At 66.8% G+C, this 374,318-nt stretch carries 341 protein-coding genes, 4 tRNA genes, 2 pseudogenes and 1 riboswitch (1 of these 348 only partly in view); of the genes and pseudogenes, 159 read left to right on the top strand and 188 right to left on the bottom strand.

Going from position 1 to position 374,318, the window contains the following annotated elements:
- Positions 1–138: 138 nt before the first annotated feature.
- The 3 genes from AB4879_RS10060 to AB4879_RS10050 form a co-directional block, all read right to left on the bottom strand.
- Positions 139–229: transfer RNA gene (locus tag AB4879_RS10060), tRNA-Ser, on the bottom strand.
- Between the two features lie 28 nt (positions 230–257).
- Positions 258–719 (bottom strand): nucleoside deaminase, encoded by a 462-nt coding sequence (locus AB4879_RS10055; RefSeq protein WP_370507463.1) that lies wholly within the window; start codon positions 717–719, stop codon positions 258–260.
- Entirely contained in the window at positions 716–1,234 is a 519-nt protein-coding gene (locus AB4879_RS10050) for a tRNA adenosine deaminase-associated protein (protein ID WP_102810228.1), read from the bottom strand. The genes AB4879_RS10055 and AB4879_RS10050 overlap by 4 nt, the downstream gene beginning before the upstream one ends.
- 96 nt (positions 1,235–1,330) lie before the next feature.
- Between AB4879_RS10050 and AB4879_RS10045 the strand changes: the two genes are divergently transcribed.
- On the top strand, positions 1,331–2,275 hold the full coding sequence (locus AB4879_RS10045) for a prephenate dehydrogenase (protein ID WP_233209563.1): 945 nt from the start codon (positions 1,331–1,333) through the stop codon (positions 2,273–2,275).
- Here the strand turns inward: AB4879_RS10045 and AB4879_RS10040 are convergent.
- The 5 genes from AB4879_RS10040 to AB4879_RS10020 are packed head-to-tail and all read right to left on the bottom strand — an operon-like array spanning position 2,238 to position 6,317.
- Complete coding sequence (locus AB4879_RS10040) at positions 2,238–2,840, bottom strand: putative glycolipid-binding domain-containing protein (RefSeq protein WP_102810226.1); 603 nt, start codon at positions 2,838–2,840, stop codon at positions 2,238–2,240. The genes AB4879_RS10045 and AB4879_RS10040 overlap by 38 nt on opposite strands.
- Positions 2,837–3,625 (bottom strand): ABC transporter permease, encoded by a 789-nt coding sequence (locus AB4879_RS10035; RefSeq protein WP_102810232.1) that lies wholly within the window; start codon positions 3,623–3,625, stop codon positions 2,837–2,839. The genes AB4879_RS10040 and AB4879_RS10035 overlap by 4 nt, the downstream gene beginning before the upstream one ends.
- Complete coding sequence (locus tag AB4879_RS10030) at positions 3,622–4,266, bottom strand: ABC transporter permease (RefSeq protein WP_102810225.1); 645 nt, start codon at positions 4,264–4,266, stop codon at positions 3,622–3,624. Before AB4879_RS10030 ends, AB4879_RS10035 begins: the two co-directional genes overlap by 4 nt.
- Positions 4,263–5,363, bottom strand: a complete 1,101-nt coding sequence (locus AB4879_RS10025; protein ID WP_370507462.1) for an ABC transporter ATP-binding protein — start codon at positions 5,361–5,363, stop codon at positions 4,263–4,265. Before AB4879_RS10025 ends, AB4879_RS10030 begins: the two co-directional genes overlap by 4 nt.
- Positions 5,364–6,317, bottom strand: a complete 954-nt coding sequence (locus AB4879_RS10020; protein ID WP_370507461.1) for an ABC transporter substrate-binding protein — start codon at positions 6,315–6,317, stop codon at positions 5,364–5,366.
- A gap of 139 nt (positions 6,318–6,456) precedes the next feature.
- Here AB4879_RS10020 and AB4879_RS10015 point away from each other — a divergent pair, with 139 nt between their 5' ends.
- Positions 6,457–6,831 carry a lipopolysaccharide assembly LapA domain-containing protein gene (locus tag AB4879_RS10015; protein WP_370507460.1) on the top strand — a complete coding sequence of 125 codons (375 nt, stop codon included), beginning with the start codon at positions 6,457–6,459 and terminating at the stop codon, positions 6,829–6,831.
- On the opposite strand, the gene AB4879_RS10010 is transcribed toward AB4879_RS10015, so the two are convergent.
- The 4 genes from AB4879_RS10010 to AB4879_RS09995 all read right to left on the bottom strand — a co-directional run bounded on the left by AB4879_RS10010 (position 6,828) and on the right by AB4879_RS09995 (position 10,948).
- Positions 6,828–7,853, bottom strand: coding sequence for a phosphotransferase family protein (locus tag AB4879_RS10010; protein WP_370507459.1), 1,026 nt, complete (start codon positions 7,851–7,853; stop codon positions 6,828–6,830). The genes AB4879_RS10015 and AB4879_RS10010 overlap by 4 nt on opposite strands.
- 13 nt (positions 7,854–7,866) lie before the next feature.
- Entirely contained in the window at positions 7,867–8,475 is a 609-nt protein-coding gene (locus AB4879_RS10005) for a histidine phosphatase family protein (RefSeq protein ID WP_370507458.1), read from the bottom strand.
- 109 nt (positions 8,476–8,584) lie between these two features.
- Complete coding sequence (locus AB4879_RS10000) at positions 8,585–9,745, bottom strand: acyl-CoA dehydrogenase family protein (protein WP_370507457.1); 1,161 nt, start codon at positions 9,743–9,745, stop codon at positions 8,585–8,587.
- Between the two features lie 45 nt (positions 9,746–9,790).
- Positions 9,791–10,948, bottom strand: coding sequence for a CaiB/BaiF CoA transferase family protein (locus AB4879_RS09995; protein WP_370507456.1), 1,158 nt, complete (start codon positions 10,946–10,948; stop codon positions 9,791–9,793).
- An 87-nt stretch (positions 10,949–11,035) separates the two neighbouring features.
- Here AB4879_RS09995 and AB4879_RS09990 point away from each other — a divergent pair, with 87 nt between their 5' ends.
- From AB4879_RS09990 to AB4879_RS09970, 5 genes are read left to right on the top strand one after another with little or no spacing between them, the layout of a single operon-like run.
- The gene (locus AB4879_RS09990; RefSeq protein WP_370507455.1) at positions 11,036–12,079 is read left to right on the top strand and encodes a phosphotransferase family protein; all 1,044 of its coding nucleotides are present in this window, start codon (positions 11,036–11,038) and stop codon (positions 12,077–12,079) included.
- The gene (locus AB4879_RS09985) at positions 12,080–12,838 is read left to right on the top strand and encodes an SDR family NAD(P)-dependent oxidoreductase (protein WP_370507453.1); all 759 of its coding nucleotides are present in this window, start codon (positions 12,080–12,082) and stop codon (positions 12,836–12,838) included. It abuts the gene before it with no gap.
- Positions 12,839–12,850: 12 nt separating this feature from the next.
- Positions 12,851–14,170: an acyl-CoA dehydrogenase family protein gene (locus tag AB4879_RS09980; RefSeq protein ID WP_370507452.1), complete on the top strand. Its 1,320-nt coding sequence runs from the start codon at positions 12,851–12,853 to the stop codon at positions 14,168–14,170.
- Complete coding sequence (locus tag AB4879_RS09975) at positions 14,167–14,790, top strand: TetR/AcrR family transcriptional regulator (RefSeq protein ID WP_370507451.1); 624 nt, start codon at positions 14,167–14,169, stop codon at positions 14,788–14,790. The genes AB4879_RS09980 and AB4879_RS09975 overlap by 4 nt, the downstream gene beginning before the upstream one ends.
- Positions 14,790–15,764 carry an NADPH:quinone oxidoreductase family protein gene (locus tag AB4879_RS09970; RefSeq protein WP_102806095.1) on the top strand — a complete coding sequence of 325 codons (975 nt, stop codon included), beginning with the start codon at positions 14,790–14,792 and terminating at the stop codon, positions 15,762–15,764. The genes AB4879_RS09975 and AB4879_RS09970 overlap by 1 nt, the downstream gene beginning before the upstream one ends.
- A gap of 5 nt (positions 15,765–15,769) precedes the next feature.
- Here the strand turns inward: AB4879_RS09970 and AB4879_RS09965 are convergent, their stop codons facing one another.
- From AB4879_RS09965 to AB4879_RS09935, 7 genes are all read right to left on the bottom strand, one after another.
- The gene (locus tag AB4879_RS09965) at positions 15,770–17,647 is read right to left on the bottom strand and encodes an alkyl/aryl-sulfatase (RefSeq protein ID WP_370507450.1); all 1,878 of its coding nucleotides are present in this window, start codon (positions 17,645–17,647) and stop codon (positions 15,770–15,772) included.
- A 29-nt stretch (positions 17,648–17,676) separates the two neighbouring features.
- Entirely contained in the window at positions 17,677–19,413 is a 1,737-nt protein-coding gene (locus AB4879_RS09960) for an alkaline phosphatase family protein (RefSeq protein ID WP_370507449.1), read from the bottom strand.
- 325 nt (positions 19,414–19,738) lie between these two features.
- Positions 19,739–21,655: an ArnT family glycosyltransferase gene (locus AB4879_RS09955; protein WP_370507448.1), complete on the bottom strand. Its 1,917-nt coding sequence runs from the start codon at positions 21,653–21,655 to the stop codon at positions 19,739–19,741.
- Positions 21,655–22,896 (bottom strand): glycosyltransferase, encoded by a 1,242-nt coding sequence (locus tag AB4879_RS09950; protein WP_370507447.1) that lies wholly within the window; start codon positions 22,894–22,896, stop codon positions 21,655–21,657. The genes AB4879_RS09955 and AB4879_RS09950 overlap by 1 nt, the downstream gene beginning before the upstream one ends.
- 44 nt (positions 22,897–22,940) lie before the next feature.
- On the bottom strand, positions 22,941–24,737 hold the full coding sequence (locus AB4879_RS09945; RefSeq protein WP_370507446.1) for a glycosyltransferase family 39 protein: 1,797 nt from the start codon (positions 24,735–24,737) through the stop codon (positions 22,941–22,943).
- Positions 24,734–26,236, bottom strand: coding sequence for a sensor histidine kinase (locus tag AB4879_RS09940; RefSeq protein WP_370507445.1), 1,503 nt, complete (start codon positions 26,234–26,236; stop codon positions 24,734–24,736). The genes AB4879_RS09945 and AB4879_RS09940 overlap by 4 nt, the downstream gene beginning before the upstream one ends.
- Complete coding sequence (locus AB4879_RS09935; protein ID WP_036341957.1) at positions 26,214–26,918, bottom strand: response regulator transcription factor; 705 nt, start codon at positions 26,916–26,918, stop codon at positions 26,214–26,216. Before AB4879_RS09935 ends, AB4879_RS09940 begins: the two co-directional genes overlap by 23 nt.
- A 160-nt stretch (positions 26,919–27,078) precedes the next feature.
- Between AB4879_RS09935 and AB4879_RS09930 the strand changes: the two genes are divergently transcribed.
- From AB4879_RS09930 to AB4879_RS09895, 8 genes are all read left to right on the top strand, one after another.
- Entirely contained in the window at positions 27,079–27,552 is a 474-nt protein-coding gene (locus tag AB4879_RS09930) for a hypothetical protein (protein WP_370507444.1), read from the top strand.
- Between the two features lie 7 nt (positions 27,553–27,559).
- On the top strand, positions 27,560–27,937 hold the full coding sequence (locus AB4879_RS09925; protein ID WP_370507443.1) for a DUF1622 domain-containing protein: 378 nt from the start codon (positions 27,560–27,562) through the stop codon (positions 27,935–27,937).
- A gap of 26 nt (positions 27,938–27,963) precedes the next feature.
- A complete protein-coding gene (locus AB4879_RS09920) occupies positions 27,964–29,280 on the top strand; it encodes a threonine/serine exporter ThrE family protein (RefSeq protein WP_102806087.1) in 1,317 nt (438 codons plus the stop codon).
- 40 nt (positions 29,281–29,320) lie between these two features.
- Positions 29,321–30,319, top strand: a complete 999-nt coding sequence (locus AB4879_RS09915; protein WP_370507484.1) for a phosphotransferase family protein — start codon at positions 29,321–29,323, stop codon at positions 30,317–30,319.
- Complete coding sequence (locus AB4879_RS09910; protein WP_370507442.1) at positions 30,316–31,494, top strand: acyl-CoA dehydrogenase family protein; 1,179 nt, start codon at positions 30,316–30,318, stop codon at positions 31,492–31,494. The genes AB4879_RS09915 and AB4879_RS09910 overlap by 4 nt, the downstream gene beginning before the upstream one ends.
- A complete protein-coding gene (locus tag AB4879_RS09905; protein ID WP_370507441.1) occupies positions 31,491–32,252 on the top strand; it encodes an SDR family NAD(P)-dependent oxidoreductase in 762 nt (253 codons plus the stop codon). Before AB4879_RS09910 ends, AB4879_RS09905 begins: the two co-directional genes overlap by 4 nt.
- A gap of 90 nt (positions 32,253–32,342) precedes the next feature.
- Positions 32,343–32,612, top strand: a complete 270-nt coding sequence (locus AB4879_RS09900; protein WP_370507440.1) for a hypothetical protein — start codon at positions 32,343–32,345, stop codon at positions 32,610–32,612.
- Positions 32,613–32,709: 97 nt separating this feature from the next.
- The gene (locus AB4879_RS09895) at positions 32,710–33,006 is read left to right on the top strand and encodes a hypothetical protein (protein ID WP_370507439.1); all 297 of its coding nucleotides are present in this window, start codon (positions 32,710–32,712) and stop codon (positions 33,004–33,006) included.
- A 10-nt stretch (positions 33,007–33,016) separates the two neighbouring features.
- Here the strand turns inward: AB4879_RS09895 and AB4879_RS09890 are convergent, their stop codons facing one another.
- Both AB4879_RS09890 and AB4879_RS09885 read right to left on the bottom strand, forming a co-directional pair.
- Positions 33,017–33,262: a three-helix bundle dimerization domain-containing protein gene (locus AB4879_RS09890; protein ID WP_370507483.1), complete on the bottom strand. Its 246-nt coding sequence runs from the start codon at positions 33,260–33,262 to the stop codon at positions 33,017–33,019.
- A gap of 20 nt (positions 33,263–33,282) precedes the next feature.
- Entirely contained in the window at positions 33,283–33,840 is a 558-nt protein-coding gene (locus AB4879_RS09885) for a TetR family transcriptional regulator (protein ID WP_370507438.1), read from the bottom strand.
- Between the two features lie 83 nt (positions 33,841–33,923).
- Here AB4879_RS09885 and AB4879_RS09880 point away from each other — a divergent pair, with 83 nt between their 5' ends.
- Both AB4879_RS09880 and AB4879_RS09875 read left to right on the top strand, forming a co-directional pair.
- Positions 33,924–34,331 (top strand): hypothetical protein, encoded by a 408-nt coding sequence (locus AB4879_RS09880; protein WP_370507437.1) that lies wholly within the window; start codon positions 33,924–33,926, stop codon positions 34,329–34,331.
- Positions 34,328–35,779 (top strand): FAD-dependent oxidoreductase, encoded by a 1,452-nt coding sequence (locus AB4879_RS09875; protein ID WP_370507436.1) that lies wholly within the window; start codon positions 34,328–34,330, stop codon positions 35,777–35,779. Before AB4879_RS09880 ends, AB4879_RS09875 begins: the two co-directional genes overlap by 4 nt.
- A gap of 34 nt (positions 35,780–35,813) precedes the next feature.
- Here AB4879_RS09875 and AB4879_RS09870 read toward each other — a convergent pair whose 3' ends face one another.
- The 3 genes from AB4879_RS09870 to AB4879_RS09860 all read right to left on the bottom strand — a co-directional run bounded on the left by AB4879_RS09870 (position 35,814) and on the right by AB4879_RS09860 (position 37,316).
- On the bottom strand, positions 35,814–36,935 hold the full coding sequence (locus AB4879_RS09870) for a GGDEF domain-containing protein (protein ID WP_370507435.1): 1,122 nt from the start codon (positions 36,933–36,935) through the stop codon (positions 35,814–35,816).
- Between the two features lie 178 nt (positions 36,936–37,113).
- A tRNA-Arg gene (locus AB4879_RS09865) sits at positions 37,114–37,186 on the bottom strand.
- A 41-nt stretch (positions 37,187–37,227) separates the two neighbouring features.
- Positions 37,228–37,316, bottom strand: a tRNA-Ser gene (locus tag AB4879_RS09860).
- An 84-nt stretch (positions 37,317–37,400) separates the two neighbouring features.
- Here AB4879_RS09860 and hisC point away from each other — a divergent pair.
- On the top strand, positions 37,401–38,471 hold the full coding sequence (hisC, locus tag AB4879_RS09855; protein ID WP_370507434.1) for a histidinol-phosphate transaminase: 1,071 nt from the start codon (positions 37,401–37,403) through the stop codon (positions 38,469–38,471).
- Here the strand turns inward: hisC and AB4879_RS09850 are convergent.
- Positions 38,461–39,048 carry a TIGR03086 family metal-binding protein gene (locus tag AB4879_RS09850; protein ID WP_370507433.1) on the bottom strand — a complete coding sequence of 196 codons (588 nt, stop codon included), beginning with the start codon at positions 39,046–39,048 and terminating at the stop codon, positions 38,461–38,463. The two genes, hisC and AB4879_RS09850, sit on opposite strands and share 11 nt — an antisense overlap.
- 69 nt (positions 39,049–39,117) lie before the next feature.
- Here AB4879_RS09850 and cysK point away from each other — a divergent pair, with 69 nt between their 5' ends.
- From cysK to AB4879_RS09835, 3 genes are all read left to right on the top strand, one after another.
- The gene (gene cysK, locus AB4879_RS09845) at positions 39,118–40,053 is read left to right on the top strand and encodes a cysteine synthase A (RefSeq protein ID WP_102806075.1); all 936 of its coding nucleotides are present in this window, start codon (positions 39,118–39,120) and stop codon (positions 40,051–40,053) included.
- Between the two features lie 4 nt (positions 40,054–40,057).
- Positions 40,058–40,642 (top strand): serine O-acetyltransferase EpsC, encoded by a 585-nt coding sequence (gene epsC / locus AB4879_RS09840; RefSeq protein ID WP_102806074.1) that lies wholly within the window; start codon positions 40,058–40,060, stop codon positions 40,640–40,642.
- A gap of 315 nt (positions 40,643–40,957) precedes the next feature.
- On the top strand, positions 40,958–41,782 hold the full coding sequence (locus AB4879_RS09835; protein ID WP_102806073.1) for a crotonase/enoyl-CoA hydratase family protein: 825 nt from the start codon (positions 40,958–40,960) through the stop codon (positions 41,780–41,782).
- 3 nt (positions 41,783–41,785) lie between these two features.
- Here AB4879_RS09835 and AB4879_RS09830 read toward each other — a convergent pair whose 3' ends face one another.
- The 3 genes from AB4879_RS09830 to AB4879_RS09820 all read right to left on the bottom strand — a co-directional run bounded on the left by AB4879_RS09830 (position 41,786) and on the right by AB4879_RS09820 (position 42,916).
- The gene (locus AB4879_RS09830; RefSeq protein WP_083121823.1) at positions 41,786–42,028 is read right to left on the bottom strand and encodes a hypothetical protein; all 243 of its coding nucleotides are present in this window, start codon (positions 42,026–42,028) and stop codon (positions 41,786–41,788) included.
- A 271-nt stretch (positions 42,029–42,299) separates the two neighbouring features.
- A tRNA-Ser gene (locus AB4879_RS09825) sits at positions 42,300–42,386 on the bottom strand.
- A 17-nt stretch (positions 42,387–42,403) separates the two neighbouring features.
- Complete coding sequence (locus AB4879_RS09820) at positions 42,404–42,916, bottom strand: MarR family winged helix-turn-helix transcriptional regulator (protein WP_102806071.1); 513 nt, start codon at positions 42,914–42,916, stop codon at positions 42,404–42,406.
- A 64-nt stretch (positions 42,917–42,980) separates the two neighbouring features.
- Between AB4879_RS09820 and AB4879_RS09815 the strand changes: the two genes are divergently transcribed.
- Positions 42,981–43,964: an NAD(P)H-quinone oxidoreductase gene (locus tag AB4879_RS09815; RefSeq protein ID WP_370507432.1), complete on the top strand. Its 984-nt coding sequence runs from the start codon at positions 42,981–42,983 to the stop codon at positions 43,962–43,964.
- A 12-nt stretch (positions 43,965–43,976) separates the two neighbouring features.
- Here the strand turns inward: AB4879_RS09815 and AB4879_RS09810 are convergent, their stop codons facing one another.
- Positions 43,977–45,173 (bottom strand): cysteine desulfurase-like protein, encoded by a 1,197-nt coding sequence (locus AB4879_RS09810; RefSeq protein WP_370507431.1) that lies wholly within the window; start codon positions 45,171–45,173, stop codon positions 43,977–43,979.
- Positions 45,174–45,282: 109 nt separating this feature from the next.
- On the opposite strand from AB4879_RS09810, the gene AB4879_RS09805 reads away from it, so the two are divergent.
- From AB4879_RS09805 to AB4879_RS09780, 6 genes are read left to right on the top strand one after another with little or no spacing between them, the layout of a single operon-like run.
- Positions 45,283–47,265, top strand: a complete 1,983-nt coding sequence (locus AB4879_RS09805) for a DUF6541 family protein (RefSeq protein ID WP_370507430.1) — start codon at positions 45,283–45,285, stop codon at positions 47,263–47,265.
- Positions 47,266–47,293: 28 nt separating this feature from the next.
- A complete protein-coding gene (locus tag AB4879_RS09800) occupies positions 47,294–47,803 on the top strand; it encodes a bacterial proteasome activator family protein (RefSeq protein ID WP_102806067.1) in 510 nt (169 codons plus the stop codon).
- Positions 47,804–47,814: 11 nt separating this feature from the next.
- Positions 47,815–48,639: an ABC transporter ATP-binding protein gene (locus tag AB4879_RS09795; protein WP_083121829.1), complete on the top strand. Its 825-nt coding sequence runs from the start codon at positions 47,815–47,817 to the stop codon at positions 48,637–48,639.
- Positions 48,636–49,550, top strand: coding sequence for a glycosyltransferase (locus tag AB4879_RS09790; protein WP_370507429.1), 915 nt, complete (start codon positions 48,636–48,638; stop codon positions 49,548–49,550). Before AB4879_RS09795 ends, AB4879_RS09790 begins: the two co-directional genes overlap by 4 nt.
- Positions 49,547–50,377, top strand: coding sequence for an ABC transporter permease (locus AB4879_RS09785; protein WP_370507428.1), 831 nt, complete (start codon positions 49,547–49,549; stop codon positions 50,375–50,377). The genes AB4879_RS09790 and AB4879_RS09785 overlap by 4 nt, the downstream gene beginning before the upstream one ends.
- A 35-nt stretch (positions 50,378–50,412) precedes the next feature.
- A complete protein-coding gene (locus AB4879_RS09780) occupies positions 50,413–51,864 on the top strand; it encodes a DUF222 domain-containing protein (protein WP_370507427.1) in 1,452 nt (483 codons plus the stop codon).
- Here the strand turns inward: AB4879_RS09780 and AB4879_RS09775 are convergent.
- Both AB4879_RS09775 and AB4879_RS09770 read right to left on the bottom strand, forming a co-directional pair.
- Positions 51,861–52,295, bottom strand: coding sequence for a pyridoxamine 5'-phosphate oxidase family protein (locus AB4879_RS09775; RefSeq protein ID WP_102806062.1), 435 nt, complete (start codon positions 52,293–52,295; stop codon positions 51,861–51,863). The genes AB4879_RS09780 and AB4879_RS09775 overlap by 4 nt on opposite strands.
- Before the next feature lie 100 nt (positions 52,296–52,395).
- The gene (locus AB4879_RS09770) at positions 52,396–53,019 is read right to left on the bottom strand and encodes a metal-dependent phosphohydrolase (RefSeq protein WP_370507426.1); all 624 of its coding nucleotides are present in this window, start codon (positions 53,017–53,019) and stop codon (positions 52,396–52,398) included.
- Positions 53,020–53,126: 107 nt separating this feature from the next.
- Here AB4879_RS09770 and AB4879_RS09765 point away from each other — a divergent pair, with 107 nt between their 5' ends.
- From AB4879_RS09765 to AB4879_RS09715, 11 genes are all read left to right on the top strand, one after another.
- Positions 53,127–53,492: a GtrA family protein gene (locus AB4879_RS09765; RefSeq protein ID WP_102806146.1), complete on the top strand. Its 366-nt coding sequence runs from the start codon at positions 53,127–53,129 to the stop codon at positions 53,490–53,492.
- A gap of 27 nt (positions 53,493–53,519) precedes the next feature.
- Entirely contained in the window at positions 53,520–54,929 is a 1,410-nt protein-coding gene (locus tag AB4879_RS09760; protein WP_102806061.1) for an FAD-binding oxidoreductase, read from the top strand.
- Positions 54,930–54,948: 19 nt separating this feature from the next.
- Complete coding sequence (locus AB4879_RS09755) at positions 54,949–55,728, top strand: decaprenylphospho-beta-D-erythro-pentofuranosid-2-ulose 2-reductase (RefSeq protein ID WP_102806060.1); 780 nt, start codon at positions 54,949–54,951, stop codon at positions 55,726–55,728.
- A 44-nt stretch (positions 55,729–55,772) separates the two neighbouring features.
- Positions 55,773–57,584, top strand: coding sequence for a galactan 5-O-arabinofuranosyltransferase (locus AB4879_RS09750; RefSeq protein WP_370507482.1), 1,812 nt, complete (start codon positions 55,773–55,775; stop codon positions 57,582–57,584).
- 2 nt (positions 57,585–57,586) lie between these two features.
- Positions 57,587–60,826, top strand: a complete 3,240-nt coding sequence (locus tag AB4879_RS09745; RefSeq protein WP_370507425.1) for an arabinosyltransferase domain-containing protein — start codon at positions 57,587–57,589, stop codon at positions 60,824–60,826.
- 76 nt (positions 60,827–60,902) lie between these two features.
- Positions 60,903–64,172, top strand: a complete 3,270-nt coding sequence (locus AB4879_RS09740) for an arabinosyltransferase domain-containing protein (RefSeq protein WP_370507424.1) — start codon at positions 60,903–60,905, stop codon at positions 64,170–64,172.
- Positions 64,169–67,381, top strand: a complete 3,213-nt coding sequence (locus AB4879_RS09735; protein ID WP_370507423.1) for an arabinosyltransferase domain-containing protein — start codon at positions 64,169–64,171, stop codon at positions 67,379–67,381. Before AB4879_RS09740 ends, AB4879_RS09735 begins: the two co-directional genes overlap by 4 nt.
- Before the next feature lie 81 nt (positions 67,382–67,462).
- Positions 67,463–68,113, top strand: coding sequence for a hypothetical protein (locus tag AB4879_RS09730; protein WP_370507422.1), 651 nt, complete (start codon positions 67,463–67,465; stop codon positions 68,111–68,113).
- Between the two features lie 55 nt (positions 68,114–68,168).
- Positions 68,169–69,668, top strand: a complete 1,500-nt coding sequence (locus tag AB4879_RS09725; protein ID WP_370507421.1) for an APC family permease — start codon at positions 68,169–68,171, stop codon at positions 69,666–69,668.
- A 67-nt stretch (positions 69,669–69,735) separates the two neighbouring features.
- Positions 69,736–70,197 carry a MarR family winged helix-turn-helix transcriptional regulator gene (locus AB4879_RS09720; RefSeq protein WP_370507420.1) on the top strand — a complete coding sequence of 154 codons (462 nt, stop codon included), beginning with the start codon at positions 69,736–69,738 and terminating at the stop codon, positions 70,195–70,197.
- Complete coding sequence (locus AB4879_RS09715; RefSeq protein WP_370507419.1) at positions 70,194–71,006, top strand: NAD-dependent epimerase/dehydratase family protein; 813 nt, start codon at positions 70,194–70,196, stop codon at positions 71,004–71,006. Before AB4879_RS09720 ends, AB4879_RS09715 begins: the two co-directional genes overlap by 4 nt.
- Positions 71,007–71,024: 18 nt before the next feature.
- Here AB4879_RS09715 and AB4879_RS09710 read toward each other — a convergent pair whose 3' ends face one another.
- Positions 71,025–71,378: a hypothetical protein gene (locus AB4879_RS09710; protein WP_370507418.1), complete on the bottom strand. Its 354-nt coding sequence runs from the start codon at positions 71,376–71,378 to the stop codon at positions 71,025–71,027.
- Between the two features lie 272 nt (positions 71,379–71,650).
- Here AB4879_RS09710 and AB4879_RS09705 point away from each other — a divergent pair, with 272 nt between their 5' ends.
- Positions 71,651–72,004, top strand: a complete 354-nt coding sequence (locus AB4879_RS09705) for a hypothetical protein (RefSeq protein WP_370507417.1) — start codon at positions 71,651–71,653, stop codon at positions 72,002–72,004.
- A 30-nt stretch (positions 72,005–72,034) separates the two neighbouring features.
- On the opposite strand, the gene AB4879_RS09700 is transcribed toward AB4879_RS09705, so the two are convergent.
- Genes AB4879_RS09700 through AB4879_RS09680 form a run of 5 tightly spaced genes read right to left on the bottom strand, consistent with a single transcriptional unit; the run spans position 72,035 to position 76,814 of the window.
- Entirely contained in the window at positions 72,035–73,297 is a 1,263-nt protein-coding gene (locus tag AB4879_RS09700) for a serine/threonine-protein kinase (RefSeq protein WP_370507416.1), read from the bottom strand.
- Between the two features lie 29 nt (positions 73,298–73,326).
- Positions 73,327–73,764: an RDD family protein gene (locus AB4879_RS09695; protein WP_370507415.1), complete on the bottom strand. Its 438-nt coding sequence runs from the start codon at positions 73,762–73,764 to the stop codon at positions 73,327–73,329.
- Entirely contained in the window at positions 73,761–74,153 is a 393-nt protein-coding gene (locus AB4879_RS09690; protein WP_370507414.1) for a hypothetical protein, read from the bottom strand. The genes AB4879_RS09695 and AB4879_RS09690 overlap by 4 nt, the downstream gene beginning before the upstream one ends.
- A 16-nt stretch (positions 74,154–74,169) precedes the next feature.
- Complete coding sequence (locus AB4879_RS09685; protein WP_370507413.1) at positions 74,170–74,937, bottom strand: evbL; 768 nt, start codon at positions 74,935–74,937, stop codon at positions 74,170–74,172.
- Positions 74,934–76,814, bottom strand: coding sequence for an ArnT family glycosyltransferase (locus AB4879_RS09680; RefSeq protein ID WP_370507412.1), 1,881 nt, complete (start codon positions 76,812–76,814; stop codon positions 74,934–74,936). Before AB4879_RS09680 ends, AB4879_RS09685 begins: the two co-directional genes overlap by 4 nt.
- A 151-nt stretch (positions 76,815–76,965) precedes the next feature.
- Between AB4879_RS09680 and AB4879_RS09675 the strand changes: the two genes are divergently transcribed.
- Entirely contained in the window at positions 76,966–77,277 is a 312-nt protein-coding gene (locus AB4879_RS09675; RefSeq protein WP_370507411.1) for an SDR family NAD(P)-dependent oxidoreductase, read from the top strand.
- Entirely contained in the window at positions 77,244–78,530 is a 1,287-nt protein-coding gene (locus AB4879_RS09670; protein WP_370507410.1) for a glycoside hydrolase family 27 protein, read from the top strand. Before AB4879_RS09675 ends, AB4879_RS09670 begins: the two co-directional genes overlap by 34 nt.
- Here AB4879_RS09670 and AB4879_RS09665 read toward each other — a convergent pair.
- The 14 genes from AB4879_RS09665 to glf form a co-directional block, all read right to left on the bottom strand.
- A complete protein-coding gene (locus tag AB4879_RS09665) occupies positions 78,493–80,730 on the bottom strand; it encodes a molybdopterin-dependent oxidoreductase (protein WP_370507409.1) in 2,238 nt (745 codons plus the stop codon). The two genes, AB4879_RS09670 and AB4879_RS09665, sit on opposite strands and share 38 nt — an antisense overlap.
- A 124-nt stretch (positions 80,731–80,854) precedes the next feature.
- Entirely contained in the window at positions 80,855–82,429 is a 1,575-nt protein-coding gene (locus AB4879_RS09660) for an acyl-CoA carboxylase subunit beta (RefSeq protein ID WP_370507408.1), read from the bottom strand.
- Positions 82,429–87,729 carry a polyketide synthase Pks13 gene (gene pks13 / locus AB4879_RS09655; RefSeq protein WP_370507407.1) on the bottom strand — a complete coding sequence of 1,767 codons (5,301 nt, stop codon included), beginning with the start codon at positions 87,727–87,729 and terminating at the stop codon, positions 82,429–82,431. The genes AB4879_RS09660 and pks13 overlap by 1 nt, the downstream gene beginning before the upstream one ends.
- Positions 87,730–87,791: 62 nt before the next feature.
- Positions 87,792–89,684, bottom strand: a complete 1,893-nt coding sequence (fadD32, locus tag AB4879_RS09650; protein ID WP_370507406.1) for a long-chain-fatty-acid--AMP ligase FadD32 — start codon at positions 89,682–89,684, stop codon at positions 87,792–87,794.
- Positions 89,685–89,961: 277 nt separating this feature from the next.
- Positions 89,962–90,981 (bottom strand): cutinase family protein, encoded by a 1,020-nt coding sequence (locus tag AB4879_RS09645; RefSeq protein ID WP_102806041.1) that lies wholly within the window; start codon positions 90,979–90,981, stop codon positions 89,962–89,964.
- A 21-nt stretch (positions 90,982–91,002) separates the two neighbouring features.
- Positions 91,003–91,512, bottom strand: a complete 510-nt coding sequence (locus AB4879_RS09640; protein WP_370507405.1) for a DUF732 domain-containing protein — start codon at positions 91,510–91,512, stop codon at positions 91,003–91,005.
- 94 nt (positions 91,513–91,606) lie between these two features.
- Positions 91,607–92,497 (bottom strand): alpha/beta hydrolase-fold protein, encoded by an 891-nt coding sequence (locus AB4879_RS09635; protein WP_370507404.1) that lies wholly within the window; start codon positions 92,495–92,497, stop codon positions 91,607–91,609.
- 145 nt (positions 92,498–92,642) lie between these two features.
- Positions 92,643–93,650 carry an esterase family protein gene (locus AB4879_RS09630; protein ID WP_102806140.1) on the bottom strand — a complete coding sequence of 336 codons (1,008 nt, stop codon included), beginning with the start codon at positions 93,648–93,650 and terminating at the stop codon, positions 92,643–92,645.
- A gap of 117 nt (positions 93,651–93,767) precedes the next feature.
- The gene (locus AB4879_RS09625; protein WP_102806040.1) at positions 93,768–94,727 is read right to left on the bottom strand and encodes an esterase family protein; all 960 of its coding nucleotides are present in this window, start codon (positions 94,725–94,727) and stop codon (positions 93,768–93,770) included.
- 305 nt (positions 94,728–95,032) lie between these two features.
- Positions 95,033–96,988: a flagellar motor control protein ZomB gene (gene zomB, locus AB4879_RS09620; protein WP_370507481.1), complete on the bottom strand. Its 1,956-nt coding sequence runs from the start codon at positions 96,986–96,988 to the stop codon at positions 95,033–95,035.
- Positions 96,989–96,992: 4 nt separating this feature from the next.
- Positions 96,993–97,907 carry a decaprenyl-phosphate phosphoribosyltransferase gene (locus AB4879_RS09615; RefSeq protein ID WP_102806038.1) on the bottom strand — a complete coding sequence of 305 codons (915 nt, stop codon included), beginning with the start codon at positions 97,905–97,907 and terminating at the stop codon, positions 96,993–96,995.
- 6 nt (positions 97,908–97,913) lie between these two features.
- Positions 97,914–98,456: a phosphatase PAP2 family protein gene (locus AB4879_RS09610; RefSeq protein WP_102806037.1), complete on the bottom strand. Its 543-nt coding sequence runs from the start codon at positions 98,454–98,456 to the stop codon at positions 97,914–97,916.
- Entirely contained in the window at positions 98,449–100,389 is a 1,941-nt protein-coding gene (locus tag AB4879_RS09605; RefSeq protein WP_370507403.1) for a glycosyltransferase, read from the bottom strand. The genes AB4879_RS09610 and AB4879_RS09605 overlap by 8 nt, the downstream gene beginning before the upstream one ends.
- Complete coding sequence (gene glf / locus AB4879_RS09600; RefSeq protein ID WP_370507402.1) at positions 100,386–101,639, bottom strand: UDP-galactopyranose mutase; 1,254 nt, start codon at positions 101,637–101,639, stop codon at positions 100,386–100,388. Before glf ends, AB4879_RS09605 begins: the two co-directional genes overlap by 4 nt.
- Before the next feature lie 245 nt (positions 101,640–101,884).
- Between glf and AB4879_RS09595 the strand changes: the two genes are divergently transcribed.
- The gene (locus tag AB4879_RS09595) at positions 101,885–102,817 is read left to right on the top strand and encodes a hypothetical protein (RefSeq protein WP_370507401.1); all 933 of its coding nucleotides are present in this window, start codon (positions 101,885–101,887) and stop codon (positions 102,815–102,817) included.
- Positions 102,818–102,980: 163 nt separating this feature from the next.
- Positions 102,981–104,600, top strand: a complete 1,620-nt coding sequence (locus tag AB4879_RS09590; protein ID WP_102806033.1) for an N-acetylmuramoyl-L-alanine amidase — start codon at positions 102,981–102,983, stop codon at positions 104,598–104,600.
- A 2-nt stretch (positions 104,601–104,602) separates the two neighbouring features.
- Here the strand turns inward: AB4879_RS09590 and AB4879_RS09585 are convergent, their stop codons facing one another.
- Genes AB4879_RS09585 through AB4879_RS09575 form a run of 3 tightly spaced genes read right to left on the bottom strand, consistent with a single transcriptional unit; the run spans position 104,603 to position 106,933 of the window.
- Positions 104,603–105,415 carry an HAD family hydrolase gene (locus tag AB4879_RS09585; protein WP_370507400.1) on the bottom strand — a complete coding sequence of 271 codons (813 nt, stop codon included), beginning with the start codon at positions 105,413–105,415 and terminating at the stop codon, positions 104,603–104,605.
- Positions 105,415–106,161 carry a lysophospholipid acyltransferase family protein gene (locus tag AB4879_RS09580; RefSeq protein ID WP_370507399.1) on the bottom strand — a complete coding sequence of 249 codons (747 nt, stop codon included), beginning with the start codon at positions 106,159–106,161 and terminating at the stop codon, positions 105,415–105,417. Before AB4879_RS09580 ends, AB4879_RS09585 begins: the two co-directional genes overlap by 1 nt.
- Before the next feature lie 4 nt (positions 106,162–106,165).
- On the bottom strand, positions 106,166–106,933 hold the full coding sequence (locus AB4879_RS09575; RefSeq protein WP_370507398.1) for a lysophospholipid acyltransferase family protein: 768 nt from the start codon (positions 106,931–106,933) through the stop codon (positions 106,166–106,168).
- Positions 106,934–107,007: 74 nt separating this feature from the next.
- Between AB4879_RS09575 and AB4879_RS09570 the strand changes: the two genes are divergently transcribed.
- Entirely contained in the window at positions 107,008–108,558 is a 1,551-nt protein-coding gene (locus tag AB4879_RS09570; protein ID WP_370507397.1) for a Rieske 2Fe-2S domain-containing protein, read from the top strand.
- Entirely contained in the window at positions 108,555–108,890 is a 336-nt protein-coding gene (locus AB4879_RS09565) for a hypothetical protein (RefSeq protein ID WP_102806028.1), read from the top strand. Before AB4879_RS09570 ends, AB4879_RS09565 begins: the two co-directional genes overlap by 4 nt.
- 91 nt (positions 108,891–108,981) lie before the next feature.
- Here the strand turns inward: AB4879_RS09565 and AB4879_RS09560 are convergent, their stop codons facing one another.
- Together AB4879_RS09560 and serS are read right to left on the bottom strand one after the other, a co-directional pair.
- A complete protein-coding gene (locus AB4879_RS09560) occupies positions 108,982–109,806 on the bottom strand; it encodes a DUF5718 family protein (RefSeq protein WP_370507396.1) in 825 nt (274 codons plus the stop codon).
- Positions 109,803–111,056, bottom strand: coding sequence for a serine--tRNA ligase (gene serS / locus AB4879_RS09555; protein ID WP_370507395.1), 1,254 nt, complete (start codon positions 111,054–111,056; stop codon positions 109,803–109,805). Before serS ends, AB4879_RS09560 begins: the two co-directional genes overlap by 4 nt.
- 129 nt (positions 111,057–111,185) lie before the next feature.
- Here serS and AB4879_RS09550 point away from each other — a divergent pair, with 129 nt between their 5' ends.
- Together AB4879_RS09550 and AB4879_RS09545 are read left to right on the top strand one after the other, a co-directional pair.
- Positions 111,186–112,577, top strand: coding sequence for a septum formation family protein (locus tag AB4879_RS09550; protein ID WP_370507394.1), 1,392 nt, complete (start codon positions 111,186–111,188; stop codon positions 112,575–112,577).
- Positions 112,577–112,927, top strand: coding sequence for a metallopeptidase family protein (locus AB4879_RS09545; RefSeq protein ID WP_102806024.1), 351 nt, complete (start codon positions 112,577–112,579; stop codon positions 112,925–112,927). Before AB4879_RS09550 ends, AB4879_RS09545 begins: the two co-directional genes overlap by 1 nt.
- A 6-nt stretch (positions 112,928–112,933) precedes the next feature.
- On the opposite strand, the gene AB4879_RS09540 is transcribed toward AB4879_RS09545, so the two are convergent.
- The 6 genes from AB4879_RS09540 to pheA all read right to left on the bottom strand — a co-directional run bounded on the left by AB4879_RS09540 (position 112,934) and on the right by pheA (position 118,821).
- Positions 112,934–113,677, bottom strand: a complete 744-nt coding sequence (locus AB4879_RS09540; RefSeq protein WP_102806023.1) for a hypothetical protein — start codon at positions 113,675–113,677, stop codon at positions 112,934–112,936.
- Entirely contained in the window at positions 113,674–114,894 is a 1,221-nt protein-coding gene (locus AB4879_RS09535) for a zinc ribbon domain-containing protein (protein ID WP_102806022.1), read from the bottom strand. Before AB4879_RS09535 ends, AB4879_RS09540 begins: the two co-directional genes overlap by 4 nt.
- Positions 114,891–116,498 (bottom strand): peptidase S53, encoded by a 1,608-nt coding sequence (locus AB4879_RS09530; protein ID WP_370507393.1) that lies wholly within the window; start codon positions 116,496–116,498, stop codon positions 114,891–114,893. The genes AB4879_RS09535 and AB4879_RS09530 overlap by 4 nt, the downstream gene beginning before the upstream one ends.
- A 42-nt stretch (positions 116,499–116,540) precedes the next feature.
- Positions 116,541–116,741 (bottom strand): hypothetical protein, encoded by a 201-nt coding sequence (locus AB4879_RS09525; RefSeq protein ID WP_370507392.1) that lies wholly within the window; start codon positions 116,739–116,741, stop codon positions 116,541–116,543.
- A gap of 476 nt (positions 116,742–117,217) precedes the next feature.
- Positions 117,218–117,904: a histidine phosphatase family protein gene (locus AB4879_RS09520; protein WP_370507391.1), complete on the bottom strand. Its 687-nt coding sequence runs from the start codon at positions 117,902–117,904 to the stop codon at positions 117,218–117,220.
- The gene (gene pheA, locus AB4879_RS09515; protein ID WP_370507390.1) at positions 117,901–118,821 is read right to left on the bottom strand and encodes a prephenate dehydratase; all 921 of its coding nucleotides are present in this window, start codon (positions 118,819–118,821) and stop codon (positions 117,901–117,903) included. The genes AB4879_RS09520 and pheA overlap by 4 nt, the downstream gene beginning before the upstream one ends.
- 95 nt (positions 118,822–118,916) lie before the next feature.
- On the opposite strand from pheA, the gene AB4879_RS09510 reads away from it, so the two are divergent.
- From AB4879_RS09510 to AB4879_RS09500, 3 genes are read left to right on the top strand one after another with little or no spacing between them, the layout of a single operon-like run.
- Positions 118,917–119,687: a DUF2470 domain-containing protein gene (locus AB4879_RS09510; protein ID WP_370507389.1), complete on the top strand. Its 771-nt coding sequence runs from the start codon at positions 118,917–118,919 to the stop codon at positions 119,685–119,687.
- Between the two features lie 18 nt (positions 119,688–119,705).
- Positions 119,706–120,473, top strand: coding sequence for a CPBP family intramembrane glutamic endopeptidase (locus AB4879_RS09505; protein WP_370507388.1), 768 nt, complete (start codon positions 119,706–119,708; stop codon positions 120,471–120,473).
- A gap of 22 nt (positions 120,474–120,495) precedes the next feature.
- Positions 120,496–121,719 (top strand): LCP family protein, encoded by a 1,224-nt coding sequence (locus AB4879_RS09500; RefSeq protein WP_370507387.1) that lies wholly within the window; start codon positions 120,496–120,498, stop codon positions 121,717–121,719.
- On the opposite strand, the gene AB4879_RS09495 is transcribed toward AB4879_RS09500, so the two are convergent.
- Together AB4879_RS09495 and AB4879_RS09490 are read right to left on the bottom strand one after the other, a co-directional pair.
- Positions 121,716–122,537 (bottom strand): glycerophosphodiester phosphodiesterase, encoded by an 822-nt coding sequence (locus AB4879_RS09495; protein WP_370507386.1) that lies wholly within the window; start codon positions 122,535–122,537, stop codon positions 121,716–121,718. The two genes, AB4879_RS09500 and AB4879_RS09495, sit on opposite strands and share 4 nt — an antisense overlap.
- A gap of 4 nt (positions 122,538–122,541) precedes the next feature.
- Entirely contained in the window at positions 122,542–123,594 is a 1,053-nt protein-coding gene (locus tag AB4879_RS09490) for a DUF4328 domain-containing protein (protein WP_370507385.1), read from the bottom strand.
- 515 nt (positions 123,595–124,109) lie between these two features.
- Between AB4879_RS09490 and AB4879_RS09485 the strand changes: the two genes are divergently transcribed.
- From AB4879_RS09485 to AB4879_RS09470, 4 genes are all read left to right on the top strand, one after another.
- Positions 124,110–124,271, top strand: coding sequence for a hypothetical protein (locus tag AB4879_RS09485; protein ID WP_165760953.1), 162 nt, complete (start codon positions 124,110–124,112; stop codon positions 124,269–124,271).
- 147 nt (positions 124,272–124,418) lie between these two features.
- Entirely contained in the window at positions 124,419–124,952 is a 534-nt protein-coding gene (locus AB4879_RS09480) for a hypothetical protein (RefSeq protein ID WP_036342027.1), read from the top strand.
- A gap of 303 nt (positions 124,953–125,255) precedes the next feature.
- Positions 125,256–126,044, top strand: coding sequence for a TMEM165/GDT1 family protein (locus AB4879_RS09475; RefSeq protein ID WP_370507384.1), 789 nt, complete (start codon positions 125,256–125,258; stop codon positions 126,042–126,044).
- 325 nt (positions 126,045–126,369) lie between these two features.
- On the top strand, positions 126,370–126,768 hold the full coding sequence (locus AB4879_RS09470; protein ID WP_036346519.1) for a hypothetical protein: 399 nt from the start codon (positions 126,370–126,372) through the stop codon (positions 126,766–126,768).
- A gap of 44 nt (positions 126,769–126,812) precedes the next feature.
- Here the strand turns inward: AB4879_RS09470 and AB4879_RS09465 are convergent, their stop codons facing one another.
- Genes AB4879_RS09465 through AB4879_RS09455 form a run of 3 tightly spaced genes read right to left on the bottom strand, consistent with a single transcriptional unit; the run spans position 126,813 to position 129,502 of the window.
- Positions 126,813–127,958, bottom strand: coding sequence for a hypothetical protein (locus AB4879_RS09465; RefSeq protein ID WP_370507383.1), 1,146 nt, complete (start codon positions 127,956–127,958; stop codon positions 126,813–126,815).
- Positions 127,955–128,446: an ImmA/IrrE family metallo-endopeptidase gene (locus tag AB4879_RS09460; RefSeq protein WP_370507382.1), complete on the bottom strand. Its 492-nt coding sequence runs from the start codon at positions 128,444–128,446 to the stop codon at positions 127,955–127,957. Before AB4879_RS09460 ends, AB4879_RS09465 begins: the two co-directional genes overlap by 4 nt.
- 42 nt (positions 128,447–128,488) lie before the next feature.
- Complete coding sequence (locus AB4879_RS09455) at positions 128,489–129,502, bottom strand: hypothetical protein (RefSeq protein ID WP_370507381.1); 1,014 nt, start codon at positions 129,500–129,502, stop codon at positions 128,489–128,491.
- Between the two features lie 170 nt (positions 129,503–129,672).
- On the opposite strand from AB4879_RS09455, the gene AB4879_RS09450 reads away from it, so the two are divergent.
- Genes AB4879_RS09450 through rraA form a run of 5 tightly spaced genes read left to right on the top strand, consistent with a single transcriptional unit; the run spans position 129,673 to position 132,542 of the window.
- Complete coding sequence (locus tag AB4879_RS09450) at positions 129,673–130,329, top strand: DUF6474 family protein (protein WP_370507380.1); 657 nt, start codon at positions 129,673–129,675, stop codon at positions 130,327–130,329.
- Positions 130,329–131,021 carry a YcnI family protein gene (locus tag AB4879_RS09445; protein WP_102806009.1) on the top strand — a complete coding sequence of 231 codons (693 nt, stop codon included), beginning with the start codon at positions 130,329–130,331 and terminating at the stop codon, positions 131,019–131,021. The genes AB4879_RS09450 and AB4879_RS09445 overlap by 1 nt, the downstream gene beginning before the upstream one ends.
- Positions 131,018–131,527: a copper resistance protein CopC gene (locus AB4879_RS09440; RefSeq protein WP_370507379.1), complete on the top strand. Its 510-nt coding sequence runs from the start codon at positions 131,018–131,020 to the stop codon at positions 131,525–131,527. The genes AB4879_RS09445 and AB4879_RS09440 overlap by 4 nt, the downstream gene beginning before the upstream one ends.
- 56 nt (positions 131,528–131,583) lie before the next feature.
- On the top strand, positions 131,584–132,057 hold the full coding sequence (locus AB4879_RS09435; protein WP_370507378.1) for a hypothetical protein: 474 nt from the start codon (positions 131,584–131,586) through the stop codon (positions 132,055–132,057).
- Positions 132,058–132,059: 2 nt separating this feature from the next.
- On the top strand, positions 132,060–132,542 hold the full coding sequence (gene rraA, locus AB4879_RS09430) for a ribonuclease E activity regulator RraA (protein WP_370507377.1): 483 nt from the start codon (positions 132,060–132,062) through the stop codon (positions 132,540–132,542).
- On the opposite strand, the gene AB4879_RS09425 is transcribed toward rraA, so the two are convergent.
- A complete protein-coding gene (locus AB4879_RS09425; protein WP_370507376.1) occupies positions 132,539–134,008 on the bottom strand; it encodes a flavin-containing monooxygenase in 1,470 nt (489 codons plus the stop codon). The two genes, rraA and AB4879_RS09425, sit on opposite strands and share 4 nt — an antisense overlap.
- 77 nt (positions 134,009–134,085) lie before the next feature.
- On the opposite strand from AB4879_RS09425, the gene AB4879_RS09420 reads away from it, so the two are divergent.
- The 3 genes from AB4879_RS09420 to dinB are packed head-to-tail and all read left to right on the top strand — an operon-like array spanning position 134,086 to position 138,512.
- The gene (locus tag AB4879_RS09420; RefSeq protein ID WP_199189790.1) at positions 134,086–134,730 is read left to right on the top strand and encodes a TetR/AcrR family transcriptional regulator; all 645 of its coding nucleotides are present in this window, start codon (positions 134,086–134,088) and stop codon (positions 134,728–134,730) included.
- 56 nt (positions 134,731–134,786) lie between these two features.
- A complete protein-coding gene (ponA2, locus tag AB4879_RS09415) occupies positions 134,787–137,279 on the top strand; it encodes a transglycosylase/D,D-transpeptidase PonA2 (RefSeq protein ID WP_370507375.1) in 2,493 nt (830 codons plus the stop codon).
- A gap of 27 nt (positions 137,280–137,306) precedes the next feature.
- Positions 137,307–138,512 (top strand): DNA polymerase IV, encoded by a 1,206-nt coding sequence (gene dinB / locus AB4879_RS09410; protein ID WP_370507374.1) that lies wholly within the window; start codon positions 137,307–137,309, stop codon positions 138,510–138,512.
- Between the two features lie 62 nt (positions 138,513–138,574).
- Here the strand turns inward: dinB and AB4879_RS09405 are convergent, their stop codons facing one another.
- On the bottom strand, positions 138,575–139,579 hold the full coding sequence (locus tag AB4879_RS09405; protein ID WP_370507373.1) for a PHP domain-containing protein: 1,005 nt from the start codon (positions 139,577–139,579) through the stop codon (positions 138,575–138,577).
- Positions 139,580–139,684: 105 nt separating this feature from the next.
- On the opposite strand from AB4879_RS09405, the gene AB4879_RS09400 reads away from it, so the two are divergent.
- From AB4879_RS09400 to AB4879_RS09385, 4 genes are read left to right on the top strand one after another with little or no spacing between them, the layout of a single operon-like run.
- Positions 139,685–140,065 (top strand): ArsR/SmtB family transcription factor, encoded by a 381-nt coding sequence (locus tag AB4879_RS09400; protein ID WP_370507372.1) that lies wholly within the window; start codon positions 139,685–139,687, stop codon positions 140,063–140,065.
- A complete protein-coding gene (locus tag AB4879_RS09395) occupies positions 140,062–141,705 on the top strand; it encodes a SulP family inorganic anion transporter (protein ID WP_370507371.1) in 1,644 nt (547 codons plus the stop codon). Before AB4879_RS09400 ends, AB4879_RS09395 begins: the two co-directional genes overlap by 4 nt.
- A gap of 23 nt (positions 141,706–141,728) precedes the next feature.
- Positions 141,729–141,989 (top strand): hypothetical protein, encoded by a 261-nt coding sequence (locus AB4879_RS09390; RefSeq protein ID WP_370507370.1) that lies wholly within the window; start codon positions 141,729–141,731, stop codon positions 141,987–141,989.
- 37 nt (positions 141,990–142,026) lie between these two features.
- Entirely contained in the window at positions 142,027–142,869 is an 843-nt protein-coding gene (locus tag AB4879_RS09385) for an LLM class F420-dependent oxidoreductase (protein ID WP_370507369.1), read from the top strand.
- A 368-nt stretch (positions 142,870–143,237) separates the two neighbouring features.
- Here AB4879_RS09385 and AB4879_RS09380 read toward each other — a convergent pair whose 3' ends face one another.
- Positions 143,238–144,704: a glutamate synthase subunit beta gene (locus AB4879_RS09380; protein WP_102805997.1), complete on the bottom strand. Its 1,467-nt coding sequence runs from the start codon at positions 144,702–144,704 to the stop codon at positions 143,238–143,240.
- Positions 144,697–149,271 carry a glutamate synthase large subunit gene (gltB, locus tag AB4879_RS09375; RefSeq protein WP_370507368.1) on the bottom strand — a complete coding sequence of 1,525 codons (4,575 nt, stop codon included), beginning with the start codon at positions 149,269–149,271 and terminating at the stop codon, positions 144,697–144,699. Before gltB ends, AB4879_RS09380 begins: the two co-directional genes overlap by 8 nt.
- A gap of 534 nt (positions 149,272–149,805) precedes the next feature.
- Here gltB and AB4879_RS09370 point away from each other — a divergent pair.
- Positions 149,806–150,861, top strand: a complete 1,056-nt coding sequence (locus tag AB4879_RS09370) for a MinD/ParA family protein (RefSeq protein ID WP_370507367.1) — start codon at positions 149,806–149,808, stop codon at positions 150,859–150,861.
- Complete coding sequence (locus AB4879_RS09365; protein ID WP_370507365.1) at positions 150,848–151,600, top strand: serine/threonine-protein kinase; 753 nt, start codon at positions 150,848–150,850, stop codon at positions 151,598–151,600. The genes AB4879_RS09370 and AB4879_RS09365 overlap by 14 nt, the downstream gene beginning before the upstream one ends.
- On the opposite strand, the gene eccA is transcribed toward AB4879_RS09365, so the two are convergent.
- From eccA to AB4879_RS09285, 16 genes are all read right to left on the bottom strand, one after another.
- Positions 151,590–153,440 carry a type VII secretion AAA-ATPase EccA gene (eccA, locus tag AB4879_RS09360; protein ID WP_370507364.1) on the bottom strand — a complete coding sequence of 617 codons (1,851 nt, stop codon included), beginning with the start codon at positions 153,438–153,440 and terminating at the stop codon, positions 151,590–151,592. The two genes, AB4879_RS09365 and eccA, sit on opposite strands and share 11 nt — an antisense overlap.
- Before the next feature lie 2 nt (positions 153,441–153,442).
- Positions 153,443–154,978 (bottom strand): type VII secretion protein EccE, encoded by a 1,536-nt coding sequence (gene eccE, locus AB4879_RS09355; protein ID WP_102805993.1) that lies wholly within the window; start codon positions 154,976–154,978, stop codon positions 153,443–153,445.
- Positions 154,975–156,615, bottom strand: a complete 1,641-nt coding sequence (gene mycP / locus AB4879_RS09350; protein ID WP_370507363.1) for a type VII secretion-associated serine protease mycosin — start codon at positions 156,613–156,615, stop codon at positions 154,975–154,977. Before mycP ends, eccE begins: the two co-directional genes overlap by 4 nt.
- On the bottom strand, positions 156,612–158,093 hold the full coding sequence (gene eccD / locus AB4879_RS09345; protein ID WP_370507362.1) for a type VII secretion integral membrane protein EccD: 1,482 nt from the start codon (positions 158,091–158,093) through the stop codon (positions 156,612–156,614). Before eccD ends, mycP begins: the two co-directional genes overlap by 4 nt.
- On the bottom strand, positions 158,093–159,124 hold the full coding sequence (locus AB4879_RS09340) for a MinD/ParA family protein (RefSeq protein WP_370507361.1): 1,032 nt from the start codon (positions 159,122–159,124) through the stop codon (positions 158,093–158,095). The genes eccD and AB4879_RS09340 overlap by 1 nt, the downstream gene beginning before the upstream one ends.
- The gene (locus AB4879_RS09335) at positions 159,125–159,958 is read right to left on the bottom strand and encodes an ESX secretion-associated protein EspG (RefSeq protein ID WP_102805991.1); all 834 of its coding nucleotides are present in this window, start codon (positions 159,956–159,958) and stop codon (positions 159,125–159,127) included.
- Between the two features lie 67 nt (positions 159,959–160,025).
- Positions 160,026–160,310 carry a WXG100 family type VII secretion target gene (locus tag AB4879_RS09330; RefSeq protein ID WP_276048142.1) on the bottom strand — a complete coding sequence of 95 codons (285 nt, stop codon included), beginning with the start codon at positions 160,308–160,310 and terminating at the stop codon, positions 160,026–160,028.
- Positions 160,311–160,342: 32 nt separating this feature from the next.
- Positions 160,343–160,648: a WXG100 family type VII secretion target gene (locus AB4879_RS09325; protein WP_102805990.1), complete on the bottom strand. Its 306-nt coding sequence runs from the start codon at positions 160,646–160,648 to the stop codon at positions 160,343–160,345.
- A gap of 128 nt (positions 160,649–160,776) precedes the next feature.
- Positions 160,777–161,982 (bottom strand): PPE domain-containing protein, encoded by a 1,206-nt coding sequence (locus AB4879_RS09320; RefSeq protein ID WP_370507480.1) that lies wholly within the window; start codon positions 161,980–161,982, stop codon positions 160,777–160,779.
- 40 nt (positions 161,983–162,022) lie between these two features.
- Positions 162,023–162,322 carry a PE domain-containing protein gene (locus AB4879_RS09315; protein WP_102805988.1) on the bottom strand — a complete coding sequence of 100 codons (300 nt, stop codon included), beginning with the start codon at positions 162,320–162,322 and terminating at the stop codon, positions 162,023–162,025.
- Positions 162,323–162,437: 115 nt separating this feature from the next.
- Positions 162,438–166,508 (bottom strand): type VII secretion protein EccCa, encoded by a 4,071-nt coding sequence (eccCa, locus tag AB4879_RS09310; RefSeq protein WP_370507360.1) that lies wholly within the window; start codon positions 166,506–166,508, stop codon positions 162,438–162,440.
- A gap of 2 nt (positions 166,509–166,510) precedes the next feature.
- Complete coding sequence (gene eccB, locus AB4879_RS09305) at positions 166,511–168,007, bottom strand: type VII secretion protein EccB (RefSeq protein ID WP_370507359.1); 1,497 nt, start codon at positions 168,005–168,007, stop codon at positions 166,511–166,513.
- Positions 168,008–168,038: 31 nt separating this feature from the next.
- Complete coding sequence (locus tag AB4879_RS09300; RefSeq protein WP_370507358.1) at positions 168,039–168,356, bottom strand: DUF2710 family protein; 318 nt, start codon at positions 168,354–168,356, stop codon at positions 168,039–168,041.
- 104 nt (positions 168,357–168,460) lie between these two features.
- Positions 168,461–169,588: a DUF5631 domain-containing protein gene (locus AB4879_RS09295; protein ID WP_370507357.1), complete on the bottom strand. Its 1,128-nt coding sequence runs from the start codon at positions 169,586–169,588 to the stop codon at positions 168,461–168,463.
- Between the two features lie 63 nt (positions 169,589–169,651).
- Positions 169,652–170,779, bottom strand: a complete 1,128-nt coding sequence (locus AB4879_RS09290) for an FAD-dependent oxidoreductase (protein WP_370507356.1) — start codon at positions 170,777–170,779, stop codon at positions 169,652–169,654.
- Positions 170,776–171,681, bottom strand: coding sequence for a DUF1295 domain-containing protein (locus AB4879_RS09285; protein WP_370507355.1), 906 nt, complete (start codon positions 171,679–171,681; stop codon positions 170,776–170,778). Before AB4879_RS09285 ends, AB4879_RS09290 begins: the two co-directional genes overlap by 4 nt.
- 128 nt (positions 171,682–171,809) lie before the next feature.
- On the opposite strand from AB4879_RS09285, the gene AB4879_RS09280 reads away from it, so the two are divergent.
- Both AB4879_RS09280 and AB4879_RS09275 read left to right on the top strand, forming a co-directional pair.
- Positions 171,810–173,006 carry an acyl-CoA dehydrogenase family protein gene (locus AB4879_RS09280; RefSeq protein ID WP_102805982.1) on the top strand — a complete coding sequence of 399 codons (1,197 nt, stop codon included), beginning with the start codon at positions 171,810–171,812 and terminating at the stop codon, positions 173,004–173,006.
- Positions 172,999–174,147, top strand: coding sequence for an acyl-CoA dehydrogenase family protein (locus AB4879_RS09275; protein ID WP_370507354.1), 1,149 nt, complete (start codon positions 172,999–173,001; stop codon positions 174,145–174,147). Before AB4879_RS09280 ends, AB4879_RS09275 begins: the two co-directional genes overlap by 8 nt.
- Positions 174,148–174,227: 80 nt before the next feature.
- Here the strand turns inward: AB4879_RS09275 and AB4879_RS09270 are convergent, their stop codons facing one another.
- The gene (locus AB4879_RS09270) at positions 174,228–174,470 is read right to left on the bottom strand and encodes a hypothetical protein (protein ID WP_102806131.1); all 243 of its coding nucleotides are present in this window, start codon (positions 174,468–174,470) and stop codon (positions 174,228–174,230) included.
- 153 nt (positions 174,471–174,623) lie between these two features.
- Here AB4879_RS09270 and AB4879_RS09265 point away from each other — a divergent pair, with 153 nt between their 5' ends.
- Positions 174,624–175,670, top strand: a complete 1,047-nt coding sequence (locus AB4879_RS09265; RefSeq protein ID WP_370507353.1) for a TIGR03617 family F420-dependent LLM class oxidoreductase — start codon at positions 174,624–174,626, stop codon at positions 175,668–175,670.
- Here AB4879_RS09265 and AB4879_RS09260 read toward each other — a convergent pair.
- Genes AB4879_RS09260 through AB4879_RS09250 form a run of 3 tightly spaced genes read right to left on the bottom strand, consistent with a single transcriptional unit; the run spans position 175,637 to position 178,189 of the window.
- Positions 175,637–176,914, bottom strand: coding sequence for a wax ester/triacylglycerol synthase domain-containing protein (locus AB4879_RS09260; RefSeq protein ID WP_370507352.1), 1,278 nt, complete (start codon positions 176,912–176,914; stop codon positions 175,637–175,639). The two genes, AB4879_RS09265 and AB4879_RS09260, sit on opposite strands and share 34 nt — an antisense overlap.
- 10 nt (positions 176,915–176,924) lie before the next feature.
- On the bottom strand, positions 176,925–177,935 hold the full coding sequence (locus tag AB4879_RS09255) for a patatin-like phospholipase family protein (protein ID WP_370507351.1): 1,011 nt from the start codon (positions 177,933–177,935) through the stop codon (positions 176,925–176,927).
- Positions 177,936–177,958: 23 nt separating this feature from the next.
- Entirely contained in the window at positions 177,959–178,189 is a 231-nt protein-coding gene (locus AB4879_RS09250) for a hypothetical protein (protein WP_370507350.1), read from the bottom strand.
- A 277-nt stretch (positions 178,190–178,466) separates the two neighbouring features.
- On the opposite strand from AB4879_RS09250, the gene AB4879_RS09245 reads away from it, so the two are divergent.
- A complete protein-coding gene (locus AB4879_RS09245) occupies positions 178,467–178,634 on the top strand; it encodes a hypothetical protein (protein ID WP_199189788.1) in 168 nt (55 codons plus the stop codon).
- Between the two features lie 54 nt (positions 178,635–178,688).
- Here AB4879_RS09245 and hrpA read toward each other — a convergent pair whose 3' ends face one another.
- Positions 178,689–182,705: an ATP-dependent RNA helicase HrpA gene (gene hrpA, locus AB4879_RS09240; protein ID WP_370507349.1), complete on the bottom strand. Its 4,017-nt coding sequence runs from the start codon at positions 182,703–182,705 to the stop codon at positions 178,689–178,691.
- Here hrpA and AB4879_RS09235 point away from each other — a divergent pair.
- Together AB4879_RS09235 and AB4879_RS09230 are read left to right on the top strand one after the other, a co-directional pair.
- A complete protein-coding gene (locus AB4879_RS09235; protein WP_199189786.1) occupies positions 182,698–182,841 on the top strand; it encodes a hypothetical protein in 144 nt (47 codons plus the stop codon). The genes hrpA and AB4879_RS09235 overlap by 8 nt on opposite strands.
- Positions 182,838–183,728, top strand: a complete 891-nt coding sequence (locus tag AB4879_RS09230; RefSeq protein WP_370507348.1) for an aminoglycoside phosphotransferase family protein — start codon at positions 182,838–182,840, stop codon at positions 183,726–183,728. Before AB4879_RS09235 ends, AB4879_RS09230 begins: the two co-directional genes overlap by 4 nt.
- Positions 183,729–183,746: 18 nt before the next feature.
- On the opposite strand, the gene AB4879_RS09225 is transcribed toward AB4879_RS09230, so the two are convergent.
- Together AB4879_RS09225 and AB4879_RS09220 are read right to left on the bottom strand one after the other, a co-directional pair.
- A complete protein-coding gene (locus tag AB4879_RS09225; protein WP_370507347.1) occupies positions 183,747–184,493 on the bottom strand; it encodes a hypothetical protein in 747 nt (248 codons plus the stop codon).
- Positions 184,490–186,061, bottom strand: a complete 1,572-nt coding sequence (locus AB4879_RS09220) for a S8 family serine peptidase (protein WP_370507346.1) — start codon at positions 186,059–186,061, stop codon at positions 184,490–184,492. Before AB4879_RS09220 ends, AB4879_RS09225 begins: the two co-directional genes overlap by 4 nt.
- A gap of 214 nt (positions 186,062–186,275) precedes the next feature.
- Between AB4879_RS09220 and AB4879_RS09215 the strand changes: the two genes are divergently transcribed.
- Positions 186,276–186,536: a hypothetical protein gene (locus AB4879_RS09215; RefSeq protein WP_036342055.1), complete on the top strand. Its 261-nt coding sequence runs from the start codon at positions 186,276–186,278 to the stop codon at positions 186,534–186,536.
- Positions 186,537–186,540: 4 nt separating this feature from the next.
- Here AB4879_RS09215 and AB4879_RS09210 read toward each other — a convergent pair whose 3' ends face one another.
- The 3 genes from AB4879_RS09210 to AB4879_RS09200 all read right to left on the bottom strand — a co-directional run bounded on the left by AB4879_RS09210 (position 186,541) and on the right by AB4879_RS09200 (position 189,547).
- Positions 186,541–187,221 carry a GDSL lipase gene (locus tag AB4879_RS09210; RefSeq protein WP_370507479.1) on the bottom strand — a complete coding sequence of 227 codons (681 nt, stop codon included), beginning with the start codon at positions 187,219–187,221 and terminating at the stop codon, positions 186,541–186,543.
- 113 nt (positions 187,222–187,334) lie between these two features.
- Positions 187,335–188,582, bottom strand: a complete 1,248-nt coding sequence (locus AB4879_RS09205) for an acyltransferase family protein (RefSeq protein WP_370507345.1) — start codon at positions 188,580–188,582, stop codon at positions 187,335–187,337.
- Positions 188,583–188,785: 203 nt separating this feature from the next.
- Complete coding sequence (locus tag AB4879_RS09200; protein WP_370507344.1) at positions 188,786–189,547, bottom strand: SDR family NAD(P)-dependent oxidoreductase; 762 nt, start codon at positions 189,545–189,547, stop codon at positions 188,786–188,788.
- Between the two features lie 25 nt (positions 189,548–189,572).
- Between AB4879_RS09200 and AB4879_RS09195 the strand changes: the two genes are divergently transcribed.
- The gene (locus AB4879_RS09195) at positions 189,573–190,175 is read left to right on the top strand and encodes a TetR/AcrR family transcriptional regulator (RefSeq protein WP_102805972.1); all 603 of its coding nucleotides are present in this window, start codon (positions 189,573–189,575) and stop codon (positions 190,173–190,175) included.
- 11 nt (positions 190,176–190,186) lie between these two features.
- Here AB4879_RS09195 and AB4879_RS09190 read toward each other — a convergent pair whose 3' ends face one another.
- The 3 genes from AB4879_RS09190 to AB4879_RS09180 all read right to left on the bottom strand — a co-directional run bounded on the left by AB4879_RS09190 (position 190,187) and on the right by AB4879_RS09180 (position 192,796).
- Positions 190,187–190,471, bottom strand: a complete 285-nt coding sequence (locus AB4879_RS09190) for a hypothetical protein (protein WP_370507343.1) — start codon at positions 190,469–190,471, stop codon at positions 190,187–190,189.
- Positions 190,472–190,565: 94 nt separating this feature from the next.
- Positions 190,566–191,039 (bottom strand): hypothetical protein, encoded by a 474-nt coding sequence (locus AB4879_RS09185; protein WP_370507342.1) that lies wholly within the window; start codon positions 191,037–191,039, stop codon positions 190,566–190,568.
- 188 nt (positions 191,040–191,227) lie between these two features.
- Positions 191,228–192,796 (bottom strand): PTS transporter subunit EIIC, encoded by a 1,569-nt coding sequence (locus AB4879_RS09180; RefSeq protein ID WP_102805969.1) that lies wholly within the window; start codon positions 192,794–192,796, stop codon positions 191,228–191,230.
- A gap of 111 nt (positions 192,797–192,907) precedes the next feature.
- Here AB4879_RS09180 and AB4879_RS09175 point away from each other — a divergent pair, with 111 nt between their 5' ends.
- The 5 genes from AB4879_RS09175 (at position 192,908) to AB4879_RS09155 (ending at position 196,935) form a co-directional block, all read left to right on the top strand.
- A complete protein-coding gene (locus AB4879_RS09175; RefSeq protein WP_102805968.1) occupies positions 192,908–193,378 on the top strand; it encodes a glucose PTS transporter subunit IIA in 471 nt (156 codons plus the stop codon).
- Positions 193,379–193,384: 6 nt separating this feature from the next.
- Positions 193,385–194,170 (top strand): glucosamine-6-phosphate deaminase, encoded by a 786-nt coding sequence (nagB, locus tag AB4879_RS09170; RefSeq protein WP_370507341.1) that lies wholly within the window; start codon positions 193,385–193,387, stop codon positions 194,168–194,170.
- Positions 194,171–195,301, top strand: coding sequence for an N-acetylglucosamine-6-phosphate deacetylase (gene nagA / locus AB4879_RS09165; RefSeq protein ID WP_370507340.1), 1,131 nt, complete (start codon positions 194,171–194,173; stop codon positions 195,299–195,301).
- Positions 195,302–195,387: 86 nt separating this feature from the next.
- Entirely contained in the window at positions 195,388–195,855 is a 468-nt protein-coding gene (locus AB4879_RS09160; RefSeq protein ID WP_102805965.1) for a DUF4262 domain-containing protein, read from the top strand.
- A gap of 159 nt (positions 195,856–196,014) precedes the next feature.
- Complete coding sequence (locus AB4879_RS09155) at positions 196,015–196,935, top strand: esterase family protein (RefSeq protein ID WP_233209187.1); 921 nt, start codon at positions 196,015–196,017, stop codon at positions 196,933–196,935.
- A gap of 8 nt (positions 196,936–196,943) precedes the next feature.
- Here the strand turns inward: AB4879_RS09155 and AB4879_RS09150 are convergent, their stop codons facing one another.
- From AB4879_RS09150 to AB4879_RS09135, 4 genes are read right to left on the bottom strand one after another with little or no spacing between them, the layout of a single operon-like run.
- Positions 196,944–197,297, bottom strand: coding sequence for a VOC family protein (locus AB4879_RS09150; RefSeq protein WP_370507338.1), 354 nt, complete (start codon positions 197,295–197,297; stop codon positions 196,944–196,946).
- A 27-nt stretch (positions 197,298–197,324) separates the two neighbouring features.
- Entirely contained in the window at positions 197,325–198,017 is a 693-nt protein-coding gene (locus tag AB4879_RS09145; protein WP_370507337.1) for a DsbA family protein, read from the bottom strand.
- On the bottom strand, positions 198,014–198,796 hold the full coding sequence (locus tag AB4879_RS09140; protein WP_370507336.1) for a maleylpyruvate isomerase family mycothiol-dependent enzyme: 783 nt from the start codon (positions 198,794–198,796) through the stop codon (positions 198,014–198,016). Before AB4879_RS09140 ends, AB4879_RS09145 begins: the two co-directional genes overlap by 4 nt.
- A gap of 16 nt (positions 198,797–198,812) precedes the next feature.
- A complete protein-coding gene (locus AB4879_RS09135) occupies positions 198,813–199,397 on the bottom strand; it encodes a M15 family metallopeptidase (RefSeq protein ID WP_370507335.1) in 585 nt (194 codons plus the stop codon).
- A gap of 140 nt (positions 199,398–199,537) precedes the next feature.
- Between AB4879_RS09135 and AB4879_RS09130 the strand changes: the two genes are divergently transcribed.
- Entirely contained in the window at positions 199,538–200,395 is an 858-nt protein-coding gene (locus AB4879_RS09130) for a transglycosylase SLT domain-containing protein (protein ID WP_370507478.1), read from the top strand.
- A 1-nt stretch (position 200,396) separates the two neighbouring features.
- Here the strand turns inward: AB4879_RS09130 and AB4879_RS09125 are convergent, their stop codons facing one another.
- From AB4879_RS09125 to AB4879_RS09115, 3 genes are read right to left on the bottom strand one after another with little or no spacing between them, the layout of a single operon-like run.
- Positions 200,397–200,549: a hypothetical protein gene (locus AB4879_RS09125; RefSeq protein WP_158248987.1), complete on the bottom strand. Its 153-nt coding sequence runs from the start codon at positions 200,547–200,549 to the stop codon at positions 200,397–200,399.
- 2 nt (positions 200,550–200,551) lie between these two features.
- Complete coding sequence (locus AB4879_RS09120) at positions 200,552–200,725, bottom strand: CsbD family protein (protein WP_036342072.1); 174 nt, start codon at positions 200,723–200,725, stop codon at positions 200,552–200,554.
- A gap of 41 nt (positions 200,726–200,766) precedes the next feature.
- A complete protein-coding gene (locus AB4879_RS09115; protein ID WP_370507477.1) occupies positions 200,767–201,042 on the bottom strand; it encodes a S26 family signal peptidase in 276 nt (91 codons plus the stop codon).
- 85 nt (positions 201,043–201,127) lie between these two features.
- Here AB4879_RS09115 and sodN point away from each other — a divergent pair, with 85 nt between their 5' ends.
- Positions 201,128–201,550 (top strand): superoxide dismutase, Ni, encoded by a 423-nt coding sequence (sodN, locus tag AB4879_RS09110; protein ID WP_036342074.1) that lies wholly within the window; start codon positions 201,128–201,130, stop codon positions 201,548–201,550.
- Positions 201,551–201,653: 103 nt separating this feature from the next.
- Here sodN and AB4879_RS09105 read toward each other — a convergent pair whose 3' ends face one another.
- The 14 genes from AB4879_RS09105 to AB4879_RS09040 form a co-directional block, all read right to left on the bottom strand.
- The gene (locus AB4879_RS09105) at positions 201,654–202,370 is read right to left on the bottom strand and encodes a CoA pyrophosphatase (RefSeq protein ID WP_370507333.1); all 717 of its coding nucleotides are present in this window, start codon (positions 202,368–202,370) and stop codon (positions 201,654–201,656) included.
- Positions 202,371–202,471: 101 nt separating this feature from the next.
- Positions 202,472–202,759, bottom strand: coding sequence for a hypothetical protein (locus tag AB4879_RS09100; protein ID WP_370507331.1), 288 nt, complete (start codon positions 202,757–202,759; stop codon positions 202,472–202,474).
- A gap of 123 nt (positions 202,760–202,882) precedes the next feature.
- Positions 202,883–203,701, bottom strand: coding sequence for an SDR family NAD(P)-dependent oxidoreductase (locus AB4879_RS09095; protein WP_370507330.1), 819 nt, complete (start codon positions 203,699–203,701; stop codon positions 202,883–202,885).
- Entirely contained in the window at positions 203,701–204,102 is a 402-nt protein-coding gene (locus AB4879_RS09090; RefSeq protein WP_370507329.1) for a nuclear transport factor 2 family protein, read from the bottom strand. The genes AB4879_RS09095 and AB4879_RS09090 overlap by 1 nt, the downstream gene beginning before the upstream one ends.
- 12 nt (positions 204,103–204,114) lie before the next feature.
- Positions 204,115–204,471: a VOC family protein gene (locus tag AB4879_RS09085; RefSeq protein ID WP_102805956.1), complete on the bottom strand. Its 357-nt coding sequence runs from the start codon at positions 204,469–204,471 to the stop codon at positions 204,115–204,117.
- 26 nt (positions 204,472–204,497) lie between these two features.
- On the bottom strand, positions 204,498–205,388 hold the full coding sequence (locus AB4879_RS09080) for a hypothetical protein (RefSeq protein ID WP_370507328.1): 891 nt from the start codon (positions 205,386–205,388) through the stop codon (positions 204,498–204,500).
- Positions 205,389–205,394: 6 nt separating this feature from the next.
- Positions 205,395–205,823, bottom strand: coding sequence for a cupin domain-containing protein (locus tag AB4879_RS09075; protein WP_370507327.1), 429 nt, complete (start codon positions 205,821–205,823; stop codon positions 205,395–205,397).
- A 17-nt stretch (positions 205,824–205,840) separates the two neighbouring features.
- Positions 205,841–206,563 (bottom strand): SDR family NAD(P)-dependent oxidoreductase, encoded by a 723-nt coding sequence (locus tag AB4879_RS09070; RefSeq protein ID WP_370507476.1) that lies wholly within the window; start codon positions 206,561–206,563, stop codon positions 205,841–205,843.
- Between the two features lie 8 nt (positions 206,564–206,571).
- Complete coding sequence (locus tag AB4879_RS09065; RefSeq protein WP_370507326.1) at positions 206,572–207,162, bottom strand: sigma-70 family RNA polymerase sigma factor; 591 nt, start codon at positions 207,160–207,162, stop codon at positions 206,572–206,574.
- Between the two features lie 107 nt (positions 207,163–207,269).
- Positions 207,270–210,065 (bottom strand): AAA family ATPase, encoded by a 2,796-nt coding sequence (locus AB4879_RS09060; protein WP_370507475.1) that lies wholly within the window; start codon positions 210,063–210,065, stop codon positions 207,270–207,272.
- A gap of 87 nt (positions 210,066–210,152) precedes the next feature.
- Complete coding sequence (locus AB4879_RS09055) at positions 210,153–210,818, bottom strand: nitroreductase (protein WP_370507325.1); 666 nt, start codon at positions 210,816–210,818, stop codon at positions 210,153–210,155.
- A gap of 8 nt (positions 210,819–210,826) precedes the next feature.
- Entirely contained in the window at positions 210,827–211,582 is a 756-nt protein-coding gene (locus tag AB4879_RS09050; RefSeq protein ID WP_370507324.1) for an SDR family oxidoreductase, read from the bottom strand.
- A 91-nt stretch (positions 211,583–211,673) separates the two neighbouring features.
- Entirely contained in the window at positions 211,674–212,498 is an 825-nt protein-coding gene (locus AB4879_RS09045; RefSeq protein ID WP_370507323.1) for a cutinase family protein, read from the bottom strand.
- 55 nt (positions 212,499–212,553) lie between these two features.
- Positions 212,554–214,026 (bottom strand): FAD-dependent monooxygenase, encoded by a 1,473-nt coding sequence (locus AB4879_RS09040; protein WP_370507322.1) that lies wholly within the window; start codon positions 214,024–214,026, stop codon positions 212,554–212,556.
- A 197-nt stretch (positions 214,027–214,223) separates the two neighbouring features.
- On the opposite strand from AB4879_RS09040, the gene AB4879_RS09035 reads away from it, so the two are divergent.
- Positions 214,224–214,658, top strand: a complete 435-nt coding sequence (locus AB4879_RS09035; protein WP_370507321.1) for a MarR family winged helix-turn-helix transcriptional regulator — start codon at positions 214,224–214,226, stop codon at positions 214,656–214,658.
- 16 nt (positions 214,659–214,674) lie between these two features.
- Positions 214,675–215,532: an LLM class F420-dependent oxidoreductase gene (locus tag AB4879_RS09030; protein WP_102805947.1), complete on the top strand. Its 858-nt coding sequence runs from the start codon at positions 214,675–214,677 to the stop codon at positions 215,530–215,532.
- 11 nt (positions 215,533–215,543) lie between these two features.
- Here the strand turns inward: AB4879_RS09030 and AB4879_RS09025 are convergent, their stop codons facing one another.
- A complete protein-coding gene (locus AB4879_RS09025) occupies positions 215,544–216,386 on the bottom strand; it encodes an LLM class flavin-dependent oxidoreductase (RefSeq protein ID WP_370507320.1) in 843 nt (280 codons plus the stop codon).
- 144 nt (positions 216,387–216,530) lie between these two features.
- On the opposite strand from AB4879_RS09025, the gene AB4879_RS09020 reads away from it, so the two are divergent.
- Positions 216,531–217,526: an Lrp/AsnC family transcriptional regulator gene (locus AB4879_RS09020; protein ID WP_370507319.1), complete on the top strand. Its 996-nt coding sequence runs from the start codon at positions 216,531–216,533 to the stop codon at positions 217,524–217,526.
- A 48-nt stretch (positions 217,527–217,574) separates the two neighbouring features.
- Positions 217,575–218,453 (top strand): polysaccharide deacetylase, encoded by an 879-nt coding sequence (locus AB4879_RS09015; RefSeq protein WP_370507318.1) that lies wholly within the window; start codon positions 217,575–217,577, stop codon positions 218,451–218,453.
- A 19-nt stretch (positions 218,454–218,472) separates the two neighbouring features.
- Here AB4879_RS09015 and AB4879_RS09010 read toward each other — a convergent pair whose 3' ends face one another.
- Positions 218,473–219,093 carry a TenA family protein gene (locus tag AB4879_RS09010; RefSeq protein WP_370507317.1) on the bottom strand — a complete coding sequence of 207 codons (621 nt, stop codon included), beginning with the start codon at positions 219,091–219,093 and terminating at the stop codon, positions 218,473–218,475.
- 22 nt (positions 219,094–219,115) lie between these two features.
- Positions 219,116–219,748, bottom strand: coding sequence for a TetR family transcriptional regulator (locus AB4879_RS09005; protein ID WP_370507316.1), 633 nt, complete (start codon positions 219,746–219,748; stop codon positions 219,116–219,118).
- A gap of 163 nt (positions 219,749–219,911) precedes the next feature.
- Here AB4879_RS09005 and AB4879_RS09000 point away from each other — a divergent pair, with 163 nt between their 5' ends.
- Genes AB4879_RS09000 through AB4879_RS08985 form a run of 4 tightly spaced genes read left to right on the top strand, consistent with a single transcriptional unit; the run spans position 219,912 to position 224,507 of the window.
- A complete protein-coding gene (locus tag AB4879_RS09000) occupies positions 219,912–220,781 on the top strand; it encodes an amidohydrolase family protein (RefSeq protein ID WP_102805942.1) in 870 nt (289 codons plus the stop codon).
- A gap of 4 nt (positions 220,782–220,785) precedes the next feature.
- Positions 220,786–223,002, top strand: a complete 2,217-nt coding sequence (locus AB4879_RS08995; protein ID WP_370507315.1) for an acyl-CoA dehydrogenase — start codon at positions 220,786–220,788, stop codon at positions 223,000–223,002.
- Between the two features lie 17 nt (positions 223,003–223,019).
- Positions 223,020–224,213 (top strand): amidohydrolase family protein, encoded by a 1,194-nt coding sequence (locus AB4879_RS08990; protein WP_370507314.1) that lies wholly within the window; start codon positions 223,020–223,022, stop codon positions 224,211–224,213.
- 9 nt (positions 224,214–224,222) lie between these two features.
- Positions 224,223–224,507 carry a hypothetical protein gene (locus AB4879_RS08985; RefSeq protein WP_370507313.1) on the top strand — a complete coding sequence of 95 codons (285 nt, stop codon included), beginning with the start codon at positions 224,223–224,225 and terminating at the stop codon, positions 224,505–224,507.
- 12 nt (positions 224,508–224,519) lie between these two features.
- Here the strand turns inward: AB4879_RS08985 and AB4879_RS08980 are convergent, their stop codons facing one another.
- Positions 224,520–224,897: a hypothetical protein gene (locus AB4879_RS08980; RefSeq protein ID WP_370507312.1), complete on the bottom strand. Its 378-nt coding sequence runs from the start codon at positions 224,895–224,897 to the stop codon at positions 224,520–224,522.
- A 323-nt stretch (positions 224,898–225,220) separates the two neighbouring features.
- On the opposite strand from AB4879_RS08980, the gene AB4879_RS08975 reads away from it, so the two are divergent.
- The 4 genes from AB4879_RS08975 (at position 225,221) to AB4879_RS08960 (ending at position 227,318) form a co-directional block, all read left to right on the top strand.
- Positions 225,221–225,538, top strand: a complete 318-nt coding sequence (locus tag AB4879_RS08975) for an antibiotic biosynthesis monooxygenase (RefSeq protein WP_370507311.1) — start codon at positions 225,221–225,223, stop codon at positions 225,536–225,538.
- A gap of 28 nt (positions 225,539–225,566) precedes the next feature.
- Positions 225,567–226,352 (top strand): SDR family NAD(P)-dependent oxidoreductase, encoded by a 786-nt coding sequence (locus tag AB4879_RS08970; RefSeq protein WP_102805936.1) that lies wholly within the window; start codon positions 225,567–225,569, stop codon positions 226,350–226,352.
- Positions 226,353–226,391: 39 nt separating this feature from the next.
- Entirely contained in the window at positions 226,392–226,523 is a 132-nt protein-coding gene (locus tag AB4879_RS08965; protein WP_370507310.1) for a hypothetical protein, read from the top strand.
- A 141-nt stretch (positions 226,524–226,664) separates the two neighbouring features.
- A complete protein-coding gene (locus tag AB4879_RS08960) occupies positions 226,665–227,318 on the top strand; it encodes a nitroreductase (protein ID WP_370507309.1) in 654 nt (217 codons plus the stop codon).
- Here the strand turns inward: AB4879_RS08960 and AB4879_RS08955 are convergent, their stop codons facing one another.
- A complete protein-coding gene (locus AB4879_RS08955) occupies positions 227,319–228,074 on the bottom strand; it encodes a DUF1906 domain-containing protein (protein ID WP_370507308.1) in 756 nt (251 codons plus the stop codon).
- Positions 228,071–228,724 carry a L,D-transpeptidase gene (locus AB4879_RS08950; RefSeq protein ID WP_370507307.1) on the bottom strand — a complete coding sequence of 218 codons (654 nt, stop codon included), beginning with the start codon at positions 228,722–228,724 and terminating at the stop codon, positions 228,071–228,073. Before AB4879_RS08950 ends, AB4879_RS08955 begins: the two co-directional genes overlap by 4 nt.
- A 97-nt stretch (positions 228,725–228,821) precedes the next feature.
- Between AB4879_RS08950 and AB4879_RS08945 the strand changes: the two genes are divergently transcribed.
- The 8 genes from AB4879_RS08945 to AB4879_RS08910 all read left to right on the top strand — a co-directional run bounded on the left by AB4879_RS08945 (position 228,822) and on the right by AB4879_RS08910 (position 241,841).
- Positions 228,822–229,430 carry a TetR-like C-terminal domain-containing protein gene (locus AB4879_RS08945; protein ID WP_370507306.1) on the top strand — a complete coding sequence of 203 codons (609 nt, stop codon included), beginning with the start codon at positions 228,822–228,824 and terminating at the stop codon, positions 229,428–229,430.
- Positions 229,431–229,606: 176 nt separating this feature from the next.
- Positions 229,607–232,456, top strand: a complete 2,850-nt coding sequence (locus AB4879_RS08940; RefSeq protein ID WP_370507474.1) for an RND family transporter — start codon at positions 229,607–229,609, stop codon at positions 232,454–232,456.
- Positions 232,457–232,595: 139 nt separating this feature from the next.
- Positions 232,596–233,069 carry a hypothetical protein gene (locus AB4879_RS08935; protein ID WP_036342132.1) on the top strand — a complete coding sequence of 158 codons (474 nt, stop codon included), beginning with the start codon at positions 232,596–232,598 and terminating at the stop codon, positions 233,067–233,069.
- A 160-nt stretch (positions 233,070–233,229) separates the two neighbouring features.
- Positions 233,230–234,804, top strand: a complete 1,575-nt coding sequence (locus AB4879_RS08930; RefSeq protein WP_370507305.1) for a threonine/serine exporter ThrE family protein — start codon at positions 233,230–233,232, stop codon at positions 234,802–234,804.
- 187 nt (positions 234,805–234,991) lie between these two features.
- Entirely contained in the window at positions 234,992–236,368 is a 1,377-nt protein-coding gene (locus AB4879_RS08925; RefSeq protein ID WP_370507304.1) for an MFS transporter, read from the top strand.
- Positions 236,369–236,419: 51 nt separating this feature from the next.
- Positions 236,420–237,502 carry a molybdopterin-dependent oxidoreductase gene (locus AB4879_RS08920; protein ID WP_370507303.1) on the top strand — a complete coding sequence of 361 codons (1,083 nt, stop codon included), beginning with the start codon at positions 236,420–236,422 and terminating at the stop codon, positions 237,500–237,502.
- Between the two features lie 79 nt (positions 237,503–237,581).
- On the top strand, positions 237,582–240,122 hold the full coding sequence (locus tag AB4879_RS08915; RefSeq protein WP_370507302.1) for a DEAD/DEAH box helicase: 2,541 nt from the start codon (positions 237,582–237,584) through the stop codon (positions 240,120–240,122).
- A 75-nt stretch (positions 240,123–240,197) separates the two neighbouring features.
- On the top strand, positions 240,198–241,841 hold the full coding sequence (locus AB4879_RS08910; protein ID WP_370507301.1) for a peptide chain release factor 3: 1,644 nt from the start codon (positions 240,198–240,200) through the stop codon (positions 241,839–241,841).
- A 20-nt stretch (positions 241,842–241,861) separates the two neighbouring features.
- Here the strand turns inward: AB4879_RS08910 and AB4879_RS08905 are convergent, their stop codons facing one another.
- The gene (locus AB4879_RS08905) at positions 241,862–242,539 is read right to left on the bottom strand and encodes an SDR family oxidoreductase (RefSeq protein ID WP_370507300.1); all 678 of its coding nucleotides are present in this window, start codon (positions 242,537–242,539) and stop codon (positions 241,862–241,864) included.
- A gap of 165 nt (positions 242,540–242,704) precedes the next feature.
- On the opposite strand from AB4879_RS08905, the pseudogene AB4879_RS08900 reads away from it, so the two are divergent.
- Positions 242,705–243,724, top strand: a pseudogene (locus AB4879_RS08900) (YbfB/YjiJ family MFS transporter); the annotation flags it as partial.
- A gap of 42 nt (positions 243,725–243,766) precedes the next feature.
- Here AB4879_RS08900 and AB4879_RS08895 read toward each other — a convergent pair.
- Together AB4879_RS08895 and AB4879_RS08890 are read right to left on the bottom strand one after the other, a co-directional pair.
- Positions 243,767–244,699: a LysR family transcriptional regulator gene (locus AB4879_RS08895; protein WP_370507299.1), complete on the bottom strand. Its 933-nt coding sequence runs from the start codon at positions 244,697–244,699 to the stop codon at positions 243,767–243,769.
- A gap of 9 nt (positions 244,700–244,708) precedes the next feature.
- Positions 244,709–245,599, bottom strand: a complete 891-nt coding sequence (locus tag AB4879_RS08890; RefSeq protein ID WP_370507298.1) for a DUF732 domain-containing protein — start codon at positions 245,597–245,599, stop codon at positions 244,709–244,711.
- Positions 245,600–245,732: 133 nt separating this feature from the next.
- Here AB4879_RS08890 and AB4879_RS08885 point away from each other — a divergent pair, with 133 nt between their 5' ends.
- Complete coding sequence (locus tag AB4879_RS08885; RefSeq protein ID WP_370507297.1) at positions 245,733–246,764, top strand: fused (3R)-hydroxyacyl-ACP dehydratase subunits HadA/HadB; 1,032 nt, start codon at positions 245,733–245,735, stop codon at positions 246,762–246,764.
- Here the strand turns inward: AB4879_RS08885 and AB4879_RS08880 are convergent.
- The 6 genes from AB4879_RS08880 to AB4879_RS08855 all read right to left on the bottom strand — a co-directional run bounded on the left by AB4879_RS08880 (position 246,757) and on the right by AB4879_RS08855 (position 256,848).
- On the bottom strand, positions 246,757–247,392 hold the full coding sequence (locus AB4879_RS08880; protein ID WP_370507296.1) for a chemotaxis protein CheB: 636 nt from the start codon (positions 247,390–247,392) through the stop codon (positions 246,757–246,759). The two genes, AB4879_RS08885 and AB4879_RS08880, sit on opposite strands and share 8 nt — an antisense overlap.
- Complete coding sequence (locus tag AB4879_RS08875; RefSeq protein ID WP_370507295.1) at positions 247,379–248,245, bottom strand: protein-glutamate O-methyltransferase CheR; 867 nt, start codon at positions 248,243–248,245, stop codon at positions 247,379–247,381. The genes AB4879_RS08880 and AB4879_RS08875 overlap by 14 nt, the downstream gene beginning before the upstream one ends.
- Positions 248,238–251,780, bottom strand: coding sequence for a response regulator (locus tag AB4879_RS08870; RefSeq protein ID WP_370507294.1), 3,543 nt, complete (start codon positions 251,778–251,780; stop codon positions 248,238–248,240). The genes AB4879_RS08875 and AB4879_RS08870 overlap by 8 nt, the downstream gene beginning before the upstream one ends.
- Positions 251,777–254,377: an EAL domain-containing protein gene (locus AB4879_RS08865; RefSeq protein WP_370507293.1), complete on the bottom strand. Its 2,601-nt coding sequence runs from the start codon at positions 254,375–254,377 to the stop codon at positions 251,777–251,779. The genes AB4879_RS08870 and AB4879_RS08865 overlap by 4 nt, the downstream gene beginning before the upstream one ends.
- A 199-nt stretch (positions 254,378–254,576) precedes the next feature.
- A complete protein-coding gene (locus tag AB4879_RS08860; RefSeq protein WP_370507292.1) occupies positions 254,577–255,920 on the bottom strand; it encodes an APC family permease in 1,344 nt (447 codons plus the stop codon).
- Between the two features lie 64 nt (positions 255,921–255,984).
- The gene (locus AB4879_RS08855) at positions 255,985–256,848 is read right to left on the bottom strand and encodes a universal stress protein (RefSeq protein WP_370507291.1); all 864 of its coding nucleotides are present in this window, start codon (positions 256,846–256,848) and stop codon (positions 255,985–255,987) included.
- A gap of 428 nt (positions 256,849–257,276) precedes the next feature.
- Here AB4879_RS08855 and AB4879_RS08850 point away from each other — a divergent pair, with 428 nt between their 5' ends.
- Complete coding sequence (locus tag AB4879_RS08850) at positions 257,277–259,403, top strand: EAL domain-containing protein (protein ID WP_370507473.1); 2,127 nt, start codon at positions 257,277–257,279, stop codon at positions 259,401–259,403.
- 83 nt (positions 259,404–259,486) lie between these two features.
- Positions 259,487–259,966: a hypothetical protein gene (locus AB4879_RS08845; protein ID WP_370507290.1), complete on the top strand. Its 480-nt coding sequence runs from the start codon at positions 259,487–259,489 to the stop codon at positions 259,964–259,966.
- 96 nt (positions 259,967–260,062) lie between these two features.
- Here AB4879_RS08845 and AB4879_RS08840 read toward each other — a convergent pair whose 3' ends face one another.
- Both AB4879_RS08840 and AB4879_RS08835 read right to left on the bottom strand, forming a co-directional pair.
- On the bottom strand, positions 260,063–262,939 hold the full coding sequence (locus tag AB4879_RS08840; protein ID WP_102805914.1) for an RND family transporter: 2,877 nt from the start codon (positions 262,937–262,939) through the stop codon (positions 260,063–260,065).
- Positions 262,936–263,382 (bottom strand): MmpS family transport accessory protein, encoded by a 447-nt coding sequence (locus AB4879_RS08835; RefSeq protein WP_102805913.1) that lies wholly within the window; start codon positions 263,380–263,382, stop codon positions 262,936–262,938. Before AB4879_RS08835 ends, AB4879_RS08840 begins: the two co-directional genes overlap by 4 nt.
- A gap of 216 nt (positions 263,383–263,598) precedes the next feature.
- On the opposite strand from AB4879_RS08835, the gene AB4879_RS08830 reads away from it, so the two are divergent.
- The gene (locus AB4879_RS08830; protein WP_370507289.1) at positions 263,599–263,763 is read left to right on the top strand and encodes a hypothetical protein; all 165 of its coding nucleotides are present in this window, start codon (positions 263,599–263,601) and stop codon (positions 263,761–263,763) included.
- Between the two features lie 75 nt (positions 263,764–263,838).
- On the opposite strand, the gene AB4879_RS08825 is transcribed toward AB4879_RS08830, so the two are convergent.
- Positions 263,839–264,528 (bottom strand): TetR/AcrR family transcriptional regulator C-terminal domain-containing protein, encoded by a 690-nt coding sequence (locus AB4879_RS08825; protein WP_370507288.1) that lies wholly within the window; start codon positions 264,526–264,528, stop codon positions 263,839–263,841.
- An 81-nt stretch (positions 264,529–264,609) separates the two neighbouring features.
- Here AB4879_RS08825 and AB4879_RS08820 point away from each other — a divergent pair, with 81 nt between their 5' ends.
- The 4 genes from AB4879_RS08820 (at position 264,610) to AB4879_RS08805 (ending at position 268,445) form a co-directional block, all read left to right on the top strand.
- A complete protein-coding gene (locus AB4879_RS08820) occupies positions 264,610–266,832 on the top strand; it encodes a molybdopterin-dependent oxidoreductase (protein ID WP_370507287.1) in 2,223 nt (740 codons plus the stop codon).
- Positions 266,829–267,602 (top strand): emopamil-binding protein, encoded by a 774-nt coding sequence (locus AB4879_RS08815; RefSeq protein WP_370507286.1) that lies wholly within the window; start codon positions 266,829–266,831, stop codon positions 267,600–267,602. Before AB4879_RS08820 ends, AB4879_RS08815 begins: the two co-directional genes overlap by 4 nt.
- Before the next feature lie 73 nt (positions 267,603–267,675).
- Entirely contained in the window at positions 267,676–268,200 is a 525-nt protein-coding gene (locus AB4879_RS08810) for a hemerythrin domain-containing protein (protein ID WP_370507285.1), read from the top strand.
- Positions 268,197–268,445 (top strand): hypothetical protein, encoded by a 249-nt coding sequence (locus AB4879_RS08805; RefSeq protein ID WP_370507284.1) that lies wholly within the window; start codon positions 268,197–268,199, stop codon positions 268,443–268,445. The genes AB4879_RS08810 and AB4879_RS08805 overlap by 4 nt, the downstream gene beginning before the upstream one ends.
- Positions 268,446–268,538: 93 nt before the next feature.
- Here AB4879_RS08805 and AB4879_RS08800 read toward each other — a convergent pair whose 3' ends face one another.
- The 3 genes from AB4879_RS08800 to AB4879_RS08790 are packed head-to-tail and all read right to left on the bottom strand — an operon-like array spanning position 268,539 to position 270,173.
- On the bottom strand, positions 268,539–269,477 hold the full coding sequence (locus tag AB4879_RS08800) for a lysophospholipid acyltransferase family protein (RefSeq protein WP_102805906.1): 939 nt from the start codon (positions 269,475–269,477) through the stop codon (positions 268,539–268,541).
- A complete protein-coding gene (locus tag AB4879_RS08795; RefSeq protein ID WP_370507283.1) occupies positions 269,464–269,856 on the bottom strand; it encodes a multidrug efflux SMR transporter in 393 nt (130 codons plus the stop codon). Before AB4879_RS08795 ends, AB4879_RS08800 begins: the two co-directional genes overlap by 14 nt.
- A gap of 2 nt (positions 269,857–269,858) precedes the next feature.
- Positions 269,859–270,173 (bottom strand): multidrug efflux SMR transporter, encoded by a 315-nt coding sequence (locus AB4879_RS08790; protein ID WP_370507282.1) that lies wholly within the window; start codon positions 270,171–270,173, stop codon positions 269,859–269,861.
- A gap of 14 nt (positions 270,174–270,187) precedes the next feature.
- Positions 270,188–270,253: riboswitch (guanidine-III (ykkC-III) riboswitch) on the bottom strand.
- Positions 270,254–270,491: 238 nt separating this feature from the next.
- On the opposite strand from AB4879_RS08790, the gene AB4879_RS08785 reads away from it, so the two are divergent.
- Positions 270,492–272,021: a phospholipase D-like domain-containing protein gene (locus AB4879_RS08785; protein WP_370507281.1), complete on the top strand. Its 1,530-nt coding sequence runs from the start codon at positions 270,492–270,494 to the stop codon at positions 272,019–272,021.
- Positions 272,022–272,120: 99 nt separating this feature from the next.
- Here AB4879_RS08785 and AB4879_RS08780 read toward each other — a convergent pair.
- The 5 genes and pseudogenes from AB4879_RS08780 to AB4879_RS08760 all read right to left on the bottom strand — a co-directional run bounded on the left by AB4879_RS08780 (position 272,121) and on the right by AB4879_RS08760 (position 282,448).
- Positions 272,121–273,466, bottom strand: a pseudogene (locus tag AB4879_RS08780) (cation:proton antiporter).
- Positions 273,467–273,471: 5 nt separating this feature from the next.
- Complete coding sequence (locus tag AB4879_RS08775; RefSeq protein ID WP_102805901.1) at positions 273,472–274,332, bottom strand: ABC transporter permease; 861 nt, start codon at positions 274,330–274,332, stop codon at positions 273,472–273,474.
- Positions 274,332–275,180, bottom strand: coding sequence for an ABC transporter ATP-binding protein (locus tag AB4879_RS08770; RefSeq protein WP_370507280.1), 849 nt, complete (start codon positions 275,178–275,180; stop codon positions 274,332–274,334). The genes AB4879_RS08775 and AB4879_RS08770 overlap by 1 nt, the downstream gene beginning before the upstream one ends.
- Positions 275,177–280,669: a type I polyketide synthase gene (locus tag AB4879_RS08765; RefSeq protein ID WP_370507472.1), complete on the bottom strand. Its 5,493-nt coding sequence runs from the start codon at positions 280,667–280,669 to the stop codon at positions 275,177–275,179. The genes AB4879_RS08770 and AB4879_RS08765 overlap by 4 nt, the downstream gene beginning before the upstream one ends.
- A 9-nt stretch (positions 280,670–280,678) precedes the next feature.
- Positions 280,679–282,448: an NAD(P)/FAD-dependent oxidoreductase gene (locus AB4879_RS08760; protein WP_370507279.1), complete on the bottom strand. Its 1,770-nt coding sequence runs from the start codon at positions 282,446–282,448 to the stop codon at positions 280,679–280,681.
- 270 nt (positions 282,449–282,718) lie between these two features.
- Here AB4879_RS08760 and AB4879_RS08755 point away from each other — a divergent pair, with 270 nt between their 5' ends.
- Positions 282,719–283,990, top strand: a complete 1,272-nt coding sequence (locus AB4879_RS08755; RefSeq protein ID WP_370507278.1) for a flavin monoamine oxidase family protein — start codon at positions 282,719–282,721, stop codon at positions 283,988–283,990.
- A gap of 20 nt (positions 283,991–284,010) precedes the next feature.
- On the opposite strand, the gene AB4879_RS08750 is transcribed toward AB4879_RS08755, so the two are convergent.
- Both AB4879_RS08750 and AB4879_RS08745 read right to left on the bottom strand, forming a co-directional pair.
- On the bottom strand, positions 284,011–284,430 hold the full coding sequence (locus tag AB4879_RS08750; RefSeq protein WP_102805897.1) for a hypothetical protein: 420 nt from the start codon (positions 284,428–284,430) through the stop codon (positions 284,011–284,013).
- A 34-nt stretch (positions 284,431–284,464) separates the two neighbouring features.
- Entirely contained in the window at positions 284,465–284,902 is a 438-nt protein-coding gene (locus AB4879_RS08745; RefSeq protein WP_370507277.1) for a MarR family winged helix-turn-helix transcriptional regulator, read from the bottom strand.
- 190 nt (positions 284,903–285,092) lie between these two features.
- Between AB4879_RS08745 and AB4879_RS08740 the strand changes: the two genes are divergently transcribed.
- Genes AB4879_RS08740 through AB4879_RS08730 form a run of 3 tightly spaced genes read left to right on the top strand, consistent with a single transcriptional unit; the run spans position 285,093 to position 289,831 of the window.
- Entirely contained in the window at positions 285,093–287,126 is a 2,034-nt protein-coding gene (locus AB4879_RS08740; protein ID WP_370507276.1) for a toprim domain-containing protein, read from the top strand.
- A gap of 9 nt (positions 287,127–287,135) precedes the next feature.
- Complete coding sequence (locus tag AB4879_RS08735) at positions 287,136–289,280, top strand: DNA gyrase subunit A (RefSeq protein ID WP_370507275.1); 2,145 nt, start codon at positions 287,136–287,138, stop codon at positions 289,278–289,280.
- Between the two features lie 56 nt (positions 289,281–289,336).
- Entirely contained in the window at positions 289,337–289,831 is a 495-nt protein-coding gene (locus AB4879_RS08730; RefSeq protein ID WP_370507274.1) for a TspO/MBR family protein, read from the top strand.
- Here AB4879_RS08730 and AB4879_RS08725 read toward each other — a convergent pair.
- Genes AB4879_RS08725 through AB4879_RS08715 form a run of 3 tightly spaced genes read right to left on the bottom strand, consistent with a single transcriptional unit; the run spans position 289,804 to position 294,296 of the window.
- Positions 289,804–292,242 (bottom strand): PEP/pyruvate-binding domain-containing protein, encoded by a 2,439-nt coding sequence (locus AB4879_RS08725; protein WP_370507273.1) that lies wholly within the window; start codon positions 292,240–292,242, stop codon positions 289,804–289,806. The two genes, AB4879_RS08730 and AB4879_RS08725, sit on opposite strands and share 28 nt — an antisense overlap.
- A 3-nt stretch (positions 292,243–292,245) precedes the next feature.
- Complete coding sequence (locus AB4879_RS08720; protein WP_370507272.1) at positions 292,246–293,223, bottom strand: TIGR03617 family F420-dependent LLM class oxidoreductase; 978 nt, start codon at positions 293,221–293,223, stop codon at positions 292,246–292,248.
- The gene (locus AB4879_RS08715; protein WP_370507471.1) at positions 293,220–294,296 is read right to left on the bottom strand and encodes a hypothetical protein; all 1,077 of its coding nucleotides are present in this window, start codon (positions 294,294–294,296) and stop codon (positions 293,220–293,222) included. Before AB4879_RS08715 ends, AB4879_RS08720 begins: the two co-directional genes overlap by 4 nt.
- A 97-nt stretch (positions 294,297–294,393) precedes the next feature.
- On the opposite strand from AB4879_RS08715, the gene AB4879_RS08710 reads away from it, so the two are divergent.
- Positions 294,394–295,002, top strand: a complete 609-nt coding sequence (locus AB4879_RS08710) for a TetR-like C-terminal domain-containing protein (RefSeq protein WP_370507271.1) — start codon at positions 294,394–294,396, stop codon at positions 295,000–295,002.
- A gap of 60 nt (positions 295,003–295,062) precedes the next feature.
- On the opposite strand, the gene AB4879_RS08705 is transcribed toward AB4879_RS08710, so the two are convergent.
- Genes AB4879_RS08705 through AB4879_RS08680 form a run of 6 tightly spaced genes read right to left on the bottom strand, consistent with a single transcriptional unit; the run spans position 295,063 to position 301,236 of the window.
- Positions 295,063–296,010: an alpha/beta fold hydrolase gene (locus AB4879_RS08705; RefSeq protein WP_102805884.1), complete on the bottom strand. Its 948-nt coding sequence runs from the start codon at positions 296,008–296,010 to the stop codon at positions 295,063–295,065.
- 36 nt (positions 296,011–296,046) lie between these two features.
- Positions 296,047–297,435 (bottom strand): DUF2236 domain-containing protein, encoded by a 1,389-nt coding sequence (locus AB4879_RS08700; protein ID WP_370507270.1) that lies wholly within the window; start codon positions 297,433–297,435, stop codon positions 296,047–296,049.
- Between the two features lie 44 nt (positions 297,436–297,479).
- Complete coding sequence (locus tag AB4879_RS08695) at positions 297,480–298,682, bottom strand: lycopene cyclase family protein (protein ID WP_370507269.1); 1,203 nt, start codon at positions 298,680–298,682, stop codon at positions 297,480–297,482.
- Positions 298,683–298,715: 33 nt separating this feature from the next.
- Positions 298,716–299,435, bottom strand: coding sequence for a DUF3159 domain-containing protein (locus tag AB4879_RS08690; protein WP_370507268.1), 720 nt, complete (start codon positions 299,433–299,435; stop codon positions 298,716–298,718).
- Positions 299,432–300,367 carry an alpha/beta fold hydrolase gene (locus tag AB4879_RS08685; RefSeq protein ID WP_370507267.1) on the bottom strand — a complete coding sequence of 312 codons (936 nt, stop codon included), beginning with the start codon at positions 300,365–300,367 and terminating at the stop codon, positions 299,432–299,434. The genes AB4879_RS08690 and AB4879_RS08685 overlap by 4 nt, the downstream gene beginning before the upstream one ends.
- Before the next feature lie 20 nt (positions 300,368–300,387).
- The gene (locus AB4879_RS08680) at positions 300,388–301,236 is read right to left on the bottom strand and encodes an MBL fold metallo-hydrolase (protein WP_370507266.1); all 849 of its coding nucleotides are present in this window, start codon (positions 301,234–301,236) and stop codon (positions 300,388–300,390) included.
- A 268-nt stretch (positions 301,237–301,504) separates the two neighbouring features.
- On the opposite strand from AB4879_RS08680, the gene AB4879_RS08675 reads away from it, so the two are divergent.
- From AB4879_RS08675 to AB4879_RS08665, 3 genes are all read left to right on the top strand, one after another.
- Complete coding sequence (locus AB4879_RS08675) at positions 301,505–302,005, top strand: TetR/AcrR family transcriptional regulator (protein WP_370507265.1); 501 nt, start codon at positions 301,505–301,507, stop codon at positions 302,003–302,005.
- Between the two features lie 129 nt (positions 302,006–302,134).
- A complete protein-coding gene (locus AB4879_RS08670) occupies positions 302,135–302,551 on the top strand; it encodes a DUF4174 domain-containing protein (protein ID WP_370507264.1) in 417 nt (138 codons plus the stop codon).
- Positions 302,552–302,577: 26 nt separating this feature from the next.
- Entirely contained in the window at positions 302,578–303,207 is a 630-nt protein-coding gene (locus AB4879_RS08665; RefSeq protein WP_370507263.1) for a CIA30 family protein, read from the top strand.
- A gap of 15 nt (positions 303,208–303,222) precedes the next feature.
- On the opposite strand, the gene AB4879_RS08660 is transcribed toward AB4879_RS08665, so the two are convergent.
- The 3 genes from AB4879_RS08660 to AB4879_RS08650 all read right to left on the bottom strand — a co-directional run bounded on the left by AB4879_RS08660 (position 303,223) and on the right by AB4879_RS08650 (position 305,517).
- Positions 303,223–304,164 (bottom strand): coiled-coil domain-containing protein, encoded by a 942-nt coding sequence (locus AB4879_RS08660; protein WP_370507262.1) that lies wholly within the window; start codon positions 304,162–304,164, stop codon positions 303,223–303,225.
- A gap of 113 nt (positions 304,165–304,277) precedes the next feature.
- Positions 304,278–305,153 carry a universal stress protein gene (locus AB4879_RS08655; protein WP_370507261.1) on the bottom strand — a complete coding sequence of 292 codons (876 nt, stop codon included), beginning with the start codon at positions 305,151–305,153 and terminating at the stop codon, positions 304,278–304,280.
- Between the two features lie 52 nt (positions 305,154–305,205).
- Positions 305,206–305,517 (bottom strand): hypothetical protein, encoded by a 312-nt coding sequence (locus AB4879_RS08650; protein WP_102805875.1) that lies wholly within the window; start codon positions 305,515–305,517, stop codon positions 305,206–305,208.
- Between the two features lie 132 nt (positions 305,518–305,649).
- On the opposite strand from AB4879_RS08650, the gene AB4879_RS08645 reads away from it, so the two are divergent.
- Both AB4879_RS08645 and AB4879_RS08640 read left to right on the top strand, forming a co-directional pair.
- Positions 305,650–306,603: an amidohydrolase family protein gene (locus tag AB4879_RS08645; RefSeq protein WP_370507260.1), complete on the top strand. Its 954-nt coding sequence runs from the start codon at positions 305,650–305,652 to the stop codon at positions 306,601–306,603.
- Between the two features lie 119 nt (positions 306,604–306,722).
- Entirely contained in the window at positions 306,723–307,814 is a 1,092-nt protein-coding gene (locus tag AB4879_RS08640) for a methyltransferase (protein ID WP_370507259.1), read from the top strand.
- Between the two features lie 62 nt (positions 307,815–307,876).
- Here the strand turns inward: AB4879_RS08640 and AB4879_RS08635 are convergent, their stop codons facing one another.
- The 3 genes from AB4879_RS08635 to AB4879_RS08625 all read right to left on the bottom strand — a co-directional run bounded on the left by AB4879_RS08635 (position 307,877) and on the right by AB4879_RS08625 (position 311,224).
- The gene (locus AB4879_RS08635) at positions 307,877–308,986 is read right to left on the bottom strand and encodes a glycoside hydrolase (protein WP_370507258.1); all 1,110 of its coding nucleotides are present in this window, start codon (positions 308,984–308,986) and stop codon (positions 307,877–307,879) included.
- A 134-nt stretch (positions 308,987–309,120) separates the two neighbouring features.
- Complete coding sequence (locus AB4879_RS08630) at positions 309,121–309,561, bottom strand: pyridoxamine 5'-phosphate oxidase family protein (RefSeq protein WP_370507257.1); 441 nt, start codon at positions 309,559–309,561, stop codon at positions 309,121–309,123.
- A gap of 49 nt (positions 309,562–309,610) precedes the next feature.
- Positions 309,611–311,224 carry an arylsulfatase gene (locus AB4879_RS08625; RefSeq protein ID WP_370507256.1) on the bottom strand — a complete coding sequence of 538 codons (1,614 nt, stop codon included), beginning with the start codon at positions 311,222–311,224 and terminating at the stop codon, positions 309,611–309,613.
- Between the two features lie 137 nt (positions 311,225–311,361).
- Here AB4879_RS08625 and AB4879_RS08620 point away from each other — a divergent pair, with 137 nt between their 5' ends.
- The gene (locus AB4879_RS08620; RefSeq protein ID WP_102805870.1) at positions 311,362–311,721 is read left to right on the top strand and encodes a hypothetical protein; all 360 of its coding nucleotides are present in this window, start codon (positions 311,362–311,364) and stop codon (positions 311,719–311,721) included.
- Between the two features lie 96 nt (positions 311,722–311,817).
- On the opposite strand, the gene AB4879_RS08615 is transcribed toward AB4879_RS08620, so the two are convergent.
- Positions 311,818–312,651 (bottom strand): MerR family transcriptional regulator, encoded by an 834-nt coding sequence (locus AB4879_RS08615; RefSeq protein ID WP_370507255.1) that lies wholly within the window; start codon positions 312,649–312,651, stop codon positions 311,818–311,820.
- 151 nt (positions 312,652–312,802) lie between these two features.
- On the opposite strand from AB4879_RS08615, the gene AB4879_RS08610 reads away from it, so the two are divergent.
- The 5 genes from AB4879_RS08610 to AB4879_RS08590 all read left to right on the top strand — a co-directional run bounded on the left by AB4879_RS08610 (position 312,803) and on the right by AB4879_RS08590 (position 316,661).
- A complete protein-coding gene (locus AB4879_RS08610) occupies positions 312,803–313,141 on the top strand; it encodes a nuclear transport factor 2 family protein (protein WP_370507254.1) in 339 nt (112 codons plus the stop codon).
- Positions 313,138–313,977 (top strand): SDR family NAD(P)-dependent oxidoreductase, encoded by an 840-nt coding sequence (locus AB4879_RS08605; RefSeq protein ID WP_370507253.1) that lies wholly within the window; start codon positions 313,138–313,140, stop codon positions 313,975–313,977. Before AB4879_RS08610 ends, AB4879_RS08605 begins: the two co-directional genes overlap by 4 nt.
- Positions 313,978–314,059: 82 nt before the next feature.
- Positions 314,060–314,611, top strand: a complete 552-nt coding sequence (locus AB4879_RS08600) for a YaeQ family protein (RefSeq protein ID WP_370507252.1) — start codon at positions 314,060–314,062, stop codon at positions 314,609–314,611.
- A gap of 396 nt (positions 314,612–315,007) precedes the next feature.
- Positions 315,008–315,847: an alpha/beta fold hydrolase gene (locus AB4879_RS08595; RefSeq protein WP_370507251.1), complete on the top strand. Its 840-nt coding sequence runs from the start codon at positions 315,008–315,010 to the stop codon at positions 315,845–315,847.
- A 157-nt stretch (positions 315,848–316,004) separates the two neighbouring features.
- Positions 316,005–316,661 (top strand): isochorismatase family protein, encoded by a 657-nt coding sequence (locus tag AB4879_RS08590; RefSeq protein WP_102805864.1) that lies wholly within the window; start codon positions 316,005–316,007, stop codon positions 316,659–316,661.
- Between the two features lie 88 nt (positions 316,662–316,749).
- Here AB4879_RS08590 and AB4879_RS08585 read toward each other — a convergent pair whose 3' ends face one another.
- From AB4879_RS08585 to AB4879_RS08570, 4 genes are all read right to left on the bottom strand, one after another.
- Complete coding sequence (locus tag AB4879_RS08585; RefSeq protein WP_370507250.1) at positions 316,750–317,589, bottom strand: NADP-dependent oxidoreductase; 840 nt, start codon at positions 317,587–317,589, stop codon at positions 316,750–316,752.
- Positions 317,590–317,782: 193 nt separating this feature from the next.
- The gene (locus AB4879_RS08580) at positions 317,783–319,183 is read right to left on the bottom strand and encodes an FAD-dependent oxidoreductase (protein WP_370507249.1); all 1,401 of its coding nucleotides are present in this window, start codon (positions 319,181–319,183) and stop codon (positions 317,783–317,785) included.
- 42 nt (positions 319,184–319,225) lie between these two features.
- Entirely contained in the window at positions 319,226–319,945 is a 720-nt protein-coding gene (locus tag AB4879_RS08575; protein ID WP_102805862.1) for a hypothetical protein, read from the bottom strand.
- Positions 319,946–320,035: 90 nt separating this feature from the next.
- A complete protein-coding gene (locus AB4879_RS08570; protein WP_370507470.1) occupies positions 320,036–322,786 on the bottom strand; it encodes an AAA family ATPase in 2,751 nt (916 codons plus the stop codon).
- A 58-nt stretch (positions 322,787–322,844) separates the two neighbouring features.
- Between AB4879_RS08570 and AB4879_RS08565 the strand changes: the two genes are divergently transcribed.
- Positions 322,845–323,297: a winged helix-turn-helix transcriptional regulator gene (locus AB4879_RS08565; RefSeq protein ID WP_370507248.1), complete on the top strand. Its 453-nt coding sequence runs from the start codon at positions 322,845–322,847 to the stop codon at positions 323,295–323,297.
- Here AB4879_RS08565 and AB4879_RS08560 read toward each other — a convergent pair.
- Positions 323,284–324,105 (bottom strand): alpha/beta fold hydrolase, encoded by an 822-nt coding sequence (locus AB4879_RS08560; protein WP_370507247.1) that lies wholly within the window; start codon positions 324,103–324,105, stop codon positions 323,284–323,286. The genes AB4879_RS08565 and AB4879_RS08560 overlap by 14 nt on opposite strands.
- A 206-nt stretch (positions 324,106–324,311) precedes the next feature.
- Here AB4879_RS08560 and AB4879_RS08555 point away from each other — a divergent pair, with 206 nt between their 5' ends.
- Together AB4879_RS08555 and AB4879_RS08550 are read left to right on the top strand one after the other, a co-directional pair.
- Entirely contained in the window at positions 324,312–325,175 is an 864-nt protein-coding gene (locus tag AB4879_RS08555; RefSeq protein WP_370507246.1) for an alpha/beta fold hydrolase, read from the top strand.
- A gap of 10 nt (positions 325,176–325,185) precedes the next feature.
- A complete protein-coding gene (locus AB4879_RS08550; RefSeq protein WP_370507245.1) occupies positions 325,186–325,905 on the top strand; it encodes a hypothetical protein in 720 nt (239 codons plus the stop codon).
- Between the two features lie 326 nt (positions 325,906–326,231).
- Here AB4879_RS08550 and dnaB read toward each other — a convergent pair whose 3' ends face one another.
- From dnaB to AB4879_RS08505, 9 genes are all read right to left on the bottom strand, one after another.
- Positions 326,232–327,611: a replicative DNA helicase gene (gene dnaB, locus AB4879_RS08545; RefSeq protein ID WP_370507244.1), complete on the bottom strand. Its 1,380-nt coding sequence runs from the start codon at positions 327,609–327,611 to the stop codon at positions 326,232–326,234.
- Positions 327,612–328,093: 482 nt separating this feature from the next.
- A complete protein-coding gene (gene rplI / locus AB4879_RS08540; protein ID WP_036342194.1) occupies positions 328,094–328,552 on the bottom strand; it encodes a 50S ribosomal protein L9 in 459 nt (152 codons plus the stop codon).
- A 17-nt stretch (positions 328,553–328,569) separates the two neighbouring features.
- The gene (rpsR, locus tag AB4879_RS08535) at positions 328,570–328,824 is read right to left on the bottom strand and encodes a 30S ribosomal protein S18 (protein WP_005142196.1); all 255 of its coding nucleotides are present in this window, start codon (positions 328,822–328,824) and stop codon (positions 328,570–328,572) included.
- Between the two features lie 61 nt (positions 328,825–328,885).
- A complete protein-coding gene (locus tag AB4879_RS08530; protein ID WP_370507243.1) occupies positions 328,886–329,398 on the bottom strand; it encodes a single-stranded DNA-binding protein in 513 nt (170 codons plus the stop codon).
- 104 nt (positions 329,399–329,502) lie between these two features.
- A complete protein-coding gene (rpsF, locus tag AB4879_RS08525) occupies positions 329,503–329,793 on the bottom strand; it encodes a 30S ribosomal protein S6 (protein ID WP_036342207.1) in 291 nt (96 codons plus the stop codon).
- A gap of 111 nt (positions 329,794–329,904) precedes the next feature.
- The gene (locus AB4879_RS08520; RefSeq protein ID WP_370507242.1) at positions 329,905–330,543 is read right to left on the bottom strand and encodes a DJ-1/PfpI family protein; all 639 of its coding nucleotides are present in this window, start codon (positions 330,541–330,543) and stop codon (positions 329,905–329,907) included.
- The gene (locus AB4879_RS08515) at positions 330,512–332,086 is read right to left on the bottom strand and encodes a glycosyltransferase family 87 protein (RefSeq protein ID WP_370507469.1); all 1,575 of its coding nucleotides are present in this window, start codon (positions 332,084–332,086) and stop codon (positions 330,512–330,514) included. Before AB4879_RS08515 ends, AB4879_RS08520 begins: the two co-directional genes overlap by 32 nt.
- A gap of 68 nt (positions 332,087–332,154) precedes the next feature.
- Positions 332,155–334,494 carry a transglycosylase domain-containing protein gene (locus AB4879_RS08510; protein ID WP_370507241.1) on the bottom strand — a complete coding sequence of 780 codons (2,340 nt, stop codon included), beginning with the start codon at positions 334,492–334,494 and terminating at the stop codon, positions 332,155–332,157.
- Between the two features lie 145 nt (positions 334,495–334,639).
- Positions 334,640–335,074: a DUF5318 domain-containing protein gene (locus tag AB4879_RS08505; protein WP_036342215.1), complete on the bottom strand. Its 435-nt coding sequence runs from the start codon at positions 335,072–335,074 to the stop codon at positions 334,640–334,642.
- A 111-nt stretch (positions 335,075–335,185) separates the two neighbouring features.
- On the opposite strand from AB4879_RS08505, the gene AB4879_RS08500 reads away from it, so the two are divergent.
- The 6 genes from AB4879_RS08500 (at position 335,186) to AB4879_RS08475 (ending at position 340,661) form a co-directional block, all read left to right on the top strand.
- Positions 335,186–336,040, top strand: coding sequence for a DUF1707 domain-containing protein (locus tag AB4879_RS08500; RefSeq protein ID WP_199189777.1), 855 nt, complete (start codon positions 335,186–335,188; stop codon positions 336,038–336,040).
- Positions 336,041–336,209: 169 nt separating this feature from the next.
- On the top strand, positions 336,210–336,755 hold the full coding sequence (locus AB4879_RS08495; protein WP_036342219.1) for a PadR family transcriptional regulator: 546 nt from the start codon (positions 336,210–336,212) through the stop codon (positions 336,753–336,755).
- 59 nt (positions 336,756–336,814) lie between these two features.
- A complete protein-coding gene (locus AB4879_RS08490; RefSeq protein ID WP_370507240.1) occupies positions 336,815–337,915 on the top strand; it encodes an inositol-3-phosphate synthase in 1,101 nt (366 codons plus the stop codon).
- 82 nt (positions 337,916–337,997) lie between these two features.
- Entirely contained in the window at positions 337,998–338,915 is a 918-nt protein-coding gene (locus AB4879_RS08485) for an alpha/beta fold hydrolase (protein WP_102805851.1), read from the top strand.
- A gap of 48 nt (positions 338,916–338,963) precedes the next feature.
- Positions 338,964–339,839 carry a recombinase family protein gene (locus AB4879_RS08480; RefSeq protein ID WP_370507239.1) on the top strand — a complete coding sequence of 292 codons (876 nt, stop codon included), beginning with the start codon at positions 338,964–338,966 and terminating at the stop codon, positions 339,837–339,839.
- Positions 339,840–339,875: 36 nt separating this feature from the next.
- Positions 339,876–340,661: an LLM class F420-dependent oxidoreductase gene (locus AB4879_RS08475; RefSeq protein ID WP_370507238.1), complete on the top strand. Its 786-nt coding sequence runs from the start codon at positions 339,876–339,878 to the stop codon at positions 340,659–340,661.
- On the opposite strand, the gene AB4879_RS08470 is transcribed toward AB4879_RS08475, so the two are convergent.
- Entirely contained in the window at positions 340,658–341,830 is a 1,173-nt protein-coding gene (locus tag AB4879_RS08470) for a cytochrome P450 (protein ID WP_102805849.1), read from the bottom strand. The genes AB4879_RS08475 and AB4879_RS08470 overlap by 4 nt on opposite strands.
- A gap of 114 nt (positions 341,831–341,944) precedes the next feature.
- Here AB4879_RS08470 and AB4879_RS08465 point away from each other — a divergent pair, with 114 nt between their 5' ends.
- From AB4879_RS08465 to AB4879_RS08450, 4 genes are all read left to right on the top strand, one after another.
- Positions 341,945–342,610 (top strand): GntR family transcriptional regulator, encoded by a 666-nt coding sequence (locus tag AB4879_RS08465; protein WP_370507237.1) that lies wholly within the window; start codon positions 341,945–341,947, stop codon positions 342,608–342,610.
- 113 nt (positions 342,611–342,723) lie between these two features.
- Complete coding sequence (locus tag AB4879_RS08460; protein WP_370507468.1) at positions 342,724–344,448, top strand: ABC transporter substrate-binding protein/permease; 1,725 nt, start codon at positions 342,724–342,726, stop codon at positions 344,446–344,448.
- On the top strand, positions 344,448–345,188 hold the full coding sequence (locus tag AB4879_RS08455) for an amino acid ABC transporter ATP-binding protein (protein ID WP_370507236.1): 741 nt from the start codon (positions 344,448–344,450) through the stop codon (positions 345,186–345,188). The genes AB4879_RS08460 and AB4879_RS08455 overlap by 1 nt, the downstream gene beginning before the upstream one ends.
- Before the next feature lie 63 nt (positions 345,189–345,251).
- Complete coding sequence (locus tag AB4879_RS08450) at positions 345,252–345,710, top strand: MarR family winged helix-turn-helix transcriptional regulator (RefSeq protein ID WP_036342236.1); 459 nt, start codon at positions 345,252–345,254, stop codon at positions 345,708–345,710.
- A 36-nt stretch (positions 345,711–345,746) separates the two neighbouring features.
- On the opposite strand, the gene AB4879_RS08445 is transcribed toward AB4879_RS08450, so the two are convergent.
- Positions 345,747–347,087, bottom strand: a complete 1,341-nt coding sequence (locus AB4879_RS08445; RefSeq protein WP_036342238.1) for an amylo-alpha-1,6-glucosidase — start codon at positions 347,085–347,087, stop codon at positions 345,747–345,749.
- A gap of 53 nt (positions 347,088–347,140) precedes the next feature.
- Here AB4879_RS08445 and AB4879_RS08440 point away from each other — a divergent pair, with 53 nt between their 5' ends.
- Complete coding sequence (locus AB4879_RS08440; RefSeq protein WP_370507235.1) at positions 347,141–347,917, top strand: SDR family oxidoreductase; 777 nt, start codon at positions 347,141–347,143, stop codon at positions 347,915–347,917.
- A gap of 82 nt (positions 347,918–347,999) precedes the next feature.
- Here AB4879_RS08440 and leuS read toward each other — a convergent pair whose 3' ends face one another.
- Positions 348,000–350,867, bottom strand: coding sequence for a leucine--tRNA ligase (gene leuS, locus AB4879_RS08435; RefSeq protein ID WP_370507234.1), 2,868 nt, complete (start codon positions 350,865–350,867; stop codon positions 348,000–348,002).
- 222 nt (positions 350,868–351,089) lie between these two features.
- Here leuS and AB4879_RS08430 point away from each other — a divergent pair, with 222 nt between their 5' ends.
- From AB4879_RS08430 to AB4879_RS08420, 3 genes are read left to right on the top strand one after another with little or no spacing between them, the layout of a single operon-like run.
- Positions 351,090–352,043, top strand: a complete 954-nt coding sequence (locus AB4879_RS08430) for an LpqN/LpqT family lipoprotein (RefSeq protein WP_370507233.1) — start codon at positions 351,090–351,092, stop codon at positions 352,041–352,043.
- A gap of 23 nt (positions 352,044–352,066) precedes the next feature.
- A complete protein-coding gene (locus tag AB4879_RS08425) occupies positions 352,067–352,408 on the top strand; it encodes a hypothetical protein (RefSeq protein WP_370507232.1) in 342 nt (113 codons plus the stop codon).
- Positions 352,409–352,424: 16 nt separating this feature from the next.
- Entirely contained in the window at positions 352,425–353,411 is a 987-nt protein-coding gene (locus AB4879_RS08420) for a bile acid:sodium symporter family protein (protein ID WP_370507231.1), read from the top strand.
- Here the strand turns inward: AB4879_RS08420 and AB4879_RS08415 are convergent.
- Positions 353,398–354,003, bottom strand: coding sequence for a YqgE/AlgH family protein (locus AB4879_RS08415; protein ID WP_370507230.1), 606 nt, complete (start codon positions 354,001–354,003; stop codon positions 353,398–353,400). The genes AB4879_RS08420 and AB4879_RS08415 overlap by 14 nt on opposite strands.
- 71 nt (positions 354,004–354,074) lie before the next feature.
- Between AB4879_RS08415 and AB4879_RS08410 the strand changes: the two genes are divergently transcribed.
- From AB4879_RS08410 to AB4879_RS08395, 4 genes are read left to right on the top strand one after another with little or no spacing between them, the layout of a single operon-like run.
- Positions 354,075–355,346 carry an MFS transporter gene (locus tag AB4879_RS08410; protein WP_370507229.1) on the top strand — a complete coding sequence of 424 codons (1,272 nt, stop codon included), beginning with the start codon at positions 354,075–354,077 and terminating at the stop codon, positions 355,344–355,346.
- A gap of 27 nt (positions 355,347–355,373) precedes the next feature.
- Entirely contained in the window at positions 355,374–356,147 is a 774-nt protein-coding gene (locus AB4879_RS08405) for a TIGR03084 family metal-binding protein (RefSeq protein ID WP_370507228.1), read from the top strand.
- Positions 356,148–356,189: 42 nt separating this feature from the next.
- The gene (locus tag AB4879_RS08400) at positions 356,190–356,765 is read left to right on the top strand and encodes a molybdopterin-dependent oxidoreductase (protein WP_370507227.1); all 576 of its coding nucleotides are present in this window, start codon (positions 356,190–356,192) and stop codon (positions 356,763–356,765) included.
- Entirely contained in the window at positions 356,762–359,230 is a 2,469-nt protein-coding gene (locus tag AB4879_RS08395) for a putative bifunctional diguanylate cyclase/phosphodiesterase (RefSeq protein WP_370507226.1), read from the top strand. Before AB4879_RS08400 ends, AB4879_RS08395 begins: the two co-directional genes overlap by 4 nt.
- On the opposite strand, the gene AB4879_RS08390 is transcribed toward AB4879_RS08395, so the two are convergent.
- Together AB4879_RS08390 and AB4879_RS08385 are read right to left on the bottom strand one after the other, a co-directional pair.
- Positions 359,140–359,652: a pullulanase gene (locus tag AB4879_RS08390; RefSeq protein ID WP_370507225.1), complete on the bottom strand. Its 513-nt coding sequence runs from the start codon at positions 359,650–359,652 to the stop codon at positions 359,140–359,142. The genes AB4879_RS08395 and AB4879_RS08390 overlap by 91 nt on opposite strands.
- A gap of 7 nt (positions 359,653–359,659) precedes the next feature.
- Positions 359,660–361,120 carry a CCA tRNA nucleotidyltransferase gene (locus tag AB4879_RS08385; RefSeq protein WP_370507224.1) on the bottom strand — a complete coding sequence of 487 codons (1,461 nt, stop codon included), beginning with the start codon at positions 361,118–361,120 and terminating at the stop codon, positions 359,660–359,662.
- Between the two features lie 71 nt (positions 361,121–361,191).
- On the opposite strand from AB4879_RS08385, the gene AB4879_RS08380 reads away from it, so the two are divergent.
- From AB4879_RS08380 to AB4879_RS08345, 8 genes are all read left to right on the top strand, one after another.
- Positions 361,192–361,986: an NUDIX hydrolase gene (locus AB4879_RS08380; RefSeq protein ID WP_370507223.1), complete on the top strand. Its 795-nt coding sequence runs from the start codon at positions 361,192–361,194 to the stop codon at positions 361,984–361,986.
- A gap of 2 nt (positions 361,987–361,988) precedes the next feature.
- Positions 361,989–364,313: a DUF6049 family protein gene (locus AB4879_RS08375; protein ID WP_370507467.1), complete on the top strand. Its 2,325-nt coding sequence runs from the start codon at positions 361,989–361,991 to the stop codon at positions 364,311–364,313.
- Entirely contained in the window at positions 364,310–367,837 is a 3,528-nt protein-coding gene (gene murJ / locus AB4879_RS08370; RefSeq protein ID WP_370507222.1) for a murein biosynthesis integral membrane protein MurJ, read from the top strand. The genes AB4879_RS08375 and murJ overlap by 4 nt, the downstream gene beginning before the upstream one ends.
- 72 nt (positions 367,838–367,909) lie before the next feature.
- Positions 367,910–368,473, top strand: a complete 564-nt coding sequence (sigM, locus tag AB4879_RS08365) for an RNA polymerase sigma factor SigM (RefSeq protein WP_370507221.1) — start codon at positions 367,910–367,912, stop codon at positions 368,471–368,473.
- A 12-nt stretch (positions 368,474–368,485) separates the two neighbouring features.
- Positions 368,486–368,980, top strand: a complete 495-nt coding sequence (locus AB4879_RS08360) for a hypothetical protein (RefSeq protein ID WP_370507220.1) — start codon at positions 368,486–368,488, stop codon at positions 368,978–368,980.
- 79 nt (positions 368,981–369,059) lie between these two features.
- Complete coding sequence (gene trxB, locus AB4879_RS08355; RefSeq protein WP_102805830.1) at positions 369,060–370,031, top strand: thioredoxin-disulfide reductase; 972 nt, start codon at positions 369,060–369,062, stop codon at positions 370,029–370,031.
- Positions 370,028–370,360, top strand: a complete 333-nt coding sequence (trxA, locus tag AB4879_RS08350) for a thioredoxin (RefSeq protein WP_036342267.1) — start codon at positions 370,028–370,030, stop codon at positions 370,358–370,360. Before trxB ends, trxA begins: the two co-directional genes overlap by 4 nt.
- A gap of 202 nt (positions 370,361–370,562) precedes the next feature.
- On the top strand, positions 370,563–371,810 hold the full coding sequence (locus AB4879_RS08345) for an N-acetylmuramoyl-L-alanine amidase (RefSeq protein WP_370507219.1): 1,248 nt from the start codon (positions 370,563–370,565) through the stop codon (positions 371,808–371,810).
- Here the strand turns inward: AB4879_RS08345 and AB4879_RS08340 are convergent, their stop codons facing one another.
- The 3 genes from AB4879_RS08340 to AB4879_RS08330 all read right to left on the bottom strand — a co-directional run.
- Positions 371,811–372,539 (bottom strand): acetyltransferase, encoded by a 729-nt coding sequence (locus tag AB4879_RS08340; RefSeq protein WP_370507218.1) that lies wholly within the window; start codon positions 372,537–372,539, stop codon positions 371,811–371,813.
- Positions 372,540–372,767: 228 nt separating this feature from the next.
- Positions 372,768–373,739 carry a ParB/RepB/Spo0J family partition protein gene (locus tag AB4879_RS08335; RefSeq protein ID WP_370507217.1) on the bottom strand — a complete coding sequence of 324 codons (972 nt, stop codon included), beginning with the start codon at positions 373,737–373,739 and terminating at the stop codon, positions 372,768–372,770.
- A gap of 12 nt (positions 373,740–373,751) precedes the next feature.
- Positions 373,752–374,318, bottom strand: partial view of a ParA family protein gene (locus AB4879_RS08330; RefSeq protein WP_370507216.1) — the 3' portion only. The gene runs 375 nt beyond the window's last position; 567 of the gene's 942 nt are visible here — the last part of the coding sequence; its start codon lies off the right edge, out of view; its stop codon occupies positions 373,752–373,754.

Genomic DNA, 374,318 nt, shown 5'->3' with positions numbered 1-374,318 from the left:
CGGCGAACTCATCCGCGAGCTAACCATCGACCCCACCAGGGACTATCAACCCCGCGGCGTGCCCTGCGGCCGCCCAAAGAAAAAGCCCTAAACCCCCAACAAGGGTTCAGAGCTATTCCTATGTCCTGATACATCACATGGCGGTGGCGGAGGGATTTGAACCCTCGGACGGGGGTTACCCGTCACACGCTTTCGAGGCGTGCTCCTTAGGCCGCTCGGACACGCCACCGCCGAAGAGCTTACGTGTCGCGGGCGGGCTAACCCAAATCGCGCTGACGAGCGAAAAAGCCCTCCAACAGCGCGGCGCACTCGTCGGCAAGCACTCCCCCGCGCACCTCCGGCCGATGCGTCAGCCGCCGGTCGCGCACCACATCCCAAAGTGAGCCCGCCGCACCGGTTTTGGGTTCCCACGCGCCGAACACCACCCGCGCCACCCGGGCCATCACCAACGCGCCCGCGCACATCGTGCACGGCTCGACGGTCACCACCAGCGTCGTCCCCGCCAGCCGCCACCCGTCGCCGTACACCCGGGCCGCCGCCCGCAGCGCCAGGATCTCGGCGTGGGCGGTCGGGTCACCGAGCTTTTCCCGAGCGTTCGCTGCCCGGGCCAGCTCGGTGCCGTCCGGGCCGAAGACCACCGCACCGATCGGCACATCCTCGGACCCGGCCAGTCCGGCGGCGTCGAGGGCCGCGCGCACCAGAAGTTCGTCGGCGATCACCGATCGAGGCGGTCCAGCACTGCTGACAGCTCGTCGGCGAAACCCATCTCCCGCGCGATCCGGCCGAGTTGCTCGTCGGCGTACAGATCGGTCTCGTCGAGGATCACGCTGAGCACCGGCTCAGGCAGCCCGATATCGGCCAGAACGCCGAGGTCACCCTCTTCAAAGGGGTCTGCATCTTCGAGATCCTCTGGCGAGATGTCGGCGTCCAGAGTCTCCAGCGCTTCGGCAGCAATGTCGTAATCCAGCGCCGCCGTCGCGTCCGACAACAGCAGCCGGGTACCGGACGGTGCCGGCCGCACGATCAGGAAGAACTCGTCGTCGATGTCCAGTAGCCCGAACACCGCGCCGGCGCTGCGCAATTCTCGCAACTCCGTCTCGGCGGCAGCCAGGCTGGTCAAAACCTTTGCGCTCATGGCGGAGCAACGCCACTTGCCGTCTTCGCGAACCACGGCGACCCCAAAGCCATCCGGGGCCTCCGACCCGGGGCTGGTCTGGGCTCGCTGTGCTTCCATGGGCGCATACGCTAGTCGCTGATCAGGCCTTTTGACCAGGTACCCATCTGCGATGCGGTTTGGATGTGTCAACCTGGACATGTGACGAAGACACCCGTGTGCGTCCTCGGTCTCGGACTCATCGGCGGCTCGGTGTTGCGAGCGGCGGTCGGTGCCGGGCGTGAAGCACTCGGCTACAACCGATCCGTCGAGGGCGCCGAGGGAGCGCGGTTCGACGGTTTCTCCGCCACCACCGATCTCACCGAGGCATTGGCGTGGGCCGCTGAGCGCCAGGCGCTGATCGTCCTGGCCGTGCCCATGCCTGCGGTATCGCAATTGCTCAGCCACATCAAGGACGTCGCCGGCGACTGCCCGCTTACCGACGTCATCAGTGTCAAACGTGCGGTGCTCGACGCGGTGCGCAAGGCCGGCCTGCTCGACCGCTACGTCGGCGGCCATCCGATGGCCGGCACCGCGCACTCCGGTTGGAGTGCTGGCGACGCCAGGCTGTTCGCGGGGGCGCCGTGGGTCCTCACCGTCGATGAGCACGTCGATGCCCGGGTCTGGGAGCAGGTGATGCACCTGGCGCTCGACTGCCATGCCGTGGTGGTCCCCGCCACGTCCGATGAGCACGACGCCGCGGCTGCCGGCATTTCGCATTTACCGCACCTGCTGGCCGAGGCATTGGCGGAGACGGCAGGCGAGATACCGCTGGCATTTGCTCTGGCGGCCGGCTCATTTCGGGACGGCACGCGAGTCGCGGCAACGGCTCCCGATCTGGTGCGGGCCATGTGCGAGGCGAACGCCGAGCAGCTGCTACCCGCCCTCGACCGCGCGTTGGAGTTGCTGAACCAGGCCCGCGCATCGCTGGCCGACAGAGGCTCGGTGGCCGATCTGGTCGAAGCCGGCCATGCAGCCCGTGCTCGCTACGACAGCTTCTCGCGCCCGCAGATCGTGACCATCGCGATCGGGGAAGAGGATTGGCGCGCCGAACTCGCCGCCGCCGGTCGCGCCGGCGGCGTGATCAGATCCGCTCTGCCAGTCCTGGGTAGTCGACAATGAAGCCGTCGGTGTCGACCGTGATCGTGGTGTCGGCGACCGGCGAGTGCAGCTTGATGCCGTCCCCGGCGTCCGGACCCGAGCTGCCGTAACTGATGGTGGCCTGCTTGACGGTCAGGTCGGGCAAACTCACGTACACCACCGGCAGCGACACCGAATCGACGCGCTGGTACAGGCCGGTACGCCGGATCGGCAGCGCGTTGAAGAACGGGCTGAAGACGACGTCGACGTCCAACGCCCCCTCGTAGGCACCCCGCGACTGGCCCTGGTGATCGGTGATGAGCCACATGCCTTCCTCGTCGCGGGCGATCGACAGCTGCCGATCCCGCTCGGCGAGGGTGACGCTCATGGACAGCCGTTTGGTCGCGCCGGTCTCGTCGGTCACCAGGTCATAGGAAGCGCTGAAGGCCGGGTTGGTCTCGGCGGCTGCGGCGACGATGCGGCCGTAGGCCTTGATCCGCTTGCCCGATAGCTGGACCCGGGCGGACTCCATCCGCGAATCGTCGTGCGCGCGCCAGGTCAGGATCGCCGGCCAGGCGCTTTCTGTCGCGTCGTTGGCTGCACTCACCCGTCTACCGTATGCGACGGGCCGCCCCGTTCGTAACCAGGTCGGGAAGTGCGGCTCATCTGTGATGTGGGTACGCGTGCATCCAAACTGACCTCGTCGTCGAGCAACGGCTGCGGCATCCGTCGGAATCGGCCCGAGCCGGGCACCGAAGCCCACACGGCCAGCGCCAGCATCGCATCGAGCACCAGGGCCAGCACGGTCACCAGCAACGCACCCACCAAGGCGAGGTAGAACTGGCGGACCTTGATGCCGTCGATGAGGTAGCGCCCCAGCCCACCGAGGCTGGCATAGGCGGCCACCGTCGCCGTCGCCACCACCTGCAGGGTGGCCGTGCGCAGCCCGCCCAGAATCAGCGGCAGCGCATTGGGCACCTCGACCCGCAGCAAAACCCTGGTCTCGGTCATGCCCATCGACCGGGCGGCGTCCACCACCGCCGGGTCGACGTTCGCGATCCCGGCATAGGTGCCTGCCAGCAGCGGCGGTATGCCCAGCAGCATGAGCGCGACGGTCGGCGGAAGCAGCCCGAGCCCCCACAGCAAGACCCCGAGCAGCAGTACGCCCAGGGTCGGCAATGCCCGCAGCGCGTTGACCCCGGTGACCACCAGGAAGGTGCCTCGCCCGGTGTGCCCGATCAGCAGGCCGATGGGGATGGCGATGAGCGCGGAGATGACGACGGCGACGGCGGTGTACTGCAGGTGCTCGGCGATGCGGACCGCCAAACCGGCCCGGCCGCCCCAGTTGGAGCCGGTGAAGATGTAGGCAAGTGCCTGCTGCAGGAAGTTCATGAGCTCGCCTTGACCCGGGCCCATGGGGTGATCAGGCGACCGGCCAGCAGGATCAGCACGTCGATGACGATCGCGAGCAGGAAGATCGCGATGATGCCTGCGATGATCTGATCGCTCTTGTCGGCCTGGTAGCCCTCGGTGAACCAGGTTCCCAACCCGCCGATGCCGATGACCGAACCCACCGACACCATCGAGATGTTGGTCACCGCGACCACCCGAAGCCCGGCGATCAGGACCGGAATCGACAGCGGTAGTTCGACTTTGAGCATCCGCGATACGCGGGTGTAGCCGACTGCGGTGGCCGCGTCACGCACCTGAGCGGGTACCGCGTCCAGCGCTTCGGGCACCGCCCGCACCAGCAACGCCGTGGTGTAGAGGGTCAGCGCGACGATGACATTCGCCTCGTCCAGGATCCGGGTCGGGATGATCAGCGGCAGCACCACGAACAGTGCCAGCGACGGGATCGTGAAGATGATGCTGGCCGTCACCGTGGTCACCCGGCGCAGCGCGGTGGTCCGCCACACGTAGGCGCCTACCGGCACCGCGATCACCAGACCCAGCACCACCGGAACCAGGGACAGCCGCAGGTGGATCACGGTCAGCGCCCACGCCTTGTCGAGATGGGTCAACAGGTAATTCATTCGTGGGTCCGTTGGGCCTCTAACGCTTCCAGAACATCGTCGGCCTTGACCCCGCCGATCACCTGACCATCGTCGTCGACGGCCACTCCCAGGCCGGCCGGGGAGGACAGCGCCGCATCGAGTGCCAGCCGCAACGTGCCGCCGGGAGTGAACAGCGATCCGCCCGCAATTGTGCTATCGTACAGCGAACTTCCACCCCGATGCAGCTGCGCTCCGTCGGCGTCCAGCCAGGCGTAGGGCCGGCCGTCGTCGCGGGTGACCAGTCGCCAGTCCCCCGGCGCGAGCCTCAGCGCATCGATCTCGGATTCTGTGACCGTCTGAATGTCATGCAGCGGCAATCCGGAGGCCTGGCGGAACTGCAGGCCACGGTAGCCGCGATCGGTGCCGATGAACCCGGAGACGAATTCGTTTGCGGGATTGGACAACAACCTGGCCGGCGCATCGTATTGCTGCAAGGTGCCGCCGGGCCCAAACACCGCGACCCGGTCACCGAGTTTGATCGCCTCGTCGATGTCATGGGTGACGAAGACGATGGTCTTCTGCAATTCGCCTTGCAGCCGCAGAATTTCGACCTGCAACTCATCACGAACCACCGGGTCGACCGCTGAGAACGGCTCGTCCATCAGCAGCACCGGCGGATCGGCAGCCAGCGCGCGGGCCACGCCGACGCGCTGCTGTTGCCCGCCGGACAGCTGCGCGGGATAGCGATCGCCGAGCTTGGGATCGAGGCCTACCCGCTCCAGCACCGCATAGGCGGCCTTGCGGGCGGTCCGGCGGGACTCGCCCTTGAGCACCGGCACCGTTGCCACGTTGTCGATCACCCGCTGGTGCGGCATCAGGCCACCGCTCTGGATGACGTAGCCGATCCCGAGCCGCAGCTTGACCGGGTTCACATCCGCGATGTCGCGGCCGTCGACGGTGATCGTCCCGGAAGTCGGCTCGATCATCCGGTTGATCATCCGCATCGATGTCGTCTTGCCGCAGCCCGACGGTCCGACGAACACCGTCAGCGTGCCCGTCGGCACCTCCATGCTCAGGTCATCGACCGCGACGGTGCCGTCCGGGTAGGTCTTCGTGACGCCTGTGAAGGTGATCATCTATTTCCCGATCGGCTTGTCGAAACCGTTGTCACGTATCCACTTTCGCGCCGCCTCGTCAGGGTCGACGCCGGAGTTGCCGGATACGGCGGTGTTGAGTTCGATCAGACCCTCGGTGCTCAGCTTCGCCGACACCGCGTCCAGCACTGTCTTCAGTTCGTCGGATTTCTTCTGCGAACTCACCAGCGGCACGACATTGGCCGCCAGAAAGTTGTTCTTGGGGTCTTCCAGCACGACCAGCTTGTTCTGGGGAATCGCCGGCGAGGTGCTGAAGATGTCCGCAGCGGTGACGGTGCCGTCGACCAGCGCACGCACCGTCGCGGGGCCGCCACCGTCACTGATCGAGACGAAGTTGTCCGGCTTGATGTCCAGCCCGTACTTGGCCTTCAAACCCGGCAGTCCCTCCGTGCGACTCTGGAATTCTGACGGCCCACCGAACTTGACCTCAGCGGAATGTGCGGCCAGGTCGCCGATGGTCTTGAGATTCCATTTCTGCGCGGTGGCTTCTGACACCGCGACGGTATCGGTGTCGTTGGCCGGTGAGGGAGTCAGGATCGACAGATCGCCGGGAAGCACCCGGAACAACGCCAATTCGACTTGATCCGGTGTGGTCACGGTGGTCTTGGAATCGAAGTATTGCAACAGGTTTCCGGTGTACTCCGGCACCAGGTCGATGGAATGGTCACGCACCGCGGGAATGTATGTCTCGCGGCTGCCGATCCCGAACTGCCGGCCCACGGTGAAACCGTTGGCCTCCAAGGCTTGGGCATAGATTTCGGCGATGATCTTCGACTCCGGGAAGTCCGCCGAGCCGACTACCAGATTCTTCAGATCCCCTGATGCCGATCCGCCACCGAGTGGATTCGCGCTGCCACAGGCGGCCACCAGCGGCAGCACGAGAGTGGACAGTATCGCCGCAAACCACAGTCGCTTTCCGCCCCGCGACGCATTCATGAGCGTCCTTTCACCCCGACCCGTCTAGCCGACAGTAACGGCACTTACCGTCCTGCGCCGAGGTTTAGATCAGGGCAAACGTCACCGTTCTGTTATCACCCCATTGTTTCTGCACGGCCAGAGAGGGAACAATAACGATGTGTCTACCAGTGAACCGACCGGCCCGGACCACGAGCCGACACCGCCGATCCCGCCGGCGGCCTCGACTACGGAGTCTTCCTCGCCCGCCACGGCCAAAGCCGTGAACGAGGTCAAGTTCACCCGCGCCGCGGCCCTGTGGTCGTCGTTGATCTTCGGGTTGCTGATCCTGACGGTCCTGCTGATCTTCATCGCCCAGAACACCGAATCCACATCGTTCGCGTTCCTGGGCTGGCACTGGTCACTGCCGTTGGGCGTCGCGATCCTGATGGCGGCGGTGGCCGGCGCCCTGGTGACCGTGCTGGCCGGGGCGGCGCGCATCTTCCAACTCCGCCGGGCCGCCAAGAAGAACCTACGGGCAGCCCGCACCACTTAGCCGAAAAACTCCAGGCCGCGGCTGATCAGTACAGCGACAGCCTCGCCCGCCTGGTCGTCACCGTCGGTGGCGTCCGCGGACATTCGCCGCCGGAAATCGATACCGGCGACGATGATCGCCAATTTGAAGTACCCGAGTGCCATCTGGAAGTTCCAGTGCGCCAATGGGTTTCCTGAGGCTACCGAATAGCGCTGGGCAAGGTCGTCGGCCGACGGCATCTGGGGGGCCGTCCACGACTTGTGTTCCTGGCTGAGCAGGTCCAGCATCGGGTCCCGCTGCACACACATCACGGCGACGTCGGCGAGCGGGTCACCTAGGGTGGACATCTCCCAATCCAGCACCGCCCGAACGATTGTCGGGTCATCGGGGTCGATGATGGTGTTGTCGATGCGGTAATCCCCGTGCACGATCGAGCTACGACTTTCCGACGGCACCGCGTCGGCCAATGTGGAATGCAGCCGTTCGACGTCACCGTCGCGTGGATCGTCGGGCAGCCGAACGTGTTGCCACTGCGACCCCCACCGCCGCACCTGCCGTTCGAGATACCCCGCCGGCTTGCCGAAGTCACTCAGACCGACACTGTCGGGATCGACCGCATGAAGGTCGACCAGCACCCGGATGAGGCTGTCGACGCAATCGCTGACCACGCCGGGGTCGCCGAGGGCATCGAGTTCTGCGCGGGTGCGAACCACTTGGCCCGCCACGTATTCCACCATCTGGAACGGCGCACCACCGACCGAGTCGTCGTCGCGCATGGTGACCGCGGGCGCGACCGGCACCGGGCTGCCGGCGAGCGCGGCCACCACCCGATACTCGCGGGCCATATCGTGCGCCGACGGGGTCAGCCCGTGCAGCGGTGGGCGCCGCAGCACCCATTTCGAGGCGTCGTCGAAAATCAGGAAGGTCAGGTTGGACCGGCCACCGGAGATGAACTCCGCCTGCAGTTCCCCGCTGCGCGGGATGCCCGCCGATCGCAGATGCAGGTCCAGTGCCGCCAGATCGAGCCCGTCCAGAGAAGTCACTCGCTATGTATAGCTAATAGCGCTGGTTGCGCGGCAAGAGATCCCAAACATGTTCGGTGGTGTTGACCGCCGCCACTGTGCCGAACCCGCTGCGGGCGTAGAGCAGGCGGGTGATCGACACGTAGTCGATGGGGAACGACAGCAGCCGTTTGGTGCCGAGGAGTTCGTGCAGGATCACGTTGATGACGCCGCCGTGGCTGAATACGGCCACCGTCTCATCGTGGTCGGCCGCTGCGACGATATCGCTCATCGCCGCGCTCACCCGGCCGCGGAACTCGTCCTCGTCGACGGTGCTGGGCAGCCGGCCGTCGGCCATCCGCGCCCACTCCTCGGGCCGTTCTTTGCGTACCTGTTCGATCGGCACGTAATGCGACAGCCCGCGGTCGTACTCGGCCAGCCGGTTGTCGATGTCGACGGTCAGCCCGGTGGCCTTGGCGACCGGCTCGGCGGTCTGCAGCGCACGCCGCTGCGGGCTGCTGACCAGCCGGGCGAGCGGGAATCGGTCCAGCGCCTCGGGCAGCCGACGAGCCTGGTCCCAGCCCGCGTCGGACAGCTCGGGATCGCTGCCTTCACCGGCCTCGGTGCGGTGTGGCAGGGCATGCCTGACGAGCAGCAGCTGCATGGGTGCGGTGGTCCTTTCACGCGCCGAGCGTGTGACTTGTCGCGGATTCTTCGACGTTTTTCAACGATATCCCGCACGTTCGGCGAGCTCGGCTCCGACGCGTGCGGAACTATCGCTTGACCGGCGGCGCGTACGCCGGACGCCCCAACCCGAGGATCTGCTGGGCGATCATGTTGCGGAAGACTTCCAGCGTTCCGCCGTAAATCCCGGTGGGCGAGGCCAATCGGAAGATGTATTCCGCAGCGCCATCGGCGGCCGCGCCAGTGGTACCGACGGGCAGACTGGCGGTGGTGCCGAGGATGTCCATCAGGTCCGGGGCGATATCACGCATGGTCTGGGCGATCGAGACCCGGCCCGACATCGCAGGCGCGCTCAGGGCGACCTCCACCCGGGCCGCGGCGCGCCCGAGCCGGTAGGCCACCGAGTCGTCGTCCACCCGTGCCACGGCGGCGACCCGGTCGACGGCTTCTGCCGTGAGCAGGATGTGCTCCGTCATCGTCGCCAGCTTCTGCAGACCCTCGGTGCCGAGGTCGATGGTGCCGTGCTCGGCGTTGAGGGCATCCCGCAGCACCGTCCAGCCGCCGTTGACCGCACCGACGCGGTACCTGTCGTCGACGCGGACGCCGCCGTAGTAGGTGATGTTGGTTCTATCGCCGTCGACCGTGCGAATGCCCTGGATCTCCACGCCGGGCGAGTCGAGCGGGACCAGAAACATCGTCAGGCTCTGGTGTTTGGGCGCTTCGGGGTCGGTGTTGGTGATCAGGAAGACGTACTGCGCGTTGTGGGCATTAGAGGTGAACATCTTGGAGCCGTTGATAATCCATGCGTCGCCGTCGCGCACTGCCCGTGTCTTGCAGGTCGCGACATCGGAACCGCCCTCGGGCTCGGTATAGCCCAGGCACAGCCGCCGGTGACCCGAGAGCACGGCCGGCATGAGTTCGGCAACGAGGTCCGGATCGGCGAATTTGGAAACCGCCTTCGCCACCATCATGGTGGTCGGCCAGTGGAACCACGGGGCGTGGGCGCGGCCGATCTCCAGCTCCCAGATCCTGCGTTGCACCGCGGTGAATCCACCCTGCGCCTCGTCGTGGAAGTCCTTGGCCAGATATCCCCGCTCGCCGAGAGCGAGATGCAGGCCCTCGTGGAAGTTCTCCCCTGTCTCACGGTCATGCCGGAGAACGTCGTCGGTCACCAACTCGGCGAGATCCGCGCGCACTCGGCGCTGGAACGCCTGATCTTCACTGGACAGTTCGACCGGAGAAAAGTCCATCAACTGCTCCGTCCTATGTCGGGTGACCTTCGAGCCACCGTGACATCACCGGGCGTTGTTGTAAAGCTCGGCGAGGACCTCGTCGGTGTGCTCGCCGAGCTTCGGGGCGGCCGACCGCGGCGCCCACGGGGTGCCGTGGAAGTCGGCAGGGGTGGCGATCATCGGGCCGCCGTCCGGCACGTCGACCAGACCGCCCGCGGCGTGGAACTGCTCGTCGGCCAGAACATCCTCCATCGAGTTCACCGGCGACCAGAACAGGTCGGGCTCTGCCTCGAACGCCTCGGCCCATTCGGCGAGAGTCTTCGTCGCGAAGATCTCGTCGAGCGTCGCGATGAGTTCACGGGAGTGGATCGCGCGGTCGCGCGCGGTGGTAAACCGGTTGTCGGTCAACCACTCCGGGCGCCCGACCGCCCGGCACAGCGACGGCCAGTGCCGGTCGGCTTCCAGTCCGACGATCCAGAGTCGCCGCCCGTCGGCCGCCAGGTAGTTGTTCATGCACGGGTTGAACATCGTCTCGCGCTGACCGATCGCGATCGGATTGCCGGTCAACAGGAAGGTGTTGAGGTCGAAGCTGACGGTGTAGGCGCCCTGGCGGTAGAGCGACGTGGTCACCAGTTGCCCCTCACCCGTGCGGGCGCGGGCGACCAGTGCCGCGTTGATGGCCGCGGCCAGCGTCATACCGGTCAGGTGATCGCCCATGCCGCCGCGTTGGAAGGGCGGGCTGTCGCCCGGGCGGGTGAGCAGATCGGCCACCCCGGACCGGGCCCAGAACGCAGCGACGTCGTAGGCCGGGCGGTTGGCCTCGGGTCCGCACTCGCCGTACCCGGTGATCAGGCCGTAGACCAGTCCCGGGTTGAGGGCGGCTACCGACGGATAGTCCAGTTCGAGCCGTCCGAGCGCGTCCGGCCGGACGTTGGTGAGGAAAACGTCTGCTGCCGTGAGCAATTGACGCGCGGTCGCAATTCCACCGTCGGTGGTCAGGTCGAGCACGATGCTGCGCTTGGACCGGTTGTCCATCTCGAATGGCGGGTTGCTGCCGTCGTCGAGTCCGAGCATCCGGCCGAACATCCGGCCCGGGTCGCCGGTCGGCGGTTCGATCTTGACGACGTCGGCACCCCAGTCGGCCAGGATCCCTCCGGCGGCCGGCCCGGCGACCCATACCCCGAGCTCGACAACCTTGATGCCCTCCAGCGGTCCGGCCATGGCCGCCCCTTTCGCTATGCGTTGGCCAAAGGCTAGTGGCTGCACGTGCGGAGAATGCTATTCTCCAAATGGAGATTGAGGAGTTCCATGACGAGAACGCACAGCCCCGCGGACCTCGACACCGCGACGCTCGGCCGATGGCTCGACACCCAGGAGGCCCCCGGCCGCGGTGAGGAGCCCGTCGCCGAGGTCCTCAAGGGCGGGTCGCAGAACATGCTGTACCGGATCAATCGCGGTGGTGAGGGCATGGTGCTGCGGATGCCTGGACCGCGCGCAGACGAGCGCCGCCTCGGCGAGCTGCTTCGGGAAATCCGTCTGGAACGAGCCTTGAAGGGCACCGACGTACCGCACGCCGAGCTGGTCGCCGCCGACGAGAGTGGTCGGGTGCTCGGCAAGCCGTTCTATCTCATGAAGGAAGTCGACGGCTGGAGCCCGATGGAGGGCGGCTGGGAGTCGCCGTTCGACACCGACCTCGACGCCCGCCGCGACCTCGCCTTCCAGCTGATCGAGGGCGCGGCCAAGCTCGGACGGCTGGATTGGAAGGCGCGCGGCCTGGAGGGATTCGGCAAACCCGACGGTTTCCACGACCGACAGGTGGATCGCTGGCTGGCGTTCCTCGCCGCGTTCCAGGTGCGCGAACTGCCCGGGCTGGACGTCGCGTCGCAGTGGTTGCGCGACAACCGGCCGTCGCACTACACCCCCGGGATCATGCACGGCGACTACCAGTTCGCCAACGTCATGTACGCCCACGGCGCACCCGGGCGGCTGGCCGCGATCGTCGACTGGGAGATGACCACGATCGGCGACCCGCTGCTGGACGTGGCATGGGCGCTGCTCGGCTACGACGGTGAACATCCCAAAAACACCGGCTTCTACCTGCCGATGGACGGTATGCCCACCCGCAGTGAACTGCTGGCGCACTATGAGAAGGTCAGCGGGCTGGGATGCGAGAACATCCACTACTACCTGGTACTGGCCAATTGGAAGCTGGGCATCGTGCTGGAGAAGACCTACGCCGCCGCGGTCAACGGTGGTACGGCAGACCCGAAAGTGGTCGAGGCCTTCGGCGCGATGGTGCCCGACCTGATCGCCACCGCGGCGCGGTTGGCGCAATCCGGCGAGGAGGCCTGAATGGGTTACGCGGACACTCTTTTCGATCTGAGCGGCCGCGTGGTGCTGGTCACCGGCGGTAGCCGGGGCCTGGGCCGCGAGATGTCGATGGCCGCCGCGCGCTGCGGCGCGGATGTGGTGATAGCCAGCCGCAAGTTCGACACGTGCGTGGCGACGGCCAAGGAGATCGAAGCCGAAACCGGCTGCACAGCAATGCCTTTTCGCGTGCACGTCGGACGCTGGGATGAGCTCGACGGGTTGGTCGAGGCGGTCTACGACCGGTTCGGCAAGCTCGATGTGCTGGTGAACAACGCCGGTATGTCGCCGACCTACGACAAGCTCACCGACGTCAGCGAAAAGCTGTTCGACGCGGTGATGAACCTGAATCTGAAGGGGCCGTTCCGTCTTTCGGCTCTGGTGGGTGAACGCATGGTCGCCGACGGAGGCGGTGTGATCATCAACGTCAGCACCCACGGGTCGCTGCGGCCGCATCCGTCGTTCATCCCGTACGCGGCGTCCAAAGCCGGGCTGAACGCGATGACCGAAGGCCTCGCGGCGGCGTTCGGGCCGACGGTGCGGGTCAACACGCTGATGCCCGGGCCGTTCCTCACCGATATCAGCAAGGCCTGGGACTTCGGTGTGGAAAATCCGTTCGGCAGGCACGCCCTTCAACGCGCGGGCGAGCCAGCCGAAATCGTCGGCGCCGCACTGTTTCTGATGTCCGATGCGTCCAGCTTCACCACCGGCTCAGTCCTTCGGGCCGACGGCGGAATCCCGTAAAGGAGTACGACGATGGCATGGGACTTTTCCACCGAGCCGGAATTCGAGGAGAAGCTCGAGTGGATCCGGAACTTCGTGCGCGACGAGATCGAACCGCTCGAAGTAATCTTCCCGAGCTGCGAGTTCCTGCCGCTCAACGACGAGCGCCGCAGGATCGTCGACCCACTCAAGCAGAAGGTACGCGACCAGGGTCTGTGGGCGCCGCATCTCGGGCCCGAGCTGGGCGGCCAGGGTTTCGGGGCCGTCAAGCTCACGCTGATCAACGAAATCCTCGGCCGCGCAACGTGGTCGTCGATCATCTTCGGCACCCAGGCACCCGATACCGGTAACGCCGAGATCCTGGCCCGCTTCGGCACCGAGGAACAAAAGCAGCGGTACCTGACCGGGCTGCTGTCCGGGGAGATCTTCTCGACGTTCTCGATGACCGAACCGCAGGGTGGATCCGATCCGCGGGTGTTCACCACCCGCGCCGTGCGCGACGGCACCGGAAAAGACTCCGACTGGGTTATCAACGGCCGCAAGTACTGGTCGTCGAACGCCTCGGTGGCGTCGTTCTTCATCGTGGTCGCCATCACCGATCCGGACGTGCCGGTCCACACCGGCGCCTCGACGTTCCTGATCCCGGCCGACACCCCGGGCGTCCACATCGAGGCGACGCACCATCTGGTCGGCTCGCACTCCCACGACCCCGGGCACTCGCTGGTGCACTACGACAACGTCCGGGTCCCCGCGTCGGCGATGCTCGGCGAGGAAGGGCATGGCTTCGGTGTCGCCCAGTCCCGGCTGGCCGGCGGACGCCTGCATCACGCGATGCGCTCGATCGGGGTGGCCCAACGCGCGATCGACGCGATGGCACGCCGTGCGAAAAGCCGCTTCACACAGGGAAGTCTGCTGGCCGACAAGCAGTTGATCCAAGAGATGGTCGCGGACTCGTTCGTGGAGCTGACCCAGTTCCGGCTCATGGTGTTGCACGCCGCGTGGCTGGTCGACACCGCGGGTGAGCGGGCCGCACGGGAGGAGATCGCGGCCTGCAAGATCGCGACCGCCTCCGTGCTGAAGTCCATCGGCCTGCGGGCCATCCAGGTGCACGGCGGCCTCGGACTGACCGACCAGATGCCGTTGACCAGTGTGCTCATGGGCGGTATCACGCTGGGGATGGCCGACGGGCCGACCGAGGCGCACAAGGTCAACCTGGCCCGCCAAATTCTCAAAGGCTATGAGGCGGAGGACCCGGTCTGGCCCAGTGAATTCCTGCCCAACCGCATCGAGCGAGCCCGGGAGAAGTACGGCCACCTGGTCGATCGCATTCCCGCGCTGCCTGTTTCACCGTGACCAGCAGAGCCGCGGCCGCCGTGGTGCGGGCCCTCGACGACCGGCAACGCGAGGCCGCCGAGGACGTGGAGCGCATCCTGGCCGCCGCACTGCGGGTCTTGCAGCGGGTCTCCCCCGACGCGCCGCGGGTCAGCGACATCGTCGCCGAGGCCGGCGTCTCCAACAAGGCGTTCTACCGCTACTTCGCCGGCAAGGACGATCTGATGCTGGCGGTCATGGAACGTGGTGCGGCCATGGTGGTTTCGTACCTCGAGCACCAGATGGCCAAGGAAGCCACCCCGAAAGGCAAGATCACCCGGTGGATCACCGGGGCCCTGGCCCAGGTCGCCGATCCGGAGCTGATCGGCATGAGCCGGGCCCTGCTCGTGCAGATGTCCGACTCGGACAAACGCCGCCTCGGCGAGGAGGAAATCCTGGCCGCCATGCGTGAGCTGCTGGTCGAGCCAATTCGCCAGCTCGGTAGTAGCGATCCCCAGCGTGATGCCGACGCGGTGTTCGTGTGTACCGTCGGCACGATGCGCCGCTACGTGAACTCCACCGACCAACCGGGTCGCAAGGACATCAACCACCTCGTCGGGTTCTGTCTGCGAGGCCTCGGCCTGCCGGAAGCGACGAGCTGATGCGCGCCGTCGTCTGCCGCGAGTACGGCGCACCGGAGGATCTGGTACTGGACGAACTGCCGGACCCCACACCGGGTCCCGGTCAGGTCGTGGTCAAGGTGCATGCCGCCGCGGTCAACTATCCCGACGTGCTGCTGATCGCAGGCAAGTACCAGATCAAGGTGCCGCCGCCGTTCAGTCCGGGCAGTGAGCTGGCCGGTGAGGTGCTGGCCGTCGGCGACGGTGTCGACTACCGGCCGGGTGATCGGGTCTCGGCCACCGCGTTCGTCGGCGGGTTCGCCGAGCAGGCGCTGGTCGATGCGCGGGGTCTGACCCGCGTTCCGGACGGCGTCGACTATGCCGATGCGGCCGCATTCGGAGTCACCAACCGCACCGCCTATTACACCCTGCGCACCGTCGCTCCCGTCCAGCCCGGCGACTGGGTGGTCGTCCTGGGCGCCGGTGGTGGTGTCGGCCTGGCCGCCGTCGACATCGCGGTTCTGATGGGCGCCAAGGTGATTGCCGCCGCGTCGGGCGCCGAGAAGCTCGAGGTGTGCCGCCGGCGCGGCGCCACGGAGGTGATCGACTATGACCGAGAGGACCTCAAGAGCAGGCTCAAGGAGATCACCGGCGAGGCCGGCACGCGCGTGGTCCTCGACCCTGTCGGTGGTCACTACTCCGAGCCGGCCCTGCGCAGCCTCGGCCGTGGCGGAAAGTTCGTGACGCTGGGCTATGCCGCCGGTGAGATCCCCCGGATACCGTTGAACCTGGTGATGCTCAAGGGAATAACCGTGCAGGGCATGGAGATCCGTACGTTCGCCACCGACTACCCCGACGACATCGCGCGCGACGACGCCGAGCTTGCGCAGCTGTTCGCCGAAGGCAAGCTGCGCCCGTACCTCGGGGCGCGGTTCCCGCTGGAACAGGCAGCGGCCGCGCTGCGCTATGTCGCCGACCGTAAAGCGATCGGCAAGGTCGTCATCGACGTCGACTGACCACGCTAGGGCGTGATGATGTTGAAGCTCGGGTCCGGCTGATCCAGTGCACCGAGAAACTTCTGCAGGGCTTCCGCCTCACCGGCGGTCTCCAGACCCGGTGAGGTGAAATCGCCTGCCGCAGCTGCCAATAGCCGCAACTTGGTGGCCAGCCGGATGGTGGCGGTCGCCGTCGACTCGTCTGCCGGGCACTGCCGGTAGACCAGCACACCATTGCGCAGGGTGAGTCGGTAGTTGGTGTCGAGGTCGGCGAACGTGACGTCGAGCGAGATGTCCAGATCCCACGACCGCGGGCCGTTGACGCTGATCGCCAGCACGTCGAACATCTGCTCCGGGGTGAGCTGGGCAAGTAACGTCGTCGGCGATACCTGGGTGGGCGTACCGAAGTTCCCGTCGCGCAGCTCGGTGGCACCGGACAGGAAGAAGTTGCGCCATGTCGCACACTCGGCGCCGTACGCCAGCTGCTCGAGAGTGTCGGCGTACAGCTCCCTGGCGCCCGCATGATTCTCGTCGGTGAAGATGACGTGATCGAGTAGCGTTGCCGCCCAACGGTAGTCACCCGAGTCGACGGCCGCGCGGGCCAGCTCGACCACCCGGTCGGCGCCACCCATCGCCTCGACGTAGCGCGGCCCGATCGCCTCGGGCGGATGGGCCCACAACCGCGCCGGGTTGCCGTCGAACCAGCCCATGTACCGCTGGTAGACGGCTTTGACGTTGTGACTGACCGATCCGTAGTAGCCGTGCGCATGCCACGCGTTGTGCAGCGCGGGCGGCATCTGAAAGGTCTCGGCGATCTCGATGCCGGTGTACCCCTGGTTGAGCTGCCGCAGGGTCTGGTCATGCAGGTAGGCGTACAGATCACGTTGCAGGGAAAGGAATTCGACGATGTTGTCCTGGCCCCAGGTCGGCCAGTGATGGGAGGCGAACACCACGTCGGCACGGTCGGCGAACGTCTCGATGGCCTCGGTCAGGTACCCCGACCACCCGTGCGGGTCGCGCACCAGCGCTCCGCGCAACGTCAGCAGATTGTGCAGGTTGTGCGTGGCGTTCTCCGCCATGCACAGCGCGCGGAACTTCGGGAAGTAGAAGTGCATCTCGGCGGGCGCCTCGGTACCCGGGGCCATCTGGAATTCGATCTCGACGCCGTCGATGGTGTGCTTCTCACCGGTGGTGGTGATGTCGATGGTCGGCACGATGATCGCCACCTCGCCCGTCGACGGGGTCTGCCCCAGCCCGCAGCCCACCTGACCCTGTGGACCGCGGTCGAGGACGGCGCCGTACATGTAGCCGGCGCGGCGGGCCATCGCGGTGCCGGCGTAGACGTTCTCCTGGACGGCGTGCTCGGTGAACCCCTCCGGGGCCAGCACCGCGACCTTGCCCGCGTCGACGTCGGCCTGGGTGGTCACCCCGAGGACACCGCCGAAGTGGTCGACGTGGGAGTGGGTGTAAATGACCGCGACCACGGGCCGGTCACCTCGATGCGCGCGGTAGAGGGCCAGGGCGGCCGCCGCGGTTTCGGTGGAGACCAGCGGATCGATGACGATGATGCCGGTGTCGCCCTCGATGAAGCTGATGTTGGACAGGTCCAGTCCGCGGACCTGGTAGATGCCTTCGACCACCTCGTAGAGACCCTGCTTGGCAGCCAGGATGGACTGCCGCCACAGGCTCGGGTGGACCGATGTCGGCGCATCCCCGTCGAGGAATCCGTATGCGTCGTTGTCCCACACCACCCGTCCGTCGGCGGCCTTGACCACGCACGGGGTCAGGGCGGCGATGAAGCCGCGGTCGGCGGCGTCGAAATCCGCGGTGTCGCTGAACGGCAGCGACGTCAGCTGCTCGGCATGGGCGGCTTCGATGACGGCGGACGGCGGCTTGGGAGTCATGCCGCCAATCCTGCCCTAGGAGGAGGCGGTCACGTCCAGAATCCGTTGAGAGGTTCGGCGTACTTGTCGTTGTTGGTCATCGGCGGCAAACCTAGCGCGTCTTCGATGGTGCGCAGCGTGCTGTAGTGGTCGTAGTGGTCGGTGACGACGAAGGCGCCGCCCTTCATACCGCCCGCACTGACCGCCATCGGCGAGGGAATCACCACTGTGACGACATGGTTGCCTTCGTTGCCGAAGCCGAGCGTGATGTTGTTGTTGTCCTCGTCGAACGTGACGATCAGCACCGACTTGGTGGTATTCCAGACCTCCGAGTTCATGATGGTCGGCACGTTGTCCGCCAAGAACTGGTCGAGCGCGGGGACGTTGTACTGGTGGCGCGGATCAATCTGCGAGAACGCGAAGTGCGCCACACCGGCCAGCGAGCTGACCGGACCCTCACCGTTGGAGGCTTCGTCGGCGGCGAACCATACGAAATCTGGTGTGGTCGCATCTGATTGGAGGTCGGTCGCCATCTGGGTCAGCGGGAACATGTGCGCGGCGGCGTAGGCCTGGTTGTCGCCGATGCCGGCGAACGCCGGCCACGGGGTCTGGTCGGTCGAGTAGTTCCCGGTCGAGACCAACGGCTGTCCCGGTGTCATGCCTTGGGCGTAGGCCGCCCAGGTCTTGCCGTGGGTGTCCAGGTTGACGGCGAGGTTGTTCGGATCGGTGATGCACACCGATTCACAGTTGTAGGTCTTGCCGTAGACCTGGCCGCCGACGATCGCGTAATAGTTCGGCAGGCTGGGGTGGGTCACCGCGTAGTAGTTGTTGGCGAGCCCGTATCCGTTGATCAAGCTGTTCAGGAAGGGCGCGTTGGGGCTTCCGACGATGTCGTTGTAGCCCTTGTTCTCCATATAGACCAGGAACACGTGGTCGAGCGGCTGGACATCGGACACCGGCGGCGCAGGCGCGGGCGGTGCGGATTGCGCGGTACCGATGCTGAAGGACAGGTTGTCGGCGTAGGCGTTGTTGTACCGGGCCGTGAAACCGATCACCACGGGATTCAGGTCGTGCATGGTCAAGGTGACGACGGCGCTGCGGGTGCCCACCGGGACGGTTCCGATGGAGGTGCGTTGCCGGAATCCGGTCTGCCCCCAGCGATCCAGGTTGGAGACCGGCCCGATCGTCGAACTTCCCAGGTAGAGCTGGTTCTGGTCCAGGAAGGTGACTTTCACACTGGCGAAGGACGGATCCAGCAGGTAGCCGCCGAGATAACCGCTGAGGTTGAACGGGACTGTGCCACTGTCGATCTCAGCACTGGAGGCACTGAGGTCCACGGTTTGGGAGAGCCCGGAGGTGGCCACGTCGCCGCCACCGAAGAACTGGTTGCCGGCGTTGGGAGGCGCGGCGTTGACGCCCGGGAACGAGACGATGGCGGGCAGATTCGGCCACGCGAAGCTCAGGCCCACCGGCCACGCGTTGCGGAGCTCGCCGTACTGAACCACGGTCGGGGTGCCGGTTGCCGTCCAGCCCGGCACGCTGACGGTGCTGTTGCCGTAACCGGCCGGATCGCCGAGTTCGGCACCCGGGTTGGTCAGCAGGTTGGGTCCGGTGGCCGGTACCGCGGTGGTGGTGACCGCGCCTGCCTTGCCGATACCGGTGATGCGACGCAATTCGTTACCTGCGTAGGCCAGCATCGATGAGACTGCCGCCGGAGAAGGCGGCGTGCCATCGCCGACCAATGAATGCAATGCGGTGGCGATCGAGTGCGCTGTCGGTGCATGCACAGCCGGCACCGAAAGTTGCGCTGGCTTGGCCACTTTGGCAGACCCTGGGGCGGCGGCCAAACTGGGCGTGACGCGATGCGTTTTGCCCACTGCCGCGGGTTTGGCCTTGGCCGCCGTTGCCGAGCTACCCGAGGCAGTCGAGGAATTCGACGGCTGGGCATCGGCGACCCAGGGTGTGCTTGCCAACCAGGACCCGATTCCGAGGGCTACCGCGAGCGCCCCCACCCTGCCGATATGCACTGCGTTGCCCATGACCCGTACTCCCGCCAGCCGAATAGGTCAGATGGTACGAAGTGCGGGCCCTCCGCGGACGGTAATCGACGGGTTAGTTCGGCGCGGTCAGGTCGTAGACCTCGGTTCCACCCACATCTTGTGCGGTGAAGTGCTGCTGCACCCACTGGGTGATCTGCGTGCCCGGACCGGAGTCCCCACCGGGTCCGCCGTGATGACCGCCACCGGGACCGTTGCCTGCGATGAAGTAGTGGACCTGCCCGGTCGCGACGTAGGCCTGGAACTGTTCCAGTGTCGGTGAGTTGTCACCGCCGCTGAACCCGCCGATGGACATGATCGACGTGCCGGTGGCCAGCTCCAGGCTTCCAGCCGTGTGTGAGCCGACAGTGGCTGCAGCCCAACGGTTGTCGGCCTTGGTGAGCAGCACCTTGAGTTCGGAGTTCTCCGAGGCCTGGACGCCCTGTCCACCTGGACCGCCGGGGCCACCGAAGCCGAACCCCGTGTTCGATCGCGGCGGGCCCGACGTCGGGATGCCACCCCCATGACTACCGGCGACGGTCTCCACCGTGTAGGCGGCGGTGGCGCCCAACCCGAACAGCAGGCCGGCCGCTGCGATCGCGACCGTCCAGCGGCCCAGGCGGTGAGCCCCGGCCAGCAGGACCGCGGATACCAGAATCGAGCCGGCCAGAACGGTCCACCGCAGCCACGGCAGCCAGTCCGGGGTGCGGTCGAGCAGGATGAAATTCCACACCCCGGTCACCACGAGCATCGCCGAGAGCGCCACGCGCGATGCGACAAACTGCCTGCCACGCCACAGTTCTCGCACACCGATGCCGATCACTGCGCCGATCGCCGGCGCCAAGGCGATCGTGTAGTAGGGGTGCATGATCCCCTTCATGAAGCTGAAGACCACGACTGTGACCACCAGCCAGCCGCCCCACAGCAACAGCGACGCTCGGGTTCGGTCGGTGCGGGGCGCGCGCCTGGTGAACCACAGTCCGGCCACCAAGGCGATCAGCGCGGCAGGCAACAGCCAGGAGATCTCGGTGCCCATCGACTCCCCGAACATCCGGGTGATGCCGGTGGAGCCGCCGAACATCGCGCCGCCCATCGGTCCGGGGCCGCCCTCGCCGGCACCTCCAGCGGAGCTGCCGCCCGGATTCCCGTCGCCGCCGAACACCCGGCCCAGACCGTTGTAACCCAGCGCCAGCTGCAGCAGGCTGTTGTCGGTGGACCCGCCGATGTAGGGCCGAGAGTCGCTGGGCCACAAGCTGACCAGAGCCAGGTACCACCCGGCCGACACCACCATGGCGATCAAGCCGACGGCCAGATGACGCAGCCGCAGCCAGACACTGCCCGGGACCGCGACCAACACCACCAGGGCGAAAGCCGGGGTGACCAGCAGCGCCTGCAGCAGCTTGGCCAGGAAGGCGAATCCGATGGCCACACCGGCCAGCGCGATCCAACGGCTGGGGTTAGCGTCCAGCGCGCGGATCAGGCAGTAGGCGGCCACCACCATCAACAGGACGAGAAGTGCGTCGGGATTGTTGAAGCCGAACATCAACGCCGCCACCGGCGTCAGCGCCAGCACCGCACCCGCGAGAAGGCCGGCCCCATATCCGCTGACGCGGCGCACCGCGCTGTAGATCAGCGCCACGGACGCCACACCCATCAAGGCCTGCGGCACCAGCATCGACAGCGTGCCGAATCCGAAGATCCGCCCGGACAATGCCATCACCCACAGCGCGGCCGGTGGCTTGTCCACCGTGATCGCGTTGCCCGCGTCGAGAGACCCGAACAGCAAGGCCTTCCAGCTCTGGGTGCCGGCCTGCACAGCGGCCGCGTAGTACTCGTTGGCCCACCCGGCAGCATCGAGTCCCCAGAGGTAGAGCACGGCGGTCACCGCGAGGAGCGACCCCACCGCTGGGCGCACCCACCGCGGCCGCAGCGTGCGCGGCTGTTCCAGCTGAATGTCCGTCGGCCTCTCGGTGTATTCGGCGAGCGTGGTCATTACTTTCCTCCAACAGTCTGGCCGGTGCGGCGGGGGTGAAACACCCAGCCGCGCAACAGCACGAAGCGAACGACGGTGGCCATCAGGTTGGCCGCGATCAACACGATGAGTTCGACGGCGCGGTGCGGTTCGCCCATCATGTGCAGCAGCGCCAGTGCACCGCTGGTCAGGCCCAGCCCGATACCGAAGACCACGAAGCCCTCGAACTGATGGCGTGCCACGCCGCCTCGGCCGCGGACCCCGAAAGTGAACCGCCGGTTGGCCGCGGTGTTGGCGATCGCCGTCACCAGCAGCGCGACCAGGTTGGCGCCCTGGGCGCCGATCGGGCGCAGCAGCAGGAACAACAGCAGATAGGCCAATGTGGAGGCGATGCCGATCGCCGCAAACCGCACGCCTTGGTTCAACAGCGACTTCGGCGCTCCGGCCTGGTTACCGAACTGCGCCCCGATCGCCTTGACCGGGATCTGTCCGGTACCGAATCCCTTGAGCAAGCGCGCGATTCCTTTCAGGTCGGCGACCGCGGTGGCCACGATGTCGACCCGGCTGTCGGGGTCGTCGATCCAGTCGACGGGCACTTCGTGGATACGCAGGCCGCTGCGCTCGGCCAGCACCAGCAGCTCGGTGTCGAAGAACCAGCCGGTGTCCTCCACGTAGGGCAGCAGTTCGGCTGCGACGTCGGCGCGGATCGCCTTGAAACCGCACTGGGCGTCGCTGAACTTGGCGGCCAGCGTCGACCGCAGGATCAGGTTGTAGCAGCGTGAGATGACCTCCCGCTTGGCGCCGCGCACCACGCGGGAGCCGCGACCCAGCCGCGTGCCGATGGCCAGATCGGAATGCCCTGACACCAGCGGTGCCACCAGCGGAGCCAGCGCGGCCAGATCGGTCGACAGGTCGACGTCCATGTAGGCGAGCACCGGCGCATCCGAGGTCGACCACACCGCGTGCAACGCCCGCCCCCGGCCCTTCTGCTCCAGCCGCACCATGCGGACCTCGGGCAGTTCGGCGGCCAGACCGGCCGCCACCGCGGGGGTGTCGTCGATGCTGGCGTTGTCCGCGATCGTGATGCGGAACGAGAACGGGAAGTCCTCACGCAGGTGGCGGTGCAGCCGGTGGATCGAGTCGGCCAGCACGGCCTGCTCGTTGTACACCGGGACGACGACATCGAGCACGGGCACACCGCGGTCGGCGGCGGTCAGTGCGGCGTTGCGTCGGCGTGCCACGGGGAGGTCGGTGATGGTCATGCTTTTATCGTCGGCCGTGGCGGTGGGGGCCCAATTTGTGTTTGCTATGCGGCGGCTGTGAATCCCTGCGACAGGTCGTAGACGGTGACGCCGTCGACCTCGCGGGAGGTGAAATTCGCGCTCACCCAACGCTGAATGCGCTCGGCGGCGTCACTGCCGGACCGGTTGCCGAACATGAATCCGGGCATGTCAGCGCGGATGAACCAGTGGATGCGATGTTGACTCACATAGGCCTGGAACTGCTCGAGGGTCGGAGCAGGGTCGGTGCCGTTGAAGCCGCCGACGGCCATCACCGGCAAGCCCGTGGCAAGTTGATATCCCGCGGCGTTACTCGAACCGACCACCGCCGCGGCCCAGGTGAATTGGCCTGCGTCCTGGCGCAGTGAATCGGTGAGCGCCGCGCCCGGTCGAGGTGCGTCGAACATGCCGCCCGGCGGGCCACCCCGTCCGCTCGATGGGCCCACCGACGGGATCGCACCGCTGTGCGTCGCGGCGGCGGTGGCCAGCGAGAACGCGGCCGGCCCGGCCAGCGCGGCGACCACGGCCACCATCCCCACCGCCACGCCAACCCGGCGCGGCAGGTGCACCACCACCAGCAATAGCAGGGCACAGCCGATGGCGGCGACCACGACGACCACCCGAAGCCACGACAACCACTGCGAATCACGCTGCAGCAGAAGGTAAGCCAGCACACCGGTGATAACAACCATCCCGGACAGGGTGGTGGCGGCGCGAAGATCGGTGCGCTGCCGCCACAGCAGTGCCGTGCCGATCGCCAGACCGCCGGCGATCGCCGGGGCCAGCGCCACGGTGTAGTACGGGTGCAGGATGCCGTTGGCGAAGCTGAACACCACCGCGGTGACCACCAGCCAGCCACTCCATAACAGCAGCGCAGCCCGAGTGACGTCGGTGCGGGGTGCGCGACGGGTGATCACCAGCCCGGCGACGATCGCGATCACCGCGGCGGGCAGCAGCCAGGCGATGTGGGTGCCCATCTCGGCCCCGAACAGCCGCGCCCAGCCGACATCGGAGTTCATATTGCCGAGGCCGCCGGTTTCCTCACCGGTGATGCGCCCAAGACCGTTGTAGCCCAGCGCCAGCTCGAGGATCGAATTGTGCTGCGAACCACCGATATACGGCCGCGCGGTCGCAGGCCATACAGCGACCAGCAGTAGATACCAGCCGGCGGACACCAGCAGGGCGGCAACCGCAGCCGTCAGGCGCACGAGCCGCGTCCTCAGCGGCGCAGCGGCAGCGAACAGAAAGACCGCGCCGAGCGCTGGCAACACCAGGAAGGCCTGCATCATCTTGGCCAGGAACCCGACGCCGACCGCCACTCCGGCCAGCGGCATCCACCACCAGGCGGCGTCGTCGTCCAGTGCGCGCAACGTGGTGTAGGCGGCCACCACCAACGAAAGGACCAGCAGCGCATCGGGATTGTTGAACCGGAACATCAGCGCTGCCGCCGGGGTGAGCGCCAACACCGCGCCGGCGAAGAGTCCGGCCCACGGTCCGCTGATTCGGCGGACGGCGGCGTAGAGCACCGCGACGGCGCTCACGCCGAACACCGCCTGCGGCACCAGGATGCTCCAGGGGTTGACTCCGAACACGCGGGCCGACAGGCCGGTCACCCACAGTGCGGCGGGGGTCTTGTCGACGGTGATCGCGTTGGCCGCGTCGCTGGACCCGAACAACCAGGCCGTCCAGTTCTCCGCGCCGGCCTGCGCCGCCGCCGAGTAGAACGGATTCGCCCAGCCACTGGCGCCAAGGTTCCACATGTAGAGCACCGCCGTGACGGCCAGCAGCACCGCCAGAGCGCCATAGTGCTTGCTGCGGATCATGATTGGACCGATCGGGGCAAGCGCACCGTGAATTCGGTCAGGCCCGGGACGCTGGCCAGCTCGATGACGCCGCCGTGAGCCCGCACCACGGCCGACGCGATCGCCAGGCCGAGGCCGGTGGACCCACCCTTGCGGGATCGCGAGGTGTCCCCACGCGCGAACCGCTCGAACACCTCGGACTGCAGCTCCGCCGGGATGCCCGGCCCGTCGTCGACCACCCGCAGCACCGCGGCGTCGGGCTCCGCGTGCAGTGACAACGTGACTGTCGTCCCGGGTGGGGTGTGCGTGCGGGCATTGGCCAGCAGGTTGGCCACCACCTGGTGAAGCCGGGCGTCGTCGCCGATGACATACAGCGGATCCGACGGCACGTCGAGGTTCCAGTCGTGGTCGGGTCCGGCGATGTGCGCATCGCTGGCGACGTCGGCCGACAGCCGGGACAGGTCGACCGGCTCGCGTTCCAACGGGCGGCCGGAGTCCAGCCGCGCCAGCAGCAGAAGGTCCTCGACGAGGTGGGTCATGCGTTCGGCCTCGGACTCCACCCGGCCCATCGCGTGCGCGACGTCATCGGGCACCTGATCCCGTTTACGTTGTGCCAGTTCGGTATAGCCGCGGATGGCGGCGAGGGGGGTGCGTAGCTCGTGGCTGGCGTCGGCGACGAACTGGCGCACCCGGCTCTCGCTGGCCTGCCGCGTCGACAGCGCGGTCGAGATGTGGTCGAGCATCCGATTCAGCGCCAGCCCCAGCCGGCCCACCTCGGTGTAGGGATTCGCATCGGTGTCCGCGACCCGCACCGGCAGTTGCACCTCGCCACGGTCCAGCGGCAGGTTCGCCACCTCGCCCGCGGTGGCCACAACCCGGGTGAGCGGGGCCAGCGCACGACGGTTGATCACGATGCCGACGGTCGTGGCCACCGCGAGCGCCGCGGCCGTCACCACCGCGAAGGTCAGTGCCACCCGCAACAGCGTGGCGTTGAGATTGCCCAGGCTCAGCCCGATCACCAGCGTCTCACCGGTGAGCCTGCTGCGAACCGACATCACCCGGTAGTCGCCGAGGCCGTCGAGGTTGCGCGTGATCGGGCGGCGTTGTCCGGCGTTCTGGGTGAGTTCGGTTGTCGCGCCTACAGGTAGCTGCGTGCGCACACCGCCCGGCCCGAGCAGCCCGGCGTCGCTGGCGGTGCCGTCGGTGATCACGGCCGCGATCATGCCCACCGGCTGCCCGGGAGCGTCCAGGAACTGCGGCCCCGGCCCCGGCCGCGGCCAGGGTGGGCGGTTGTCGCGCAACGCCGGCGGCAGCGGTGGCGGCGGTGGTTCGCCGTAGATGATGGCCGAACGGTGGGCGGTCTCGCGGAGCTGATTGTCGACCTCACCGATCAGATACTGGTGCAGCGCAAGGATCGTCACCGCGCCGATACCGAGGCAGACGACCAGCAGCAGACACAGCTGACCGATCAGCAGCCGTGCACTCAGCGACCGGGTGTTAGCTCGCAGGTTTGAGAACATAGCCCGCGCCGCGCAACGTGTGGATCATCGGGTCGCGGCCGCTGTCGATCTTCTTGCGCAGGTATGAGATGTACAGCTCGACGATGTTGGACCGACCGCCGAAGTCATAACTCCAAACCCGGTCCAGGATCTGGGCTTTCGACAACACCCGCTTGGGGTTGCGCATCAGGAAACGAAGCAGTTCGAACTCGGTGGACGTCAGCGAGACCGGTTCGCCGGCTCGGGTCACCTCGTGGCTGTCCTCGTCGAGCACCAGATCACCGACGACGATCTGTGCGCCGCTGTCCTCGGTGGTCACACCGGTACGGCGCAGCAGTGCCCGCAGCCGCAGCACGACCTCTTCGATGGAGAACGGCTTGGTGACATAGTCGTCGCCGCCCGCGGTCAGCCCGGCGATGCGATCTTCCAACGCGTCTTTGGCGGTCAACAGCAGCACCGGCAGCTGGGGGTTCTGTTCGCGCAGCTTGCGCAGCACGTCCAGACCACTCATGTCGGGCAGCATGATGTCGAGCACCACCGCATCCGGCCGCGCGCTGCGGGCCGCGGTGATCGCCGACGCGCCGTCGGCGGCGGTGGCGATGGTCCAACCCTCGTAGCGCAGCGCCATCGACACCATCTCGGCCAGCACGGTCTCGTCGTCCACCACCAGCACCGTGATCGGGTTTCCGTCGGCTCGGCGCATCACGACACGTTCCGCCGCTGAAGAGGTCATGTTCTCCAGTATGAGAGCAGCGATGAGTGGTTCCTATGGTGTTCCTATGCCCCCGCTGTGAACTGTGATCCACAGAATGGGCTGATCGCGCGCACAGCAGACACACAGCTGCGCTGCCCACCGTGGGGTTATGAGCGTCGAACAGCAGCCTGTGTGGGGTGCGCCCGCAGAGCATCCCAAGACCTGGTCGAACCGCACGACAGCGGCTGCCGTCGTGATCGCCGCAGCACTTGCCGTGGTCGGCGGCGTGGTGGTGTACGCCGCCGCGGGCAGCACAGGCGGGCACGCAGGCGGCCCGCCCGGTTGGGGTGGCCCCGGCGGTCCCGGTGGCCCCGGCGGATCCCAGCGATCGCTGCACGGCGAGAACGTGGTCTCCGACGGCAAAGGCGGATTCAGCACCGAACTGACCCAGACCGGCGACGTCACTGCCGCGTCCGACAGCTCGGTGACGGTACGCAGCCAGGACGGCTTCAGCCAGACCTATGTGCTGAACACCGACACCCGCAAGCCACCGCAGCCGCTGCAGGCCGGCACGCAGGTGTCGGTTCGCGCGACTGAACAGGACGGCGCGGCAACAGCGACGATGGTGATGCCCGCCAGATAATTTGGCGGTGAACTTTTTCGAGGTCATCGAGACGGTGGGCAAGGCGATCGACGCGACAGGGGTCGCCGTGATCGCGATCGGCGCGCTGCTCTCGGCCACCGGGGTACTGCGCCGATTGCGGAGCGGGGATGCCTACCGGGCGTTCCGTCAGCAGCTAGGCCGATCGATCCTGCTGGGCCTGGAGCTTCTGGTCGCCGCCGACATCATCCGGACCGTCGCGGTCACGCCGGACGCCCGCAGCGTGGCGGTGCTGGCCGGCATCGTGCTGATCCGGACGTTCCTGAGTTTCTCGCTGGAGTTGGAGATCACCGGCTACTGGCCGTGGCAGAAGAACCGCCAGCCGCAGACCGCTCCGGACCCCGCCGGGCAGCCGGCCACGACGTGAGGCCAGCAGTTCGTAAGGATGCGGATATGAACGACAAGCGACGGGCTCGGCGCACACGGATCTTCGACGCGATCCGCAAGATTCCCCCTGAGCCGCTCGGTCCACCGGACTCGCACGACCAAGTCGAAGTGGCGGCGATGCTGCGGGAGATCGGCATCGCCCTGCTCGAAGTCGAGCAGCCGACTCAGCTGGTGTATGCCCGCCTGCTGGAAATCGCCGCGCAGTACACCACCGCTCCGGTGCGCATCGTCGTGCTCCCCACCGTGCTGATGATCCAAGTGGGCACCGTCGCCTACGAGGTGGACACCTCCACGACCTATTCGGTCCAGCTGAACATGGCCGGCCGCATCGACGACATCGCCAGTCTGGCGTCCGTCGGTGCGATCACACCCGCTGATGCCGTCGAGTCGACCAAGCAGGCGCGCGCACTGCGCCCGCGATTCGGCCCGGTCGCCACGACCCTCGGATATGCCGTCACCACAGTCGGTTTCGGCATGGTCATCAATCCGACCTGGGCCTCGCTGCCGGGCTACGTGTTCCTCGGCCTGGTGGTCGGCGCGATCGCCCTACTCGGGCGCCCGTTCCCGTCGCTGAGCCCGGTTCTGCCCACGCTGGCCGCGATGATCGTGACGATGCTGGCGACCTGGTTCGTGGCCGACACCGCGAATGACGGCCTGCTGCGGGTGATCGCACCAGCCCTGGTGGCGATGTTGCCGGGAATGTCGTTGACGATCGGCGCGATGGAGTTGGCCAGTAACCAGCTGATCGGCGGCACCAGTCGGCTGGTCTACGGGATCGCCCAGCTGGCGCTGCTGGTGTTCGGCGTCGCGTTGGGTGTGCATGTCGCCGGCGAGGTGCTTCCGCAGACCCCGTCCACGCAGATGGGTCCGTGGGCGCTCTATGTGGCGATCATCGTGGTGGGGTTCGGGCTATACGTGTATCTGTCCGCACCGAAGGGCTCGCTGGTGTGGTTGATGGCCGCGATCGCGGTCGCACTGGTCGGCCAGGCAATCGCCGGAAAGTTCGTGGCGGCAGCCTATTCCGGCTTCATCGGTGCATTCCTGACGGTGCCGTTCGCGATGCTGGCATCGCGGATCAAGACCTCACCCCCGGCGATCGTGATGATGCTCGCGGCGTTCTGGGCGCTGGTCCCGGGCGCACTGAGCTTCGAATCGGTGAGTCAGGCCGCCACCGGCGGCAACATCGGCGTGGCCAGCCTGGGCGTGACCGGGGCGGCGATCCTGTCCATTGCGCTGGGCACCGTTATCGGCTGGAGCGTGTTCCGCACCATCGACGCCAGGTTGCCCTGGCCGAAGGGATTGGCTCAACCAACCGTACGGTAGGTTCACCTGGGTGAATGAGCTGAGCGCGGTCAGCGCATGGATGTCGGAGCAGGGCCTGGGTGACGGCCCGCTCGAAAACGTCTCCGAAATCACCGGCGGCACCCAGAACGTCATGCTTCGTTTCACCCGCTCGGGTCGTGAGTACGTCTTCCGCCGGGGACCCCGTCACCTGCGCCCGGTGAGCAACAAGGTGATCCTGCGCGAGACCCGCGTGCTGCACGCGCTGGCCGGTACCGATGTCCCCCACCCGCGACTGATCGCGGTGTGCGATGACACCGCCGTACTCGGCGATGCCGTGTTCTATCTGATGGAGCCCGTCGACGGGTTCAATGCCGGCTCGATGTTGCCGCCTCTGCACGCCGGTGACGCCGGCATCCGGCACGGGATGGGACTGTCGATGGCGGAGGCGGCCGCCAAGCTCGGCGCCGTCGACCACGTCGCGGTCGGTCTTGCCGACTTCGGTAAACCGGACGGATTCCTGGAACGTCAAGTGCCGCGGTGGCTTTCCGAACTCGAGTCCTACAGCGGGTTCGACAACTATCCGGGACCCGACATCGGCGACGTCGACGCCGTCGCCACCTGGCTGCAGCAGAAACAGCCCAGCGACTGGCAGCCGGGCATCATGCACGGCGACTACCACGCGGCCAACGTGATGTTCTCGCCGACCGGGCCCGAGGTGGTGGCCATCGTCGACTGGGAGATGTGCACCATCGGCGACCCGCTGCTGGACCTGGCCTGGATGCTGGCCACCTGGTATGCGCCCGGCCGCGATTCGGTGCTGGGCAACGCCCTCATGGGCGCAGGCGGCCTGGCCACCCCCGACGAGCTCATCGAACGATACGCACAGAACACCACCCGCGACCTGTCCAACATCGACTGGTACACAGTGCTGGCCTGTTTCAAGCTCGGCATCATCCTCGAGGGATCGAATGCCCGTGCCGCTGCGGGGCTGGCCCCCAAGGACGTTGGCGACCATCTACACATCGCGACAGTGCGCTTGTTCGAGCGCGCCCTAGCACTCATGGAGGGACAACGATGATCGATTTCGAGATTCCCGACGACCTGGCCGCGCTGCGCGATGAGATCCGCGCGTTCGTCGTCGAGAAAATTGTTCCCTACGAACGAGATCCACGCGTCACCCGGCACGGCCCCAACGAGGACCTGCGCACCGAGCTGGTCGGGCTTGCCCGCGACGCCGGCCTGCTGACGTTCCAGGCTCCGCACCGCTTCGGCGGGCGTGAACCGTCGCATCGCGAGCAGGCGGTGCTCTTCGAGGCGGCCGGCTGGTCGACGCTGGGGCCGGTCGCGCTGAACTGCGCGGCACCCGACGAGGGCAACATGTACCTGCTGTCCAAGATCGCTACCGAGGAGCAGGCTGACGAGTTCCTGGTTCCGGTGATCGACGGCCGCCAGCGCTCGGTGTTCGCGATGACGGAGCCCGGCGGCGCCGGGTCCGACCCGAATCAGCTTGCCACCGAAGCGGTTTTCGACGGCACCGATTACGTGATCAACGGGCGCAAGTGGCTGATCACCGGAGCCAATAAAGCGCGGACGTGGATCATCATGGCGCGAGTGGCGCCGAATGCGCATGGTCCCGACGGCCCGACACTGTTCCTGTGCGACGGCCAGACTCCGGGTATCGAGCTCGAGCGCGTGATGGACACGATGGACCGCAATTACGTCGAAGGGCACGGCGTGGTGCGGTTCAACGACTTGCGGCTGCCGGCCGCCACCGTCCTGGGCGAGGTGGGCCAAGCGCTGCGCTACGCCCAATTGCGGCTGGCACCAGCGCGTTTGACGCACTGCATGCGTTGGCTTGGTGCCGCATCGCGGGCACAGTCGATCGCGATCGAACATGCCCGCACCCGAACGGGTTTCGGCAAGCCGCTCGGCGAACACCAGGGTGTCAGCTTCATGCTGGCCGACAACGAGATCGCCCTGCAGCAGTGCCGCCTGGCGATCTGGTGGGCCTGTTGGACGCTGGACGGCGGGGCCAAGGGACGCCACGAAAGCTCGATGGTCAAGGCCTACGTGTCCGAGGAGCTGTTCAAGGTGGCCGACCGCTGCGTACAGATCCTTGGCGGTATGGGCATCTCCGACGAAACCCCGGTCGGTGCAATCTTTTCCGACATGCGAGCCTTCCGGCTCTATGACGGCCCGACCGAAGTCCACAAGTACGCGATCGCCCGCCAGGTGCTGAGGAACCCGTCATGAGCATCCTTGATTCGTTCCGGCTCGACGACAAGGTCGTGATCGTCACAGGGGCGTCGTCAGGGTTGGGCGTGTCGTTCGCGCAGGCCTTCGCCGAGGCGGGCGCCCACCTGGTGCTCGGGGCTCGACGAGTCGAACAGATGGCGGGCACCGCGGCCCTCGTCGAAGGAGCCGGCCGCAAGGTGTACACCCGCAAAACCGATGTCGTCGACCCCGATCAGTGCGAGCAGCTCGTCGAGTCGGCGATGAAGGTGTTCGGCCGAGTGGACGTGTTGGTCAACAACGCCGGGGTGGGAACCGCGGTGCCTGCTACCCGCGAGACGCCCGATCAGTTCCGCAAGGTCGTCGACGTCAACCTCAACGGGTCGTACTGGATGGCGCAGGCGAGCGGCCGGGTCATGCAACCCGGAAGCTCAATCATCAATATTTCCAGCATTCTTGGCATCACCACCGGCGGTCTGCCGCAGGCCGCGTATAGCGCGTCGAAGGCTGCTGTGATCGGCCTGACCCGGGATCTGGCCCAACAATGGGGCCCGCGCAAGGGAATTCGCGTCAACGCGCTGGCTCCCGGCTTTTTCCAGAGCGAGATGACCGACGAATACCAGCCCGGCTACCTGGAGACACAGCTACCACGAGTGATGGTGGGCAGGATGGGCGATCCGGTCGAATTGGCCGCTACCGCAGTATGGCTCGCGTCGCCGGCCGGGGGTTATGTGACGGGGCAGACAATTATCGTCGATGGCGGCTTGACGATCACCTAGTGATCACGATCACGCAGCGATTCGGGGCCTCTCAGCACTCTCACACGATTGCGACATCCGCTTTTAAGAAGTATCTGGGACTCTCAGTCCATGTGGTTCGACCTGTACCTGTTGTCGGCGGTCATCGCGGCTGTCGGCGCGTGGCTGATCACTCCACACTTTCAGGCCTACGATCCCCCGACTGACATCGTCCGCGGACTCTGTTGCGCTGTCGCCGGAGCCCTGTGGCCCATCATCGCGGTCGGGGCCGTCCAGATAATGGCCGTGCGCTACGTCGCGCGCCGCATGGGTCCGCCACGCGTGGAAACAGTCGATCTCGTTCCGGTCGTCCCGCTGCCGGACGCCACCGTGCACTCCTGATCGCAGGTTCGACGGCCCGCACAATTGCGTCGTAAACGCGGCACCTCCTGAGGAAATCGGCGACTATTGACGCCTACCGAAGAGGAGGTCGTCCGTGATGGTGCGCGAAAGACTGGTATCGGCGAGCCTGGTGGCTGTCACGTTGACCGCGATCGCGCTCTCGGCGGCCGCGACGGCCTCGGCTGACGACTCGGGCAGCGGCCTACTGTGGCCGGATCCGACCGAACCGTACTACTGGGACGACAACGAGAACCCCGGCAGCACCGGGCCCGCGCCGCTACCGGCCGACGACCTGTATTGGAAGGAAGGCCAGGACGCCGGCGGCACGGGTAATGCCCCGCAGACAGGCGGTCCCGAGTACACCGATGAGGGCGAGAACGCCGGGGCCGTCTAGCCCACGCCGGTTAGGACGACCAGACCAGTAGCGAGTTTCTGCGGGAGAGTTCTTTCCGTGCGCGACGCTCGACGAGAAGTGGAACGAACTCCCGGATCGCGCTGTCCTGGAAGTGATCGTGGGCGCTGGCAACCGCTTGGGCTACATCGTCACGAGGGACGTCCGAATAGGTGGCCGCCAGGCGGTCGATGACCTGCTCGATCAGCGTAACTTCACTTACGTTTCCCACTCTATTAACTCTGAGCCATGGGGTCATCGCCGTCAATTTGACGTCCGTCACGGTGCCGGGTCGCCGAGGTAATGCGCCACCACCGGACGCAGCCACTCTGTGAGCGTCGCGTCATCCATTGCCACGAGCGGGGGCAGCGCCAGGATGTAGCGCGCGACCGCGAGGCCCAGCATCTGGGAGCCGACCAATGCTGCCCGCTCCGCCGGCCGATCCGGGACCACGGCTGCCAGCGCGGGACTCACCTGGTCCACAAACACTCCGAGCAGCGCATCGGCGGCCACCCGGTTGGTGGCCGCCGAGCGCAGCAGCGGCAGAAACGGGCCGTGCGGTCCCCACACGTCGACGAATAGCGGAAGCACCAGGTCGACGACATGCTCGGGCGCGACGCCGGCGAGGTCGGGGAAGGTGATTGCCAGTCGCGACGCGGCAGCGAAGAGGTGGGCCTTGGTCCCGAAGTAGTGCATGACCAGAGCCGGATCGACTCCCGCGGCCGAGGCGATGGACCGGATGGTGGTCCGCTCGAATCCCCGTTCGCCGAACTGGGCGCGGGCTTCGGTCAGAATCCGCGATCGGGTCACTTCGCCGTCACGCGACTTGGCCGTCATTTCACCAGTCTATTCAACAACTGTTGACATCTCCAAGCAGCAGTTCTAGCGTCGAGTTCAACAACTGTTGAGGAGGCGTCGACATGCCAGTCACTGCCATTCAGATCGGGCTCGATCCCGACGTGATCGACTACTCATCCCCGGACTTCATTCAGTTCCGCGGGCTCTCGAGGGACCGGCTTCGCGCCGCCAACGACGAGAACGTCGCCGCGATGCGGGCGGCCGGCTATCAGGTCGACAACTGCCTGATCGGCTTCGGCGCGGCCGGCATCGAGAAGGCCCGCCAGTGGCTCGACGCCAAGAGCTACGACGCGGTGCTGATCGGCGCCGGCGTCCGCCTGGTCGCCGGCAACACCCTGCTCTTTGAGTCCATCGTCAACGCCGCCCACGTCAGCCAGCCCGGCTGCCGGTTCGTCTTCAATCAGGCGGCGAAGGCCACCCCCGACGACATCCGCCGCTGGTACCCCGATCCGGAAGGAGCGCTGCGATGACCGACCATGACGTCGATGTACTCGTCGTAGGAGCGGGGCCCGCCGGCTTGACCGCGGCGGGGGATTTGGCCCGGGCCGGCCGCTCGGTGACCGTCTTGGAGCGCTGGTCCACGGTCAATCCGTCGAGCCGCGCGTTCGCGGTGATGGCCCGCACGCTCGAAGTGCTCGATGCACGCGGCCTGGCCGGGGACGTGCTGACTCAGGGACAGCACGCGCAGCGGATCAGGATCTTCGGTGACGCCCAACTCGATCTGACTCACCTCGACTCGCCCTACCGCTTTGTTCTGATCACTCCGCAAACCACTGTGGATGCCGCGCTCGCCGCCTACGCCGAAGCGCAGGGAGCCGACATCCGGCGCGGTATCGAGGTGCTCGATCTGGTGCAGGATGAGGCCGGAGTGACCGTCGCCGCGCGGGCGCACGACGGATCCGGACCGCTGATGCGGTTTCGCGCCAAGTACGCGATCGGGGCAGACGGCGCGCACAGCACGGTGCGCCGACTGATCGGGGCGGAGTTCCCCGGCAAGACGCTGTTGTCTTCGGTGGTGCTGGCCGATGTGAAACTGGCGCACGGGCCGGATGACGGGCTGAAGCTGGGCAACACCCGGCAGGTGTTCGGATTCCTGGCACCGTATGGCCGCGGTGACGCCGACGGCGCGTGGTATCGCGCGATGGTGTGGGACCGCAACCATCAGGTGCCCGACACCGAGCCGGTGGACAACGCTGAGGTGATCGAGGTCCTGAACCGGGCGTTCACGGCAGATGTGGGCGTGCTCGAGATCAGCTGGAAGTCCCGATTCCATTGCGACGAAAGGCAAGTCGCACAGTATCGGCACGGCCGGGTATTCCTGGCCGGCGACGCCGCGCACGTGCACTCCCCCGTGGGCGGCCAGGGAATGAACACCGGCATCCAGGATGCGGCCAACCTCGCGTGGAAGCTGGCCGCCGTGCTGGGTGGAGCCGACGACAAACTGTTGGACAGCTATCAGGACGAACGCCATCCGATCGGCCGCCGGGTGGTGTTGCAGTCCGGCGTGATGACGCGTGCGGTGACGCTGTATCCGCGGGTGGCGCGTGCGATGCGGAACCTGCTGGCGCCCAGGCTTCTTCGCGTACCGATGGTGCGCGATGCCGTGGCGGGCAGCTTCGCGGGTACCGGGCTGCGGTACGGCCGCCGGGGGCCGGTGGGCACCCGGGCAACACAGATACCGCTGGACAAGGGCCGGCTGACCGAGCTGCAGCGCACGCCGTGGTTCGCGTTGATCCGCGAACGCGGGGTGCCGCCCGTCGACGTGACCGGGGTGCTGCAGGCCGAGCGGACCGACGACGGTCCCGCGGTGTTGGTGCGACCGGACGGCTACATCGCGTGGACGGGATCTTCGGCCTCCGCGGGATGGCGGACGGTGTTGAAGGCTTGCGCACCCGCACAGGCCGCAGCGGCGCCCTAAACCCCTACGACGCCGTGGCTTTCGGTAGCGGTGATCAGCTGACCGGGGGTAGGTGGACGGTGGTGTTGCCCCCGTTGCGCTTGGCGTCGAACATTGCGAGGTCCGCCCGCTGCACGAGCGAATCGAGAACTGAAACCGGGTCATCTCCGGCAGAAGCGAAGACATCCGCTGCAACACTGGTGACGCCGACGCTCGCAGTGATCGAGTGCTCGGCCGGAGCAGCGATTGCGTGCCGGATGTGGTCGGCCCCCGCACTCGCCAACCCGGACTCGACCAGGTCGACGACGACGAACTCCTCGCCGCCGATCCGGGCCACCAGCGCGGTGCTGCCCACCGCTGACACGATCCGGCGAGCGCACAGGATCAGAACCTCGTCGCCGGCGATATGCCCGAAAGTGTCGTTGATCGATTTGAAGCGGTCCAGGTCCACGACGATCACCGCCACCTCGGTGTCCGCGGCGACGACGTCCCGGAACAGATCGGCGAGGTGAAGTTGCAGACCCCGCCGGTTGAGCAGACCGGTCAGCGGATCAGTGATCGATTCGTTCGCGTCGTTACGCATCGACCAGATCGCGAGCTGGATCCCCAACGGGGTCCATGCCACGGGCGCCACGGCGGCGAGGGTCTTGACGGTAAAGGCAGCGATATCCAGATGAGTGGTGTCACTTACATGCAGAGCGAAGGCCGTGGTCGCCAAAAGCAGCCATAGCACGTGCGCTGCAAGGTATTTCGGACCGTCGAAGAACATCAGATATACCGAGATCATCGCGAAGGCATTGAAGGCGAACAAGCCGAGCAACCAACTCGCATCCAGCACAGCCACAGCGGCTATGCCGATGTCCGCAGAAATGACGAAAGCGAGTGACACCCGCCGAGACGGCCAAGGCCGATAACACCAATTCCAGCCCCAAAAAAGCTGCAGCACAGCGAACATGGCCACGACAACCTGCGATGCGGGGGTGCGGGCCGCGGGAAGCAGGACGAACAGCGACAACAGTCCGTTGGTCCCCGTGCCGATACCGATGAGCACTTGGATCGGCCCGGATTTCGCGCGTTTGGTGAAGTACTGCACCTGCGCGGTGTAGTCGACCGGTTCGGTCCACCACTCACGAAGGTGGTTTCCGAACCCGGCGAAATCGTCAAAGGTTGCCTGCAAAGACCAGCCCCTGTCCAGCTGTCAAGTCAGACGGCGTGAGGTTATTTGAACCGACAATAACCGCCGCGAGTTAGCCAGGGGAACCAACTGTGACAAATTTGCCACAAAGGGCCGGACGCCAGGGCGGGTGTGCACAGTTGCTGGACGAAAGTTGGGTCGTCGACCCTCACACGAAAAGTGCGCCCGAAGGGATTCGAACCCCTAACCTTCTGATCCGTAGTCAGATGCTCTATCCGTTGAGCTACGGGCGCCGTTCTGTCTTCAGTTGTCGTGGCTGACGAATCAGCCGCGGCGGAGGCGAGAGGATTTGAACCTCCGGTCCCCTGTAAGGGGGACAACTCATTAGCAGTGAGTCCCATTCGGCCGCTCTGGCACGCCTCCTGAACTACCTGAGCGTACCGGAGCCTGACTGATGCCCCGAACCGCCGATGGATGAGAGTACACAGCCCACTTAGACTTGGACAAATGACTGCCCGCCTGCGCCCTGAACTGGCCGATCTGCCGGCCTATACCCCGGGTAAAACGGTTCCGGGTGCCATCAAGCTTGCCAGCAACGAGACCGTGCACGGGCCGCTGCCCAGCGTGCGCTCGGCGATCGCCGCCGCCGCCGAGACCGTCAACCGCTACCCCGACAACGGCTACGTCGAACTCAAGGAGCACTTGGCCAAGCACTTGAACAAGTACGGGCCTTTCGCCCCCGAGAACATCGCCGTCGGCTGCGGGTCGGTGAGCCTGTGCCAGCAGCTCATCCAGATCACCTCCTCCGTCGGTGACGAGGTGGTCTTCGGCTGGCGCAGCTTCGAGATCTACCCGCTGCAGGTCCGGGTGGCCGGCGCCACCGCGGTTCAGGTGCCGCTGCGCGACTACACGTTCGACCTCGACGCCATGCTCGCCGCGATCACCGACCGCACCCGCCTGATCTTCGTCTGCAACCCGAACAACCCGACCTCCACCGTCGTGGACCCCGACGCGCTGGCCCGCTTCGTCGCCGCCGTGCCGTCGGACATTCTCATCGTCATCGACGAGGCCTACGTCGAATACATCCGCGACGGGATGCTGCCCGACAGCCTCGGACTGGTCCGAAACCATCCCAATGTCGTTGTGCTGCGCACCTTTTCGAAAGCCTACGGGCTGGCCGGGCTGCGGATCGGTTACGCCGTCGGCGATCCCGACATCATCACCGCGTTGGGCAAGGTCTACGTGCCATTCACCGCGACCACCGTCTCGCAGGCCGCGGCCATCGCCTCGGTGAATGCCGCGGACGAACTGCTGGCCCGCACCGATGCCGTGGTCGCCGAACGCCGCCGGGTCTGTGCCGCGCTCACCGAGCTCGGCTACAGCTTCCCGCCGTCGCAGGCGAACTTCGTGTGGCTGCCGCTGACGCCGGAGGAGACGCCCGACTTCGTCGAGCAGGCCGCCGACAGTCGCGTCCTGGTGCGCCCCTACGGCACCGACGGCGTCCGGGTGACGATCGGCGCACCCGAAGAGAACGACGCGTTCCTGGCGTTCGCCCGGACGTGGATCGCTACCCGCTGACGGGCGTGCGGCCGGTGAAGGCAACCAGCCGGTCCAGCTTCGAGGCGTACTCCGCAACCTCGACAGGGTCGTCGAAACCCGCCCTGACCCGGCCCTCCGGGGTGATGATGCGGTGCGCCAGGCCCGACACGTACTCGGTCAACGAATCCGGGGCATCGATCGGTCGACCGATCGCCGATGCGTAATCCCACGCGTGGATCAGGAATTCAACGGAGAGGATGCCGGCCATGTACCGCGCGGGCGCCTCGTTCTCACCGAACGGGACCGTGCCGTCCAGCCCGCGGCGCCGCCAGGCGTCCACCGCGGGCCGGGCCGCGGCGATGACCTGGCGTTCGACGGAGTCATCGGGGTTGCGCTCCGGGAACTGCGCGCCGGCCGCGCCGCCCAACAGGGTGATCGAATGCAGCAGGTGATCGGTCAGCCCGGCCACGTCGAACTCGCGGCACGGCGTCTGCTTGTTCACATCATCGGAAGCAATACCGTGCATCACTTGTTGGAGAACCTGGAGCGACGCTTCAGCACTGGCCAGTTCGTCGGTCGGTGGAGCTTCCGGTCCGGAGGTCAGTTCGTCAGCCATGCCCCAACCGTACGACCAGCGGCCGACAGAATAGTGTTCGGTGGGGTGCCACGAGAAGGGACGCGCAGCATGGGCAAGATCTATGACAACGTCACCGAACTGGTCGGCCACACGCCGCTGGTCCGACTCAACCGACTGACCGAGGGCCTCGACGCCGAGGTCGCGGTCAAGCTCGAGTTCTACAACCCGGCCAACAGCGTCAAGGACCGCATCGGAGTGGCGATCATCGATGCGGCAGAGGCCTCCGGTGAGCTGAAGCCCGGCGGCACGATCGTCGAGGCCACCAGCGGTAACACCGGCATCGCGCTGGCGATGGTCGGCGCGGCCCGCGGTTACAAGGTCATCTTGACGATGCCGGAGACGATGTCGACCGAACGCCGGGTGATGCTGCGCGCCTACGGCGCCGAGATCGTGCTGACCCCCGGCTCCGAAGGCATGGCGGGCGCGGTGGAGAAGTCCCGCCAGATCATCGCCGAAACCGACAATGCCGTCTCGGCGAACCAGTTCGGGAACCCGGCCAACCCGGCCATCCACGAGAAGACCACCGCGGAAGAAGTCTGGAACGACACCGACGGCAAGGTCGACATCTTCGTCGCGGGCATCGGCACCGGCGGAACCGTCACCGGGGTGGGACACGTACTCAAAGAGCGCAAGCCCGGCGTCCAGATCGTCGGAGTCGAACCCAAGGACTCGCCGCTGCTGACCGAGGGCAAGGCCGGACCGCACAAGATCCAGGGCATGGGAGCCAACTTCGTTCCCGAGGTACTCGATCGCGGCTCCTACGACGAGATCGTCGACGTCGAGCTCGACGACGCCATCAGGGTGGCCAGGGACCTGGGAACCGCGGAAGGCATCCTGGGCGGCATCTCGTCCGGTGCGATCGTGTGGGCCGCCCTGGAAATCGCCAAGCGTCCGGAGAATGCCGGCAAGCTCATCGTCGCCATCGTGTGCGACTACGGCGAGCGCTATATCTCCACACCACTTTTCGAGCACATCAGGGACTGACTTCATGGGACTGCTGTCCACACTGCGTGAGGACCTGAGCAACGCGCGCGGCCACGATCCGGCCGCGCGCGGCGATGTCGAGAATGCGTTGGTCTACTCCGGCCTGCACGCCATCTGGTCCTATCGGCTGGCGCACCGGCTGTGGGCCAGGCCGGCACTGCGTGGTCCGGCCCGGGTGCTGTCGCAGCTGACCCGGTTCGCCACCGGTATCGAAATCCACCCCGGTGCCACCATCGGCCGCCGGTTCTTCATCGACCACGGAATGGGTGTCGTGATCGGCGAGACCGCCGAGATCGGCAACGACGTGATGCTCTATCACGGCGTGACGCTCGGCGGCCGCTCCCTGGAGCACGGCAAACGCCATCCCACCCTCGGGAACCGAGTGGTCGTGGGCGCCGGAGCAAAAATCCTGGGCCCCTTGGTTATTGGTGACGACAGCGCCATCGGCGCGAACGCCGTGGTCACCCACGACGTGCCTGCGGACTCGATTGCGACCGGCATTCCCGCCGTCGTGCGGCCGCGCAACGAACGGCAGCGCGAACAGCTGGTGGATCCGACGTTCTACGTCGACCCCGCGATGTACATCTGAGATACCGCCTGCGCTCACGCGTTGTTACGTGCCACCGACCCGATATTCATTGGTGCAAAGAAGCTTTCGTCTTCGTCGAGATCGTGACGGCGATCGGCCCCTCCACTATCGACCGGTCCGCCGCATCCTCGGATTCTGCTGATCGGCGAGGGCGGCGACCAGGCCGGCCCGTCGGCTTGCCCCAACGCAACTGAGCCGTACCTCGGTACGGTCGGGCTCGGCGGATGTCCCCGAACCGACCTCGGGAAGCCGCCCGGCGACCGCAGGTGACCCTGGAGTGACGCTGGCGGCGGCAGGCGTCGTAGCCTTCAGAGCATGAGCCAGCAGTATGAATCCCTCACCGTCGAGGTCAAGGACCACGTTGCCCAGGTCACGCTGATCGGCCCGGGCAAAGGAAACGCCATGGGCCCGGCGTTCTGGACAGAGATGCCGGTGGCCTTCGGTGAGCTCGACGCAGATCCCGACGTGCGGGCGATCGTGCTGACCGGCTCCGGCCGGAATTTCAGCTACGGCCTGGACCTGGTCGCGATGGGCGACACCATCGGCGGTGCGATGTCCGGAGAGGTGTCGGCCCGGCCTCGCGTCGAGTTCCACGGCAAGCTCAAGCGCATGCAGCAATCGATCACCGCCGTGGCCGACTGCCGCACCCCGACGATCGCCGCCATCCACGGCTGGTGCATCGGTGGCGGAGTCGACCTCATCAGTGCGGTGGACGTCCGCTACGCCAGCGCCGACGCCAAGTTCTCGGTGCGCGAGGTCAAGCTCTCCATCGTCGCCGACGTGGGCAGCCTCGCCCGGCTGCCGTACATCCTGTCCGACGGGCATCTTCGCGAATTGGCGTTGACAGGCAAGGACATTGACGCCGCGCGCGCCGAGAAGATCGGTCTGGTCAACGACGTCTACCCGGACCCCGAGGCCACGCTGGCCGCGGCGCACGAGACGGCCGCCGAGATCGCGGCGAATTCGCCACTGGTTGTGCACGGCATCAAAGACGTCCTCGATGAACAGCGCACCGCCGACGTGGCGGCCAGCCTGCGCTACGTCGCGGCCTGGAATTCGGCGTTCCTGCCGTCCAAGGACCTCAACGAGGGCATCGCGGCGATGTTCGCCAAGCGCAAGCCGGAGTTCACCGGCGAATAGCCGTTACTTGCCGGCCTTGATCGCCGGCACCGCTTTGGTGACCTCCAGGGCCGTCGGCTCGTCGGTGGGCTGCGTCGTCGTGGTCGCACCCATGTTCATGGCGGCAACGGCGGGCGAGGAGTAGGCGGGGAACTTTGTCTCGTCGCCGGAGTCGGCCGTGTGGGTCAGAGATGCTGGCGCGGGATGGGTGAGCCCGAACAGGCCGAGGACCGCGATGGCACCGCCGCCGACGACAGTACCCAGCAACCTCTTATCCAGAGCCAAGCTTTTCCGAAGCTTTCGAGGGGAGGACATATTGACCAGCACCTTTCACGACTTTTCGGACCGACACCGTCACTCCGGGCGGCTCCGCAAGAAGGGTCCGGCTACCTATTGGGCGCCTTACATCCTTTGTATGCCCGCCAGCCGGTGCAATGCACGCGTCTCAAGCTGATCCACAGAAGTCCTGAGCCAGCCCCACAGGTGACCAAGGGCGAAATGCCAGGATTCAGATGGGCACCAACCGGCGCCCACGCAGCGGTGGCGGAGGGATTTGAACCCCCGGACGGTGTTAGCCGTCTCTCGCTTTCAAGGCGAGTGCATTAGGCCGCTCTGCCACGCCACCGCCGACAAGACTAGCGGTTAGACGCGGCCGACCCTCGTCGAGTTGCCGCCGTCCTTCAAGGCGGCACTGATCCGGCGGCAGTTCTCCCCCATCGCCGCCATCTGCGGCCGAGACAACGGCGTCAGGAAGTTCTCCCGGACTCCCTTGGCGTACGTCAGCATCGCGTCTTCGACGACCTCACGGCCGAGGTCGGTGATGCTCGCCAACACTCCGCGACCGTCGTCGGGGCTCGCCTCACGGCGCACGAGTCCCGCGGTCTCCAGCCGGCGAATCTGACGGGTCACCCGACTCGGCAACGACATCAGCTGTTCGGCCAGATCACCCATCCGAGCCGCGCCGGTCTCCGAGTTGTCCAGAATTTCCAACAGCCGGACGTCGACCAAGCTCAATTTGTGCTTGTCGACGAGCCCCCGATTCAGTGTTCCGTACAGACGCAGTGCAGCGTCGAGGAAGTTCTGCCAAGACCTCTCCTCGGCTATATCCAACCCCGGCATCTCACTAGCGGTCCGCCCCGCAATCATCCCTCCCATTGCGCAATCGTAAGCGACACAGCGCCGTACGAGGCCGAAATGACTCGGGAGTAACCTGACGCCCATGTTGGCCATCGTCGCTGAATCGTCCGACCGTCTGACCTGGCGCGAAGTCCCTGATGTGTCGCCCGGACAGGGCGAAGTCCTGATCCGGGTGAACACCGCGGGGGTGAACCGGGCCGACCTCCTGCAAGCGGCAGGGAACTATCCGCCACCTCCGGGCGCCAGCAACATCCTCGGCCTCGAGGTGTCCGGCGTCGTCGCGAAGGTGGGCGAAGGTGTGACGGGATGGACTGTCGGACAAGATGTTTGCGCACTCTTGGCCGGAGGCGGTTACGCCGAGTACGTCGCGGTGCCGGCCGGCCAGGTGATGCCCGTTCCCGTCGGGATTTCGCTGCCCGACGCGGCCGCGCTTCCGGAGGTCGCCTGCACGGTGTGGTCCAACATCGCCATGACGGCGCGACTTACCGAGGGCGACCTATTGCTCATCCACGGCGGCGCAAGCGGGATCGGCACCCACGCCATCCAGGTCGCCACCGCCCTGGGCAATCGGGTGGCGGTGACGGCGGGTTCGCGCTCGAAGCTCGATCTGTGCCGCGAACTTGGGGCCGACGTCCTAATCCCTTACCGCGACGAGGATTTCGTCGCGTGCGTCAATAATGCCACTGATGGGCGCGGGGCGGACGTCATCCTCGACATCATGGGTGCGGCATACCTCGATCGCAACCTCGACGCGTTGGCACCCGACGGCCGGATGACCATCATCGGCATGCAGGGCGGCATCAAAGCGGAATTCAACATCGCCAAAGCGGTCGCCAAGCGGCTGCACGTGATCGGTACGTCGTTGCGCGGCCGGCCCGTCGACGGACCGCACGGAAAGAAGGCCATTGTCGAGGAGGTGGTGGCCTCGGTATGGCCGATGATCGCCGACGGCCGGGTCCGGCCCATCATCGGAGCGCGCTTCCCCATCGCCGAGGCCGCCGAAGCGCACCGGGTGCTGGCCAGTGGCGAGACGTTCGGGAAAGTGTTGCTCACCGTCACCGAGTGACGTGAGCCGAATTCAGCCCAGCGACGCGAGCGCCCGCACCAGCTGGTCGACTTCGCCCATCGTCGAGTAGTGCGCCAACCCGACAGTGACCGCACCGCCGATGTCGTTGACGCCGATCAGGTCGAGCACCCGGGAATTGGCGTTGCACACAGCCAGAATTCCGTTGTCCGCCAGCCGCTGGACCACCCGCTCGGCAGGCACCCCGGTGACCGCGAAGCTGACGACCGGGATGTGCGCCTCCGGGCGGCCGATCACCATCACCAGGGGCAGCGATCGCAGCGAGCCCATCAAGTAGTCGAAGAGTCCGCTGAGGTACGACCCAGCGGATTGCATTGAGAGAGCAAGCCTTTCGCGTCGGCTACCCCGCGCCGACTCATCGAGTCCGGCCAGGTATTCGATGCTCGCGACCACTCCGGCCAGCAAGCCGTACTGGTGGCCGCCGAGTTCGAGTCGTTCCGGTCCGCTGGCGTACGGGTTCATCGACACCGAGCCGAAACTGTCGATGAGCGACGGGTTGCGGAATACCAGCGCGCCGATCGGCGGTCCGCCCCACGCCGGTGCGTTGAGCGCGACGACGTCGGCTTCGGTCTCGTCGAGATCCATCAACTGATACGGCGCCGCGGCCGAATGGTCCACGACCACCAACCCGCTGACGTCATGCACGAGCTTGGTGACGGCACTCACGTCGGTGATCGTGCCCAGGGTCGAGGACGCCGACGTCATGGCCACCAATCTGGTGGGCGGGGTGATCAGGCTCTCCCACTGCCACGACGGCAGCTCACCGGTCTCGATGTCGACTTCGGCCCACTTGACCTTGGCTCCGTACCGGTTGGCCGCACGCAGCCACGGCGCGATGTTGGCCTCGTCGTCGAGCCGGCTGACCACCACCTCGTAGCCGATCCCGGCACGCGAGGACGACGCGTCGGCCAGCGACGTCAGCAGGATCGAGCGATCGGCGCCGAGCACCACCCCGCTCGGGTCACCGTTGACCAGGTCGGCCACCGCCTGGCGGGCGGCGTCCAGAACAGCGACGCTGCGCCGGGCCGCCGGATGCGGGCTGGCCGTGTTGGGCACCGAACCGCGAAACGCCGTCGACACCGTGGTCGCCACCGACTCGGGGATCAGCATCCCGGCCTGGGCGTCGAAGCGCATCCACCCGTCGCCCAATGCTGGGTGCAGACCACGCACCCGGGCGACGTCGTATGCCATGAGCCCACCTTAGAGCGTCGGTGATTGCGCTATTGAGACAGCGATGGCGCCTGCGGTCCTCGCCGGTGGGCGATAAGGGCAGGTTCACCTGGCCAGCCATACTAGTCCAGTGAGCTTCGGGTTCGGAGTCCTGATCGCGGTCTTGTTGCTGATCCTGCCGGGTGCAGTGGTGGCGCTGGCCGGGCGGCTGCGCTGGTACGTCGCACTCGGCGTGGGGCCGGTGCTGACGTACGGCGTTGTGGGCCTGGCCATCATCCCGTTCGGCGCGATCGGCATCGGCTGGAACGCCTGGACGGCGCTGCTGGCACTGGCCGTTGTGACGGCGGCCGTGTTCGGTTTGCGGATTCTGCTCGCCCGGTACCGCGCCGCAGCCCCCACCGCCGACGACGTGTCACTGTGGCCCGCGCTGACCGTGGCCGCCGGGGTGATCCTGGGCGCGCTGCTGATCGGCATCGCCGCCTGGCGGGGCATGCCCTACTGGCAGTCCATCCCGAGCAACTGGGACTCCGTCTGGCACGCCAACACCATCCGCTGGATCCTCGACACCGGTCAGGCGTCGTCGACCCACATGGGCGAACTGCGCAACGTCGAAACCCACGCGGCGCTCTACTACCCCTCGGTCTTCCATGCGCTGGGCGCCGTGCTGGCCCAGCTGACCGGCGCAGCCCCGACCACCGCGTACACGCTGAGCTCGCTGGCCGCGGCGGTCTGGTTGTTCCCGCTCAGCGCGGGACTGTTGACCTGGCAGCTGCTGCGGTCCCGCGGCACCTCGCAATGGCGCACCGCCGGTGCGGCAGCCACCGCGGCCGCGCTCGCCGCGTCGTTCACCTCGGTGCCCTACGTCGAGTTCGACACCGCCTCGATGCCGAACATGGCGGCCTACGGCGTCGCCATACCCGCGTTCGTGCTGATCGCGTCGTGTCTGCGCAACCGCGACCGCATCCCGATGGCGGTGATCGCGCTGGTCGGCGTCTTCTCGGTGCACATCACCGGCGGGGTCGTGGTGGTCACGTTCGTGGTGGCGTGGTGGCTGCTGGACGCGTTGTGGCGGCCGGCGCTGGGCCGGGCACGCGACTTCCTCACCCTGGTGGTCATCGCCGTGCCCACTCTGGCGGTGCTGCTACCGCAGTTCCTCGGCGTGCTGCAGCAGGCCGAGGTCATCGCCGGGCATGCATTCCTGACCCACCTGGGCCGCAAACGGACACTGTTCAACGCGATCGTCCAGCACACCCGGCACCTGAACGACTTCCCGATCCAGAACGCCATCGTCGCGCTGGCCGCAGCCGGCTTCGTGCTGCTGCTGACCAAGCGGATCTGGTGGCCGGCGGCGGTCTGGCTGGTGCTGATCGTGTCGATCGTGCATTCCGGCGCGCCGTTCGGCGGCCCGCTCGGCACGATCGTCGGCAAGTACAGCGACCTGTTCTACAGCGACCCCAGGCGGCTGTCCGCGGTGGTGACGCTGCTGTTGACACCGATGGCCGGGATCGCGCTCTATTCGCTGGCGTTGCTGCTGGTGGCCGGCGCCCGCCGGGTGACCCGACGCTGGGCCGCCGCCCGGGAGCCCGACCGCGGGTTCTGGATCGGCGCGACCGCGGTGCTGCTGGTGGCCGTCAGCGTCGGGCTGGCCTGGCACTACTTCCCGCGACACCGATACCTGATGGGCGAGAAGTACGACCGGGTGATCATCGACGACAAGGATCTGCAGGCTTTTGCCTATCTGGCGACCCTGCCCGGCGCCCGCGACACCCTGATCGGCGACGCGAACGTCGACGGCACGGCGTGGATGTACGCGGTGGCCGGCCTGCATCCGCTGTGGACCCACTACGACTACCCGGTGCAGCAGGGTCCGGGCTATCACCGCTTCATCTTCTGGGCCTACGCCGACGACGCCGACCACGATCCGCGGATCGCCGAGGCGGTCAAGGCACTGAACATCCGCTACGTGTTGACGAGCGCACCGGTGGTTCGCGGGTTCGTCATGCCCGACGGACTAGTGTCACTAGACAAGTCCAAGTCGTGGACGAAGATCTACGACAACGGCGAGGCCCGCATCTACGAATGGCGCGGATCTGCACCGCAGGACACCCGGTAACAATGGGCGACGAGGGAATGCTCACTCCATGACGACGAACACAGACGACGACAACATCGAGATCATCACCGGTGCCGACCAGGGCGACGGCGACGCCGACGGGCGCTCCGTGACCGACCTGGTGGAGCAGCCGGCCAAGGTGATGCGCATCGGCACGATGATCAAGCAGCTGCTCGAAGAGGTGCGCGCCGCACCGCTGGACGACGCCAGCCGCACCCGGCTACGTGAAATCCACGCGACCTCGATCCGCGAGCTCGAAGACGGCCTGGCCCCCGAGTTACGCGACGAGCTCGAGCGGCTGGCGTTGCCGTTCACCGAGGACAGCATCCCGTCCGACGCCGAACTGCGGATCGCGCAGGCGCAGCTGGTCGGCTGGCTCGAGGGCCTGTTCCACGGAATCCAGACCGCGCTGTTCGCCCAGCAGATGGCGGCGCGCGCGCAGCTGGAGCACATGCGCGGCCAGGGTGCGTTGCCGCCCGGCATCGGACAGCCCGGCCCGCCCGGAGCCCCCGGTCACGGCACCGGGCAGTACCTCTAGCCGAGACCCCGGTGCCTGCCGACGACCCCTACATCGAAACCCGTGACGCCTGGGTTGAGTTTCCGATCTTCGACGCCAAGACGCGGTCGCTGAAGAAGACCTTCCTCGGCGCCGCCGGCGGCGCGATCGGGCGCAACACCGAGAACGTCGTGGTGATCGAGGCCCTGCGAGACATCACGCTGTCGCTGAAGATGGGCGACCGCGTCGGCCTCGTCGGCCACAACGGCGCGGGCAAATCCACGCTGCTGCGGTTGCTGTCCGGGATCTACGAACCGACCCGTGGGTCGGCCACGGTCCGCGGCCGGGTCGCGCCGGTGTTCGACCTCGGCGTCGGGATGGATCCGGAGATCTCCGGCTTCGAGAACATCATCATCCGCGGCCTGTTCCTGGGGCAGACCCGCAAGCAGATGATGGCCAAGGTCGACGAGATCGCCGACTTCACCGAACTCGGTGAATACCTCTCGATGCCGCTGCGCACCTACTCCACCGGCATGCGGGTGCGACTGGCCATGGGCGTGGTCACCAGCATCGATCCCGAGATCCTGCTGCTCGACGAGGGCATCGGCGCGGTGGACGCGGACTTCCTGAAGAAGGCGCAGACACGGCTGCAGAAGCTGGTCGAGCGTTCCGGAATCCTGGTGTTCGCCAGCCATTCCAACGAGTTCCTGGCGCGGCTGTGCAAGACCGCGATGTGGATCGACCACGGCACCATCAAAATGTCCGGCGGCATCGAAGACGTCGTGCGGGCTTATGAGGGCGAGGACGCGGCCCGGCATGTGCGGGAAGTGTTGGACGAGCACAAGTCCGATTGGTCCGACGGGGTCGCCACCCCGTGACCGACCTGGTGTGCGCCGTCGTCGTCACTCATCGCCGCCTCGACGAACTCGCCAAATCGCTGGGTGTGTTGACCACCCAGACCCGGATGGTCGACCACCTGATCGTCGTCGACAACGACGACGACGAGCGGGTGCGCGACCTCGTCGCCGGGCAGCCCGTGCCGACCACCTATCTGGGGTCCCGCCGAAACCTCGGCGGCGCAGGAGGATTCGCGTTGGGCATGCTGCATGCGCTGTCGCTGGGTGCGGACTGGGTGTGGCTGGCCGACGACGACGGGCGGCCGATGGACGGCGAGGTGCTGGCCAGATTGCTGGCCTGTGCACAGCGCCACGGTTTGGCCGAGGTCTCGCCGATGGTCTGCGACATGGACCATCCCGACCGCTTCGCCTTCCCCGTGCGGCAGGGCCTGGTGTGGCGTCGCCACACCGCCGAACTGGGCAGCCACGATTTACTCCCGGGGTATGCATCACTGTTCAACGGAGCGTTGTTTCGCGCCGAAACCCTGATGGCCGTGGGCATGCCGGACATCCGCTTGTTCATCCGAGGCGACGAGGTCGACGTGCACCGTCGACTGGTGTTGTCGGGCTTGCCGTTCGGCACCTGCCTGGATGCGACCTACCTGCATCCGTACGGCAGTGACGAGTTCAAGCCGATCCTCGGGGGCAAGATGCACACCCAATATCCGGACGATCCGACCAAGCGGTACTTCACCTATCGCAACCGCGGCTACCTGCAGGCGCAGCGCGGTATGCGCAAGCTGGTACCGCAGGAGTGGGTGCGCTTCGGATGGTTCTTCTTGGTCCAGCGCCGCGACCCGAAAGGCTTCGCCGAATGGATTCGGTTGCGGCGCTTGGGTAGGCACGAAAGGTTCTTCCGGGGCGAGCGAAGCGACGGGAAAGGAACAAGATGACGATCGTCGACGCCGCCGCGCAGTCGAAGACCTTCGCCCGCGCGTGGGGCGATCTGCTCGACGGGTTCCGCAAGCGCGAACTGTGGCTGCACCTCGGCTGGCAGGACATCAAGCAGAAGTACCGCCGCTCGGTGCTCGGCCCGTTCTGGATCACGATCGCGACCGGCACCACCGCGGTCGCGATGGGTGGGTTGTACTCACAGCTGTTCCACCTCAAGCTGTCCGAGCACCTGCCGTATGTGACGCTCGGCCTGATCATCTGGAACATGATCAACGCCGCGATCCTCGAGGGCGCCGATGTGTTCATCGCCAACGAGGGGCTGATCAAGCAGCTGCCGACACCGCTGAGCGTGCACGTCTACCGGCTGGTGTGGCGGCAGATGATCCTGTTCGGGCACAACATCGTCATCTACGTGGTGATCGCGATCATCTTCCCGAAACCGTGGTCCTGGGCGGACTTGTCGGCGATCCCGGCGCTGCTGTTGATCATGCTGAACTGCGTGTGGGTGTCGTTCTGCTTCGGCATCCTGGCCACCCGCTACCGCGACATCGGCCCGCTGCTGTTCTCGATCGTGCAGCTGCTGTTCTTCATGACGCCGATCATCTGGAACGACAACACACTGCAGCAGCAGGGCGCCGGCCGCTGGGCCAAGATCATCGAACTCAATCCGCTGCTGCACTACCTCGACATCCTGCGCGCCCCCCTGTTGGGTGCCGACCAGCACCTTCGGCACTGGGCCGTCGTGATCGGATTGACGCTGCTCGGCTGGCTGCTCGCGGCGTTCGCCCTGCGGCAGTACCGGGCGCGGGTTCCGTACTGGGTGTAGCAAACCTGTCATAGCCATCTGGCACACTCGAACACATGTTCGATACCCGCCAGGCGCATGATGCGGCGGTGGTGGGGGCCATCGTCGAGTTCGCGCGCGCCGAGAATCAGGACGCGGCCCGGCGCCTGGCCTGGATCGGGGAGCTGGTGGCGCGGCGCTGCGCTGATGACGAGCGCGCGCATTGGGCCTGCGATGAGTGGGATGCCGCCGCGGCCGAAGTGTCGGCGGCGCTGGGGATCACGACGGGTCGGGCCTCGGGTGAAATGTTGATGGCGACCTCGCTACGGCATCGGCTGCCGCGAGTGACCGAACTGTTCCTGGCCGGAGTGTTGAGCTACCGCGTGTGTGAGGCGATCACCGACCGCACCGACCTGATCCGCGACCGCGCGGCCTTGACGTTGGTGGACAAGGCGATCGCCGAGGACGCGGCGACCTGGGGTGCGCTGTCGACGCTGAAGCTGCAACGCGCGATCGACTACTGGGTGGATCGCTACGACCCGGGTGCCGTGCGACGGGTGCGGTCGCGGGTACGCGATCGCGACATCGTGATCACCGTCGATACCGCAGCCGGGACCGCCGAGATCACCGGACAGCTCTCGGCCACCGATGGCGAGATCGTCCGACGCCGGTTGACCCGTATCGCCTACTCGGTGTGTGACGACGACCCCCGCACCATCGCCCAGCGCCGCGCCGATGCCCTGGGCGCGCTGGGCGCCGGAGCCGACCGGTTGGCCTGCCTGTGCGAGAACCCCGAGTGCCCCGCCGCCGACGACGACGCCCGCGCCACCAGCGTGGTGGTGCACGTCGTCACCGACGCCGATGGGGTCGACGCCCAACCCGATCCGGCCATCCACGGCGAAAAACCCGCTGAACCTCAGCCCGCGCCAGGCCTGCAGGCACCTCGTGGAGTGCTGAGCGGCAACCGGGGCATCGTCCCCGCGCCGCTGTTGGCCGAACTCATCAGGTCCGGGGCCAGGGTCCGCCATCTGCGCCGCCCGAAGGACGAGCCCGAGCCGCACTACCGGCCTTCCACCGCGCTCGACGAGTGGGTGCGGATGCGGGATATGACCTGCCGATTCCCGAATTGCGATGTGGCCGCCGAATACTGCGACATCGACCACACCACGGCATGGCCGTTCGGCCCCACCCACCCGTCGAACCTGGCTTGTCTGTGCCGAAAGCACCACTTGCTCAAGACGTTCTACGCCGGCTGGTCCGACCGTCAGCACCCGGACGGCACGATCACCTGGACCTCCCCCACCGGCCGCACCTACACCACGCGGCCCGGCAGCCGCCTGCTCATGCCCACATGGAACACCACCACCGCGAAGCTGCCGTCGCCGAAAAGCGAACCCCCACCCCCCATCGGCATCATGATGCCCACCCGACGACACACCCGGGCCGCCCAACGCGCTTACCGCATCACCGGTGAACGCGCACTGAACGACGCCCGTGTCGCCGAACGCAACCGGCCACCGCCGTTCTAACCGGGATACGACCCGCGGTCCGGCTCCGGCCCGAACACAAAGCGCCTGCCGGACACTTCACTTGGGGTGATCCGCACAAAGCGCAACTTTTCGGTCGCGATCCACGGCAACAGCTGTGCGCGCTCGGCCTCATGGATGTCATCGGCCGCGGTGAGCACCCGCGCGGTACCGCGGATGATGACGCTCCAGCCATCCGAGACAGTGTGGTCGTCGACTTCGAAGAGCACCTTCTCGTTCATCACCGTGCTGAAAAGCTTGGTGCCCTCGGCCGTCCGGAACAGCACCGTGTGGTTCTGCGTCACGAAGTTGACGGGGAAGATCTCCAGCTGATCGCCGATCTGCGTCACCAGGCGTCCCAGCGCAGCGCTCTTCAGACGATCCCAACTCTCATGGTCGCTGAGTACCACGATCGGATCCTGTTCGACTGTCATGGGCAGATCTTCCGCCGCGAACCGGCCACGCCCATAGGGTCGAACGGCCTTCGGTGAAGGTCAGGCGTCACTACCAGTGCTGATGAAGCCGCTCAACCCGTCAGCCCGTCAGCGCCGCCAGCTCGGCCCGCAGATTGCCCTGGGCCGACGACTCCCATTCGCGCCGGGCGTACTCGGTGCGGAAGACACCCGGCCCGCCCAGCAGCGCCACCAGAACCTGCACCCGACCCCGACGGAACACCTCGCTGGGCACGTGGCTGTACTCGGCCTGAATCGCCGCGGTGTTGCGCTCGTAGCGGTCCCTCGGCGCGGCCAGCGCCGCCAGGTCGGCATCGGAGAGCACCTCGCCGTTGTGATCGCCCGGAGCGGGATCGTGCGTGATGGTCAGCCGAATCAGGCGAGCCACCTCGTCGACCAGTTGCGGCTGCACGCCCAGGCGGGAGAGGTCCTGCTCGGCGAGCTGGGCGCTGCGTTCCTCGTCGTCGGGAAGGCCGGCGTAGACCGCGTCGTGGTACCACGCCGCGAGCCGCACAGCGTCCGGATCGTCGGCGAATTCGGCCAGCTCCTCGACGTGGCCGAGGATGTCCCGCAAGTGCTCGACGGAGTGGTAGCGGCGGTGGGCTTCGGACCAGGACGCCACCAAGTCACGGCCCACCTCGGCTACGGCCGGGTCATCGGTATACCGGGACAGCAGTGCCGCCCACGACTCAAGCAGATCCTGCACACCACCATGGTGCACCGCCCACCGACAGGGAAGCGACCCAGGTAAATCAGTAAGCTTCCGGCGTGGCCGAATCAGCCCCGACGGCGCCCCTGAGCCTCAAGACCCAGATGGTGCGCTTCATCGTCACCGGCGGGCTGTCGGCCATCGTCGACTTCGGGCTCTACGTGCTGTTCCTCACGCTCGGCCTGCAGGTCAATGTGGCCAAGACGCTGAGCTTCATCGCCGGCACGACCACGGCCTACCTGATCAACCGCCGGTGGACCTTCCAGGCGCCGCCGAGCACGGCCCGCTTCATCGCCGTGGTCGTCCTCTACGCCCTCACCTATGCAGTACAGGTGGGCATCAACTACCTGTTCTATCTGAAGTTCGCCGGCCATTCCTGGCAGGTCCCGGTGGCCTTCGTCATCGCGCAGGGCACCGCCACAGTCATCAACTTCGTGGTCCAGCGAGCGGTGATATTCCGGTTGAAGTAGGGGGGCCGGGTAACCTTTGGCACTGATATGGCTACCGCACTTCCCCTCACGCCGCGTTCCCTGACCGGATTCGGCCGAACTGCGCCGAGCGTGGCCCAGGTGCTCTCCACTCCCGACGTGGAGGTGATCGCCGACGCCGTCCGCCGGGTCGCCGACGCCGATTCCGCCAGCCCGTCGTACCTGCGCCGCGGGATCGTGGCACGCGGCCTCGGTCGCTCGTATGGAGACCAAGCGTGCAACGGCGGCGGAATCATCGTCGACATGACCCGGCTGAACCGGATCCATTCGCTGTCCGCCGACACCGCGGTGGCCGACGTGGACGCCGGGGTGAGCCTGGATCAGCTGATGAAGGCCGCGCTGCCGTTCGGACTGTGGGTGCCGGTGCTGCCAGGCACCCGCCAGGTCACCGTGGGCGGCGCAATCGGATCCGACATCCATGGCAAGAATCACCACAGCGCAGGCAGTTTCGGCAACCACGTGCTGTCGCTGGACCTGCTGATGGCCGACGGCGAGGTTCACACGCTGGCGCCAACGGGCGGCTCAGACGAAGACACCGCTCTGTTCTGGGCCACCGTTGGTGGAAATGGCTTGACAGGCATCGTGATTCGCGCGCGCATCGCGATGACCCGTACCGAGACGGCGTACTTCATCGCCGACGGAATCGCCACCGCCGATCTCGACGAGACGGTTGCGGTCCACCAGGACGGCAGCGAAGCCAATTACACCTACTCGAGCGCCTGGTTCGATCTGATCAATCCGCCGCCGAAGCTGGGACGCGCCGCGGTCAGCCGTGGCAGCCTGGCCCGGCTGGACCAACTGCCGGACAAACTGGCGAAGAACCCGCTGCAGTTCACCGCACCCAAACTTCCTGCGGTGCCGAACGTTTTCCCGGTCAGCGTGATGAACAAGCTCTCACTGAGCCTCGTCGGCGAAGCGTTCTACCGGGTCAGCGGCAACTACCAGAACAAGATCGTCAATCTGACGCAGTTCTACCACATGCTGGACATCACGACCGGGTGGCAATATGCCTACGGCCCAGCCGGTTTCGCGCAGCATCAGTTCCTGGTGCCGCCGGACGCGCTGGACGAATTCAAGGACATCATCCGGTGGATACAAACCCAGGGCCACTACTCGGCCCTGAATGTGTTCAAGCTCTTCGGTCCCGGCAACCCGGCGCCACTGAGCTTTCCGATGGCCGGCTGGAACGTGGCCATGGACTTCCCGAACAATCCCGGTGTCAACGGATTCCTCAACGAGCTCGACGATCGGGTGATGAAATTCGGCGGACGCGTTTACACCGCCAAGGACTCACGGGTGAGCGCCGAAAAGTTCCATCGCATGTATCCGCGGATCGACGAGTGGATTGCACTGCGCCGCAAGGCCGATCCGGACGGCGTGTTCGCCTCCGACATGGCCCGCCGACTCGAACTGCTGTAGAAAGGCATCCCCCACAGACATGATCGACGCCACTGGCAATCCGCAAACCATCCTGCTGCTGGGCGGAACCTCCGAGATCGGCCTCGCCATCTGCACGCGCTATCTGCGCAACGCCAAGGCCCGGATCATCCTGGCCGATCTGCCGAACGCCCCCAAGCGTGACGCCGCCATCGCCCAGCTGGAAGCCGCAGGCGCCAGCTCGGTCGAGTACCTCGACTTCGACGCACTGGACACCAAAAGTCATCCGGACGTCATCGAAAAGGCCTGGGCAAACGGCGATGTCGACGTGGCGATCGTCGCGTTCGGCATCCTCGGCGACGCCGAGGAACTCTGGCAGAACCAGTCGAAGGCGGTCTTGAGCGCCCAGATCAACTACACCGCGGCCGTCTCGGTGGGGGTGTTGATCGGTGACAAGATGCGCGCCCAGGGTTTCGGCCAGATCATCGCCATGTCCTCGGTGGCCGGGGAACGGGTGCGCCGCAACAACTTCGTCTACGGCTCCACCAAGGCCGGCCTGGACGGCTTCTACCTCGGTCTCGGAGAGGCCTTGCAAGAGTATGGGGTTCACGTCCTCGTCATCCGTCCCGGCCAGGTGCGCACCACCACCACGCTGGAGCACTGGAAGGCCACCGGCGCCAAGGAAGCACCGTTCACGGTGAACGCCGAGGATGTCGCCGAACTGGCCGTCACCTCCGCGGCCAAGGGCAAGACCCTGGTGTGGGCGCCCGGCCAGGTGCGGGTGCTGATGTCCGTGATCCGGCACATCCCGCGCCCCATTTTCCGCAAGCTGCCGATCTAGCAGGCCGCCCGGTGACCAAGGGCGCGCTGGCCACCGTCGGCCAGATGGCTGCGGCAGTCGTTGCAGCCGTGACCGTTTCGACCATCGCGCTGATCGCGATCTCTAGGGTGCAGTGGCCGGCCTTCCCGTCGTCCAACCAACTGCACGCGCTGACCACCGTCGGGCAGGTGGGGTGCCTGGTCCTGCTGCTGGGTACCGGATTCGTCTGGCGCAAGGGATATGAGTGGGCTGCCCGCATCGGCGCGGCGGTGTTCCTGTCGGCGTTCACGGTGGTCACCCTCGGCATGCCACTCGGCGCGACCCGCCTCTATCTGTTCGGCATCTCCGTCGACCAACAGTTCCGCACCGAGTATCTGACCCGGCTCACGCAGAGCCCCGCACTGCACGACATGACCTATATCGGTCTGCCGCCGTTCTATCCGCCAGGCTGGTTCTGGCTGGGCGGGCGCGTCGCCACCCTGACCGGGACTCCAGGCTGGGAGATCCTGAAGCCGTGGGCGATCGTCTCGATCGCGATCGCCGTCGTGCTCGCGATGACGTTGTGGTCGGCCATGATTCGGTTCGAGTACGCACTGATCGTCACCGTCGCCACCACCGCGGTGACCCTGGCCTACAGCTCCCCGGAGCCCTACGCCGCGATCATCACCGTCCTCATCCCGCCGGTCCTGGTGCTCGCGTGGTCGGGACTGCGCGGCAAGACCCGACAGGGCGGCTGGGCGGCCGTCGTCGGCGTCGGGGTGTTCCTCGGCGTCTCGGCCACCTTCTACACCCTGCTCGTCGGCTACACCGCGTTCACGGTCGTGGTGATGGGACTGATCGTGGCGATCGCGCGGCGCAACGCCGAACCGCTGCTGCGGCTGGCGGTCGCCGGCGTCATCGCGCTGGCCATCGCCGCGATCACCTGGCTGCCGTTCCTGCTGCAAGCCGTCCGGCATCCGCTCAGCGACACCGGCAGCGCCCAGCACTACCTGCCCGCCGACGGCGCGGTCCTCACCTTCCCGATGCTGCAGTTCTCGCTGCTGGGCGCGCTGTGCATGCTCGGAACGCTGTGGCTGGTATGGCGGGCGCGCTCGTCCACGAGAGCAGCCGCACTCGGGATCGGTGTGCTGACCGTCTACGTGTGGTCGATGCTGTCGATGCTGACCACACTGCTCGGCACCACCCTGCTGTCGTTCCGGCTGCAACCCACCCTGACCGTTCTGCTGTCGGCAGCCGGGGTGTTCGGCTTCATCGACGTGACGCTCGCGATCGCCGCACGGACCAACCGCACGGTCATCGGAGCCGCCGCGGCCATCGGGCTGATCGGGGCCGTCGGCTTCAGCCAGGACATCCCCGACGTGCTGCGCCCCGATCTGACCGTCGCCTACACCGACACCGACGGCTACGGCCAGCGCGGTGACCGGCGGCCACCCGGAGCCGAGAAGTACTACGCCGAAGTCGACGCCGCCATCACCAAGATCACCGGTCGGCCCCGCCAGGAGACCGTTGTGCTGACCGCCGACTACAGCTTCCTGTCCTACTACCCGTACTACGGGTTCCAGGGCCTGACATCGCATTACGCCAACCCGCTCGCCGAGTTCGACAAGCGGGCGGCGGCCATCGAATCCTGGGCCGAGTTGAAGACCGCCGACCAGCTGGCCCACGCGCTCGACACACTGCCGTGGCGGCCCCCGACGGTGTTCCTGATGCGCCGCGGCGCCAATGACACCTACACCCTGCGGCTGGCGCAGGATGTCTACCCCAACCAGCCCAATGTGCGGCGCTACACCGTCGACTTCGACGTCAGTCTCTTCAACGGACCGCACTTCACCGTCAAGACGATCGGACCCTTCGTCGTGGCCATCCGGAATCCGTAGCGATGGCCGTCCCGGACCGCCAATTAATATCTAGCTCCGTGAACGAGACGCGGGCGAAGTACCGGACCGCCCGTCTTGTCGCTGTCATCGCAGGTCTGTTGGGCGCCGGACTGGCGATCCTCACCCCGCTGCTGCCGGTCAAGCAAACCACCGCAGAGCTGAACTGGCCGCAGAATGGCGTGCTGAACAGCGTCACCGCGCCGCTGATCAGCTATGTGGCAACCGACTTGACCATCGACGTGCCGTGTCGCGCGGCCGCCGGGCTCAACAGTCCCGACAAGACGGTGTTGCTGTCCACGGTGCCCAAGCAGGCACCCAAGGCCGTCGACCGCGGGCTGCTGATCCAACGCGCCAACGACGACCTCGTGGTCGTGGTCCGCAACACCCCCGTCGTCGTCGCCCCGATGAGCCAGGTGCTCAGCCCGGCCTGTCAGAAGCTGACGTTCACGGCGCACGCCGACCGGGTGACCGCCGAGTTCGTCGGTCTCACCCAGGGGGCCGACAGCACCGCTCCCGGCAAGCCGCTCGCCGGCGAACGCAGCGGCTACGACTTCCGGCCCCAGATCGTCGGCGTCTTCACCGATCTGACCGGACCGGCACCGCCCGGGCTGAGTCTTCACGCCACCATCGACACCCGGTACAGCAGCGCACCGACCGCGCTGAAGATGGCCGCGATGGTGCTCGGCGTGGTGCTGACGATCGTCGCGCTCGGCGCGCTGCACGTCATGGATCGCGCCGACGGGGTCCGGCAGCGGCGGTTCCTGCCGTCGCGCTGGTGGTCGGTGAGTCCGCTGGACGGATTGGTGCTGGTGGTCCTGGTCTGGTGGCACTTCGTCGGCGCCAACACCTCTGACGACGGCTACATCCTGACCATGGCCCGGGTGTCCGAGCACGCCGGATACATGGCCAACTACTACCGCTGGTTCGGCACCCCGGAGGCGCCGTTCGGCTGGTACTACGACTTGCTGGCGCTGTGGGCGCACGTCTCGGCATCCAGCGTGTGGATGCGGCTGCCGACGCTCGGCATGGCGTTGGTGTGCTGGTGGCTGATCAGCCGCGAGGTGATCCCCCGGCTCGGCCACGCCGTCAAGTCCAGCCGCGCCGCCGTCTGGACCGCGGCCGGCATGTTCCTGGCGTTCTGGCTGCCGCTGAACAACGGCCTGCGGCCCGAGCCGATCATCGCGCTGGGCATCCTGCTGACGTGGTGTTCGGTCGAGCGTGGGGTGGCCACCAGCCGGCTGCTTCCGGTCGCGTTCGCCTGCATCATCGGGGCGCTGACGTTGTTCTCCGGCCCGACCGGAATCGCGTCGATCGGTGCGTTGCTCGTGGCGATCGGTCCGCTGCGCACGATCCTGCACCGACGCGCCCGCCAGTTCGGGCTGCTGCCCCTGCTCGCACCGATCCTGGCAGCCGGGACAGTCACGCTCATCCTGATCTTCCGCGATCAAACCCTGATCGGCGAGGTTCAGGCCAACATGCTCAAGTCGGCCGTCGGCCCCAGTTTGAGCTGGTTCGACGAACACATCCGGTACGAGCGGCTGTTCATGGCCAGCCCCGACGGTTCGGTGGCGCGGCGGTTCGCGGTGCTGGCGCTGCTCGTAGCACTGGCGGTGTCGGTGGCGATGATCCTGCGTCGCGGGCACATCCCCGGAACCGCGGCCGGCCCCAGCAGGCGCATCATCGGGATCACGATCATCTCGTTCCTGGCGATGATGTTCACCCCGACGAAGTGGACGCACCACTTCGGGGTGTTCGCCGGGCTGGCCGGTTCACTGGGTGCGCTGGCCGCGGTCGCGGTCACCGCGCATGTCTTGCGATCCCGAAGAAACCGGGCGATCTTCGCCGCCGCGGTCCTGTTCATCACCGCGCTGTCGTTCGCCAGTGTCAACGGCTGGTGGTATGTCTCGAACTTCGGTGTGCCGTGGTCGAACCAGTTCCCGGAATGGCACTTCGGTTTCACCACGATGCTGCTCGGCCTGACCGTACTCGCCCTGCTGGTGGCCGCCTGGTTCCACTTCTCCGGCCGCGACACCGGCGGCCCCGCGCGCACCCGGTGGTGGTCGCGCTTCGTCGGCTCGCCGCTGGCCACGATGGCCTGGCTGCTGGTGGTCTTCGAGGTGCTGTCGCTGACGCTGGGAATGACCGAGCAGTGGCCGGCGTGGTCGGTCGGCCGCTCGAATCTGCAGGCACTGACGGGCAAGAACTGCGGGCTGGCCGACGATGTCCTGGTCGAAGAGGACCCGAACGCCGGGACACTGGCCCCGATCGTCGGAGTATCGGTGGGCGACGCGCTCGCCGCGACGACGGCACAGGGCTTCACCCCCAACGGAATCCCCGCCGACGTGTCGGCGGACCCGGTGCTGGAGCCGCCCGGCGGCGGCAGCTTCGTCGACAGCGACGGGCTGGTCACCGGCAGCGAGGCCGGCACCGAAGGCGGCACCACGGTCGCGGCCGGCGTCAACGGATCCCGCGCCCGGCTGCCCTACGGCCTTGACCCCGCCCGCACACCCGTGATGGGCAGCTGGCGCGCCGGCGTGCAACAACCCGCCGTACTGCGCTCGGCCTGGTACCAGCTGCCCGCCGACTGGTCCGCTTCCCCATTGCTCGTCGTCGCGGCCGCGGGCCGATTCGACCAGGACGAGGTCCAGGTGCAGTGGGCGACCGACCAACAGGCCGCCGAAGGCAAGTCGGGCGGCTCTGTGCTGTTCGGCGACGTCGGCGCCGCACCGGCGTGGCGCAACCTGCGCGCCCCGTTGGCCGCGATCCCGCGCGACGCCACCCGCATCCGTCTCGTCGCCACCGACGACGACCTCGCGCCCCAGCACTGGATCGCGATCACCCCACCGCGCATCCCCAAGCTGCGCAGCCTGCAGGATGTGGTCGGGTCGCAGGACCCTGTGCTGCTGGATTGGCTTGTCGGACTGGCGTTCCCGTGCCAGCGGCCGTTCGCGCACCGGTACGGCGTCATCGAACCGCCGAAGTGGCGGATCCTGCCGGACCGGTTCGGCGCCGAGGCCAACTCGCCGGTGATGGACAACATCGGCGGCGGGCCGCTCGGCATCAGCGAACTGCTGTACCGCGCGGTCACGGTGCCGAGCTATCTGCGCGACGACTGGTTCCGCGACTGGGGCGCCCTACAGCGGCTCAACCCGTTCTATCCCGACGCCCAGCCGGCCCGCCTCGATCTCGGCACCGCCACCCGCGGCGGGCTGTGGAGCCCGGCGCCGCTGCGACCTACCTAACATTCGCCTCTCGATTCGCGGTGGCGCCCGCAGGCCTTCCGAACCGGCACACCTTCGTCGCCTACCATCGACCCTCGTGCCAAGCGACAGAGCCGACTCCACCCGGATCGCCCGGCTCGTCGCCGTCATAGCCGGCATCCTCGGTGTCCTGCTGTGCGGTGTCGTGCCGCTGCTGCCGGTCACACAGACCACCGCCAGCATCCAGTGGCCGCAGGCGCCCGGCCCGGACGGCCTGGTCAGCGATATCACCGCGCCGCTGGTATCGGGCGCGCCGCAGTCGCTCGAGGTGTCGATCCCCTGCCAGGCCATCGCCACGCTGCCCGCCGAGGGCGGCCTGGTCTTCTCGACGATCCCGCCGGCGGGCATCGACTCCAGCCGCAACGGGCTGTTCGTGCGTGCCAACGCCGCTACCGTCGTCGTCGCGTTCCGGGACACCGTCGCCGCCGTGGCGCCCCGCCCGGCCATCGCCGCGGGTAGCTGTCGCGAACTGCGGATCTGGGCGGGCCCCGGCGGCGTCGGCGCCGATTTCGTCGGCATCCCCGGCGCCACCGGCACCCTCGCCCCAGAGAAGAAGCCCCAGGTCGCCGGCATCTTCACGGACCTGAAGGTCGCGGCGCAGCCGGGGTTGAGCGCCCACATAGACATCGACACCCGGTTCATCACCACCCCCAGCACACTCAAGATCGCGGTGATGGTGCTCGGGATCGCCTGCGTGGTGGCGTCGTTGGTCGCACTCGGCGTGCTCGACCGGCGCGGGGGGCGCCGCGTCCGAGGAGCGTGGCGACAGCTGTTCAAGGCCCGCGCCGCCACCTGGGTGGCCGACGTCGGGGTGATCGGCGGGTTGCTGCTCTGGCATGTCATCGGCGCCATCTCCTCCGACGACGGCTACAACCTCACCATCGCGCGGGTCTCCGGCGAGGCCGGCTACACCGCCAACTACTTCCGCTACTTCGGCACCACCGAAGCGCCCTTCGACTGGTACCAGTCGGTGCTCGCCCACCTCGCCGCGATCAGCACCGCGGGCGTGTGGATGCGGCTGCCCGCCACGATCGCCGGCATCGGCACCTGGCTCATCCTGAGTCGCTGTGTGCTGCCCCGGCTGGGCAGGCGGTTGTCGCTCAACCGGGTGACGGTATGGACCGCGGGCGCGGTGTTCCTGGCCGCGTGGCTGCCGTTCAACAACGGGCTGCGACCCGAGCCGCTGATCGCATTCGGCGTACTGGCGGCGTGGATCCTGGTGGAGAACGCCATCGCCACCCGTCGGCTGATTCCGGCGGCGCTGGCGATCGTCGTCGCCGTCTTCAGCGTGACGCTCGCCCCGCAGGGCCTGATCGCGATCGCGCCGCTGCTCGTCGGCGCGCGCGCCGTCGCCCGGGTCATCAAAGCCCGGCGCGGCACCGACGGCCTGCTGGCGCCGCTGGCCGCGCTCGCCGCCGCACTGTCGGTCATCTTCGTCGTCGTGTTCCGCGACCAGACCTTGGCCGCTGTCGCCGAATCCGCCCGCATCAAGTACGTCGTCGGCCCGACGATCGCCTGGTATCAGGACTTCCTGCGGTACTACTTCCTGACCGTCGAGGACAATTCAGAGAGCTCACTGACCCGCCGCTTCGCGGTCCTGGTGATGTTGTTGTGCCTGTTCGGCATGCTGGCGGTGCTGCTGCGCCGCGGCCATGTCCCCGGGGTGGCCGGCGGCCCGGTGTGGCGGCTGCTCGGCAGCACCGCGATCGGCCTGCTGCTGCTGCACTTCACCCCGACCAAGTGGGCTGTGCAGTTCGGTGCGTTCGCCGGACTGGCCGGGGCGCTGGGCGCGGTCACCGCGTTCGCCTTTGCCCGCGTCGGCTTACACAACCGACGCAACCTCGCCCTGTACGTCACCGCCCTGCTGTTCGTGCTGGCGTGGGCGACCTCGGGTACCAACGGCTGGTTCTACGTCGGCAACTACGGCGTGCCCTGGTTCGACCGTCAGCCGGTGATCGCCCATCAGCCCGTGACGACGATGTTCCTCGGCCTCGCGATCCTGTCCGGCCTGACCGCCGGCTGGCTGCACTTCCGGATGGACTACGCCGGACACACCGAGGTCAAGAACACCGGCCGCAACCGGGCTCTTGCGTCCACTCCGCTGCTGGTCTTCGCAATCATCATGGTGCTGCTCGAGGTCGGCTCGATGACCAAGGCCTTCGTGCAGCGCTACCCGGCCTACACCACCGCCGCCGCCAACGTCTCCGCGCTGAAGTCGGGCCTGTCCGACGCCAGCTGCGCGATGGCCGACGACGTTCTGGTCGAGTCGGACCCGAATGCCGGTATGCTGCAACCGGTTCCGGGCCAGAAGTGGGGCAAGTACGGCCCGCTCGGCGGGGACAATCCGGTCGGCTTCACCCCGAACGGCATCAGTGACACCCTGGAGCCGGCCGAGCCGTTCGTCGCCAACCCCGGCACCGTCAACTCCGACGGGTCACCCAACAAACCCAACGCGGGCATCGCCTTCGCCGCGGGCACCGGCGGCGGCTACGGCCCGGTCGGAGTCAACGGTTCGCGGGTGTTCCTGCCGTTCGGGCTGGACCCGAAGACCACCCCCGTGATGGGCAGCTACAACGAGAACACCGTTGCCGCCAAGGCGACTTCGGCGTGGTATCAGCTGCCGCCCCGCACCCCGGACCGGCCGCTGGTGACCGTCGCCGCTGCGGGCGCGATCTGGTTCTACGACGAAGAGGGCCAGTTCAACTATGGACAGTCACTCAAGCTGCAGTGGGGTGTGCAGCGGCCGGACGGCAGTTTCCAGGCGCTGAACTCGGTGCAACCCATCGATGTGATCGCTCAAAAGGCTTGGCGGAACCTACGTTTCCCGCTGTCATGGGCACCGCCGGAGGCCAACGTCGCGCGCATCGTCGCCGACGATCCGAACCTGAGTACCGATCAGTGGTTCGGCTTCACCCCGCCGCGGGTGCCGGTCCTGGAGACCGCTCAGCAGTTCCTCGGTTCGCAGACGCCGGTGATGATGGACATCGCCACGGCCGCGAACTTCCCGTGCCAGCGCCCGTTCTCCGAGCACCTCGGCGTAGCCGAACTTCCGGAGTACCGGATCCTGCCCAACCTCAAGCAGGTGGTGGTGTCGAGCAATATGTGGCAATCCGCCCGTGCCGGTGGGCCGTTCCTGTTCATTCAGGGACTGCTGACCACCGCGACCGTCCCGACGTACCTGCGCGACGACTGGTATCGCGACTGGGGTGCGATCGAGCGCTACATCCGGCTGGTGCCGTCGTCGCAGGCCCCGAACGCTGTCATCGACCAGGGCACCAAGACGGCATTCGGTTGGAGCCGTAGCGGACCGATCAGGGCACTGCCATGACACAGACTCTCGCGGCCAACGCCCGCGACGCCGCCGGCGACGTTCGGGTCACCCGCTGGGTGGCCGCGGTCGCCGGTCTGGTGGGCTTCGTGCTGTCGGTGCTGACTCCTCTGCTGCCGGTGGAACAGACCACCGCGACGCTGAATTGGCCGCAGGCCGGTCAGCTGACCAACGTCACCGCCCCGCTGATCTCGCAGGCACCGGTGTCGGTGACGGCTACGGTCCCCTGCGATGTGATCCGGTCCATGCCGCCCGCCGGCGGCATGGTGCTGGGGCTCGCGCCGCAGAAAGGCAAAGAGGCGGCGCTCAATTCGCTGTTCGTCAACGTCACCGCCCAGCGCGTGGACATCACCGACCGCAACGTGGTGGTCGCGAGCGTGCCGCGCGCGCGGGCGGTATCCGCGCAGTGTCAGCGCATCGAGATCACCTCGACCACGGGCGGCACGTTCGCGACGTTTGTGGGGCTCTCCGATCCATCGACGGGCAAGGAGTTGCGCAGCGGCTTTGCCGACCCCAACCTGCGGCCCGCGATCGTCGGGGTCTTCACCGATCTGGTCGGTCCGGCGCCGCCGGGGCTGACCGTCTCGGCGACGATCGACACCCGGTTCTCCACCACCCCAACGGTGTTGAAGCTCGCCGCGATGCTGCTGGCGATGACCGCCACCGTGATCGCGCTGGTGGCCCTGTGGCGGCTGGACCGCCTCGACGGGCGCCGCATGCACTCCTGGATTCCGCAGCGCTGGCGCACCTTCACCGCGGTCGACGTCACCGTGGTGGCGGGATTCCTGATCTGGCACGTGATCGGAGCCAACTCCTCCGACGACGGCTACATCCTGCAGATGGCGCGCGTCGCCGATCACGCCGGTTACATGTCGAACTACTTCCGCTGGTTCGGCAGTCCCGAGGATCCGTTCGGCTGGTTCTACAACGTGTTGGCACTGATGACTCACGTCAGCGACGCCAGCATCTGGATGCGGTTGCCGGACTTGATCTGTGCGCTGGTCTGCTGGCTGCTGCTGTCCCGCGAAGTGCTGCCCCGGCTGGGGCCCGCCGTGATCGCGAGCCGACCCGCACTGTGGGCGGCGGGCCTGGTGTTGATGGCGGCGTGGATGCCGTTCAACAACGGCCTGCGCCCCGAGGGCCAGATCGCGACCGGCGCGCTGATCACCTATGTGCTCATCGAACGCGCGGTGATCTCCGGCCGACTGACCCCGGCGGCGCTGGCCATCGTCAGCGCGGCGTTCACCCTCGGCATTCAGCCCACCGGCCTGATCGCCGTCGCCGCGCTGATCGCCGGCGGCCGGCCGATTGTGCGAATCCTGGTGCGCAGGCGCGCGGTGGTGGGCACCTGGCCGCTGGTGCTGCCGTTGCTGGCCGCGGGCACGATCATCCTGACCGTCGTGTTCGCCGACCAGACATTCGCAACGGTGTTGGAAGCCACCAGGATTCGCACCGACATCGGACCCAGTCAGGCCTGGTACACCGAGAACCTGCGGTACTACTACCTGATCCTGCCGACCGTGGACGGCTCGCTGTCACGGCGGTTCGGCTTCCTGATGACCGCGCTGTCGCTGTTCGTGTCGATGTTCATCATGTTGCGCCGCAAGCGCGTTCCCGGCGTGGCCCGCGGCCCGGCGTGGCGGCTGATGGGCGTCATCTTCGCGACGATGTTCTTCCTGATGTTCACCCCCACCAAGTGGGTGCATCACTTCGGGCTGTTCGCCGCGGTCGGTGCGGCTATGGCGGCGCTGGCCACCGTGCTGGCTTCACCAGCGGTACTGCGATGGTCGCGCAACCGGATGACAGTAGTCACCGCGGTGTTCTTCCTGCTCGCGCTGTGCTTCGCCACCACCAATGGCTGGTGGTATGTGTCGAGCTACGGCGCGCCGTTCAACAACGCCATGCCGCGGATCGCCGGGATCACGGTCAGCACGATATTTTTCGCACTGTTCGTGGTGTCGGCGATCTACACGACGTGGCTGCACTTCAGCACCCGAGACCACGGCGAGGGCCGCATCGCCCGGGCCGTGACCACCGCTCCGATCCCGCTGGCGGCCGGATTCATGGTGCTGGTGTTCATCGCCTCGATGGCCGCAGGCGTGGTGCGCCAGTACCCCACCTATTCGAACGCCTGGGCCAACCTGCGATCGTTCTCCGGCGGTTGCGGGCTGGCCGACGACGTCTTGGTGGAGCCGGACGCCAACGCCGGGTTCCTGACCCCCCTGCCTGGTGATTACGGACCGCTCGGCCCATTGGGCGGCACCAACCCGGTCGGCTTCACACCCAGTGGCGTACCGGAACACATTGTGGCCGAGGCAATCCGGATGACCAATCCGCAGCCCGGCACGGATTACGACTGGGATCAGCCGATCAAGCTGGACACGCCGGGCGTGAACGGCTCGACCGTGCCGCTGCCGTACGGCCTCGACCCGGCGAGGGTTCCGCTGGCAGGCAGCTATCTCGTCGGCCCGCAGCAGGATGCCACGTTGACCTCCGCGTGGTACCAGTTGCCGCCCAACGACAATGGTCACCCCCTGGTCGTCGTCACCGCCGCAGGAACCATCGCGGGACTCAGCGTTCTCAATGGCTTCACCGACGGACAGACCGTCGAGCTGGAGTACGGCAGGCCCGGACCGGACGGCGCCCCGGTGCCCGCCGGCCGGGTCAGCCCGTACGATCTCGGCCCGGCGCCGTCGTGGCGCAACCTGCGCTACCCGCGTTCGGCGATCCCGGCCGACGCGACCACAGTGCGCATCGTCGCGCAGGACCGCTCGCTGTCCCAGGGCGACTGGCTGGCCGTCACACCACCGCGAGTGCCCGACCTGCGGTCGGTACAGGAGTACGTCGGTTCCACGCAGCCGGTGTTGATGGACTGGGCGGTGGGCCTGGCCTTCCCGTGCCAGCAGCCGATGCTGCACGCCAACGGTGTCACCGAGCTGCCGAAGTTCCGGATCACCCCGGACTACACCGCCAAGAAACAAGACACCGACACCTGGGAGGACGGCCGTAACGGCGGCCTGCTCGGCATCACCGACCTCCTGCTGCGCGCACACGTCATGTCGACCTACCTGTCGCATGACTGGGGCCGCGACTGGGGCTCGTTGCGCCGGTTCGAGACGATCGTTCCGGCTGAGCCCGCGCAGATCGAACTGGGCACGGCAACCCGCAGTGGCCTGTGGAAGTCGGGACCCATCAGGATCAAGCCGTAAATGCAGTAGCCCGGTACTTACGCCGCAGTGGTGCGGTGCGTACAGCGTGTAGTCATGGACCTCATCTGCAAGTCTCGACCTATGGTCGCCACGGTGGCGGCGATCGCTGTGAGCACGGTCGTGCTGGCCACCACCACGGTCGCGCCGCCGGAACCGAACATGGCGGCGGTTGCACCTCGAATGACCACCGAAGCGGTGCAGCTCCTGGTACTCCCCACGGCCCTCGATGCCGGAACACATGACCAGGCCCGCGCGGGTCAGGCGGCGAACAGCGTCCCCGATGTGCTCGGGGCTTTGACCGTCATCGGCCAGGGAATCCAGGCGGGAATCGGATCCGGGATCATCCTCGGCTTCATTCTCGGCGGGGCATTGGTGACCAACTTGATCGCGAACGCTCCGGTGCTTGCGCCGCTGCTCTCTCCGATCGCACCGGTCGCCGCCCTCGCCGGCGCAGTCATTGGCGTGCCGGTAGGTGCGGTCGTCGGCGCCTTCTCTGCCATTCGGAGTCTGGTGTCCGGGGCGGCCGCGGTACCGGCCGCGTCGGCCCGCACGGTGGCGAACACTAAGACGGTGACCACTGTGCACCGCTCGGCCAAATCGGGCATGCGATCCAACCGGCACGCCGCAAAGCCCTCGGCAAAAGCCTCGGCGCCGCAACAGAGCTCCGGCAAGCCTCGGGCCGGCAGCGGCCGCGATCACCCTTCAGCAGCGAATCGGGCCGCAAGGCACTGAATCGGCTTTAGCCGTAGCGCGGCCAAGCCGCGGTTGCGGTGACAGAATCCCGCACATGGCGCGAGACACAGCAACCGTCGACCCGTTGATGCACGGCCTGCGCTCCAAGGGGCTGAAGAAGGGATCGGTGTCCCTGGTCGGCGCGGTGGCGATCGGTCTGGCGGCCACCGCCCCGGCCTATTCCCTGACCGGTGCGCTCGGGCACGGCGCGGAGGAGTCGGGCTATCAGCTTCCGATCGTCTTCATCATCGCCGTCATCCCGATGTACTTCGTGGCGCTGGCCTACAAACACCTCACCGACGCGGCCCCGGATGCCGGCACGGTCTTCACCTGGGGATCCAAGGCCATCGCACCGCACATCGGCTGGATGGGCGGCTTCGCGCTGGTGTTGTCGTCCATCCTGGCCGGTGTCGGCGCCGCCGGCATCCTGACCAACGCCGCCGCGGTGCTGGTGGGCATGGACTCATCGCCGGTGTGGTTCGACATCATCGTCGCCGCGGCCTTCATCCTGCTCACAACGTGGTTGGTGGCCCGCGGTGCCGAAGAATCCTCCCGCACCACCCTCATTCTCACGATCGTCCAATACGGCGGGCTACTGCTGTTCGCGATCATCATGATCATCCCGGTATTCCGTGGTGGACAGAGCGTGACCGCCGAGTCGTTCTCGTGGGAGTGGTTCAACCCATTCGCAATTCACGACTTCAGCGGCCTGCTGGGCGGCTTCCTGGTGGCCATCTTCATCTTCTGGGGCTTCGACGCCTCACTGGCCATGTCCGAGGAAACGTCCGGAACGTCGGCCGAGGCAGGCCGCAGCGGCGTCACCGCGATCCTGATCACGGTTGCCACCTACGTGATCTTCTCCGTCGCGGCTCTGGCTTTCGCCGGTATCGACCCGAACAGTGACACGAGCCTGACGCACGAGGGCAACGTCGACGACGTCTTCACCACCCTGGCCACCCAGTCGATCGGCGAACGCGGCGCGATGCTGGCTGCCCTGGTGGTTGGGTTGTCCGCGTTCTCGGCGACCATGTCCACCGTCATGCCGACGGCTCGCGGACTGTTGTCGATGGCCACCTACAAGGCGTTACCGAACCGGTTCGCCTCGGTCAGCGAAGCGAGTTCGACGCCCAAGTACGCGACCTGGGTGATCGGCCTGACCAGCCTGGCGATCTACTGCGTGCTGGATGTGGTCAGCGACAGCGTGGTGTCCGATTCGGTCTACAGCGTGGGCATCGCGATCATGACGTACTACTCCGTGGTGGCGATCTCCTCAGTTGTGTACTTCTGGCGCACCGCATTCCGATCATGGCGCACGGCCATGGGTCAGGTGATCCTGCCCGGCATCGGTGCGTTGATCCTGATCCCGGTGGGCGTCGTCGAGGCATACCTGATGGCCGATCCGAGCACCGGCTCCGGCGGCTCGCTGTTCGGCGTCGGCACCGCCTTCGTCGTCGGCGTGCTCAGCCTGGCGCTGGGTGTCGTGCTGATGATCCTGTGGAACCTCAAGGCGCCGGCCTTCTTCCGCGGCGAGACGCTGCCGAGAGAACGCACCTAGCGTTCCGGATCAGATCGAGCCGATCGCTCCACTTGACATTTTGTTAGGTGCCTAACATGATCGTTAGGTGGCTAACAAACATCCTGGTTCGCGGGACACGTCGGTCGGGATGTGGGCGAAGCGGTGTTATCTGGCGGCGCGCGCGGCAATGGAAGATGCGCTGCGCCCATATGATCTTGGCGCCACACAGTGGTATGTGCTCTACCAGTTGGCCAACGAAGGGCCCACTCTGCAGCGAGAGCTGCAGCGGATCCTCCAGGTTGAGCGGGCAACGCTGAGCGTCGTCGTGACCACACTGGTCCGCAAGGGTCTCGTCGAACAGTTGCCGGATGACTTCGACCAGCGACAGAAACTCCTTCGATTGACGGCGGCCGGAGTCCGATTGTGGACGAAGCTGCCCGACCTGTCCCGAATCGAGGACCTGGCATTCAGCGGAATGAAGGCCGCCGATCTTGCCACCACAGCTCAGGTTCTCCGCATGGCCACCGAACGCCTCGAAAAGTCGACGCGAGAGGACGTCATCACATGACCGTATTACTCACTGGGGCAACAGGACTGGTAGGTACGCGCCTGCTTCCCCGACTTGTGGCGCACGGCGTGCGATGTCGCGCTCTCGTGCGCGGTGACAATCCCCTACCCGACGGAGTTGACCCGGTGCGCGGTGACCTACTGGAGGCCGGCGCACTGGCCGCCGCGGTGACCGGCGTCAGCGCCATCATTCATCTCGCGGCGACTTTTCGAACCACCGACACCGACCTCATCTGGAAAAACAACCTCGAAGGCTCACGCAACCTCATCGCCGCAACCCAAGCCAACGCCCCGCGGGCGCGGTTCATCATGGCGAGCACCGCCTGGATCTATGCCGATGATGCCGAACACCCCGGCCGCGAGGACGACCCGGCGGCTCCGACACTGGACTATCCGGCGAGCAAACTTGCCGCCGAGAACGAATTACGCAGCAGCGGGTTGAATTGGTCAATCCTGCGGTTTCCCTTCGTTTACGGTGACAAAGACGGTCACCTGGAATCGCTGACACAGCTCGCTCCCGGCAGGTTCCATCCCGCTCAACGCCTGAGCATGGTCCATCACCGCGACATCGCGGCTGCCGCGATCCTCGCACTCGACGGCACCTTCGACGGGCGGATCGTCAACATCGCCGACGAGGCACCGACATCGGTCTATGAACTCGTGGAACTTGTCGGTGGTTCCATGGAACCGTCGTCGAAGCCGCTGACGAATCCGTGGCACATCCAGATGGACTGCTCACTGGCCCGCCGGCTCGGCTTTCAACCGGAGGTGAGGACGGTCCATCAGGCTGCGCAACAGGATCTGCTCTAGGGCCAAGACTGCAGGGCATCAGTGATTGCCGAACCCGCCGAACTGATGCGGCGGCGCAACGGTGACAGTTTGCGTCGACGTCGCGACCGACGTGGCGACGGATGTCTCAGTCTGCGTGGCCGTTTCGGTATTGGTCACGGTCTGCGGATCCTGAGTCTGTGTCACCGTCTGAGGCGCCTGGGTCTCGACGACGGTCTGCTGCGGCTGCGCTCCGCCACCCGAGCCGGAGTTGTACTGGTGATGCGTCGCGGGGGCGGCGGTGGTCGTCGTCGTGGTCGGGGTCGACGTGACGGTGACGGTTGTCGGGCCCGTAGCCCCCTTGGATCCGCAGGCCACCGCGCCCAGCACCACCATCGCTGAAACGGATGCCACCAGACACACCGACCGTATACCTGTGTTCACAGGTGACATGTCTAGCTATTGACGCGCGCAAAAGCCATGCGCCACAACATCGGATGTTCGTAGAGTCGGCTGTCAACAAACTCGCGAACACCTGTAGATCAAGCAAAGTCGCTGATACCGAACCGTTTTCGATACGTTATGACTCCCTCAGCGCGCGCCAATTCATGTCACAGCTGGCACAAATCCGCGGTCCATAACGTCGTCACCGCAAGCGCAACTCGAGCAACGAAACGGATATGACGATGAATCTCAAACGATTGGTCTACACCTCGACCGCGGCGATGGGCATCGGTGCGGCCGGACTGTTCGGGCTCGGTATCGGAACTGCGAGCGCCGATCCCGGCCAGTGCGGCGGCCCGGGACCGCAGAATTGCCAGGGTCCCAACAACGGGTGGAACAACGGGCACGACAACAATTGGAACAACGGGCCCGACAACCAGAACAACGGCCCGGGCGACTGGCAGCACCGCAACGTCGATCAGGCTCGCCAGGACCACCAGCCGTTCAACTGGAACGGCCAGTGGGTCCAGCCGATGCCGGCCGGCAACGGGGCGGGCTGGGGCTTTTGGTTCCTGGGACAGTGGATTCCGCTGTAACCCAGCGGGCGATATGGCCGGCCGGCGGCGCTAGCCTGTGCCGCCGGTCGCCAGCTTCTCTGGTTGTAGCGACCACACGGTCGGGTCGGCACCCGCAGTCTCGTGCGCGCAGTAGGCCGGCGCGCCCTTCTCACTGACCGCGGCCGCGCCCAACACAGCGCAGTTCGCGCCGATCACCACGACGGGCAGATCCATCCGACTCGACACAGCAGGCGGTGGGGCCGGGGTGTTCGCAGTTGCAGTGCTGTCCACACCGCGGTGGCCGAACAGTAACGAAACCCCAGCGGCCGCACCGGCAATGATCACCACCGCACCCAGGATCGCCGGGATCAGCAGCCGGCGCCGCGATGAACCGGCCTCCGGCTTGGCGTGGCGACCCGCACCGGACTTCACCGATTCACCGAACGCCGGCGCGGAACTCGTCACGTCGGTCGCGCCGGTCTGCCGTTCCGCGGTACCGATACCCTGCTGCAGCGCCCGCGCGAAGTCGATGCAACGGGTGTAGCGCTTCCCGGCATCCTTGGCCAGCGCCTTGGCGAAAACCGGGCTCAGGCAAGCCAGTTCGGGCCGCTTGGCGCCGATGGCGGGCGGATCTGAGCTCAGATGCTGACTGATCACGATCGCCGGATTGGTGTGCTGGAACGGCGGCATGCCGGTCAACAGGTGGTAGGCCGTCGCCGCCAGCGCATATTGATCGGCGTGGCCGTCGATCAGTTCGCCCTTGAGCTGCTCAGGGGCGGCGTACGCGACGGTTCCGACGGTCATGTTGGTTCCGGTCAGATCACTCGACTGACCCATCCAGCGGGCAATTCCGAAGTCCGCGAGCATAACTCGCTCGTCACCGGTGCCGGGAAGGCCCAGCAGAATGTTGGCGGGTTTCACGTCGCGGTGCAGCAGTCCGCGGCTGTGCGCATAATCGAGTGCTTCAGCGACCCCGTTGATGATCCGCACAACCTCGGCGGGGGGCATCCCGTACGGATAGCGCTCGGCGAGCAGACGGGAGGCATCGGTGCCGTCGATGTACTCCATCGCGATCCACAGCTTGTCGTCGAACTCGCCGCGGTCATAGATCGTGACGATGTGCCGGTTCGACAGCGTGGCCACCATGTCGGCCTCGAGGTTGAACCGCCTGCGGTACTCCTCATCGGAGCTGACCGCGGAACCGAGCACCTTGAGCGCGTCGTGCCGGGGCAGCCGGGGGTGCTGGACGAGGTAAACCTCACCCATGCCCCCGGCCCCCAGTGTCCGCAGGATGGTGTAACCAGCAACAACCTGGCCGTCAGCTAACGGCATTGGGGCATCTTAAGCATCACCGGTGACGATTACCGAACGGGAGCGCCTGGGGCAGGCCGGTCGTACATGACCCGACTGCCCAGCACGACGTCCTGCGCCGACCGCCGCTGCCGGTCGACAGCAACCCACAGCAACCCGACCGGGAACAACACGCAGGCCACCGCTCGCACCACGGCGACAGCAATGCGCATGGGCTTTCCGCGCCGGTCCACCACCCGGACTCCCAGCACGACCATCCCCAGTGTGCGTCCCGACAGCGTCCAGCCCCCGGTCAGGTACGCCACGGACACCGCGAGAGTCACTGTGGTCGAGAAGATCACGTTGGGGGCGGGGAACCGGAACGCCGCCGGGTTGACGATCAACGTCGTCAACGCCAAACCGAGATAGAGGGCGCCCATCGTGACGAGGACGACCACCATGTCGACGAGAGCTGCCAGCCCTCGGGAAACGATGCCGGCGTTGGTCACTGACGTTCCTGGGTGCCCGGCTCCCGGCCCAGCATCCGGTCGACGAAACCGGAAATCATGTCGTCGGCACGTGCCGTCTGGCTGCGCACATCGGTCATCACCTCCGCGGTGACAGTCCCGGTCGACTCACGGATGATCGTGGGCAGGTCCACCCCGTCGATGATCTGGTCGGCCAACCCGATCAAATCGATGCGCGCGATGATCGCGTCGATGTCGACGTCGGTCACGATCGCGTCGATGTCGACATTGTCGCGGACCAGCGCGGTGAGATCGATCTGCTCCAGCACGAGTTCGACGATCCTCGTCACCCCCACGACACCGATCCGGGTCGCTTCCAGCCGGGTCGCCCGTAACGGGTCGCCGATCAGCGGAAGCCGCTCCCAGAACACGAGGGAATCGTAGTGCTCAGGCGCCGACCGGGGCGGGTGCGCTGGCCTTCAACGCCGCCAGGGCGGCCACGCTCAACCGGGCCAGTTCGTCGGCCTCGCCCGCCGTCAGCGCGGATTGGTAGATCTGGGCCATCCGCCGGTTGGTGAGATCTTCGACCTGGTCGTACGCATCTTTCTTGCCCGCCGCGTCGTCGAACGGGGGCTGCCACCCCATGAACGCCGCGTAGTCCGTGCCGTGGTTGAGGATGTGCGCCTCGACGGGGCTCAGCCCGGAGATCGTGAGGGCGTTGAAATGGACGGCGGCACGCAGTTCCCGCAGCACCATCATCACCTGCAGGGCCCGGGCGGGGGCGTCGTCGGCAAGGGGCATGGCCCGCCAGCCCGCATACAGCGGCAGGCCGGGTTCGGGGGCGCCCGCGATGACCTTCTCACCCAGTTCGGCGATGCGGTCCAGCCCCTCGGCCCCGCCCAGGTATGTCCTGCCGAACTCGGCGAGCTGATCCCAGTACAGCCGGCAACTCTCCGACGCTGGGTGCACCGCGACGCCGTTCTCCCAGCACGACCGCGCGAGGTTGGGTTCGAAGACGGCGAACACCGCGGTGACCGTGGTGCCGGTGGCGTCACCGAGGACGCCGCCGCGGCCGGCGAAGTACGCGGCGAACGGGTCCGGATAGCCCGCCGCGAGGCTCTTCTCGAAGGTGTCCGGGTTGAGCATGAACACGCTGATGGCCTCGCCGATGGCCGCCCCGGCGGTCCGGATCGATTCGACGTCGATATCGCTCATTCGCCGGAGTGTACGGAGGTGAGGTCGTACACGGTGTCGGATCCCACCGTCTTGGGCGCGAAGTTGGCCGCCACCCACGCGGTGATGTCGGCGTGCTGGTTACCGCGGCCGGGGCCACCGTGGTTGCCGGGGGCGATGTAGTACCCGATCTGGTGAGCGGCGACGTCGGCCTGGAACTGGGTCAGTGACGGAACCGGATCGCTGCCACCGAATCCACCGATCGCCATCACCGCGGTGTTGGTGGCCAGCTCATAACCGGCGGCCGCCGAGGAGCCGTTCACCGCCGCCGACCACTGTGTATCGGTGGCCTTCAGAAGGTCGTCGAGGGCGACGTTGTCGCCGTCGTCGCCGCCGGGTCGGCCATGACCCCGGTCGGCCCGCGCGGGGCCGACCTGCGCCCCGCCGCCCTCGTGCGACTGGCCGATGGTGGCGAACGTATAGGCGCCCGAACCGGCCGCACCGGCGAGAACGCCGACCGCCAGCGCGGCCGCGGCCACCCGCCGGCGGTCGGCGGCAAGACCGACCAGCAGCGCAGCAGTCGCGACGACGGTCACCGCGAGGATCGCCCAGCGTAGTGCCGGCATCCAGTCCGCGTTGCGACCGAGCAGCCACCAACTCCAGGTGCCGGTCACCAGAATCGTTGCCGCCAAGACCAATCGGCCGAACAGCCGGTCACGCAGCGACCACATCTCCCGACCGCCGATGGCGACCAGCGCGACCACCGCGGGTACCACCGACAAGCAGTAGTACGGGTGGACCATGCCCTTCATGTAGGACAGAACCAGCCCGTCGACCAGCAACCAGCCGCCGAACAACACGGCCCCACCCCGGACCAGATCGGTGCGCGGCGCACGAGCACGTACCGCGAGTACGAACACCAGCCCGAAAAGCGCTGCCGGAAGTAGCCAACCGATCTCGGCACCGAACTCACCGGTGAACAACCTTGTGAGCCCAGGGTTTTGCCGGCCGAAGCCGCCGAACCCGCCGTGCTGGCCGAAGTCGGCCGCTGGGACCGCGCGGTTGCGGCCGAGGATCCGCGCCAGACCGTTATAACCGATCACCAGGTTCATGAAGTTGTTGTCGGTGGATCCGGCCAGATACGGCCGCGCCGCCGCCGGCCACACCAGCGTCAGCGCGACGAACCAGCCGGCCGACACCATGCAGGCGGCGGCCGCCGCCGCCACGTGCAGCAGCCGACGCCGCACCGACGTCGGCGCGACGAGCACGTAGGCCAGCCCGATCGCCGGCGCGACCATCAACCCTTCGAGCATCTTGGCCAGGAACGCGAAACCCAAAGCGGCGCCGGCCAACATCATCCACTTGACGCCGGCACGCTCGAGCGCGCGGACGGTGCAGTAAACACCGAACATCATCAGCAGCACCATCACCGCGTCGGGATTGTTGTAGCGGAACATCAATGCCACCACCGGTGTCAACGCGAATGCCGCCCCGGCCAGCAGACCGGCGCCAGTGCCTGCGATCCGGCGCACCGCACCGTAGAGCAGCGCGACGGCGCCGACCGCCATCAGTGCCTCCGGGACCAGCATGCTCGCGCTGCTGAATCCGAAGATCTGGCCGGACAGACCCATCACCCATTGCGACACCGGCGGCTTGTCCACCGTGATGAAGTTGTGCGGATCTACCGAACCGAACAGCAGCGCTTCCCAGTTCTTCGAACCAGCCTGTGCTGCACCGGCATAGAACCCGTTGCCCATCCCGTTGATAGTGATGTTCCACAGGTAGGTGATGGCCGTGGTGACCAGGAGTGCACCTAGAGCGATTCGGCGCCAGGCGGCGGTCGACAGCGTGAAGCGTCCCGGTGCCGACGGATGTGACGCCGCGCCGGGTGCGCCGGTGATGGACAGGGTTGCGGTCATACTCCCCATCTCGCCAGCCGAACTCCGGTCCAGGCTTTGTGAAGTCTTTGAGCCGGCTATGAACCCGGACCAGTCGCGTGAACAACATTCGCACCGCGAACTCCCAGGCGCGACATAGCCGCCGCTCACGTCCGGACCGTTGAGTGGGGCCATGGCATTTCCAGCGAACCTCACCAAGGACAGTCCGTTCGTTCTGGTCCTCGACGCCGGAACAGACCGGGGATATCGGCTTGCCCGAACACTTCTGGCGGCCGGCAACTGCGTGGTGGCCGTCGACCGCAACGCGGCCGGCTTGGTGCGAATCGGCCACGGCCACAGCAGCGCTCAGCTGTTCCTGATTGCCGCCGACACCACCGATCCGGCGCAGGCCGAACAGGTGATGGCCCGGGCGCACGCGCACTTCGGTGAAGCGGCTCCTACTCTTGCGCTATGCGCCGACTATCGACGATCCTCGGCTGCCTAGTTCTATTGGCTGCCGGTGTCTCGGCCTGTGGTCAGCCGCCCGTCCGGCCGGCTCCGACGGCCCTTACCCCGCCGATGGGCTGGAACTCGTGGAACTCCGGTATCCCGCTGTCCGAGCGGAGCGTCGAGGAGACCGTTGACGCGATGGTGTCCTCCGGGATGCGCGACGCCGGGTACCGCTACGTGAATCTCGATGCGGGCTGGGCGGCCGGCACCCGTGACAGTGCCGGCGACCTGCGCGCCGACCCGGTCCGGTTTCCCGGCGGCATCCCCGCCGTGGCGCAGTACGTCCACGCCCATGGGATGCTGCTGGGCCTGTATGCCAGCCCGAGCTATGAGCTGTGTGGGCTCGGCGCGCCGAATGCCAGCAGGGGCCACGAAGCGGCCGACGCGGCCACATTCGCACGGTGGGGCGTCGACTACCTCAAATACGACTGGTGCAGTACCGACACCGACCGATCGGATCAGATCAAGGCATTCACCGCCATGCGGGATGCGTTGCATCGCAGCCGAAGACAGATCGTGTACAGCATCAACCCGAACACCTCGGTCGACCCGTCCGCCGGGTCGGACTACGACTGGTCGAACATCGCCGACATGTCGCGCACCACGATCGACCTGGTTCCGTTGTGGCACAGTCAGACCGGGACGGCAGGCCCCGTGTTGGGGGTGGTCGAGCAGGTGGACGCCGACATCCCGCTGGCCGCCCGCAGCCGGCCCGGTTATGTCAACGACCCGGACATGTTGGTGGCCGGTATCGGCTGGCCGGACTTTGTCGCAGACCACCAGGGGATGGTCGAGACCTTGGCCGGCGAGCACGGTCCGAGCATGACCCTCGACGAGCAGCGCACCCATATCTCACTGTGGGCGATCATGGCGGCGCCGTTGTTGGCCGGCAACGACATTCGCACCATGTCGTTGCAGACCCGCGACCTACTGACCAATCCCGACATCATCGCGGTCGACCAGGATCGGCTCGTCACGCAGGGCCGCCCCCTCGCCGGGGACCGGCGGATCATGGTCAAGCCGCTGGCCGGTGGCGCGGTGGCGGTCTCGATGACGAACCCGGATTCACAGCCCACATCGATCGTCACCACCGCGGCCGCGGTGGGGCTGCCCAAGACGCCGTGCTACCGGGTTCGCGACCTGTGGACCCACGCCGACAGCGTTACATCGAATCGGCTTGGCGGCGAGGCGATTCCACCGCATGCGACGGTCATGATGCGGGTGCAACCGTCACCGGGATGCCGTTGAGCGCACCATTGCCCGACGGTTCGTCGAGGAACGTCGGCGGCGACAGGATGTTGGTGTTGACCCCGGGTGACCCGTTGGCCACCGACATCCGGGTGCCGGGTTTGCCGTGGCCCCAGCCGTGCGGCATCGACACCACACCTGGCTTGATGGCGTCGGTCACCTCCACCGGCACCTCGATGCGTCCCGCCGAGGACTCAACCGACACCGTCTCGCCTGCGGCGACGCCGCGGCTGGCCGCGTCGTCGGGATGCATCAGCAGGGTGCAGCGATCGCGACCCTTCATCAGGGCCGAAACATTGTGCAGCCACGAGTTGTTCGACCGCAGGTGACGCCGGCTCACCAACACCAGCTCGTCGGGCTCACGCTCCAGACGCCGGCCCAGCCGCGGGATGTCGTCGAGCAGATACTGCGGGGCCAGACGGATCTTCTTGTCTGCGGTGTTGAGTATCTCGGGTACCTGGGACACCATCGGTCCGAAGTTGATCCCGTTGGGCTGCTCCTTGAGTTTCGCCAGGCTCAGCCCGTCCGGGTTCTCGCCGTAGCGGTCACCGAACGGCCCGGTGCGCAGGGTCAGATCCAGAATGCGTTCCGGTCCGCCCTGCGTGTAGTGGCTGCGCACCTCCGCGCCGTCGAGTCCCTGGGTGAAGCACAGGTAGTCGAAGAAGCCGTCGTCGATCGCGGCGACATCGACCTCCTCGGCAGGCACTCCCGCACACAAACCGGTGAGCCGCACCAGGATCTCCCACTCCTCCGGGCGGTCCGGATCCTCGGGGGCGAACACCGGTGCCGAATAGTTGGCGATGCTGTTGATCGCGAACGCCAGGATCAGGTCATCGTGATGCGGCTGCTCCAGCGGCGACAAGCCCGGCAGAATGACGTCGGCGTGGCGGGTGGTTTCGTTGAGCCACAAGTCAACCGCGATCATCGCGTCGAGGCCCGGCAGCAGCTCGTCGAGCCGATGCCCCTGCGGGGTGGACAGCACCGGATTGCCCGCCACCGTGATCAGCGCGCGGATCTGCCCCTCCCCCGGTGTTTCGATCTCCTCCGCCAGACACGACACCGGCACCTGACCGAGTACTTCCTTGGCGCCGCGCACGCGGGTCTGCCAGCGGCCGAACTCGGGTAGCCCACCCTCCAGGCCGGGCTGCGGCTGGGCGGTGACCGTCCACACCGCGGGCCGCGGGAACATGGCACCACCCGGGGTGTCGAAGTGGCCGGTGAGGATGTTGACGACGTCGACCAGCCAGCTGGCCAGACTGCCGAACTCCTGATTGCACAATCCGATTCGCCCGTACGCCACCGCACGTTCGGTGCCCGCCAGCTGGCGGGCGAGGTGTTTGATGCGCTCGGCGTCGATGCCCGTCACCGGGGCCACCCGCTCCGGTGACCAATCGGCCGCGGCCGCCCGCAACGTCTCGACACCGTCGACGTGGTCGGCCAGGCGGCCCATGCGGACCAGGTCCTCGTCGAACAAGGTGTGCACGACGGCCAGCAGCAGTGCGGCGTCGGTGCCCGGGGTGATCGGTAACCATTCGTCGGCCTTCGCCGCGGTCGCGGTGCGGACCGGATCGATGACGATGACGTTGTCGATGCGGCCGAGGATGCCCATCACATCGGGGGCGGCCAGCAGCGAGCCCTGCGAGGCCGCCGGATTCGCGCCCATCACGACCAGCAGGTCGGTGCGTTCGATGTCGGGAACCGGGAATCCCCACCAGTTGCCGTACATCAGATGCGACGACAGGTTCTTCGGCCACTGATCGACGGTGCCCGGTGAGTAGCTGACCGGGATTCCGGACATGCCAAGCAGGACGCCGGTGTAGCGGCCCAGCGAGAACGAGTGCGCCAGCGGATTGCCGGTATAGCAGGTGACCGCGCCGATGCCATGCTCGGCGATCACCGGGGCCAGCAGTTCGGTGCAGCGCCGGAACGCGGCCTCCCAGCTGACCTCCTGCCACTGTTCGTCGACCTTGACCATCGGCTTACGGATCCGGTCGGGATCGTCGTGGATGGCGCCCAGGGACGCACCCTTGGGGCACAGGTGCCCACGGCTCCAGACGTCGTCCTGGTTGCCGCGGATGCTGTCGACGCGCCCGTCGGAGACCTGAATCTCCAAGCCGCACATGGCCTCACACAACGGGCAGGTGTAGAGGTGGCGGCCGTCTTGGCCGATGGCGGCCAGCTCGATCTTCTCGGTGGTCACCGACCCACGGTAAGTCGGCCGAGCTCCCGATCACCGACGTTTCGTCAACTTTGCCATCAGCCGGTGCCGGCCGGGGCGAATTACACAGGTGTGAGTAAACCCTGGGGATAACCCCGGCGGCGGTTTAGATCGGGATCAGACCATGCTTGCGCTGCACGCGGAGGATCTGCTTGTCGCGCAGGATCCGCATGGCGCCGCGCAGCTGCAGACGAGTCTGGTGCGGCTCGATCACCGCGTCGACATAACCGCGCTCGGCAGCCACGTACGGCGTTGCCATGTCGCGGTTGTACCCCTCGATGAACTGACGCCGGATCTCCTGCACCTCAGGAGCCTTGGGGTCGGGGAACCGCTTCACGATCAGCTGGGCCGCACCTTCGGCGCCGATCACGGCGATACGCGCCGTCGGCCACAGAAAGTTGAAGTCAGCCGTCAGCTGCTTGGACCCCATCACCGCGTACGCGCCGCCGTAGGACTTCCGGACGGTGATGGTCACCTTCGGCACGTCGGCCTCCACGACGGAGTAGAGGAACCGGCCGCCGCGCTTGATGATGCCGTTCTTCTCCTGCTCGACGCCGGGCAGGAAGCCGGGGGTGTCGACGACGAAGACCAGCGGGGTGTTGAATGCGTCGCAGAACCGCACGAACCGCGCGGCCTTGTCGGACGCCTCGTTGTCGATAGCGCCGGACATGTGCATCGGCTGGTTGGCGATCACCCCGACCGGGCGGCCGTCGACACGGGCGAAGCCGGTGATGATGGCCTGGCCGGCCTGCGCGGCGACCTCGAGGAAATCCCCGTCGTCGAAGATCCGCAGCAGGATCTCGTGCATGTCGTATGCGGTGTTGTCCGCGTCCGGCACGAGGCTGTCGAGTTCCAGATCGTGCGGAGTGATCTCCGGCTCCAGGCCGGGATTGATCACCGGGGCATCGTCAAACGTGTTGGCGGGCAGGAACTGCAGGTAGTCGCGGACGTAGGTGAAGGCGGCCTTCTCCGAGTCGACGACCTGGTGGATGTTGCCGTACTTGGCCTGGGCGTCGGCACCACCGAGCTCGTCGAGGGTGACATCCTCGCCGGTGACGTCCTTGATGACGTCCGGGCCGGTGACGAACATGTAGCCCTGGTCGCGCACGGCCACGATCAGGTCGGTCTGAATCGGCGAATAGACCGCACCGCCCGCGCACTTACCCAGGATGATCGAGATCTGTGGAACCAGACCGGACAGCAGCTCGTGGCGACGGCCGAGCTCGGCGTACCAGGCCAGCGACGTGGCCAGGTCCTGGATGCGGGCGCCACCGGAGTCGTTGATACCGATGATCGGGCAGCCGACCATCGCCACCCACTCCATCAAGCGGGAAACCTTGCGGCCGAACATCTCTCCCACCGAGCCACCGAACACGGTGTAGTCGTGGCTGAACACACCGACCGGACGGCCGTTGATGGTGCCGTGCCCGGTGACCACCCCGTCGCCGTACAACGCGTTCGGATCGCCGGGCGTGCGGGCCAAGGCGCCGATCTCGAGGAAGCTGCCCGGATCCAACAGCTCATGGATACGCGCCCGCGGGCTGGGGATGCCGCGTTTGTCGCGCTTCGCCGCGACCGCCTCACCGCCCGGTTCCTTGGCGAGCTCCAGCTTTTCGCGGAGTTCGGCGAGCTTTTCGGCAGTTGTGACCGGGTGGTGGGTGGGAGAGCTCTCAGTGGTCACTAGTCCTGCTTCTCCTCGGCGTCGATACGGTTGATCGCTTCGCTCATATGAGCCCCGACCTTGGCGATGTACGGCTCGTCGATCGCCTGGATGTGCTCGCCCCCGATGGGCACGATCTCCAGGTCGTCGACGAATTCGCCCCAGCCGCCGTCAGGTTGGCGGACGGCGTAACGCGGTTCGAACATGATCGCGTCGTCGTGATAGCGGTCCGCCATGTACAGCGTGACGTGTCCGTCGTAGGGCTCGATGTTGGCGGTGTCCAGGGCCCGGTTATCCAGGTAGGACGTCCGCTGATGCTCGATGATCCCGCCGGGGATGTCGACCCCGGCCTCTTTGACCGCGTCCAGGACGAACCGCACCTGACCCTCGTCGTCGAGTTGTTCGAGCTGCTCGTAAGGGATTTCGGGGATCTCGACGTTGAAGGTCCGCGAGGCGAACACGGCGTAGCGGTCCCAGCGGGCCCGGATCTCCTCCTTGGTCTGCGGCACCTCCTCACCGGCGCGCACCGTGTCGATCAACCCGACGAAGCGGACGTCGCAGCCGTTGCGCTTGAGGCCGACCGCGCACGCGTAGGCCAGCGCCCCGCCCAGCGACCAACCGGTGAGGATGTAGGGCCCCTTGCCGGCGATCTCCATCAGCTTGGGCACGTACTCGGCCGCGCGCTCCTCGATCGAGCCCTCGACGCGTTCCAGACCGTAGACCGGGGTGTCCGCGGGCAACCGCTTGAGCAGCGGCTCGTAGACCACCGTCGACCCGCCTGCCGGGTGGAAGACGAACACCGGAGTATGAGTGCTGCCATCTTTCGGCGCGCGCAAGGTACGGACGAACCCGTCGACCACACCGTCTTCGAGCTGGGCCCGAACGATGGTGGCCAGTGCCTCGATCGTCTTGGTGGACTTCACCTCATCGACACTGATCGTGCCTTCGGCGCGCTCGGAGAGCCGGTCGGCCAGCTTGGTGGCGGTCTCATCGCTGACCGCGGGCAGTTCGTTGAAGATGCCGCCCGGTGACTTGCCGGTGACGATCGCCCACGTCGCGAACGTGACGCGCTCGGCGGCGTCCCGCGGCGGCACGTCGGCGCCGAGCGCTTCGGTGACGGCCTCCTGGGTCAAGACCTTTGCCGCCGCTGCGGCAGCGGTGGACTTCGGTCCCGCCGGATCGGTCGGCGGCGGTGGGACATTCGGCTCGGCCTCAGCCTCGGTCGCGATCGGGTGACCGGCCTCGGCGAGCTTGGCCTCGAGTTCGGCGACCGTGCTGGCGCCGCCCATCATCTCGGCCTGCTGGGCGGCGATCTCCTCGGCGGTCTTGCCCTTCTGCGCCTCGGCCAGATCCTCGACCTCGTCGCGGTGCTCGACAGCGTATTCGACGAGCTTCTCGACGGCGTAGAGGTTGGCATCACGTACCGCGGTCAACTGGATCGGCGGCAGGTCGAAGTCGTACTCGACGCGGTTCTTGATCCGAACCGCCATCAGCGAATCCAGACCCAGCTCGATCAGTGGGACCTCCCACGGCAGGTCCTCGGGTTCGTAGCCCATGGCTCCGCCGACGATCGCCGCAAGCCGGTCGTGCACCGTCTCACCCGAATCCGGCGACCACTTGGCGAAGCCGGCAGCCAGGCCGGCTCCCGCGGTCAGGTTGTCCTGCAGGATCTCGGCGTCGTCGTCATCCTCCGGCGCGGCAGCCGCCTCAGCCGGCGTGCTCACCGCGACACCGGTCGCGACCGCGGACGGCAACGCCGACACCGCTCCGCCGCGGGTGACCACGGCGTCGTAGACCAGGGTGAAGGATTCGTCGATGCGCGCATGCACCTGCACCGAAGCGCCACCCGGATGGCGGGTCAGCGTGGTGACCAGCCGGGCTCCGTCCCCAGGCACCGCACGCTGCTCGGAAGCGGTCAGCTTGGCGTCCGGAAGAACCTGTGCCGCAGCAGATTTCACCAGAGCAGCCAGGTCGGTCTGCCCCTTCGGCGAGTACTCCCAGACATGCCGGCCATCGGGGGTGGCCACGTGGTTGCCTGGCATCATCACCGAGCTGTCACCGGTGAACTGTGCGTCCAGCCAATGCGGCTTGCGCTTGAACCGGGTGGGCGGGATCTCGGCGTACTTGGCCGGCGTCGACCCCGAATCAAACAAGGTGCGGAAATCGAGATCGTGGCCGTAGACGTAGAGCTGCGCCATCGCGGCGAGCATCGACTCGACCTCGTCCTGCTTGCGGGCCAGCGTCGCGATCAACTGCCCGTCGTGCAGTCCGGCAGACGCGGTGGTGAGGCCAACCTGCATGAGCGCCACCGGGTTCGGCGCCAGTTCCAGGAACGTGGTGTGGCCGTTGTCGACGGCGTTGCGGATGCCGTGGGTGAAGTAGACGCTGTGCCGCAGTCCCTTCTTCCAGTACTCCACATCGTGGATCGGCTCGCCGCCCGGGCGGATGTAGCTGCCCTCGTGCACCGTCGAGAAGTAACCGGTGTGCAGCGGGCGCGCCTCGATGCCCTGAATCTCGGCGGACAACTCGCCGAGCAACGGGTCCATCTGCTGAGTGTGGCTGGCGCCCTTGGTCTGCAGTTTCCGGGCGAACTTGCCTTCGGATTCCGCGCGGGCGATGATCGCGTCGATCTGGTCCGGCGGGCCGCCGATGACCGTTTGGGTGGGGGCGGCGTAAACGCACACCTCCAGGCCCGGGTAATCGGAGAACACGGTCTTGATCTCGTCGGCCGAGTACTCGACCAGCGCCATCAGCCGGATGTATTCACCGAACAGCATCGCCTCGCCTTCACCCATAAGGTGGGCGCGCGAGCAGATGGTGCGGGTGGCATCGGCCAGCGACAGACCACCGGAGAAGTAGGCGGCGGCCGCCTCACCGAGCGACTGTCCCACCACCGCACCGGGTTTGGCGCCGTGGTGCTTGAGCAGTTCACCGAGTGCGATCTGGATGGCGAAGATCACCGTCTGGACCACTTCGATGGGGTATTCGCAGGTCTCGTTGGTGTAGTCGATCGTGTCGTCGAGGATCAGCTCCACGACCGAGTAGCCACGCTCGTCCTGGATGTGCGCGTCGACCTTGTTGATCCACTCGGCGAACACCGGCTCGCGCAGATACAGGCTCTTACCCATCTTGCGGTGCTGGGCACCGAATCCGGCCAGCACCCACACCGGGCCGTTGGTCACCGGGCCGTCGGCGCTGTACACCAGCGGACTCTGCTTGCCGTCGGCAATCGCGCGCAGACCCTTGATCGCCTCATCGTGGTCGTGGGCCATCACCACAGCCCGTGAACGGCCGTGGTTGCGACGCGACAGCGAACGGCCGATCGACTCCAGCGATGCCGCGCGGCCGGCCGGGCTGTCGATCCAGTCGGCCAGCTCGGCGGCCGCCGCGCGCTTGCGCGAGGTCAGGAAGCCTGAAATAGCCAGCGGCACAACAGGAACAGGCTTCTCCGAAGCTTCCCACTCGGCTCGGGCCGCCTCGATCAGCTCCAGCGCCTCATCGGTCAGACCGGGCAGCTCCGGCTCGTCGTCGTAGGCGACGGCCGATGCGTACTCGTCGGCGACTTCCTCCTCGTCGACGAACTCGCCGTACTCGTCCATCCGGACCCCGCCGACGTAGCCGGCGCCGGCATCGGACCCGGACGTCTCCTCAACCGGTGCGGATTCCGGTTGCGGCTCCGCCAAATCCGCCGGCAGCACCTCGCGCACCACCAGGTGGGCGTTGGCGCCGCCGAAGCCGAATCCGGAGACACCGGCGATCGCATGGCCGCTGTACCGCGGCCAGTCGGTGACCTTGTCGACGACGCGAAGTCGGACGGCGTCGAAATCGATGTACGGGTTGGGGCCCGCGTAGTTGATCGACGGTGGGATCGTGTTGCGGCTCAACGACAATGCCACCTTGGCCAGACTGGCTGCGCCGGCCGCCGACTCCAGGTGACCGAGGTTGGACTTCACCGCGCCCAGCAGGGCGGGCTGGTCGGCGGGTCGGCCCCGGCCGACGACGCGACCGAGCGCGTCGGCCTCCATCGGATCACCGAGGATCGTTCCGGTTCCGTGCGCCTCGATGTAGTCGACGCTGCGCGGGCTGATTCCGGCGTCCTTGTAGGCCTTGCGCAGCACATCGGCCTGCGCGTCCGGGTTCGGGGCGAGCATGCCGTTGGACCGGCCGTCGTGGTTGATCGCGCTGCCTGCGATGACGGCGAGGATCTCGTCCCCGTCGCGGCGGGCGTCGCTGAGGCGCTTGAGCAACAGCATGCCGCCGCCCTCGGAGCGCGAGTAGCCGTTGGCGTCCGACGAGAACGACTTGATTCGGCCGTCCGGCGCGAGCACGCCGCCAACCTCGTCGAATCCGATGGTGACCAGCGGGGTGATCATCGCGTTGACGCCGCCCACCACGGCCACGTCCGCCTCACCGCTGCGCAGCGCCTGCACACCCTGGTGCGCGGCGACCAGCGAACTGGAGCAGGCGGTGTCCAAAGCCATTGAGGGGCCACGGAAGTCGTAGAAGTAGGACACCCGGTTGGCGATGATCGAACTCGTGGTGCCGGTGATCGCGTACGGGTGCGCAGTCGTCGGGTCGGCCACCGCGAGGAACTGGTAGTCGTTGTTCGACGCACCGATGTAGACGGCGACGTTGGTGCCCCGCAGGCTGGATGCGGGGATGCGGGCGTTCTCCAACGCCTCCCAGGTGAGCTCGAGCGCCATCCGCTGCTGCGGGTCGATGTTGTCGGCTTCCATCTTCGACAGCGCAAAGAACTCGGCGTCGAATCCCTTGATGTCGCTGAGGTATCCGCCGCGAGTGGCGGCCTTGGCGACCCGCTCGGCGATGCGCGGTTCGGCCAGGAACTCCGACCAGCGCCCGTCGGGCAGGTCGGTGATCGCATCACGGCCCTCGAGCAGCGCCTGCCACATTTCGCCAGGGGTGTTCATATCGCCGGGGAACCGGGTGGCGACGCCCACGATCGCGATGTCCTCGACATCGGCTGCGCGCGACCAATCCTCGCTGTCGCCGTCGAACTCGACTTCGGGCTCACCCTCGATGATGACCGTGGCGAGCGATTCGATGGTCGGGTGACGGAAGGCCACCGTCGCGGTCAGCGTCACGCCGGTCAGATCCTCGATATCGCTGGCCATCGCGACCGCGTCCCGCGAGGACAGCCCCAACTCCACCATCGGGGTGGACTCGTCGACCGCGTCGGGTGCCTGCCCGGTCGCGTTGGCCACCCAGTTGCGCAGCCATTCGCGCATCTCCGGCACCGTCATGTCGGTGCGGGGCGGCGTGTCCGGGGTGTCGGGCGTTTCGGGCGTGTGTGATTCAGACATGGGGCCTCACCTCGTGCGAAGGGGCGGTCTCCCCTTCATCGGTTGAGTCTTTCCTTCGGTCGTCATTCCGATTCGTCCGGGAAGGCATTGGCCACCTTCCCGCTGCGCAGGGTGCCGTCGAGGTACGCCGACCGGCAGGCTCGCCGGCCGATCTTGCCGCTGGAGGTACGCGGGATCGCGCCCGCCGGAGTCAGCAGTACGTCGCGAACCGTCACGCCGTGGCGTACCGCGATGGCCGCGCGGATGTCGTCGGAGATCGGACCCATCTCCATCTTGTGTGAACCCGGCGCGCGCTCGGCGACGATCACGAGCTGCTCGGAGCTGTCGTCGGCATCGCGCTTGAGCCCGGCGTGGGCGTTGTCGAACACCTCGTCCGGCAACTGGTTCGCCGGCACCGAGAACGCGGCGACGAAACCGGTCCGCACCGCCTTGGTTGCCTCCTGAGCGGAGTACTCCAGGTCCTGCGGGTAGTGGTTGCGGCCGTCGATGATCACCAGGTCCTTGACGCGGCCGGTGATGTACAGGTCGCCGTCGTAGAACGCCCCGAGGTCACCGGTGCGTACCCAGGTCGCCTCGTCGGCGGCACCCTCGGCATGCGACGGGCTGGTCCGCGACTTGAGGATGTTCTGGAACGTCGCGATGGTTTCGTCCGGCTTGTTCCAGTAACCGGTGCCCATGTTCTGGCCGCTGATCCAGATCTCCCCGATCTGTCCGTCGGCCAGCTCGGTGGCGGCGTCGTTGTCGACGATGACCGCCCACTCGGCGACACCGATCTTGCCCGCCGAGGCCTGGGCCACCGCCTTGGGTGAATCGTCGGGCACCACCACGAAGCGGCCCGCGTTCAGTTCGTCGCGATCGACCGAGACGATCTTCGGTTCCTCAGCCGCCGGGGTGGTCGACACGAACAAGGTTGCCTCGGCCAGGCCGTAGGACGGCTTGATGGCCTTGGGCTGGAAGCCGAATGGACGAAACGCTTCGTTGAAGCGCTGCACGGTAGCCGCCGAGATCGGCTCGCTGCCGTTGAGGATCGCCTTGACGTGGGACAGGTCCAGCGGCTCTTCGTCGTCCTTCGGCACGCCACGTGCCGCGGCGTGGTCGAACGCGAAGTTCGGCGCTACCGAGATGGCGCCGCCGGTGTCGCCCTCGCGATAGGCGAGTTCGCGGATCCAGCGACCCGGGCGGCGCACGAAAGCCGCGGGCGTCATGAACGTGAAGTAGTGCCCGATCATCGCCGGCAGCAGCGCGGTGACCAGACCCATGTCGTGGAAGAACGGCAGCCAGGACACACCCCGGTCGCCTTCCTCACCCTCGAGGGCCTCGATCACCTGCACGACGTTGGTGGCCATGTTCAGGTGGGTGATCTGCACACCGCTGGGGATCCGGGTGGAACCCGAGGTGTACTGCAGATAAGCGATGGTGTTCTCGTCGACCGCGTCGAACGGCTCCCAGGTCGCGCCGACCTCGTCGGGCACCGCATCCACGGCGATGACGCGGGGGCGCTCCTTGGCCGGGCGGCTGCGGAAGAACTTGCGCACGCCCTCCGCGGAGTCGGTGGTGGTCAGGATCGCCGACGCGCCGCAGTCGTCCAGCACGGCGTGCAGCCGGCCGACGTGGCCGGGCTCGGCCGGGTCGAACAGCGGGACGGCGATGCGGCCGGAGTACATGGTGCCGAAGAACGCGACGAGGTAGTCGAGGTTCTGCGGGCACAGGATGGCGACGCGGTCACCCGGCTGGGTGACCTGCTGCAGGCGGGCGGCGACGGCGCGATTTCGGGCGCCGAAGTCGGCCCAGGTCAGCTCGCGGACGACACCGTCACGTTCGACGGAGAAATCCAGAAAACGGTAGGCGATCTTGTCACCACGGACCTTGGCCCAGCGCTCCACGTGCTTGATCACACTGGCGCCCTCGGGGAAGGTGATCAGTCCGTTCTTGATGAACGGGTTGTGGAACGGCATACCAGTCTCCTGTCAGAACACATCTGTGTCGGGCCCTGCGGCGGCCGCGCACGACGTCGCGCCACCGTTCTCCCTGCGTCTAGGCCCCAAACCTCACAGATCGTACCGATCTATCCCAGGTCCGTCGGGGACCTCGGTGGCGCTGTGGGCCGGCGCCCTGTCGGATCGGACGTTGGACGCCCGGACCGACAGCTCACCCATGCAGCTCTTATTTTCTTCTTAATGTTAGGCGCAGTCGCGGCGGCGGCCAAATCCATCGGCCGACGAAGCTCCCACGTCATCCATGTTTTGGATGGGGCGCGTTCTCGATCAGATTGCGCGCCCAATTCAGTGTCCACTGCGTGGACGTTTGCCCGTCGAGGTTCCAGAACTGCGGCGTGTTGTACAGCGCGTGCACGGGTTGTCCGGCGCCACCGGCCAATACATCGAGGGTGGTCGGCAGATTCGTGATGTTGAACGCTTGCTGGGGCGCAGCGCAGATCAGGTCACCGGCGGCGCAGATCTCGTTGGTGCGGTTGTTCAGCGCGCCGAAGCCACCCGGCCGAGCCCCCGTCATGGTCAAGCCCATCGCGGACAACACCGGCACTTCCTGCAGCGTGATCTCGGCGCCTTCGCCCGGCGGGTTGGGACCGATGTCCTGCCCGACGCCTTCCTGGCGACGGCCGTCGGCGATCAACGTCACACCCAACACCAGGTCCTCATCGACCGGGCCGCGCCCGTTGCCGATATCGCTGGCGATGTCACCGCCGATCACCGCGCCCTGCGAGAAGCCGGCGATGACGTAACTGGTCAGCGGGCAGCGATTGTTCATGTCGGTCATGGCCTTGACCGCGTTGCGGGTGCCCTCGGCGCGACTGTCGTTGTAGGACATCTGGTTGTCCTGCGACAGCGGATTGTGGAACTGCGCGGTGTAGGGAACGGTGAACACCTCGACGCGGTCGCGGCCGAACTGGCCGGTGATCGGCGCCGTCACGTTGAGCATCAGCGACCGCGGAAACTGGGTCGGGTTCAGCGGGTCGTCGGTCGGCGACGACTCCCAGGTGCCGGGGATCGCGATCATCTGAACGTCCGGGCAGCTGGCGTCCTGGAATTCCGGCCGCGGCTTGTGCTGGCCCGGGGAACTGGTGGGCGGCAGCGCGGTCGGCGGCACCGCGGTCGGCGGCGCTTCGGGCCGGCGGGCGACGATGACGATGATCGCGACGATCAGTGCCACCGCGGCGGCCATGGCGCCGGCCGCGATCAGTCCGAGAATGCGGTGACGGCGACGACGGGCGGGGGTCCGGGAGTTTCGAGCCATTGAAGGGAGGTGATCTTCCTGCTAGCAGAGCTGCTGGGTGGCGATCCGGATGTAGTCGGCCGTGGCCGCTGTCACCTGCGGATCGGGGGCAGTGTGCGGCGGCGATCCCGCGTCGACGACGTCACTGCGCACCATCGGAGCAATGTAGTCCCAGACCGCCTGGTCGCTTTGACCGGCCGCGTGGGCCTGGCAGACGTGGGAACCGATGCTCAGTGCTTCCAGCTCACTCGATGGATGCACGCCGGCGGCAGTGAGCGCATCAAGGAATCCGCGCTGGGCCGGCGTGACATTGAACTTGGCGGACTGGGGGTCGGCGTCTGCCGGCAGCGGCGCACCCTGACCGTGCACGGAGCCGTAGCTCTGCGTGGGCGGTGGCGCAGCGGTGGTCACCAGATCCTCGCCGGAGCTGCAGGCCACCATCAGCAGAGTTGCCGAGCCCAGCAGGCCGGCCATCAGCAGCGCGTGCCGGACGGTGCCGGCAGCGGTGGCGTTGACGCCGCTGCCGTTCACACGATGGACCGAGCGCTGCACGTCTCCACGGTACCGGCTGGGCATGGCTGCCCCAGAGCACCGCAAGATTGCGGAAAGTTAACAGTTCGCGCTGACCTGGAAGGTCAGGAGCGAGCTATTTGATCGCCGCGACAACATCTCCCGACATCGCGGCCAGCTGCCCGGCCCAGTTGCCCCAGTCGTGATTGCCGCCGGCCGGGAAGTCGAAGTGGCCGTTATGGCCCCCCACGGCCCGGTAATGCGCGTAAAAGGTCCGGTTGCTGCCCTGGGCCAGGTCGCAGTAGCCGATCATGGCCGGAACGTCACTGCAGGTCGTGGTCTGGGGGCTGAACACCCACAGTCGGGTGTTGTTGTCGACCAGCAGCTGGACGTGCACCTCGGGGTCATGCCACTTCCACCGGCCGAGCTGCGCAGCACCCCACATGGCCTGGGTGTTCACGCCGCCGAACTCGTTCATACCCGCGGTGATCGCGCCGTTCATGAAGGTGTTCGACGGGGTCAGGAAGCCCGACAGGGAACCGGCGTAACGGTAGCGATCAGGGTGGAACGTCGCCTCCATCATTGCGCCGAGACCGCCCTGCGCGGCGCCGACGATGGCGTGCCCGCCCGGGGCCAAGCCCTTGTTGGCGGCCAGCCAGTTGGGCAATTCGTCGGACAGGAAGGTCTCCCACTGCCGGGTGCCGTCGGCCTCCCAGTTGGTGTACAGGGTGAAGGCCCCACTGGCCGGAGCCACCACGGAGACGCCCTTACCGGCCAGCGTGTTCATCGCGTTGCCCGCGGTGACCCAGTTGCTGACCGGATCGCCGGCGTTGAACGCATCCAGCAGCACCACGGCGTGCGGGCCGCCGCCCATAAAGGCCACCGGGATGTCGCGGCCCATGGCCGGCGACGGCACCATCAGGTACTCGACATCGGCCGCGTGGCCGGTTGGTGCGGTGGCACTCATGAGGCCCAGCGCCAGAACCGCGGCGCATACTCCCCGAAACAGGCCCGACAGACTCTTCATGGTCACCTCAAAGTCGACTCGTCGCATTTCCCAGCCCCGCCCCACCTGCAGGTAGTGAATCACACTGCTTACGCGGTTGGTTCGGATACGCCAACGGCGACGACCCGGAGGTCGCCGCCGTTGGTGAGTTGTCGACTGCTGGATATCAGGCGGTCGGCGTGGCGCCGAGCACGCGCTGGATGTCCGGCTTCATCTGCTGCAGCTGCTGGCCCCAGTAGTTCCACTGGTGGGTGCCGTTGGCGGGGAAGTTGAACACCCCGTTGGTGCCACCCTTGGCCAGGTAGGTGTCGCGGAACGTCTTGTTCGTCCGCAGCGTGAAGCTTTCCAGGAACTTCGCGTTGAACAGGTTGCCGCTGCTGGTTCCGGCGTCCAGGTCGGACGGCTTGCCGTCACCGCAGTAGATCCAGATGCGGGTGTTGTTGTCGATCAGCTTCTGGATGTTGACCATCGGGTCGTTGCGCTTCCAGGCGCTGTTCGGGTCCTCGGTCGGTCCCCACATGTCGTTGGCCTTGAAGCCACCGGCGTCACCCATCGACAGGTTCACCAGCATCGGCCACCAGCCCTCGGAGAGGTTGAGGAAGCCCGACAGCGCGCCGGCGTACGGGAACTGCTCGGGGTGGTAGATCGCCAGGGTCAGCGCGGCGGAACCGGCCATCGACAGACCCACGGCTGCGCTACCGGTCGGCTTGACCTCCTTGTTGGCGGCCAGGTATGCGGGCAGCTCCTGGGTCAGGAACGTCTCCCACTTGTAGGTCTGGCAACCGGCCTTGCCGCATGCCGGCTTGTACCAATCCGAGTAGAAGCTGGACTGGCCGCCGACGGGCATGACGACCGACAGTCCGGAGTTGTAGTACCACTCGAACGCGGGGGTGTTGATGTCCCAGCCGTTGAAGTCGTCCTGCGCGCGCAGACCGTCGAGCAGGTAGACCGCGGGCGAGTTGGGCCCGCCGCTCTGGAACTGGATCTTGATGTCGCGTCCCATACCTGCGGACGGCACTTCGAGGTACTCGACCGGCAGGCCGGGCTTGGAGAATGCTCCCGCCGTTGCGGAGCCGCCGACGACGCCGATCAGGCCGGGCAGCACGGCGGCAGCCGCGGCAGCGACTGTCAGCCGGCGCAGCCAAACGCCGCGCAACTTCTCAACGAACTTCATGTATTTCCATCCTTTTTCGGGGGCCGCACCGCATGCGATCCACGCAGCCGTGCCCTGGTAGTCAACCACAGGTGTGGTGATCGTTCCTCTTCTACAGATGTTGTCGTGACCGCCCTCTCACCGGTTGATGGTGGCGATGAGGTCGGGTTTTAGTGCCGCGAGTTGAGCTCCCCAGTAGGGCCACGAATGGTTGCCCGACGGCGGGAATTCGAACGTCGCGTTGCTGCCGCCGGCCGCTGTGTAGGCGGCCTGAAAATCTTTGTTGCTCTTGATCGCCATCGACTCCAGGCTGGTGGCGCTCAGTGCCGCGCCTGGGTCGCCGCCGGCGTCGAGATCGGTCTGCCCACCAGGCGCGCAGTAGATCCACAGCCGGGTGCCGTTGTGCGCGATCGTGGCGGCCTGGACCACCGGGTCGTTGCGCTTCCACGCCGGATCCCACGGTGGACCCCACATGTTGTCGACGTTATAGCCGCCCGCGTCGAGCATGGCCACCCGGATGGCTTGCTGCATCAGCAGCGCCGAGGGATTGAGGAAGCCCGACAGCGAGGCCGCGTAGACGAACTGTTGCGGGTGGTAGGCCGACAGAATCAGCGCGGCGCCGCCCGACATCGACAGGCCGACGACGGCGTTGCCGGTCGACGAAACCTGCTTGTTGGCGGCCAGCCATTGCGGGAGCTCGCTGGTGAGGAACGTCTCCCACTTGTAGGTGTAGGGCTGCTTGTTGAAGCTCGACGGCGAGTACCAGTCGCTGTAGAAGCTGGACTGCCCACCGACGGGCATGACCACCGAGACTCCGGAGTCGTAGAACCACTCGAAGGCGGGGGTGTTGATGTCCCAGCCGCTGTAGTCGTCCTGGGCGCGCAGACCGTCGAGCAGGTAGACGGCCTTCGAGCCGGCGGGGCCGCCTTGGAACTCGACGCGGATGTTGCGGCCCATCGACGGCGAGTACACGTCCAGATACTCGACCGGAAGGCCTTCTCTGGAGAACGCTTTGGCGTGCGGGACCACGCCCGTCACCGTCGCCAGCGCGGTCATCAGTAGGACGGCGGCGAGGGAGGCTCTCACGGCACGAACCATCGGTTGCTCAACTCATTCGTTCACGGCACGGCAGAACCGCTGTCGACATTGACGTTGGTTTTGCCAAGCGCTTTCACACTTGACCTGTGTATCGCCGCAAACTGACCGCAGCGTTACCGGCTAGAGCCCGGCTGGCAAACTAAACTACCGCGCCGGCGAGGCAATCGTGAAACCCGCTGCACCGGAAGGGTGCTGTGCGGCCATGCTCACCACTTTGCAGCATGTGTCACACGTAACATCTTGCACTCGGCCCACTTTGGCCACATCGCGACGCCGGAAAACTGACGGGACGGTCAGCGGGGTGGTCAGGGACCGGTAGCAGGGAGGCCCGTATACGGGGTGCCCTTCAACGGTGGCTCCGCAAGACCGCAACGCGCCAGCTCGTACTGCGGAACGCGATCGATGCGGTATCGGGTGAAATCGATCGCGTGCAACACATTTGACAGGAAGCGGCGGATACCCAGCGGGTCCCGGATGGAATTGAGCATCGCCTCGGTCTCGGGACACCTCAGCGCCACCTCGGCCTCGGCGATCCACCCCTCATCGAGGTACGGCGGCACGTACGGGTGTTTCTTGAGCCAAGGCCCCTCGGCAACGGCCCAGTCCGGGAAGAGGTTCTTGTCGTGGCCGATCCGGGCATCCGCCAGGCGCGCGGTGTGCGCTGCGATCGGGTTCGCCAGACCGATCTGGTCGATCACTCTCACGTTCAGCCCGACATTCATCCCGAGCATGCCGAGGTTGGTGAAAAAGACTGTGTGCGGTGCTATTTGGCGACGCCAGGTATCCATCGAGACACCCGGTGGAGGTGGTGGCGGCGGATAGGCGGGCACCACATCCCACTGGTCATAGTTTCCCGACGGCAGCAGCAGCGCGCCATCGGGTGTGTTTGCAATCGCGGCCAGCACCGCCCGCATCCGCGGGTAGTCCAGGTAATCGGCGGCGGTCAGCGGGTGAGCGTGACCTGTGGCCTGCGAGTAGAACCGCCGCTCGTCGACGATGCCCGAATAGGTCACCCGGGTGGCGTCGGAGCCCAACCCCGGCGAGTTCGCCGCCCACAGCGACCAGCCGACCAGCCCCAACCACAGCGCGATCGTCGCGCCCGCGAGCACCGTGGCGCGCTCGCGGGAGAAGGTGAAGGGCTCGGGCAGCACCACGGGGATCACCGCGACGGGAGTCAGCAGGCAGAAAATAGGCGTCAACAACACCCGGCCGTGCATGAAGTCACCGCCCTGCCGGATCCAGTACAGACCCTGCAGCAGGCCACTGACGAGCATGAAAATCACAACGGCAGTGGGACTTTGGATTCTGCGTGCCAGCAGGCCGCGGTCGCCGGACGGATCCGGTTCGCCGGCCCGCGACGGGGTATCACGCGCGGCCACCACCACCGCGCCCAGTGCGATCACCAGCAGCGCCGCCAGCCACAGCGCATAGGGCTGGTTGAAGTTGGCCAAATAGATCAGGCCCTGCCCCCATTTGTCCCCCGAGGCATCCTTGGCCAGCGCGGTCTGCGGGAAAAGCAGTGCGTAGTAACCCATCCGGAAGATCTGATAGCCCACCGGGAACAAGCCGCCGGCAACCAGGATGATCACACGGGTGGTCCAGCCCTTGGCCGCGACGAGCATCATGACCAATGCGAGGCCGCCGATCAGGGCGAGTTCGGGCCGCACCAGCACGCTCAAGCCTGCGACGAAGGCCAGCGCGGCGGTGAAAACCGGGCCACCGCGCTGCAGCCGGGGTGCCTGCGCCCAGCAGACCATCATCCACCACAGCAAGCCGATCCAGGCCAGCACCAGGCCGTTCTCCAGACCCGAGGTGGCAAAGTCCCGTGCGGGCGGGATCGCGATGTAGACCACGGCCCCCGCGGGCAGTAACACGGCCCGGCGGCCTATCAGACCGGGCGCGAATAGTCTTGCGGTGCCGAGCATTATCATCACCACGCCGGCCACGGACAAGCTCAGCGCAAGCGCGAGCGCGACGTACTCCAGCTGCACCGGACCGGCGATCAGTGCGCCGAGATAGTTCAGGTAGGTCCAGAGCGTGGAGGTATTGGATTCCACGCGTTCGCCGGCGTTGAACACCGGCCCGTTGCCTGCCAGCAGGTTGCGCACCGTGCGCAGCACAATCAGACCGTCGTCGGCGATCCAGCGGCGCTGCCAGGCACCCCACGCCCACAGCGCCGCGGTCACCACGACGCCGATCCAGAGGCTCACCCGCACCAGGCGGCGCCCGGTCGGCGCGGCCGAAACCGGTTCAGGCGTCAGGTGCTCAACTGAAGGCGATCGCTGCACCGATGGTCCCGATCCACGCCAGCAACAGCAGCTGCAGTACCCGATCCTTCAACGCGATGTCTTCGGGTTCGCCGGCCAATCCGCCGTCGACGTCGACCGCGTATCGCAGGATCGCGATGGTGATCGGAATGATCGTGACCGCGTACCAGGACGCGTTGGCCCCGTCCCGCTCGAAAGCCCACAGGCTGTAACAGACCACCATCGCGGTGGCCGCCACCGTCCAGACGAACCGGAGGTAAGAGGCTGTGTAGCTCTCGAGCGACTTGCGAATCTTGGCGCCGGTACGCTCGGCGAGCTGCAGTTCGGCATAACGCTTTCCGGCCACCATGAACAACGATCCGAAGGTCATCACCAACAGGAACCATTGCGACAGCGGGATCCCGGCTGCTGCACCGCCGGCGATGGCACGGATCAGGTAGGCCGACGACACGATGCAGATGTCCAGCACCGCTTGGTGTTTGAGCCCGAAGCAGTAGGCGAGCTGCATGGCAATGTAGACGCCGATCACGATCAGCAGGTTCACCGAGGCCAGCAGCGACAGCCCGAGCGCGGCGACGCCCAGCACGACGGCCAACGTGTAGGCCAGCCCCGGCGGAACCACTCCCGCGGCGATCGGGCGGAACCGCTTGGTCGGGTGCTGACGGTCCGCTTCGACGTCCCGCGAGTCGTTGACCAGATAGATGCAGGAGGCGGCCAGCGAGAACGAGGCGAACGCGATCAAAATCTTGACCGCGACCTCTTTGTAGTCGTATTGCACGTTGCCGCCGAGCGCGGCGATCGGGGCGAGCAGCACCAGCAGGTTCTTGACCCACTGGCGAGGGCGGATGGCCTTGATGATCCCGGTGAACAGATTGCTCGGCGGTCCGGCGACCCGCGCCGCTCCCTCACTCATGGGCGCTCATTTCCGCTTCTCCTTCTGCGGTGCGGCGACACGGCCGGCCGTCGTCGCGACAACGGCGCCGACCGCCGCCCCCGCGAGCACGTCAGTCGGGTAGTGCACGCCGAGCACCAGCCGCGACAAGGCCATCGCGGGCACCACTGCCAGCGGCAGCCGTGAGCGGGTGGCCCGGCTCAGCAGCATAGCCGCGGCAGTCGTGGAGGTGGCGTGCGCCGAGGGAAAGCTCAGCGCGCTGGGCGTGCCGACGTTGACCGCGACCGCGGGGTGATTCGGGCGCGCGCGGCGCACCACCAGCTTGATCGCGATCGCGGCCGCGTGTGCGGCCACCGCGCCGACGCCCACCAGCACCCAGTCCCTTCGCCGCTTCGGCATGGCCAGCGCACCGAGCGCCGACACTGCCACCCAGCCCTGGGCATGTTCGCCGAAGTGCGACATCGCGCGGGCCACCTCGATCACCCGGGGCGTACCCAAGGTCGATTGGATGGTGACCAGGGCCGCGATCTCACCGCTCGCGGGCGGCGCGACCGGCTCGACCTCAGCCATGGCTGGACGAGCTCTCGAGCAACACCGTTTCCCACTTCTCCTTGCTCGACAGCGTCGGCAGTGCGTCTCGGTAGACCTTGCGCATCCGGTTGAACTTGCGGGCCAGCTGCACCTGGCGGCGCGTCGAAGCCCGCAGTAGCGCAAACATTTTCGCTCGATCGCGCTGCCGGTAGACCACGCCGCGGCCGTCGGCGGTGGTGACGGTGACGCCGTCGACCCGGGACAGCGAGAACCACCGGGCGTCCTGGGTCGCGACGTTGATCTGGGGACGCTCGTGGTGCACGGGATCGTGCGGCCTCAGCTGGTGGGCCACGCCGCGGGCGAGCCGCACAGCGATCGACAGCGGGTTGGTCGGGATGCTGACTTTGCGGCGCCACCGCTTGTCCGACGGCGTGGGCAATGTGGTGGCGCTGGGCAGCACGACGGCGTCGGGATACTGCGACCGCAGCCGGCGGACCTCGGGCAGTGCAGACTCGAGGATGGAGAAGATGTGTTCGGGCCCCTCGAGGAAATCGTCCATCGCCTTGTTCTGGATCGCGACAGTCGAATACTCAAGGCACAGAAGGTGTTTGAGGGTGGCCTTCATGTGGCTGGCGATGAGGCCGCGGACGTTTCCATCCCAGTGCAGAGCGGCCACCACCAGCCGGTTGCGCAGGTGGAAGTACGCCTGCCAGTCGATGGCGTCGTCCTTGTCGCTCCACGCCATGTGCCAGATCGCGGCGCCGGGCAGCGTGACGGTGGGGTAGCCGTGCTCGCCGGCCCGCAGACCGTAGTCTGCGTCGTCCCATTTGATGAACAGCGGCAGCGGCTGACCGAGCTCCTCGGCGACCTGCCGCGGGATCATGCACATCCACCAGCCGTTGTAGTCGACGTCGATCCGACGGTGCAGGAGCCGGCTGCGATATTCCTCTTCGTCGTTCAGCGGGTACTTGGCGAAGTTGTGGTCGTATTCGGTGTTGACCGCGCCGGTCCACATGAAGTTGGCCGAGTCGACCATCTCACCCATGACATGCAGGTGACTGGGCTCCTGCAGATTGAGCATCTGGCCGCCGACAAGGGTCGGAACCTTCGCAAATCGGTTGAGCGCCAAGGCCCGCAGGATGGAGTCGGGCTCGATGCGGATGTCGTCGTCCATGAACAGGATCTGTTCGCAGTCGGTGTTCTTCAGCGCCTCGTACATCACCCGGCTGTAACCGCCCGAACCGCCGAGGTTGGGCTGGTTGTGTATGGACAGACGCGAACCCAGCGCCGCGGCGGCGGCATCGAACCCGGGATGGTCTTTCGCCTTCTGGGTTCCTTGATCCGACACGATGACGCCGGTGATCACGTTGTCCACCAACGGATCCGACGTCAGTGCGGCCAGCGCGTTGACGCAGTCGGCGGGCCGGTTGAAGGTCGGGATGCCCACGACGACGCTGGCCCGGCCCGGAGCCGGCACCGGGGCGTACCAACCGGCGCCGTGCACCGTGGTGTTGGTGTCGGTGGTGATGTCGAACCAGACCCAGCCGCCGTCTTCGAACGGGTCCAGGCCGATCTCGAATTCCGCAGAGGTCGGCGTCGTCGCATCCGGGCTGCTGATCTCGGTGCCGCCGACGGTGATTCGGGCGCCGGTGGCCTTGGACCGGTAGACGTCGACGCGGGCCGATCCGGTGACCTCGACGCGCAGTACCACCGATTCCAGCGTCGACCAGCGTCGCCAATAGCTGGCCGGGAAGGCGTTGAAGTAGGTCGCGAACGAGACTTCGGACTCGGCGCCGATCTCCAAGGTGGTGCGGGTGGGCGCGTGCGCCCGGCGTGCGTTGGTGTCGGACTCTTCGATGTAGAGCTTGCGGACGTCGAGCGGCTCGCCGGGACGCGGGAGGATCACCCGCGCCAGCAGGCTGACGGCCTTGGTTTCTCCGGCCGCGATCGGGCCGGACGGAATCTCGCTCATTCTGTGCTGCTTTCGGTCAGCGGGGTCCCGTCGCGCAGGTGCGGCGCCAGGGTGTTGTCATACATGTTCAGCGCGCTGGCGATCGCCATGTGCATGTCCAGGTATTGGTATGTGCCCAGCCTGCCACCGAAGAGCACCTTGTTCGCGGACGTCTCCTCCCGCGCCCGGCTGCGGTAAGCGGCCAGCAGCGCGCGGTCGGACTCGGTGTTGATCGGGTAGTAGGGCTCGTCGTCGTCGTCGGCGAACCGGGAGTACTCGCGCATGATGACCGTCTTGTCGGTCGGGTACTCGCGCTCCGGGTGGAAGTGGCGGAACTCGTGGATGCGGGTGTAGGGGACGTCGAGGTCGTTGTAGTTCATCACCGGGGTGCCCTGGAAGTCCCCGCATGGGAGCACCTCCAGTTCGAAGTCCAGGGTGCGCCACCCCAACCGACCCTCGGCGTAGTCGAAATAGCGGTCCAGCGGCCCGGTGTAGATCACCGGGGCGTCAGGGCTGGCGGCCCGCAGTTCGTCGCGGACGTCGAACCAGTCGGTCTCCAGCCTGACTTCGATGCGGTCGTCGACGGCCATGTTCTGCAGCCACTTCGTGTAGCCGTCGACCGGCAGGCCCTCGTAGGTGTCGTTGAAGTAGCGGTTGTCGAACGTGTAGCGCACCGGCAGGCGGCTGATGACGGCTGCCGGGAGTTCGGCGGGGTCGGTCTGCCATTGCTTGGCGGTGTAGCCCTTGACGAAGGCCTCGTAGAGGGGCCGGCCGATCAGTGAGATCGCCTTCTCCTCGAGGTTGGCGGCCTCCTCGGTCTTGAACTCGGCGGCCTGCTCCTGGATCAGCTGACGGGCCCCGTCGGGGGTGAAGTACTTGCCGAAGAACTGCGCCACCAGTCCGAGCCCCATCGGAAACTGGTAGGCCTGGCCGCCGTGCATGGCGAACACCCTGTGCTGATATCCGGTGAAATCGGTGAACTGCCGGACGTAGTCCCACACCCTCTGGTTGGAGGTGTGGAACAGGTGGGCACCGTAGCGGTGGATCTCGATGCCGGTCTGCGGCTCCGGCTCGGAGTAGGCGTTGCCGCCGATGTGCGACCGGCGTTCGACGACCAGGACCCGCTTGCCCAGCTGGCTGGCCACCCGCTCGGCGATGGTCAGGCCGAAGAAGCCGGAGCCGACGACGAAGAGGTCGTAGGGGCCTGAGTCGATCCCGGAATTTTGACCGGCGGGCAGAAGCGAAGCGACCGGGGATTCTGAACTGCTCATCGGCGCCTAGGTTATCGGACCGGCGCGGTGTGACCCGCATCGCAAGCCCGGACGCCGGCGGGAAATCACATGCGCCGGTAACGCTCCAAGGTCGCAATTGGCTCACGATTCAGCATCGTCACTCTAGACACACTAGTCACAGCCGTACCATCAATCACGTTGGCTTCGGACTCGGCGCACGGCCGAAAATCGAGCCCTACGAAGTGATCAGACACGAACGCTGTCTAGATATTGAGGAGACTTCCGTGCCTAACAGCCGTCGACGCAAGCTCTCGACAGCCATGAGCGCAGTCGCCGCATTGGCCGTCGCAAGTCCAATTGCAGCTATTGGTGTGGTCGAACTGACCGCCGCCCCGCAGAAGGCGCCCGAGCATCGCGAATTCGTTCGCGCCGCCGTGGTGACCGACCTGCCCAACGAGTTGATGTCCGCACTGCAGCAAGGTCTGTCGCAGTTCGGGATCAACCTGCCGCCACTGCCTACGGGCCTGAGCCCCGCCGGCGCCCAGCCGGCGCAGGCAGGCCCGCTGCTGACCACGCCGGGCTTGACCGCGCCGGGCCTGACCACCCCGAGTCTGACCGCACCCGGGCTGACCGCACCCGGGCTCACCACCCCGAGTCTGACCACGCCCGGGCTCACCACCCCGGGGCTGACGACCCCGGGTCTGACCACGCCCGGTCTGACCACACCGGGTCTGACGACTCCAGGATTGACCACGCCCGGCCTCACCACGCCGAGCGTCACCACCCCGGGTCTCACGACACCCGGCCTCACCACTCCAGGGGCCACCCTGCCGTCGGCGTCGCTGACCGATCCCGGGTTGACCAACCCGGCACTGACGACTCCGCAGCTCGGCACCACTCCGTCGCTGGCAACACCGGGCTTGACCAGCCCCTCGGCGACGGGCCTCGGTCTGCCCAGCGAGCAGCCGATCAGTGCTCCGCTGGGTCCGGTGAACGGGACCTATCCGATCCTCGGTGATCCCTCGCTGGCCATGCCCAGCGCACCGGCCGCCTCCGGCGGGATCATCAGCGATCTCAGCAGCGCCGCCAACCAACTCGGCGTCGGCCAGGCGATCGACCTGCTCAAGGGTGTGGTGATGCCGTCGATCACCCAGGCCATGCAGGGCGCCTCGGCCGCCGCTGCCGCTCCCGCGGCAGCCCCAGCCCCCGCCGGTTAAGAAAAGACCTGCGTCGGAACGGCACCGCAGGGTGGGTCAGGCCGCTAGGGCAGTGAACCCGGAGAGGCCCCTGCGGTGCCGTTGCAGGCATCAAGTATCACTTTCTTCACACTGGCCCGTGTCGAAACACTGGTATCAGAAGGCACATACGTAACATCGCCTTGTGCTGCCCCGCCGACCTGCGCCGACACTCGTGTTCACCGCGATCGCGGCGACCGTCGTCATCCTGCCGTGGGCAATCACCGGCGCGCCCGGATCAGAACGCCCCGACGGGCCCAAGGCAGCCGACACCGTGCTCTCGCAGCAACCGCTGACCGGCGTCGGCGGCGGCGTGACCGTGCGCGAGATCAGCCAGCCGACACCGTTCTCGATGGTCGCCCTAACGGGGACCGACCTGACCGGAACATCGGCGCGGGTACGCGCCAAGCGCCCGGACGGCACCTGGGGCCCGTGGTACACCGCGGAGACTCTGGAATCGAACGCCGACGACAGCCAGCACGGCGGTCCCCGCGGCACCGACCCGGTGTTCGTGGGAACCACCACATCGGTGCAGATCGCAGTCACCCGGCCGCCGAACGCGCCCGTCACCACCGCCCCACCCGAGACCGGCAAGAACCTGGGCTACGTGCCCGCCACCGTCGAACAACCATTCGCGCAGAACATCTCGGCAGTCTTGATCACCCCGCCGCCCAGGGCACCGGTCGACTCGCAGTGGCAACCGCCGACGGCGGCTCTGGGACCCGGCCAACCACCGAACATCATCAGCCGTGCCCAGTGGGGTGCCGACGAGCACATCCGCTGCGGTAACCCTTCTTACGGCAACGGAATTCGCGCGGCGGTGGTACACCACACCGCAGGCAGCAACGACTACGCCCCCGAAGACTCCGCTGAGATCGTCCGCTCGATCTACGCCTACCACACCCGCACTCTGGGGTGGTGCGACATCGCCTACAACGCATTGGTTGACAAGTACGGCCAGGTGTTCGAAGGCCGTGCCGGTGGTATCACCAAAGACGTCCTCGGTTCGCACACAGGCGGTTTCAACACCGACGTGTGGGGTGTGTCGATGATCGGCGACTTCGAGGACGTGCCACCCACCGACATCCTGGTCCGAACGGTCGGCAGGCTGCTCGGCTGGCGGCTTGGCCTGGACCACGTCAACCCACTGGGCACCACGATGCTGCGGTCGGCCGGGGGCGACTACACGTTCTTCCCCGCCGGCACCACGCCGACGCTGCCGACGATCTTCGCGCACCGCGACGTCGGCAACACCGCATGCCCGGGCAACGCCGGCTATGCGGCGCTGAATCAGATCCGCGACATCGCGTCGAGGTTCAACAGACCACCGGACCTGATGGATTCGCTGCGCGGCGGCGCGATCCTGGCCAAGTGGGAAGCCATGGGCGGCAAAGACTCACCGCTGGGGATGCCGACGACGCCGGAGGCCGCCGCCGACGGCAACGCGCGGTATGTGACCTTCGAACACGGCGCCGTGTACTGGTCACCGACCACCGACGCGCAGCCGCTCACCGGTGCGATCTACGAGGCCTGGGCATCACTGGGCTATGAACGTGGAGCGCTGGGCCTGCCGACCAGCGGTGAGATCCAGGAACCCGAGTGGATCGTGCAGAACTTCCAGCACGGCACCCTCAACTTCGACCGCCAGACGCACAACGTGCTGCGGGTGGTCGACGGGCTGACCCTGGTGATGCCGCCGCCACCGGCCGACGGGCCGCCCGTGCAGCTGGAGCGGTTCAGCCGCATCACCAACCCGATCGCCTAGGTCTACAGCCACCAACGTTCGAGGACCCGGGCCAGGCCGTCGTCGGCGTTGGTCGCGGTCACCTCATTGGCGGCAGCGATCGCCTCCGGGTGGGCGTTGCCCATCGCGACGCCCAGCCCGGCCCAGCGCAGCATCGGAACGTCGTTGGGCATGTCACCGAAGGCGACCACATCGTCGGCGGCGATCCCCAGCGGCCGGGCGATGTGTTCGACGCCGGTCGCCTTACTGGTTCCGATCGGGTTGATCTCGATCAGACCGTTATTGGTCGAGTAGGTGATATCACCTTGCGGGCCAATGTGTTTCGCAAGCTCCACAGCCATGTCCGCACTGAGAGCGCCGGCCTTGCGGATCAGCAGCTTGACCGCCGGCGCACTGAGCAGGTCCTCGATCGCGACTTCGGTGTTGTCGGGGTTGAGCCAGGCGTGCTCGTAACCGGGTGAGCTGACGAACTGCGGCGTGGCCGAGTCGTGCGCGCTGCGTCCGACCCGCTCGACAGCCAGGCCCACTCCGGGGATCACCCGGGTGGCGATGTCGGCGAGTTCGGTGAGGACCTCGACCGACAAGGTGCGCGCGGAGATGATGCGGTCCTGATCGGGGTCGTAGATCACGGCACCGTTGGCGCACACCGCCATCGGCGCGAATCCCAATTCCTCGACCACCGGTGGCACCCACCGCGGCGGGCGGCCGGTCGCCAACACGAACGTGACGCCCGACGCCACCGCTGCCTGCACCGCGCTGCGGGTGCGCGCGGTGACGTGCTCGTCCTCGTCGAGGAGGGTGCCATCCACATCGGTGGCGATCATCGCGGGCAGCATCAGCTGTGCTCCCCCATGCGGCGCGCACGCTCGGCCAACTCGGCCTCGTCACGCCGTTTGGCCTCGTCCAGAGTCGGTGCGCCGCCCCCGAGCTCGGCCGGCACCCAGTATTCGCCTTCCGGGTGCGGATACGCCCGCTGGACCTCACGCAGTATCGTGCTCATCTGCTCTCTGAGCGCACCTTCCAGATCGCGGGCTGTGCCTACCGGCGGCAGCGCCCGCCCGTACCGCACGGTGAATGGAATCTTGTTGCGGCCCAACCGTTTCGGGTGATCTTTGGTCCACACCCGATGAGCGCCCCAGACGATGCACGGGACGATGGGAACCTGCGCCTCCAGGGCCATCCGCGCGGCCCCGCTCTTGAAGTCCTTCAAGACGAACGCCCGGCTGATGGTGGCCTCGGGATAGACCCCGACGAGCTCACCGGCCTTGAGCGCGCGCACCGCTTCGGCGTACGCACCGGCGCCGGCCTGCCGATTCACCGGGATGGTGCCCGTGTGCTTGATCAAAAAGTTCACCGTCCGCACGTTTTGCATCTCGGCCTTGATCATGAACCGGATGCGGCGTCTGCGTTGGCGGGTACCCAACGCGGCTGGCAGAAAATCCACGTAACCGGTGTGGTTGATCGCCACCACGGCACCACCGTGGGCGGGGATGTTGTCGAGACCCTCGAAGGTGATCGTTGACCCCACTGCCCGGACTGCCATCGAGGCGAGGATCTCCAGGGAGCGAAAGACGGGTTCCATGGTGCTACCCCGGCGGGTCTGGGCGTTGTGCCCTCTTGGCCGCTTTCTCGGCAGCCTCGGCCGCGTCCATCGCAGATGCTTCGGCCAACGTCGGAGCACCCCCGCCCAGCCGGTGCGGCACCCAGAATTCGCCGGCAGGATGCGGGCCGTAGCGGTCCTGCACCTGCTCGAGAAGATGCTGCATACGCGAGTGCAGCAGCGCGGTCAGTTCATTGGCCGGCAGCGTCGGCGCGATGGGCTCCCCGACCGCGATCGCGATCGGCACCTTGGGGCGCCACATCTTGCGCGGACGGCCCTTGGTCCAGATGCGCTGAGCGCCCCACACGATGTGCGGAATGATCGGAACGTCGGCGGCGATCGCCATGCGCGCCGCCCCGGACTTGAATTCTTTGAGCTCGAAGCTGCGGCTGATCGTCGCTTCGGGGTAGACGCCGACCAGTTCGCCGGCCTTCAACGCCAGGCAGGCCGCGTCGAAGGAGGCGGCGCCACTGGCCCGGTCCACCGGGATGTGGCGCAGGCTGCGCATGATCGGACCGGTGATCTTGGCGTCGAAGACCTCTTGCTTGGCCATGAACCGCACCTTGCGGCCGCGGCCCTGCAGGTAGGCGGGCAGCCCGGCGAAAGTGAAGTCGAAATAGCTGGTGTGGTTGATGGCCACGACAGCACCACCCGTCGCGGGTAGGTTTTCGACGCCGGTCACGGTGAACTTCAAGCCCTGCGCCCGCCACGTCAGGCGGGCGAGCTGAATGACCGTTCCATATACCGGTTCCACAGCGGTCAGCCTAGCTCGCGAACCGTTGGCGGCTAAGCTCGTGGCTGGTGCAGTTACCACGGAAAAGGGGATTTGTGCAGGTCACCAGCATCGGTCACGCCGGTTTTCGGATCGACACCCAGGCAGGAAGCATCCTGTGCGACCCCTGGCTGAACCCCGCCTATTTCGGATCGTGGTTCGTCTTCCCTGACAACAGCGCCCTGGACTGGGCCGCGCTGGGCGACTGCGACTACCTCTACGTCTCACACCTGCACAAAGACCACTTCGACCCCAAGCTGCTCACCGACTACGTCAACAAGGACGCGGTCGTCCTGCTGCCGGACTTCCCGGTGCCCGACCTGAAGCGCGAACTCGAGGCGCTGGGCTTCCACCGCTTCTACGAGACCACCGACTCCGTGAAGCATCGGGTCAGCGGGCCCAAGGGTGAGCTGGACGTGATGATCGTGGCGCTGCGGGCCCCGGCCGACGGCCCGATCGGCGACTCCGGGCTGGTCGTCTCCGACGGCACCACGACGGTGTTCAACATGAACGACTCGCGCCCGCTCGCGGTTGACCTACTGGCCGATGCATTCGGGCATATCGACGTGCACATGCTGCAGTACTCGGGCGCGATCTGGTACCCGATGGTCTACGACATGCCCGAGCGCGCCAAGCAGTCGTTCGGCACTCAGAAGCGTCAGCGCGGTATGGACCGCTGCAGGCAGTTCATCGCCGATGTCGGTGCCACCTGGGTGATCCCGTCGGCGGGGCCGCCATGCTTCCTGGATCCCGAACTGCGTGACCTCAATGACGACCACGGCGACCCGGCCAACATCTTCCCCGACCAGATGGTCTTCCTGGACCAGATGCGGCGCAACGGCAACGACGGCGGCCTGCTGATGATCCCTGGGTCGGTCGCCGATTTCACCGGGCCGGAACTGAATTCGCTCGAACACCCGATCCCGACCCCCGAGGTGGAGGCGATCTTCACCACCGGCAAGGCCGACTACATCGCCGCCTACGCCGAACGGATGGCGCCGGTGCTGGCCGCCGAGAAGGCGCGGTGGGCGCCGGCGACGGGCGAATCACTGCTGGAGCCGCTGCGCGCGAAATTCGAACCCATCATGCTGCAGAGCGACCAGATCTGCGACGGTATCGGCTACGCGGTGGAGTTGCGGGTCGGACCGGAGACCATCGTGGTGGACTTCCCGAAACGCGTTGTGCGGGAGCCGATTGCCGACGAGAAGTTCCGGTACGGCTTCGAGATCGCCCCGGAGCTGGTGCGGACCGTTCTGCGTGACGACGAACCGGACTGGGTGAACACGATCTTCCTGTCCACCCGCTTCCGCGCGTGGCGGGTCGGCGGTTACAACGAGTACCTGTACACCTTCTTCAAGTGCCTGACCGACGAGCGGATCGCCTACGCGGACGGCTGGTTCGCCGAGACCCACGACGACAGCAGCGACGTGGAGATCGGTGGGTACACGATGCAACGCCGCTGCCCGCACCTGAAAGCCGACCTGTCGAAATTCGGTGTGGTGGAAGGCTCGACGTTGACGTGCAACCTGCACGGCTGGCAGTGGAATCTGGAGACCGGACGATGCCTGACCACCAAAGGCCACGAGCTGCGGTGTTCTCGACAATGAGCGCCCCACCGCAGCAGCATTACGACGACGGCCTGGTCCAGCTGGACCGTTACGCACTGACGTTGCGGCGCTATCACTTTCCGTCGGGTACTGCGAAAGTGATTCCCCTGCACTCGATCCGGGGATACAAGGCCGAGCCGCTGGGATTCTGGATGCAGCGCTTCCGGTTCTGGGGCAGTTCGGATCTGCGCCGGTGGCTACCGCTGGACATCTACCGTCCGGTGAAATCCACACTGGTGACCCTCGACGTGCCCGGCACCTATCCGAGCCCGGCGTTCACCCCGGTGAAGCCGCAGGAGTTCTTGACAGTGCTGAACGAGCTGCTGGGTTAGTCACTGCACGCCTGCGCCGAGATCGACGAAATGGCGCGATCCACTCGACCTTTTGCGTCCAAACGTCGGTTTGGGCGCAGTGAGGAAAGGACTACGGCTGCCAGACCAACTGGCGCAGTTCGGATGCCGCGTCGCTCTCGGTGTCGTACACCCGCACGATGGCCTCATCGCCCGGCTGCAGGTACGTCGACTCCCCCAGCTTGGTGTAGCGCGTCGCACCGATGCCGATCAGTACCCGTTTCGGACGCCCGGACGCGACCATGAGCGCTCCGACATCCTCCAAAGGCGTATCGGGCGAACCCTTTTGGTTGGCCAACCGCTCGACGATCCAGTCCAGCAACACCTCGCCGTAGTACGAGTAGCCCAGCAGCGGGCTGTCCACCCCGTACTCGTGGTGCACGCCGTCGGCGGTGCGCAGATGGCACAGCAGCCGCAGCGTCGCGGTCGGGCCGTCCGGGGTGAGGTCGCTGATGTCGAAGAACTGGTGCGCAACGCCTTTCGATGACGGGCCCCAGTTCTTCTTGTGGCTGATCTTGGCCGCGTTGGGCCGGCGGATCGAGCAGTCGTTGAACGCGCCGAGCGCAAACGGTCGCAGCGTGACCACGGTGTCGCCCTCCCACACCACGTCACAGGCCAACCCGACCTCGGGCTCGATCTGCAGGTTCAGCGGGCCGTCGGCCTCCGTCGTCTTGGGCACCATCAGCGCGTCGTGGGACAGCGGAAACTCCCCCAGGAAACTGTCGTGCCCGGGCGCGTACCACGGGAAGATTCCCTTGGGGGCTGAACCTTCTTTGCCCTCCGTCTTGACGTTGACGAAATCGACTGCCTCGCCGGCCTGTTCGAGATGGCCGGCGAAGTTTCCGGCCACGCCGAAGCCGAACCAGCCGCGCACCTCATCGAGGTCGAGTTCGATCACGGTTGCAGGACCTCCGTCCCAACGTAAGGCACCAGGGCGGCGGGAACACGCACGCTGCCGTCAGGCTGCTGATGGTTCTCCAGGATCGCGACCAGCCACCGCGTTGTGGCCAGCGTCCCGTTCAGGGTCGCCGCGGTCTGCGGCTTGCCGTTCTCGTCGCGGTACCGGGTGGCCAGCCGACGAGCCTGGAACGTCGTGCAGTTCGACGTCGAGGTCAGCTCGCGGTAGGCCTGCTGGGTGGGAACCCAAGCCTCGCAGTCGAATTTGCGTGCCGCCGACGAACCGAGGTCACCGGCGGCCACGTCGATCACCCGGTAGGGCACGTCGATGAGCTCGAGCATCTGGCGCTGCCAGCCCAACAGCCGCTGGTGTTCGGCCTCGGCGTCCTCAGGGCGGCAGTAAACGAAGCCCTCCACCTTGTCGAACTGGTGCACCCGGATGATGCCGCGAGTGTCCTTGCCGTAACTGCCGGCCTCGCGCCGGAAGCAGGACGACCATCCGGCGTAGCGCAACGGACCGCCCGAGAGGTCGAGGATCTCGTCGGAGTGATAACCCGCCAACGGCACCTCTGAGGTACCGACGAGATAGAGGTCATCGTCCGCGAGGTGGTAGATCTCGTCGGCGTGGGCACCGAGGAATCCGGTTCCGGCCATCACCTCGGGGCGTACCAGCACCGGCGGGATCATCAGCGTGAAGCCGTTCTCGGTAGCCACCCGTACCGCCAGCTGGAGCAGCCCGAGTTGAAGCAGGGCGCCGCGGCCGGTCAAGAAGTAGAACCGCGATCCCGACACCTTGGCGCCGCGCTCCATGTCGATGAGCCCTAGCGACTCGCCGAGTTCGAGGTGGTCCTTCGGGTTCTCGATCTCGCGAGGCTCACCGACCACGTCGAGCACGACGAAATCGTCCTCGCCGCCGGCCGGAACACCATCGATGATGACGTTCTGAATGGCCATGTGGGCGGCCGTCATCGCCGCTTCGGCTTGAGCCTGCTCGGCTTCGGCCGACTTCACCTGCGCGGCAAGCTCTTTGGCCTGCTCGAGCAGCGCCGGCCGATCATCAGGGGATGCCGAACCGACCTTCTTGCTGGCGGCCTTCTGCTCGGCGCGCAGTGAATCGGCTCTCGATATCGCCGCCCGGCGCGCGGTGTCGGCGTCCAGCAGGGCGTCGACGAGGCCCGGATCCTCACCACGGCTGAGCTGGGACCGCCGTACCGCATCGGGGTCGTCGCGCAGCAGTTTCAGGTCGATCACGCCCGCAACCCTAGCTAGTTGGCCGCAGCGGTGCGTCGGCCCCTCCGGCCGACGACACAGCACAACCCCATAACATTACAACTGCATCACTTGTCACACGCCTCGCCGCGCCTGCCACAATAGAGGGCGATGCTGCAGTTATCCGAGCGCGACGACGTGACGCCTGACCAGCCCGAACCGGGCACATCGAGGCGAACGTTTCTCGGCACCTTCCAGGCCACGTCGACCCGACGGGCCCTGCTGCTGACCGCGCTCGGCGGCCTTCTGATCGCGGGTGTCGTCACCGCGTTGCCGATCGGCTACAACAACCGGCTGGCCGGCTACGCCGGGTCCAACCCGTTGTCGGGCGCCAAGGGGACGGCGGCCTTCGCCAACGCCAAGTCGGGCAGCTGTTTGACCTGGGACAAGAATCCCGACGCGGCCACCATCGTCGACTGCAAGGGCGACCACAAGTTCGAGGTGGCCGAGTCCGTCGACATGCGCACCTATCCGGGGACCGAATACGGGCCCAACGCCGCGCCGCCGAGCGCCGCCCGGATCCAGCAGATCAGCCTCGAGCAATGCCAGCCGGCTGTCGAGCGGTACCTGGGCGACAAATTCGATCCGAACAGCAAGTTCACCATCAGCATGCTGTGGTCGGGTGACAAGGCCTGGAAGCAGGACGGCGAGCGACGCATGCTGTGCGGCCTGCAGCTGCCGGGAGCCGACAACCAGCAGACCGCCTTCAAGGGCCGGGTGGCCGAGCTCGACCAGTCCAAGGTCTGGCCGGCCGGCACCTGCCTGGGCATCGATCCGCCCACCAACCAACCGACCGACATCCCCGTCGACTGCGGCGCCCCGCATGCCATGGAGGTCACGGGGACGGTGAACCTCGCGGAGAAGTTCTCCGGCGGATTGCCATCGGATGCCGACCAGGACGCCTTCATCAAAGACGCGTGCACCCGGATGACCGACGCCTACCTGGCGCCGGTGCAGCTGCGCTCGACCACCCTGACCCTGATCTACAGCACGATTTCGCTGCCCAGTTGGACCGCCGGCAGCCACCAGGTGGCGTGCAGCATCGGTGCCACCCTGGGCAACGGCGGCTGGGCGACGTTGATCAACCCCGCCAAGGGTGCGCTGCTGATCAACGGCATGCCGCCGATACCGCCCCCGGACATTCCGTCCGAGCGCCTGAACCTCCCGTCGATTCCGCTGTTGCCCGACGTTCCGACGACCACGTATTCGCCGTCGGCCACCGACAGCAGCAGCCAGTCCAGCCAGTCCACCCAAACCCAGCACCTGCCGCAGCAGTCGACGGCGACCGCGACCCAAACCCAGACGCCGAGTTCGACCGCAGCACCCACCACTCCCGCCGCAGTGCCGCCGCCGGCCGACGGCAACGTGGTCAATGGTGAACCGGTGCCCGCCGCGCCACCGCCACCCGCCGACGCGCCGCCCATGGACGGTCCTCCGGCTCCGGCGGCACCCGCGGGCCCGCCGCCCGGGCCCGCCGACATCCCCGTTCCACCGCCGGCCTAGTGCCCGTCCGGATGGACCCGGCGCGGTTCGAGGAATTGGTCGGTGACGCACTGGATCTGATTCCGCCCGGGCTGGCCAAGGCGATCGACAACGTCGTGATCATGGTCGAAGATCACCACCCCGACGACCCGGACCTGTTGGGCCTCTACGAAGGCGTCGCGCTGACCGAGCGGGATTCCAGTTACGCCGGATCACTTCCCGACACCGTCACGATCTATCGCGAACCGCTGCTGGACATGTGCGAGACGGAGGCCGACGTGGTCGAGGAGGTGGCGATCACGGTAATCCACGAGATCGCACACCATTTCGGCATCGACGACGATCGACTACACGAATTAGGTTGGGGCTGAGGCAGTTCAGCGCGGCGGGTCACCCTGCCAGGCGAAGCTGTTGACGTATTTGCCCATGTCCTGGGCGATCTGCAGGTTGGCGCCTGACGGGAGGCCGGGACCGAAATCCGGACCGAACGCGTGGTACGGGCCGACAGCGCCGGCCACCAGCGCCAGATCGTTCTTGATCGCCACCAGCAGCACGGTGCGCAGGCGGATGTAGCTGTTGGACGTCCCCTGCGGCCAGGTGTCGGCGACCTCGCCGTAGCCGGGTTGATAGCCGACCATCGCGTTGGGGATCTCGTAGGCGATCTTGGCGTCGGGGAACTTCTTCTTCAACAGATCACGGGCGATGGTCTGCGGGTCGCGGCCATTCGCTGGCTCGGAAAACAGTTGCAGCACACCGGTATCCCCGGCGGTGAACTTCGCGGTCACGCCGTTGCCTTCGGTGGAGATCTCGTAGGCCGAATTCGCTGTCGGATAGGACACGGAGAATGAGCCGTCCGCCGCGGTGAAGCGGGGAAGTCCCGTCACGGGCGTGCCCATCGGCGGGGCACCGCATTCGGGCGGACACATGTAGCGCGGGGCCTTCTTGGTGACCGACAGTGACACCCCGACCAGAATCAAGGCGACGACGACGATCCCCGCCATCCAAATTCCGACGGTGCGACTGAATTTGGGGCGCCGCACTTCCGGGGCGACATAGAGCCCGGCCGGCAGCGCATACCCGACGAACTTCTCCTCGCCGGCAGCGGCCGAGGGTGCGGTCACGACCCCTCCGCGGCGACCTGTCGAACCGGACGCAACTCACGGCGCTCATGTCGCGACGCGCGCGACGACGCCCGGGTGGCCACGCCGCACGCCGGGCAGAACGCCATATCGGGAACCACGTGCTGACAGTGGATGCACAGCAGCGGCTCGTCCAGCTCGATCGGATCGTGCGCTTCGTGAAGAAGCGCGAGCTGCAACGCGATTCGGAGCAGAACCAGTACCACCAACGTCATCACGACGTGGACGGCCAGCATCCGGAGCTGCTCCATCCCCATGATGTCGGTGATCGCGACACCGGTGTGAATCACCACCACCACGATCGCCAACGCGAACAGCACGGCGCGGGTTCGGCCGGGGTGCTCATGCGGGTTGGAGTTCTGGCCCTTGAACCACAACGCGATACCGATCATCCCGCCGGCCACGGCGGCGGTGAGCGGAATCGTCACGCCACACAACAGCGCCTCGACGAGCAGGCCCTTCATCGGACGGCTGTGCGCCAACAGTCCGGTGGCGAACTGCGGTGCAAGCCGGGTCAGGGTCGCGCCGGCGGCGAACATCAGCGCGGACAGTGCCCCAACGACGAACCCGTCCAGGGATTCTCGCGAATTCGGCCGCAGCACCCGAACCAGGACCGTGGGCACCAGCATCAAGATCATCCCGCCCGCGGGGATGATCATGCCTTCGCGCACAAGGTGATGAATCGCCATGCCCGCGGCCATCGGCACGCCATAGGCGCGGGCCACCATCTGACCCGTCAACAGCGTCCAGCCCACCCCGAGCGCCGCCCCCAGCGTGCCGGCCAGCAGCAGTGACCATGTGGACATGTCGCGGTACACCGCCGATTCGGCGAGGTACAGCACGAACAACAGCGGCAACCCGAGCGCGGCGACGGTGATCAGCGCCGCGGGCATCTTCACGACGGCGAACACGACCAGGCCGACGAGCACCAGTGCCAGCCCCACCCGGAATGGCGTCCGGGACCGCTGTGGCAGATGCGGGAACAGCGAGCTGGCTATCGCCGGCAGCAAGACGCTCTCGCCCGGCGACGCACCAAAGGTGTCGCCCCGCAGCCGGCCCAGCCATCGCGGTCCGCGGTGGGGTTCGTCGGCCGCGTGCGCGCCGCAGTAGCCGCAGAACGCCCCGGCGGGGACGTCGATCTGGCAGACCGAACATTGCATCGTCGGAACGTCGTCGATGCCGTTCTCCGGCGCACTCATCCGACCACCTTCTGGGTCACAAGGATATTCTGCGCCAGATTCTCGATATTGGGAGTGCCCAGCCCGGTCACCAGGTCATAGCCCGGTCCGGCATTGTCCACCGCGTTACCGCCGAGCACGACGTCACGGAAGGCGGGCAGCGGCGTGCCCTGGGCGATGGCGTAGAGCAGCGGGTTGATGTTGCCGATCAGCGAACCGCCCTTGTCGACCACGAACTGGTTCATCAACGCGGTCAATCCGGCCCAGATGGGTGCGGCCAGCGAAGTGCCCCCGCCGACGATCACCTGCTGGTTGAACACGATCTGCACGCCGGTGAAGGGGTCGGCCACGGCCGCGATATCGGGCGTCAGCCGCTTGCCGTCACCTTTGGGCGCGCTGAGGTGCTGCTGCCACTCGGGCCGATCGAAGAGCGCCGACACACCGCCGCCGGTGCCTTGCGACAGTGGCGGGTCGAACCAGGACTGCTCGGCGAGCCAGTCCCCTTTGTCGTCGGTGGACACCGTCGTGCCGCCGACGTCGGTCATCTCCGGCATCGACGCCACGGCGTCCAGTCCCACGTCGTTGTCGCTCGGTGGTGACGACCACTCGTCGCCGCCCTTGCAGTCGAGGCCGGCCAGGTCACCGCTGGCATCGAAAGCTGTTGTGCCCGAACGATGTGCGGACGACAGAGCCGCCCGTACCGGCACCAGGTCGGCGGCGGTGATGAGCTTGTCGCAACCCCAGCCGATGGAGAAGCTCCACACCGCGCCGGGGTAGGTGCGCTCAGTGTCCTCCATGAGTTTGGCGATCTTCTCGTAGGAGCCGTCGCCCTCGACGGTGGACCGCGCATTGACGAGCACCTTCTTGGCGTCGGGGGCGATCGCGTGGATGGACTCGAGGTCCATCGTCGCCTCGCCGCGCCGTGCCGGCGGCATGCCGCCCACCACATCCGGGGTGAACTTGGGCAGGGTGAACGACGACGCGAAGGTGTCGAGGTCGGCTTGGTCGAAGCCGTCGAACGCGAACACCACGACCGTGGTGCCCTTGCCGGTATAGCCCTTGTCGTGCAATGGCATCGCGTTGTAGGTGCGCAATAGGGCGCTGGGGGTCAGTCCCTGGTCGGGCACCTCAAGGGGCAGCATCCAGACCTTGGACTCGCGGTGCGGCGTATAGCCGAGGATGCGACCGAGGCCGGCCACCTCCACAGTGAGCGACTGCGGTACCGACGGCTGTTGGGGTGAAGCGTAGAAGACCTGGCCGCGTTTGCCGCGGTAGTCATGGACGTCGACATCGAACGCACCGGAAACCGCGTCGGGCGCACCTTCGAGAATCGCCCAGCTGTCGCCGGGCCGCCAGCGCACTGAAAGGTTTTGTTGGACAGCCCACCCCATCAAAAGATCGGGCCGAGAATCATCACGCAGCGCAGCAGTCAACTGAACGTGATCGGTGCGCGCCGGGCCGAGATCGACGGAACTGGCGAGCAGAGACGCGTACGGGCCGCTGATCGCACCGATACCGGCGGGTGCCGGTGGACGGTGCAGATCAGCGACCAGTACTACAGCAGCGGTCAGTACCCCGAGCAGACCAACCGCGGACAGTGCCCGGAGGCGATTGACCCCGATCACTGTCGGCGGAGGGTTGCTGCGGAGGGATACCGACCGAACGGCCTAGTTACCGCCGGTGATGACGTTGCCGGGCAGCGCGGTCGGAGCGGGCGGAGCCTTGACCGTCGGCGTGAAGGAGTTGGGGCCACCAGGCGCGACAGCCTTCTCCGTGGGCGACGGCGCAGGAGCGCTGGTGGTGGTGGTCGGCGTGGTGCTCTCCGGCGCCTTTTCCTTGTTGTTACCGCAAGCGGTCAGCGTGCCCATTCCGACAATCGCGAGGCCGCCAGCAAAAAGCGCAATCTGTCGAGTCAAACGACCTGACATCATGATCAGTCCTTACTTCGTATTGCCGGGTGAATCGTCGAGTTGCTGGCTGGCCCGGCAGTTAACCAGCCCACCCCCGAAGGGCCGAGGACACTCAAGATATCTCACCACACCAGCTATTGCATAGCTAATTTCGCGACGGGCGAAAATTAGCTTGCTGGCGTCAGCGTGGCAACCGTGCAGTGTCGGACCGCAGTGCTAGGAACGAACCATGGATTCGAGTTGCCGAGAATGCGCTGCTGGCCTGGCACATTGCCACGGTACCTTGATCGTCCACGACCTGCATCGCGGCGAGTGCACCGAGCCGGATTGCGACGATCCCGAGCTGGTACTTCACCTGTTGGTGATCGATTGCGAAGCGGTCGGGTGTTCCTGCTCTCAGCAAACGACTCACTCATTGGCTGTGTGAAGTCGCCTCAGCCCATCGGATCGATGGATTCGAGCGCGTCCTCGATCGGATGCGCGTCGGGCTCGGGGTAGAACGGCGGGCTGAGTGATCCCCACTGCACGCAGCTCCATCGCCCGTCGGTGATCGGCGCCAGGACCACCGACTCGGCGTTGGCCAGGTGGTGGTCCAGCACAAAGGTGCTCTCCACCCCCGCGAGGGTCGCCGCGATCAGCCGGATCGCCGCGCCGTGACTCACCACGACGATGTCGTCGGTCCAGGCGTGGTCGTCGAGGTAGCGCAGCCGCAGATCGGTGATCGACGGTAGATAGCGCTCCAGCACATCGTTGGCACTCTCCCCGCCGGGCATGGGAACCGTCAGTTCGCCTTGGTGCCAGCGCTGGTAGATCGCGTTGAACTCCGCGATCGCATCGTCGTCGTTGCGATTCTCCAGTTCGCCGGCCTGCACCTCGTGGATGCCCTCGAATTCCTCGGCGGACAGCCGGAATTGCGCACCGATCTCCTCGGCGGTCTGAGCGGCCCGCCGGGCGACGGAGTGCACCAGAAGTCCCGGACGCCGGCTGCGGGACAAGGCGAATTCGCGGGCCTGTTCGCGGCCGAGGTCGGTCAGGTCCGCACCGGGTGGACGGGTGTCGAGGCGGCGCTCGACGTTGCCGTGGGATTGCCCGTGCCGCAGCAGGATCAGCCGCCCACTCATGTCGGGTCCCCGTCACGGAGCCGGATCAGCCAGCGATCCGCTTCGTCTGGCTGCGGCGGTGTCGCGCCGGTGGCCGATTCCGTCGGCCACGATCCCAGGAATCGCACGTCGGCGCAGCGTCGATGCAGCGCCTTGAGCGCTTCGGCGACCGCGGAGTCGTCGATGTGGCCGACGCAATCCAGAAAGAACACGTAGGTGCCCAATTCGATTCTGGTGGGCCGGGATTCGATCCGGGTCAGATCGATGTCGCGGATGCCGAACTCGGTCATCGCCGACACCAGCGCCCCTGGGGTGTTGTCGATCCGCAACACCACAGACGTGCGGTCGGCGCCGGTGCGCGGCGGTGGCGGGCCGGGCCTGCCGACCAGGACGAACCGCGTCCGGGCGTTGGGCTCGTCGACCACCCCGTCGGCCAGCGTGCCCAGCCCGTAGCGCTGCGCGGCCAGCGCCGTGCTGACCCCCGCGTCGGCGCGGCCGGCGGCCACCTCCTGAGCGGCAGCCGCATTCGAGTGGGCCGGAACCAGTTCCGCATCCGGCAGATGGTCACTCAGCCAGCGACGCACCTGCGCGGCGGCGATCGGAAACGCCGCAACGGTCCGCACCGCGGCGCGGTCCTGGCCGTCACGCACCACGATGCTGAACGCAACGTCGAGAGTGAGTTCCGCATAGATCTGCAGCGGCACACCGGTCGCCAGGCTGTCCAGGGTCGGCAGCACACTTCCCTCGATCGAGTTCTCGATCGGCACGCACGCGAAATCCGCTGTGCCGGCCCGGACGGCCGCCAATGCCGCCGGGGTGCTGTCTGTCGGCTCGGGCTGCGCGGCGCCGTCACCCGGAACGACACCGGCCGCGCACATCTTGAGCAGTGCCGCTTCGGTGAACGTGCCCTCGGGACCGAGGTAGGCGATGCGGGCCACGGTTCAACCCTATCGGTTCCGTCTCGCGGGAAAGCCTTGCGCGACCACACGTCGGTAGTTAACTTAGGCTTACCTCACTAGCCGGAAGGTGCGCGATGACCTCAGCGACGCTCACAACACCAACCACCGCCGAACGCGTTCGCAGTGCCTGTGCGCGTGCGGCCGGAGCGATGCTGGTCGCCGACGACGTCGCCCCCGCCACCACACCCCTGCACCATCTTCTGCCCGGCGGATCCTTCGCGGTCAGCCTGGACTCCGAGTCGGCGCTGGCGGCTCGCGCCCGTTGCGCCGGTACCGACGGCATCGCGGCCGTGCTCGAGCTCACCGATTACGCCCCGCTGCCGTTGCGAGAGCCGGTGCGGTCCCTGGTGTGGATCCGCGGCCGAGTCCAAAGCGTGCCCGGGCACGCCGTACGCACGATGGTCGACATGATCGCGACCGACCACCCCAACCCGGCACTGCTGGACATCGGGTCCGGCCAGGCGCTGTTCCTGCTGGAAGTGGAGTCCGTCGTCGTCGCCGATGCCGGCGGTGCCGAAACCGTCTGTTTGCACGAACTGCTGACCGCACGGCCGGACCCGTTCTGCGAGTTCGAATCGGCCTGGCTGCGGCATCTGGACAATGACCATCCCGAAGTCCTCGCACGACTGGCCGGCAAGCTGCCCGCTCAACTGCGGCGCGGGCGGGTGCGCCCGCTCGGGCTGGACCGCTACGGCGTGCGGCTACGCGTCGAGGGCACCGACGGCGATCACGATGTCCGCCTGCCGTTCGCCGCACCGGTGCACGACGTCCCCGCGCTGGGTCGCGCGATCCGGCTGCTGATGGGCTGCCCGTTCGTCAACGGCCTGCGCGCCCGTCGCATGTAGGGCCGTTACCGTGTCGGGGTGACCGCGCCCCGCGACAACTTCCTCGCCACCGACCGGCGTGGGCTGCGCATCGAGATCGGCGTCATGCTCGCCGTCACCTTCGGTGTCAGCGCGGTCACCGCGATCCTGCAGTTGCTCGACGGTGTCCTGTCCGGACTGGCCGGACGACGAGTTCGGTTGAATCCCAATCTATCTCGCTACGACCTGATCAACCTCGGCCTGAACCTGGCCTCCGTCGCCCAGTTGGTGGCCTGGGGCGCTCTCGGCCTGTATCTGTTGTGGCGCAGCGGAACCAGCCCGGCACGACTCGGGCTCGGCCGGGTGCGCTGGCGTTCGGACATCCTGGGCGGTCTGGGCCTGGCCGCGCTGATCGGCATTCCCGGCCTACTGCTGTATCTGGCCGCGCGATGGCTGGGGATGAACGCCCAGGTCGAGGCGTCGGCGCTGCACGACACCTGGTGGCGCATCCCGGTCCTGATCTTCTCCGCGTTCGCCAACGGCTTCGCCGAGGAAGTGGTGGTGGTCGGGTACCTGATCACCCGGTTGAAGCAACTGGGCCTCAGCCAGAACCGCTCGATCCTGATCTCCAGCGTCCTGCGTGGGATGTACCACCTCTATCAGGGGTTCGGAGCGGGTCTCGGCAACCTGGTGATGGGCCTGATCTTCGGCTACGCCTGGTGCCGGACGGGGCGCTTGTGGCCGTTGGTGATCGCGCATGGCGTCATCGACACCGTCGCATTCGTGGGTTACGTCGCACTCGCCGGTCATGTTGGCTGGCTCAGGTGAGTCCGGCACGTAAATTGACCTGGTGAGCGACGACTGGCGGCGGCGCCCCGCGCCGGATCCGCCGACCGAGCGGATACCGCGTGCCACACCGCCGCGCCGCGAGCCCTCCGAGGTGATCCGCCGCGCACCCGGCTATCGGCCACCACCACCGCCCCCGCGCCCGGCACCCCCACCGCCTTCACCGGCGCCCCGTCAACCACCTCCGCGCCAGGCCACGCCCCCGCCGCCTCCCCCACCTCGGCGACCTCCGCCACCACCTCCCCCAGCAGCGCCACCGAAGCGTAAGAAGCATTGGGGCCGAAGGATTTTCGCCACACTGATCATCGTCGTCCTGCTCGTGGTCGGCGGACTCGTCGGCGGTGCCGTCTGGATCGACACGTCACTGCACCGGGTCACCGTGTTCGACTACGCCGACCGGCCGGCGGCGGGTGCGGGCACGACGTGGCTGCTGGTCGGGTCCGACAGCCGGGCCGGTCTGACCCCCGAGCAACAAGCCCAGCTGGCGACCGGCGGTGACCTCGGCAACGGCCGCACCGACACGATCCTGCTCGTTCACATCCCCGGGTTGGGCTCCGGCGCACCGACCACGATGGTGTCCCTGCCGCGCGACTCCTACGTGAACATTCCCGGCTACGGCAAGGACAAGATCAACGCCGCCTTCGCCGAGGGCGGCGCGCCGCTGCTGGCACAGACCGTCGAAGAAGCGACCGGGCTACACCTCGACCACTACGCCGAAGTGGGTTTCGATGGTTTCGCCGTGGTGGTCGACGCGCTCGGCGGTGTCGACGTGTGCCCTGCCGACCCGATCGACGATCCGCTGGCCGGGATCACCGTGCCCGCGGGCTGCCAGACCCTCGACGGGAGCAAGGCGCTGGGCTACGTGCGCAGCCGCGCGACGCCGCGGGCCGACCTGGATCGGATGGTGCATCAGCGCGAGTTCATGGCCGCCGTGATGCACCGGGCGAGCAGTCCTCTGGTGTGGCTCAATCCGTGGCGCTGGTACTCGGTGCCGAAGGCCGCCGTCGGATCGCTCACTGTCGACAGCGGCGACCACGTCTGGGATCTGGCCCAGCTGGGCTGGGCGCTGCACGGCTCGACCACCGCGATCACGGTGCCGATCGGTGAGTTCACCGGAAACAGCTCCGGGTCGGTGGTGGTGTGGGATACCGACGCCGCCGACCAGCTGTTCCAGGCGCTGCGCACCGATTCGGCCATCCCGCAATCGGTGCTCGACGCTCAGCCCTAGTCGCCGGGGACCGCCAGCGGGTTCTGCAACCAGGCTTTGGTCCGGCCCGGATGGTTGGTCGCGATCCAGCCGACGCCGAGGTCGCGGCAATATCCGACGTCCTCGTAGTGGTCGACCGTCCAGCAGTACATGGCCCGGCCCTGGGCGGCGGCCCTGTCGACGAGTTCGGGATGCTCCCGCAGCGTGGCGATGGACGGGCCGACGGCCGTGGCCCCGACGGTCGTGGCGGCGCTGCCGCCCAGATAGCGCGACGTCTCACCGAGCAGCACGGTCGGCAGCAGCGGCGCGGCACGGCGGATCCGCCAGACCGCCGCGGCCGAGAACGACATCACCACCGCGCGGGACAGATCGGCGGAGGCCGGCGCGGCGATGCCGTAGCGATGCAGCAGGGCCAGCACCTTGCTCTCCACCAGGCCGCCGTAGCGCACCGGATGTTTGGTCTCGATGAACATTTTCACCGGCCGGTTCCAGTCCAGAACCAGCCGGACCAGGTCATCGAGGGTGAGTAGCCCGGTTCCCTCCGGCGGCTTCTCGGCGTCGGCGCTGCTGTGCCAGGCACCCCAGTCCAGCCGTTTGAGTTCAGCGAGTGTCATCTCGCTGACCAGGCCGGTACCGGTCGAGGTGCGATCCACCCGGCGGTCGTGCACGCACACCAGATGGCCGTCGCGAGTCAGGCGGACATCGCACTCGACTCCGTCGGCACCTTCGGCCAGGGCCAGCTCGTAGGCGGCCAGGGTGTGCTCGGGACAATCGGCCGACGCGCCCCGGTGGGCCACCACGAAGGGGTGCCCGCCGTGCGGATCGCCGGCCGAGTGCATACGCCTATGCTGCCGGTTCCCGTTGGTCTGGCTCAACCGCTGGCGGCGTTTCCGATTCGCCGGGTCCCGGCTGATCGGTACCGGGCTGTTCTTGTCCGACCATCACCCACCGGTGCAGCGGCCGTTCGACCGGCTTGCGCACGAACGCGTCGAACACCTGCCACAACAACACCAGCACCGCCGCACCCAGCAGATAGGCGATGACGACCGTCACGGTGTTGTCGGCGATTCCCTGCGGCTTGGTGGTGAAGCTGGTGGCGATCCCGAAGATCGATACCGCGGTCGACAGCACCCACGCGATCCACCACGCGGCGATCGGTCCGCGCAGCCGAGCCTCCGACTGTTCGGCGTGCGCAAGTTCGATGACGTACACCGGCGCCCACACCAAGTTGGCGATCGGCACCAAGCTGCCGACCCACAGCGCCCAGGCCGGCCGCGGGTCGTCCTGTCCCAGATGCGCATAGACCGCCGCGCGGCGGGTGATCAACCACCACGCCATGACACCCGCGGTCAGGATCATCGACACGATGGCGGCCAGACTGAGCAACACGCCGAGCCACAGCGCCGCGCCGGCAACCAGCGGGGGCAGCAGCGTCGTCCGATTGATCAGCAGCAACACGTAGCGAACGATGTGGATCGCCGCGGCCAGGCCGAAGATGGCGATCCCCGACAGCAGCGCGGCGCGGACGGTGACGGGTGCCGGCCCTTCTTTCGCGGTGGACTCGCCCTGCACCGGGGCCTGCGGAAGATTGTCGGCGAGCCCCCAGCGCGGGATGTAGGCGTACCGGGGCGTCGGTCCGAGATGACGATGACGACGGCGCGGTGGCGGGGGCGGCCCAGGCCGGACCGCTATCCAGCGGAACCCTGACGGCAGACGGGGCGCGCCGGTCTGCGGCGCGGGACTGCGCGCCGGCGGATGTGTGGTGGCGCCCGGGCTCCAGCGGGGATCCGGCGGACCGGTCGGTGCCATCAGGGCGCCATTGCAGCGTGGGCACCAGGCGCGCTGGCGGTCGCGCACATTCCACCGCGTTCCGCATTGGGAGCACACCTGAATCACGCGGACCAGCCTAGCGAGCGCGAGCGCAAGTCGGAGCGACCCGGCGGGCCGTCATCGAGCCGGAATTGTGGCACGCAGTGCAAGTACACCCTTTCGGGACGTGCAGCAATGATCGGCTATCCACAGTTTCCACAGGTTTATCCACAGCGCTCTACCCCGGTTAATGGGCAGTGAGCGCACCTTCTCGCCATGGAGACGGGCAGTATCTGTGGATAACAGCGCGGCCGTAGAGCGCCCTGATCAACAACTTGGTTACGAGCGAGCGAAATCGGTTGGCCCACTAACCGTCCGATGAGGGGCCGCGACGCGCCGAACGACACGCCGACACCTTCGCGCCGACTGTGATCTTCAATACCCCGCACCGCGAAACACCAAACCAAAAATTTTCTGCGCGCTGGTCACGGCGGTGGGCCAATTTTCTTACCGCTACCGATGGGGTTATGATCGCGCTCACAGTTAACCTGTGACGATTTTCACTAGGGGCGGTAGTTGAACATGCTGGTCAGGACGGTGTGATGGCATATCAGCAGCCATACCGGGCTCAGTCCGGGTCGCAGCAGTCGCATTGGTATGCCCCGTCTGCGACCTGTAACCGCTCGTACATGCTGGCCGCGCTGCGGGCCGGAGTCATCGCTCTCGTGCTGCTGGGCATCCTCGCCCTGATCGTTCTGTTCTGAGCCCGCGCCCGGGGGTTTCCATCCGACGGCGATTTGCCTCTCGTTAGCACTCGTGTCCGCTTGCGTGCCAGGCGTTACGTACCGCATCCTGAATCGAACCGACCCACTGTCGAGTCGCACTGGCATAACGAGTGTCGCGGAGGCGAGATGGAAAATGGTTCCGGACGTTCGGTCGAAGTCGCCCCATTTCATTCTCGTGGTGCCCTCAAGGGCTTTGTGGTTTCCGGCCGCTGGCCCAACTCCACCAAGGAATGGGCCCAGCTTCTGATGGTCGCGGTTCGCGTCGCCTCGCTGCCCGGATTGCTCTCCACGACAACGATTTTCGGCGTCAGGGAGGAGCTCCCCGACAAGCCGCAGCCGGGCACCGTCGGTCTGGTGCTCGCCGAGGGCACGGTGGTCGGTGAATCCGCCGTTCCGCCAGGACATTTCGCTGAACGTCAGCCGCCAGCACTACTGATGCTGCATCCCCCCTCGGAGACCACGCCGTCGCTGCCGGAGTGCACGGGTGCGGCGTCGGGGTGCGTCCTGCTGCCCGGCATTCCGCATCTGGGGTTGGAACATCGCGCCGCCTGGGTCGAGGCGGAGTCCGACGGCACGATCACCGGCATGGTCAGCCGCGTCGGCGTGGACCCGATCAGCCATCCCGACACGGCGATCCTGGCGATGTTGCTGGCCGCTTAGTGTTGTGAGGGTACCCGAACTTTCTGACGCGGTGCCCCAAATTTATTGCTGCGGTTGGTCTTTCGCGAAGCACGGGTTGCGGGTAGTGCGTCGCTGCACGTAGTGTTGGCGTCAGCGAAGGGGAGTAGCCCCCAATCGGACAATCGACATACTGGCCCGGCGTACATCGCGGGCCCGGTTGTCCGGCCGGCGTGCGTTTGCGTTTCCGGTGGGCGAGACCTTCGGCCGTTAGACCGTTAGTGGTTGTCGGCCGGAGGCATCTGTATCGCCCCTGACGACAGCCACCCGATCGAGGAGTCTCGGGTGCTTGCCGCTCTGATCCTGAGTTTCGCCGTCATCTTCGTCGCCGAGTTGGGCGACAAGTCGCAGTTGATGGCCATGACGTTCGCACTGCGCCATCGCTGGTGGGTGGTGCTGTCCGGCATCACCGTGGCGACCACGGCGGTGCACCTGATCTCCGTCGCCGTCGGGCACTACCTGGGCGCGGCCCTGCCGACGCACCTGCTGGGCATCCTCGCCGGCGTCGCCTTCGTCGTGTTCGGTCTATGGACGCTGCGTGGCGACAAGCTCTCCGAGGACGAGGCCGGCAAGGCCCAACGCAACAGCGCACCGGCTTTCTTCGCCGTGACGTCCGCGTTCCTGCTGGCCGAGCTCGGCGACAAGACGATGCTCGCGACGATCACCCTGGCCGCCGACAACGACTGGGTCGGCGTCTGGATCGGATCCACTATCGGCATGGTGGCCGCAGACGCGCTGGCGATCCTCGTCGGCGCCTTGGCCGGCAAGCACCTTCCCGAGCGGTTGATCCAGCTGGGCGCGGCAGCGCTGTTCCTCGTGTTCGGCGTGTCGATGCTGATCGAGGGCGCGTTCCCGGCGGCATCCGGCATCGTCGTCGGCGCGATATCCGTCGCGGCGGTCGCGCTGGCCGCAGCCGCACTGCGGGCGCTACCGCCCCGCCTGCGCCCCGCCGCCCTGCGGCCGGCCCCCCGGGTGGCACCGTCTCCCGATGACGCCCCCGAGTCGGTGCCGTCGGCGGTCGGCGGTGACGGTGGCCGGGGAGCGGCGCCGAAGCCACCCGCCGAGCCTGCATAACCGCACTTACAGCAAAGCGGTTTTCGGCAACTGCCCGCTGGGGGCGCGGTTGCTCAGGGTACTCTCAGGTTCTTGACTGAGCGATGATCGATCGCGCGCTGTGCCAAGATGCGCCCGACCTTGCTTTTCTTTGCCTAACGCCCCGCTCCGAGCACGTGCTCACCACGCGAATCTCCCGCGTCGTTGTTTGCCACATCTCGGAAAAACCACGCGCGCGTCAATTATCTAGTAGTTTGCACTTGGTTGTCGGCGGATGTGTCGCTACGATGATCAGCAAATAAGCCAACGGAAACGACCGCTCCTGGCGCATGTGGAGGGCAAGAAGATGAGCACGACGTTCTCGGCGCGACTGAATCGCCTGTTCGACACGGTGTATCCGCCCGGCCGGGGTCCGCATACCTCCGCGGAAGTCATCGCCGCACTGAAGTCCGAAGGCATCACGATGTCGGCTCCGTACCTGTCTCAGCTGCGTTCAGGCAACCGGACGAATCCGTCATCCACCACCATGACGGCGCTTGCCAACTTCTTCCGTATCAAGCCGGCCTACTTCACCGACGACGAGTACTACGAGAAGCTCGACAAAGAACTGACCTGGCTGGCCAACATGCGTGACGAGGGTGTGCGTCGCATTGCCGCGCGTACCGTCGGGCTGTCTCCGGAGGCCCAGCAGGACATCGTGACCAAGGTCGACGAGCTGCGTCGTCGGGAACACCTCGACGATTAGCCCGCTGCTCCCGGAACGGGACAGTCGGCAACGTTAGATTCCTTTCACAGCGCAACGGTTGGCCTGCGCTGCTCCAGCGCGCGGTACTGCCGTGCGATTTCGAGGATCCATTCCCGGTCCGAATAGCTTTCGGGCTGCCCGAGCCAGCTCATCCCGGGGAATTTCCCTTGTCCTGCGGGCTGCGCCACGCGCGGTGTGCGCCGGCCGGCGTATATCCACTTCGCGATCGCCATCGCCTGCGCGTCAGGGCTGACGCCGGTGCGCTCGACATCGGCCAGCACGTCCACCGCCGCGCCATCCGGCCCACCGGCCCGCAGGTGCTCGGCCATGGTGGCCTCCATGTACAGCGCGTCGGAAATCAGGGACAACCGCTCGGCCACCCGGAAAATCAGTGGCCCGCGCGGCCGTTCACCGATACCGACTTCTGGCTGCCGCCGCTCCAGTTCGGTCAGCAGCGGATCGATGAGGCGCAGTTCGCGCCGCCCACCGAACCAGTCCTCGATCGCGGGCAACAACGACCCGGCCGCCACGATCGCCATTGCCGCGCCCAGCAGCGTCGCCGCGGTGCCAACGCCGACCAGCCGCGAGGTGCCCACCGCGCGGATGAGGAAGAACGCGGTAGCCGCCACCAGCAGTGCGATGCCGAGGGTGAACACGAACAGTGCTCGACCGCGACGGGTCCGATTCGAATGGCGCATGCCCGCCCACAGCACCAACGTGCAGGCCAGCATCACGTACAGCAGCGGCAACAGCCACGGCAGCGAGGTATTGGTCGACCCGAGATTGCGCCGCAGGTATTCCTCCGGCGACATCTCCGGCTGCTGACCGGACAGGAAGAACAGCACCAGGCTCGCGACACCGATCACCGCGGCCACGGCGTACTGGACGGCGGCGATGCGGCGGACCGCTGCCGGGCTCCGCGTCGACGCGACGCTGGTGATCATCACGCAGCTGCCCGCCGCGCAGCCGATCAGCGCCAGTTGGCTCAGCCCGATGGAGATGTTGGACCAATGCAGGGCGCTGTCGATCAACAGGGTCAGCGGCGGCCAGTTCAACGCGGCGACCGCGGCCAGGCTGCCCAGGGCGACGATCATCGCGGAGCTGACCACCGACTGCTTGTTGACCAGTGCCCACCCGATGCGCAGGCCGGTGGCCATCCCGAGCAGACCGGCGATCAACCAGACGATCAACCAAACGCCTCTCCGAGGCGAACTTGCACGATCGATGACCTGTCCGACGGCGACCGGCCCAGGCGGTACAGCAGCAGGGCGGCGAAATCCTCGGCCTCCTGCTCGATGTCCTCTCCCCCGGGTCCCATGCACCCGGTGCGCTGGTTCAGCATGTAGCCGATGAGGTCATCGCTGGCCAGCTCGGCGACATCGCGGGCGGCCTCGGTGACCGGAATGCCGTAGTGCCCGAGCACAAGATGACCGAGTTCGTGGGCCAGCGTGCGATCCCAGGTCGGCAGGCCGTTCTGGATCATGAACACGTCGTGATCGGCGTATTGGCGCCACTGGCCGCACACCCCGGGCGGTAGATCGGCCATCGTGACCTCGATGGGCCGGTCCCGGTCGGCGCTGACCGCTGCCACCAGCCGGGTTAGGGAGATCTCCCCCCGGCGCGGCGCGAGGTCGAGGACGTCGTTGACCGCAGTCGTGACGCGGCGACTGGCCGACATCTGGTCCCCCTTCCCCGACGGCAGGTTGCGATGCGAACTGCGCTATTGCATGAACCGCGTCGTCCCGGCGGCCCGGACGAGATGGCCGGCCTTCGCTTGGCGGTATCCGAGAAATCCGCCGAGTCCGGTGAGCGCGAGGAGCCCGGCGAAACCGGGTAAGGCTACCGCCGCGACCTCGCCGATCTTGGCATCTTGGAGGTATTTCGGATAGCCAACCCTAGACGACGGGGGCACTTCTGTACCGGCTCCCGCGGACGTGGCGGGCGGCCGTTCACGCGTCGACGGGGATTCCCTCCCAGGGCCGCTGCGCGGGGCCGGCTCGGAACCCGGACCGACCGGACGCAGCGGCACCTCGAGCACCGGAGGCAGTCCGATCATCGGGGGCATCGTGATGGGCGGCGGCGTCACGCCGCTCGACCCCACCGCGCCGCTCTCGGCACTGACCACGGGCGGCTCCCCCGGCTCGCCCGGCTCGCCGGGCGGCGGAATCGTTCGCGGCGCGGCGTCGATCAGGCCCCCGCTGCCGCCACCGCCGCCACCGGCCTCGGGCGGCGGAGCAATCCGCGCACTCGGCGGCGCCTCGACGCCGACCCCGTCTCCCAGTGCGGCCCGCGGCCAGTGCAGCGGGGGCAACGGTGGCAGCGGCGGCAGCGGCGGCAGCACGATCGGCGGGAAATGCGGTAGCGGCAGACACGGCCAGCTCGACGGCCCACCCGGATCGCCGGGATGCCAACCGCCGCCGGGGATTTGGCCGGCCTGGGTGAGGACCCGACGGGGGCCCCTCGCGACGCCGCCGGCCGGCCGGTCGATGCCCGGGGTGATGGCGCTGCCGCGCGGTTTGTGCGGCCCGTTGTGTCGACGGCCGCTGTCCGCCCTGCCGTTCGGCGAGATGTTGCTGTCCGGGCCGGGCTGAGCCCCGTGCTCGCCGTCGCTGTTACCTACCGTGCCCGGGCTGGCGGCGGCCGGCGTCGCCGCCAGCACGGCCCCACCACCGCAGAGCAAACCGCACGCGATCACCCAGCTAATCGCTGCGGCACCCTTCGGCGAGCGGTTCACGACGTTCCTCGAGTTAGCGGTGCAGGTGGGCGCCGCGTCGGACGGTTCGGGATCATTGTGGCATATCCGCAGGTCGTGATAGGCCCCGTTGAGCCGGGCGATAGGGTTAGCTGACCCGATCGCGAGCGCGTCTCGCCGATCGCCGACGACCTACTCGGGAGGCATCAGGTATGGGCCTGTTCACCAAGCGCAAAAGCCGTGCGACGCGCCGCGCGGAGGCTCGCGCGATCAAGGCCCGCGCCAAGCTCGAGGCCAAGCTGTCGGCCCGCAACGAGGTGCGCCGCATCAAGGCCGCCGAGCGCTCCGAGAACAAGGTGCTCAAGGCGCAGCTGAAAGCCGCCCGCGACTCCGACCGGGCAGCGGTGAAAGTGGCCGAGGCGCAACTAAAGGCGGCCCGCGAGGGCAAACTTCTGTCGCCCACCCGGGTGCGGCGGGCGCTGACGGTGTCCCGGCTGCTGGCCCCCGTCATCGTCCCGGTGGCCTACCGCGCCGCGATCGCGGCCCGCGGCGTCATCGATGAGCGGCGCGCTGACCGGCTCGGCGTCCCACTGAGTCAGCTCGGACAGTTCTCCGGTCAGGGCGGGCAGTTGTCGGCCCGCATCGCCGGCGCGGAGAACTCACTGCGGATGGTTGCCGAGAAGAAGCCCAAGGACGCCGAGACCAAGCAGTTCGTCGCGGCGATGACCGAACGGCTCAATGCCCTGTCGGCGGCCATCCCGGCCGCGGAGAACATGCCGGGACAACGCCGCCGCGATGCGCACGCCGCGATCGCCGAACAGCTCGACGGAATCGACGCCGATCTGATGGCGCGCCTCGGCGTGCTGTGATGGCGCGCCATCGGGTGGTGACCCGTGCGCTGGCCCCGGCCGCCCTGCTGACCCTGAGCTCGTGGACGGTCGCCGCGACGGCCGGCGCGCACGTGCATGTCAACGCCGATCACGCCGTGCGCGGCGACTACGCGTTGGTGACCTTCCAGGTCCCCAATGAATCCGAAAAAGGCGTTCCGACAACGAAAGTCACGATCACGCTGCCCGGCGTCGCATCGGCGAGCACCGATGTGATGGCGGGCTGGACCGCCACCCTGGACCGCGATCCGGCCAGCGGTGCGTATCGATCCGTGACGTTCACGGCGACGCCCGACGCGGGTATCGGCGCCAGTCAGTTCGAGTTGTTTCCGCTGTCGATCAAACTGCCCGACGCCGATTCGGTGTCGTTCCCGGTGGCTCAGACCTACGCCGACGGCACTGTCGTGAACTGGGACCAGCCGCCACTGCCCGGCGGCGGTGAGCCGGAATATCCGGCTCCGGTCTTGCCGCTGACCGCCGGCCCGCACGAGCCGGAGGAGCATCACGCGACCCCACCGGGGACCGCGAGTCCCTCGGTGAGCGCCGCTCCGACGGCCGACGCGCAGGCCCCGACGCATGGCGGTGCCGACAACACCGCTCGGGCATTGGCCGGCGGTGCGCTGCTGGTGGCCGCGATCGGCGTCGGCGTCGCACTGGCCCGCCGGCGAACATGACCGCCCCGCGGCGGTTGGTCGCCATGGCGGTGCTGATCACCGCGATGGCGATGGCCGGAACGGCGGTGGCCTGGGCGCACGCCGTGCGGGTGTCCGCCGACCCGGCACCGGACGCCACGCTGTCCACGGCACCGACGCGCATCAGCGCCACCTTCAACGAACAGCTGCAGAGCGATTTCGCCGCGATGACCGTCGTGGGCCCCGACGGCAACCTGTGGTCCGACGGGACCCCGCAGGTGCAGGGCGCCGCGGTCAGCGTCGGCGTGCGTCCACTCGGCCCGGCCGGGTCCTACACCGTGAACTACCGAGTGACCTCGGCGGACGGCCACGTGGTGTCCGGTTCCTGGGCATTCACCATGACCGTCGCGGGCAGCGGCTCGCCGGGCCCATCGGCGACGGCGTCGACACCATCCGCAGACCGCGCACTGCCGGTCTGGCCGTTCATCGCCGGTGCCGTGGCGGTCATCGCCCTCGGCGTGATCTGGTCGCGGCTTCGCCGAACCTGACCCTGGCATGATGGGTGCCACTGCCGGCGACGAATGATTGAAGAGGAGCGCACCTGATGGCAGACGCGCAGGACCTGCCCGACGAGGGTCGCGACGCCACGCCGCCGGGGCCGCCGCCTCCGGAATCGGCCCCCGCCAAGAAGCAGCCGGCCAAAAAAGCGCCGGCGAAGAAGGCTGTGAAGAAGGCCCCGGCGAAGAAGGCGCCCGCGAAGGCTGCCGACCCGGCCAAGAAGGCCCCGGCCAAGAAGCCCCCGGCGAAGAAGGTGGCCGCCCCGCCGCCACCGCCACCGGTTGCCGAACCCGCCACGACCGCCGCGGGCAACGGTTCCGCACCGCTCACCGAGGGCGCCCGGGCCGCCGCCTACAACGCCAAGTCGTCGGTCGAGCAGGCCACCGACCCGGTCTCCACCCCGGCGATCGTGCCGGCGCCGGAACCATCGCGCTCCCCGCTGCCGTTCGCGGTGGCCTTCGCGGTGACGGTGTTGATCGCCCTGCTGGTACGTCGGTTGCGCCAGCGGAACGCGGAGTGAGCGTGGCCGTTGACTTCCGTCCCACCGCCGATCTGGTCGACGACATCGGCCCGGACGTCCGCAGCTGCGATGTGCAGTTCCGGCAGTTCGGTGCTCGCACCGAATTCGCCGGACCCATCAGCACGGTGCGCTGCTTCGAGGACAACGCGCTGCTGAAGTCGGTGCTCTCCGAACCCGGCGACGGGCGCGTACTGGTGATCGACGGCAATGCCTCGGTGCACACCGCCCTCGTCGGGGACGTGATCGCCGAGCTGGGTCGCTCCAATAGCTGGGCCGGTCTCATCGTGCACGGCGCGGTCCGCGACGCATCGACGTTGCGGACCCTCGAGATCGGCATCAAGGCACTGGGCACCAATCCGCGCAAGAGCACCAAGACCGGCGACGGTGAGCGTGATGTTCCGGTCAGCTTCGGCGGCGTCACCTTCGCGCCCGGCGAGATCGCCTACAGCGACGACGACGGGATCGTCGTCACCTCTGCAGACTAAACACCCACTGCAACACGGTTTTTGGTGAAGCTCAGCGCCTCATCGGCGACTTTGCCGCGCCGGATCAGCCGCAGGTCCAGCAGGTAGTTCTGCTTGAGCCGCCACGGTGCGCGCGAGCCCGCCTTGGGCAGCCGATCCAGTGCGCGCAAGACGTAGCCCGGTGTGAAGTCCATCAGCGGCCGTTCCTCGATATCGGCCGACGGCTGACTCGGAGCGACCCGGTCGTATCCGTTGGCGTCCATGTAATTTAGGACACGGCAGACGAATTCGGACACCAGATCAGCCTTCAGCGTCCACGACGCGTTGGTGTAGCCGATGGTGAACGCCATGTTGGGCACGCCGGAGAGCATCATGCCCTTGTACGCCATCGTGGTGTTCAGATCCAGCGCCTCACCGTCCATGGCGATCTCGGCTCCGCCGAACAGCTGGAGGTTCAAACCCGTTGCGGTGACGATGATGTCGGCCGCCAGCTCTTGACCTGACGCGAGCTTGATTCCCGTCGGCGTGAATCGCTCGATGGTGTCGGTCACCACCTCGGCCCGGCCCTTGCGGATGGTGCGAAACAGATCGCCGTTGGGCGCCAAGCACAGTCGCTCGTCCCACACCCGGTAGCTCGGCCCGAAATGCTTGTTGACGTCGTAGCCCTCGGGCAACCGGCGCTGCGCCATCGTCATCAACTGCTTGCGCATGAAGTTGGGGAACCGCCGGGCCAGCCGGTATTGCATGGACTGGAAGACGATGCTCTTCCACCGGTTGGCCACATAAGCGGGTTTGGCGGGCAGCAGCTTGTTCATCCGTACCGCGAACGGGTCGACGTCAGGCAGCGACCCGATGTAGGTCGGTGAACGCTGCAGCATCGTGACATGTTCTGCTCCCGAATTGGCAAGGGCCGGAATAAGAGTCACGGCTGTGGCACCGCTGCCGATGACGACGATGCGCTTGCCGGTGTAATCCAGATCCTCCGGCCAGTGCTGCGGATGGACGATCGTGCCGGTGAACTCGTCGGAGCCGGGGAACTGCGGCGAGTAGCCCTCGTCGTAGTTGTAATAGCCGCTGCACGCGAACAGGAACGAGCAGGTGATGTCTTTCTGCTCGCCATCGGCTTCCACTCGGACCGTCCAGAGGTTGTCGGCGCTGGACCACTCGGCGCGCACCACCCGGTTACGAAAGCGGATGTGCTTGTCGATGCCGTACTCGCGCACTGTGTCCTGGAGATACGACATGATCGACGGCCCGTCGGCGATCGACTTCTCCGACGTCCACGGCTTGAACCGGAAGCCGAGGGTGAACATGTCGGAGTCCGACCGGATGCCGGGGTACTTGAACAGATCCCAGGTGCCGCCGAGATTCTCGCGGCGCTCCAGCATCACAAAGCTCTTGCCCGGGCAGCGGTCCTGCAGATGCCAGGCGGCGCTGATGCCCGAGATGCCGGCTCCCACGATCACCACATCGACGTGTTCAGTCATGGCGGCGACGTTATCAACACCGTGTTGAATAGGTCAACAGTCTGTCGAGAAAATCAACACGCTGTAAAGTACAGCTCGTGCCAGCTGTCAGCCCGGCCCGCGTTCGCGGGCGCCGCGCCACCCGCCCATCCGGCGACGATCGCGAAGCGGCCATCCTGCGCACGCTCGAAGAGATGCTCACCGAACGGCCGTTCGCCGAGATCTCCGTGGACGAACTCGCCAAGGGCGCGGGCCTGTCCCGGCCGACGTTCTACTTCTATTTCGCCTCCAAGGACGCGGTGCTCGTGCGGCTGTTCACCCGGGCGATCACCGCGTCCGGCCCCGACCAGCAGCAGAGCGCCGACGTCCCGCGGCAGCCGCAGCAGGCCTGGCGTGACGGCATCTACGCCTTCTTCGATTCCCTGCGCCCGAACCGGGCGGTGGTGCTTGCCGGGCTCGGCGTGATGGCCACCAACACCGAACTCCGTGAGGTGTGGGCGAGCTTCATGACCGGCTGGATCGACTACACGGCAGCACTGATCACCCGGGAACGGGAGCGCGGGGCCGCACCCGACACCATCCCGGCGCGGGATCTCGCCACGGCGCTGAACCTGATGAACGAGCGGGTCGTGGTCGCCGCCCAGGGCACCCAACAGCCGACGCTCGCCGAGGACGCCGCCCTGGAATCCGTCGTCCACATCTGGATCACCAGCATTTACGGCGGGGCCCCGGCCTCGGTTTGATTCCGGCTTCGCATATTCGAATTCGCGGCCCGAGCGGCTGGCCCTAGTCTGGCGGCATGTCGGAGCCACACCCGTCGAGGGGTGCCACCATTGGCAAGCTCGCGTTGTACTGCGTGCTGGCCGGTGTGTTGGTGGCGGCCATGCTGTTTCCCCTGGCCGGTGGTGCGGGCATCGTGGTGAACCACGCCTCCGACGTGGCGGCGCAGGATTCCGCGCAGTTGATGGAGGGCGAGGTGCCCACGGTCTCCACGATGGTGGACGCCGCCGGGAACCCGATCGCCTGGATCTATGCCCAACGCCGGTGGCCGGTGCCCAGCGACCGGATCGCCGACACGATGAAGCTGGCGATCGTATCGATCGAGGACAAGCGCTTCGCCGACCACAACGGCGTCGACGTCCAGGGCACCCTGACCGGTCTGGTCGGCTACCTGCGGGGCGACCTCGACACCCGAGGTGGCTCGACGATCGAGCAGCAGTACATCAAGAACTACAACCTCCTGGTCAACGCCCAGACCGACGCCGAGCGGCGGGCGGCGGTCGAGACCACGCCGGCGCGCAAATTGCGCGAGATCCGGATGGCGCTGGCCCTGGACCGGGCGATCTCCAAGCCCGAGATCCTCACGAGGTACCTGAACCTGGTCTACTTCGGCAATGGCGCCTACGGGGTGCAGGATGCGGCCAAGACATACTTCGGGATCAACTCGGCGGACCTGAACTGGCAGCAGGCCGCGCTGCTGGCCGGCATCGTGCAGTCGACAAACGCGCTGAATCCCTACACCAACCCCGAGGCTGCGCTGGCCCGGCGCAACGTGGTCCTCGACACGATGATCGAGAATCTGCCGGACCGGGCCGAGGAGTTGCGCGCCGCCCGTGAGGCGCCGCTGGGCATCCTGCCGCAGCCGAACTCACTGCCGCAGGGCTGCATCGCCGCCGGCGACCGCGGGTTCTTCTGCGACTACGTGCTGCAGTATCTGGCGCGAGCAGGTCTGTCCAAGGACGACGTCGCGCGCAACGGCTACCTGATCCGCACCACCTTGGACCCGAAGGTCCAGAACAGCGTGAAGAAGGCGATCGACACCGTTGCCAGCCCGCAGCTCGACGGGGTGGCCAGCGTGATGTCGGTGATCCAGCCCGGCAAAACCAGTCACAAGGTGCTCGCCATGGGCGACAACCGCAACTACGGCCTGCAGCTCGACGCCGGTCAGACGGTCCAGCCGCAGCCGTTCTCACTGGCCGGTGACGGCGCCGGATCGATCTTCAAGATCTTCACCACCGCCGCCGCCATGGAGATGGGCATGGGGACCAACGCCCAGCTGGAGGTGCCGGCGCAGTTTCAGGGGAAAGGCCTGGGCAGCAGTAACACCCCGGGTTGTCCCAAAGAGACGTGGTGTGTGAAGAACGCAGGCAACTACCGCAGCCCGATGAGTGTGACGGATGCGCTGGCGCAGTCGCCCAACACCGCGTTCGCGCGGTTGATCGGCCAGATCGGGGTGCAGCGCGCGGTGGACATGGCCGTCAAGCTGGGGCTGCGCTCCTACGCCGAGCCCGGCACGGCGCGCGCCTATCAGCCGGACAGCAACGAGAGTCTGGCCGACTTCATCAAGCGCCAGAACCTCGGCTCGTTCACGCTGGGGCCGTTCGAGCTCAATGCCCTCGAATTGTCCAATGTGGCAGCCACATTGGCGTCGGGGGGCATGTGGTGCCCGCCCAGCCCGGTCGACAAGATCTTCGATCGGCACGGCCGGGAGGTCGCCGTCGAGACGCAAGCCTGCGAGCAGGCAGTTCCCGAGGGGCTGGCCAACACGCTGGCAAATGCTCTGTCCAAGGACGCCACCAGCGGCACCGCGGCCGGCTCGGCAGGCTCGGTCGGCTGGAGCCTGCCGATGTCGGGAAAGACCGGCACCACCGAATCGCACCGCTCCTCAGGCTTTCTCGGCTTCACCAACCAGTACGCCGCCGCCAACTACATCTTCGACGACTCGACCAATCCCGGCGGACTGTGCTCGTTTCCGTTGCGCAAGTGCGGATACGGGAACCTTTACGGCGGCAACGAGCCCGCACGCACCTGGTTCCTGGCAATGAAGCCGGTCGCCGAGGACTTCGGCCCGATCGCGCTGCCGCCCACCGACAAGCGATACGTCGAAGGCGGCCCGGGCAGCACCGTGCCGAGCGTGAGCAGCCTGAGCTTTGAAGCGGCGCGGAAACGCCTGCGGGAAGCCGGTTTCCAGGTCGCCGATCTCCCCACCCCGGTCAACAGCTTCTCGTCGCGGGGCACAGTCGTGGGGACCACCCCATCGGGCAAGACCATCCCGGGCTCGATCATCACGATCAATACCAGCAACGGGATACCACCCGCGCCACCGCCGGATCTGGCGCCGCCGCCTCCTCCCCCACCGCCGGACGCCCCGCCGCCGGACGTCAACGTCATCAACATTCCGGGCCTGCCGCCGATCACGCTGCCGATGTGGCCGCCACCGGCACCGCCGCCACCGCCGCCCGCACCTGAGCCGCCGCCACCGCCGCCGGCTGACGGGCCCGCGCCGCCGTAGGCAATTGTCGGACCGGCATGCGAACATATGTTCGTGTCCGGCGCCCGGGCGACCATCCTGCACGCTGATCTCGACTCGTTCTACGCCTCCGTCGAGCAGCGCGATGACCCGACGCTGCGCGGTCGTCCGGTGATCGTCGGCGGCGGCGTCGTGCTGGCCGCCAGCTATGAGGCCAAGGCATATGGGGTGCGCACCGCGATGGGCGGCCACCAGGCCCGCCGGCTGTGCCCCGCAGCCGTGGTCGTCCCGCCGCGGATGTCTGCCTACAGCCAGGCCAGTGACGACGTCTTCGCGGTGTTCCGCGACACCACACCGCTGGTCGAACCGCTCTCGGTGGACGAGGCTTTCCTCGACGTCGCCGGGCTGCAGCGGCTGGCCGGCGACCCGGTGCAGATTGGGGCACGGCTGCGGGACGAGGTTCGCGACCGGGTCGGGCTACCGATCACGGTGGGTATCGCGCGCACCAAGTTCCTGGCCAAGGTCGCCAGCCAGGAAGCGAAACCGGACGGGCTGCTGCTGGTGCCACCCGAGCGGGAGCTGGAATTCCTGCACCCGCTGCCGGTGCGCAGGCTGTGGGGCGTGGGACCCAAGACGGCCGACAAGTTGCACGCGTACGGCATCGAGACCGTCGCCCAGGTCGCCGAGCTCGGGGAGTCGATGCTGGCGTCGATGGTCGGGCCGGCGATGGGCAGGCAGCTGTATTCGTTGTCGCGCAATATCGACCGGCGCCGGGTCGACACCGGCCGGCGTCGCCGCTCGGTGGGCGCCCAGCGCGCGCTGGGCCGGCGCCGGATCAGTCCTGGCGAGCTGGACGCCGTGGTGATCGGCCTGGTGGACCGGATCACCCGCCGGATGCGCTCGGCGCAGCGCACCGGCCGAACAGTGGTGCTGCGCTTGCGTTTTGATGACTTCACCCGAGTCACGCGGTCGCACACCATGGCCAGGGCCACCGGGTCCACCGCACCGATCCTGGCCGCTGCCCGTGACCTGGTCGCTGCCGCCGCGCCGCTGATCGCCGAGCGTGGCATCACGCTGATCGGCTTTGCCGTCAGCAATATCGACCCCGGTGGCGCTCAGCAGCTGGAGCTTCCGCTCGACGGCGGGCGCCCCGAGACGCTGGACCTCGACGCGGCCGTCGACCGTGTCCGGCGGCGGTATGGCAATGCGGTACTCACTCGCGGTGTCCTGGTCGGGCGGGATCCGGATCTGGAGATGCCGCACCTGCCGGATTAGCCCGCCGAGTGCCATCGCGCATCGCCGCACCCGGCGTCATTCTCGAACTCAACGACCGGCAATCAGCTTGCGGCCCAAGCCAACAGCTTCTCGACGGGCCAGGTGTTGACGATCCGTTCGACCGGAACCTCGCTGTCGACGGCGCGCTGCGCACCATAGCCGAGGAAATCCAGCTGGCCCGGGGCGTGGGCGTCGGTGTCGATCGAGAAATCGCAGCCGATGTCCAACGCCATTTTCAGCAGCCGGGTCGGCGGGTCGCGACGCTCGGGCCGCGAGTTGATCTCCACCGCGGCGTTGTTGTCCCGGCACGCGGCGAACACCTTCTCGGCGTCGAACTTCGACTCCGGCCGCAGGCCGCGGTTGCCGGTGACCAGCCGGCCCGTGCAGTGGCCGAGGACGTTGACCCGCGAGTTGGTCACGGCGCGAACCATCCGCCTCGTCATCGACGGTTCATCCATGGCCAGCTTCGAGTGCACGCTGGCGACGACGACGTCGAGGCGGTCCAGCAACTCGGGCTCCTGGTCCAGCGTCCCGTCATCGAGGATGTCGACCTCGATGCCGGTGAGGATCCGGAACGGCGCCATCTTCTCCCGCAGCTCGTCGATGACGTCGAGCTGATGGCGCAGCCGGTCCGGCGAGAGCCCGTTGGCGATGGTCAGCCGCGGCGAATGGTCGGTCAGCACGCAGTACTCGTGGCCGAGCGCGGCCGCCGCGGCCATCATCTCGGGGATCGGCGCCGACCCGTCCGACCAATTGGAATGCAGGTGCAGATCGCCCCGCAGCGCCGCACGGATGTCGCCACCGCCGAGGTCCTCAGCCGAGCCGCGCAACTCGACCAGTACATCGGGTTCCTGGCCGGCCCACGCCTGCGCGATCACCTTCGCCGTCTTCGGTCCGATGCCGGGCAGGCTCTGCCAGCTGTTGGCCCGGCCGTGCCGGTCGCGGGTCTGCTCATCCAGCGCCTCGACGATGTCGGCGGCCTTGCGATAGGCCATCACCCGCCGGGAGTCTTCCCGCGCGCGGTCCTTGTAGTACGCGATCTCGCGTAGCGCGGCCACCGGGTCCATGACTCCAGTGTGCCCCGCGCGGGTGGCGGCTTTTGGCGCCCGAGCGCATCCGCGCTACGCTAATTGAGATTTCTTTCAATCCATCAAGTCATCAAGTCGAGGCTCATGGTGCCCACCAACTCTCCCGGCGGCGACGAGCGCCCGCTCTACGAGATCAAGGCCAACCTCTTCAAGGCGCTGGCGCACCCCGCGCGTATTCGCGTGCTGGAGATCTTGTCGGCCAATGACCGGCCGACCCCGGTCAGCGAGATTCTCGCGGCCACCGAGATCGAACCGACGCTGCTGTCGCAGCACCTGGCTGTCCTCAAACGCCATCACGTGGTGTCGGCGGAGCGCACCCGCAACGCCGTGCACTACGAGCTCGCCCATCCGTCGATCCGCGATCTGCTGGTGTCTGCGCGCGGCTTCCTCGCCGACACCCTCAGAGCCCGCCACGAACAGCTCTCGGCCTTCGACTCGTTGCCTCCGGTGGGAAATCCGCAGTGATCACCAAGGCCGCCGGTCAGCTGTCGCGGCTGCTTCCCCATCTCAGTGACTACGCCGACCTACCCCGGTCCTGGCGTCGCGACATCCTCGCCGGGATCACGGTGGGTGTGGTGGCCTTGCCGCTGGCGTTGGCGTTCGGCATCAGCTCGGGTGTCGGAGCGGCAGCCGGATTGATCACGGCTGTGATCGCGGGAGTTGTCGCCGCGATATTCGGCGGATCCCATGTCCAGGTGTCGGGACCGACGGGAGCGATGGCGGTGGTACTCGCGCCGATCGTGGCGCAGCACGGCATCGGCAGCGTCGCGCTCGTCACGGTCCTGGCGGGGGTGATCGTGCTGGCCGCAGGCATCACCGGCCTGGGCCGCGCGGTCACGTTCATTCCCTGGCCGGTGATCGAAGGCTTCACGCTCGGCATCGCGGCGATCATCTTCCTGCAGCAGGTGCCCGCGGCGTTCGGTGTCGAGGCTCCCAGCGGTCAACGCACGCTGGTCGCCGCCTGGACAGTCGTCGCCGAGGCCGAGTGGTCATCGGCATGGCGCACTCTCGCCGTCGTGGCGTTCGTCGCCGCGGTCATGGTCGGCCTGCCGCGCGTGCACCGCGCGATTCCCGAATCGCTGACAGCTGTCGTCGTGGCCACCCTGCTCGTCGTCGCCTTCCACTTCCCGGTGCGCGCGATCGGCAACCTGCCCGCGCATCTGCCCGCGCCGCTGGTGCCGCACGCCGATCCCGCCGCGCTGCGCACCCTGCTCGGCGCAGCGGTGGCCATCGCCGCGCTCGCCGCCATCGAATCGCTGCTGTCGGCGCGGGTGGCGGCAACCATGTCGCCGACCGGCCCCTACGATCCGGACCGCGAACTCGTCGGTCAGGGCCTGGCCTCGATGGCGTCCGGCCTGTTCGGCGGCATGCCGGCCACCGGCGCGATCGCCCGCACCGCGGTGAACGTGCGGTCAGGCGCTCGCACCCGGCTGTCGGCGATCGTCCATTCGCTGCTGTTGCTCGGCGTCGTCTATCTCGCCACCGGCCCGGTTGCGGCGATTCCGTTGTCCGCGTTGGCCGGTGTGCTGATGGTGACGTCGTTTCGGATGATCTCGCTGAGCACCGTCGCCAAGATCGTCGGCTCCACCCGCTCGGACGCGCTGGCCTTCACCCTCACCGCCGTCGTCACGGTGTGTTTCGATCTGATCGAGGCGGTCGAAATCGGCATCCTGATCGCGGCGTTCTTCGCGCTGCGGACGGTCGCGCGGCGCAGCAGCGTGGTCCGTGAGGATCTGCCCGGCCCGCCTCAGCCCGGCGACGAGCGCATCGCGCTGCTGCGATTGGACGGCGCAATGTTCTTCGGCGCCGCCGAACGACTCTCCAACGCGATCACCAACCATCCCGACGTATCGGTGGTCATCATCCGCATGTCCCAGCTGGGCATGCTGGACGCCACCGGTGCGCACACCCTCGCCGAGATCGCCGAAGACCTCGAGGCCCGGGGCGTGACCGTCATCATCAAGGGAGTGCGGCCCGAGCACATGGCGTTGCTGGCCAACATCGGCATCGTCGACGCGCTGCGCCACGAAAATCACCTGATCGACTCCCTCGACGACGCGATCGCCCACGCCCGCTCCCACGTGGCCCGCCCGGTTTATCCCTGAACGGGTTCGGGTACAAAAAGCGCATGTCAGCTCTCCAGTGGGTGGTCGCGTATGTGTGCGCAGCCACTCTCGTCGCGGGTGGTGCCATGGCGTTTGCCGCCTGGTCGCGCCGGAGCCAACTGACCAGTCCTGCCGTGGCCATCGGTCCCGCCCTACTTGCCGGCGCTCTCTGGCCGCTGGTGGTCGCCGGACTCGGCCAGTGGCTGCTCGTTCACGCGCTCGGTAGGGCGTTGCGCCGTGAGCCCGCCGGTCGCAGTGAACTGCTCCGAATGGACGCCGCCTGACAGGTGCCGGTCAGCGAACCGGACTAGGCTCGGTACAGTGCAATTCGCCTTCAAGACCTCCCCCCAAAACACCACGTGGGCCGACATGCTGGCGGTCTGGCAGGTCGCCGATGACATCGACGTCTTCCACTCCGGCTGGACCTTCGACCACTTCTATCCGATCTTCTCGGACTCGAGCGGACCCTGCCTGGAGGGCTGGACGACGCTGACCGCGCTGGCCCAGGCCACCACCCGGCTACGGCTCGGCAACCTGGTCAGCGGCATCCACTACCGGCATCCCGCGGTCCTGGCCAACATGGTGTCCGCCGTCGACATCATCTCCGGCGGCCGCCTGGAACTGGGTATCGGCGCCGGCTGGAATGAAGAAGAGTCCGGCGCATACGGCATCGAACTCGGCAGCGTCAAAGAGCGCCTGGACCGCTTCGAAGAAGCCTGCCAGGTGCTGATCGGACTGCTCAGCCAGGACACCACCAACTTCGACGGAGCCTTTTACCAACTCAAGGACGCCCGCAACGAGCCCAAAGGTCCGCAGCGGCCCCACCCGCCGATCTGCATCGGCGGCAGCGGCGAGAAGCGGACACTGCGCATCGTCGCCAAATATGCCCAGCACTGGAACTTCGCCGGCGGTACCCCCGAGGAATTCGCCCACAAGCTCAACGTTCTGGCATCGCACTGCGCCGACATCGGTCGCGACCCGAGCGAGATCATGACCTCCGCTCACGTCCGGCTCAGCGAGGACCACGACTACGCCAAGGCGATCGACGAGGCCGCGGCCCTGGGGTCCGAGGGTCTGGATCTGGCGATCGTGTACCTGCCCCCGCCGCACGATCCGGCCGTGCTCGAGCCGCTGGCCGAAGCGATCCGGGATTCAGGGCTCTAGATAACAGCCTGGTAACGGCCGGCAAAGCTGCGCCTGCGTCAACTACCGCCGAAATCAGTTGCTAGAAACCGAAGCGGACGAGCTCGTCGGCCGTGACCAGGCGCTCGTGCTTGGCCGGCCACTCGCGGCTTCTCACTGGGTGACGGAAGAAGGACCAGGCAATACGCCCGACCCGGGAACGAGATATCGGGTTGAGGTACACAAGGATCACTCCTGTGGTCGGATCTCAGCTCAGGCGGAGCCCCACGTTACCGCAACGCTCACTCCAGCAATTAGACACAGATCACACCGCAAACGGCAAGAGGCGCGCCGCCGATTAATCCGATGATTCTGGTGGGACTGGAGTTATCAGTGTGGCCTTGAATTGATCAGCGCTGCGGGGCTGCGGTCGGCTTGATCGGCGCCGGCAACGCGGAGTGACCCATCAGGTAGCGGTCCACACCCTTGGCGGCGGCGCGGCCTTCCGCGATTGCCCAGACGATCAGCGACTGGCCGCGGCCCATATCGCCGGCGACGAAGACACCGGGCACGGAGGTGCCGAACTCGTTGTCGCGGGCGACGTTGCCCCGATCGGTGAGCTCCACGCCCAGGTCGGTGAGCAAGCCCGGCTTCTCCGGTCCGACAAAGCCCATCGCCAGCAGCACCAGGTCCGCCTCGAGCTCGAAGTCGGTGCCGTCGACCTTCTCGAACTTGCCGTTCTTCATCACCACTTCATGCGCGCGAAGACCGGTGACCTTGCCCTCGTGGCCGACGAACTTCTCGGTGTTGACCGAGAACACCCGCTCGCCGCCCTCCTCATGAGCCGAGGACACCCGGAACATCAGGGGGTACGTCGGCCAGGGGGTCGAGTCGGCCCGGGTCTCGGGCGGCCGCGGCATGATCTCGAACTGGTGGATGCTGGCCGCGCCCTGGCGATGGGCGGTGCCCAGGCAGTCGGCGCCCGTGTCGCCGCCGCCGATGATGACGACCTTCTTGCCCTTGGCGGTGATCGGCGGCTGACCGTTCTCGTCGAGTACCGGGTCGCCGTGGGTGGCCTTGTTGGCCCACGGCAGGTACTCCATGGCCTGATATACGCCTTCGAACTGGCGGCCCGGGATCGGCAGATCCCGCCAGTCGGTGGCGCCGCCGGCGAGGACGACCGCGTCGAAGTCGGCGCGCAGCTGGTCGGCGCTGATGTCGACCCCGACGTTGACGCCGGCGCGGAACTTGGTGCCCTCGGCTTCCATCTGAGCCAGGCGCCGATCGATGTGACGCTTCTCCATCTTGAATTCGGGGATCCCGTAGCGCAGCAGTCCACCGATGCGGTCGGCCCGCTCGAAGACGGTGACGTCGTGCCCGGCACGGGTCAGCTGCTGGGCAGCCGCCAACCCGGCGGGGCCGGAGCCGACGACGGCGACCTTCTTGCCGGTGATGACGTGCGGCGGCATCGGGACGACCCAGCCCTCGTCGAAGGCGTTGTCGATGATCTCGACCTCGACCTGCTTGATGGTCACCGGATCCTGATTGATGCCCAGCACGCAGGAGGCCTCACACGGCGCCGGGCACAGCCGGCCGGTGAACTCCGGGAAGTTGTTGGTGGCGTGCAGCCGCTCGATCGCGTCACGCCACCGATCCCGGTACACCAGGTCGTTCCACTCCGGGATCAGGTTGCCCAGCGGGCAGCCGTTGTGGCAGAACGGGATTCCGCAGTCCATGCAGCGCGAGGCCTGCTTCTCCAGGGTGTCCTGGGAGAAGTCCTCGTAGACCTCTTTCCAGTCTTTGAGTCGCAGGTCCACCGGCCGGCGCACCGGCGTCTCACGCGCGGTGATCTTCAGGAAGCCACTCGGGTCACCCATGAGCGGCCGCCATGATCGCCTTGTCGACATCCTCGCCGGCAGCTTCAGCCTCGGCGATCGCCTGCAGCACGGCCTTGTAGTCGCGCGGCATCACTTTCACGAAATTACCTACCTGTCCGGACCAGTCAGCCAAGATGCGCTGGCCCACAACCGAATCGGTGGCGTCCACATGCGCGACGATGATGTCGCGCAGCCACTCGACGTCGGCGTCGTCGAACTCGTCGATATCGACCATCTCGGTGTTGAGATTGGCCGGCAGCCTGCCGTCGGGGTCGTAGACGTAGGCGACGCCACCGGACATGCCCGCCGCGAAGTTGCGGCCGGTCTCGCCGAGAATCACCACCCGTCCGCCGGTCATGTACTCGCAGCCATGGTCACCGACGCCCTCGACCACGGCGTGCGCACCGGAGTTGCGCACCGCGAACCGCTCGCCCACCGTGCCGCGGATGAACGCGGTACCACTGGTGGCGCCGAACAGGATCACGTTGCCGCCGATGATGTTGGCTTCGGCCACATAGTCTTCCGGCGCCTTGTCCGACGGCCGTAGCACGAGCCGTCCGCCGGAGAGCCCCTTGCCGACGTAATCGTTCGCGTCGCCGTAGACCCGAAGCGTCACACCCTTGGGCACGAACGCACCGAAGCTGTTGCCCGCCGAACCGTCGAAGGTGATATCGATGGTTCCGTCCGGAAGTCCATTGGCGCCATAGGCTTTGGTCAGCTCGTGGCCGAGCATCGTGCCGACAGTCCGGTTGGTGTTGGCGATCGTCGTCGAGAAGCGAACCGGAGTGCCGGAATCCAGCGCCTCTCGGCTCATCACGATCAGCTGCTGATCCAGCGCCTTGTCCAGGCCGTGGTCTTGGCGTGAACTGCAGTACAGATCCTGATTCATGAACGCCGAATCCGGCTCGTGCAGAACCGGCGTCAGGTCCAGCTTGTGGGCCCGCCAATGCTCGGCAGCCTTCGCGGTATCCAGCGCGTTGACCTGGCCGACCATCTCGTTGATGGTGCGGAAGCCCAGCTGAGCCATCAACTCGCGAACCTCTTCAGCGATGAACATGAAGAAGTTCTCGACGAATTCCGGCTTGCCGTCGAAGCGTTCGCGCAATACCGGGTTCTGCGTGGCCACACCCACCGGGCAGGTGTCCAGGTGGCAGACCCGCATCATGATGCAGCCCGACACCACCAGCGGCGCGGTCGCGAAGCCGAACTCCTCGGCACCCAGCAGAGCAGCGACCACCACGTCACGGCCGGTCTTGAGCTGGCCGTCGACCTGCACCACGATCCGGTCACGCAATCCGTTGAGCAGCAGCGTCTGCTGGGTCTCGGCCAGGCCGAGCTCCCACGGTGCACCCGCGTGCTTCTGGGACGTCAGCGGCGTGGCGCCGGTGCCGCCGTCGTGGCCGGAGATCAGCACCACGTCGGCGTGCGCCTTGGACACGCCGGCCGCGACCGTGCCGACACCGTTCTCGCTCACCAGCTTCACGTGCACGCGGGCCTGCGGGTTGGCGTTCTTCAGGTCGTGGATCAGCTGTGCCAGATCCTCGATCGAATAGATGTCATGATGCGGCGGCGGCGAGATCAAGCCGACGCCTGGCGTGGAATGCCGCACCTCGGCCACCCACGGGTAGACCTTGTGGCCCGGAAGTTGGCCGCCCTCACCTGGTTTGGCGCCCTGGGCCATCTTGATCTGGATGTCGGTGCAGTTCGTCAGGTAGTGCGACGTCACACCGAAGCGACCGGAGGCGACCTGCTTGATGGCGCTGCGGCGCCAGTCGCCGTTGGGCTCACGCTCGAAACGGCTGACGGCCTCACCGCCCTCGCCTGAGTTCGACCGCCCGCCAAGGCGGTTCATCGCGATCGCCAGGGTCTCGTGCGCCTCGGCCGAGATCGAGCCGTAGCTCATCGCCCCGGTGGAGAACCGCTTGACGATCTCGCTGGCCGGCTCGACTTCTTCGATCGGAATCGACTGCCGCACACCATCTTTGAACTTCAGCAGGCCGCGCAGCGACGCCATCCGCTCACTCTGGTCGTCGACCAGCTGGGTGTACTCCTTGAAGACCTTGTACTGGCCGGTGCGGGTGGAGTGCTGCAGCTTGAACACCGTGTCCGGGTTGAACAGGTGGTATTCACCCTCGCGGCGCCACTGGTATTCGCCGCCGACCTCGAGCTCGCGATGTGCGCGCTCGTCGGGGCGGTCCAGATAGGCCAGCTGATGGCGGGTGGCGACGTCGGCGGCGATGTCATCCAGATCGATCCCGCCGACCGGGCAGTGCAGACCGGTGAAGTACTCGTCGAGCACCTGCTGGGAGATGCCGATGGCCTGGTAGAGCTGCGAGCCGGTGTAGGAGGCCAGGGTGGAGATGCCCATCTTGGACATCACCTTCAGCACACCCTTGCCTGCGGCCTTGATGTAGTTCTGCAGCGCCTTCTCACGGCTGATGCCCTCGATCACCCCACGGCCGATCATGTCGTCGATCGACTCGAACGCCATGTACGGGTTGATCGCGGCGGCCCCGAAGCTGACCAGGGCGGCCATGTGGTGCACCTCGCGGGCGTCGCCGGCCTCCACGACCAGGCCGACCTGGGTGCGGGTCCGGGTGCGAACGAGGTGGTGGTGAATGGCCGCCACCGAGAGCAGCGACGGGATGGGCGCCAGGTTCTCGTTGGACTCGCGGTCGGAGATGATCAGGATCCGGGCGCCGTCGGCGATGGCCTTCGACGCCGCGTCACGAATGTCATCGAGCGCACGGCGCAAACCCTCGCCGCCCTTGGCGACGGGATACAGACATCGGATGACGGCAGAGCGCATGCCGTGCTTGCGGCCGCGAACGGTGTCGTCCGGGTTGAGGTTGATCAGCTTGGCCAGTTCGTGGTTGCGCAGGATCGGCTGGCGAAGCCCGATCTGGTGGCACGACTCCGGCTGCGGGTTGAGCAGGTCGCCTTCCGGGCCGACGGTGCCCTGCAGGCTGGTCACCACTTCTTCGCGGATGGCGTCCAGCGGCGGGTTGGTCACCTGGGCGAACAGCTGCTGGAAGTAGTCGAACAGCATCCGTGGCCGCGACGAGAGCACCGCGATCGGGGTGTCGGTGCCCATCGAGCCCAGCGGCTCCGCTCCGGTCCGCGCCATCGGCGCGACCAGCAGGTTGAGCTCTTCGTAGGTGTAGCCGAAGGCCTGCTGGCGCAGCACCACGCGGTGGTGCGGCATCCGCACATACGGGCCCTGCGGCAGATTGTCGAGATGGAACTGCTGGTCGTCCAGCCATTCCTGGTAGGGCTCGCCGGAGGCCAGTTCGGCCTTGATCTCCTCGTCGGAGACGATGCGGCCCTGGGCGGTGTCGACCAGGAACATCCGGCCGGGCTGCAGGCGCATGCGTTTGACCACGGTGGCCGGGTCCAGATCGAGCACCCCGGCCTCGGAGGCCATCACCACGAGGCCGTCCTCGGTGACCCAGATGCGCGACGGACGCAGGCCGTTGCGGTCGAGCACCGCGCCGACGACCGTGCCGTCGGAGAAGCACACCGAGGCCGGTCCATCCCACGGCTCCATCAACGAGCTGTGGTACTGGTAGAACGCCCGCCGGGCAGGGTCCATCGACTCGTTGCGCTCCCAGGCCTCCGGGATCATCATCAGCACCGAGTGCGCGAGGCTGCGCCCACCGAGGTGCAGCAGTTCGAGTACCTCGTCGAAGCGGGCGGTATCCGAGGCGCCGGGGGTGCAGACCGGGAAGATCTTCTCGACGTCGGTGCCGAAGATGTCAGTCTTGATGAGCGCCTCACGGGCGCGCATCCAGTTCTCGTTGCCGGTGACGGTGTTGATCTCCCCGTTGTGGGCGACCCGCCGGAACGGGTGGGCCAGCGGCCACGACGGGAATGTGTTGGTGGAGAACCGCGAGTGCACGATGCCCAGCGCGCTTTCCAGCCGGTCGTCCTGCAGATCGAGGTAGAAGGCCTTGAGCTGCGGGGTGGTCAGCATGCCCTTGTAGACAAAGGTCTGGCCGGAAAGGCTTGGGAAATAAACGGTTTCACGACCCGGACCATCCTGGCCGGGGCCCTTGGAACCCAGCTCGTGCTCGGCACGCTTGCGGATCACGTAGGCCTTGCGCTCCAGCTCCATGCCGGACGCGCCACCGATGAACACCTGGCGGAAGGTCGGCATCGCGTCCCGGGACAACGCACCCAGCGACGAGTCGTCGGTGGGGACGTCGCGCCAGCCGATGACGTCGAGGCCCTCGGCCTCGACGATCTTCTCGACGCCCTCGCAGGCGGTGGCCGCGTCGCGGGACGACTGCGGCAGGAACGCGATGCCGGTGGCGTAGGAGCCCTCGGCAGGAAGCTCGAAGTCGACCACGGCACGCAGGAACGCGTCGGGAACCTGAAGCAGGATGCCCGCGCCGTCACCGCTGTGCGGCTCGGCGCCTGCCGCGCCGCGGTGCTCGAGGTTCAGCAGCGCGGTGATCGCCTTGTCCACGATGTCGCGGCTGCGACGGCCGTGCATGTCCACCACCATGGCGACGCCACATGAGTCGTGCTCATATGCGGGGTTGTACAGCCCGACACTCCTGGGCATTCGCACCTGACCCTTCACAAGCTTTTGTGCGCGGTGGTTCGTCGACGTCACCGCGCCCCGCCAGGGATTCCTCCGTGCGTCACTGAACGGGGCTCCACTGTGGTGTCAACAAGTCGTAAAACGATATGTCAAACCCCGCCTGACATGCCAACTTAGTCTAGGCTTACTTGGTTGCTCTGCTGCGGGAATCGAAGACGTGATCGCCGGGGCCATTCGGCTGCGGAATCCGTTGTCCTCGACCTCTTTTGATGGCCAGATGCCCGGTTCGCGCACCGGGGGACCGACGGGGAGCTCCGTTCGCCGTGGCGGTGGTTGTTTGCTGAGGGCGTAGGGTGCCCACCCGGCGGCTGCGGTGTACCTCACATCAGCCGTCGTCACCGGCACCACGCGCCACACAGCGGTCCGGCCCGAGACTTTGCGCAAACTCTGGTCGGATTCTTAGCTTTACCTCGTCCAAACCGACAAATCGCAGGAAAAGCCCGGGTGAGGACCGGCAAAACGTCGATCTCGGAGAGACCAGCGATACTGAATACGATGACCGACCGCGACGACCACCGATACCGGCAGGGCCCGCCTCCGCCGGAGTACGGCGGCCCGCCCACTGAGCGGCTGCCCCGTATCGAGGTCCCGCCCCCCATGCGACCGATGCCGCGGGCGCCGTATCCCGCGGTTCCGACGCCGTCGCCGGTCCGGCGGCCCAAGCCCAAGCCGACCCGGGGTTGGCGCCGCGGCGTCCATGCCGCGACGTTCGGGCTGGTGAACCCTGGTCCGTCGCGCGAGGACAAGCGTCAGGCCGCGATGGAGGCCATGGTGGCCGCCCCGTTGCGCGGCCACTACAAGATCGGCGTGCTGGGCAAGGGTGGTGTCGGCAAGACGACGGTGTCGGCCAGCGTCGGGTGTGTGCTGGCCGAGCTTCGCCGCGGGGACCGGGTGGTGGCGGTGGACGCCGACACCGCGTTCGGCCGGCTCGGCAGCCGGATCGACCCGCGCGCCGACGGCTCCTACTGGGAGCTGGCCAAGAACAAGAACCTGCGCTCGTTCGCCGAGGTGCTCACCCGGATGGGCAGCAACTCGTCGGGATTGTTCGTGCTGGCCGGGGAGAACGGCAGTCGCCGCGGGATTCTGGACCCGGCGATCTACCGCGAGGCCACCATGCGGCTCGACCGGCACTTCACGATCTCGATCGTCGACTGCGGTTCGACGATGGACGCCCCCGTCACCCAGGAGGCGATGCGCGACATGGACGCGCTGATCGTGGTGTCCTCGCCCTGGCCGGACGGGGCGTCAGCCGCCGCACAGACGATGGAATGGCTTGCCGCTCATGGTAAGACCGGCTTGATGCAGCGCTCGGTGATCGTGCTCAATGATTCCGACGGGCACTCCGACAAGAAGACGCGCGGGGTGCTGGCCGACCAGTTCCGCTCCAGGCGACAGGCGGTGGTGGAGGTGCCCTTCGATCCGGGCCTGCGCCCGGGAGGTGTCATCAACAGCACCGCTGAGATGTCGGTGCCGACCCGCCGGGCGTTCGTCGAAGTGGCAGCGGTCATTTCGCAATTCTTCGCGACCATACCGCCCCGTGGACCCCGTTAGTATCGGCGGCTACGTCGTCGAATCCGTGCTCGGCACAGGCGGTGCGGGCACTGTCTACCTGGCGCACGATTCAGGCAAGCGCGTCGCGCTCAAGATTTCCACATCCGGTGCACCCCCAGCTCTGGTCCATCCCAATATCGTGCCGGTGTACGACCACGGCACGGCCCCGGACGGAAAGCACTGGCTGGCAATGCAGTACGCGGCAGGCGGGGACGCGGACCGCGAATTACGTGCCGGACGAATGTCGCCGGCACGGGCAGTGCACATCATCGCCGGCATCGCTCGCGGGCTGGACTTCGCCCACGCGCAGAGAGTCGTGCATGGTGACGTGAAGCCGTCGAATTTCCTGCTGGACGGCGATGACCGCGCGCTGCTGGCAGATTTCGGGTCGCGGCCGTTCGCCGCAGATGGCATGGTGCTGACGTCCGCTGCCTACGCGGCGCCGGAGATGTTGCGGGGCAGCGAAGTCGACGGACGGGCCGACGTGTATTCGTTGGGCTGCTCACTGTTTCGGCTGCTGACCGGCAAGCCGCCGTTCTTCGACGCCGAATCGAAGGACCAGGTGGTGCACGCGCACCTGTACCGCGAGCCGCCCCGCGTCACCGAGTTGGCGCCGTGGTTGCCGGTGGCGATGGACGACGTCATTGCCACGGCGATGGCGAAGAACCCGGAGGCGCGCTACCCGAGCGCGGGCGCGCTTGCACGCGCCGCCGCGGCGGCGCTACAGGTCAAAGGCTGATGGGCACATGCTTTTCCGCGCATGCGTCGGCGACCGCGGCCATCAGGTCCTGGGTGCGTAGCGTCTCGAGATCCTCGACCGTCACCGAGCCGCGGCTGGTGCGGTTCTGGGCGGCCACCCGTGAATCACGCAGCCGCTCCGCGCGCTCCACGACGTTGCGGGCGAACCGGCCGTTCTGCATGACGTCGATACCGTGGGTGCCGTCGGGAGCGAGGTAGGCCCGCAACTTGCGGCACGCCGCGTTCAGCGCGTCCTGCGCGGCGGGTTCGATCACGGTGGCGCGCGGCCCGCCGTAACGGACGGCGATCTGCACCAACTCGTCGGGGCTGTAGGACTCGAACCGCAGCTTCCGATTGAAGCGTCCCGCCAAACCCGGGTTCACGGTGAGGAATTCGTCGACTTCCTTCTCGTAGCCGGCGCCGATGAAACAGAAGTCGAAGCGGTGCACCTCCAAGGCGACCAGCAACTGGTTCACCGCTTCCATTCCGATCATGTCCGGCCGCCCGTCGTGATGGCGCTCCACCAGGGAATAGAACTCGTCCATGAACAGGATGCGACCCAGCGAACGGCTGATCAGCTCATTGGTTTTCGGCCCCGACGACCCGATGTGCTCACCGCAGAAGTCGGCGCGCTTGACCTCGATGATCTCCGGATGCCGGACGATGCCCAGCCCGGCGTAGATCTTGCCGAGCGCTTCGGCCGTCGTCGTCTTACCGGTTCCGGGTGGACCCACCAACAACATGTGGTTGGTCTGGTTGGTCACCGGTAGGCCGTGGGCCAGCCGCAGCTCGCGGACCTCGATCTGATCTTCGAGCTCGGCGACCGCCCGCTTGACGTCGGCCAGGCCCACCTGGTTGTTCAGCAGCGCACGGCCTTCGGCCAGCAGCTCGGTCCGCCGCTCAGCGTTCTCCTCTTCGGCCCGCTCGTTCTCCGACTGCTCGGTGCTGGCGTCCCACTTGTTGGAGCGGCTGTTGATCGTGTCCTCGTCGGTGACGACCAACTGCAGCCGCTGATCGGCCAGCGCCTGTTTGGCCGGGTCGATCAGCACACCGTTGATCGTGGCCTTCGACAACCAGATCTGCGCCTTGTCCTCCTCGCCGAGCTGGCGGTGCGCCATCCCCCGGACATACGCGAGGTCTGCTGCGATGAGCGGGAATTCGAGCGGATCGATCGCGGTGACCGCCGTATCCAGCAGGCTGTGCCTGCGCGTCTCGGCGGCGCCCCGCTCGGTGCGCAACTCCACCCGGTCTGCCCAATCGAGTGCCACCCGGCCCTGCCCCAGATGCGCGGCGGCGTGCGCGGCCAGCGCGTTGGTGGCCGCCGTCACCGCCGACATGATGATCGCCTGAGGGGGCAGCACCCGAGCCGCCTCGGCGATGACGTCGGGCCAGCGCTGGGTGGCGAACATCAGATACGCCCGGACGTACTGCTGCCACTGATGGTTTTCCCAGGTGTCCAGCAGCGCCGAATCCTCCAACACCGCTTCGGCTTTCTCGAACTGCTCGTCGTCGACCAGCGCGCTGGCCAGCGCCAGACCGGCGTGCGAGGACTCGGTGACGGTGATCGACAGGTACGGCCCGGCCTTGATCGGCGCGCCCAGACGTACACCGAGCCGGTTGGACTCGCGGTGCAACCGCGATCCGTAGGCGAACAGCTGCTGCAGGGAATCCAGCGCGTCGTCGCCGGCGGAGATCCGGCCCAACCACGCATCTGCCATCGACGGGTCGATGCCGGTGGCGTCGCGGAAATGCCGCAGCGCGGTCGCGGGATCGGACTCCAGCACGGCCATCGCCTGGTCGAACTGGCGACGGGCGGCCGCGGTATCTGCACTACTGGTCATGACTAGTCTGCGAGCTCCAGTTCATCCGACCGCAGGCTGGTCGGTTCACTTGACACATAACGGTTTTCGGCGCGGAACAGCTCCACCTCCACCATATACACCTGGCCGGCGGCGTTGACCTCGACGGTGGCCGGACCGATCTGGGTGATCACCACGTCGGCGGTGCCTCGACGCGTCTCCCCTGGCCGGCCCACCGAGATCACCGTGTTCGGCCGGGGGGCGGGGGCGACGGTTCCGTCCACCACGCTGACGGTGGTCCCCGACGCGGGCCGCGGCTGGTCGGAGACCGCGATGTGCGGCATCCGCACACTCTCCCAGCGCTGCAGGTCGCTGGTGTGCACGGTGATCCGGTCCCCCGCGCCCGCGGTCCGGATGATGATGCGTTTGGCGATCGGGTCCTCGGCCGCGATGTGGATACGGCTGAACTCCCCGGGATCGCCCAGCGGCAGCAGCAGCCGGTCGCCGGCGTTGACCTTGCCCAACAGCACGCCGGACGGTCCGATCGGCAGAACCAAAGTGGCAGGGGCACGTCCCCTGCTGAGGCCGTGCAATTCCGGCCTGGGTCCGCACAGATTCGCGGCGACGGCGCTCGCCTGCTCACCAGGCAGGGTTTTGAGCATCACGCTCGGCGGAGCCGTCGGCGGTTGGGCGCTGCGGATGGTGATGGTCGCACTCGCCGTTCCGTCCGGGAACAGGGTGATGTTCTGGATGATGCCGTCAGCACGCAGCGCCCAGGCCTGCGAGAGCATCTCGGCATTGATGTCGCGTGGCTGGTAGGCGTAGGTAGTAAGCCAGCCGGCATCGCTGCGTGCGGTCTTCCAGCGCTGGTTGTGTGATTCCAGCGCGGTGCGGCCCAGTCGGCGCTCCAACTCGACCATGTCCGTCGCGGTGGCGACCTTTGCGCGAATTCCGTTACAGCGCAGGCTCGCCGCGATCCGTTGGGCCGCGGCCAGCGCTGCGGTTCCCACCGTGGCGCGGCGCCGTAACGCATCGGCGTTCTCCAGGGCCCGCAGCCGGATCACCAGCCAGGTCTCCCGCGCCCCGGCGTACGGCGGCGTGCCGATGAGAGTGTCGTAGACCCGCGGATAGTCGCCGGTGCTGCGGCGCCGCGAGCCCGCCGTCACCACCGACAGCGACTCGATGGTCAGCCCCAGACTCTGGTGCATGGCCGGCAGCAACTCGCTCACGTCGAGGTTGTTGCGGGTCTGCGCCGCGGTGGAGCCGGTGAAGATCGTCGCCGTGTGCGCCCGCCCGAGCAGTTGAACGGCGACGATGGCCACCCCGTCCTGGTAGCGCACACCGCCACCGGAGCGGTCGTTGGCCACCGTCACCGGCTCGCTCAGCAGGATCGGACGGTTGCGGCGCAGATACAGACCCGCCCACGACCACAGCGGTTGGCGCCGCCAGGGAATCGCGAACAGGATCAGACCGAGGACCAGCCCCACCCCGGCACCGATGAGCCCGTAGACGATCCAGCCGATCAGCCCCAGCGCCAGCACGGCGAGGATCACCGCGAGCTGGATGCTGTGACGTCTCATCGCGCCCGCCTGGCGCGGCCGATGATGCTCGCCAACAAGACGGCCCCGACAACGGCACCGGCGAAGATCAGCGCCACGTTGCGCGCGCGATGGTCGGGGGCGGCCGGCGGCGGCGGTGGCGCCAGCACCCGGGTCATCGAGCCGGGAGCCAGCCGGTCACCGGGCGGCACGTTGAACGTCAGTGCGGCAACGGGATCCACCACGCCGTAGCCGACCTGGTTGTCCACCCCGCGGGGCGGGTTGTGCGCGGTCTGCAGGATGCGGTGGATGATCTGGTTGGCGGTCAGGTCCGGATACTTGGCCCGGACCAGTGCCGCGACACCGGAGACGTACGCCGCCGAGAAGCTGGTGCCCCAGAACGGCATGTTCCGTTCCCCCGGGCGCACCGGCGGATAGGCATTGACCGGGCCACCGGTCTGCGGTGAGAGACCCATGACACCGACACCGGGCGCGGCCGCGGCGACCCACGGTCCGGCCAAGCTCTTGTTGATGGGCGCGCCGGTGTTGTCGACGGCCCCCACCGACAGGACGTAATCGGAGAACCACGACGGCGACGACACGGTCTTGACCTGATGCCAGTCCCGCGGATCCGACGTGTCCAGCGGGTCGAACGACGGGTTCTGGGCGCAGCCGTCCTCGCCCTCGTTTCCGGCGGCGGCGACGATCACCGCGTCCTTGATGGTCGCGGCGTACCAGACGGCCGCGCCGAGTGCGCGCTGATCCAGCGGGTCGGCCGCCGAAACACATGACGTCACACTGATGTTGATCACCTTGGCGCCCATATTGGCGGCGTGCACGATCGCGCTGGCGAGCGTCGCCACAGTGCCGGCCTTCTTGCGGGCCTCGTTGTCGCCGGGTCCCGGGTTCACCGGTTCGTATGCCCGTGACGACTGACGGATCGAGATCACCACCGCGTTCGGGGCCACGCCGGCCACACCGTCGGGCGCTCCCGGCGGGGGCGGCGGAACCTCGGGATCCTCGGGGCCGTTCGGGTCCAAGTCACCCGGGCCCGCTGACGGCTGATCGGGCGGGGGCGGTGGCGGGGGCGGGGGCGGCGCGGGCTTCGTCTCGGTGACCGTCACCGGCACGGGCGGCGGCGGGGGCGCCGGCGGCGCGGGTGGCGACCCCGGAGGCGGTGGCGCGGCGATGACGGCGGGCGGGCCTGCCGGCGGCGGGAAGGCGGGAGTGGGCGGCATCGGAGCCGGTGGCGGGCCGCCCTGCACGGTGGCCGCGATCAGCGAGGCAACGATGGTGCCGTGCGCATCGCAGTCCATCAGGCCGTCGCCGCCCATGATGTAGTCCCCGCCGGGCACCACGGGTAGCCGCGGGCTGGGGTTGACCCCGGTGTCGATCACCGCCACCGGCACGCCGTTGCCGGTCGAGTACTGCCACGCCTTGACGACGTTGAGCATCGCCAGGTTCGGCGCGGGCAGTGCCACGTTGGGGTCGGCCACGGTGATGGTGCGGGCGCAGATGTTGCTCTGCCGCATCGGCTGATCCGGGCGCGGTGGACCGTCCGGCGGAACCATCGACGGATCCACACTCGGCGGCGGAATCGCCTGCGCTGCAGGGATGTTGGCGATCAGTCCGGTGAGCAGGATGACCATCGCCGTCGCGGCAAACCGCTGCCCGATCATCGCATCCTGACCCAGGTGAACAACCCGCCGATCCAGGCAGCCAGCGGGAAAGCGGCCACGATCGCGGCAAGTTCCAGCCATTCGGCCACCATGCGCACCAACGGTGTGAACCGGGTGACCGGAACCAGCAGGGCTGCAGCCAATCCGGCGCCCGCGAAGGCGGCCAGGGCCAGCGCTCCCCACAACAGTGCCATCCCCGAGTCGGCAGGTGCGGACAGCACGTAACGGATGACGCCGACGCACAGCGCGGCGGCGGCGCCGCACACCAGCGCGACGGCCTGTCGCTTGTCGGCGTACGCCCGGCCTCGGCTGATGAAGATGAGCACGAAGAGCCCGGCCAGCACGGCCGCGGCGATGCTCTTGCCCTGGCCCGGCATCAAGGTCGCCCACACCGCCGCGGGCAGCGTGATCGCGGCCGCGATGCAGATGCCGGTCAGCACGCTGTTGGCTCGGCGGGCGGCTTCGGTGATGATCGCGCCCGTCGGCGTGGTGTCCGGGTTCGGCTCGTCTTCGGTCTCGTCGTCGACCGGGGTGACGGTGTCGACGGGTAGCCCGTCGCTTCGGCGGAACAGATCACGTCCGGTGATGGAACCGAAGTGCGGCGGCCGAATTCGTGCCGTCCATAAGGCGAAGGTCGGCGCCAGCGTCAACAGCATGAGCAAGCCGATCAGCGCGCACATGCCCAGCCACTGCGCCGGGATCGGGTTCCACATCCGGGCGACGCCCACCAGGGCGCCGATTCCGCACAGCGTCACCACCGTCGACGCGACGGTGACATGCCGCCCGGTCATCGTGACCACACCGACGGTGAGCATCGCGGCGGCCAGAGCCGCGATGAACACGTGTGCAGCCCCGACACCGCCGGGCGCTGCGGCGGCGAAGCCGACCGCCAACAGCGGAACGGCCAGCCAGCCGAAGCCGCTGAGCAGATCGGCCCGCTGCGGCCACCACCGCCAGACCGAACCCGCACCGACCGCGAGAAGCAGTCCGGTCAGGCCGGTGACGATGGCCGGGATGACCGAGTCCGTGTGCAGCCGGGTGTGTACGCCCAGCCCGAGGACGGAGAGCACCACCATCGCCAGCACCGCCAGCGCGGTGTGCGCTGCGGTCTCGGCGGTCACCGGGGCGAACAGCCGCTTGCCTACTCGGGCCAGACCGGTGGACAGCGATTCGTACTGCGGCTCGAAGGACTCACCTTCCTGCGCGGGCACCAGAACCAGAGTGGCCCCGTCTTCGACGCCGAGTTCGTCCAACGTCTTCGTCACGTCGAGCCGAGTCCCGTTCGCGCGGTTCAGCTCATACGCGATGCCGGGGTCGAGGCCGGGAACACCGCGCCGCTTGAGCTCTTCGTTGAGCAGCTCGACGACGTTGTCGATGAATACCTCAACCGGCACCGATGCCGGATAGACCTGTGAGACAAGGTGTTCGCCGCAGATCACCGCGACCGCGCAGCGAGCCGGAAACGAGACCTTCGCCATCAACGCGGCCTATCGGCGTCCGGGATGTACTTGTCGGCCAATGCGGCAGTGATCTCGAACAGCCGCAGCCGGGTCTTCTTTTGCAACTCGTGCTGGGCGTCGATGATGCCGCCCTTGGCCAGATGCGGGTCGTACGGCATGAATTCGACCGACGCACCGGACTGGCTGAACCGCTCGGTCAGATACTTGCGCGCGTCGGAGTCGTAGTTGTTGCGGCTGTCATTGAGGATCACCATGCTGCGGGACACCAACTCGTGATAGCCCAGTGAGCGAAGCAGATCGATGGACCTGGTCACCGGCAGCGAGGTGTCGGCGGTGAGCCCCGAGACGAACACCAGGGTGTCGCACGCGTCGAAGACCGCCTTCATGACGGGGTGCTCCAGATCGTCGGCGGTGTCGACCAGAATCACGTTGTGGGTGCGGCGCAGCCGCGACAGCACTCCGGTGAACATCGCAGGCACCAGTGGCCGGGGCTGATCGGATGCCCGGTTGCCCGCCAGCACGTCGAGCCCGATCTGGTTCTGCCCCAAGTGCTCTCGGATGTCGGCATAGCCCTGGACATCGGTGTCGTTGAGAACGGCGGAGTAGTCGCCGGGCGGCGCTTCGTCGATACGGCCCGCCAACGTGCCGAAGCCGGGCGCGGCGTCGATGGCCACCACGTTCTCCGGCCGGCATTCCCGGAAGACCGCACCGACGCTCGCGGTCATCGTCGTCTTGCCGACGCCGCCCTTACCGGAGACGAATCCGATCACGTACTGCTTGCGGATGTGCCTGCGAATCCGTTCGCGCAGTTCGCGATAGTGCCGCTCGGCGGGTGACTCACCGAGGTTGATGGTCTTGAATGACGCGTTGTAGATGAACTTGCGCCAGCCCGAGCCCGGCGGGATCTTGCGTGGCGCCACCATGTCCGAGATGCGCAACGTGCCGGACACGGAATCCTGGTGACCGCGGTGGTGTGCACCGAAGCTTTCGCGGCCGACGGGATCGCGGGGGTCGGCGGACCGCGGTGGTTCATTCCAGGGGTTCGTCACCTAGACAACCTTTCTGTGCGAGTACCACTCGTCTTCGGCGGGCAGTCGGCGAACCATCTTCAACACCGCGGACGCGATGTTGGCGGCTGACCCAGGCGAAATGATCATCCACGATTTTCCGGCGCGCGTGACGTGTTCGGACACCAGCCTGCCCTGCGGGGTGTCCAGGATGGTCACCGCCCCCTGCTCGATGTGCGAACGCGCGGGCCCGCTGGGCATACCGGACTGGATAGCCACCACCGAGGCCTGCGCCGACCGGTCGGTGTCGGCGGCCATGGTCAGCATGGTGACCTGATCGCTGTCGAACCTGCGGTCGAGAAGGAAGGACCGCAGACTCGCCTGATCATGAACGGCCGCAAGCAATTCGGGGACATCGATGGTCACCGGTCGCAGGGACGCCGGCTTCATCTCTCCACACAGACGCTCGATCTGCGAGTTGATCAGCATGCCGGCCGACTCTTCGGAGCTCGCGGTACCGACGCCGGACAGCCGCACCAGGATCCCGTTGCGCTCCAAGGCAACCCACCACTGCGCGAAGCGGGCCAGCAGGACTCGCTCCGATTCGATGTCCTGCGCCGGCGTCTGCGCGTAGATCACCAGGGCGACGTCGCGGCGGGACAACACGGTCAGCCATTCCAGGACCGCCTCGTCGACGCCGCCCGCATCGTTGATGACACCCGCGGCGCGAAGCTCCTCGGCGATGGGATGGGCCAGAGCCATCTGGGCCGTCTCGACACTGGGCAGATGCGGCCGCAAGCCAAGCTCTGGTGCCACTACTTCGATACCGGACAACACCTGTAGGACCCACAGGCCGTCCACTGTCGTCGTCAACATGGTTCTCCCCGAGACAGACAGCAGGGGCGCACCGACCGTGCGCCCCCACCGGCTGAGAACGTCGGCTTTAGAAGAGGTTGCCCATCTGGAGGTCGGTCTGATGTGCGCTGTCGTTCACGTTGCTGATCGTGGTGCCGTGCTGGTTCATCGTTTCGACGAGCCCCTGCAGACCCTGCAGCATCTGCATCTGCGCCTCGTGGAACGAGCCGGCCGCGGCGCCCTGGAAGAAATCGGCAATCGCGTTGGTGCGCTGCAGAATATCGTCGTGGATCTCCATCAGCTGAGCTGATCGCTGGCCGACGTCGGAGGCGAAATCGGCGACACCGCCGTGGTTGTACGTGATGTTGTCCATGATCAAGTCCTTTTCGGTAGGTGGTCTGAGGGTCAGGCGTTCGCGGCGAAGCTGGTGAGGCTGTGCGCGGCGTCGGCCTCGTGCTGCTCCATCATCGAAGCCGCCTGGCTCAGGCCGTGGGCCAACCGAGTGCCACCGGTGATCGTCTGCTGCAGGTCGTGGTTGATCTGGGCCGCGGTGTTCACCGACGCCAGCTGCGCCTGGCCACCCCAGACCGCCGAGCCGAGGCCCTCGTGGTGGCTGAGGTAGCCATTGGCGATCGCGGTCGCGTGCTCGAGCGCGGACTCGATGGCCTGCTGGGTGCTCCGCAGCACCTCCGGTGTGACGACGAGTGTCATGTGTTTCTCCCTTTTGCTGAGTGTGATCCCGGTAAGTGGATGTGTTGTCGAGTATCGGGTGGGGGCGGACCAGCTGTCACTTCACCCTCTGGCAAACGTTGACGGACGCACCCCCTAAGTACGAGCTATTAGCTGAGTCGCGGATCGCGTTGCGGATCATGCCCCACTACGACCTGCGCACGCGCAACATCGTCTTTGCTGTTCTCTCCCTTGCCTTGGCCGAGCATGCCGGCGTGGGCCGGCGACATCGGCATTCCGCCGCCGCCCATCGGCGACGAGGTGGGGCCGCGCACTTCGGCGGCACTGAGCAGACCCGTCTTCAGCGACGTGGGCCTGCCGGAGTTCTCCGGAGCAAAGCTGCTCGTGGGCCGGGTATAGCTGGTCAATCCCGCGCCCGGCACCCCGCCGCCACCGCCTCCGCCGATACCTCCACCGGCTCCGCCGCCCCCGATACCACCGGCGCCGCCGACCGGAGCGCCCGCCTTGACCAGGTCGGCGGCCGGAACTGCGGCGTCGGCGCCCTTCATCCCGTTCATCAGGCCGCCGAGCTGGCCCATCATCGACTGCGGGAGGCTGGACAGGCCCTGGAACGCCTGCATCGGCGCCTGGAACATGCCCATCAGCGGCTGCATGGCACCCATCGCGGCCTGCATGGGCTGCATCATCATGGAGCTCATCTCGCCGCCGGCCGACGCGGGTGCGGCGGCGGTCTGACCGGCCATCTGGGTGACCTGACCGGTGCCCTGGGTGGCGGCCTGCATGCCGGTGGTCCCGGCCGCCTGCGCGACAGCGGCCGCCGCGGAGGCTCCGGCGGCCGGCGAGGCGCCCAGCGGGGCCAATGGCGGCGGAATTGCCAGCGCCGCGACGAGCGCAGCCAGAGCGGCGCCGTAGGCGGCGCCCGCACCGGCATTGTGCGGCCAGTGCTCGCCGTAGTATTCGGTGTCCAACGCGACGATCGCCGGCGTCAAGGCGCCCAGTACGGCGGGGTTGATACCCACGTCAGCGGCTTGTTCGGTGCGGTTCGCGATCGAGACCTCCGCCGGAATCATCGACGACACCGCGGTCTCGTAGGCCGAGACGGCACTGGCGGCGATCGGCGGCTTCTCCTGGACCCAGCCGGCGAGCAACTGCAGAGCGGTATTGAGTCCGGTGACGGCGGTCATCGAGCTCAGGCCGCCGACGCCCTCGAAATTCAGCGAGGTGACCGCGGTGTTCAGCTGCGACATCGAGAAGGCCAGCTCATTGCTGCCCATCAACGCCTGCCAGGCCGCGCCGTTGGCCAACGTCGTCGCCGTCCCGCCTGCCCCCGGCCCCACGAGGCGGAGGTAATTCATTTCAGGCGTGAAGGTCGGCCATGACGGATCGGGCATCGGACTAGATGACCAGCGCCGCGTTGTTGAGGATGTCAGTGGCGGTGTAGGTCGCCGCCGCCAGTTCCTGCGAGCCCGCGAACATACCGCGATTCGCCAGGTGCTCTGAGGCAGTTGCGACGTATGAGGCGCCTGCGGCGTTGAGTGCCGCAGCGAACTGTGCAGAGTCCAGGTCCGCGCCCATCGGCAGCACACCCATCAGCGCCTCGGAAGCAGCCGACGTAGCCGCGCCCATTTCCGCACTCAGGCTGGTCTCGGTCGTTGCCGAGGTGGACACCGTCGCTGCGTTGACATTCAAAACCATGTTGCTCTCCTCCCAGTAATCACAGGCGTACCTGCAATCTTGCCTGATACTAGAGTGTGCTGGCGACCTAAGGCTACTTATGTGGTTGCGTTTGCAGCTAACTTGCAGATTGCCGTCACTCTGGTGTTCCCACTAATACGCCTTCCATAACCCCATCGGTAGTCACCATCAATCCGCGACCCGGTGGCAGTTGCTGAGCGCTGGTGCGGCCGTACACCTTCACGGTCTGCGGGTCGTTGTCCATGAACAGCGTGGGCGCCCGGGAACCGGTCAATTTCTGCAGGAACGGGCTCATCGCCGAGACGCCGGCCCAGTTGCCGGGCAGCCGGGCGGCGATCACGTGCAACCCGATCTCCCGACTTCGCTCGATCAACGGCCACAGTGGTGCGGTCGCGGCGGCCTTGCCGATGGCCCCGCTGGGCCGCAGTTCCTGCTCGTCGTCGATCAGCACATAGTGGTGCGGTCCCGTCCACGTCGTGCGGGTCAGCAGCTCCTCCTGGCTCAGCCCTGACGGTGGCAGCCGGTCCCGCATCATCTCGGCCAGTTCGGCCAGCACCTGGTCGATGTCGTCCGGGGTGTAGGCATAGGCCCGCACGTGCGGCCCCTGGATCTTGCCGATCAGGCTGGTCTTCGGATCGATGATGGTGATCTGCGCGTCGTCCGGCGACAGCCGTGCGGCAATCGACTGCCCGAAGGCGGCCAGGCTGCTGGTCTTGCCGCAACCCTGCCTTCCGACCACCAACAAGTTCGGCATCTGCCGGCTCGGCAGGGCCACCGCTTGCAGTGCGCTCTCCCCCATCGCGAAGGGGATGTCGAGGCTGTCGGCAGTGGCGGGGTAGGCGGTGATGATCTCGCGCAACCCGATACGTTCGGGCAGGCGGGCCAGCGTCTCGACCTTGCTCGCGCCGGTCTGGGCCGCGATCACCTGGCCCACCTGGCGGGTCGGGATCCGCTCGCCGTCGGGCCCGACGATCTCGGGTAGCCCGATCAACAGTTCCTGACCGAGCCTCGTGACACCGAACCCGGGACGGTCCAGGGTGTTTCGCGCCGCCCGGCGATGCTCCATGCCGGTGCCCATCTGCGTCTCGTCAGGGTTGCTCAGCCGCAACTGAATTCGTGCGTTGGACACGCTCAGCAGGGCCTGCTTCTGGCCGACCAGCCAGCCGCTGGCGCTGGTGGCGACGTGGATGCCGTACGACAGGCCTTGGCGCGCAATCGAGATCGCGCGGTCACCCATGCCGTTATCCTTGTCGTACAGATCGCCGAAGTTGTCGATGACCAGGAAGATGTCGCCGAACTTGTCGTCGGGATCGGTACCGCCGCCGCCTGCCGCGCCGAACCGGCGCTCACGGAACTCACCGATGTCCATCTGATATCGCTTGAACGACGCTTCCCGCGCCCGGATCAGTCCCTCGATGGTGGCCAGCGTGCGGGACACACCTTCGGTGTCGGTGAGGCTGACGACGCCCGCCACATGCGGGAGATCTTCGACCGGATACAGCGACGCGCCGAGACAGAAGAACGTCACCCGCTCGGGCCGGTACATCAGAGCTGCGGAGGTGACCAGCGTCATCAGCGTGGTGGACTTTCCGCGCTGGGCGGTGGCGACCACCATGATGTTGTCCATCTCGGCGTCGATGACGTGCACCCGCTGGGCGTGGTCTTCCGGGAAGTCCTCGATTCCGACCGGGATGAGTAGGCCCGGGTTCTGCCCGTAGTCCACCCACCACGGCTTGCCGCGCCAGCGCTCCACCAGAGCGTCGGCGGTCTCGCCGACTTCCAGCGGCGGCAGCCAGATCTGGTGCGGTGCTCGGGCCGGGTGCGAGATCAACGATTCCCGGATGACGTCGAGCAGCTTCTTCTTCTTGAAACCGTCTGCGTGATAGAGGAATTCGTCGGGTTCCTCGGGAGCATCGGCCTCGGCGAGCGCGGCGTTGTCCTCGGCCGACAGCGGTTGGTACTCCCAGGTCAGTGGTCGAGGCTGGGTGAAGCTGACGTCGACGGTGGCGTCTGTGGTGACCACCTTCTTGGGCACCACGAACGGCGCCGAAACATAGAAGCAGCGGAATTGTTCGAGCTCACGCGGCCCGACCTTGAGCAGACCGTAGCCGGCTTCTTTGGACGGCAGGTGCAGGGCGGCGTCGCTGCCGATCACGTCGCGCGAGTCCTCTGCGGTCTCCGCGCGCAGCGCAACCCGAAAAGCGATGTTGCTCTTGGCCTTACTCAGCGACGATAAGTCCAGCCGCTGACCGCCGAGGGTGAAGAAGACGTTACAGCCGCGGCCTTCCTGACCGATGTGGATCACCAGATCGATCCACTCGGGGTGATGGTGGAACAGTTCGAGATACTCGTCGATGATGACGAGCAGGATCGGGACGGGCTCGAGGTCGCGGCCCGCCAGCCGCATCTCCTCGTATTCGTTGGCATCGCGGGCGCCGGCATCCTTGAACAGCCGGTAGCGGCGGGCGATTTCACCGTCGATGGCTTTGCGCATCCGCTCGGCGAGGTGACGGTCGTCCTTGCCCAGGTTGGACAGCGAACCCGCCACGTGCGGCAATCCCGCGAGGTCCTGGGCGGCTGACTCGAACTTCATGTCGACGAAGATCACGATGAACGTCTCCGGCGAGTGGGTCAGCGCGATCCCGTTGCACAGCGACAGGAAGTACTCGGACTTGCCCGAACCCGAGGTTCCGATCACGACGGAGTGGAAGCCGAAGCCACCGAAGTCCTTGGCTCGCAACACGATGTACTGCAGTTCGCCACCGGGCTTGACGCCGACCGGGACCACCGCCCACTTCGGGTCCCCCCGACCTCGGCTCTCAGCCCACAGCCGATCGACGTCGAGGCGGCGCGGATCGGTGATCCCCAACGCGCGCAACAGCTCCCCACCCTGGCTGTCGGTCTCTGACAGTTCACCCGCGGTCATCGGCGACCAGCGCGCCAGCGCGCGGGCGTAGCGGTCCGCGGTGCTCTCGGCGAGCATGTCGGCGACGGCGTAGAAGGCGTTGCGATGCCGCAGCCGGCCCTCGCGCAGGCTGAAGCGTTCCTCGTCGCCCGAGAATCCCACTCCGACTCCGGGTCGGGACGCCAAGCGCAGCACCGTGATTCCGGCCATGCCCTTCTGCCCGGTGATGCCCTCCCATTGCTCGGGGGTGCCGATGTTGTCGTCGACGATCACCCAGTGCGGGCCCAGCGCGTTGCCGGACGCCGCCTCCATCGGGGAGAGCATGGTCGTCGGGCTGGAGCCGCTGGGCGGCGTCCAGGGCCCGCGACCCTTGCGATGCAGCTCGGCGTCGAGCGCATCCTCCAGTTCGGTGGGCGAGGTGAAGACCAGTCGCCGCAGCCCGCAGGCGTCGAACATCTCGTCGTGCTGGTTATGCGGCAACCACACCATCCAGGACCACAGTTCAGGATGCCGGGTGACGACCATCAGTTTGACGTCGTTGGGGCTGTGATAAACCGCCAACTCGCACAACACCGCTCGCATGAAGGAGTGCAGTTCCTCGGGATCATCACCGACGAAGCTGAATCCGGGGCGTGACCGCAGACTCAGCACCTTGCCGATACCGCGGATCTTGCTCTGCTCGAGGATGAAGTCACGCAGCGCCCGGCCGGTCACCGGCTCCAGCTCCTCGCCGACGGGCACCTCGGGCCACTGCAGAGACACCGCCGAGTCGGCGGTCGACTGCACCCCGATGCCCAGTCGCACGTCGAGGTAATCGGGATCGGACGGGCGGCGCTCCCACATCCGGGGCCCACCGATCACCGTGTCGAGCTCCTGCGGGTCGCCATGCACGAACAGCTGGCTGCGGCGCTGGTCCTGAGCGGCACGCTGCACTTCGTCGCGATCGTCGTCGAGTTGGCGCAGATACATCCGCCGCTGCTTTTCCTGTTCGCCCCAACTGATTCGGCGGCCGCGACCGAGCCGGCCGCTGAACATCAGCGCGCCGAACCCGACCAGACCCACCATCGGGAAGAAGCCGGACTGCAGTGAGCGCACGCCGGACGTGTACATCACGACCAGCGTGCCGATGATGCCGACCAGCAGCGCCGGCAGCGCGATCATCAGCAGGATGTTGCGCGGCTCCCGCTCGGGCAGTGCCAGCGGCGGCGCGACGGCCACCCGAACCGGCGGGACGGCCGGCGTCGACTTACGCGGACCTCGAACGAATCCCCTCTTCGACACCGCTATCCTCCCGCGTTCTGTTGGCCGGGTGCAGCCACCGGGGCCACTGCACCGCCGGGGTCGATGGTGTCGCGCGCCAACAGTGCCGTCGCGCGGTTGATGGCCGGGCCTGCGGCGAACGTCCGCAAGATCGGCCACGGCGCCTGTACCGCGAGGCGCGGGTCAACTCCCAGGGCTTGGAGCGTGCTCTGATCCCATTCGATCCCATACCGAACCCCTTGTGGGGAAACCCAATACAGGCTCTCTCGGGTGTCCGAGGAGGTCGCCGCGCTGGTGGATGCGACGAAATTCGCCGCGCCCGGCAGCATCAGGGTCTGGTTGGCCTCGACGGAATCGGGGTCACGACTGTCGCGGACCAGTCGCACGATGTGCGAATCCATACCCTCCGGGCTCGGCAACCCACGCCCGCTGAAGAACGTCACCGCGGCCTGCCGGTCGGTGGTTTGCTTCTGCCAGCCCACGCACGTGACCGGATTGGCATCGGTGTCGATGAAATCGAGCTTGCCGGTCGGATAGAAGTCGACGTTGAGCACCGTCACTTGCGGGATGTCGACGAGCTTGTCGGGCGAGATCAGTTGCGGGGTGGTCGAGCCCTGACTGTTGGCGGTGCGCAGCAGGTCGGCGACGAAGCCGGTGATCTTCTGGACGCCGTCGGGAAGCAGCGCGTAGAAACCGCTGACGTTGCCGTTCGAGTCCTTGGTCTCCAGGACGCTACCCACGAGCGAACCGGCCAGCAGGCGAGACGGTGTGCCGGCTTCCGGAATGACAGGGACGACAAGGGGTTCCGTCGCCGGCATGGCATCGAACAGCGCGTTCGAGATGTCGATCGGACGCGTCACGCCGGGGTCGAGTCCGAGGTTGAAGGTCACCGAGCGGTCGGCCGGGTCGATCTGGGTGCGCTGCCCGTTCCAGATCAGATATGTCGCGCTGCCATGGGTGGCCAGGACAGCCTGCGTCGAGCGCATGGGCTGTGCCCGGCCACCACCGTAGATCTCGCCGGCGATGGCGGTGACCACCGGAGTCTGGCCGCTGCCCCGTGCCGCGGCGGTGTCACACAACGACCATGCCGACACCGGGTTCGCCGAGACGGTCAAATCGTCGGGGATGCCGGGGATTCCGATCATCGGCCCGGTCGGGTATTTGGCGATCTCTTTGGCGTTGACCCAGGTCGGTGATGACGAACTGCCGGTCGCGAGGCGCGCCGACGTGAGGTTCAGCGCCGGATACAACCGGTTGTCGATCTTGGCGTAGAGCGCACCGGTGTCTCGGTTGCCGATGATGTTCGACTGGCCCACCAGACCGGCGGGCTTCATGAAATGCAGCAGGGCCATCCACCCGCAGCCGATCAGCACGAAGACGATCGACAGTGCCACGGCCGCCTGCTGCTTGCGGTCATCGTGCTTCATCCGCACCGAGAAGCGGGTGATCGCTGCCCGCAGCCTGCGGTTGTAGAACAGATGCCCGGAGTTCTGGTCCCGGTTGGACAGATTCAGCGGCACGGGTGGTGTCCCTCCGCCAGGTCTGCAGGAGTCACCGCAATCCACCTCCGTACCGTGCCTGGTTATCGGATTGGGCTTCTTCGCGCAGCGCGGCGAACGCCAGGTTCAGTCGGTCACTGAGCTCACCGTGGGTGTAATCGGTCACGACCGCCGGATGCAAAGTCAGTTCGACCAGTTTGCCGTCGGAGTTTGCCACCGCGTGTATATCCCCCAGATCGACGCTGTAGGTGATGGTCTCGGCCTGCGCGACGAGCGCCTCCCAGCGCTCGGCAGCCTCGCTCAGCTCCTTCAAGACCGCGTCGACGAGATCCCTGTCGCTAAGCTCGCGACCGCTGCCCGATCCCGCCACGTCACAAGTATGTCGACCGTCGCTACCTGCGTCAATTCACTTCTTCAGCATCGGCGCCCGCCACCGGCGCAAAACGCTCCAGCAACCTCGCACCATAGGTTCGGTTATGGCGCGGTGCCCCAGTTGGTTGGCTGCGGCGCAGTGAGCGCCTCGAACCAGGCCACGTGATAGTTGGCCGACACCTCGTCGCCCAGAGCGATCGCTTCGGTTGCAGCCAACAACAGGGCGTTGCTCAACAGTGCGGCGTCGACATCGGGATACTGGGCCATCAGCTGATAGCGAGCGGTGTCGGAATGCACGCGCAGCACGTCGACCTCGGCGTCGAGCACCCCGGTGCGGGCCGCGCCGGCCTTCGCCAGCGTGTGCACCATCCGAGGTAGTCCGTCCCGCCAGTGGGTGGCCTCCACCAACTTCCAGCCGAGGTCGTCGACGCGGGGCAGTTCGCGGGCCTCGAGCGAAGTCGCCGCATCCGTGCGCCCGGCACCGAATGGGTCACCGGGGTGATACACCGCGGATCGGACGACGTCACCGAGCAGGTCACCGACCCGCCCGCCGCGCCTGGCCGGCGGCAACAGACCGACACCGGCGGGCACTGCGATGCCGGGCGGGATCCAGCCGTGCGCGAGATCGGTGACCAGCACAGTGGTCCCATCCGCGCGCTCCCCGACCGCCCACCGCAATCCCGGCTCCTGGCGGGCGACGAACTCGAGCACGGACTCCAGTCGGCGATCGACGGGTTCAGGTGTGGGCGGCGGTTCGGGTTCGGGTTCGGGTTCAGAATTGATTTCGACGGGTTCGACCACGGGCGTCGCGATCGCGTCCGCCTCGCGCACCTGCTCCGGGGTGATCTTCTGCATCGCCGGGTCGGTATCGAAATCATCTTCCGCAGAACGCAATTGACGAATCGTCGACTCGACGCGCTGCACCGCATAGGCTCTGGCCGTCTCGATGATCCGGACTTCCTCAGCCCGCCGCGCGAAGTCGGGGACATCGGAGTGCCGCAGCGCGCGCAACCGCTCGTTGGCCGAGTCCGCGATGCGCTGCAGGTCGTTCTTCAGGTGCGAGGCGACAGCGGCGGTTCTCGGCGTGACCGTCGCCAGCTCCGCGGGCCACAACCCCCCGATCACCCACGGCGTGGCGTCCGGCGGCGTGTCAAAGGTCGGCGCGGAGAGCGCGTGCCGCGTCGCCCTCTTCAGGCGCTGGCGCGCCGTGTTCCGACCGAAGATCGCCACTTTGATGAGCCTACCGTCGATCCGTGCGCTGTCAGTTCGGCCGTGGACCGTTTACCAGGCCGTTCAGCTCAGCGGCTGATTCCGTCGGACCCCTTTGTAAATGCCGCGGCGCACGATCCACGGCATCAGCACCCGGTCGATCGACCAGGCCGGGAAGCGGTAGGCGGTGCCGTTGGGGGCGAACACTTCGAGCCCGTCGGCCTGGATCCCCACGATCGAACCCCACCGGCGCCGCGGTGCGCGGTACTTCTTCAACGGCCGGTCGGTCAGGGTCGCGCGGATGTTGTGCGCCAGCAGCGAGTCGGCCCGCGCGCGAGCCGAGGCGCGCAGCGGATCGGTGGCGGCCACGTCCCCGATCGCGAACATGTGGTGGTGACCGCACAGCTGCAACTCCGGGGTGACCTTGACGAAGCCCTGCTCGTCGAGCAGCTCCGGCGGCAGCCAGCCGGTGTTGGGCCTGACCCGTCCGATCGCCCACAGGACCGCGTCGGCCTTCGACTCCGGCTGCCCGGTGCTCCACTGCACCGCTGCGTCGGTGATCTCGTCACCGTCGAACCCGTCGGGAAGCACCGCGCGGTGTCCCGGATGCACGCCGACACCCAAACCGATCAACTTGGCGTGCAACCGTTCCCAGGCCCGGTGGTGATGCTCGGTGAGTGCGCGTTCACCCGGGAAGTACAGGTCCACCTTCTTACCCGGCCATGCGGTGGCGACGTTGGCGGCCGCACTGACCGCCGCGGCGCCGCCCCCGATGATCATCACCGACTCGGCGGCGGCCAGCCGCTCGTGTGTGGCGGTCAGATCCGCGGCGATCTGCTCGGGGGTCTGCAGCGTCGGTTGGCGCCAGAAGCCGTTGCGCACTCCGGTCGAAATCACGAGCACGTCATAGGTTTCGGTGACCGGTGAGCCGTCCGGCGCGGTCCCCAGCACGGTGCGGTTCTCCAGATCCAGACCGGTCAGCGTGGCCTGCACGGTGCGCACCCCGTCCAGGCCGCGGTACTTGTCGAACGGGATCCAGTTGTCCCGGGCCCAGTCCTTCGGCCGGGCCAGCCGCAGCCCGAGCTCCTGACCGCTGACCAGGGCCGGCTTGACCGAGATGCCGACGACGTCGGCGTGACGGGCCAGCTTGATCGCGGTGAGCAGCCCACTGTCACCCAAGCCGGCGATCACGACGCGGGGCTTGCGGCTCATACATCTCCTCCTACGCTGGCCTTTCGGGGCGGGCGGGGAATGAGCATGGGCACTCGGTCGATGACGCCCTGGTACTGCGGGCGGCGAGCCAGACTGCGCTTCTCCATCATCGGGATGCTGGCGCCGAGGAACATCGCGACCATGGCCACCACCCCCACGAACAGCCACCAGGCGTCGGCGGGCGCGGCGGCGACGCCGAACAACGCCATCGCGAACCAGAAGCCGATCTCGCCGAGATAGTTCGGGTGCCGCGACCAGGCCCACAACCCGCGGTCCATCACCGCGCCGGGCTTCTTGTCGCGGACGAAGCGGTGCATCTGGGTATCGGCCACCAGCTCGAGAGTCACCGCACCGATGCCCACCGCGAATGCGACCCAGGTCAGCCAGATGACGCCCTCACCGGGTCGGGTGACCGCGACGTAGACGGGCAGCATGCCCAGGAAAACCTGAACGGTCGGGATCAGGTGGATACCGAAGAGGTCGGCCAGGAATTCCCACCGGCCCGCGCCGGCGCGCAGCTGCGGGTACCGCCAGTCCTCGTGGTGCAGGCCGGGAAAGCTGTACACCCAGTTGCCGGTCAAGCGGATCGCCCAGTACATGACGACGATCGCGACCAGCCAGCACCGCACCGAATCCAGGCCGAGCGGCCCGGCGGCCCACCAGTAGATCAGCAGCAGCGGCGGGATCACGCTCCAGAACGCGTCGTAGAAACTGGAGTTGCGATACGCCCGGCTGAAGACGAACACCACCAGGGTGGCGATGACGTCGGCGATGAACGCATCTAGCCACAACCGCCCGGTCGCCGACGGGCCATACAACAGCCAGCCCGCGCCGGCCGCGACCGCGACGACGTAGGCCGCAGTGACCAACCACAGCGATTTTGCTTTGCTTCGGTCCACCATTTCCAGCCTCCTACCGCGGCCGAACTGTAACACGTTCTAGTTGCCTGGCGAGTCCGCGATCCCACGTCCGGACCCCAAACTTGACACCTGCCAACAACGGCCTGCACTGGGTTCCTTATCGTGTCGGAATGAGCACCGTCGCTGATGCCGAGCGGGTCGAAGACCTGGCCCGGCGGGTCGTAGCAGACCACGACCCGAAGAAAGTCCCGATTCCGGAATTCCTCGGCGCCTGTTACGACGCCGGCCTGTCCTGGGTGCACTTCCCTGAAGGTCTCGGCGGGCTCGGCCTGTCGCGCGGCCTGCAGGCAGTCGCCGACCGGGTCCTGCAGGGCGCCGGCGGCCCGGTGCCGCTGGGCCTCAACCCGATGGGCTACGGCATGGCCGCGCCGACCGTGCGCGAACACGCCCAGTCCGACGACCTCAAGAAAGCGCTGCTGCGGCCGCTGGCCACCACCGAAGACATCTGGTGCCAGCTGTTCTCGGAGCCGGGTGCCGGCTCCGACCTGGCCGGCCTGGCCACGACCGCGGTGCCCGACGGCGACGAGTGGGTGATCAACGGCCAGAAGGTGTGGACCAGTCTGGCGCACCGCGCGCGGTGGGGTCTGCTGCTGGCCCGGACCAATCCCGACATCGCCAAGCACAAGGGCCTGACCTATTTCGTGCTCGACATGCACGCCCCCGGCGTGGAGACCCGTCCGCTGCGCCAGATGACCGGGCAGGCGGAGTTCAACGAGGTCTATATGACCGACGCCCGCATCCCCGACAGCCACCGCCTCGGCGCGGTCGGCAACGGCTGGAACGTCGCGATGACCACCCTGATGAACGAGCGCAGCGCCCTGGGCGCCAGCGGCAGCCGCCGCGGCAGCGGCACCATCAAAGAGGCCACCGCACTATGGGCATCACGTCCCGACCTGCAGACCCCGGTGCTACGAGACCGGTTGTCGCAGTTGTGGTTACGGTCCGAAGCCCAGCGACTGACCTCCGAGCGCTCCCGCGCCTCGGCCACCGCGGGCGGCCCGGGCCCGGAGGCTTCGATCGGCAAGCTGGTGGGCGCCTTGCTCAATCAGCACATCTACGAATGGTGCATGGATCTCCTTGGCCCCGAAGGCATCCTCTACGACCGCTACGCATTGGCCGATGACGCCGGTGACGCGGGCGACTGGCGCGGGCCGATCCAGCAGCGCTTCCTGCGCAGCCGCGCCAACACCATCGAGGGCGGCACCACCGAGGTGATGCGCAACATCCTCGGCGAGCGGGTCCTGGGCCTGCCCGGTGATCTGCGTGCCGACGCCGGCATGCCCTGGAAGGAGATCCCCCGTGGCTGAATTTTCGTTCACCGAGGAACAGCAGCAGCTGCGCGCAGCGGTGCGCAAGTTCTGCGCCGACAACTTCGACGAATCGACCGTGCGCCGGTTGATGGAGTCCGAGGTGCCCTTCGACGCCAAGGTGTGGAACCGGCTGGGCGCCGAGCTCGGCGTGCTCGGGCTCTCGGTTCCCGAGGACGACGGCGGTGTCGGCGGTTCGCTGGTCGATCAGGCTGTCGCCGTCGAGGAATTCGGCGCGACGCTGGCCTGCGGGCCGCTGTTCGGCACCGTCTACCTCGCCGTCCCCGCGCTGGTCGCCAGTTCGAGCGGTCCGGCACGCGACGAGCTGCTGGCCCAGTTGGTGGAGGGCACCGCCACCGCGGCCTTCGCCGTCGCCGACAAGGCAGGTGCGTTCGATCCCGCCACGGTGACCGTGACAGCCGCCGGTGACACCGTCTCCGGCACCGTCAAGCGGGTCGTCGACGGTGCTGCTGCCGACGTAATCCTGGTCGCGGCAACGGGTTCCGACGGCGTCGGGCTGTACGCAGTGGACGCACAAGACGTTCAGCGCACCCCGTTGTCGACCCTGGATCTGACTCGGCCGCAGGCCAACATCACCTTCTCCGACTCGCCCGCCCGGCTGTTGGCCGGCCCAGAGGATGCCGTGCGGGTGATCACTCACGCACTGCAGGTCGGTTCGGCTCTGCTGGCAGTCGAGCAGGTCGGCGCCGCACAGCACCTGCTGGATCTGTCGGTCGAATACGCCAAGTCCCGTCTGCAGTTCGGCCGCCAGATCGGCTCATTCCAGGCGATCAAGCACAAGCTGGCCGACATGCTCGTCGACGTCGAGCATGCCCGCTCGGCCGCCTACCACGCGGTGTGGGCGTTGAGCGACGGCTCCGATGATCCGGCGCTGGCGAGCAGCATCGCTCAAGCCGCGGCGTCGGCCGCGCTCAGCCGTGTCGCCGCCGACACCATCCAGGTGCACGGCGGGATCGGCTTCACCTGGGAGCACCAGGCGCACTTGTACTTCAAGCGCGCAGCCACTGTTGCTGCGCTGCTCGGCAATGCCGAACAGCACCGGGCGAGGATCGCCGACATGGTGCTGGACCCGGCCAGTGCCGAGGACGCGACCAGGGTGGCCGACGGCCTGCCTGCCTGAGGCCCAGATACGAAAAGTTCGGGTGCGAGAAGTGCTGAGAACTTCTCGCACCCGAACTATTTCGTGGTGCGCCCGGCTCGTCAGCCGCGATGGCGATTCCACTGGTGATGGTGATGGATCGAGGTCCCCGGCTGGGGCTGATTGGTCTGGTGCGGGAACGCCGGGTGCGGCGTCGGGTGGCTCATGTTGGGGCCGCCTGCGTCCGCGAAGCTCGCAGGTGCCGCGCCCAGGGCGACCAGCGCGGAGCCGGTGGCCAGGATCGCGCCTGCGGCGACGCGCTTGAACCAGATCGTGGTCGAGGTGTTGGTGGTCGTGATGGTCATGATGTCGTGCTCGTTCTGTTCGTGCTTCACCCGGTTTGCCGGGTAAGACAAGAATCGCGCACGACAATCCAGATGTCTGTCGGCTGACCAGCCCAAAGCCCAGGTGAAACCGGGGTCCACCGATCGGGGGACACCGGTCAGTACGCTGACGCGGTGCACTTGGTCACCTCCGCCCCCGCGGCGATGGGCCCCGGGGAGATCGGCCCGTGGGCGGCCCGTGCGGAACGGCTCGGGTTCGACGTCGTGCACATCTCGGAAACCATCCACGACCCCTTCACCGTCGCCGCTCTGGCGCTGCAGCACACCGAGCGCGTGACGGTACGGACCAGCATGGCGCTCGCCTTTCCGCGCAGCCCGATGATCACCGCCTACGCGGCCTGGGATCTGTCGAAGTTCTCCGGCGGCCGGTTTCAGCTCGGCATCGCCTCGCAGGTGCGCGGCAACATCGTCGGCCGGTTCTCGGCGCAGTGGTCCGAGCCGGTTGCCCGCCTCGCCGACTACATCCGCTCGCTCCGAGCGATCTTCACCTCGTTCCAGACCGGCGCCAAGCTGGATTATGCGGGGCCGCACTACCGATTCGAACGTCTGCAGCCCTACTTCAACCCGGGGCCGCTCGAACACCCCGCGCCCGAGATCTGGACCGGCGCGGTGAACACCAAAATGTGCGCAATGGCAGGGGAATTGGCGGACGGCTTCGTGTGCCATCCGACGAACTCACACCCCGCGGTGCTGCGATCGCGCACCCTTCCCGCGCTTGCCGAGGGCGCGGCACGGGCCGGTCGAAACCTGGCCGACCTTGCCGTCGTCGCGAACCCACACGTCATGACTGCCGCCACCCGCGAGGCCGTCGACGCGCTGCGCGTCCAACGACGTTCGGAGCTGGCCTTCCTCTACAGCACGCGGGCCTACCGCAGGCAGCTGGAGGACTTCGGCCTGGCCGACGTCGGCGCCGCCCTCTCCGCGATGGCACAACATAACGAATGGGAGACTCTGCCAAGCATTCTCACCGATGAGGTGGTGGAGCGGCTGTTACCGCAGGGCACCTACGAGGAGATTCCCGACGTGCTCGCCCAGTGGTATTCGGGCCTGTGCGACGGTATCAACCTGCCGATACCGGCCAATGAAGCCGACGACGACCGCTTCAGCGCCCTGCTGGCCGCCTGCCGTCAGATCCCAGCCGCTTCACGCAATTGCTCGTAGGCAGCGTCGATGCGGCTCGCCAACCCGGCGATGTCGGGCAACGCGTTCGGATCGGTACACAGCCCGATCCCCATGTCGCCTGCACACGAGATCGCCGAAATCCGCAGCGCGTGATGAGCGGCCGGTTCCGAGGACGAGAGGAGGTGCGCAACGCGGCGCCCCGCAACGTGAACCGGGTCGCGGGGTCCGGGAACGTTGGAAATCGACAGGCAGAATTCGTCTGCCCTGCCGGCCAGTCGGCGGACCGCGGATTCCAGATGCGGGACGCAGCCCAGGACATGGAACAGGTCGTACATCTCGTCGGCGTCATCGAGGCGCTTGCGCTCACGCGTCTGCGTGCTGATCCGGTCCAGCCTGGCCAACGAATCTGCTTCCGCCAGCGGCAGATCGATGTTCAGGAACGAGTCGCGGTTGCCCAGACCGGTTTCGCCGCGATGGTGCAGACTCACCGGGATCTGGGCACGCAGGTCCCGCGCCCGGGATTCGCCCAACCAGCGCCGCAGACCACCGGCGATCACCGCCAGCAGGACGTCGTTGACGGTTGCCGGGTTGGGCCGCGATGCGCCGATGGCCTTGAATTCGGCCAGTGGAGCGACCGAGAAGGCCAACTCCCGCGCAACGGTGATGGATAGGTCGAACGGCGAACCGCCTGTGGGATGGCCCAGCTCGCGCACTAGCGCCGAGGGCATTCGCCAGGCTTCTTTCAATGGCGTCACGCTGGGTGAATCGTGTTGTCCGGGAGTCCTTCTCATCGCATCTCCGCCGCGGTGAGGATCGAACAACACCGATTCCAGAAACCGCACGCCGGCGATGCCGTCGGCCATCGCGTGGTGGATGCGTGCCGCGATCGCTTCTCGACCGTCAGCCAGCGGCCCAATGACGTCGAAGGTCCATAACGGCCTGCTGCGATCGAGGTGCTCTGCCATCAACGCGCTGACGATGCGCCACAGGTCCTCCCGACCGACACAGTTGCTGTCCGTGCGAAGCCGGACATGATCGGCGATCTCGAAGTCGGGGGCAGGCACCCATCGCGGATCGGGTCCCGAGGTGTCCACGCGGTGAGTGGCGCGCGGCTGACTCGGCAGGCGCTCGGCCACCGAGGCGCGCAACACGTCGATGTCGAGCGCTCCCGCACCGGGCTCCAGAACGATCAGTTTCAGCGTGTGGCCGGTGATCGCCGCGGATTCCATGCGCAGAATGCGCGCGTCATCAGCGGAGAGCGCTTCGGCGTCATCGGGCCCCACGCCTGCCAGCCTAGGACCGGAACCGTTCGAGGTACGCGCGCTCGTCCCACGTCGACAGGAACGACGTGGCCGCGTCGTAGCCCTCGGTGTAGAGGGCGTCGATCTGCGGCTGCTTGATCTCGAAATCGAGTACACCGACACCGGTCGCATCCACCCGGATGGTCCTGGCACTGACCCAGGGCAGGTTGAGGTAGGCCTGGTCGCGCCCGACGAGGATCGTGGTGATCACGTCCTCGAGCAGGCTCGGACCGCCGAACAGCCGCAGCGGGGCCAGCGCCGGGATCACCTTGCGGTTGTTCTCAGGCAGGTCCGGCAGCAGCGTCACCCCGAGCGTCGGCCACCGGGGTCTCTTCCCGTCGCAGCGGTCCAGCGAGTCGATCGGGTAGTTCGACAGCAGCCCGCCGTCGACAAGGGTTGATTCCCGGCCCGTCGCGCTGGTCAGTGTCACCGGCCGGAAGACGAACGGAATCGACATCGACGCCCGCACCGCATCGGCGACCGGTTGTTCGTCAGGGTCCAGGCCGTAGAGCCGCTGGTAGTCCCACGGCAGGCGAACCAACTGGCCCGTCGTCACGTCGGCCGCGGTCACCACCAGCCGATAGCGCTGTTCCGGAGGCAGTTCGTCGTCGTCGAGCCGAAGGTCACCGAAGGTGCTGACGCCGAGACCGCGGAGCTGGTGGGCGATGAAATCGTGCGCGTAGTCACCCCGGTAGATGCCGGTGCCCTGCAGGATGGCCCATCCTGCGCCGAGCAGCGGCACCCGCTCGACCGGGCCGGGGTCCAGGAACTTGCGGTAGTCGATGCTCAGCGCGAGATCCCGGACGTCGGCGGGGGTCAGCCGGTCGTTCTTCGCGGCCGCGGCCACGATAGAGCCGACGATCGTCCCGGCCGACGAGCCGGCGACGCGGTGGGCCCGATAACCGGCCTCCATCAGCCGGACGACGGCCCCGGCCAGGCCGATACCTTTCACGCCGCCGCCGGCCAGGACCAGGTCGACGGGCTTCGTCACGATCGGGGCCATCGCCCCATGCTAGGAGCGGCCTGTCAACCGGCGTGGTTCCACTGGTGATGGTGGTGCTCGGCGGAGCCGGGCACCGGCTGGTTGTGCTGGCCGGGGAAGGTCTGGTGGTGGCCGGGCTGGTTCATGTGCGGGCCGCCATTGAAGGAGCCGCTCTCGGCGAGGGCGTCGGTGGCAGAGCCGAAGGCGAACAGGGCGGAGCCCGCGGCCAGTGCGCTGCCGGCGGCGAATCGCTTCATCCAGGTCATGGTGGTCATCTCAGGGTTTTCCTCTTCGTCGTCATCAACTGTGTTGGTGTCGGCCTTCGCGTTTCGCCAGTGCCTAAACGGTCTCCCATCCGAGCGGCATTGTCTGTCGGGCAGCCGGCGGATGGCCGGGGGGAATAAGTTGTCCCCCGATCAGCGGACACCGCTCAATTTCTGCCAACCGGCGATCATCTGCTGCCAGCGGAATTACCGCGCCCTAACGCGGCGTTAACACAGTCAGCGCACCGGAAACCCCCACTGACGGGCGCAGAGGAAGAGGGAAAGAGAAATGAAGAAGTACGCCATCACCACAGCGATCGCAGGCGCGATGACCGCAGCCGTTCTCGGCCTCGCCGGACCCGCCCAGGCCGACCTCGGTCACAACGACTGGGTCAACAACATCGGCCCGACGGCGACCGCGCCCCATGTAGACACAACTGTGCATGGAAGTCGTTGATCGACAACGAACTCCATGGGAGGGGCACCCTGATCGGGTGCCCCTCTTTCGTTGTCATGCCAGGATCGCGTCGATCGCCCGGTAGATCCGTTGCTCACTGACCGGCCGGGGGGTGCCCAGCTGCTGAGCCCACAGGCTGACCCGCAACTCCTCGATCTGCCACCCGATGGCGCGAACGTCGGAGGCGGCTGCCCGGGTGGGCGAGAGCGCCTGCAGCAGTTCGGTGTAGGCGTCTTCGACGGCGTGCACCCGGTGCATTCGCTCGCGGTCGGCCTGCGGCGCCTGGGCCAGCCGATCCAGACGGCGAACGATCGCCGTCAGATAGCGGGTCAGATCGGCCAGGCGTGCGGCCCCGGTGCTGGTGACGAAGGGCGTGGCGACCAAACCGGCGAGCTGCGCGCGGATGTCGGCGACGGCATCGGCTTGCGCCGCAGGCGGATTGTCGGGAAGGGCGAGATGCACCTCCTGCAAAGCGGCAAGCACCCTTTGCACCCGGGTCACGACTTCCTTCGTGGTCGACGGCAGTGCTTCGGCCACCTTGTCCCGCAGCGCGGCGAAATCTGCTCTGGTCCATACCGGCTCGGCTGCCAGGACGTCGACGGCGGCGTCGGCACAGTCATCCAGGAGCGCGGTCAAGGACCCATCGGGGTTGGCGCCCAGCACAAGTCGGGTACGCGGGTCCAGTCCTTTCTCCACTGCCTTCACCGGAGACGGCACCGCCAAGCGCAGCAGCCGCCTGGTGCCGCCGCGCATCGCGGTCTCGCGTTCGGCCTCGGTGGCGAAGACCCGCACGTCGACGCCCTTGCCTGCGTCCACCAGCGCCGGATAGCCGCGGACGAGGTGTCCCCCGACAGTACGTTCGACGCTGCGCGGCAACTCCTCGATGTCGTCTGGCCACGCACGCAGGCCCGATCGTTCCCAGTCACCGGCCACCGCGTCGGCCACCGCCCTGCGGGCCGAGCCTGCGAGCCTGCGCTGCAGCACATCGAGGTCCTTACCGCGGGCCACCTCGGTTCCGTCCGGCCCCTCGACAGCGAAGGTCACCCGCAGGTGAGTCGGCAGCTTCTCCAGATCGAACGCTGTGATCGGCACGAGAATGCCGCTGCGCCGGTGCAATTCACGCTGCAGCGCTTCCAGCAGCGGTTCGCTTCCGACCTGAATACCGGCCAGCACCGCCCGCGCGGTGTCCGGGGCGGGAACAAAGTTGCGGCGCAGGTCTTTCGGCAATGACTTGATCAGCGCGGTCACTAGTTCCTCGCGCAGCGCCGGTACCTGCCAGCCGAATTCATCGCCACCGAGCCGGGCGAGTACCTCGACTGGAATGTGCACGGTGACCCCGTCGTCGGCGGCGCCCGGCTCGAATCGGTAGGTGAGTGGCAGCGACAAGTCGCCGGCCTGCCAGCTGTCCGGCCGTTCGGCGTCCTCGTCGTCGACACGCAACAGGTCGTCACGCGTGAACGTCAGCAGATCGGGGGTGCGATGCCGCTGCTTCTTCCACCAGCCGTCGAAATGCCGGCCGGAGACCACCTGCGGCGGAATCCTGCTGTCGAACCAGGCGTAGATCTCGTCGTCACCGACGAGCATGTCGCGGCGGCGTGCACGCTCCTCCAGTTCGGCCAATTCGGTTCGCAGCCGGGCATTGTCGGCGACGAAGTGGTGGCGGCTCTGCCACTCCCCCTGCACCAGTGCGTGCTGGATGAACAGCTCGCGGGATACGACCGGATCGACGGTGGCGTATCCCACCCGCCGGCGCGGAACTAGCGGAAGCCCGTAGAGCGTGACTCGCTCGAAGGCCATCACCGCACCGCGCTTGGCGTCCCAATGCGGTTCGCTGTAGCTGCGCTGCACCAGGTGTCCGGCCACCCGCTCGACCATCTCGGGTTCGACGCGGGCCGCGACGCGGCCGTACAGCCGGCTGGTCTCCACCAGATCGGCCACCACGAGCCAGCGCGGCGGACGCTTGGTCAACACCGATCCCGGAGCCAGCACGAAGCGGGTGTTGCGCGCACCGGTGTATTCGCGCGAATCCCCCTCCCGCAGGCCGATATGCGAGAGCAATCCTGCGACGAGGGCAGCGTGCACACGCGCCGGGTCGGCCGGCTCGGGATCGTCGGATTCCCTGATGCCGATGTCGCGGGCGATGCTGCGTAATTGCCCGGTCAGGTCCTGCCACTCCCGGATCCTCAGGTAGTGCAGGAACTCCTCGCGGCACATGCGCCGGAAAGCGCTGCCGGAACGGGCCTTCCGCTCGTCACGCAGATACTGCCAAAGATTCAGGAAGGACACGAAGTCCGAGTGCTCGTCGGCGAAGCGGGCATGTTTCTGCCGAGCGGCTTCTTCCCGCTCGGCCGGCCGCTCGCGCGGGTCGGGAATCGACAACGCGGCGGCCAGCACCAAGACCTCGCGCACGCATCCCTCGGTGTCGGCCTGCACGATCATCCGCGCGAGCCGCGGATCGACCGGCAACTGCGCCAGCCGCCGACCCACATCGGTGATGGCGCCGGCGGCGTCGAACGCGCCGAGCTCCTGCAGCAGCTGCACCCCGTCGCGGATGCTGCGTTGCTCAGGCGGATCCAGGAACGGGAAGCTCTCGATCTCACCGAGCTGCAGCGCCGCCATCTGCAAGATCACCGCGGCGAGGTTGGTACGCAGGATCTCCGGGTCGGTGTAGCGGGGCCGGCCCGCGAAATCCTCTTCGGAGTAGAGCCGGATACACACTCCGGGCGCGGTACGCCCCGACCGTCCGGCTCGTTGCGCGGCCGAGGCCTGGGAGATCGGTTCGATCGGCAATCGCTGCACCTTGGTGCGCCTGCTGTAGCGGGAGATCCGCGCGGTGCCGGGGTCGACGACATACCGGACGCCCGGCACGGTCAGCGACGTCTCGGCGACGTTGGTGGCCAACACGATTCGCCTGCCCGTCCGTGCCGGCTGAAACACCCGCTGCTGCTCGGCCGTGGGCAGCCGTGCATACAGGGGCAGCACCTCGGTGTGTGAACCGACAACGCCGCGCAGTGCATCACTGGTGTCGCGGATCTCCCGCTCCCCGGACAAGAACACCAGCACGTCGCCGGGCGGCTCGGCTTCCAACTCGCGCACAGCGTCGACGATGGCCTCGGTCTGGTCGCGGATCTCGGTACGGACGATCTCGTGATCGGGATCGTCGGGATCTTCGGAGCCGCCCCGGCGGCGACATCCGGCTTCCGAATCATTGTCCGCCACAGGCACTTCCAGCGGCCGGTAGCGGATCTCCACCGGATAGGTTCGGCCGGACACCTCGACGATGGGTGCACCAGAGAAATGCGCGGCGAACCGTTCCGGTTCGATCGTCGCCGACGTGACGATCACCTTGAGGTCGGGCCTGCGCGGCAGTAGTTCGCGCAGGTAGCCCAGCAGGAAGTCGATGTTGAGGCTGCGCTCGTGCGCCTCGTCGAGGATGAGGGTGTCGTAGCGCAGCAGGCGCCGGTCGCGCTGGATCTCGGCGAGCAGGATGCCGTCGGTCATCAGTTTGACCAGGGTGCGGTCGCTGGCCTGGTCGGTGAACCGGACGGTGTAGCCGATCGTCTCACCCAGCGGGGTGCCGACTTCATCGGCTATGCGCTGAGCCACCGTGCGCGCGGCGAGCCGACGTGGCTGGGTGTGGCCGATGGTTCCGCGGATCCCGCGGCCCAGCTCCAGGCAGATCTTGGGCAGCTGGGTGGTTTTGCCCGACCCGGTCTCGCCCGCCACCACGACCACCTGGTGGTCGGCGATCGCTCGGGCGATCTCGTCTCGGCGGTCGCTGACCGGCAGATCCGGGTAGGTGATCACCGGAACCGCGGCTTGACGGGTGGCGACCAACGCCTCGGCGACCGCGATCTGATCGGAGATCTTCTTCAGCGTCTCAGCCGACACGTCGCCGCGCAGGGATTTCAGCCGCCGCCCCAACCGGGCCGCATCCCGAAGCGTCACGCCGTCGAGGCGGGCGCGCAGCTGACGCACCTGCTCAACGGAGACCTCGGACACTGGCGCCACAATAGCGGCGAGCGCCGCCGGAGGCGTCGTCGTGTGCGTAGGCTCGACGGCGATGACCATTTGGATCGTCTTGGGTCTGCTGCTGGTGGGCCTGGGAATCGTGGCCAGCCAGTTGTTCCGGCTGAAGGACTGGCTGAACAGGCCGGCCCCGCCAAGCGAGCCGGCCGGCGAGCACCCGGATGACCCCGAGACGTGATCGATCTGCCCGCCGGGGTGCGGGCGATGGCCGGTCGCGGCCCACAGTGGGCGACGTGGGTCGACGCACTGCCCCGACACACCCGTGACGTCGTCGCGCAGTGGCAGCTTCGGCCCGACGGTCTCGCCACCCACGGGTACTGCTCACTGGTGCTGCCGGTCCGCACAGCCGACGGCACGGCCGCGATCCTGAAGCTCGGCTTCCCCGACGACGAGTCCGAACACGAGCACCTGGCGCTGCGCCGTTGGGGCGGCGAGGGTGCCGTCCGGTTGCTGAGCGCCGACCCGCACCGGCGGACGATTCTGCTGGAGCGGCTCGGCGAGGACCTGACCACAGTCGACGACGTGGAGGCCTGCCGGATCGTCGCGGGTCTGTATCGGCACCTGCACGTCCCCGCGTTGCCGCAACTGCGGCCATTGACGTTCTACCTCGACCGCTGGACCGCCGAACTGGCCCAGCTGCCGCGCGGCGCACCGATTCCGCACCGGCTGGTGGAGCAGGCACTGAGCCAGTGCGCGGACCTGACGGCTGACGCCGAGGCGACGGCGCGGGTCCTGCACTGCGATCTGCATTACGCGAACGTGCTCGCAGGCCGGCGTCAGCCCTGGCTGGCCATCGACCCCAAACCGGTCAACGGCGATCCGCACTACGAGATCGCCCCGATGCTGTGGAACCGCTTCGACGAGTTGGCCGGCGACGTCCGCTTTCGCGTGCGCCGGCGGTTCTACACCCTGGTCGACGCGGCGGAGTTCGACGAGGATCGGGCGCGGGCCTGGGTGGTGGTGCGGGCGGTGATGAACGCCATGTGGGCGGTGCAGGATTCCGCAGCGCAGCAGCCGGGCCGGCTGACTGCATGTATCGCCGTCGCCAAGGCCGTACAGGACTGAAACACCAAGCGCAGGAGGCTATCTCGGCGGGTCGCCGCGCCACATGAAGCTGTTGACGTACTTGCCCATGTCCTTGGCGATGTCGAGGTTCGCCGGTGACGGTGGCCCAGGCCCGTCGTCGGGGCCGAACTGGTGGAACGGTCCCGCCGCGCCGGCGACCAGTGCGAGGTCGTTCTTGACGGCGACGATGATGATGACGCGCTCGTGCCGGGAATCGCTCGCGGTGCCCTTAGGCCAGTCGTCGGCAACCTCGCCGTACCCCGGCTGGTACCCGAGGATCGCGTTGGGCAGCTCATAGGACGTCACCGCGTCGGGGAAGATCTGGTTGAGCAGGTCGGTGGCCACCCGGCGTGCGTCGCGGCCCTTCGCCGGTTCACTGAACAATCGCAGCGTGCCGCCGTCACCAACGTTCAGCTCCGCGCGCACCCCGTTGGGTTCGATCGTCACGTCGTAGGCGGTTCCCGGCGACGGATACGACACCGAGAACGATCCGTCGGGGGCGAAGTAGCGCGGATTGATGGCCACCGGCAGCCCCGTCGGCGGCCGCCCGCAGTCGGGCGGGCAACGGTAGGTGGTCGCGGTGGGCGTGATGCGAGTCGCCACGACGCTCAGCGCCATCATCGCCGTGACGAGAACGATCAGCCAGAGGCCGATGGTCACGAAGTAACCCGGGCCGCGCTGTCGGCGAGCCCGGTAGCTGCCCGCGGGTACCGCGTAGCCGGTGAACGAGTCGGCGGTGTCGGGGTCCGACGTCAGATCACTCATCGGCGCAACGACTTCAGGACGAGCAGGGCCTTGATCAGGTTGTCGACGTTCGGCGTCCCGAGCCCGGTGATCATGTCGTAGCCGACCATGACGGGCGTCACCGCATTGGCCCCGAGATAGATGTCGCGGAAGGCGGGAAACTCGGCGCCGCCGGCGATGTCGTAGAGCAGCGGGTTGAAGTCGCCGAGCTGTTCCAAACCGCGCGCGGTGAGGAACTGGTTCATCACCGCGGCGATGCCGGCCCAGATCGGTGCGGCCTGCGAGGTGCCCCCACCCACGAGGATCTGCCCGTTGAACACGAATTTCACCCCGGTGAACGGGTCGGCCACCGCGGCGATGTCGGGCACCAGCCGCTTGTCGTGCGGGCCGGCGCGGGTACCGGTGTCCTGCCACGACGGGCGGGCGAACAACACCGACGCGCCGCCGCCGCTGCCCTGGGTCAACGGGACGTCGTACCACCCTTGTTCGGCCAGCCACTGTCCCTGGGAATCGGTGGACAACGTCGTTCCCCCGACGCCGGTCACCTCCGGCAGCGAGGCCATCACGTCGACGCCGTAATCGTCCGGACTCGGCGGATCCGACCAGGTCTTGCCACCTTTGCATTCCAGGCCGGCCAGATCCCCACTGGCGACGAAGGCTGTCGTCCCGTTGCGCTGGGCGCGGGCCAGCGCCGAGCGCACCGGCGCCAGGTCCGCGCGGGAGAGCAGGCGATCGCAACCCCAGCCGATCGAGAAGCTCCACACCGCCCCCGGGTAGGTGCGGTCCACCTCCTCCATCAGCTTGCCCAGCTTGACGTAGGTACCGTCGCCTTCGGCGGTAGACCGGGCGTTGACCAGAACGATCCGCGCCGAGGGTGCGATCGCGTGGACGAACTGGACGTCCATGCTCGCCTCGCCGCGCCGCTCGGGCGGCATCCCGCCCATCACCTCGAGGGTGAATTTCGGCAGCGAGAACCATTCGGAGAACTGGTCCAGGTCGCGCTGGTCGACGCCGTCGAAGGTGAAGACGACGACCGTCTGGCCCTTTCCGGTGTACCCCGCCGAGCTCAGCGGGTTGATGTTGTAGGCGGTGAGCAATTCGGTCGGCGCGAGCCCCGCATTGGGGACATCCAGCGGTGGGGTCGGCGGAACGCCTTCGTGTGACGGCGTGTAACCGAGAATCCGGCCCAGCTCGGTGACTTCACCGCTCAGCTGCTGCGGGACGACGGGCTGCTGTGGCGAGGCGTAGAACACCACCCCGTTGGTGCGGCGATAGTCGTGGACAGCCACGTCGAGGGCACCGGCAACGGCTCGCGGGGTGCCCGCCACAACGGCCCACGCGTCACCGTCGCGCCAGCCCACCGACAATCCGTGGGCGGCGGCCCATGCGGTCAGCGCCGTCGGCCGGGCGGCCTCTCGGAGTTCGGCGGTCAGCTGGATTCGCTGGCTGCGCGCAGGACCGAGATCGGCGGCCTGGGCCAGCAGCCGGGCGAACGGCCCGGCGATCAGGTTGTAGGGCAGCGACGGCGTCGGGCGGTCGCCGGCGAAGACCACCATGACCACCGCGAGCGTCGCGAGCAGCGGTGTCATCCGGTATGCCCGGCAACGCCCTGGCCACATGCGTCTCATCAGCTAACCGGTCTACCACGACAACATCGCGAACGGGACGTCACAAGCCGAAACGATTGCACACTGATGCAGGCGCAGCGCGCTGGAACCGCGCTTGCGATAACGATCTGCGCGGCCACCGCGATGAACTGGGTATCCGAACTTCACTTGAGGTTTTTCGTCGAGGAGGTGGACGGTGAAGAAACTCGGTTCAGTGGTGGTCTGCACGATCACCGCCATCGGCATCGGCATCATCGGGGCGCCCACCGCCAGCGCGGGGTGCCAGGGACTGTGGACACCGTGGGGCGGCGGTCAGCGCTGCGACGGCCCGATCGATGCGAACGGCTTCTTTCAGCGCTGCGAGACCGGGGGTGCATTCGGGTTCAACACTCCGCAGCAGTGCTACCAGGTGGACGCGAACAATCTGGGCAACAGCCAGCCCTGGATCGCGCCCTGAACCCTCACAGCGGGATGGCCAACTGGCTCCGGATGAGCGGGGCGATCTTCTCGGCCATGTAGGCGTGTCCCGCGTCGGTGGGGTGCACTCCGTCGGGACCGATCAGTTCGGGGTGGCCGACGAACCAGCCTTCGGCGAGCGGATCGATGAAGACCGCGCCGACGGCTTTGGCCTGGGCCCGCAGGATGTCGCGCTGGGCCAGCACCACGCCCGGCGGGTCGGCCGTCGGCCATGGCGGGCCGATCACCAGGACCTTGGCTTTGGGCGCCACCCGGCGGGCGATCTGCAAGGTCTCCCCGACCAGCACCGGGTACTTCCCCATATCGGCGGGCTGGTCATTGCGGGATCCGAAGAACACCACGAGGGAGTCGTCGCGGTCGACGGCCCGCACGGTGAGATCCTCGAACAAGCTGCCATGGTTGCCGCGGATCCCGTAGCCGGCACCGCCCTCGGCGGCCACGTCGGCGTCGACCCTGGCGCCCTGACCGGCCAGCAGCAGCCAAGCGCGGGAGGTCCACGACTGCGGCCCCTGACCACCCTCGTCAGTGCCGGTCGTGTACGAATCGCCGATCACCGCGATCCGGCTGAAACCCGAACCGCGATTGGCCAATTCGTAGGTGACGGCCGGGCGTGAATACCCGACGACGGCGGCGAGCACCGCGACAACCGACAGGCCGGTCGTGATGACGCGCACAAGCCCTTCCTTGCGGATCAATGACACCCCACTGAATCTCGTGCCCGACGCAGGCAGCCTACTGCCTCCGAAGGTGTTGTCGCACACCGACGCTGGCTTCGTTACTACCCGGCCCGCGCCGAAGACTGCGGAGGACGGGTATCGCGGGCGTTGTCGATGGAGGCCAGCCGGCCGCCCTCGGCCCCCGGCGGGCCGGTGTGCTTGTCATGCTTGACGTCGCGGAAGTCGATCATCCTGCGCATCCAGCGCCGGGCCGGTTCCTCGACCCCGTGGTAGAGCCCGATCGCGGCGGCAAGCGCGGCCACGATCAGGCCGACGACGACGATCTTCTGCACCGATTTCGGCAGGTCGATCTGGTACTCCTGGACCGCCCAGTTCCACGAGGTGTGCACGATCTCGTGGACCATGTAGAGGCTGAACGAGATCTGGCCCCCGTACACCAGCAGCCGCGTGGACAGCAGCGCCGGCAGGCTGCCCACGCCGATCGCCAGCGTGACGACCAGCGGCATGAACAACACGTCGACCAGGCCGCCGGGGTCGATCATCCCGGCCACCGGGTTGGCGTCGTAGTAGTAGAGGATGCCCACCATCGCGGCGGTCAGCAGCACCGCGGCAATGCCCGAGATGTGCTGGCCACGTCTTCCGATCTGCAGCCGTCGAACCGCCGCGCAGGCCAGCGCGCCCGCCAGGAACTGGGCCACGATGCGCGGCAGCCAGCTCCACGGGGTGTAGAAGTGGCCGCTGGCCAGCAGCAGCAGGGTGGGTGGCAGCGCAGCGACGAAGGCCAGAAAGAGCAGCGTGCGGGCCCGGGTCACCCGCGCCATCCGGAAGATCACCAGGATGATCCCGCCGAACAGCAGGTAGGCCAGCCATTCCGCGCTGATCGACCATGCCGGCCCGTCCCAGCTGGTGCCGTCGAAGAACGGTTCGAACCAGAGCTGCACCATAAACAGCTGGCGCACGTAGCTGATTGCGGTGAGCTTCTCGACATCCGCCGACGGGGTGGCGCCGAAGTGCAGCGTGAAGATGATCCAGGCGGCGGCGAGGTGCATGGTCACCAGGTACACCGGCCACACCCGGGACAGCCGCAGCCAGAGGAAGTGCAGGGTGGCCCGCCCCGAGAAGTGCGATCCCATCCGGTCGAGATAGTTCCACGTCAACACGAATCCGCTGAGGATGAAGAACAGGTCAACGCCTTGAGCTCCGGCGTTGAGCAGCGGCGCGAGGTCTTCCTTGAGTCGCGGTGAAGCTTCCCAGATCAGCGGCCGGAAGTGGAACAGCACCACCCACATGGCGGCGACAATGCGAAGACCGGTCAGCGCCTTGATTTCTCCGGTTCGCACAACACCCATTCCGAACCCATTCCGACTCTTGCTTTACGTTTCGACGCCACCTCGTCAGACGGGTCGGACCCCGCCGCCCCCGCGATTGCACCTGGCAGCCTATCAGCGCGGCCGTTGCCGGTCCGGTCTCGCAACGCTGTGGGGTTGCTGGACGCCGCCTGCCCAGCCGTTTGCTGGGCTTGACAGCTCCGGTTCATTGCCCGTGCCTCGAATCAGGTTGCAGCCCAGCCGCCGTCGACGCTGAGAACTGCTCCGTGGATATTGGCGGCGTCGTCACCGGCCAGGAACGCCACCACGGCCGCGACCTCCTCCGGGCTGCTGACCCGCCGCGACGGCAGGCGGCTCAGCGTCGGCGCGATGTGCTCGGCGAACTCGGCCTGCCGCTCGGTGCCGATCGGGCCGGGGGCGACGGCGTTGACCCGAACACCGTGCGGGCCGTACTCGTCGGCCCAGGACTGGGTGAACGAATGGATCGCAGCTTTGTTTCCGCTGTAGACCGCCGAGCCGCTGGCTCCGCGCAGCCCGGCGATCGAGCCGATGTTGACGATCGCGCCGCCACCCTGGGCAACCATGCGCGGTGCCAGTATGCCGGTCAGCAGGAACGGGGCGAACACGTTGACGCCGAACACATCTCGCAGTTCCTGCTCGGTCATGTCAGCGGTCGGCGTGGGCATCAGCAAGGTGGCCGCGTTATTCACCAGGATGTCGATGCCGCCGGCCACCTCGATGGCAGCGTCGGCCAGCTGATGTGCGGCGGCACCGCCGGCTCCCAGATCGGCGGCGACGAAGGACCCGGTCCCACCTGCCGAACGGATATCGGCGACGACCGCGTCGCCGCGGGTTTTGTCCCGTCCGCTCACCACCACGAAGGCGCCGTCAGCGGCCAGCGCCTTCGCGATGGCGACCCCGAGGCCGCCTGTGGAACCGGTGACAAGTGCTCTGCGCCCGGCCAACCGGGTATCTTTTGGACTCATGAGTCCATATGCTTCGCTTCCAAAAATGGACCTGCAAGTCCAAAATTTGACGGCGAAGGGCCGCGCCACCCGGCAGCGGATCATCGAAGGAGCCGCCGCCGAGATCCGCGCCCGCGGCATTGCGCTGACCACCCTCGACGACGTCATGGCGCGTACTCGCACCTCCAAAAGTCAGCTCTTCCACTACTTCCCCGGCGGCAAGGAACAGCTCTTGCTGGCGGTCGCGGCACTCGAATCCCAGATGGTGCTCGACGACCAGCAGCCTCATCTCGGCGCGCTCACATCCTGGGCAGCGTGGCAGCGGTGGCGGGATTGCGTGGTCGACCGTTACCGCAGGCAGGGCCAGAACTGCCCGATCGCGGTGCTGATGTCGGAGATCGGGCGCACCACCCCGGGGGCCGAGGCTGTCACCGCCGAGCTCATCGTCCAGTGGAGCGGCGCGATCGCGACCGGAATCCGGTCGATGCAGGAGCAGGGCAAGGTGGCCGATTCGGTGAACGCCGAACGCGCCGCGGCGGCGTTGCTGGCCGGAATCCAGGGTGGGGTCGGCATCATGCTCGCGACCGGCGACCTGAGCTATCTGGAGGCCGCTCTGGACCAGGGCATCGATGCGCTGCGCGCGGCGTGACAGCCTGGCGCTCAGCCGCCGTTCTGCGCCATCGCCCAGCACGTGACCGAATGCCACAGGTTGCAGGGGATGCCGTTCATCGTGGGGATCTGGTTGGGCTGGATGTTGGTGGTCACGTTGTCCGGGCCGATCGCCTGCGGAACCTGACCGCCTGACGGGCCGGATGTGCACACCCCGGGGAATCGGCTCTGGACTGTCCCATTCGGGCAGTCGGCGGACGCCGGTGCGGCGAGCACCAGCGATCCCGACGTGAGCGCCACCGCACACGCGCCGATGAGAATTCGATTCACAGTCACCTGATTCCACCTCGAGCAGGCCTCGGGTCCAACCACTTAACCACGATATCGACGGCGCAGCCAGATTCGTTAGCGATTACCAGCGACGACGTCGCTACGGGCTGAGCACGCCGGCGGCCGGCAGCGGCAACGACGGCACCGACGGCACACCGTTGAGCGTGTTGAGTGCGCCCGACGCCTGGTTGGCGGTGCTGAGCATCTGCATCAGCGGCGCGAAGTTCCCATTAGCGAGTTCGGCCATCACCGCCGGGCACTGAGACCGGATGGCCTGCTCGGCCACGAACCCGGTCACCTGAGAAGCGAGGCCGCCGTGTCCGCTGGCCGTGGTGGCATTGGACACCAGATTGCTGCCCGGCTTGACCAGCATCGGGCAGATCTGTTGACCGATTTGCACGATCAGCTGGCTGACACCGGTCGAGTTCAGCAGGCTGCTCACACCCGCGGTATCCGCGTGGGCTGGTGTCGGCCACGCGGCGGTGGCAAGAAATGCGCCTGCCATCACCGCCAGCGATCGCAGTGCGAAGGAGGTGCCGCCGGTCGATTCACGATCGAAAGTACGCACGGTCATGTGGGTCCTACTCTGGCTCGATCGGCTCAAAGCACGAGCCACTGATGTCACTTCGGTAACAGTGGTCTACTCAGGTCACACTTTGGGCACGGAACCATAAAGGTTCGAAGCCTATGCGTTTCCTCTACGCGATCTATGTCCAGCGGGTGCGACACTTCCCGGTTTCAGCGATACTGCTCGCCCGGCCGTCATAGCGCGTCGTTGATCTCGTTCTTCAGCACCTCGGCCTGGGTCCCGAAAACGGCCTGCACGCTGTTGCCGACCTCGATCACGCCGGCGGCGCCAAGGCTTTTCAGCCGGTTCTGGTCGACTTTGCCGGCGTCCACAACCTCCATCCGCAGTCGGGTGATACAGGCGTCGACGCTGCGCAGATTCTCTCGCCCGCCGAATGCCGCGATCAGTTGTTCGGCCTTGCTGTCGGTGACCGCGGGGGCGGTCGTCACCGCGCCACCGGCCGCCACGGCGGTGGCCGACTCGGCGCCCTCCCCCAGGTTGGCCCGCTCCTCGGCGTCGAACTCGGCGTCGGGTTCACGCCCGGGCGTGCGCATGTTCCATCGGGTGATCGCGAAACGGAACAGCAGGTAGTACACCGCGAAGAAAACCAGGCCCATGACGATCAGCAGCGGAATGTTCTTGGCCGCGGGCGCGGTGCCGTAGAGAAGCAGGTCGATCAGTCCGGCCGAGAACGAGAAGCCCAGGTGGATGTCGAGCAGGTAGGCGATGGCCAGCGACAGACCGGTCAGCACCGCGTGCACGATGTAGAGCGGAAACGCCACGAACATGAAGGCGAACTCCAGCGGTTCGGTGACACCGGTGAGGAACGCGGTCAGCGCGGCGGCGGACAGGATGCCGAACGCGACCTTGCGTTGTTTCTTGTTCGCCACGTGGATCATCGCCAACGCCGCGCCGGGCAGGCCGAACATCAGGATCGGGTAGAAGCCCGACGTGAGCAGCCCAGCGCTGGGGTCACCCGCAGCGAACCTGCTGAGTTCACCGGTGACCACATGCCCGTCGCCGGTCGGATAGCTGCCGTAGATGAACCACACGTACGAGTTCAGGATGTGGTGCAGCCCCAGCGGGATCAGCATGCGGTTGGCGAAGCCGTAGACAAATGCGCCGAGCGCACCGGCACCGCCGATGAAGTGACCGAGCCCGGTGAGCCCCGCGTCGAAGATCGGATAGAAGTAGCTCATCGCGAAGGACACCACGAGGCTCACCAGCGATACGACGATCGGGACGAAGCGCCGGCCACCGAAGAAGCCGAGGTACGGCGGCAACGTGATGGTGTGGTACTTGTCGAACAACCACGCGGTGAGCAGGCCGATCACGATCCCGCCGAACACGCTGTAGTTGATCTGCGCCTGTTCACCGGCCTTGTCGAGTTGTCCGGCGAGCACAAACGGCGACATCGTCTTGAAGACCGCCTGCATCACCAGATAGCCGACGACCGCCGACAGCGCCGTCGAGCCGTCGGCCTTGCGCGCGAATCCGATCGCGACACCGACGGCGAACAGCAACGCGAGATTGTTGAACAGCGCTCCGCCGGCTGCGCTCATCGCTTGGAAGAACGGGCCGATCACCGGCGCCTTGATCCGCCCCAGCAGGTCGTCCTGGCCGAGCCGCAACAGGATGCCCGCGGCCGGGAGCACGGCGATCGGCAGCATCAAGCTCTTACCGAGCCGCTGCAGCTGCGCGAAGCCCGGTATGTGCAGCCCCGACTTTTGCTGTGCGCCTGAGTCTTTGGTGGTTTCACTCATGACCGGCCGGCCTCCCGTCGTCGCAGCACAGCCGAAGCTTAGACAAATCGCCGGAGGTGAGGCGTTGTTTCCGCCGCGGCTACGTCGGTCGACTCTCTATTGTCTTCCACAATGAGCACAACGTCCGTCCACGCGCCGGTCTCCGGGCGTGCCGTCGCGCTCGGCGACGTACCCGATCCCGTTTTCGCGCAAGGCATGGTGGGATACGGCGCCGCAGTCGACCCGCCACACGACGTGATCGATGCGGTGGCGCCGGTCAGCGGACGCGTCCTGAAGCTGATGCCGCACGCCTACATCATCATGACGGGCGAGAATGTCGGCGTCCTGGTTCATCTCGGGCTTGATACCGTCACGCTGCAGGGAGCGGGATTCAGCGCCCACGTCAGCGAGGGCGACACCGTGACCGCCGGCCAGCCGATCATCACCTATGACGTCCCGTCGGTGGTGGCAGCCGGGTTGAGCCCGATCGTTCCCGTCGTGGTGATGGACGAACGTGAACCCGGCAACATCGTGGTGAGCGGCGGTGTCACTCAGGGTGCCGAAATCGCTTCGGGATCCCTACTTTTCACTGCCAACAAGTAGGGTCTGATGGAAGTTGTCATTCTCCCCGACGCCGCGGCGATCGGCGCGCTGGCCGCCGATGCCGTCGAGGCGCTGCTCGCCCGCACGCCGACCGCGGTGCTGGGACTGGCCACCGGCTCGTCCCCGCTGGCGATCTACGACGAGCTGGCCGCCCGCTGCGACGCGGGGCGCATCTCGTTTCGGCAAGCCCGCGGCTTCACCCTCGACGAGTACGTCGGGTTGCCGGCCGATCATCCCGAGCGCTACCGCACCGTCATCGACACGGTGTTCGTCTCGCGCGTCGACTTCGAGCCGGGCGCGGTGGCCGGCCCCGACGGGTTGGCCGAGGACATTCCGGTGGCGTGCGCCGAGTACGAGGCCGCCATCACCGCAGCAGGCGGCATCGACCTGCAGATCCTGGGCATCGGCACCGACGGCCACATCGGATTCAACGAGCCCGGGTCGTCGCTCGCGTCGCGCACCCGGATCAAAACGCTGACGCGCCAGACTCGAATCGACAACGCCCGCTTCTTCGGCGACGACGTCGACCAGGTCCCGACCCATTGCCTCACGCAGGGGTTGGGCACGATCATGGCGGCCCGGCACGTCGTCCTGGTGGCCCTCGGCCGAAGCAAGGCCGAGGCGGTGCATCAGCTGGTGGAGGGGCCGGTGAGCGCGATGTGGCCGGCCACCATCCTGCAGCACCATCCGCACGTGACGGTCCTCCTCGACGGCGGTGCGGCGCGCCGTCTGCAGCTGGCCGACTACTACCGGGAGACCTACCTGTCCAAGCCGTCCTGGCAGGGCATCTGAGTGCTGATCGCCGCTGCAACCCTACTGACCGGCCGAGAGTTGTTGCGGCCAGGCTGGATTGAGGTGTCCGGTGGTTCAGTGCGGGCGCTGGGCGCGGGTTCGCCGCCGCGAGCGGCCGACCGTGAGCTGGATACCGTGGTGCCCGGTTTCGTCGACACCCACGTCCACGGCGGCGGCGGGTCCGATTTCTCCGGGGCGACCTCGGATGACACGGCGACCGCTGTGGAGCTTCACCGCAGGCACGGCACCACGACCCTGATCGCGTCGCTGGTGTCGGCCGGACCGACCGAACTGCTGCACCAGGTCGAGGTACTGGCCGGCCATGTGCGCGACGGCGTGCTCGCCGGGGTTCACCTGGAAGGCCCATGGCTGTCCGGTCAGCGCTGCGGGGCGCACGATCCCGTCCTGCTTCGTGATCCGGACACCGTCGAAGTCGACACGCTGTTGCAGGCCGGCGCCGGAGCCATCCGGATGGTCACGCTCGCACCGGAGCGGCCGGGTGCGCTGGCCGCGATCGAGCGGATCGTCACGGCGGGCGCGGTGGCCGCGGTCGGACACACAGAGGCGACCTACGAACAGACCCGCGGGGCGCTCACCGCGGGCGCCACGGTGGGCACACATCTGTTCAACGCGATGCGCCCGATCCACCACCGGGAGCCGGGCCCGGTCATCGCGCTGCTCGAAGACCCCCGGGTGACGGTGGAGTTGATCGCCGACGGAGTGCACGTCGACGCCGCGCTGTACCGGCACGTGGTCCGCGCGGCCGGTCCGGACCGGCTGTCGCTCGTCACCGACGCGATGGCCGCGGCCGGGGTCAGCGACGGCCGGTACCAGATCGGTCGAATGGACGTCGAGGTCGCCGACGGCGTGGCCCGGCTGGCCGGGACGGCGACGATCGCGGGCAGCACCGCGACGATGGACCGGGTGTTCGAATTCGCGGTCGCCCACAGCGGACTCCCCCGCGACGACGCGCTGCTACTCGCGGTGCGCCAGTCGTCGCTGAATCCAGCTCGCGCACTGGGACTTCCGTCCCCCGAACTGGTCGCGGGCGCACGCGCCGACCTGGTCGCGCTGGACGACGAACTCGCGGTCACCGACGTGCTGTGCGGCGGTGCGTGGGTTCCGCGCTGAGCACGACGAACGTCTGTTCGAGTTTTTGTCGTACCCCGGGTGCATCGTGTGTCCTACGCCGTCGAACTGACGAAAGGGGCCCAGCAATGTGCTGGTTGTGCGATCACCCGAACAACACCGTCGCCGACTATCTCGACGAGGTCCGCGCCAAGATCCTGCGGCGTGGGTGGGCAGTGCAGTACGTCGAATCGCCCCGCATGCCGTTCGCCTACACAATCGGCTTGAGCGACTACGACGTCCCCGAACTGCTGATGACGAATGTGTCACCGCAGCGGGCCGCACGCCTGCTGAGCAAGTCGGCCGAGCTCGTGGTCCGGGGAGCCGAGCTGACCGCCGGCCAGCAGTTCACCCTCTGCGGCGGTCCGATGCTCGAGGTCGTCGAGGTCGAACATCCCGATGCGCACATGGGTTTCGCGACCGCCCTCTACGGCAGGGAGATCCGTGCGTTGCAGCTGGTCTGGTCGGATGGTCGCGGCCGGTGGCCGTGGGCCGCGGACTTCTGTGACCGCGAAAGCCGGCAACCCGTGTTGGGGGTGCGCACCAGAGCCGCGTGAATTCTCGCCGATCACAAAGCAATTACGGCAGGCGTGCCAGACCGTCTCGAAACCGGCCGCATTGTTACCTTGCTGCTCGTGAGGAACCTCGTGCACCGCGCGACCCGCTGGGTGCAGCGCCTCGGCATCCTCACCGCGACGGTGCTACTGGTCCCCGGCATGGTCGGCCTGGCAGGCCCGACCGCACCCGCCGCGGCCTACTCCCGCTCCGGGTTGCCGGTGGAAGCCCTCGACGTGCCGTCGCCGGCGATGGGCCGCACCATCAGGGTCCAATTCCAGGGTGGCGGCGCACACGCGGTCTATCTGCTCGACGGCCTTCGCGCCCGGGATGACGAGAACGGCTGGGACATCAACACCGCCGCGTTCGAGTGGTACTACCAGTCCGGACTGTCTCTGGTGATGCCGGTCGGTGGCCAGTCGAGTTTCTACAGCGACTGGTATCAACCGGCGGCCGGGTCCAACGGGACGCTGACATACAAGTGGGAGACGTTCCTGACCCAGGAGCTGCCGGCGTGGCTGGCGCTCAACAAAGCGGTCACTCCGATCAACAATGCGGTGGTCGGACTTTCGATGTCGGGCAGTGCGGCCTTGACGCTGGCGATCTGGCATCCCCAACAGTTCATCTTCGCGGGATCGCTGTCCGGTTTCCTCAACCCGTCGCTGGGCCTGTGGCCCACCCTGATCGGGCTGGCGATGAAAGACGGCGGCGGGTACCGCTCCACCGACATGTGGGGACCCTCCAACGATCCGGCCTGGCAGCGCAACGACCCGATGGTCAACGTGGCACGGCTGGTCGCCAACGGCACCGCGGTGTGGATCTACTGCGGGACGGGCGCACCGTCCGAACTCGACAACACCGACGACCCGACGTTCGGTGGCCTGTTCACCGCCGGGTATCTGGAGAACATCACGTTGAACACCAACAAGGAGTTTCAGCGCAAGTATCAGGCCGCCGGCGGCCGCAACGCGGTCTTCAACTTCCCGCCCAGCGGCACGCACAGCTGGGGGTACTGGGGCGCGCAACTGCAAGCGATGAAGGGTGACCTGCAACGGGTGCTGGGCGCGACGCCCACCGGATAGTTTTCGCGCTAATCCCGATGCGCCACAACGTTGATCACGTTGCCGTCCGGATCGCGAACGAAAAACCGCCGCACCCCCCACGACTCGGTCGTCAGCGGATGCACGATCTGGTAGCCACGAGCGCGGGCCTGCTCATAGGCCGCGTCGACGTCATCGGTGGCCACCGAGATGACGGGCGACTCGGGTGCCGTGGCATCGGCGGTGACCAGTTGCAGGTTCGCACCGGTGTCGGGCGAGGTGTATCGGGCCACCCAGCCGAGGTTGAACTCCTCGGTGCTCAGCCCCAAGTAGTCGGTGTAAAAGCCTTTGGCCGCCTCGATATCGGAGACCGGCAGGTCGGCAATGATCCGGTTGACACGCATACCTCGATCTAACCGCGACGACGACCGCTAGTCTCCGAAGCCGACGACCTCACCACGGTTGATCGACACCCAGTCGCGGGCCTCGAGGTACGGGCGGAACGTCTGGGCGATCAGCTGCCCGTCGGCCGGGGTCTTGGGCCGCTGAAGCTCATAGAGGTGCGGGAATTCCGTCCACGCGACGACGGCGTCCCACAGTCGCACAGCTGCCTCCCCGGTCGGCGGGTCGATCAGGACCGGTCCGAACAGGCACTGACCGTCGGGGAAGAACAGCGTCGGCACACCGTAACCGTCGGCCGCCACGACGCGGTTGTGATCGGCCAGCACCTCATCGCCGGTGGTGGGATCGGCGATGGCCTGGTCGACCAGCGCCGGATCAAAACCGAGCTCGGCCAACAGGTGTCGGGCCACCGCCGGATCGTGCGGTTTGTGACCGTCGACATGCAGGGCCCGACCGGCACGCTGGTACCAGGCCTCGACGTCCGCCATCGACTGTCGGCGCAGGAGTGCCCCGATGCGCATCATCGACCAGCCGTAGGACCAGTCCCGTTCCCACGGGTGCTTCTTGCCCTCTTTGCGATTGATCTCCTCGAGGCTGAAGAATCGCCAGTTCACCACCAGTCCGGTCTGGTCCCGGACCTCGCGAATCCACCGCGACGTCTGGTAGGCGTACGGGCACATCACGTCGAAGTGGAAGTCGACGGACTCGGGCCGCCCGGTCACATCGTGAACCGCAGGTTGCGGGCGGCCCGCTCGCCCAGCTCGGCGTCGCCACTCCAGGTCACCGCGCCGGTGTCGATCTGGGCCTGGGGGTCGATCCGGCCGGAGGCGAGCATGATGAACGTTGTCGAGTCCGTGGTCAGCACCGCGTCCGGATTGTCCAGGTGCGCAACCTGTTTGGCCCGCCCGTCGACCGCCACGTTGATCTCGCGAGCCACCGGGCCGGTCAGCCGGAAGGAGATGGCGCTGCCGTCGGGCACTCCCACCTTCTTCCCCGCGATGTAGCCGATCGAGCTCTCTACCTCACCCAGAGCGATCTCCGCGGCGATACCGTCGTCGTCGGTGGCACGTCCGAGCGGAATCGTGATGTCGCGCACGTGAACCCAGAAGTCGAAGACCCGGATCTCCAGGAAGCGACCGTAGATTCCCCGCCCGGTGGGCATCCACGACGGCCGTTCGAGGTCGGCGGCGGTCAGCGCACTCAGGTCGCGCCTGCGCTCGGCGAAGACGGCGGTGACCTTCTCGGCCAGCGTCGCCGGATCGTCGGTCCCGGCCAGGAACTCCGCCGCCCGTTCGAACGGCGGCGGGGTGGCGTCGTCCTGCGGCAGCCAGCCGGCCATCACGGCTTCGATGCTGACCACATGCTGAATGACGTCGCGCACCACCCAGTCCGGACACAGCGACTGTGCCTTCCAGTCGGCGTCGCTCAGGTCGGCGCACAGGCCTTCGATCGCCGAATAACAGGCCTCGAGTGCGGTGCGGATTTCATCCAGACTTCTCATCTGGATCAAATTACGCTCAACCAGCCGCGTTGGGCAGAAGCGGCGGGCAGTTACCGACGGCATCGGTAGCCAGTTCGAAATGCCACACCTCGTTGGCGTAGATGCGGCACAGACCGAACCGCGCGCCGTGGGCCATCAACCACTGGTCGGCACCGACACCGCCCACGTCGACGGCCTCACCCACCACATGTTTGGACGCCTCGGGGGTCTGCACGTACTCGCGGGCAGCCGCCAGGCTGCCGTACTGGGCGACCGCGCTGTCCAACAGGCGCTGCTGGAACTCTGGTGAGCGCCACCCTGACGTGATCGTCATCGTGATGCCCTCGGCCGACGCCGCGGAGGCAGCCTGCTGAATGGCGTCGAGCAGCCGCGGGTCCAGGCGGCCGACGGCCGGGTTTTGCACGTCGAACGGGGTCAGTACCTGGCCGTCGGCCAGTGAACCGTCACCCGCGGCGACGGCCGGCGGATCGACACTGACGGTGTTGTCGGCCAATGCGATTCGCGGTGACGGGTCCGCTACGCCGACGGCACTGAACAGCAGCGCCGCCGTCATGGCCGCACCCAGCGCCACGGCTGAGACGGATGTGGAATCTATCCGCATGATCCCCCATCATCCCAGACCGAATCCTGGTGCTTCGCGTCGTCATAGGACAGACTTCAGCGGTGCGCATCCGAGTCTCCCTCCTGGCGGTGACGGTCCTGCTGACCGCTCCTGCCTGCGCACCGGGCACTGTGCACCCCGTGAGCACGCCGGCCAGCCGTCCGCACACCTCGTCGGTGCCCGCGGCCGCGCTGGATTCCACGGCGGCGCCCGACGCGGCACCCGCCGGCGCGCAGCCCAGTCTGGCCTCGGATCCTGCTGAACTGGCCGACGACCTGGTCGCCGACGAACTGGCCATTCGCGATCCGTCGACGCCCCCGCCTGCGCTCGTAGCTGCCGCACGTCGTCAGCAGGTCGCGTACCGCAGCATCGGCCGCCACCCCGAATGGGACTCGATCATCCGGCCGCGGATCCCGCCGGTTTTGATCGATGCCTACGACCGCAACGTCGACGCTCGGCGCCAACTCGCTGCGATGGCTCACCCGAGGGACACCCTGCCGGCGTGGCGGATTCAGCCGCCGGCGCCGGCCGATGAGCTGCTTGGTTACTACCGCGAGGCAGAGGCGGCGACGGGGGTGCGGTGGACCTACCTGGCGGCGATCAATCTGATCGAAACCCGATTCGGCAGCATCGTGGGGCTGAGCACCGCCGGCGCGGACGGACCCATGCAGTTTCTGCCTTCCACGTTCGCGGCCCACGGCGAGGGCGGCGACATCCGGTCACCGCACGACAGCATCATGGCAGCCGGCCGCTACCTGGCCGCCAACGGTTTCGGCGCGGACCCCGATCACGCCATTTACCGCTATAACCACGCCGATGAATATGTCTCGGCGGTCAAGGATTACGCCGCGATCCTGACTGATCCCGCGACGTTCGCCGGCTTCTACCAGTGGGATGTCTATTACGTCACCACCGAAGGCGACGTCGTTCTGCCGATCGGCTATTCAGCCGATGAGCCCATCCCGGTCGCGGAGTACCTGGCCACCCACCCGCAGTAGCTCAGGTCTCGTCGGCGACCTGGTGCCTATCGACCTTGCCGGGACCAGCTGGATCATCGTTTTGATGATCCAGCTGGTCCTGCAGGATGCGCTGCTCTTCACTGGCCTTCGTCGCGTCCACCGGTGTGGGCGGGGGCTGCTTACTGAGCTCCACGCTCAGCTCTTGAAAGCGTCTTTGACCTTCTCGCCGGCGTCCTTCAGGCTCGACTTGGCCTGATCGAGCTTGCCCTCGTTCTCGGTGCTCTTGTCGCCCGTGGCGGCACCGACGCCCTCTTTGGCCTTGCCCGCGACGTCGTCGACCTTATTGCTGATCTTGTCTGAAATACCCATGGGCGCCGTGTACCTCATTACGGCGGAAACAAAACTCGGACTCAACTGTGTGCAGCGCGGACCGTCCACACCACCCGGTAGGAACCGGCGGCCGAAACCCAGCCGAATCGCCGGGAGTCCACGACCCCCGGCGCGTGCGGATTGTCGGAGCACGCTTCGAAGGTCGCGGCCCGGCCGCGCCCCCGCACCGACCCGACCCGCTTGATCAGCCACCGGGTCGGCAGGGTCGGATCGGGGAACACCCGAAGTTGTCCGGTACGGGGCGCCCCGGCGCGGACCGCCAACAGCCCGTCACCAGGGCGAAGGGTCGGCAACATCGACTCCTCCACCACCCGAAACCGGCGCAGCGGCCACGAACCCAGCCCATGGTTCTCCCGCATGGTGAAAGGGTAAGTTAGGGCCATGCTGCAACGACTTTTCGCCAACGCCACCCCTGCCCATGCTCATTGCGACCTGTACTGCGGCGTCTACGACCCCGCCCAGGCCAAGATCGAGGCGCTGTCGTGCCTCAAGACCATCCAGAAGTACAACGACTCGGATGACGAGCACTTCCGGACCCGCGCGATCCTCATCAAGGAGCAGCGCGCTGAGGAGGTCAAGCATCACCTGATGGTGCTGTGGGCCGACTTCTTCACCAAGGAGCACTTCGAGCAGTTCCCGAACCTGCACCAGCTGTTCTGGGACGGCGTGCACGGTGCCGGTGACGTCAAGAAGTCGACCGACGCCGCCACGGCTGAGAAGCTGCTCGCGACCATCGATCAGATCTCGGACATCTTCTGGCAGACCGAGAAGGCCAAGGGCATGGGCGTCTACCCGCCTGCCTGACAATCGTCGTCGACGTACCGCGCGGTCATCACGGCCGCGCGGTACTTCCGTTTCAGGGCCTATTTTTCAGGGGCCTATTTCCAGGCGAACATTTTTCAGGGGCCTATTTCCAGGCGAACACGGGCTGCTCGAGGTCGTCGACGGGGTCGTGTCGGCCCTCCAGGCACAGCCATCGCAGTTGAAGCAGCACAGCGCCTGTGGGCGCATGGATGAGGTCGTTGCCCAACGGCATCTGCACGACGGGGCGCGGGCTTTCCGGGATGGTGATGAACCGCGGCGAGTCCGAACGTTGCAGTTGATGCAGCCCGACCCGGTACACCGCGACCACTTCGTCGGGTGCCGGCCGCGGATCCAGCCGCCCGCCGCCCCAGATGACCACCGGGGTGATGATGTAGCCCGACCGGGTCGGATAGTCGTCGAGCACTCCGAGGACCGATGCGTGGGGAAGCGTGACGCCGACTTCCTCGTCGAGTTCACGCAACGCCGCGTCTATCGCCGTCTCTCCCGGGTCCAGTCTCCCGCCGGGGAGGGCCCACTGCGCGGCGTGTGAATTCAAGCGGGACGCCCTGCGGCACAACAGAAATGCCGCACCACCCGAGACTCCGACCATCCGGCCGTCCAAACCGGGCTCCATCGGCCGGCCGGCGATCCAGTCGTCGACAGGAGCGGGGTCCACCCGATCTTCACCAGTGTCGGAGTCGACGAGCACCACTGCGACAGCGGCGTGGCGCTTGGTGGGGTCGGTCACCGATCGGCGGTCGTGTCCGCTCAGGCGATCGCGGATCTGCGCCCGCAGTGCGTCGTCGTAGGTGATCGTCACTGTTCGACCATAGAGCCGCGTCGTCAGCGCCTACACACGAGGACGCCGCGGGATGCCGTCGCCCAGGCGATCAGACGGCATCCCGCGGCGTGATGCGCGAATCAGTACGTGGGGATGAAGACCCCGTTGATCCACACGCCCCAGTGATTCCAGCCCTCGTCCCACACCTGCTTGTTGCCTGCGGCCCAGGTGGGGTCGACAGGCTTCGGCGGCGCCCAGGCCGGCGGGCTGCCCGCGTCGGGGCCGGCCGGCGGCAGCGCAGGCTGAACAGGGCCGGGCGGCGGGGTCCAGCCGGGGTCGGCGCCCGCGGTCGCGGTGCTCAATCCCAGTGCGCTTGCAGCCAATCCACCGGCCACAGCGGCTCCGGCGACAATCTCGATCAACTTCATGGCTTAGTGCTCCAATCGTGCGTCAATCGTGCGTGAGTAACGACCTGCCTGGTACCGGTATTAGCTATCCAGATCTGAGATCGATAAACATCTGACGCGTCAGACGGGGCAAAAAGTCGAGCGTCAGTCGGATCCCATCGCCGCGGCGATCGACTGTGCCATCAGCCGAGCCGCGTCGTTACGGTCCATCGACGCCAGCAACTGCCCGACACCGCGCATCTGGTCACCGACGAGCACGGTCGGCCCGTTGGTCAGGTTCGCGAACGCTTCGGCCACCACGTCGCCGACCGGTACCGCATCGGTCGGCGTCTGGTCTTCCGAGGCCAGGGTGCCGCGTTGATGCTCGAGTTTGCGCAGCGCGGGAGTGTCGGTCTTGCCGAGGATCAAACCGATCACGTCGACACCCTTGTCGTGCAGTTCACTCCACAGCGCTTCGGCGAACACCATGTCGAAGGCTTTGGTTGCGCCGTAGGCCACCATGTTTGGGCCGCCGACAAAGCCTGCACCTGAGCCGAACACCACGATTCCGCCTCGGCCCCGCTCGACCATCGGGGCGGCGTAGTGGTGACACAGCTGCATCGGCACCACGCAGTTGCGCTGCACCATGTTCTCGGCAGCCTCGATCGAATTGCTCAGGAAAGGCGTGAAATCGGGGTCAGCGCCCGCGCAGTACACCAAGAAGCCGATGTCGAGATCCGCCATCGCCTCGGTCACCGCGGCCGATGCACCCGCCGCTGCGAGATCGATTGCCAGCGTCCTGGTTTCGACACCGTGACGGTTGCGAATGTCTGCGGCGACCTCGTCGAGCACCTCCTGCCGCCGAGCCAGCAGCACCACGTTGAGCCCGCGCGCGGCCAGCTCCTCGGCGAAGGCCGCACCCACACCGTCGGAGGCTCCCGCGACCAGCGCCCAGGGTCCGTACTTCTCCGAGAAGTCACTCATCAGTACACCACCTGCACCGTGGTGAACGTGCGCCGCGCGATGCGCCAGCCGGCATCGGTACGCACGATCTCGTCGTCGTAGAAGCCGCGGGCGTTCACCCCGGAGTTGTTGTCGGCAGCCATGATCCAGGCATCGACATAACACCGGGTCACCGCGCTGTCACCCTGCACGTCGATCACGATGTTGCTGATGCGATGCATGAGATACCCCGCGGCGGCGTGCGCGACATCCATGAATTCGGTGACCTCATCGACGCCGTTCCACACCCCGATCTGGCCGTAGTCGAGGTGGCAGTCGGGGGTGAACACCGTTCGAAACAGGTCCCAGTCACGCCGATCGATGCCGCTGGCGTAGCGGATCAGCAGATCTGAAATGTCCTGCCGGTCCTGAAGTTCGGTCACGCGATGTCTCCGTTACTTGCGCGCGAGCGGGCTGTAGAAGACCAGGCCGTTCCCCTTGTTGTCATAGACGACGGCTCGACGTTCATGCGCGTCGTCGTACGGGCCCTTGACGATTCCCCCACCACTGGCTTCGACGGCCTTCGCCGCGGCGTCGACGTCGGCCGTCTTGATGCCGACCACGACCTGCCCGGGGATCGGGTGGTCGATCTCGGTCGCCAGCGCCAGGGTGACCGGCCCGCCGTCGAGTGCCGCGAAATGGGTGCCGTCGCGGAACTTCACTGCCATACCGAGGGTGTCGCTGTAGAACCTGATCGATTCATCCAAGTCGTCGGTCGACAGGATGATCATCTTGACTTCGTGTTCGCTCACGGGCGCCTCCTGTGTGTGAAGCGCATTCAGAGTACGACAGCACCGTGCGCTTCGGGGGAAACATCGGCACCGGTCGGGACAACCGGATGCAGCCAGGCCGCGACGTTGCGCACGTAGTCCTTGAACACCATCAGGCGAGCCGGATCGGCCAGAATCTGCCCACTGGGCGGCTCACTGACGAACGACGGCGCCCCGCGACCCAAATCCCAGTTGTAGTCGGCGAAGTGGTGGAACGTCGATTCGGCGAGCGCCCGCCCCATCGGCAACCCGTCCAACGTCTCACCGTCGATTGCGACGGCGAGGTTGAACCGGCGGCCACTGGCGCTGCTTCGCCCCTCCGCCACGACGGTTGCGCAGGGAACGCTCGCCGAGACCGCGCCCTCGTGCGGGTGCGCGGGGAACCATTCGATGCGGCCGCTGGTGGTCTGTGCAGTGCGCAGCAGCGGATGCACCGGGTCCGTGGCCAGCACCGGCTGGTAGTCGCCGTTGGCGCCGGAATGGAAGTTGGGCCAGGAGATGGTCGGGGTGTCCTGGTCGTCGCAGAGGTGGCGTTGGTCGATCGTCTTGTCCTGGAACTCGTTGACCAGTCCCAAGGACCCGAGCCGGGCCAGGCAGCACCCGAGGTCCTGATGGTCACGAGCGGTGAGCACCCCGCCGCCGCCGCGGCGGAATCTGGTGATGGCGTCGGCTTCGGCATCGGTCAGGCCGTCGCCGGTGTCGACGGCCATCAGCCACACCTGGTCGAACCCCAGGTCGTCGAGAACACTGAGCACCGGATCGTCGCCGTGGTGTGCGCGGTTGCGGGCGACCACGTCGTGTCCGGCGGTGCGCAATTCGTCGGCAAGCAGTGTGAACCGGTTGATGTCCCAGTCATCCGGCTGGGCCGTGATGGTGGTCTGAAGAAGAATGCGAGACAAGGTGATTCAGTCCTCTCCGGCAGACGGTTGGGCGGCTACCCGCAGGTGTCTGCGGGCGGTCAGTTCGCTGTCGTCGACGAGCTCGAGCATCGGCCGGCCCGGGACACACACCATTGTCACGACGAACCGGCTCTTGACGTCGCCCCGGTTGTTGGCGTCCGAGTAGTGGATGACGTCTCCGCCGGGCTCCCAGAAGGCTTCGCCCGCGCGGATGACACGTGGCGGCTGGCCTTCGAGTTCAAAAAGCATCTCGCCTTCCAGCATGTAGCCGAACGCCGGGCCGCTCGGATGGCGGTGCGGTGGGGCTCCGGCACTGCCCGGCGGGTATTCGATGACGACGGTCATCACATCGGCGCCCTCCGGAATGAAGGGCGGGTGCACGTCCTGAACGACGGTCAGTGCGTTCTCCCATTGCGGGTCATGGTTTTTCGTCATGTCCGTTCTCCTTGATGTCAGACGGCTGTTCCGCCGCCGTCGGCGTGCAGGGTCGATCCGGTGATGAAGCTCGCCCGCGGAGAGGCGAGGAAAAGCACCGCGTGGGCGATCTCCTCGGGGGCGGCGGTGCGTCCGAGGGGCAGCGCCCGGCCGAGTTCGTCGTTGGTGTCGCCCCATTGCGCCGCGACGCCTTCGGTTTTGGTGGGTCCCGGCGCAACGCTGTTGACCCGGACGCCATAGGGGCCGAACTCGGCCGCCCACGATCGCGTCAGCGCTTCGACCGCCGCCTTCGACGCGCCATACGTGGATGCGCCGCCGACACCTTTGGACGCGACCATCGACGTGACGTTCACGATGCTGCCCCGATGTCGCCGCAACATGCCCGGGACCAGGCCGGCGGTCAGGAAGTAGGTGCCGCGCACATTGGTGTCGAATGTCGTCTCGAAGGCCGTGAGGTCCTGATCGACGGTGAGCGCTCCGGGAAAGCTGGCCGCATTGTTGACCAGGATGTCCACCTCTCCCACCCGGGCGACCAATGCCTGTACCGCGTCGGCATCGGAGAGGTCTGCGGCCACGAAGCTCGCCTGGCCGGAGATATGGCCGACCGCGGCCGCGCCGCGCCGATGGTCTCGCCCCGTGATGATCACCGTGGCACCGGCGTCGGCCAACAGCCGGGCGCACGCCAGCCCGATCCCGGCGGTGCCACCGGTGACCAGCGCCGTCTGCCCGGTCAGTTCCATGTCGGTGGTCACGCGATCTGAGCCGTCGGCGCGTACGCGCTGTCGGCGAGCGCCACCCGAAGGCGCTGCCTGCCGCGGGAGGCCCGCGACATCACCGTGCCGCGCGGAATGTTGAGGATCACGGCGGTCTCGGCGTAGGTGTGGCCCTGAATCTCGGCGTAGAACAGCACCGTGCGGAAGTCCTCCGGCAAGGTGTCCATTGCAGAGCGGAGGTCGCCGTCGGGCAGCCGGGTGAGCGCCTCGGCCTCGGCCGAGCGGGAGGCGGTGGATGACCGGGCAGCGCTGTCAGCAAGGTCGCCCTCGGTGACGTCGTCCACCGGTACCTCCGATGGCCGGCGCTGCTTGGCGCGGAAGCCGCTCACCCAGCGGTTGTAGAGAATCCGGAACAGCCACGCCTTGAAGTCGGTGCCGTCGCGAAACGTGTGGTAGCCCATGAATGCGTGCAGGAGGGTGTCCTGCACCAGGTCCTCGGCGTCGGCCATGGTCTTGGTCAATCCCCTGGCCCGGCGCAGCAGAGCATCGAACAGGGGTTGCGCGTCGCGGGCGAACCGCTCGGCGGCCCCGGAGTCGGTTGGCCGGGGAACAGACGTGACGGTCATGAGCGGTCTCCTGGGTGCGAGTTGCGGATGACCTCAGCCTCGCCGCCGTGCCGTCCACGCGAACCCTTGAAACCCCGTAGTCCGTAGTCGTCGGTCCGTGGTCGGGTCTAACTCGCCCAGGACATCGCCCGCAGTTGCCTGCGTGAGGTGATGCCGAGCTTGGCGAAGACCTTTCGCAGATGCCATTCGACGGTGTGCGTGCTGATGAACAGCTGCGCACCGATCTCCTGGTTCGTCAGGCCTTCGCCGGCCAGTCGCGCGATCTGCGCCTCTTGCGCCGTGAGCTCCCCGCCCGCGCTCGGCTGGTGCGCACGCACCTTCTCGCCGGTGGCCGCCAGTTCCCGGCGAGCGCGCTCGGCAAAGGCGCCTGCACCCATCCGAACGAACATCTCGTGGGCCTCGGTCAAGTGTCGCCGGGCGTCGGCTCGGCGCAGCACCCGTCGCAGCCACTCCCCGTACGCGAGGTGCGCGCGGGCCCGGTGCACGGCGATCGTGGTGCGCCCCAGCCGCTCGATGGCTTCGGTGAAGAGCGCATCGGCGTCGGCGTCGTCGGCGAGCATCGCCTGAGCCGCGGCCAATGCGCCCAGGCCCCAGTCGGTTCCGCTGGCTCCGGCGCGATCGGCGAGATCGTGGATCGCCGCGGTCGCGGTGTCCCGCTCGCCGCTGCGTGCCGCCGCTTCGACCAGTTCGTACAGACACCAGCTGTAGAACCCGATGTCCTCGTATTCGCACACGGTCCGGGCGGCAGCCAGCGCCTCGTCGTAGCGGCCCAGCCCGTTGTAGAGCACCGCCGCGGCGTATCCGGTCAACCCGAGCACTCGGCCCTCGCCGCGGCTGGTTCCGTCCGCTTCGGTGGCCTTGATCAACCGTTCGGCTTCGGCCGCGTCGCCCCGCCAGGCGGTGAGCATCAAGGCGTGATATTTGACCGCCGCATAGTGGTCGGTGGCCGACGTGATCGCGTTGGCTTCTTCGACAAGGGTTGCTGCCGTGCGAAATTCGCCGGCGACCAGGTGGACGCCGGCCTGGTACACCAGCGCGCGCGGCAGGATGGCCAGGGCACCGGCGTTGCGCGCGGCACGCACAGCTGCGGCGGACAGCTGGTGCACGGTGGCCTGGTCCCACAATTCGTGGGCCGACGACTCCTGCAGGATCGGGAACGCCGGCACCATCCACCGCAGGACGTTGCGGTCATCCGCCGCGGCCTGAATACACATGTGATCCAAGCCGATTCGCATCGACTCGGTACCGGCGCCGACCCCCTGGGTGATGCGCCCGGCGACCCCCTTGAGCAAGAAGTCCACCGAGCGAGACAGTTCGGTCTCACGGTCCAGTGCCGCCAGGGCCGCCCGCGCAGCATTGGTCAGCGCCCCCGGCTCACCGAGGCGGCCGGCGTACATCAGCGCCGCGATCGCTTCGAGGTAGCTCTCTCGAGATGCGTGGTCATCGAGGTGTTCAAGTGCCTGAGCGGCGTCCAGAAGCGCCTGCGCGGTATCGCGCACGGACGGCGCTCCGGCTTCGCCGGCTCGGCTGCGGACAAAGTCCATCTGGGCGCGCAGGCGCGCCACCTGAGCCCGTTGCAGCTCTGACAAGGGTCCCCGCTCCGCGAGGTCGAGCAGGTCACGAGCGGCGGCCGGCGCCGCGGCGTCTCGCTTGGCCTGCGCGGCGGCCAACGCCCGCGCGCCGCGCAGCTGTGGATCGGCTGTCAAGATCGCGGAGCGCTCGAGAAACGCTGCCGCCGCGGCCATCCCACCGCGGCTCTGGGCCCTGGCCGCCGAGTTCTCCAGCTCCTCGGCCACCTCGTCGTCGGGGCCTGCCGCAGCGTTGGCGGCATGCCATGCGCGCCGATCGGGATCTGCGTCGGGGTCGGTGGCGTCGGCCAGAGCGCGGTGGATGGCTCTGCGGTCGGCCAGATCGGCGGCGCGGTACGCCGCGGACCGCAGCAGCGGGTGCCGGAACCGCATCCGCGGACCGAACTCGATGACGCCGGCGGCTTCGGCAGGCGCCAGCGCGTCGATGGGGATGCCCAGCGCGGCGGCAGCCCGCAGGAACAATGCGGCATCACCGACGGGCTCGGCCGCTGCCACGAGCAGCAGCCGCCGGGTCGGCGCGGGAAGCCCTTGAATGCGCTGCACATAACTGGTCTCGATAGCCCCCGGTGCCGTCGCCGAGGCCGACAGCCAAAAGCCGCCGGCGAGCTCGGTGGCCGAGGCGTTGCGTGGAACCTCAAGCAGCGCAAGAGGGTTACCTCTGGTCTCAGCGACGATGCGATCACGTACCGGCGGATCGATACCGCCGAGCATCACCGAATCCAGTAGCTCACGCGCATCGCCGTCGGTCAGGCCGCGGACGACCAATTCGGGCAGCCCCGTCAGCGGCTGAGCACCGTCGTCGCGCACGGCGAACACCAACGCGATCGGCTCGGCCAGCAGGCGGCGCGCCACGAAGCCCAACGTCTGTACCGTCACCTGGTCGAGCCATTGCGCGTCGTCGACGATGCACAGCAGGGGCTGACGCTGAGCGGCTGCCGCCATCAGGCTCAGGACCGCCAAACCCACCAGGAACCGGTCGGGCGGCTCACCCACTCCGCGACCGAAGGCGACGTCGAGCGCCGAACGTTGCGGATCCGGCAGCTCACCGAGATGCTCCATCAGCGGGGCGCACAGTTGCTGCAGTCCGGCGTAGGCGAGTTCCATGTCCGACTGAACGCCGGCGACGTTCAGCACCCGTGACGCCGATGCCTGCTCCGAGAGGTACCCGAGCAACGCTGTCTTGCCGACGCCGGCCTCGCCGCGCAGCACCAGCACCTGCGAATCGCCACCGGCGGTGGTCGAGATCACCGATCGCAGCACTTGGCACTCGGCGGCACGACCATGCAAGTGCGCTGGCCGCCCGTCACTCGAGATAGGCACCACCGTCTGCCCCTAGCGGACCTCACCGGAATTTCCGGTCCTGATCGTAACCGGGGGTGGTGGACACCGCGGTGGGCGGACCTATTCGGGCAGGAACGTGACGGTCTCGTCAAGAGGGGCCCGACCGGTACGTGAGTAGCTGACCGAGATGTCTTCGTAGCCAACGGACATGCCGCAGAACAGCATCAGCTCATCGGGCGGGGACACCACATCGGCAACGGTCCGGCGAACCTGCGACCACGCCATCTGCGGGCAACTGTGCAGTCCTTCGGCACGAAGCAGCAGCATGACGGTCTGCAGATACATGCCGAGGTCGGCCCACTGCGGCCGGCCGAGATGCCGATCGATGTAGCAGAACAGCGCGACCGGCGCGCCGAAGCAATCCCAGTTCGCGACGGCCGCCCGCTGTCGGGCTTCCCAGTCCTCGCGAGCGATGCCCAGGGCCGCGTACCGCTGCCGACCGAAGTCGGAGCGGCGCTCCCGGTAGGGCGACGCCATCTCAGCGGGATACATGTCGAACTCCCGGTCATCCCAGGCTTCACCTGCAACGACACGCTCGACGGCGATCTTCTTCAGCTCGGCCAGCGGCGCACCCGTCACGACATAGACGTGCCACGGCTGGATGTTCGACCCCGAGGGTGACCACGACGCCGCTGCCAGCACCCGCTGCAGGATCTCGGGTGTGACGTGCCGATCGGTGAACCCGCGGACGGCTCGTCTGCTCCGCACCGCTTCGTATACGTCCACGTCGCGGCCTAGGACTTCGCGGCCGATTCGAGAAGCCAGTCCTCGAATCGGGTGTCGAAGAGAGTGGCGCCCGGGCCGGGGACCAACGTGCGCTCGTCGATGTCGACGCCCCAGTACGACGCGGCCGGATCGGCGACGACCGTGCGGCTGTCACCACGGGAAGTCAGCGCGGTGCGGATGAGGTCGGGAAGCAAAACCATGTCGGGGCCGCCGATCTCGGCGATGCCGTTGACCGGTTCCCCGACGGCGGCGATTGCAACGCCCTCGGCGACATCGACGGCCGCCATCGGCTGGAAGTACTTCGGCGGCAGCACCACGGTGTCGCCGTCGGTCGCGGCGTCGGCGAGCGTAGTGATGAACTCGAAGAACTGCGTCGCGTGCACGATCGAAAACGGAATCGGGCCTTCACTGATCAGCTTCTCCTGGAGGAGCTTGCCCTGGAAGTAGCCGCTCTGCGCGGCCAGGTCCTCGGTGCCCACCACCGACAGCGCGACGTGGTGCCGGACACCGGCGTTCTGCCCGGCGGTCAGCAGGTTCGTGGTTGCGGTGCGGAAGAACTCGATTGCCGAGTCGTCCAGTGCCGGCGAATTGGACACGTCGATCACGACGGCGGCCCCCGCCATCACTTCGGCCAAACCCTCACCCGTGAAGGTGTTCACGCCGGTCGAGGGAGCCGCTGCGACAGCCTCGTGGCCGCGGGCGGTCAGATTCTGCACCACTTTCGAGCCCACCAGGCCGGTGCCACCGATTACGACGAGTTTCATGATGATCCCTTCTGGCTTTCGGGAGCAGGACAGCTCCCTGACGGCCAGAACGGATGACTTCTGGAAAAGTCATCCCGGCGACGGAACCGGGTCAGGAGGTGTGGGCGGACAGCTCCACCGGCGAGGCGGTCTCCGTCGCCGTCACCAGGGTGTAGAGCGGCGTGACCCACGCGTGGGGTCCGCTCGGCGCCGGCGAGTACGAGGTGTGAATGGCGATCGCCGCATCGGAGATCTTCCCGGTGTCGGGGTTGTAGTCGCAGACCGGATCACCGACATCGCAGACGCTGATGGTTCGGGTGCCGATCGCCGGTGGCAACTCAGAGGTGTTGGTCGACGCCAGGAACGAATGGTCCTGCGCGACGCCCTCGCCGTGGCCCATCGCGACGGCCGTCGACCCCAGTTTGATGGTGGTATCGACCGGCAGCCGGTCGCCGTCCGCGATCAACAGCGCCGCGGCCAGATGCGGATCGTCGGCAAGGTCATACAAGTTGCGGTGGACGATCATGGCGCCCTGTGAGTAGCCCGCCAGAACCACCTTGCTGTCCGGGCAACGCTCGGTGAACGCCTTGTACTGCTTTGCGGTCGCGTCGGTGCCGTCACCGACGCTGCCGAGGAAGCCAAGCCAGCCACTGATGCCGCCCTCCAGTGGTACCGCAGCCGCGGGGTATTGGACCGCCTCGGCGTCGATGGTCCGGCCGTCTGCGGCGAGCTGCGATTTGAGCTGCTGATAGGACTGGTACACCACGGAGCCCATCCCGCCGTTGGCGGTCAGGTTGGCACTGTCGCGCTGACCGGAACCGGCGGCGCCGATCCAGTGGTAGTCGGCGCACCCTGGTGCCGCCGACGCGGTTGCCGCCGTCAGCCCGGCCAGTGCGATACCCGCGGCCAGCACGGCCGATCCCAGGCGCCCAATCACAATGCTTTCCCTCCACGGTCTGTCGCATGTTGATCGCCGCATGGGCTGCCTGCCGTTACATCGACGGACCAAACCAGCTGGTCAACGCCTCAGTCAGGCCCTCCGACGAACTCTCACCGACCCATGCGATGTGCCCGTCCGGGCGGATCAGCACTCGTGTGGGCGCGGCCACTTCCCCGAGCGCCGGAAGCTTCCATGCGCCTCGGTACTGCGCTGTGACCAGGCTGACTCGATCCGCCCACCCCGCAAGATCGATCCCGCCCGGGTCATCGAAGTCCAGCAGTACCGGCCGGGCGGCGTGCAGCAGTTCGAAGACGCGCGTCGGCCCGGTGGCCGTCTGAACGTGCAGGTCGGGCATCCGCCGGCCCAGCAGAGGATGCCCCGCCCCGAGGTCGTAGCGGATGTCCAGACCCGACATGCGCGCGGCGAATGCCTTGCGCGCCTCGTCTATGCCGAGCATCTCGGAGACGTTGTCGTGCAAGGCTTTTGTGCGATCGTCGGTGCGTAGCAATGCCATTTGCGCCATCGTGGTCTGCAGGACGCGCGCACCCACCGGGTGCCGCTCGGCATGGTAGGTGTCGAGCAGCGTGTCCGGTGCGGTTCCGTTGACCACCTGGGCAAGCTTCCACCCCAGGTTGACCGCATCCTGCAGACCGGTGTTGAGACCCTGGCCGCCGATCGGGTGATGGACGTGGGCGGCGTCACCGGCGAGCAGGATCCGGCCGTCGCGGTAGGTGGCCGCCTGCCGTGCCGCGTCGGTGAATCGGGCGATCGAGGTGGGGCTGTGGATGCCGAAGTCGGTGCCGTAGACCGCGGTGAGTGCCGCGCTCAGATCGGCGAGCGTGGGTTCTGTTGCCGGCCCGACGGTTCGCTCGGTCACCATCACCCGAACCGGTTCGCCGTCGTTCTGCCGGTCGAGTCCGTGAATACCGAGGGCGTCGCGGTGGATGCCCCACATCGGTTCATCGCGGACCTCCACCTGAGCAATCAGATAGCTCGTCGTCGGATCCCAGCCTGGGAAGCCGATGCCGGCGGTCTTGCGAACCAGGCTGCGACCGCCGTCGCATCCGAGGAGGTATTCGGCGCGAAGGCCGCCGCCATCGGAGAGTTCGACCTCGACTCCGGCCTCTCCCTGGGTGAAGCCAGTCACCTCCGCCCCGCGACGGATCGGCACGCCCAGTTCGCCGACCCATTCGGCCAGGAGCCGTTCGATCTCGTTCTGCCACAACGCCAATCCGTAGGGATGGGGGGTAGGAAAGTCGCTGATGTCGAGCCGGATCTGCGCGAACCCGGCGACTTGAACAGCCTGCCCGGCCGCCAGGAACCGGTCTGCGATGCCGCGCTGATCCAGCAGTTCGATCGTGCGGCAGTGCAGCCCGCCGGCCCGCTGGCCGATGACCTGCTGGCTGGTGCGGCGTTCGACGATCGCGACGTCCACCCCGGCCAGCGCCAGCTCACCGGCAAGCATCAGCCCGGTCGGTCCTCCCCCGGCGATCACCACGGTGTGGTCGTAGTCAGATCCACGCATTCGCATGCCCCCTGTGCAGTCAGTTTCTTTCGAAGGCAGCGATTTTGCGGCACGCGGGGGGTCTTGCCGCAAGCCCCCCGGTGCGCTATATGTTGAAAGTGGCGGGGCACGTCTCCCCGCCAATCCATCAAATTCAGCGCGGCCACCACCTCGTCCGGAAATTAGACAGTTTTGACTGTACAGTTTAGGCTGTCTATATGGGAAAGGTCGATGAGTCCTCGATTCGGGCCGCACGAGAACTTCGCGTCGTGTTCAGCAGGCTGCGCAGGCGGTTACGAGCGGTTGCCGCCGACGATGACCTGACCCCCTCGCAGACGGCCGTCCTTCTGCGCTTGTTCAAGGACGGCCCTAGTTCGACCAGCCAACTCGCAGGTGCTGAGCGAGTTCGCCCTCAATCAATGGCTGCCACTGTGGCGGGCCTGGACCGGCACGGCCTGATCGACCGCACCCCGGATCCTGACGACGGTCGCCGGCAGTTGATCGGTCTGACCAACGTCGGCCGTCGCCGCGCCGAAAGCGACCGCAAGGTACGCGAGGAGTGGTTGGTGCGAGCCATGCAGGACCGTTACACCGAGAACGAGCGCCAGGTTATCAATGACGCGCTGACATTGCTCGGACGACTAGATGAATGAAAGGCGGCTCACCACTATGAAATTGGGCGTTCACTACATTGACTTCCTGCCCGGCGCCGCCGAGCGACTGGGTCCGACCATGGCGGGTACGGCCAAGGCTGCCGAGGACGCCGGCGTGGAGATGTTCACCCTCGCCGACCACTTCCTTCAGATGGAACCGCTGGCCCGGGCTGACAACCCATTCTTGGAGGGCTACACCTCGATGGGTTACCTGGCCGGTCTGACCGACCGAATCACGTTGACCATGTTGGTCACCGGCGTCACCTATCGCCATCCCGGTGTGCTGGCCAAGACGATGACGACGCTGGACGTGCTGGCCGGCGGCCGCACGATGCTCGGTCTGGGCGCCGCCTGGTACGAGCGGGAGCATCACGCCCTCGGTATCCCGTACCCCTCCGTCCGCGAGCGATTCGACATGCTCGAGGAAACCCTGCAGATCTGTCTACAGATGTGGAGCGATGATGACGGGCCGTATGACGGGCGGCATTACCATCTCGCCGAAACCCTTTGCGAGCCTCAGCCGATTCGTCGGCCCCCGATCCTTCTGGGCGGCTCCGGTGAAAAGAAGACACTGCGACTGGTGGCCCAGTACGCCGACGTATGGAATAGCACGTCATCCCTCGATGAGATGCCGCACAAGCTGGACGTCTTGCGCCGCCACTGCGACACCGTCGGTCGTGACTTCGACGAAATCCGGCTCACAGCAGCTTATTCGGACGACCCGTTCAATGACATCGACGAGTACCTGCGCACTCTGGACGCCTACGCGCAGCTCGGCTTCGACTTGATCAACACCGGACCGATGCCGGGCAACCCCGATCCGCAGGGTTGGGTGAAGCGGTTGGGCGATGAAGTGATACCGCGACTCGGCTGACCTCGTGCCATTTACAGCAGCGCGTCGGCAAGCAGGTCGACCTGGTCGATCGACGTGACGGTGGGGTGGAACAGCAAGCGGTCGAAACCGAGGTCGCGGTAAGCATGCACCGCGGCACGCGCATCGTCGGCGGAGTGAATCATGTCGTCCACGTTGAGTTTTGCGAACTCCGGCCTGAAGCCGTAGTAGCGGGCCAGGTGGTCTCGTCCTCGCCGCACTACGTCGCCCTCGCCGAGCGCGAAGTTCACCGAAGCATGAATCTCGGGAGCTCCCGCTCGGCCCGCCGCCTGCCACCCCGCACGAATCCGCTCGGCGAAGGCCGACTGCGCGTCGAAGTCGCGCAGCGCCCCGGCAACCCAGCCGTCGCCGACGGTGGTGGCCCTGCGGATCGTGGCCTCCGACCGTCCGCCGAAGAGCAGTGGAATCTGCACTGGCGCAGGGCATAACCCTGCATCGGCACTCCAACCGTGTCGCATCGTGACCAGCTGTTCGTCGAGGATGCGGCCCCGTCTGGCGAAGTCCACGCCCACCGCGTCGTAGTCGTCGGCCCGCGATCCGACGCCGATGCCGACCGTGAGACGGGAACCCGCACACGCCGCCAGGCTGCCGAGCTGTTTGGCGAGCACGGGTGCCGAATAGAGCGGCGCCAGAAGAACATTCGTTACCAGGCCGAGCGTGCTCGTCGCACCCGCCGCCACCGACAGCGCGATAACCGAGTCCAGGCTCGGGTACAACAGCCGGTCGATGGTCGTCAGGGACTCGAACCCGCGCTCCTCGGCGCGGCGGGCCCACGAACCGATCACCGCACCGCCGACACCTGCGACATGGTTTGGCAGACCGATACCGATTCTCATGACATCCTCCGATTCCGTCGGCCGAGGCCGCGTCGCTCGACTCCAGTCAGTCCAGTCTCGGATCGTGAGGTCAGATCAACCACATCAGCGCGCAGATGCGGCGGATATCGGCATCTGGATCGACCCTTACGTACCGTTATCGGCATGACATCCCCGCTAGACGGCAAGATTCTGCATGCGCTCCAACTGTCCCCGCGCGTGTCGTTTCGGCGGATCGGTGACGTGCTCGGCGTTCCCGAACAGACCGTCGCACGCCGCTACCGCGCCATGCTGCGCGACGGTGCGATCCGGGTGGTCGGCCTGGTGAACCCGCAGGTGTACGGCGAGTGTCAGTGGGTCGTCCGGCTGCGAACCAGGCCCGACACGCTGCTCAGCGTGGCCGAGGCGCTCACCCAGCGACCGGAAGTCACCCACGCCAACGTGTTGTCCGGATCCACCGAGCTGGTGTGCATCGTTCGCGCACCGCTGGCCGAGAACAGCGACGGGATCCTGCACCGCCTGCCGCGCACCTCGGCGGTGTTGAGCATGACGGTCGATCTGGTGCTGCACGTCTTCGGCGACTCCTCAGGTGCGGTGTGGACCGGCTACGGCCACACCCTGACCGCCGCGCAGGTGAAAGCGTTGGCCGACGTGCAAGCCGAGCGGTCCGGCGCCGCGGTCCCGCCGGTGAGCGACGATCGTCCCCTGCTGGAAGCGCTGGCACGTGATGGGCGGATCCCGCACGCGCAGTTGGCCGAGTTGACCGGCTGGTCGCCGGCCCGAGTCAAGCGACGCATCGCGGCGATGGAAACGGCGGGCACCCTGACCTATGACGTCGACGTGCTCACCGAGCGGCTGGGCTTTGGAGTCCATGCCCTGATCTGGATGGCGATAGCACCCCGCGATCTGACGGGTGCCGCCGAACAGCTTCTCGCACATGCCGAGATCGCCTCGGTGATCGCCGTGAGCGGACCCCATAACCTGCTGGCGGTCGTGATCACCCGCGATGTCGATCACCTACACCGGTACATCATCGAGCGGCTGGGGAGTGTGCGTCACGTACAGGGCTACGACGTCAGCGTACGAACGCAGCGGCTCAAGCAAGCCGGCTCGCTGATCTCGCATGGTCGGCTGCTGAGCATGCGGCCGGCTCGGAGATAGGCCATCATCTACGAACATGACTCGGCAGCATCGTCGGCGGACCCGTAGATGAGCGCGACACCGGCCGAACCTGTGGCCTGGCCCGCGGGTAAGCGGGCCGCGGCATGCTTCACCTTCGACGTCGATGCCGAATCAGCCGTACTGAACATCGATGCGGCGCATGCCGATCGGATGTCGGTGATGACGCACCAGGCATACGGGCCGCTGGTCGGTGTGCCCCGGCTCCTGGCGCTGCTGGCGCGACACGATGTTCGCTCGACGTTCTTCGTCCCCGGCTACACCGCGGTCCGCTATCCCGATGTGGTGCGTGCGATCGTCGACGGCGGCCACGAGGTCGCGCACCATGGCTATCTGCACGAGGTCCTCACCGGCATGACCCCGGAGCAGGAGGGGGTGATCCTGGACCGCGGCACCGAGGTGCTGGCCGCGCTCACCGGCGAAGCTCCGGTCGGCTTCCGGGCTCCGATGTGGGAATTGAACTGGCACTCACCGCAATTGCTGGCCGAGCGGGGCTTCCTCTACGACACCAGCCTGATGGACGCCGACCATCCGTACGAACTGCGGGTGGGCGCCACCGGCAGCGGCCTCGTCGAAATCCCGGTGCAGTGGGCGCTCGACGACTGGGAGCAGTACTGCTACCTGCCGGAGATCTCCGGTAGCGGACTGATCGAGAGCCCCCGCAAAGCCGCCGAGATCTGGCGGCTGGAGTTCGAAGGTCTACGCGCAGTCGGAGGCTGCTTCGTGCTGACGAACCATCCCTTCCTGTCGGGTCGGCCGTCGCGAGCGGCCGCGCTGGAGGAACTGGTCGAGCACGTGGTGTCGTGCTCGGATGTCTGGGTGGCACCCCTGCGGGACATCGCGCTGCACGTACGTGGTCTGGGCCTGTCACCCCGCTCGGTCGAACGGCCTGATCCCGCGGACTTCTGACCACAGTCGCGGCGACCGATCAGGTGTCGGTGTTGTTGGCCGCTTCGAAGAATGCCAGTTCCAGCTGCATCGCACGCCGGTACGCGTTGCGCACATCCGGAGTGTCCGGCGACTGCTCGTCGAGCAGGTTCTCCAGCTGGCGGGCGATCCCCTCGAATTCCGGTGCGGCATATGTCTGTACCCACTGCGCGTACGGGCCGGCCGAGTCGGCATCCAGCGACTGGCCGACCCACGCGTACAACCGCATGCACGGGGTCATCGCGGCATAGACGACCTCTGGCGGTCGCGTGGCCGCGGTCGCGAGGAGGAACTCGGTGTACGCGCTGGTTGCCGCCAGCGGTTCGACCCCGGCCATGTCGATGTCCCACGAGCCGGCATAGGACGCGTGCAGTCCCAGTTCCTCGCGAACCCCGGCGATCAAATCGGCCAGAACCAGCAGGGTAGAGGTGTCCGGACTGTGGACCAAGGCCAATGCATATGCGCGGGCGAAGGATTCGAGGAAGAACGCGTCCTGAGCGATGTATGCGGCGAAGCGCCTACGCGGCAGCGAGCCGTCTGCGATCCCGCGAACAAACGGATGCGCCAGGATATCGGCGGCCAGATCGGAATTGTGCGACCACAACTCAGCAGACAACGACATATCGCTCGAGCCTAGCCGCGAACTAGGCGTGCTGCGCCTCCGCGAGCAGCACCCGAGCCACCCACTCCACGTGATTGAGCGATTCGTCCAATGTCAGTCGCCCGGCCCGCAGGCCGGCGAGTGCGGCGCTCAGCGCGGCGTTGAGGCCGAAACTCACCTGCGGGATCAACTCCGGCGCGACGCCGGCCAGCAGGCGGTTGTACAACTCGACATTGGTGCGCTCCATCTGATCGATCGACGAACGCACTTCGGGATCGGTCGATGTCATCATCTGCAGCATCAGGGCGGTCATGGCCGGGTTGCGATTGAACGCCCGCTGGGCACGGCGCAGGTAGTCCAGAACAGCGGGTAGCGGGTCGCTGTCGGCGGGGCCGCCGCCCGACAGCATGCGGCGGGTCAACCGCTTCTGCCAATCCGCCAGCGCGGCGGCCAGCAGGTTCTCTTTGGAGCTGAAGTATCGGTACAGGGTGGCCAGGGCGACTCCCGCGCGCTGAGCCACATCCCGCATCTGGACCGCATCGGCGCCGACCTCACCGATCAGATCGATGACCTCTTCGATGATCTTCGCGCGGCGGGCGAGCTGACCGCTGGTCATATCCGACATCGGGATGATCCGGCCCGTCGGCGACATCAGATCGGGAGCGGGCGTATTCACGATGCCACCTCCGATCAGCGCAGAACAGTCTTCTGTGATGTTACGACAGGTTAGCCGGGAATAGGGACGTAACACCAGGTGGCGGCTTGACACCAAGTAGAACCGTGTTTCACTATGGTGGTCGCGGCGGCACCCCGCCGGTCTCTTGGGATGGGAGGACGCCATGGCCGGACCGGTCGGTCTGCCGGTGATCGACACGATGATCGGATTCCCGCACGAGGGGACCGCTCAATACGACTTCATTCGCAAGCAGACCAAGGATCGCGAATCCAAAGAGGACTTCGACTTCCCGGTCGAGTACATGTTCAAAGACGTGCCCAAGGGCCTGCCCACCGACGACCCGGTATCACTACTGCTTCAGCAGATGGACCGGTTCGGCATCGAGAAGTCGATGATCGGCGTAAGCGAGGGCTCCGCGGCCGAGCTCGCGCTGAAGATGTTCCCCGATCGATTCATTCCCTCCGGCGCGATCGCCGACCCCAACGACGTGATGGGTTCGGTGCAGGCGATCCGCCGCGACTACGAGACCTACGGCATCCGTGCGACGTCGGTTTTCCCGTCGGGCACCTTCCCGCAGGTTCCCATCGACGATCCGAAGATGTATCCGATCTACGCCACCTGCGTCGAACTCGGCATCCCCATCTTCGTCTGCGCCGGCGTTCCCGGCCCGCGAATTCCGATGGCACCGCAGGAGGTCTCGCGCATCGACATCGTGATGTTCGACTTCCCCGACCTGGTCTTCGTCACCCGCCACGGCTGCGAGCCGTGGCAGGACCTCGCCGTCAAGCTGATGCTCAAGTGGCCCAACCTGTATTACTCGACATCGGCGTTCGCACCGAAGTACTACCCCAAGGAGATCATCGACTACGCGAACACCCGCGGCGCCGACAAGGTCATCTACGCGGGCTATTTCCCGATGGGTCTGTCGCTGGAACGGATCTTCAGTGATCTGCCCAACGTGCCGTTCAAGGATGAGGTGTGGCCGAAGTTCCTGTACGGCAATGCCGCCCGGATTCTAGGACTGGAGAACTAACGCAGTGTTGGCGATCACGATCGAGCAGGAGCAGCTGGCCGAGGCCGTGACTCAGTTCGCGGCCCGGCACGCCCCGATCGACAAGACGCGGGCGGCCCTCGACTCGATCGCAGCCGGTGAACTGCCGACGTGGTGGGAGGAGTTCACCGCCAACGGCTTCCATGCGGTGCACATTCCCGAAGATGCCGGCGGCCAGGGCGGGACGCTCGCGGATATGGCCTGCGTCATCGAAGCGGCGTCCGCGGCGCTGCTGCCCGGCCCCCTGCTCAGTACGGTGTCCGCCAGCGCCGTGGCGAATCTGGCCGACGACTCCGCGGCGACGTTGGTGGCCGATCTCGCCGGCGGTGCGACGGCCGCGGTGGTGCTGCCCGAGGATTCCGGTGTCCGGGCCATGCCCGACGGCGACGGCTGGCGATTGACCGGATCGATCGGCAGCACGCTGGGACTGATTGCCGCGCAGCGCATCCTGCTGGCGGTGCACGCCGAGGACGGCACCGAGCTGTGGTTCGGCCTGCCGATGGGACCGGACATCGCTGTCGAGCAGCAGCGGGGCACCGACCTGAGCACCGACGTCGGTGTGCTCGTCCTCGACAGCTATCCGGTGACCGCGGAACAACGCATATCGGGTATCGAGACCGATCGGGCTCGTTGCGTCGTCGCCGCGCTGACGGCCTGCGCTTCGGCGGGCACGGTGCGCAAGGGCGTCGAGACCGCGGTGAACTACATCCGCACCCGCGAACAGTTCGGCAAGCCCGTCGGGTCGTTCCAGGCGCTGCAGCACAAGGCCGCGATCCTGCTGGTCAACGCGGAACTGGCGTCGGCAACGGCGTGGGATGCGGTGCGCGCGATCGACGAGAGCATCGAGCAGCACCGGCTGGCCGCCGCCTCGGCCGCATTGATGGCGGTCTGCGCAGGCCCCGACCTGATGCTGGACGCGCTGCTCATGTTCGGCGCGATCGGCTACACCTGGGAACACGACACCCACCTGTACTGGCGCCGGGCCACCAGCCTGGCCGCATCGCTGGGACCGTCACCACGTTGGGCCCGCGAAGCGGGTGAACTGTCTCGCACGCTGAAGCGCTCTACCGCAATCAATCTCGGCGACGACGTCGAGTCGGACTTCCGCGCCGCCCTGGCGAAGACGCTCGACCAGGCCATGGAACTGCGGAACGAAACGCCCACCGACGACCGTCGGGCGCCCGGGCTGGCCTACGGTTCGCAACGGGACCTACTCGCCGACGCCGGTTTGGTCGCCCCGCACCTGCCGGCCCCGTGGGGCGTCGGGGCCACCCCGGTACAGCAGGTGATCATCACCGAGGAGTTCGACAAGCGTCCTGATCTGGTTCGGCCCTCGCTCAACATCGCGGAGTGGATCCTGCCGACGATCCTCGACAGCGGAACCGACTCACAGCGCGAACGATTCGCGGGTCCGATGCTGCGCGGCACCGAGCGCTGGTGCCAGCTGTTCAGTGAACCGGGAGCCGGCTCAGACCTCGCCTCGCTGACCACCCGCGCTGCGAAGGTCGACGGCGGCTGGCTGGTGAACGGGCACAAGATCTGGACGTCGTCGGCGCACGTCGCCCAGTTCGGGGCGATGCTGGCACGCACCGACCCGGATGCGTCGAAACACGGTGGCATCAGCTACTTCCTCGTCGACATGTCCTCCCCCGGCATCGAGATCAGCCCGATCAAACAAGCCAGCGGCCACTTCGACTTCAACGAGGTCTTCCTCACCGACGTCTTCATTCCCGACGACATGCTGGTCGGCGAACCAGGCCAGGGCTGGGATCTGGCCGTGGCCACCATGGCCGTCGAACGCACGGCGATCGGCAACTACGTCAACCTCGATCGGTCCGAAGCCCTGCGGAGGGTGGCCGATGCAGACGGGCCCGATCACGACACCGTCCTGCAGGCGTTGGGCGGAATCGAAGCGCATACCACCGCCATCAAGGCGATGGTCCTGCGTGAGACGTTGCGTCTGGTACAAGGGCAGGGCCCCGGACCGACGTCGAGCATCGCCAAGTACGCGATGGTGCTGCTGCTGCGCCGCGCCTCCACCGCCACGTTGAGTCTCAGCGGACGCCTTGCCATGCTTGAGGATTCGGATCCCCCGGTGATCAGTCCCTACTTCGACATGCCATCCGAGCTCATCGGAGGCGGCACGGCAGAGATCCAGCTGACCATCATCGCCTCGATGATTCTGGGCCTGCCGCGGAAATAGTGTGAAAGGACCGAGCCATGACCACTGCGCTGCCGTTCACGTTCTTCGACTGTGACAACCACTATTACGAGGCCGAGGACGCGTTCACCCGCTACATCGACCCGAAGCTGAAAAAGCGCGCCATCCAGTGGGCACAGCTCGACGGTCGGCAGCGGCTGCTGGTCGGCGGGAGGGTCAATCGGTTCATCCCCAACCCGACGTTCGATCCGGTGGGCAAGCCCGGTGCACTCGACGAATACTTCCGCGGCCGCAATCCGCATGGTTCGGATCTGAACTCGCTGTTCGGCGAGCTCGAACCGATCCGGCCCGAGTACCGCAACCGCGACGCGCGGCTGGCGGCCATGGACGCCCAGGGCATGCAGGGCTGCATCATGCTGCCCACCCTCGGAGTCGGCATGGAGCAGGCGCTGCTCCCCGACTTCGACGCGACAGTAGCCACCTTCCAGGCTTTCAACCGGTGGCTGGACGATGATTGGGGATTCGCCTACCAGGAGCGGATTTTCACCGCGCCGTACATCACCATGTGCCGGCCGGCCGAGGCGGTGCGCGAGCTCGAGTGGGCACTGGACCACGATGCGCGTTTCATCGTCATGATCCCCGGACCGATCACCACCGAAGTCGGCATGCGTCCGCCCGGCGATCCGATGTTCGACCAATTCTGGCAGCTGGCCAATGATTCCGGGATCACGGTCTGCTACCACTCCGGCGAGACCTACTACTCGAAGTTCATGCCGGCATGGGGTGAGTCGGACTACATGATGTCGTTCAACGCGCTGCTGGGCTTCCGGAGCCTGTTCAGCGGTGACGCGATCCAGGACACGTTCGCCAACCACCTGCACAACGGGTTGTTCCTGCGGTTCCCGAACCTGCGGATGGCGTGTATCGAAAGCGGATCGACGTGGGTGTTCCATCTTTTCGAGAAGCTCACCAAGTCCTGGGGTCAGATTCCGTTCATCTACAAAGAGGATCCGCGCGAAACGTTCAGACGCCACGTCTGGGTGTCGCCGTTCTACGAGGACGAACTGGCCAGTCTGCTCAAGCTGATGGGTGACGACCACATCCTCATGGGCTCGGACTACCCCCACGTCGAAGGTCTTGCCGAGCCGGCGTCCTACATCAAAGACCTGCAGAACTTCGACTACACGCCCGAACAGTGCCGTAAAGTCATGCGGGACAACGGTATCGAGTTGTCGATCCGCCGACCGGTGTAGCTGCCGTTCGTGAAGGTCGCCAAAGCCGGCCTGGTCGCCATGTTGCTGGAGGCCGGCGAGGAGAATGCCGCCGTTCTGCTGGCTCGCTCGACGTTGCCCGATGAACTCGACACCGACACCGATCTCGACATCCTGCTCACCTTCGGGCTGGAGCGTGATCTCCTCGACGAGGTGGCGCGGTTGACGATCGGCGGGATCGAACCCGACGATGTGAACACCCGCCGCCGACGTGACCTGCTGGACAAGACCATCTCCCGACGGTGGGCTGCCCTCGTCGACCGCTGGATCACCTAGCCCGACGCTCGGCTAGACCTGGTAGGCGATCCAGTCGCCCAGCGGGATCATCGCTGCCGCCGCGATGACACCCATCGGAATGCCCAGCAGTGGCGTCCACCGGATCCGGGTGGCGAGATACGCACCGGCCAGAGCGGCCACTGCGCCGACACCGAGACATGCCCAAGGAATACCCACGAGCACGTGCTGGCCCCGGCCGGTCAGCGTACAGATGCGCTCGGTGCTGCCGTCATGGCAGCCGTCGGTGGCCATGGCGAGCGGGAACAACGAGAGGAACGCGACGACCAGTCCCGCGGTCAGCAGCAACGCGAGGATCGCGCCGAACCACACCCAATGCGTATCGAAGCGCCCGTGGCCGGGGCGCTCGCCGGGCGAGTCCGGTTCGCTCATGCCATCACCGTAACGCTGTCGCCGAGAGTGGGGGGTGTCGTCGAGATTTCGAACAATTTCGACGACAACCCGCACGCTCGGCGTTGTGAGCCAACAGAATTGACCACACGCATCGACCGCGAACACTTCAACCGGTAGTCTCGGAGAGTCGAAAAGGACCAGGAGCGGCACCGGTAAGCCCGCTCCCTTCCGCAAGGAAGCTCCGTACCGCCCGTCGGACCCGCGACAAGCAACTGGCGCTGCTGCGCCGGTGGCTTGGCGCCGGCAGCGACAGGGCCGTGGCCAGTCTCCGGTTCACAGCGCCTCCGACACAGGAGGTAGTCATGCCATTGATCCGAACCGACGCCGGAATCGTCACCCAGATCAACACGTTCACGGTGCCCGACGGCGGGCAGCAAGCGCTGATCGAATTGCTCGAAGAAGCAGCGCGATTCGCCAGTACCACCCCCGGCTGGCGCTCGGCCAGCCTGCATCGCAGCCACGACGGCACCCGAGTGGTGAACTACGCTCAAAGCGACAGTCTCGAGGCGGCGCTGCGGGTGATCGAACGGTTACGTGCAGCAGGATTTTTGGAGCGCAACGCCGAATTCGGCGAGGCCCACCCCGGCCTGTACGACGTGGTCTTCACATTAGAGCGCTGAATCCACACCGGTGAGGCACAGTATCCCCGTGGACACCAACCTCACCGACAAGATCGCCGTCGTCACCGGTGCCAGTAAGGGAATCGGTTTGGCCATCAGCCGGACCCTGACCGCTGCGGGCGCGCACGTCATTGCCGGGGCCCGGCACAACAGCGCCGAGCTGGAGGAGCTGGAAGCTACCGGCTCAGCCACGTTCGTCGCCGCGGACCTCGCCACTGCCGAGGGGGCGAGGGCCGTGATCGACGCGGCCGCGCAACGCGGTGGCCTCGACATCCTGGTGAACAACGCCGGCACTGTCACGCCGCGATTCGACGGCCTGCTGTCCGTCACCGACGACGACTGGCTGGCGGGTTTGGCGGTGAACTTCCTGTCCGCCGTGCGGGCCACCCGGGAAGCCATCCCGCACCTGCTGCGCCGCGGCGGGGGCTCGATCGTGATGATCGGCTCGGTCAACGCGACGCTGCCGGAGTGGAACATCGTCGACTACGGCGCAGCCAAGGCCGCCCTGGCCAACTTCGCGAAAGCGGTCTCGAAAGAGTTCGGGCGCAATGGTATTCGAGTGAACACGGTCAGCCCGGGTCCGGTAGCCACTCCCCTGTGGCTGGCCGAGAAGGGCATCGCCGCGCAGTTCGCCGCGGCCAGCGGGGCCACCCCGGATCAGGTCGTCGACTCCGTAGTCGCCGGCTCGGCGACCGGACGATTCACCACCGCGCAGGAGGTGGCCGACCTCGTCATGTTCCTCGCGGGTGAACACTCCGCGAACATCACCGGCTCCGACATCCGCATTGACGGCGGCTACGTCACCACCCTGTAGGCCCCGAAAGGACCCCCGGAAGGACCCCGGAAGGACTGTGTGAGCACCAAACTCAACTCCGTGATCTTCTTCCACGGCTGGTGGATCCACGCCAGCGCCTGGCAGCCGTCGCTGGACCTGTTCAGCGGCCGCGGCCATGCGGTGTCGGCGCCGGCCTGGCCTGGCGGTTGATGACCTCGGGAACCGAAGACCAGACGGTACCGCTCAAGGTCACCAAGGAGGTTGTACGAGCTGTGCGCCACAGGCGACGGGATGCAAATTTCGATCACCGGCGTTTTCCGCGACAGAACGGGCTGAGGAAAGCAGGAAGCGATGCATGACCTTGAGGACGCGATCCGCGAACGCCGGTCCATCCGGCTGTTCCTTCGCGACAAGCCCGTGCCCCAGGAGCTGGTCACCGAATCACTGCAACTCGCCATCCGCGCACCGTCCAACTCCAACATCCAGCCATGGCACGTGGTGTTCGCCTCCGGGCCGGCTCGAGACCGGCTGGCCGAGGCGCTCCTGGAGCAGGCCGATATCGAGGCCCCCAACGTTCCGCAACTTCCCGAGTCGTTCGCCCACCTCCGCCGCGAGCTGGGTGCTCTGGTCTACGGCACGATGGGCGTGGCCCGCGACGACGCCGAGGCCAGACGCATTGCGGTGCTCCGCAACTGGGAGTTCTTCCGCGCTCCGCTCACAGGCATCGTCTGTATGCACCGCGACCTGGACTACGTCGACGCGGTAGGGGTGGGCATGTTCCTGCAGACCTTCCTGCTGGCGCTCACCGCGCGTGGGCTCGGCAGCTGCGTACAGGTCTCGGTGGCCGGCTATCCCGAGGTACTGCGTGAGCATCTGGGCATCGGCGAGGAGATGCGCATTCTGTGCGGTGTTTCGATCGGCTACCCCGATCCGGAATTCGCGTGCAATCAACTGACGGTGCCGCGCAACCCGCTGGAGGCCAACGTCACCTTCGTCGAAAGCTGATCAGCGGGCCAGGTCCCACTGCCCGAAGTCGGGCGCCAGGACGTCGTCGACATCGACGTGGACGCCGTCGATGAGAGCACCCGGATCCGACGCCGTGACGACCTCGCGTTGGAAGAGCACGGCGGCAGGCTCGCGCACACCGCCCGACCACGCTTTGGTCTGCCAGGCCCAGCGATAGCCAGGCGTCGTGGAATGTCCGACGACGGCGTCGCCGATCGCCCATTCGAGTTGGCGCGCACCGCCGTAGATTCCGGTGCGCTCGACGCCGATCACCGAGTTGATACCGCGAAACCATTGGATCGCAGTGCTTTTCCAGGTGTCGGAGCTGATGTCCTCGTCGACGCTGAAGAAGATCGGCGCTGAAGTCGGGCCACCGGCCGCACCGTGGATCCGCAGTGCGGTCTGCGCGTCGGCCACGCCTCCGTCGAACCCGCGGGTGAAGTCCGACGGTGTGGGCCAGCCGGGCTTACCGAACTGGTAACAGCTCACCACGTGCAGTCCAGCCGCGATGAGTCCGTCGGTGTAGTCGCGGGTGACGGGCTTGAAATCGAAGGTGGCGCCCGGCCTCAGCTCGGAGACGTACACCAGTGCCCCGCCATAGCCGGCGGCTTTGATCTGCTCCGGGCTCACCAGGCGGTCGGCGAAATCGATGAGTTGCAACCCATCCGCGGCCGCCCGGGGCGCTGCCAGCACCGCGGCACCGGCCAGCGCCGTGAGCGCGTACCGAAAGACATCGCGGCGATTCGGCTCGGTCACGACCGCGCCGTGATCAGCGACGGGTCACCCACCCCGATGGTGATCTGCGGATTGGCGGCGGGGTCAAGCCAATTCAGTATTGATCGCATCTCGTCGCGGCCGATGGCGACGCATCCCCAGGTGGGATCACCGTCGGACACGTGCAGGAAGATTCCGGCCAGCTTGCCGGGGATGCGGTTCGGGTTGGACGTGATGTTGACCGCGTAGTCGTAGACCGGGCCGGAGTCGTAGAGGTTCTCCGCGATCGCCGAGGGCTGGCCGTCGCTGCGGACATGGGTGTTGTACCCCGGCGACTTGGGGTCCTCGTCCCACCAGTCCTGGTCGGTGGCCTGGAAGTACGGCATCTTGGTGCCGGGGTTGGGCTGGCGTCCGAAGGCCTGGTCGAAGCCGAAGGTGCCCTCCGGGGTGCGATAGACACCGTCGGCGGGCGCGCCGACGCCGAGTTCGCCGACCTTGGCCGGGGTGGGGCCCAGTACGACCTTCCAGTCCTGTCCCACTCGCTGGAAGGCGGTCAACGTTCCGGTGGTGGCGTTCGCGGCGGGCACGCCGACGACGATCCACTGTGAAGAGTCCGGCGCTGCGCTCGCCGCCGGTGCCAACAGCAAGCTCACCAGCATTGCCAGGCCGATCCGCACCACGACGCTCGCCACGGCGTTCATGGTAACCGCAGGGTGCGGGCGATCGGCGGCAGCGAAATGGCCTTTCGCCAGGGTTGGACAGTACTGGACCGTACTGCCTGGGCGCTCTATGGTTGGCGCTGTGACCGGGATTGCCGACTACGAGGCGCAATCGTCGCCGTGGTCGGCGCGCGAGGCGGAACTGCTCGCGGCCACTCTGCAGCTGTTGCAACAACACGGATACGAACGGTTGACCGTCGACGCGGTCGCCGCGACCGCCAAAGCGAGCAAGGCCACGGTCTATCGGCGCTGGCCCTCAAAGGGCGAACTCGTGCTGGCCGCCTTCATCGAAGGTGTCCGGTGCGCGGCGGTCCGCCCCGACACCGGCTCGCTGCGGGAAGACCTGCTGCGTCTCGGCGAAGCCATCACCGAGCACGCCGCGGAGCATTCCGCCACCATCCGTGCGGTGATGGTGGAGGTGTCCCGCGATCCGGCCTTGCGCGAGGCCATGCAGCATCAGTTCCTGGACCAGCGAAAGGCGTTGATCGAGTCGGTGCTTCAGCACGCTGTCGACCGCGGCGAGATCCGGGCGGAGGCGATCACCGAAGAACTGTGGGATCTGATGCCCGGGTACCTGATCTTCCGGTCGATCGTCCCCAACCGACCTCCTGATCGGCGGACGGTACGGGCGATCGTCGACAACGTCATGATCCCCAGCCTCACCCGTCCTATCAGCTGAAACGAAGTGTTGCCTGAGGTGATCCAGTACCGTACCGTACCGCCTAGGGTTATCCGCCCCTGCTGACCGGGAAGGATCTCTCCCCGCCAAGTGATCGTGTTCGCCGGTTATCGAAAGGCTAACGGGTGCAGAGGGTTTCGACGGAGGATCCAGACCAGCAGGCCGCGGACCGCTCGCTGACCCACCGGTTCGCGCGGCTGACCCGCACGCTGTGTATCCCCATTCTGCTGTTCTGGCTGGTAGTTGCTGCCCTCAGCAATGCGTTGGTACCCCAGTTGGAAGTCGTCGGCCAAGCTCAGAACGTGGCGTTGAGTTCCCCCGATTCGCCGTCGCTGCAGGCATTCAAACGGATCGGCAGCGTCTTCGGTGAATTCAGTTCCGACAGCGTTGCGATGATCGTGCTCGAGGGTGACCAGCCGCTGGGCGCCGACGCGCACCGCTACTACGACGAGTTGCTCAAGCGGGTGGCCGCGGACCGTAAACACGTCCAGCACATTCAGGATTTCTGGGGCGATCCGCTGACGGCTGCCGGCGCACAGAGTCCCGATGGCAAAGCCGCATATGTGCAGGTCTACCTCTCCGGAAACCAGGGCGAAGCACTCTCGCTCGAATCCGTTGACGCGGTTCGCGATATCGTCGATCACACTCCCGCGCCACCCGGCGTCAAGGCCTATGTGACCGGCGCGGCGCCGCAGGTTGCCGACCAGTTCGAGACCGGCGACAAAGGCACCGTAAAAGTCACTCTGCTGACCATCGGCGTGATCGCGGTCATGCTGCTGCTGGTGTACCGCTCGGTGGTCACCATGCTCTTGATGCTCATCACGGTGCTCATCGAAATGTCGGCCGCGCGCGGTGTGGTGTCATTCCTGGCCAACACCGGACTCATCGGGCTGTCCACCTACGCGACCAATCTTTTGACGCTGCTGGTCATTGCAGCCGGCACCGATTACGCAATCTTTCTCGTCGGCCGCTATCACGAAGAGCGGTCCGCCGGCGTGGGCCGGGAGACGGCGTTCTTCGACACCTATCGCGGTACCTCCCACGTCATTCTCGGCTCGGGTCTGACGATCGTCGGGGCCGTTTACTGCTTGGACTTCACCCGCAATCCCTACTTTCGAACCTTGGGTATCCCGTCGGCGATCGGCGTCTTCGTCACGCTCATCGCGGCGCTCACGCTGGCCCCCGCGATCCTGGTGATCGGCAGTCACTTCGGGCTGATGGATCCCAAGCGGCGCGCCAAGACCCGTGGTTGGCGGCGTATCGGTACCGCTATCGTGCGCTGGCCCGGGCCGATCCTCGTCGTCTCGCTGGGGATCGCTCTGATCGGCCTCCTGGCACTGCCCGGGTACAAGACCAGTTACGACGTCGGCGCCTACATGCCTGCCGACGCCCCCTCGAACGTCGGCTACACCGCGGCAGAACGGCACTTCTCCAAGGCGCGTCTCAATCCGGAACTTGTGATGATCGAAGCCGATCATGATCTGCGAAACCCCACCGACATGATCCTGCTGGAACGCGTCGCCAAGGCCGTCTTCCACACGCCCGGCATCGCGCTGGTCCAATCCATCACGCGACCGCTTGGCACACCGCTGGATCACAGTTCGGTGCCGTTTCAGATCAGTGCTCAGAGCAGCGCGCAGATCAACAACCTGCCCTTCCAACAGGCTCGGGCGGCGGACCTGCTCAAGCAGGTCGGTGAGATCGACAAGACGATCAACATTCTGCGCGAGCAGTACTCCCTGCAGCAGCAGAGCTCTGAAGCCACCCATGAACAGGTCGAAGCGTTCCACAAGACCGTGGAGGTGGCCCAGGACCTGCGCAATAAGATCGCCAACTTCGACGACTTCTTCCGGCCACTACGCAACTATTTCTACTGGGAACCGCACTGTTTCGACATTCCGATCTGCGCCGCGCTGCGCTCGGTGTTCGACGCCCTCGATGGCATCGATGCGCTGACCGATCAATTGGCCAATGTCACAGCCAGCTTGGACAAGTTGGATGCGCTCCAGCCGAAGCTGCTGGCCCTGATCCCGCAACAGATCGAGAGTCAGCAGGCTAACCGCGATCTTTCGATGACGAACTACGCCACCCAATCGGGCATCTACGACCAGACGGCGGCGGCGCTGCAGAACGCAACCGCCCTGGGGGCGGCGTTCGACGCCTCGAAGACCGACGACTCGTTCTATCTGCCCCCAGAAGTGTTCAGCAACAGCGAGTTCCAACGCGGCCTCAAGCAGTTCTTGTCGCCAGATGGCAAGGCTGCCAGGATGATCGTCACCCACGACGTGGATCCCGCTACGCCCGAAGGGCTTGCACATATCGACGCGATCAGGCACTCCGTTCAGGAGGCCGTCAAGGGAACGCCGCTGGCCGGGTCGAATATCTACATCGGCGGTACGGCGGCAACCTACAAAGACATCGCCGATATGGCCAAGTACGACTTGATGATCGCCGGCATCGCGGCGCTTAGCCTCATCCTGCTGATCATGATGTTCGTGACCAGGAGCATCGTGGCGGCGTTGGTGATCGTCGGCACGGTGGCCCTGTCACTGGGTGCCTCGTTCGGTCTGTCGGTGCTGGTATGGCAGGACCTACTGGGCAAGCCGCTGTATTGGGTGGTGCTCGCGTTGGCGGTGATCCTGCTGCTGGCGGTGGGCTCGGACTACAACCTGTTGTTGATCTCGCGGTTCAAAGAAGAGATCGGCGCCGGATTGAACACCGGCATCATCCGCGCCATGGCCAGCACCGGCGGCGTCGTCACCGCCGCCGGGCTGGTGTTCGCGTTCACCATGGGCTCGTTCGTCTTCAGCGATCTCCTCGTGCTCGGCCAGATCGGCACCACCATCGGGCTCGGGCTGCTGTTCGACACCCTGATCGTGCGGTCGTTCATGACGCCTTCGATCGCCGCGCTGCTCGGCAGATGGTTCTGGTGGCCGCTGCGCGTGCGCCCGCGGCCCGCCAGCACCATGTTGCGCCCCTACGGATCCCGGCCTGCGGTGCGACAACTGTTGCTGTGGGACGACTGACAGCACTGTCAGCTAAGACACATTGTTTCCACATTGAGATCCAGGTTTGTCTCATTTGCAACAGGGGTAACTTCAGTAACAGCGCCGTGGTATAGGCGCCGACCTGACCAGCTAAGAAAGAATCGAATGGATCATCGTGATGAACACAATCTTGTACTTCAGCTCCAACGGCCCCGTTTATGAGACACGCGCCTACTCCAAGGCCGATATCGACCGCTTGTTCAAGGGCCGCCAGCTTCACTGCCTGACCAGTCCAGACCGCCAATTCGACTTCTGGTTCAGCCCCTCATCGCCAGGCTGCCAGAGCCGGATCAATCAGCAAGCCACCGAAGTTCTTCTGGCGACGACCAATTTCACCGCCAAATCGGTGCCGCTTCTGCCCGGCTGTGTCGTCGTCGCCACCCACGATGCGGATGGTGACCTCGACGGGCTGAGTTGGCAGCAGCTCGATCTCCTTGTTCGCAAGAACCGTTCTCTGACCACTCGCGAACTGCGGTTGCTGGACAAGAGGATTCAGCGTCAGAACCGGCGCCAGGCCCGGCCCGCACGCCCCGCTGCGGTCACTCCGATGCCCGTTCCCGCCACGCCGCGGCGCACCCCGGTCACCCACTGAGCACCCACCCGGGGCTCCTTCCAGACCATCGGTCCGGGCCTAACGATCGGGCTCGGCGCAACAGTCCAGCATGAATCGAATGCCTTGCTGTACTTATCGTTTCGGGACCTCGACCGACTGATCCCGCAGCGTTGACCAGTACCTCGGTATCGTGGAGAAAATGGCGTCCGAACGGTCGGCCTCGGCACGTCGCCGTGGGCTGAATATCACCCTCCGGGGTCGACGGGACCCCGCCTCCGGAGCGGGCCAGCGCACTCGCGACTCGAACGGCCTGGGCGACCGGCACACCCGGCGGGTCCTCGACCTCACCATCCGGCTGGGCGAGGTGATGTTGTCGGCCGGGTCGGGCACGGCTGACGTCGTCGCCACCGCGCAGGACGTGGCGCAGGCCTATCAACTCAACGACTGCGTGGTCGACGTCTTCGTCACGACGATATTCGTCTCGGCGCTGCCCACCGCGGACAGTCCACCGGTCACGATCGTGCGATCGGTACAGACGCGATCAACGGATTACACGCGCTTGGCCGAGCTCGACGGGCTCGTGCGGCGGATCACCTCCGGCGGTGTCTCCGTCGACGAAGCCCACGAGGCCATGGACGAGCTGGCCGCACAGCCCCACCCCTACCCTCGCTGGGTCGCGACCGCAGGCTGGGCCGGCTTCGCCGTGGGCATCGCCATGCTGATGGGGGGCACTTGGCTGACGTGCCTTCTGGCTGCGGTGTCGTCGGCGTTGATCGACCGAATCGGCCGGTTGCTGAATCGCGCCGGTACGCCCTTCTTCTTCCAGCAAGCCGCAGGTGCCTCGATTGCCACCCTGATCGCGGTGCTGGCGTACCTCTTCGCCGGACAAGGACCCACCGCCTTGGTGGCCACCGGGATCGTCATGTTGCTGTCGGGAATGACGTTGGTGGGCTCGGTCCAGGATGCCTTGACCGGTTACATGCTGACGGCGGTCGCCCGGCTCGGTGACGTTCTCTTCCTCACCGCCGGCATCGTGGTGGGCATCCTGGGCGGGCTGCAGATTGCGGCACTCGCCGGCATCCAGATCCAGCTTCGCGTCGACTCCACCGAATCATTCGTCATACCGAACCGGCCGTTCCCGATACTGCTGGCGGTCTCCGGCGCTGCGTTGGCCGGCGCATGCCTGGCCCTGGCCAGCTACGCCCGCCCCCGGGCGATGCTGACCGCCGGCGCAGTGGCCGGTCTCGCCGAATCGGTGTTGATCGGTCTCGGCAACGCCGAATTCGGCCAAGTGGCCGCCACCGGCATCGCGGCGGTCGGCGTCGGGCTGTTGGCTACGTTCCTCTCGATTCGGCAGCAAGCCCCCTCGTTGGTGACCGCAACCGCAGGCATCACCCCGATGTTGCCGGGCTTGGCCGTCTTTCGGGCGGTGTTCTTCCTGGCTGTCGACGGGGATTACGTCGGCGGGGTCGCCCAGGCCCTGGCTGCGGCAGCCACTGCACTGGCCATCGGGGCCGGCGTCGTCATGGGCGAGTTGCTCGGGTCCCCCCTGCGCTACCGCGCAGGACGCGTGGGCGACTTTTTCCGGGTCGAGGGACCCCCGGGCCTGCGACGGGCCGTCGGACGAGTCGTTCGACTGCAGCCGGTCGCCGGGCGTCCAGTCAAGCGCGCTCCCCACCAGCGCTCCTGGAGCGTGCCCCTGGAACCCACTCCGGCCGACGACGCTGCACCCGCACAGTCCCGCCCATCCGACGATGAGCCGGTCGACCCGTAGAGCAGGGCGTTCGCGGCCACTGTTGCTCGCCCCGGCCCGTCAAGCAATAGTTGCCGCCAGGCAACTATAGATGCTCAGCAAACGTCAATCAGAGTTTCTTGTTTGCTGCGGGTTTCGGCTTCCGCGTAACTGGGAACGCGCTGTGAGCGGCGCGGTCCGCGCCAGCAACTACTGAGGAGGAGGCCCCGTGGACACCGGAGACCATCGACCACCGGTCGTCGACAAGGAGCCCCCGCCGGGCGTGCTGAAGAAAGCCATCGCCGCGTCCGCGATCGGTAACGCGACGGAATGGTTCGACTACGGGATCTACGCCTACGGCGTCAGCTACATCTCGGCTGCGATTTTCCCCGGCGACACCCAACAGGCGACGCTGCTCGCACTGATGACATTCGCGGTGTCATTTCTGGTCAGACCGCTCGGCGGCTTCGTGTGGGGACCGCTGGGCGATCGCCTGGGTCGAAAGAGTGTGCTGGCCATCACAATCGTCCTGATGGCCGGCGCGACTTTCCTGGTCGGCCTGGTCCCGACCTATGCCACTATCGGCATCTGGGCCCCGATCCTGCTGGTGGTGCTTCGGATGATCCAGGGATTCTCGACGGGCGGCGAATACGGCGGCGCGGCCACGTTCATGGCCGAGTACGCCCCGAGCCGCCGCCGCGGTGTGCTCGGCAGTTTCCTCGAATTCGGCACCTTGGTCGGGTTCTCCATCGGGGCGCTGCTGATGCTGGGCTGCTCGCTGGTGCTGGGCGACGACCAGATGCAGGCGTGGGGATGGCGTCTTCCCTTCCTCGTCGCCGCGCCGCTCGGACTGATCGGGGTCTACCTGCGGTCCCGTCTGGAGGACACACCGGTGTTCCGGGAGCTCGAAGCGAAGGGCGAGTCAGAGGACCAGACCCGCACTCAATTCCGCGATCTTCTGACCGGCTACTGGCGCCCGATCCTGCAGCTCGGCGGCATGGTCGTCGCGCTGAACGTCGTGAACTACACGCTGCTGACCTACATGCCGACCTATCTGGAGAGTGAGATCGGGCTTTCGACAGATCAGTCGCTGATGGTCCCCATCATCGGAATGTTGTCGATGATGCTTTTCGTTCCGTTCGCCGGGCTCCTGTCGGATCGGTTGGGCCGCAAACCCATGTGGTGGTTTTCCCTGATCGGGCTGTTCGTCGCCGGCGTGCCGATGTTTCTGTTGATCGGGACTGGTCTGGCCGGAGCGGTCGTCGGATTCGCGGTGCTGGGGCTGCTCTACGTGCCACAGCTGGCCACCATCTCGGCGACTTTCCCGGCAATGTTCCCCACCCAGGTGCGATACGCCGGTTTCGCGATCGCCTACAACGTGTCGACGTCCCTGTTCGGCGGCACAGCGCCGGCCATCAACGACTGGCTGACCACCAGGACGGGCGATTCCCTGGTGCCCGCGTACTACATGATGGGCGCCTGTCTGATCGGCGCGCTTGCACTGATCAGAGTTCCTGAGACCACCCGCTGTCCGCTCAACGGCACCGCTGTGCCGGGGACTGAAGACGCGCCTCCTCCGGTGGCCTATGAGAAGGTGAGCGCCTGACGCAGGTGTTTCACCGGCAACAGCCGGCCTCGCAGGCGGCATAATACGGCGATGCCGGACACTTCCCGACGCGGGCTCGTCAAGCCAACTCCTGCGGAATTGATGGAGGACACCGGCTCGGGGCTGGACTACGGAACTCGCCCCGATCGATTGATCGGCGACATCGTGAGCACCGATCGCTTCTTCGTACGGAGTCACGCCGAGACACCCGTCATCGACGCCGCGGGCTGGGCGTTGCAGATTCAGGGCGACGGTGTGCGGCAACCGGTTTCGCTCAGTTACGACGATCTGCGCACAGGTTTCGCCCTGACCTCCATCGTGCGCACCATCGAGTGTGCGGGCAACCGGCGGGTGCAGTTCGGACGCGAGGTCGGCCACACCTTCGACGGCACACAGTGGGGGCGCACCGCGATCGGCACGGCCGAATGGACCGGCGTTCGATTGCGAGATGTGCTGGAGGTGGCCGGTATCGCGACCGATGCTTGCGAAGTAGTACCCGAGTCACTCGACGCGATCCGAGCCAGGCGTCCGCTGCCGCTGGCCAAAGCGCTCGCCGACGACACCATCGTGGCGTGGGCGATGAACGGCGAGGAGTTGCCGCCTGACCACGGCTTCCCGGCACGCCTGGTCGTATCGGGGTGGCTCGGAGCCGCCAGCATCAAATGGCTCGGCCGGCTCGAAGTCGCCACACACCACGTCGAAGTTCCCTGGAACACAATCGATTACGTGATGATCGGGCCGGGCTACCCCGCCGAGGGCGACCAGGCTCGCGGGCCCGCCATCACCGAACCAGCGCTGTCCAGTCTGGTCGAACTGCCGTGGCCGGCACACCTGCGCCCCGGCCCGCAGATCATCCGGGGCCGGGCGTTCGCCGGCGAAGCCCGGGTCACAGCCGTCGACTACCAGATCGACGATCACCCCTGGCAGAGCGCCACCATCACCTCACGTGGCGAGCCTGGCGTCTGGACCCGCTGGCAGTTCCGCTGGGACGCCGGACCTGGCGAGCATGTCCTGCGAGTGCGCGCCTCCGACGACCGGGGCCGTGTCCAACCAGATTCCACCCCCTGGAACGAGCTGGGGTACATGCACGAATCAGTTCTCGCCCATCCGATTTCAGTTGCCGACACTCCCTGATCACATCCCACCGCGGAACGATCGTCGGCCTGCATCAGACCTGGTCGGCGCAACCTGACTAGGCTGTGCCAGTATCCCGATGACTGCTTTAGCCCCCCTCCTCGACGACCCCGGCGATCTGTCCACCGTTCGCGCGCTGGGCTCTGACCCCGACCGGTTGTTCACCACCTTCGCCGGCTGGGCGCAGGCCAACGGCACCCCGCTGTACCCGGCGCAGGAGGAGGCGCTGATCGAACTGGTCAGCGGCGCCAACGTCGTTCTGGCGACACCGACGGGATCCGGTAAGTCCCTGGTCGCGACCGGAGCGTTGTACGCGGCCCTGGCCGCTGAGCGGCGAAGCTATTACACGGCGCCGATCAAAGCGCTGGTCAGCGAGAAGTTCTTCGCGCTATGCGCGACGTTCGGTGCCGCGAACGTGGGCATGCTCACCGGCGACGCCGCAGTCAATGCGAGCGCGCCGATCATCGCCTGCACTGCGGAGATACTGGCCAACATCGCGCTTCGCGAAGGGGCGGACGCCGACATCGGCGTGGTGGTGATGGACGAGTTCCATTTCTACGGCGACCCCGACCGCGGCTGGGCCTGGCAGGTACCGCTGCTGGAGTTGCCGCACGCCCAGTTCCTGTTGATGTCGGCCACGCTCGGCGACGTCAGCTTCCTGCGCGAGGACCTCACCCGGCGCACCGGTAGGGCGACCGCTCTGGTGGCCGGTGCGCAGCGTCCCGTGCCGCTGTTCTATTCGTATGCGACCACGCCCATGCACGAAACGATCACCGAACTGCTGCAGACCAAACAGGCGCCGATCTACATCGTTCATTTCACCCAGGCGTCCGCGTTGGAACGCGCCCAGGCGCTGATGAGTGTCAATGTCAGCACCAAGGATGAGAAGGCGGCGATCGCCGAGCACATCGGCAGCTTCCGGTTCTCGACCGCGTTCGGTTCGACGCTGTCCCGTCTGGTCCGCCACGGTATCGGCGTACACCATGCCGGGATGCTGCCGAAGTACCGGCGGCTGGTGGAACAGCTTGCGCAAGCAGGCCTACTCAAAGTCATCTGTGGCACAGACACTTTGGGTGTCGGCATCAACGTGCCGATCCGGACGGTCGTCTTCTCGGCGCTGTCGAAGTACGACGGGACACGCACCAGGTTGCTCAATGCCCGCGAGTTCCATCAGATCGCCGGCCGCGCCGGGCGGGCCGGCTACGACACCGCCGGCACCGTTGTCGTGCAGGCTCCCGACCACGAAGTCGAGAACCTCAAACAGTTCGCCAAAGTCGCCGATGATCCGAAGAAGCGCCGAAAACTGGTGCGCCGCAAGGTACCCGAAGGGATGGTGCCGTGGAGCGAAGCCACGATGACGCGACTGGTCGATGCCACCCCGGAACCGCTGACCAGCAACATGCGGGTATCCACGGCGATGATCCTCGATGTGGTGGACCGCCCCGGTGATCCGTTCGTCGCGATGCGGCGACTCCTCACCGACAATCACGAGCCCCGCAAGCGCCAGCTGCAGCACATCCGGGAAGCCGTCGGTATCGCCCGCTCGCTGCTGCAGGCCGGGGTCCTCGAGCGGCTCGACGAACCCCAGGCTGACGGGCGCCGCTACCGGCTGACGGTCGACCTGCCGCCCGACTTCGCCCTCAACCAGCCGCTGTCGACGTTCGCGCTGGCCGCGGTCGGTGTCCTCGATCCCGACTCGGAAACCTTTGCGCTGGACGTCGTGTCGGTGGTGGAAGCGACGCTGGAAGATCCGCGTCAGATCTTGGCGGCGCAGTTGAACAAAGCCAGGGGTGAAGCCGTCGCCGCGATGAAAGCCGACGGCATCGAGTACGACGAGCGCATCGAGTTGCTCGACGACGTCAGCTATCCCAAGCCGCTCGAGGAACTCCTCGGACATACCTTCGAGGTGTACCTGCACACCAACCCGTGGGCAGCCGACTCCCGGCTGTCGCCGAAATCCGTTGTCCGGGAGATGTGGGAACGGGCATTCACCTTCCGTGAGTTCGTCAGCGTCTACGGCCTGACCCGGTCCGAGGGGGCGGTGCTGCGATATCTGTCCGACGCGTTCAAGGCGCTACGCTCCTCGGTGCCGACGGCGGCCCGGACCGAGGAATTCACCGACATCGTCGAGTGGCTCGGCGAACTGGTGCGCCAGGTCGACTCCAGCCTCTTGGACGAATGGGAGGAGCTCACCAGCCCCGACCAACCGCACGACGTCCCGGTGGCGGTACCGATGCGTCCGCGGCCGGTGACCGGCAATGTGCGGGCCTTCACCGCCATGGTCCGCAACGCGCTGTTCCGGCGGGTGATGCTGTTCGCCCGGCGACGTTGGCATGAGCTGGGTGAACTGGACGCGGGGTCGGGATGGTCCGCGCAGCGCTGGCTCGAGGTCGGGGACGACTACTTCGAGGAGCACAGCGAAGTGGGCACCGGCGCCGACGCCCGAGGGCCTGCCCTGCTGATCATCGACCGTGGGCCCGATGTGTGGCGGGTGCGGCAGATCCTCGACGACCCGGCCGGCGACCACGACTGGGGCATCGAGGTGGAGGTGGACGTGGAGGCCTCCGACGAAGCGGGTGCGCCGGTGTTGCGGGTGGTTGACGTCGGTCGTCTGGACTGAGCTCCCCGTCGGCACGCCTGTTCAGGCCCGACGATTAGAGGTTTTGCGTCGTCGGCAAATACCATCGAGGACGTAATGAGCGATCACGACCTCGATACCCGGACGCCTTCCACCACGGCCGCGGCCAACCGGCTGGCAACCGAAGCCGGCCGCCGTCGCACCTTCGCCGTCATCAGCCACCCTGACGCCGGTAAGTCGACGCTGACCGAGGCCCTGGTGCTGCACGCCAGGATCATCACGCAGGCCGGCGCCATCCACGGCAAGGCCGGTCGCCGTGCCACGGTGTCGGACTGGATGGAGATGGAGCAGGCCAGGGGTATCTCCATCACCTCGACGGCATTGCAGTTTCCGTACCACTCGCCCGAGGGGCAGGACTGCGTCATCAACCTGCTCGACACCCCCGGGCACGCCGACTTCTCCGAGGACACCTACCGGGTGCTCAGCGCGGTTGACTGCGCGGTCATGCTGATCGACGCTGCCAAGGGTCTGGAACCGCAGACGCTCAAGCTGTTTCAAGTGTGCAAGCACCGCGTACTGCCCATCCTCACCGTCATCAACAAGTGGGACCGGCCGGGACGGCACGCACTGGAGCTGCTCGACGAGATCCAGGAGCGCATCGGCCTCAAGCCGACCCCGTTGACGTGGCCGGTCGGTATTGCCGGCGACTTCAAGGGTGTGCTGGATCGCCGCACCGGCAACTTCATTCGCTTCACCCGCACCGCGGGTGGTGCCACCGCCGCACCCGAGGAGCACATCTCACCCGAGCGCGCTCGCGACGCCGCCGGCATCGACTGGGACAACGCGGTCGAGGAATGCGAACTACTCTCCGCCGATGACGGTGACCACGATCAGGAAGCCTTCCTGCAGGGCGTGACGACGCCGGTCCTGTTCACCTCCGCCGCACTGAATTTCGGCGTGAATCAGCTTCTGGACAATCTGACGAAGCTCGCGCCTCCGCCGAGCGGCCAGGTCGACGTCGACGGTAATGTGCGGCCGGTCGACGCCCCGTTCAGTGCGTTCGTCTTCAAGGTTCAGGCCGGCATGGATTCCGCGCACCGCGACCGCATCGCCTATGCCCGGGTGTGTTCGGGAACGTTCGAGCGCGGTGATGTCCTCACCCACGCCGCAACAGGTAAACCGTTCGTGACCAAGTACGCCCAATCAGTGTTCGGCCAGCAGCGCTCCACACTGGATGACGCCTGGCCCGGTGACGTGATCGGCCTGGCGAACGCCAACGCACTCCGTCCGGGTGACACCCTCTTCCGCGATGTGCCCGTTCAGTTTCCGCCGATCCCGAGCTTCGCTCCCGTGCATTTCTCGGTCGCCCGGGGCACCGATCCGAGTAAGCACAAGCAGTTTCGCAAGGGGATCGAGCAACTCGAGCAGGAAGGCGTGGTGCAGGTTCTGCGGTCAGACCGCCGGGGTGACCAGGCGCCGGTACTCGCCGCCGTCGGCCCGCTGCAGTTCGAGGTGACAAGTCACCGGATGGCCACGGAATTCAACGCACCGATCTCGCTGGACTCGCTGCCCTACACCGTCGCGCGCGCCGTCGATCCCGAGGACGCACCGTTCGTGGACAAGCAGGTGTCGACGGAAGTCCTCACCCGCACCGACGGCGTGATGCTCGCGTTGTTCACCACGAAGTGGCGACTGCAGGGATTCCAGGAGGACAACCCCACGGTGACCCTGCGCCCACTGGTCGCCGCCGGCGACGACTGATCACGCGTCGTCTCCCCGCGCTAGCCGTTCGCGGTGGCAAGTCCGGCTTTGACCTGCTTAGTCAAGTCGTCGGCCAGGATCTCGGCCTGGCCGCTGAGCAGTCCGTCGACCGCCAGCTTCGCCACCACTGCGGGATTGATTTTCTGGTCGGCGGGCACGAAGGAGGCCATCTCGGTGTCCATGTATCCGACGTGCAGGGAGGCGACGTGAATTCCTTTGGGCGCCAGTTGAGTTCGTAGCGCGTCTGTCATCGCCCATCCGGCGGCCTTGGCTGCCGAATAGGCGCCGAATGACGGCGCGTGGTACCAGGCCAGCACAGACAGAACATTCAGCACCGAACCGCCGCCGTTCTTCTCGATGATCGGCACGAACTCGCGGGTGACGTTCAGCGTGCCGAAGTAGTGCGTGTCCATCTCCAACCGGATGTCCTCCATCGGCCCGCTGAGCAGGTCGGCCTCGGTCGAGACGCCGGCGTTGTTGATCAGGACCGTGACGTCTCCGGCGATCGCCGCCGCCCGGCGTACCGACTCGGGGTCGGTGATGTCCAGTTGGATCGGCTCCACACCAGGCAGGTCGATCGTCTCGGGCCTGCGCGCGGCGGCGTACACCGTGGCGCCGCGGGAGAGCAGTTCGGTGGCGAACTGCCGCCCCAACCCGCGGTTCGCACCCGTTACCAGGGCGGTGATCTGCTGTGTCATCGAAGTTCTCCCTTTGCCGACGTCTTCTCTGGCGACAACACTAGAACGGGCTGGGTTAATTCCGCTAGACCCAGGTAGCGGTCGCGTGCCGTAGGACGCTTCGCCTCCCAGCTGAGAGCAGGGCGGACGTGGCAGCCACCATCGGATCAGTTCCACGATGGTGCGATGCAGCATCACAGGCACGTCGCGCGCAGCGCCGCGGCACTCGCGGCCGCAATGGGCATCGGCCGATTCGCCTACACCCCGATCCTGCCGTTGATGACGGCGCAGACCGGCATGGCACCGCATGCCGCGGCCACCCTGGCCACCGCGAACTACATCGGCTATCTCGTCGGTGCGGTGGCCGGTTTCCTCTGGCCGTCACTGGCCCGGTCCGTTGTGGTCTGCCGCGTGTCTCTGGTGCTGCTCGTCGGAAGTCTGGCCGCCATGCCGTTGACCAACACGGTGCGTGAATGGACGCTGCTGCGCGGCGTGGCCGGCGTGACCAGTGCGCTGGTGTTCGTGATCGCGGTGAACACTCTGCTGGAACACCTGCACGGACGGCCTGCCCATCTGGCCGGCTGGGGATTCGGTGGCATCGGCGCGGGCATCGCTTTGTCAGCCGTGCTGGTGCTGGCCAGCCAGCAATGGCGGCTCGCCTGGTGGGCGTCGGCGGCAGCCGCCGCGGTCTTGACTGCCGCGGCCTGGACGATGCGCCGCACACCCGGGACCCGGCCTTCATCGGTGGAGGTGCGAAATCGACTGCCGCACAAGTTGTTCGGTCTGCTCGCGTTAAGCTACTCCCTTGAGGGTGTCGGCTACATCATCGCGGGGACATTCTTGGTCGCCGCAGTCAGCCAGCGCGCGCCGCAGTGGCTTGGGGGCACGACGTGGCTCGTTGTGGGCCTGGCGACCATCCCCTCCGCAGCGCTGTGGGCAGCATTGAGCTCGCGCTGGTCTCACCCGGGACCGTTGGTGACGGCGTTATGCGCGCAAGCGGTGGGAGTCGCTGTGGCGGGCATCTTCGGCGGCGTCGGGCCGGCAATGATCGGGGCGGTGCTTTTCGGCGGCACGTTCATCGGGATCAGCACGCTCTCACTGTCGGCTGCGCGTCTGCTGCGCTATCCACGGGCTGTCGCGCTGCTCACCGCAGGCTATTCGGTGGGTCAGATAGTGGGTCCGGTCGTGGTCGCTCCCCTCCTGCAGGACGGCTTCCGGCCCGCCCTTGTGGTGGGTGCGGTGGTGGTCTTAGCGGCCGCCGTGGTCGCGGGGCTGATGCGGATCGTCGGCGGGAAGCCAGACCGAGAGGTCATCCAGACCGAAATCGTCAACACCAGAGAGGAATTCATCGACCAGCGCGGCAACAGCGGGATTGTCGTCGTCGCGCCGCCACACCAGTGACCACGTCCACACCGGCGAGGGATTGATGACCGGGCGCCGCACCAGGTCCCTGGGCAGCGGATGGTCCTGGCCCTTCGGGTTGTTGAGCACCGGACGCCCCAGTCCGCGGACATGTTCCAGGAACGTCGGGCCGGTGACACCGCCGTCGTCGGTCCGCATGATGCGAGCACCGGTGGCCGCCGAAAACTGTGTGGCGTAGCGATTCCACGACAACCAGCTGGCGGCATCCGCGTCGATCAACACAACGGTGTCAGCGGCCTCGACGGCCGAATCGTCCGGCCCTGAGCCCAATGCGTACAGCCGATCCACTCCCAGCAACCGAGCCTGTAGCGAGAGCGCTTCGAGGTCGGCGTTCTGCACCCAGCAGATCGCCAGGTCGAGGCTACCGTCGGCGACCCGCGCGGCCTGCGTGTGCGACGGCATGACCCAGGTGTCCACCCGCAGCTGTGCTATCCCCGCCGCCCGTGTGGTCAGATCCGTCGGGCACCAACTGACGTAGCCCAACCGCACCGGATCCGATTCCCCGAAGTTCGCCGCGCGCCTGCGTAATTCGTCTGCCTGTGCAATCAGCGCTCTGGCATCCGGCAGGAGAGCAGCTCCGGCAGGCGTCAGAGCCACCGAACGGCGGTCGCGATCGAACAACGTGATCTTGAGGTCGCGTTCGAGGGCCTTGATCTGCTGGGACAACGACGGTCCCGCGATGCGCAGGCGGGTAGCCGCGCGACCGAAGTTCAACTCCTCGGCCACGGTGACGAAGTAGCGCAGCTGCCGCAACTCCATCGCTGCAGCCTAGCGGCCGAGGTGGATCTGCAGCCCGTGGCTACGCAGCTGTTCGAAGCTGTAGCTGAAATCGCCGCGCCGGCCGATGGATACGACGTAGCTGTCCTGGCCCTCATCGATGGAGAAGGTGAACGAGAACGTGCATGTCGCGCTGTCGCCGGTGCCGGCGCCCAGCGATGTGGTGGTCAGAATGTCGCCCTTGCTGTTCTTGACCGTCACCGGGGTGGTGCGACCGACATCGGCGTAGCCGGCAGTACCGTGACAGGCGCCGCCGTCGACGACAATTGAACCGGTACCAAGACTGTCGGTCAGAACGAAAACCCCTGATATCTTCGCGGATTCGAGAATGCGGAAGCCCTTGTTGAACTTCGGGCAGAACACGTCGACGGCGATCTTGTCCGCGAGCAGACCCTGCTGCGGCCCGCCGTGTTCGAGTTGATTGCACACCTCGTGCCCATGGGCGACGGCATTGGCCTCGGAATTGAACTGATCGAACAGCCCCGCAGTCTGCAACGCCTGCACGTAGTCGACTTCGGGCGGCGGCGAGGTCCGGTGCCGGGCCCAGAGCAGGCCGGCGACCACGCCGGCGACCATCACGATGACCGCGGTCGTGACGCCAGTGGCCAGCCAGGTCAAGCGGATGCTCGATCGCGCCACCGGCACCTGCACGTACGACGGCAACATCTGCCCGCCGACCGGGTCGTTGGCTTCGGACCTGCCGTTGCGCACCCGGTTGGTGGCGTGCCCGGCCGTGTAATACCGGCCCTCGTAACGGGCGGTGGGATCCGGTCGCCAGCCCGTCGGCGGGGTGGGCGTCAGCACGCCGCCGCAACGCGCGCAGGTGCCAGCTGCGTCGAGGTCGGCCCCGCAATAGGGGCAGGCCGCGGGCGCTCCCTTCATTGCTCACCCCAACCGCCGTGCGCTCGGTTCTCCGTGACAGCCGAATCGTATCGGCGTGTCACGCTATGTTCTCTGCGCGTTAGGGTGCTGTGGTCGGCTTCAGTGAACAAGCCGATAGAAAAGTTGAGCATCTATGACCGCACCAGCAGAAACGTCGCCGCTTGAAGCACGGGTCGGCCACTACTACCGGATGGACGGCACCTACCTCGTCGGCCGGGAGAAGCTGCGCGAATACGCCCGCGCGGTGCAGGATTATCACCCTGCCCACTGGGACGTCGCCGCGGCAGCTGAGCTGGGCTATTCAGATGTCGTCGCCCCGCTGACCTTCACCTCGGCGCCAGGCATGCAGTGCAACCGGCGGATGTTCGAGTCGATCGTCGTCGGCTACGACACCTACCTACAGACCGAAGAGGTCTTCGAGCAGCACCGCCCGATCGTCGCAGGCGACGAGCTCGTGATCGACGTCGAGCTGACCTCGGTGCGCCGGACCGCAGGACGCGACTTCATCACCGTCACCAACACGTTCACCGACACTCACGGCGAACGGGTGCACACCTTGCACACCACGGTCGTCGGTGTGACCGCGGAGGACATCGACGCGGGCGTGAAGATCGCGGTCCAGAACGCGATGATGCACGACATGAACATCCTCGACATCGGCGGAGACGACGCCGATTACGAGAAGGAGCTACGCCCCGCCGGCGAGATCCGGATCTCCGACGGCGGTCTGACCCGTTCACCGGGGACGCGGTCATTCGACGACCTGGCGGTCGGCGAGGAGCTTCCCGCCCATCACACCCGGGTCTCCCGGGGCGATCTGGTGAACTACGCCGGCGTGGCCGGCGACGCCAACCCGATCCACTGGGATGAGGACATCGCCAAGCTGGCGGGTCTCCCAGACGTGATCGCTCACGGCATGTTGACCATGGGTCTGGGCGCGGGGTACCACTCGGTCTGGTCGGGCGACCCGGGAGCGGTCACCCGCTTCGCGGTGCGGCTGTCGCAACCCGCGGTCGTCTCGGCCAAGGAGGGTGCCGACATCGAGTTCAGCGGCAAGGTCAAGTCGCTGGATCCCGAAAGTCGCTCGGGCGTCGTCCTTGTGGGCGCGAAGTCGGCGGGCAAGAAGATCTTCGGTCTGGCGACGATGAACGTGCGGTTCAGCTGAGGCTGCGTCGGCCGCCTATTTCGGAGAGCCATCGCCCGATGCCGGCTGGATCCGCGACGTGATCCGGATCCACCCGGCGCAGGGTGGCGTTGACGGCGACGGCCGCCTCGCAGGTGTCCGGATCCTGGAGCACAACGCGGCCCCCGCCGGCCTTCACCTCTTCACAACCCCGGGCGCCGTCGTCGCTGGCACACGAAAGAAGCACGGCCGTCACCGAATTGACCAGTTGCGCCGCGCTGGCGAACAACACGTCAAGTGAGGGCCGCGAATGCAGGATCGGTGCGTCCAAGGTGAGGTGCGCGCGCACACCGGAGCCTGTCTCGTATTGCTCGACGGGGGTCGCCGGTTCCGTCGACGGGTTCCGGTCGTTGCCCACCAGCAGGTGATAACCGGCCGGGGCCAACGTCACTTCTCCCGGCGAACACGGCCAGGGACTGGCGGCCGGCTCCCGAATCGGGATTGCGGTGTAGCCCTGCAGGACCCGGTCGAGCCCCCCGTACTGAGGCGCGCGATGCAGAGCCACGAACACCACGATGCTGCGGGCGTCGCCGAGGGTCTCGAAGATGCCGCGCAACGCTTTGATGCCGCCGGCGCTGCCGCCAATGACGACGACGTCAGGGCCGGGCACGCTGGTTCTGGCTCTTGGCGTAAATCCCCAGCCTGCGGTCCTGCGCTTTGAACAACTTCGTGCCCTCGCCGGTGAGGCCTTCACGCGGACCGATGACGAGATTTCCGAACGGCGCCAGGCTGTCCCAGAAGATGCGCTCGGCCCTGCGCTGCAACGTCTCCTCGAAGTAGATGAAGACATTTCTGCACAGGATCAGATGGAACTCGCCGAAGGTGCTGTCGGTCGCCAGATTATGGGAGAAGAACTCGAGTCGGGACCGAAGGGTGGGGCTCAGAATAGCTCGGTCGTACTTGGCGATGTACCAGTCCGAGAACGGCCGTACGCCCCCGCTGGCCTGGTAGTTGCGGGTCGCTCCCACCATCGTGTCGGCGGGGTAGATCGCCGATGCGGCAACACGTAGCGATTCGCTGTCGATATCGGTGGCGTAGATGGTGGACCGATCCAGCAGACCGGCCTCATCCAGCAGGATGGCCACGGAGTACGCCTCCTCCCCCGTCGCACATCCCGCAACCCAGATCCGGATCCGGGGATAGGTGGCCAGCCTCGGCAGCACGTCCGCGCGGATCTTGGCGAACACCAAGGGATCCCGGAACATCTCGGTGACGTTGACCGTCATCGTCGACAGAAACGAGGCCAGCAGGCTCGGATCGCGAAGGACCCGGTCTTGCGCTGTGGAGATGCTGCCGAGCGAATGGCGATCGACGAACGCCATCAGCCGCCTGTTGCGCGACGCGTCCGTGTAATGGCGAAAGTCGTAGCCGAGGAACTCGAATACGGTGTAGAAGAACGCCTCCGCCTCGATCGCCGTCAGTTCTTTGGACCGAGCCGGGTCATTCTCCGCGGGATCAGTCATTGGTGGTTGCCGCCTCCTGCTGGCCACGCAACCGGCTGCCGAGCCAGACCCTGAGCACCGATGTGAGTTGATCCATGTCGACGGGCTTGGTGACGTAGTCAGAAGCCCCGGCGTCCAGACATTTCTGTCGGTCACCCTTCATGGCCTTTGCGGTCAGAGCCACGATAGGCAAACTGCGCCAACGTGATTCAGCTCGGATCCGGCGCATCGCCTCGTACCCGTCCATGACAGGCATCATGATGTCCATCAGCACCAGGCCTACCTCGGGGTGGGCGGCGAGGCTGTCGAGCCCTTCCTGGCCGTTGCGCGCGGGAATCACCGTGATGCCGTATCGCTTCAGCGCGCTGCCCAGGGAGAAGACGTTGCGGACGTCGTCGTCGACGAGCAACACGGTGTTGCCCTTGAGGCTTTCGTCGATCCGCTTCGGGTTCGACAGGATCTCACGCGCCGAGTCGGGCATATCGTTGGCCACGCGATGCAGGAACAGCGCTGTTTCATCCAGCAAACGCTCGGGCGACTTCGCGTTCTTCAACACGATCGCGGAGGCGAGCACTTCGAGGCGCTGCGTCTCGGCCATTGTCAGTTCCCGCCCGGTGTGCACGATTACCGGCAGATGCTTCTGCTTGAGCTGGTCCTTGACTCGCTCGATGAGGTCGATGCCATCCATGTCGGGCAACCCCAGATCGAGGACCAGGCAGTCGTAGGACGTCGGCCCGGCCAGTTCGGCCAGCACCTGCTGACCGGTGCCGACACAGGTGATCGCGATGTCGTCGCTCTCGATCATGTGCTTGACGACCTGACGCTGGCTGGCGTCGTCCTCGGCGACCAATACGTGTCGCGGTCCGGGCTTCAGGAATTCGGCGACCGCACCGAACATCGAACGGAGGTCGGCGACGTCGGCGGGCTTGTTCAACGTGTGAATGGCGCCCATCCGCCGACCGCGGCCGTCGTCGTTGGAGCCCGAGATGACGTTGACCGGGATGTGGCGCGTGGCGAGGTCGTGCTTGAGGACATCGAGAACCACCCAGCCGGCCATATCCGGCAGACCGATGTCCAACGTGATCGCGGCGGGTTGGCGTTCCTTGGCCAGCGCCAGAGCCGTCCGGCCGCTGGCCGTGACCACCGCGTCGAAGCCGGCCTCGGTGGCCAGTTCGACCAACAACCCCGCGAACGTGGGGTCGTCCTCGACCACCAACAGGACCGGCTTGGTTCCGCGCGGCCAGTGGATGTCCGAAATGTCCACCGCGCCGATGCTCGCGAACGCGCCGTCGAGTGGGGGAGGCGAGGTGCCGTCTAGGGCAGGGCCGGCGCCGTTCTCGGACAACGGCATTGGAACGGGTTCGGCAACCGGACTACTCGGCGCCAGCGCGGACGTCGGGGTCGCGGACGGCGCGGAGTCAGACCCGTGCGGACCTGCGACGGGCAGGTGGCAGGTGAATGTGGACCCCTCTCCCAGCGCGCTGCGGAGGGTGATCTCGCCGCCGAGGTTGCGGGCCAGTTCCCGGCTGATCGCCAGTCCCAGCCCGGTGCCGCCGTACTGCCGGGTGGTGCCCCGCGCTGCCTGTTGGAAGGACTCGAAGATCAGGTGGTGATCGTTCTCGTCGATACCGATCCCGGTGTCGGTGACGGCCATCGCGAGATAGCCGTTGCCCGGATTGCCCTCGTTGTCACCTGCCCCCGACAGCGTTACGGTCACCGATCCCTCGTCGGTGAACTTGATCGCGTTGGCGATCAGATTCTTCGCAATCTGTTTCACCCGCGTGTAGTCGCTGATGAGTTGTGCTGGGGCAGAGTCACTCACCATGACCCGGAAAGCGACGCCCTTGTTCTCCGCTATCGGCCGGAATGTGCGCTCGAGGAAGGCGACGAGGTCGCTCACCACGATCACTTCGCGCTCGAGGCGCAAGGATCCGGATTCGACCTTGGCGAGGTCGAGAACCTCGTCGATGAGGTTCAAGAGGTCCTTGCCGGACTGTTGAATCGTCTCGGCGAACTCCTGCTGTTTGTCGGTGAGTGAATCCTCGGAATCAGCCAGGAGACCGGCGAGGATCAAAATGCTGTTCAGCGGTGTGCGCAGTTCGTGCGACATATTCGCCAGGAACTCCGACTTGTACCGCGACGAGACAGCCAGTTCCTCAGCCTTCGCTTCCAGGGTCTGGCTGAGCCGGTGCAGCTCTTCGTTCTTGGCCTCCAGAGACTGGGCCTGGGTCTCCAGCCGTTCCGAGCTCGCCTTGAGCTCCTCCTGCTGAGACCGCAGTTCTTCGGTCGTCTCCTCCAGTTCGGCATTCTGCGCCGACAGCTGGTCCTCGCGTTGGGTCAGTTGCTCGTTCGCGGTCCGTAGCTCTTCTTCCTGTGCTTGCAGTTCCTCGGTCTGCGCCTGCGACAGTCGCAACAACTCGCTGGTCTGCTGCGCCGATTCGATGGCGCTCAGTGCCACTCCGGCGCCAAGCGCGATGCTCTCCGCGAGTTCGACATCATCGTCGGAGAACAGCCTCAGGCCGGCCAGCTCGAGAACGCCGTGCACCTCCGACTCGGACTTGATCGGGATCAAGATGAGCGACACGGGCTCCGTTTTACCCAGCCCCGAGACGATCTCGACGTAATCGCTCGGTGCCCCGGTGACTTCGATCCGATTGCCCTCCAGGGCGCACTGGCCGACCAGACCATCTCCGAGCCCGAAGGAGTACGGCAGATCCTTACGCCGGTGGAAGGCGTACGACGCGACCAGGGCGAACTCGTCGACAGTGTCGGTCTGGCGCAGGTAGAGGGCACCGTGCTTGGCGTCGAGTGCCTGAGCGGTGCGTGACACGATGATCGACGCCGCAGCCGGCAGGTCGGCTGCAGTCTGCACCTCGGTCATCAGACTTGCCTGGATCTCCTTGGCGCGCCTGGCCTTTTCGTTCTGTTCTGCAGCCCGCGTCACGGTGCGGTGGATGTTGCGGCTGGTGAAGTACAGCAGTATGCCCAATACCAGCACGATCGCGCTGGCGAAGATCCACAGCATGGTCTTGGCGAAAGCGACCGCCTTGGCCGCCTGAGCGTTGGAGTTGTCGACGGCCTTGACCGCCTCCTGCTCCATGTTGCTGAGCTGACTCTCCAGCAGGGCGACCTGTCCTTCGATGCCTTGGTCGGAAAGCGCTGGAGCCCCAGCATTTTGGGTGCTCTGGAGCTCGGGCCGGAATGCCGTCCAGGTTGCCAATGCTTGTTGGGACAGCATGCGGACGGTGCTGTTGTCATTGGTCTCGGCGGCCGCCCGAAGCTCGGTGTCGACCGATTGATCGAGGTTGTCGAGCTGGCCGTTGAGTTCTGCGCGGCGCCCCGGGTCAGTGGCGAGCAGCAACCTGTCGCGGGTGACGAGCAGCGCCTTCAGATCCCGTTGAATGTCGAGGGCGGCGACCTGGCCATCGCGGGCTTGGCTGCGCTCCTCGTAGAGATCGGTGATCCGCCGCAATTGAACGGTATAGAGCGTGTTCGCCATGATGACGGCCAGCAGCGCGCAACCGCACACGATTGCCAATCGGGTCGCAAGTTTCATATCACCTTTGCCTCACCGGAATCGCCGTTCATCCACGCCGTTGTCCAGTTCTCGACCTGAGCCTCAAGGTCGATCGCCTCGATCGGCTGGGCGTACAGGAATCCCTGTTGCAGCAGGCATCCCGCGTCCCTGAGCCAGTCCGCCTGCTTCTGGTTCTCCACGCCCTCCGCTATCAGATCCACATGCATGCAAGCGGCAAGGGCGATCTGGCTGCGCACCAGGCGTTGGACGCGCTGGTCGTCATGCACCTCGGCGACGAAGGTGCGGTCGATCTTCAGCCAGTCGACGGGAACATGCAGCAAATTCGTCATGCTGGCGTGATCGACACCGAAATCGTCTATCACAAGGTTGAATCCGATGCTGCGAGCATGCCGTAGCGCCATGCCGGCCGGAGCCGGATCACCGTAGAACGTCCGTTCGGTGAGTTCCAGGCAGATGTTCTCCGGCGGTATCCCGCAGTCACGCTGAGCACCGATCAGGTCGTCGAGGAAGCTGCCGTCCCCGACGTGGTCCGGTGAAAGGTTGACGTGCAGTTTGAGGTCGTCCCTTCCCAGGGCGGCGTAGTCCTCGAAACTCCGCAGCAGAATCCAGCGGCTCAGCGGGGTGATCTGCCCGGCGCTCTCGGCCAATGCGATGATGTCGGTGGCCGGCATCTCGTCGCCACCGATGCGCCACCGAACCAGCGCCTCGAGGCCGAAAAGCGCTCCGGTCGTCGAATTCACAATGGGCTGATAGGCCATCCGGAACTCCGATCGGGAGATGGCGCCCGCCACTTCCGATCGCAGGTCCACTTTCCCCCTGTGCCGTGAACCGATCCCGTCGGTGTAGAGCACGCATTCGTCCAACCGGTTCTTCTTGGACTCGAACATCGCGATATCGGCCTGGGACAGCAGCTCTTCCGGCGTACGAGCACTGTCGCCCAGGCACGAGATGCCCATGCTCAACGACGGCCGCAGCGTCACCGCCTTACACCGCACCGGCTCTCCCTGGACGCGCCGCAGAATGCGGTTGCCCTCTGCGACAGCATGATCCACCGACGGCACGTCTTCGAATACGACGATGAACTCGTCGCCGCCGATCCGGCACACCAGCGCATCGCTCCCGGCGGCCGACCGAAGTCGGTCGGCCACTTCGACCAGCAGTTCGTCGCCGGTGTCATGGCCGTAGGTGTCGTTGACCGACTTGAACCTGTTGACGTCCATGTACAGCAGCGCCACGAGTTTTCCGTCGCGGCAGCGGGACAGCTCCGCGAGCCGCTCGTTGAGTTGCCGGCGATTGGCCAGATCGGTCAGCGGGTCGTGGCTTGCCAGATGGCTGATCACCATCTGGGCTTGTTTGATCTCGGTCAGGTCATGAACCACGACCGCGACGTGCAGGTCGACGGATTCACCGATCGGCGACAGCGTGATCAAGACGTCGACGGGACGACGGGTGCCGGCGGCGAACGTCATCTCCATCGACACCTCTTGGTGTGTCGCGAGAGTGAGGTCCAACTGCTCACGTAACCGGGCCCGGTGAGCATCGGTGGCAAGGTCGACGATGGACCGGCCGATCAGGGTGTCGGCGTGCCCGCTGAACAGGGCCGTCGCGGCCTTGTTGCAGCTGCGAATGGCACCCGAGACGTCCACGGCGAGGATCGCGTCGGCGGTGGCCTGCATGACGGCGGCGTACTCGGCTTGGACGCGATAGAGGGTTGCGTTGGAAATCGCGAGCGCGGCCGCCGCCGAGACGCCGCGGAACAGCGCCGCTTCGACTTCGGAGAAGGCCGGGCCATCGGTTCGGCCGACGCAGACGAAGCCGACATGTTCACCGCGGGCCATCAACTCCTCGACCAGTACCGCCGCGTGCGGTGTGATGCCACCGACGGCGCCCGCCACTTGCTCGGCAAGCCACGACTGAACCGCTTCCGGCGTTCGGTCCGCCTCCGGATCGGAAAACGTGTCGTGCCAATCGTTGTCACGAACCGCCACCCGGAGCAGGCACTCGGCGGAGAAGATGCGGCTCAACTCGGTGACGATGGTCTTCTCGAGCGCGGCCAGATCAAGGCTGCCTTCGGTGAAGATCGTCGCCAACCTCGCCCGCCGTCGCGCGAGGGCCAACTCCTCGCGCTGCCGGCTCTCGGCGGCTCGTGCGATCTGGAGTTGTTGGTCATGCAGCTTCGCTGCCTCGATCCGCAATCTGGCGAAGGACCGATCCAGCTCCAGCAACGCCTTCACTTTGGCGTACAACACCGCCGCGGAAACCGGTTTGAGCAGAAAGTCGACCGCGCCGAGGTCGTAGCCGCGATCCAGATCCCCATCGTCGGCCTGGCCGGTGAGGAAGATGATCGGCGTCGAGGCCAACTCGTCGGCTTCCCGGATGAGTTGCGCTGTCTCGAATCCACCCATCCCGGGCATGTTGATGTCGAGGACGATCACGGACACCTTGCGCTGAAGCAGCGCCGTGAGCGCCTCTTCACCGGAGCCGGCCTGGACAAGCTCGCAGTCCAGCGGCGTCAGCACGGTGCACAGCAGGTCCCGCAGACGGGCGTCGTCGTCGACCACCAACACCGTCTGCTTGCTCTCGGCTGCCGTGGACCCCTCCACCACGCCATCCATCAGCACAGAATCAATGTTCCCTCCCCCACAAGGTCCGGCACAAGCACTCGAGCGTCCACCCCCGGACTCTTTGCGTGAACAACAATTCGTTCCACAAGTGTGCCGCCCCGCAGGCCCGGCGCAGTTGACAATCGACAGATTCAGCAAATTCCGGGCCCACGCCAGGGCCGGGTCGGCGCGGCACGTCGATGCCGGGTGTCTAGTGCTTGAAGTCCGGGACCGTGGCGCCTTCCTCGGTCAGGGTCTCGTCTTCGATCCGCATCGTCAGCTGGTCACGGAAACCCTTGGTCAGGTAGATCAGTACCGCGATCCCGATCGCCAGCCAGATGCCGCCGTAAAGCAGCGCATCGAAATGCAGGTTGACCCACAGCGCCCCGGTCAGCGCCATGCCGATCGCCGGAAGCACGATGTTGGTGGCGATCTCTTTCGGGGTGCGACGGCGCTTCAGGCGGAACGCGAACAGCACGATGATCGTCAGATTCACCACAGTGAATGCGATGAGGGCACCGAAGTTGATCATCGACGAGGCGAATTCCAGGGTGAAATTCACCGCGAGCAGTGACACCACACCGACGATGATGACGGCGTGCGCAGGGGTGAGGAACCGCGGGTGGATGTAGGACAGGAACCGCCCGAATCGTCCCCTTCCGTTGCGGCCCATCACGTAGATCATCCGCGCGACGCTGGCATGCGATGCGAGGCTCGACGCCACCACCGCGGCCAGAGCGGCTGACACGAAGAACACTTTGAACAACATGCCGCCGACCTTCAGCGCCATCTCGGGCAGCGTGTCATCGGTGACCTCGAACCCGTCGAGGGTCGGAAACACCGACTGGCTGAACCACGCCGCAACGAAGAAGATGCCCCCGCCGATGAGCAGTGCCAGCACGATTGCCCGTGGCACGACGTCCGGCGATTTCGCTTCCTCGGCGTACATCGTGATCGCATCGAAGCCGATGAACGAGAAGCAGACGACGGTCGCACCGGCGACCACGGCCTGCATCTGGACGCCTTCGTGGACCAGCGGATCCAGGGTGAAGATCGTTCCTGCGCCGACGCCCTTGCTCAGCGCGATGGTCGCCAACACCAGGAAGGCGCCGATGAGGACGACCTGGAACACCACGAGAATTCCGTTGACGCGCGAGGTTCCTTTCATACTCAGGTAATTCAGCGCGGTGATGGCGGCGACGTACACCAGCACGAAAACCCACGACGGCGCCGACGGGAAGAATGACTCGAAGTAGATACGGGCGATGACCGCATTCACCATCGGAAGCAGCAGATAGTCCAGCAGCGAGGACCATCCGACCACGAAGCCGAAGTTCGGGTGAATGGTCTCCGATGCGTAGGTGTAGGCCGAACCCGCCGACGGGTAGACCCGGGTCATCCGGCCGTAGCTGATCGCGGTGAACACCATCGCGATCAAAGCGACGATGTAGGCGAGCGGTACCACCCCGTTCGTTTCGCCGGAGACGATCCCGAACGTGTCGAAGACCGTCATGGGAGTCATGTAGCCCAACCCCAGACCGACGACAGCCCACAACCCGAGCGACCTCGAGAGGTGCGATCTCGGCGCAGATGCGTTTTGCGACAAGGTCTTTGCCTTCCTAGTGGTCGGTGTCGGCGTCGGGACCGGGGACGACGACGAGGGGCACGTGCAGCACCCGCATCATCTTCGCCGCCGTCGATCCGAGGAACAGTCGTCTCGGTTGAGCAAGCCGGCTGGAGCCGACGATGATGACATCGCCGTCGCGCCAGTCGAGCTTTTCCACCGCCGCCTCGACGGTGGCGCCGTCGGCGACCACCACGGTGACCGGAAACCCTTGGGGTAGCGACGACTCGGCGGACGCCAGAATCGCGGCGGCGTGGTCGAGGGCCTGTTGGCGGGTCCCCTCGGCGCTGACTTTGCTTCGTGAGCCGTAGTGGTCGAGTGCGACCAACGACACCAGCCGCAATGGAACTCCGGCAGCAGTGCTCACCCGCACCGCGAGGTCGAGCAGATGCTCGGCGCCCGGCCGGGTGCCCACCCCGCAGGTGATGCTGCGGACCCGTTCGACGTCGGAGTGCCGGGTGCCGCGCGGGGCGACGGCCACCGGGACCGGAGCAGAATGCAACAGTTCGTTGACGACGGAGCCCAAGGTGAATCCGGCGGCAAAGCCACCCGATCCGCCGACGACGATCGCGGCCACCTCCAGCCGCTCGGCCTCGCGGCTGATGCCCTCGGCGAAGGATTCGTGGAAGCTCACGTGGATATGCGCGGTGACGTCATCCGGCACAGACTTCTGGGCCTCACGCAGCCACTGTGTGGCCTGGGTGGCGAGTTCGCTCTGATACTCGGAGTCAAGGGGAATGGGAACCGGCAGCACCGAGCAGATCTCCAGCTCGGCGCCGAGTGTCCTGGCCAACCGCACGCCCAGGGCCAACGCGTCGGCGCCGCCAGGGGTGGCCAGATATCCGATAAGCAGTCTCACTGCGTTCCGTTCTGTCGGTGCGGTGCGGGTCGCGTTCACACGAGACCGCGCAAACGCAAAGTGCAGATTATCCATCGCACCGCTGTCGCGTCCGGTAAGCGTGCACATCGGATGGATTGAACGCCAGTTTGATCCGGAACCCCGCAGCAGCCGCATATTTCGCGCCATCACGAGCCACGACCGTCGCCGCCCGAACAGACGGCTCACCTGGCCGGCCGTGGATCCCGATCGCCGCCAGCAACACCGCCGAGCCGCGATGCGGATTGCGGGTCGGCCGGCGCACGCCGGGCGTGGGTCCCGTCGACTGGCTAAGCGCGCCTGCTCACGATCGCGGTGTCCACGTCTTTCAATATGACGCCTTGGCAAACTGTCTTACCGACAGTGGCATTCCAGTGCAGATTCACCGGTGGTGCGGTCTACTGGTGGCTATGGGGTTCGACGGGGTCGACGAGCCGCTCGCAGAACGCGGGGCGGAGCTTCCCGTCGAACTGGTCCGTACGTTGCTGGGTCTGCTGCGGAACCGGCTCGGCTTGGAAACGGCATGGCTGTCGTCCTTTCGGGACGGCGCACAGGTCTTCGAGGTACTGGACGGTGAAACCGACACGATCGGACTGTCCTCAGGCGACCGCGCGTCCCTGTTCGACTCGTACTGTGTGCGCGTGATCGACGGCCGACTGCCCGGAATCATCCCCGACACCAGCGCCAACCAGACCACCGACAACCTGCCGATCACCAGCGAATTCGGGCTGGGCGCCTACGTCGGTGTGCCGGTGCTCAACCGCAGCGGTGGGACCGTCGGCATGGTGTGTGCGGTGAGCCGCGAGGCCAAGCCCTATCTCGCCGACATCGACCTGCGCATCGTCAAGCAGATCGCCGAGCTCATCGGCACGCTGATCGAATCCCCCGACACCGGCCGGGACACCACCGCCGCGCAGCGCGCGTCGATACGACGCGTGGTGTATCAGCGCGACTTCGAAGTGGTGTTCCAATCGGTTCACGAGGTGGTGACCGGCAAGGTGGTGGGCGTGGAGGCGCTGGCCCGCTTCCCCTGTGAGCCGTTTCGTCCGGACGGATTCCTCGCCCAGGCCGCTCTCCTGGGCTTGGGAATCGAGTTGGAGACCGCGATCGTGGCGCGGGTCATCTCTATGATCCCGCAACTGCCCGAGGACGTGTACGTCGCGGTGAACATCTCGCCGTCCGCCGCGCTGGTCGCCCCATGGGCTCAGATGCTGGCGGATGTCGACCCGTCGCGAATTGTCCTGGAGCTCACCGAGCATGACGCTGTCCTGGACTACGGCGCGCTTGATGACGCACTCGAACCGTGCCGTGCGCGCGGCGTGCGGGTTGCGGTCGACGACGTCGGTGCCGGCTTCTCCTCCTTCTCCCACGTGCTGGAATTGAGTCCGGAGTTCGTCAAGATCGATCAATCGATCACCCGCCACATCGACGTCGACGACGCCCGGCGTCGACTGGCGCACGCGATCGCCGAACTCGCCGGCCAGATGGGCGCGACCGTGATCGCCGAAGGCGTTGAGACACAAGGCGAACTCGATGCTGTCAACTCGGTGGGCATCAGTTCCGCGCAAGGCTATTACCTCAGCCGGCCCCGTCCTCTCGTGCACGGATTTCCGCCTGGGGCCGCCGCGGCGTCAACCGACCTGTTACCGACCGCGGTGGACCTGTTGGGAGAGAGGCGATTTGAACTAGCGCTCGCCCATTCGCCGATCGGCATGGCTGTCGTCGGCTTGGACGGAACATTTCTGCGCACCAACCGCGCCCTGCGGAACATGCTCGGATACACCAAACGTGAACTGGCCGAGTTGACCTTCCAGGAGATCACCCACCCCGACGATCTCGACGCCGATATCGCACTTCTCACCGAATGTCTGGAAGGACGGCGCCGTTCCTACCGCATCGACAAGCGCTATATCGCCGCCGACGGACGCATCGTGTGGGGCGCGCTGACCGTCGTCGTCGTGAACGCACCGCGAGATCAACCGCGCTACTTCGTATCGCAGATCGTGGACGTGACAGCCGATCGCATCCGCGAGGCCGATTTGGCCCGCCAAGCCGCCACCGACCCACTGACCGGGGTCGCCAATCGGTCTGCAGGCTGGAACCGGCTCGAACAACTCGACGTCAGCGGGCGCGGGTACGGCATCCTGTTCTGCGATATCGAGCGCTTCAAGAACGTCAACGACCAGTACGGCCACCGCGCCGGGGACCTGCTCCTCGTCGAAGTCGCCGCCCGCCTGCGGGGGGCGGTGGACGGTGGTGACACGGTGGCTCGTTGGGGTGGCGACGAATTCCTGGTGATCACCGATTCCGTCAACGACTGGGAGCTCGCCCGCCTGGCCGATCGAATCACCGATCAGCTGGAGAGCACGCCGGTGACGATCGCCGAGGGTATACAGGTGCCGGCACGGTTGACGATCGGCTTCGCCGCCCACCGCACCGGTGACGGACGATCGATCGACGGGGTCCTCGAGCATGCCGATCAGGCCATGTACAACAAGCGTCGCCGCCGAAACCGGGCCCGCGCCGCAGGCGATTGAGCCACTGCGGCCCGGGCCACATTTTTTAGTTAGATCGGGTAGCGTTTCTCTGGTATTCGCGCGTGCAGAAGAGGAGCGATTACGTGAACCTTGGCCCCTGGGGTGACCTGACGATTCTTGCCGCTGTGCTGGAGATCGTGTTCGCCACTTGCGTATTCGTCTATATCGGCCGCCTGGAGCGCCGAACGTCCCATCCGATGGGTGACGAGGTGGGCGCCCACAAGAGGGTGCTGGCCAAAGTGCGCAAGCGGGAGCCGCTGACGCAGGACGAATTCGACTACGCCAGCGAGTTGGTCGCGGACGCTCGATCACCGCTGGCCTATGCCATTCCCGCGGCGCTGTTCACCATTGGCTTCTTCTACGTGGTCGGCTGCCTGTTCATGCTGCACCTCGACGGTGGCAACCCATCGTTCCGGACATTCATCGGCGGCATCCCGATGCTCACGTCGATGAACATGGCCGCTCAGTTGCGGCGGGTAGCCGGGATGAAAGGCACGCTGCGCGATATCCCGGTGTCGGAGACCGACGACACCGACCAGCTCACTTCCGTTGGCAGCGCCTGACTTCGAGCCTCACCGGCATCGAGTCTGCGTCCAGCGCGGGATGTGCACCCTCAGCGGCGCACTGAGCCCAGAGTGGATGCCCTGCTTGCAGACTCCTCAGTTCGGCGCCTTGGCGGCCGGGTCGTCGTCCTCCCACAGCAGCAACTGGCGGACCGACTGCCGGGTGCCATAGGGCTGCAGCATCTGGCTGGCCGGCCGGGGACGCACCTTCAGTGGCCACCAGAACCAACGGCCGAGCAGCGCCGCCACCGCGGGCGTCATGAAGGACCGCACAATCAGCGTGTCGAAGAGCAGCCCCAGCGCGATCGTCGTCCCGATCTGACCGAGGATCCGCAAGTCGGCGAAGATGAACGACGCCATCGTCGCGGCGAACACCAGGCCGGCTGCGGTCACCACCGCACCCGACCCGGCCATCGCCCGGATGATGCCGGTGTTCAGGCCGGCGTGGATCTCTTCCTTGAACCGGGAGATGAGCAGCAGGTTGTAGTCCGATCCCACCGCCAACAACAGAATGATGGCCAGCGCCAGCACGATCCAGAACAGATGGATGCCGAAGATGTCCTGCCAGATGAGCACGGACAGGCCGAATGAGGCACCCAGCGACAACGCCACCGTGCCGACGATCACGAACGCGGCGACGATGCTGCGGGTGATGAACATCATCACGAGCAGGATCAGGCTCAGCGCCGCGATCCCGGCGATCATGAGGTCGTACTTGGCGCCGTCCTGGATGTCTTTGTAGGTGGCGGCCGTGCCCGCGAGATAGATCTTCGAGCCGGCCAGCGGCGTGCCCTTGACGGCTTCCTGCGCTGCGTGCCTGATCCCGTCGATGTGCGAAATACCTTCTGGCGTAGCGGGATCGCCGTCGTGGGTGATGATCATCCGCGCGGCTTTTCCGTCCGGCGACATGAAAAGTTTCATGCCGCGCACGAACTCGGGGTTGGTGAACGCTTCCGGTGGCAGGTAGAACGAGTCGTCGGTCTTGGACGCGTCGTAGGCCTGGCCCAATGCGGTCGAATTCTGCAGTGCCGCTTGGGACTGGTCGTTGATTCCCGACGTGGTGGCGAAATTTGTGAGGGTGAGATCACGGTTGGTCTGCTGGCTTGCGATCTGCGGCGGAATAAGAGCCAGCAGCTTGGGTTGCAGCGCATCGAGTTTGGCGATGCTGCCCGCGACATTGCCCAGCTGATCGGTGAGCGCGTCGATGCCGTCCAACGCGTCGAACAGCGATCGCAGCGCGGCGCAGGCCGGGATGTCGTAACAGTGCGGCTCCCAATAGAAGTAGCTGCGCAGCGGGCGGAAGAAGTCGTCGAAATTGGCGATCTTGTTGCGCAGGTCCTGGGCGGTGGCGACGGTGTCCTGGAACGCCTTGGTCTGCTCGTCGGTGACCGCGCTGGACTGCTGTTGCAACGCGTACTGCTGGCGCAGGATGTCGATCGAATTGTTGATCACGTCCACCTGCTTGAGCAGGTCCTCGCCGCGAGCCTGCTGGAACGGCAGATTGTTGATCTGCGAGGCACTTCCGGCGCTGATCTGGAACGGGATCGACGTGTGGTCCAGGGGCGTACCGAGCGGGCGGGTGATCGACTGCACCTGGGCGATGCCCTCGGTGTGGAACACCGCCTTGGCGACACGCTCCAGCAGGATCATGTCGGTGGAGTTGCGCAGATCGTGGTCGGTCTCGATCATCAGCAACTCGGGATTGAGCCGGGCCTGCGTGAAATGGCGTTCGGCGGCGGTGTATCCCACGTTCGCCGGCGCGCTGGCCGGCATGTACCCGCGGGCGTCGTAGCTGGTCTTGTAGGCGGGCAGTGCGATCAGACCGATCAACGCGATCGCGACCGTTACCACCAGCACAGGCCCGGGCCAGCGCACTACCGCGGTGCCGATGCGCCGCCAGCCCTGGGTGCGCATCGGGCGGGCGGGCTCGAACAGGCCGAAGTGGCGGCCGATGACCAATAGCGCCGGGGCCAGGGTCAGCGCCGCGATCACGGCGACGAGCACGCCGATGCCGGCGGGAACGCCCAGACTGTTGAAGTACGGCAGCCGGGTGAAGGTCAGGCACAACACTGCACCGGCGATGGTCAGGCCTGATCCCAGGATGATGTGCGCGGTGCCGTGGTACATCGAGTTGTACGCCGAGACTCGGTCCTGCCCGGCATAGCGTGCTTCGTGGAAGCGGCCGAGGAGGAAGATCGCGTAGTCCGTTCCGGCGGCGATCACCAACAGCGTCAACAGGTTTGTCGAATACGTCGACAGTTGGATGATCCCGGCATTCGCGAGCACGGCCACCGATCCGCGTGACGCGGTCAACTCGATCATCACCGTGAAGATCACGAAGAACACCGTGGTGAGCCGCCGGTACAGGAAGAACAGCATCACCGCGATCACCCCGATGGTGATCAGCGTGGTCTTCAATGTGCCGTGCCTGCCCACCTCGAACTGGTCGGTCACCAGAGGCGCGGCACCGGTGACATAGACCTTGAGGCCCGGCGGCGGCGGGGTGTTGTTGACGATGTTGCGTACCGAGTCGACCGATTCGTTGGCCAGCGACTCGCCCTGGTTGCCCGCCAGATACAGCTGAACCAGGGCAGCCTTGCCGTCCGCGCTCTGCGACCCGGCAGCGGTCAGCGGATCACCCCAGAAGTCCTGGATGTGCTGCACGTGCTTGGTGTCCTGTTGCAGCTTCTTGATCAGGCCGTCGTAGTAGTGGTGGGCTTCGGCACCGAGTGGCTGGTCGCCCTCCAGGACGATCATCGCCGAACTGTCGGAGTCGAATTCGCCGAAGACCTTTCCGATCCGTTTGGCGGCCAGCAGCGATGGCGAGTCCTGCGGGCTCAGTGAGACGTTGTGCGACTCGGCGACGGTTTCGAGTTGCGGGACGAAGACGTTGGTCATCACCGCGAGGCCCAACCAGAACACCGCGATGAGGACCGAGTATCGGCGGATGAAGTCGGGAATCCGGTGGGTCATCCCGACTTGTCCAGGCAGTACGTGAACGCGTTCAGTGTGTTCACCGTTCGCTCGTCTTTGACGACGTCATCGATCTTGATGCGGCAGCCGATCCAGTCGCTGTCGCCCTGAGCGGACACGTTGACGAACACCGCGGGCTGGGTGGTGGTCGCGTCGTACGCCCACGGCAGCGTGACGGCGTCTGCGCGTTGCGGCTGTGCGTTCACGTCCAGGTAGGTGACGGTCGCGACGGTGCCTGGTGGGCCGAAGACCTCCAGCACCACGTGCTTGGGGTTGAACGGGACGATGTCGTTTCCCGCCCCGCTGGGTGTTGAGGTCACGTCGTGGGAGGCGAAGATTCCATGTAGCCGGTACACGGCAAAACCTGCCACCGCGACAACGACGACCGCCACCAGCAGCATCCAGCGTTGGCTGAGCCGCCGGCCGAGCGAAACCCGCTGCATCCGTGACCCTTTCATGAGCGGCGACAGGCGCGTACGGTACAACGTTCCCGAAGGGGGCTTATCAACTAGATTGACCGTACGGTACCGGACCGGACTCCACAACAGCGGATCCCGCCGACAGAAATTCCACCACGAGCGGACCAGATGCCGCGCACGTGTCAGCCGCTTAGACTGCCCGCCGGATGACCAGGTGGCCAGGAGGAGGCGGCCGGTGCCGTGATCGCCGCCGCAGCGCTGGTCCGCATCGCCGTGGTCGCCGCAGGCTTCGACCACACGTCGGTGTCGGCGCTGCTATGGCTGCCCGTCACCACCTGGCTGGTCGGGGGACTCCTGCTCGCGTCGGCAACCCGGCGATTGGCCGCCGGCCCCGAGCCGGGTTAGCGGGCGAAGTCGTCGGTCGGCGAAGCGCCGAATGCCGGCGTCCGCGCGCTCCCGCGGGGACGATCGCCCGCGCTGTCACCGCTGGGCCAGTTTGGCCGCCAATCCAGTGATCAGCACGTCCAGGTTGAAGTCCAGCTGCTGACCGTCGTCCGGTGCGGCATCGCGGCCGGCCACCACCTGGCGCAACAATGGAAAGTCTTCTGCAGCAGTGGTATTCAGTGCAGCCGAGACATCGGCGACGTACGGGTGCTCCCGGCTTCTGGACCGAAAGACCGCTTCCCGGCCCGCGGCATGGCCCAGCTCGCTGACCAAGCGAAGGACGTGGCCGGCCTCCGGCACCGAGAAGCCGGCGTCGACGAGACTCTGCAGAACACGTTCGACGGGTTCGAGTGCTCCGATACCGCTGGCGGGCAGACGAAAATAGGTCACGAGTTCGCCGAGTGTGACTGTGGCGTCACGGAGAGCCGTGGCATAGCGGCGCAGGACGTCCCGCCAGTCGCCGCAGGCGGACAGATCGATGCGGTTCAGCTCCACGGCAAACGCGTCGACGGCAACCAGCTCGCGTAGCGCTTCTCGATCGCCAACGTGGTAGTTGAGGGCTTTGGGGTCCACGCCCAGGACATCGGCGACCGCCTGCATGGTCAGTTCATCGAACGCCAACGAGCGGGCTGCGGCCACAATGCGTTCCCGGGTGATCTGTCGTGGCCGCCCGCGCTGGCGGCGCGCCGCTGACTCCTGCACACAGTGCCTTTCGGTTCCGAACACCATTGAAGCGTGATATTTTCCCGATCGGGATTAATTCCAGCACGTCGCCACTTGATCAGCAACGAGGACAGCGTAGAACCGATGTCGACCACTACCCGACCGGGCATCTGCCGCATCTGCTCGGCGCACTGCGGCGTGCTGGCCACCGTCGTGGACGGGAAGCTCACCAAGGTGACCGGCGATCCCGACAACCCGCTGTTCAAGGGCTACACCTGCGCCAAGGGCCGGGCGCTCCCAGAGATTCACAACAATCCCGACCGGCTACTGCACAGCCAGAAGCGGGCCGTCGACGGCGAGCATGCACCCATCGAGTCTGGGCAGGCGATGGATGAGATCGCGACGACCCTGCAGCGTCTGATCGCCGAGTTCGGACCCCGATCGGTGGCACTGTATTTGGGGACAAACGGGTTGCCATATCCTGCGTCCGCATTGATGGCCAACGCGTTCATTCGGGCCATCGGTTCGCCGATGTTCTTCACCGCCAACACCATCGACCAACCCGGCAAACAGATCGCGCTCGCGGCCCACGGCCACTGGCTGGGCGGTGATGTCGACTTCCACGAAGCCGACAGCTGGCTGTTGGTCGGCACCAATCCCCTGGTGTCCAAGGCGATCGGCATTCCAGGCCAGAATCCCGGCCGGGGCCTGAAAAACGCGATCAGCCGCGGCATGAAGCTGATCGTCATCGATCCGCGCCGGTCGCAGACCGCGGCGCGGGCGGCAATCCACCTTCAGCCGCGCCCCGGTGAAGACGCGGCGATCCTGGCCGGGATCATCAACATCGTTATTGCCGAAGAGTTGTACGACCGGGATTTCGTCAAGGAGAACGTCGACGGCTTCGCGGCGCTCGCTGAGGCGGTCGCAGGTTTCACCTCCGCGTACGTCGCCGAGCGCGCGGATATCGACGAGCAGCAATTGGTCGAAGCCGCAAGGCTGTTCGCCTCACACGGTCAGCGCGGCGGCATGGTCAATGCCGGCACCGGGGCGAACATGGCCATGCACGGCAACGTGGTCGAGTACCTGTGCCTGTGTCTGACATCGATCTGCGGTCGGTGGCAACGGGCCGGCGAGCGGGTCACCCGACCCAACACGCTGCTGCCCGCGTTCACCGCCAAAGCTCAGGCGCATCCGCCGTACGAGGGATGGGGGTACGGGGAGCAGCTGCGGGTGCGGGGTTTGACCGATGCGGTGTGCGGAATGCCGACAGCTGCCCTGGCCGACGAAATACTGCTCGACGGCGACGGGCAGGTGAAGGCACTCATCTGCATTGGTGGCAACCCGATGGCGGCGTGGCCGGACCAGCGAAAAACCCTGCGTGCGTTGGAGAATCTGGAGCTGCTGGTCACCCTCGATACCGAGATGTCGCTGACGTCACGGCTGGCGCACTACGTCATCGCACCCAAGATGCAGATGGAAACACCTGCCATGACGATGGGCAGCGAGCTGATCAAGTACTACGCCAGCGGTACCGGCATTCCGGCTCCCTATGCGCAGTACGCGCCGCGGCTTGCCGAACCGCCCGCCGGATCAGACCTGACCGAGGAGTGGCAGTTTTTCCTGGGCCTGGCGAAGCGGATGGAATTGGAGTTGTGGTTCATCAACTTCTTCGGCGGGGGCGGCGGCAGGTTCATGGAATCACCGCCAATCGTGTGCAACTTCAACGGCGACACGCAGATCACCACCGAGGAGCTCTTTGAGAAGATGTGCGAAACCTCGCGCATCCCCCTCGATGAGGTTCGCAGCCACCCGCACGGTCATGTTTTCGACGTGGCGGCCGTCGTCGAGGGCAAGGACACGGACTGCACCGCCAAGCTCGACGTCGGAAATGCTGTGATGCTTGGCGAACTGGGCGGGTATTTCGTGGAGGATTTCCGGGTCAGCCGGCACGACACGGACTTCCCGTTCCGGCTGATTCCGCGGCGGCACAACAACTTCATGAACTCCTCGGGCACTACCCTGGCTGCGTTGAACAGGGGCAAGCCGTACAACCCCACCTACATGCATCCGGACAGCATCGCGGCGCTGGGACTGAATCCGGGCGACGTCGTGACGGTGACGTCCCCGCACGACAGCATCCCGAGCGTCATCGAGGCCGACGAAAGCCTTCGTCCCGACGTCGTGGCCACCCATCATGCGTTCGGCGGTCTGCCGGCCGAGGACGACGAGGTGCGCGACCGGGGAAGCACCGTCGGCCGGTTGATCCCGACCGAGGTCGACTACGACCACATCACCGGGCTGCCGCGACAGGGGAACATTCCTGTCCGCGTCACTGCGCGATCCACCGTCGGAAAGGTATCGCTATGACCAAGGTTGTTGAGCGCGAGCCGAACCTCGTCAGTCCGTGGGCGCCGCACCGGGTCCGGATGTACGTGGCCACCGCGCTGTTCACCGGGCTCGTCTTCGTGGGGATGACGATTGGTGTCGGGGTCGGGATCATCGAACCGACCTTCACCTCCGACGTGGTCGCCAATCTCCTGTTCGGCATTCCGGCAATCCTGATACCCCTCGTGCTGCTGTGGGATGCGCCCGGCGAGGTTCGCCTGCGGGAGGAGAAGGCCGCCGAGCTCACGCTCTTCTACTTGCCCTACACCGCATTCAGCCAAATCTGCTACGAGTTGGTGTTCCTCATCGGCCATCCGCTCGGGTGGTGGACTCCCACGAACGATCCCGGCATCAAATGGCTGTGGTGGCAGTACGGACTCGCCGACACCCGCTACGCCAGCGGTAACCCGTGGACCTTCGCTCTCGAAGTGGTCGGGGTGATCACGGGCGTCGTCGTCATCACCATGTGGACCCGGCTGGTCCGGCAGTCGCTTCCGGTCGAGAAGCGGATCCGGTCCCTGTGGGTGGCCTTCGCCGGTATCGCGGTGCTGATGAGCAGCACCGCTGTCTACTTCATCTCCGAAGTGGGCGCCGGCTTTCGAGATATCGGGCAGGGCGCGTTCGGACTGTGGTTCAAGTTCATCGGCGAGAACATCCCGTTCATCGTGCTGCCCGCACTGGTGCTGTATGCCATTCACATTCAGATCGACTACCTGACCCGGAAAGTGGCTGCTACCGGCCCGGGCCGGTAGCGCACGGGCCCGCTCGGGGTCGCATTCCACACGCGGGCGTTTCGATCGGCGGCACGCGGGGCAACTGTTGCCCATGTCCGACATCATCGACCTCATCTACGCCGATCATGACTGGCTGCGGCGCCAGTTCTTCCGGCTCGACGATGCCACGTCTCGCGACGAACTGGCAGCGATCTGGACGACACTGAGCGCCCGGCTCGACGCGCATGCCGACGCCGAGGAGACCGTCTTCTATCCGGCCTTGCTCAAGCACGGCGGAGACGACGATCCGGGCAACCCGGAGGGTGACCCGCGGGACGAGACCGAAGACGCCATCACCGATCACAACGCGATCCGGGATGCGGTGCGCGAGTCACGCAGGCACGAGCCGGGTACGAACGAGTGGTTCAAGGCTGTCTTCACGGCGCGCAAGGAGAACGGTGAGCACCTCGACGAGGAGGAGCGCGAGGCCATGCCGGACTTCATCAAGAGTGCGAGCTTGGAGCTGCGCCACGAGCTGGGCATGAAGTGGCTGCAGTTCTACGCCGAACGGGAGTCGATCGACGGCATCGACAATCGCGACAAGGATGCCGACGACTACATCGAGCAGCACTCATGACCGACTCGTACGGGCGCATCGACGCAGTCGCGCCGGGCGACCTCGTCACCCTCGACCAAGGTTCTGGTGCACAGGAGTACAAGGTGGTCCATACGCAGACCACGGACGCCGGTTTTCTGATCACCTTCGAAGACGATGACGGCGAGACGTTCGAACGCGAGTTTGCAGCCGACGCGACGGTCAAGCGATCGTTGGAATCCAAGTGGGAGTCCTCGCAGAGTCCGACCCCGCATTCGGCTGAATGAATCGACGCGACGAGGTGGCCGATGATCCGGCGGCGCAGGCAGTTGTCGACACGGCCGCTCACCGCATCGCGGCCATCGCGTTCGGTTGAGCCGTCAGCCGAACAGCGGCAGGGCCCGTTTGCGGGCCAGCGCGTCCATGCCGCTCTGAATGCTGTCCTGCACCTCGCGGTACTTCTGCTCGACGTAATCGTCATCCTCGGCGCGGGACGGATCGTTGTCGACCTCCACTGCGGGCATCAGCCGGGTGCGAATCTTCGCGGGCAGCGGCAGCTGCGGCAAAGCCGCTGGCGCGATACCCCACGGAAGCGACACAGCGAGCGGAAAAACCTTGAGCCGCAGCATCTTGTCCAGTCGCAGTGCTCGTGAGAGCCCATCGCCGCGGATGAGCACCGGCATCGCATCCGCTCCCCCGACGGTCGCGATCGGCACGATCGGCACTCCCGCCTTGATCGCCATGCGCACGAAACCGGTGCGGCCGGCCAGGTTCGCAACGTCACGCTCGCTCCACGGTCGCAGCGAGTCCACCTCACCGCCCGGCCAGACCGCCACATCGTGCCCCTCGGCCAGCGCCGTGGCCATCGAATCGGGCGCGGCGGGCAGCACCCCCATCGCCCGGAAGTACCTGCCGATCACGGGCATCGCCATCAGCGCATCGTGGGCCGTGCCATGCAGGGTGCGCTCCTGACCGAACCGGCGCCACCACTGCACGCCGACCGTCCACGCATCCCAGACGAACGGGGCGCCGGAGTGGATTCCGACCAGCAGCACCGGCGGGTCGGGCAGGTTGTCCCAGCCGTCGAACTCCATCCGGAACCAGTGATCCACCAGGAAGTTCCACAGATACTTCTGGCGCTGCATCGTCGTTTCGTCCTGCCCTGCCAGATCCCACTGGCCGGTGCGCTGGTTGAGCCAACCGCTGACGCCGTCGTCCGGACCCTCCGCACGCCGCTGCGCCATCTTGCGTCGGGCCTGGTCTGCGTGTCGCTGTGCTTGCTGACGGACGGCGGCAGGGCGCGAATCAGTGTTGGTCATGTCGCCGGTGTACCCCGGCTGTGGGAAGCGTCACACCTACCAACCCGCGGCCGACACCAGAACGGCCGGGCAGCATCTTGAGCCCGACCACCGCCACGATGATGCCCGCAAGACACACCACCTTCGCGACGCTCACCGACTCGTCGCCGGTCACGGTCCCGAAGCCGACCGTCAGCGCGGCTCCCAGGCCGGTCCAGACCGCATAGGCGGTGCCGATCGCGATGCTCTTCGTCGCCCACGCCAGGCCGACCATGCTGAGCAGGAGCGTCACCACGAATAGCGCGGCGGCCTTCGCATTGGTGAAATTGTCGCTCTCGCCGAGCGCGGTGGCCCAGACCGCTTCGAGTACGGCGCTGACAAGCAGAACCGGCCACGCCATGGTTAGCTCACCACCTTGAGTCCGACAACCGAACCGACGAGCAGCGCGAGCAGCACCAGACGGCCCATGGTCGCAGCCTCTTGGCGTCGAATCATCGCCCAGAGCACCGTCAGGGACGCACCGATACCAACCCAGACCGCATAGGCGGTGCCGGTCGCCACCGTGCCCATCGCGAGTGCGAGGCCGATCATGCTGCCGATGAGCGCCAGGACGAACACCACCGTCGGCACCCGGCGGCGCAGACCGTCCGACTCCCCCAGCGCCACCGCCCAGACGGCTTCGAGAATTCCGGAGAGCACCAGAATGACCCATGCCATGACGAGACTCCTCCTGCGAGTCAGTCTTGTCCTGGGCGGGTACTGCTCCCTCGTCCGCCAACCCCGAAATCAGGGTCGCGACAGCCAGTTTAGCCGATCGGCTTCCGCTGGCCACTCAGGCGTGTGCCCCAAACCGGTTGCGCCGTGGCCGGATTCGCCGTGACGAGCGGTGACACGAGGCTGGGAGATGTTCGTCACCATCGACGATCGCCACCGTGACAAGTTTCTTACGGGCCGTCCCCATGCAGTGGGTATGAGGGAAGATTGCACAAGATGTGCGCTGGATAATGCCGCCCATCCCGGAACAGGAGGAAGTCCGTGGGCACCGACGAATCGGCTGGTGAGAAGTCGCTTCTGGTGCCCGGCGACACGTGTTGGCGGGCGGCGGAAGCCGATCGTTTTGCCGCCATCATCGATGGCGCGGATTACCTGCGGCATCTGAAGGCCGCGATGTTGCGTGCCCAACACCGGATCGTCATCGTCGGCTGGGACCTCGACTACCGAACCGCCTTCGAACGCGGCGAGAAGATTCTGGACGGGCCTAACCACCTCGGCCCATTCCTGCATTGGCTGCTCGAGCGGCGGCGGGGACTCAACGTGTACCTGCTCAAGTCCAACCTTCGTCTCCTGCCCGCGTTCGACGGGTTCTGGTTCGGCGTCACCCCGGTCAGTGTGCTCAACCAATTCACCTCGGCGCGTTTGCGTTTCGCCGTCGATGGCGCGCATCCCACCGGCGCGGTGCACCATCAGAAGATCGTGGTCATCGACGATGCCGTGGCATTCTGCGGCGGCCTGGATCTGACGCTCGGGCGGTGGGATACCTCCGAGCACCTCCCTGCCGACCGCCGCCGGACCGGCCTCGGCGGCGCCTACGGCCCCCGCCACGAGGTGATGGCCGCGGTGGACGGCGCTGCTGCGGGTGTACTTGCCGAACAGGCCCGGGACCGCTGGGAGGCAGCGACCGGGCAGGCATTGCCGCCGGTGACGTCATCGCCGCCGGCCTGGCCCGATGGGCTGATCCCCGGGCTGCGCAGAGTCGACGTCGGGGTGGCACGCACGCTTCCCAGGCTGCCGGGCCGCAGCGAAGTCCGGGAAGTCGAGGCGCTGGATCTCGCGGCCATCGCCGCCGCACGCGATGTCATCTACCTGGAGAACCAGTACTTCGCGTCGCGCAGTATCGCCGGCGCGATCGCTGCCCGACTGCGTGAGACCGACGGCCCCGAAGTCGTGATGATTCTCCCGCGCAGCTCAGAAAGCCGGCTGGAACAAGAATCAATGGACAGTGCCCGTGAACGACTCTTCCGCATGCTCAAAAACGCGGACGAGCACGGACGGCTAGGTGTGTACTGGCCGGTGGCAGGTCGGGGGGTGTCGGTCTACGTGCACTCCAAGGTCCTTGTGATCGATGGTCGGTTGCTTCGTATCGGCTCGTCGAACTTCAACAACAGATCCTTGGGGTTCGACAGCGAATGCGATGTCGCTATCGAATCGCTGCCCACGCGTGGGGACTCCGGGCCGGTAGAGGAAGAGATCCTCCGCGTCCGAAACACGCTCATAGCCGAGCACCTCGGTGTGTCGGTCGATACTTTCCGCGACGAGATATCCCGCCGCGGTTCCTTTTTGGCATCGGTCGAGGCGTTGCGAGGCACCGGGCGATCGCTTCGGGCGCTCACCGACACGATGGTGGCCGCAGACGCGAGTCCCTTTGCGGAGAACGACCTCATGGATCCCGTCACAGTGCCGCAGTCCCTTCCGGAGAGTGCCCTGAGACTCATCGAGTCGGTCGTGACGTGGCCGCTACGGCACTCGCTTCTGGGTACTTGGCTGCGGAAGCTTCGCGGCTTTTGATTCGGGTCAACACGAAATCGACCTCATGGTCGTCAACCGGGGGGCGTCGCGACCCTCAGGTCGATCTCTCGACCGGGAAGGCGCTCAGACCGGTCTCGGTCACGCGGCGGCCGGCTCCTTGCCGTAGGGTTCCTCCCCCTCCGGGCCGAATTTCCCGCCAGACCTGGCCAGGCGGCGTTCGAACAGCCGCTGCAACGGTGTGGCGACGAACGTGGTGATGATCGTCATGACCGCCAGAATCGTGTAGAGCTTGCCGGAGATCAGTTCCGCTTCCAGACCGATGTTCAGCAGGATCAGCTCCATCAGACCGCGGGCGTTTGCCAGTGCTCCCATCGAGCCCGCCTCGTACCAGCTCATGCCCTGCCAGCGTGCGGCCAAACCGACGGCCCCGAACTTCGCGGCGAAGGACACGACCAGGACGATGCCCGCCATGAGCAGAGTCGACGAGTCGAAGATCAACGTCAGTTGAGTGTTGAGCCCCGAATAGATGAAGAACGCCGGGAGCAGCAGATAGGCCACCAGTGGCTCGAACCGCTCACGGATCGCATCCAGGAATGCGCCGCGGGGCATCACCACACCCGCCACGAAAGCGCCGAATACGGAATAGATCCCGACCAGATCGGTGAACCAGCTCGCGGTGAGTACGACCAGAAGCACGATGCTCGTATGCGCGATCGGTAACCCGCCAGTGCGCTCGACGTCAGCGCGTGCAGGTGTCCAGCTCTCCAGCCGGCGCAGCAGTGGCCGGCCCACGTAGATCATCAGCAGCAGGTAGGCGATTCCACCCCCGATGGCCAGAATCGCGCCTGTCACATGACCTTTCGCGGTCGCGACAACCGTTGCCAGCAGGATCCAGGAGAGGCGTCGTCGATTGCGGCGCAGGACAACGCCATCGTTCCGAGCCGGGTGTTGAGGAGTCCGGAGTCGTAGACGATCCACGCCAGCATCGGGAAGGCGGTGATCGCCACCGCGGCCGCCACGAAGAGGCCGCCCTGCCAGTGCGCCACCTTGTCGGTGAAGTAGCCGCCGAGGCTCACCATCACCCAGCCCAGGACGCCACCGAGGATCAGTGGTACTCCGATTCCGGTGGCGGCGGTGGCACCCGCCTGTCGGGAGTGTGCTCCCAGGATGCTCAGCTGGAACGAGGAGCCCACGAGGAACATGTACAGGACGAGGCCGAGCTGGCCGACGACATAGATGACCGTGAGGTTCGGGTGCACGATCGTTTCGGCGCCGATCGTCAGCTTGGCTGGAAACAGCCACTGTTGTGCGGCAGGCCAGATCCACCCCAAAACCGAAGGCCCGAGCAGGAAGCCGGCAACCATGATCGCGACGACCTGCACCTGGGCCAGCCTGCGGAACAGCGGCCACAGCAGCCGGTAGGTCAGGAGGATGACCGCGATCTGCAGGAAAAAATGGTAGGCGATGTTCAGCAGTGGCGGCATGGGCGTCAGCCCTTGTCCGACCATCGGAAGATGTAGAGGCAGGCCATCAGACCGCCGATGCTCCACGCGGCCAGCACCAGGAAGATACGCCCGTGCTCCCAGCTGCCTGCCGGCTCGAAGGCAACCATCTGCGCGGGCAGCAGCACCGAGCGGAAACCCTGCGCCATCCACTTGACCGGGAAGATGGACCCGACGATCAACATCCAGGTCGGCAAGGCCATCAGCGGCACATAGGTGCCCGACACGAACTGCAGACCGACGGCAGGCCCATTCGTCATCACCGCCGCGGAGACGGCGTTGCCGGCGAAGTTGCTCACCAGAATGCCCAGCAACGAACAGCTGATGATGCCCAGGACGAACACCCAGGCCAGCGTGAACCACGCGTATACGTCGCTGGGCAGTTGAAGCTGAAAAGCCGCCACCCCCAACGCCAGGAGCACGACCGCCTCGGCGAGGCTGGCGATGGCAACCAAGATGATCTTGCCGATGAAATACGACGATGCGGTCGCCGGCGTCCCGCGCAGGCGGCGAAGAGCGCCGGTTTCACGGTCGGCAGCGATACCGATGCCGAGGTTGATGAACGACGTGGAGAGGATTCCGTAGGCCAGCATGCTGGCGGCTATCACGGCGCCGGTACTGGTCTGCGTGCCGGGGATCTTCGCGGAGAAGATCGACCCCAGAAGAATGCAGATGATCGCCGGCATCGAAAACGTCAGCACCACTTGCTCGGGACGCCGGTAGAACATCTTCAGCTCGGGGATGACTCGCGACAACCCGATCCGTACGGCCGAGGGCAGGGCTGTTGCCGCTGCGGCGCCGCGATGCTGCGGCTGGGCCCCGTTACGCGGGGTTGAGTCGACCGACATCACGCCATCCCGATCAGTTGCAGGTAGGCATCCTCGAGGGTGGGCCGGGTGACGGTGAGCTGGGCCAGTTCGGTGCCGTCGGCAGACTGTTGCCTGATGAACTCGGTCGGATGGTCGGTGTGCTCCACGCGCAGCTGGTCGCCGTCCATCCACTGCACCGTGGCCGCGCTGTTGACGTGCGCGGTCAGACGTGCGGGAGAATCGACGGCCGCCACTCGGCCACCGGCCACCACGGCGACCCGATCCGCCAGTGCGGCTGCCTCTTCCAGATAGTGCGTCGTCAGGAGGATGGTGGTGCCATCGCTGGCCAGGAGCCTGATGAGGTCCCAGAACTGGCGCCGTGCCTCCGGATCGAATCCGGTGGTCGGCTCGTCGAGAAAGAGCAGCTCCGGTTGGGCGATGATGCCCAGCGCGACGTCGAGGCGGCGACGCTGCCCTCCCGACAGTGTCCGGACCCGCGAGCCGGCGCTGGACGTCAAGCCGACAAGCTCCAGCAGTTCCTCGGGGACCCGGGCCCGCGCCTCGCCGTAGCACTTCGCAAACATCCGCACGGTTTCCAGCACCGTCAGAACGCCGAAGTCGCTGGTCTCCTGCAAGACGATACCGATCCTGGCGCGCCAACTGCGCCCTGCATCTGCAGGATCTTCGCCGAGCACCTGAACCCGCCCCGAGTCGCGTTTGCGGTGCCCTTCCAGAATCTCGATGGTCGTGGACTTGCCCGCCCCGTTGGGCCCGAGGATCGCGAAGATCTCACCGTAGCCGACCTCGAGATCGAGATCGCGAACGGCCTGCAGCCGGCCGTAGGACTTGGACAGTCCCTCGACCTGAACCGCCGATGCCGCAATCATGAGAATGCCTCGCCGGCATCCGATTCGGGCTCGTTCTCCAGCTGCGTGAGCAGTTCCTGCAGTTCGGCATCGGACAGTTCGGCCATCAACTGGTCCAGCTCGTCGTCGAGGTCCGGCTCCTCGGTTGGCCCTTCCGATTCGGTAGTTGCCGTGGCGACGTCACCATGGATGAAGTGCAACTCGGCGAGTACCCGGTCGGCCAGCGAGTTCACGCTCACGCCACGAAGGATCTCGAGTACCGGCAGGTCGATCGAGAAGGTCATGTTGATCCGCACTCGGAAGTCCATGGCCATCATCGAATCCAGGCCGATATCGTCGAGCATGTCGTCCGGCTCGAAATCTTCTACGGCGCAGTCGAAGACAGCTGCCACGATCTGCCGGAGCTGATCAGCGATGACCGCAGGCCGGTCGGCTTCGGGAGTCGTCGCGAGCATCATGAGTATCGAACCGTCGGATTCGCCTGCGCCGGGTAGGGTCTCGGAGGTTCCGAGTTCGGCGAACATCATCGGCAGACGGCTGCCGAGCCCGGCTTGGCGGGCCCGGCCCCAGTCGGCGCTGATGGCGACGACATCGGCCGGTTGTTGGTTGATGAGCCGATCGAGGATCAGAGCACCCACCGCGGGGGTGATGAGTTCGATACCTCGTGCAGCGTAAAGCTTTTCGAGGTTGAGCTCTTCGACCATCCCCACCGACCAGGGACCCCAACCGATCGTGAGTGCCGGCAAACCCTGTTCCCGGCGATAGTGCGCGAATGCGTCGAGGAAGGCGTTGGCCGCTGCATAGTTGCCCTGCCCCGGCGAGGCGATCGTCGACCCGGCGGAGCCGAACATCACGAAGAAGTCGAGCTCGTGGTCTTTCAAGGCGTCGTGCAGCACGCGCGCGCCGGTCACCTTGGGCGCCATCACCGCGGTGAAGTCGTCTTCGCTGATGTTCACCAGCAGTTGGTCGTTGACCGATCCGGCGGCGTGGATGATTCCGCGCACCGGTCGTCCGCCGCCGCCGGCGTGGTCGCGCAACCATGTCGAAACCTGCTCACGGTCGGCGACGTCGATGCTCGCCGTGGTGACGTGCACGCCGAGACGTTCGATGTCGACAATCGTCTTGACGGTCTCGAAATGGCGATGCTCCGCGGTGAGGCCGGGCCAGCTGTCTCTCGGGGGGACCGTACTGCGACCCCACAAGGCGATATGCCGCGCGCCCCGCTCCGCGAGATACGTGGCGACCACCCGACCGAGTGCGCCTGCCCCGCCGGTGACGACGTAGGTGGCGTCCGGGCTGAGTTTGGTGGGAAAGGGCCGCCTCAGCTGATCGCACGGCCGCAGACGCGGCACGTAGGTCACCTCGCCGCGGATGGCGATCTGATCTTCGGGCTCCCCGCTGAGGAGGTGTTCGCAGATGCGGGCCGCCGTCTGGGCGTGGTCGTCGGCGGCATCGATGTCGATGAGTCCGCCCCAGTGCTCCGGTAGCTCCTGGTGGCCGATGACGCGACCGAGACCCCACACCGCGGCCTGGTCGACACCGCGCAGTTCGGTGTCCGGTGCAGGTTGGGCGTTCGCGGTGACCAGATGCAGGCGAACCTGGTCGGGGGTGTCGTGTTGGGCAAGGGCTTTCGCGAGCCGCAACACGGTGAGTACGCCGAGCTGGTGTTGGTCCTCGACGGAACGCGATTCCGTGATGTCCAGCGGCCAGCAGTCGATGATCCCGTGGAGATCGTCGGCGAACAGCGCGCCGAAATCTATCGCAGCGAGTTCATCTCCGCCGTCGTGGCCGACTACGCGGACGCGGTGGCCTCGGCGACGCATCTCCTCGGCAATGGCCGCTCCCACACCCGTGTCGTCGCCGAGGAGCAGCCACGACGTCGGGCCGGCGGCACCGATCTCCTCGCCGGGTGGCTGGTCCGCCATGCGCTGCCACTGAATCTGTAGGACTCCCTTGTCGATACGGTCGGGCGACATGCGCGACGACTCGCTCAACGACTGCACGGCGAACCCGGTGATGACCGCGAGCGGCGTACCGTCCGGCTCGGTGATCGTGATGTCGCTTTCGACGTGCGCCTTGCTCACCGACACCACGCGGACGTGAACCGACATCTCCGGCGCGGGTGCGCCGTAGACGGCGCACTGCCGGATCCGAACCGGCAGGAACGGATCCTCGTTCTCTTCCTGACCGAGGAACGGTGCGCCGAACAACGCCTGGAACGCCCCGTCGATGAGAGCCGGGTGGAACCGGAATCGCGCCACCTCATCGACGATTGATTCGGGCACCGCGATGTCGGCAACGGCCCAGTCCTCGCCCGCGGTGACCTTACGGACGGTCCGGAAGGCGTCGCCGTAGTCGAAGCCGATGGACTCGGTGCGACGGTAGAAGTCGGCGCCGCTGATCGAGACGACCGACTCGGCGCAGTCTGCCGAGGCCATCGTCTTGGGCGCTGGTGGCCGGACGTTGAGTTCGGCGGTGGCGGTGATGGCCCACTTGGGTTCACCGTCCGCTGTCGCGGTGAACGACGCGAATTCCAGTGTGCCGTCCTGCTCGTTGAGGGTGGTCCGCAGGATCGGATCGCAGGTGTCGTCGAGGATCACCGCACGATGCAGCACCACATTGTCGACGCTGAAGTCCGAGCCGTAGACGGCGTTCGCCACCGCCATACCCATCTCGATGTAGACCGCCCCCGGCAGGACCACACTTCCCTGCACCCGATGGTCGGCGAGGAACGGATTGAACACGGTGCTCAGTTCCGCTTCCCAGGTGGGGTGCAGCGCACTGATCCGCTGTCCGAGAAGGGGATGCACCGGCTTGTAGAACAGAGCTTCGGTGGATTCCCGGGTTTCATTCCAGAAGCGTTTGGTCTGCCACGGGTAGCTCGGCAGCTTCGCCAGGCGAGCGCCAGCACGGTGCTGGAGTGCGTCCCATGCGATGTCGTGGCCATTGCAGTGCAGCGTGCCAACACAATTGAGAAGCGTGCGGACGTCGTCCTGGTCGCGTCGCTGGACGGCCGTCACAGAGATTTTCTGCTGGCCCGCGGTTTCCACGATCGACGCCGCCAGCGCGGGATGCGGGCCGAGCTCGACGAAGTGGGTGTAGCCGTCTTCCACCATTCGCCGGATCGCGGGCTCGAAGAGCACCGTCGCCCGCGTGTTCTGCCACCAGTACGCGGCGCCGGCCTGATACCGGTCCAGCCGCTCGCCGGTGACTGTCGAATACAGCGGCATGGTGGCATCCTTCGACGACATCCCGTCGAGCGCACCGAGCAGATCGTCTTTGATCGCATCCATGAAATGCGTGTGGTACGGCACCTTCCCGGTGAGATAGCGATTGAAGATCCCCAGCTCATCCAGGTGCGGAGCCAACACGGCGAGGACGTCCCCGTCCCCGGCAACGGTGACCGCGGACGGGCTGTTGATCGCCGCTATCGATAACCGCCTGCCGAATTCGGCCTGCATCTGCGGGTCCATCGCTCGCATCAGCGAATCGGCGTCGGTGCCGACGGCGAGCATCCGGCCTTGCCCACTGGTGCGCTGCTGAAGGCGGCTCCGGTGGTAGACGACCTCGACAGCTTGCTCGAAGGTCAGCAGGCCGGCGATATGGTGGGCGGCGACTTCGCCTGCACTGTGCCCGATTACCGCATCCGGGCGGATCCCGTACTGCGACAGCTGTTCGGCCAGAGCGATCTGGACGGCGAAGTTGGCCGGCTGCGCCACCTCGGTCTCGGTCATCCGCGAGGTGGCCTCGTCACGTCGCAGTTCGTCGACGAGAGACCACCCGGTGTACTGCGCAAGCTCGCGATCGCAGCGCAGGATGCTGTCGGTGAAGGCCGGAAGGACGTCGAGTAGCCCTCGGCACATCCGCCACCACTGTGGGCCCATCCCCGTGCAGACGAAGGCGAGCTTGGGCGCGGCACCCGCAGTGCGTCCCGAGATCGGCCCACCGTCGGCGAGAAGTTGAAGTTGTTGCCGTACATCATCTTTGCTGTCGGCGATGATGACGTGCCGGTAGTTCAGATGTGAGCGCCGCAATCCCAGCGTGTACTGCAGATCGGACAGCGTGAGGTCCGGGTCCGCGTCGAGATGACCGGCGAGCCGGCCGGCTGCCGCAACCAGGGCCTCCTCGCTGCGCGCCGAGATGGGAAGTACCGCAGGTAGTTGCGGCTCGAGCGGCTCGGGGCTGGGGCCCGCCGCGGCGGGTGGCCCCGCGAGAACCACGTGGGCATTGGTACCGCCGAAGCCGAACGAGTTGACGCCGACGAGCCGGCGCTTGTCGGCGGGGAACGGCCGGCCGGTGGCGGGTACGTCGATCTTGAGTTCCGTCAGGGAGACGTGCCGGGTGGGCTCGTCGAGATGTAGGTTGGCCGGAATGTAGCCGTGCTTGGCCACCAACGCGGCTTTGATCAGCCCGGCAACACCGGCCCCCGCTTCGAGGTGACCGATGTTGGTCTTGATCGACCCGATCAGAAGCGGATCGGCCGGTGATCGGTCGGCTGTCAGCGCGCCCGCCAGCGCGCGCATCTCGATCGGATCTCCGACGGGCGTTCCGGTGCCATGGGCTTCGACATATCCGATGTCGTTGGGCGCGACGCCTGCTCGCGCCAGCGCCGTCCTGATGGCGGCTTCCTGTGCCTCCTGACGCGGAACGGTGATGCCGTCGGTATGACCGTCCTGCGACACGGCGGTGCCGAGGATCTGCGCATAGATGTCGTCGCCGTCGTCGAGCGCTTGGCGCAGGGGTTTGATGATGACGACGGCGCCGCCTTCGCCGCGGGCGTAGCCGTCGGCCGAGTCACTGAACGCTTTGGAACGTCCTTCGGGACTGAGGAATCCGCTCTTGGACTCCGCGATCGCGGTGTTGGGCCCGCCCATGATGTTGACGCCGCCGGCCAACGCCACGGTGCACTCGCCGTTCCAGATGCTCTGTGCGGCAAGGTGTACGGCGACGAGCGAACCCGAGCAGGCCGTGTCGACCGTCACGCTGGGCCCGCGGAAGTCGAATGCGTGCGAGAGCCGGTTGGCCAGCATCGTCATCATCATCCCGGTGGCCGAATGCGCCTTGAACCGGTAGCGACTGGTACGGCCCAGGTTCTGTAGCAGTTGATAGTCGAGGGTGAAGCCGCCGATGAACACCCCGACATCGCTGCCGGCCAGGCTGTCGGCGGGAAGTCCGCCGTCCTCCAGCGCTTCCCACGCGGCGTGCAGCAGGAGGCGCTGCTGGGGGTCGAGAGAATGCGCCTCGCGCGGCGAGATTCCGAAGAATTGAGGATCGAATTGGTCTATCTCGCTGAGGAATCCGCCGCGGCGGGTCACGATCTTGCCGACTTTGGCCGGGTTGGGGTCGTGATAGCGGTCGGCGTTCCAGCGCGATTCGGGCACGACACAGGTCGCGTCGGTCTCGCTACAGAGCAGACCCCACAGACGGTCCGCCGAATCGGCCCCGCCGGGCAAGCGGCATCCGATACCGACGATGGCCAGCGGCTCGCGGCCGCTGTGATCGCTGAGCATGGTCACCGGTCAGCTCGTCTGAAGGGCGGGCGAGGTGCTGACAATCCAGTCGCTGCTGAGGGGATCGTTGTCCTGCCGGTGGCGGTAGACGGACCGCAACTCGTGCAGCAGGGGGTCCCGCTGCCACTCCTGCACCTGGCGCATGACGTCGTCGTCGCCGAACATCGCCGACTTCTCGGCGAGGACTGTCTCGACCAGCTGTCCGGCCAGTCGGCGCAGCATGTCGGCGTTGATGTCGAACTGCTCGTCGAAGTTCTCACTCGGGCCCATCATCGCTTTGTGCAGAGTCACCATGAAGTTCAACGGTGCGTACAGGTCGACGAAGGACACCGTGGGAGTTCCGGTTTCGACTGCGGCCCACTCGCGGAAGAACTTCTGCACGCGGTTGCTCAGAGCGATGAGACCGTCGAGGTGCGGTACGAAGCCGGGATCGTCGGCGAGGTTCACATACCGGCCGTTGACGTACAACAGACCGATGAATCCCCAGTAGAAGGCGACGTCCCAGATGATCTTCGCCGACATCACGCTCGGCACGCCCATCAGTGAGTACTGGTCCTGGTACACCGCAAGCCACATCTCGGTCAGCGAGCGAAAGAGTGTGTCGCTGATCTGCGCGCGCGCGACGACATCATCACCGTCGAGTTCACGGGTGATCATGTCGGTGATCAGTCCGTTACCGATCGCGACGAGATCGAGCCCCGACGAGTAGAGCGGGTCGAGGAAGATGCCCGCGTCGCCGGTCAGGCACCAGCGGGCGGTGCCGTCGTAAACCTGTGCCGCGCCGTGGCTGTACTTCTTCATGACGCGGAAATCTTTGATGTCATGCGCGTGCTCGTCCACCACGGCCGCGCACTGGGGCTCGTGGTCGCGCAGCCACGCGGTGGCCTTCTCGAGGGTGTTGAACGTGTCGAACGGATGGTAGGCCGGGTCGGCGACGATGCCGACGCTGGTGGCACCGGACGCGAGGCGGATCAACCAGACCCAGTAGCCCTCGCCCATCAGGTGATTGGTGGACAGTGCGCGGTCGCCTTCGACCAGGCGGCTCTGCCAGTCCGGGTCGTCGCTCCACCGGCCGACGTCGATTTCCGTTGCGACGCGGAACCATACGGCGTTGCAGTCGTGTGCGTTGGCCTGCCGGATATTCAAGTGACGGGGCAGGAATCGGTTACGCCCGGACGCGTCCACCACCCACCGTGCCGTGGTCCGGGTGATGGACTCACCGTCCTGGACCGAAATGGTGTGGGGCCCCTGCCCTTCGCTCAGTTCCACCGCACTGACCCGGCCGTGCGTGATCTCCACACCCTCCGCCAGGCAGCGTCTGCTGAGCTCGTTCTCCAATCGCCCGCGGTCGATCTGATAGGTCACCTGCGGTACGAACGACGAACTGCCCAGCTCCATCCGTTGCGCGATGTCGGTGTTGCGATCGACGGAAAAGAACATCCGCAACCCCATCTTGCGGATCTGAGAAGTGCTCAAGTGATCGCCGAGGCCGAGACGGTCACGCAGGTAGTGAGCCGACACCTCGACGGTCGACTCCCCCACCGTGTGGGTCATCTCCGGGACCGGGTGGACGTGGGGTTCGATCACCTGGACTCGCGTGCTCGGCCGCGCCCGGCGAATTTCCAGAGCCAGGGTGAGAGCCGCGGCGCCACCACCCACGACACTCACGTCGTGATCGGCGGGCGGCCCGCCGGCTTCGGACATCCGAGACCGGATACGCCTGGCAAGGGCCTCACGGCGTTCGCGACTCAGCTGCGAGACCTGCGCTTGGGCATCCACCCCGTGACCTCCCTCGAGTCGTGGCCGATGGGTACCCCGCACATTTCACGGGTACGCATGGCGGCGCTCTTGCGATAGGCAACGTCTCGGCACCGGATCGCTCATTGCATCGCGACGCCAGACCTTGACGAAGCGCTGCGTCGAGCGAATCACAGCGACGGCAGGGGTGCCATGTCGAGAGCCATTACCGATTGCTGACGTCCGCGTCGAGATTACCGTCACGCTGGGAAGCTGGTGATGTGTTGGACGACTGGACGGCCGGAGACGCCAATGAGTGAGCAACCCCGGGTCGACGACTGCGATGTACTGGTGATCGGTGCCGGTCTCGCAGGGTTGAGATGCGCCGTTGTACTTGCCGAGCGCGGGTACGAGGTGGCGGTCTGGGAGGCCGAGGACCGGGTGGGGGGCCGTATCCGCACCGACGTCGTCGACGGCTTTCGCTGCGACCGCGGCTTCCAGGTGCTCAATCCCGCCTATCCGGCGCTTCACGGAGCGGTGGCGGTCCACGACCTGAAATTGCAGCCGTTCGACGCCGGTGTGGTTGTCCGGCGCGACCACGACCGGGTGAAGTGGGTGCATCCGCTGCGTCAGCCCCGGGACGTTCCACAGATGCTGATGCGTGGCGGCCTGTCGCCGCGCCAGGTGGCGGCCCTGCTCCGCTGGGCTGCTCCCGCCCTGCGTCCGGGCGTTCTGGCGGCGGCGCACCACGACACGGATCTTCGCGACGCCCTTGATCACTGCCGGGTCGAGGGCATCAGCCGTCGCGTGCTCGACCGCTTCCTGGCAGGTGTGCTCCTCGCTGACACCGGCTCCACATCCAACGCGTTCGCCCTGCTGCTGACGCGGATGTTCGCGCTCGGCGTTCCGGGCCTGCCTGCCGACGGCATGCGCGCCCTACCCGAGTTGATCGCCGCACCCATCATGGATCGGATTCACCTGCAGCACAAGGTGACTCGGATCTCCCGCGCTGGAGCCGACTGGACCGTCACCGGCGGTGAGGTGACAGTGCGTGCCCGTGAGGTGGTCGTGGCCGCCGATGCGCCCGCGAGCAGTGTCCTGACCGGTGCGCCGCCGCCGGCGATGAAGGGCGTCGTGACCGACTGGTGGGCTGTGGACGACCTGCCGCCCAGGCCGGCCATGCTGAGTGTCGACGGCCGAGCCGAGCCACCCGGACCGGTTGTCAACACCGCGGTGATCAGCTCGGCAGCGCCGACCTACGCGCCACCGGGCCGGCACCTCATCGCCGCATCGGCGCTCATCGGGCCGCAGCGCCGACCACCATCGGAGGCAGTGCTGCGCCGGCACGCCGCCGACATACTCGGTCTGGACGCATCGACGTGGACATTGGTTGTCCGACACGAGATTCCGGATGCGTTGCCCGCCCAGCCCGCGCCCCTGGTGGTGCGGCGTCCCGTGCGCAGTCCGGACGGGCTGTGGTTGTGCGGTGACCATCGGGACACGGCGTCGATCCAGGGTGCACTGGTGAGTGGGCGCAGAGTCGCCGAGGCGATCATGGCGCGCCGCATCGGGGCCCCTGCCTGACGGCCCCGGCAGCCGCGGCGTCACCGCTTGGCGCGCGGGATTCCCGTCGCCCACAGCGCCCACGCGACGAGAACCGGTTGGAACAGCAGCCTCACGAAGCGACTGGTGTCACTGTTGAGACCGAAGCCGTCTGCGTGGTTGACGTACTGCGCGATGTTGCCCGGGAAGATCAGGATGAAGAACGCCGCCAGCAGCCTGCCCACCAGCACCCGGTCCCGGTTCAGTAGGGCCAGCCCCACGCCCAGCGTGATCTCGACGCCACCGGATGCCATGACGACGCCGTCGGCGTCCATCGGCACCCACCGGGGAACCTGAGCCTGGAATTCCTCACGGGCCCAGAACAAGTGGCTGAATCCGGCGAAGATCATCGCGCCCGCGAGAACGAAGCGGGCGATCGTCCGCGCACGGGTGGTCGGCGGGGGTGGAGGCAGTTCGGACATGGGTCAGCCTTTCGTCGGATTCGGTTCGGAGAGATCAGTTGCTGGCGCGGGCGTGCAGTTCCGCGGTGATCAGGTGCAGTGCTTCGCGCAGCGCCGCGAGATCCGCGGCGGCCGAATCGTCGGAGCCCAACAGCCGGTCCGGAATACACGCCGCCCGCTCTTCCAGGGCGCGCCCCTTGGCCGTGAGGGTGATCTCGACACGCCGCTCGTCGGTCGCGCTGCGCTGCCGGCGCACGAAGCCGGCCGCCTCGAGACGTTTGAGCAGGGGCGACAGGGTGCCCGAATCGAGATGGAGCCGGTCGCCGAGGTGGCTCACTGTGCACGGCTCCTCTTCCCAGAGCACCAGCAGCACCAGGTACTGCGGGTAGGTCAGGTCGAGTTCGTCCAGCATGGGACGGTAGGCGGCAGTGACCGCCCGCGACGCCGAGTAGAGCGCGAAGCACAGCTGTTCATCGAGACGCGGACCAGGCATGCGGTCACCATATCGCACGCGATCTAGTTGCACACAACTCACTTATTCGGGTGCCCGCGCCGCCCTGGATACATCCCGTGACCTGCGCTGATGTCGAGCTGTAAGCACGGCCACCCTTGCGGCTGCACGAGAAAGTCGGACCGGCCGCTTACGATTCCACCGGCGATGCATTCCAGGGAAAGGGCCAGACGTGAGCTACACCGCCGCTGACATCACCGAGCTCGACGATGTCCAGCACACACGCCTTCGGCCGGCGGTCAACCTCGGTCTGGACGTTCTGAACACCGCCCTGCGGGAGCTGATCGACAACGCGGTGGAAGAGGTGGCTGATCCCAGCCACGGCGGGTCCCGGGTCACCATCACGCTGCACGCCGACGGATCGGTCAGTGTTGCCGACGACGGGCGCGGGTTGCCCGTCGACACCGATCCGACCACCGGTAAGAACGGCATCGTCAAGACGCTGGGCACCGCGCGGGCCGGTGGCAAATTCTCCGCGCACACCGACGCCACCAGCACCGGGGCCGGCCTGAACGGAATCGGTGCGGCCGCTGCCGTCTTCATCTCCGCGCGCACCGACGTCTCGGTACGCCGGGCCGGAAAGACCTACCTGCAGAGCTTCGGCAGGGGCTATCCCGGAGTGTTCGAGGGCACCGAGTTCGACCCGGATGCGCCGTTCACCCGGTCCGACACCCAAAAGCTGCGCGGCACCAGCAACCGGAAGCCCGACGCTCAGGGCACCGAAGTGCGCATCCTGTTCGACTCGACCGTCGTGCCCGATTCCCGCGTCGACATCGGCGAGGTGCTGCTGCGTGCCCATGCGGCGGCGCGGATGTCGCCCGGTGTGCACTTGGTCGTCATCGATGAGGGCTGGCCCGGCGACGAGATCCCGCCTGCCCTGCTCGCGCCGTTCGACGGTCCCTGGGGTAGCGACACATTGCTCGACCTCATGTGCACCGCCGCCGAGACTCCGGCACCCGCCGTGCGGGCTGTTGTGGAGGGCCGGGGCGAATACACCACCAGCCGTGGCCCGACACCGTTTCGGTGGTCGCTGACGGCGGGCCCTGCCGAGCCGGCGACGGTGGCTGCGTTCTGCAACACCGTGCGCACCCCGGGCGGTGGGTCGCACCTGGCGGCGGCGATGAAGGGAGTGTCCGAGGCCCTCGCCGACCGCGCATCCCGCATTCGCGACCTGGGCCTGGCCAAGGGCGAAGAAGGCCCGGAGGCACAGGATTTCGCGGCAGTCACCGCTCTGGCCGTCGACACCCGCGCCCCCGACGTGTCCTGGGACTCCCAAGCCAAGACAGCGGTGTCGTCCCGCTCCCTGAATGTGGCGATGGCCCCGGACGTCGCACGCAGCGTCACCGTCTGGGCGGCCAACCCGGCCAACGGCGACGCAGTGTCGCTGTGGACGAAGCTGGCGCTCGAATTCGCCAGGGCGCGGCGCAGCGCCGAGGGCGCCAAAGCCCGGTCCCGTGCGGCATCGAAAGCCAAGGGACTGGGCACGAATCTGTCGCTACCCCCGAAACTGCTGCCCAGCAGGGAAACCGGGCGCGGCTCCGGCGCGGAGCTGTTCCTGTGCGAGGGCGACTCGGCACTGGGCACCATCAAAGCCGCACGGGACGCGACCTTCCAGGCCGCGTTCCCGCTGAAAGGCAAGCCGCCCAACGTCTATGGGTTCGCACTGAGCAAAGCCCGGGCCAAGGATGAGTTCGATTCCATCGAACGCATTCTGGGATGCGGGGTTCGGGACAACTGCGACCCCGAGCAATGCCGCTACGACCGGATCCTGTTCGCCTCCGACGCCGATCCCGACGGCGGCAACATCAACTCGAGCCTGATCTCGATGTTCCTCGACTTCTACCGCCCGCTCGTCGAGGCCGGAATGGTCTACGTGACGCTGCCGCCACTGTTCGTGGTCAAGAACGGCGACGAGCGCATCTACTGCCAGGACGAGTCCGAGCGCGACGCGGCTGTCGCGAGATTGAAGGACACCTCCAAGAAGCGGGTGGAGGTGCAGCGCAACAAGGGTCTCGGTGAGATGGACGCCGACGACTTCTGGAACACCGTGCTGGATCCACAGCGGCGCACGGTGATTCGGGTCCATCTCGATGACGACGACAAAAAGTTGCACCATACGTTGTTCGGCGGACCGCCCGAGGGCCGGCGCACGTGGATGGCCGATGTGGCCGCCCGTGTCGACACCTCTGCGCTGGACCTCGACTAGGAGTATCACGTGACCGCCACCCTGGACATTCCAGAGCAGAACTCCGACCTGGTGCTCGACCAGAGCGCCGACGAGTACTGGAACCACTACCAGCTCACGTTCGCGCTCTACAGCGTCAGCGACCGCGCGATCCCGTCGGCGTTCGACGGGCTGAAGCCGGGCCAACGCCGGCTGCTCTATCAGATGCACGACTCGAGGCTGCTGCCCGGCAACAAGCCACAGAAGTCCTCGAAGGTCTGCTCGGCGGTCACCGGAAACCTGCACCCCCACGGCGGTGCGTCGATGTACGGCGCCGCGGCGCTGATGGCTGCCGAGTTCCAGCGCGTGAAAGTCATTGACGGACAAGGAGCATTCCCCCGCATCCAGGGTGACATCCCCGCCGCCGACCGCTACACCGAGATGCGCTTGTCGGCTCCAGGCGCGGCGCTGACCGCGGAACTCGACGACCACGCGGTACCGATGGTGGCGACGTTCGACGGCGAGTGGACCGAGCCGACGATGCTGCCCGCCCAGTGGCCGGTGCTGCTGTGCAACGGAGCCGTCGGCATCGCCGAAGGGTGGGCCACCAAGGTGCCCGCGCACAATCCCCGCGAGATCATGGCCGCCTGCCGCGCGTTGTTGAAGACGCCGAACATGACCGACGACAGGTTGGTCAAACTCATCCCCGGGCCCGACTGGGGATGCGGGGCGACGGTCGTCGGCACCGCCGGGCTGCGGGAGTACATCACCACCGGCCGGGGCGCGTTCACGGTGCGCGGCACGGTGAGCGTCGACGGCAAGAACTGCGTCATCACCGAACTTCCCCCCGGTGTCGCGAGTAACACTGTGCAGGAACGGATCCGGGCGCTGGTCGAGTCGGGCGAGATGTCCGGCGTGGCCGACATGTCGGACCTGACCGACCGTCGCAACGGGTTGCGCATCGTCGTCACCGCCAAGCGCGGCCATAGCGCCGAGGACATCCGCGAACAGCTGCTGGCCCTGACCCCGCTGGAGTCGACATTCGCCGCCAGCCTGGTCGCCCTCGACGAGAACCGGGTGCCGCGCTGGTGGTCGGTGCGCGAGCTGATATCCGCGTTCCTTCATCTGCGTGACTCGGTGGTATTGCACCGCAGCGAGTATCGACTGGAGAAGGTGACCGCACGCCGGCACCTGGTGGCCGGCCTGATGACCATCCACCTGGACATCGACGCCGCGGTCGCGGTCATTCGCGGCTCCGACACCGTCGACGAGGCGCGCCAGGGACTGCAGGAGCGGTTCGGGATCGACGCCGTCCAGGCCGATTACGTTCTGGCACTGCAGCTTCGCCGCCTAACCAAGCTCGACGTCATCGAACTGCGCGCCGAAGCGGAGAAGCTCGACGCCGAGTTCGCGGCGCTGACCGAGCTGGTGTCCGATCCCGACGCGCGCCGGAAGGTCATCGACTCCGAACTCATCGAGACCGCGAAACTGTTCAAGGGACCGGAGTTCGACCGCCGGACCGTCCTCGACGCGGAGGCCACCCCGGTGACCTCGGCCGCCGACGACGACGGGCCCCGCGAGCGAAAGATGAACGCCGCCTGGCGTTTGGACGATCGAGGGGTGTTCTCCGACAGTCACGGGGAGCTGCTCACCTCCGGCCTCGGCTGGGCGGTGTGGACCGACGGGCGGGTGAAGTTCACCACCGGGAACGGTCTGCCGTACAAGACCCGCGACATTCCGGTGGCACCAGATATCACCGGCCTGCTGTGCTCGGGTGTGCTCCCGTCGGGCTACCACCTGGCGCTGGTGACCCGCCGAGGAAAGGTGCTGCGGATCGACCCGGCCGCGGTGAATCCGCAGGGCGCCGCGGGCAACGGTGTGGCCGGGGTGAAGCTTGCGTCCGGTGACCCGGAGGACACCGTGATCGCCGCATTGCCGGTGTCGTGCGGCAACGGCGAGGCCATCCTGTCGACGTCGGAGAAGAGTTGGAAGGTAACCGAAGTCGCCGACATCCCGGTGAAGGGTCGAGGCGGAGTCGGCGTCGGGTTCCACCCGTTCGTCAAGGGTGAGAATGCCCTGCTGTCGGCGTCGATCTCGGCGACCGGCTACGTGCGGGGCAAGCGAGCGGTGCGCGCGGAGAACCGCGCGAAGGCGTCGATCAAGGGGTCCGGGACGGACGTGACACCGGCGGACTGATCCGCCGACGGATACCTCATATGGAGCTAGAGCTCTTCCGACAGAAATGGACGCAGATGACCTCGGAGATCCCCGCCACGACGGGCTCGCGGCACATTCTCGCGCTTGTCGTATCGCTCGTCGCTGTCGCCGCGGTAGCCGCCGTGGGCGGGCTTGCCTCTGCTGGTGCCGCGAGCGAGTACGGACGGCTCGAGCAACCCGATTGGGCGCCGCCGCCCAACGTCTTCGGACCGGTGTGGACCATCTTGTACGCGCTGATGGCGATCGCCGCCTGGCTCGTGTGGCGGGCCGACCCCCGATTCGGTAACCCGGCGATCATCGCGTACGCCGCGCAACTGGTCCTGAATCTGGTCTGGTCACCGTTGTTCTTCGGCCTCGGCTGGCGTGGTGTGGCACTCGTGGACATCCTGCTGCTCGACGTGGTCCTGGCCGCGACCCTGGTGCTGTTCTGGAAGGCCAACCGCACGGCGGCCGCGCTGCTCATCCCGTACTTCGCGTGGAGCCTGTTCGCGACAGCCCTGAACTACTCGGTGTGGTCGCTGAACAGCTGACCAACCTCGGGATCGAGGCCGGCCGCCGCGTCGAGCCGGGTGATCAGCCCCTTGTCGCCGTCCACTCTGACTCGATCACCGGTCTTGAGTACCTGGGTACCGATCAGCGTGTTGACGACGCAGGGTAGCCCGTACTCCCGCGCCACGACCGCGCCATGGGACACCGAACTTCCGATGTCGGTGACCAGTGCCGCGATCACGGTGAAATATGGTGTCCAGCCGACGTCGGTGACCGGTGCGACGAGGATCTCGCCACGCTGGACATCACGCGCATCATGGATCGACTTGGCCACGCGGACCGTGCCTTCGGCGATGCCCCGGCTGGCCGGCCGCCCAGTGATTTGATCGTCGGTGAGAGCACCCGCAACCCGCGCGAGGATGGGGGTGGGCCGACCCACCGACACGTCGTCGAATTCCAGCGCCTGTTGGAACGGCAGCGCATCCCGGCGCTGCTGCGCGCGGTGCACGAGGTCGGCGATGTCCTCGTCGCCGACGACCAATGGCAACTCGGCGCGATCGAAGAAGAAGACCAGGTCCGCGTCGGGAAGACGCCCGGAATCGGCCAGCACCTCGCCCAGGTGGTGGTATCCGAGCTTGAGGCGGTGGGCCATCAGCGCCATCTTGGACTTGGTCTCCTCGCGCCCGCGGGCACCGCCCTGAGCCAACCGGGCCAGCAGCCGGATTGTCCGCGACCGGGGTGCATCGATCGGTGTGCGCGTTGACTGCTCGCCGGCGGAACTCCGCGCAGACTGCACCATGACCTGCATCATCGACCCGAGTCCGTCGGCGTCCTCGGCCCACGCGGGATCGCGCATGCACAGTTCGCGGTAACCGCGGTGGCCGTGCCGAATCAGGAACTGCCGCAACGCCGCACCGCCCCGGCTGGCGCCACCACACAGGCCGATCACCGCCTCATCCGGCGGCGCGGCCAGGAACTGCTCGGCGGTCGCCTCGTCGGCGACGATCTCACGCACCACCGCATGCAGTTCGTCGACCATCATGGCGCTCTCGACGTCGGTGGCACCGGCCATCAGACGTGCCGCCTCGGCTTGACCCTCGTGCTCATCGAGACCGTTCTTGACGGCGTTGCGCACCAGATAGCTCTCCAGAACATTCGCACCCACCGCAGCCCGCGATGACGACCGCACGTGAACCAGCGTGACGTAGCAGTACAGTTCGACGCCCGCTTCCAGTTGCCGCAGAACGTGTTTGGCGTCGCGACTGGTCGGAATCGGATACGCGACGATCTGGTCGCCGAGCCGGCGGATGGCCGGACCGGCGGACAACGCATGCGAGGTGAGCCGAATGGTGTTGATCAGTTTGGGGATGAAGGGCTTGGGCGGCTTGGGTTCGAGTTCGTCGACCACCCGCCCGCAGATCGACATGGAGAACTGTTCCAGCGAGTTTCCGAGGATGCCCGAACTCAGTGCCGTGCCTTCGGTCATGTTCAAGAACATGTGTCCGTAGAAGTAGCCGACTTGAAGCCACGGCGTGGCGTAGCTGTCCTGCGCCCGCGCCACCACCTGCGTGGTCTGCATGGCGTAGTCGATCGCGTAGCCCGAGACCGACGCGGTGAGCGGACAGAAGGCCCCTGGCATCATCTCGCCGATGTTGCATCGGGTGTAGACGTGGGACGGGCCGGCCACCGGGGTGTCCATCTCGTTGAGGTCCCCGGGCAGCGTGGTGATCGGCCGAGCCTGCAACCATCTCAGCTGCCCGGTGGCGTCGATCGCCCATTCCAGATCCATCGGCCGGCCCCAATGCCGGGATGCGTGCAGCGCACCCGCGCGAATCTGCGCGACTTCCTCGTCGGACAGCACGGGATTGTCTCCGACCTCGCGGACCGCCTGGTTGCCATCGGCGGTCAGTACCAGATGGTCGGAGATGGCAGATCCGTCGACCAGCGCTTCACCCAACCCGGCGACGGCATCGATCACCATCAGATCCCTGCGGCCGGTCGTCGGGTCCGCGGTGAACACCACTCCGGCCGACCGTGCATCGACCATCTGCTGGACCACAATGTGCATGGTCACCGCGCCGGTGGCGGCGTCGTGGCCGCTATAGGAGGACGCTCGTTCGGAGCCGACCGATGCGGCACATTTGCGGACGGCCGCGGCGAACGCGTCCAGCGAATCCACGCCGAGGACGGTGTCGTACTGTCCGGCGAACGACTGCTCGGCGCCGTCCTCTCCGGTGGCCGAGGATCTTACGGCGACCGGGCAGCCGCCCGTCGCCTGCATCTGAGCGAAGCGGTCCGTGACCGACTCCGGGAGGGGCAGCAGGGAGGCATGGGCGATGACGAAACCCGTTGGGACGGAAAGCCCGATCCGGGTCAGCTCGGCCAAACCCAAGGCTTTGCCGCCGAACCGGTCGTCAATGATGTCCGCGAACTCGCTTGTCGTGGTGTGCACGCTTCAGCCCAACGCGTCGATGATCTCGGCCAGTGCCTCGGCAGCGATAGGCCCGGGTTGATACAGGCAGATCCGGTCCGAGACACCGTCGACACGATCGCGGATGTGTGCGGCCACCTCAGCAGGCGTGCCACATGCGGCAATCGTGTGGAGCATCTCGTCGTCGATCAAGGTCGCCATCTCCTGCCATCGGCCTTGCTTGGACATGGCATTGAGTTCGGGCTGCAGATCGCCCCAGCCGTGCGCCTCCAGCACCGGGCGGTACGCCGGGGTGGAGCCGTAGAACGACAGGAGCATCCGCGTCGACGTGTGATCCTCGCCCACCGAAACGATGATCTCGGGTACCACCGCGAAGTCGGCGACGTCGCGGCCGGCAGCGGCCAACCCGGCGCGGACGGCCGGCATGGTCTTCTCGTGCAGGAACCGCTTGGACCCGAACGGCATCACCAGCAGACCGTCGGCCACTTCGGCCGTCGCGCGGGTCATCTGCGGGCCGAGCGCGCCGAGATAGATCGGCGGCGGCCCAAAGGGATTCGGGCCGGGATTGAACGTGGGTGTCATCAGGGTGTGGCGGTAGAACTCACCACGGAAGTCGAGGCGCTCACCGGTGTTCCACGCGGTGAAGATCGCCCGCAAGGCACCGACCATCTCCTTGATCCGCGCCACCGGTCGATCGAACTCGGCGCCGTAGCGTTTCTCGATCTGCGCGCGGATCTGAGTGCCGAGGCCGAGGATGAACCGGCCCTGCGAGATCTCCTGCAGGTCGTTCGCCTCATGGGCCAACTGGATCGGATTGCGGGGGAAGGCAATCGCCACGTTCGTCATCAGGTCCAAGCCCTTGACCGTCGATGCCAGGACCAGGGGCGTGAAGACCTCCCGCGGACCCTCGAAGGTGAACACCCCCGACGCTCCGGCTTCGCGTAACAGGGCCGCGCGCTCGACGGCATCAGTCGGGCCGAACAGGGCTGTCATCACCTTCACGGCGTCACCGCCTCCTGAACGTCAGTCCAATCGGAGAACCCCGACGGGTGGTGTGGGCCGATGATCGCGTGCTCGAACAGACCCGCGCCCTGCTGTGTGCTGCCGTCGGGCTCGGTGCAGACGGCCCGGCCCACATGGTCGATCAGGCTGAACGGGGCTCGGGCGAGCACCTCGGGGTCGGTCGTGTCGTAGGAGACGCGCTCGGCGGACGGGCCACCCTTCCACGTGCCGTGCGCCCAGGTGGAATCCCCACCGTAGCCGGACCCAAATGCGATGGGCGCGAACAGCTTCGACTCGACATCGAGCTGCAGCCGGCTTCCGGATCGGGTGAGCATCTCGATGTGGGCACCGTAAGGAATGCGGGTGCCGGGCGTGTAGTGGATCGTTGCGCGCACGCCGTCGAGCTGCTCTACCCTGCCGTCGGGCCAGCGCCGGCTGCAGTCGTAGAGGCTGCGATGCCCGTCCGGATCCTCCTGGATGATCAGGAAGATCTGATAGTCGGCGAAGGCCAATGGCAGGTACAGCCACCACATGCCGCCGAATGCGGTGTCCGGTCGGCCGGCGGGTTCGGGCTCGCCGATGGGCCGGATTCCCCAGGACCGGTCGCGGCTGCCTACCGAGGTCGTCGGATCGACACTCAGCCGTTCACCGTCGACGTCGATCCATCCCTCCCAGCTGCCCAGTTGGGCAAACCGGCACGCGTGCAACGTCACTCGTCGCTCCGAGTGCATCTGATGCGGGTGCTCCAGCGCCGCCGGGAACAACCCGCGCCATCTGAGGTCAGCCGAGACACCCTCGGTCTCGGCGACGGTGAGGTGCAGTTCCTGCAGGGGCTCGACGACGTCGAGCCGGTACCCGTTGACGTTCTGGTGGAGACGATCGTCGTCGATCGCGTCACTGAACCGGACGGCGGTCTGCGTGTCTCCCCGCCGGATCAGCAGATAGGCATCCTTGACGCCCAGTCGGGGGTAGTAACCGATCCCGGTCAGCGCCATGAAGCGGCCGTCGCGGTCGAGCACGTTGAAGTAGGAGCGGTCGTAGAAGTTGCGGTCCGAGGTCGCCGGAGCACTCATCGGCACCGGCGCCTGGTGGATCGGGTATTCGTCGAGTGGGCTCAGGATCAACGGGTTCTCCCCTAATAACGATACGATGCGAGCTATATTGGAAATGATGAGAACAGATCCGCCCGACGATGACAAGGGGCCCTCCCGGTCGCCGGGCCGGCCTCGCGACGAGAAGATCGACGCGGCGATCATCCGGGCGACCCGCGACCTACTCCTCGAGACGGGCTATCCGGCACTGTCGTTGTCGGCCATCGCCGCTCGCGCCGGGACCACCACCGCCGCCATCTACCGGCGCTGGTCCGGCAAGGCGCAGCTGGTTCACGAAGCGATATTGCCCGCCGAAATCATGGCGATGCCCAGCGCCTCCGGTGACGTCGCCGAGGACATCCGGGCGCTGGTGGAGGCGACGCGGGCGATGTTCGACCGCCCCGAGGTCCGGCTCGCCCTACCGGCGCTGATCGCCGATACCGTTGCCGATCCGGAAGTTCACAGCAAGATGATCTCGCGGTTCGCCAGCAGTCTCACCAGTTTCCGAACCCGAATCGACCAGCAGTACAGCCCGTCGCCCGATGATGGTGACTTACCGCTGCTCGCCGAGGTCGTGGTGGGCAGCGCGATCTTCCGCATCATCATCCGACACGACGCCCCGCTGGACGCGGCCTGGGTCAACGACGTGACCAACTTGATCAGCTCGGGCTGGCGCTCGGTGTCGTAAGGGTCCGCAGATTACGTTCTGGCCCTGCAACTTCGGGCCGGGGTCCCGCTCGGCGGCAAACTAATCGTCCGCCCTTTCGCCGATGAACTCCACCCCGGCATTGATCGCCGGGCGGTGGCGCAGGACCCGGTAATGAGCCAGTCGGCCCAGGCCCTTGGTGGTCAGTAGGCGCGCACCGTGCCAGGACGCGGCCAGTCGCTCGGTGGCGGCATACGGGCTGTCCGGGTCGTCGGGGTCGTGGATGAGAAGCAGCGGAGGGTAGTTGGCTCGTCGGCCGACTCGGGTCATGTTGGTCTCATGCAGCGGCATGGCGATTCGTTTTTCCAGACGACGGTGCAGTCCCGCGCGGATCCGGCGGCCGAAGCCATGGCGTGCGGCGAACAGGTCGAGATAGAGCGGGAAATCTGCCATGGGCGCGAAAAAGACCAGACGTCCCACCGGAGCGCCCTGCGCCGCCGCCAACGCCGTCGCGTTCGCGCCCAGTGAGTGCGCGACCACAGCGTGGGCAGGCCCATGAGTCTGGATCATGGCCGCGATCGCGTCGGCACACTCGGTTGCGGTGGTACGCCCGGGAGCGAGCTCACCGGGATCGGATTCGTTGTGACTGGGCAGGTCGAACGCAACGACCCGGTGCCCGGCTTCCACCAGCGGTTTGACGAACATCGCCAGGTGCGGGCGCTGTCCGCCCCAGCCGTGCACCAGATAAATCGGCGGCCCCTCGCCCCATTCCTCACCGGCGACCCGATGGCCATCCCAGAACGCTTCCACCGGCCTGCCGGGGGGGACACCGGGAGGCATGCGTAGAGCTGACTCGAGAACCGGTGGGGTGCACCACAACTCGACCGCCCACCGTGATCCCAACCACGGCGCGAACCGCTCGAGTAGGCCAAACCGTCGGCGCACCCGGTCATCGATCTCGGGAAGGATGCCTGAGCCGACGACATCGAGCGGGGGGATCTCGCCGACCGGCCCCGGCGCCGACGCTGGTTGGGGTGCTCCTTCAGTCATCAGCCTCGATCGTAGTACGGGCGTGACGCCGGTGAGCTAGCCGGTGAAACCCTCCCCAGCCGTCGAACGGTCGTGGTGGCTGAACGTCAGCGGAATGTGCTTACCGCGGGCGATCTTGTTCAGCATGGCAATCCGCTCACGTGCGGCGGCACCGCTCTTCTTCCTGCTCTCCCGGATGGGGTTGGAGAACGGCAGCAGGTCGGTGACCCTCGCGATGCCGACGTTGAGCCGCGTGAGGTCGGTGAAGATGCGCACTCGTCGTTCGAAGTTGTAGCCCAGCGGTTCGAAGAGCGTCCCGGCCACCATCGCCTCGATCTGCTTGTAGCCGAAGACGACTCCTGCCGGTGCCAGGGCGACGCTGGCGGTGATCTGATTGACGTGCCGCGCGACCACCTTCTTGACCACGCCGGGAAGCGCGTCTGTCAGGGTCGTCAGGTGCACAGGACCCGCGATCGCATCGACCAGTTGGGCACGCCACGGAGACGGGTTACCGCCCCGGGCCAGAACGTAATTCAACGATTTGATCAGCTCGATGCCGTTCGGGGAGTGCAGCGCTTCGGGGGCGCCCCACAACCGCCCGGAGAACGACGAGTACTCGGCGAGGTCCTCGAGTTGCTGCGGGGTCAGCTTGCGGCCGAACGCGTGATCGACGAGACGTCCGAGCAGCATGCCGCTGCCGAACCCGAGCAACGATGTGACGGGGATCGGTTCACCGAATTTGAGGTAGACGTCGTCGCCCCACTTCCGTCGCAAGCCGCGACTGGCCAGAGCGTGCATCAACCGCACCCGCACCACGTCCTGGAACGCATCCGAATGCCGATCGAAGATGTCGGGCAGCGTGAATTCGGCGAAAACCCTTGCAGTCTCGATGAATCGGCGGGGGCCGTCGTCGGCGAATCGCCCGGTGGCTCCGGTGGCGGCGGAGATGTCGCCGGTCATCGCGGTCTCGTAGAAGGCCCACCCGCGAATGATCGTTGTGGCAGCCCACGTGCTCGACATCGCCAGCATCCGGCCCCGCTCGGCCGCCACCAGATCGAACTGGGCAGGCAGCTGATCCAGGTGGTCGAAGAGATCGACGAATTCCTGCGGCGGGTCCTCGAGCGTGTCGATGCCCTGGGTCAGCGCTTGTTCGAAGAGTGCCCGGCCCTGCTCATGGCCGAGGCGCTCAAAGGCCTCGACCGCACCGATCATGAGCTCGTCGCGCTGCCAGAAATAGTCGTCCCGCAGGCGGGTGAGGTCGCTGGGTTGGACCTCCCTGTCGATGTCGATCCACCCGCCGAAGATGAATTCGCGCATGAATCGCCACTGGTCAGCGTAGTGATCGCGGCCGGGCGGGATGGGACGCAACGGCCGGTCCGGATGGTCACGCCGATTGAAGTCGACATCCTCGAGAAGGATCTCCGGACGTTCACCAGTCACCGTCATGAGGCGACGTTAGCGCGGGCGCGACGTTCTGGCAACGCCCGTTGTCAGTTGGCGCGGACAGCCGAGGATGGCAGCTCATCATTGGTTTCCAGCGCACGCATGAGTGCTGGCAGAACAAGATGGCGGCGCAGTCGCCAGTTCGATTGACGAAACAAGCTCGCCATTGCGGCAACGGTGCCGCCGACGTCGTCGCGGCCGGTGAGGTAAGCCCAGCGGTGCGCGTCCGGCAACGAGAAGAATTGTTCGAAAAAGCCGGGGACCTCGGCGGCGGGCATCCGTAACAACGCTTCCAGTCCGATGCGCCGAACGCGGTGGATCACCTTCGCGGCGGTGGGCCAGACCGTCGCCTCGGCCGCCGCGAGCGCTCGATCCGGATCCGCGGGGAGATGCTCTGCCAAGGCGTACGCCACCCGCGGCGCAAGGTGAAGCGCGGCTGCGACACTGAATCCGCTTGCCGGATGTATCAGCGGCGCGGCCGCGCCGAACCCGAGCACGCCAGGTCCCGAATGTCGTGCCTGGTCGACCGGGAATGAAACCTTCTCCGTACGTGCGTCTTTCGGCGCTGAGATGCCGTGGTGGGCGAGCCGGGCATCGAGCCGGCGACGCAAGGTCGCCAGCGGCAGTCCGGGCCGGCGTGCCAGTGAGGTCTCTTCCACCAGCACCCTCCCGCCGCCCAACGGAACCGCATAGAGGAACGTCGGCCACCCTGACTCGCCGTGCCCGGCCCGCCAGTCCATGAACAACGCTTCGCCGGGGTCGACCAGCGGTGCCACCGACGTTTCGTCGAGGATCACGCCATAGGCCGTTTGCTCGGCGGATACGCGGTGCGACCGGTTGGGATCCAACGGGCGCGAGCGGCCGGTGGCATCCACGACGACCGAAGCTCGCAGGCTCGAGCCGTCGGCCAACGCCACCACACCGCGCACCGGAGACCCGACAGCACGCCCGGTGTAGACGGTCACGTCCACACTGTGGTCGACGAGGTGAGAGCGCAGCGCGTCAACGTCGAGGACCACGTACTCCCAACCCAGACGGTGTTCGGTGAGCGCGATGGCCCGGCCCGCGGCCCGTGCGGCGACCGTGGCCGCAGGCAGGTCGGCGGGCAGTTCTGGGCTCCACATGCCGTAAGTGGCCACCCACCGCCGCTCCGGGTTCGGATCCAGCAGGCCGACCGTCAGTCCGCGTTGACTGCACGCCGCTGCCAGCGCCATACCGGCAGGCCCCGCCCCGACTACCAAGACGTCCACGCGCTCTATCGTGCCCTCCTCGGCCAGGAGCCCCTATCGCGGCACATCAAGCGTTGACCGAGCCGTCACCTGCTGCGAATACGTGGCCCGCAGAATCCGTAGCTGCAGGTACGTCGTCACCACCAGCAAGGGCACGCCCATCACCATGCTGGCGATGCCCAGCGCTACCACGTTGTCGTCGAGGTAGAAGGGGATCTTCACGGCGCTGCGCGCAACCACGGCGGCCGCCCAGATGACGGTGCACAGGTCATAGGCGCGACGTTGAACGCGATCGGAATACCACCGTGCGTCGGCGATCACCGGCCCGACGAGGACTCCGACAAGCGGGCGGCGGATCACCAACGAGGCGACCAGGATGACGCTCAACACCGACGTACGGGCGATGTCCAGGAGATAGAAGTCGGTCCCGTCACCGGTGCTGACGACCACCAGAGCGGACAGCCCGGTCAACGCCGCGCCGGCCACCGCAGTCCGCAGCGGCTGTCGACTGAGCAGGCGTATCACCGCCATGACCACGGCGAGCGCCAACGCCGCACACACGGCGGGACCGATCTGCCGTGTTGCCAAATAGATGACGAGGAAAAGGGTGTGCGGCACCAGCGCATCAACGAGGCCGTGCCAGCCGCCCGCGAGGTCGATCAGCTTCGATGTGGGTGACGTGATGACCGCGGCGAACTCCGCCCGTACGCGGTGGAGGCGGTCGTTAATCGATGTGCTCCGATGCTCTTTGGCCGTCGTCGATCGTCGTCTCACGATGGCAGGGTCCCCAGCCAGGTGGTCACGGTGTCGACGAACATCTGTGGGTCGTGGCCGTGCATCGAGTGCGGCATCTGGGGGAAACTCTGATAGGTGCAGGAGTTTCCGGCCTGCTCCACGAGGCGCTGCACATGGCGCACCTGTTGGTCGGAGATGGCGCCGATGAGATGCCCGGTCGCCGGATCCTGCATGCGGAAGTGATGAGTGAACAGCACCGGCACCTTCACGTGAGCGAGCATGGTTTCGTGGTCGCAGTTCTGGGCCACCGTCCCGGTCGAAAATGCGTGTCCCCACTCCGGGTCGTACTCGCGCAGGTTTTGGGGCACCCCGTCGTGTGCCGGCATCCATGCGGGCAGTTCCGCTTGCTGCGCTTTCCGCATGCCGTCGACGTCGGCAATGCTCCACTGCGCCCCCAGCCATTTGTAGAGCAGGTCGAACAGCGGTCCGACAGCTTGCCGAATGGACTGCCCCACTGCAGGGTTGACCTCAGAGGCGAACAGCGGGGCATCTTCGTAGACGGCTGCGCGAATCTGCCCGGGCGCTGCGTAGGCAGACAGCCATGCCGCGATGACGCCGCCCGACGACAGTCCGCTGACCACCACGGGGCGTCCGATCACTCGATCGATGAATCGAACGAGGTCAGACCCGAACAAGTCCAGACTGTACCGGCCGGGCGTCCAGGTCGACCGTCCTTGCCCGCGCAGATCGATCGCGTGGACGTGGAATCGCGGCGACAGCAGCTTCATGGCTTGTTCGTAACCCCACCATGACTCGGTCTGGCCGGGAATCAAGAGGATGGCCGGATTGCGCGCGTCACCCGCGGTCGCGTAGTTCATTCTGACCTCGCCGAGATCAGCGATCTGTTCTGGATAGTCGTGCGGCACAAATATTTCCGGGTGGTCCTGGGCTTCCAGATATGTCGACATCATTGGTGCGCCGTCCCTCGTGACTAGTAGATGTCCAGGTCGTCGGCGAACGTCACCGCACCGGTGAAGTGCGAGCCGATAGCGGTGCGTGCCCTGGCCATGTTCTCCGGTGTCAGCGGATTATGGGTGATGACAACCGATTTGACATCTGCGCGGCTCGCCAATAGACCCACCTCCTCGGCAGTGAGATGTTCGTGCTCGAAGCGTCGTTTGATCGCAGCCAGCACCTCCGACGGAAATGGCAGAGAGCGCGAAATCTGTCCGACGACCTGATCGGGGTCGGTGATCTCGCTTACCAGTACATCCGCCCCGAGAGCCAGACGCTCGACCTTGTCACTCGGGCCGGTATCACCGGTATAGACCAGACTGCGTGTCGGGGTATCGAAGCGCAGCGAAAGCGACTGGTAGCGCGATGCTTCCGGGCTGCCCTCCGGATAGCCGTAGTGCGTGTTGATCGTCGCCGTCACATCGATTCGTCCCACGGTGAACCTGGAGCCGTCGGTGATCTCGACGACGGTGATATCGGCGTCAGACTGCCGGATGAAACCCGGGACCTGCGACATCAGCCCGGACGCGAAATCGAACGACGACCGGATCGCATTGGCGATGCGGAGGGTGCCAGGCGGGCCGTAAATGGTCAGCGGTCCCGGGATCTGCGCCTGCAGCCGGCGCCCCAGGAGTCCGTACAGCCCTGCGGTGTGGTCGATGTGCAGGTGGCTCAGTATCACGGTGTGCACGGCCGGAAGTGAGATCCCGGCTTTGGACAGCTGATCGACCGCGCCGTCCCCGCAGTCAACGACAATCGCCTCCACCCCGTCGTAGAGCACGTTCGCCGGCTGGTGCCGTACGGCGCTCGGAAGTGGACCGCTCATTGTTCCCAACGTGATCCACGCGATCTCGTGATGGCGGCCCTGCGCTGTCGTTGTGGCGGCGCTCGCGCCAGCGACTTCATCGAGCATCAGCTGTCCTTCCGGTCGAGCGGTTGTTGAGATTCACTTTACGGTCGTTAAATGAAATGTCCAGCCGACGATGGACATGTGATCCGTCTAACAGCCGTAAAGTGAGCGCGTGGTCCCGCACGATCCTGAGCCTCAGACCCGCGCAGAGCGCGTCCGCCAGACGCGTGCTCGCATCGTCAGTGTGGCGCTGACGCTGTTCGCCGAAAAGGGCTATGAGGCAACGTCGTTGCAGGACATTGCCAACGAGATGGGACTGACCAAGCCAGCGGTGTTCTACCACTACCGCGGTAAGCAGGAGATCCTCAAGGACCTGGCTGAGCCGGCGCGGACTGCCCTCGCCGCACTCCTGGATCGTGCTCTCGCCCACCCCGTTGGGCCGGAACGCACGGAGATACTGGTGACCGGGCTGGCCGACCTGTTTCTCTCACGCCGTGAGTTCGCGCGAATAATGGCGCAGCAGGCCGCATTCCGTGAAGCCATGCGCACCGCGGTCGGTGGGCCCGGGATGCTCGATACGCTCATCGAGGTCACCTATGGGCCCGATCCAAGCCTGGACCAGCGATTCGCTGTGTATTCAGCGACGTCGGTGGGTCCGGCGCTCTCGGCGCTCGGAGATCACCCGGAGCACGAACTGAGAGCGGTTTTGCTGCGAGCATTTCGCCGGATAGCCAGCGTGCAATGACCTTGGCGGGAAGGTTTGGATCACCCGGCGATCGCTGCGGCGACCCGCCGTCGGCCGCTACAGTTGAGAAGCACCATGGCCCTGAAGCGCAGCATCTTCCGATGGACGGTTGTCCTCACTGTTCTGCTGATGAGCGCCGCCCTCGGATCAGCTACCGCCATGGCTGCTGAACTCGGCGACTATCGCTGGGAACGTCGTCCTCTGCTGGTGTTCGCGCCCGCGCACAGCGACCCGCGGCTCACCGAGACGTTGAGTCGGATCGAGGCCACCGGCTGTGACTTCGCCTCCCGCGACATGGTGCTCGGGCAGGTGCTGGCCACCGGCGACAGCACGCTCGACGGTCAACCCGTCGACGCCGAGCAGGCGCAGCGGCTGAGAACCCAGTTCGCGGTCGATACGCAGGCCTTCACGGTGGTGCTGATCGGCAAAGACGGCGGCGAGAAACTGCGTGTCACCGGGGTCCCCGACCTTCAGCGAATCTACGCCGTGATCGATGGCATGCCGATGCGCGGCAACGAGATTCGCGCCAATCCGGGGCGGTGTTGATGATTCGATATGGGCTGGCCTGCCCCATGGCAGCACTCTCGACCCTCCTGCTGGTGTCATGTGGAAGCGGCGAGCGACCCGCCGGAGCGGATGCGACGACGACTGCGTCAGCGCCTGGGCGCTCGTCCGCCCCGGCGGCCGAGAACCCCGGATCCGAGGTCCCGCTGGTGTCCCTCAACGCCGCCGACGTTGCCCGCTGGACGGCGGTCAACGACCCCGTCATGGGCGGTCGGTCCACGTCGAACGTCGCGTACGGCGATGGTGGCCTTGTGTTTTCGGGGACCATCTCCCTGGCGAACAATGGCGGTTTCGCCTCCGCCCGCAGTCCCGAAGATCCCGATATCGGGCGACGAGCCGCGGGTGCGACGTCGATCCGTGTGCGCGCGGTGGGTGACGGTAAGACCTACGTGTTGAGGGTGGGCGCCGAGGGACAGCCCTGGTCCTACATCCAGCGTTTCCGCACCGAGGCCGGCGTCCAACGGACGTACGAGCTTGCGGTGGGAGCTTTTCAGCCGGTGGGGATGCGGATGGATCCAGCGCCGCAGGCTCCTGCGACTCTGGACCCGTCGAGCATCAGCGGAGTGTCGGTCTACATTCTCGACAAGCAGCAGGGCCCGTTCGCCATCACCATCACCGGGATCGACGCGGCGCACTAAGGGTGTCGGTAGAACTCAGGACACCGTGACGTGGACGTGGTTGAAGTGGTTGGCCACCCGCCACATCGTGTAGGACACCCCGAACCGTTCAGCCTGGCTTTGCACGTCTGCGTTGATCGCATCGCCGAGCGCCATATCGGAGCCGATCATGATGTCGATGGCGTGGCCGCTCGGATGATCGGGAAGCGAGTCCGCACGCACGCCACCGATCGACTGCACACCCGGGAAGGTCGCGATGATGTACGCCGCAAGGGTTCGGGCATTGGGGGTCAGGCCGCTCATCCCGACGGTGGGGATCGCGCCGCCCGGGCCCAACAACGCTTGCTGAGCGGCCGGTAGCGCGTAGTAGGTCGCCCGCACCAATCTGACCTGACCCTCGACCTCCGACTGCTTGGTCTCCAGATCGGCTCGCAGCGTGGCCGCGGCGTCGGCGGCCGCTTTGGCGGTGGCGGCGGATTCGGCGGAGGCCGCTGCGGCGACCGCGGCCTGTCGCTGGGCGTCGCGGAACTTCTGCAGCTGCCCCGTCATCTGGTCGGTGATCGTCCGCTGGAAGGCCAGTTCGTCGATCAGGCGCTGCGGCGACGCGGCGACGAAGAACGCCGTCACGCTGTCGGTGCGTCCACCGGAGTAGATGGCAGCCGCGGCCCTGTCGACGGTCCCCTGATAGTCAGCCAGCTGCGCCTGGGTTGATTCGAGCACGGCTATGTCATCGACGTGCTTCTGCTCCGCGGCGCTCTGCAGCTGCACCTTCTTCTCGAGGTCCAGCTGAACGGATTGAGCGGTCTCGATCAACTGCTGCGCCTGTTTGGTCAGCTCGTTCAGCTTGGCCAGCTCGTCTGATTCCGGCTCGGCGAACGCCGAACCGGCCGACACCACGCAGAGGGCAGTGACGATCGCGATCGCTCCCGCTGCCCTGCTCGGACCCGTTTTCGGTGCGAACGGCCGGTGAAACTTCACGACTGCGCATCCTTTGACTGCCGGGCGACGTCGTCTCCGTCGAATTGCAGACCCCTGTGGCTAAGGTCTCGGAAAGGTTACGAAACGGTGCGGAGGTTGTCCAACCGTGTCAATTACCGGACCACCAGCACCGGGCATTCGGCGTGATGGATCAGATTCTGGCCGACCGAGCCGAGGATCGAGCCGGCCAGCCTTCCGCGGCCGTGACTGCCGACGACCACCAGCTGAGCCTCCCGTGACAGATCGGTGAGGCCCTTCGCCGGGCTGACATCCTGAAAAACCTTGACCACGTGGGCGTTGGGATACTTCTTGGCCAGCGGTTGCACCAGCTCGTCCATCCGCCGGCGCTGCTGGGTCTCCAGCACATCGAGCAACTGCCAATCCATGTTGCCGGCGCCGCCGAGGTCACCCATTCCGACCGCCGCGTCGATCTCCCACATGTGCACCACCGTCAGCTGTGCGTGCAACGCACGGGCGATGTCGAAGGCTTCCGCGAGCGCCCGTCCGGACGACTCCGAGTCGTCGATACCGACCACGACCGGCAATGGTTTGCCGGTCCGCTTGGCCACGGGTGCCCGCCAGACCACCACCGGACACTGAGCACGGTGGACGGTCCGCACAGCATGGCCGCCCAGCGCTCGATGGTCCGCCGCGCCAGTGCCCACCACGAGCAGCCGGGCCTCCAGCGAGGCGTCTGCCAGGGCCGTCGCGACAGCAGCCCTGACCGTCACGGTGCTGACCACGAGATCGGGGTGCGCCGACCGCAGGTCCGCTTCGGCCGCCGCGAGCACTTCGTCGCCGTTGCCCTCGGGTCCGGTGGGTGCGTCAGCACCGGCGAAATGCCACTCGAGCCGCGGGACCGCGTGCAGCAACGTCAACGGGCGGGCATGGGTGGCGGCGAACTCCGCGGCCCACCGGGCAGCACCGAGCGAGGCGTCCGATCCATCGATGCCGACTACGACGGACTGTTCTTGAGCAGCGGAGGTCACGCTCCGAGACTAGGGGACCCGCTCGGACGGAACGGGCGTTCCCGGGCGGGAGCTACCCGACCCAGCAGGGAGCGTCACCGGGGGTGTAATACGGCAGCCCGTTGGGGGAGATACAGGGCTGTTCGCCGGGGAAGGCGGGGACCAGCGAAAACGCGTAGGTTTCGGGCAAGCCGTAGCGAACCCAGTCACCCGCGACCGCCGCGTCCACGGCATCGCCCGCGATACCCGGTGTGCAGCCGCCGACGGTGACGTGCCGGCCACCGATGTCGCCACACACGTCGGCCTGGGCCATCGGGGAGATCGCCGCGGGGATGGCCGACAATGCGGCCGCGCTGAGCAGGACAACAGCAATTTTCTTTACCATGCCGTCATTATCGCTGCCTGATGTGCCGGGCGTTACCACTCTCGTAGAGGTCCGTTCCGGGTGTGACGCCGCGTAGATTTTGTTGTGCGGCGGACCGACCTGGCGTGCGAGCCCTGAGCCCGAGGAGAGCGAGTGGCCAGATCGAACGGCTCCGAATTGGTCGATGTGCACGCCCACTTCCTCACCGACGAATACGTCAGCGCCGCGGTTTCCGCGGGGATCGAGCAACCTGACGGCATGCCCATGTGGCCGTCCTGGAGTATCCAGGCACAGCTCGAGCTGATGCAGCACAACCGGATTCGTCACGCGGTCTTGTCGATGTCCTCGCCCGGAGTGTCGTTCGCGGATCCATCGACCGCGCCCGCCCTGGCCCGCCACGTCAACGACTTCGCCGTCACGACAGTCGCTGCCCATCCAGAGCGCTTCTCGTTCTTCGCTTCCCTTCCACTGCCCGACGTCGACGCGGCGGTCGTCGAAGCCCAGCGCGCGATCGACGGTCACTCCGCGGCCGGCGTGGTTCTCCTGAGCAACCACCGCGGACAGTACCTCGGCGACGCGGCGCTCGATCCGCTGTGGGAATGCCTGAACGCGCGGCGTTCCATCGTGTTCGTCCACCCGACGTCACCGTCACACGCCGAAGCCGTTGCACTCGGTCGGCCCCGGCCCATGCTCGAGTTCATGTTCGAAACCACCCGCACCGTAACCGATTTGATCTTCGCGAATGTTCTCGGCCGTTACCCCGACATCAAGTTCCTGATCCCGCATTGCGGGGCTGCCCTGCCGATTCTGGCGGCGCGTATCGAACAGTTCCGCAGCCTGTGGCCGATGCCCGATGGCAGTCCACCCGGACCCCTGACGACCGAAACCCAGTTGCGCCGCTTCTGGTTCGACCTCGCCGGGTATCCGGTGCCCACTCAGGCGGCAGTCTTGACGGATGTGGTCGGCACCGAACGCATCCTGTACGGAAGCGACTACTGCTGGACACCCGCGTTCGGTGTTGGCAAGCAGGTGGACGCCCTGGACGCCGATTCGAGCACTGATTGGCGGCGAGTGACGTCGGAGAACGCGCAGCGACTCCTCGCCTAGCATTCCCACTGCCGGGCAGGGCAATTCACGGTGTCGTTCCCGCTGCGTCCCGCTAATCAGTGACTACGTGTGTGACGAATCAGCCCGGCCTGCGGGTGCCACACAGGTAGCCTGCACGGATGCCATCGACACCGCTGCCCGTGGTGCTGGCCACCCTCGCATTGCGGCGCGCACTCAAGCGACTCGCCGACAAGATGGTGCCACCGCAGTTCGCGATGCTCGACGTCGGGGAGGGCGTCGCCGGCGTCCAGATCGCTGCGAGCATCGCCGAGCTGGGGATCGCCGACGTGCTTGCGGACGGGCCATTGACCGCCAAGCAGATCGCCGCGCGGATCGGCTGCGACGAGGAGACCACCCATCGCCTGCTGCGCGGCGCGACCGCGTGCGGCCTGTGCACCCTGGACCGGCGCACCGGGGCGGCGAGGATGACTCCGATGGGCGCCGTGCTCCGCAGCGACCACCCGTCGTCGCTGCGGGCATGGATGCGTTACAAGGGAATGCAATCGACCGTCGACGCGTGGGGTGGGCTCGCCGAGAGTGTGCGCAGCGGCCGCAGCGCGTTCGAGATCGTGCACGGCATGTCGGTATGGGACTGGTACGCCGCCCATCCCGATGAGCAACAGCTCTTCGCCGCAACGATGCGGCAGGCCACGAGCATCATCGCCCGCGGGATCGCGCGGGTGTATCCGTGGCCTGAGGGTGCGGTGGTGTGTGATGTGGCCGGGGGGATCGGCACGCTGTTGTCGGTAATCGTCACCGAATCGCAGGCCAATCTGCGCGGAGTGCTGGTCGACAGCGCCGGGATGATCGCCGAGGCCGAGCGCTTTCTCACCGACCGCGGAGTCGCCGACCGGATCGACTGTGTCGAGGGAGACATCTTCCGGTCCGTCGACGCCACCGCCGACGTCTACCTTCTCAAAGACGTGCTGCACGACTGGGACGACGAACGCTGCGCGACGATCCTCGCCGCGGTGGCAGCCGGCATGCCCGTCGGCGCGAAGCTGCTGGTGGTCGAGTATCTGCAGCCGCGCAATCGCCCGAATCCGTTCTCGCCGCTGTTGGACCTGCACACGCTGACGCAGCGCGACGGCGGCCGCTTGCGCTCCCGGGCCGAACTCGACGACCTGCTGATCGGCGCCGGTCTGCGGCCCACCGGTCGAGCGTTCTCCGTTGTGCCGCACGACATCATCGAGGCTGCGAAGATCGCGTGACCTAGCGCCCGTGCGTCCATGACGGCGGAAAGCTGGCCGGCGAATCCGGGTTGGTCGGCGAGTCAGCCGCGCGGAGTGGTGGTGATGTGTACGTGGTCGAAGTGTCCGTAACCCGTGGCTTGCGGCCCGGCCGGCGTGGAGTAGACGCCCCGCCAGATCACGTCCTGCAAACCGAATCGGGCGGCGTTGGCGAGCGCGAACGCGCGGATCTGGTCGCCTAAAGCAATGCCCTCGGGACTCCCCGGGTTGGGGATCATGATGTCGATCGCGAGACCGCGCGGATGCCACGGCTTCGAGTCCGGCCGTACCCCGTCGATCGTGGCAATTTGGGGGAACTGCGCGCTGATCGTTCGTGCGACCAGGACTGTGTTGGGTTGCAGGCCAGCCTCATTGGCGACGCCCATGGGCAAGGCTGCGGGATCGTCCGGGATTGCGGCCGGGGGTGGAGCCAGGTCGCCGGGAGGCAGGCCGGGCATCGCGACGATCGCCGGGTCCTGCGGGGGGCGCACATCCGGTGGCAATGGCGGCGGCGCGGCGTTGTCGACCACCGCTTGCTGCTGGGGCGTCAACGCTGCGTACTGAGTTTCCGCGGCGGCGATCTGACGCAACAGTTCCTGCCACGTCGCGTTCAGGTCCGCGCGGATTGCGGCAGCCCGCTCGGCTGCGGCGCGGGCGTCGGCTGCTGATTGCTCTGAGGCACGGGCGACGGCTGCGGCACGCTCTCGCGTGTCCCGATATGCCCTCATCTGATCGGCGGTCGTGGCGTTCACCAGATGCTGCAGCGACAACTTGTCGATGAGACGTTGCGGCGACGGCGCGCTGAGAACCGCTGCCATCTGGCTTTCGCCGCCACCCATGTAGGTCATCGCCGCAAGGCGGTCGACCGCGGCCTGATAGGGCGCCAGTTGATTGTTCGCGGCCTCCAACGCGGCCAGGTCGGCTCGTTCGCGGTCCTCCGCCGCGGCCTGCTGGGCTTGCGCGGCGTCGGCGTCGCGCTGAGCGGAAGTGACGGCTTCGCGGCTGCGCACCGCCTGTTGAGACAACTCGTTCAGCCTGCCCAACGCGTCGTCGGCCGGCTCCGCGTGCACCGCACCCAGCGGCGCGGCGACCACAAGCAACACAGACCCGGCAACGCACACCGTCCGGCGAAGGCAGTGGCGAATCCCGGTCATGCGGATTGTCACGATCCTTCGGTCATGGAGCGGTCCTGGCCCGGCTGTCGATGTCCCGGGCAAGGCTACGAACTGCGCTGAACGTTGTCTAGCCGAGCAGCGACAAGACGCTGCGCCATTGCGGTGTCGGCAGACTAAGCGTCGTTCGACGTCGAATTTCCGTAGTCCCAGGACACGGTTCGAACGGGGCTCACGCGGATATAGGCGGCGCCGGGTCTGGGTTCGGTCGGCCAGTCGGACTCTGCCACGCCCCGAGCCCGAGCGCCTTCCCTCGCGAGCTCGAGCGCCTCCCCTGGTTCGCGAACAATGCGGGCGCGGCCTTGCAGCATCACACCGCGGATATCTGCCATCGTGGAGCCGTCTTCGAGCAAGACGCTCACGTTCGGGTTGCTCTCGATATTCGCCACCTTGCGGGTGCCATCTCGCACACCGAGGATGATGTCGCGGCCGAGGCGGAAGTAGCCGAGGGGCACGGAGTGCGGGAAGCCATCCTTTTCGATGGTGGTCAGGATCGCCCAGCCCGGGCGGCTATCCAAGTACGCCTCAACTTCGTCGTCACTGAGTTTGCGTGGCATCAGCACAGGCTAGGCGCCAACAGATTCCTCAACTCGACTGCCCACGCGGTCAATACGCCTCCGCGTCGAGCTCGAACAGCGACACGGGTCCGATGATCACGCCGTTGTCTTCGACGTAGCGGTCCCACAGCTCGAGCAAGTCAGCCAGTTTGTCGGGCCGCGAGGCGGCCTGGTCATGCACCTCGCCGGGATCACTCGAGAGGTCATAGAGCTGCCAGGTGCCTGGACCGTAGGGCGCGGGCAGATGAAGCGCCTTCCAATCGCCCTGGCGAATTGCGCGGCGGCCGAACAACTCCCACCCCGTACCGGTGTCGGCATCGTGCACCACATCAGCCTGTCCCGACAGGTAGGGCACCATCGATCGGCCGCGCATCGGCTCCACCTCCCTGCCCTGGTACTCGGTGCCGGGATGCGCGGCGCCGGCGAGCTCCAGCACAGTCGGTGCAATGTCCATCACCGTGGTGAAGGCCGTGCCGATGTCACGCTGGCGAGCAAAGCCCGGCCAGGTGACGAAGCCCACCACCCGGATACCGCCCTCGGTGGTGAACGCCTTGTGCAGCCGCGACGGCGCGGTGGCGGCCTGCGCCCAGCGCGGGCCATACCAGGCCCAGGAGGTGGGGGCACCGAGGTTGTCCACGCTGTTGTCACAGTGCTTGGCGACGAACGCTTCGATCTCGGGGCCGCGCATCGGCATGGCCTCGACGATCGTCCCCTCGGCGCCGTTGTCGGACAGAAAGATCACGACCGTGTTGTCCAACTCGCCGGTGCCGTCGAGGTAGTCGATCACCCGGCCGATGTTCCAGTCCATCCGGTCCACCATGGCGGCGTACACCTCCATGTTGCGGGCGGAGACGGCACGCTCCTCGTCGGTCATGTCTGCCCACTCCGGGGCGCCGTCGGCGACCACCGGGTGCGGCTCGACGTCGGGTGGGCACAGGCCCAGCCGGGTGAGCGCGGCCAGCCGCTCCTCGCGCAGCGCGTCCGGTCCGGCGTCATAGCGGCCGTGGTAGGTGGCGATGGTTTCCTGTGGCGCGTGCAACGGCCAATGCGGCGCCTGGAAGGGCAGGTAGGCGAAGAAGGGCTGGTCTTCACCGTCTTGGGGACGTTCGTGGAGGTACCGCAGCAGCGTGTCGGTGTAGGCATCCGACGAGTAGAAGTCCTCGCCCACCGTGACGAACTGATCGTCCTCGGTGAACATCGTCGGCACCGGAGAAAGCCCGCCACCCCCGCGGGTGCCGTAGTGGCTGGCACCGGCCGGCAACAGGGCGAAAGAGCGGTCGAATCCCCTTGCCCACGGCGACCTGTCGATCGTGTCACCCAGATGCCACTTGCCCGACATGAGCGTCAGGTAACCGGCGTCGCGAAGTAGTTCGGGCAGCGCCACGACCCGGTCGTTCAGATACCCCTCGTAGCCGGGGGCGCCGCGGAATTCAGGGGCGGCCATCTCGAGCATCGTGCCGATTCCGGCGACGTGGTGATCGGTTCCGGTCAGCAGCATCGCCCGCGTCGGCGAACAGGCCGGAGCGGAATGGAAATCGGTGAGCCTGATCCCCCGGTGGGCCAGTCGATCCAGGTTCGGGGTGTTGATTTCGCCGCCGAAGGCGCCGATGTCGGAAAATCCGAGGTCGTCGGCCACGATGACCAGAAAGTTGGGGCGCGTCACGTTGAAGAATCCTGTCACGGGCCGCCACTGGACCCGCCGTTAACGTGTTATTTCACCCGCGCCGCCACCGAGGTCTCTCGCGAACGCCGTCGCTTAGTTGGCGAGCTGGGGATTCTGCGAGGTCTAGCGTTAACGGAATGGGTTTGTTCAGTCATGAGGAGTTCCCGGATCCGGCCGCCGGCGGTGGTCGTGGTGGAGCTGTTGAGCGAGCTCGGGGTGCCCAGGTCGACGAGTACGGGGTGGATGAACCTGTGGTCGTGGGTCCGGGGTTGCCGCCTGAGGATGGTTCGTGCGGTCAGTTCACTGTGCAGTTTCACGTGTCGACGTCAATGCTGGCCGGGCTGACACGAATTGCGGGCATGCGTGGGGTGAGCGTGCCTGAGGTATGCCGGCAGGTGATCGGCGTGTTCGTCGCCCAGCAGGAGGGTGAGCTGGGCGCATTGCTTGCTGCCGAGGCCGAGGCGGCTGATTACCGGCCGAGTTTGGGTGAGGCTTAGTCGGGCCGAATCGACCGGTGGCACAACGGATTTTCTCGGACGGATGTTACGAATCGGGGCCGCCAGCCATTCCGGATCGAGGCTGCTCCATGTAAGTCATCGCTCAGGCAGTGGCGGAGTGGTGCTGAAGATCGGCCAACAGATCTCCGTGGCGGTGAAGGTCGTTGGCTCCGAGGCCGTACTGCCGAGGTAGTGTTCGCGGATCGGCCCCTGATGGGTGATCAAATGCTCGTTTGCGTATATCCCGAGAGCCGCGTAGCTGCGGTCGATCCCCTCATGGCCGCCGGGGTGCGTGAGTACCGCGAATTCGCCCTGAGGCAAGACCTCGGCACGGACACCCTCCGGTGGCTCCGCGGATGGCGGTGCGGGTACGAATAGGCTTGCATCCCCGTGGGATTCGAGAAATATCGATCGCTCGTAAAGCCCACCCGACACGACCGTCGCCGGAGCGCTTCCGGCTGCGGCGAGCGCGTCCCGCAGTTGGCTCAGTGTGGCCGCGAACCAGCTGTCGATCTCGGCAACCTCGATGGTGGCGCCGATGGACCACACCGCAAGCGCGGGTTCGGTGCGCAACTCCACGTGCGGCGGGGTGCGTACGGGCGATAGCAGCTCACGCAGGGCACCGACGGTGTCACGCGTCTGCTGCAGCTGCACCTCCATCTGCTCGAGATGCGTCGTGATGATCTCGGTTCGGGCCGCAGCGTCGTCAGTGCTCAGCAGCGCCTTGATGTCGGGGATGGACATGCCGAGGGCGCGGAACCGGCGAATGATGTGCGCGTGATCGACCTGGCTGGTGTCGTAGAGGCGGTAGCCGGTGTGGGAATCGATGTGAGCGGGTTCGAGAATGCCGATGTCGTGGTAGTGCCGCAGCGCCTTCCTGCTCAGGCTGGTCATCACGGCGAAGTCACCGATCGAGACCTGTGCGCCCATGGCGTCCTCCTCTTGCGATCCGCCGCCCGCATTGTCGGGTCAGGCCATCGTGCGACTTCCCCCTAGGGGAAGGTCAACTCTGCGGCTGGTGGTACGAATTCGTCCGGTCCGGGCTTGACCTTCCCCTTAGGGAAAGCTCCATCGTGGGCTCATGACCACAGATTGGGATGCACCCCCGGACACCATCAAGACGTTCATGACCGCACTCGGCGCGCGCGAAGCCGACCGAGCCCTCACGACGCTCACCCCCGACGCTGTCGTCACCGACGAGGGCCACGACTACACCGGCCACGACGAGATCGGGGACTCGGTCGCGACAGCCGCCAGCGAGTACAGCTACACCACCGAGATCACCGGCACGACCACGACCGACACTGCCGTCGACGTCGCACAGCATCTGGAGGGCAACTTCCCCGGTGGAGTCGCCGACCTGCATTACCGGTTCACCTTCGACGGCGCGCTGATCAGCCGGTTGGTGATCGAGCCGTGACGCGGCGCTGGTTCATCACCGGTGGCACACCTGGCAACTTCGGGACGGCGTTCGCCGAGGCGGCGCTCGAGACGGGTGACCGGGTGGTGCTGACGTCCCGGCGTCCGCAGGAGCTGGCGACGTGGTCCCAGCAGTACGGGGACCGGGTTCTCGTTGTGGCGCTGGACGTCACCGACCCCGACCAGGTACAGCACGCAGTGCGTGCAGCCGAGGAGCGATTCGGCGGTATCGACGTGCTGGTCAACAACGCCGGCCGCGGCTGGTACGGATCGATCGAAGGAATGGACGAGTCCTCGCTTCGGGCGATGTTCGAGCTCAACTTCTTCGCGGTGCTGTCCGTGACCCGAGCGGTGTTGCCGGGGATGCGTGCTCGCGGGAACGGGTGGATCGTCAACGTGTCCTCGGTCGCGGGATTGGTGTCGGCGGTCGGGTTCGGCTACTACAGCGCGACGAAGTTCGCCATCGAAGCCGTCACCGATTCCTTGCGTGACGAGGTCGCCGGACAGGGCATCTCCGTGTTGACGGTCGAACCGGGAGCGTTTCGTACGAACGCCTACGCCGGATTCGCCAATGAGCCTGTCGCGGAGCTGGTTCCCGTCTATCGCGACATGCTGAAACAGGTGCGCGCTGCTTTCGTCGAGATGGACGGGGTGCAGCCCGGCGACCCGCGTCGCGGTGCCCGTGCGGTGATCGCGGCGATGGCCCAGGACCCGCCTCCCCGTCGGCTAGTCCTCGGCAGCAGCGGGTACGACGCCGTGATCGGAGCGCTGGAGCAGAACCTGGCCGACATTCGGGTCAACGAAACGCTCTCGCGCAGCGCGGATTTCCCCGCCTAGCTACCGAACTTCGCGCCATGCGTTTCGACTATTCGAAGCCGCCTGACTGTCCGGGGAACTCCACCAGGGTGGACACTATGGTGTGGCCCTTTCTGCAACAGTGTTCAAGGTCGAACTTGGCGTCTCCGATGTCGATCACGGTTACTACGCCGATCACACGCTGACCGTCGCCCGTCATCCCAGCGAGACCGATGAGCGCATGGTGGTGCGGTTGTTGGCTTTTGGGTTGCGCGCACACCGGCTCAGCGACGTCGACGGTGAGTTGACGTTCGGGGCGGGCCTGTCCACACCCGGCGTGCCCGATTTGCGGCTCGCGGACTACACCGGCCGGATCCTGGAGTGGATCAACGTTGGCCAGCCCGACGAACGTGCCTTGGGCAAGGCCGCCAGCCAGGCCGACCAGGTGGTGCTGTTTCCGTTCGCCTCCGGCGTGGCTACCTGGTGGTGCACTGTGGGACCCAAAGTGGCGGGGCTGCCGAACCTGTCGGTGCTGCAGATACCGAACGCACCGGTTCAGCAGCTGGCCCATACCGTGGATCGACGGGTCTCGGCGCAGGTGATGGTGATGGAAGGTCAGGTGACGATGACAGTGGGCGATGTCGACGTAACCTTCACACCCGAACCTTTGAAGTGAATGCCCGAGTGTGGCTTCTCAAACTTCATGCCCACTCGCACACCACTGAACTGCGTTGATGGCACCCTTCTCACGCCATGCCCATGCTCGAAATCCTCAAGGGCCACATCGTGGGTGTTCCACGCATCAAACCATCGCTGACTGAAGGCGACCGCATCAAGCTCAAGAATCTCACCGAAATGTCGAACTGGATATCCAGTGGACCTTGGGAGTGGACATCAAATTTGAGAAGCCACAATTGTGGCTTCTCGCGTTTCACGACCACTCCGGGGTTCCCGCCCCACGCAGAAACGCAGTCAACATACGTATGGACGCAGACCGCCTTCGACACAGACGATCGCACTGCACAGCGGCTCCGATTACGCCGCGTCTGAATAGAGCAGGAGTTCACCCGAGATGACTCAGGCACCCTCGGCAGGAGCCGAAACCCAGTACATTGACGGGGCCAGCGCGCGATTCGCCTACCGAAGGTTTGGCAGCGGATCGGGTGTACCGCTGGTGCTGGCGTTACGCTTTCGAGGAACCATGGACCATTGGGATCCGCGCTTCCTCGACAGGTTGGCCTCGACACACGATGTGATCATCTTCGACAACCTCGGTCACAGCAAGACCACGGGCGCTGCCCCGACCTCCATGGATGCATTGGCGGGCGGGCTAGCGGAGTTCGTCGACGCACTTGGGCTCGCCCAAGTCGATCTGTTGGGATGGTCGCTGGGCGGGATAGTGGTGCAAGCCGCAACGCTCAACCGGCCGGACCTCGTGCGGCGCTTGATCGTTGCCGGAAGCTCTCCCGGTGGCGGTGTGCCCGACATGCCGGCACCTGATCCTAGGATCTGGCAGGTGGCGACCAAGCCCGTCAACGACGACGACGACTTCCTGTACCTGTTCTTCCCGGAGTCCGACGGTGCGCACCGCTTGGGCGTCGAGTCATTGCGCCGGCTGGATGCACGCACCTTGTCGGCCGATCACATTCCGGTGTCTCTGGAGACGATGCAAGCGCAGTTGGCTGTGATCGCATCAACAGGCTCGAGTATCTGGGATCGCCTCGCAGAGATTGCGATTCCGGTGCTGGTAGCCAACGGCGCGCACGACCGGATGATCGACGCATACGCCAGTTATGCCATGGCGGGTCGGCTGCCGAACGCTAAAGTGGTGCTCTACAGCGATGCCGGGCACGGCTTTCTGTTCCAGCACATCGACGATTTCACCCGCGAAGTTCTGACCTTTCTCGCATGACCACGGACACACCAGGAAGTGGGATGCATGGCGATCCGTGGGTCATCGGGTTTGGCAAAGGTGGCGAGGCGGACGTAGGCGCGGTCACTGAGACCTATATGACCGTCAGCCTGCCGGCCGCGAACGTGACCGCATCGGACTCGCTGGGAGAACTCCGATGAGGTTTCATCCGTCCGACACCGCAGTGGTGTTCATCGACCCCCAGATCGACGTGCTCAGTCCGCAGGGTCGCAACTGGGGAGCTGTCGGCGCCAGCGTCACCGAAAACGACACTGTCAACCACATGATCGCGATCATGGATTCCGCAGTGCAGCAGTGCTATCCGATGTTCATTTCACCGCACTATTTCTATCCGACCGATTCGCGCTGGCTGTTCAACGGCCCCCTGGAGTCCGACGAGTTCGCGTCGGGCACGTTCGCCCGCTCGGGCGCGCTCGATCTAAGCGGGTTCGCAGATTCGGGCGCCGATTGGCTGCCGGAGTTCAGGCCGTACATCGGTCATCCCCGGACCACGGTTGTCAGCCCGCACAAGGTGTTCGGGCCGCAGACCAACGACCTCGTCCTTCAACTGCGCAAACAGCGGTGTAATCGCATCATTCTCGGCGGCATGCTGGCCAACATGTGTGTCGAATCGCACCTGCGCCACCTACTCGAAGACGGCTTCGAGGTGGCAGTGGCTGTCGACGCTGTCGCCGGGCCCCGCCACCCGCAGTGGGGCGACGGCTACCAGGCTGCACTGGTCAACTATCGCTTCTTGGCGCATGCGGTCCTCTCGACTGCCGACATCATCGACCAAATGAGCGCGTCCGCGTGAGGCGGCGTGGACATGCGCCTGAGTGAAATTGTCGGTGCTGCTTCCGCAGCCGAGGTTTCGCGTCATCGGCCGTGAATGAGCCCGCCCGTCAAATGTGGTCTGCCACTAGAAGTACCGTCTTGCCGGGACCGCATTTGGTCGCCTGCGCCCTGCCGGCGGCGCTTAGGGGGTAGGTCGCCGCCACGGTAGGAACAAGGTCCCCCTGCGAGACCAGTGCCGCCAGTGTCGTCATACCCAGCCGATCCGCCTCGACCATCAAACCGGCAAGCCTGATGCCTTTTTCCGCCGCTGATTTTGCGACGGGTCGCAGCGTTTGGGGCAGCGTGGACACCAGCATCCCGCCGGGGTTGAGGACCTGCAGGGCCTTGTCGAGATAGTCGTTTCCCACCAGGTCGAACACGACATCCAAGGGTCCGGTCACACTGGCAAAATCTGTTGTGGTGTAGTCGATTACCTCGTCCGCTCCCAAGCCGGTGACGTACGTGGAAGCCTCCGGGCCGACCAGGCCGTACACGTACGCGCCGTACGCTTTGGCGATCTGTACCGCTAGATGTCCGACGCCGCCGGCCGCCGCCGTGATGAGCACCCGGCTTTCTGCGGTGATCTCGGCGGTCTCTACCAACGCCTGCAATGCCGTCAAGCCCGCCAGCGGCAGCGCGGCTGCCTGCACGTGATCGATGTTCGCTGGTTTCGGCGCGAACACGCGAGTCGGACCCACCACGAATTCTGCATACGCGCCGTGACCGCCGGGGAACGGCAACATCCCGAACACCTCGTCGCCGGGCCGATATAGCGTCACACCGAATCCGACCGCCTCGACCGTTCCAGAAACGTCCCAGCCCAGAACGAAGGGCGGGTCGCCGACCAGAACCCCGGTCTCACGATTCATGACGTCGACGGGGTTCACGCCAGCGGCATGCACACGCACGAGTATCTCCCCGAGACCGGGAGCGGGCCGGTCGATCTCGACTGGGTGAAGCACCTCGGGGCCGCCGAATTGGTCCTGGCTGATCGTTAGCATCGAGTGAATCCTTTCGTGCAGTTGCTGTTTTCGTCAGACTGGATCGGCGCAGCCCGTTCGGGCATCGGTCACGTGACTGTGGGTCGGGGCCCGTGGCGACTTACCTGAGCATGCCCAGCAGTTGGTTGAAGCACTCCGCCATCGAGGGATGTGTGTAGATCTCGTCACGCAATGCGGTGGCCGTAATGCCGTGCCGCATGGCGAGTGCCACGATGTTGATGATCTCTTGAGCGTCGTGGCACAGGAGCGCTGCGCCCAGGATCTCGTCGGTGCGAGCGTCCACGACCACCTTCATCATCCCGTCGGTTCGACCGACGATCCGCGCGCGGGCGACTGTCGCAAGCTTGACTACCGGGCTCACTGCGGTGAGCACATCGCGTCCGCCCGCTCGAGCTTGACGTTCGGTGAGCCCGACGCGCGCAAGTGGGGGCGTCAGAAACAGGCAACTCGGCACTGCCACACGGTCTGTCGCGCGCCGTGGTGCGGACGCCCCCTGGAGTTGGTCGAGGACGATGCGGTAGTCGTCGAGGGAGATATACGTGAACTGCGGTCCGCCGTTGACGTCGCCGACGGCGTAGATGTGTGGACGGGTCGTGCGCAGGTACTCGTCCACCACGATGGCACCGCTGCTGTCGACTTCCACGCCGGCGCGCTGGAGTCCGAGGTCGGTCGTGTTCGGTGCGCGGCCTGCCGCTATCAGCACAGTGTCGGCATCGATGGCGTGCATCGCACCCTCGGCGATGTACTCGACACGGGCCAGCGGCGGCAGTCCAGTGCGTTGAATGGTCTGCACCCCCGTGACATTCGCTCCCGTGAGAACCGTGACGCCGCGTTCCTGGAGCAGCTCGCGCACCTCTGTTGCGATGTCGTCGTCCTCACTAGCCAGGACGGTGGGGCGGTGTTCCAGGACTGTGACCGAGGTGCCGTAGGAGGCGTATATCGAGGCGAACTCCAGACCGATATAGCCACCTCCGAGGATCAGCAGTCGGTCGGGGCGTGATGCCAGACGCAGGAGCTGTGCACTGGTCACAGCTACGGGGCACTGTCGCAGCCCTGGGACATTGGGTATCACCGGTACCGATCCCGTGCCGATCACCACCGTGCGGGCATCGACCGTAACAACGCCGTGCTCGGTGCTCACCGCCACCCGGTGCTCGTCGACGAAGCGCGCGGTGCCGATTAGCACCGTGGCAGTCGCGATCGGATCGAACGCGGCGATGTTCGCCGACCGCAGGCCGGCGGTGAGTCGTTCGGTAGTGGCGACCGCTTGAGCGTAGACGGCCGCGCCGGCGACACCGCTGGCGCTCCGTTCACCCTGGAAGACCATCGATTTGGTGGGAACGCACCCGGTGTTGATGCAGGTGCCCCCATACATCAGCGGAGATTCCTCTGCCAAGACGACCCGCTGCCCGCGGGAAGCCATCATGGCGGCAAGTGTCTTGCCGCCCTTGCCGAATCCGATCACCAGCAGTTCCACCTGCAGGGTGGCGTCCTCGTTCATGAATACACCTACCGTCGTCGAGGTCGGTTGCGTGCAGAAGGCCTACTCGAAGGCGTAGTCACTGAGATCCACCGACACGATCAACGGTTCGGCGGCAGGGGTGTTGTCGTCGTTGCGCGGGAAGATGCGCAGTTTGGACGGTAGGACGATCCCCTGTACGTCGACGGGTTCGAGGAGGTAGCGGGCGGCGGGATTGCTGCCTTGGATGTCCACTTCGTAGTCGTGGCGGCGCAGGAGGCCCGTGTCGTCGATGTAGAAGGTCTGCACGGTGCTGTGGGTGGCGATGTCCTGGGGGAAGGTGACGCGCAACCTCCGCCAGGTCTCCCCGTTCTCGGTCCACGGGTCGATCTCCTCGGCGAGAACCCCCGGTCGGGCGAGGATGAACGGGGACGTCAGATAGGTCCACATCGTGTAGCCCGCGAAGTAGGCGACTTGCGCGTTGCTCCACGGGGTCTCCATGACGTAACCGGCGAACGAGTCGCGGGGCTCGTCAAGTTCCTCGACGACTTCGCCTGCCGGCGTCTCGATGGTGACTCGCTTTGGGGTGAACTGAGACCGGTGGTCGGTGGGTGCGAAAGGCCAGTGCGACACCCACTCTCGGGTGAGGTCGACGCGGACGTTGGCTTCCTCCAGAACAGTCGGCTGGCCCTTGAGTCCCCACAGCACGCCGCCCTGGCGGAGCCGGGCGGTCAGGAACGCGAACTGGCGGAAGCGGTTGAGGCCGCCGTGTGCTTCGATCGTGAAGTCGACCAAGCCGGTCATCGTGTCTCCTTAGCGGGTGTGCGGTGAAGCCGATCCCTGATTGGCTCCGTGCACCCAACTGTGGACCAGCGGCTCGCCGACGGGCATCCGTCAGATGACTGGTTCAGCGTCCTCGAGACGACCCCCCAGGGCTGCGTGAAGCTGATTGCGTCGGGTGATGCCGAGCTTGGGGAACACCTTGTACAGGTGGGCGGCCACGGTGCGGTGGGACAGATAGATGCGGTCGGCGATCTCGCGGTTCGTCATTCCGGCAACCGCCATGTGAGCGATCTGCAGTTCTTGGGCGGTCAAGGTCGCCGCCGCGTTGCTCCTGCCCGCCGTAGGCGCGGCGGCGGCGCCCGCGGCGCGCAACTCGGCGGCGGCCCGGTCGGCGAAGGGCTTCGCCCCGGCGGTGTCGAAGGCGGTGAAGGCGGCGGACAGGTGTGAACGGGCATCGAGGACGCGGCGGCGGCGGCGGAGCCACTCCCCGTAGAGGAGCTGCGTCCGCGCGATCTCCACCTCGGCGCCGCTGCCCTCGGCCGCCGATAGCGCGGCCCCGAATCTCTCATCGGCCTCCACCGGGCACTCCGCCACTAGCGCGCGGGCGCGGTGTAGCAGAAAGCTGTTCACGCCAAGGGCTTCGGCCTGATCTTCGATCGCGGCGAGCAGCGGGCGAACGGTGTCCGCTTGACCGCATCCCGCGGCGGCCTCGGCCAGGTCGGCGACCGCCCAGCGCCGACTCGTTCGATGCTGCGTCATCTTCAGCAGATGAGCGAGTGCGTCTGTGTGGTTGCCGTCGCACAGCGACGCGAAGCCGGCGGCCCAATGCACGTCGTCGTTCCAGAGGATGCTGGGGTCCGTGGCCAGATGTTCGCGAGAACGGTCGAGCGCGTGGCGGGCGCTCTCCGGCTGCCCCTGCCATGTCAACGTGCGGGACAGGATCGCCGCTGCCGAACCGGCGGTAGTCGGTAGGTTCATGGCTTCGGCCATCCGCAGCGCATGCTGTGCACTCACAGCGGCGGCCTGGAGTCGGCCCTGGGTCAACAGAATCTGCGACGCGCCCCTCAGCCCTTCACACTCATTGGCAGGAGAACCGGTTTCCCGGCCGTGCTTCTGCACCAGTCTGTAGCAGCGAAAGGCGTTGTCCCGGTCCGAGACTCCCTCGGCGGCCATTCCCAAGGACAACATCGAGAGCGGGTCGTCGCTGACCTCGTCGATCAACTCCGGTAGCCGGGCCCGGAACCGTGGTCCCTGGCCCACGTCGTCGACCAGTGCGAGGGCGATGGCCAGTGGCGGGTCGGAGGGGTCGTCCGACGAGTCGAACTGGTCGACGCGACGGATCGCTGCGATGACATCGAGCCGAGGTTGTTCGGCCAGGCCGTGCATCCGGCACTCGATTGCCGCGGCCCACAGCAACTCTCGTTGTCTCGGGTCCCCCTCGGGCAGTTTCCCGGACAGGGCCAGCAGTTCGGCGGCCGACTGGCCCGGTATCGCGGCGGTCGCATTGAGCACGAACCGGGTGATCGCTAGCCGCGTATCTGCGACGCCGTGCCCGGCCAGTGGCTCCGCCTCCTGAAGGATTCTGATCGCCTCGTCGATCAATCCCGCACTGCGCGCGACGTCGGCAGCGGACGCCAGCCGATCGACGCGCCGGTCGATGTCCGGGGTCAGGATCGCTGCACGCCGTAGCGCCGCAGCGGCTTCCGCGCCGGCGCCACGGGCTCGTGCCCTGTCCGCGGCACGCTCGAGGTCGGCGGCGACGTCTTCATCCGGGCCGAACGCCGCTTCGGCCCGATGCCAGGCGGCGCTGTTCGGATCCGTCGTCGCGGTCGCCAACGCACGGTGCACGATCGAGCGTGACGACAGCGGCGCCGCGCCATACACGGCGGATCGAATCAGCGGATGTCGGACCTGGATCTCGCCGCGGCCGACGACGATGAGGCCCGATCGCTCCAGCGGGGCCAGGTGTTCGGCGAGATTCAATCCCAGAACTTCTGCGGCGCTGTGAATCTCGGTCAACACCCCGTTACCGGCCGCGACAACGAACAGAAGGAGCCGGCTTTGATCCGGTAGCGCTGCCAGCTGAGTCAGAAAGGCGCGCTCGACGCGCCGGCTGGTGGGCAACGGCTCCCCCGCGAAGAGGACGGCGTCTGTGGCCCGCTCGCCGAGCGCAACAGCCATTTCGGTGACCGCCAGCGGATTGCCGCGGGCTTGCTCCAGCACGCGCCGACGGGTGTAGGCGTCGACCTCGCGGGCGTTGGTGGAGGCCGTCAGGGTCGCGGCGAGAAGCTCGGCGGCCTCGTCGGAGCCGAGTGGACCCAGCGGCAACCGGGGTAACCCGTCGAGGTACTGGGCGGTGCCGTCGAGCGCCGAGCGCACGGCACACAGCATCATCAAGGGCGCGTTGGTCAGTCGACGCGCCACGAAGGTCAACACGTCGAGGGTGGATTGGTCCAACCACTGTGCGTCGTCGACGACCAGCAGCAGGCGCCTATTGTTGGCGGCTTCTTCCAGCAGCCCGAGAACCGCCAGGCTGACCAGGAGCCGATCGGGTACTGGGCCGTCTTCCAGTCCGAAAGCGGTCATCAGGGCCGAACGCTGACGTGGGGGCAGTGCAGGTGCGTGGACGAGGAGCGGATGTAGGAGTTCGTGCAGCCCGGCGAAGCCGATCTCGCTGTGGCTCTGCACGCCCGAACAATAGAGCCGGCCGTACCCGTTGGCGCTGGCCCACTCACTCGCGCGCGCGAGCAGAGTGGACTTCCCGATTCCCGGATCCCCCTCGACCACCAACGCCGATCCGCCGGTGGACACAGCCGCCAGTGCGGCGATGACTTCGGCCAGTTCCGCTGATCGCCCGACCATCACCCGCTCGAAGGTACCAGAGCTGGGTTTGGCATACCAACTCAGCTAGGATGGCGGGATGCGTCGTGAGTTGTGGTCCGAGGATGCGTGCCCCATTGCGCGCACCATGTCAATACTCGGCCAACCGTGGGCTGTGCTGATCCTTCGCGAGGCCTTCCTTGGCCGGTCGCGGTTCTCGGAGTTCCGCGAGCAGCTCGGTGCCGCATCCGACGTATTGAGTGCTCGTCTCGGCGAACTGGTGGATGCCGGCGTCCTCGAGATGGTCGACTATCAAAACCCCGGCGACCGTAGGCGTAGCCGCTACGTCCTGACCAAAGCCGGGCACGCGCTAATCCCTGCGCTCGCGGCTATCGGCCAGTGGGGCCACATCCACCTCGCCCGCGCTCACAGCAGCGACCTCCGCTTCATCGACTCCTCCACCGGTGAGCCCGTCGGCGTCGTATTCCGCGGCTCGGACGGCGAGCGCGTACCTTCGTCGCGGGTCGCCCTGGTGGAGATCAAGCCCGAATGAAATCGAGCAGGTCCCGGCCCAGTTGCTGCTGATACTCACCGTGAATCCCGTGCGAGGCACCCGGATACACGCGCAGTGATCCGTAGCGGACCAGTTCGATCGCCTTCGACGCGGCATCGTGCATCGGGACGATTTGATCGTCGTCACCGTGTGCGATCAGGATCGGGACGTCGAGGTCCTTGAGGTCACCGGTCAGATCGGTCTCGGAGAACGCCTTGACGCAGTCGTAGGCCGACGCTAGACCCGCCTGCATGCCCTGCTGCCAGAAGTGGTCGATCAACCCCTGCGACACCCGTGCTCCGTTGCGGTTGAAGCCGTAGAACGGCAGCGCCAACTCCTTCCAGTACTGCGACCGGTCGGCCAACACCCGCGCGCGGATGTCATCGAACGCCGCGACAGGAGTGCCCTCCGGATTGGCCGCCGATTGCACCATCACCGGAGGAATGGCGCCGATGGTGACCACTTTGCGCACCCTGCCCGCGCCATGCCGCACCGCATAGCGCAACGCTTCCCCGCCACCCGTCGAGTGCCCGACCAGGACGACGCTTGACAATCCCAAACCGTCGATGACCGCGGCAAGATCGGCCGCGTAGGTGTCCATGTCGTTTCCGGCCCAGCTGTGTTCAGACCGACCGTGCCCGCGGCGGTCGTGGGCGATGGCCCGGAAGCCGTTGTCGGCGAACAGCTTCAGCTCGACGTCCCAGGCGTCTGCGCTCAGCGGCCAACCGTGGCAGAACACCACTGCGGGCCCACTGCCCCATTCCTTAAAGAAGAGTCGAGTTCCATCCGACCCGCTGAGGTACGGCACGTGTGCTCCAATCCCACTGTCCTGAAAATGTTTCCGGCATGCCAGTGTGGGATGGGCGCCGCGGTAGATGCCATAGGTCGAATTGCTACCGGAACCCACCCGGCACGCACGAGGAAGCGGTAGTCAACTGACGGATACAGCACGGGGTGGCTTCCTGCGAATGTGATCGACAACGGTTGGACCAGCAGCGCTAGGGAGACAGCACGATGACGACCATCGCACAGGACGCGGGAGCCGCCCTCGCGCCCAACCTTCGACTCGATGTGGCCGGGGACACCCTCGCCTACCGGCGAATCGGGACACCCTCGGTGACGTTGCCGCCGCTCGTGCTTTTCCAGCACTTCCGCGGAAACCTCGACTACTGGGACCCCGCATTGCTGGACATCCTGAGCGCGGACCGTGAGGTGATCACGGTGGATCTGCCCGGCGTCGGCGGATCCACCGGAACAACACCGGACAACGTCACTGACATGGCCCGCGGCGCCTTGCGGTTCATCGATGCGCTCGACCTCACCACCGTCGATCTGCTGGGATTCTCCCTCGGCGGGCACATCGCCCAGGAGATCGCCCTGATACGCCCCCGACTACCGCGACGCCTCGTCCTGGCCGGCACCGCCCCCCAAGGCGCACCGGATCTGCACCGCTGGTCTGACGACGTCTACACCTACGCCTGCGGCGACGACATCACCGCCGAGAACTTCCTCGCCCTCTTCTTCTCCGGATCGGAAGCCAGCGTCCAGCGCGGCTGGGAGTACCTCGCCCGCACCCACACCCGCACCGAGGCCCGCGACGTTGAGACGACGCTGGCCTGCCGCGACGCCCAGTATCAGGCGTTGATGACGTGGGGCATCCCGGAAACCTCGAAGCTGGAACGGCTCTCGGCAATCACGCAGCCCACCCTGGTAGCCAACGGCGACAACGACACCATGATGTCAACCAAGAACAGCTACCTGCTCGCCGAACGAATCCGAGGCGCACAGCTACGCATCTACCCCGACGCGGGACATGGCTTCCTCGGCCAGTACCCGGTCGACTTCGGCCACCACATCCGTCAGTTCCTCGGACGCTGAAAGGCACCTCGTGACGGACCTACTCCAGAAGACGCTGCAGGCGTACGGCGGGGCCGACCGCTGGAACCAGCTGACATCGGTGAGCGCACACAAGCGCTTCGGCGGAGCCATCTGGGACATCAAACAGGTCCCCGGCATCGTCGACGACGGTGACATCACGGTGTGGATCAAGGACCAGCGGACCTCCCTGTGTCCGTTTACCGCATACGACCTGAGGACCGCCTACACACCGGACCGAGTGGGTATCGAGACACTCGACGGCGACGTCGTGGAGATGCTCGGCGACCCTCGCGCCTCCTTCGCCGGCCACACCCTCGAAACACGCTGGACGACACTGCAATTGGCATACTTCACCGGCTACGCCATGTGGACGTACACCGCCGAACCGTTCAACCTCATTTTGCCCGGTGTACGCACCGAGGAAGGTGAGCCGTGGACCGAACGCGGCCAGACCTGGCGGCGACTGCATGTCAGCTATCCCGACTCCATCGCCACCCACAGCCCGCACCAGGTGCTCTACATCGACGACGACGGCCTGATCCAACGCCGCGATTACCAAGTGGACATCGCGGGCGGCTCCCCGGCCGCCCACTACGTCTCAGACTTCGACGAGATCGACGGCGTCATCATCCCGCGCACCCGCATGATCTACGTTCGCGATCCCGATAACCACCCGATCCCCGAGCAACTAGTGGTATCCATCGCGCTGACCGACATCACCCTCGACTGACCAACTCACACGAAGCAAATGGCGACTGCGTCAGCTGACGTAGACCACCGTGCCGATGGCCGCCGCCACACTGCTCGACGGCCTGGCCGCCAAGCCGAGGTCATCATGTTCGACAACGGGGCACCGGCTGTCCGGCGGTGTTCGGTCGCCCACGATTGACGACGGGCGTCGACGGCACTATCGCACTCATCCGCGCCCCTCTACGAGATCAGCTCCCTGTTGTTGTCGTCTCACCCTTCGTGGCTAATCGGCCATTCGCGGGTCACTTCAGGTGAGATTTGGTCGTGCAGTTTGAAAGGTCACAAGCGCAGCGACACCAATGACCGTTACCGCGCCATGTTCGTGAACCGCGACAGATGCAGCTGGTGTGCGACCGTCACCGTACGCGTAGGTCCTGCACGGTGTTTCGCGACGATCAGGTCGGCTTCGCCGCCACGCGGGTCGTCGGTTTCGAAGGCATCGGGCCGGTGCAGCAGGATCACCATGTCGGCATCCTGCTCGATCGATCCCGACTCGCGAAGGTCGGCCAGCATCGGCTTCTTGTCGGTGCGCTGCTCGGGACCACGGTTCAGCTGGCTCATCGCGACCACCGGAACTTCGAGTTCCTTGGCCAAAAGCTTGATCTGCCTGGAGAATTCGGAGACTTCCTGCTGGCGCGACTCGACTTTCTTGCCCGACGTCATCAGCTGCAGGTAGTCGAGCACGATCAGCCGCAATCCGGCCTTCTGATGCAGCCGGCGCGCCTTTGCGCGGATCTCCATCATCGTCAGGTTCGGCGAATCATCGATATACAACGGGGCTTCGCTGATTTCGCTCATCCGGCGCGCCAAGCGCGTCCAGTCCTCGTCGGTCATCTTGCCCGAGCGCATATCGGCGAGCTTGATCTTCGCTTCGGCCGAGAGCAGTCGCATGACGATCTCGGACTTGCTCATTTCCAGCGAGAACACGATGCTCGGAAACCGGTGCTTGATCGAGCAGGACCGCAAAAAATCTAGTCCCAGGGTCGATTTGCCCATACCGGGCCTGGCCGCCACCACGATCATCTGACCCGGGTGCAGACCGTTGGTCAACGCGTCGAGCTCTTCGAAGCCCGTCGGCACGCCCTTGGAGAGGCCGCCGTTCGAGGCGATGGCGTCGATCTCGTCCATCGTCGGCTGCAGCAGATCTTCCAGCGGCAGGAAGTCCTCAGCGGTGCGCCGCTCGGTGACGTCGTAAATTTCGGCCTGTGCGCGGTCCACGATCTCGTTGACGTCGGCACCTTCTGCGCCGGCGTAGCCGTACTGCACCACCCGGGTGCCGGCCTCCACGAGACGCCGCAACAACGCCTTTTCCGCCACGATGCCCGCGTAGTACCCGGCGTTGGCCGCCGTCGGCACCGTCGAGATCAGCGTGTGGAGATAGGGCGCGCCACCGATGCGGCGCAGCAGCCCGCGACGGTCCAGCTCGGCGGCGACGGTGACAGCGTCCGCGGGCTCACCGCGGCCGTAGAGGTCCAGGATCGAGTCGTAGACGTTCTGGTGGGCCGGCCGGTAGAAGTCACCCGGGCGCAGCCGCTCCAACACGTCGGCGATGGCGTCCTTGGACAGCAGCATGCCGCCCAACACGGATTGTTCGGCTGCTAAGTCCTGGGGAGGCTGGCGACCGAAGTCCTCAGAAGGAGGAGGACTGTCCATCCCGGGCTGACCGAGATCGTCGACGACCGCCATTGGGCTGCCCCACCTCCTCTTGAATTCGTCGAACTTCTGTTCGATGCACTATCAGAGGTGTACCCCACGCCCCCGACAAGCATTCGGCGTCACGATGATGAACCGCACTGCCGACGGCTCACGCTAGACGTTGCTGGGGCCCTCGCAAACCGAGCCTGTTCATCAACCTGTTAGTGGTTTGTGGATAGCTGGCAAAAGAGGTGTTGAGTCGTTGGGGAGAACCTGTGGATGACCGGCCGATTTTGGATTATCCGCCCAGCTAAACGCAGGGTAGCGCCAGGTGAGTGTTGTGGATGGCAAGTCCGTCGGCGTGTCGGCCTCGGTTGCGATCTCGGGCGTGTTGTGTTGCCGGAGGTTATGCGCCAGGTTAACGGACGGTTAGATTAGCTGTGGCGACCCCGCCCGGAAGTGTTCGCCAGAGATACAGCAATTCCCCGGGGGCAGCCACGCAGGGCCGCCACCCGGGGAATTGACGCGGACGGCTAACTCTGGGCCACGACGTCGACGGTGATGTCGACGTTCACCTCGGGGTGCAGGTGCACTCCGACGGTGTGGGCGCCAGTCGCCTTGATGTGTGCCTTGGGCAGCTGCACGGTGCGCTTGTCCAGGCTGGGTCCGCCGGCCTTCTTGATGGCGCCGACGATGTCGTTGGCGGTCACCGAGCCGAACAGCTTGCCCGAGTCCGCGGCCGACTTCACCGGCAGCTGGATCGAACCCAGCGCGGTGATGGCGGCCTTGATCTCGTCGGCGTGCTCACGATCGCGCACGGTCTTGGTCTCGCGGGCACGACGGATTTCGTCGGCCTGCTTCTGTGCACCGCGGGAGGCCACAATGGCCAGGCCGCGCGGCAGCAGGTAGTTGCGTCCGTACCCGTCCTTCACCTCGACGGTGTCGCCGGCGGTTCCGAGGTGCTCGACCTCAGCGGTCAAAATCAGCTTCATCTCGATACTTCCGTTCTCTACCGCGCCGCCGACGTGAACGGCAGCAGAGCAACCTCACGCGCGTTCTTGACGGCGATCGCGATGTCGCGCTGGTGCTGCACGCAGTTACCGGTCACCCGGCGGGCGCGGATCTTGCCGCGCTCGCTGATGTAGGTGCGCAGCAATTGCGTGTCCTTGTAGTCAATGTCCTGCCCCTTCTTCGAGCAGAACACGCATTTGCGGGTCTTGACCGGCTTTTCCGGTGCGGGACGCCGCTTGTTGGTCTTGGCCATGGGTCAATCTCTTTCGTTCTTCACAGTCGCGCCGTTGGCGCACAAAGGATTTCGTTGGGTATCAGAAGGGCGGTTCGTCGTCACCGCCGGCGAACGAACCCGACGCCGGGGCACTACCCCACGGGTCGTCGCCCGACTCACTGGCCGCTGCTGCCGCCGGACGGGAGCCCCCGCCACCACCGCCGCCGAAGCCGCCACCACCGCCGCTGCGCGAGGCCTTGTTGACCTTGGCGGTGGCGTAACGCAGTGACGGGCCGATCTCGTCGACCTCGAGCTCCACAACGGTGCGCTTCTCGCCCTCACGGGTTTCGAAGGAACGCTGCTTCAGCCGGCCCTGAACGATCACCCGCGAACCGCGGGTGAGGCTCTCGGCCACGTTCTCGGCCGCCTCACGCCAGATGTTGCAGCGCAGGAACAGCGCCTCGCCGTCTTTCCACTCATTGGTCTGACGGTCGAACGTGCGGGGTGTGGACGCCACCGTGAAATTGGCGACGGCTGCACCCGACGGGGTGAACCGCAGTTCGGGATCGGCCGTCAGATTTCCGACGACGGTGATGGTCGTGTCACCGGCCACAAGGTCCTCCTGGCATAGGCGGATGGATTCACCGCGAAGCCTACGTAAGAGCTCCGACGCGCGGCGCGCTTATCCACTCAGCGGATAGTGAGTCCGAACTGGACTCAGTGCTTATCGGTCCGCATCACCTTGGTCCGCAGCACGGACTCATTCAGGTTCAGCTGCCGATCGAGCTCGGACACGGTGGCCGGCTCGGCCTTCACGTCGACGACGGCGTAGATGCCCTCGGCGTGCTTGGCGATCTCGTAGGCCAGACGGCGCCGGCCCCAGATGTCGACCTTGTCGACCGATCCGCCGTCACTCCGGATGACGTTCAGGAACGTCTCCAGGGACGGGGCAACGGTGCGCTCGTCGAGAGTGGGGTCAAGGATGACCATGATTTCGTATGGACGCATGGGAACCTCATCACCTCCTATGGTCGTAGCGGCCACGGCGTGTCCGTGGCAGAAGGGTCGCCTGCGTCGGCAACCTGCACAGGCTACCGGAGTGCAGGCTGATCAGCGAAATCAGTTCCGCTGGCCGTAGTACTCGAGCGCCAGCTGCAAGGTGGCATCCGAGACCTGGTCCACCGCGCCGGCCTGGAACGGCGGCTGCGGGTCGTACTCGATCATCAGCTGACTGGCCTCCGCGGCCCGCCGTCCGACCAGCAGCTCGACCAGCCGCAGCGCCATATCGATGCCACTGGATACCCCGGCTGCGGTGATGATGCGCTCCGGCAGATGCTCGACGACCCGTTGCGGGGTGTAGATCGCGCCGAAGGACTCCAACAGCTCGGTGGCCCGCCAATGCGTCCCGGCCGTCAAACCGGTCAGCAGGCCCGCGGCCGCCAGCACCAGGCTGCCGGTACACACCGAGGTGGTGAAGGTGGTGTGCCGGTGCACCTCGCGGACCCAGTCCAGGACTGTGGTGTCCTCGACGAGCGTGCGGGTGCCGATTCCGCCGGGGAACACCAGGATGTCGGGTTCGGTGACGTCGTCGAAGGTGGCGTCAACCGTCAGCCCGAGCATTCCGTTGTCGCTGCGGACCTCGCCGCGACGATGCCCGACGAACACCACGTCGATCGACGGGATGCGCTGCAGGACCTCGTAGGGGCCGATCGCGTCCAGTGCGGTGTTATGCGGGAACAGTGCTATCGCGACTTGCATCCGGTGCCTCTTGTTCCTCGGGCGCATCGGCAACCGCCGTCGCGCGTGGGCGCAACCACCGCGGGAACCGCGTCGGATACGCGTCGTGGGCGCCGTCGAACACGCCCCCGGCAGGATCGTCGACCCGGCCGCCCCAGCGCACCAAATCCAGTTCGGGACGGTAGATCTGACGCACGACCAACACCATCAGGCCCACCACCGCGATGTCACGCAGCAGCACAGTGGCGGTGAACCACTGCTCGGGCAGACCCTTGTTGCCCTCGCCATAGAGGTAGTACATCCGGGGCACCCACACGAGCATGTCGATGGTCATCCAGGCCAACAGAATTCGGCGCTGCGGCAGAGCCAGCACCGCCAGCGGCACCAGCCACAGCGAGAACTGCGGGCTCCACACCTTGTTCACCAACAGGAACGCGGCCACCGTGAGGAACGCCAGCTGCGCCACCCGGGGCCGCTGCGGCGCGGTCAGGGCGATGTACGCGATTGCCGCACAGCACAACACGAACAGCACGGCGACGACGACGTTGAGGATCACCGGCGGCTGCCAGAACCCGAGGTTGGTGTCGAAGCCGTCCCAGCCGGTGAACGACTTCACCACGTTGTACAGGGAGTCCATGTCATCCCCGCGCCGGGAGTTGAGCCGGAAGAACTCCGACCAGCCGCGCGGAAACAGCACCATCACCGGGAGGTTCACCACGAACCAGGCGCCCACCGCGGCCACCACGGTCTTGGCGGCCTCGGGCATCCGGTCGGTGCGGATCGCCAGCACCAACAACGGCAGCAGCAGCAGTGCCGGATACAACTTGGCCGCCACCCCGAGACCGATCAGGATGCCCGCCAACACCGGCTTCTTGCGCGCCCACGCCAGCAGGCCGCCGATCGCCAAAGCCGTTGCCAGCGCGTCGAAATTGGTGAAGATCTGGAAGATCAGAACCGGGGACGCGGCCACCAGCGCGGCATCCCACACCCGCCGGCCCGCCAGCCACGACGACGCCCACACCGTTGTCAGCCACGCCAACGCCAGCCCGATCGCGGCGAAATTGAAGAACATCACCACTTCGGCGACTGCAGGCAGCGACACCATCTTGGCGACCGCTGTGTAGGTCTTGGCCAGTGCCATCGACACGTACTGGTACACCCCGGTCAACACGGGATATTCCATGTAGCGCACCGCGGGCTTGCCGTCATACCGGATCTGCGGCCGGCCGCTCGAATCGGTCTCGATCCAGCTCGACTTGTACGGAAAGCGGCCCTGGCTCAACAACTCCGCGCCGTAGAGCGGCACGGTGTCGGAGTAGCACAGCTCGAAGTAGGCGCGCTGATTCTGCCAGTTGGCCACCCGCTGATCGGGTGAGCCGGTGCCCACCGTCTGCAGGCACGGCGCCTTCGTCGACCAGCCCAGCGCCAGCACCACCAACGCCATCAGGAACATGACCCGCAACGGGGTGAAGATCCGGGTCCGGCCGATCAACGCGTGCCGGCCCACCGGACCGCCCACGACTTCCGAGAGTGCCGCGCCCACAGTGTCATTGCGGCTCGGCATGTCACGGTCGTCAGCGCTGCGCAGATCCTCGGCCAGCGGTGCAGGTGAGACGGTGGCGCGGCCGTCGATCACGGCGGCGGAGGCGGTAGCTGTACGCCGGGGTCACCACCGACCGGTGCCGGCTGGTCCGGCCCACCCGGTGGCGGCGGCGGCGGACCACCGCCCGGCGGAATCGTGATGGTGGTCGGCGGTCCCAGCGGAATCGTGATGCCCGGTGCCACTTCGATACTGGGCTGGATGACGGTCTCCGACGGCGGCGCGGGTGGCGGGGGCGGCGGCGCCGGGACACCGGCGTATCCGCCGATCTCGGTCGGCTTGGGGAACGACTCGTTGTCTGTTCCCTTCAGCGCGCCGTCCATCGTGGCCTTCCAGATGTCCGACGGGAGGCCCGAGCCGTACACCGGTCCGCCCGACGACGTGACCAGCGGTTGCGTGCCGTCAGTGGTGCCGACCCAGACAGCCGTCGACAACGACGGGGTGTAGCCGACCATCCACGCGTCGCGGTTGGCGTCGGTGTCGCCGAGCTGATTGGTTCCGGTCTTGGCCGCCGACGGCCTCCCACCCGCCAGATTGTGTCCGCGTGAATAGCCGGCGATCGGCTGCATCGCCGCGGTCACATTGTCGGCGACCGCCTTGGGAATTCGCTGCTCGCCGCTGTTGTCGGCAGTACTGGCGTCGAAGAGCACCTCGCCGCGCGAGTTGACCACCTTCTGCACGAAGTGCGGCTTGTGATACACGCCGGAGTCGGCCAACGTGGCGTAGGCCGAGGCCATGTCGATCACCCGCGACTGGTACTGGCCCAGCACCACACCATTGTTCGGCGGGCCGCCCTTGCCGTCCTCGGACAACGTGTGGGGCACCCCGGGGAAGCTTTCCGCAACACCGGCCCGGTGCGCGGCGTCCGCCACATCACTCGGGCCGTTCTTGAGCTTGAGCATCAGCCGGTAGTACGAGGTGTTCAGCGAGCGCTTCAATGCCTCCGCGATGTTGCAGACACCGCAGCCCTCACCCTCGACGTTGGTGATCTTGATGCCGTTGACGGTGACCGGCGAGCTGTCGATCTGATAGCCGAGCCCCATGCCCTGCTCGAGCGCGGCCACCAACGCGAACACCTTGAACGACGAGCCGGTAGGCAGACCGGCCTGCGCGAAGTCGAAGCCCTGCGCATCCGAACCGCCGTAATAGGCCTTCACTCCACCGGTTTTCGGATCGATGGACACCACCGCCGAACGCATGTCCGGCATCTCGCCATCGAGATACTTCGACACCGCGTCCTCGGCGGCCTTCTGCGCCTGCGGGTCGATCGTCGTGGTGATCTGCAGGCCCTGAGTGTTCAGGGTCTGCTCATCGATGTTGAACAGATCCAGCAGTTCCTTGGTGACCTGACGTTCGATCAGGCCGTTCGGCCCGGTGGTGACGTTGTTCGAGCGGGCCTGCTCCGGCGACACCGTCGGCGGGAAAACCTGTTGGGAGCGTTCGTCCTTCGACAGCGCGCCCATCGACACCATGCCGTCGAGCACCCAGTTCCACCGCGTGGCCGCACCGTCGGGGTCGACCGCCGGATCCAGGGTCGACGGCCTTTGGATCAGCGCGGCCAGCAGCGCACCCTCGGCGACCGTCAACTGCTCGACCGGCTTGTCGAAGTACGCCTTCGAAGCCGCCGCGATGCCGTAGGCACCGCGGCCGAAATAGATGATGTTCAGATACGCCTGCAGGATTTGGTCTTTGGACCACTCGCCGGTCATCTTCGTGGAGATGACGAGCTCCTTGGCCTTACGCACCACACCGCCGACCCCGGATCGGGCGTCACCGACGAGCGCGTTCTTCACATACTGCTGGGTGATCGTCGACCCGCCCTGAAGGTCGCCGCCGAAAAGATTGTTCTTGAGTGCGCGGGCAAAGCCGGTGAAGGAAAAGCCCGGATTGCTGTAGAAGTCGCGGTCTTCGGCGGCCATCACCGCGTTGCGGACCTGCACCGGCACCTGGTCGATGTTGACGTCGATCCGGTTGCCTTCCGGCGGAACGATTTTCGCGAGCTCGGAGCCGTCGCTTGCCAGGATCGTCGACACCTGGTTGGTCCGCAGATCCCCAGGCTGAGGCACCTGGACGATCAGGTAGGCCATCCCGAAGGTGATCAGCGGCAGCACGATCAACACGACGGCGGCCAGGTACAACGACCGGCGCACCCACTTCCAGTTGACCTGCTGGGAGAACGTCGGCGGCTTCAACGGCGGCGGGCCACCCGGCCCCCCGGCGCCACCCGGGCGGCGCGGCGGGGGCGGCGGGGGAAGCTTCGGCGGCGGAGTGCCGTCCAACGCTGCCTTGACGACGTCGACCGGGTCACGCAGCTGCGGTGGGGTGTCGCGGACCGGTTCGATGATCGACGTCAACCGGTCATCCGGCGGCACCTGCCGGCGGGGTGCGGATCGGGACGGGCCAGACCCGTCGCCCGCCGCGGGGAATCGCGTGGTCGGTGGCTCGGAGTTGCCGGACGCACCCTGGGCCCCTGAACCTGTGCGGTTGTCAGTGGCAGGCCGGTCGGGACGCCCTTCGCTATTCACTGGCCGTACGCGCGCCGGAGCGCGCCGTCTGGGTGCCACGGCGTCCTCGCGTCCCGTTGGTGGGCCGCGGCGTTCCGAGCACGTAGGACTTGACCAGGTGATTCCACTCGCAGGTCCGGCATACCTCCACCACGTGTACCGAGAATTCGTCGAATCGAGTCGCCAGCAACACCAGCTCCTCGGCGGTGCGCGCGGATCCCGAAACCGCACCCAGGTGATCGCCGAACACCCAGGACACCAATGTCAGCGGCTCCTTGCGGCAGATCGGGCACATCACCGAACTGGGCTTGCCGTGAAACTTGGCGGCGCGCAACAGATAGGGATTGGCGTCGCAGACCTCTGAAACCCCAGTTCGACCGGAGTACACCTCGGCCAGCAGGGAGCGTCGCCGAAGGGCGTAGTCCACCACCTGTCGCTGCAATCGCACGAGGACCAGAGTACGTCGGGGATCTGGGCACCGGCACGCAACCGACTCGCGGCGCCGCCGAATATGCGGCTGGTCTGCGCTCTTGGTGTCCGAACTCTTACGATCATCGCCGTGGCGACATCGCAGACTTCCAGCACGCGCGCCAAGGACAGCGACCGCAACGACACGTGCCAGATTTTGGACACCGCGCTGTCCGAGGGGCAGCTGTCGATGACCGAGCATCAGCAGCGGGTGAAGGCGGCGACCACGGCGATGACGCTGGGCGACTTACGCGCGCTCGTCTCCGACCTCCAGACGGCGAACGCGCCGGTGCAGCTGCCCACGTTGAAGAAGCCGCGGCTGTCGACGCCGGGGACCAGCGGAAGCTGGGGCATCCGGCTCGCCATCATGGGGGTTCTGGTCGTGCTCGGCATCGGCATCGGCTGGGGGCTGTACGGCAACACCCCGTCGCCGCTGAACTTCACCTCCGATCCGGGTGCCAAGTCGGACGGCGTTGCCCCGGTGGTGCTGACGCCGCCGCGCCAGCTGCATTCGCTGGGTGGCCTCACCGGATTGCTCGAGCAGATGAAGAAGAAGTTCGGCAACACCGACGGCAACCGGCTGGTGATCTATCCCGAGTACGCGTCGTTGACCCGGCCGGATCCGGGCGACGAGCGACGCGAACTCAACTACACCTACCGCGGCGGCTGGGGCGACCCGAGCACGTCGGGGGCCAGTAGCGACGCCCAGCTGGTGGATCTGAGCAAGTTCGACGCCAAAGCGGTCGTCGGCGTGCTGCGCGGGGCGCCGGAAACGCTGAACATGAAGCCCGGCGACGTCAAGAGCACCTATCTGATCATCGAGCCCAGCCGCGACCAGACCGTCCCGGGGACGTTGACGATCTCGGTCTACGTCTCGAGCGACTTCGGCAGCGGCTACATCCAGCTGAATCCCGACGGCTCGGAAAAGCAGATCAACTACCCCTAACGGGCGAACGCGGCTCTGGCGTGAGACTCGGCGCCGAGCGCGACTCTGGCGTCACACTCGGCGGTATCCACGGGGAACGTGCGCACTCAAGTAGCGCCGAATATATCGCTCCGATACTATCGCCGGAGGTGTCGAAGTGTCGTAACGGCCGAGCAAAGGAGGTGACCCGATGTTGGAGCTTGCCATCTTGGGCCTTCTCCTCGAGTCGCCCATGCACGGCTACGAACTGCGCAAACGACTGACGGGCCTGCTCGGGGCATTCCGCGCATTCTCGTACGGCTCGCTGTACCCGGCACTGCGCCGGATGCAGACCGACGGGTTGATCGTCGAGGACACCGCCCCCGCGGGGACCACGGTGTTGCGCCGCGCCCGCCGGGTGTACCAGCTGACCGACACCGGTCGCCAGCGGTTCGCCGAACTGGTGGCCGACACCGGCCCACAGAACTACACCGACGACGGCTTCGGTGTGCACCTGGCGTTCTTCAATCGCACACCGGCCGAGGCGCGGATGCGGATCCTGGAAGGCCGCCGGCGCCAGGTGGAGGAACGTCGCGAAGGTCTGCGGGAGGCCATCGCCCGGGCGAGCAATTCATTCGACCGCTACACGAAACAACTCCATCAGCTGGGCCTGGAGTCCAGCGAGCGGGAAGTCAAGTGGCTCAACGAGCTGATCGCCGCTGAGCGGGTGGCGCAAAGCCACCCAGACCAGGCCTGACGCGGCCACCGCAGTACCTGAACAGCAGCCAGTAGAAGTACGAGTTAGGAGAACGTCCCATGACGGAGCACAACGGATCGTCGACAGATGTGCGGGTCGCCATTGTCGGCGTCGGCAACTGCGCGTCCTCACTGGTCCAGGGCGTGCAGTACTACCAGGACGCTGACGCGAACGCCACCGTTCCCGGCCTGATGCACGTGAAGCTCGGCCCGTATCACGTGCGCGACGTGAAGTTCGTCGCCGCGTTCGACGTCGACGCCAAGAAGGTCGGCTTCGACCTGTCCGAGGCGATCTTCGCCTCGGAGAACAACACCATCAAGATCGCCGACGTGCCGCCGACCGACGTCGTCGTGCAGCGCGGCCCGACACTGGACGGCATTGGCAAGTACTACGCCGAGACCATCGAGATCTCCGACGAGCAGCCGGTCGACGTCGTCAAGATCCTCAAGGACAACAAGGTCGACGTGCTGGTCTCCTACCTGCCGGTGGGCTCCGACGAAGCCGACAAGTTCTACGCGCAATGCGCCATCGACGCCAAGGTCGCATTCGTCAACGCCCTGCCGGTGTTCATCGCCTCGGACCCGGTCTGGGCCAAGAAGTTCGAAGACGCCGGTGTCCCGATCGTCGGCGACGACATCAAGAGCCAGGTCGGCGCGACCATCACCCACCGCGTGATGGCCAAGCTGTTCGAAGACCGCGGCGTCACGCTGGACCGTACGTATCAGCTGAACGTCGGCGGCAACATGGACTTCAAGAACATGCTCGAGCGTGAGCGCCTGGAGTCCAAAAAGGTTTCCAAGACCCAGGCCGTCACGTCCAACCTGACCGGTTCGCTGGCCGGCAAGGTCGAGGACAAGAACGTCCACATCGGCCCGTCGGACCACGTCGCGTGGCTCGACGACCGCAAGTGGGCCTACGTCCGCCTCGAAGGCCGCGCCTTCGGCGACGTGCCGCTGAACCTGGAGTACAAGCTCGAGGTGTGGGACTCGCCGAACTCGGCAGGCATCATCATCGACGCCGTGCGCGCCGCGAAGATCGCCAAGGACCGCGGCATCGGCGGCCCGATCATCCCCGCGTCGGCCTACCTGATGAAGAGCCCGCCCAAGCAGCTGGCCGACGACGTCGCGCGCGCGGAGCTCGAGAAGTTCATCGAAGGCTGATTCCCGTTCGTTGAGACCGCAGTGAGATCGCGCATCACCGCCAGGATGCGATCCCACTGCGGTCTCAACGTATAAAGAGCTAGTGATCTCCGATGACGAGCTGATCGGCCTCGACGAATTCGCCTTGCTGCCCGAGAACGCCGAGCAGGCCGGCGTCAGCGCGGAGTTGCCGCCGGTCACCAGGATTGAGTCCGGCCCGATCAGCGCGCTGAAGTGGGGTGCCGAACCGCCGCGGATCGTGTTCCTGCATGGCGGCGGTCAAAACGCCCACACCTGGGACACCGTCATCCTCGGCCTGGGCGTTCCGGCGCTGGCCATCGATCTACCTGGGCACGGCCGCTCGGCCTGGCGCGAGGACGGCGACTACGGCCCCCGGCTGAATGCCGAGACGTTGCGGCCCGTCCTGAACGAATGGGCGCCCAGCCCACGGCTGGTGGTCGGCATGTCGCTGGGCGGCCTGACAGCGCTGCGCATCGCCACCGTCGAGCCGGCGCTCGTCCCCGAACTGGTGCTGGTCGATGTCACACCGTCCGCGCCGGAGCGTCATGAGCAGATGAGCCAGGCCCAGCTGGGTGCGGTCGCACTGACGCAAGGGGAACGCACGTTTCCGAGCTTCGCCGCCATGCTGGACGTCACGGTCGCCGCCTCGCCCACCCGAAGCCGGGAATCACTGCGCCGCGGTGTCTTTCACAACTCCAAGCAGCTCGACGACGGCACCTGGACCTGGCGCTACGACTCCTTCCGCAAGGGCGCCGACTCCGGTGGCGGGCTGCCGGAGTCGTTCGCCGGGCTGTGGAACGACGTGCCGTCCATCACGATGCCCACCACGCTGGTGCGGGGCGCCAATTCGTTCTTCGTCAACGACGAGGACGCTGACGAATTCGCCCGTACCGCACCGGGTTTCCAACGCGTGATCATGGTTCCCGACTCCGGTCACTCCGTACAGGGTGACCAACCGCGCGCGCTGATCGACATTCTGCGCGACGTGCTCGCCGACTGAGTTTGCCAAAAGGATTCGGGCCGTTCGACGGTTGGCTACATTCCGGAGATGACGGTCATCGATCGTACGTACGTCGGATACGCCCGCTGCTCGATGGATGAGCAGGACATCGTCGAGCAGCGGCAGCAATTTCGCGAGCTCGGTGTCGGCGAAGACCGGATCTACATTGACCAGGCGCTGACCGGCACGGACACCGAGCGGCCGGCTCTGGATCAGGCGCTCGCCGCGGTGCACGCCGGTGACACGCTGGTCGTGTCGAAGCTGGACCGTCTCGCCCGATCGGTAGCCGATGCATGCGCCATCGGCGAGACCCTCGCCGGTCGCGGCGGCACATTGTTGCTTGGTGCGCAGCGGTATGACCCGGCCGAACCGCTGGGCAGCATGTTTTTTGGGATACTCGCCACCGTCGCAGAGTTCGAGGTGGACGTACTGCGAACACGGTCGCGCGAAGGCCTCACCGGACTGACGACGCGCGACGAGACGGTGGCGCGCCTTCGAGCCGCGCTCGAATTCCCCCGAGATCACGGACCGTACCTCGGCGTCTTGTACTGCGACATCGACAATTTCGATGCGATCAACAACGCCTGGGGCCGCTCCTTCGGCGACGTCGTGCTGGCCACCCTGGCGGTGCGGATCCGCCAATGCGTTCGCCAAGGCGACACCGTCGGGCGAATCGGTGATGACGAGGCCTTGCTGCTGTTGCCGGGCGTCCACAGCCTCGCCAATGTCGTCCAGGTCGCGGACAAGATCCGCTGCCGGGCTGCCGAACCGATCAATCACTCGGGGGTGACGGTCAACGTAACGATGAGTATTGGTGCCACGCTGGCCATTACCGGTGAAACGGCGTCGGCGTTGACGGCCCGCGTGATGTCGGCGATGCGCAGCGCCCAGCAAGCCGGCCGGAACACCGTCGCCTGCATCTGAACGGTCGACCTCCCCGGAAGCCCCTAGGCTGGCTTCATGGCCTACCCCATTCGCATCGGCGTGCAACTTCAGCCGCAACATGCCCCCGACTACAACCAGATCCGCGATGCCGTCCGCCGCTGTGAAGACCTCGGCGTCGACGTGGTCTTCAACTGGGACCACTTCTACCCGCTGTACGGCGACCCCGACGGTGCGCACTTCGAATGCTGGACCATGTTGGGTGCCTGGGCCGAACAGACCTCCCGGGTCGAGATCGGCGCGCTGGTCTCCTGCAACTCCTACCGCAATCCGGAGCTGCTGGCCGACATGGCCCGCACCGTCGACCACATCTCCGGCGGCCGGCTGATCCTCGGTATCGGGTCGGGCTGGAAGCAGAAGGACTACGACGAGTACGGCTACGAGTTCGGCACTGTCGGTAGCCGCCTCGACGACCTTGCCGGCGCGCTACCGCGGATCAAGTCCCGGCTGGCCAACCTGAATCCGGCACCGACCCGGGAAATCCCGATCCTCATCGGCGGTCAGGGTGAGAAGAAGACGCTGCGCCTGGTCGCCGAGCATGGCGACATCTGGCACGGATTCACCAACGCCGAGACCTACCCCGGCAAGGCCGAGGTGCTCGACCGGCACTGCTCCGACGTCGGCCGCGACCCGGCCAAGATCGAACGGTCATCGGGCGTCGAGGGCCGCGACCGCGACACCATCGTCGCCAACGCCGAGGCGCTCACCGGGCTGGGCGTGACGCTGCTGACCGTCGGCTGCGACGGACCGGACTACGACCTCAGCGCCGCCGAGGCTTTGGTGCGCTGGCGCGACAGCCGTTAGCAGGGATCGAACTCCAGCGGCAGCGATTCCAGGCCGAAGGTGCCGGCAGGCCACAACGTGGTGGCCTCGCCGGCCAACCGGTAATCCGGGATGCGCGCGTGGAATTCCTCGATGGTGAGCCGTAATTCGCGGCGCGCCAGGTGCGAACCCAGGCACCGGTGGATACCGCCGCCGAATCCGAGATGCACGGCCTTGGCGTTCAGGTCCATCTCGTCGGCGGTGTGGGCGTACGGCCCGTCCCGGTTGGCGGTGAACAGCATCAGCATGACTTGCGAATTCGCCGGGATCGTCACGCCTTCGACCTCGACGTCGGCGGTCGTCACGCGCGGCACCCCGGGCACCGGGCCGTCGAGACGCAGAACCTCCTCGATGAACGGCGGTATCAGCGACGGGTCTGCGATCAACCGGTGCCGCAGCACCGGGTCGTTGGCCAGGTTGAGCAACGCGAATCCGATGGCACCGGTGACGGTGTCGAGTCCGGCCAGGACGATCAGGAAGCACAGCCCCAAGATCTCGGCATCGGTCCACGCCTCGTCGCCGTCGAGGGCCAGGATATTGCTGAGCATGTCGTCACCCGGATGGCTGCGCTTGATTTCCAGTTGCTCGGCCAGGAAGGTGAAAAGCGCTATGCTGCAGTCGATTACCGACTGCGATTGCTCACTTCCCAGTGATGCGATGTCGGCACCCTTGATGATCCCGCTGACCCAGCCGAGGAACTTGGGCAGGTGCTCCAGCGGCAGCCCGAACAACGTCAGGATGGCCTGGGTGGGGAACTTGTAGGACAGGTCGGCGACGACGTCGCAGCGGCCGAGCGGAGCGAACTTGTCGATGTGCCCGCGCAGCTGTGCGCGCAGCTCGCCGTCCATCGCTTCCATGCGCTTGGGTCCGAACATCGGGTCCAGCACCCGCCGGTAGTCGGCATGCTTCGGCGGATCGATCGCGATCGGGATCATCGAGATGGCGTTGGCGACGCCGTCGAAGGCTTTCGCCGAGGAAAACAACTCGGGATGCTTCTGGGCGAAGCGAACCCCCTCGTAGCTGGTGATCAGCCACATCTTTCCGACCCGATACACCGGCCCCGGTTTGCGCAGGTGGTCCACGGCCGCGGTGCGCCCACTCGGGACCGGCGTCGCCGCGTAGTAACCGTCGGGCATTTCCGTCGTCGTCATGGTCGGAGAGTAACGAGACTCACAGTCTCGTTACCTGGGATTGCGCGAGCTACCCGCAAGTAACCAGGAGGATGACGACGAGTGCACGTCGTCTGGACGCCCCCGGAGAGGGATATGCCCAAACGCTATGGGGTCAGAGAGAAAGACCTGGTTGTCGCCCACGTCCTCGACATGCTGCTCACCGGTCGGCTGCGGTCGGGAGATCGCGTGGACCGCAACAAGATCACCGCTGCCCTCGGGCTGAGTCGGGTGCCCGTCCAGGAAGCCCTCAACCAACTCGAACACGACGGCATCCTCGAGTCGCGCTATCACCGCGGCGCGTTCGTCCACCGCTTCGATGCCGACGTCCTGCGCGAACACCATGAAGTGCACGGCCTGCTGACCGGTGCGGCGTCCGCGCGGGCCGCCGCCGATCCCCGGCCCGATGTCCTCGACCGGCTCGCCGAGCCGATGGCCGTCATGCGCGCCTCATCCGACTCGCGCGCCTTCCTCAACGCGGCCGACCTCTTCAGAGACATCGTCCTCGACGAGTACGCCGGCCCGCGACTGAGCGCGGGCATTCGGGCGTCGCGCGGATTCATGCCCCACGAATTCTGGGCCACCTACCCGGACACGGTGAACCAGCTCCTGCCGCTCGCCGAAGCCGAACACGCCGCAATCCACCGCGGTGATCCGGCGTCCGCCCGGCAGGCCTGCCTCGACCGCACCGACCTGATGGCCGACGTTCTGATCGGCGAACTGCACCGGCTCGGGGTGCTCACCGACTTGGGTTCCGTCTGATCGCAAAGCGCGACGGGACTGCCGCGGGCAGTACCTTGCTAATGATGGCTGTTCATTCCGACCGGACACCGCGGGCCGGCATACGCCTGACGACCCTGCTCTCGGTTCTGTTGATGATCGCCGGCCTGGTGGCCGCCGCGCCGGCGGGGGCAGACCAGTGCGCCCCGCCGGGCGTCGGATCGGCCAGCGCCCTGCCGACGAACCTCGCCGCCGCAGCCAAGGGACCGGACGAGGACAAATACACCACCGCCACCGTGCAACCGTTGACCTCGGTCAACCGTGACGCGCTCGGCCTGATCACCCCCGGCACGCTGACGGTCGGCACGCTGTCGGACGCACCGCCGAGCATCTGCATCGACTCCAACGGACAGTTCACCGGATTCGACAACGAACTGCTGCGAGCGATCGCCGACAAACTCGGCTTGAAGATTTCGTTCGTCGGCACCGAGTTCTCCGGTCTGCTCGCCCAAGTGGCCGCCCGCCGCTTCGACGTCGGGTCGTCGTCGATCACCACCACGGACGCGCGCCGGCGCACCGTCGGTTTCACCAACGGCTACGACTTCGGCTACTTCTCGCTCGTGGTGCCGTCCGGCTCGGCCATCACCGGATTCCAACAACTCGGCCCCGGGCAGCGAATCGGCGTGGTGCAGGGCACCGTTCAAGAGGCCTACCTCGTCGACACGCTGCACCTGCAACCGGTGAAGTTTCCGGACTACAACACCGTCTACGCCAGCCTCAAGACCCGCCAGATCGACGCCTGGGTGGCGCCCTCGCAGCAGGCGGTCGGCACGGTCAAGCCCGGCGATCCCGCTCAGATCGTCGAAAACACCTTCAGCTTGGACAATTTCGTCGCCTACGCGGTCGCGAACGAGAACAAACCGCTGATCGACGCACTCAACTCCGGCCTGGATGCGGTGATCGCCGACGGCACGTGGTCGAAGCTGTACTCGGAGTGGGTGCCGCGGGCTCTGCCGCCGGGCTGGAAGCCGGGCTCGAAAGCGGCGCCGGTTCCGCAGCTGCCCGACTTCGCCGCGATCGCCGCCGCGCACGAGAAACCGGCCTCGGTCGGGGCGGCACCGAAATCGGTGCTGACCCAACTGCGGGAGTCGTTCCTGGATTGGGACCTCTACAAGAAGGCCATCCCGGACCTGTTGACCACCGGGTTGCCCAACACGCTCATCCTGACGGTCTGCGCCAGCGTGATCGGACTGCTGCTCGGCATGGTGCTGGCCGTGGCCGGGATCTCCCGGTCGCGGTGGCTGCGCTGGCCGGCCCGGGTCTACACCGACATTTTCCGCGGGCTGCCCGAGGTGGTGATCATCCTGCTGATCGGGCTGGGCATCGGGCCGGTCGTGGGTGGCATCACCGGCAACAACCCCTTCCCTCTCGGTATCGCCGCGCTCGGGCTGATGGCTGCGGCCTACATCGGCGAGATCTTCCGCTCCGGCATCCAGAGTGTGGACGCCGGGCAGCTGGAAGCGTCCCGCGCGCTGGGGTTCAGTTACTCATCCTCGATGCGGTTGGTGGTGGTCCCCCAGGGCGTCCGCCGAGTGCTGCCCGCCCTGGTCAACCAGTTCATCTCGCTGCTCAAAGCATCGTCGCTGGTGTACTTCCTGGGTCTGGTGGCCAGCCAGCGCGAGCTGTTCCAGGTGGGTCGCGATCTCAACGCCCAGACCGGCAACCTGTCGCCGTTGGTGGCGGCGGGCCTGTTCTACCTGTTGCTGACGATCCCGTTGACGCACTTGGTCAACTACATCGACGCCCGGTTGCGCCGCGGCCGAACGCAACCCGACGAGGATCCGCTGGCGCCGAGCGCAACGAGCCAGGAGATGGTGTGATGGCCTCGCTTCCTGAACCGGTCTCGTTGGCCTGCAAGGATATTCACCTCGCTTTCGGCACCAACAAGGTGCTGCGCGGCGTGGATCTGGACGTGCCGGCCGGCAGCACGACGGCGGTCATCGGCCCGTCAGGCTCGGGCAAATCCACCCTGCTGCGCACGCTCAACCGGCTCTACGAACCCGACCGCGGCGACATCCTGCTCGACGGGAAGTCGGTGCTGAACGACGATCCCGACGCGCTGCGCCAGCGCATCGGCATGGTGTTCCAGCAGTTCAACCTGTTCCCGCATCGCAGCGTGGTGGACAACGTCGCGCTCGGGCCACGCAAACTCAAGCGGCTGTCGGCCGAGGAATCCCGCGAGCTGGCGCTCGCCCAGCTGGACCGGGTCGGTTTGAAGCACAAAGCCGAGGTGCGGCCGGCCACGCTGTCCGGTGGTCAGCAGCAACGGGTCGCGATCGCGCGGGCGCTGGCGATGGCGCCGCAGGTGATGTTCTTCGACGAGGCGACCTCGGCGCTGGACCCCGAACTGGTCAAAGGGATCCTGGCGCTGATCGCCGAGCTGGGTTCGGACGGGATGACGATGGTCGTGGTCACCCACGAGATGGGGTTCGCCCAGTCGACCGCGGACTCGGTGGTGTTCATGGACTACGGCCAGGTGATCGAATCCGGGCCGCCCGATCAGATCTTCAGCGCCGCCGAGACGGAGCGTCTGCAGCGTTTCCTGTCGCAAGTTCTCTAACTCGGGCGCGTAATACCGCGTATCGCGCGGTTGACAACCGCGGACAGGTTAGACTAGCGAACTATGATTGAGGCCGAGCCGCAGGTCACTGACCTGTCCGGGGACCTGCAGCGGGTCCTGTCGAAGCTCTTTTCGGTCTTGCGCCGCGCCGACACCAAGTCCACCACCGCCGGAGCCGACCTCACCCTCGCACAGCTGTCCATCCTGCTGACCCTGCTGGATCAGGGTCCGATCCGGATGACGGAGCTGGCCGCACGCGAACGGGTACGCACCCCGACCACCACGGTGGCGATCCGCCGGCTGGAAAAGCTCGGGCTGGTCAAGCGGTCGCGTGACCCCTCGGACCTGCGGGCCGTTCTCGTCGAGGTCACGCCGCAGGGGCTGGTGCAGCACCGCGAAGCACTGGCGGTTCGGAGGGCGAATCTGGCCGCGTTGCTCTCGAAGCTGAGCGACGAGGAGCGCGAGACCTTGGCCAAGGCGCTGCGTCCGCTGGAGCGGTTGGCCGAGCAGGCCGAAAGCTAGCTAGCCCCGGCGGGCAGGAGCGAAGCGACTCGGGGATTAACCGAGCCAGTCGAGGACCGCGGCCGCGGTCCAGGACTGTTGCATGCTGCCCAGCGGCTCGCCGGTGAATGGTTCGTAGTACTCGGCGAAGGTGCCGTCGCTGGCCTGCCGAAGGCCTTCCTGGCGCAGCAACAGCGAACGCTCCGACCATCCGCGGCGCGCGAACGCCCAGGAGAACAGCCACGTCAGCACCGGCCAGACCGGCCCGCGCCAATACTCGCGTGACCGAAAGTCCTTGGACACCGGCGATGTCGACGGGATCACCGCGTACCGCAGGTCCGGGTGTCCGCAGAACCGCGGACCTTCCAGCACCCGCAGCAACGCCCGCTCCCGGTCGTGCGGCAGGCCGCCGCACAGCAGCGGAGCGAACTGCGCGGCGGTCTCCGTCGCGATCCACTTATCCGCTCTGACGTCGAAATCGCGTGCGGCGCCGGTCCTTTGGTCGGTGGTCTCGACGACGCCGGCCCGGAACCGCTCGGCCCACGAATACAGGTCGCGGACGTCGGCGTGGGGCCGCTTGTAGTCCTCGCCGATGTTGGCCAGCACATCGCAGGCAACCGCGAAAATCGCTGACACAAAGACGTCTTCGACCGCAAAGCTCATCACCTTCGGCAGCAGATCGTCGTCGTAGCGGACCGACTTCATCTCCTCGAGCAGCCACAGGTACCGGTCGTACTCGGTGTCCGACGGGCGCTGGCTGGCGTCGGTGACGATGTGGGTGTCCTCACGCTGATACTCCGGCAGGTTCCCGGGAATCACGTTGGCGTAGGCGGAATCCCAGCGCGGCGAGTTGTCCATCCCGGACTCCCAGCCGTGATACAGCGTGACGCGACCGTGCTCGTTCTGATCGCGGGCCTCGGCCAGCCAGCGGTGCCAACGCACCAGATCCGGCCACCGGCGGTCCAGAAACGACTCGGCCACGGCGCGGGTGGAACGGCCCCTGGTGCGGGCCCGGTCCAGAATGCGTTGCACCGCAATGGCATGCACCGGTGGCTGGGTGATCCCCGAGGTGTGCCGGGTGCGCGGGGCGTGCGCCGCCAGTGCCGACGTGGCCCAGCGGGCCGGGCCGGGGAAGTATCCGTCGACGCCGTTGGCGAACACGATGTGCGGGATCATCCCGTTGGTCCACTGCGCGGACAGCAGGGTGTCCAGCTCGACGACCGCGCGCTCGACACTCAGCGGGGCCAGGCCGACGGCGACGAACGCGGCGTCCCAACTCCACATGTGCGGGTAGAGCAGGGGCGCCGCGGAGGTCATCACACCCAGGTCGTTACCGCGCAGAAGGTAGGCCGCGCGGGCCGCCAACTGTGTCGGGCCGAAGCTCGGGTCGTATGCCACGCGTTCATTCTGCGGCGCGAACCTGCGAAACGCAGGTCGGTAGGGTGGGTGGCATGTCTTCCGGTGGGCAGGAGCGAAGCGACCCGGGTAAGAAATCCGGTGGGCAGGAGCGAAGCGACCCGGGTAAGAAATCCGGTGGGCAGGAGCGAAGCGACCCGGGTAAGAAATCAGCTCTCATCACCGGTGCCAGTGGCGGCATCGGATCGGCGATCGCCGATGCGCTGGCCCCCACCCACACCCTGCTCCTCGCGGGCCGTCCGTCCGATCGTCTGGACGCCGTCGCCACCCGTCTCGGCGCCACCACCTGGCCGCTGGACCTCACCGATCCGGACGGGATCGAGGCCGCGGCCGAGCCGCTCGCCGAACTGGACGTGCTGGTCCACAACGCCGGCGTCGCCTACCCGGGACGATTCGACGACTCGACGCCCGAACAGTGGCGGGCCTGCTTCGAGGTCAACGTGACCGGCGCCGTCGCACTCACCCAGGCGCTGCTCCCGGCACTGCGCGCGGCGCGCGGGCACGTCGTGTTCATCAACTCCGGCGCCGGACTGAACGCCTCACCCGGACTGGCCGCCTACTCGGCGAGCAAGTTCGCCCAGCGGGCGTTCGCCGATTCGCTGCGCGCCGACGTCCCCGAGTTGCGCGTCACCAGCGTGCACCCAGGCCGGGTCGACACCGAGATGCAGCAGGACCTGGTCGCCTACGAAGGCGGGCAGTACGACCCGGCGAAGTTCCTCAAACCGGAGACCGTCGCGCGGATCGTCGCCGAGGTGATCGCCAGCCCGCCCGACGCGCACACCCACCAGGTGGTGGTCCGCCCTCGCGGCTAGCCTCGCGCCGAGATCGACGTTTTGCGGCGATCTACTCGCACTTTCCCTGCCAGTTGTCGGTTTGGGCGAAAAAGGGAGTGGGTCAGACGACGAGGTTCACCAGCCGGCCCGATACCACGATGACCTTCTTCGGGGTGGCACCGGCCAGGAAGGCCTGGACCTTCTCGTCCGCGAGCGCGGCCGCTTCGAGGCCGGCCTTGTCGGCGTCGGCGGCAACGGTGATGCGTCCGCGGACCTTGCCGTTCACCTGCACCGGGTACTCGACGGTGTCGGTGACCAAATACTGCGGATCGGCTACCGGAAAAGGTCCGTGCGCCAACGACTTCGGATGCCCCAGTCGCTGCCAGAGTTCCTCGGCCAGGTGCGGCGCCAGCGGCGCCACCATCAACACCAGCGGTTCCAGCGCCGCTCGCGCGCTGACGCCCTCCTTGGTGAGGTGGTTGGTGTACTCGATCAGCTTGGCCGCGGCGGTGTTGTTGCGCAGGCCCGCGTAGTCCTCGGACACGCCCTCGATCGTGCGGTGCAGCAGCCGCAGGGTGTCCTCGTCGAGCGCCTGATGCTCGGAAGCCCTTGTCTCACCGGTGGACTCGTCGACCACAAGCCGCCACACCCGTTGCAGGAAGCGGTAGGCGCCGACGACGTCCTTGGTCGCCCAGGGCCGAGACGCCTCCAGCGGGCCCATCGACATCTCGTAGACCCGCAGCGTGTCCGCACCGTAGCCGTCGCAGATCTCGTCCGGGGAGATCGAGTTCTTCAGGCTCTTGCCGATCTTGCCGAACTCCTGGAACACCTCCATCTCGCCGTCGTCCCCGGGCAGGAAGAACTTCCCGTCCCGCTCGACGACGTCGGCGGCCGGCACGTACGCGCCGCGGGAGTCGGTGTAGGCGAACGCCTGGATGTACCCCTGGTTGACCAGGCGGCGGTACGGCTCGCGAGAGCTGACATGTCCGAGGTCGTGGAGCACCTTGTGCCAGAACCGGCAGTACAGCAGGTGCAGCACCGCGTGCTCGACGCCGCCGACGTAGACGTCCACTCCCCCGGGGTCGTCCGGGCCGTGCTCGGCCGGTCGCGGGCCCATCCAATACTGCTCGTTTTCCTTGGCGCAGAACGTATCCGGGTTGTGCGGGTCCGCGTATCGCAGCTCGTACCAGGAGCTGCCCGCCCACTGCGGCATCACATTGGTGTCGCGGGTGTAGGTCTTCAGGCCGTCACCGAGATCCAACTCGACGTGCACCCACTCGTCCGCCTTGTTCAGCGGCGGGGACGGCTCACTGTCGGCGTCGTCCGGGTCGAACATCACCGGCGAATAGTCGGCGATGTCCGGCAGTTCCACCGGAAGCGCCGATTCGGGCAGCGGATAGGCGCGGCCGTCGGCGTCGTACACGATCGGGAACGGCTCGCCCCAGTACCGCTGCCGCGCGAAAAGCCAGTCCCGCAGTTTGTATTCGACGCGAGCGCGGCCGCGCCCGTCGGCCTCCAGCCGCTCGGTGATGGCGTTCTTGGCGTCCTGGACGGTCAGGCCGTCGAGGTACTGCGAGTTCACCAGCGCACCGTCACCGGAATATGCCGCCTCAGAGATGTCGCCGCCAGAGATCACTTCGACGATCGGCAGGCCGAACTCGGTGGCGAACTCCCAGTCGCGCTGATCGTGCCCGGGGACGGCCATGATCGCGCCGGTGCCGTAGCCGACCAGCACGTAGTCGGCGATGAAGACCGGAACGTGTTGTCCGTCAGCCGGATTGACCGCATACGTACCGAGGAAGACCCCGGTCTTGGTCTTGTTCTCCTGGCGTTCCAGGTCGGACTTGGCCGCGATCGAGCGCCGATAGGCCGCCACCGCCTCGCCCGGGGTGTCGGCGCCGTAGGTCCACCGCGGGTCCACCCCGTCCGGCCACTGCGCGGCGGCCAGCTGGTCGACCAGCTCATGTTCGGGAGCCAGCACCAGGTAGGTCGCGCCGAACAGGGTGTCGGGCCGGGTGGTGAAGACCTCGATGTCCGCGCCGTCGGCGTCGAACAGCACCGACGCTCCGGTGGATCGACCGATCCAATTACGCTGCATGGTCTTGACCTTCTCCGGCCAGTCCAGCACCTCGAGGTCGTCGAGTAGCCGGTCGGAGTAGGCGGTGATGCGCATCATCCACTGCCGCAACCGTTTCCGGAACACCGGGAAGTTGCCGCGCTCGCTGCGACCGTCGGAGGTGACCTCCTCGTTGGCCAGCACGGTGCCCAACCCCGGACACCAGTTCACCAGCGAATCGGCCAGATAGACCAGCCGGTGACCGTCGATGACATCGGCTCGCTCACCCGCGGACAGGGTGGACCACTGCCGGCCGTCGTCGAGAGTGCGTGCACCGGAGTCGAATTCGGCGAGCAGATCGGCGATCGGGCGGGCCTTGTTCTGCTCGGTGTCGAACCAGGCGTTGTAGATCTGCAGGAAGATCCACTGGGTCCACTTGTAGAAGTCCACGTCGGTGGTCGAGAAGCTGCGCCGCTGGTCGTGCCCCAGGCCGAGCCTGCCCAGCTGGCGGCGGAAATTGACGATATTGGCCTCGGTGCGGATCCGCGGATGGGTGCCGGTCTGGATCGCGTACTGCTCGGCGGGCAGGCCGAAGGCGTCGAAACCCAACGCGTGCAACACATTGCGCCCGGTCATCCGGAAGTAGCGGGCATAGACATCGGTGGCGATGTAACCCAGCGGATGCCCGACATGCAGACCCTCACCGGAGGGATACGGGAACATGTCCTGGACGAACATCTTGTCGTCGGGAACCGCCGAGCCGTCGGCGGGTGCCAGCGACCCGACCGGGTTGGGCACATCGAAGGTGCCCCACGACTGCCAGTTGTCCTGCCAGGTGCGCTCGATCCGGCCGGCCAGCTCGGCGGTGTAGCGGAACCGCGGGGTGTCGGCGTCTGCGCTGCCCTGCGGTGCGGCGGTCGGGGTTTCGGTCACGCACACAGGGTATAAGGGCCGCTCGCGGGTCCACCCCGCGACAGCGCTGTGTGACCCCGGTCGCACCCTGTGCAACGGCCCGGTCTCGGATGGATTGCAGTGCGGTCGACGGTTGGTTCCAGGTCTGTTCCAGCCCTATCCGGGCTGCCCGGCAGGCCGATACAGTCGGCCTCCTGACAAGGGGCCTCACCTGGCCCGACCGTGTCGAAAAGGACAGCTGCGATGATCACGAATGCCCGTAACTGGCGGGTGGTAGTAGGTGGGATGGCCGCCGGTACAGCCGCCGTCCTCGGTTTCACCGGCGCGACCGCGTCAGCGGATCCGGTCGTTCCCGTTCTGCCCGCGCCCGTCACCGTCACCCAGACCGTCACCGTCGCCCCCGAGGTCGCGGCCGCGAATGCGGTCCCCGCCGCCGCGCCCGCGGCGGCACCGGCCGCCGTCCCCCAGGTCGCCGCCGTTCCGCAGGTCGCCGCCCCGGCCGTCGCGCCCGCCGTGGCACCTGCCGTGGCCGCACCGGAGACCCTGGCCCCCGCCGCGTCCGGCACCCTTGCCGACTTCTTCAAGGACAAGGGCGTCAAGATGGAGCCGCAGAAGGCCAGCGGCTTCACCGCGCTCAACCTGGTGCTGCCGATGCCGCGCGGCTGGACCGTCGTGCCCGATCCGAACGTCCCCGACGCGTTCACCGTGCTCGCCGACCGGCTCGGCGGCGACGGGCTGTACACCTCCAACGCACAGCTGAAGGTGTACAAGCTGGTCGGCGACTTCGATCCGAAGGAAGCCATCACCCACGGCTACGTGGACAGCCAGCAACTGTTCAACTGGCAGGCCACCGACGCCTCGCTGGCCGATTTCGACGGTTTCCCGTCCTCGCTCATCGAGGGCACCTACCGCGAGAACGACATGACGCTGAACACCTCGCGCCGCCACGTCATCGCCCAGTCCGGCCCGGACCGCTACCTGGTGTCGCTGTACGTGACGACCGCCGCCAACCAGGTGGTCGCCACCGCTGACGCGACCGACGCCATCGTCAACGGTTTCCGGGTGGCGTCGCCGACGGCCGCGCCGGCCCCGGCTCCCGCACCTGCACCTGCAGCGGCACCGCTGGCCGATGCGTCGGCGCAGGCCCCCGCGCCCGCTCCAGCCGTCCTTCCCGCGGTGCCCGCTCTGGCGCGCTGAACCCGGGCTCGTATTGTGGCCCCATGTTCATCGTCGGCCTGGTGTGCCTGGGAATGGCCGTCCTCGTCGGCGGCTCGGGCGCGTGGACGCTGACCCGACCGCCCAGCGCTGACGTCACCGCGCAGGTGATGCGTGCGGTCGCGCCGACCCAACTGGCCGCCGCCGTCATGCTCGCCGCAGGCGGAGCAGTAGCCCTGGCCGCCCCCACGCGCACCGCGCTGCTGGTCCTGATCGTCTGCGTGATCGGCGCGGTCGGGACCATCGGCGCCGGTTCCTGGCAAGGCGCCCGCTACGCCGCCCGACGAGAAGCTCAGGCCGGCGGCTGCGCGGGGAGCTGCGCAAGCTGCACGCTGTCCTGCAAGTAAGCCGCTCGGCGACCTGATGAGGGCGCTGCGTCGCGGTTTCGGAGTCGACCCGTTCCTGCTGCTGCTCATCGCGGTCGTCCTGCTGGCCACTGTGCTGCCCGCCCGCGGTACGGCGGCCGACGCTCTGTCGCTGATCACCAAGATCGTCATCGCCCTGCTGTTCCTGCTGTACGGCGCGCGGCTGTCGCCACAGCAGGCCTGGCACGGGGTGCGGCAGTGGAAGCTGCACCTGCTGGTGCTGTCCACCACGTTCGTGGTGTTCCCGCTGCTCGGACTCGCGGCCCGCGCGCTGGTTCCGTCGGTGCTGACCGACGACCTGTACACCGGCCTGTTGTTCCTGTGTCTGGTGCCGTCGACCGTGCAGTCCTCGATCGCATTCACCTCGATCGCACGCGGGCACGTGTCGGCCGCGATCGTCAGCGCGTCGCTGTCGAACATCGTCGGCGTCTTTCTCACACCGCTGCTCGTTGTGGTGTTGATGCCGCTGGGCGGGGCACCCCGGGTCGACGGGTCGGCGGTGGCAGACATCGTGCTGCAGCTGCTGGTGCCGTTCGCCGCAGGTCAGCTGCTGCGCCGGTGGTTGGCGCCGGCGGTGACCCGGCACGCGGCGCTGACCAAGGTGGTCGACCGCGGTTCGATCCTGCTGATCGTCTACGCCGCGTTCTCGGTCGGGATGGCCGAACACATCTGGAGCAGCGTGCAGCCGTGGCGGGTGGTGGCCGTCGCCGCGGTCAGCGCGGCGTTGCTGGCGGTGGTGCTGGCCTTCACCTGGATCACCGGCAGACTGGCCCGGCTAGATCGCGCCGATGCGATCGTGCTGTTGTTCTGCGGGTCGAAGAAGAGTCTGGCCTCCGGGTTGCCGATGGCGCTCGTGCTGTTCCCGGCGGCCAGCGTGGGCTTGATCATGTTGCCGCTGATGCTGTTTCACCAGATCCAGCTGTTCGTCTGCGCGGTGATCGCCGCCCGGCTGGGCCGGGGGACGCCGGCACTCAGTTCCGGCTGACGTCGATCGGATGCGTCGCCAGCAGTGACAGCGGTAGCGGCTGGCGCCGCAACACCCGCGACCACAAGTCCACCCGCTGCTCGACCAGAACATCGGAAGGCAACGCGGACAACACAATCCAGTCGTCGCGTTCGATCTCGCCCTCCAGCTGGCCGATGGTCCAGCCGGAGTACCCCGCGAAGATCCGCACCCCCTCGACGGCAGGCGCGAGCAGATCGGGGTCGGCGTCCAGATCGATCATCACCATTCGGCCCGCAACATGGCGCATACCGGGCATGCCCTGCGGATCGGTGCCCACCCGCAGCGTGCCCAGACACAGCGCGGCGTCGCGTTTGACCGGCCCGCCGATGAACATCGTCTTCGGCTTCGCAGCCAATTTCGACCACTGCGGCAACACGTTGTAGACAGCGGTCTCGCTGGGGCGGTTGAGCACCACACCCAAAGTGCCGCCGTCGTTGTGCTCGACGACGTAGATCACGCTGCGCCGAAACGTCGGCTCCATGAGATCGGTGTTGGCCAGCAGCAACGTTCCCGGTCGTACCCGGTTCGCCGCAGGCGCGACGAAATCTTCGGGGTCCTCGGACTGTGCCACCCCACCATCATGGCATCAGGTAGGTGTTGCTGTGGTAACGGGCGCGTGTGGATATTTGTACTGTTGGTCCGATGGTCGACGCCCGCGCACCCGGTTCGCTCTGGCGATCCGTGCGCAGTCTGCCCGAGTTCTGGCGGTTGCTCGAGTTGCGGACCGCCAGCCAATTCGGTGACGGGCTGTTTCAGGCCGGGCTCGCCGGCGGGTTGTTGTTCAACCCGGAACGGGCGGCCGATCCGTGGGCGGTGGCAGGCGCATTCGCGGTGCTGTTCCTGCCCTACTCGATCGTCGGCCCGTTCGCCGGAGCGCTGCTGGACCGCTGGGATCGCCGGGCGGTCCTGGTCGCGGCGAACCTGGCCCGGCTGGTGCTGGTCGTCGGCGTCGCGATGCTGCTGGCCGTCGGCGCCAGCGACCTGACCGTGTTGTGCGGCGCACTGATCGTCAACGGCTTCAGCCGGTTCGTCACCTCAGGACTGTCGGCGGCGCTGCCGCACGTCGTGCCGCGCCAGTCCGTCGTGGTGATGAACTCCGTCGCGACGGCCACCGGAGCCACCGCCACATTCCTCGGCGCGAACTTCATGCTGCTGCCGCGCTGGCTGTTCGGCTCCGGCGACGCGGGCGCGGCCACCATCATGTCGATGGTGGCGGTGCCGATCGCGGTCGCGTTCGTGTTGTCGCTGCGCTTTCCGCGGCACGTGCTCGGGCCCGACGACACCGCCCGCGCCGTGCACGGATCGGTGTTCTACGCCGTCACCACCGGGTGGATCTACGGCGCCCGCACCGTGCTGACCACACCCACCGTCGCGGCCACCCTGTCCGGCCTCGCCAGCCACCGGATGGTGTTCGGCATCAACACCCTGCTGGTGCTGGTCATCGTGCGGCACAGCGACACCCCGGCCGTCGGTGGTCTGGGCACCGCCGTCATCTTCGTCGCGGCCACCGGCGGCGGCGCCTTCCTGGCCAACGTGCTGACCCCGATGTCGATCAAGCGGTGGGGCCGATACGCGACCGCCAACGGGGCGTTGGTGTGTGCGGCGGTCATTCAGCTGGCCGGCGCCACCCTGCAGTTGGTGGTGATGATCGTGTGCGGGTTCCTGCTCGGGCTGGCCGGCCAGATCGTCAAGCTGTGCGCCGACACCGCCATGCAGATCGACGTCGACGACGCGCTGCGCGGACATGTGTTCGCCGTACAGGATTCGTTGTTCTGGGTGTCGTTCATCGCCGCCATCACCGTCGCCGCAGCGGTGGTTCCGGCCGACGGCCACTCCCCCGTCCTGGCATTGACCGGCTCGGTGATCTATCTCGTCGGCCTGGCGGTGCACAGCGCGGTCGGGCGTCGCCCGTGATGTCAGGGCTGGGGCTAGGTTCGATCCATGGCAACCGCGGACCCGATCATCGACGACCTGCGCGACGAAAGCGACGCGCTCGACGCCCTCGTCGCACCGCTGGATCCACCCGGCTGGGCGCAGCCCACACCGGCGCCCGGCTGGACCATCGCCCATCAGATCGCACACCTGCTGTGGACGGATCGGGCGTCGCTGCTGTCGATCACCGACGAGCCCGCGTTCGGTGAACTGCTCGCCGCGGCGCAGGCCGACCCGTCGGGCTTCGTCGACAAGGCCGCCGAAGAGCTGGCGCTCACCCCGCCCGAGCAGCTGCTGACGCAGTGGCGCGACACCCGCACGCAGTTGTACGCCGCGCTGCGCGGGGTGGCCGACGGCCGCAAGCTGGTCTGGTTCGGGCCGCCGATGAGCGCACCGTCGATGGCCACCGCGCGGCTGATGGAAACCTGGGCGCACGGACTGGACGTCGCCGACGGTCTCGGTATCGCGGTCGCTGCGACGGCCCGGCTGAAATCGATCGCCCACCTCGGTGTGCGCACCCGCGACTTCGCCTTCACCGTGCACGGACTCACCCCGCCTGCCGAGCCGTTCCGCGTCGAGCTGACGGCACCCGACGGCAGCTGCTGGGCGTGGGGGCCCGAGGACGCGGCCCAACGCGTGACCGGGTCGGCGCTCGACTTCTGCTATCTGGTCACCCAGCGCAGGCCGAGCGGCGAGCTTGACGTTGTCGCCGAAGGACCCGACGCCGCAAGGTGGCTCGGCATCGCGCAAGCCTTCGCCGGACCGCCCGGCCAGGGACGCTGACCTATCGGCCGATCGTTGCTTTGGGCAGTATCATCGCCCTTCATGCGCAACCGCCTCCTGGCCGCCATCGCGGCGGGGACGGTCAGCATTGCGGTCGGCGGGTGCGCGAGCAGTCCTGCCCACGACCACCCCTCCTCGGCCGCAGCGGAATCGGGGTCCGGCCAGGGGCGCAACCCCTACGACATCGGGACCGTCGATCCGCCGGCTCCGAACGCGCCGGTGCTCACCGTGACCGGCGGGACGACGGCGCTGTCGCTGACCATCGACCAACTCAATGCCATGGGCCACGCGACCATCTCGATCGACGAACCCTTCGTCAACAAGCGCGAGACCTACAGCGGTGTGCCGCTGGCGGACGTGCTCGCGCTGGCCGGAATCCCCGATACCGCAACGATCGACACCGACGCGATCGACCACTACCACTACGTCAGCGTCGTCAAACCGATGGTCGACTCGCAGGCTCTGATCGCCACCCAGCATGACGGTGCGCCGATTCCCTACGACCAGGGCGGGCCCATCCGGATCGTGTTCCCCGACCGCACCCCGCTGTCATCGGTGCTCGAAGCCTGGAACTGGAGCCTGACGTCGATCACGGTGAAGCATCCGGCAGGCTCGTGATCACCGACCGCTGGCTCACCCCGCCCGGCCCTCGGCTGACCCTCAACCGCGGCCAGCAGCTCGTGGCGGCCGTGCTGGTGCTGCTGCTCATCGCGCTGGTCGCGATCGGCTTTCAGTCCTCGGCCGATCAAAACGCGTACAGCCAGCACAGCGCCCGCAGCGAAGCCGCAACCACCAACACGTTTTTCACCGTGCGCGACTCCCTCACCTACATCGACCGGGCGCAGCAATATCTGCTCGGCGTGGTTCCCCGGCGTGACGTCCAGCTCGCCAGGGCGATGCTGGCTCAGCGCCTGCGGGTGATCGCGACCAACGGCCTGACCGCCGCCGACAGCACCGGCCCCGACTACCGCGCGGCGCTGGCCGCCCTCGACGCGGTGGTCGCCAAGGCGCCGCCCGGCCTGCTACCCGTCGGACAACGCGACCGGTGGGCCGGCACCATCCTGCCGCGTTCCGAGGCCCTCTCCGAGCGGGCCCACGAGCTGGCCACCGACAACCAGCTCGAACAACACCGGATGGATCGCCTCGCCGAGCGGAACCTGCTGCGCGGCAGGGTGGTCGAGCTGGCCATGCTGATCTCCGCTCTGATCCTCGCGGCGATTCTGCTGTGGTGGGTGTCGGCCAACGTTGTGCGCCAATACCGAAGCGCCCGAAGGGCTTTCGAAGACGAACGCGAAGCGTTGCGCCAGACCGAGTTTCGCCTCGACCGGGTTTCCGCGCTGGAACGCGGCCAGGCGCAGATCCTGGAACGGATCGCCACCGCGGGCCCGGTGTCATCGGTTCTGCGCCAGATCGTGCAGCTGGCCGCCGACGTCTCCGGGGCACCGGCGGTCCGACTGTCGATCGGCAGGCGCACGGTCATCTACCCGCCGGGCGCCGACGTGTCGGGCACGCCGGCGTGGACCGGTGTCGTCACCGACAACGTCGACGGATCGGGAACGCTCCAGGTGTTCGGCGATGCCGATGCGCTCGACGAACTCGCCCACACCGCCCTGGTGCGGTGCCGTGACCTGGCGGTGCTGTCACTCGAACGCGATGCGTCCGCGCGGCGGCTGTCCTACCAAGCCAGCCACGACGCTCTCACCGGCCTGGCCAACCGCAGCCTGCTCCTCACCCGGCTGTCGAACAGCCTGCTGCTGTCCCGCCGCCGCGGAACTCCGCTGGCACTGCTGTTCTGCGATCTGGACCGCTTCAAGATGGTCAACGACTCGATCGGGCATGCCGGCGGAGACCAGCTGCTGATCGCGGCGGCGCGGCGGCTGTCGGCCACCGTGCGCGAAAGTGACACCGTGGCACGCCTCGGCGGCGACGAGTTCGTGGTGCTCTGCCCGGAGCTGCCGGACCGCACGCAGGCCCTCGCACTGGCCGAACGGATCCGCAGCGCACTCAGCGTCCCGTACACCATCGACGGCAAGGAGGCGTTCGTCGACGTCTCCATCGGCATCACGTTCGCCGACGAATCCACCGTCTCCGGCCACGAACTGATGCGCGAGGCCGACGTGGCGATGTACCGGGCCAAGCTCACCGACGGCCACCACATCAACGTGTTCGACTCGACGCTCGAAGCCGAGGTCGCGCAGCGTCTGGATCTGGACGCCGCCCTGCGGCACGCGGTGGAGCGTGGCGAGCTGCGGTGCTCCGCCCAACCGATCGTCGTGCTCGACACCGGAGTGATCACCGGCTTCGAGATGCTGCTGCAGTGGCACCGCCCGGGGCTGCCCGTGCTGTATCCCGGCGCGTTCATCCCGCTGGCCGAGGACAACGGGATGATCGTCGACATCGGCCGGTGGGTGCTGCGCGAGACCATCCGGACCCTCGCGCAGTGGCGCGCCGACGGGCTGGCGCACGACCTGACGATGTCGGTCAATGTGTCGCCCCGCCAGGTGCGGGAAGCCGGCTTCGCCGAAGAGGTGCTGCAGATGCTGGCCGCGGCCGGGTTGCCGCCCGAGGCCCTGATGATCGAACTCACCGAACACGCACTGGTCGACCTGCGGGTGGCCCACCCGACACTGGCGCGGCTGCGCGAGGCCGGTGTCAGCGTCTCCCTCGACGATTTCGGCACGGGCTATTCGTCGCTGACGCAGCTGCGCACCCTGCCCGTCGACCAGATCAAGCTCGACCGCTCGTTCGCCGCCGCCCTCGACGAGGGCGACGACAAGCAGCGCGCCGTCGTGCAGTCGGTGGTCGCCCTGGCCAGCGCGCTGTCGCTGGACCTGGTGGTGGAAGGCATCGAGACCATCGCCGAACGCGACACCCTGCTGGATCTCGGCGCCGACAAGGGGCAGGGCTTCCTCTATCACCACCCCGTGCCGTGGGACGCGGCCCGCGCGCTGCTCGAATCGGGCGGGGTGTGCCCGGTGCCGTCGGACGGCGGCTACACCGGGCTGGCGTCGTCGGAGAATCCGTCACCGTCGGAGTCGACGACCGTGACGTCCCAGCGGCCGTCCCCGTCGGTGTCGACGTAACCGGTGTCGAACCCGCCGTCGGGCCCGCTGCGCAGCACCCGATCGGCCAGCCCGTCGCGGTCGACGTCCAGCACCCGGTCCGGCCGTCCGTCACCGTCGAAATCGATCGGCCCGTCCGCCGTGTGCTCGACGCCGTCGAGACCGAACCAGCGCAGCGGGCCGACCGGGCCGGCCGGCGTCATCGCCCACGTCCCCGACCCGTCGTCGGTGAAGACGCGCTCCGCGGATCCGTCATCGAGGTCGAAGGCGGCGTGGTCGGCCAGCCCGTCGTCGTCGAAGTCGGCCAGCGCATCGTCGAAGGCGCCGTCGCCGTCTAGGTCCAGGCGCACCCCGTCGAGCTCGCCGTCACCGTCGATGTCCACCCCGGGGTGACCGCTGAACATCGCTGCCGTGCCGTCCCCGTGTCCCAGGCAGTAGTCCATACCTACCTCAGACGCCGGGCTGGTCCTTCGCGTTCCGTTCGGTCCACCACGCCAGCAGTTCGGCGACGGCCTCGTCGTGCTCGAGCGGGCCGCGGTCCAGGCGCAACTCCTTGAGGAACGACCAGGCCTGCCCCACCAGTGGGCCGGGCGGAATGCCGAGCAACCGCATGATCTCGTTGCCGTCCAGGTCCGGACGCACCCGCTGCAGATCCTCCTTGGCGGCCAGCTCCGCGATCCGCGCCTCGAGCTCGTCGTAGTTGGCCTGCAGCCGCGCCGCACGCCGCTTGTTGCGGGTGGTGCAGTCGGCCCGGACCAGCTTGTGCAGCCGGGGCAGCAGCGGGCCGGCATCGGCGACATAGCGGCGTACCGCCGAATCCGTCCACTTGCCGTCGCCGTAGCCGTGGAACCGCAGATGCAGATACACCAGCTGCGACACGTCGTCGACCATCTGCTTGGAGTACTTGAGCGCCCGCATCCGCTTGCGGACCATCTTGGCCCCCACCACCTCGTGGTGGTGGAAGCTCACTCCCCCATCGGATTCGTGACGCCGGGTGGCCGGCTTGCCGATGTCGTGCAGCAACGCCGCCCAGCGCAACACGAGGTCGCGCTCGCCCGGTTCCTCGAGTTCCATCGCCTGGCGCAGCACGGTCAGCGAATGCTGATAGACGTCCTTGTGCTGATGGTGCTCGTCGATGGCCATCTGCATGCCGCCGATCTCGGGCAGCACCACCTCGCCCATCCCGGTGTGGACCATCAGATCGATGCCGGCCACAGGGTCGATGCCCAGCAGCATCTTGTCCAGCTCGACGGCCACCCGCTCGACCGTGATCCGCCCGAGCTGCGGCGCCATCTCCACGATCGCGCGACGCACCCGATCGGAGACGCCGAACCGCAGCTGGGAGACGAAGCGCGCCGCCCGCAGCATGCGCAGCGGGTCATCGCCGAACGACACCTCGGGTGCCGCCGGGGTGTCCAGGGTCCGCTGCCGCAACGCGCTCAGGCCGCCCAGCGGATCGATGAAGTCGCCCGGACCGTCCGCGGTGATGCGCACCGCCATCGCGTTGACCGTGAAGTCGCGGCGTACCAGATCGTCCTCGAGCCGGTCGCCGTAGCGGACCTGGGGATTGCGGGACACCTGGTCGTAGCTGTCGGCGCGGAAGGTGGTGATCTCCAGCCGCTCGCCGTACTTGCCGACACCGACTGTGCCGAACTCGATGCCGGTATCCCACAGCGCATCGGCCCACGGCCGCACGATCCGCTGGACCACCTCGGGCCGCGCGTCGGTGGTGAAGTCGAGGTCCGGGTTCAGCCGGCCGAGGACGGCGTCGCGCACACTGCCCCCGACGAGGTAGAGCTCGTGGCCGGCCGCGTCGAACAGGGCACCGACTTCACGCAACAACGCACCCTGTCGATTGAGTGCGACGAGGGCCCGGGCGAGCAGTTCGACGTCGTGGATGGCTTCGGACACGTGGCAGAAGCGTAGTCGTGTACCGGCGAGTGCGGTCGGGACACCATCCCGTGCCAGCTACTATCGCTTGGGTGTCGGACGGCGAACAGGCCAAACCACGACGACGCCGAGGGCGTCGCCGCGGCCGTCGCGCGGCCGGTCCGGCAACTCCCACCCCGGCGGACGCCGGCGCCGCCGAAAGCTCGGACACCGCCACCGGATCCCCCGCCGTCAACGGCAGTAACGGTCAGCCCCGGCCGGGCAAACCCGGCCGCCCCCGCCGGGCGCCGGCGCGACTGCGCACCGTCCACGAAACGTCCGCGGGCGGACTGGTCATCGACGGCATCGACGGGCCTCCCGAAGCTCAGGTGGCCGCCCTCATCGGTCGGGTCGACCGGCGCGGGCGGATGCTGTGGTCACTGCCGAAGGGCCACATCGAACAGGGTGAAACCGCCGAGGAGACCGCCATCCGCGAGGTCGCCGAGGAGACCGGTATCCGCGGGCAGGTCCTGGCCGCGCTCGGCAGCATCGACTACTGGTTCGTCACCGAAGGCCGGCGCGTGCACAAGACGGTGCACCACTACCTCCTGCAGTTCTCCGGCGGTGAACTGTGCGACGAGGACGTCGAGGTCACCGAGGTGGCCTGGGTCCCGGTCGGTGAACTCCCCAAACGGCTGGCCTACGCCGACGAACGTCGCCTGGCCGAGGTCGCCGGCGAACTGATCCAACTCCTGCAGTCCGACGGCGTCGCCGCGCTGCCGCCGCTGCCGCGCACCACCCCTCGCCGGCGGCCCCAGACGCATTCCCACACCCGCAACCGTCGCTCGGACGATTCAGGACCGCGTCAATCCGGCCCGCGGACGAACGGCTGCGGACCGGGAACGTGACCATGCCGAGGCGGGTCGGCAGGCTGCCCCGGATCGTGCTGGTCCTCGGTTTCCTTGCCTTGCTCGCGATGCCAACGACCGCGCCGGCCGCCGCCGGCGAGCCCGGGTCGGCGCCCTTCCTGCAAGTGCGGGTGGACAGCGTCACCCCGGATCTGATCACCACCACCAGCGAACCGACCGTCACCGTCACCGGCACCGTCACCAACGTCGGCGACCGTCCGGTACGTGACGTAGTCGCCCGCCTCGAACACGCTGCCGCGGTGACCTCGTCGGCCGGGCTGCGCACCAATCTCGACGGCGCCAACGACCAGTTCCAGCCGGTCGGCGAATTCACCGCGATCTCGCCCGAAATGCAGCGTGGGCAGGCGGTCGGGTTCAGCTTCAGCTATCCGCTCCGCTCGCGCACCGCACCGTCGCTGGGCGTCGAACAGCCCGGGGTCTACCCGCTGCTGGTCAACATCAACGGCACCCCGGACTACGGCGACGCCGCCCGCCTCGACGACGCCCGCTTCCTGCTGCCGGTCCTGGGTGTACCGCCCGACCCGGCCAGCACCTCGGCGGATGCCCTGACCGACGTCGTCCCCCCGGACACCACCAAACCTGTTGCGGTGACCATGCTCTGGCCGCTCGCCGACAGACCGAGGCTGGCCCCCGGGGTGCCGGGCGGCACCACACCGGTGCGGCTGATGAACGACGACCTGGCCGTGTCGCTGGCCGCGGGCGGCCGGCTGGACTCGCTGCTGTCGGCGGTCGATTTCGCCACCAGCCCCCCGGTGGATCCCGGCGGTGACACCGCGCGGGCGCTGTGCCTGGCGATCGACCCGGATCTGCTGGTCACCGTCAACGCGATGACAGCCGGCTACGTCGTCTCCGATTCCCCCGACGGGCTCGGCGCCGCCTCCCACCCCGGCACCGGACAGGCCGCCGCGGTGGCCTGGCTGGACAAGTTGCGCGGCCTGGCCAAACGGATGTGCGTCACAGCCACGCCCTACGCGCAGGCCGATCTCGGCGCACTGCAACGGGTCGGGGACGCCGGGCTCGACGCCGCGGCAACCATCAGCGGGAGCGACATCATCGATCAGATCCTGGGCATCGCCTCGTTGCGCGGCGCGACGGTCCTGGGTGACGGGCCGCTGACGCCCGCCGCGGTCGACCTGCTGGGCAGCCAGGGTTCGACGGTCGCGATCGCGGCCGCCAACTGCTCCGCCCAGGACTCCGCGACCGGGGAGCCGATGACCGCCGACGTGACCCCGCGCCGGGTGTCGCCGCACGTGGTGATGGCACCGTTCGACCCCGCCGTCGGCGCCGCCTTGGCCGGAGTCGGTACCGACCCCGATCTGCCCACCTATGTTGATTCGTCGCTGGACGTTCCACTCGACCACGACTCGATGGTCGCGCGGCGGCAGGACGCCATCGCGTCCATGCTGTGGCGGGCGCTGCAGCCGAGCGCCGCGCCGCGCCAGCAGATCCTTCTCCCCCCGCTGAAGTGGAGCCCGCAACCCGGTGACGCGCAGTCGATGCTGACCGCGCTGGCCACCACGATCCGCTCGGGACTGGCGTTCGCCCGGCCGCTGGGCGACGTCATCACGGAGGCGGCGCAGGCCGGCCCCGATGCCAGTGCCGATCTGCCTCGGGACACCCGAGGCGGCTTCGACGACGATGTCATCTCCACGATCGCCGGACAGAACGGCCGGTTGTGGGGGTTGACCGCCGCGCTCACCACCGATCCACGCACCGGGCTGACCGGGCCGCAATACACCGCTCCGCTCCGCGAGGACATGCTGCGCGCCCTGAGCCAGACCGAGCCGCCCGATGAGCGCAACGATCTCGCCCGGCGCCGGCTGGGTGCCGTCGGTGCCACGATCAACGACCTGTTCGGCGCGGTCACCATCGTCAACCCGGGTGGTTCGTACACGCTGGCAACCGAGCACAGCCCGCTGCCGCTGGCGGTGCGCAATGACCTGGCCGTCCCGATCCGGGTCCGCCTGCAGGTCGACGCCCCGCCCGGGATGACCGTCACCGACCTCGGCGAGCAGGAGATCCCGCCGGGCTACCTGCCGCTGCGGGTTCCCATCGAGGTGCACTTCACTCAGCGAGTCGCCGTCGACGTCGCACTGCGCACCCCGGACGGGCTGCAGCTCGGTGAACCGGTGCGCCTGTCGGTGCACTCCAACGCCTACGGCAAGGTGCTGTTCGCGATCACGCTGATCGGCGGCACCGTGCTCGCGGTGCTCGTCGGACGCCGGCTCTACCACCGCTTCCGCGGCCAGCCCGACCCCGCCGACCTGGACCGCCCGCGCCGGGCCTGGCCCGAAGGCCGCGAATGACGCCGCCCAACCGCAGGCCGGTCGCCTACGTCCGGCCCGGTCCCCGCACCCGCGCGGTGCGCGCCGAACTGTCCGACGCCGCGGTGGTATCACGCTCCTGGGGCATGGCGCTGGCCACCCTGATCAGCCGCATCACCGGGTTCATCCGCATCGTGCTGCTGGCCGCGATCCTCGGTGCGGCACTGTCCAGTGCGTTCACCGTCGCCAACCAGTTGCCGAACCTGATCGCGGCGCTGGTGCTGGAGGCCACCTTCACCGCGATCTTCGTCCCGGTGCTGGCGCGCGCCGAGCGCGACGACGCCGACGGCGGCGAGGCGTTCGTACGCCGGCTGGTCACGCTGGCCACCACCCTGCTGCTGGTCGCCACCATCCTGTCGGTCGCGGCGGGGCCGCTGCTCGTGCGGCTCATGCTCGGCCAGGACCCGCAGGTCAACCAGCCGCTGACCACCGCGTTCGCGTATCTGCTGCTGCCGCAGGTCATCTTCTACGGGCTGTCGTCGGTGTTCATGGCAATCCTGAACAACCGCAACGTGTTCGGCCCGCCGGCCTGGGCCCCGGTGGTCAACAATGTGGTCGCGATCGCCACTCTGGGGCTGTATCTCATTGTCCCGGGCCAGCTCTCGGTCGATCCGGTGCAGATGGGCAACGCCAAGCTGCTGGTGCTGGGCATCGGAACGACGCTGGGCGTGGTCGCTCAGACCGTGGTGCTGCTGGTCGCGATCCGCGCCGAGCGGATCAGCCTGCGCCCGCTGTGGGGCGTCGACGATCGGCTCAAACGGTTCGGCGCGATGGCCGGCGCCATGGTGCTCTATGTACTGATCAGCCAGATCGGGCTGGTGGTCGTCAACCAGATCGCCAGTACCGCGGCCGCCTCCGGCCCGGCGATCTACAACTACACCTGGCTGGTGCTGATGCTGCCGTTCGGCATCATCGGCGTCACCGTCCTGACGGTGGTGATGCCGCGGCTGAGCCGCAACGCCGCCGCCGACGACACCCCCGCCGTGCTGGCCGACCTGTCGCTGGCCACCCGGCTGACGATGGTGACGCTGATCCCCATCGTGGCGTTCATGACCGTCGGCGGTCCGGCGATGGGCAGCGCGCTGTTCGCCTACGGCAAGTTCGGCGAGGTCGACGCCAACTACCTCGGTGTGGCGATCAGCCTGTCGGCGTTCACCCTGATTCCGTACGCGCTGGTGTTGCTGCAGCTGCGGGTGTTCTACGCCCGCGAACAACCGTGGACACCGATCCTGATCATCGTCACGATCACGGTCGTCAAGATCGCGGCATCGCTGGTGGCCCCACACCTGACCGGCGACAAGGAACTCGTCGCGGGCTACCTGGGCCTGGCCAACGGTCTGGGCTTCCTGGCCGGCGCCATCCTTGGTTACGTGCTGCTGGAGCGGGCGCTGAAGCCGCCGCGCGGCACCCTGCTCGACCTCGACGTGGTCCGCACGATTCTGGTCACCACCGCAGCATCGCTGCTGGCCGGGCTGATCGCCTACGTCATCGACCGGCTGCTCGGGCTCAAGGTGCTCACCGAGCACGGCGGCGGCGCGGGGTCGCTGCTGCGGCTGCTGGTGCTCGGCGTGATCATGCTGCCGATCCTGGCGGCGGTGATGCTCGCCGCGCGGGTTCCCGATGCGGTCGCCGCGTGGGGTGCGGTCAAGCGCCGCATCAGCCGCACCCCGCCGCAAACCGTCACTTCACTCGCTGCGCTCGACCGGCCGCAGGTCCCGAGGCAGTTCCCGTACCCTGAGCACAGCAATTCGTACGGAGCCACCGGCTCGACGGGGAAAGGACCGGAGGTGAACGACCAACCCTCGGGTAATCCTCCCGCTGAGCCGATCGGGGACGCCACGACGAAGATCCCGCGCCAGGCCGCGGACGACTTCCAGCCCGATGTGGCACCCGACATGCACGTCGGCACGGTTCCCCCGACCGTGCCTCCCAAGCAGCCGAACGCCGACTTCGCCGGCGATCCGACCCGCGAGCCGCTCGGCTTCGAGTCCCCCCGGGAACCGGCGATGGAATCCAGCGCCGCGGCCGACGAGGACACCAACCTGATTCCGGGAGCCAGCATCGCCGGCGGGCGTTACCGGTTACTGGTCTCGCACGGCGGCCCGCCCGGATTGCAGTTCTGGCAGGCGCTCGACACCGCGCTGGACCGGCAGGTGGCGCTCACCTTCGTCGACCCCGAGCGCACCATGTCAGACGAACAGGTGCAGGAAATCCTTTCCCGCACACTCAAACTCAGCCAGATCGAACGGCCGGGCATCGCTCGGGTTCTCGACGTCGCCAACACCGGTGCCGGTGGTCTGGTGGTTTCGGAATGGATTCGCGGCGGCTCACTGAAGGAAGTCGCCGACACCTCGCCCTCACCGATCGGCGGAGCGCGCGCCGTTCAGTCGCTGGCCGCGGCGGCCGACGCAGCGCACGGCGCCGGCGTCGCGCTGTCGATCGACCATCCGAGCCGGGTGCGGGTCAGCATCGAAGGTGATGTCGCGCTGGCATTCCCGGCCACGATGCCTGGAGCCACCCCCGAGGACGACATCCGCGGTATCGGCGCCGCCCTGTACGCCCTGCTGGTCGACCGGTGGCCGTTGCCGGAGAAGGGCGTGCCCAGTGGGTTGGAGCCCGCCGAGACCGACCCGGCCGGTGAGCCCCTCGAACCTCGTGCGATCGATGGCGCCATCCCGTTCCAGATTTCTGCGGCAGCCGCGCGCTCGGTGCAAGTTGGCGGTGGAATTCGTTCGGCGCCAACCCTTTTGAACCTGTTGCAGCAGGCCACCGCGACAGCCGACCGTACCGATCTGATCGAACCCGTCGATCCTGTCGGCGGCCCGGCCGCAGCTCTGCCCGCCGAGCCGGCGGATGCCGAAGCCCAGGCGCGCCGCAGGCGCAACCTGCTGATCGGCGTCGGCGTGGGAGCCGGAATCCTGGTGATCGCGCTGATCGTGCTGGCCTCGGTGCTCAGCAGTATCTTCGGCGACGTCGGTGGGGGGCTCAAGGGTGACCAACTCGGGCTGAACCCCTCGACGTCGCAGACCGCCGACAACAATGCCGCCGCCAGCGGGAGCACCGTCAAACCCGTCAAGGTGACCGTGTTTTCACCGGGCGGTGGCGCCGACAATCCGGACAAGGCCGACCTGGCCGTCACCGGCGGACCCGGCACCGGCTGGCCCACCGACACCTACACCGATCCGAATCCGTTCCCCAACTTCAAGAACGGTGTCGGCCTGCTGCTGCAGCTGCCCCAGCCCACCACGGTCGGCAGTGTGTCGCTGACGGTGCCCAGTACCGGTACCCAGGTGCAGATCCGCTCCGCGTCGTCGGCCAATCCCACCACCTTGGACGACACCACCGTGCTCACCCAGCCCACCGCATTGCAGCCGGGCGCCAACACAATTCAGGTGAATGCGACGACGCCGACCACCTACCTGGTGGTGTGGATCTCCACGATGGGCACCACCGACGGCAAGAACAAGACCGAGATCTCCGGGCTGACGGTCAAGGCCGCCGGCTAAGCCTCCTCGGTCCTCCACAGCCCGTCCCCCGGGTGAAGTGCCCGCGGACGGCGGGAAACCTACTGTCCGGCCATGCTCAGCTTCCTCGGCCCGGCCGTCGTTCGCAGCGATGCCCAGCTGCTCGCCGCCCATGTCGCCGGCGACCGCTACGCCTTCGAGGAGCTGCTGGCCCGACACCACCGCCAGCTGTACCAGCTGGCGCGCCGGAGGACCCGCAGTCCCGAGGACGCCGCCGACGTCATCCAGGACGCGATGCTGGCCGCCCACCGCGGTGCCCCCGCGTTTCGCCACGACGCGGCGGTCGGCAGCTGGTTGCACCGCATTGTGCTCAACGCCTGCCTGGATCGGGTGCGCCGCGGTGCCGCACAGCCGACCACCGCGCCTCTGGTCGACGAGCACGGAGTCGGTGACCGCACCGCCGAAGTCGACACCGTGCTGCTGGTGCGGCGCGCGTTGATGCGCCTGCCGGCCGACCAGCGGGCCGCCCTACTCGCCGTCGACATGCATGGTTACTCGGTGGCCGACGCGGCCGCGCTTCTGGGCGTTGCCGAGGGCACCGTGAAGAGCCGCTGCGCGCGGGGACGAGCACGCCTGACTGGCCTGCTGCGGTCCGACGGCGCGGCCACGCGCAGCTGACACACTGGTCGGGTGGAGCCCACGCACACCGTCACCCCGGCGTCCGACGGCCCCGCAGCCCATGCGCGGCGCCCGGCCGCGCGGACCGGCCGGCTGATAGCCGCCGGCATCGGTGCGGCGGCCGTTCTCGCCGCGATCGGTCTCGGCACCGCGGCTCTGCTGAAGTCCGGCGGACCCGCCGCCAGCACCCTGACCAGCGCGAGCATGATCACGGTCACCCCGAAAATGCCGATCAGCAGCCGTGAGCTCAATGCCCTGATCGCCCGCGGCCCGGACTTTGGCCCGCTGGCCGATCCCAATCGGCGGGCCGCGTGCCTGAGCGCGCTCGGCTATCCCGGATCGGTGCAGGTCCTGGGTGCCGAGCAGGTGCAGGTCGACGGCAAGCCCGCCATCGTGCTGGTGCTACCCGGCGACCAGCCCGATGTGATCGTGGGCGTCGCCGTCGCCGCCTCGTGCAGCTCGATGGACACCGGGCTGATCGCCGACACCACCGTGCGACGCCCATAGTGCACGGCGGGGAACAGCGCGGCCTACCCTGTTGTTTGACCAGGTGCCCCAGAAGGGCACCCGACGCAGAAAGGCTGGTATGAGCGCCAACCCAGTTCATGACGTCATCGTCATCGGATCAGGCCCCGCCGGCTACACCGCGGCCATCTACACCGCCCGCGCGCAGCTGCAGCCTCTGGTCTTCGAGGGCACGTCGTTCGGCGGCGCCTTGATGACCACCACCGAGGTGGAGAACTTTCCCGGCTTCCGTTCGGGCATCACCGGCCCGGAGCTGATGGACGAGATGCGCGAGCAGGCCCTGCGCTTCGGCGCCGACCTGCGGATGGAAGACGTCGAATCAGTCGACCTGGACGGACCCGTCAAGAAGGTGGTGACCGGCGACGGTGAAACCCACCTGGCCCGGTCGGTCATCCTGGCGATGGGCGCCGCGGCCCGCTACCTCGGCGTCCCCGGCGAGCAAGAGTTGCTCGGCCGCGGCGTCAGCGCCTGCGCCACCTGCGACGGCTTCTTCTTCAAGGAGCAGGACATCGCGGTCATCGGCGGCGGCGACTCCGCGATGGAAGAGGCGACGTTCCTGACCCGCTTCGCGCGCAGCGTCACCCTGGTGCACCGCCGTGACGAGTTCCGCGCGTCGCGGATCATGCTCGAGCGCGCCCGCGAGAACGACAAGATCACGTTCCTGACCAACACCGCGGTCGACGCGGTCGAGGGTGACACCACCGTCTCCGGGTTGCGCGTGCACAACGTGCTTACCGGGGAGGAATCCACCTTGCCGGTGACCGGTGTGTTCGTCGCGATCGGCCACGATCCCCGCTCCGAGTTGGTCCGCGACGCGGTCGAGCTCGACCCGGAGGGCTACGTGCTGGTTCGTGGCCGCACCACCGCCACTTCGATCGACGGCGTGTTTGCCGCCGGCGACCTGGTCGACCACACCTACCGGCAGGCCATCACCGCGGCCGGGATGGGCTGTTCGGCCGCGATCGACGCCGAACGCTGGCTGGCCGATGCCGACGACACCGCAACCACCGAGATGATTGGAGCACACCAATGAGCGAAGGCGGCGCGACCGTAACGGTCTCCGACGACTCCTTCTCCCAGGATGTCTTGTCCAGCAACACCCCTGTGCTGGTTGACTTTTGGGCCACCTGGTGCGGTCCGTGCCGGATGGTCGCCCCCGTCCTCGAGGAGATCGCCACCGAGAAGGCCGGCGCCCTGACGGTGGCCAAGCTCGACGTCGACGCCAACCCGGCGACGGCCCGCGACTTCCAGGTGGTCTCGATCCCGACGCTGATCCTGTTCAAGGACGGTCAGCCGGTGAAGCGGATCGTGGGCGCCAAGGGCAAGGCGGCGCTGCTGCGGGAGATCGCCGACGTCGTCTGACCCTGGCGGACCAACTTCTTGCTCCTCCCCCGTCCGGGCATGCGGTGACGCTGTCGCCGCATGCCTGAGACGATTCCGTTATCAGCGGCCTCGCCTGCCGTTTTCCGGAATGCGGTGAGGTTCTGAGAGAATGCTTCCTAGCCTGTGTGCAATCGTCAGCCCTGGCGATACTGAGCTGACAACGGCGATCGAAGGGCCCTGTATGTCGAGTCTTCGCCACGGTGCCGGGGGCGATGCCTCCTCGCACCGGAGCGGTCGTGATGACGTGTTGCGCCGCGGTGACCGCAGCAACGCCGTCGTCGAGATTCGCGAAGCGCTCTCCGCGCTCGGCCTGGTCGACAATCCTGACGCGAACCTCACCACCGGTAAGCGGGTGGCGGTCGACGTGTTCGACGCCGACCTCGACCACGCGGTGCGCGCGTTCCAGCAGCGCCGCGGCCTGCTGGTCGACGGGATCGTCGGCGAGGCCACCTACCGCGCCTTGAAGGAAGCCTCCTACCGGCTCGGCGCCCGCACCCTGCTGCACCAGTTCGGCGCCCCGATGTACGGCGACGACGTCGCGACGCTGCAGGCCAAACTGCAGGAGCTCGGTTTCTACACCGCCTTGGTGGACGGCTACTTCGGCTTGCAGACCCACAACGGGCTGATGTCCTATCAGCGCGAGTACGGCTTGTCCGCCGACGGCATCTGTGGCCCGGAAACGTTGCGCTCCTTGGACTTTCTGGGTTCACGCGTCACCGGCGGCTCGCTGCACGCCATCCGCGAGGAGGAGCAGGTCCGCCGCTCGGGTCCGCGGCTGTCCGGCAAGCGGATCATCATCGATCCGGGCCGCGGCGGTTCCGACCACGGCCTGATCACCCAGGGACCGGACGGCCCGATCAGCGAAGCAGACATCTTGTGGGACTTGGCAAGTCGGCTCGAAGGCCGGATGACCGCGATCGGCATGGAGACCTTCCTGTCCCGGCCGGCCAGCCGCAGCCCGCTGGACGCCGAGCGGGCCGCAACCGCGAACACCGTGGGCGCCGATCTGATGATCAGCCTGCGCTGTGAGACCCAGCCCAGCCCGTCGGCCAACGGCGTGGCGTCGTTCTACTTCGGCAGCTCGCACGGTTCGGTATCGACGATCGGTCGCAATCTGGCCGACTTCATCCAGCGAGAAGTTGTGGCGCGCACAGGATTACGGGACTGCCGGACCCACGGCCGAACCTGGGATCTGCTGCGGCTCACCCGCATGCCGACGGTTCAGGTCGACGTCGGCTACATCACCAACCCGCGGGACCGGTCGATGCTGGTGACCAGTCACGCGCGCGACGCGATCGCCGAGGGCATCCTGGCCGCCGTCAAGCGGCTCTACCTGCTGGGCAAGAACGACCGGCCCACCGGTACTTTCACATTCGCCGAGCTGCTCGCCCACGAGATGTCGGTCGAACAGGCCCGGCCCGCTTTCTGACTAGCCGCGAACCTCGGCGCCTGCGCCGACCGGCTGCTGCAGCTGTGCACTTTCCAGCAGCCGTTCCAGTGCGGCCTCGACTTCGGCTTTCCAGCCCAACCCCTTGTCCAGCTCGAGCCGCAGCCGCGGGAAGTACCGATGCGGCGCCACGATCGTGAAGCCGGCGTCGAGCAGGAAGTCGGCGCTGATCATGCACTGGTCGAAGGAGCAGTCCCCCAACACTTCGACGGCCGGTCGCAACTCGGGGTCGACGGCGTCGGGATCGAGTAGTTCTTCGGCGTCGGCGGTGCGGCCGAACGCCTCGAGGGCTCGCACGCCACGTCGAACCAGTTCGTTGACCACCTGGCTGATCAACGCGTGCGGAACTCCGTCGGCCTGCCCCGACTCGATCCCGATCGACGTCAGCAGAACGGCGTCCGCGCTGACCGGTCCGGTCGGGAAGAGTTGCGCCCGCGGTACCGCCCGCGGTGGGGCGTACAACACATAGCCGACGCACGGCTGCTCGTCATCCGACGCCGATCCGTCGGCGGGCGTCGTGCTGGCCACCTGACCACACGACCCCCACTCCAGCATGACCATCGACAGCCATGCTTCCTTCTCGAACTCAGGATCCGGAAGGTAGTCACCGCCGAGCGTCGCGGGGTCGACTTCCCAGAACACACATCGGCGCGCGTGCTTGGGTAGTTGCTCGAATCCTTCGAGCCGAAGCGGCGTGATACGGACGGACACTAACCTTCCCGGCTTTCTTGCGGTGCGGATGCGCGCAACAGCCCCTCCAGAATAGGAGAGGCGACCGGGGGCGTGCCAGTGATGGAGTAGCTACCGAAGCCGGCGCTCGGCGTGAGCGGAACTTGTTGGCGCACTGTGCGATTCCTCGCTGGATACATTCGGCAGCGAACGCGGACCGGAGTTGGCGTCACTGTGACGGAACTGGCTGGTGTCGTCGTACCTGGAAATTCAGCCCGCAGGCCGGTTCATCATGTCGACAATGCGCTGCAAATCGTCGACCGAGCCGAACTCGACGACGATCTTCCCCTTGCGCTTGCCGAGGCTGACCGTCACCCGGGTGTCGTAGGTACTCGACAGCCGTTCGGCGACGTCTTGGAGGCCGGGCATCTGGATCGGCTTGCGCCGCGGCGCGGGTGGCGTCTTGGTGTCGGATCGGTTCGCCAGAGTGACGGCTTCCTCGGTCGCCCGCACCGACAATCCCTCGGCCACGATCCGCGCGGCCAGTTCCTCCTGAGCCTCGGCGCCGGCCTCCAGCGCGAGCAATGCACGTGCGTGACCCGCCGACAGCACGCCTGCCGCCACCCGGCGCTGGACGGCGATCGGCAGGCGGAGCAACCGGATCATGTTCGTGATCACCGGACGCGACCGGCCGATCCGTGCGGCGAGTTCGTCGTGGGTGACCTCGAACTCGTCGAGCAGTTGCTGGTAGGCCGCCGCCTCTTCCAGAGGATTGAGTTGAGCGCGGTGGATGTTCTCCAGTAGTGCGTCGCGCAGCAGGTTGTCGTCGGTCGTTTCTCGGACAATTGCCGGGATGGTGGCCAGGCCGGCTTCCTGCGCCGCGCGCCAACGCCGCTCCCCCATCACCAACTGATAGCGCGCCGGTGCTCCCGATCCGGGCGCGGAGTCCGGCTGCGCCCGCACCACGATCGGCTGCATGAGCCCGAACTCGCGGATCGAGTGCACGAGTTCGGCAAGGGCCTCTTCGTCGAAGACCTGGCGCGGCTGGCGGGGGTTCGGCTCGATGGCCGACGGGTCGATCTCGCGGTAGACCGCCCCGACGCTCTCCACGTCCAGCGGCGCTCCCCCACCGATCACCACGTCGGCGGCGGCAGAACCGAGGCGCGGACCACCGTCGGCCGGTCCGGTCGGGATAAGCGATGCGAGACCGCGGCCGAGGCCGCCCTTGCTCTTCGATGACATGTGCGCCTCCACTTATGCCCGGGTAGCCCGCTGCGCGAGTTCTTTGCTTGCGTCGAGATAGCTCATGGCACCTCGCGAGCCGGGGTCGTAGTCGATGATCGTCATGCTGTATCCGGGTGCTTCCGACACCTTGACGCTACGGGGAATCACGGTGGTGAGTACCTTGTCGCCGAAGTAGTTGCGCACCTCGGAGGCGACCTGGTCGGCCAACTTGGTACGGCCGTCATGCATCGTGAGGATGACAGTCGAGACGGTCAGTTGCGGGTTGAGGTGCGCCCTGACCATTTCGATGTTTCTCATCAACTGCGAGACACCCTCCAGGGCGTAGTACTCGCACTGGATCGGGATCAGCACCTCGGGCGCCGCGACGAGCGCGTTGATGGTGAGCAGCCCGAGCGAGGGCGGGCAGTCGATGAAGACGTAGTCAAAGTCCGAATCATCGAGCGCGGCCAGCGCGTTGCGAAGCCGGTTCTCCCTCGCCACCATGCTGACGAGTTCGATCTCGGCGCCCGCGAGATCGATCGTGGCCGGCACACAGAACAAGCGTGGGCTATGCGGGCTCTGCCGGATGGCGGCCTG

The sequence above is a fragment of the Mycobacterium sp. SA01 genome, assembly GCF_041287105.1.
GTDB lineage: Bacteria > Actinomycetota > Actinomycetes > Mycobacteriales > Mycobacteriaceae > Mycobacterium.
This window is presented reverse-complemented; position numbering and strand designations above follow the sequence as displayed.

Bases quoted from the DNA above. Each gene is read 5' to 3' on its own strand.
- AB4879_RS08840 (WP_102805914.1), bottom strand. From the start codon at position 262,939: ATGACCCACCGGATTCCCGACTTCATCCGCCGATACTCGGTCCTCATC.
- AB4879_RS08615 (WP_370507255.1), bottom strand. From the start codon at position 312,651: ATGGGCGCACAGGTCTCGATCGGTGACTTCGCCGTGATGACCAGCCTG.
- AB4879_RS09370 (WP_370507367.1), top strand. From the start codon at position 149,806: ATGACCGACCGCGACGACCACCGATACCGGCAGGGCCCGCCTCCGCCG.
- AB4879_RS08470 (WP_102805849.1), bottom strand. From the start codon at position 341,830: ATGACGACGACGGAAATGCCCGACGGTTACTACGCGGCGACGCCGGTC.
- AB4879_RS09220 (WP_370507346.1), bottom strand. From the start codon at position 186,061: ATGACACCGCTGCTCGCGACGCTCGCGGTGGTCATGGTGGTCTTCGCC.
- AB4879_RS08400 (WP_370507227.1), top strand. From the start codon at position 356,190: ATGCGCAACCGCCTCCTGGCCGCCATCGCGGCGGGGACGGTCAGCATT.
- AB4879_RS09200 (WP_370507344.1), bottom strand. From the start codon at position 189,547: ATGAGTCCAAAAGATACCCGGTTGGCCGGGCGCAGAGCACTTGTCACC.
- AB4879_RS09250 (WP_370507350.1), bottom strand. From the start codon at position 178,189: ATGACCACCATGACCTGGATGAAGCGATTCGCCGCCGGCAGCGCACTG.
- hisC (WP_370507434.1), top strand. From the start codon at position 37,401: ATGACTGCCCGCCTGCGCCCTGAACTGGCCGATCTGCCGGCCTATACC.
- AB4879_RS08885 (WP_370507297.1), top strand. From the start codon at position 245,733: ATGACCGCACCAGCAGAAACGTCGCCGCTTGAAGCACGGGTCGGCCAC.
- AB4879_RS09780 (WP_370507427.1), top strand. From the start codon at position 50,413: ATGTTCGATACCCGCCAGGCGCATGATGCGGCGGTGGTGGGGGCCATC.
- AB4879_RS08490 (WP_370507240.1), top strand. From the start codon at position 336,815: ATGACGGAGCACAACGGATCGTCGACAGATGTGCGGGTCGCCATTGTC.
- AB4879_RS09580 (WP_370507399.1), bottom strand. From the start codon at position 106,161: ATGGAACCCGTCTTTCGCTCCCTGGAGATCCTCGCCTCGATGGCAGTC.
- AB4879_RS08685 (WP_370507267.1), bottom strand. From the start codon at position 300,367: ATGATGTCGACATATCTGGAAGCCCAGGACCACCCGGAAATATTTGTG.
- AB4879_RS09480 (WP_036342027.1), top strand. From the start codon at position 124,419: ATGGAAAATGGTTCCGGACGTTCGGTCGAAGTCGCCCCATTTCATTCT.
- AB4879_RS09895 (WP_370507439.1), top strand. From the start codon at position 32,710: ATGGTGCGCGAAAGACTGGTATCGGCGAGCCTGGTGGCTGTCACGTTG.
- AB4879_RS09610 (WP_102806037.1), bottom strand. From the start codon at position 98,456: ATGGCTGAGGTCGAGCCGGTCGCGCCGCCCGCGAGCGGTGAGATCGCG.
- AB4879_RS09520 (WP_370507391.1), bottom strand. From the start codon at position 117,904: ATGAGTGGGCGGCTGATCCTGCTGCGGCACGGGCAATCCCACGGCAAC.
- AB4879_RS09990 (WP_370507455.1), top strand. From the start codon at position 11,036: ATGACGAGAACGCACAGCCCCGCGGACCTCGACACCGCGACGCTCGGC.
- AB4879_RS09095 (WP_370507330.1), bottom strand. From the start codon at position 203,701: ATGAGTGACTTCTCGGAGAAGTACGGACCCTGGGCGCTGGTCGCGGGA.
- AB4879_RS08870 (WP_370507294.1), bottom strand. From the start codon at position 251,780: ATGAAACTTGCGACCCGATTGGCAATCGTGTGCGGTTGCGCGCTGCTG.
- AB4879_RS09245 (WP_199189788.1), top strand. From the start codon at position 178,467: ATGAAGAAGTACGCCATCACCACAGCGATCGCAGGCGCGATGACCGCA.
- dnaB (WP_370507244.1), bottom strand. From the start codon at position 327,611: ATGGCGGTCGTCGACGATCTCGGTCAGCCCGGGATGGACAGTCCTCCT.
- AB4879_RS08710 (WP_370507271.1), top strand. From the start codon at position 294,394: ATGAGAACAGATCCGCCCGACGATGACAAGGGGCCCTCCCGGTCGCCG.
- AB4879_RS08750 (WP_102805897.1), bottom strand. From the start codon at position 284,430: ATGTCCGAACTGCCTCCACCCCCGCCGACCACCCGTGCGCGGACGATC.
- AB4879_RS09075 (WP_370507327.1), bottom strand. From the start codon at position 205,823: ATGACGAAAAACCATGACCCGCAATGGGAGAACGCACTGACCGTCGTT.
- AB4879_RS09625 (WP_102806040.1), bottom strand. From the start codon at position 94,727: ATGGTTCGTGCCGTGAGAGCCTCCCTCGCCGCCGTCCTACTGATGACC.
- AB4879_RS08930 (WP_370507305.1), top strand. From the start codon at position 233,230: ATGGCGTCCGAACGGTCGGCCTCGGCACGTCGCCGTGGGCTGAATATC.
- AB4879_RS09930 (WP_370507444.1), top strand. From the start codon at position 27,079: ATGAGCGTCGAACAGCAGCCTGTGTGGGGTGCGCCCGCAGAGCATCCC.
- AB4879_RS08450 (WP_036342236.1), top strand. From the start codon at position 345,252: ATGATTGAGGCCGAGCCGCAGGTCACTGACCTGTCCGGGGACCTGCAG.
- pks13 (WP_370507407.1), bottom strand. From the start codon at position 87,729: ATGTCTGAATCACACACGCCCGAAACGCCCGACACCCCGGACACGCCG.
- AB4879_RS08410 (WP_370507229.1), top strand. From the start codon at position 354,075: ATGGTCGACGCCCGCGCACCCGGTTCGCTCTGGCGATCCGTGCGCAGT.
- AB4879_RS09270 (WP_102806131.1), bottom strand. From the start codon at position 174,470: ATGACCATCACGACCACCAACACCTCGACCACGATCTGGTTCAAGCGC.
- AB4879_RS08460 (WP_370507468.1), top strand. From the start codon at position 342,724: ATGATCGCCGGCCTGGTGGCCGCCGCGCCGGCGGGGGCAGACCAGTGC.
- AB4879_RS08890 (WP_370507298.1), bottom strand. From the start codon at position 245,599: ATGAAGGGAGCGCCCGCGGCCTGCCCCTATTGCGGGGCCGACCTCGAC.
- AB4879_RS09160 (WP_102805965.1), top strand. From the start codon at position 195,388: ATGTGCTGGTTGTGCGATCACCCGAACAACACCGTCGCCGACTATCTC.
- AB4879_RS09760 (WP_102806061.1), top strand. From the start codon at position 53,520: ATGGCTACCGCACTTCCCCTCACGCCGCGTTCCCTGACCGGATTCGGC.
- AB4879_RS08810 (WP_370507285.1), top strand. From the start codon at position 267,676: ATGTCCGACATCATCGACCTCATCTACGCCGATCATGACTGGCTGCGG.
- AB4879_RS09225 (WP_370507347.1), bottom strand. From the start codon at position 184,493: ATGAGTGATCTGACGTCGGACCCCGACACCGCCGACTCGTTCACCGGC.
- AB4879_RS09195 (WP_102805972.1), top strand. From the start codon at position 189,573: ATGGACCTGCAAGTCCAAAATTTGACGGCGAAGGGCCGCGCCACCCGG.
- AB4879_RS09400 (WP_370507372.1), top strand. From the start codon at position 139,685: ATGGTGCCCACCAACTCTCCCGGCGGCGACGAGCGCCCGCTCTACGAG.
- AB4879_RS09970 (WP_102806095.1), top strand. From the start codon at position 14,790: ATGCGCGCCGTCGTCTGCCGCGAGTACGGCGCACCGGAGGATCTGGTA.
- AB4879_RS09485 (WP_165760953.1), top strand. From the start codon at position 124,110: ATGGCATATCAGCAGCCATACCGGGCTCAGTCCGGGTCGCAGCAGTCG.
- nagB (WP_370507341.1), top strand. From the start codon at position 193,385: ATGGAAGTTGTCATTCTCCCCGACGCCGCGGCGATCGGCGCGCTGGCC.
- eccA (WP_370507364.1), bottom strand. From the start codon at position 153,440: ATGACCAGTAGTGCAGATACCGCGGCCGCCCGTCGCCAGTTCGACCAG.
- AB4879_RS09965 (WP_370507450.1), bottom strand. From the start codon at position 17,647: ATGACTCCCAAGCCGCCGTCCGCCGTCATCGAAGCCGCCCATGCCGAG.
- AB4879_RS09425 (WP_370507376.1), bottom strand. From the start codon at position 134,008: ATGACTGAACACGTCGATGTGGTGATCGTGGGAGCCGGCATCTCGGGC.
- AB4879_RS09115 (WP_370507477.1), bottom strand. From the start codon at position 201,042: ATGTTGCCGACCCTTCGCCCTGGTGACGGGCTGTTGGCGGTCCGCGCC.
- AB4879_RS09670 (WP_370507410.1), top strand. From the start codon at position 77,244: ATGCGCCGACTATCGACGATCCTCGGCTGCCTAGTTCTATTGGCTGCC.
- eccE (WP_102805993.1), bottom strand. From the start codon at position 154,978: ATGAGACGTCACAGCATCCAGCTCGCGGTGATCCTCGCCGTGCTGGCG.
- AB4879_RS09630 (WP_102806140.1), bottom strand. From the start codon at position 93,650: ATGAAGTTCGTTGAGAAGTTGCGCGGCGTTTGGCTGCGCCGGCTGACA.
- AB4879_RS09280 (WP_102805982.1), top strand. From the start codon at position 171,810: ATGAGCACCGTCGCTGATGCCGAGCGGGTCGAAGACCTGGCCCGGCGG.
- AB4879_RS08420 (WP_370507231.1), top strand. From the start codon at position 352,425: ATGAGGGCGCTGCGTCGCGGTTTCGGAGTCGACCCGTTCCTGCTGCTG.
- AB4879_RS08800 (WP_102805906.1), bottom strand. From the start codon at position 269,477: ATGACCAACACTGATTCGCGCCCTGCCGCCGTCCGTCAGCAAGCACAG.
- AB4879_RS08875 (WP_370507295.1), bottom strand. From the start codon at position 248,245: ATGACTGATCCCGCGGAGAATGACCCGGCTCGGTCCAAAGAACTGACG.
- AB4879_RS09525 (WP_370507392.1), bottom strand. From the start codon at position 116,741: ATGGGCACGCTGACCGCTTGCGGTAACAACAAGGAAAAGGCGCCGGAG.
- AB4879_RS09635 (WP_370507404.1), bottom strand. From the start codon at position 92,497: ATGAAGAGTCTGTCGGGCCTGTTTCGGGGAGTATGCGCCGCGGTTCTG.
- AB4879_RS09880 (WP_370507437.1), top strand. From the start codon at position 33,924: ATGCCAGTCACTGCCATTCAGATCGGGCTCGATCCCGACGTGATCGAC.
- AB4879_RS09450 (WP_370507380.1), top strand. From the start codon at position 129,673: ATGGGCCTGTTCACCAAGCGCAAAAGCCGTGCGACGCGCCGCGCGGAG.
- AB4879_RS09000 (WP_102805942.1), top strand. From the start codon at position 219,912: ATGGCCGGACCGGTCGGTCTGCCGGTGATCGACACGATGATCGGATTC.
- AB4879_RS08770 (WP_370507280.1), bottom strand. From the start codon at position 275,180: ATGATTGCGGCATCGGCGGTTCAGGTCGAGGGACTGTCCAAGTCCTAC.
- AB4879_RS08640 (WP_370507259.1), top strand. From the start codon at position 306,723: ATGCCATCGACACCGCTGCCCGTGGTGCTGGCCACCCTCGCATTGCGG.
- AB4879_RS09440 (WP_370507379.1), top strand. From the start codon at position 131,018: ATGACCGCCCCGCGGCGGTTGGTCGCCATGGCGGTGCTGATCACCGCG.
- AB4879_RS09040 (WP_370507322.1), bottom strand. From the start codon at position 214,026: ATGCGTGGATCTGACTACGACCACACCGTGGTGATCGCCGGGGGAGGA.
- sodN (WP_036342074.1), top strand. From the start codon at position 201,128: ATGCTGCAACGACTTTTCGCCAACGCCACCCCTGCCCATGCTCATTGC.
- trxA (WP_036342267.1), top strand. From the start codon at position 370,028: ATGAGCGAAGGCGGCGCGACCGTAACGGTCTCCGACGACTCCTTCTCC.
- ponA2 (WP_370507375.1), top strand. From the start codon at position 134,787: ATGTCGGAGCCACACCCGTCGAGGGGTGCCACCATTGGCAAGCTCGCG.
- murJ (WP_370507222.1), top strand. From the start codon at position 364,310: ATGACGCCGCCCAACCGCAGGCCGGTCGCCTACGTCCGGCCCGGTCCC.
- AB4879_RS09390 (WP_370507370.1), top strand. From the start codon at position 141,729: ATGTCAGCTCTCCAGTGGGTGGTCGCGTATGTGTGCGCAGCCACTCTC.
- AB4879_RS08835 (WP_102805913.1), bottom strand. From the start codon at position 263,382: ATGCAGCGGGTTTCGCTCGGCCGGCGGCTCAGCCAACGCTGGATGCTG.
- AB4879_RS09065 (WP_370507326.1), bottom strand. From the start codon at position 207,162: ATGACCGTCACGTCTGTTCCCCGGCCAACCGACTCCGGGGCCGCCGAG.
- AB4879_RS09700 (WP_370507416.1), bottom strand. From the start codon at position 73,297: ATGCCGTTAGCTGACGGCCAGGTTGTTGCTGGTTACACCATCCTGCGG.
- AB4879_RS08575 (WP_102805862.1), bottom strand. From the start codon at position 319,945: ATGACCGGCTTGGTCGACTTCACGATCGAAGCACACGGCGGCCTCAAC.
- AB4879_RS09945 (WP_370507446.1), bottom strand. From the start codon at position 24,737: ATGATCCGCAGCAAGCACTATGGCGCTCTGGCGGTGCTGCTGGCCGTC.
- AB4879_RS08590 (WP_102805864.1), top strand. From the start codon at position 316,005: ATGAGGTTTCATCCGTCCGACACCGCAGTGGTGTTCATCGACCCCCAG.
- AB4879_RS09940 (WP_370507445.1), bottom strand. From the start codon at position 26,236: ATGTTCTCAAACCTGCGAGCTAACACCCGGTCGCTGAGTGCACGGCTG.
- AB4879_RS09100 (WP_370507331.1), bottom strand. From the start codon at position 202,759: ATGAAGTTGATCGAGATTGTCGCCGGAGCCGCTGTGGCCGGTGGATTG.
- AB4879_RS08945 (WP_370507306.1), top strand. From the start codon at position 228,822: ATGGTTGGCGCTGTGACCGGGATTGCCGACTACGAGGCGCAATCGTCG.
- AB4879_RS08455 (WP_370507236.1), top strand. From the start codon at position 344,448: ATGGCCTCGCTTCCTGAACCGGTCTCGTTGGCCTGCAAGGATATTCAC.
- AB4879_RS09915 (WP_370507484.1), top strand. From the start codon at position 29,321: ATGTCGGAGCAGGGCCTGGGTGACGGCCCGCTCGAAAACGTCTCCGAA.
- AB4879_RS08430 (WP_370507233.1), top strand. From the start codon at position 351,090: ATGATCACGAATGCCCGTAACTGGCGGGTGGTAGTAGGTGGGATGGCC.
- AB4879_RS08375 (WP_370507467.1), top strand. From the start codon at position 361,989: ATGCCGAGGCGGGTCGGCAGGCTGCCCCGGATCGTGCTGGTCCTCGGT.
- AB4879_RS08775 (WP_102805901.1), bottom strand. From the start codon at position 274,332: ATGTCGGTCGACTCAACCCCGCGTAACGGGGCCCAGCCGCAGCATCGC.
- AB4879_RS08755 (WP_370507278.1), top strand. From the start codon at position 282,719: ATGAGTGAGCAACCCCGGGTCGACGACTGCGATGTACTGGTGATCGGT.
- AB4879_RS10000 (WP_370507457.1), bottom strand. From the start codon at position 9,745: ATGGACTTTTCTCCGGTCGAACTGTCCAGTGAAGATCAGGCGTTCCAG.
- AB4879_RS08975 (WP_370507311.1), top strand. From the start codon at position 225,221: ATGCCATTGATCCGAACCGACGCCGGAATCGTCACCCAGATCAACACG.
- AB4879_RS09605 (WP_370507403.1), bottom strand. From the start codon at position 100,389: ATGAGCGAGATTCCGTCCGGCCCGATCGCGGCCGGAGAAACCAAGGCC.
- AB4879_RS10050 (WP_102810228.1), bottom strand. From the start codon at position 1,234: ATGGAAGCACAGCGAGCCCAGACCAGCCCCGGGTCGGAGGCCCCGGAT.
- AB4879_RS08390 (WP_370507225.1), bottom strand. From the start codon at position 359,652: ATGGACTACTGCCTGGGACACGGGGACGGCACGGCAGCGATGTTCAGC.
- epsC (WP_102806074.1), top strand. From the start codon at position 40,058: ATGGGACTGCTGTCCACACTGCGTGAGGACCTGAGCAACGCGCGCGGC.
- AB4879_RS10020 (WP_370507461.1), bottom strand. From the start codon at position 6,317: ATGAATGCGTCGCGGGGCGGAAAGCGACTGTGGTTTGCGGCGATACTG.
- AB4879_RS09325 (WP_102805990.1), bottom strand. From the start codon at position 160,648: ATGACACTCGTCGTCACACCGGAGGTGCTGCGGAGCACCCAGCAGGCC.
- AB4879_RS09015 (WP_370507318.1), top strand. From the start codon at position 217,575: ATGAGCGCGACACCGGCCGAACCTGTGGCCTGGCCCGCGGGTAAGCGG.
- AB4879_RS08990 (WP_370507314.1), top strand. From the start codon at position 223,020: ATGACCACTGCGCTGCCGTTCACGTTCTTCGACTGTGACAACCACTAT.
- AB4879_RS09835 (WP_102806073.1), top strand. From the start codon at position 40,958: ATGAGCCAGCAGTATGAATCCCTCACCGTCGAGGTCAAGGACCACGTT.
- AB4879_RS09010 (WP_370507317.1), bottom strand. From the start codon at position 219,093: ATGTCGTTGTCTGCTGAGTTGTGGTCGCACAATTCCGATCTGGCCGCC.
- AB4879_RS08905 (WP_370507300.1), bottom strand. From the start codon at position 242,539: ATGACACAGCAGATCACCGCCCTGGTAACGGGTGCGAACCGCGGGTTG.
- AB4879_RS08680 (WP_370507266.1), bottom strand. From the start codon at position 301,236: ATGAGCGGTCCACTTCCGAGCGCCGTACGGCACCAGCCGGCGAACGTG.
- AB4879_RS09445 (WP_102806009.1), top strand. From the start codon at position 130,329: ATGGCGCGCCATCGGGTGGTGACCCGTGCGCTGGCCCCGGCCGCCCTG.
- AB4879_RS09320 (WP_370507480.1), bottom strand. From the start codon at position 161,982: ATGAATTACCTCCGCCTCGTGGGGCCGGGGGCAGGCGGGACGGCGACG.
- AB4879_RS08475 (WP_370507238.1), top strand. From the start codon at position 339,876: ATGGCCTACCCCATTCGCATCGGCGTGCAACTTCAGCCGCAACATGCC.
- AB4879_RS08910 (WP_370507301.1), top strand. From the start codon at position 240,198: ATGAGCGATCACGACCTCGATACCCGGACGCCTTCCACCACGGCCGCG.
- AB4879_RS09900 (WP_370507440.1), top strand. From the start codon at position 32,343: ATGTGGTTCGACCTGTACCTGTTGTCGGCGGTCATCGCGGCTGTCGGC.
- AB4879_RS09920 (WP_102806087.1), top strand. From the start codon at position 27,964: ATGAACGACAAGCGACGGGCTCGGCGCACACGGATCTTCGACGCGATC.
- AB4879_RS09890 (WP_370507483.1), bottom strand. From the start codon at position 33,262: ATGACCCCATGGCTCAGAGTTAATAGAGTGGGAAACGTAAGTGAAGTT.
- AB4879_RS08765 (WP_370507472.1), bottom strand. From the start codon at position 280,669: ATGCTCAGCGATCACAGCGGCCGCGAGCCGCTGGCCATCGTCGGTATC.
- AB4879_RS09050 (WP_370507324.1), bottom strand. From the start codon at position 211,582: ATGAAACTCGTCGTAATCGGTGGCACCGGCCTGGTGGGCTCGAAAGTG.
- AB4879_RS09550 (WP_370507394.1), top strand. From the start codon at position 111,186: ATGCTGCAGTTATCCGAGCGCGACGACGTGACGCCTGACCAGCCCGAA.
- AB4879_RS09285 (WP_370507355.1), bottom strand. From the start codon at position 171,681: ATGGTGGACCGAAGCAAAGCAAAATCGCTGTGGTTGGTCACTGCGGCC.
- AB4879_RS09675 (WP_370507411.1), top strand. From the start codon at position 76,966: ATGGCATTTCCAGCGAACCTCACCAAGGACAGTCCGTTCGTTCTGGTC.
- AB4879_RS09405 (WP_370507373.1), bottom strand. From the start codon at position 139,579: ATGGACCCGGTGGCCGCGCTACGCGAGATCGCGTACTACAAGGACCGC.
- AB4879_RS08790 (WP_370507282.1), bottom strand. From the start codon at position 270,173: ATGGCATGGGTCATTCTGGTGCTCTCCGGAATTCTCGAAGCCGTCTGG.
- AB4879_RS08580 (WP_370507249.1), bottom strand. From the start codon at position 319,183: ATGAACGAGGACGCCACCCTGCAGGTGGAACTGCTGGTGATCGGATTC.
- AB4879_RS09585 (WP_370507400.1), bottom strand. From the start codon at position 105,415: ATGCTGCCCGCGATGATCGCCACCGATGTGGATGGCACCCTCCTCGAC.
- AB4879_RS09470 (WP_036346519.1), top strand. From the start codon at position 126,370: ATGAGCACGACGTTCTCGGCGCGACTGAATCGCCTGTTCGACACGGTG.
- gltB (WP_370507368.1), bottom strand. From the start codon at position 149,271: ATGCCCAGGAGTGTCGGGCTGTACAACCCCGCATATGAGCACGACTCA.
- AB4879_RS08425 (WP_370507232.1), top strand. From the start codon at position 352,067: ATGTTCATCGTCGGCCTGGTGTGCCTGGGAATGGCCGTCCTCGTCGGC.
- AB4879_RS08480 (WP_370507239.1), top strand. From the start codon at position 338,964: ATGACGGTCATCGATCGTACGTACGTCGGATACGCCCGCTGCTCGATG.
- AB4879_RS09255 (WP_370507351.1), bottom strand. From the start codon at position 177,935: ATGGCCCCGATCGTGACGAAGCCCGTCGACCTGGTCCTGGCCGGCGGC.
- AB4879_RS09140 (WP_370507336.1), bottom strand. From the start codon at position 198,796: ATGAGAAGTCTGGATGAAATCCGCACCGCACTCGAGGCCTGTTATTCG.
- AB4879_RS09910 (WP_370507442.1), top strand. From the start codon at position 30,316: ATGATCGATTTCGAGATTCCCGACGACCTGGCCGCGCTGCGCGATGAG.
- AB4879_RS09935 (WP_036341957.1), bottom strand. From the start codon at position 26,918: ATGCGCCGAGCCGACGGAAACCCGATCACGGTGCTGGTGGTGGACGAC.
- eccD (WP_370507362.1), bottom strand. From the start codon at position 158,093: ATGGCGAAGGTCTCGTTTCCGGCTCGCTGCGCGGTCGCGGTGATCTGC.
- AB4879_RS09980 (WP_370507452.1), top strand. From the start codon at position 12,851: ATGGCATGGGACTTTTCCACCGAGCCGGAATTCGAGGAGAAGCTCGAG.
- AB4879_RS10025 (WP_370507462.1), bottom strand. From the start codon at position 5,363: ATGATCACCTTCACAGGCGTCACGAAGACCTACCCGGACGGCACCGTC.
- AB4879_RS08555 (WP_370507246.1), top strand. From the start codon at position 324,312: ATGACGACCATCGCACAGGACGCGGGAGCCGCCCTCGCGCCCAACCTT.
- hrpA (WP_370507349.1), bottom strand. From the start codon at position 182,705: ATGGTCATCGCCGTCGAGCCTACGCACACGACGACGCCTCCGGCGGCG.
- AB4879_RS08405 (WP_370507228.1), top strand. From the start codon at position 355,374: ATGGCAACCGCGGACCCGATCATCGACGACCTGCGCGACGAAAGCGAC.
- AB4879_RS08630 (WP_370507257.1), bottom strand. From the start codon at position 309,561: ATGCCACGCAAACTCAGTGACGACGAAGTTGAGGCGTACTTGGATAGC.
- AB4879_RS09815 (WP_370507432.1), top strand. From the start codon at position 42,981: ATGTTGGCCATCGTCGCTGAATCGTCCGACCGTCTGACCTGGCGCGAA.
- AB4879_RS09785 (WP_370507428.1), top strand. From the start codon at position 49,547: ATGACGATCGTCGACGCCGCCGCGCAGTCGAAGACCTTCGCCCGCGCG.
- AB4879_RS09435 (WP_370507378.1), top strand. From the start codon at position 131,584: ATGGCAGACGCGCAGGACCTGCCCGACGAGGGTCGCGACGCCACGCCG.
- AB4879_RS09765 (WP_102806146.1), top strand. From the start codon at position 53,127: ATGGTGCGCTTCATCGTCACCGGCGGGCTGTCGGCCATCGTCGACTTC.
- AB4879_RS08495 (WP_036342219.1), top strand. From the start codon at position 336,210: ATGTTGGAGCTTGCCATCTTGGGCCTTCTCCTCGAGTCGCCCATGCAC.
- AB4879_RS09705 (WP_370507417.1), top strand. From the start codon at position 71,651: ATGAATCTCAAACGATTGGTCTACACCTCGACCGCGGCGATGGGCATC.
- AB4879_RS09380 (WP_102805997.1), bottom strand. From the start codon at position 144,704: ATGGGTGACCCGAGTGGCTTCCTGAAGATCACCGCGCGTGAGACGCCG.
- AB4879_RS09535 (WP_102806022.1), bottom strand. From the start codon at position 114,894: ATGAGTGCGCCGGAGAACGGCATCGACGACGTTCCGACGATGCAATGT.
- AB4879_RS08960 (WP_370507309.1), top strand. From the start codon at position 226,665: ATGCATGACCTTGAGGACGCGATCCGCGAACGCCGGTCCATCCGGCTG.
- AB4879_RS09185 (WP_370507342.1), bottom strand. From the start codon at position 191,039: ATGACCGTGCGTACTTTCGATCGTGAATCGACCGGCGGCACCTCCTTC.
- AB4879_RS08565 (WP_370507248.1), top strand. From the start codon at position 322,845: ATGCGTCGTGAGTTGTGGTCCGAGGATGCGTGCCCCATTGCGCGCACC.
- AB4879_RS09070 (WP_370507476.1), bottom strand. From the start codon at position 206,563: ATGGAACTGACCGGGCAGACGGCGCTGGTCACCGGTGGCACCGCCGGG.
- AB4879_RS09950 (WP_370507447.1), bottom strand. From the start codon at position 22,896: ATGACCATCACCGACCTCCCCGTGGCACGCCGACGCAACGCCGCACTG.
- AB4879_RS08895 (WP_370507299.1), bottom strand. From the start codon at position 244,699: ATGGAGTTGCGGCAGCTGCGCTACTTCGTCACCGTGGCCGAGGAGTTG.
- AB4879_RS08920 (WP_370507303.1), top strand. From the start codon at position 236,420: ATGCCGGACACTTCCCGACGCGGGCTCGTCAAGCCAACTCCTGCGGAA.
- AB4879_RS08915 (WP_370507302.1), top strand. From the start codon at position 237,582: ATGACTGCTTTAGCCCCCCTCCTCGACGACCCCGGCGATCTGTCCACC.
- AB4879_RS10005 (WP_370507458.1), bottom strand. From the start codon at position 8,475: ATGCAGCTGCTGCTCGTCAGGCATGCCCTGCCACACCGCACCGAGGCC.
- AB4879_RS08705 (WP_102805884.1), bottom strand. From the start codon at position 296,010: ATGACTGAAGGAGCACCCCAACCAGCGTCGGCGCCGGGGCCGGTCGGC.
- AB4879_RS09290 (WP_370507356.1), bottom strand. From the start codon at position 170,779: ATGAGCCGCAAGCCCCGCGTCGTGATCGCCGGCTTGGGTGACAGTGGG.
- AB4879_RS08465 (WP_370507237.1), top strand. From the start codon at position 341,945: ATGCCCAAACGCTATGGGGTCAGAGAGAAAGACCTGGTTGTCGCCCAC.
- AB4879_RS09155 (WP_233209187.1), top strand. From the start codon at position 196,015: ATGGTCGGCCTGGCAGGCCCGACCGCACCCGCCGCGGCCTACTCCCGC.
- AB4879_RS09615 (WP_102806038.1), bottom strand. From the start codon at position 97,907: ATGAGTGAGGGAGCGGCGCGGGTCGCCGGACCGCCGAGCAATCTGTTC.
- AB4879_RS09755 (WP_102806060.1), top strand. From the start codon at position 54,949: ATGATCGACGCCACTGGCAATCCGCAAACCATCCTGCTGCTGGGCGGA.
- AB4879_RS09985 (WP_370507453.1), top strand. From the start codon at position 12,080: ATGGGTTACGCGGACACTCTTTTCGATCTGAGCGGCCGCGTGGTGCTG.
- AB4879_RS08620 (WP_102805870.1), top strand. From the start codon at position 311,362: ATGGGTTTGTTCAGTCATGAGGAGTTCCCGGATCCGGCCGCCGGCGGT.
- fadD32 (WP_370507406.1), bottom strand. From the start codon at position 89,684: ATGCCGTTCCACAACCCGTTCATCAAGAACGGACTGATCACCTTCCCC.
- AB4879_RS08345 (WP_370507219.1), top strand. From the start codon at position 370,563: ATGTCGAGTCTTCGCCACGGTGCCGGGGGCGATGCCTCCTCGCACCGG.
- AB4879_RS10030 (WP_102810225.1), bottom strand. From the start codon at position 4,266: ATGAATTACCTGTTGACCCATCTCGACAAGGCGTGGGCGCTGACCGTG.
- sigM (WP_370507221.1), top strand. From the start codon at position 367,910: ATGCTCAGCTTCCTCGGCCCGGCCGTCGTTCGCAGCGATGCCCAGCTG.
- AB4879_RS09810 (WP_370507431.1), bottom strand. From the start codon at position 45,173: ATGGCATACGACGTCGCCCGGGTGCGTGGTCTGCACCCAGCATTGGGC.
- AB4879_RS09645 (WP_102806041.1), bottom strand. From the start codon at position 90,981: ATGGCTCGAAACTCCCGGACCCCCGCCCGTCGTCGCCGTCACCGCATT.
- AB4879_RS09850 (WP_370507433.1), bottom strand. From the start codon at position 39,048: ATGGCTGACGAACTGACCTCCGGACCGGAAGCTCCACCGACCGACGAA.
- AB4879_RS09745 (WP_370507425.1), top strand. From the start codon at position 57,587: ATGGCCGTCCCGGACCGCCAATTAATATCTAGCTCCGTGAACGAGACG.
- AB4879_RS08815 (WP_370507286.1), top strand. From the start codon at position 266,829: ATGACCAAGGTTGTTGAGCGCGAGCCGAACCTCGTCAGTCCGTGGGCG.
- AB4879_RS09020 (WP_370507319.1), top strand. From the start codon at position 216,531: ATGACATCCCCGCTAGACGGCAAGATTCTGCATGCGCTCCAACTGTCC.
- rpsF (WP_036342207.1), bottom strand. From the start codon at position 329,793: ATGCGTCCATACGAAATCATGGTCATCCTTGACCCCACTCTCGACGAG.
- rpsR (WP_005142196.1), bottom strand. From the start codon at position 328,824: ATGGCCAAGACCAACAAGCGGCGTCCCGCACCGGAAAAGCCGGTCAAG.
- AB4879_RS08795 (WP_370507283.1), bottom strand. From the start codon at position 269,856: ATGGCGTGGCCGGTTCTGCTTGTCAGCGCCGTACTCGAAGCGGTCTGG.
- AB4879_RS09035 (WP_370507321.1), top strand. From the start codon at position 214,224: ATGGGAAAGGTCGATGAGTCCTCGATTCGGGCCGCACGAGAACTTCGC.
- AB4879_RS08635 (WP_370507258.1), bottom strand. From the start codon at position 308,986: ATGACCGGGATTCGCCACTGCCTTCGCCGGACGGTGTGCGTTGCCGGG.
- AB4879_RS08515 (WP_370507469.1), bottom strand. From the start codon at position 332,086: ATGCCGAGCCGCAATGACACTGTGGGCGCGGCACTCTCGGAAGTCGTG.
- AB4879_RS09315 (WP_102805988.1), bottom strand. From the start codon at position 162,322: ATGGTTTTGAATGTCAACGCAGCGACGGTGTCCACCTCGGCAACGACC.
- AB4879_RS09495 (WP_370507386.1), bottom strand. From the start codon at position 122,537: ATGCACTCGGCCGGCGATCCGCACGGCGGGCACCCCTTCGTGGTGGCC.
- AB4879_RS09725 (WP_370507421.1), top strand. From the start codon at position 68,169: ATGGCGCGAGACACAGCAACCGTCGACCCGTTGATGCACGGCCTGCGC.
- AB4879_RS08745 (WP_370507277.1), bottom strand. From the start codon at position 284,902: ATGCCTGGTCCGCGTCTCGATGAACAGCTGTGCTTCGCGCTCTACTCG.
- AB4879_RS08335 (WP_370507217.1), bottom strand. From the start codon at position 373,739: ATGTCATCGAAGAGCAAGGGCGGCCTCGGCCGCGGTCTCGCATCGCTT.
- AB4879_RS09330 (WP_276048142.1), bottom strand. From the start codon at position 160,310: ATGGACAACATCACGTACAACCACGGCGGTGTCGCCGATTTCGCCTCC.
- AB4879_RS08820 (WP_370507287.1), top strand. From the start codon at position 264,610: ATGTCGACCACTACCCGACCGGGCATCTGCCGCATCTGCTCGGCGCAC.
- cysK (WP_102806075.1), top strand. From the start codon at position 39,118: ATGGGCAAGATCTATGACAACGTCACCGAACTGGTCGGCCACACGCCG.
- AB4879_RS08805 (WP_370507284.1), top strand. From the start codon at position 268,197: ATGACCGACTCGTACGGGCGCATCGACGCAGTCGCGCCGGGCGACCTC.
- AB4879_RS08440 (WP_370507235.1), top strand. From the start codon at position 347,141: ATGTCTTCCGGTGGGCAGGAGCGAAGCGACCCGGGTAAGAAATCCGGT.
- trxB (WP_102805830.1), top strand. From the start codon at position 369,060: ATGAGCGCCAACCCAGTTCATGACGTCATCGTCATCGGATCAGGCCCC.
- AB4879_RS09120 (WP_036342072.1), bottom strand. From the start codon at position 200,725: ATGGGTATTTCAGACAAGATCAGCAATAAGGTCGACGACGTCGCGGGC.
- AB4879_RS09180 (WP_102805969.1), bottom strand. From the start codon at position 192,796: ATGAGTGAAACCACCAAAGACTCAGGCGCACAGCAAAAGTCGGGGCTG.
- AB4879_RS09175 (WP_102805968.1), top strand. From the start codon at position 192,908: ATGAGCACAACGTCCGTCCACGCGCCGGTCTCCGGGCGTGCCGTCGCG.
- AB4879_RS09750 (WP_370507482.1), top strand. From the start codon at position 55,773: ATGGCTGCGGCAGTCGTTGCAGCCGTGACCGTTTCGACCATCGCGCTG.
- AB4879_RS09800 (WP_102806067.1), top strand. From the start codon at position 47,294: ATGACGACGAACACAGACGACGACAACATCGAGATCATCACCGGTGCC.
- AB4879_RS09875 (WP_370507436.1), top strand. From the start codon at position 34,328: ATGACCGACCATGACGTCGATGTACTCGTCGTAGGAGCGGGGCCCGCC.
- AB4879_RS08610 (WP_370507254.1), top strand. From the start codon at position 312,803: ATGACCACAGATTGGGATGCACCCCCGGACACCATCAAGACGTTCATG.
- AB4879_RS09905 (WP_370507441.1), top strand. From the start codon at position 31,491: ATGAGCATCCTTGATTCGTTCCGGCTCGACGACAAGGTCGTGATCGTC.
- AB4879_RS09680 (WP_370507412.1), bottom strand. From the start codon at position 76,814: ATGACCGCAACCCTGTCCATCACCGGCGCACCCGGCGCGGCGTCACAT.
- AB4879_RS10035 (WP_102810232.1), bottom strand. From the start codon at position 3,625: ATGAACTTCCTGCAGCAGGCACTTGCCTACATCTTCACCGGCTCCAAC.
- AB4879_RS09685 (WP_370507413.1), bottom strand. From the start codon at position 74,937: ATGAGCGATATCGACGTCGAATCGATCCGGACCGCCGGGGCGGCCATC.
- AB4879_RS08595 (WP_370507251.1), top strand. From the start codon at position 315,008: ATGACTCAGGCACCCTCGGCAGGAGCCGAAACCCAGTACATTGACGGG.
- AB4879_RS09205 (WP_370507345.1), bottom strand. From the start codon at position 188,582: ATGGGTGTTGTGCGAACCGGAGAAATCAAGGCGCTGACCGGTCTTCGC.
- AB4879_RS09235 (WP_199189786.1), top strand. From the start codon at position 182,698: ATGACCATTTGGATCGTCTTGGGTCTGCTGCTGGTGGGCCTGGGAATC.
- AB4879_RS08980 (WP_370507312.1), bottom strand. From the start codon at position 224,897: ATGAGCGAACCGGACTCGCCCGGCGAGCGCCCCGGCCACGGGCGCTTC.
- AB4879_RS09030 (WP_102805947.1), top strand. From the start codon at position 214,675: ATGAAATTGGGCGTTCACTACATTGACTTCCTGCCCGGCGCCGCCGAG.
- AB4879_RS09730 (WP_370507422.1), top strand. From the start codon at position 67,463: ATGGTCGCCACGGTGGCGGCGATCGCTGTGAGCACGGTCGTGCTGGCC.
- AB4879_RS09735 (WP_370507423.1), top strand. From the start codon at position 64,169: ATGACACAGACTCTCGCGGCCAACGCCCGCGACGCCGCCGGCGACGTT.
- AB4879_RS09460 (WP_370507382.1), bottom strand. From the start codon at position 128,446: ATGTCGGCCAGTCGCCGCGTCACGACTGCGGTCAACGACGTCCTCGAC.
- AB4879_RS08715 (WP_370507471.1), bottom strand. From the start codon at position 294,296: ATGAGTGCTCCGGCGACCTCGGACCGCAACTTCTACGACCGCTCCTAC.
- AB4879_RS09995 (WP_370507456.1), bottom strand. From the start codon at position 10,948: ATGGCCGGACCGCTGGAGGGCATCAAGGTTGTCGAGCTCGGGGTATGG.
- AB4879_RS09025 (WP_370507320.1), bottom strand. From the start codon at position 216,386: ATGAGAATCGGTATCGGTCTGCCAAACCATGTCGCAGGTGTCGGCGGT.
- AB4879_RS08520 (WP_370507242.1), bottom strand. From the start codon at position 330,543: ATGCAAGTCGCGATAGCACTGTTCCCGCATAACACCGCACTGGACGCG.
- AB4879_RS09565 (WP_102806028.1), top strand. From the start codon at position 108,555: ATGAGCGCCCCACCGCAGCAGCATTACGACGACGGCCTGGTCCAGCTG.
- AB4879_RS08935 (WP_036342132.1), top strand. From the start codon at position 232,596: ATGAACACAATCTTGTACTTCAGCTCCAACGGCCCCGTTTATGAGACA.
- AB4879_RS08700 (WP_370507270.1), bottom strand. From the start codon at position 297,435: ATGACGGTGACTGGTGAACGTCCGGAGATCCTTCTCGAGGATGTCGAC.
- AB4879_RS08865 (WP_370507293.1), bottom strand. From the start codon at position 254,377: ATGGATGGCGTGGTGGAGGGGTCCACGGCAGCCGAGAGCAAGCAGACG.
- AB4879_RS09775 (WP_102806062.1), bottom strand. From the start codon at position 52,295: ATGACAGTCGAACAGGATCCGATCGTGGTACTCAGCGACCATGAGAGT.
- AB4879_RS09820 (WP_102806071.1), bottom strand. From the start codon at position 42,916: ATGGGAGGGATGATTGCGGGGCGGACCGCTAGTGAGATGCCGGGGTTG.
- AB4879_RS08570 (WP_370507470.1), bottom strand. From the start codon at position 322,786: ATGGTCGGGCGATCAGCGGAACTGGCCGAAGTCATCGCCGCACTGGCG.
- AB4879_RS08730 (WP_370507274.1), top strand. From the start codon at position 289,337: ATGACCTCGGAGATCCCCGCCACGACGGGCTCGCGGCACATTCTCGCG.
- AB4879_RS09510 (WP_370507389.1), top strand. From the start codon at position 118,917: ATGACCTCAGCGACGCTCACAACACCAACCACCGCCGAACGCGTTCGC.
- AB4879_RS09885 (WP_370507438.1), bottom strand. From the start codon at position 33,840: ATGACGGCCAAGTCGCGTGACGGCGAAGTGACCCGATCGCGGATTCTG.
- AB4879_RS09135 (WP_370507335.1), bottom strand. From the start codon at position 199,397: ATGCGGATAGATTCCACATCCGTCTCAGCCGTGGCGCTGGGTGCGGCC.
- AB4879_RS08850 (WP_370507473.1), top strand. From the start codon at position 257,277: ATGGGGTTCGACGGGGTCGACGAGCCGCTCGCAGAACGCGGGGCGGAG.
- AB4879_RS09715 (WP_370507419.1), top strand. From the start codon at position 70,194: ATGACCGTATTACTCACTGGGGCAACAGGACTGGTAGGTACGCGCCTG.
- AB4879_RS08665 (WP_370507263.1), top strand. From the start codon at position 302,578: ATGGCAGCACTCTCGACCCTCCTGCTGGTGTCATGTGGAAGCGGCGAG.
- glf (WP_370507402.1), bottom strand. From the start codon at position 101,639: ATGAGCAGTTCAGAATCCCCGGTCGCTTCGCTTCTGCCCGCCGGTCAA.
- mycP (WP_370507363.1), bottom strand. From the start codon at position 156,615: ATGATCGGGCAGCGGTTTGCCGCGACGGCGATGGTCATCCTGCTCACC.
- rplI (WP_036342194.1), bottom strand. From the start codon at position 328,552: ATGAAGCTGATTTTGACCGCTGAGGTCGAGCACCTCGGAACCGCCGGC.
- AB4879_RS08650 (WP_102805875.1), bottom strand. From the start codon at position 305,517: ATGGTAAAGAAAATTGCTGTTGTCCTGCTCAGCGCGGCCGCATTGTCG.
- dinB (WP_370507374.1), top strand. From the start codon at position 137,307: ATGTTCGTGTCCGGCGCCCGGGCGACCATCCTGCACGCTGATCTCGAC.
- AB4879_RS09955 (WP_370507448.1), bottom strand. From the start codon at position 21,655: ATGACCACGCTCGCCGAATACACCGAGAGGCCGACGGACATTCAGCTG.
- AB4879_RS09335 (WP_102805991.1), bottom strand. From the start codon at position 159,958: ATGTTGACGACGACAGTGGACGGCCTGTGGGTCCTACAGGTGTTGTCC.
- AB4879_RS09150 (WP_370507338.1), bottom strand. From the start codon at position 197,297: ATGCGTGTCAACCGGATCATTGCCGACCTGCCGGTCTCCGATATCGAG.
- AB4879_RS08670 (WP_370507264.1), top strand. From the start codon at position 302,135: ATGAGCGCCGCCCTCGGATCAGCTACCGCCATGGCTGCTGAACTCGGC.